We start from the raw sequence: 451619 nt of genomic DNA on the forward strand, positions 1-451619 counted from the left end.
CCTGGTGGGCTGGAACGAGACGAAACCTATCTTCCCACGACTCAGCACTCAGCACTCAGCACTCAGCACTGATCTCTCAGCCCTCGGCTCTCAAAGCTATCCGCGGCTGTTCGAGGCCCAGGTGCGCCGAACGCCGGAGGCGGTGGCGGTCGCCGGCCCGGTGCGCAGCCTGACCTATGCCGCGTTGAATCGGACGGCCAACCAGGTTGCGCATGCCGTGCGAGCCGAAGGGGTGGGACCGGACACGATTGTGGCCGTGCTGGATGAGCGCGGAGTGGACCTACTGGGCCTGATGCTCGGCGTGTTGAAGGCCGGCGCGGCCTATTTGCCGCTGGATCCTCATCACCCCGCTCGGCGGATGGAGCAGGTGCTGCGCGTCAGTCGCGCGGCTCTTCTGCTGACGACGGAGGCGTGTCTCCCAACGGCGGCACGAGCGGTCCAGAGCATGCCGGAGGGCTCGGCGCCGTGGATCCTCTGCCTGGAGCGCGACGTGATCGACCGGTGGCCGGACGGGGACCTTCAGATCGCCGTGGCGCCCCAGCAACTCGCCTACGTGATCTATACCTCCGGCTCGACCGGGGTGCCGAAAGGGGCGATGGTGGAGCATCGAGGGATGCTCAACAACGTCTGGAGCAAGATTCCGATCCTCGGGCTGAGTGAGGCCGACGTCGTCGCCCAGACCGCCTCGCAGTGTTTCGACATCTCGGTCTGGCAGTTCTTGACGGCGCTGCTCTGCGGGGGCCGTGTGCGGATCGTCCCGGACGAGATCGTCCGCGATCCAGGGCGCTTGCTCGACGAGGTCGAGGCTCAGGACATCACCGTCCTCGAAATCGTTCCGTCGTTGATGGCGGCGATCCTGCAGGGACCTCTCTCCTCCATCCCTTCGCGACTCCGCTGGGTGTTGCCCACCGGCGAGGCACTGTCGCCCGAGCTCTGCCGCCAGTGGTTCGCACGGTACCCGCGGATTCCCCTGATGAACGCCTATGGGCCGGCGGAATGCTCGGACGACGTCGCCCTCTGTCCGATCGTGGAGCCGCCGGTATCTGGAGCGGTCCACATGCCGATCGGCCGGCCCATCCCGAATCTCCGGCTGTACGTCCTGAACGGCGCGATGGAGCCCGTGCCGGTTGGCGTCTCGGGCGAGCTCTGTGTCGGGGGCGTGGGGGTGGGACGCGGGTACCTGAATGAGCCGGCGCGGACCGCCGAGGCGTTCGTGCCGGATCCATTCGGGCCAGACCGAGGCGCGCGTCTCTATAAAACGGGGGATGTGGCGCGCTACCGGGCGGACGGCACGCTCGAATTCCTGGGCCGGGTGGACCATCAGGTGAAGATCCGCGGCTTCCGGATTGAGCTGGGCGAGATCGAAGCGCGACTGTGCGAGCACCCCGGCGTCCGGGAAGCGGTCGTGCTGGCGCGGGAGGATCGCCCCGGAGACAAACGACTGGTGGCCTATGTGGCGGCCTCCGCGAGTCAACAGCCGGGTCTCGATTCAGAGGAGCTCCGCGCCTTCCTGGCGTCCGAGCTTCCCGATTACATGGTGCCGTCGGCGTTCGTGTCGCTTGCCGCGCTGCCGCTGACCTCGAACGGCAAGGTGGACCGCCGAGCGCTCCCGGCCCCCGAGGATGAGGCGCAGCATCATCGCCGCGTGGCGCCGCGGACGCCGACCGAGGAGATCCTCGCGGGGATTTGGACGGATGTTCTGGGGCGTCCAGGCGTGGGAGCGCACGATCACTTCTTCGAGCTGGGAGGGCATTCGCTGCTCGCGACCCAGGTCATCTCGCGGATACGAGCCGCGTTTCAGGTCGAGCTGCCGTTGCGCAGCCTGTTCGAGCACCCGACGATCGCCGCCTTGGCCCAGGCGGTGGAAACCGAGCGCGCACAGCGGCCGGGGGGGCCGGCGCCACGGCTGGCGCCGAGGAAGCGGCAAGGGAACGCCCCGCTCTCCTTCGCTCAACAGCGCTTGTGGTTCTTGGCGCAGCTCGAGCCCGACGGCTGGTCCTATAACCTTCCGTTCGCCCTGCGGATCGGAGGGACCCTGGACGTCGGCGCCCTCGAACGGAGCTTCACCGAGCTGATCCGTCGCCACGAGGTCCTGCGGACCACGTTCGTCGCGGTGGACGGGGAGCCGGTGCAGGTGGTCGCGCCCGAGCCGCTGGAGACCGTGCGGCTGCCGGTCGAGGATCTCGGCACGCTGCCGGAAGCCGAACGCGAACCAGCCGTGCGCCGGCTGGCGGTCCAGGAGACCCAGCGGCCGTTCCATCTGGATCGAGAGGGACCGCTCCGCGTGCGGTTGCTGCACCTTGGCGAGCGGGAGCACGTGCTCCTGATGGTGGTGCATCATATTGCGGCCGACGCGTGGTCCCTGACGGTACTGGCGCAGGAGATGAGCGTCCTCTATGCGGCATTTGTCGCCGGCCGGCCGTCTCCGCTTCGGCCCTTGTCGATCCAGTACGCCGATTTTGCGCAATGGCAGCGCGACTGGTTGCAGGGCGAGGTGCTGGAGGCGGAGGTCGCCTACTGGAAACACCGCCTCGGCCCCACACCGCCCGTGTTGGAGCTGCCGGCCGATCGCCCGCGCCCGGCCGTGCAGACCTATCGAGGCGGCCGCTGCGCCTTTACCGTCCCCGCATCCGTGGCCGGGCAACTCCAGGCGCTCAGCCGCCGACACGGTGTGACGGTGTTCATGACGTTGCTCGCGGCGTTCAAGGTCTTGTTGCACAAGTACACGGGCCGAGAGGACATCCTGGTCGGAACGGACGTCGCCAACCGAAACCGAGCGGAGACCGAGGACCTGATCGGGTTTTTCGTCAATCTGGTCGCTCTGCGCACCGACGTGAGCGGCAATCCAACCGTCGCCGAGCTGCTGAGCAGGGTGCGCGAAACGGCCTTGGGGGCCTACGCCCATCAGGATCTTCCTTTCGAGAAAGTGGTCGAGGCGGTGCGGCCGAGACGGGATCTGAGCCGCAATCCCCTGGTCCAGGTGCTGTTCGTCCTGCAAAACGTCCCGGCGTCCGGCGTCGAGCTGCCCGGGCTCGAGGTCACGCCCCTGGAGCTGGAGAGCGAGGTGTCCCGGTTCGATCTCGGCTTGTTCATGGAGGAGACGGACGAGGGTCTGGCGGGGGTCTGGAAGTACAACCGGGATCTGTTCGAGCCATCCACGCTCTCGACGATGTCGGGGCGCTTCGTCGCGCTGTTGCACCGTTTCGTGGAGAGCCCCGACGCCCGATTGGACGCGCTCGACATGCTGACCGAACCGGAAAGAGAGGCACGGACCATGGAGGATCGACAGCACGAGGAGGCGAAGCTCAAGAAGCTCAAGAGCATCAAGCGGAAGGTGGTGACGCTTGCCGAGCGTCCCCTGGTTACTCGAGATTCTCTCAGCCCCGGACAATCGTTGCCGCTGGTCATCCAGCCGGCCGTCGAGGACGTCGACGTGGTGGCCTGGGCGAGCGGGAACCGGGACCTGATCGAGGCGGAGCTGCTCAAGCACGGGGCCATCCTCTTCCGCGGGTTCGAGGTCAAGACGGTCTCGGAATTCGAACGGTTGGCACAGGCGATCTGCCGAGACTTGTTCGGCGAGTACGGCGACCTTCCCCGCGAGCAGGCGGGAGAGAAGACCTACGGGTCCACCCCGTATCCTCCGGACAGAGCCATCCTCTTCCACAACGAGAGCTCGCACATGCACCGCTGGCCGCTCAAGCAGTGGTTCTTCTGCCTGCAAGCGTCGCCGGTAGGAGGAGCCACGCCGATCGTCGATTGTCGGACGATGTACCGCCGTCTGAGCCCTGCGACCCGGGAACGGTTCGAGCGCAAGCAGCTCCTGTACGTGCGGAACTTTACCCCGGGCTTCGACGTGAGCTGGCAGGATTTCTTCCAGACGACGGAGAAGGCCGTGGTCGAGGAGCGTTGTCAGAGAGCGGGGATGGACTTCGCCTGGCTGGACAACGGCCGGTTCAGAACGCGCCAGCTCTGCCCGGCGGTGGCCAAACATCCGAAAACCGGGGAGTCGGTCTTCTTCAACCAGATTCAGCTCCACCACGTCGCCTGCCTCGAGCCGACCGTCCGCGAGTCCTTGCTGGCGATGCTGGGGGAGGAGTGGCTGCCCCGGAACGTCTGCTACGGAGACGGCTCGCGTATCGATGACGCCGTCGTGGCGGAGTTGTCCGAGCTCTACGAGCAGGCCGCGGTGCGGTTCGCGTGGCAGCCGGGGGACGTCCTCATGGTCGACAACATGCTGGTCGCCCATGGCCGCGATCCCTTCGTCGGACCCCGCAAGATCGTCGTGGCGATGGGGGAGATGCTCGCCCAGCAGGATCTCCAGACGGCGACGGCCTGAGGGATGCTGAAACATGCACTGACGCAGGGATGGTTGGGCTTCGAGCCTTTTTCAGCATCCGGTTGAGGGGGATCATGCAGAACAGCGTACAGGGCGTCCGCCTGTCACCCCAGCAGAAACGACTCTGGTCCCTCCAGTCGGGAGGCACGATGCACACGGCGCAGTGCCTGATCCGGGTGGAAGGACCGCTTCGGCCCGAGGCGTTCAAGGACGCGCTCGGCCGTGTGGTTGCACGCCATGAGATCTTCCGCACGACCTTCCAGCGTGAGCCCGGTCTCAAGACGCCGTTCCAAGTCGTCGAGGAGCCGGGCTCGCCGTGTTGGGTCTTCATCGATCTGACCGGCCAGGAGTCCTCCGAACAGGAGACCGCCGTGGAGCGCCTGTGGCGGGAGCAGTGGCTCCGACCGTTTGATCTCACCCACGGCCCGCTGCTCCGGGCACACCTGCTCGCGCTCGGCCCGGAGCGGCATGCGCTGCTGTTCACCCTGCCGGCCCTGTGCGCCGATGCACGGACGCTTCGAAACCTGGCCGACGACATGGCGCACGCCTATGCGGCCGGACTGGAGCCGGGTGGGGAGGGCGACGAGCCCGTTCAGTATGCCCAGTTTTCCGAATGGCAGCACGAGCTGCTCGCCGAGGTCGAGGCGGAGCGCGGGAGGCAGTACTGGCGGGAGCAGCGGCTCGCCGCGATCCCTCCAGCCGCGCTGCCCTTCCATTCCCGAACAGGTGCGGACCCGGCACGGACGTCGATGGAGCCCGCGACCGTCCAGATCGAGCCGAGCATCGGCCGGCGGCTCCTCGAGGTCGCGTCGGATTGCGGCACCTCCCTCGAGACGGTGCTGCTTGCCGCCTCGGCGGTTCACCTGTGGAGGCTGTGCGGGCTAAAGGAGTTCACGCTCGCGACCCTCTGCGACGGGCGGAAGTACGAGGAACTGCAGGGCGCGATGGGATTGCTGGCGAAGTGGGTGCCCCTCCCCTGTCGTATCCAGGCTTCCGACCCGTTCGTGACGCTGGTCTCTCGGGTGCACGCCGCCCTGAAGGAGGCGATCCTCTGGCAGGAATACTTCATCTGGGATGAAGAGGCGCGAGCTCCGAAGATAAGCGATCAGATCGGGTTCGAGTTCCACGTCGAGCCGCCCGCGATCCCTGCCGGCGGAGTCCGCTTCGCCGTCGAGCGGTCGGCGGCCTCGTTCGAGAACCTGAAGCTGCGGTTGTCCTGTCGCCAGCGGGGGGCCTCGCTGATCGTCCTGGTGCAGGATGACGCCGGAGCTTTCCCCAGGGAGGTGGTGGAACGCCTCGCGGCTCAATACGCCTCGCTTCTCGACAGCATCGGCCGGGAGGCGTCCGCGCGCGTCTCCGACCTGGAGCTGCTCGGTCCGGCCGAGCGGCATCAATTGCTGGTGTTGAACAATCGCACGCACCGAGCCTTCCCGGAGCGGCGGCGCCTTCAGGAGCTCTTCGAAGCGCACGCGGTGCATCGTCCGGGTGCGATCGCGGTTGTGTGCGAGGACCGGGCGCTGACCTATGCCGAGTTGGACGTCAAGGCCAATCAAGTGGCCCACGCGCTGCAGCGGTCAGGGGCGGGACCCGGCAGTCTGATTGGTCTGTGCCTGGAGCGGTCGGTCGAGATGATCGTGGGCATGCTGGGCATCTTGAAGGGCGGAGCGGCCTACGTTCCGCTCGATCCCCAGGCCCCCAGGGCACGGCGGTCTTCTCAACTCGAGCAGGCGCGCCTTCCGATCTTGATCACCCAAGAACCGTTGCTGGCGCAGCTCGCCGACTATTCGGGCAGGCTGATCTGTCTCGACCGAGACGCACGTACATTGGACGCGGAGCCGATGACCGCTCCCCCCTGCCCGGCCGATCCACTGGATCTCGCCTATGTGATCTATACGTCCGGCTCGACCGGCGTACCGAAAGGCGTCGCGGTCACCCACCGGAACGTGGTGAACTATACGGACGGTCTGTGTCACATGCTCCAACTCGAAGAGGGGTGGCACTTTGCGACCGTCTCGACTTTGGCGGCGGACCTTGGCAACACCGCCATCTTTGCCGCGCTGGCTTCCGGCGGCTGCGTTCACGTGATCACGTACGAGACGGCGACCGACGGCGGGCGTTTCGCCGCCTACCGCGCGCGGCACCCGCTGGACGTTCTCAAGATCGTGCCCTCCCACCTGAGCGCACTGTTGACTGGAGTCGACGGCAGGGAGGTGCTGCCCCGAAAGTATCTGATCCTGGGCGGCGAGATGCTGCCCGTGTCGCTCGTGGCTCGCATCCGGGCGTTGGCTCCCGGCTGCGCCGTCGTCAATCACTACGGGCCGACCGAGACCACGATCGGGTCGCTGACGTGCAGGGTCGACGGTGAGGTCGGCGACGCGGACTCTCTGGCCGCCCCGATCGGACGCCCGATCGCGAATACCGAGGCATACATCCTCGACGAGGCCATGAGGCCGGTGCCCGCCGGCGTCGCCGGAGAGCTGTACATCGGCGGGGCGGGCGTCTCGAGGGGATACCTCGAGCAGCCCGCGCAGACGGCCGAGCGGTTTCTCCCCAATCCCTTCGGAGGCGCCGGCTCGCGTCTCTATCGCACCGGCGACGTGGCCCGATACCGGCCCGAGGGGACGATCGAGTGCCTGGGCCGTGTCGATCACCAGATCAAGCTTCGCGGGTACCGGATCGAGCCCGGCGAGATCGAGGCGCGGTTGTTGGAGCATCCGCACGTGCGTGAGGCCGTCGTGATCCCGCGCGATGAGGGAGCGGCCGGCCGGCACCTGGTCGCCTATCTCGTGACCGACCGGGTCGCGCCGGAGGCCGGTGTCCTCCGCGCGTTCCTCAAGGACAAGCTGCCGGACTATATGATCCCCAGTGTCTTCGTCGTCCTCGAGTCGCTCCCGCTCACGCCGAACGGCAAGGTGGATCGACGAGCGCTGCCGGACCCGGGCAGGGAGAAGCCGGAACGGGCGTACGTGCCCCCCCGCACGCCGACCGAGGCCGCCGTGGCACAGATCTGGACCGAGTTGCTTCGGCTCGAGCGGGTGGGTGCGGACGACAGTTTCTTCGACCTCGGTGGGCATTCCCTGTTGGCCATTCAGCTCCTGCACCGCATCCAGAAATCTCTTGGAGTCAGCCTCTCACTCACCGCGGTCTTCGAGGCTCCGACGCTTGCAGGACTTGCCGAAAAGGTCGAGCAGGGAAAAGCCGGCGCGTCGATCATCGTCCCTCTCCGCGCGGGCGGGGCTCGGCCGCCGGTGTTCTGTTTCGATCCGACGGGCAGCCACGTCTCGGCCTACCGCGGTCTCGCCGAGTCGCTGCGCTCCGATCGACCGGTCTACGGCGTCGAGCTGCGGGTTCCGTCGGCCCCTCCCGAGACACTGGTCGCGGCCATCGCAAAGGAACAGGTGGCCGTGATCCGGTCGTATCAACCCGAAGGGCCTTATCAGCTGGTGGGCTGGTCCCTGGGGGGCGTGTTTGCGCTGGCGGCGGCGCATGCTCTCCAACAACAAGGGCAGACCGTCGGCTTTCTTGGAATCCTAGACACGCAGGCTCGCTTGCAGCTCTACGGAACCGAGGAGGAGCCGGACCCGCTGGCCGAGCTCGCGGAGTATGTTCATCTCGACCGCAGAAAGGAAGTGCTCTCACTGCCCGAGCAGGACCGCCGAGCGCTCCTTGATGGGCTTGTGGGTCTGGACAAGGATGAGCGAGTCAAGGCCGTGATTCGCTGGGCGCAAGCGCGCGGCCTGCTCGCCGACGACGCCCCTGCCGAAGCCTTCGTGCTGCGCTATGCCTTGTTGAGGAATGCGGCGGACTTCATGCGAGCGGGGCTCGCGCCTTGCCTGCGAGCACCGATCCATGTCTGGTGGGGCAGCGAGACGTTACGGCAGTATGGGCACGCTCCCATTGACTGGGAACGCTATACCTCCGGGTCGGTCCATGCCGAAGTGGTCGCCGGCGATCATATGGAAGTGGTGAACAGCCGGCGGGTCATTGAGCGGATCGGAAAGCTCCTCGCGTGACCAGCTTCCGACGCCCAGCCGCGTCAAGAGCATCCCGGTCAGGGGTACGGCCTCTTTTCAAGATTTCACGCCTGGCCGGCTCGCCGCCGGCGATGCCGGTAGCCCAAGGGGTACGCGACGAAGAAGTACAGAAGGAAGTGGAACAGCCTCATGGGGTCCCTCGCTGCTTCCAGGTAGGTCCGGAAGATGAGAATCGCGTGAGACCCGCATTAAAACCGGCTAACCGAGGTTAGCCGGTTTGCAGTCCGGCTTAGGCGGGCGTTCTGGCGGCGGATCGGAGACCGGCGCCCACTTTGTCCTTCATGACCACCGAGCGGCGATTCGAGAGAATCGTCGGGTCCAAGACCTCGCCGCAACTCAGACAGCGCCAGCCCGGAACGGTCAAGTACGTACCGTTGTGGTCATGAAGGTCTTGCCGAATCATGACCCCTTTGCAACGCGGACAATCCATGATGAAACCTCCTATAACAGTGGAAGAAATCGAAAGGGGGGCATTATCCACGATGCGGAGGCAGCCGGCAAGGAGAAAATACGGGTATTTGTACAAGGCCGGATGGAGAGAAGCCTAGGGCCGATCGGCCCCCCATGGGTCGGCGCCATGGCTGGCTCGGAGAAGAGAACGAAAATTTTCCTGGATTGTCGAAGTCTTGAAAAAGTCTTTGGAAATTCGACCTCCGGTGGTCAGCTCAACGGCACCGGCTCCGGCTCAGGAGGAGGCGGGAGCGCCGAGGGGATCGTGTCATCCCGCACGCACACCCACCAGGATTCCACGCCGGCGGAGACCAGGGCGCAGTCGCCCGGAACGAACGGCGGGGCGATCGCGACCATTCCATTCGGCCGGATGGTCAACCGTTCGGCCTCTTCGATCACGTGCCCCTGGCCGTCCCTCGCCCGTCGTTTGATCGTGTGAATCGGCCGGTCCTGATCGCTCGGATCCTTGAGCGCAAGCCCGGTGACCGCCTTTTCAGAGACGGTCGCAATCAGCCGTTCTCCGTCCTTGGCGTAGATGGTATGGCTGCCGTCGGGCAGCCGGGACAGATCGACGGTGACGGGTACCGCCGGCTGCATCTTGACCGGAGCCACGTGCGGGTCGGGCCGCGTGCTGCAGGCCGCGACGGCGACGATGGCGGCGGCCACGAATAGGGGTGCGAGAAGTGCGTCCTTCATGGTCTGCTCCTGTGCAGGTGGAACCTCCCTTCATCCTATGAGGAGCAGGACGTAGTCGCAATTACGACCAACCACTAAAGAATAGGGGGCAGGACGTGTGGGCACGGCGGCGCGGTCAGCGGGCTGCGGCGGCGGGAGCGGCCGGCTTCGGGGCGCCGAAGAGGGTCGTCGCCGAGGCATCGGTGATCGTCACGGACACGAGGTCGCCGGGAGCCACGGGACGAGCCGATTTTTCCCAGACGACGGTGATGCCGCCGTCCGTCCGCCCCATCCATTGGGCCGACGAGCGCTTGGCATCGCCCTCGACGAGCACGGTGAACGTCCGTCCGATGACGGCTCGGTTCTTCTCGAGCGAGATCCGCTTCTGGAGATCGACCAGACGGCTGACGCGCGCCGCTTTGACGGCGTCGGGGACGTCGTCCGGATACTTGCGCTCGGCGATCGTGTGCTTTCGTTCGGAGTACTTGAAGACGAAGGCCGCATGATACCCGACGTCCTGCACCATTCGGTAGGTGTCCTGAAACTCGTCGGCGGTCTCGCTCGAGAACCCGCAGATGAGATCGGTGCTCAGCACGATGTCCGGGCAGCGGCGACGGACGGCCTCGACCAGCCGGAGATAGTCGGCGCTCGTATAGGTGCGATTCATCAACTGCAGGATCCGGTCGTTACCGGCTTGCAGCGGCAGGTGGAGCTGCTTGCACACCCGGGGGTGACCGGCGATCGCGTCCAGCAAGGCCGGCGGGAAATCCTTGGGATGCGGGGACGTGAAGCGCACCCGCGCGATGCCCGGCACATCGGCCACCCGTGTGATCAGCCGCGCGAAGTCCCAGCCGCCGTGGCGGTAGGAGTTCACGTTCTGCCCGAGCAGCGTCACTTGCTTGTAGCCGCACGCGGCGAGCTGTTCGGCTTCCCGGATGATGCCTTCCGGGTCGCGGCTGCGCTCGCGCCCGCGCGTGTAGGGCACGACGCAGAAGGTGCAGAAGTTGTCGCAGCCGCGCATGACGGCGATCCAGCCGTTCACCCCCGGCTCGCGGGCGGGAAGGAGATCGGCGTAGGTCTCGTATTCCGACAGGTCGACGGCGGCGCCTTTTTTCGCCGTGCCTTGCTCATGGCCGATGATCGCTTGCCGGAGCAGCAGGGGCAGGCGGCGATAGGCATCGGGACCGGCGAGCACGTCGACGACCGAGACCGTGTCCATCAGCTCCTGTTTGAGGTTCTGCGCCATGCAGCCGAGCACGCCCACGACCAGGTTCCGCCGACGCTTGAGCGACTTCAGCTCGGCCAAGTGCCCGTAGACCTTGTTGTGCGCGTTCTCCCGGATGGCGCAGGTGTTCATCAGGACGACGTCGGCCTGCTCGCGGTCGTCCGTGAAGGCGAAGCCGTCCGCCTTGAGCAGCGCGCGGACCAACTCGGTGTCATACTCGTTCATTTGACAGCCGAAGGTTTCGATGTGGACGCGGTAGGCGCCGCCGGATGGGACACCGGTCGGGGTGCCGGCAGGTTCGTGCGGCGAAGGCCCCGACGCGGCTCGCGGATCGATCATGGTCAATTCGCGGCTCATACCAGGTGCCCCACCGCCAGCCCGTCCATCACCCCCGTGATCATCACCGGCTCGAGTTGATTGTGGAGATCCTCGCCGGCCGAGACGGCGACCCTGACGTACTGTTCCGTCAAGCCCGTCCATCGGCCCGTCTCGTCCCGGCTCTCGAACAGCACGGTCGCCGTGGAGCCCGCCCAGCGCTCGTAGAAGGCGAACCGCTTCGCGCGTGCGGCTTCGGCCAGGTGCCGGCTGCGCCGGCGGATCACGCGGTCGGGCACCGCCGCGGTGAGGCGGGCCGCAGCCGTCCCCGGGCGGCGGGAAAAGCTGAAGACGTGGAAGTAGGCGAACGGGAGATCCTGGACGAACGCGACCGTGTTGGCAAACGCCCGCTCGTCCTCCCCCGGAAAGCCGACCATCACGTCGCCGCCCAAGGCAAGATCCGGCATCCGGGCCATCGCCGCCTCGATCAAGGTCCGATAGTCGGCGGCGGTATAGCGCCGATTCATCGCCTCCAGGATGCGGTCGTCGCCGCTCTGGAGGGGGATATGCAGGTGCCGGCAGATCTTCTTCGAGGCGGCCAGGTGGTCGAGCAGGTCGAGCGAGATCGTCGTCGGCTCGATCGAGGAGATCCGGAGGCGGTCGACGCCGGGGATGGCTTCGAGCCGTCGGAGGAGGTCGAGCAGGTCGCGTCCCTGCTGTCGATACCGGCCGATGTTCACGCCCGTGAGGATCAGCTCCCGGTGCCCCAAGGCCGCCAACGCTTCCGCCTCCCGGACGGCGTCGTCGAATGCGCGGCTCCGTTCGTGTCCGCGCGCGAACGGGATCAGGCAGAACGAGCACATGAAGCTGCAGCCGTCTTGGATCTTGAGGGTGGCGCGCGTCGTCGGGTGCTCCCCGACGCCCGGCATGACGAAGTCGTCCCGGTCGATGGTCCGCGTGTGCAGGACCTCGGGCGCCGGCTGCTTGCGCAGGGCGTGAGGCGTCGGCAAATAGTCGGGGAGCCGCATCTTGAATTGCGCGCCCACGATGAGGTCGATGCCCGGAATCCGCCGCAACGCCTGGGCCCCGGTCTGGGCGTAGCAGCCGGTGACCGCGACGAACGCGTGAGGCGAATGCTTCAACGTCCGGCGGATCTCGTACCGGCACTCGCGCTCGGCGTTCTCCGTCACGGAACAGGTGTTCACGACGAGCAGGTCGGTTGGTTCGCCGTACTCCACGAGCTCGTAGCCCTGCCCCTTCAAGCGGTCGGCGAGCGCGGCGCTCTCCGCCTGGTTCAAGCGACAGCCCAACGTGCACAAGGTCGCGCGCATGGGCGGCATTATAAGAAACGGTCCGCCGCCGTCGCAAGCGAACGTGCGCGGGACATGCCTTCGCTGTACGACCCGGTGATGTAACGTTGTGTGTGTAAAAGAAGAAGGGTGTAAGCTGGGTCGCTGTCCAGGCAAACCCATTCTCCAACAACGGAGGGCTTACACCCATGAGCACGCTAGCACCGTGGACCGAGCAGTTTCAACATTTCATGAGCGACGTCCGCGAGCAGTTCTGGGGCGATCTGCATCGCCACACCCGGGAGGTGTGGCAACGCAGCCTGGAGCGACTCTCGGTCGAGGCGCGGGATCGGTATCTGGGGGTGCGGGAGTATGAGCGGGACGCGAGCCGGCCGGATTATCGCAACGGCTTCTATGAACGAGAGGTCGTGACGGTGTTCGGGACGCTCCGCGTCCGCGTGGCCCGGACGCGGCGACAGGCGTTCCTGCCGCGGGGGCTCCAGCGCCTGCAGCGGCGTGCGCCGGAGGTGACCCTGCTCATCCGCGAAGCGTTCTTACGCGGGATCAGCACGCGGCCCGCGGGGCGCCTCATCGCGTTGCTCACGGAGGAGCCGGTCAGTGCCCAAACGGTCTCGCGCCTCAGTCGGGCGTTGGACCACGCCGTGGCCCAGTTTCATCAGGCGCCCCTGACCGACGACTGGCGCTATCTGTTTCTGGACGGGGTGAGCCTGCGCGTCCGACGCCCCAGCGGCCGCAAGCGCGTCCAGCTGTTAGTCGCCTACGGCATCCGGGCCGATGGGACCCGGCAGTTGCTGGCGTTTACCCGGAGCCGGGGCGAGAGCCAAGCAGCGTGGGAGGGCTTATTGCAGGATCTCTACCGGCGCGGCCTGGAGGGCCGGCACCTGCAACTCGTCGTGACGGATGGCTGTCCGGGGTTAGCGGCCGCCGTGCAGACCGTCTACCCCAGGGTCCCGCATCAGCGGTGTTGGGTGCATAAGCTGCGCAACGTACTCGGGCGTGTCCGGCGCCGGGATCATGCGGCCGTCAAGGCCGCCGTGCAGGCGATCTATCAGGCCCCCAATCGGCGGGAGGCGGAGGCCGCCGCCCGCACGTTCGCTCGGCACTGGCAGGCCGCGTATCCGACCGTGGTCGCGCGGGTGCTGGCGGATCTGCCCGAGTTGTTGGCGTTCTTCAGTTGTCCTCCGCGACTGCGGCGCAAGCTGCGCACCACCAATGCCATCGAACGCTGCTTCGTGGAAGTGCGTCGGCGGACGCGCCCGATGGTCTGCTTTGTCAATGTCCAGAGTGTGGAGCGGATTATTTACTCGATCTTCAACCGGTTTAATTTGCAGTGGCGTCAGCACACCCTTCAGGAATTTACACAAGCGGCTTGACATCACCGTACGACCCGGCCCGATTGACACGTTTTGGCAACACCGATATGATTCGCCGAAATAGCGTGCGAGGTGTCACATGCGCCAACGTCTGGTCGTCCTCCTCGTCGTGGCGTCCCTGACCGCAGTCCTGCCGTCCTTCAGCCTTTCCAGAGAATCTTTGCCGACCGAGCCCGATGAAAACACGCGGGTCGACGAGCAGTACGATCACGAAGCCCGCATGTTCTACATGCTCTTCTCGCTGAAGGGCGACGGCGAGGTGGATTACGTGACCGCGCGCATGGTCCAGGACTACTCGCGCAGCGTCTACGGGAACCCCGTCTACTACACCGAACGCTACCCGCTCTTCTATTGGTGGAACCACACGATGTGGAACGATCCCGAGATGGACGGGGTCAACGGGAACGAGCGGGTCTACCAGGAGAACATTGACTTCGACGTCACCCGATTCAAGCCCTGCCTGTTCAACGGGCAGCGCTGCTGACGGGTTCGCGCGTACGGATTCCCGGCGCGTTCGAGTTCCTCCCGCCCGATTTCTTTCACTTCGTGGTCCCACACGCCCCCGGTGGGTGTGCCGGGTATTGGCACGAGCTGATCGCTCAAGGGCCGGGGCATCGTGAAGCTGGCTGAGCCGCTGGCGGCCCTCGGCAACCGCCGCACGGCGGTGATGCTGCCGTTGGGCTTCGCGTCCGGGCTGCCGCTCGCGCTCACCGCCGGGACGCTCCAAGCCTGGCTCACGGTCGCGGAGGTCGATCTCCGCACCATCGGGATCTTCACGCTCGTCGGGCTTCCGTACACGCTCAAGTTCCTCTGGGCCCCCCTGATGGACCGTTTCGTCCCGCCGTGGCTGGGGCGGCGGCGCGGGTGGATGCTCGCGGCGCAGCTCGCCCTGTTCGCGGGGATCGCGGCGATGGCGTCGGTCGATCCCGCGCGGGCGCCGGTCCTGCTGGCCGCCCTGGCCGTCGCCGTCGCCGTCACGTCGGCCTCACAGGACATTGTGTTCGACGCCTACCGGACCGACGTGCTGAAGCCGAAGGAGCGGGGGTTCGGCGCCGCCGTGTCCGTCACCGGCTATCGCGTCGCCATGCTCGTCTCGGGAGCCGGCGCGCTGATCGTCGCCGGCCATCTGGGCTGGTCCCAGACCTACTTCTTGATCGGCTCGCTCATGCTCATCGGCGTCGGCGCCACGCTCTTGAGCCCCGAGCCCGAGATACCGGTCAACCCCCCGGCGACGCTCGGCGAAGCCCTGTACGGCCCCATCCGCGAGTTCTTCTCGCGCGAGCCGGCCGTCGTGCTGCTGTTGCTGATCGTCCTCTACAAACTGGGCGATGCCTTTGCCGGGTCGCTCACGACCGCCTTCTTGATCCGAGGCATGGGGTTCGATGCGGCCGACGTCGGCCTCGTGAACAAGGGGATGGGGATGGGGGCCACGATCCTAGGGGCGCTCGCCGGCGGGACCCTGATGGTTCGGCTGGGACTGTTCCGCGCGCTGCTCGTGTTCGGTGTGCTCCAGGCGTTGTCGAATCTCGCGTTCATGCTGCTCGCCGGGGTCGGGAAGAGCTATGCGGTGATGGTCGCGGCGGTGGCGTTCGAGAACCTGTCGGGTGGGATGGGGACGGCCGCGTTCGTCGCGCTGATGATGTCGCTCTGCGACCACCGGTACACCGCGACGCAGTACGCCCTGCTGTCCGCGATGGCGGCGGTGGGGCGGGTGCTGGTCGGCCCGCCCTCGGGCTATCTCGTGGAGTCGGTGGGGTGGGTGGCCTTCTTCTTCATCACGTTCCTCGCCGCCCTCCCCGGGCTCGGCCTGCTGTGGTATCTCCGCGACCAGGTGAGCCGGCCGGCGACGGCGGCGGCCGTGGAGCCCAAGCTCCAGGGCGAGCCGGCCGTGTAGAGGTATAGAGTAATTGGTAATGGAGTAAGTGAGTCATTGAGGAGAGTGATGGCAGCACTCGGTCAATGACTCACTGGACCTAATGACTCAATTACTCACTTACTCAATTACTGACTTACTCTCATTGAATGCCCAGGCTAGGTCTTCAGCCGCCGTTGCATCGCGAGGACGAAGAGCATCAGCGCCGGGAGCGGGGCGAAGAGAAAGGGCACCACCCAGATGGCCACATTCTTCCCGCGGACGCGGGCTTGATCGTACATCCACACGCCGACCCAAATGACGAGCCCCGCGTAGTTCAGCAAGATCCAGCGGGTCGTATGCATCTTGAGCGCGCTCACGTCGCTCGCGGTCCCTTCGAAGAAAAACACGCCGAGCATGAGCGTGAATGCCGCCAGCAGTCCTATCACGAGCCGCTTGCTCCAGACGTACATGCGTCCTCCTTCACATGAACACAGCGTGCGCGGAACATAGGCGACCCGGCGCGGATTGTCAAACGAGGCGCACGCGGCGCCCGTGCGGCGGCGGGCGGGCCGAAGCCCGATGACGAACGCCCGGCTGCTGGGGCTCGTCCTGGTCCTGGCCGTGTGCGTCGGGCTCGCGGCCACGAATCCGACGACCGAACAGTACGGCCTGTTCCTCGAGCAGGTCCTCGAAGAGGCGCTGAGCCGCATGGGCGGGCACGAGGGCGAGCGGCAGGCCGTCATTCGGGAGATCCTGAAAACCCAGGGGCACAAGATCATCGCCTCATTGATCCGCACCCGCACCGGACGGCGCAACTACGGCCTCTTCAGCATCTTCGAGACCCGGGTCGGCGATGTCGAGGTCGTCGTCATCGGGGTGGGGAGACATTTCATTCCCCGCGACGACCCCCAGGAACTGGCCAAAAAGCTCGGCCGACTCGTTCTCTGATTCCCAGCAAAGGGGCCTCGCCGCCCCCGGAATCTGTTGATAACCCGCTCCTGATTTCACGCCTCTCCGCTCCAGATGCGACGATTTTCTTATCCACAGCATTTCCACGCCGACCACCATATTTAGTGTTGACAAACCTCTTGAATCCCTATATCTAGTCGTTCCGCGGTCGCTTCGTTCTGTAACGCCAGCTGATTTTTTCACCGGGTCACGGCCGTTGTCGTTCTTACACAGGGGAGGAATGACGTGAGGATTGAACGTCGGTTTACGCGGAAGGGCCAGAGTCCTTACGAAGGGATCACGTTCGTGAAGCGGTCGTCGGAGATTCGCAATCCGAACGGCTCGCTCGTGTTCAAGCTCGAGAACATCGACGTGCCCGAGCAGTGGTCGCAGCTCGCGATCGATATCCTGGCTCAGAAATACTTCCGGAAGGCCGGCATTCCTCAAGTCGGTCCCGACGGCGCACCGCTCGTCGGCCCGGACGGGAAGCCGGTCCTGGGCGGCGAGCACGATGCCCGTCAGGTGTTCCATCGCTTGGCCGGATGCTGGACGCACTGGGGCAAGACGCACGGCTACTTCAGCACCGAGGACGATGCGCACGCCTTCTACGACGAAATGTGCCACATGCTCGCGCGGCAGATGGCGGCCCCCAACTCGCCGCAGTGGTTCAACACCGGCCTCCACTATGCCTATGGGCTCTCGGGCCCCGCGCAAGGGCACTACTACGTGGACCCGCAGACGCGGGAGACGGTCAAGGCGACGAACGCCTTCGAGCACCCGCAACCGCACGCGTGCCAGCCGTACCATGCCTTGATCTCGACGCCCGAGGGACCCTGGGCGATCGGGGACATCGTCACACGAGGGATGGTCGGCCTGGAGGTGTACGATGGCCGGCACGACGGCACGGGGACGACCCGGGTCGTCGCGGTGAAGGCGAACGGGGAGAAGCCGGTCTTCCGCGTCCGATTGAAAAACGGCACCTGCGTCGAGGCGACGGGCGATCATGTCGTCTATGCGCTCGAGGCACGCCGGTCGCGCGGCGTCTGGCGACGGGTCGATGCGCTGGCCCCCGGGATGCGCATGATCCTCTCGACCGGCACGTCCGTCCGTAAACCATCCGATGCCCGCGCCATCGATGAAGCGGGCCTCGTGGGCTGGTTGCAGGGGGACGGCTTCGTCGGCCAAGACGAGACGGGGACCAATCGAAGCCTGACGATGGAATTCATGACGATCGACAAGGACGAGCTGAGCTTCGTACTCGACCGCGTGCAGCGTGTGTTCCCCGGCGTGCACTACCACGTCCGGACCGTGGAAACCCTGGCGCCGGGGCTCGATATCCGTCGCATTCGGCTCTACGGCGAGCCGCTCAGGGCCTTCGTCGAAAAATATGATCTGCTCCCGGCGACGGCGGAGCTTGCCGTCCCGGCGGCGATCCGCACCGCAGGGGACCGGGCGCAAGCGGCCTACCTCGCCGCGCTCTTTCAGGCCGATGGGACCGTGCGGCTTCGCGTCCGCCGTTCACGTGCCGCGGACGTCGTCTTGACGACGGTCTCCGAGCCGCTCGCGGCGGGCGTGCAGGCGTTGTTGCTGAACCTGGGGATCTATACCCGCGTTCAGCGCGGCGTCGAAACCCGCGAAAACCGCCGGACGCCGTTTTTTGTGTCGATCGGCTATGCGGACGCCCGCCGCCGCTTTCAGGAGTTGATCGGGTTCATCTCCGAAGACAAGCGGCGCAAGCTGGAGACCGCCTGCTCGGAACAGTTCCCCGGGAAGCAGATGCCGGCACTGCGGGAAGAAACGATCGTGCGGATCGAAGCGGCCGGTGTGCAGCCGGTGTTCGATATCCAGACGGAGAGCGGGCAATACCTCTCGAACAACGTCGTCGTCCACAACTGCTTCATCCAGGCCGTCGAAGACGACCTCGTCAACGAGGGCGGGATCATGGACCTCTGGACCCGCGAGGCGCGCCTGTTCAAGTACGGCTCGGGCACCGGCACGAACTTCTCCAAGCTCCGGGGCGAGGGCGAGCCGCTGTCCGGCGGAGGGAAGTCGTCGGGGCTCATGTCGTTCCTGCGGATCGGCGATCGGGCGGCGGGGGCCATCAAGTCCGGCGGGACGACCCGGCGCGCCGCCAAGATGGTCTGCCTCGATCTGGATCACCCCGACGTCGAAGAGTTCATCGAGTGGAAGGTGATCGAGGAGCAGAAGGTGGCGGCGATGGTCACCGGCTCGAAGATCGCCGCGCAGCGGTTGAACGCGGTCCTGAAGGCGTGCCACGTGCCGGACGGCCGGGGCGGGACGACTCTGGACCTCGATCCCCAACGCAATCAGACGTTGAAGCAGGCGATCCGGGACGCGCGCCAGTCGGCCGTGCCGGAGGCCTACATCCAGCGGATGTTCAGCTATGCCCAGCAAGGGTTCACGCACTTCGTCTTCCACGAATACGACACCAACTGGGACGGCAAGGCGTACCAGACGGTCTCCGGCCAGAACTCGAACAACAGCGTGCGCATCCCGAACGAGTTCTTCGAGGCGCTCGAAAAGGACGGGGAGTGGCCGCTCAAGCGCCGGGTGGACGGCAAGGTCGTCAAGACGGTCAAGGCGCGCGAGCTGTGGGACAAGATCGCGTGGGCGGCGTGGATCTGCGCCGACCCCGGGACCCAGTACGACACGACGATCAACGAGTGGCACACCTGCCCGGAGGACGGCCGGATCAACGCCTCCAACCCCTGCGTCACGGGCGAGACGCCGGTGGCGACGGCGGAGGGCTGGCAGCGGATCGACCAACTGGTCGGCAAGACGGCCCGCATCATCGGCGCCGACGGGCAGCCCCATCTGGTCACGAAGATTTTTCCGACCGGCCGGAAACCGATCGTTCGCCTCACGACGCAATCCGGCTATCAGCTCCGGATCACCGAAGACCACCGGGTGCTCACCGTCGACCGCGGAGACGTGGCGGTGAAGGAGTTGACGGGCCACGACCGGGTGTTCCTGGAAGGCCCGGGCTTCGGCCGCCGCACGCTGCCCGCCGCGTGTGCCTTCGGCATCGGCGTGGCGATGGGGGACCGCTGCTTCAGCCGGACCATCCTGCGGGAGAACCACGAAGAGATCCTGATGCTCGTCATGCCGGTCAAGGAGTCGGGGCTCCTCGCGCTCGTCGCCGAAGGCGTCGCGACCCAGAAGGCCGCCTTCGCCGCCGTGGGCTCGGGCGGGTCGTCGGGGTCGATCGCGCTCTCCGGCGGTCCGCAGGTTGCCCGGGGCGTCACGACCGCGCGGCTCTCGGTCGAGTCCCGCCCCGTGGTCGATCTCTTTCATCGGCTCATGATCATCGAGGACGGGTTGGAGCAGAAACGGTTTGCACCGGCCGTGTTCGAGCTGGACAAGCCGGCGCTGGCCGCCCTGCTCCGCGGGTTGTTCACCGCCGATGCGAGCGTCACCACCGAGGGCGAGCCCCGGGTGGTGCTGCGGTCCTGCTCGAAGGCGCTGATCCAGCAGGTCCAACTCCTGCTCCTGTCGTTCGGCATCAAGTCGACGATCCAGAAGGATCGCCGGGAAGAAGGCGCGATCTTCATCGACGACGGGACGGTCCAGTCCGTGGACGTCCACGAGGCCTACGCGCTTCATCTCGCGGATGCGTCCCGGGTCCTGTTCGAGCGCGAGATCGGCTTCCATTCCGACGCGCCGCAGGCCTCGGACCTCGCGCAGGCCAATGCGGAGGCCGCCTGCCTCCGTGACGAGATGACGGACTGGATCGGCTCGATCGAGCCGGCCGGCGAGGAGGACGTCTTCGACCTCACGGAGGACGCGACGCAGCACTTCGTCGCCGCCGGCGTGGTCGTCCACAACTGTTCCGAGTACATGTTTCTGGACGATACGGCGTGTCTGGCAGGAGATGTGAGAATCGCGACGAGAGATGGACTGATCCCGGTGTCGGAGATCTATCGCAGGCAGCAGGAGGGCGAGGTCGTCTTCATCAAGACGGAACTGGCCTCGGAAGCAGCCGATCACCGTCAGTTGGCCTATAGACCGGCGGTCGTCGTCAAGACGGGGCGCAAGCGTGTCTATCGCATCAAGCTCTCAACGGGACAGGAGCTGAGGTTGACCGATGATCACAAGGTCCTGACCGAGGAAGGCTGGAAAGAGGTCCGCAAGCTGATCATCAACGAAGACGCCATCGAGATGCAACAGGAGTCCGCCCCGTTGGATTTCGGAGCGTGTGACGCATCCAGGATGGAGCTATCCTTGTTGCTCGGTTGGCTCGTTGGGGACGGTGTGTTCACAGAAGAGTCAGGCGCTCACCTGGTATTCGGGCCGGACGATACGTACGCCAACGAACGCATGACGGAAGCCTTCAAGAAACTGCACAAGGAGCGTTCCGGGTCGGTGCGGGACATCAATGGGTCCGTGCAATCCAACGGCGTCAGCCAGATCGGCACCACCGCGAAGGACGTCCTCGACTATCTCAAAAGCCTCGGCCTGAAACCCGCGACCGCCGTCCACAAGCGCGTGCCGGAATCGATCTTCACGGCGCCCAAGGTCGCTCAAGCCGCCTTCATTGGCGCGCTCTTCAGCGCCGACGGCTGTGTCGATGTCAAGGATACCAACGAGACCTCCTGGCTGTCGGTTCATCTTGCCTCCAGTTCTCGTGAGCTGCTGAGGGATGTGCAGGTCTTGCTCGCCGATTTTGGAATACGTTCCTATATCGGCTGGTACCATCCTGCGAGCCGGAAGAACGCACAAGGGCAGCTTCGCATCTACGGCTATCAAGCCTATAAGTTTTGCCACCTCATCGGCTTCCCCCTGTCGCCGCGAAAAGCGAAAGAAGCGATGAGCGTCGCCGAGAAGAAGTGGCAAGGGAACGTGAACGAAGGGCGGCGGGCGAGAGTCGTCGACATCATCGAGGAGGGGATCGAGGAGGTGTATGACGTCTCCGAGCCCGTGACTCACTCGCTCATCGCGGAAGGGCTCATCGTTCACAACTGTAACCTCGCCTCGCTCAACCTTGGGCAGTTCTACACCGCGGACGGCCGCTTCAATCTGGACGACTTCCGTCATGCCGTCCGACTCTGGACGATCGTGCTGGAGATCAGCGTGCTGATGGCCTCGTTCCCCAGCCGGGCGATCGCCGAGAAGAGCTTCATCTTCCGCACGCTCGGTCTGGGCTATGCGAACCTCGGGACGATCCTGATGCGCCTGGGGATCCCTTACGATTCTCCCAAGGCGCTCGCCATCTGCGGCGCGATCACCGCGGTGATGACCGGCGAGGCCTATGCGACCTCGGCGGAGATGGCGGCCGAGCTGGGGCCGTTCGAGGGGTACGTGCGGAACCGCGAGTCCATGCTGCGGGTGATCCGGAACCACCGGCGGGCCGCCTACCATGCGCCCTCGTCCGAGTACGAAGGGCTGACGATCAAGCCGAACGGCATCCAGGCGGAGCATTGCCCGCCGGACCTGCTGCTCGCCGCGCGCCGGGCCTGGGACCGCGCGCTCGAGCTCGGCATGGCCTATGGCTACCGAAACGCGCAGGTCACGGTCATCGCCCCCACCGGCACGATCGGGCTCGTCATGGATTGCGACACCACGGGGATCGAGCCCGACTTCTCGCTCGTGAAGTTCAAGAAGCTCGCGGGCGGCGGCTATTTCAAGATCATCAACCAGAGCTTGCCGCCGGCGCTCAAGACGCTGGGATACAGCGACGCGCAGATCCAGGAGATCGTGAGCTACTGCAGCGGGCGCCGCACGCTCAAGGGGGCGCCGTTCATCAACCATGAGACGCTGGAGGCCAAGGGCTTCGACGCCAACGCCCTGGAGCGGCTGGAGAACGCGCTGGGACAGGCGTTCGAGATCCAGTTCGCGTTCAACCGGTTCACGTTGGGGGAGGAGTTCTGCCGCGAGAAGCTGGGGTTCACGGATGCGCAGCTGAGCGATCCGGCGTTCAACCTGCTCAAGAGCCTCGGCTTCACGCAGGAGGAGATCCTCGCGGCCAACGACTACTGCTGCGGGACGATGACGATCGAAGGCGCGCCGCACCTGAAGGCGGAGCACCTCCCGATCTTCGATTGCGCCAATCGCTGCGGCCGGACCGGGCAGCGCTTCATCCCCGTCGAGGCGCACATCCGCATGATGGCGGCCGCGCAGCCGTTCATCAGCGGCGCGATCAGCAAGACGATCAACATGCCGGCGGACGCGACGCTGCAGGATGTCAAAGACGCCTATCTGCTCGCCTGGCACAGCATGATCAAGGCCGTTGCGCTCTATCGCGACGGATCCAAGCTCAGCCAGCCGCTGAACGCCTCCAGCGATTCCGGCGAAGCGGCGGAGCCGCAGAGCGCCGAGATCATGCAGGTCGCCGAAAAGATCACCGAACGCGTCATGGTCCGCTATCTCGCCAAACGACGGCCCTTGCCGACCCGCCGGGCCGGATACACGCAAAAGGCGATCGTCGGCGGGCACAAGATCTACCTGCGGACGGGCGAGTACACCGACGGCACGCTCGGCGAGATCTTCCTCGACATGCACAAGGAAGGGGCGGCGTTCCGGAGCTTGATGAACTGTTTTGCGATCGCGATCTCGTTGGGGCTCCAGCACGGCGTCCCGCTCGAGGAGTACGTCGAAGCGTTCGTGTTCACGCGGTTCGAGCCGAACGGCCCGGTGAAGATGAACGATCGCATCAAGATGTCGACCTCGATCATCGACTACATCTTCCGGGAGCTCGCGATCACGTACCTGGGTCGCTACGACCTCGCGCAGGTCCAGGAGGACGACCTGCGCATGGATTCGGTCAAGAAGGACGACCAGGACCCGGAGTGCGTCGAGAGCGAGCCGGCCGATCCGCAGAGCCTGTCGATCAGCACCGAGTTCTTCCCGGCGCGCCGGCAGAACGGCGTCAAGAACGGCAACGGCAGCGTCTCCCACAAGGTCGAGCTCAAGCGCGAGACGGTGACCTATACGGCCACCGCCATCCAGACGGCCCGCCTGAAGGGCTACGAAGGAGACCCGTGCCTGGAGTGCAAGCAGTTCACCCTGGTGCGCAACGGGACCTGCTTGAAATGCGAGACCTGCGGGGCGACCAGCGGGTGCTCGTGAGGACGCCAGTTGCGTGACCTCGCCGGTAGGAGGCGAAACCCAGCTGCAATGGGCCCAGCTTGGAGGGATGCAACGGTGCCACAGACGCGATCGATACCGACCGTCGAGACACGGGAGACGATTCGTCAGCTCGGGAAGCAGGCGATCCATGATCATGTGATCCGATCGCTCGTCCCCTTGTGGCGAAGCGGGCGGGGGTGTGAAATCGACAGCAATCCCGGGACGGAGATGAATCACTGGGTGGGCGCGCCCGGGATCGTCCCGGATCTGATCGGCTGGGTACCGGAGCCTGGCGGCAAGCGCGTGCTGTGGACCGCCGAAGTCGAGACCGAGGACACGGTCACGCTCCGCAAGGCCGACCAGTGGCGGCAGTACGCCGAGCTCGGGCTCCCGCTCCATCTCGTCGTTCCGGTCGGGTTTCGCGATCTGGCCATGCTGATCGCGCGATCGACCGGCATCCCGCTCGCGGGAGTCTACGGATACGCGTTTCTCGATGGGCAGCTCACGCTCTTCTCGGCCGCGGATACCGTTTCGAAGAATGCGAGCTAGTCCAAGTGCTCATCCCAGGCTCGGTTGATGCCTGGTTCCTGGTGCGGCTCCCACCGACCGCTTTCCTAATTGAGACGGCATACTTTTCCTGCCCGGCGTGCCGTCAATATCGTCCGGTCACCCTTCTTTACCTCAGGCGACCTCGAATCTCTCCTCCATCGCGCCGCCCGTCCGGTCGTACCCCGCGGAGCCGATTCTTGATCCGGCATCATTGCGATGAGCAAGAGTCGGCGACTCCGGTGGTATGATAGGGCTCGTGGACTCAAGCGGCCGGTCGTGAGACCGTCGCCGGGTCCGATGTGGGATACCGACTCCGTGAGCACAAAAGTCGATCAACGATCCGTCGAGCGGGCCTGGCACGCGCGCGGCTTCTCGTGCGGCCTCTGGGTCGATCCCCCCGGGCAGGAGTGGGTGGACTACGTCCATTCGGTCGATGAGCTGGTGATGCCGGTGGAGGGTGAGATCGAGCTCGAGCTGGAGGGGCGGGTCGTGCGGTCGGCGATCGGCGAAGAAGTCTTGATCCCTGCCCACGTGACGCACACCGTCCGCAATGTCGGCGGCACGACGGCCCGATGGCTGTACGGCTATCAGCGAGCGGGCTCGTGAACCGTCGGGATGCGGCGATCGCCGCGCTCCTCGCGCTCCTGGGCCTGGTTGTCTGGCTGTCGGCGTCGCTGCTGAGCGGCCAACGCGAAGCCTGGGACAGTCCCTACTTCGCGAACCTCGGCGTGCCGATCCTTGCCTTCGCGGCGGCCGGCGCGGGATTTCTCCGGCCGGCCCGTCCTTGGCTCTGGAGCGTTTGCCCCGTCCTGTTGCAGCCCGTCGCCTTGTATTGGGGGCATCCTCCGTTGGAGGGTGAATTCGGTCCCTTGGGCCTGCTGGTCTTCCTCATCTACGCGTTGGTCTTCTTCGCGTCCGCCAAGGTCGGCGAGTGGCTGCGGCGCCACATTCTCGCCTAACTTTCTTGCGGCCCCGTGAGGCTCAGCTCTCTTCGCAGCGCGGCTTGAACGAGGCCTCCGAGAGGAGGCCCTGGTCGTCCAGCTCCTGCATGATCAACCGGGCGGCCGCGAACAGATCCTGCTGCTCTTCTTTCGACACCCAAAATTTGGTGTTGATGCGGGCCACCCGCCTGGCGAAGTCCGGATCCTGCGGCGTGTCAGCGACATAGGAGAGATGCCGGAGCGCGATGTGGCGGACTTCGCATTGGCATTCGACCGCCCCGGCCACGGACACCCGCCCGCGCGTGGCCCGATCCTGCTCGGTCACCGGGATGCCCAGGCGCGAGAGGACGGACCGGCGGGACTCGAGCAGCATCGCGTCCATCGAATCGAGGGCATTGGTGTTGATGAGGAAATCGATCGCGCGGCGGCTGGACTGGCGGCTGTTGAGCTCCGGTCGCTCGCTGGCCGGCGTCGCGTCGATCACGAAGACGACGCAGCCCTTTGGAAACAGCGCGGGCAACGGCTCCTGCACGAGGGAGCGGTTGAGATATTCGAGCACGGCCTGGACGCCCAGGTTTTCGATCGGGCCGCCGTCGTAGAGGTGAACGTATTGGGTGGGGTCGTGATAATTCTCGAGCGTCACATCGTCGAACACGCCCGGAAACGCGGAGGAGGCGTTCACGGCATTGGCGACCGGATACGTGGCGAGCACCGACCGGAGGGCCGCGAAGCGGTCGTCGGTGAACGTGAAGCGCGTATGGTCGTTGTGCACGGTCGCGTTCAGCAGGATCTTCGGATGCGGGCCCAGGTCGCGATAGAGCGCCTTGTGGGTCAGGTGCTTGTTGAAGACCTGCACCATGATGTCGCTGCGCGTGAAGTCGGTGAGCCAGTAGCGGAAGACATTGTGCGGCCAGAGCCAGCGCCAGAGCCAATTGCCTTGAAAATCAAAGCCCATGACCTCGCTTACGGCCTCTTCCGTGAACGGCCCGGCCTTGTCGCCCAACCCGTAGTACACGGCCGGCAGCGTGCCTCCCGACACGCCCGAGATCACATCCACCTGCTCCAAGAGCCCTCGGCGCTGAAGCTCCAGCATCGCGGCCGCCCCGAAATTCGCCGCACGGCTGCCGCCGCCCGAAATGGCGAGGCCGATGAAGCGCTGGTCCCGGCGCTCGGCGTCCGTCACCGTCCATGATCCGGCCGTATCGGGCATCGACGCGTCCGGCGGATGTTGCTGGTTCCAGCCGGGCCGCCAGTGCCCGGGCAGGATGCCGCATCCCGATGCGGTGAGCGATGCCAGCACGATGAGCCCCAGCAGAAGCCTGTGCGAGCGCGGGGTGCAGAACACGTGGGCCGGTCGTCTCATGAATCCTCCTCGTCTGATGAGGCGGTCAGAATAGAGACGACCGGGCGATCAGTCAATCGATCGTGGAGGGAAGGAACGGCGGCACCGGACCCGGGTCCGGTGCCGACTTCAGAACCGCACGCCGAAGGTCAGGCCGGGCATGACATGCGCGTCTTTACCGTGGCCGGTATCGATGTCGGTAAAGTTGAGCAGGAAGTTGGCGGTCAGGGCCAAGGAGTCCGTGATCGCGTAATCGAGCCCCGCCCCCAACGGGATCAGCCAGGAGGTATCCGAGTCCAGCCGGTCGGCATGGAGGAAACCGATGCCGGCCTGCAGCACGAGCTTCATCCGGTTTCCCGTGTCCGGGATGTCGATCCAGTACTTGCCTTGCCCGGACAGGCCGAACTGCGTCAGAGATCCCGTCAGCGCCACCTGGACGAGCGGGCCGATCGAAAAGTAGCGGTTCAGAAAATTATCGGCATGCGCGTTCAGCGCGAAGGCGGTGCCGCTCGGGGTCGCCCCCAGGAATCCGATGCCGCCGCCCGCCGACCATTGACCGGGTGTCGGGTTCGTGATCCCCTGCGACCACCCGGTGCCAGGGAGCGCGGCGATCAGCAGGACCGCCAGCAGGATCGGTCGTCTGAAGGCCCGGTGCACGTGTGTCATGGTAGCCTCCGTCATAGGGTGACTTGGATCAGGGCCGGGCGGGCAGGGGGCTCATCCGCCCGATTGTCGGGTTCGAGTAGGATCTCGATCTCGATCCGATGGCCGACGATCATCTGGTCCAGCTCACTCTGGGTGGCCACCGGGATGGTGATGAGCCTCCCGGCATCCGTGCGGACTCGGACCAGCCTCGCCCGCCGATCGACGGCCTCAATCGTACCGGTCACCAACGTCAAGCCGCCTTGCAGGGGAAGGGCCGAGTCGACCGGCTGGGAGACGGACTCCTTCGGCGCGGACTGAAGCGAACTGATGAATCCGATGCCGAGTAGGGCCAAGAAGGCGACCACCGGTGATTTCATAGCGCCCCCGTGGGGCTGTGCTCCAAGCAAAGACGGGACCCTGGGGAGACGGCTGAAGAACGAGGCAGCGAGAGGCTGAATGGCCGGGTGCCGGAACCAGAAAGCCGGTACAACGAAGGGTTACGCGCGGCCCTCTGGTCGTCCGCCATGGGGCACGGGGCCAGGCCGGGGGCTGAATCGGCGCACCTTGTCCGACGTTGCGGACAACCCGTCCAGCCAGCTACGTAGCGGGTCAGAGGCCGAAGAGATTCTTCAGGCGCTCGATCATCCCCGGGCTGTGCACCTCGCAGAAGACGGTGGGTTCCGTCCCTTCGATGAACACCTCTTCGGCCGTCACGGGACAGGCCGATGTCCCGAGTTGTCCGGTCTCCGGGTCGATCGTGCGTGTCGTGATCCCAGAGGGCATCGGAAACTCGACGGTCGCGTTCGGGACCGCCTTCTTGAAAAAGTCCACCCAGATCGGGAGCGCCGCCTGGGCGCCGCTGAGCTTCAGCGTCGTGCCTTCATCGAACCCGACCCAGACGCCGACGACCAGATCGGGCGTGTAGCCGACAAACCAGGCGTCGCGATGGTCGTCGGTCGTGCCGGTTTTCCCGGCCACGGGGACACTGAGACCCAACGTCCGAGCGGACGCGGCCGTCCCATGCTCCACCACGCCTTTGAGGAGCGTGGTCACGAGATAGGCGGCGGGAGGCGAGAAGGCGGGGGCGCCATCCGCGCCTCTCTCCGAGTCGCGGTCCCGGCGAACCTCGCCGACGGGTTCGATTTCGGCCTTCACGGCGAGGGGCGGTACGAACGACCCGCCACGTGCCAGCGCGGCATACGCGCCCGCGATCTCGAGCAGCGACACCTCCGAGGTGCCCAACGCCAGCGAGAGGTGTTCATCGAGCGGTCCCTGGATCCCCACCTTCCTGAGCGTGTCGATGAGCTCCGGCACACCGACCGCCTGCGCCACCCGCACGGCGGGCACGTTCAGCGACTGCTCCAGGGCCGCGCGCACGGTCACCCGCCCATGGAACTGGCGGTCGTAGTTTTGCGGCGCCCATGCCCCGTCGCCCTGGGGGAAGCTGATCGGCGCATCGTCGACGAGCGTGGCCGGGGTGATGACGGCCTCGTTCACTCGCAACCCCCGCTCGAAGGCGGTGAGGTACACGAACGGCTTGAACAGCGAGCCGGCCTGCCGCTTCGCCTGGACGGCGTGGTTGAACTGGCTGGTGCGATAATCGCGCCCGCCGACCATGGCGAGGATCGCCCCGGTCTTCGGATCGAGGGCGACGAGCGCGGCTTGGAGACGATCCTGGGCCGTCTTGAGGGATTTGTGCTTGGCTTCCAGCCGGGCGAGCCCGGCACCCACCGCGTCTTCGGCCAGGCGCTGAAGCTCCAGGTCGAGCGTGGTGAAGACGCGCAGGCCGGGGCCGGCGACGTCGGTGACGTCGCTCACCTGCGAGAGCACGTAATCGAGGAAATAGGGCGCGTCGGTGAGCCCGTGTTGCAGCGTGGCGGTGCGAATCGGGGTGGAGACCGCCGCGTGATATTGCTTCTCCGTCACCTTGCCCTCCTGCTTCAGGCGCAGGAGCACGAGGTCGCGGCGGTGCTTCGCTCCCTTGGGATTCCGGACGGGCGCGTAGGTGTTCGGTCCTTTGATCAGGCCCGCCAGCAGCGCCGCCTCCGGGACCGTCAACTGCTGGAGCGGCTTGCCGAAATAGTAGTGGGCGGCTTCCCCGACCCCGTAGATTGCTATCGAGCCCGACTGCCCCAGGTAGATCTCGTTCAGGTAGCTCTCCAGAATCTCCTGCTTGGAGTACTTCATTTCGAGGATCACCGCGGCCAACGCTTCCTTCAGCTTGCGGACGAACGTGCGCTGCTGCGTGTAGTAGAGGTTCTTGGCCAGTTGCTGGGTGATCGTGCTGCCGCCTTGGACGACGGCGCCGCCCTTGATGTTGTACCAGGCCGCCCGGGCGATCCCGAGCGGATCGATCCCGACGTGGTGAAAGAAGCGGTGGTCTTCTATGGCGAGGACGGCATCGATGACCGGAGCGGGGATCGCGGACAGGGGAATCCAGTCACGAACTTGGCGGGACGCCTCGACCAAACCGCCGATGAGCTGAGGCTCCAGGGCGAGCGGCCCCGCGTCCTGCTCACCCGGCAGCGAGAGAATGCGGGCGAGGCGGTGATCCTCGATGGCGAGGCGGACCGGCCGGCCGCGGACGAAGCCCTCGGGATAGGTGAAGTCGCGCGGATAGAGATCGATCCACGAGGCGCCGACCCGGTATTCTCCGGGCGCCTGGAGCGTTCGTGAGACGGCGCGGTAGCCGAGGTGGTTGAGCCGCTCCTGCAACGGGCCCTTGTCCAGCGCCATGCCCGGGGTCAGCCGGTAGGCGGCGCTGTAGATTTTCAGGGACTGACGATCTTCACCGCGCGGTAGCGTCAGCGTGGCGTACAGAGCGAGCCCATAGACCAGGACGGCGCCGACGAGCAGCAGGGCGAACCGGATGCGCCATCGACGTCGCCGCCCGGAGCGCCTCATCGCGCGCCTGCTCCCCGGGCGGGACGACCGGCAGCCTCTGTACTAGCTGCGATCATTGTGATAGGAAGAAACTACAAACGCAGGGTCTATAGCATAAGGAGAGGAGGCTATGCCAACGACCACGCAACTCGTGATCACCGAGCAAAGCAAACCCGGGGTGCTCGCGCGCGTGGCCTCGGTCCTCGGCGCAGCGGGGGTGAACATCAAGGCCTTTTCGGCGTCCGAAGGATTGGGCACTGCGAAGATCCGGCGAGGGACGCTGCGGTTCGTCGTCGCGGACCTCGAGCGGGCGCGGATCGCGCTGAAAGCCCAGAAGATCAAATTCAAGGAGGAGCCGGCGCTGGTCCTGAGCTTGGAGAACAAGCCCGGCGCCTTGAGCGAAGTCGCGAAACACCTGAAGGACGCGCGGATCAACATCACCAGCGGGTACTATACTCCGTCGCGTGAAGGGGGCAAAGCGATCGTCGTGTTGACGGTCTCGAATACGAAGAAGGCGATGGAGATCCTCCGCGAAGAATCGCTCGATCGGTTTTGACCGTCGGTGGTCCGCCGTACCCTTCTCGCCGGTGTGCCGTCCCGTTTCCTCCCGGCCGCTGTCTTGATCCTCGCCGCCCTCGGTGCCTGTGCCCCGCTCGCCCCGCGCGGCGAGCGACCCCCGGGGTATCCCCTCGGCTATCACGAACAGGGATTCGCGTCCTGGTACGGCCCCGGCTTCCACGGGAATCGAACGGCGAGCGGGGAAGTCTTCGACATGCGCGCGTTGACCGCCGCCCATCGGACCTTGCCGTTCGGGGCCGTCGTCCGGGTGCGTTCGCTGACGAGCGGGCGCACGGTGCTCGTGCGGATCAACGATCGCGGGCCGTTCGCGCGCGGCCGCATTCTCGATGTCTCGCAGGCCGCCGCCCGCGCGCTCGGCATGCTGGGGGAGGGGACGCACCGGGTCGACCTCCGCGTCGTGCGCTACGAGGGCGACGGACGGGATCCCGGGGCGCTGTGGGTGCAAGTCGCGTCCTTCGGGGATGAGACCCGGGCGCGCGTGCTGGCGGCCGAATTGGGAAACCGCTATGGAGGGGCCCGCATCGTGACCGCCGAGCTGCCCGAGGGGCGCCGGTATCGCGTGCAGGTCGGCCGTTTCGCTTCGCAAGAGGCGGCCCAGGCGGCGGCGGACCGGATCGAACGCGAGTGGGGGATGGAACCGCTCGTCGTTCGCTAATGCGATCATAAGTCGTCGATTGACAATGCGTTTTTCCTGCTCTTCTTGCCTCGACCCGACCCGGTGTGGTACTAATTACGAGCCATGGATGACCCTGGGCCTATACGACCCGCGGCCGCACCCCCGATCGTTGTTCTGCTCTTGACTGGATCGTTCCCGGGACCCCGCGGACCCCGGTTCCGTTCTCTCGTCTCGCCGCAGTTTCTCCAAGCAGACCTTTATTAATGGACTTTCTGATTCTCTCCAGCCTCATTGTGCTTTCGGCTGTCATTTCTGCCGCCGAGATCGGCTTCTTTTCGGTCAACGAAATGCGCCTGCGGGCGCTCGCGGAGGCGGGCGGAAAACGTGCGGCGATGGTGCTGCATCTGAGGCAGAATCCCCAACGGCTCCTGTCGATCATCATGATCGGGGACCGCCTGGTGGACACCGGGGCCGCGTCGTTCGCCACCATCATCGTGCTGCGCCTGTTCGGCTCCGAGGCGCTGGCCGCCGTCATCGGGCTGCTCACCTTCATCCTGCTCATCTTCGGCGACATCGTCCCGAAAACCCTGGCCGCGAAACATGCGTTGGCGGTGGTCCTGGCGCTCGCCTATCCCGTGTACGGGATCCAGCAGATCATGAAGCCGGTGCTGTTGGTGCTGGAGCCGGTCATCAACGCCTTGACCGGCGGCAAGGGCGTGGCCGTTCCGTTCGTCTCCGAAGAAGAAGTGAAGATCATGCTCGATGAAGGCGGCAAGGCCGGGATGATCGAGAGCGAGGAAGTGAAGATGATCAAGAACGTCTTTCAGCTCAACGACATCACGGCGGAAGACGCGATGACGCCGCGGATTTACGTCTTTGCGCTCGACGGCGGCCAGCGGTTGAAAGACGCGCAGGAGCAACTCTTCAAGTCGAAGTTCTCACGCATTCCCGTGTACGAAGGCACCCTCGACAACATCACGGGCATCCTGTACAGGGACAAGGCGCTGATCGAGTTGGCGAAAGGCCGATGCGACGCCCGACTCAAGGAGCTGGCCACCCCGGCCCTGTTCGTCCCGAGCACCAAGCCCGCCGACGATCTCATGAAGCAGTTCCAGCGCGAGAAGCGTCACATGGCGATCGTCGTCAACGAGTTCGGCGGGGTCATGGGGCTGGTGACGCTGGAAGACCTGCTCGAAGAGGTCGTGGGCGAGATCATGGACGAGACGGACATTTCCGAGGAGCTCATCAAGCGCATCGGGAAGAATCAGATCCTCGTTCACGGGCGGACCGAGGTGCGCCGCATCAACGATTTCCTCAAAGTCAATCTCGGCGACGAGCCGATCACGATCAGCGGGCTCATTCAAGAGCAGTTGGGAAGGATTCCCACCGTCGGCGAGGAAGTGCAGGTCGGGAATTGCCGCTTGATCGTGCACGAGGCGGATCACAAATCGATCAAGAGCGTGCAAATCGTCAAGGAAGAGAAGGCCACCGCGCACGACTCAGCCGGCGTCGGAACGCCGGGCTGAGGCCAGCCGTTTCGCTTCGTACATCCGCTTGTCGGCCACCCGCAGGAGCTCGGCGGCCGAGGTCACCGGCGGGAACCCCGGCACGGTGGCCGCCCCCAGACTGAGCGACATGGGAATGTCGCCGTCCGCGGTTCCCAACCGCAGCCCGCGCAAGACGTCGGTCAGCTTTTCCGCCACCTGGAGGCTCTGCTCCATGTCGGTCCGGGGCAGCAGCGCCGCGAACTCATCCCCACCCACGCGCGCGATCAAGTCGCTCTCGCGCAGATTCGCCTTCAACGTGGTGGCCACCTGCTGGAGCGCCCGGTCGCCGGCTTCGTGTCCGTAATCGTCGTTGATGGCCTTGAACGCATCCACGTCCATGATGATCACGGTGAAGGCCTCACCGCTCCGCTGGAACTGCTGCCACTCCCGGGTCAGCGCCTCATCGAAGAATCGACGGTTGTACAGACCGGTCAGCGGGTCGCGGATCGCCATCTGGTCCAGCTCTCGGTTCTTCGCCCGCAACTCCTTGAGGTCCTGCTCCCGCTCCTTCTGCGCGAGCCTCTCCGTCGTCACGTCCTGCATGGCGATATGGATGCCCCGGACGGTGCCGTCGTCGGCGAGGTCGGGGAGCAGGTGCGACAGCAGAAACCGTATCGCGTCGGGGTCGCCCGGGTCGGGAACCGCCTCTTCGAAATTCTGATGGGGCTTTCCGGTCTTGAAGACCTGTTCGACCACGGGCTTCAGCCGCATCCAACGCTCGGGGGACAGGACCGCGGAGAGCGACCGGCCCACCTGTTCGTCGATCGGCCGGCCTTGAACCTGCGCCATCGATTGGCTGATCCGCTCGATCGTGAGATCCGGCGTCACGTACATGAGGCCGAACGGAATCGTCCGGTAGAGGGAATCGAGCCGTGCGCGGGCCCGCTCCGTCTCCGCCAGACTCCGCGCCAGGATGTCCTCGGACCGCTTCGAGCTCGTGACGTCCGTGTGGCTGATGACCGCACCGCCCTGCGCGCGCTGCAGGGGGACCGCGGTGAGGAGGAACCGACGGGCCTCCCTTCCCGGGGCCGTCGTGTATTCCAGGGAGAAGGACGGGGCGGTGCCGGCCAAGACGCTGCGAATCCCCGCGATCGCCTCGGCCGCCCGTTCGCCATACCCTCTCGCCGAATCGCGGCAGGCCTCGCAATAGTTCACCAGTCCGCCGCCGGTCGTTGGAAACGCCTCCCCGCCTTCGCGCGCGTAGTGCTCCCACGCCGTGTTGACCGCCAGCAGAAAGCCCTCTTTGTCCAGGAGGGCCGCGTGTGCGGGGATCGAGTTCAACGTGGCGCGGTTGAGCAGCTCGCTTTCCTGGAGCGCCTCGGTCAGCCGGGAAAAGCTTTCGGTCAGCGTGGCGATTTCATCGGACGGCGCCCCGGTGTCGCCCGCGTGAGCGGCGGGGACGGCGCGCATCGTTTCCGCCAGGACGTGCAACGGCTGGATGACCCCGATTCGGATGGCGATCCAGAACATCAGGAGCAGGGCGACGATCGTGATGCCGTTCAGGACGAGCAGGTAGGAGAGGTTCGTCCGGATCAACCGGTCGAGGACCGACAGATCGAGGCCCATCAGCACCGCGCCTTGCACGCCGACGACGGCCCCCGCGTCCTCGCTGCGCGGCTTGATGGGGGCCAGGAGAAAGCGGATCCGGCCGGTCTCCTTCGTCTCCACCCAACTGATGTCCTCCTTGTCGTGCTCGAGGGCTTGGCGGAGCGCGTCGAGGTGGAGCGCCAGGTGGGTGCCCACGCCTTGGCCTTTGGAGTCCGCGATGATCACGCCGTGGGCATCGACCACGGTGAGGGACTTGATCCCGGGAACGGAGAGCATCTGCGTGACGGCGTGCGTCAGCGCCGCGCGGTCCTCGGCCTGCAGCAACGGCTGGAAGGCGAAGGCCACGAGCCGACTCGACTCCACGGCCTTCGCTTCCCATTCGGAGGCAAGCGTGCGGCTGGTGATTCGATATTGCGTGATCGTGACGAGGGCGCTGCAGACGACGAGGCCTGTTGCGAGCGCCAGAATGGTCTTTGTCTGGAGTGGGATCTTGCGGACGCGCGCGGCGTTCATGCGTGGGTGGAGCCCTACGAAGAAACCGGAGTCAGACCAGGCTAACTGTCCCACCGGGGAAACTGCTTGTCAAGACTCTTCCAGCAGGCTCAGGAACTCCTCCTCGGAGAGGATGCGGACGCCGAGCCGCTTCGCATCCTCGGCTTTCGACCCTGGATCGGTCCCGACCACCACGTAGTCGGTCTGTTTGCTGACGCTGGAGGCCACGCGCGCCCCCCGCTGTTCCACCCGGTGCTTGGCCTCGCTCCGGGTCATGCGCTCCAGCGCCCCCGTAAACACGAACGTCTTGCCCGCGAGCGCGCCCCCTCGTTCCTCACGGCCGGAGGGAGGAAGGATCGCCACGCCCAGCGCCAGGAGTCGTTCGATGACCGCCCGGTTATGGGGCTCGCCGAAGAAGGAGACGAGGCTCGAGGCGATTTCCGGGCCGATCTCATGGACGCTCTCGAACGTCTCCCGGTCCGCCTTCATGATCGCCTCGAGCGTGAGGAACCGGCGGGCCAGCACGCGGGCGATGTGTTCGCCCACCTGACGGATGCCGAGGCCGTAGAGAAATCGTTCGAGCGGGACCCGCTTGCTTCGGTGGAGCGCCTCCATGAACAGGGTGGCCGACCGGTCGGCAAAACCGTCGAGCGACAGCACCTGCTCCTTCGTGAGCGCAAACAGATCCGACAGGTTCTTGACCAGGCCGGTGTCGACCAGTTGGGCCGCGGTCTTCCTCCCGAGCCCCACGATGTTCAGCGCGTTCTTGGAGGCCAAGTGCTCGAGCGCGCCCTTCAACTGGGCCGGGCAAGCGGCTTGCGCCGGGCAATAGTAGTAGGCACCCTCACGGGCGACGGCCGAGCCGCAGACGGGACAGTGAGCGGGCATGCGGAAGGGCTCGCCGCGGGGCTGGCCGGCGGTCACGATGCGCTCCGTGATCGCCGGGATGACGTCTCCGGCCCGCTCCACGCGCACGGTATCGCCGACGCGGACGTCCTTGCGGGCGATCTCGTCGGCATTGTGCAGGGTCGCGCGGCTGATCGTCACGCCCCCGACGTCGACGGGCTTGAGCAGCGCGACGGGGGTGAGCGTGCCGGTCCGTCCGACCGAGACCACGATGTCCTGGACTTGGGTGATCTCCTTGCGAGCCGGGAACTTGAAGGCGATCGCCCACCTCGGACTGCGGGACCGTTCGCCGAGCAGGGCCTGCCACTCCCGCCGGTCCACCTTCACGACGACGCCGTCGATCTCGAACGGCAAGCGCTCCCGGACCGCTTCGAGCTCGCGGTGAAACGCGATCACCTCGTCGATCGAGGCGCATCGGCGGCGGTGCTCGGGGACGGGGAGGCCCCACTGCGCCAGCGTGTCGAGCTCCTCCCAATGGGTCTGAGGCGGCGTCCCCGATTGCGCCATGACCTCGTAGCACGCGACGACGAGCGGGCGCTCGGCGGTGATACGGGGGTCCAACTGCCGGAGCGACCCCGAGGCGGCGTTTCGCGGGTTGGCGAACGCCTCCTCCCCGCGCTCCGTGATGCGCCGATTCAGCGCTTGGAAGTCGTCCAGGCGCATGTAGACTTCGCCCCGGACCACGAGGTGCGCCGGCGGACGGCCGTCGCCGTGCAGGTGGAGCGGGAGCGAGCGCACCGTCTTGAGATTCACCGTCACGTCCTCCCCCATGAAGCCGTCGCCCCGGGTGGCGCCCCGCGTGAAGCGGCCGTGCTCGTAGACCAGCTCGACGGACAGGCCGTCGAATTTCGGCTCGACGGTGTAGTCGATCGCCGCCTCCGCCATGTCCCGATCGAGCTCGCGTCCGAGCTCGCGGCGGACGCGTTTGTCGAAGGCCCGGACGTCGTCCGGGTTCGCGATCGAGTCGAGGCTGAGCATCGGTCGCTCGTGAGCCACCTTCTTGAGCTCCGAGACCGGGGCGCCGCCGATGCGCTGCGTGGGGGAATCAGGGGTGATGAGGTCGGGGTGCGCGGCTTCGAGCGCTTCGAGCTCGCGAAACAGCCGGTCGTATTCCGCATCGGAAATCTCCGGCCGGCTCTTTACGTAATAGAGGTGGTCGTGACGCCGGATTTCGCGCCGAAGGGCGTCGATGCGCGCTCGTGCCTCGTGTGGCGATTCAGGAGCAGGAAGGCTCATGGGTGAAGACGCCGGCTGAGAGCTGTAAGCGCACGGCTTGCGGCTCATTCCAAAATGAACTTCGCGGCATAGCTCCGGATCTCATGGCCGTTCAGGACGTGAAATCGCCGCAGCCGGTCTACGGTTTGCCCGGAAAACCGCGCCAGTGGAATGACGACCAGCCGGCGGTTGAATTCACGCACGACGCGGCGCCATCTGGCTCGCGGCGGGATCGGCGTGACCACGGCGATGTGCGGCTCGCGGGAGTGGAGGGCCGCCGCCGCGATCAAGCGCTCTTCGAGCGTGCGGGTGAACGCCAGCACGGGGTCGTCCCAGACGTTGGGAATCGGGCGCGGCGGGTAGAGAAACAGCGCCCCACCGTACCGCGACTGGCCGATGCCCGGTCCAATCATGTTGTCTTGGAACGGGCTGGCGTAGAAACACAGGGTCGACTCCTCCGGATGCTCGGCGTACCAGGTGGCTTGCCAGGAATAGACCGCGGGGTCGGCGGGAGTGTCGAAGAGAAAGACGACGACGTCGACGTTCCCACGGGCGGGTGGAATCTCTTTGACGTAGATCTCGGGCTTGACCGGCCCGTCGAGGGTCGGCGGCAGGGCGCCCCGGCGGCTGGCGGACCCCGGGAGCAGCCGGTGCCAGTGACGCAGACTCTCCCGGAGGTCGATGCCGTCCTTGACGGAGGTCGTAAACTTCTCCACCCGTGCCAGGTCCGCTCCGAGGATCGCCTTGGCCTGTTCGCGCACGTGGCGGGTGAAGCTCTCGATGCGTTCGTCCTCGGGCGGCCACGAGCATTGGCGGTATGGATCCCATTGCAGAGCCCAGCGACGGCTCTTCGCGCGGCTCGGGGTGGGGTGGAGCGACAAGGATCGCCAGACGAGGGGAGGGCCTTGAAGGCGATTGTTCGCCGCCAGAACGTCCCCGTCGGGTAGCTCGAGCTTGCCGATGCCTGCCGCCACCGTCGGCCGCAGCCCTGCCGCCGGGTCTTCTTGATAGCGGTAGCGCTTTGCCGTTTCCAGCAGCACGATCGCGAACTGATCCCCCGCCATTTGCTTCGCCGCCAGGACCAGTGTGTAAAGGTCCGGCGTCAACCGGCGTTCCATCAAGGCCAGGTTTCTGACGTACCGAAGATAGAGGGTGAGCAGATGAGGCGTCACCCAATTGCCGATCGACGTCCCTTCCTCGCGGCTGCGGGTCAGCCAGGCCGACCGGGTCTCGAGCAGCAGCTCCTTGATCCCATCGATGCTCAGGTGTCGGTCCGATCGCACCTCGGCGCGGCGGCGCTCAGAGAGCTCGGTGATGAAGGGCAGCTCGCCGAGCAGGAAGTACAGGGTGGCGGGATCGGCGGGATAGGCGGTCGGGCGACCGGACGGCGTCTCCGGCGTCCGGTACGGCGCCCGTTCCCGATAGGCCTGGCGCAACCATGGCCAATCCGTGAGCGGACAGAGACAGAGGATGGCGTCGAACGTGAGCTCGAGCTCATGCAGCCGGAACGCCATCCAGGCGATGCGTGCCGCCTGCTGGCTCGTGTCCTCGGGAGCGGGGAGCGCCGGGAGGAGCGCCGAGGCGAACGTGGCCAGCGGGACTTGCTTCAGCGCGTAGGCATCCGGGGCGACGAACGGGGTAGGCTCGAAGACCGCCACCTCGCGGTCGATATAGGCCCGTGCAATCCCCTCGCCCATGGCGACCCGGATGCCCATGATGACCGGCTGACAGGGATCGACCGGGACGAAGCTTGCCGCGGCGCCCGCTTCGGCGGGCTCGGGGCTCACGACGACGGAAATCACGGGCAGGGCCTCGACCGCCGATTCCACCGGCTCTTCGAAAGACGGCGGAAGCGGAACCGCGAGGCAGTCGAACCGCCCGGCCACGAGCGTCTCCCTCACCTCCTGCGCGACATCGCCGCTCCCGTGCAGGATGGGAAGGAGGTGGATGCGGGGCGACAGCCGGAGGACGGAGTCAGTGAGATCGGTCATCGCGCGTCTGTCTCGGGCGCTCGCTCGAGCGGCTCGTCACTTGTCGGGGTGCAGCGGATCGGTGCCTTCGAAGAAGAAGTCTCCCAGGCCCTGCGGCAACGACTGATCTCCCAGCGCACGCGCCCGCCGCCGCGACAACGATTCCAGGTCGAGCGCTTCTTCTCCCAACACCTTGACGACGGCTTCACGCCACACCGCATCCTTGGACAGCGGGTGCGCCGGATCCTGAGCGAGACGCTTGAGCGCATATTGCAGGAGATGGATGCCGTCGCGCACCGAGAATTCGAGTTTGAGCGCATGGGCGTCCTGCAGAAAATTCACCGTCAACGTCACCATCTCCGCGGGGGCGAAGGGCAGATGATAGCGGAGGATCGCCAACTCGTCGTGACGGCTGGGATAGCCCACCGCCAGCGTCGGCTGGAGGCGCGAAAGGATATAGTCCGGGACTTCGTACGTGGAGGCGTCCTCGTTCATCGTGACGCAGCAGCGGAAGTCGGGATGGGCGGGGACGAGGATCCCGGCGACGATGGACTCGATGCAGCGCCGGTGGTCCAAGAGCGAGGCGAGGGAGGCCCAGCTCTTCTCGTTCATGCGGTTGCCTTCGTCCAAGACGCAGACCCCTCCCGTCACCATCGCGGAGACGAGCGGAGAGGCATGGTAGGCGATGGTCCCCGACTCGGCGAGCACCGGCGTCACGAGCAGATCCTCGGGGCGCGTATCCGCCGTGCACTGGAAGATGTACAGGTCCTGCTTGCGCTCCCGAGCGCCGGACATCGCGAGCGTCGTCTTGCCGATGCCGGGGGGACCGGTGATCCGAGGGGACAAGGGAAGATCTTTCTCGTCGATGACCAGCCAGCAGGCGAGCAACTGGGTGAGGATCTCCCGGGCTCCGATCCATTCCTGGCTCAGCTCGATGGGCTGCGCCAGGCGGAGCGTGACGCCGTCCACGACCACGTGCCGCTGGCTGTGCTGCTTGGTGCGCTCAGTCATGGTCTCGGCAGACGGTAACACAGCCCTCGGGAACGGGTCAAACCGATCGCGTCCTAAGCCTTTGACTTTCCAGTCGCCCAGGCACTATTCTTGGCAACCTCGTGCCTCGTGCGGAGCGGCGGGCCTTCGTGGTCCCGAGCGTCGTCGTCAACGAAGGGTGCCACCATGGTGAATCATCACCGTCTTCTGTTCAGCACCGGATGCCTCCTCGTCCTGGGCCTTGCCCTGAGCCTGTCCGGCTGCGTCATGAAAGAGCAGTACGAAGCGGAGAAGAGCCGGGCCCTGAATTTCCAGCGACTCCTCGCGCAAGAGGAGAAACGGACCGGTGAGCTGGATGCGGAGATCAAGCGGCTCAAACGGGATCTGCCCGATCTGGAGGCGCGCCATCGCGAGCTGAGCGCGCAGCTACAGGCGGTCCGCGAGCAGATGGCCCGCGTGCAGGAGGAAAATGCCGCTCTGCGCGAAGCGGCGGCGATCAAAGCCAAACAGGAAGCGGAGCGAGCCGAGCCGAAGGGTAAGACGTCCCGGCCCAAACCCAAGGTCCAAGCGGCGCCGCCCAAACACCTCGATGCGCCGACCACGCCGATCGTCCCCGAGGAATCCCCGCAAGCCCACGCGGCGCCGAACGCCGATCTGGGCACGCCGATCTACCATGAGGTCAAACCCGGGGACACGCTGTTTCGACTCTCACGGCAGTATGGAGTCCAGGTCGAGCAAATCAAAGAGTGGAACGGCTTGCGCGACAACCTGATCGAGGTCGGGCAAAAATTGTTGGTCGGGTATCAGTGATCCATGGTCTCCCCTACGTATTCATTGACCTTCGAAGAGTTCAAGCGGCTCGCCTCGCACGGCAACTTGATCCCGCTGTATCAGGAAATCCTCGCCGATTTCGAGACGCCCGTGTCGGCCTTGACGAAAATCGATCACGGCGCCTCCGCCTACCTGCTCGAGAGTGTCGAGGGCGGGGAGAAGTGGGCGCGGTATTCCTTTCTCGGGAGCGGCTCACCGATCGTGATCCAAGAGGACCGCAACGAGCTGGTGGTCACCAGGGGTGACCGCCCGGAACGTTTGCGGATCGGGCGGGATCTGGGGACGACCCCGCTCGACCGCATCCATAACGTCATGGCGGAGTACCGGCCTGTCGTCGTTCCCGGCCTGCCCCGGTTCGTGGGCGGCGCCGTCGGATACCTGGGATACGACCTCGTTCGGTATTTCGAGGACATCGGGGCATCGAGGAAGGAGGACGCCGGGCTCCCGCTGATCGCCTTGTTGCTGACCGATACGCTGCTGATCTTCGACAACGTCGCGCAGACGATCAAGATCGTGGCGAACGCGCACGTGCGTTCCCCGCAGCCGTCCGAGGTCCGGCGCGCGTACCGGGATGCGGTGGACCGGATCGACGGGATGATCGCCCGGTTGAAGCGACCGTTGCGGCGGAAGCCCGCCCCTCGCCGCCGAAGGCCGATGACGTTCGCCCCGAACATGAGCCGGGCCGACTTCGAGAAGATGGTCATGCGGACGAAGGACTATATCCGTGCGGGAGATATTTTTCAGGCGGTGGTCTCCCAACGCTGGGAGACGAGAATCACGACCCGCCCCTTCGAGATCTATCGCGCCTTGCGGCTGGTCAACCCGTCCCCGTACATGTATTACCTCCGGATCGCCGGCGTCGAGCTCGTCGGGTCGTCGCCGGAAACGCTGGTCCGCTGCGAAGACGGGCGGGTCTCGCTGAGGCCGATCGCCGGCACGCGGCGGCGCGGCGAGACGGACGCGCAGGACCGGCAACTCGAGCGCGAGCTGCTCGCCGATGAGAAGGAACGGGCCGAGCACGTCATGCTCGTCGATCTCGGGCGCAATGACGTGGGCCGCGTGGCTCGAGCGGGGACGGTCCGCGTGGATCGGTTCATGACGGTGGAGCGCTATTCCCACGTGATGCACCTCGTCTCGGACGTGAACGGGACGCTGGAGCAGGGGCGCTCGGCCTATGATGTCCTGCAGGCGTCGTTTCCCGCCGGGACGGTGTCCGGAGCGCCGAAGATCCGCGCGATGCAGATCATCGAAGAGCTGGAGCCCACCCGGCGCGGGCCGTACGCGGGGGCGGTGGGCTACTTCAGCTTCTCCGGGAACATGGACATGTGCATCAATATCCGCACGATCGTAATCAAGGGCCGGCAGGCCTACATCCAAGCCGGCGCGGGCATCGTCGCCGACTCGCAGCCCGAGCGCGAGTACGAGGAGACATGCAACAAGGCCCGGGCGATGATGAAGGCGATCGAGCTGGCGGAGCGGGGACTGGAATAGGACGTTACTCGTTATTCGTGAATCGTGAAATGGAAATGCTTGTCCGATTAACGAGTCACGTTTAACGATTCACGGCATTCATATGCTCCTCATGATCGACAACTACGATTCGTTCACCTACAACCTCGTGCAATACCTGGGGGAGTTGGGGGAGGACGTCCGGGTCTATCGCAACGACCGGATCACGCTCGACGAGATCGAGGGCTTGCGGCCGGATCGCATCGTCATTTCGCCGGGGCCGTGCACGCCGAAAGAAGCCGGCGTGTCGGTCGCGGTCATTCGCCGCTTTGCCGGGCGCGTGCCCATGCTCGGCGTCTGTTTGGGACACCAGTCGATCGCCGACGCGTTCGGCGGCGACGTCGTGCGCGCCGAGCGGTTGATGCACGGAAAGACCTCGATGATCCGCCACGACGGGAAGACGATCTTCCAGCGGCTCCCGAATCCCTTCGAGGCCACCCGCTACCACTCGTTGATCGTCAAACGCGAGACGCTGCCGGCCTGTCTGGAAGTGACGGCGGAAACGGAGGAAGGGGAGATCATGGGGATCCGGCACCGCGAGCTGGGCGTCGAGGGCGTGCAGTTCCATCCCGAATCGATCCTCACCGGCTCCGGCAAGGACCTGCTGCGCAACTTCCTGTCGCTCTCGTCGCCCGCCCGCGTCGCTACTTGATCGCGACCGATTTCACCTGCTTGTAGGTCGTGAGACCCGACAGCACCTTTTCGATGCCGTCCTGCACCAAGGTGGTCATGCCTTCCTGGACGGCCAGGTGGAGCATTTCTTCCGTCTTGGCCTTGTTCTGGATCAGCCGCTTCATCGCATCCGTCCCGATCAACAGCTCATGGAGCGCCAGCCGCCCTTTGAATCCCGTCCGGTTGCACGCATCGCACCCCTTGCCCCGGTAGAGCTTGAGGCTGCCGTCCTGTTTCACGTTCAGTCGCGGCCAGAGCTCCGTGCCGTACCCTTCCATCAGCTCCTTCAACTCGTCCTGGTTCGGCCGGTACTCTTCCTTGCATTCCGAGCAGATGCGTTTGCACAGCCGCTGGGCCAGCACGCCCAGCATGGCGTCGGCGAAGCTGAACGAATCGCAGCCCATGTCCAGCAGACGGGTGATCGTCTCCACGGCGCTGTTGGTGTGCAGGGTGCTGAAGACGAGGTGGCCGGTCAACGAGGCCTCGATGCCCGTGTCCGCCGTCTCTTTGTCCCGCATCTCACCGACCATGATGACGTCCGGGTCCGCCCGCAAAAAGGCGCGCATCGCCATCGCGAACGTGAAGCCGATCTTCGGCTGGACCTGCACCTGGCGGAGCCCATACTGGGTGATTTCGACGGGGTCCTCGGCGGTCCAGATCTTCCGCTCCGGCGTATTGATGTATCCCAGCACGGCGTGCAGGGTCGTCGTCTTACCGGATCCGGTGGGCCCCACGCACAGGATGATGCCGTAGGGCTTTTCCGCGATCTTCTTCAGCTCGCGCAGGTTTCGGTCCGAGAACCCCATCTTCTCCAGCGGCAACGGCTCGCTCGCGGCCAGGATACGCATGACCACGTCCTCGTTGTAGCCGGCCGTCGGCACCGTCGCCACGCGGAGCTCGATTTCCTTGTTGCCGCCGACCTTGAATTTGATCTTGCCGTCCTGCGGCTTGCGACGCTCGGCGATGTCCAGGCTCGCCATGATCTTGATGCGGGAGACGATGGCCCGGCGGTAGATGGACGGGATCTTCATGTACTCCGAGCAACTGCCGTCCACCCGGAAGCGGACCACCGTTTCGCGTTTGTCGCCGTACGGCTCGATATGGATGTCCGAGACCCCGAGGCGATATGCGTCGGCGATGATCTTGTTCGCGAGCCGGACGATGACGTTGTCGTTCTCGTCGACCCCGGTCGTCGCCGCGTCTTCCTGCTGCTCCGACTGCGCCTCGCTGACGAGCTCGCCCAGGATGTCGCTGATGGAGCCGCCGTCGGCCGGCATCGTGGCGTCCACCTGTCCCGTGGCGACGCGGAAGAACTGAGCAATGTCGCGTTTGAGGCAGACGGCGAAGCGGATCGTCTGGCCGGGGAACATCCGTTGGATGTCCTGCACCCGCTCCAGATCGTTCGGGTCGTCGATCAGGATCTCGATCACGTTCTTGTTGCGTTTGAAGGGAATCCACGAGTTCTTCTTGAGGTAGTCGATGTTCAGGTTCCTGAGGAGCTCGGGGTCGATGACGGTGCGGTCGTCGAATTCGACGTGCGGGCACTGGTAGAACTGGCTCAACGACTTGCCGATGTCCGATTTCGGGACCTTGTACTTCTCGATGAGGATCGAATCGATGTCGCTCATGCCCTTGCGCGACTCCGCAATCGCCGCGTCGAGCTCGGATTGGGTGATCTTGTTCGCCGCGACCAGGTAGTCGAATTTCGTGATCGTCTTCTTGGCGACCTTGCGGAGGTTGTAGAAGGCGATGCCGAGACTCTTGGCGATCTCGGCGACCGATTCCTCGTCCTTCTTGGTGAAGCGGCCGCCGCCCTTTTTGTTCAAGAGCTGGACGACCCCCATGAGGTATTTGTTTTCCGCGACGATCGGGTAGTTCAGCACCTGTTTCGTGCGAAATCCGGTCTTCTTGTCCCAGGCGGTGTCGTGGGACAGCAGGGGATGGATCTTCATCAATTCCGCCTTGTTGTAGGCGTCGTCGATGTTCACCGGGCGCAGGTATTTGGCCGAGAACCCGGCCAGACTTTGCTCGCTGATCGGCAGGCGGATTTCTTCGACCCCGTCGACGTGCGGAACTTTCGAAAAAATCTCTTTTTTCTCCGGGTCGACCGCGTAGATGCTCAGCTCTTCGGCCTCGAAGAGCCCGAGGATCTCACGATTGAGGTCCAAGAGGATCTGGTCCAGATCCTTCGCCGCGTGGATTTGATTGGAGATACGCTTGACCTCCTCGTCCCGGGCGATTTTTTGTTGTAATTCCTTGACGCTATCGGGGAGGGTCTTCGTGTCCATCTCACCTCCGGTCGGCGGGCCGTACGCGTACGAATCCGAGTCAAAACCATAGCATAAAAGCGTGTTTCATCAAGGCGGTCGGCACAGCCCTGACGCGCAGACCGCCGCGAGCCCATCCCAATCGCCGATGGCATCTCCGCCTATCCATTGACGTTCTCGGAGGGCTCCGGCCGATCATGGGGCGTGCGGACGGGAAGCCGTCCGAGGCGGCGTCGCGGAGGTTGCGGTCGTGAGAGGCGGAGTGTACAGTGCGCGATTCGTCGAGTTAAGGGGTGAGCGGATGCGGCGGTTCTCGGTCTTGGGCGCGGTGTTTGGATTTCTCGGCGTCGTCGCGGGCGCGTTCGGCGCCCATTCGCTGAAGGCCGTGCTTTCCCCCGAGCAGTTGACCGTTTTTGAAACCGCCGTCCGCTATCAGATGTATCACGCGCTCGCGCTCGTCCTGGTCGGCGAGCTGGGCGCGCGAGCGAGCCGGACGGCGTGGCGCCAGGCAGGCATCGCGTTCGCGGTGGGGATCCTCCTCTTTTCCGGCAGCCTCTACATGCTCCTGCTTTCGGGCGTCAGGTGGCTGGGCGCGGTCACTCCGCTGGGTGGCGTGGCGTTCTTGATCGGCTGGGCGCTGGTCGGACGAGCCTGCTGGAACGCCTCCTCCGAGGAGCGGTGAGCAATCGGCTCACGGGGCGCAGGGGGCGATCCGCTTGCCGGTGATCGATCCCCAGGCGCCGCTCGAATTCACGAATGTGCCTTCGAGTCGCTGCCCTTCGCCCGTAAACAGCAGGCTGTCCTCCTGAAATCCACCCGGGTAGTCCCAGCGTAGATACACGACGTCGCCGAGCACGACGGTTTTCGTCGGTTTGACGACCGCGGCCTGGCTGCCCGGCGCCGAGAAGATCATCGTGCTCTTGTGATCGAGATGGTTCTGGTGGTTGTGGACCGTCCAATTCCAAGTCCCGCACAAGCGCAACAGGCCCCTGGTTTCCCGCACGCGCTCCGGCCAACCCTTGAGCGACGCCCAGGCGAGGCGTGCGCGGTGCTCGGCCTCGGCCTCGGTGGTGATCGTTCCCGCGACCAGCGAGGCCAGCAGGACGGGTTGGAGTCGGGTTCGAAAGTAGCGGGGGGCGAAGCGCGCCTCGGAGACGCCGGTCTCGCTTGTGGCGGCGCCGTTTCCAGAGACGCCCAAGCGCGCCATGATGCCCGCAGCGCCCTCGGTTTCGGCTATGGCGACCCACGACCCTTCCCCGCTCAGCTTCGGCCCGTTCTGATCGAGAGATCCGGCAAACTCCGAGTACCGAGACTCATCGGCAGCCGGGTCGTCGGGCACGTCGCGGAACAGTGCGGCCGCCGAGGCGAGCCGAAAGAGCGGCTCCAGCGATCGATAGCCGTGACGCTGCGCCAGCCACTCCTGTTGGGGCCGCGCCTGCTCGACCAGCCGGCCGATGGCGCCGGTGTCCCGTTCCGTCGCGGCGCGTTTCAGGCCGTCGGCCAGCCGCCAAGCGGCGAGGTGGGCGGTCAGTTCACCGCCGGTCTGGATGAATTCCGAGACCGGTGGTGAGCTCGGGAGGGGCGGGGCATTCTTCGTGCGCGGGCGTGCCGCTTCCGAAGGCGGTTTCGGCAGGCGGAGCACGTCGAGCAGCCGCGATTCGAACAGGTGTCGGGCCCGATCGTCGGACGTGACTTCGGTCAGACGCGGGCCCTCGGTTGCAAAGATCGCCGGGACGTCGAGGTCCGCGCCGGCCGAAGGGGCTCCGTGCGCCGACCCTGGGAAGGCCGCTGCCAACACGATGGCGGGGATGAGCGCAACCAGCGGGGTCATGAATCTATTGTGCGGCACGGAGGTCAGGAACTCAAGGCGCGGAGGGTGAGATGAATCTGGAAGGTCAGCGCTCGGCTTGAAACCGCTCGTTGAGAAACGCGACCGTCGCGTCCCACGCGGCCCGTTCGGCGTCCGGTCGATACGTGTCCGTTCGCATCGTGTCGGCGAAGCCGTGCGGCGCGCCCTCGTATACCTTGATCTCCACGGGCTTGCCGGATTCCTTGCCCGCCTGGCGAAGCCGGTCGAGCTCGTCCTCGGTCACCAAGGGATCGTCTCCGGCTCGGTGGTAGAGGACAGGGCAGACGAGATCCTTGAGGGTCGCGGCCGGCGCCGTCACACGGCCGTAGTAGGCGACCGCGGCCCTCAGCCGCTTCCGCTGACACGCAAAGCGAATCGCCAGCGAGCCGCCCAGCCCGAACCCGACCACCGCATGGAGGTTTTTCTTGACCTGATCCCGACTGTTGAGAAACTCACAGCACGAATTGATGTCCTGAAGGACCTCGGATTCCTTGATCCGTGCAGCAAGGGTGTCGGCCGTCTCGGCATGCGCCGTGACCATGCCGCCCTGGCGGCCGTAGAGATTGGGGACGATCACCGTCATCCCTTCGCAGGCAAGGCGGTTGGCCACGTCCTTGATCTGCGCATTGAGGCCCCACCGCTCATGGAGCAGAACCACGCCCGGATAGAGGCCTTTTTCTTGCGGCCAAAAGACGATGGTCTCGACGAGGGCTTCCTTCGGGGTCCGGGTCCGATAGTAGGGGTCGACCGCCGCATCGCTCAACGAGGGAACAGGAGCCCCGCTCGGAAATCGAAAGGCGCCGGTTCCGATCTGCTGTAATGAAAACGGGGGTTGCCGTTCTGCCATCTCTACGCTCGACTCAGTGCGGACGGGCGGCAAGGAGGCCGTACTATAGGACGGCCGGGAAGCCTTGTCAATTTGATCGTCCAGCTCGATGGACCAGGCCGCGTCCTGGAGGCGGGTGCGACGTCACCGCGCCGTCCACGGAGCGAGCGATCGCGGTCCTGCTCTCGGTGCACTTCCCGCCGCCTCCTGTTAGAATGCCGGACGCGGTGAACCTTCGGAAGGGACGAGACTGGAAGGGACCAGACGGATGGGAGCTGTCGGCGTCGGATTGATCGGGCTCGGTCGTCATGGGATGCGGTACGCCCGTCACTTGCTCGCCCCGCTGCCCGGCGCCAGGCTCATCGCCGTGTCTCGTCGAGACGAGGCGAGTGGACGGGGATTCGCCGAGGCGAATGATCTCCGGTTCTATCCGGACGCGGAGAAGCTGATCGCCGACCCCGATGTCGAGGCGGTGATCGTCGTCACGCCGCCCGCCTTCTCGCCCGCTCTGTGTTTGGCCGCGGTCCGGGCTCGAAAGCCGATCTTGATCGAGAAGCCGCTGGCCTGCACCGCCTTGGAGGCCGCGCACATGGCGGAAGCGGCGGAGGCCGCCGGGGTGCCGTTGATGACCGCCCAGACGCTCCGGTTCGACGAGACGATCCAGGCGCTGAAAAGGGAGACGCCCGGCTTGGGACCGTTGCGCTACATCGTCCTGACTGCACGCATGGAGGCCGACCGCTTCGTCGGCAAGGTTCCGGCCGAGTACGGCGGCCGTGGTCTCCTGCTCGAGATCGGCGTGCACCTGTTCGACTTGATCCGGTTCGTAACCGGGGAGGAGATCGGCGACGTGCGGTGCGGGATAGAGCGGGGGAATTCCGGGCAGGAGACGCGGGTGCTCGCCGAGATCCGGACCACCGGCGGTCATCCGTGTCTGGTCGATCTCTCGCGGGTCAGCGCCGTGCGGGTCTGCCGGGTGGAGTGGGTGGCTGACGGCGGGCAACTGCTTGCGGACTGGTCGCGCTCCCATCTCGTCTGCGCGCTTCCCGGTCAGCCGCTGGAGGAGCGGACCTTTCCTCCGAGCGCGACGATCGTGGCGACGCTCACGGCGTTCCTCGAAGGCCTCGAAAGGCATGCGCCCATGCCGGTCACCGGCCGTGACGGCCAGAAGGCGGTGGAGGCCGTCGATGCCTGCTATGCCTCCGCCTTGACGGGGCAGCCGGTGCGCCTGGCAGGATTTGGTTGAACAAGGCCCAGGGCTCGAATCTAACAGGAAGTGAAGGGCACGGATCACGTATCGGCCACGATGTGCGTGTCGGTCTCCTCGACCCCGTCGATCGTGTGGACTTTGGTGATCACGACATCAGACAGCGCCTTCTCATCGGGGACGTTGACGAAGCTGAAAATGTCGGGCTGACCGAAACAGGGGTGGACCTGCTCGACTCCCGCCACTTTCTTGAGCGCCTTGACCACGTCCTTGGTCTTTCCCGCCTTCACCTTGATGAGAATATACGCCCGCGTCGGCATGGCAGCCTCCTTTGAGAGTAAAGGTCGCTCGTGAGCCTTACGACCCACCCGGCATTTCCCGTCGCCGTTCCATGAAACGAGCATGGATGCCCGGCCCCTTTGCGGCCAATTGCCGCCGGGCATCGACGAACACCGCGGCCAGGAGCGCGAAGTCCTCCTGCCCCACGTTATAGCCCCGAAAGGCTTCTCGTACGTCGGCGTGTGCCCACACATCGTGGCGCTGCGCGTAGTCGATGACGGCTTCCAAGACCTCGGACGTCCAGCCCTCGGTCGCAAACCGATCCAGGACCGCCGGGGCGCGATCGCCGAGCGCTTCAGCCAGGGCGCCGGCAAGGAGGCTGCGGACCGCCGGCTCCGGGCTTTTCAGGAAGGCCGCCTGAAATTGGATGAGCGCCTTGATCAAGCGGTTGGCGTCCGGGCTGGATTGCGGCGGAAGGATGCCGGCGTCCTCGAACGTGGCGAGCATCGCCATCACGGCCCCGACCTGTTTGGCGCTGGCGCGGCCCTGCGGCGCGGCGGCGCCAACCGGCGGCGGCTCGAACACCTCGTTGGCATCGCTGAACGATCCGCCCGGACGAGGGCCGCCGCTGATCACGTAGAGGCGAGAGCCGACCACGGCTGAGCCGAGCCCGTGGCGCGCCGTAGGCAGCGGGGCCATCGCCGCCCAACGGTCGTGAACGGGGTCATACGCTTCGTTGGTGGCGAACGTTCCCGCGGGTCCTTCTCCGCCGAGCACGTAGATCCGTTCCCCGAGCACGGCCGCGGTGATCCCGCTTCGCGGCGTCGGCAGGTCGGCCCGCGCCGTCCAGCGGTCGGCGATGGGATCGTAGGCCTCGTTGACGCTCAGATTCCGCCGGTAGTCGCGATCGAGGCGCCCGCCGACCGCGTACAGCTTGCCGTCCAGGACGGCGGCGGCCAGGTGGTCGCGTGCGGTGGGGAGCGGGGCTCGGGGGCGCCATCGCCGGGCCGCGGGGTCGTACTCCTCCACGGCGGCGGTATTGCCGTCCCCGTCGAATCCGCCGACGGCGTAGAGTTTGCCGTTCGATTCCGCGACCGCGAGCGCGCCGCGCGCCGTCGGCATGGACGGCTCCTCGGACCAGCGGCGCTCCTCGACGTCATAGGCGTACACCGTCGACACGGGCTTCCACACCGAGAGGAGCGACCGGGTGAAGCCGCCGATGACGTAGAGCCGACTTCCCACCACCCCGATCCCGACGTGATGGAGGCCGACCGGCAGCGGCACGCCGTTCTCCCACCGGTCGGTCGTCGGATCGTAGACCTCGACTTTGGTGGTGATCGAGAGGTCTCGGAGGCTGCTCATCGACGGCTCCTCGAAGCCGCCGACGACGTAAATCCGGCCGGCCACGGCCGCGGCCGCCACCTCGGTCCGTTTCGTCGGCGCCGGCGCAGCGATCTTCCAGGTGCCTGGAAGCCCGCGCTCCTCCGCGTGGGCCCCCGCGGCGAACGCCCAGACGAGGAGAGCCGCCAAGACGGACTCCGCCAGGGACAACATTGCGGAGGATGACGCGGACCATGGAGTGAGCGCGGCGAGGCGAGCCAGGCTCCACGGAGGGAAAACCCGAAGGCGCATGCCGGGATTATACGCGAGGCGGCAGGGCTGATCCAGCGATGAGGCGATGGAGGGGCGGCGATTGTCGGCGTCTGGAAAATCGCGCAGACGAACCACGCGCGGATCTGATCCACCGTGGGCCGTGACGCCCGGTTCCTCGACCGTCGTGTTGAAAAGCGGCGGAGGCGCCGCCTATAATCGCCGCGCGATGCAAGGCCGCGGCCGATCGATCACATGAGCCTTTCCACCTTGGAGCCCAGGTGCTCGCCAAAGTCCTGAGCGCAGCCATGATCGGACTCGATGCCCACCTCGTCGAGGTCGAGGTGGACATCAGCGGCGGCCTTCCTCAATTTTCCGTGGTCGGACTGCCGGACGCGACGGTCCGCGAGAGCCGGGATCGCGTGCGTTCGGCCCTCAAGAACACGGGTTTTTCCTTCCCGGTCAAGAAGATTACGGTCAATCTCGCGCCGGCCGATTTGAAGAAAGAAGGGTCGGGTCTGGACCTCGCCATGGCGGTGGGAATCCTGGTGGCGGAAGAGCTGATCCCGGCCGAGGCGCTGCACCGCCGTGTGCTGTGCGGGGAGCTGTCGCTCGACGGACGGATCAAGCCGGTTCCCGGCGCCTTGTCGATGGGGCTGGCCTTCCGGAAGGACTACGAGCTGCTGCTGGCGCCGGACAACGCCGCCGAGGCGGCGATCGTCGAAGGGGCCCAGGCGTACCCGGTCCGCACGCTCCCAGAGGTCGTGGAGTTCCTCTGCGGACGGACGGGATTGGTCCCGGCACGGACCGATGCGGCGGTACTCTCGAACCCTGCGGGTCACGACGACGAGGACTTCGCCGACGTCCGCGGGCAGGAACACGCCAAACGCGCGCTCGAGGTGGCGGCGGCCGGCGGACACAATATTCTCATGGTCGGGCCGCCGGGTTCGGGCAAGACCATGCTCGCCCGCCGCATTCCCGGCATCCTTCCGCCGCTCGAGCGGGAAGAGGCGATCGAGACCACCCGGGTCCACAGCGCGGCGGGGCTGCTCGAACCCGCCCGTCCGTTGCTGAACGCGAGGCCGTTTCGCGCTCCGCATCACAGCATCTCGGATGCGGGGCTCATCGGGGGCGGCGTCGTCCCCAAACCCGGGGAGGTCTCCTTGGCCCATCACGGCGTCCTGTTCCTGGACGAGATCCTCGAATTCAAGCGACACGTCTTGGACGGGCTCCGGCAGCCGCTGGAAGACGGCTCCGTGACGCTCACCCGCGTCAACGCATCGTTGCGCTATCCCGCCCGCGTCATGCTCGTGGCCGCGATGAATCCCTGTCCGTGCGGCTATTACGGCGATCGGACCAAGGAGTGCCTCTGCACGCCGTACCAGATCCGCCGCTACCGGGGTCGATTGTCGGGGCCTCTGTTGGACCGGCTCGATATCCACATCGAGGTCCCTCCGGTCCCGGTCCGGGAGCTCGGGGCGGAGAGCCGGCAGGAAGGATCGGGCGCGATCCGCGCTCGGGTGACGGAAGCCCGCCGCCGCCAAGCGGCGCGCTACCGCGAGGACGGGATCTTCAGCAACGCGCAACTGAAGCCGCGGCACGTGAAGAAGTATTGTGCGTTGGATCGCGCGGGCCAGGACCTGCTCGAGCAGGTGATGACCAAGCTTCACCTGTCCGCCCGGGCCTACGGAAGAATCCTTTGCGTCGCCCGCACCGTCGCGGATCTCGACGGGTCCGAGCACATCCGCGTCCCGCACGTCGCCGAGGCCATCCAGTACCGCTCGCTGGATCGGCAACGCGACATCCCCTGACGATGTCGTCCTTGCGGATCTTTGCCTGGTGGTTCATGGTCGGGGCCTTGATGGCCATGGCCGTGATCATGCTGCAAGGCGGCATTCGCGAGATCATGCAGGCGCAGGGCTCGCTGTGGGAAGTGAAGCTGGTCGAGGTCTTCACCGCGATCATGGGCGGCGGGTTGCTGGGCGGCTGCATTGCGTTGATCTTGAACCGTATTCGTAAACCCTAACAAGGCCAAGAGGATGGCGATCCATGGACGTTGAGATCGGGTCGAACCTGTATCGGAATACCGACGGCACGATCGAGATCGAAGGCGTGCCGCAGATGACCATTGCGCTGCGCAAGCCGGAAGGGCCGTTGCTGGTGAGTTTCGTGATGTTCGATGACGCCGGCCGGGTGACGCTGAAGATCGTGGACAGCACGATCGCGTTCAACGAACGCCGGGCTCATGAATTGGAGAAGACGCCGACCAGGCTCGTTCTCAAGCACGCGGAGTCCGGGAAGATCGTGTTGCACATGGACGTGAAGCAGCCGGGCCGGGTGTCGATCACCCAGGGCGACTTCATCACCGTGAAGGGACACCGGCTGGAGATCCTTCCTCACGAATGGCGGGTCGAGAAGACCAAGATGGCGGGAACCGATACGGACCTCAAAGGCGGGGCGGTCGCGCTGGGCTAGATCACGAACGAGGCGGGCGGCCGAACCGCCCGCCGCACGTGAACCGTCCCGGCTTATTCGATCGCGATGCGTCGCGGTTTCATCTCTTCGCGCTTCGGCAGTTCCACCGTCAGCACGCCGTCCTTGAAGGTCGCGCTCACCCGATTCTGGTCCACCGTGTTCGGAAGCCGGAACGACCGCGAAAACGCGCCGGACGGAATTTCATGGGCAAAGTACGTGCGGTTTTCCGCGCTCTCGTCCTTCCGCTCGCCCTTGATCGTGAGCACGTCGTCTTCCACGATGATTTCAACGTCTTTTCGGTCCATCCCGGGCAGCGCGACCTGGATCCAAAAGCCCCGTTCGTCTTCGTAGCTGTTGCAGGCCGGGGCCCATGAAGTCGTGACGCGCAGCGCCTCGTTCAGAAACTTGTCGACATCGAACGCATAGGTTGGTAGTGCCATAGGACCCTCCTTTCGATGGCTCGGCTGGCCGCCTCGGTGCCGATGTCTAGGGCTGGAGATAATCCCGAGGCGGCGCAAGTCAAGCGGCGCCGACGGTCGGGATCACCTCCAGATGGCCGTCTTTGAGGTCCACGGTCGCCGTGTCGCCGTCCCGCAGCTCGCCCTTCACCAGCAGGCGCGCGATCGGCGTCTCGATGTCCTGCTGGATCAAGCGCTTCAGCGGTCTGGCTCCATACACCGGATCGTAGCCGCGCCGCGCCACGTCCCGGAGAGCCGCCGGCGTCAGCGCGAGCGTGATCCGCCGCTCGGCGAGCCGCTCCCGCAGGCGTCCCAATTGAATGTCCACGATCTGGATCAGGTCGTCGGAGGTCAGCGGATGGAAGACGACCGTCTCGTCGACCCGATTGAGGAATTCCGGCCGGAAGTGGCGCCGCAACTCGGCCATGACCACGCTCCGGATCTCCTCGTACGACTGCCGGCGCTGCTGCATCTCGAGGATGTCCTGACTGCCGATGTTCGACGTCATGATCAAGACCGTGTTCTTGAAATCGACGGTCCGCCCTTGTGAATCCGTGAGCCGTCCGTCGTCCAAGACCTGCAAGAGCACATTGAAGACGTCGTTGTGCGCCTTCTCGATCTCGTCGAACAGGATGACCGCGAACGGCCGCCGCCGGACCGCTTCGGTGAGTTGGCCGCCCTCTTCGTAGCCGACGTAGCCGGGCGGGGCCCCGATCAACCGGGCGACCGTATGCTTCTCCATGTACTCGGACATGTCGATCCGGATCAGATTGTTTTCATCATCGAACAGGGTGGCCGCCAAGGCGCGGGCCAACTCGGTCTTCCCCACGCCGGTCGGGCCGAGGAACAGAAAGGAGCCGATCGGTCGGTTGGGGTCCTTGATCCCCGAGCGCGCCCGCAACACGGCGTCGGCCACGGCCCGCACGGCCTCGTCCTGTCCCACGACCCGCTGGTGGAGCAGCTCCTCCAGCCGCAACAGCTTTTGGAGCTCGCCTTCCATCAACCGGGTGACGGGGATGCCCGTCCACCGGCTGACGACGAGCGCGATGTCCTCTTCGTCCACCTCCTCCTTGAGCAACCGGCTTTCACCCTGCTTCTTGACCAGATGCTGCTCCTCGGCCTGCAGCTCGCGTTCGAGGCGCGGCAGCTCCCCGTAGCGGAGCTCCGCGACGCGGTTGAGGTCGTACGAGCGTTCCGCCCGCTCGATCTCCTGTTTGACGCCTTCGATCTGTTGCCGAAGCTTGCGGAGCCGGCTGACGGACACTTTTTCCGCTTCCCAGTGCGCCTTCAGGGCTTCGAGGTCGCGCCGTTTTTCGGCCAACTCCTTCTCCAGCGCCTCGAGGCGCGCCCGGCTGCCCGGGTCGGTTTCTTTGCGGAGCGCTTCGCGCTCGATCTCCAGTTGCAGGACCTTCCGTGAGACTTCATCCAGCGCCACGGGGAGGCTGTCGATCTCGGTCCGCAGCCGTGCCGCGGCCTCATCGACGAGGTCGATGGCCTTGTCGGGCAGGAAGCGATCACCGATGTACCGGTGCGAGAGCTTGGCGGCGGCGACGAGCGCGGAATCCTTGATCCGCACGCCGTGATGCACCTCGTACCGTTCCTTGAGGCCGCGCAAGATCGAGATCGTATCTTCGACCGACGGCTGGTCCACCATGACCGGCTGGAACCGCCGCTCCAACGCGGCATCCTTCTCGATGTGCTTGCGGTATTCGTCGAGCGTGGTGGCGCCGATCAAGTGCAGCTCGCCGCGCGCGAGCATGGGCTTGAGCAGATTGGCCGCGTCCATGGCGCCCTCCGCGGCTCCGGCCCCGACCACGGTGTGCAATTCATCGATGAACAGGAGGATCTGGCCTTGCGCCGCCTGAATTTCTTTCAGCACCGCCTTGAGGCGCTCCTCGAACTCGCCGCGATATTTCGCCCCGGCCACCAAGGCCCCCATGTCGAGCCCGATGAGGCGTTTCTGCTTCAGCCCATCCGGTACGTCTCCCTTGACGATCCGCTGCGCCAGGCCTTCGACGATCGCCGTCTTTCCGACGCCCGGCTCTCCGATCAAGACGGGGTTGTTCTTGGTGCGGCGCGACAGGATCTGAATGACGCGCCGGATCTCGTCGTCGCGCCCGATCACGGGGTCGAGCTTGCCGAGACCGGCGAGCTTCGTCAGATCACGCCCGTACTTCTCGAGCGCCTGATACGTGCCTTCGGGGTCCTGGCTGGTGACCCGCTGATTGCCGCGTACCTGTTGCAGCGCGGCCAGGAAACGATCGCGTGTGACGCCGAGTCGGCGAAAGACGCCGCCTTCCTCGACCATGGCCAGCAACACGTGCTCGACGCTCACGTACTCGTCGTGCAGCGCCTGCATTTCCTGCTCGGCGCGGCTGAGCACCTGTGAGAGGCGGGACGTGATATGCAGTTGCCCGGGGGCGCCTCCCGCGCCCTGTACTTGGGGCAGCTTCGCGAGCGCCTGCTCGGCTGCTTGCTTCACCGATGGGACCGCGAGGCCTGCTGCTTCGAGCAAGGGGGGCGTCATGCCGTCCGACTGCCCGATCAAGGCGAGCAAGAGATGCTCGACGTCGATGCCTTGATGGCTGCGCCGCATCGCCTCGGCTGAAGCCGACTGTAAGGCCTCTTGCAGTTTGACTGTCATCCGGTTCAAGTCCATACGAGCTCCTTGGAAGTGATCTGGGGCTAGTGATCGGAATAAGCACTGACCGTGCCAAGTCAACGCGGGGCGGCAGAAGAAAATGAGCACCGGCCCTAGTCGGGCTTTCGCAAGCGGCGTTCGATCTTGAAGAGCAGCCAGACGCCGAGGGCGCCGAGCACGACCAGCACGATCCCGAGAACCGCGAGCACAGCCAGGCCTCCCATGATTTCGTGCGGCATGGGGGGCAGATCTCCGGCGTGGCCGGCAAAGGCCTCGGTGATCAGGAACATGGTGAAGGATGGTGACGGATCCACGGTCCGCGTACAGCCGGCAGGATATCAACGAGTCCAACCGCGTACAAGCTACTCGGTACGGGACGCAGACGAGCGCCGCGCTCCATGCGGAGCGAGGCGAAGAGGACCAGACCGTGGGGTCATATTGACTCATCGGCGCAGACCGACTATTGTCGCGCGCCAGACCGTCGCACGAGGCAAGGAACCAGTGAAGGAGCACTCGAACCCTTTTGCGGTCATCACCGGCGCCTCACGCGGGATCGGCGCCGCCTATGCGAAGGCGCTCGCAGCCCGAGGCTATGATCTCTTGCTCGTGGCGCGCGATCGGCCTCGCCTGGCGGCGCTTGCCGACGAGATCGGGAAGCAGCACGGCGTCGCGGTGGACGTGGAGGCGATGAATCTGGCCGACAGAGACGCGGCCGAACGGCTGTTCGTCGCGGCCCGGCAACGCGCCGCGTCCGTGTCGCTGTTGGTCAACAACGCCGGGTTCGGTCTCTTCGGGCGGTTCATCGATCACCCCATGCCGAGGATTCAAGAGATGCTCCGACTGCACCTCGACACGGTCGTCGGCGCCACCCGCCTGTTTCTGCCCGGTATGCTGGAGCGTCGGTCCGGCTCCATCGTGGTCGTCGCGTCAACGGCCGGGTTCCTGGCCGTCCCGTACATGGCCGAATATGCGGCCACGAAGGCCTTCTTGATCAGCTTCACCCGGGCCTTGGCCGAAGAGGTGGCCCCGTTCGGCGTCCGGCTGCAGGTCTGCTGCCCGGGCAGCACGGAGACGGATTTTCACCGAACCGCCGGCTTCCGTCCCGACCATCCGCTCGGCGCCCGTACGGCCGAGGAAGTGGCCGCGGCTTCCCTGCGCGGTCTGCAACGGGGTCGGGTGGTCGTCACGGTCGGGTGGCAAGGTGGCCTGCTGCGTGCCGGGACCGGCGTGCTTCCAGCGGGCTGGTTGACGCGGTGGGCCGGGCGCTGGCTCGGCGCCGGCCTGGAGGCGGACAGGCGGACCCGAGCCGGGAGGGTCGGCCCGTGACGGAGATGGTGACGGCCACGCTTCGGCTGTACCGTGAGGCGCTCGAGGCGACCGTCCGCTCCTTTCGGCGTGGATGGAGGACGACCGTGGCCGTCATCGTCTTCGCCGCGCTGATGGTACTGGCGACGCAGATCGCCGTTCCGCTGGGGATGCTCGGCGGGTTCCTCCTGGGCGCCGTCAACGCGCTGCTGATCGGGGCGACCCTCAGCCTGATCGAGCAGACGATCAAGGGATCCCGCGTCATCGGCTTCCAGGATATCGTCGAGAGCTTCGGCCGTTACTTCTGGGACGTGATCGGGGTGGGGTTCGTGTTGTGGGTGCCGATGCTGGTGCTGGACAAGGCGATGGCGGCGAACCCGAACGGGCCGCTCATTTCCGCGGCGATCTTCCTGCTGCTGTTCATCCTGCTCAACCCCGCCCCTGAGGTGATCTACCAGGTCCGGCACGATTCGCCGTTGGACGTCCTCAGGGAGAGCTACGAGTTCGTGATCGAGAACTGGATCGAGTGGTTCTTGCCGCTCGCGCTGGTCCTTGCCCCGTTCGGCCTGTCCTTCTTCTTCGATCTCTCGCGTCGCTTGGGGCGGGGAGCCGGCTTGGATTTTTTCCAGGTCCTCGTCCTGCCCTTCACGCTGCTCAAGGCCTGGCTCCTCTATCTCGGCCTGCCCGAAGAAGCGAGCTGGATCCTACTCCTCCTCACGCCGCCCGTGGCCGTCGCCATGCTCCTCTTTCGCGGGCATCTGTTCGCCGCTCTGCATGGGTCCTCGCGCCGCCAGCGACTGTTCCGGCAACGGTTCGCCGATCCTTCCTGACACGCGCGCCGAGTCAAATTTCTGCGGCGACGGAAGCCGTCTTACCTTCGCATACCGAGCAGAGCCGGGGTGGGATGCCGGCCGTCGGTTGGGCCGGTGCCAGCGCCAATGCCGCGTCCAGGACCACGATCTCTTTCCCTTGAAACGTCCAGAGACGGTGGCATTTCGGACAACAGTACCACTGGGTATATCCCGGCCAGTCGCGGTCGCGCGTTGCCATACCGGGCTCACGATACTCAAAGTCCATGCCTCGGTGCAATGGGACCGGCCTGATGTCGCGGGTGGCGAGGGGTTGCGGAACGGCGGATGGGAGGAAGGATCGCCCGGCGTCCGTGCGGCCGTCGGCTAGACCTTCTCTCCTTGATAGAAGCTCAGCGTTACGCCGGCGGCTTCGATGACATCGCCGTCAGCCAGCGGAGTGGGGCCGATGATCGGGACATGATTGACGAGGACCTGCTTTCCATCCGGCCCGGGCCACACGGAGTACCCGTGGCGGTCGCGGCGGAAGACCGCGGCCTTCTTCGGTGCAAACCACCCGGTCAGCTTGATCGTGGCATGCTCGTCGGCCCCCAGGATCACGACACCGGCGCTGACCTGGTAGTGCGTTCGGTCCGTCTTCCCTGCGGTCACGAGCAGCGTCGCGATCTTCGGCGCGGGTTGGGCCGTCGCCTGGCTCGGACGCTCGAGCACCACCGTCTTCTCCAAGCTGGGTCCGTCCCCGGGAGGGTCGATTTCGGTCGCATCCTGGAACAGGAACCGATGGGTGGCGATCAGGATCTCATCCCCGTGCTTCAGCGGCTGCTCGTCGATCCTGGTGTTGTTGATGTAGGTGCCGTTCGTGCTGCCGAGGTCTTCGAGATAGAATGTCGTCTGGATCTTGACGATGCGTGCGTGGTGAGCGGAGACCGCGAGATGATCGATGACCAGATCATTGTCGGCCGCGCGACCGATCGTCAACTCCGGCCGATCCAGCGACACGTCCTCGCGGACGGCGTCGGTGAGCTTCATCAGCAGCTTGGCTGGCGCCATCGTCGCTCCTCCGCTCGGCCACCCGGCTGTGGCCGGGCCACTAGAAGTATAACCGAGGATCGAGAACGGCGGGATTCCGAGGCGTTCCGTAATGCTTCAGGGAGGGTCTCGGAGGCGATGGAGGGCATGTCCGCGAAGCCCGGCCATGGGACGGGAGAAGCGTTCGCTGGCGGTCGTGCGGAGCGCGCCGGGATCGGCCGCTCAGGGTCTTGCCCGACCGGTACGGGGCGCGAGGACGCGGTTCATCCGCAGGCGGCGCCGACCTGAGCCGGGCCGACCCAGCGTTCGATCAGGGTTCGCAGGTTCCGGTTCGCGAACGGTTTGACGAGGAAGTCATCGGCACCATCGCGGACGGCCTTGAGGGCGAGGTAGTGATAGCCGGTGATCACGAGGATGGGTGCGTCATAGGCTTCGGCTTTCAGTTGGCGCAGGACTTCGAACCCGTCCAGGTCGATCAGCATGATGTCGAGGAGGATGCCGTCGAAATGCCGGTGCCGCAGTAAGGCCAGGGCGCCGGCCCCGCTGTCGATGCTCTCCACCTGATAGCCGTAACTCGTGAGGACCCATTCCAGCATCGTTCGGCTGTGCGGTTCGTCTTCGACGAGCAAGAGCTTTTTCATCGCCGCCCTCCGGCCCGGGATTTTCTCCACCTTACGGCACAATCAGCCGGCGCAGTACTGGAGAAAGCCCGGTTCCGCTGTCGGTCGAGCGGCGAAGGACGTGTCGGAGAGCCGTGCGGACGACGCACCAGGAGGCTCGCCGGAGACGGCGGAAACCCAAACGATCGCCGACCAGGCACTGATCTACGTTTATTAACGTAGGTATGATCTTGACCGGCCGATTCGTGCACCTCCGATGGTGAACCTAGGTGAGAGGCGCTACACAAGGGCATAGTGGAACGGAGCGACGTCGTGCCGCGTCGCGTGTGGGATGGCCGGCCGCCCCTCCTGTCGGTCGGTCATCCTTTCCCCGGGGAGGAGCCATGCGGGTGTTCATCGATGGGTTGCCGCCGAGCTATGGAAGCGAGGATCTGCGCCGGTTGTTCAGCGAGTTTGGCGTGGTGATCGTGGCGGAGGTGGCTCGAAACAAGGGGCAGGAGTCGCTACAATTCGGCTTCGTGACGATGGCGACGAGCTCAGAAGCGAATCGGGCCGTGCAAGCCTTGAATCGCGCCGTCGTCGAGGATCATCTCCTGCTCGTCATGCCGGCGGAGAATCAGTGGTCCATGTGCCGCGTGAGGAGTACGCCGCGCGGGTGGCGCGGCGCCTTACCGTAGCTCATTGGCGCAGGGTCGGCCCGCTCTTCGCCTTTCCCGAATTCATCAATTCACGGACGCGCTTCGAAAACGCCTCCGGGTACAGCTTCACCCCGCAGTCGGGGCAGATTCCGTGTGTGAAGTCCGCCTCGGAATGCTGCTGGATGTATTCTTCCCACGGCAGCCAGTGCCCCTCGTCGTCCACGATCTTCTTGCAATTGCAACAGACACGAAGGAAGCCGTGGAGGACCTTCAGCTCGGCCGCCAAGTACGCCGCGCCTGCAATCATGACGATCGCAAGGAGCCGGTTCACCGCGACGATCCAGGGTTCGCCGCCGGCCGGAGCCCCCAACCACGCAACCACGTCGAGGGAGGTGCACACCACCCCCGTGAGAGGGATGGTCCACTGCCAGGGTAGAAATCGCGTCAGATAGACGGGGACGACGTAGAGGAAGGCGAGCGTCACACCGACCGGGGTCAACCAGTCACTGACAAAAATGACCGCGATCAGGGTGCTGATGAGAACGCTAAGCGTGGCGCGGTTGCGGAGGAGTTGGCGGCGCACGCTGGATTGTAGCATGAGGCCCTGGTCGGTCTGGAGGAAAATCTCCGCCTGCGCCTGGCCATGCGGCCAGGCAGGATGGACGGCAAGGCGGGTCGTCGCGGAGGTTCCGGCGCCGGGGGGCGGCCGCTGCGGATGTGGATGAGCCGGAGCGGCGTCCTAGAAGTGGAGCCGCTCACCGTAGGCGACCTGGGTAAATGCGCCGACCGCTTCCTTCAGGCTCATCGCCGGAAAGGTCATGCGATCGATTCGGCTTTCGCCCACCGACAAACGCTCGGCTTCCCAAAGATGCCGCACGGCTTGGATGTTGAATCCCAGGAGATAGGCGCCGACGACGTCGGCCGCCAGTGCGTCGGTGCTGGCGATGACCAGGCCCGTTTCGACCACATGGCCGTTCAACGGACCGTTCCCGATCATCGCAGGATGGCCGACCGTGATCGCCAACTGGATCGGGAAGCGCTTCGCCATGGAGGCAATAAAGGAATGGAGATCGTCGATGAAGTGATGCTCATGGGCGCGGCGTGCGCGTGGATAGCCGTAGTAATCGGCGGGCGGATAGGACATGGCGATGTTCTTCAAGGCCAGCGTCACGGTCGCCGTGGCATGCACCTTGAGCTGGTTCAAGGCCACGACCGTCTCGTATTCCAGGACGCGGGGGTTCACGAGAACCGAGTGCTGAGGGCCGGCGACCTCCTTCTCGGGAGCATAGGGAAGCTCCACCGAGACGAAGGGCGGGCGGTTGTGATCGAAGAATTCCACGCCTTCCTCCTCCACCACCTTCATCAGTCCGGCCGCCCGAAACACCTCATCGGTCTTGGCCGCCCCTGAGCCGCCGCTGACCACCAGGTGCCGCGGCGCATACTGCTTGAGGTACCTCAGCACGGCCCTCAGGGTGTCCGGCTGCGTCACTGCGCCGGTTGCGCCTGGTTTGGCGGACGTTTCATTGGGTTTGACGGCGACCAGCCTCCCGCGCACCAACGCCTCGACAGGGAGATGCTCCAAGGCCGCTGTGACCGCCGCCTCGATCTCGCGGTCCTGCGTGATGGCCACCGGAGTCAGGCGTGTCTCCTGCGTCGAGACGTGATGGAGATTCTGCTCGAGCGGCGGCGGGCCGTCGGGCACTCGAAACAGTGCCTGGACGCCGATCGGCGTGACCGCCATACCGAGGAGGGCCTGCAAGGAGGTGTTGAGAAACTTCCGGCGCGAGAGTGACATGACTCGACCTTCAAGGCGGAACATAGACTGCGGAACGGGGCGGTGACCATGAGAAATGGAGGGTGAGGTCTGTAGGGATGAGGAGGAGACGAGCAGCAGTCGCGGGTGCACTGCTCACATTCGACGGCTGGCTCGTGCCAAGCAGCCGCTCAGGCCAGAGCGACCGATGGCGCCAGACGGGGACAAGCATACGAAGTCGCTAACGTCGGTCCCGCTCTCCTTCTTGTCCGCTCGGGGCTTGCGGCTGGCCCCCGGTTCCAGGACTTGCTGCCTCCGGGTTGATCGACATCTCTGGGTCGACGTTGGGCGCAGGTACGACCGAGGGAGTATCGGGCAGTGTCTCGGGCTCTCGCTGAATCCCGGGATCGATACGGGATGGTGGGGGCGGAGGCGGGAGGTCCGAGGGCCGCTCGGGTTTCCGTGTCGGGCCGGGGCTGGGCTCGGGTGTACCCGGCGGAAGACCTTCCGCTTCCGTAGCGGACGGCAACACGATCAGCAGGCAGACCAGACACCAGAACAGCCACCGTACTCGCATGACCATAGTCTGCTGAGTCGATCCAGGCACTTGTAGTCGTCCATGCGCTTCTTTCCTGTAGTCTCTTTCTCTCCGGGTTGTAGTCGGCTGTCTCGAGAAGGCGGGTATCCGAAACCGGTACGTGTCCGATACGGCCTTCTTCCACCGCTGAGAGACGATCGGATGCCCCTCTGATTTCGGGGCTGGTGAAGACGTCGTAGGAGGGTCCTGATGGAGGAGATCACGCCGATCTCCGAGCGTGCGAGACGGCTTCCCGAGCTTGGAGCCATGAGAGCCTTCGCGCGATCTTCTCGGCAGGAGCCGTGGCGCTTTTTCCATCAGGCTGAATCGGCTACCATCGAGATCAGGCGAGCAGCGATCGCTTGCTGGGGAACGCAGTCCAACCATCGAGAGCGGGCAGGCTGCAATGTGTTGAATCAGACCGAGGGCCGTCCCGAAGATGCGGCCACTGCCGCATTTGAACGGGTGATCAGTGCCATTGTCGAGTCCCCGGGCATTGTGTGCGTCCTTGGAGGGCCCGACAGTGGCAAGACCACGTGGGTCAGGAACGCCGCACGGTCTCTGAGCCGGCAAGGCTGCCTTCCGTTGGCTCTTCTCGATGCCGATATTGGACAGGCCAGTCTGGGTCCTCCGGCTGCGGTCGCGCTTCGGCTGCTTGTCGAGCATGGTGACAACCGATGGGGTGACGAGGATCTCCGATATGACGCCTTGTCGTTCATCGGATCGGTGTCCCCGATGGGGCATGCCCTGCAGATGGTCGCTGCGACGAAACGGCTGGCGGACCGTGCGCAACGAGCGGGAGCGGCGGCCGTCCTCGTCGATACGACCGGCCTCGTCACCCCGGGTTTTGGATTTCAGATCAAGCTGCGCAAGATCGAATTGATGGCGCCGAGCCATCTGGTCGCCTTCCAGCGCGATGCGGAGCTGGAACCCCTCTTGTCGGTCGTTGGTATGCGAGCCGGCGTTCAGGTCCATCGCCTGAAGATTGCAGAAAGGGTCCGACGGCGCTCGGGCGCGGAACGTTCCGCCTATAGGGCGCGTCGGGTTGCCGCCTATTTCGCAGGCAGCCGCACGCTCTCGCTGTCGGCGGCCGATGTCCTGATCGTCGCCTCGCCCGTACGACGGCCACCGCTCGACGGCTGCGGCGCCGATCTCATCCCGGCCCTGGCCCTACGAGGCGAGGATGTTGTCGGACTCCTCGCGGGCCTCAACAACGCTGATGATCACACGCTCGGGCTCGGCTGGCTTGAAGGAGTGAGCGAGGACGGCGGTATCGTGTATGTCCGGACCCCGGTTCCGGATGCATCGGGCGTCCGAATCCTTCAACTCGGAAGCCTCCGTCTTGATGTGCCGGCGCGGTCATGAGGGAAGCCCCTGCCCGTTTGGGTGCTGCTCTCCGAAGCGAGCACCGGTCCGATTCGAGGAATCGCATTTGCACACCTGCGCTAGCTCTAGGCGCCATCGACCATTTGACCCACGGCTCGAGCGTAAGACAATACAGGCAACGCGACTGGTGGGAAGGAGGTACGTATGAAAGTTCGAGAGGTCATGACGACAAGTCCCACGTGCTGCGTCCCGACGGACACGGCGTCAAAGGCGGCCCGGATCATGAAGGATCTCGACACGGGGATCGTGCCCATCATCGAAGACGAGCAGAATCGGAAGCTGATCGGAGTGGTCACGGATCGTGATCTCTGCCTGGAGGTGGTGGCGGGAGCACGGGATCCGCTGACGGTGCAGGTGAGAGAGTGCATGACGAGTGCGTTAGTCTGTTGTACACCGGAGGACGACGTACAGAAGGCCGTAGACTTGATGCGAGACAATCAGGTGCGCCGCATCCCGGTGGTCGACCAGGCCGGCGTCATTCAAGGGATCGTGTCGATGGCCGATATCACGCAGCGGTCGGAAGTTCCCCCGTCCAAGACCTATGAGACGCTCAAAACGGTCAGCGAGGCGACCCAAGAGGCGAGCAAGCCCCGGGCTCAGATGAGAAAGACCGCGTAAGCCAGGGCTCCATCAGGCGTCCTCAAAAAGGGAGGACCCGCAGGTCTTGTGGCGGTATCCCCTAGAGTTGCCCCACGATCAGGAGTGGTTATGATACGAACCCGAGCTACGGTAGGACGCCTCGCCGGTCCAGCGGTGGTTTTCGTCGCGCTTCTGGCGTTCCCGGGCGTCCTTCCCGCGCAGACGATCGATTCGCGCGATACGCGAACCTTCCGGGATGAGCGCGGGCAAGACACGCGAGCAAGACCCGGCCCGATCCCACCACATGCCGCCGAGCTGATGAAGCGCATTCAGAAGGACGCGGCGGCCGAGAAAGGTGAGTCGGATGAGTCGGGTGCGCGCCAGGAGCGCCGTGATGAAACGAACCCTGCACCCGGAGAGCCCAAGCGCCCGACGGACGAGCCGCAGCGCTAGGCCACAGGACGGTAAAGTCAAAGCCACGCCCGTGCGGTGGGCACCGAGGACGGGTGACCCGCTCGGCCGCCGGGCGCGGCGTCTTGGGGTGCCATTGTTCAGCCGCAACGGGGCTCGATCCCTGTCATGAATGGAAGGCCAGGTGTCGTCCGGCTGATACGCGCGTCAGCGCGTTGCCGATAGTGGACCCGGTCGAGGTGTTTTAAATGGGCCGTGGTCACGCCATCTCGGCCCGCGGCGGCACACCCGGGTGCGTTCCCTCGGCGAGCATCTCCGCAGCGAGGCGATCACACGATGTTGTCCGGTATCAACGACGACAGCAGAGAAAGGGGGGACACCATGGCTGAAGTCAATGTCAAAAAAGGTCAGGGACCAACGAACAGGCAGAGCGAGTCGGGAGAAGAGAGTCGATCACTCGCGAGCCAAAGTGGGCAGACCGGGCTGAGCTCACGAGGGTGGACGCCTTCGTTTTTTTCGATGACGCCGCGCGACTTCTTCTCGGCGAGCCCATTTGAGCTGATGCGCCGGTTCTCCGAAGAGATGGACCGGATCTTCGAAGGGGTCTCGCCGCGGTGGACAGGGTCCTCGGCCGGACAGGGTGTGTGGGCGCCGCCGATCGAGGTCATGGAGCAGGACGGCAACTACAAGGTCTGTGCGGAGCTGCCGGGCCTGCGGAGCCAGGATGTGAAGGTCGAGTTGACCCCGGACGGTCTGGTCATCAGCGGGGAGCGCAAGCGGGAGCAGGAGGAGCGTCGAGAAGGCATCTATCGCTCCGAGCGCTCCTACGGGACGTTCTATCGACTGATTCCCATCCCGGAAGAAGCTGACGTCGACCAGGCAAAAGCGCAGTTCGAGAACGGCGTCCTGACGGTGACGGTCCCGATTCCCGAATCGAAGCGCCGTCGGCGCGAAATTCCGATCGAGACCGGCAAATCCCAGGAACAGGCCGGCACCAGCCGAGCGGCCTGACTGCGACGGGCCCGATGTGAGCGAGACGCTCACACGGGCCCTGGAAGGCCTTTTTCCCGTTCCCCCCGGCGGTCGTCCTCTGCTGCTCCTTCCCTGAGAAAGGGCTGCACGTACTCAGCGGGCCGCCCATGGCTGGGTCCCCATTCCTGGGCCAAGACTGTATAAGAAGGCTGGTTGCCGGGGCGAGGATGGGCCGGCCCCCCGCCGGAGGAGGCGAGCGGTTCGCCCCTCGATTGCCTCGCCGGGTCGAGCTGTAGGAACCTGGACATCCCGATGGAAGTGGTTATGGATAGGGACTATCATAGGGACTATGAGAAGGCGCAGTCGGTTCATTCGCTTGTCAATTTACGCTTGTCAGTTTTGTTAGAATGATGGGACCGCTTACCATCGCTATGAGGTATCCGTGAGGGTCTCGTCATGTCCCTATCAGGTTGGTGGGGACGCCGGACCATTCATCAGAAGGTCTTCGCGATCCTCATCTTGATGCTCCTGCCCGTTTCCCTCGCTCTCCTCGTTCATATAGAGGTCATCGAACAACTGCGGATTGTCCAGTACAGACACCAGCAGACCATCCTCGCCCGTGACGGCGTGCGAGAGCTTCGGCGGTTGGCCGTCGATCTCGAAGATTCGTTCCGCGATTATCTGCTCACCCGAGACGCCTCGGCCCTTTCAGAAACGGCGAACGACGAGCGCGAGGTATCGCAGATCGAGGCGCCGCTCCTGAGCCTCATCAGCGACCAGCCCGTCCTCGAACGCGAAGTGCGAACAGCCGGTGAACAGCTCAAGGCATTCCTGGCATCGAAACGGGACCTGATCGGTAGAATTGAAGCGGGCGACTCTGTGGCGGTCAGCCGCGATGTCTCGTCGCCGGAAGGCCTCCTGCTGTCCAAGTCCATTCGCGCACGGCTGCGCGGCCTCGAAGATCGACTGGATGCCGAGCTGGCGAACGTGGCGAGGATAGAAGGCGACCTTGCCGAACAAGCCTTCCGGGGCCTTGTGGCGGTCGTGCTGGCCGCCGTGGGCTTGGGAGGAGTCGGGGCGGTCCTCCTCAGTCGATCCGTCATTCAGCGCATCAGAGCGCTTCAAGCTGCCGTCGGGCGTTTCGCGGAAACGGGGAACGAGCGGGACCTGCACATCACGACCGGCGAGCCCCCCGATGAAATCGCCTGCTTGATTCGTACCGTCCGCGCCATGGGACAGCGCATCGGTCAGCACATCCGTGAGTTGGAAACCTTGAGCGCGATCGGTCACGACATCAATACGCTCAGCCGGGACGGGCTCGAGGGGGTCTTGCGGCGCATCACCGACCACGCCGTGGATCTGTTGGGAGCCGATCTGTGCCTCGTCATGCTGCGGAACGAGCAGATGGGTTGCTGGATCATCGAAGCGGCATCAGGGGAATGGAATGAGCGGCTCCACAAGAGCGTGATGCTGTGGGAAGAGTTCCCTATTTCCGCCCAAGCCTTCGAGACCCAACAGCCCGCGATCGGCATGAACTTGCGCCGAGATGCACGCCCGGAGACCAAACGGAGAAACGTCATCGGGGACAGCATGCTCGCGGTTCCGTTGCTGTCTCGGACAGGCCCCTTCGGAGTCTTGGCCCTGCTTGTCGAGCACTGTGTACCTGCCGAAATGTGGAACATCGAGTTGGCGAAGGGACTGGCCGAAGAGGCGGCGATCGCGATCGCCAACGCCAGGCTCTACGAGGAGGTTCAACGGCAGGGGAAAGGCGCAGAGAACCACATCGGCGAGCTACGCGCCGTTGCCGAGACGATGGCGCACGATTTGAAAGCCCCCGGCGAGCGGATCGAAGGCCTTGCGAGGCTGATCCTGGAGGATACGGAGACACGATTGAGCGAGGCCGCCATGCGGTGGTTGACCTTGATCGAGGAGAATGGGGCGGACCTTCGACGGCGGATCCAACAGGTGTTGGCGATCGCGCGCGTGGGGGCGAACTCGACCGCCGTCGAAGTCGTGGATCCGGGGGCTGTGCTTCATGACCTGCTGGAAGCACGGTCTACGGAGCTTGCGGCGCACCGGGTCCGGGTCGAGCTCGAACCCGACATGCCCCTGCTCGCCTGCCATGCCGCGTATCTCAGGCAGGTCTTCGACAATCTGATCGGCAATGCGCTCGCCGCCGTCCGGGGCCGGGACGATCCCGTGATCTCGATCGGGTGGAATCGACGGAGCGAGTACGTCTCTTTCGCGGTCGCCGATAACGGGCCCGGGATTCCTCAGGAGGACCGCGCGCGTGTGTTCGACCCGTTCGTGCGCCTGCATGCGGGCGAGACGCCGGGCAGTGGGATCGGCCTGACGATCGTCAAGCGTATCGTGGAGCTGTACGGGGGGCGGATTTGGATCGAGACCTCCAGCATGGGAGGCTGTGCGGTCCTCTTCACCATGCCGGTGTGGGCGGATCTGCGCACGGGCTCGTCTCAGCCGAAGGGCGAGAGTGCGGAACCGCTGCTCTGGTCCTACGGTACTCACTGAGGGGCGATGGGGCTGTCGGGTTCGGCGACGAGGCCATGACGAGGGGAGGAGGAAACATGAGCGCAACAGGGGCCACAGCCACCTCGGCCACCTCGACTCGCCATCCTTTTACGATCCTGATCGTCGAGGACGATGCGTCCGATACCGAATTGATCTTGAAGGCGGTCGAACGGGCGGACCTCAGGGCCATTGACGGAGAGATCCGCCTGGAGCTGAGGGCGACGGCCGAAGGCGCGTTACAGTTGCTCGCCGAACGGACCGTCGACGTCGTCCTGTCCGACCTGATCTTGCCGGGAATGAGTGGATTGGATCTCGTCACGCGCATTCAGCAGATCGATCGGGACCTTCCGGTCCTCATCGTGACGCGGGTGAACGATGTTCCGGCTGCCGTCGAAGCGATGCGCCGCGGCGCGTTCGATTACTTGGTCAAGCCGGTCCACGCGCTCGACCTCGGCATGCGGCTCCATCGTGCCGTTCGAATCTCCGAGATCGTCCGGCGGAATGCCGCCTACCAGCGCATCATCCAGCGGGAGTTGGCTCACGGTACGCTGATCGGGAGCAGCGCGGCCTTCCGGGAGGTCATGCGCTGCGTTCATGAAGTGGCACAAGGGCGGGCGAGCGTCCTTCTCACCGGAGAGACGGGAACCGGAAAGGGGTTGATCGCCCGGGCGATCCACGAGTACAGCGAGGATCGGGACCGGCCGTTTCAGGTGATCGACTGTACGACGGTGCCGGAGACGATGGTGGAGAGCGAGTTGTTCGGGCATGTCCGGGGCGCGTTCACAGGGGCGGTCCTCGACAAGCCGGGCCTGATCGAGCTGGCTAATGGAGGGACGATCTTTCTGGACGAAATTTCCGACCTCCCGCTGAGCATGCAAGGCAAGCTGCTCCGAGTTCTCGAAGACAGCGAAATCCGGCCGGTTGGAGGAGTGCGGACCAAACGGGTGAACGTCCGAGTCATCGCGGCGTCCAATCAAGACCTCCAAGAACGCATGCGTGTCGGCACGTTTCGGAAGGACCTGTATTTTCGGCTCGCGACGGTGGAGATCAAAGTGCCGCCGCTTCGAGAGCGGCCCGACGACATTCCGGTCATCGCGCGGCACTTGCTCAGCCGGTTCGCACGCGAGATGAGAAAGCCGGAGTGCTTTTTGGACTCAGATGCCATGAGCCTATTGATGACCTATCGCTGGCCGGGTAACGTGCGCGAGCTGCGGAACCTCATCGAACGGACGGTGATGTTTGCCAAGGAGGCCTGCATCACCGGATCGGACGTCCGGCACATGCTGCCGGTTCCGTCGACCACGCGGGCTATGATCCAGGTGGCCGGATCACTGGAAGAGCCTTACATCCAGGCGAAGAGAAAGGTGGTGGCCGACTTCACGCGGGCTTACCTCCAGGCGAAGCTGGCCATCCACAACGGGGTGATGGCGAAGGCGGCCGACGGCAGCGGGATTCCCCGGCAGTACTTCTCACTCCTCATGAAGCGGTTCCTCTCGACGGCGAACGGGCGGGACGAGAGGACTGACACGTTCTCGTAACGTGGTGTTCGTCCTCTCCCGCCCCTGCTCGTGTTTGCTCCCAGTTCGGTTCCATCCCGCTGCGGCTCCTCGACGGTTGCTACCTTCCCGTTACCTGAGCGGGTCTCAGGGCCGTCATCCCTATCGCTGTCCGCCGTTCCGGATGGGCCCCGCTCATAATTTTCTATTCCTGCTCTAACAGCTTGAAAAGGCGTCGGCTTCTGTTCACGTTCCGCGTCGGCCGTCATAGTTTTCTATTCCGCCGACGCCCGGGGACGACGGCCTTCTGTCTCAGGCCCATCCATTTTGGTTGGCGGATCAACGGCCTTTGCTATGGATGCCTTGCCACCTGAGTTTCGCGGGATCATGGCAACCATTTTGCGGAAAGGCCGGCAGGAACCGGAGGGAACATGCAGGAAGGGAGGTGAGAAGAAGTCGCGAAGAGAGGGTGCAGTGTGGTCTGCCAAAGGAGGTACTGCTCAAGGAGGTTGATCAATGTTCCTATCACGTCGTCAGTTTCTTAAAGTTTCAGCCGGGACGGTCGCGGCGGCCGCCATCGCCGACAAGGCGCTGGCGCTGACGGCGCTGCAGCCGGTCATCGAGGTGGGCAATCCCCTCGGCGACTACCCGGACCGCTCCTGGGAGCGGGTCTATCACGATCAGTATCGGTACGACTCCTCGTTCACCTGGTGCTGCTCCCCGAACGACACGCACGGCTGCCGCGTCCGCGCGTTCGTGCGCAACGGCGTCGTCATGCGCGTGGAGCAGAACTACGATCACCAGACGTACGAGGACCTGTACGGCAACCGCGGGACGTTCGGGCACAACCCGCGGATGTGCTTGAAGGGGTACACGTTCCATCGCCGGGTGTACGGGCCGTATCGGTTGAAGGGGCCGTTGATGCGCCGGGGGTGGAAGGAGTGGATGGACGCGGGGTCACCCGAGCTCACCCCGGAGGCGAAGCGGAAGTACAAATTCGACAGCCGGTACCTGGACGACATGATCCGGGTGTCGTGGGACACGGCGTTCACCTACGTCGCGAAGGCGGTCGTGTTGATTGCGACCAAGTACAGCGGCGAGGCGGGCGCGCGGCGGTTGCGCGAGCAGGGGTATCCGCCGGAGATGATCGAGATGATGAAGGGCGCGGGGACGCGCTGCTTCAAGCATCGCGCGGGCATGCCGGTGCTCGGCATCGTCGGGAAGATGATGAACACGCGGTTCAACGGCGGGGTGCTGCCGCTGGTGGACAGCTGGATCCGGAAAGTGGGGCCGGAGCAGGCGCAGGGCGGCCGGTACTGGACGAACTACACCTGGCACGGCGACCAGGACCCGTCGCAGCCGTGGTGGAACGGCACCCAGAACTGCGACATGGACCTGGTGGACATGCGCTTCAGCAAGTTGAACACGAGCTGGGGCAAGAACTTCGTCGAGAACAAGATGCCGGAGGCCCACTGGAAGCTCGAGTCGATCGAGCGGGGCGCCCGGATCGTCGTGATCACGCCGGAGTACAACCCGACCGCCACCCGGGCCGACTACTGGATTCCCATCCGACCCGAATCGGATGCGGCGCTCTTCCTCACGGCCTGTAAGATCATCCTCGACGAGAACCTGCAGGATATCGACTTCATCAAGGGCTACACGGACATGCCGCTCTTGGTCCGCACGGACACGCTGCAGTACCTGGATCCGCGGGACGTCGTGAAGGACTACCAGTTCCCGGATTTCTCCAAGAGCTATTCCGGGATGGTGCAGTCCTTGAAGCCCGAGCAGATCCAGCGGTTGGGCGGCATGATGGTCTGGGACCTCAACAAGAACCAGGCGGTCCCCCTGCATCGTGAGATGGTCGGCTGGCACTACTTCAACAGCGGGATCGACGCGGCGTTGACCGGCACGTATCGGGTCAAGCTGCTGAACGGCCGCGAAGTGGACGTGATGCCGATCTACCAGATGTACCTGGTGCACTTGCAGGACTACGACCTGGACACCGGCCACCAGATCACCCGGTCGCCGAAGGATCTGTTGGTCCGGTGGGCGCGGGACAGCGGCACGATCAAGCCGGCGCAGATCAATAACGGCGAAGGCGTCTGCCACTATTTCCACATGACGGAAAACGGGCGGGCCGCAGCGTTGGTGCTGATGCTCACCGGCAACATTGGCAAGTTCGGATCGGGCTGCCACACCTGGTCGGGAAACTACAAGGCGGGCGGCTGGACGGCCACGCCGTGGTCGGGCGCGGGCCTGGCGGTGCACACCGGCGAGGATCCGTTCAACCTGACCCTGGACCCCAACGCCCACGGCAAGGAGATCAAGACCAAGTCGTACTACTACGGCGAGGACGTGGGCTTCTGGAACCACGGCGACACGGCGTTGATCGTGAACACGCCCAAGTACGGGCGCAAGGTGTTCACGGGCAAGACGCACATGCCGTCGCCGAGCAAGTTCCGCTGGGTGACCAACGTGAACGTGCTCAACAACTCCAAGCACCACTACGACATGGTGAAGAACGTCGATCCCAATATCGAGTGCATCGTCACGCAGGATATTGAGATGACGTCCGACGTGAACCATGCGGACGTGGCGTTTGCGTGCAACAGCTGGATGGAGTTCACCTATCCGGAGATGACCATGACGGTGTCGAACCCGTGGGTGCAGATCTGGAAGGGCGGCATCCGGCCGCTGTACGACACGCGGAACGATGCAGACACGTTCGCCGGCGTCGCGGCCAAGCTGACCGAGATGACGGGCGACGCCAGGATGAAGGGGGTCTTCCACTTCGTCTACCTCAATCGCGTGGACGTGTATGCCCAGCGCTTGCTGGACGCCTCGAGTACCTATTACGGGTACAACGTCGATACGATGCTGAAGTCGGAGAAGGGCTGGATGGTCATGACCCGGACCTATCCGCGCGAGCCGCTCTGGGAAGAGATCAACGAGAGCAAGCCGCAGTGGACGCGGTCGGGCCGGCTGGAGAGCTATCGGATCGAGCCGGAGGCCATCGAGTACGGCGAGAACTTCGTGGTCCATCGCGAAGGGCCGGAAGCCACGCCGTACCTGCCGAACGCGATCTTCTCGACGAACCCGTACATCCGGCCGGACGACTACGGGATTCCGATCACGGCGCAGCACCACGACGACAAGCACGTGCGGAACCTGAAGCTGCCGTGGCAGGAGATCAAGCGGCAGAGCAACCCGTTGTGGGAGAAGGGGTATCAGTTCTACTGCGTGACCCCGAAGACCCGGCACCGGGTGCACAGCCAGTGGTCGGTGAACGACTGGGTGCAGATCTACGAGAGCAACTTCGGCGATCCGTACCGGATGGACAAGCGGACGCCGGGGGTGGGCGAGCACCAGTTGCACATCAACCCGCAGGCGGCGAAGGACCGGGGCATCAACGACGGCGACTACGTGTTCGTGGACGGCAACCCGGTGGACCGGCCGTACCGCGGCTGGAAGCCGAGTGATCCGTACTACAAGGTGGCGCGGTTGATGATCCGGGCGAAGTACAACCCGGCGTATCCGTACCACGTGACGATGGCGAAGCACGCGCCGTACGTCTCCACGGCGAAGTCGGTGAAGGGGCACGAGACGCGGCCCGATGGGCGCGCGATCGCGATCGATACCGGATACCAGAGCAACTTCCGGTACGGCGCGCAGCAGTCGTTCACGCGCTCCTGGCTGATGCCGATGCACATGACCGACAGCTTGCCGGGCAAGCACGCGATCGCCTGGAAGTTCAAGTGGGGCTTCCAGATCGACCACCACGGGGTCAACACGGTGCCGAAGGAGTGTCTGATCCGCATCACGAAGGCGGAGGACGGCGGCATCGGCGCCCGCGGCCCCTGGGAGCCGGTCCGGACCGGGTTCACCCCGGGCCAGGAGAACGAGTTCATGCTCAAGTGGCTCAAGGGGGAACACATCAAGATCAAGGTGTAAGGACGTTGAGTCCGTTGAGTCCGTTAGTCGGTTCAGTCCGTGAGGACCGACCGACCGACGATCTCGCGGACCAAACAGACCAAACGGACCAAACGGTCCTAACGGAGGACTCACATGCCGGAAGTCTATAACTGGCAACTGGGGCGGAAGATGCTCTATCCCTACGAGGAGCGGCATCCGAAGTGGCAGTTTGCCTTCGTGTTCAACATCAATCGGTGTCTGGCGTGCCAGACCTGCTCGATGGCGGACAAGTCGACGTGGCTGTTCAGCAAAGGGCAAGAGTACATGTGGTGGAACAACGTGGAGACCAAGCCGTACGGCGGGTACCCGCAGTTCTACGACGTGAAGATCACGCAGCTGATCGAGCAGGTGAACCCCGGGGGGCAGGTGTGGAACGTGCGCGTCGGGCGCAAGCACCATGCGCCGTACGGGGTGTTCGAAGGGATGACGATCTTCGACGCGGGGGCCAAGATCGGCCAGGCGGCGATCGGCTACATCCCGACGGACCAGGAGTGGCGGTTCGTGAACATCTACGAGGACACGGCGACGTCGATGCGCGCGATCGTCGAAGGCATCGACAAGACCGGGTTCAGCCGGGATGAGCCGTGGCGGCTGCAGGGCAGCAGCCTGCCGGAGCACGAGACGTTCTTCTTCTACCTGCAGCGGATCTGCAACCACTGCACGTACCCGGGGTGTCTGGCGGCCTGTCCGCGCAAGGCCATCTACAAGCGGCCGGAGGACGGGATCGTGCTGATCGACCAGAACCGGTGCCGGGGGTACAAGAAGTGCGTGGAGCAGTGCCCGTACAAGAAGCCGATGTACCGGGGCACGACGCGGGTGAGCGAGAAGTGCATCGCCTGCTACCCGCGGATCGAGGGGAAGGACCCGCTGACGGGCGGCGAGCCGATGGAGACGCGCTGTATGGCGGCGTGCGTGGGGAAGATCCGCATGCAGAGCCTGGTGCGCATCGGCGAGGACGGCCTGTGGGCGGAGGACCGGTGGCACCCGCTCTACTTCACGATTCGGGTGGAGCAGGTGGCGCTGCCCCTGTACCCGCAGTGGGGGACGGAGCCCAACGGCTTCTACATCCCGCCGCGGTGGAGCCCGCGGGGCTACGCCCGGCAGATGTTCGGGCCGGGGGTGGACAACGCGATCGAGAAGTACCTGGTGCCGAGCCGGGAGCTGTTGGCGGTGCTGCAGCTGTGGCGCGCGAGTCAGCAGATCGTCTTCCGGTACGACGTCATTCCGGGCCCGAAGGTGTTTGAGACCCAGATCCACGGGAAGCGCTTTGAGATGTACAACGACACCGTGCTGGGGTTCAACAAGTCGGGCAAGGAGGTGGCGCGCATCCAGGTGGAAGAGCCGATCTACATCAGACCGGCGGAACGGGTCAATTGGCTCTAGCGGTGTTCTCCCGGCGCAGAGCTCAGCAGCGCGCCGGGCTTCGCACGCTTGGGCCGGCCAAGCCGAACGCGTGAACCTCAGGCGAGAGGGGAGAGACGCCCTCTCGGGCGTCTCTCCGTGCTCCGTGGACCGCCCCATGGAATGCGCGCGCTGCCACAGTGAAATGGTCCGCGATGTGTTCGAAGATCTGTCGGATGACACTGGCCGGTTGTGCTTCGTCGGCTGGCGGTGCTTGATCTGCGGGAGGTGCTGGACGCGACCATCCTCCGTAACCGTGCGACCCATCCGGACCCCGCCATCCCTCGCACACGCCGACGGTTTGCCTCCTCCGTCTAAAGCTTCCGCTCGTTCTCGACCTGACACGGCGGGTTCCACCCTGATGCGAGCGCCTGAGCGCACCTGACAGGTCCTCGAGAAGATCCTTGTGCCGTACCGACCTGGAGGGTCAAAGAGGGGGCTCGGCTGATCCTAATATACGTGGAGCACTGTAAGGCGTCCGCTTATTCGCCGGTTCCTTCGGCAATGCTACGCTCCGCATTTTTCCTTGTCCGGAGGTTGCAATGGACGGTGAGCGGTACGCCGCGATCGGCAAGGTGGAGCAGGGAGAGCACCTCTGCTCGCTCTACCATTCAACGGAAGAAATGCTGAATCAGGTCGTTCCGTATCTCTGCGCGGGATTGGCCAACGCCGAGCGATGCATCTATGTCGCGGACGAGCACACGCGCGACACCATCGCGTCTGCTCTGAGGCGGTCGGGCGTCGACGTCGATCGGGTGACGGGGACCGGCCAACTGATGTTCTGGACCCGCCGGGAGTATCGCCAACCCGGTGACTTCGACTTGACGACCATGCGGGACTTCATTCAACGCACGTTGGCCGAGGCCCTCGTCGACCGCTGCACGGGCGTCCGCCTGGCCGTGGAAATGACCTGGACCCTCAATTGTGGGATCGGGCAAGAGGACCTCGTTCGATGGGAAGACGTCATCAATTCCCTCTCCTTCCCCGGCAGCAGCATCTCCTTTCTCTGCCAGTACAATGCCGGGGCCTTCTCGCAAGCGCTTGCCGGCATGGCCGTTGAAGTCCACCCCGTCGTCGTCGTGAAGGACCAGGTTCACCGCAACATCTATTATCGCCCGGCCGATCAGGTCCTCGATCACCGAAGCTCCAGGGTTGGTTTGGACTCCCTGCTGCGGCGCCTCGAGCAGGGCAGACACGCCTTTCCCATCGATACTCGGGTCTTAGACCTCTTGCCGGTCGCCGTCTGCATCTGCGAAGCCCCGAGCGGCCGAATCCGGTACTACAACGACCAGGCCGTGAAGCTGTGGAGCCGAGAGCCGGCCTGGTACGACACCGACCGGCGCTTTTGCGGCGCCTATCGACTGTATATCGACGGGAAGGCGATTCCCATGGAGACCTGCCCCATGGCGGTGTGCGTCCGGGAAGCGAAATCGTTCCGGAACGTCATGGCGGAGTTCGAGCGGCCCGACGGGCTACGCATCGACGTATTGGTGAACATTGCTCCGATCCGGGACCAGCAGGGCCGGCTGATCGGCGCGATCAACGTGTTTCAGGACATTACCGAGCAGCGGCGAGCGGAAAAAGAGATCCACAACCTCTCAACCAAATTGTTCGAGCGCCAGGAGCGGCTCCGGGCCTTGGCGACGGAGCTGACGCTCGCGGAACAACGGGGAGCGCCGCCGCCTGTCGACGGAGTTGCACGATTACCTGGCGCAACTGCTCGCCCTCGGCCGCCTCAAGCTGGGCCAGGTCCGCCAAGGCGTGGAGAGCCCCAAAGCCGTCGTGCGCGTCAACGAGCTGGATGAGCTCCTGAACCAGTGCCTCACGTACACGCAGAGCCTCGTGGCGGAGTTGAGCCCATCGATGCTGCAGGGATTCGGGCTCCCCATGGGACTGAGATGGCTTGCGGAGCAGATGCAACGGCATGACCTGCACGTCGACGTGCAGATGGAGCAGGAGGACCTGCCGCTCCCCGAGGAACAGGCCGTACTGTTGTTTCAATCCGTCCGCGAGCTGCTGATGAACGTCATCAAACACGCCAAGACCGCTCGTGCGGTCGTCTCCTTGGCCGCGACGCCCGACGGCGCTGTTCGTCTGACGGTCCAAGACGACGGGTGTGGATTCGAGTCCGCCGCCAGTGAACAAGGGAGCCGCGATTCGAGCCAGTTCGGGCTCTTCAGCATTCGCGAGCGAATGGAAGCGCTCGGCGGGTGGTTGGAGCTCGTCTCTGCGCCGGGCAGGGGCACCCAAGCGACGCTCGTCCTTCCATCCGTCCTGGCCGTCAGCCCTCGACTCACCGTGGAGCCACCGGCTCTCGTGCCGGCAGGGACGGCGCCGATGCCCCATCGGGACGGTCCCGGCCCGGTGCAGGTGCTCTTGGTCGACGACCATACCCTCTTCAGGCAAGGGCTTCGGAGCCTGCTCGAAACCCAACTTCAGGGAAAGGTCATCGGCGAGGCCAGCGACGGTCAAGAAGCCGTTCTCTTGGCCCGCACGCTGAAGCCGGACGTGGTCCTCATGGACATCAATATGCCGAAGATGGACGGAATCGAGGCGACACGCCGCATCAAACAGGAGCAACCGGGCATCATCGTCATCGGGCTCTCCTTCCATAATTCCGGGACCGTCGAAGAAACAATGCGTGCGGCCGGGGCCGCGGCGTTCATCTCGAAAGACGCGGCGGCGGAGCAGCTCTGCCGGACGATCGAGGCCGTCGTGCGTGGCTCGGGGGCCTCGAGCAACCCGGCGTGACATGAACCGCCTCGCGTCGGCGTGACCGACCAGCGCGTTCGATCGGTGGCACTGTTGCTCTAAGATCGAGCTCTTCCGCCGCGGCCCTCGAACACGGCTGCCCTCCGGGGCTCTCCTAACACTTCCCTGGCGCAAGCGCTGTAAGCGGGGCGCCGATTGCTCTCGTGAGGGATCTCGCGCACGATGAGTCGCAACGTGGCCGAAGGTGTGCCGTGCGACTGGTGTCTATTTCTGGGCTGCTCTTTTCTCTAGGCGTGATCCTGTCTCTCGGCGTGATCCTGGCAGCCTCCACGGTGGGTGCCGATCAGGTCATCGTCGGGACCGTCGAGATGGTCGACCCAAGCATTCAGCGCATCACCATCAAGTTGGAATCCGGACAGGTCGAAGGGTTCTCCGTGACGAACCCGTACCTGCTGACCCGGCTCCAGAAAAATGATCGGGTCAGGGTGGAAGTCGGTAGCGACGGCATGGCGAACCAGATCACCAAGGTCTCTTCGACCGAAGACAAGCCTGAGAGGTGAGAGCAGTAGGCGTTCCGATAGAAGGCGCCGGTCTTGCCTGCGTCCCGGTCCAGCTCTTGCTGCGGGACTGCAACTCCCTTCCTCTGGCGCAGAGCCTTCAAGGCGCCGTTGCGTGTCCACTTTACTGAGCCTCTGGCGTGTGCTAGCGTCAGTGCTCCCTGTGTCCGTTTCCACCCTTATCTCCAAAAGGACGGTCCATGCCTCACCTCGATCTGCCCGCTCACACTGATTCCGGCATCGGCGAGCTTGGCGCGATTCCATGGGGCAGCCACCTCTGCCACCTGTACAGCGGGGACGATGACTTGGCGAACGTCATCGTCCCCTTTCTACGCGCCGGGCTGCTGAACAACGAGCAGTGCATCTGGGTCGCCGGCGACGGGGTGACCCACGTTCGACTGCTGAGCGCGTTCGCCCGAGCGATTTCCGGCGTCGAAAGGTATCAAGAGAGCGGTCAATTGGAGATCGTTCCGTACACGGACGTGTATCTGCGGGATGGCTGTTTCGACCAAGCCTCCGTGCTGACGCGTTGGGTGGAGAGAAGCCGGCAGGCTCTCGATCGGGGCTATGCGGGCTTACGCGTGACCGGCGATCCGTTCTGGCTCAAGACCGAGCAAGAGTGGACGGACTTCCTTCAGTATGAAGAGGCGGTGGAAAGAGCGATCGGCTCACACCGTATCGTCGCCCTGTGTACCTATGGGTTGCGACAGTGCGGCCCCAAGGAGCTCTTCGGGATTGCCAAGACTCATTCCGCGAGCTTCATGCGGACGTTGCACGGGGCGGTCGTGGCTGCTCTCGTCCAGGAGGCCGATGACGCGCTTCGCTTACACACTCGGATTCTCGAGCAGTCCTCGGACGGCGTCTGTCTGGTCCGGGCGCGTGACGGCGTCATTCTGCAGACGAATCAGAAATTCGACAGCATGTTCGGCTATCCGGCGGGAGATCGGATAGGACAACCGGTGACGGTGTTGAACGCGGAGAGTTCGGAGGACACCGCCCAGGCCATCATCCGGAAGCTCCACGTCGACGGTGTCTGGAAAGGAGAGATACTCCACCGCCGGCGCGACGGTGCGACATTTTGGTCGGAAGCAACCGTGTCTAGGTTTCATCATGCCCGATACGGCGAGGTGTGGGTGTCGGTCCACGCGGACGTCACGGAACGAAAGCAGACCGAGCAGCGGTTGGCTCGGTATGCGAGGCAGCTCGAGATTCTCTCCGAGACAAGCCGTCTCATCAACAGCCAGCGAGACATTCACGAGATCATGCGGACGCTGGTCAGCTCCGCGATGCAGGTCGTGGAGGCGACGGCCGGCATGTATGGTCTCTTGGAGAACGGCGAGCTTGTGTACCATGAGTACCACCGGGAAGAAGAGGTGGTCCCGATCAACTATACCTTCTGTCGAGGCTATGGGGTCCCGGGGTGGGTCCTCGAGCACCGGGCGCTGTACGTCTGCAACGATGCAGAACAGGATCCGCATGTCATCCCCGAGATTCACCGGCAGTTGCAATTCTATAATTTTGTGAACGTGCCCATCCTCGATCGCCGCGGTGAATTGCTCGGGTCGTTTGAGATCCTCGATAAGAAGGACCGGCAACCGTTCGATGCCGGAGATCTCTCGGTCCTGGAGGGGCTCGCGGCCAGCGCCGCGGTGGCCCTCGAGAACGCACGGTTGTTCGAGGACCGACAACGCGCAGAGGCCGTCCTCGAAAAGACGAACCGGGAACTGGAGGATCGCGTGGGAGCCCGAACCAGGGAGCTGAGGGCCGCCAATAGCTTGCTCGAAGAGAAGGTGCGAGAGCTCGAGGCGTTTCATGATGTCGTCGTCGATCGTGAGCTCAAGATGATCGAATTGGAGCGGGAAATCGAACGGCTGCGCAAGGAGAGAGAGAAGGCCCCGCCCTCGGTGCACTGATGCAGCCATCCCGCACCGCTCGTTCATGTCAGCGTCCCGCTTCTATCACGTCCGAGTGATTCCCGCTCTACTCGCTGCACTCCCACCCATTCCGTTTCATCCATCCTGCGGTCCTGCGAGCACCTGTCGATCCGTGTCCAGATCGCGCGCGGGAAGGGACGTTGTAGGGAAGGGTGGGGAATCGCTCTCCGGATGTGCACGTAATAGATCGTATGATGGTCCTTTTCTTGGCCTTCGGGTAGAGTTCATGCCGCATGCGATTACAGAGCATCCCCAGCCTACTCGGGGTATCAGACGGGGCGGAGGCCTACGAGCGACTCTTGTGGGGAGTCCTGTCCCTCGTCGTCGTGGTGGCATTGCTAGCGGTATTGGCATTGGTCTGGCTCAGGGGGGTGTTGGTCGACAAGGGGGGCCAGTCCTTGGCCTTCTTAGCCCAGGCAAGCGCACAGAAATTAGACCGGCTCCTGTTTGAGCGGCAGGCGGATCTAAAGATCCTGTCTCGCTCGCTTGAACCGTGGTTCGATGATCCTGCTCGGCTCAACTCATACATGAGGTTGGTGAAGAAGGAGTACGGGACGTATGAATGGATCGGCGTGCTGGACCGCAACGGACGAATTATCGTCGGCACAAACGACGAATGGGACGGACAGGACCGTTCGGGTCAAGCCTGGTTCACCATGGGGGCGCACCAGAAAGAAGTGCTCGTCTTGGCCCCCGCGTCCTATCCAGAAACCCGGGGGCAAGACGCGATCGCTTTTATCGCGCCTTTGGGTGGGAAGGAACCCCGCGGAGTCCTTGTCGCATTCGTGACCCTCTCTCTGCTGGCCGACGCCGCCTTTCAGAAGACAGCCTTTACAGGGCCCTTTCAGCCAACCACGGACGTGCAATATCGTATTCTGGACCGCGACGGCACGATCCTCTTCGACTCTCTTGTGAACGACCACTTCAGTGAACAGGGTCGAGCGAAGTTGCCGGACCCGCTGCTCCCCAAGGGATATACGGTGGAAAGGGACGAGAATGGCCGTGAAATGGTGGGGGGATATGCAAGAACGCAGGAAGGCACGCTGGTTCCCGGAGTGGCGTGGGTGATCTCTGCCCGGTTGCCGAAGGAAGAGATCCTGGCCCCACTCCTCGTGGTGGCTCGGCTGATCGGTGTTGCATCGGTGAGTCTTATCTTGCCGCTGGTCATTCTTTTGGTCTGGAGTCTGAGGCGCTTGGCCAAGGGGGCCGTCAAGCTTCACGCCAGCGAGGAGCAATTGCGCCAAGCCCATAGCGAGCTGGAGCGCCGCGTAGAGGAACGGACCAAAGAAGTGCGCGACAAGCAACAGCAACTCATCCAGACCGCGAAACTGGCCAGTCTTGGTGAACTGGCAGCGGGCGTCGCCCATGAGCTGAATAATCCCTTGAATAACATCTTGCTGTTTGTCGGAAATGCCATTGATAAGGTCAAGGTCGGGATGGCGGGGCGGGCACTAGCCGGACCGTTAACCGGTGATTTGAAGGCGGCAACCGAGCAGATAGATCGGGCGGCAGCGATCATTCAGCAACTGCGTCGGTTCGCACGGCTGTCCGGTACCACGTTCGAGGCGATCCACATCAACGAGGTGGTGCATTCTTCCGTCCTGCTGTTGGGACAACAACTTCGCCTCAAGAATGTCGAGTTAGAAGTGCGGCTTTGTCCCAGAGACCCGATCGTTCACGGGAATCGGGTTCAGTTGGAACAGGTACTAATCAATCTGTTGTCCAATGCCAGTGATGCGGTGGAGCAGGCTGTCGTCAAGCGGATCACCATTGAAAGCGGCTGTCACAACGACGAGCATCGTATCAGGGTGGCCGATACAGGGGGTGGGATCAGAAAGGAGGATCTCCCGCGGATCTTTGACCCCTTCTTTACGACCAAGGAGGTGGGAGTAGGGACAGGGCTCGGACTCTCGATCGTGTATGGGATCCTAAAGGATCACGGGGGACGAATTACGGTCAGTACTGAGCCCGGTAAGGGGTCAACCTTTGAAGTTCATTTGCCGCTCCGTCAGCCGATTGAATTGAGCAAAGACCCGGTGGCCCACAACTAGGCCTTACGTGCGTGGGCCGAGGCCGAGCGTGGCGCTACGCTCAGCCCTTCCTGGTCGACTTCATCGGGCCGCTGCCCGGTGAGGAGTGTCCGGATTCGGCGCCCGGCGTGGCGATGAAGCGATACCCGACCCCGGGATCGGTGAGAATGAACCGTGGCAGAGCAGGGTTCTCTTCCAATTTCTTTCTCAACTGCCCGATGAAGACACGCAGGTATTGGGCCTGATCGACGTACGCCGGACCCCAGACCGCGGCGAGCAGCATCCGGTGGGTGAGCACTTTCCCGGCGTTCTCGATCATGTACTTCAAGAGATCGTATTCGGTCGGCGTCAGCTTGACGAGGCGGTCGTGCAGCCGAACCTCGCGCCGTTCGAAATTCACCGAAAGCTGGCCCGCCACGAACACCGGGGCGACTCCATGGGATCCAGCGGCCCGCCGTAAAACCGATCGGATTCGAGCGATGACCTCTTCCATGTCGAAGGGTTTGGTCACATAGTCATCGGCCCCGGCCTCCAAGGCTTCGACTTTTTTGCCCTGTTCGTTCACCGCGGAAAGCAAGATGACGGGCACGCTGGATTGCCGGCGAATGCGTTGAGCGAGCTCGATGCCGTCGATCCCGGGCAGCAGCAAGTCCAGCATGATGACATCGGGCGGGCGATGAATCATGACCTGAAGGGCCTCTTCCCCGGTTCCGGCCGTCAACACATCATAGCCTCGCGCTGACAGATTCACCTGTAAGGATCGCCTGATCTGCGGCTCGTCGTCGACGACCAGGATGCGAGCACCTTGGTTCATGTCATCCCTTCCCTTCGTGAGAATTGCTCGAACGCCGCTGAAGAAAGGGGTTGCACGATGGGGAGCACGAACGCGATCGTCGTCTGCCGGTCGGGCACCGACTCCGCCCAAATGCGTCCGCCGTGTTGTTCAATGATGCTTTTGCAGATGGCCAGACCGAGCCCGGTTCCGGTGATCGCGCGACCGACTGCGGCTCGGCCTCGGTGGAAGCGGTCGAAGATCCTCGGCAACTCGTCCTCAGGAATACCCGATCCGGTGTTGGTGATCGACACCGTGCACTGCTCGCTCTCGGGGATGACCGCAATCTCGATCCGGCTGCCAGCCGGAGAATATTTGACGGCGTTGTCGAGGAGGTTCACGAGGACCTGTTGGATCTGGACCGCATCCACGTACACCGCCGGGGCGTCTTCACGAAGCGCGATCGTCAACGGACGGCGCTTCAACGGGGCCCCAAGCAATCGGATCGCTCCCTCGATCAGGTCTTCCAACGGGTGCCATTCCAGTTGGGGCTTGAGCGCCCCGGCCTCGATGCGCGACATGTCCAAGAGGTTGTTGACCAGATTCGCCAAGTAATCGATCTCTTGCTGGATTCGCTCGAAAAATTCGCGCTTGACCTCGGGCGGCATGTGATCGTCATCCAACAGCGTGGAGACGGACGCCTTGATTGCGGTCAGCGGCGTCCGGAGCTCATGCGACACCGAGGACAGCAACGCGGACTTCAAATTGTCGCTCTCGCGTAGCGCCTCCAATCGTTGGCGCTCGCTCTCATGCAACTCCTCCTCCGCGCGCTTCCGGTCCGTAATGTCCTCATAGGCCACCACGATCCGGACCTGGTCCTCGATGGTGAACCGGGTCGCATGACCTCTGAACCATCGAAGCCCCGAGGCACACCGGCAAGGAAATTCGGAGACCGCCAGGAGGCTGTCCCCGCGCATGATCTCCTGAATGCCCCCGCGCAGTCTTTCGAACTCGTCTCCGACGAGTGCCGAGACATCCTCGCACACCCGTACATAGTCGACGCCCACGAGTGCCGCAGGAAACGTGTCGGGATTGTCGTGCGCAAACTCCCGCCATGCCTTGTTGATGGAGATGACCACCCCACGGGCATCGAGGATCGCGATCTGCAGCGGCAACGCGTCGACCGTCCCACGGCTGAAGCGCTCCGATTCACGCCAGGCCGCTTCCGCACGGCGCCGCTCGCCCATTTCCATCATCAGCTCACGATGAGCACGGATGAGTTTCTTGGTGAGCAAGAGACTGGTGACGATCACGATCAGGCCGATGGCCAATTCCCATTTCGCCATCGACACCATCCGAGACTCGGAATACTCGGTCATGGCACGCGCCAACTGGATCGCATTGTCTTCCAGCGCTTGGTTCAGGGTTATGAGCTCATCCAGGCTCGATGACGCAGGGGGACGCTGGAGCAGGTACGCGTCGCTCTTTTCGAAGACAGCGAGGAGCAACCGTTTTTGTTCGTCGAGGTGTTGTTGCGCCACCGGACGGGGAATCGGCGGAACCATGGCGACCTCCTGTGAGCCGAGTTTGAGCAGGGCGGGGCCGCCGTAATCGAGCGCCGCGAGGGTGGACAACGAGATGTAGCGAGTCTCGAGGTAGGCGGTCGGATAGCCCTGCGAGGCGAGGAGGATCTCGTTCAAGTGTTTCGCACCGAGAAAGCGTTGACGGCCGGCCAGGTCGATCCGGAGTCGGTCCGCCTTGTGCTCTTCGATGACGAACACGGTGTAGCCAAGAATCGCCACAACGGAAGCGATGAACAGGGTGGCGAGTATCAAGAGCGGTCTGTCGAGCACATCGTGGCGGTTCATCGGCGAACTCTGCTTGAACCAACCTGCCGTCTTACATCCGAACCTCTCCGTGTGTCTCACCCGTACCCGTTCCCCTGGCAAGACGGGCGTCCTCATCCTACGCCTCTCCCGAATCGGAACGCCATAGTTCGCTCTCGCCGCGGGCCGTCCAGCGCCATCCCCCAGTAAACGAGTTCCCATAAAGATCGCATCAGGAATCGTGGCCAAAGAGATAAAAGTTTCGTAAGGAAGAATCAGTGGCCCATGAAATCAACGGGTTCCAGGCGAGTCACCATTAGGAAAAATTTATGGCCCTCTCCCTGCTTTCTCATAGTCTCCTTATGCGAGGAACGCGTAGATGTGTCTGTCCAAAAGGGACTCCATCGTCCTAGAGGAGGGAGGATCATGGCTCTGCGCCTGTCTCGCCGGGACTTTCTCAAAATTCCCTCTCCTGCCGTGTCTTTCGACGGGCCCGGAGAATTGCTGGAGCTATCGTCCTCGGACGGCGGGAGGACCAGGTCAGGCACGATTCCGAAATCGGTCGTCATGTCCCGTCATGGTGACATGGATGATGAGCGGGGCGCACAGCTCAGAAAGGAGGGTCAAGGAACCTAGACGTCGCGAATATTCATCACGGTATTTCTTCCTTCTTTAAAGGAGGGTTCGTTATGTTTCTTTCGAGGCGACAATTTTTGAAGGTCTCAGCCGGGACCGTGGCGGCGGCCGCCATCGCCGACAAGGCGCTGGCGCTGACGGCCTTGCAGCCGGTCATCGAGGTGGGCAATCCCCTCGGCGACTACCCGGACCGCTCCTGGGAGCGGGTCTATCACGATCAGTATCGGTACGACTCCTCGTTCACCTGGTGCTGCTCCCCGAACGACACGCACGGCTGCCGCGTCCGCGCGTTCGTGCGCAACGGCGTCGTCATGCGCGTGGAGCAGAACTACGATCACCAGACGTACGAGGACCTGTACGGGAACCGCGGGACGTTCGGGCACAACCCGCGGATGTGCTTGAAGGGGTACACGTTCCATCGCCGGGTGTACGGGCCGTATCGGTTGAAGGGGCCGTTGATGCGCCGGGGATGGAAGGAGTGGATGGACGCGGGCTCCCCGGAGCTGACGCCCGACACGAAGCGCAAATACAAATTCGACGCGCGGTATCTGGACGATATGCTTCGCGTCTCGTGGGACACCGCCTTTACGTATGTCGCAAAGGCGTTCGTCGTCATCGCGACCCGTTACAGCGGCGAGGCGGGCGCGCGGCGGTTGCGCGAGCAGGGCTATCCGCCGGAGATGATCGAGATGATGAAGGGGGCCGGCACGCGGACGATGAAGTTTCGCGCGGGCATGCCGGTGCTCGGCATCGTCGGCAAGATGGCGATCACCCGGATGAACGGCTGCATGGCCATCCTCGACGCCTGGCTTCGGAAAGTTGGTCCCAATCAGGCCCAGGGTGGTCGGTACTGGACCAACTACACGTGGCACGGCGACCAGGACCCGTCGCAGCCGTGGTGGAACGGCACCCAGAACTGCGACATCGACCTCTCCGACATGCGCTTCAGCAAGCTGAACACGAGCTGGGGCAAGAACTTCGTCGAGAACAAGATGCCGGAGGCCCACTGGAAGCTCGAATCGATCGAGCGAGGGGCACGGTGCGTGGTCATCACGCCCGAATACAACCCGACCGCGACGCGGGCCGACTACTGGATCCCGCTCCGGCCGCAATCCGACGCGACGGTCTTCCTGACCGCGTGCAAGATCATTCTCGATGAGAATCTGCAGGACATTGATTTCATCAAAGCGTATACCGACATGCCGCTCTTGGTGCGGACGGATACGCTCCAGTACCTCGACCCCCGGGATGTCATCAAAGACTATCAATTCCCCGACTTCGCGAACAGCTATTCCGGACGGGTCCAAACGCTGAAACCCGAACAGATTCAACGACTGGGCGGGATGATGGTGTGGGAGACCGGGAAGAATCAGGCGGTGCCGCTCCATCGCGAGCAGGTCGGCTGGCACTACCTCAACAGCGGCATCGAGGCGGCCTTGACCGGCACCTACCGGGTCAAGCTGCTGAACGGCCGGGAAGTCGACGTGATGCCGATCTACCAGATGTATCTCGTGCACCTGCAAGATTATGACCTGGACACCGGCCATCAGATCACCCGGTCGCCCAAGGATCTGTTGGTCCGGTGGGCCCGGGACAGCGGGACGATCAAACCGGCCGCGATCCATAACGGCGAAGGCGTCTGCCACTATTTCCACATGACGGAGAACGGCCGCGCCGCGGCGTTCGTGCTCATGCTCACCGGCAACATCGGGAAGTTCGGCACGGGCTGCCACACCTGGGCCGGCAACTACAAGGCGGGCGCGTGGACGGCCACGCCGTGGTCGGGCGCGGGCCTCGCCGTCCATACCGGCGAAGATCCGTTCAACATCACGTTGGATCCGAACGCCCACGGCAAGGAGATCAAGACCAAGTCGTACTACTACGGCGAGGACGTGGGCTTCTGGAACCACGGCGACACGGCGTTGATCGTGAACACGCCCAAGTACGGGCGCAAGGTGTTCACGGGCAAGACGCACATGCCGACCCCGAGCAAGACCCGCTGGGTCGCGAACGTGAACGTGCTCAACAACGCCAAGCACCACTACGACATGGTGAAGAACGTCGATCCGAACATCGAGATGATCATCACGCAGGACATCGAGATGACGTCCGACGTGAACCATGCGGACGTGGCGTTTGCATGCAACAGCTGGATGGAGTTCACCTATCCGGAGATGACGATCACGGTCTCCAACCCGTGGATTCAGATCTGGAAGGGGGGCATCCGGCCGCTGTACGACACGCGGAACGACCTGGATACCGCAGCCGGCGTCGCGGCCAAGCTGACCGAGATGACCGGGGATCGGAAGTTCAGAGACTACTTCAATTTTGTCTATCAGAACCGGGTGGACGTCTACGTGCAGCGCATGCTGGACGCATCGAGCACCACCTATGGCTACAGTGCGGACACCTGCCTGAAGTCGGAGAAGGGCTGGATGATGATGACGCGGACCTATCCGCGGCATCCGCTCTGGGAGGAGGTCAACGAGAGCAAGCCGCAGTGGACGCGATGTGGCCGGCTGGAGACCTACCGGATCGAGCCGGAGGCCATCGAGTACGGCGAGAACTTCATCGTGCACCGCGAAGGGCCGGAAGCCACGCCGTACCTGCCGAACGCGATCTTCTCGACGAACCCGTACATCCGGCCGGACGACTACGGGATTCCGATCACGGCGCAGCACCACGACGACAAGCACGTGCGGAACCTGAAGCTGCCGTGGCAGGAGATCAAGCGGCAGAGCAACCCGTTGTGGGAGAAGGGGTATCAGTTCTACTGCGTGACCCCGAAGACCCGGCATCGGGTGCACAGCCAGTGGTCGGTGAACGACTGGGTGCAGATCTACGAGAGCAACTTCGGCGATCCGTACCGGATGGACAAGCGGACGCCGGGGGTGGGCGAGCACCAGTTGCACATCAACCCGCAGGCGGCGAAGGACCGGGGCATCAACGACGGCGACTACGTGTTCGTGGACGGCAACCCGGTGGACCGGCCGTATCGCGGCTGGAAGCCGAGTGACCCGTACTACAAGGTGGCGCGGTTGATGATCCGGGCGAAGTACAACCCGGCATATCCGTACCACGTGACGATGGCGAAGCACGCGCCGTACGTCTCCACGGCGAAGTCGGTGAAGGGGCACGAGACGCGGCCCGATGGGCGCGCGATCGCGGTCGATACCGGGTATCAGAGCAACTTCCGGTACGGCGCGCAGCAGTCGTTTACGCGCTCCTGGCTGATGCCGATGCACATGACCGACAGCTTGCCGGGCAAGCACGCGGTGGCGTGGAAGTTCAAGTGGGGCTTCCAGATCGACCACCACGGGGTCAACACGGTGCCGAAGGAGTGTCTGATCCGCATCACGAAGGCGGAGGACGGCGGCATCGGGGCGCGCGGCCCCTGGGAGCCGGTCCGGACCGGGTTCACCCCGGGCCAGGAGAACGAGTTCATGCTCAAGTGGCTCAAGGGGGAGCACATTAAGATCAAGGTGTAGCACTCAGTGCTGAGTGCTGGGTGCTGAGTCCTGAGTCCAGACACTCGGGACTCGGCACACCGGCACGGAGACCCAGCACTCAGGACTCGGAACTCAGCACTGAAGCGACTGAAAGGAGCGAACCATGCCGGAAGTCTATAACTGGCAACTGGGGCGGAAGATGCTCTATCCCTACGAGGAGCGGCATCCGAAGTGGCAGTTTGCCTTCGTGTTCAACATCAATCGGTGTCTGGCGTGCCAGACCTGCTCGATGGCGGACAAGTCGACGTGGCTGTTCAGCAAGGGGCAGGAGTACATGTGGTGGAACAACGTGGAGACCAAGCCGTACGGCGGGTACCCGCAGTTCTACGACGTGAAGATCACGCAGCTGATCGAGCAGGTGAACCCCGGGGGGCAGGTGTGGAACGTGCGCGTCGGGCGCAAGCACCATGCGCCGTACGGGGTGTTCGAAGGGATGACGATCTTCGACGCGGGGGCCAAGATCGGCCAGGCGGCGATCGGCTACATCCCGACGGACCAGGAGTGGCGGTTCGTGAACATCTACGAGGACACGGCGACATCGATGCGCGCGATCGTCGAAGGCATCGACAAGACCGGGTTCAGCCGGGATGAGCCGTGGCGGCTGCAGGGCAGCAGCCTGCCGGAGCACGAGACGTTCTTCTTCTACCTGCAGCGGATCTGCAACCACTGCACGTACCCGGGGTGTCTGGCGGCCTGTCCGCGCAAGGCCATCTACAAGCGGCCGGAGGACGGGATCGTGCTGATCGACCAGAACCGGTGCCGGGGGTACAAGAAGTGCGTGGAGCAGTGCCCGTACAAGAAGCCGATGTACCGGGGCACGACGCGGGTGAGCGAGAAGTGCATCGCGTGCTATCCGCGGATCGAGGGGAAGGACCCGCTGACGGGCGGCGAGCCGATGGAGACGCGCTGTATGGCGGCGTGCGTGGGGAAGATCCGCATGCAGAGCCTGGTGCGCATCGGCGAGGACGGCCTGTGGGCGGAGGACCGGTGGCACCCGCTCTACTTCACGATCCGGGTGGAGCAGGTGGCGCTGCCCCTGTACCCACAGTGGGGGACGGAGCCCAACGGCTACTACATCCCGCCGCGGTGGAGCCCGCGGGGCTACGCCCGGCAGATGTTCGGGCCGGGGGTGGACAACGCGATCGAGAAGTACCTGGTGCCGAGCCGGGAGCTGTTGGCGGTGCTGCAGCTGTGGCGCGCGAGCCAGCAGATCGTCTTCCGGTACGACGTCATTCCGGGCCCGAAGGTGTTTGAGACCCAGATCCACGGGAAGCGCTTTGAGATGTACAACGACACCGTGCTGGGATTCAACAAGTCGGGCAAGGAGGTGGCGCGCATCCAGGTGGAAGAGCCGATCTACATTCGGCCCGCCGAGCGCGTGAACTGGCTGTAAGCATGAGCCAGGATCGGGCAGGAGGTCCACCCTGACCTCCTGCCTTCCCGTCTCGCCCTGAGGAGGCGCGCCTGTCATGAGACGGTTGTGCTCAGTGTGGTGCTCCCCACTCATGCCCCCTGTCGGCCCGTGAGACGTCTGCCCCTCCGCGTCAGCGCGTGGCAGCTCGTCATCAGCCTGCTGATCGCCGCCTTGGGGCTTGCGGCCGCCCGCACCCTGAGCCAAGTCGATGCCGATCTGCAAATCATCTATCAGGAATACACGCTCGCCGCGGTCGACCTCGCCCATATCTCCGCCGATGTGATCCGGTACCGCAATACGATCATCCGCGCGCTCGAGAGCCCGACCAAGGCGGAGTTCGAGCAGCTCACGGCCTCGTTGGCCGAGCAACGCTCCCGGATTCAGCACGCGGTGGACCGCTATGCGGCGGCGAGCTTACGCGTCGCGCGCAGCGGCCGGAGCGAGCCCCAGGACCTCCACGCCGTGCGGGCGAGCTTGGATGCGTACTTTGCGTCGGCGAGCCGGACCCTGACGCTCTTGATCGAGCTCTGGAACGCCCCGACCGAAGCCGCCGCGGCGCAGTTGCGGCACGAGGCCGAAGTGCATGCGGCCGACAACGCCGGCCCCAAGCTCATTCAGGTCTCCCTGGCCCTGGATCGGCTGCTGGACACCGTCTCCGACGTAGCGAAGGACCTCCGTGACGAGGGGAGCCGGAGCGTGCACGAAACGCGGCTCCTCGTCGGCATCGGAGCCGTCGTCATCGCCGTCCTCAACCTGCTTCCAAGACCGGGACCGGAGGCGCGGCTTCCCGCTGACGCGCAGTTGGAAGCTCGCCGTGAACGAGAGGGGCTGTCTCCCCAGTGAGGAGCTCAACCAAACCTCTTCAAGAGTGGTGATCCAGGAGTTTGGACTGCCACGGTCTCGGGCTATGTACCAGCGAAATCTCTCTGGCTCCAAACCCTGCCGCATTGGATCTCCGGCAGATCCAGAAAGGAGGAGCATGAAAGCATTCGTTCTCTCGGCTCTTGGTGGAATGGTGCTCCTCACTTTGTCCTCCCCGGTTTTTGCAGAATCCCTCCTCAAAGATCCAAACGGATTTCAGAATCTGATCTGGGGGGCATCGCTTCGCGACCGTTCCGACCTCCAAGAAACTGAATCGACCAAAGTGAATGAAGGACTAATCGGAATAATCTCGGTTTATGAAGTGAGGGGAGGAGCAGCCCCCATAGGGGACGTCCCCATTGACCAGCTGCTGTTCTACGCCATCAACGGAAAATTCGTTCGTGCAGTCATCCACTACAGCGGCTTAGAACATCACAAACAGCTTCTCGCCTACCTGCAGTCGGAATTCGGCCCGCTGGATCGGTCGTTGAATAAAAGAGGGTACCGCATTCAAGGCGTGTGGTTGGGCGAGAATACCGGGATCGAGGTCATGTATCGAACGGACACTGACCGAGGAGTTGTGTTTTTCGAAAGCCGCACCATTCGTCCTAACTTTGTCGACCTTATCTCGGAACACGGCTACTAAGGGTCACCGGGCGACTCACGAATCACGCTAGACCCGATTGCCGCAAGAAATGACAATAGGAACTGCAGGAACTGCTGTCGAGTTTGCCTGAAGCAAAGCGGTGAGGCTTCGGCCTGGAGCATTACACCCGCCGCATGGTTTGCTGCCGATCAATGTCTTCCTCAACGTGTGCGACTCGCCGAGTGGATCGCGGGCCCTGCGTCTCGGAAACCACCTGCCCACGGGGAAGGTAGTGAACCGCACGACGGCTGAACCTTGCCCATACGCGAGGCTTATACACGATGACGAAGACAGGGACACCTGACAGTAAAAGAAGGTGGTCGGTCGCGGCCGGGGCAAGTGGTAGCAAAATGGTAGCAGAGGCGTGGAGAGGTGAGGCTAAGTGTTGGAGCTGGCGAGAGGAATCGAACCTCCAACCGGCGGTTTACAAAACCGCTGCTCTGCCGATTGAGCTACGCCAGCCCGCGTGTAGTTTCAAGGATTTGGGGCTGACTGTCAACCGTGCTCGATCTTCTGCTGAGGGCCGGCACGCGGACGAGGGCTTTGCGGCGAGCAGCAGTGAAAAGGGTGAAGAGACCCGGCGCTCCGAGGTTGGATGTGAAGAGGCGAGGGGCCTGACTCATCTCAGGCCCCATCCCAGAAGAGCTTACTTGCCCAATGACTGGCGTTTCTTCCAGAGAGCGAGCGAGCCAAGACCGGAAGCGAGTAGGAGCAGGGTTGCCGGTTCAGGGACGCCGCTGGGCGGCGGAACCTCGGTGACTCGCACGTTTGTAAAGGCGAACCCCAAGTCATTGTAGTGAAAAGGGCCGTTGAACAAATCTTCGAAAAAGACAGCCGTCTCAGTGGGTGAGAAACTGTCGTCGACCAGCGCATGGGCATGGTTATCGGGATTCCGTGACGCTGGACCCGTGAAAAAGTCGAATCCGGTGTTGTTGACGTGAATCCGGAAGATGAGCTCGGTTCCGGCGTTGAAAAAGCCGAGGTCAGCCGTTGTCCCGACTGGTGTGGCGTGGTTGTTGAAGATGATCCCAAGGCTGTTGCTCGGGCTATCGAGGTACAGGTCATTGCTGAAAGCGGCGGTAGTGCCCAGATACCGCGCGATCACGTTGCCACTCGTGGCCACGATCACTGAGCCGCCTTCGATCGCGACGGCCCCGGCCTGGACCGGGAGTAGGCATACCGCAACAAGGGATAGTGTGGAAACTATTTTCCCTGTGATTTCTCTCATTGTTTTCACCCCCACGACATACGTATGGGCAGGACGGAGGTGCAGACATGATGCCAAGTGAAACCGGCTGAAAAATTAGCGATGAATCGATCGAGACAACGATCCAAAAGTGTCAAGTCGCTTTACAGTGTCATTGCTATGATGCCCGAGTCACCGAGAAAGCTTCGTCTTCCCTACAGCTTATGCGCCTACGATCGTGGCGTGAGGAAGTGTAAAAGCTTCCGACAGCCTGAACAGTAGGACTTGCGGAGCCCGGACAGTAATCAGGTGCACAGGAGCGTTGTTGTGCGCGTGTCGGCCGGCCGATCGACGGTTCTTGACCTCCTACGTGCAGTCCATTATTGTCGACTCACCTGCCGCGAGGTGAGCCATTCGTGTCGCCCGGCACCGTTGGTCATCGTCCGCTCCTTCCGCTCGTCTTTGCGTGCTTGCCTTACCCTCGCCACTTAACACGATCCGCGTCCCTCACCTCTGTTTTCCATCCATCGCTCAGCACTCATCACTCAGCACTGGTTTTTCCAGGAGGCTCGGCATGACCGTACTGCATGCTCTCGTCCTGTGCCTGCTTGCCGTCGGTTTCATTGAGTCTACGGCCCTGAGCCATCAACACGACTCGCTTGATCCCGGGATCGCGGGCTATACCCCTCGGGCCGGTCTGAACGGCCGCTTTGCGGTGGCGGGCTCAACGACTCTCCAGCCGTTGTTGACGAGCCTACGGGATCAGTTCCACCGCCACCATCCCGGTGTGATGCTCGACGTCCAACCAGCCGGCGGCATAACCCTCCGAGACCTTCTCAGCTCGTCCATGGCCGTCAACTCTATGGGAGACTCGCGCGGGGCCGCCCCCGTCCTCATGATCGCCTCCTTGGGACCGATCCCCTGGTCCGACCTCGATACGTTCTATGCCCGACGCGGCTATCCCCCGACGACCGTGACGATCGCATTCAAGGCCATCGGGGTCTATGTGCATCAGGACAACCCGGTGCAAGGGGTGACCGTGGATCAGCTCGAGGCCGTCTATGCCGAGATTCGCAAACGAGGGCTCGCGGCGCGCATCGACCAGTGGGGAGCACTGGGGGGCGGCGATGGATGGAGCACCAAGCCGGTCCGACTCTATGCTCCGGAGTCCCGCACAGTGGCTCAGGGCTTTTTCTCTGAACTGGTCCTCGGCGGGTCGGCGATGATCCCGACGGTGAAAGAGGAGCAGAGCCCGCAGTCGCTGCTGGCGGATCTTGCATCCGATACGGCCGGCCTGGCCTTCGACGGCATCGGGCTGGAGGTGGCCGGCGTGCGCGCGCTCCCGATCGCCGACAAGGCCGGACAGCCGTACGTCGCCCCGACCATCGACCTGGCCTGTCAGGGCTCCTATCCGCTGAGCCGATTCGTGTACCTCTACGTCGACAAGCCGCCAGGCGAAAGCCTACCCCCGGCGGTCAAAGAGTTTCTCATGTTCACGAACAGCCGCGAGGGGCAAGCAGCCGCGTTAGCGGCCGGCTTCTACACCTTGCGGGAAGAACACGTGGCAGGGAATCTGAGCCAGATCGATGTGCCGGGCGAGCGGTGATGGGGACGGCCGGAGGCGGTGAGGCCTCCGGCTTTCAGATCGAGTCCGACTTTTCATTGGAAGGATAGCCTGGTCGCCCGTCTTTAGTGATCCGGATGGGTCGTGTCGTACACGCCGACGCCTCGACGAACATCCTCCCCGAAGGATGTCCCTGATGAGGTTGCCGGTACAGCCGATCGGTACCGTTCGTCGTAAGCACGCTCTCGTTCCGAGTACCCCAGGCGCTCGCCGTACGACTGATCGCGATCGCGCACGTCACCGCTAGTCTCCGCGCAAGACACTGCCGTCATGATCATCAGCGCCGCTCCAAGCACGCGGCAGATCGTCTCGTTCATGTTTTCCCTCCCTGTACTTTCCAAGGTCCGTTTCTCACCATCCGCCCTCCTGGTGCAGCTAGCGAAACTCATACCAGTAGGAGCAGAGAGAAGTTGTCGAGAAACTCTTTGGTGGGGCCGGGAAAGGAAGCCGCCTGCTTGCATCAGGGGCAGCGGTCATGTTGGCGCCGGACATCTTGTCTGTGTGCGCCGGCACAAGGGCCTCGTGGAAACAGACGACGCCAAAAAGTTAACAAGGCTGTTACAGGGCGGTGACCGGGACGCAATCACCACCTGAGAACATTGGCCATCATTTGCCAGAAGACGATCCAACTTCAGGAGGTGAAGGTGAAGAGAGGCAAGCGTCAGCTCCGAGGTAATGGACTCCACAGGATCTTGACGAGCGCTGCAGCCGGCCTGGTGCTGTCGGTCAGCGTGGCAACCGTTGGCCATGCCGAGCATGGGGTGGTGAAGACGACCCAGCTCGTCGACTCGCAGCTCGTCTCCTATCGACCCGCAACCGAGGTCGCTGGCCGCTTGGCGATCGCGGGTTCCGACACCATGCGGCCGCTCCTGGCCAAGATTGCCTCGGAGTTTCTCGTCATCCATCCTGATGTCAAAATCGCGATCGAGGGCGGGGGATCCGAGAGCGGCATCCATGAGTTCCTGATCGGTTATTCCCAGCAGCGACGTGGGGAGAAGTCGCGGCAAGGGCACGATGGAGCCGCAATGGCGACCATCCTGGCCTCGTCACGGCAACTCACCGATGCCGAGAAGCGGAAATTCACCGCACGCTTTGGGTACGAACCGATAGAGCTGCCCATCGCCATGGACGCAGTCGCCGTGTATGTTCACCAGTCGAACCCCATCGCCGGATTGACCTTGGCGCAGTTGGACGCCCTGTACAGCGCCGAGCGCCGTCGGGGAGCGCAGCCGATTGAGACCTGGGGGCAGCTAGGCCTGGCGGACGAATGGAAAGACGAGGTGATCCACTTGCACGGCCGGGATGCGAAGTCCGGCACCCGGCGCTTTTTTCAGCAGCAGGTGATGCTGAACGCAGACTTCAAGGACAACGTGCTGGACCAGAAGGGGGCGGCGAGCGAGCTGCTGGCGATCGCCCGTGATCCATCGGCCATCGGCTACGCGGGTGTGATCGGCTATGAGACCTCGCTCGTCCGCATGGTCCCGTTGGCCCAGCAGCCAGGAAGTCCCTTCGTTGCTCCGACCTCTGAGTCGATTCGGGACGGCAGCTACCCGCTTCGACGAGACCTGTACCTCTATGCCAATGTTCCGGTGAAAGGGGGGGCGAGTGGGTTGCTGTCGGAGTTCCTGAGGTACGTGAACAGCCGGGACGGCCAGGTGGCTGTCGCGAAGGCAAAGTTCTATCCTGTAACGATGGCTCAGGTCGAAAAGAACTTGCAACGGCTCGGTGACCTCATCAAGATCGCAGCAGTTGAGTGATGCAGAGACGGGCGGGGGCGCCCGTGAGGATCCAGGTTGCCGCCTGAAGTTAACAGCCATGTAACACTGGAGTAACTGACCTTTAATACGACACGTGTTACCTTTGGTCGGTCGCAAGAAAGCGGAGCTCGCAGAGGGGGAGGTCACGATGTCGAACGACTACCGTCCAAGGGTCCGCGGGATCTTCCGCATTGGGATCTTCGTCATCCTCCTGCTCGCTGCAGTCGGTCCGGTGCAAAGCGAGCACGCCGGCCCGGCGGTGAAGCCGGATCTCGATGTGATCGCTCCTTATGTACCAAGCCCGAACGTAGCCGGACGGATCACGATCGCCGGCTCCGAGACGATGAAGCCGCTGCTGACCCAGCTCGCCAGCGAGTTCGCCCTGCTCCAACCCGAGATCAAGGTGGCGATAGAGGGGGAAGGCTCCGAGGCAGGCATCCGGGAATTCATCGTCGGGTACTCCGGCCAACGACGAGGCGAAAAGGCGCGGGGAGGCCACGATGCAGCTGCTCAGGTCGGCATGCTGGCCAGCAGTCGAGAGTTGACGGAACAGGAGGTCAAGGCTTTTACTGCGCGCTATGGCTACCCACCGCTGATGATTCCAATCGCGTTGGATGCGGTCGCGGTGTACGTCCATCGCGACAACCCGCTCCCGGGCCTCACCCTTCAGCAACTGGATGCCATTTTCAGCACGTCGCTGAAGCGCGGCGGGCGACCGATTACCACCTGGGGAGCGCTCGGGCTGCAAGGCGACTGGGAGCACAAGCCGATTCGCCTGCATGGTCGGGACAAGGACTCGGGCACACGACGCTTTTTCGAGCTGGTGGCCCTTGCCGGCGGATCACTCAGGGAGGAGGTGACCGAGCAACCCGGGTCGGCCTCGGAGATCCTCGCCATCGCCAAGGATCCAGCCGCCATCGGATATGCCGGTATTGGGTATCAAGGGTCGTTCGTGCGGACCGTGCCGCTCGCCAAGGAGCCCGGTGATCCGTTCATTGCGCCGAGCCTCGAGACGGTGTTGAAAGGCACCTATCCGCTCAGTCGGCCGTTGCTCCTCTATGTCAACCAGCCACCCAACGGCAAATGGCGTCCCGCTCTCCTCGAATTTCTCCGATTCGTCAACAGCCGGGAGGGGCAGGCGATTGTTGCCAAGGGTAAGTTTTTCCCGCTTCCGGCTCCCATGATCGCCAAGAACCAAGTCCTCCTCACGGGAGAAACGATCACGGCGTCCGCCCTTGACCGAGTCAAGTGAGCCCTCAACGGTGACCCGGAGGCGCGTGGACATCGGTCAGTGCTTCGGCATGCCGCCTCGGCGCTCGATGCCGATCGTCCTCGTGGTGCTTCTGCTCAGCTTCGTCGGGTGCGAAACAGTCCCTCCCCCGCGCGACATCCACCGGGACGCGCTGACCGTCGTGCAGGTACGGCCCGTGACGTCATCCACCCCTCCGTATAGCCACCCGGCCACGCTCTCGACGGATCAGATCGCCCGTATACTGTCCGGGCTCCGGGTCCAAAAGCGAGGCGACCCGATTCTGAGTCTTGTCACCGGCGAGGCGGAGGAGACGCCGGCCTTCTCCTCGACTGAAATCCAGGCGCTCGCCCCTCGTTTGGGCGAGGCGCTTGCGCAGGCCTCGCCACGAGAGCTCGTCACCTTCTATCGGCGGTATTCGGACTCGACGGTTGGACTGGCCATCACTTCAGGCGGACTCTACGTGCGTGGCAGCGAACTGTACGTCATCCTAGCCAACGCCAGAAACCGTCCGGCTGAGGTCCTTGGCCATCAGCAGGCCATGATGTACGACATCGATCCCTTGGATGATCCCCTGTTCTCGCTCCGACCGGCTTCCTTCAATCTCACCTTTACGCCGGCGGCGGCCGTCCGGTCCGACCATCCGGAGAGGCGCGGCTATATCGATCCCTCGAAAATGATCGTCCTTGATTTGGCGCAACTCACCGTCAGTCCCCCACGTCCCGCCGAGCCTCCGTCTCGTTGAACGCGGATCGCTCCGCTCTTTCTGTCCGGTTGAGACGCTCTAGGAGGGGTTCGTCGGCTCCCTCTCCTCCCTGAGACTGCCATCTCGCTCGGTCGCTGTGCGCACCGGCCTGGAAGGGATCGCCGCGTCTCATCAGTTCCAGAACCACTGGATCTGGAACCGCAGCATCTGTCCATAGATCTCCTCTTGCCCCAAGCCGAATCGATCTTGGGAGACATTGAGGCGATCATGGATCGAATACTCCGAGACCAGCCGGAGATGCGTGTCCGGCTCCCAGACCAGCCCGAAATTCCACATGGTATTGTCGGCGGCGGCGCCGCGTTGGTTCTTGAACCCGCCCCGGTAATAGCCATAGCGGATATACGGTGTGAGCATCCCGACGTCTGAGTAGCGCCACGTGTAGTAGATCTGCGCATAGCCACCGTGTAGGCTCTGCTCGGTGATCACGTCATTGGCGTCCCGTTCAGGTCCTCGACCGACGGTGTACTCGGCGAGAAAGCCCCAGGGTTGGGGCGGCGTCCAGATGTACCCCGTGACCCGTTCCTCATGGATGGGACAGCCGCCTCCGCGAAGCGGGTTGACGCAGCGTGCGACGGTACTGCTGCTCGCGGTTGCCGTCGGCGCGATGATGCCGGACCCGCTGACGACATATTCCCCCGTGAACCCCAAGACGCCCATCTCGAGCAGCCGGCCGTTGGGCAGCTCGAAGGGGTAGGACAATTTCGCGCCCAAGTGCTTGTCGTGGTTCAGCTCGGTGGCGCTCCGTCCTTGGCCGTTGTACACCATGATGCCGAAGACACCGTAGTCGCCGGGTCCGTTGTGATACGTCGCGAGCCGCGCATAGCGTTCCTGTGCCACCTTCGGCGACCAATAGTAGGCGAGTCCGAGGTCGCGCTCCCCCGGAGCGCCTGATTGGATCGCCTCGGCTCGGTCGAGCTCCTGTCGCTGACTGCTCGAGCGGTAGGTGTCGAACGAGTTCGGCACGCGGTGCAGACCGAAACGCACCCGGTGAGCCCGGTCCCGAGTCAGAAAGTAATCACCGTACATGTCGACGAGCTCGTTGTTCTGAAGTCGGAATCCGTCGCCTTCGAGTGCAAACTGTAAGAAGAACGCCAGGCGTTCCGAGACCTGGCCTTGAAAGACGAGCCGCACGCGTCTGAAGAAGAAATCGAGCGGGTGATTGGTCGAGGTGCTCTCGCCCTGGTGAAGATCCAGCTTCGCATTGTCCTTCATCGTGTACCGGAGCTGAGCATACCCGTTGACGTTGATCCGCTCATACCAACGCGGGCTGGAGACGAACTGCATCTCGGCCGTGCGTTCTGCGATCCGCCGCTCTTCTTCGGCCTTGATGCGGAGCCAGTCGTCCATCGAGATAATGCCCTTCTCGAGCAACACATCCTCCAGCGGGGTGCTCTCGAGAACCGTGGCGCGCCCAGCGGAGGCGCGAGGAGCGGCGGGAGCCGGGGGTACGGCGGGGTCGGGCTGTCCGATACCGGCGCCGGCCGGCTTGGCGGCCGTCTGTGTCGGTCTGGGAGGGGGGGAGCTGGTGAGATCATGTTGTTCAGATTGGGCCCACGTAGGCGCGTGGACCAGCACAATGACTGAGATCAGCCGCGCCAGACAGGCTAGGTACCGTGATGCGCGAGCACGAACTGTCTTCATCCGAATCCTCCCGGTCTATGAGTCCGTATCGTGGACACGATTACGTAGCATCGGAGCGTTTGTAGCGGGAGGCTATGACACGGCTGTCACTGAAGCGTTACAGAACCGTTAAAAAATCAATTAGGAAATGTGCGGACGCAGACCGAGAGTTGGGCGAGGGCTGAGACCAGTTGGTTCTGACTTGTCAGCGCTGATCGGCTGCAGCACGATGGATGAAGGCGAGATTGGGGCAAGACGAAGAGCAGCAACCGGCCGCGTAGAAGTAACCAATGCGTAACGTCAGCGTGATGCAGTCGAAATGCAAAGCCAGTAGCATCATGGCCATGGCATTCGAATTGGTTCAACTCATGGAAGACGATGTCGCACAGGCGGCCCTGCTCGACCATGTGCTGCGTGCCGCCGGCTACCGGACGAACGTCGCTCCCGACGGCGAGCTCGGGTTGGAGGACGTCAAGCGATTGAGACCGGCGTTGATCCTGCTGGACGTTATGCTGCCCGGTTTGGACGGCTATGAGGTCTGTCGGCGCATTCGCCAGGACCCGGAGATCGCGCGGACGCCGATCATCATGCTCTCGGCCTTGGGAGGCCATGCCGAACAGCGTGAAGAGGGGTTCAGGATCGGGGTCGATGATTACATCGCCAAGCCGTTCAGTCCGAAGGAAGTCGTCGCCCGCGTGGGGGCGATGCTCCGGAGGCGACTCCACGACCTGCGTGAGCCCTCTTCACCCGGTGATCCCACCGTAGTGGAGATGGTGGTGCGGTATCGAGGCAAACAATTCAACGTGACCAGGGAGGAGTGGCGGATCCTGCAATATCTGGCCGACGCGTCGGGTCAAATTGCGACTGATGAGGAACTGGCCGGATACGTCTGGGGCGAGGATGGGCTTCTGCACGATCGGGAATTAGAGCGGCTGGCGAGCTCATTGAGCCAGAAGCTGAACCAGGAGCCGATGCGTCAAGTGGTGCTCAAACTCCCCGGCGGGACCTACCGATTGTTCCCTTCCTTCTGAATGAAGTCCTGGATCCGGCCTGCAATCTCGTCGCGGACCCGTCTAAACACGGCCTTGCGCTCCTCCTGCGTGCCCTGTACCGCCGCCGGGTCCTCGAAATTCCAGTGCAACATCATTACCGCGGCGGGGTAGATGGGGCACGCTTCTTTGGCGCGATCGCAGACCGTGACGACGTAGTCGAAGCGCTGTCCGTCAAATTCCTGCACCTGCTTCGAGCGGTGATGGAAAATGTCGACCCCTCGCTCGCGCATCGCGTCGACGGCGCCCGGATTGAGCCCGACGGGGTGCGTGCCGGCGCTCATGGCCTCGAAGCGATCGCCGGCCAGATGACGAAGCCAGCCTTCCGCCATCTGGCTGCGGCAGGAGTTGCCGGTGCAGAGGAAGAGCACGCGTTTCTTCATTGTTTCATCCCTCCGGGCTTCACCCCTTGGTCGGCTGTGCCATCAACGGAGCCCGATCGTAGTGCGTCTCTTGATTGAACCAATGGCGGGTCCGATTGCAGGCTGCGCAGACAGACAGCATCACCGGCACCTCGACGAGCACACCGACGACGGTCGCGAGGGCGGCACCCGATTCCGGACCGAACAGGGCGATGGCCGTGGCGACCGCCAGCTCGAAGAAGTTGCTGGCGCCGATCAGGGCGCCGGGTGCTGCGATGGCATAGGGCACCTGCCACAGCTTCATCAGTCCATACGCCAGCGAGCTGTTGAAGTAGACCTGTGCGAGGATAGGCACGGCGATCAAGATCACGTGCACGAAGCGTCCCGTGATGTTCTGAGCTTGAAAAGCGAAAATGCAGACGAGCGTCGCCAGCAACGCGAGGATGGTCACGGGCGCGAAGCGCGGCAACAGCGTCTCCTCGAGCCACCGCCGGCCGTATTTGTTGACGAGCCAGGTGCGGAGCGCGGAGCCAACGGCCAGCGGAATGACGATGAAGGCGAGGACGGAATAGAGGAGGACTTCGAACGGCACGGTGAGCGAGGAGGCGCCGCTGACCAGAAGGGCTACGGTTGGAGCGAACAGCACGAGCATGATCAGATCATTGACCGACACTTGCACCAGGGTGTAAGCGGGGTCGCCGTCGGTCAGATAGCTCCACACGAAGACCATGGCCGTGCAGGGCGCGGCCGCGAGGATGATCGAGCCCGCGATATATTGATCGGCATCGGCTGGTGAGATCCAGGCTGCGAAGAGATGGCGAAAGAAGAGCCAGGCGATCAACGCCATCGAAAACGGCTTCACCAGCCAATTCACGATTAGGGTGATGATGAGGCCGCGCGGGCGCCGCCCGACATTGCGGACGGAGGCGAAGTCGACCTTCATCATCATGGGGACGATCATGAGCCAGATCAGGATGGCGATAGGGAGGTTGATATGGGTGCCCGAGCCGAGCTCGAGGGATCGGAGTGCGTCGACGGCGTCCGGGGCAGATAGCCCCACGCCCAAACCGCCGGCCATGCAGAGCGCGACCCAGAGACTCAGGTAGCGCTCGAAGAAGCCCAGTCGCTTTCTAGAAGTGGATTCGATTGTCGTTGCGACGTCCGGTTTCATCAATCCTCCCTGCACCTGGTTGACCGGAAGGTACACTTTCGTTACTCAGCCCTCAGCCCTCAGCCCTCAGCCCTCAGCCCTTCCGTGCGGCTTTCTCGCTCGCACGAAGGCGCTCATGAACTTGCCATCGACCTCGGCGGCAATCCGGTCCACGTCCAGGCCGGCCCCGGCTAAAAACTCACGGGCGTCCTCAACGCGGTAGATCCGGGTCGGTTGGATCTCGATTCCCTCGAAGCCGGCAGCAGTCAGCCTTGCGCGGTAATCCTGTTCATCCAGCGCCCCGGCGACACAACCGACCCACAGCTCGATGCTCGGCCGGATCTCGGAAGAGATGGGACCACGCACGACAATATCCGAAACCGCGAGACGACCTCCCGGTTTCAGCACGCGAAATGCTTCTCGAAAGACCCGGTCTTTATCGGGCGAGAGGTTGATGACGCAATTGGAGATGATGACATCGACGGAGTCGTCGGGAAGTGGAATCGATTCGATGTCGCCTTTCAAGAACTCCGCGTTCTCGATTCCTGCTTTGTGCTGGTTCTCTCTGGCCAGGGCGAGCATTTCATCCGTCATGTCGAGACCGTAAGCCCTTCCTGTCGGGCCCACTCGTTTGGCGGACAGCAGCACGTCGATGCCGCCGCCCGATCCGAGATCCAGCACGACCTCGCCCGGGTGTAACTCGGCGAGGGCCGTTGGGTTGCCGCAGCCCAGCGATGCAGCAAGGGCGGTGTCGGGAAGCGTCATTCTCTGGTCGTCACGATAGAGACCCGATGTGATGGGGTCGACGTTGACACCGGAGATCGAGCTGCAACAGGAGCTGCCGCCTCGCTTGGCCTGAAGCGCAGCCTGGCGGTACTCGTTCCGAATGAGGTCTTTGAGCTCACGTGCGTCCATGGGGACCCTCGCCTGTTTGATCAAGAAATCTTGATGGATCAAGGTAAAAAAACTCAGTCACACGGGCGCAAACCGCGTGCACCGTGCGCGCCCTGCTTCAGCGCCGTGACGAGCTCGTACAGCTCCTCCATCGTCTCCGGATCGAGCGAGTAGTAGATCCAGCGGCCTTCGCGGCGGTCCTTCACGAGCCCGGCGTCTTTGAGCGTCTTGAGATGGAAGGAGAGGCGAGACTGGGCGGCGCCCAAGACGTCGACCAGATCGCACACGCATTGCTCGCCTTCTCCCAGAGACTCGATGATGCGGAGTCGCGTCTCGTCCGAGAGGGCATGAAACCAGCGGGCGACCCGTTCCCCTGTGCGGAAGCTCGTTCTCGGCATGGCTGCAATATATCAATGTAATTTGATGAATTCAACTATGCGCGTCTCAGGCGAGAAGCCGGATGTGCCGGACGACTGATGGATCGGATGCGGTCGTCGAGGAGGTCGACGATCGGAAGGAGCTCGGACGGGACACGCCTTGCGCGCTTCCGGGCGCGCCGCCACTCCCGTGCGATGCGGGTTCTCATCTTGAGCTTCAGAGACCGTGCGAACTTCCGGAACTGTGCCCGCTCCTCATAGATCCCAAGGAGCGACTGCGCGTGCTTGAGGGCGGTAATGAGGTGAGGGTGCCCCATCGATTCGGCCAAAGCCCACTCCTCCTGATACCGAAGTGCCTTGAGCCGGAGCCGCAGGGCATGCAGGACCTTCCGGCGAGGGTCTTCGAGTGCCCGACCGATCAGCTCGCGAAGGACGGCCGCATGGCGAGCACGAGCCGCCGACAGCCGCTGGAGACGATCGTCGGTTGATAGGGCAGACGACTGCACCTGGGTGAGGCCCGTCCGTATGGTCTCGTACACGTGCGTGCGGGCGATCTTTTTCTGCGCCTTGTCGATCAGCCGGGCGACGCGACGGACGTCGCGCGCCGGCGCCTGTCTTTTTTCGAGGTAGGCGAGGAAGACCTGCAGCGTCCGAAGTCGGCTGAGCGGCCTGACGGATTCGCCGAGCGTCGCCGCCCGGCTCGTCTCACCGAGTAACTCCAGCGCAGCTTCGAGGCGGCGAAGGCTCGTTCGGAGTCGATGGAGCGTTTCCGGCCGCCGGTCGCCACGCGTCAGACGCTCGAGCGCACGAACGGCCGAGGTATGGTGGCGGGTCGTGTAACCGGCGGATTTCCGCGCCATAGATCGAGTTGAGAAGCGTTAGGCCTTGCCGGAGCTTATAGCGCTACGCTGCGCGGGAGTTCAAGCCCATGTCCCGAGTTCGGCTTCAGTCCTCTTGCCACCGTGTGCTAGAATCCGGCCTCGGACTCGAGGTGGATGATGGATTGTATTCTGTTCCGACACGGTATCGCGGTCGAGCGTGAGGAATGGGAGGGACGCGAGGCGGACCGCCCGTTGACGGCCAAGGGTGCGGAGAAAACGGAACAGTCGGCACGCGGCTTGTTACGACTCGGCGTCGCACCGACCCACCTGTTGAGCAGTCCACTCGTCCGTGCCGTCCAGACGGCCGACATCATCGCGCGCGTCTTCGAGCTTCCCGACAACGTGCCGACCGACCAGGCACTGCTGCCCGATGCGCCACCTGATCGACTCATGAGCGTGTTGGCCAAGCTCCCCGGATCCGCCTGCATCATCTGCATCGGTCACGAACCGCAGTTGTCGGATGCCGCCGGGCTCATGTTGGCCGGAGGGCCGATCGACGGGCTGATCCTGAAGAAGGCGGGGGCCTGCTGCATTCGATTCGAAGGGTCGGTCAAGCCCGGAGAGGGGACGCTGCGTTGGTGGTTGATGGCGCGACAGCTTAGGGCGCTGCGGGAATAGGGGAGGCGGGCGCTGCGGGCCCAGCGGCGGTCTGGGATCGTCCTTCCGCGAGCACGGGTTGGATCTTCGCGCGCAGCAGGTCCTGGATCTCCTCGGGTGATTTCCGGGCGTCGATCACCTGAAAGTGAAACTCCTCCGCCATCTTGTCGAACTCCTCGATCAGCAGGGTCTGGTATTTCTTGAAGCTGTCGAACAGGTCCGCGCCCAGCCGCAGATCCATCCCTGATTCCCAGTAGTTCATGCCCTTGCTCTCGATGACGCGCAAGGCGAGCGTGTCCACGTCGATCCGTAGATAACAGACCAGATCGGGGACCACCGCGAAGCCGAACACGTCCCGGATCCACCGGCCGTCGCCCCCGCGCACGGCATCGCGGGCGAACGCGGTGTAGATGTAGCGGTCGGCGAGGACGATGAAGCCGGAACGGAGGGCCGGGATGATCTGGTGCTCGAGGCGATCCGCGAAGTCCGTCGCGTACAAGAGGCTGAAGGACCACCGGTCCAAGATGTTGCCCTGCTTGGCGGCTTCGATCGTTTTCGACATCAGCGTCGAGCGGGTCCATCCCGTCGTCAGCACGCCGTAGCCCTGCACTTCGAGCCACTCCTGCAGCAGCTCGATGTGGGTCGAACGGCCGACCCCGTCGGTCCCTTCGATCGCGATCAGCTTGCCTTTGAGATCACCGCGATTCAGGTACGGTAAACCGTCGCCAAAATACCGATGTGCGCCGCCCATGGGTGCCCCTCTTCGGCCGGTAGTTCTCGAGCGCCTGCGACACCAGGTGCCGCATCTCGCCTTGCTGCGTTTCGATGTCTTTGGTCGCGTCCATGACGAGAAGGCCGTACTCGGTCACGATCTTGTCGTACTCGTCGAGAATCCGCGATTGGAAGATCCGGAAGCTCTCGGTGAGATCAGGGCTCAAGCCGAGATCCATGCCCGCTTCGTAGTACTTCAACTGTGCGCGTGTGCCTCCCAACAGCCGGTCGATGGCGACGTCGATCGGCACCTTGAAGTAAAAGGCGAGATCCGGGCGGATCGCGAAGTTGTAGAGCTTTCGAACCCAGGCCCGTGACACGCCGCGGACGGCGTCCCGGGCGAACGCCGTGTAAACGTAACGATCCGCCAGCACCACCATGCCGGCCTTCAGCGGCGGCAGGATTTCGTGGTAGAGGCGGCTCGCAAAGTCGGTGGCATGCAGGAGGCTGAAGGTGGTCGGGGTCAACGACTTGTTCTTCTTACCCCGACGGGTCGTCTCCCTCACCAGTTCCGAGGAGTTCCATTCGGTGAAGAACACGTTGAGGCCTTTGGCCTCGAGCCATTTCTGGAGCAGCAGCAGTTGGGTGCTCTTCCCCGATCCGTCGATGCCTTCGACGATGATCAGCTTGCCGGGGAACGGGTGGGGTTGTTGGAGCGTCAGCGGCGACGGCGTCGGTGTCGAGGGTGTCATGCCGGATCTCCCGAGGGCTCCAATGCGAATTGCAGGGGGCGGCGGAAGACCCGCTCGAACAGATCCGCGCGATTGCGGGCCGCCCACATCTCCAGCTCGGCGTCGCCCGACGTCTTGAGCCTGATCGTGATCGCGCGCCCGAGGTCCACGGACAGGTCGTCGACGACCGCAAATTGGGTGCGGTCCAGCCCGTCGGCGATCCGGAGCAGCGCGCTCAGGACCTCCAAGGTTCGGCGTTCCCCTTTCGGGATGGCCTGAACGGGGGCGTGGCCGGTCTTCGGCAGTGCGCGCCGGTGGTAGCGGGCGATGCTCGCGATCATTTCGATCTCGTCGGCAGTGAAGCCGGATAAATCGCTGTGCTTGATGACGTAGTAGGCATGCTTGTGGTGTTGCCGTGAATTGATCAGGTAGCCGACGTCGTGCAGGATGGCGGCGTATTCGAGCCATTCCCGGCTGCGCTCGTCCAGGCCGTGCAGCGCCTGCGTCTGGTCGAACAGCCGGACGGCCAGCCTCGCGACCTGCCGGGTGTGCGATTCGGGCGAGTGGCACCGCTGCGCGAGCGAGACGACGTTTCGTCGCCGGACGTTTGGGATCTCCTGCTCGGCGCGCAGCCCTTCTCGGTGGCGCTCGATGAAGTCGTAGATCAGGCCCTCCCGGATCGCCTTGTCGCTGATCGTGAGCTCCTGCTGCCCGAGGCGCTCCATGAGGCTGCGCAGCAGCGTCGTGGCGGGCAGGAGCGTATCCGCGCGCTTGGGATCGAGCCCCGGAATCGCCAACCGCGCCTTAAAGGTCCGCTGCGACAGTAGCTTCTCGACGGCCCGGACGTCACGCAGCGCGACGGTGGCCAGATTCAGTTGCGGGAGCGGGCGCCCACGCCGATGCAGGTGGATGACTTCCGCGAGATTCCCGGCCATGCCGCTCGTCGCGACCAGCCGGTCCAGGGCCTTGATCTTCATCCGGTTCAGGGCCGGCTGCAGTTGGGCATCGATCGCGCGCTCCACCCGCCGGAGCATGGCCTTGGTCGGCGGGTCTTCTTTGAGATAGAGATCTTTGAGCCGAATGGCGCCGAGCTTCAAGCTCCGACCGTGCAGCATGGTCCGGCGATTGCCGAGCACCAGCTCGACCGAGCCGCCTCCGACGTCCACGACCATGGTGGGGGCATCGGTCAAATCCATACTGTGCCGGACGCCCAGATAAATCAGCCTGGCCTCTTCCAGGCCTGACACGACACGCACCGTGAGCCCGGTCTGGCGGGCCACGGCCTCCAAGAAATCCCCGCCGTTCTTGGCCTCCCGCACCGCGCTCGTCGCGACCGCCTCGATGCGCTCGTACCCCTTGTTGCGGGCCAGCGTGGTCAGTTGCCGAAGGACCTCGAGGCCGCGGGTCATGGCCGATTCCGACAGCCGGCCGGTCTTGAACGCGCCGTCCCCCAGCCGCGTCATGTCCTTGAAGCGATCGAGAATCTTGTAAGAGAAATCCGGTTCGACTTCGGCGAGGACCATGTGAATGGAGTTGGTGCCGATATCGATGACGGCCAATCGGGTCATATTTCGAGGTTACTTGGGGCGACGGGAACAAATCAACCGAGGCATGGCCGATGCCAGGACGTCGTGCGTCGGGGACAACGAGATCTGTATGTAGTCTCGCACCTCAAGCCGAGGTCGGCGGAGCGGTGTGGCGGATGATCTTGCCCTCGACCAGGTAAACGACGAGCTCGGCGATATTGGTCGCATGATCGGCGATGCGCTCTAGATATTTCCCAATGAACATGAGCCGGATGGCGCGAGTAATCGTCTGGGGGTTCTCGAGCATGAACGACAGAAGCTCACGAAACAGTTGTTCGGTTAGCTGGTCGATGAAGCTGTCGTCAGCGCAGACTTTGCGCGCAAGGATCGCATCCCGGGTCACGAAGGCATGCAAGCTGTCCTTGACCATGTGCATCGCCCAGTTCGCCATCCGTGGAATGTCGATATAGGGCTTGAGCTGCGGTTCCTGGTTGAGCTCGATCGTACGTTCACAGATGTTTTCGGACAAGTCGCTCATGCGTTCCAGCTCCGTCGAGATTTTCATGGCGGTGGTGATGAACCGGAGATCGCCTGCAGCGGGCTGATGCAGGGCCAGGAGGCGGAGGCATGCCTCGTCGATCTCGACGTCCATGGCGTTGACGAGGTGATCATCGTCGATGACCTGACGCGCGGCGCTGGAGTTACGCTCCATCAGGGCGCTGAGGGCGCCCTGGATCTGGGTCTCGACGAGCGCGCCCATGGCGATGATCTTCCCTTTCAGCTCCTGGAGCTCCTGGTCAAAATGGCGAAGCATACGACCTCATGATGGATGCGGGCGAGCCGTCGTTGGATACATGCAAGCCCTGGAGCCGGTCAACCGAAACGGCCTGTGATGTACTCTTCGGTGAGCCGATTGGCCGGGTTGGTGAACATCTTCTCGGTGCGGTCGAACTCGATCAGTTCGCCGAGATACATGAATGCCGTGAAATCTGAGATGCGGGCGGCTTGTTGCATGTTGTGCGTGACGATGAGAATTGTCACGCGCTGTTTCAGCTCGGTCATTAGGTCTTCGATGCGGCCGGTCGCCGTCGGATCGAGCGCCGAGGTGGGCTCGTCGAACAACAGAATCTCCGGGTCGGTGGCGAGTGCCCTGGCGATACACAAACGTTGTTGCTGTCCGCCGGAAAGCGCCAGGGCCGATTGATTCAGCCGGTCTTTGACCTCTTCCCACAGGGCCGCGCCTCGGAGCGCCTGCTCCACCTTCTCGTCAAGTCTCGCATTCTTGGTCATCCCCCGCACGCGAAGGCCGTACGCGACGTTCTCATAGATCGATTTGGGAAAGGGATTCGGTTTCTGGAACACCATGCTGATCCGCATGCGTACTTGGATCGGATCCACGGTTCCGCCGAGGATGTTCATCTTGTCCGGGTAGAGCGTGATTTCACCATCATACCGATTGCCAGGGTAGAGATCGTGCATCCGATTGAAGCAGCGCAAGCAGGTTGTTTTGCCGCATCCCGATGGCCCGATCAGAGCCGTGACCATTTTTTCGGATACCGTCAAATTGAGCCGCTTCAGCGCGCAGACCGAGCCATAGAAAAAACTGAGGTTCTTGACCTCGGCTTTGGGGGGCTGATCAGGGCGCATGAGCATGACAGAGGGCTACCAGCGGACCAGTTTGCGGAAGCGGTGCCGGATGTAAATGGCCAGCGCGTTCATTGCCAGGGTCATCGTGAGGAGCACCAGGCCGGCGGCGGCCGCATTGACGTGAAATTCCTCCTGCGGACGGGATACCCAGTTGAACATTTGGATCGGGAGAACCGTGAACGGATCCAGCAGCCATTGGAACGAAAGATACGGAAACTCGGTGCCGAAGGGAGGAGACGGCAGGAACGCGATGAACGAGAGCGCGCCGATCGTGATCAGTGGCGCCGTTTCGCCGATGGCCCGCGACAAGGCGATGATCAGACCGGTCAGAATCCCTCCGCTGGCATAGGGTATCACGTGATCCTTCACGGTCTGCCATCGCGTGGCGCCCAAGGCATAGGCCGCCTCGCGAATGCTTTGCGGAATGCTGCGAATGGCTTCCCGAGTGGCGATGATGATCATGGGAAGGATCAGCAGGGCCAAGGTCAGGCCGGCGGTCAGGACGCTTGCGCCGAGTCCGAGCTGATAAACGAAGAGACCGAGCGCCATGAGACCATAGATAATCGACGGCACCGCCGCGAGATTGGCGATGTTGATCTCGATCGCCTCCGTGAACCAGTTCTTGGGTGCGTATTCTTCCAGGTAGATGGCCGCGCTGATCCCCAGTGGGATGGCGCTCGCGGCGGTGACGAGCATGACGAGAGAGGTGCCCACCCAGGCCGTCAGGATCCCGGCCTGGGTGGGAAAGCGCGAGGGATAGGATGTAAAGAAGGACCAGGATAGGCGACCGGCTCCGTCGTACGCGAGCACGATGAGCAAGGCGAGCAACGTGAACGTCCCGACCAGCATGGACAAGAGCCCTGCCAGGGCGAACAACGCGTCCCATTGCTTGCGACGGGTGATTGCGCGCGTGTCGATCGACGTGTCAGAGGTCATCAGTAGACCGCACGAAAGCGCTTTCGCAAGACGTGCCCGGCGATATTGAACACCAGGGTCATGAGGAGCAAGACCAGACCTGCGGCGAAGATCGTCTGGTACCCGATGCTGCCGTGAGGCAGGTCCCCCAGGCTGACCTGGACGATATAGGCGGTGATCGTCTGTGCCGGCTCTCGCGGATCCCAGGCCAGCGTCGGCTGCATACCGGCGGCGATCGCGACGACCATGGTCTCTCCAATCGCCCTCGAGCTGCCGAGCACGTAGGCCGCCGCTATACCGGAGAGCGCCGAAGGGAGGATGACCCGCAGAGCCGTCTGCATCCGCGTCGCTCCCATGGCGTACGAGCCTTCCCGCAGGTGCATGGGGATGGCGCGCATCGCATCCTCACTGATGGAGCTGATATAGGGAATGATCATGATGCCGATGACGAGGCCGGCGCTCAGCATGTTGAAGCCGGGCAGGTCGGGCCACGCCTGTTGAAGCAGCGGCGTGACGAAGAGCAGCGCGAAGTAGCCGAACACGACGGTCGGCACGGCCGTCAGCAGCTCCATGAAGGGCTTCACCGCTTCTCGGACGCGCGGGGTCGCATATTCGCTGAGATACATCGCCGTGATGGTGCCGAGTGGGAGTGCGACGGCGAGGGCGACCGCAGTGGTCACGACAGTGCCGGACACCAGCGGCAGGATCCCGTAGTGGGGCTCCGAGAACAACGGCGTCCATTGGCGATCCGTGAGAAAGTCGACGATCGACACCTGCCGGAAGAAGGTGAGCGATTCATAGAGCAGCACACCGACGATCCCGAGCGTGATCGCGACGGATGAGACAGCGGAGAGGAAGAGCACGGCTGCGATCGCTCGCTCGCGTACGCGTCTGGTGGATGCCCTTGACTGGCTGGGAAAAGGAAGTGCCGCGGGGGTGCCCGGCTGCCTCTTAGAGTGTAAGTTCACGTCGCAAGATGTCCTCGACCTTCATGCCGATCGGTGCGGTTCCATGAAATGCAGTGCCGACCTTCCCGTGGCGGAAATTCTCCAGTGCGAGGGTGTAGGCTTGTTGGGGCAGCGGCATATACGTGATCTGTTCCACCAGCCCACCGGCCTGAGTCAGGTAGAATTCCACGAATTGCTTCATCTCGGGCCTCTCCGCCGCTCGACGATTCACATAGATGAACAGCGGACGGGATAGCGGGCGATACTCGCCCCTCACGACGGTCTCTCGCGACGGAGGGACCGGTCCGGCTCCCCCGTCGACGGGAATCGCCTTCAGCTTGCTCGCATTGGTTTGATAATACGCAAAGGGGATATAGCCCAAGGCGTTCTTATCACGCGCCACCCCCTGGACCAGGGTGTTGTCGTCTTCACTGGCGGTATAGTCTCCGCGGCTCGCCTTGGCCTTACCGACCACCGCTTCGGTGAAGTAGTCGAACGTGCCGGAGTCGGAGCCGGCGCCGAAGAGCTTCAGGGGTTCATCGGGCCAACTGGAATTGACCTGGCGCCATCGCGTGATTGTTCCCTGGGCGGAGGGTTCCCACATTCTCTTGAGTTCCTCCAGCGTGACCGACCGTACCCACGTGTTCTTTGTGCTGGTCACGATGGTGATCGCATCGAACGCGACCGGCAGCTCATAGTACGTGATGCCTTGTTTGCGGCAGGCTTCCATTTCACTGGCTGAAATCGGCCGTGAGGCGTCCTGGATGTCGATTTCACCCCGGCAGAACTTCTTGAACCCGCCGCCGGTTCCGGAAATGCCGACCGTGACGCGGACGGTCCCACGAGTCATCTTCTGAAATTCTTCGGCGACCGCTTCACTGATTGGAAAAACCGTGCTCGATCCGTCCAGCGCGATGAGCGAGCGATCTTGGGCGTCCAGGATAGGGTCATGGAGCAGACCGACAAGGAGCCCGAAACAAACAACGTGTGCCAGGTGTTTCATGTCGATCGTCACGGATTTTCTAGCGCCCTACGCCGACTTCTTGACGAAGTGGGGGAGTGAGAGATGATACGCGAATCCTCTCCGCCGCAGCACGATAGCGCCTTGGCGGCTCAGCACATCGACCGCCTGAAACAAGGTGTTCCAGGTCAGCTCCGGAAGGAATTCGACCAAATCTTCAAGCGTCACCGTTTCGACATCCTGCAATACCGACAGGATCAGACGTTGTGGGTCCACCGCTTCAGCCAGCATGCCGACCCCTCCTCGTGACGTCACGGTGAGCCGACTTGTTCCTGATCACCCCGAAACCGACGTCATTGTTGGCTCGCTGCGTCACGGCCAGATCACTAGTGTGTTATGACGGTGTAAACTTTTGCTCACAGAGTCTCGATCCCGTCTGCTTGGGCGGGCGAAAAACGGACGGCCAGGACTCGAATAGCGGCCAGCATCACGAGCATGACGACGAGAATCGTATCGACGATGAACGTCACCTTCACGCGGCCTTCGCTGAAGTAGGTCAACGTCGTCTTGAAGACCTCGACGACCGCCAGGACGAGGAGGATGTCGATGATCAGCGTCCGAAGGGCCACTTCGAGCGGATCGTGGATCAGCAAGGCAAGATCCAGAAACGTCTTGACCACCCCTCCCGTCAGCGCGAGGAGGATGGTCACGATGAGGAGGCTTAGCACCAGCCGGATGCCGCGGAGCCAGACGACGGTCACGTCGAAGTCGATGGTCCGGGTGATCCAGGGTGGCACGGACGGGATGGATCGCAAGGACATGGTCGGCCCGTCAGAACTCGTCGATCGAGACGGGATGGAGCAGGTCCCGCACCGAGAGGACCCCCACGATCGTTCCGGCCTGCATCACCGCGAGGTGACGCGTCTGGTGGCGCTCCATCAAGTCCGCGGCTTCGGTGATCGGACGGGTGCCGTCGATCCCGATCACCGGGCTGCTCATGATCGCCCCCACCGACACGAAGTGCGGCATCTGGCCGGCGCCGACCGCGCGGCGGACGATGTCGGTCTCCGTCACGATCCCCACGATGCGATTCTCGTCCTCGACGAAGACACTCCCGATCTTCCGCTCGCGCATCAGCATCGCCGCTTCCATCACGGACGCCGATGGCGCGACCGTGACCAGGTCCCGGGTCATCAACGATGTCGCCGTCACCATATCTCCTCCTTTCAGTCGTCGGCACGATGGCCGGTGTGGGCGCATGACAGCTTGCGCTCGAGGGCCTCCTCGAGCGGAGTGAGAGTCCGATGGCGCATGCCGGACAAGGTGGCCAAGGCATAGAGCAACGGCCATCCCAGCAGCCCGCCCAGCAGAATCCAGGTAGCGGTTTCGATGAGCGCCATCGTCCCTCCTTCTTGTGTTCGGGCTGGAGACTACTCCCGGGGTGTTGTCTGGGCGTGAAGGAATTGTGACGAGCAGGTTAAATCTACGGGAGCAAAGAGGCGGACCAGGGGCGAGGGAAGGTTACTCGTCGCCGAGCTTTTTCAGGCGGCGGTCCAGCGCGAAACGGGTAAGCCCGAGGTGCTTGGCGGCGAGGCTCTTGTTGTAATCGGCCAGGCGGAGGACTTCCTCGATGATCGCCGCTTCGACGTCGGCGAGGGTCTGTTTGCCGAGCGTCATCTCCACGCGGACCACCCGTTCGTCGCCTTGTGAGACCGCGACGGCGGTCCTCTGGGCGGCGTCGTGCAGCTCGCGCGGGAGGCAGCTCGCCGTGAGCGTCCGACCGTGACAAAAGATCATTGCACGTTCGAGGATGTTGTGGAGCTCGCGGATATTGCCGGGGTACTGATAGCGCTCGAGGAGGAGTTGGGCCTCGGGATCGATCTCCACCACGTCCTTGGCGAACTCCTTGGCGTAGCGAACGAGCGCCTGCATCGCGAGCGGAAGGATGTCTTCCACCCGCCGCCGGAGCGGGGGCAGCTCGAACGTGACCACGTTGAGACGGAAATAGAGGTCCTCCCGGAAGGCGCCCCGCGCCACTTCCTTCTTGAGGTCGCGATTGGTCGCGGCGATCAGCCGGAAGTCGGCGGCAATGTCCTCGGTCCCCCCCAAGCGCCGGAACGTCCGCTCCTGCAGCACGCGCAGCAGCTTGGCTTGCATGGAAGGGTCCAGATCGCCGATCTCGTCGAGGAACAGGGTGCCGCCTTCGGCGCGGTCGAGCAGGCCGAGCTTCCGCTGGTGGGCGCCCGTGAACGCGCCGCGCTCATGGCCGAACAGCTCGCTTTCGAACAGCTCCCGCGGGATCGCGGTGCAGTTGACGCCGATGAACGGCCCCGTGCCGCGGGAGCCGTTGTGATGCAGGACGCGGGCGATGAATTCCTTGCCCGTGCCCGTTTCGCCCAGCAGGAGCACGCTGGTCCTGGGGTTCTGGGCCACTTCGCGGACCTGCGCCATGAGCTGCTGCATCGCCGGGCTCTGGGCGATCAGGTTGTCCATCGCGAACTGGTTGCTGTCGCGTTCCGTCTCGTAGGTCACGCGGCGGCGCAGGGCCAGCAGCTCCAGCGCGCGGTCCACGACCTGGTCCAAGCCTTCGAGATCGACGGTCTTGATCACGAAATCGTAGGCCCCCAGCTTCATGGCCTCGACCGCGTCCTGCACGGTTCCGTACGCGGTGAGCATGATCACCAGCGACTGCGGAGACTTGGGGCGGAGGTCCTTGAGGGTGTCGAGACCCGACAGGCCCGGCATCTTCAAGTCGAGGAGGATCAGGTCGGGCACCTCACGCTCGAGCGCGCCGAGGAGCGCCTCGCCCGAATCGAACCCCGACACCCGGTGCTGACGGCGCGAGAGACGCTTGACGATGGCCGCGCGAATCGCGGACTCGTCATCAGTGACGAAGATGCGTGCCTGCATGTTACACCGTCGCCATCCGCGGCTGTTGCCGGAGCGGGAGCCAGACCCGGACGGTCGTGCCCTTGCCCGGTTGGCTGCTCACGTGAATGTCGCCGCCATGGGCGTCGACGATGTTCCGGCAGATGGCGAGCCCGAGCCCGGTGCCGCGATGCTTGCCGGAGGTGAAGAACGGTTGGAACACATGCGGGAGATCGTCCGGTGCGATCCCGCGTCCCGTGTCGCTGATGTCCACGATCATGCCGGCCTGCTGGGTGCGGCGAGATTCGAACGCGTTGACGCTCAACGTCCCGCCGTCGCCCATCGCCTCGATCGCGTTCTGGAACAGATTGAGCAGGACCTGTTTGATTTGGTCGCGATCCGCCTGGACCTGGGGCAGCATCGGGTGGAACGCCCGCTGGACGGCGAGGTGCTTGGCGGCGATCGATGCGTCGAGCAGCTTGAGGACCTCCTGAACGACGTCCGCGACTGAGAAGAGCACCGGAGCCAGCTCCCGGGGCCGCGCATAGTCGATGATCTGGTTCACGATCCGATCCAGGCGCCGCGTCTCACTGAGGATGACTTCGAGGTCGGCCCGGCGGGCGTCGTCGGCGTCGACTTCGTCGACCAGCAGCGCGGCGGTGGAGCCGATCCCCACCAGGGGATTGCGGATCTCATGGGCGATCCCCGCCGCGACCTGCCCGAGCGTGGCCAGCCGCTCGGCACGGCTCAATTGGGTCTGCATCTGATCCAAGGCGGTGATGTCGATGTTGAACCCCTGGTACATGACGGTCCGGCCGTGTTCGTCGCGGATGGGGATGCGCCGGCTCAATACCTTGCGCACGGTGCCGTCCTTGTGGAGGAAGCGAAAGACCAGCTCGCACGCCCGGCCCTCCTCGACGGCCTTGGCGAATTCGGCCAGCACGCGCTCGCGATCGTCGGGATGGATGAGGTCCCGCATCGCCTCGGGGTCGCCCTCCTCGTTCGGGTCGAGCCCGGCGAGCATACGGTTGTAGCGATTCGTGAACGTGAGCGCCATGCCCTGCGTCGTGAAAATCCCGAACGGCGCATGATCGACGATGTTCCGGTATTTGGACTCCGAAGCGGCGAGCTCCGCGTTGACGCTTTGGAGTTCGGCACGGGACCGCTCGAGTTGCGCCAGGTGGCTCTGGACCTGGTGGCTCATGGCGCTCATCACCCGGGTCAATTCGCCCAGCTCGTCGCCGCGCTCGAGCACGGGGACGTCGGGCATCGTGGGGACTGTGGCGGAGCGAACCGATTTGGCCAGGCTCACGAGCGGCCGAGTCATGGACTTGGCGATCAGGTGGAGGGCGACGATCATCAAGCCCAGGGCGAGGAGGAATCCGCTCAGGATCCTGATCCCCATGGAGGTTCGCGTCTGGGCGATACTCGCAAGCGCCTCGTTCAGCGTGTCCTGCTCCAGCCGGTCGAACTCCTTCATCTGGCTGCGGATCCGCTGCATGAGGTCCCGCCCTCGCCCCTGCTCGATGTAATGCAGCGCATCCGAGGTGTGCCCGGCTCGAACCGCTTTGATGAGTTGATCCTTTTCGTTGATGAGTTGCTTGATCAGCCGTTGCGTCTCTTGCACGGCACGGTGCTGGGCCGGCAGTCCGTGCACCATCTGGTCGAGGGAGTCTCCCACGGACAGAATGCGGCTGTGGGCGACGAGGTACGGCTCGAGGTAGCGCTCCTGTCGACTCACCACAAAGCCGCGAAAGCCGCTTTCCATGTCCACCACCAGGCGCATGTACTCGGCCGCCGTCCGCTGCGTGAGGTAGACGCGATTGACCTGGTCCTCGTCCTCTTCGAAGCTGCGGACCGTCCGGTAGACGATCAGGCTCATGAGGAGCAGCGCGATCAGGGGGATCACGGACGTGAGCAGGAGCTTGCGCTCGATCGGGAGGTTGTTGAACAGCCGAACCATACGCGACATGGTGATGTCCCGATGCTGAGTCCCGATTGAACCCGCTCATCCCGGCCGTAACGGAATCGGCCTGACAGGGCGGTCCGGGCCGAGCCGAGTCGCAGGCCTGCCGGTATTGTACGGGGCGCGGCAGACGAACCTCAACCGAACCGGCCCGGAAGGCGAGGGGCAGGATCGCCGAATGCGGCCGCGAACCGGATCCCGAAGCCCGTGCAGAAGTCGGCCGCTCAGCGCAGCGCGCTCTGGCTCGTGACGTACTCCAACGTCACCTCTGCGATCTTGTAATCATACTGGGTTTCGGCGAGGCGAGTCTGGGCCGCCGTCAACGCCACCTCCGATTGGGTGACTTCGACGACCGATCCTAATCCCAGCTTGTATCGCTGGCGCGCCAACTGCAACGCTTCCTGGGCCGTCCGCACCTGTTCCTCCGCCAGCTTGATCTGCTGCGCGAGCGTGATCGTCTCCAGGTACGCATTCGTCACTTGCTGGGCCAGCGCTTGTTGAATACCCTGGCTTCCCGCCTCGGCGGCCTGTAATTGCGCGTTCGCTTCGCGCACCTGATTCTCGATGAGGAAGCCGGTGAACAGCGGCATGGAGACGAGCGCGCCGGCCGTCCACCATCCCCCGGTTCGCTCGGTACGGGTGGCATCGAACACCTCATAATCGCCGGCGCTCGCGATGGCCGAAACGAGCGGCAGGTATTGCCGCTTGGTGGCCGTCAGCCGGGCCTCGGCCGACCGTTCCAACTCCTTGGCGCGCTGCAGCTCCGGATGCCCTTGGCTCTCGGTGATCAACGTTTCGAGCGTCCGCGTCGCCCGGATCTCCACCGGCACGTCTTCGAGCACGTAATCCTCGGGACCGATGATGCCCATGGTCTTGTTCAGCTCGGCGAAGGCGGCCTTCAGGTCGTTCCGGGCTCTCAGGAGCAACGACTCGGCGTTCGTCAGCTCGACTTGAACGAGATCCAGATCGAGCTTGGATTTCAACTGCTGGCGGTACAGGGTTTCGATCTGGCTCCGGATGATTCCTCGCTCCCGGACCGTCTCCTCGGCGATCTGGACGAGACGGCGGCGCTTCAACCCGTTCAGATAGGCCCGCTGGACCGACACGGTGACGAGGGCCCGCCGGGCGGCGAGGTCCTGCTGCTCCGCGCGCGCGGCGAATTCATTCGATTGCACCAGGTTGCGGGTGAATCCGAAGTCGTAGAGCCGCTGATTGGCGACGATGCCGCCGGCGTACTGGCTGAGGTTTTGCCGGAGCATCGCGCCCGCCGGCATGACGAAGCGCGGATTGATGCCGCCGACCCCGGCCACGGTGTCGAAGTTGGCGTAGATTTGGGGATAGTAGAGCGAGCGGGCCTGATCGGTCCGCGCTTCGGCCGCTTTCACGTTGGCGTCGCCTGCCTGAATCAGGGGGTGCCGTTTCAACGCGATGTCCACAGCCTGCGCAAAACCCAGAAATCCGCCGGGCGCCGCGACCCCATCGTCGGTGCCTTTGATGGACGATTGGGCGGACACCGAGATCGGCTGGACTAGACAGGCAAAGAGCAGGAACGCAGTGGTCCCTCGATGGGCGACGATGCGGATGCCAGGAGATCGCATAATTCCTCCTCGTGAGGTTGAAAAAGTCGGTGTTTCGGGCGCAGTGCTCGGCCTAGCCGGGTCGTTCGCTAGTACTTCTGCCGCGAGGGCGTGCCCTGAGGGAGCGTGTAGGGAGACGGATTGACGATCGCCCCGTCGGTGAGCCCGGCTTTCCCGACCACCACGATGTCTTCCTCGCCGCTCAGCCCCTCGACCACCTCAAGCCACGCCCCGTCGTCGATGCCGGTCTCGACTGCGGTGAGATGCGCGCGCCCGTCCTTCACGACGAAGACGGACCGACTGTGATTTTGCGTCACGAGCGCAGCCGGAGGGAGGACGAGGGCATTCGCGCGACGTTCGAGGACGAGCGTGACCTCGACGAACATCCCCGGTTGCAAGGCATGATCCGCGTTCGGCAAGTCGATTTCCACCAGCAGGGTCCTCGTCGCCGGATCGAGGGCTTCGGTCGTTCGCGTGATCGTGCCGGTGAACGACCGTGTCGGCAATTCATGAACCGTCAACGAAGCGGGGGTGCCCGGCTTGGCGAGGAAGGCCGCCTCTTGGGGGACACTGACATAGACCCGCACCTGCTCCACGTCCATGATCGTGAGCAGCGGTGTGGACTGAGTGGCGGAGCGGATCGCCGACTGGACGAAGGCCCCGGGGTCCACGAACCGGGCGGTCACCGTGCCGGAGAAAGGGGCAGTGACCTTCGTGTATTCGAGGAACTGCCGGCGTGTGTCGCGCAAGTGTTTGGCCGCCTCGGCCGCCGCGACCGCCACGTCGACGTCCTGCTTCGCGACGACGTCCGGGTTTTCCTCCCACACCGCTTGCAGCCGGTTGGCGGTGATCCGCTTGATCTTGTAGTCGGCCTCCGCCTGGCGATACTCCTCCTCGACTTCCGGCGCCTCGATGACCGCGAGGACCTGGCCTTTCTTCACCTCATCCCCTTTGTCGACCCCGATCCATTTGAGATAACCGGGGACCTTGGCATAAATCGTCGCCTGATACAGCGGCGAGATGTTGCCGGGCACCGTGATCGTCCGGGCGATGTCCCGTTGCTGCGGCTTGATGACTTGAACTTGGGGGGCGACGGGTCCACGGACGGCGGGAGAGGAATCCGTTTGGTTCCGTTGGAGGATGACCACGAAGGTGACGACGAGGAGGAAGACCAGTCCGGTGGCGGCCAGAAGGATTCTGTACCGAGGGTGGATACTCACCGGGTCGCCCTCCGGGGTGGTCTCGTTCGGCGCCATTGATGGCATATTTGTCCTGAGGTTGTCACCTGGCATTCTGGAGGTCCGAGGGGTCAGACATGGGACGCGGAGGGCCGCTGCGGGGAGGAGCTCCGCCGGCGTACCAGGAGATGCAACACGGGGATGAACAGCAGCGTCATGAAGGTCGAGACCGACAGGCCGCCGATGACCGCCCGAGCCAGCGGCATGTTGGCCTCGCTTCCTTCGCCGAGGCCTAAGGCCATGGGCGACAGCCCGATGATCGTGGCGAGCGAGGTCATCAAGATCGGCCGGATGCGCAGGCGGCCCGCCTCGATCACCGCCTGGTCCAGCGGCATGCCTTCACGGAGCCGGTTGTTGGCGAAATCGACGAGCAGGACGCTATTGGACACCACGATCCCGATCATCATGAGCGTGCCGATCAGCGATTCGACGTTCACGGACGTGTTGGTGAGCAAGAGCATCCAAATGACGCCGATGAAGCCGAGCGGCACCGCGAACATGATGACGAAGGGATCGAGCCACGAGCGGAAGAGGCCGACCATCACGAGGTAGATCAGCAGCATCGCAAGCGGGAGGGTCATGGTGAATCCGCTGAGGGCCGCGCGCATGCTGTCGATCTCGCCTTTGAATTCGACCACGACGTCCTTCGGGAGCGGGAGAGCCCGGACCAGGTCTTCGACGACTCGCGCCACACGCCCGAGGTCGTTTCCCGGCACGCTGATCAGCACGTCCATGGTCCGCTGCAGATTGTAGTGATCGACCACTTCCGGCCCGGTTCTGCGTGTCACGTCGACGAGATCGCGCAGGAGGACCGGCGGGCCGTGACCGTCGGCACGGGCCCCCGGCAGCACGGGCCGCTCCACGAAAGGAGTTTGCTCCAGGATCAGGGATGACCCCCGAAGGGCCGTGCCGCCCACGCTCGCGCTGGCCGGATGGGCGACGTGGGACCCCACGAGGGGCAGGTTCAGAAAGTCCTCGAAGCGCACGAGCACCTGCTCCGGGAACTGCGTGACGACGAAATAGGCATTGTTGGAACGCGGATCGATCCAGTACCCGGGATTCAACGTAACGTTCGAGCTGAGCCCGGTGACCAGATCCGTCACGATCTGCTTCTCGTCCAGACCCACGTACGCGGCCTTCGCACGGTTGATGTCCAGATGGATCTCCGGATAGTCCATGCCTTGACGCACCTGCACGTCGGCGGTTCCCGGCACCGTCGCGACCGCGTCCCGGATCCTGGTGGCCGTGTCGGCGAGCGCCTCGAGCTTTGGACCGCTCACCTTGACGTCGATAGGGGCCGGCAGCCCAAAGTTGATGACGTCGCTCACGATCCCGCCGGTCTGAAACGAAAACTTCAACCCGGGAAACTCCTTCATCAAGCGAGGACGAAGACGGGCGATGATGTCGTCGGTGTGGGTCGTGTGGTTGCGCGTCAGCGCGACGAGGAGAAAGGCTTGGTGCGGGCCGTTGATCGGGGTGTACAGCACCATCCAGCCTTGGGGCAGGCCGATGTTGGACACGAGTTGTTCGAGCTCCCGGGCCGGAACCTCCTCGCGGATCATCGCCTCGATTTGACCGATGATGGCCTCGGTCTTTTCGATCCGCGTTCCCTCCGGGGCCGCGACGTTGAGGATGAACTGCCCCGCGTCGACCTTGGGGAAAAATTCGGTGGCCAGCCGGGGCGCCATGACTATCGACCCCACGAAGACGATCGTCACGGTCACGAGGACGATCGCCTTGTGCACGAGGCACCACCGCAACACGCGGACGTAGCGCTCGACGAACGGACCGAACAGGTCGAGCCGGTTCCACCAGTCGAGCAGTTTGCCTGACCGACGCGAGCCCCGACCATGGCCGGCATGGCGCAACAGGCGCTCCATCGAGACCGGGGCGACGGTCAGCGCCACGACGTACGAGGCGATCATCGCATAGGCGACCGCGAGCGCCAGCGGCACGAACAGGAATTTGATCACCCCCGTGAAAAACGCGATGGGCAGGAAGACGAGGAACACCGTGATCGTGATCACGAGCATGGGCATCGCCACTTCGCTCACCGCGTCGCCCGCCGCCTGGCTCGATGATTTGCCCATCTCCAGATGGCGGTGGAAGTTCTCCACCACCACGATGGCATCGTCCACCAGCCGCCCGACGGCCAAGGCCAACCCGCCGAGCGTCATGATGTTCACGGTGTGGCCGGTGAAGTACAGGCCGATGAAGGCCGCGGTGACGGACAGGGGAATGGCGAGCGCGACGATCAGCGTGGAGCGGAGGCTGCCGAGAAACACCAAGACCATGAGGCAGGCGAGCCCGCCGCCCAACAAGCCCTCGTGCTCCAGCGTGCGGATGGCTTGGCGGATGTACAACGATTGGTCGAACAGCAGCTTGACCGTGATCTCCTTCGGCAGGCCGATGAGCTTCGCGAGCGCCCGTCTGACGCCATCGATCACGTCGATCGTGTTCGCCCCCGCCTGCTTCATGATCGGCAGATAGACGGCGCGCTTCCCGTTGATGCGGACGACGTTCACTTGGATCATCGTCGAGTCGACGGCCTTCCCGACGTCGTTCAGGAAGATCGGCACGCCGTTGACGACTTTGATCGGGATGTCGTTCATGTGCTCGACGATCTTGATCATGCTGTTCGTGTACACGTTGTAATCAAAGTCGCCGATCTTGACGCCTCCCGCCGGCAGCAAGGCGCTTTGATTGTTCACCGCGTTCACGATTTCATGGGTCGAGACGCCCCGTGCGAGCATACGCTCTCGATCGAGGAAGACCGTGATCTGCCGAACGGTGCCGCCGAACGTCGTCGGGAACGCAATGCCGGGGACATTGCCGAGCTGCGGGCGGACGTTGAAGTAGGCGAGGTCTCGGACCTCCTTTTCCCCCAGCGTCTCGCTGCTCGTCGTCTGCACGGCGATGGGGAGGCTCGCCGCGCCGAACTTCACGATGACGGGCGGAAAGATCCCTTGGGGCAGGTATCGCAGATTGGCATACGTCAGACTCGTGATTTCGGCGAGCCCCGCATTGATGTCATAGGACGGATGAAAGTAGATCTTGATGAGGCTCACGCCCGGAAGCGAACGGGATTCGATGTGCTCGATGTAGGAGGCTTGGAGAAAGGCTTGTTCGAGACGCAGGGTGATCGCGCCTTCGATTTCGGAAGGCCCCATGCCCTTGTAAAACGTCGCGACGGCCACGACGGGGATGTTGATCTCGGGGAAGATGTCCACGACCATCTTCTGGTACGAGACGATCCCCAGCAGCACGATGATCAGGCTGAGCGCGATGACGGCGTAAGGGTTCTTCAGCGATGCGCGGACCATCTCTCTACGACCTACCTCTGCCTTTCCCGGGGCTCCCTCGCCGCCATGGCCGATGGACCGCCGCGATCAAGCTGGGCCTGAAGGACCCGCTCCAAAGACGAAACCGTGGGGACGTGAACAGGCCGGTCCGCGGTGTGATGCGAGGGCCATCGAGTTGTACCCGACCTCCCCCGTTGGCATGCTGTCCTGGTTCTGCGGCCGCACGCGCGAGCATTCACCAACGGGTACAACGATGGAAATGGATCTCGTCAAGAGGGAGAGCACACGACTGGAGCATGCTCCTCTGGAATCGGTCGTCCAAAACGCGTGAGAGCTGCCGGATTGTAACAATCTGATGCGAAGATCGGAAGTGAACGATACAGGGAGCTCCTTTCATGGTTCATCTTACGTAACCACCCAACGATCTGAAAGGTCGCCGAGCAATTGATGTGCCTGGTCGTCCGCGAATGTATGACTCTTTTACTCTTGCCGGCGCCCCATCCAAGAAAGCACGTGCCGCACAGTGCTGCGGCAGGAAGCAGAGTGGTTGCTCCGCCGTCGCCTGCTGAATCTGCCTCCGATCCGGTGAAACTTTGCAGGCCGAGCCCTGTTATTGTCCCATCGATGGATCGAGGGTTGCAACTGCGCGGCTGAACGGGAGCGACTAGCCATGAAACGCAGCGATCCGAGGCGGTGGATCGGCGGCACCCTTGCTCCAGGCTCACATTAAAAGAATCGGCTCACATGAAAAGGTAGCGGGCGGTTTCGCACGGCTCGCACCGTGCGGAGGCGTGCTGCTGGCGCTGTTTCAACCCTCGGAGAAGAGGTCGAGTCGACTCGCCTGAAAAAGTCACGCCGTTGCCCCCAGTTTGCCAGGCTTCTCGCCTGCCTCTCGTGTGTACCTCCGGACCGCCGTTTGCATCGAACCGTGTGTACACCTCACGTTCCAGAATAGTCACCTTCCGTTCTTTCAGGAAGCGGACGTGAAACGTCCCGAGGATCGATCATTCGGTGGTGCCGGGATCGAAGAGCAGATCCTCCAGCTTCTTTACGCTCATCGTAAGCTGACGTTCTTAGCGATCGCCGACATCGTCCCTCAGTACACCTGGCGTGACTTGCTCGCCGCCCTGAATCGGCTTCGCGAGAGGCGCCGGGTCGAAGTGTCCCCGCTTCGGTGGGATTACGAAGTCGTTCTCACTCCCGAAACCCGGGATGGCACGCACGCCGACGGGCAGGACGAGGTCCAGGGGTGAAAGGAAGGGGGGCTTCATGGACGGGTCTCATGATCGCGGCGATCAGCACCGCTGCGGCGTGTGCGGGCTCCGGGCCGCCGTTCGACCTCACTTCTTTGGATCCCGGCCAAGATCAGCCGATGATCGCGGAGCATTATCGGCAGCACGCGATTCGATTCCGGCAGAAGGCTGAGGACTTGCATGATCGCGTCCGCGTCTACGAGCGGCTCTTCGGGCCGAGCTCGGACTGGGTCACGGGCACACGTCTGCTGGCGCAATCCTATGAGGAGGCGGCGCAGGAACATGAACGGCTCGCGCGCAAGCATGCCGAGCTGGGGCGGGGTCGAGGAGCCGCTGCGTCCGTCCCTGCCGGACGGGACGCATCGCGGTTTTGATTCCACCGGAGGCGCTATGCGACGCCACGTGATCGTTCTCTTGATGATCGGGGCGTTGTCGACGCTCGCGGCGTGCGGCACGACCGTCCAACCCGGACAACGCGGCTTGCGCTGGTATCCGTTCACGCAGGGGCTGACCAGCGAGCCCCTGAAGAGCGGGTTCTATTGGCGTGCACCGTGGAACGACGTGTACCTCTACGACGTCCGCTGGCAAAGCTACACCGAGAAGGTCGACGCGCTCACCTCCGACGACCTGCAAATCGAATTGAAGGCCGCGATCATCATGCGTCCGCGGCCCGAGGAAATCTATTGCCTTGCACAGGAAATCGGCCCCGACTTCTACAGCCGCGTAGTCAGGCCCGAATTGCTCGCGGCGGTCCGAAGCGTCGTCTCGAACTATGCGATGGTGACCGTTCCCGAGATGAGCGCCGAGATCGCCAGCAAGGTTCAGGCGGTGGTGGTGGACAAGCTCAAGGGCCGACATTTGGAGGTCGCGAGCGTCGCGCTGGCCGATATCGAGCTGGCGAAACTCGTTCTCGATGCGGTCGAGCGCAAGCAGTCGAAGGAGCAAGAGAAGGAACAGAAAGAATTCGAAGTCCTCATCGCGGCCAAGGATGCCGAGATCATGCGGATCCGGGCGAAGGGCGAGGGCGATGCCGTCCGGATTCGCGCCGACGGCGAAGCCGAGGGCCTGCGCATCCGGGCCGTCGGACAGGCCAAAGCGCAGGAGACGATCGCGAAGACGTTGACCCCTGCGTACTTGCGCTTCAAGCTCTACGACAGTCCGAATTCCAAAATAGTCTTGCTTCCCGACACGGTGAACGCCGATTCTCATCAACCCGGGGCCGGATCAACCTCGGCCGTTGGGCCAAGGGGACGACGAGGCGCGGCCTGAGCGACTGGTGCCGTAAGCGCATCGATCAACGATCGAAGGAGGTTCCGATGGGCTGTATCCGCTGCGGGGGCATGACGATCGTCGAGACGTTTCGCGACGAGAAGAGCAGCCGGATGGTGTTTCAAGGCGTCCGGTGCGTCAACTGCGGGCATATCGAGGATGCCGTGATTCGGGCGAACCGCGGTCATCCATCCGTACCGGTCGGTACTCGTTCACCCCGCCACCCGGTACCACGGGCCCTCGCGCCATGCCGCGACAGTGCGATCGAGGACGCCTGCAGTGAGCCTCGACGAGGCAACGGTAGGCCCGTCACGGGAAGGGAGGAGGGACGGTGCCGCGTTCTCTGAGACCAGGACCGCAATCCTTCTGACCGACGGGAGGCGACGATGGAGAGCATCAGCCGGCGTTGCTCGTCGGTCGCCAGGGTGCGGTCAGCCGGGAGGCTCGGCTGCCAAGGAGGCTAGGATGACGGACATGGGCCAGGCCCTGACGGTGATGGTCGTGGAGGACGATCCCGATGCACGGCATGTGGTGGCATTGTTGTTGAGGCGGGCCGGGTATGAAGTGGAAGAGGCGGGAGACGGCGTGGAAGCGGCGTCGCGTATGAGAGCCCGACGTTACGACGCCGTCATCACCGATTACCGCATGCCGCGGCTCAACGGCCTCGAGCTCGCCGCTCTCTGCCGCGATATTTGGCCGGGGACACCGATCATCGTGGTCTCCGGAGAGCCCATGTCCCGTGTCCCGGCGGTATCGAGGTCGGATGCATATGCCTGGTTGGCGAAACCGATCGATCATGTCCAACTCGTCCAACTTCTGCGGGCGGCGATCGAGGATGCCTGTGAGTGGCACGTACCGCCGCCTCTCTCGGAAGGCGGGCATCCTTGAGGCCGGACCTAGGCCCATTGCGCATGGCGCTTTCAATGCGACCGCCAGGACGCTGCCGGACGATCTGATGCCGCTGCCTGCCGAGCTCTACTGGCTTTGCGGTTACCGTTCTTGCGGTCCGATTCTTCAGTCTCGCCGTCAACTGGTACGCCAGCCGCGAAATGCGCCTTCAGGCTATTAAGAAAGGTTGATGCACGCCTGGAGGCGGGGGCGGGGCGAACCGCCCCCGAAAAGGCAGGAAGCTAGAAATACGTCGCGGCGGAGAGAATGAACGCCGTATCGTGAATGCGTTGGTCGTTCACGTTGATTTCCTTGGGACTGTATTGAAAATCCGCCTTGAAGACGGTGTCTTCCGTCGGCCGGTAGTTGACCCCCAACGTCAGTCGTTGCCGGTCTCCGAGCCCGCCGCGAAAGTCCTTGTTCGTGTTGACCTCCTCCCATCTCACCATCGCGGTCAAGGTGGAGACTTCCGGACGGAAGAAGCTCGGCGCCAAGCGAGTCAGAAGCTCCGGCAGGAAGTGATAGTTCCCCTGGATGTAGTACCCGCTCATGCGGCGAGGGCATAGGTGGCCGAAGGCATCGACACACGCGGAGCCGTCCAGCAACTTGTCGTTGCCCTGCGCGTACGCCCAAATCGACTCGCCGATCAGCTCGAACGGGCCTCGCACCACGGTCCAATCCACGGCCCAGATGCTGAGCCGTCGCTTGCTGAACGGATCGTAGGTGCCCGTGTAGCCGGAGCCGCCGATTTCCAGTCCGAGGAACGGGCTGAATGCGATCCGACCGACGATCGCCTTTCCGTTGTTGTTGTCAAAACCGTCGTCTACGTGTGATTTGCGTTGGCGCGCGTCCTTGAGGCCGTCCTTTTCGGTGATCACATTCGTGCACGTGAGCGAATTGGCCGCTGCGCTGCCCGCTTGGCACCCGCCGCCGTTGAAGCCGTTGTAGCCGGTCGTCACGTAAATTTCGTAGTCCAGCTTGGATCGCCGCGTCGGGTAGAAGGTGCCGTAGGCGCCCGCGCCCGTTTCGGCCAACACGACGCCGTACAGCAGTTGCGCGACAAGCGGGCGCTCTGTGAGGTCGCGCAAGGGAGCGTCGTGCAAGAGGTTGAATTTTCCGACGGGGAGCAGGACGACGCCGGCCCGCAGATTCACTTTGTCGTTGAGGAGGTAATCGATGGTGGCGAACTCGAGACTGACTTCCGTCTCGGTGCCTTCCCGGATCCCGTGCTCGATCTCGATTTCCGATGCGAACTTGACGTGCTCACTGATGTCCCCGTAGATGAACGGCACGAAGCGGTGCACGTCGATCGAGCTCGGCGTACCCTGCCTGGCTCTGTTGATGTATTCCACATCGGTATAACCGCCGACCACCGCCTTGGGATTGCTGACGAACGGCCTGGCATAGATCAATTTGCCCGATCCTTGCATGATCGAGCCGTACTTGCGCTCCGCCCCTTGCCCCTGGGCACCGAGTTGCTGCACGTTGGGTGCTTCGCCGGGTTGAGTCGCCGGCGCTTGTCCTTGGATCTCCCGCTCGTGCGCCTCTTCTTTCTTGAAGGCTTCCAACGCTTGTTCGAGTCGTTTCACTCGTTCTTCCAGCGTTTCAGCCACGACCGTGGCAGCGGACAGTAGGCACACGAGGAACGCTGCGACGAACCATCGCCATCCCATACAAACCTCCTTGGAGTTGAATGTGGTGAAGGTGGCTTCTGGGACGCGAGGTCCTCTCCTATTGCTTCCTGAAGTCTTCGGGCCTCCTTTCTGCGGAACGGTCCTCTAGGGCCGATTCCTCTGGTTCCGGCATGGATTCAAAGGGAACGAGCACGACCCGCCGGCATCGATCGCACGTCACTGCGACGCCGGCGCTCGTGACCCGTGCAACGATCTGCCCGCATTCACAGGCCAGGAAACAGTTGGTCGTGTTGTGAGCGAATCCGTGCACGCGGTCCCGACATGACGAATGTGATCGTTCAGATCGCGGGCGGACCGCAGCAAGGGTGATGCCATTGGAGCTGCGGCATCACTGGGGCGAAAAAGGCGGGCGGGGCGACGCACGGAACACGAACATGAGTGCGGACGCACTGTGCAGGCTGTGCGATTCCGCAAGAGTAGCGTCAGAATGTGAACGGGGGTTAGCGGTGATGCAGCTCTTCTCGATCGGTCGAAGGGAGGGGCCGGGGACACGGCGTCGGTTGGCCGGTCATCCAACGCTCACGCGTGTGTTCGCAGTGCCTCGTAGATCGGGCGTACGGCGGGGAGGGGCGGCCAGGAGAGGATGCTCGTCGAATCGGCCACGTAGGCCGGCGTCCGCATCCCGTTCAGGACGCTCGTCACGCCGGGCGTGCTGGCGACGACCCACAGCGCTTTTCGTGAGAGCGGTTCCCGGCGCCGGGACTCGGGCAGCAGGGGATCGAGGATCTCGGAAATCCGCCGCGTCTTGTCCAGGCTCTTGAGCGTCGCCTCGCGCTTGAGCTCCTTCAGCAGCAGGATCAGCTCGGGCAGATAGCGGTCCCGCCACTGCTCCCATCGCTCCGCCACGTCACCGGTAAAGTGCTGGCTCAGCGCCCGCAAGACCTGGTGCAAGTGCGGCGCGATCATCTGGGACTCCACGTGCTCCCAGTGCTCCAGGCTCTGGACCTGCGGGCGGATCTTGGCGAGCTCGACCGCCCACGTGAAGTACTCCTCCGCCGGCGTCCCTTGCCCGCCCGTTTGAACGCGGGGGGCAAGCTCCCGTCGATACTCGGATTCCAGGGCCGCCACCTTTTCCTGTTGCGCCTCGAAGACGACCTGCCGGGGCTCGACGGGAAGCGCGGCGAGCCGGATCATCGGGCCGCCGCGCGGAATCGCGTTGAGCGGCCGGTTGACGAGCACGGCGACGTGCTCGGACTCCGCCAGCTCGAGCACGGTTCGGCTGGCGTCGGGACCCGTATTCGCAGTGAGCACGGCGCCCGACTCGAGCAGGTTGAGCGGGAGCTCGAGGACCGCGAAATGGTGCTCGTCGCCTCCGGCCCGCCGCGCGGCCTCCAGCATGCCGGATAAGGAGGTCGCTTCCGGATTCGAGGCCTCCGCCGTGCAGGTGTTCGAGGAGACCCCGTAGTAGCGGATGAGCCCGGCCGCGACCTGCTGCTCCAAATAGGCAAACGCGGCCTCGAGCCGCCGGTAGAAGTCCTTCCGGACGGCGGCCAGATCGGTTCGTCCTCGATGCCGGGCGTCGGAGAGCACGTATTCGACATTGTGCAGGAGCAACACATCGAGCGCGCGCAGGCCCAGCCGGTCCAGCGACCTCGCGAGCTGGTCGGCGAGAAACTCCGGATGGAGGCAGTGCCACAGGCCCTCGGCGTACTTCACCATGTCCGGGTACGGCCGTCCGGCTTTCTCGCGGGCCTGGGCGCGGGCGAGGTTCTCACCCTGGACGTAGCCGACCTTCGAGACGACCACGATCTCGTCGCGTGCGACTTCGTTCTTGTCGATCAGCTCGCTCAGCACGCTCCCGACCAGCCGCTCGCTGTCGCCGTCCATATAGTTGGTGGAGGTGTCGATGAGGTTGCAGCCCCGGCGCAGCGCCTCCACCAAGGCCTGGCGATGCTCGGGCTCCTCGGTTCCCGTCCGATACCCCCCGAAGCCCAGGCGGCTGACGGTCAGGCGGGTCCGGCCGAGAGCGGTAAAGCCGCGCGCGGCATCCGGAGCGCTGTCGGGACGAGCCATCGTCCGCGAGGCAAACCGGGCGGTGCCTTCAGGCGTTGCATGGCCGGGCCGCCCTTGGACCGCGAGCGTCTTGGCCGCCGGGGCGCGGGTCGGCGACGTCGTCGGGTCGCCGGCGAGCGCGGTCCCCACCTGCGCGGGATCCGTGATCGGGCTCTGGCAGGCAAAGTCGCGACAGACGTACAGGGCGGCCTTCCCGTCGACGAGTCCCTTGCCCCGTGTCAATGGATGTCGCGCAGGGGGGCCCTGAGGATCGTGGTGCGCGAGGATGCGGTTCGGGAGGAACCGGCGCCCGATTTCGACCCGCAAGGCGTCGTATCCGGCGTCGCCGGGCGTTCCGATCACGGCGAGCTCCACGGGCCCGTGCAGGAGCAGATCCACGACGCAGAGGCTCTTCGCGAACGCCCGGGGGTAACGGGCGATCTGGCGGCCGTACGCCCTGATCGCCTGCGAGGCGGCGGTGCGAAAATCTTCCCGGGCGAAGTGGAAGGACAGCCGAGCCAGCGCCATCGCGGCCACGGCGTTGCCACTGGGCGTCGCCCCGTCCGGGCCTTCCCGGCTGCGTACGATCAACGCTTCATGGTCCTTGGCCGTCGTATAGAATCCGCCGTGCTCGTGATCGGCAAAGTCGGCGAGCATGCGCTCCGCCAGCCGTACCGCTTCATCGAGATACCCCTCATGAGCGCCGGCTTCGTACAGATCGATCAATCCTTCGGCCAGGAACGCATAGTCTTCCAGGCAGGCGCTCACATGCGCCTTCCCGGCCCGATAGGTCCGGTACAGGCCGCCGTCCGGACGTGCCATCGTACGAAGCAGGAACTCCGCGGCTTCCTCCCCGGCCGCCAGGTAGCGGCCGTCGTGAAGGATCCGCGACGCCTCCGCCATCGCACTGATCATCATGCCGTTCCACGCCGTCAGCACCTTGTCGTCGAGGCCCGGCGGCACGCGGCGGCGGCGCGCGGCATAGACCTGCGGCTTCACGCGCTCGATCGTCTCCCGCAGGTCCTGAGCGGTGATCCCCAGGGTCCGCGCCACGTCCTCCAACGGTCGTGGCGTGTTCGGAATGCTCTTGTGCTCCCAATTGCCCTGGGGCGTAATGTCGTAATAGGCGCAGAAGCGCCGGGCGTTCTCGTCGTTCCCCACGGCGGCACGGATCTCCTCAGGGGTCCATACGAAGAACTTGCCCTCGACGCCCTCGGAGTCCGCATCGGTCGCGGAATAGAAGCCGCCGTCCGGCGACGTCATCTCGCGCATGATGTAGTCCAGCGTCTCGGTCGCGACGCGCCGGTAGGCGTCGTCGCCCGTCACCTGGTACGCCTCGAGGTAGGTTTTCGCGAGTAGCGCGTTGTCGTACAGCATCTTCTCGAAATGCGGGACGAGCCACCGCTCATCCGTCGAATACCGCGCAAAGCCGCCCCCGACGTGGTCGTACATCCCGCCCGCCGCCATGGCGTCCAGCGTGCGCCGGACCATCGTAAGCACCTGCGGGTCGCCGGTGCGAGCGTGCCGGCGGAGCAGGAACGAGAGCCCGGTAGCGGGCGGGAACTTCGGGGCGTGCCCGAACCCCCCGTGCTGCGCATCGAACTCGTCGGCATATTGCACGACCGCGGCGTCGAGCTCGGCTTCACCGACGGCCGTCGGGTTCGCGACCCGCATCTCTCGCCGCAGTCGTTCCGTCAGGTCGGCGGCTTGGCGGCGCAGGTCAGCGGGGTCTTGGCGCCAGTACTCGGCGATCTTGGTCAGAACGGTGGCAAAGCCGGGTCGTCCCCAACGATCGGTGGGCGGGAAGTAGGTCCCTGCAAAAATCGGCTCCTGCTCGGGCGTGAGGAACACCGTCATCGGCCATCCCCCCTGGCCCTGGTTCATCGCGAGCGTCGCCTGCATGTAGATCTCGTCGAGGTCGGGCCGCTCTTCGCGGTCGACCTTGATGCAGACGAAGTGCTCGTTCATCAGCGCGGCGATCCGGTCATCCTCGAACGACTCCCGCTCCATGACGTGGCACCAGTGGCAGGCCGAATAGCCGATCGACAGCAGGATCGGCTTGTTCAGCTCGCGCGCACGCTGGAGCGCTTCGGGGCCCCAGGGATACCAATCGACGGGGTTGTACGCGTGTTGGAGCAGGTACGGGCTCGTTTCGTGGAGCAGGCGATTGGGGCGGCGGGCGGATGCGTCGCTCATCGACCCACCCTACCATCGTGGGCGAAGAGCGGTCAACGGCAGCCGAGACGAGGCCCGCGTGCTCGGCGAGCACGCGGGCCGTTCGAGGCAGGGCCGTTAGGGCTTGCGGGCTTGTTTCCGTTTCTTGTGCGCCTTCTTCTTCTTTTTACTGGGGGACTTCTTCTCTTCCTTCTTCTCCGCCTGCTCCGCCGCTGGGGGCTCGGCCGGCTGAGCGGGCGCCGCGGCAGGCGGCGTCATGGGCGCCGGCGTTGGAGCCGGCTCTTGCGCGAAGGTCGTGCTGAAGACGGTGAGCACCACGAAGGACAGCACCAGGGCGAGCGAGCGGATCATCATGAGCAAGCGCCTCCTCTTCTCCTTATACGAACGGCCCGCCGCGTACCGGGGGCGGGGCGGGCCGTCGGGCGGTGGATGGACGTGAGCGGCGACATTCCCGGTGGGACGGTACCCTAATGAAACCCCGGGGTGATGTCAATTGAGCCGTGGCGCGACCGAGGGCTTGGGCGGCCGGCCCCGGCGTCGGTCTTCGACCCATAGGTCGGAATGGGTCGGGCGGCCGGCAGTATGGTACGCTTGAGTCGTCAAAGGTGGCCCGGGCTATGTCCGAAGATCCGACCTTCTCGAACTATCGCTTGACCGTCAGGCTGCAACTGGCCAATCGGCCCGGCATGTTTGCTCGCGTGGCGACGGCATTGGCGGAAGAGGGCGCCAACCTCGGAGCCGTCGACATCGTCTCGGCCTCGCCGGACACGATGGTCCGGGATGTGACCTTCGACGTGCAGAGCGAAGAGCACGGCGCCCGGGTCGTGGCCCGGCTGAACGCACTCGACGACGTCACGGTCGTCTCCGTCTCCGACCGCATCTTTCTCCTGCACATGGGCGGCAAGATTCGAGTCGAGAGCAAGCTGCCGTTGAAAACGAGAAACGTCCTGTCGATGGTCTACACACCCGGCGTCGGCCGGGTGGCCGAGGCCATCGCCAAGGATCGCCACAAGGCGTCGGTCTTCACCACCAAAGGAAACAGCGTGGCGATCGTGACGGATGGATCGGCGGTGTTGGGGCTGGGGAACCTCGGGCCCTATGCGGCGCTGCCCGTGATGGAAGGCAAGGCGATGCTGTTCAAGGAGCTCGCGGGCATCGACGCCTGGCCGATTTGTCTGGCCACTCAGGACACGGACGAGATCGTCCGTATCGTTCAAGGGATTGCCCCGAGCTTCGGGGGGATCAACCTCGAGGACATCAGCGCGCCCCGCTGCTTCGAGATCGAAGACCGTCTCAAAGCGAGCCTGGATGTTCCCGTGATGCACGACGACCAGCACGGCACCGCGGTCGTGATTCTCGCCGCGCTCAGGAATGCGTTGAAGGTGGTCGAGAAACGGATCGAGAGCGTCCGGGTCGTCGTCAACGGTCTTGGAGCCGCCGGGCTGACCTGTTGTCAAATCCTCCTGGCGGCCGGCGTCTCCCAACTGGTCGGGGTGAGCCGCCAAGGCATCGTGCTTTCCGGCGAGCCCGACCGGCTGCGGACCTGCCGAGACCGCCTGGGCTCCTGCATCGAGCACGAAAGGCCGAAAGGGACGCTACAGGACGCGCTCAGGGGCGCGGACGTGTTCATCGGGCTCTCGGTCGGGAACGTGCTGACGCCGGCGGATCTCGACCTGATGGCTCCCGATCGGATCGTCTTCGCGATGGCCAACCCCGATCCTGAGATTCCTCCCGCCCAAGGGCTCGCCCATGCCCGGATCTTTGCCACGGGCCGGTCCGACTATCCCAACCAGATCAACAACGCGCTGGCCTTCCCCGGCATGTTCCGCGGCGCGCTGGACGTGGAGGCCCGTGAAATCAACGAGGCCATGAAACTCGCCGCTGCCGAAGCCATCGCCGATCTCATTCCCCGCGCCACGCTGAGCGAGGACTATATCGTGCCGAGCCTGTTCGACGTCCAGGTCGTGCCGACCGTCGCCGCCGCGGTGGCGCGGGCAGCTTGGAAGACCGGGGTTGCCCGCCGCACGCGAAACGACGCCACGGGAGAGGTGAGTCACTGAGGCGCCCGAGGCGCTCAAGACTCCGTCCTCATTTCATTCCGTTCCCGCCGGCCGACGTTCCGCCCGCCGAATCTCCCAGGCTCAACTCGTAGAGCAGCACCTTCCAGCCGTCTTCCTCGCTCAAGAACTGCCCGACGATCGGCAGCATCCCGGTACCCGGCACTCTGCCGGACTGTCCCAAGCTTCCGTTCTTGAGCACCCACATGAGCTCGCCCGGGGTTCGATATTTCTTGAAATTCGGATTGGTGAAGTTTCGCGGCTGGATCGGGAGCACTTTGGCCGCGCCGCCGTCGCCTTTCCCTTCCGGGCCATGACACTGAAAGCAGGTCCCGCGCCCGAGGAAAATCGCCTTTCCCTCGGCAAGGATCTCCGGGGTGGGCTGAAAGGGAGGTTTCAAGGTCTTCGCGGCCGCCAGCTCCGACGAGGGGACGCGTGGAATCTTGATATCGAACTCGCCACCGGGCTGCCCATACCCAGATGGGTCCGCGGCGTAGGCCGAGGCTGCCAAGAGAATGGACCCGGATATCGACCACCATGCTGCTCGCCGCATGTCGCCTCCTTCGTGTTGCTCCACAGTGTTGCTCCACCCCTAGCATCGTCGTGCGCGGCGTCGTGCGCCATCGTCCCTGTCATCGCTGAGGTTATTTCAATGGATCGACCGGTCCCTGCCTGTCTCGGCCCCGGCCGAGTCTGTTGGGGCACCCTCACCGGCGAGCCTACCATAGGGGAGTGGACGCGACAACGACAGGGGGTTGCGGGTTCCGGCTACTGTCGGCGGCGCCCGGTTGTGCTAAAATGCCGCGCTGGAACTGGTTTGGAAGGACCAGCCCGATCATGCCCTTCAACGCCAAAGCCTACGCCAAGTTCCAGGCAGGGATGCGGAAACGGATCGTGGAGCTTCGGGCGCGAACCGAGGACTGTCTGGACGTCGCGATGGACTCGATGATGGAAGATCGCGTGGACAGTTACTTTCGCATCGAAGAGGGCTTGGCGGAGATCGACCGCTCATTGACGCTGATCGAAGAGGAGCTCGCCCACGTGGCGGATCTGGCGACGGCCCAACGCTTGGACTCGCGGTTGGAGTTCATGGAAGACCGCTTCGAGGAGTTCGACAGTGAGGTGCGACAGCGCCCGCGCCGCCGACGCCGCCGGATCAACATGGCGGACTTCTTCAAGGCGGCCGCCGGCGGCGGCTGGGGCGACCTGCCCGGGGCTCGGGGGGACATTACCAATGCGACCGATGCCTTTGCCGCGCTCGGTCTCGAATACGGCAGCTCATTGGCGGTGGTCACGCGGGCCTTTCGGGAGCGCGCCAAGCAGCTCCATCCGGATGCCCGAAGCGGGGACCGGAGCTCCGAGCCGGAGCTGCGGCGCATCATCGAAGCCTATCAGTTTCTCAAGGAACATCTGAGCCTGAGCAATACCGAGCCCCCGGTCAATCCCGGCGCATACTCACCTTCGGAGTAGAGCCTCTGTGCGCAAGCATGCCCCCCCGGCATACATCGAGGACACGCAGGGCTTCCGAGACCTCGCCGAACGCCTCAAAGAGCACGACCGGGTGGCGCTCGATACCGAGTTCGTGGGGGAGGACAGCTTCGTCCCCAAGCTGGAACTCATCCAGGTCTCCGCGGGGTCGCTTTCCGCGGTGATCGATTTTCCTGCCGTCGGCTCCTTGGAGCCGCTCGCCGACATTCTGGCGGACGCTCGCATCGAGAAAGTCTTCCACGCCGGCCGTCAGGATCTCGAATTGTTCTTCACCCATACGGGGTCGATCCCCCGACGGATCTTCGATACGCAAGTGGCGGCGGCGATGGTCGGATACGGGACCCAGGTCGCGTACGGGCAGCTCGTGCAGCGCGTGGTGGGCGTCAAACTGGCCAAGGCCCACACGTTCACGAACTGGAGCCTCCGGCCCTTGAGTCAGGAACAGATTGCGTACGCCCTCGAGGATGTACAGTATCTGCTGCCGGTCCATGAACATCTCCGCAAGCGGCTGCATGCGTTGGGGCGGGCCGAATGGGTCCAGGAAGAGTTCGATCGGTTGGGGAGCAAGCTGACCCAGGCGCGAGAGCCGCGCCACCGCTACCAACGGATCCGCGGCTGGGAAGGTCTGAAGCCGCGGGCTGCGGCCGTATTGCGCGAGCTCGTGGCCTGGCGGGAAGAGGAGGCCAGGCGCCGAAACGTGCCGCGGGGACGCATCATTCGCGACGAGGTGTTGCTGGAGCTGGCCAGACAGGCGCCGACGACGGTGTCGGCCTTGAGGGCGACGCGCGGCCTCCACCCCTCGGAGGTCGAGCGCAACGGTGAGGCGTTGCTCGCGGCGATCCGGCTGGGTCTCCACGTTCCCGAGCATGAATGGCCCGAGGTTCCCAAAGCACGCCGGCCGGAGCCGGAAGCCGCGGGGCAGGTCGATCTGCTGCAGGCGGTCTTGAAAGCCGTGGCGCTGGAAGAGGAGATCGCTCCCAGCCTGCTCGCGAGCGCCTCCGATCTGCAGGCGTTGGTCGATGCCAAAGAGCGGGCCCGGGCGCTCGATCTGCCGATTTTACAGGGGTGGCGGCGGAAGCTGGCCGGAGACGTACTGCTCAAGGTCCTTGAAGGGGCGGTGGCGGTCGCCATCGACCGGCGAACGGGCAAAGTGGTGATGACGGAGCGCCGCTGAACCTATCCCGCGGGCGCCCGGTCAAGACCATCCCGCGCGGACGTTCCCGTTTAGAGAAGCCGTTCAGAGAAGCCCTTTGACGGTTTCGGCGGGCCGTGCGAGGACCGCCTTCTCGCCCTTCTCGACGAGCGGGCGCTGGATCAAGTCCGGGTGTGCGATCATCAGATCGAGGAGCTGATCGTCGCTGAGCTCCTTCTTCGCCAATCCCAGGGTCTTGTAGATGTCCTCTTTGGTTCGAAGCGCGTCCCGCGGGCGCAAGCCGGCCTTCTCGAGCACCTTCTTGAGCTTGGTCTTGGTGAACGGCGTGTCGTAATAGTTGACGGCCTCGAACGGTTGTCCGCTCTCCTCGATCAGACGAAGCGTTTGCCGACACGTGCTGCAGGTCGGCTTCTGGTAGATCTTGATGGTTGCCATAGTGACTCCGTGCCGAAGGACCTTGCCTTGACGCCGATTTTTTCAGCGTGTTAGTAATGCTTGGCATGAGGACATTGGGGCGAGCACCATGTTGACCGCCGGTACCAGCTCTACGGGCGAGTTTGCCTGTGCGACGGCGAAGGCACGTACGCTGAAACAGCTCCGGACGAAGCGCAAGGGGCAGCCGGTGTTCGTTCTGGGGCACATTCCCGAACGCCACGGGCAGGAAGCCGCCTTCCAGCTCTTCAACGAGCGGCTGGCCGTCGTGAAGTTCCCCGACGACGTCGCGATCGGGTACGATCCGGGCGAGTTGCTGCTGCCGACGGAGATCGATGACAAGGGCGTCGCCTATTTTGAGATTCGGATCTGCCAGACCTGCGAGCAACACTTTCCGCTGACTGCCGAAGAGGCGCAGGCGGACCCTGAACCCACCACGTGTTTGGAGTGCCGGTAAAACGAATGCTGAGTGATGAGTGCTGAGCGATGAATAGGGGATGATCGAGTTTTTTCATTCATCATTCATCACTCAACACTCATCACTGTCCTTCCTTAGTCCACCAAGGGCGCAAACTCCAGGGCCTTGCGCAACAGACAGTCTCCCGCGATTCCTTGCAAGGACATCGGCAACATCCCGGCGTCCAACATCCGGATCGAGGTGATTTGGTAGCCCTCCGGGACCTTGACCGCGTCGGCCTTCAGCGAGTGGCAGACTTCGAGTTTTCTCCAGATCGGATTGTCCATGATCGTGTCCGTCGGGATCAGCGTGACTTCCGCCACCGTCCCGCCCGCGATCGCTTGGGCCGTGACCGTCCGCTTGTCTTTGGAGATCTTCGTGACGACGGCGAACAGCACTTCATCGGCGGCGTGGGTCGGCTGCCAGAGCATCGCCGAGACGAGGAGCGTCGCCACGGCGAGCCGCCTGGTGAGTGCCCCGGGGTTCCCCATATCCGCCGCTACCCTCGCCGTATGGCGTCAGTGCCGTCTGCGGAGTGACGCTTCCGGAAGCCATCCGACCCGCCCATCCTTCAAGGCGACCTGGTAGTACGGGCGCCTCTGCGCGGGTTCCTCACCGACCTGCTCCACGGCACGAATCAGTCCCACCGTGCCCGGCGGTACGACGATTTTCACCGCCCGCTCTCCGTTCGGCAAGAAGGGCGCCGAGTCGACGAGCACGACGGCGCCGTTCCCCTCGTCGCCGGCGAGCTCGACTTCTTGGCCGACACGGAAGAGGGACCGACGCTCCTTGGGAGGCGTTCCCGGGCCCCCGTGGCTGAGCGCGCTCCTTCCAACGACCGCGTTGCCGGGCAGCAGGCTCGGTCCCGCCTCCGGTGCGAAGCCAGGCCGATCCTGGGAGCGAGGCAGCATCAAGCCCGCGAGCAGAACGGCCCCGCCGAGAACCAGCATGAACGAGACGATGCGCGGCATGATCGTGGGGACGAGGACCGTAGTATGCCCAAGCACGTCCGGCTTCGCAACTGCCCGCCTTGACCGAACGCCGTCCGCCCCATAGTATGGATTCGAGCAGGAGCGCCATGCCACACGATTTCATGCCGGGGCTGGCCGGTGTGCCGGCGGCCATGTCGGGTGTCAGCGACGTCGACGGCCAGCGGGGGGTCCTTGAGTACCGTGGGATTCGTATCGAGGAGCTGTCCGCCAAGTCTTCATTCCTGGAGGTGTGCTATCTGCTCCTGTTCGGTCGCCTCCCCACGCACGCGCAGCTCGTCGCGTTCATCAACGACATCACCTACCATCGTCGCGTCAAGTATCGGATCATCGATCTGATCAAATGCCTTCCCGAACACGGGCATCCCATGGACGCGTTGCAAGCGGCGGTCGCGGCGCTCGGCATGTTCTATCCCGGCCGGAACGTGAAGGACGTCGACAACAACTACTGGTCGGCGGTCCGCCTGATTGCGAAATTGCCCTCCATCATCGCCGCCTATGCCCGGCTGCGGAAGGGCGACGACGCCATTCCGCCGCGCGATGACCTCGGCTTCGCGGAAAACTTTCTCTACATGTTGACCGAAAAGATCCCCCCCAAGATCTGGGTCGAGACGCTCGACGTCTGCTTGATCCTCCATGCCGAGCACACGATGAATGCCTCCACCTTTACCGGGCTGGTCACGGCGTCCACGCTCGCGGACCCGTACACGGTGGTGGCCTCGTCGATCGGTGCGCTCAAGGGGCCTTTGCACGGGGGCGCGAACGAGGAAGTGGTGGAGATGCTGAAGCAGATCGGGACGCCGGATCGGGCGCGCGCCTATGTCGAGCAGAAGATCCGGGCCAAGGAAAAGATCATGGGCTTCGGCCATCGCGTCTACAAGGTCAAGGATCCGCGAGCGACGATCCTCCAGCGTCTCTGCGAACGATTGTTCAAGGAGTGCGGGAGCTCCCCGCTCTATGACGTGGCGCTGGAAGTGGAGCGTGCGGCCGCCGAGCTGCTGGCCGACAAGAAGGTCTATCCCAACGTCGATTTCTACTCGGGGATCCTCTACGACAAGATGGGGATCGAGGTCGAGTTCTTCACGCCGATCTTTGCGATGGCCCGGGTGTCAGGCTGGCTGGCCCACTGGTTCGAGCAATTGAAGGAAAACAAGCTCTACCGGCCGGAACAGATCTATGCGGGCGAGCACGACCGGCCTTACATTCCCATCGAAGAACGGTGATCGGTTCCTCCCCGCTGCTGCCGGCCCGGCTGCCGCACGCTCTGCGCTTCGTTATTCGAACAGCGCGATGAATCGCCAGAGGACGAGGGCGACGATGGCCATCGCGGCAAACATGACGCCCAATGCCAGGACTTCGAGCATGGTTCCTCGTTCACGTCGCGAAGGAACGGGGTGGGTAAAGGGCGCGGCGCCGGCCGCGCCCGGATCATCATGCGGCTTTCAACCCTTTCCAGCTCTGGCTCGACGCGCCCGACCCGGCGCCGTGCTCGTCCGTCTCCTCGTTGAAGGTGGCCCAGACGGCGGCGGCCCAGGTGAAGACCATCAAGCCGATGAGTAATGTGACTGCAAGCATTCGCCTCACCTCGCTCTCGACCGTCAGGTGTTGCGCATCGCTGTCGGGACGCGTTTCATGATCGAGTTGATGATCGGCTGCACATCAGCGTCCGTGTAGTAGTTCTTCTTTACGCCTTCCTCGAGCACCCGAATCGCCTGTCCCAGGAAATCCGACGCCAACGCGTCGTTGCCCGATTCATGCGCCATGGCGGCCCGGTTGAGGAGCCACAGGACCGACGCTTGCGGCGCTCGCGGATCGTTGAGGAAGACCGTCTGGTATTCCTTCTTGAACAGCTCCTGTTCGATGTCTTTCACCCAGCCCGCGGCATAGGTTTCGGCGCCCGAAATCCAGGGTGCGGCGTCCGACGTCATCGGCATCCACACCGTCCCGCCAACGAGCAGGGACAGTGCGCACAGGACACTCATGACGTTCCTCATATGTCCCTCCTTTCGTTAGGGGTTGAACCCGGGAGGCGCGGCCTCGCGCGCCCATGCTTGTCGGTCGCTTGTGTAATGTCGCCTGTAAAAAAGTCAAGAGGTGCGCTGCCAGCCGGCCGACGGGCGCTCCTCTTGACCTTGCGGCGGGGTGCGGTTAGCTGTTGGCACGGATAGTGAGTTCATACTGACGGGTTGGAACCTGATGTGAGAACGAGGGAAGGAGGTGAGACGATGAATCTGGTGAAATGGGATCCTGTCCGTGAACTGGAAGAAATGTCGGAGCGGCTGAATCGCTTGTTCGGTCGGTCTCTCGGGGGTCGGCAGAACGGGAAGGAGATGCTCACCGTCGCCGACTGGTCTCCGGACGTGGACATTACCGAGACCGACGCCGAGTATGTGATTCATGCCGAATTGCCGGGTCTGAAAAAGGACGACGTGAAAATCACCCTGCAGGACGGGGTGCTGACCCTGCAAGGAGAGCGGAAATACGAAAAGGAAGAGAAAGGCCGTCGGTACCATCGAGTCGAGCGCTCCTATGGTCGTTTCATGCGGAGCTTCACGATGCCCGACTCGATCGACGAATCGAAGGTGTCGGCGGAGTTCAAGGACGGGGTCTTGCAGATCCACGTTCCGAAATCCGAGAAGGCCAAACCCAAGGCCATCGAGGTGAAGGTTGCCTGAGACGTTAGGTCCGTTGAGTCCGTTAAATCAGTTTTGTCCGTTCGCCCAAGTAACGGCCAAACGGATTAACGGACCAACTGGACTGGAAGGAGGTGAGCACGATGATGGATGTGGTCAGCTCGATCATCGACGCGACGTTGGCCTGTCTCGGCATGGCGGCCGTACTTGGGATCGGCGGCTGGACGCTTGCCGCACAATCCACCACCGTGTCCACGTCCCAGAGCGAGGGGACTGGGGCGGCCTCTCTCCGACGGGCGGCGTGAGCCGGTTTCCGGCTCCGCTGTCGATCGCGCGCCAGAGTCGTGGTGATAGCCAGCCTTGCTCGCTGTGCCGGGTGGACCGGGATGACCGGCTATCCGGGATGGCAGCCGCGTTCCAGCCATCCCTCGCCGCTCGGGTCTCCCGCGGTCTTCGAGAAAGGCCCCACAGTCGATGGAAAGGAGGTGAGCGCGATGGCATTGTCTGCCGACATGCCGGCCCTGATCCGGGAGCCGTTCGATGCCCAGGTCGACCGGCTGCTGGATGAGGCGGTTCGTGCCGTCGACACGTGGTCCACCGCATGGTGTCCGGAGTGCGATGTGTACGAGGACGGGGAGCATTTCACCGTGCAGGTCTCCGTACCGGGGGTCGAGCCGGCGGCCATGCACGTGATGATCGAGGACCAGACGTTGATGATCCGAGGCGAACGGAAGCGGAACTGTGACGGCCTGACCTGGCATGTGAACGAGGTCAAAGACGGGCCGTTCTCCTGCTCGTTCGAATTGCCTCACTATGTGGACCCCAGCCGGTCCACCGCTTCCTGCAAGAATGGGATGTTGACGATCACGTTTCCCAAGAAAGAGGAGGCGAAATCTCGTCGGATCCCGATTGCCTGACCCTAACCATCCCGGCGGGCTCGTGGAGGCCGCCGGCAGCTGCGAGGAGGACCGTGATGAGAATCGCCGCGCTCGTCACCATGTCGATTCTGCTGGTCATGGGCTCCCTCTCTGCGGCATCTCTCTCACCCCGAGGACATCTCCCGCCACCGCCGGCCGAGTGGATCTGGCAGGTGGAGGATTGGCTGAAGGAAGCCGTCCGGGAATCGCCGAAGGGGGCTGCCTTGCAGGCCGAGGCCCAGCGTCTCGTCCATGACATTCGCTGGAACCTCGAGCAGGCTGCGGAGCGCAGGCGGCAGGCGGACCAGGAGATGGCGGCCTTCCATGCCAGGGAAGCCGTCAGCCTGCTGCAGCGCGGAATCCGAAAAGGGCTGTTCAATGAACGGGACATCCAGCCGGTGCTCCAGCGGCTCGCGGAGTATCTGGGTGGTGTCCGAGTCTGAGAAGGAGGTGAACGAGGTCCTATGGAGCTGATGAGCAAATTGAAAGAAATCGTTCCGTGGAAGCGCAAACAAGTGGAGACGCGCGAAGTGATGACCTTGCGGGACGACATCAATCGGCTGTTCGACCGATTCTTGATGTCGCCGTTCCGCTGGGACTGGGGATGGGGCGGCGGGTCCGATCTGGAAGAGACTGAGGACGGCGTCCTCGTCCGCGTCGATGTGCCCGGGCTCGATCCCAAGCGCCTCGACGTAACCGTGCGCGACGGGGTCCTGCATATTCGGTACGAAGGCGAGGACGAATGGAAGGACGACGACGGACATGCCTGGGCCCGTCGCTATGGGGCGTTCCATCGCGCCATCGCCTTGCCCGAGGGTCTGGACACCAATCGGGCGACGGCGGTGTGCAAACATGGTTTGCTCACCGTGCGGTTCCCCTGGACGCAGCAAGCGAAAGAGGACGCACGCCGCATCGTCGTCTCCATTCAGTAGCTCATTCCACCGCCTGCAGCGTGACGGTCGCCTGCATGCGGCGACCGTCGCGCAGGAATTCCACCACGACCTTGTCGCCGATCGCATGATGGTCCAACGCGGTGAACAGGTCGTCGGCTTCCCTCATCGGTTTCCCGTCCACTGCGACGATGACGTCGCCAAGGGCCACGGCGCCCGCCCGGCTTTCCCGAAGCCCGCGGAGGCCGGCCGCTTCCGCCGCGCCGCCGGGAATGACGCGGGCGACCACGAGTCCCTTGATTCCTAACCGTGCGGCCACCTCGTCCGGTATGAGCGCCAACCCGAGACCGGGCCGGATGACTTTCCCGTATTTGATGAGGTCCGGCACCACCCGATTGATCGTGTCGACCGGCACGGCAAATCCGATCCCGGCGAAGGCGCCGCTCGGGCTCATGATCTGCGTGTTGATCCCGATGAGGCGGCCGGAGCTTTCGAGCAGCGGGCCGCCGGAGTTACCCGGATTGATCGCCGCGTCCGTCTGAATCACGCCGTCGATCGTTCGATTGGTCATGGATTTGATGGTGCGTCCCACGGCGCTGACGACCCCCGTGGTGAGCGTGTGATCCAGACCGAAAGGGTTCCCGATCGCCAGCACTTTCTGGCCGACTCGTAGATCCCGGGAGCTGCCGATGCGGATCGGCACCAGCGCGTCCTCCGGCGCGCGGATTTGGAGCACGGCCAGATCGTGATCCGGGTCGATGCCCACGACGCGAGCGCGGTATTCGGTCCGATCGGCCAGCGTGACGGTGATCGCATCGGCGCCGTAGATCACGTGGAAATTGGTCACGACGTGCCCCTGCTTGTTCCAAATGAAGCCCGAGCCGGAGCCTTGGGGCACCTCGAAGAGGTTCAACGACCACGGCCCCCGCCGGACGGCGGTATTGGCGATGAACACGACCGATCGGCTCGCCTGTTCGAACACGTCGATCGTCGCGCGTTCGTCGGCGCTGAGCTCCCCCCCGGCGGAAACCGGGCGGGGCTGGACTTCCGGGCCGGTGTAGCTCGCGCCCAGGGGATGTCCCCAGTCGTCACGGAGCGCGGCATACACGACGGCCGCGAGCAGGAGGAGCAGGATCAGCAGGACGACGACGTCTCGGCGCATGCCTGAGGCTGGAGACCCGATAGGAGGTGGGTGGTCTAACGGGTCCATAGGAGAATGATCCATCGCGGGAATGCCGGGGAGCGGAAGACGTGCATCGGGGCGAGCGAAAAGGACGGGGCGGGAGGCTCCCGCCCCGAGCCGGTCATGCCACCCGCCGCTCGAGCTGCGGCTCGGCCGATTCCGACGGCCCCTGCGTGAAGCGCCGCCACATCCCGACCAGCAGCGCGCCGGCGCTCATCGCCAAGAACGCGACGACGAGGGCATCGATCCAGTTCAGATTAAAGAGCGCAGCGATCGTGTCCATAAGCCTCACCTCCTTGTTCCCTTCAGCTCTCCAGGGTCCTCACGATTCAGGATTGATGCTCAAGAAGACGGTCGCGTTTCCTCGTGTGATCAGCAGCAAGACCCGGCTCTTGGGATTCAACTGTGAGACCAGCCGCTCGAAATCCTGCACCGTGCGGACCGGCTTGCGGTCGATCTCACGAATGATGTCGCCCGGGCGTAAGCCCGCGCGGTCGGCCGGTGTGTCCGGTTGCACCTCGACGACCGAGACACCGGTATCCTTGCGGCCGCCCTTCCCGGGCCGATCGCTCAGCGGCTCGACGGTGACACCGGCCAGGGCGTGCTCGCCCTGTCCTTCACCGCCGCCCCGCGACGCCTTGGCGAGGTCCTTGGGGAGCTCCCCCACCGTGAGCTTGATCTCGCGTGACTGCTTGTCACGCCAGATCGTCAGCGTCACGGTCGTTTCCGGCGCCGTATCCGCCACCAAAGACCGCAGGTGAGCGGGGTCGTTGATCTTGATCCCGTTATAGCCCGTGATGATGTCCCCTCGTTGGAGCTTCGCCTTGGCCGCGGGACTGTCGTCCAGGACGTCGGCGACGAGCGCCCCGTTCGTATCGGGCGCGCCGAACTCCTTGGCGAGATCCTGATTGACCTCCTGGATGGATACCCCCAGCCAGCCGCGAACGACCTTTCCATATTTGATGAGGCTGTTCATCACGTTCCTCGCCATGTTGCTCGGGATGGCGAAGCCGATGCCCATGTTGCCGCCCGTCCGGCTGAAGATCGCCGTGTTGATGCCGACCAACTCGCCCTTCAGGTTCACGAGGGCGCCGCCGGAGTTCCCGGGATTGATGGCTGCATCGGTTTGGATGAAGTCCTCGTAGTCGACGATGCCCATGTTGGCGCGTCCGACCGCGCTGATGATCCCCATCGTCACCGTCTGGTTCAGCCCGAATGGGTTCCCCACGGCCAGCACGATCTCGCCCACCTGCAGTTGACTCGAATCGCCCCACGGGAGCACGGGCAGGTTCGACGCGTCGATCTTGATGACCGCGACGTCGGTCTTGGGGTCGCTGCCGATGACCTTGGCTTTGAAGGTCCGCTTATCGGGCAACAGGACTTGGATTTCGTCCGCCTGTTCGACGACGTGATTGTTCGTGAGGATGTGCCCGTCGGGGCTCACGATGACGCCGGACCCCAACCCTTGCTCTCGGCGCTCACGGGGCACGGGGAACCGCCGCTCGAATTCCTCTCCGAAGAACCGCCGAAAGAACGGGTCGTCGAAGAACGGATTGAAGGAGCGCTCGCGGCTTTCCTTCGCCGGCTTTTGCGAAGACGAGATGTTGACCACGGACGCGCGGGCGACTTTCGCCACCGAAATGAAGGTCTCATTGGCAGGGAACGTTCCCGGATTGCTCGCGCTTGCGGCATGGGCGATCGGCGGAGCCGTGGCCTCGATGCTGCGCGTCGGCCCCTCATTGCACCCGGGCAGGATCACGAGCAGCGCGAAGACGGTCGCGATGGCCGCCCATCGGGTCTCTGTGCGGCCCCATCGCCCCGCTGACGACCGGTTTGGACCTGATCTCATCTGGGTCGTCTCCACCTCTATGGCCTTTATAGCCTTTCAGCACCTTCTCCGACTCTAGAGCCGGGTCACTGCCGTATGCTCAAGATACCTCGCGGTCGGTCGGGGGACAAGCCGCGCTTGTTGCACGGAGATAACCTTCCGCACTGTCCAGTCAAGAGAGGTACACGGCCGAGCATCGGGTTGTAGCATGGTCCTCGTCCGGGTCGGACAATCGGCAGCCCCTCCGACGGGGAGACGGAACACCGCTGCCGGGGAAGATGAAGAGCTGCCGCGCTGAGACGGCTTGTTCGCTCGCCGGGGGCATGGCACGATGAAGCCGGCTCGGTGCCCCGGTCTCATCTGTTTTATTTTTCTCGGGTGTTCTCTACGGCTGCGAGGAGATTCGTCACGATGCGCGATGTCCGTCTTCGAGCATGGGTCGCGATGGCCTCCAGTGTGCTCGTCCTCGCGGCTGCCTGTGCCTTCCATGATCCGCCGTATGTCGCTGAAGCATTGCAGCATGCGAACCAGGCGATCAGCCGAGGGCTTCAAGCGGATGCCAACGGCCTTGCCGAGCAGGCGACCGTCGCGTTGCGGTACGCTTATCTCGCTGAACGCGACCTGAAAGAAGACCCGCATCTGGCGCAGGCCATCCAAGACCTGAAACAGGCGGTTCTGCATGCGCGCTACGGCCGTTCCGACGAAGGGGCCGAGGCTGCCGAGCGGGCGGCCATGCACTTGGCTGAAATCCATTGATGGGCTTGCGGCGGGAAAATCAGATCGACTAAGATGGCACCCCTTGCGCCGGACTCATCATCCTCAAGGAGCTTCCAGGACATGAGCCAACCTGACGACCCGTCGGCCCGCCCACTCGACCGCAAGGACAACCCGACGCACCAGGTGCGCCTGGAACGCGACACGATGGGTGAGCTGGCCGTACCGGCCGATGCCTATTACGGCGTCCAAACGGCCCGGGCGATCCAGAACTTTCCGATCAGCGACCTCCGGTTTCCACGGGCGTTCCTTCGCGCCATGGGGCTCATCAAATGGGCGGCGGCCAAGGTGAACGGAGAGTTGAGCCTTCTCGATCCCAAGCTCGCCGACGCGGTGATGGCGGCGGCGCGGGAGGTGATGGACGGACGGTGGGATCGCGAGTTCCCCCTCGATATTTTTCAGACGGGGTCGGGCACGTCCACGAACATGAACACGAACGAAGTCATCGCCAACCGTGCGGCGGAATTGTTGGGCGGGGCCCGTGGCAGCAAGGTCGTCCATCCCAACGACCACGTGAACCTGGGGCAATCGAGCAACGACGTCATTCCGACCGCCATCCATGTCGCGGCGGTCGACCTGATCGAGCGGAAGCTCATTCCCGCCCTCAGGCGATTACACGGCGCCTTGCTTCAGAAGGCGCGCGAGTTCGACGGCATCGTGAAAATCGGCCGCACGCATCTTCAGGATGCGACGCCGGTGCGGCTTGGGCAGGAGTTCGGCGGCTATGCGCGCCAAATCGAGTTGGGGGTGGAACGGGCGCGCCATGCGCAGGCCGTGCTCAGCGAGGTGGCGTTGGGTGGTACGGCGGTGGGCACCGGCTTGAACGCGCATCCGGAGTTTGCACGACGGGTTCTCGCCGTGGTGTCCCAAGAGGTCGGCTGCCCCTTGCGGGAAGCGGTCAACCATTTCGAAGCGCAATCCGCGCAAGATTCCGTGGTCCAGGCGAGCGGTGATCTTCGGACGATCGCCGTGAGCTTGATGAAGATCGCGAACGATGTCCGGTGGTTGGGGTCCGGACCTCGCTGTGGGTTGGGGGAATTGCTGTTGCCGGAAACCCAACCCGGGTCGTCGATCATGCCCGGGAAGGTGAACCCGGTGATCGCCGAGTCGGTGACGATGGTCGCCGCCCAGGTGATCGGGAACGATGTGACGATCACGGTCGGTGGCCAGTCGGGTAACTTCGAGTTGCTCGTCATGCTGCCGGTGATGGCCTACAACCTCCTGCAATCGATCGAGTTGCTTGCGACGGCTTCGGAGAACTTTGCCGGCCGATGCGTCGAGGGCCTCAAGGCCGACGCCGAGCGATGCCGTCAATCGATCGAGCAAAGTCTCGCCATGTGTACGGCGCTCGCGCCGGAGATCGGCTATGATGCCGCCGCACGAATCGCCAAGGAGGCGTTCCGGACCGGTAGAACAGTGCGCGAAGTTGCACGCGCGGAGAAGGTGCTGCCGGAAGACCGCCTTGCTGCCTTGCTGGATCCATGGCGCATGACGGAACCGGGTGGTCCCGTGGGGTCGGCCGGCGGATAACCTCCCCCAGCTGGTCTCGTGCGTCGTTGTCTGACACTGCGCACGACATCGCCCTTACCGACTCTTCCGCGTTTTGACAAGGTTCCTACCCCTGTGCTAAATTCGCCGAATTCTTGAGGAGTAATGCGTAAATGCGTGGTCTGCACGGTGTGTTGGAGAAGAAATCAAGAGGAGCACGGCGAGGGACATGATGAGCGGGTCCAATAACAGTGGCGGAGAGCGCATGCACTTGGTCGTCGTCGTCGGCGCGGGCCCGGCCGGCATGTCGGTCGCAAATCTGTTGTCGAAGGCCGGCCACGAGGTCATCATCCTCAATCGTGATATCAAGTTCGGCGGTCTTGCCGAGTACGGAATCTTTCCGAGCAAGCTGAAGCTGCGCGGCGGCCTGCGCAAGTCCTACTGGGAAATCCTCGAGCGTCCGAACGTGCACTACTTCGGGAATGTAACGGTGGGAAACGGCAGGGACCTCACCGTTGAAGAGTTGCGAAGCCTGGGGGCCAGCGCGCTCGTTTTCGCGACCGGCGCGCAGGGCACGAAGACGATCGGGGTCGAGGGGGACTCGGCGCTCGGCGTCTATCATGCCAAAGACGTGGTCTATCATTTCAACCGCTTGCCGGGCTTCAGCGAGCGGCCCTTCGACATGGGCCGCCGTGTGGCGGTCATCGGCGTCGGGGACGTCATGGTGGACATCGCGCACTGGCTCATCCGCTACAAGCAGGTCGAGCAGGTCACCGCGATCGCCCGCCGCGGTCCCCTCGAGCGAAAGTACAATCCGAAAGAGATTCGGGCCGTCTGTGCGAACATTGATCAGGCCGCCCTGCAGGAAGAGTTCGCGCGTATCCGGCCGCGACTCGAAGCGGTCGGGCAGGATCCGGACAAGATTTTCAAGGAGATGACCGAGGAGTTCACGAAGTGCGAACCGAAAGCCAGTCAGACGCGGATGGGGTTCCGGTTCCTCGCATCGCCGAAGCGGGTCTTGACCGATGCGAACAATCGGGTGCGCGGCCTGGAGATCGAGGAAACCAAGCTCGAACCAAAGGGACAGGATACGGCTGCGGTGGGGCTCAAGCAGTACTATGAGTTTCCCTGCGACAGCGTGGTGTTCGCCGTCGGTGATCGCGTCGACGAGACCGTGGGCCTTCCTTATAAGAACGGCGTGTTCGTGACGAATCCCAAAGCGTCAGGCAACGATCCCGACGACGCGCTGTTTCAAGCGTACGACGAGGCGTCCGGAAAGGTCGTCGAAGGCGTGTTCCTCACCGGATGGGCTCGGAAGGCGAGCGAGGGGCTGGTTGGCATCGCCAAGCGGGACGGCGAGTGGTGCGCCGAAGTGCTGACTCGATACCTCGGTACGCAGACTCCTCGTGACCGCACGGCGGTACAGGGCGTGCTGAATCGCTTGCGCCGTCTGCTTGAGGAGCGAAACGTGACGGCGGTGGGCGTGGATGAGCTGCGGGCGTTGGAAGCGGCCGAAAAGGCGTGCACCGAGCCGCAGGGCTGCATCGGCGAGTTCAAGTTTGCGACCAATCAGGAGATGCTTCAGCAGATCCGCCGGCATCGGGCGAAATCGGTTTCAGTCTAGGGCGCCGTCGCCCCATCGAAGTTTCCGCCTCAACACGTCGTAATAGGTATGATCGGGGAAGCGGATGAGTCTCGTCCGGTGCCCCGAGGCCTGAATCGTCACGGTATCTCCCTGTACCATCGCGACGCCGACCTGCCCATCGAACGTCGTCATCGCCCCTTCATCCTTTCCCGTCAACACGACTTGCAACGCCACGTTGCTCGGGATGACGAGCGGACGATGCGCCAGCGTGTGCGGGCAGATCGGCGTCAGGATCAAGGCCTGTACCGAAGGATTGATGATGGGACCGCCGGCCGACAGTGAGTAGGCGGTTGAACCGGTGGGCGTCCCGATGATCAGCCCGTCTCCGCGAAGACGCGTCACGAACTGCCCGTCGACAGAAATTTGAATTTCAATCATGCGGGCGAGCGTTCCCTTGCTCACGACGACATCGTTCAGGACCGCGGCGTGCGCCACGTGCTCCCCGTGGCGGTCGATCCGCGCGCGGAGCATGAGACGTTCTTCCACCTGATGATGCCCGGCAAAGATTTTCAGGAGCGTCGGGTACAACTGCTCGACGCTGACCTCGGTCAGAAATCCGAGCCCCCCCATGTTGACGCCGAGGATCGGGATTCCGCGCTCCTCGACGAGTCGTGCGGCGTTCAACATGGTCCCGTCCCCGCCGAGGACGACGAGCAGGTCGGCTTGCGCGGCCATCTGCGGTTTCTGGAGCGCGGAGCTCTCGCCGATCAGCGACGCGGTCTTGCCGTCGAGCACCACCTCTTTGCCCTCTTCCCGGAGCCAGGCGACGAGGTCTTTGAGGATCGGTTTGACGTCGGGAAATTTTGGCTTCGTGAGGATGCCGATCGTTTTCATTGCGGCCTTTGTCTCGAACACGCCCGATGCGCGGAAGATGACGGCTGGATGGCGGGGAAGCGCGATTCTATCGGCACCCCGGAATTGTTGTCAATGAAGGTCGTGATGCGTCAACAAGACCGCGACAGCGCGCTGCTCAGGCCTTGACACGCCCCTTCACGGTCGATAGAATTACAGCAACATTTTCGAGAGCTTCCGCCGCGTTTCTCTCACCCGTGAATCCACAGAGGAGGCAGGATGTTCGAACGCTTCACGGATAAGGGCCGCAAGATCATCATCCTCGCGAGAGAAGAGGCAGAGCGCCACCAGAACGACTATCTGGGCACGGAACATCTGGTCTTGGCCATCCTCCGTGAAACGGACGGCATCGCCCTCATGATCATCAAGAAGATGGGGCTCTCCACCGAGCAGATCCGGCTCGAAATCGAGCGGAACCTGCCGAGCGGAGGGACCACCATGACCTTCGGAGAGATTCCATTCAGCCCCCGGGTGAAGAAGGTCATCGAATACGGAGTCGAGGAAGCCCGCCTGCTGGGGCACAACCACATCGGCGGCGAGCACCTGCTGCTGGGGTTGTTGCGCGAAGAAGAGGGGATCGGCGGCAAGATTCTCCGGAGCCTTGGGGCGAATCTGCTCACCGCGCGGCAACTTACCGTTACGTTCCTCCGAAAGTCCGCTCCTCGCGAACGGGACCGGAAGAGCAACACCCCGGCGCTCGATGAGTTCGGGCGCGATCTCACCCAACTGGCCCAAGAAGGTCAGCTCGATCCGGTCATCGGACGCGCCGACGAAATCGAACGTGTGCTCCAGATCCTGAGCCGACGGACCAAGAACAATCCCGTGCTCATTGGGGAATCCGGGGTCGGCAAAACCGCGATCGTCGAGGGACTTGCCCAGCGGATCGTGCAGTCCGAAGTGCCGGACAACCTGCTGTCCCGCCGGGTCATCGCCCTCGATCTCGGATCGTTGGTGGCCGGAACGAAGTATCGCGGCCAGTTCGAAGAGCGTCTCAAGGTGGTCATGAAGGAGATCGCTCAGGCGGGCAACATCATCATCTTCATCGATGAGCTGCACACGCTCGTCGGGGCCGGGGCGGCGGAAGGATCGATCGACGCGTCCAACATGCTGAAGCCTGCGCTCTCCCGCGGAGAAATTCAGTGCATCGGCGCCACGACATTGGATGAGTACCGGAAGCACATCGAAAAGGATGGAGCACTGAAGCGGCGCTTTCAGCCGATCTACGTCCAGCCGCCGAGCATCGACGAGACCGTCCGGATCATTCAGGGCTTGCGCGATCGCTATGAAGAGCATCATGGGGTGGAGATCACCGAAGAAGCGATCGTGGAAGCGGTCAAGCTCTCCGATCGCTACATCACGGACCGGTTCCTGCCGGACAAAGCTATCGATCTGATCGACGAGACCGGATCGCGCGCCAAGTTGCAAACCTATGCGCTCCCGAACGAGTTGAAGGCCTTGGAGCAGGAACTGAAGAAGGTCTCCCGCGAGAAAGAGGTCGCCATTTCGCTTCAGAACTTCGAGGAGGCGGTGAAGTATCGGGAAGAAGAAGAGCGGCTCAGGAAGCTCCTGGAAGAGTCGAAGCGGGAGTGGAAGAAGAATCAGGAGAAGAATCGCCCGGTCATCACGAAGGAAGACGTCGCCTATGTCGTTTCGAAGATGACGGGGATCCCGCTGTTCAAACTCGAGGAGGAGGAGTCGAACAAGCTCCTCAACATGGAGGAATTCCTCCACAAGCGGATCGTAGGGCAAGAGGAAGCGATTTCGGCGGTGTGCCGGGCGATTCGGCGGTCGCGTGCCGGGCTCAAGGATGCCAAGAAGCCGATCGGTTCGTTCATCTTCCTCGGGCCGACGGGCGTCGGGAAGACCGAGTTGGCGAGGGCGCTCGCCGAGTTTCTCTTCAATACGGAAGAAGCCCTCGTCCGGATCGACATGTCGGAGTATCAAGAGAAGTTTACGAGCTCGCGACTCTTCGGTGCACCGCCGGGCTACGTCGGATACGAGGAGGGCGGTCAGTTGACGGAGCGTGTCCGGAGGCGGCCGTATTCGGTCGTGCTCTTCGATGAGATCGAAAAGGCCCACCCGGACATCTTCAACGTCATGTTGCAGGTGCTGGATGACGGCGTCCTGACGGACAGCCTCGGCCGGAAAGTCGATTTCAAAAATACCGTCATCATCATGACCAGCAACCTTGGGACCAAGATGATCCAAAAGGGCGTCTCGCTCGGGTTCCACCGAGCCGAGCAGAGCGAACAGGATCGACGCATCAAGGACGACGTGTTGGCCGAGTTGCGCCGCTCGTTCAGTCCCGAGTTCTTGAATCGGATCGACGAAATCGTCGTCTTCCACCCGCTCGAGAAGCAGCATCTGATCAGTATCACCGATATCCTGATCAAGGAGCTGAACGCCCGGTTGCTGGAGCGGGGCGTCCAACTGGAGGTCGGCGACGACGTCAAGCAGTGGCTGATCCAGGAAGGGTACCAGCCGCTCTATGGCGCGAGGCCCATGCGGCGCACGATCCAGAAGAACATCGGCGATCCGTTGTCAGAAGAGCTGCTGCGAGGCCGATTCAAAGACGCACGGAAGATCAAGGTCGTGCTGCGAGACAACGCCCCGACGTTTGTGGAAGCGGAGGCGATGGCCGGGGTGTAAAGGCCGGCCGCACGCGTGGTGTTTACGAAAGAGGCCAGACCAGTTACTCCAACGAGATGACTTCCTGCAACGACCCTCGGGTGATCGCGCTCGAGGGTCGTTGTGCTTTTATTGCATCACCGAGTGTTCAATCGAACGGTCGCGGAACGGTCAACGCCTTCCATGTCGTCGTTTCCAGTCATTCTCGGCATCGAAACCTCCTGTGATGAGACCGCTGCGGCCGTGATCAACGGCGAGGGGAGGATCGTCTCCAGCGTCCTTTCATCGCAACATGACGTCCATCAGCCGTATGGCGGCGTCGTTCCCGAACTGGCTGCACGCCGTCACATCGAAACCATCGAGGCCATTGTGTCGGAGGCCATGAGGCGCGCCCCCGTCGGCTGGCCGGACCTCGACGGCGTTGCCGTGACTTCCGGTCCCGGCTTGGCGGGAGCGTTGCTTGTGGGGGTCAGTTTCGGAAAAGCGCTGGCCTACGCACGCGGCCTCCCGCTGCTTGCGGTCAATCATCTCGAGGGCCATATCGCATCGGCATGGCTCGAATCCCCGCATCTCCCGACGCCGTGCATCGTGCTGGTCGTGTCGGGCGGACATACCCACCTGTTCCTCATGGTCGACCAAGGTTCCCATCGATTGGTCGGGAGGACCCTGGACGACGCGGCAGGAGAAGCATTCGACAAGGCGGCAAAAATGCTCGGCCTGCCTTATCCCGGCGGACCTGCCATCGATCGCCTGGCCCGGTCCGGCGACCCGCGGGCCGTCGTGTTCCCTCGCGCCTATCTGAAAAGCGGGTCATTGGATTTCAGCTTTAGCGGACTGAAGACGGCCTTGCTCTACTACCTCCGCGACCTCGATCAGGCGGCGGTCCGGCCACGAGCCGAAGACATCGCGGCCGGTTTCCAGGAAGCGATCGTGGACGTGCTCGTGGAGAAGGCGTTCCAGGCTGTTGAGCGATTCAACACCCCGGCGCTTGCGGTTGTCGGCGGTGTCTCCGCCAATTCCCGCCTCCGCGCCGTGTTGACCGCGCGGGCCCAGCAGCTCGGCGTCCAGCTTGCCATCCCGCGTCCGGGGTACTGCACCGACAACGCGGCGATGATCGCGGCGGCCGGCCGCCAAGCGTATCTCGATGGGCGATTTGCGAGCTGGGAGCTCGAAGCGGAGCCGTCACTCGCCATGCCGTTCGGTGGGGAGTCGTCGCCGCAGCCGCGTGGCCGCCGACGGCGATCTCCAGCGGCCGCGGCCAGGAGGGGATAAGATTCCAACCGTTCACGGAAATATCCACGGGCTGAAAGCGAACCAACTCCTCCGGCTCCAGCACCTGTATCGCCGCCGGGTCCCGGCGGACAAAGTCATCACGCCGGAGCTCGCCCGCACCTGCACGGAACTCTCCCATGAGATCCGCTGCCAGATCGGGCTCATCATCAATCGGCGCGGCATGATCGAGCAGGTCATCGTCGGGACCGGACGCGAGCTCGTGCTCAACGATCTGTGGAAGTATCGGACCGGACCGAAGTCGTTGCGAGGCATTCGGCTCGTGCACACGCACCTGCACGATGAGCCGCTGACCCAGGATGACCTCACGGACCTCGCGCTCCTTCGCCTGGATCTCATCGCAGCGATCGGCGTCGGCGCCCAGGGACTTCCGGCGACCATCTACGTCGGCCATATCGTTCCCTCGAACCCCGCGGGCCGGCTGTACGACGTACTGGCGCCCACCGCCTTCCATGCGTTCCACCTCGATTGCGACCGATTCATCGAAGGGCTCGAGGACGAGCTGGCGCGGGAAGCGCAGAGCCACGAAGTCAGGACGGGGCAGACCACAGCGATCCTCGTCAGCGTGTCCACGAAAAGTCGCATGCTGCAGGAGGAGCGTATTGAAGAACTCGCGGATTTGGTCCATTCCGATGGTATGACGGTGCTCGAGACCGTGATGCAGCGGCCGAAGGTCATTCACCCGAAGTTTCTGCTGGGGAGCGGGAAGCTCAAGGAAGTGGTGATGAAGGCGCTGCAACGCGGAGCTGATCTTTTGATCTTCGATCAGGATCTGACGCCCGCACAGGTCCGCGCCATCGCCGAGATCACCGATTTGAAGGTCGTCGACCGCACCCAGGTCATCCTGGACATCTTTGCTCGCCGCGCACACAGCCGGGAGGGCAAGATCCAGGTGGAGCTGGCGCAGCTCCGGTACCTACTCCCGCGTCTCAGCACCTCCGGCCGCAACACCGCGCTGTCCCGTCTCGGCGGCGGGATCGGGGGGCGCGGTCCCGGCGAGACCAAGTTGGAGACCGATCGGCGGCGGGTGCGTGATCGAATCACACACCTTGAACGGGAGCTTGCCGCTTTCGCCCGCCACCGGGATCAACGCCGGGCTCGACGCTCCCGCCGGATGTTGCCGGTAGTCTCCATCGTCGGCTATACCAATGCGGGAAAGTCCACGTTGCTCAATGCGCTGACCGGCAGCGAGGTGCCGGCTCAGGATCGTCCGTTCGAAACCTTGGACACGGCGAGCCGACGGCTCCGGTTTCCGGAAGACCGTGACGTCATCATTACCGATACGGTCGGATTCATCCGAGATTTACCAAAGGATCTCCTTGGCGCGTTCCGCACGACGCTGGAAGAGCTGGAGGACGCCGATCTCCTGCTCCATGTGGCCGATGCGAGTTCTCGAGACCTCGAGGGGCAGATCCGCGCAGTGGAGTCGACCCTTTCCGAGTTGGGATTGGATCGTATCCCACGTCTCCTGGTCTTGAACAAGATGGACCGGCTCCAACCGGATGCCCTCGAGCTGCTGTGCCGCCGCTATCAAGCCATCGCGATTTCCGCGCTGCGACCGGACACGCTTCCGCCGCTCATCGAACAGCTCGGCCGCCTCCTCGATCGCGTCGCACGGCGGCCCGGCCCTCCGGGAGCCGAGTTGGACGTCTGCTCCCAATCGGCGTTGGGACTCGCCACCGGATCCTAACCATGGCAGTGAAGGCAAAAGGCCGGGGCGGCCTGCGGGTCGCCTCCGGCGTAAAGCAACGCGTCGCCCGGATCCTGGCGAAACTCGAGACCGCCATCCCACATCCCCGGGTCGAGTTGACGCACGAGTCTCCGTTACAGCTCTTGGTCGCCACGATCCTTTCCGCACAATGTACCGACGAACGCGTGAATCAAGTGACGCCCCGGCTGTTCAGCCGCTATCCACGCCCTCTCGATTATGCTCGGGCCGATCCGGCTGAGCTCGAGGCGATGATCCGGCCGACTGGGTTCTATCGGAGCAAGGCCAGGAGCTTGATCGCCCTCGGGCAGGCGCTGCATGAGCGGTTCGGGGACGCCGTGCCCAGGACGATGGATGAGTTGACCACGCTGCCAGGCGTGGGACGCAAGACCGCTAATGTCCTGCTGGGCGCCTGTTTCGGCGAGCCGGCCGTCGTCGTGGATACCCATGTCAAACGCGTGGCACAACGGCTGGCGTTGACGATGAGCGACGATCCCGACGTGATCGAGCAGGATCTCCAGCGCCTGCTTCCCCCTGATCAGTGGACGTCCGGTTCCCACCGCCTGCTGCTCCATGGCCGTTACACGTGTCTGGCGAGGAACCCGAAATGCGAGCGATGTCCGATCTACGAAGAGTGCCGATGGGAAGGAAAGCGACGGCGATGATCACCAGCATGACCGGGTACGGGAGAGCGGACGTGGCCTGGGCCGGCGGTCAGGTGACCGCAGAGCTCCGGTCCGTGAATCACCGGTTCTGTGAAATCGTGATCCGCGTGCCGCGCGCTATGTCGGCGTTGGAAGAGGAGCTGAAGCGAACGATCCAGCAGCGGTGCGCCCGTGGGCGCGTCGAGCTGAACGTGTCCCTTACGGGAGGGCGAGAGGCCGGCAAGAGTCTGAGTCTTGACCATGTCCTGGCAAGGCAGTACCATAGCCTGCTTCGCGATTTGAAGAAGCGGTTGCGCCTGAGTGGCGCCATCGATGTCTCCCTGCTGGCGGGCTTCCGGGACATCGTGACGGTCAGTGATCGTCCGATCGATGACGCGTCGTTGGCGCAGGCGATGCGGCGGGCGACCGTGGATGCGCTCTCGGCTCTTGAGGAGATGCGCCGCCGGGAAGGGGCGGTGCTGGCGCGGGATATCGCGGCTCGCGTGCAAACGATTCATCGTGAAGTCGATGCGGTCAGCCGCCGGGCGCCCTTCGTGGCGCAGGAGCATTTCGATCGCATGAAAGCGCGCGTCGAGAAGCTGGTGGGATCCGCTGAGCTCGACAGCGTCCGGCTGAACCAGGAGCTCGCGTTGTATGCCGATCGATGCGATGTCACGGAAGAGTTGACCCGCCTGGGGTCACACCTCTCGCAATTCGAGGCAGCGATGAAGAGCGATGAGCCGGTCGGTCGCACCCTGGATTTTCTTTTGCAAGAGATCGGCCGGGAGGTGAATACGATCGGGTCGAAGGCGAGCGATGCTGACATAGCGGGTCATGTGGTCAAGCTCAAGAGCGAGTTGGAGAAGGTCCGAGAGCAGGTCCAGAACATCGAATGAGCGATGCGCTCGGGCCGCCAGCAACTCCGGGCTGATCCGGAAGTGGTGAGCGGCTTCACAAAGCCTATGGAACGTCGCGGCCTCCTATTCGTCGTGTCGGCGCCGTCCGGAGCGGGAAAGACGACGCTCTGCAAGGAGCTGGTGTCGATCGTGCCCGGTCTCCGCCACTCCGTCTCCTACACCACCCGCAAGCCGCGTCCCGGTGAGGTGCATGGCCGGGAGTATTTTTTCGTCGAGGAGCACCAGTTTCAAGAGATGGTCGACCGGAACGAGTTTGCCGAGTGGGCGCCGGTATACGGGCATCTGTACGGTACGCCACGGGCCGCGCTGATCGAGATGATGGACAAAGGGATCGATGTGCTGCTGGAGATCGACTCGCAAGGGGCGATCCAGATCAAGAAGAAGTTCGACGACGCCGTGTACATCTATATCATGCCGCCGTCGATCGAGGCGCTCCGGATGCGGCTGCAGCAGCGGGGTGGGGACTCGCAGGAGGAGATCAACCGCCGGCTGCAGAAGGCGCGCGAAGAGCTGTGGAGCTACCGAGAGTATTACTATATCGTCAAGAACGACGACATGAAGCAAGCCATCAAGGAATTGGAAGCCATCGTTCTGGCCGAGCGCATCAAGACCAAGCGTTTGGACCTCCACTGGTTGGAGGAGAATTTCATCCGAGACAAGGAGCACCACAGCAAGGTCACCGACAGTCCATCGCCGTGAACCGAGAGGAACCCTATGATCGACATGCTTTCGTTGTTGCCGGAGAACACGCAACGCCCGTTTGATTCCCGTCACCGGCTGGTGATCGCGGCTTCGCAGCGCGCGAAGCAGCTCATGCAAGGCGCGAGGCCTATCGTGCCCTCGCGATTCACGAAGGAGACGACGACGGCGATCGAAGAGGTTCTGCAAGGCCGGGTGGAGTTCCTCGTCGGCAAAGAGGCGCGCCAGGCGATGAAGGAGGCCAAGCGCGTCCGGGAAAGCGAGTTGGAGCGCATGGCCTTGGCGCCGAGCCCGGCGACGCTGGGCGAAGACGCGCGTGAGATCAAGAAAGAGTTGAGCGTCTACGTCGACGACTCGCCCAAGGCGCAGGAGCCCGAGCCCGAAGGAGAGGCGGAAGCCGAGCCCGAGGAGTAATGTCAGCGTCGCCCTTGCGGTTTTCCGGTCGGCGGATTCTTTTGGGCGTCAGCGGCAGCATCGCGGTCTATAAGGCCGTCGGCTTGCTGCGGACGCTCGTACAGGAAGGCGCCGATGTCTCGGTCGTCATGACCGAAGCGGCCACCCGGTTCGTCACCCCGCTGACCTTCGAAGTCCTCTCCCGCCGCCCCGTCGCTTCGAACCTGTTCGCGACGCACGAGGAGATGCTGCATCTGACCCTTCCGGAACAGGCGGATGCACTCGTCGTCGCGCCCGCCACCGCCAACCAACTGGCCAAATACGCCGGCGGCCTCGCCGACGACTTGTTGAGCACTATGCTGCTGACGGCGGGCTGTCCGGTCATTCTTGCGCCTGCGATGGATGGAGGAATGTGGGAGCATCCGGCGGTCCGCCTGAACGTGGAGACCCTGCGACGCCGAGGCGTCGTCGTGCTGGAACCCGACGAAGGCGCGTTGGCGTCGGGCCGAGTCGGCAAGGGCCGTTTGACGGCAGATTCGCAGATTCTCGATGCGCTGGACGCCGCGTTGCTGCCGCGACGGGATTGGCGGGGCCAGCGTGTGCTCGTATCGGCGGGCCCCACCCAGGAAGCGATCGACGCGGTGCGTTACATTTCCAATCGGTCCTCGGGCAAGATGGGATATGCCGTCGTCGAAGCGGCCCGCGATCGGGGTGCAGACGTCGTCGTCGTCAGCGGCCCGACCAGTGTCCCGCCGCCCGCCGGGGTCGAGGTCGTGTGGGTGCAGACCGCCGAGGAGATGTCGAAGGCGTTGCTATCGCGACTGCCCTGGTCCACGGTCGTCATCATGGCGGCGGCGGTGGCCGATTTCCGCGTCAAGCATCCGGCGACGGCGAAAATCAAAAAGGGCGACGGAGCATGGCAGCGCCTGGAGTTGGAGCCGACGGAGGACATCCTCAGCACGCTGGCGCAACAGCGGACCACGCAGCGCATCGTCGGATTCGCCGCAGAGACCGAGTCGGTGCGCGAGCACGCCGCCGAGAAACTCCGACGGAAACACCTCGATCTCATCGTCGGCAACAATGTGGCCGAGCCCGGCTCGGGGTTCGGTTCCGAGACGTCGGGAGCGGTGCTGATCGATCGGGAGGGACGGGTGACCGAGGTGCCGGTCGTCTCCAAACGGTCGCTCGCCGACCGCATCCTCGACGCGGTCGCGCTGTTGGGGCTACCCTCCGTGCCTCCCGCTGCGCCGCGGTGATCGGCTTCAGCTTTGCCTGCGGATTGGTTTGACCCTCTCACGCCGGCCCTGCTAGAATGATCGCCATTTTACGAACCGCACGTGTCTCACGTATCTCCTGTGCATGGTTAGCATCCTCGTCCTACATGGCCCCAATCTGAATCTCTTGGGATCGAGAGAGCAGGCGATTTACGGAGCGACCTCCTTGAAGGCGATCGATGCGGCGATCGAGGCGCTCGCCCGAGAGCTCAAGGTCCGCGTGGAGATCCGGCAATCGAACCTCGAAGGTGAACTGGTGACCTGGATTCAGGAGGCCCGCGACCGCTTCGATGCGATCGTCATCAATCCCGCCGGGTATACGCACACGAGCGTGGCGATTCGCGATGCGATCGCCGCCGTGCAGCTTCCCACCATCGAAGTGCATCTCAGCAACATCTACAAGCGCGAGGCGTTTCGACATCGCTCCTACATCGCTCCCGTGGCACTCGGTCAGATCTCGGGCTTGGGGTCGGCCAGCTACCTGCTCGGGCTTCGGGCGGCCGTGAACCATCTCCAGGCGGCCGGCGGTACGACGTAAGGACTTGACGAAGCTTCCGCAGAGGGAGGACCGTTGTGATTTCGACCGCAGAGTTTCGAAACGGAGCACGGCTGCTGCTCGACGGTGAGCCGTTCTATATCGTGGAGTTTCAGCACGTGAAGCCCGGCAAGGGCGGCGCGTTCGTCCGGACCAAATTGAAGAGCTACAAGACCGGAAGCGTGCAGGACAAGACGTTTCGGTCCGGGGAAAAATTTGAGGAGCCCAACCTGGAGGAACGCGAGATGCAGTTCCTCTATGCGACCGGCGACGCGTACACGTTCATGGATACCGAGACGTTCGAGCAGTTCACGTACGATAAGAAGCGGCTCGGTGAAAATGCCGATCTCTTGAAGGAAAATACCGTCGCGAAGATTCTCATCTACGAGCACCAACCGCTGGCCGTCGAATTGCCGATCTTCATCGAGCTGAAGGTCGTGGATGCCGAGCCCGGCGTTCGTGGAGATACGGCGTCGGGCGGCACCAAGCCGGCCGTGGTCGAAACCGGGGCGGTCATCAAGGTTCCGCTTTACCTGGAGGTCGGCGAAGTCATCAAGATCGACACGCGAAGCCGTCAATACGTGGAGCGGGTCCGGTGAGCAAGGCCAGGGGAGGCGCCGGGAGGACGGGCCGCGGTCGAGCGGTGAAATCCGCGAAGCGGCGCACCGGCGGCGTCCCCGCCGCCTCCGATCAGGTCGGCGGGTCCGGCCAAGCCATCCAGGCCTTTATCGATCTTCTCAAGCAACACAATCTGGCGGAGCTGGAATTCGAGCGTGAAGGGTTCCGCATTCGCCTGAAGCGGGAGCTCGGTCCGAGCTCGGCTCCGTTGGTACGCCCCGAGCCTGCTTCGCAAAGCGCCCAGGCGCAGCCGGAGAGCCAGGCGTTCGCCGCTCCCGAGCACGCGGCCGGCCTCGTCACCATCACCTCTCCGATCGTCGGGACCTTTTACCGGTCACCTTCTCCGGATGCCGACCCGTACGTCGAAGAAGGCGATGTCGTCAAGAAGGGGCAGGTGCTGTGCATCGTCGAGGCGATGAAGCTGATGAACGAAATCGAGTCCGAAGTCGACGGCCGCGTCGTGAAGGTTCTGGCCGAGAGCACCAAACCCGTGGAATATGGGCAGCCGCTGTTTTTGATCGATCCCTCGCAGACCGCATGACTCCCGCATCCTTAGGTGACGGCGGTGTTTAAGAAGGTCCTCATCGCCAATCGCGGCGAGATCGCCGTGCGCGTCATCCGAGCCTGCAAGGAGCTCGGGATTCAGACCGTCGCCATTCATTCAGACGTAGACGCCCAGTCCCTTCATGTCCGACTCGCCGATGAGCACGTCTGTGTGGGACCGGCCGAGGACGGGCTGAGCTATCGCAACATCCCCAACGTGCTGAGCGCCGCCGAAATCACCGGCGCTGAAGCGATTCATCCGGGATACGGGTTCCTCTCCGAGAACGCGCACTTCGCCGAAGTGTGTGAATCGATCGGGTTGAAGTTCATCGGACCGACGTCGGAGAACATCGCCGCGTTGGGCGACAAGGCCCGCGCCCGGGAGATCATGATGCGGCGAAACATCCCGGTGCTACCGGGAAGCCCGGGCGAGCTCCGGAGCGAAGCAGAGGCGCTGGAGGCGGCCCGTAAGATCGGGTTTCCCGTCATCATCAAAGCGACGGCCGGCGGCGGCGGGCGTGGGATGCGCGTCGTCAACAAGGAAGACGAGCTCGTGCGAGCCTTTCAGGCCGCCCAGACGGAAGCCAAGTCGACGTTCGGCAACGAAGCGGTCTACTTGGAGCGATATTTCATCGAGCCGCGGCATATCGAAGTCCAAGTCTTGGCCGATGAGCGCGGACGAGCGGTCTATCTCGGCGAACGCGACTGTTCGATCCAGCGACGGTACCAAAAGTTGGTGGAGGAGACCCCGTCCCCTGCGGTGGACGAGCGGCTGCGGCGGGAAATGGGGCGTGTCGCCGTCGAAGCGATCAAAGCCGTACAGTATCGAAACGCGGGCACCGTCGAGTTTCTGCTGGACAAAGATCAGAACTTCTATTTCATGGAAGTCAACGCCCGGATCCAAGTCGAACACCCGGTCACCGAGATGGTTACGGGAATCGATCTCATCAAGGAGCAGATCCGAATCGCGGCCGGGTTGCCGCTGCCGTTCCGGCAGCAGGACATCCGGCTGACCGGCCACAGCTTCGAGTGCCGCATCAACGCGGAAGACCCCGAACGGTTCACGCCGTGTCCCGGGCTCATCACGCGCTACCGGCCGCCGGGCGGGATCGGCGTCCGGGTCGATTCGGCGATGGAGTCGAACAGCACGGTGGTCCCGTACTACGATTCGATGATCGCCAAGCTGATCACGCATGGGCAAAATCGCGAAGAAGCCATGGCGCGGATGAGACGCGCGCTCGACGAGTTCGTGATCGAAGGCATCAAGACCACCCTCCCCCTGCACCGGCGGATCTTCACCGACGCCGAATTTACGAAGGGCCGCGTGTCGACGACGTTCCTCGACCGGTTCCTTGCGAACCATCCTCCTGCAGACAAATAGTCTCCTGCCGTGTCCGGCCTCCCACCAAACGCCTTGCACGGGCTGTACGTGATCCTCGACGCCGGCGCCCTGCAGGGGCGCTCGCTCGTGGAGTCGCTGGAGCGGGCGGCCGAAGGCGGCGCGCAGGTGTTCCAATATCGCGACAAACAGGCGTCGGGAAGGGAACTCTATCGCCGGGCTGAGGCGCTTCGGCGCGCGGCATCCGATGCCGGCTGCCTCTTGATCATCAACGACCGGTGTGACGTCGCGCTCGCCGTCGAGGCCGACGGGGTGCATCTCGGGCAGGGGGATCTCCCGTTGGCGCATGCAAGAACCATCATGCCGCCCGGCACGCTCATCGGCCTTTCCACGCACGACGACCACCAAGTCCGTGAAGCGGCTGCCGGGGGAGCGGATTACATCGCGTTCGGACCGATCTTCCCAACGGCGACCAAGCCCGATCACGAGCCGGTCGTGGGGATCGAGGGGCTGCGGCGAGTGCGATCGTTGACCTCATTGCCGCTGGTCGCGATCGGCGGCGTCACGCTCGATCGAGTTCCACTCATCATCGATGCCGGCGCCGATGGTCTGGCCGTCGTCTCAGCGGTGTGGCAGGCGCCGGATCCCGGCTGGCAGGTGCGGGCGTTTATCCAACGGCTTCGAGCAGGGCGTGGGCCAGGGCTCGAATAGCCGGCTGGGTCGCCGTCACGGCCACTCCTTCCGTCCAGTTCTCATCGACGAGGGGCAGGTGGGGAAGGGGGCCGAAGACGGGCACGGTGCAGTGTTCTTGGATCAGGCGGACCGTCGAGTCCCGCTGGATCTCGGTGTAGGGGTCCGTCCCCGGACGCCGAGCACTGTTCAGGAAGAGCCCCGCGGTCGCCGCTTCCCCCCGCTCCAACGTTTCAACCGTCATCAGCGCGTGATTGACGCCCCCGAGCTCGCATCGGCCGACCACCACGACGGGGAACGACAGCCGAACGATCAAATCTCGGACGGTCGCCTTCTCCGCGAGAGGGACGAGGACCCCGCCCACGCCTTCGACGAGCACCACGTCGCAGCGGGAACCGGCGAGCGCGATGTGCTCCAGAACCACCTCCAGGTCGATGTGGCCGCCCGCCGCTCGGGCCGCGGCCAGCGGCGCGAGCGGGAGTGGAAATCGATAGGGGGCACGGAGGTCCGGGGCGCAAGACACCGTGGAGGCCCGCCGCAGCCGTTCGGCATCGCTTTCATCCGTGCCGTCGGGCAGGTACCCGGTCTCGATCGGCTTCATCGCCACGACACGAAGGCCGTGCGTGCGGAGCGCGACAGCCAAGGCCGCCGTGACGAGCGTCTTTCCGACAGCGGTGTCCGTACCGGCGATGAACCAGCCTTTCGGTCGAGATGGACGCATGTCGTCGCTCAGATGATCCGGCTGTCGAGGTTCCAGACCTGCCCCGACACGTCACGGCAGGTCGCGAGGTGGTAGGCGGTGCGCGCAACTTCAGCGCGTGCCGGCGTTCGATGGAGGACGTGGTCGGTCAACTCCCCATCGGCCGGAACGGCTCCTTCGCTCAAGCGCGTGGAATGCCATCCGGGGAAGATCATGTTCACCCGGACGTTCCGTTCTCCCCATTCGCTGGCGGCCGATTTCATCAATCCGAGGAGCCCGGCCTTCGACGCCGCATACGCGGCCTGTCCCGTTCCGCCTCGGGACGCCGCATAGGAACCGACGAGCACGATCGAACCACCCCCGGCCTCCAGCATGCAGCGGCCGCAGGCTTTCAGTGTATGGAAGACGCCCGTGAGGTTCGTGTCGACCACGGAGGCCCATTCTTCGAACGAGAGACGAAGGAGGAGGCGGCTCGATCCTCGTCCTACGCAGGAGATCAGCACGTCGAGACGAGACCAGTCCCTGAGGCACCGCGCGACCATCTCGCCCACTTCCGCCGCATCCCGCACATCGGCCCGATAGAGGGTCGCGTGTCCGCCCGAGGATCGAACGAGATCGGCCGTTCGCTGCGCTTCATGGGGATGGTCTCGGTAGTGCACGCCGACGCGCCAGCCGCGACCGCCGAATTCGGCGGCGATGGCCCGCCCGAGGCCGCCTGAGGCACCGGTGACCAGCACCGTTCGGTCTTCCATGGCTGGAGCTGTCACGATGGCGCCCGTCGCGGCATGGGTCGAATTGGGCGCGTATTATCGGGGATCGGCGGCGGCAAAGGCAACGGTCGCTCTTGCTGGGCCAAAAGACGTTGTGTTACGGTGCCAGGGTGGAACGGGAGGGAGTATGAGGGTTGATCGGACAGCCGGGAGACTCGGTCCCGCCCTCTGGGCCGGGGCCGTTTTTGCCGTCCTCATCGCTCAGGGGCCGCCGTCGTTTTCCTCGGATACGGGGGGCGTCGAGCGAGTCGCCAATGCCGAGGACTACTTCCCTGATGCCATCGGGCTGCGATGGCGCTACCGGGGCGAGGTGGTGGAGGGCCCGTTACAGACGATTGCGACCAAGGGGTTCATCAATATCTCGACGGTCAAAGGGACCGACAAGGTCAAGGGGGTTGCGGTCAAGGTCTTCCACGACACGAACCCGGGCAACCACGGCCCATCCGACAGCTATTATCGCCGCGATCCGGCTGGTATCGTCTATTATGGGTCCGAGCCCGGGACCGCCATCGAGAAGCAGTTGATTCCTTACCAGATCGTCCGCTTTCCCATCGACATCCCGTCTTCCTTCCAGCAGTTCGATCGAAAGGGCTTGGATTTCGGGAACGATCTCGACGGCGACGAGGTGAACGAACAAGCCGACATGCATGCGGTCGTCACCGTGCTGGGCAAGGAAGCCGTGACCGTCCCGGCAGGCACCTATCCCGACGCCATTCGGATCGAAGCGCGGATGACGATGCGGATCACGCTGTCGGGGACCCAGCGGTCGGCGATCGGCTCGGACACGATGACGGCCTGGTTTGCGAAGGGCGTCGGGCTGGTCAAATACGTCGAGCGCCAGGAATTGCCGCCGCTCAAGAGTGATCGGGGCATGGTCACGGAGATCACCGAAGAACTGGAGTCCATGAGCATGAGCCCGCAGGCGAGCCGGGAGCAGTAAGAGACGGATGCGCGCGGCGATTGCGCCCCACCTGTTCTACGCGGTCGCGCTCAAAACTCAGATGGTGCAAACCCCCGCCGCAGCGTGTTTTCACTCACCACGCGCGTGATCATGAACTGCCCGAGGTAGTCCTCGCCGCCCGCCTTTGCACCGATCCCGGACAAGCGGTGACCGCCGAACGGTTGGCGTGCGACGAGGGCGCCGGTGATCGGCCGATTGATGTAGAGATTGCCGACGTCGAAGCTCCGCCGCGCACGCGCGATGTTGGCCGGGCTGCGCGAGTAGACGCCGCCGGTGAGGGCGTAGCAGGACTCGTTCGCCAACGCGAGGGCGTCATCGAAGTCGCGGGCGCGCATGACCGCCAGGACCGGCCCGAAAATCTCCTCCTGCGCCAGCCGATGGTGGGCGCGGATCTCGCTGAACACCGCCGGACCGACAAAATACCCCGGGCCGCTTACGTCGCGGGCAACAATCACCCGTCCCTCCTGTTTCCCGATCTCGATGTACTCACGGACTTTGGCGCGCGCGCGCGCGTCGATCATCGGCCCGATCACGGTCCCGGGATCTTCCGGCGGGCCGATCTTGAGGCTCATCACTGCTTCGGCGAGCCGCTTGAGGAACAGCTCATAGACCGAGTCGTGGACGATCGCGCGCGAGCACGCCGAGCATTTTTGCCCCTGATAGCCGGTAAACGACTTGATCACCCCTACGACGGCCTCATCGAGGTCGGCCGTATCGTCGATGATGATCGCGTTCTTGCCCCCCATTTCGGCGATGACGCGCTTGATGTTCCGTTGTCCTTCGGCGGCTCGGACGCTCTCACGCAAAATCCCGAGTCCGACGTCTTTTGAACCGGTAAATGCGACCAGATCGACCTCGGCATGACCGGTCAGAAGCCGCCCGACGGCCGGGCCGCCCGGCAGAACTTGAAGCACGCCGGAGGGGAGGCCCGCCTCCTTGAACAGGCGGCTGAGTAGGAGACCGACCAGGATGGCCCGTTCCGAGGGCTTGAACACCACCGCATTGCCGGTCACCAGGGAGGCCGACACCATCCCCATTGGAATGGCCAAGGGAAAGTTCCACGGCGCGATCACCGCCGCGACGCCGCGCGGTTCGTACAACAGCTCATTGAGCTCGCCTGGCTCATGTCCCAGCCGGCGAGGCTCGCCGAGACGGCGCATCTCACGGGCATAGAACTCCAAAAAGTCTATGGCTTCGGCCACGTCGGCGTCGGCTTCACGCCATGGTTTGCCCGTTTCGAAGACTTCCCAGGCAGCGAGCTCGAATCGCTGGCGACGGGCGATCTCCGCCGTGCGCTGGAGAATCGCCGCTCGCTCCCCCGGGGGCTGTTCCCGCCAGGCTCGCCATGCCTCGCGGGCTCGTTGCACCGCGTCCTCGGTATCCTTGGGGGAGCAGGTGGCGACGACGCCGATGATCTCGCTGGGGCGACCGGGATTGACGATCGTCAGCTCCTCGCCCGATGCGGGGACGCTGCCGGTCGGTGGCACGTGACGACGGCCGAATTGACGACGGACGTGGGCAAGCGCGTCCTGCATGGCGCGACGGGCCGATGATTTCGAAAAATCGGTGTGCGGCTCATTGCGAAAGCGGTCCTCGCGCGGCGGCGTCGCCGGCAAGCGCGGCTTGGGCGCTTCGTGGGGTGGGCTCAACAGGCGGTTGAGCGGCTCGTTCTCGGAGTACTCCTTGCGCAGGAACGACTCGTTCGAGGTGTTCTCGAGGAGACGGCGCACGAGATACGCCATGCCCGGGATCAACTCACCGACGGGTGTATACAGTCGGAGACGCCGCCCGGATGCCGCGACCGCCATCTGGAGCGGCTCCGCCATCCCAAAGATCATTTGGTATTCGTACGCCCCGGACGGAACCCCCAAGTGTTTCGCGGTCGCCTCGGCGTAGGCGAGGCTCCTCAGATTGTGGGTGCCGATCGCCGGCCTGATCTCGTGGACGTGATCGAACAGCCGGCGCGTCAGACGCTCGTAGTTGGCATCGGTTTCGGCCTTCGATTCGAACACGGGGACCGGCCAGCCCCGCTGCTGGTAACGGATTGTCTCCGAGTCCCAATAGGCCCCTTTGACGAGGCGAATGCTGATCGGCACGCCGCGCTCGTGCGTCCAGGCCAGCAACCGCTCGAGGTCGGCCGCGCTGTCTTTCAAATACGCCTGGAGCGCAATGCCGGCATACGGGTAGGTTCGGTAGGCCTCTTCCGAGAGCAGCCGCATGAAAATCTCGAGGATCAGATCCTTGAGCTCGGCCTGCTCCATGTCGAAGGTGACGGAGGCCGGAATGCGTTGCGCGAGATCCAGCAAGGGGCGGAGGCGCGTCGCCGTGGCGTGATAGGAGCCCTCGGGATCGATGGCGTCGAGCTGCGAATACAGGGCGGACAACTTCACCGAGAGATTGATCCGCGGCACGGTGCCAAGGTGGTCCTGCTCAAGCAGGGGATTCGAGGGCCAGGTCGGAGCCGTCTTCGCCAGGGTTTCGAGGGCGTGGAGGCAACGGTCACGATACTGGTCCGCTTCGACCTCCGACACGCAAGCCTCGCCGAGCAGATCGATCGAGAAGGCTCGGCCCTCCTTCCAGAGGCTGCTCAAGACCCCTTCGGCCCGCTCGACGGTGGCGCCGGCGATGAAGATGGTCGCCATCTGGAGGATGCGTTGGCGCAGCGATTTGGCGCTGAGCCGCGCCCCGAGCTTGGTCGCCGACATCGCCCGCATGCCCCACTGCAACGGAGCCCCGAGCGATCGAAGGTCGCCGAAGTATTCCTCGACGAGGCGGGCAACCTGGGCGTCGTCCCGAAGGGAGGGCAGGACGTCGATGAAACGGAAGAGGCGCACCTTGAAGGCCTCGTCCTTCATCGCCCAATCCAGCAGCGTCTTGGACCACCACCGGCGTTCGAACAGGGTCGGTGACAGCCCGGCCGAGCGTTCGGCGAGGTCCCGCCCGATGCGCATGATGTCCGACTCGAGCGTCTGGATGTCGAGCTGATTCAGGTCGTTCGACAAAGGTCCCCTCTTGGGCTACACTGTGTCAGATTCTGCTTGACAAGGTACCCTCTAGATCGCCTACCATGTTGCCGCTTTTTGGGTTCCCGGCGCCTCGAAGAGCCCTGAGACGGAGGAAAGAGTGACCACAACGAGCGTGAAACCCGATTACCTCACCATTGTACTCTTTTTTACGATCACCTTGGCGACGCTGGTTGGCCTGCCCCTCTTCGGCTACTTCCACGGGTTCGAAACGGTGGATTGGGTGATGTTCGCCGTGCTCTATGTCGTGACCGGGCTTGGCATCACGGTCGGGTATCACCGGTTGATCGCGCATCGCAGCTTCGAGTGCCGGGCGTGGGTGAAGGCGTGTCTGCTCGTCGCGGGCGGTTGGGCGCTTGAAAACTCCGCGCTTCGATGGTGTGCCGACCATATCCGTCACCACGCGCGGTGCGACCAGCCCGAGGATCCGTACAACGCCAAGAGAGGCTTCTGGTACAGCCATTGCGGCTGGTTGTTCGTCAAGACCGCGCATCGAGAAGAGAAGTACGAGATCCGTTTGCGCAAAGATCCCCTGATCATGTGGCAGCACCGCTACTATGTCCCGATCGTCCTCTCCGGTCTGGCGTTGCCGTTCGTCGTCGGCCTCATCCACGGCGGCTGGATGGGCGGGCTGAGCTGCTTTCTGCTCGCCGGGGTCGGCCGGACGTTCTTTGTGCTCAACTCGACGTTCTGCATCAATTCGATCTGCCACCTCTGGGGCTCTCAACCGCACGGGACCGGCGACAGCAGCCGCGATAGCTGGTGGATCTCGTTGATCACGTTCGGCGAGGGCTATCACAACTATCACCACATGTATCTGCGCGATTACCGCAACGGCCCCGAGTGGTACCACTTCGACCCCTCCAAATGGCTCATTTTCACGCTGGCGAAGCTCCGACTGGCCTACAACCTTCAACGGCATCAGGCCTAACGCCCTCCACATCCCCGTCGAGCACGCGGATCGTACTTGTCTCCCTCGAAAGGCTTGGCGTATCATCAACCCAAGCACCTTTCGGGGGAGTCTGCTCGCTCTCCTCCAGCTGAATTGCTTCCGCTCGATCACATTCAGCACACCAACGCGACCTGGCGAGTTGAAGGAGGATGAGGTCATGGCAGAGACCGGTCCCGGCATGACAAGTCAGGGGCAAAGCCAAACGAAGGACACGATGATCCCGGGGGTCAAGCATGTCCTGGCGGTGAGCAGCGGGAAGGGCGGCGTCGGTAAGTCGACGGTCGCCGTCAACGTGGCGGTCGCCTTGGCTCGACTGGGAGCAAGGGTCGGGCTGCTGGATGCCGATGTGTATGGCCCGAACATCCCCATGATGATGGGCGTCACGCAGCCACCGGAGCAGGTGGACGGAAAGATCAAGCCAGCCGAGAGCCACGGGGTGAAACTGATCTCGATGGGCTTCTTCGTGCCAGAGGAAACGGCCGTCGTCTGGCGTGGGCCCATGGTCCACACTGCGATTCAGCAATTCTTCCGTGACGTCCTGTGGGGCGAGCTCGAATTTCTGCTCGTCGATTTGCCGCCCGGCACCGGCGATGCGCAACTGACGATCTCCCAGCTCGTGCCTCTCTCCGGCGCCATCACCGTCACGACGCCCCAAGAGGTCGCGCTTCACGACGTGCGCAAGGGGATGATGATGTTCCAAAAGGTCAATGTGCCCCTGCTGGGGATCATCGAAAATATGAGCTACTACGTCTGCGGTCATTGCGGGACCAGGGCGGAGATTTTCTCGCACGGGGGAGGCGAGCGGGCCGCCGACAAGCTCAAGATCCCCTTCTTGGGTCGTGTGCCGATCGACCCCGCCATCCGCCTGGGCGGCGACACCGGCAATCCCATCGTGGTCGCCGATCCGGATTCACCGCAGGCAAAAGCGTTCATGGACATCGCCGAGAAGTTGATGGCCGCACTCGGAGCCAAGGCGGAGACGGCCTCACGCCCGATCGAGAGCCTGCTCAAGAAGATCAAAGGCCGTTGATCGGCGAGGAGTGTCCTTGTCAGGAGAAGTGTCCTTAGTCAGGAGGAGGATGATGCCGGAATTCAAGCGAGTGGCGGGAACCGGGGATCTGAAGCCCGGGATGGGAATGGTTGCGGAGGTGGATGGGCAGGCGATCGCCCTGTTCAACGTGGATGGGACGTTTTACGCGATCGACAACACGTGCGTGCACCGAGGCGGACCGCTCGGTGAAGGCGAGCTCGAAGGCGACGTGGTGACGTGTCCCTGGCATGCCTGGCAGTTCAACGTGAAGACCGGCGTCTCCGTGAACAATCCCTCCGCGTGCGTCAAGAGCTATCAAGTCCAGGTCGACGGAAACGACATCAAAGTGCTGCTGTAGGAGATGATCCTCGTACGCACCGTCGCGCCCGGCCGCTCTCGTGGAGCACGGGCCCGGTGAAGTAGCTCCGGTCAGTCGACCCCTCTTCCTTCTCTCCTATTCGTCCGGCATAATGGCCTTGATGGCCGGGAACGACCTCCGCTCGCTCTATCGTGACATGCTGCTGATCCGCCGGTTCGAAGAGAAATCGGCGGAGATGTATGCGCTCGCCAAGATTGCCGGCTTTCTCCATCTGTACATCGGTGAAGAAGCGGTAGCGGTCGGGGCCATCGCGGCGACGCGCCCCGACGACTACGTCATCACGGCGTACCGCGACCACGGGCATTGTCTGGCTCGCGGCTCGGATCCCCGGAAGGTGATGGCCGAGCTGTTCGGCAAGGTCACCGGCCTCTGCAAAGGCAAGGGCGGCTCCATGCATCTGGTCGACGTCGAGCGGAAGTTCATGGGAGGGTATGCGATCGTCGGCGGGCATTTGCCCCTCGCGACCGGCCTGGCGTTCGCCGCGCAATACGAGCGGCGTGACCAGGTCGTCTTGTGCTTCTTCGGAGAGGGGGCTCTGCCGAGCGGGCAGGCCCATGAAGCCTTCAACCTGGCCGCTCTCTGGAAGCTGCCCGTCCTCTTCATCTGCGAGAACAACCGTTACGGCATGGGGACTCCGGTGCAGCGCGCCGTCTCCCTGTACGCCGATATCGCCGAGAAGGCTCGGGCCCATGGCATGCCGGCCGAGCGGGTGGACGGGATGGACGTCCTCGCCGTGCGGGACGCCGCGCGGCAGGCGATCGAGCGGATCCGCGGCGGACAAGGACCATTCTTTCTCGAGGCCGTCACCTATCGGTTCATGGGCCATTCGATGGCCGATCCCGCGCACGGCCACTATCGCACCAAGGAAGAGGTGGAAGAGGAGCGCAAGCGCGATCCTCTGATGTTTCTCCGGCAGGTGATGCTCAACAAGGGGGTGGCCAAGGACCAGGAGTTCAAGCAATGGGAGCGGGAGATCGAGCAGATCGTGGCCGAGGCGGTGAAGTTTGCGGACGAGAGCCCCTTTCCTTCTCGTGACGAACTGTACACCGACGTCTACACGGGCTAGCCGACGTGGTCATCACCTATCGGGACGCACTCAACCAGGCGATGCGCGAGGAGATGCGCCGCGACCCGAAGATCTTCCTGATCGGAGAGGAGGTCGGCTACTATCAGGGCGCCTTCAAGGTCAGCAAGGGCTTCGTGGAAGAGTTCGGCCCCACGCGCGTGCTCGATACGCCGATCACGGAGGCCGGGTTCACGGGCTTGGCCATCGGGGCGGCCATAGCGGGGTTGCACCCGATCGTCGAATTGATGACGTTCAACTTCGGCATCCTCGCGATGGATCAAATCGTCAACAACGCGGCGAAGATCCGCTACATGTCGGGCGGGCAACTCTCCGTCCCGATCCTGATTCGCGGGCCGGGCAGCGCCGCGCATCAATTGGCTGCCCAGCACTCGCAGAGCCTGGAAGCGTGGTTTGCGCACGTGCCGGGGCTGAAAGTGATCGCGCCGGCCACCCCGCACGACGCCAAAGGACTGCTGAAGAGCGCCGTCCGTGATCCCAATCCAATCATCTTCATCGAAGCACAGTTGCTCTATGCGACCAAGGGAGAGGTGGCCGAGGAGGACTATACGATCCCGATCGGTCGAGCCGACATCAAACGGCCCGGAACGGATTGTACGGTCGTCGCCTATTCGAAGATGCTTCTCGTCGCACTCGAGGCCGCCCGGGACCTGGCCAACGACGGAATCGAGGTCGAAGTCATCGACCCGCGCACGCTCAAGCCGCTCGATGTCGCGACGATCGTGGCTTCGGTGGAGAAGACCGGCCGCCTGGTGATCGTGGAAGAAGGCTGGCCATTTGCCGGCCTCGGGGCGCAGATCGCAGAGAGCGTCTACCGGCAGGCCTTCGATGTTCTGGACGCGCCGATCGTTCGCGTGACGGGAGAAGACGTACCGATTCCCTACAGCCGCCCGCTGGAGGACGCCGCCATCCCGGACCGTCCTCGCGTCATCGCGGCGGTCAGGCAGGTCGTCTCCGGCGGCTAACGTGCGAACGAAAGGAGCGTCTCGTGGCGACACCATCGGTGGACTCAAATCATATCGAGGTGACGGAAACGCTGCTGCGATTGTATGTGTTTCTCTCCAACTATCTCGACCGGTGCGTCAATGAGGCGGCGCGGCAGACCTATCCGGAGGCGCAACTGCAAGCGCACCTGGCGGAGACGGTTCAGAAGCTGCGGGAGATCCTCGCCGTGAATCGCGTCGTCCATGCGAAGGTTGAGCAGGAGTGCGACCGCGTGATCGCGCTCGGCGCCGCTTGCTTGAAAGCCGGCGGGCAGGGGGTCATGGCTGAGGACGTCAAGGCCGCGCGCGCGGTCCTCCAGAACAAGATGATCGCCTTGAGCGATCTGCTCGCCGTGTTTCGATCTGTTTGAGCAGCGGGCGCAGTGCTCTTCAGCCGTCAGCCGAAAGCCGATCGCTGACGACTCAAAGCGATGGCCGATATCATTGAACAACACCAGGTGGCCGGGCTCGACGAGCGTGAGCGGGGATTCAACCGGCAGATGAACGTGGAGCAGGTCGGCGACCGGGTTCGCGCCGTGCTGCGCTATGAGAAGACGCTCGTCGAGACGAGGCCGTGCGGGAGCACGGCCGAGGCACTGGAGGAGTTGATCCGGATGCTGCGCGAGCGCGGCTATCGGCAGTTACGGAGCCGGCTCAATTTTCGCGCGGGAGCCTATCTGGGCAGCCGGGAGGCCTGGATCGAGTATTCCGACCCGGACGAGCCGTCGGAACCGGTCGTCGCGCCGGTGACAGAGCAACTCGCCCGGCGGACCGGCTGGATCGGCAAGGTCCTGCGATTGTTCAGTTCCTCATGACGGTTCCGCCGCGGCTCAAAGAGGGCTGCCAAATAAGGCTGCAGCAGAAGCCCCCACCGGGGCGGACCTTCGGGGGCCGTTGAGGATGGGGACGAGGCGAGAGCGCTGTGGGAGGCCTGTTTCGGCCGCTGCATGGAGTTACTATGGCGACGCGCGTAGTCATGCCCAAGCTGACCGATACCATGGAAGAGGGCGTCGTGCTCAACTGGAAAAAGCGTGAAGGCGAGACCGTGGCGTCGGGAGATGTGCTGGCCGAGATCGAGACCGACAAGGCCGTGATGGACTTGGAGGCGTTCGGGTCCGGTACGTTGCGCAAGATTCTGGCCGAGCCCGGGCAGACCGTGAAGTCGGGCGCATTGATCGCCGTCATCGCCGATCCGGACGAAGACATCAAGCCGGCGTTGGAAGACTCGATCAGCACCGGGAAAGGGGCGGGTCCAGAGGTGAAACCGGGCCGTTCGGCGGAGATGAAGGCCGAACCGAGCGTGGAAGCGACAGGCGACGCCGCGCGCGCGCGGGAGCCCGAGTCGCCGCCAGAGATCAAGGCCTCGCCGCGGGCCCGGAAGCTGGCGGCCGAACGGGGAATCGATCTCCGGACCATCAAGGGGTCCGGCCCCGATGGACGCATCATCGAGCGCGACCTCGACGTCCGGCGTCCGACGCCGTCGCCGGCGGGTCGAGCGGAGCGACCGCTGAGCCAGATGCGAAAGGCGATCGCCCGCACGATGACCGAGAGCAAGGCCCCGGTTCCCCATTTCTATCTCACCGCGAACATTGCCATGGACGAGGTCGAGCGGCTCCGGGCCCAGATCAAGCAGACCCGGCGGCCGCACCCGAGCGTCACCGACGTGCTGGTCAAAGCCGTGGCGCTCGCGTTGACGAAGCACCCGGAGATCAACGTGTCCTTCGCGGGAGACAAGCTGATCTATCATGGCCGGATCGACGTCGGCGTGGCGGTTGGATTGGAAGAGGGGCTCATCACCCCGGTGGTCCGCGACTGCGGCGGCAAATCACTCTGGCAGATTTCTTCGGAAACGCACGACCTGATCGAGCGCGCGCGGGCCCGGCGGCTCAAGCCCGAAGAGTATGCGGACGCGACGATCACGATTTCGAACCTCGGGATGTTCGATGTCGACGACTTCATCGCGGTCCTCATGCCCCCTCAGGCGGCCGCCCTGGCCGTCGGGGCGATCCGTGAGACGCCGGTCGTAGCCCATGGTACAGTGACAGTAGGCCGCCGAATGAACGTGACGCTGTCCTGCGATCACCGGGCGCTGGACGGCATGCAGGCGGCCAAGTTCCTCCACGAGCTCAAGCGGATCGTCGAGCACCCCGTGGAAGTGCTCCTTTCAGAAGAGGCCCAATGAGCTTCGTGCCGATCGATCAAGTCCGGGGAGGGGGCCGGGAACCCGACGGCCCGGCGGGGCGAGAGCGGGGCCGACCGCGACTGCCGCCATGGTTCAAGGTGAAGATCCGGCAAGGCCCCGACTACCGGGACATCCGCGCGATCATGGACCGGCTCGACCTGCACACGATTTGTGAGGAGGCGCGGTGTCCCAACGTCTGGGAGTGCTGGAACAACCGCACGGCGACGTTCTTGATCCTCGGGGACATCTGCACGCGGCGTTGTCACTATTGCGCAGTGACGACCGGACGCCCGCTTCCACTCGATCGGGAGGAGCCGCGCCGCGTCGCGGCGGCGGTCGAGGCCCTGGGGCTTCGACATGCCGTGATCACGTCGGTCAACCGGGACGAGCTCGACGACGGTGGAGCCGAGGTCTTTGCGGAGACGATCCGGGAGATCCGGCGGGCAAGGCCGACCTGTGCCGTCGAGGTCTTGATCCCGGATTTCGAAGGCGATCTCGCGGCCTTGGCCGTGGTGGTCGATGAACGGCCGGACATTCTCAACCATAACATCGAGACCGTCCGCCGGCTGTTTCCGAGCATCCGGCCGCAAGGGAAATACGATCGCTCGATCGAGTTGCTGGACCGCGCCAAGCGGATGGGGGCCCGAACGAAATCGGGTTTGATCGTCGGCATGGGGGAAACGATCGAGGAGACCCGCGAGGTGATGCGGGATCTGCACCGGATCGGGTGCGACATCCTGACGATCGGCCAATATCTGCAACCCACGGCGCATCACCTCCCCGTCGCACGCTTCTATCATCCCGAGGAGTTCGCTCGATTGAAGGATGAGGGCCTCGCGATGGGCTTCCGGCACGTGGAATCGGGGCCCTTGGTGAGAAGCTCCTATCATGCGGAGCAGCAGGTGTAGCGCAGCCGCGGGCGTGCTCTTCAATTGACTCTCTTCCACCCCCTCCATATAATGATTTCGCGCGTCCGCCGTCCCTTCTGAGCATGGTGATTTCCAAGGACAATTTCGCCCACGCCCTCCAGGGCTTCGTGGCTCGGGTACGCCACGCCTTCGCGGTGACGCCCGAAGGGCAGCCCTTGTCCACCCAGGACCTGGCGCTGCTCGAGCGCGTGGCGGAGACCGTCGTCCAGCGCGGGATGGCGACCCCGGCGGTCCTGTTTCTCGAATCGATGGGACCCATGAATTTTCTCGGCAGTCAGGCCCTGCACTTTTTCACGCCGCTGCTCGAGGTCGTGTTCCCGCACCGCGACCTCGAACGCGTAGCCGTCCTGCTCGAGCGCCGTGACACCCTCCCCCGATTGGCGGCCTTGATCGAAAGCCGGGCGGACACCCAGCGGGTCGCAAAGCCACGATGACGGTTGCCGCGTCCGCCGATCGCCCGCTGCAGACCATCATCGCCACCGACTGCGGCAGCACCACCACGAAAGCGATTCTGATCGAGAAGACGCCGGACGGGTATCGCCAGACCTTCCGCGGCGAGGCGCCGACGACCGTCGAGGCCCCGTTCGAAGACGTGACCCGCGGCGTGCTGAACGCGATCGCCGAAGTCGAAGAGTTGTCCGGCCGAACGATCCTCGACGGCGAGCGGATCATCACACCGAGCGGCAGCGGCGGCGATCCGAAGACCGGCGTCGACATCTATATCTCGACCAGCAGCGCCGGCGGGGGGTTGCAGATGATGGTGGCCGGCGCCGTGCAAAGCATGACCGGAGAGAGCGCCCAACGCTGCGCGCTCGGCGCCGGCGCGATCGTCATGGACGTGCTCGCTTCGAACGACGGTCGACTGCCGCACGAGAAGATCGAACGGATTCGCTCCCTGCGCCCGGACATGATCCTGTTGTCGGGCGGGACCGACGGCGGGACGGTCACCCACGTGGTGGAGATGGCGGAATACATCGCCGCCGCGGAGCCCCGCCCGCGCCTCGGCTTGAGCTACAACCTCCCGCTCATCTATGCCGGCAACAAGGACGCGCGCGAGCGGATCAAGGAGATCCTCGGAAGCAAGACCGCGCTGACCATCACGGAGAACATCCGGCCGGTACTTGAGCGCGAGAACCTTGCGCCCGCCCGCAACAAGATCCACGATCTATTCCTCGAGCACGTCATGGCGCAGGCGCCCGGGTACAAGAAACTGATCTCCTGGGCCGGCGCCCCGATCATCCCGACGCCCGCCGCGGTCGGGATGATCATGGAGAGCCTCGCTCGGCGGGACGGCATCAACCTGATCGGCGTCGACATCGGAGGCGCCACGACCGATGTCTTCTCGGTCTTCGGCGGCGTGTTCAATCGGACGGTCAGCGCGAATCTCGGGATGTCGTACAGCATCTCCAACGTCTTGGCCGAGGCGGGACTGGCCAACATCATGCGCTGGGTGCCGTTCTCGATCGAGGAGCAGACGCTGCGCAACCGGATCAAGAACAAGATGATCCGGCCGACGACGATCCCTCAGACGTTGGATGAGTTGCAGATCGAGCATGCCATCGCCCGGGAAGCGCTGCGGTTGGCGCTCGAGCACCACAAATCGCTGGCCACCGGCTTGAAAGGCGTCCAGCAGGAGCGGACCATCTCGGATATTTTCGAGCAAAAGGCGTCGGGGCGTACGCTCATCGACATGCGGGCGTTGGACCTGGTCGTCGGGAGCGGGGGAATCCTGTCCCATGCGCCGCGCCGGGTGCAGTCGATGCTGATGATGATCGATGCCTATGAGCCCCTCGGGGTCACGACGCTCGCGGTGGACAGCATTTTCATGATGCCGCACCTCGGGGTGTTGTCGACGGTGAACGAGCAGGCGGCGACCGACGTGTTCGTGAAGGATTGCCTCGTTTATCTGGGAACGTGCGTCGCCCCGATCGGGCAGGGCGGGAACGGCGAGCGGTGTTTCGACTATACGCTCGCCTTCGAGGAAGGCCGCCCGGCCGAGACGGGGTCCGTCGCGTTCGGCGAGCTCAAGTTGATCCCCGTCGCGCTCGACGAGCGCGCTCGTCTGGAGGCCCGGCCGGCCAAGGGGGTCGACCTGGGGGAAGGGAAGGGCGCGCCGGTGACGCGTCCCATCAAGGGCGGAGTCGTCGGGCTCCTGCTCGACGGGCGGGGGCGACCGCTCCACCTGCCGGCCGATCCGCGGGCACGAGTCGCCGCGCTCACCAAATGGCATCGAGCGGTGGAGCTGTATCCCAAGTGAGAAGGATCAGCACAGAGTGATGAATGTGCTGAACGGTTCTTTCGGTCGTCATCGGGTGCCCTGCGCTTCGAGTTCTGTGAATTCGTCATCCACCGTTCAGCGCGCACCAGTGTCGGTATGGGCCATTCTTACACGCCAGGGTTGACGGTCACCGAGCACACGGTGGTGCGGAAGCGGCGGCTCTTGCCGATTCCCGGCAGCGTGCTCGTTCGATCCGGTGATCGCGTGCAGGCGGATACGGTCGTCGCACGGACGGAATTGCCGGGCAAGGTCCACGCGGTGAATGTCGCGAACCTGCTCGGGGTGGCGCCGGACGAGATCGGCGACTATTTGACCAAGAAGACGGGCGAACCGGTCGGCAAGGACGAGGTGATCGCCGCGAACAAGCCGTTCATCTCCTGGTTCAAGACGGAGGTCAGATCGCCGATCGCGGGCACCTTGGACTCGGTCTCCACCGTGACCGGTCAGGTCTTGTTGCGTGAACCGCCGAAGTCGCTCGATCTCCTCGGATATCTCGACGGCGTCGTCGTCGAGGTCCACCCCGGGCAAGGCGTGACCGTGGAGACGGCCTGTACGTTGATCCAAGGCATTTTCGGGATCGGCGGGGAAACGTGGGGCCAGGTGGTCGTTGCGGTCGGTGCGCCGGACGACGCGCTGACTCCCGAGCGGATCACCCCGTCGATGAAAGGGCAGATCGTGGTCGGCGGCTCGTTTCTCGGCGCAGACACCATGCAGCGGGCGAAGGACATCGGCGTCGCAGGGCTCGTGATCGGAGGGATCCACGACAAAGACCTGCGGGAGCTGCTGGGATACGACCTCGGGGTTGCGATCACCGGCACCGAGCGCGTGGGCTTCACGCTCGTGTTGACCGAAGGGTTTGGAACGATTCCGATGGCGGCGAAGACCTTTCGGCTCTTGCAGGCGCATGCCGGGCAGAAGGCCTCGCTCTCCGGCGCGACTCAGATCCGTGCCGGCGTGATCCGGCCGGAAATCATCATTGCCAAAGCCGACGGAGCGGCGGGCGTGTCGGCCGGCGCCGGCGTCGAGACCGCGCGCGGGGGGCTGAAGATCGGCGATCAGGTCCGGATCATTCGCGATCCCTTGTTCGGCCGGATCGGTCAGGTCGCGGCGCTTCCGCCCGACCTCACGAAGATCGAGACCGAAAGTGAGGTGCGCGTCCTCCAAGTGAGGTTTCCCGATCAGTCGGTCGCCACGATCCCGCGAGCTAACGTCGAGATCATCGAGGGCTAGCGGCGGGAGACCATTGATGCGACTCGTTCCTCTCTCCTTCGCGGCGCTCCTCCTTGTCTTCGTCTTCCGGCTCGTCGATGTCCATGCCGCCCCGTCTGTCCCTCAACGCGTGGAGGCCTTCGACACCCCGAGCGATGGCGGTGGAGCGATTTCCGTGGTCTGGCCCGCGACTCCCCGTGACGGCCCGGGGATGAAGTATCAGATCCGGGTGGCGAACGGGGATACGGGAGCGGAAGGGAAGGTCGTCGCCGAATTCGCATCCGACTCGCACTACCTGCGCGACGCAAAGCTGCCGTGGTGGACGCGGTTGGGCAAGCGCGACGACCATTTTTTCCTGATCAAGTCGGGGAAGGGGATCGAGCTGAAGGACGGGGTGTCCTATCTCGTCACCGTGGTCGCGGTCACCGGCGACGAGCGGGCGGCCGCGGAGCCCGTACGGGTCGTGCCCCAACCGAACTGGATCAACTGGAACCAGATGAACAACTTGGTGATCGTGCTCGTGTTCGGAGGGTTGGTCTTCGGGTCCATCCAACAGGCCAAGCGCCGGGAGATCTTCCTCCGGCGGATCCCGGGGCTCGATGCCGTCGACGAGGCGATCGGACGGGCGACCGAGTTGGGCAAGCCCATTCTCTACCTGACCGGCGCCGGCGACATGAGCGAGCCCTCCACCCTGGCGGCCGCCGTGATTTTGGGCCGCGTCGCCAAGCGGGTCGCGGCGTACGAGACCGATCTGATGGTGCCGCATCGCGACCCGATCGTCATGGCCGTGTGCCAGGAGATCACGAAACAGTCGTATCTGGAAGCCGGGAAGCCCGATGCCTTCAAGGATGACTCCAACTTCTTCATCACGACCGATCAGTTCAGCTATACCGCGGCGGTGGACGGCTTGATGCTCCGCAAGAAGCCGGCGGCGAACTTTTTCATGGGCTCCTATTTCGCCGAGTCGCTGCTGTTGACGGAAACGGGCGCCAGCACCGGGGCCATTCAAATCGCCGGAACCGACTCGGATCATCAATTGCCGTTCTTCGTGACGACCTGCGACTACACGTTGATCGGCGAGGAGCTGTACGCCGCGAGCGCCTACCTGTCACGGGAGCCGGTGCAGGTCGGGACGTTGCGGGGGCAGGACATCGGCAAGGGGATCGTGCTGGCGGTGATTCTGATCGGCACGTGTCTGGCCACCGTCGGGGTCGTCACGAGCGCCGAGTGGCCCTCCGTGTTCCTCGATGTCTTCAAGGATCTGAAGTGAACGTCCTCCGCCGCCAGCTCCCGCTCCTGATTACGTTCGTGATGGGTCTCCTGTTCATCGCGCAGTACTACGTGCCGCACCCGGCCTCCGAAGATCTTCTGACCACGGTCAACAAGTGGCTCCAGATCATCGGGGGGTTCGCGCTCGTGCTCGGCGTGACGAGCCTGTTCCATCAGCATGCGGTGAAAATCCGCCGGCGAGAGCCGGGATGGGGGTACAGCTTCGTCCTGTACGCCGGGATGCTGGGGACGATTGCGGTCGGACTGTGGGTGCACGGCAAAGAGTCGGCGGACGGCGCCATGACCGCCTTCGGCTGGATCTACTCCTATACGATGGTCCCGCTCCAGGGGACGATGTTCGCGCTCCTCGCCTTTTTCATCGCGTCGGCGGCCTATCGCTCCTTTCGGGCGCGCAGCCGTGAAGCGGCCGTTCTGCTGATCGCCGCCGTGATCGTGATGATGGGGCGGGTGCCGCTCGGCGAGCATCTGGTCCCGATCACCGGCGACATCACGCAGTGGGTCCTCAACGTCCTGAACGCCTCGGTGCGCCGGGCCATTCTCATCGGGATCAGCCTGGGGGCGGTCGCCCTGTCGCTGAAGATCATCTTCGGCGTGGAGCGTGCGTATCTGGGGGGCGGGAAGGAATGAGGTTCATCGTGAATCGTTCTTCGTTACACGGAGGTCTTGAATTCAGCGCTCCGGTCTATTTACGGTTAACGAGTCACGAATAACGCAGTCACGGCTAACGAGGCCTCGCTCCATGACCTTCGCCGAGAAAATGCTCCGGATCGATCGCCGGATCATCTTCCTGCTGATCGGGCTCTGCACCTTGGTCCCGCTCCTCTTTCCGGTCGGGCTGGCCATCCGGGTCTCCCCGGAGGTCCGGGGGGTCTACGACTACATCGAAAGTTTGCCCGAAGGCTCGATCTTTCTCTTGTCGCTCGACTTCGACCCGGCCTCCAAGCCCGAGCTGTACCCACAGGCCATTGCGCTCCTGCGCCATGCCTTCAAGAGGAACCTGCGGGTGATCGGGATGACCCTCTGGGTCTCGGGGACCGGCATGGCGGACCAGGTCATCACGCAGGTCGCCAAGGAGATGGGGAAGGAGAGCGGACGGGACTACGTCTTTCTCGGCTGGAGCCCCGGGGTGAGCTCGCTCATCATCACGATGGGGCAAGATCTGTATCGGGCGTTTCCGAGTGACTACTACGGGAAGCCCACGAGGGAGCTGCCGGTGCTGCAGGGAGTCCAGACGCTCCGGGACGTGAATTACGTCGTCAGCCTCGCAGCCGGGACGGCGGGCATCGAAACCTGGTACGTGTTCGGGAAGGACAAGTATCGCTTCGAGTTGGGCGGGGGGTGTACCGGGGTGATCGCCCCCGGTCTGTATCCCTTGCTCCGCAGCGGCCAGATCAACGGCTTGATCGGCGGATTACGCGGAGCCGCCGAGTACGAAGTGCTCATCGGCAAGAAGGGGAGGGCGGTGGCCGGGATGGATGCTCAGTCCGTGACCCACTTCACGATCATCGGCCTCGTGATCCTCTGTAACGTCTTCTATCTCGTCTTGCGGTCGTCGAAGCCGCGGGAGGAGCAGGCATGAGCTTCGACATGCTGCTCGGCGCCTGGGTCGCCACCGGGCTCACGATCTTCATCTTTACGTTCCTCTACAAGGACAACCCGCTCTTCAAGCTTGCCGAGCACCTCTATGTGGGGATCTCGGTCGGCTACACGATCGTCAAAGCCTACGATACGGTCGTGGTTCGGTTGATCTACGACCCGATCGTCAAGGAAGGGGACTTCTCGCTGTTGGTGCCCCTGGGCATCGGCGTCCTGATGCTCGCCCGGTACGTCCCCAAAGCGGCCTGGCTTTCGCGCATCGCCTTCGCCTTCGTCGTCGGGGTCGGATCGGGCCTGGCGATCCCGCGTGTGATCTCGTCCTATATCCTCAAGCAGATCGAAGACACCGTGAGGCCGCTCCTCTCCATGACCCCCGACGGCTTGAGCTTCACGGCGAGCGTGTTGAACCCGGCCAGCAATCTGAACGCGATCGTCCTGCTGGTCGGCGTCACCTCCGTCCTCTTCTACTTTTTCTTTTCGATCGAGCACACCGGGGCCGTGCGCGTCGCCGCCCGGACCGGCATCCTCTTCCTCATGATCGCCTTCGGCGCCGCCTTCGGCTACACGGTCATGGCGCGCATGTCCTTGTTGATCGGCCGGCTGACCGATCTGATCGAATTTGCCGGCCCTCAGTACGGCGGCGCCTCGCTGGTCGTCGGCATCGCGACCATTGTGCTACTCGTCCTCTGGGCACGGCGGCAGCCGGCCGGCTCGGTGGACCAGTGAAGCGACCATGGCTTGGCGTGGGTGCATTGGCGGCCACGCCGTCGCCGTTTCGGCGTCCCGACCCGTCTCGAGGCGGTTGCAGGCACGACGCCCCCTCGGGTACCATGCTCCGATGACGACGCCGGCCAAAGACCCTCGCCAGTTCCCGCTGTTGCGGAATCTTCAGTTTTCGCCGCTCAAACAGGACGACGAGCAATACGTTGTGTTGTGGGACCCCTCGGGGCTGAGCCGCGACAAGCTCATCGTCCCGTTGAATTATTTTTACATCCTTCAATTCTTCGATGGCGAGCATTCGCTGGAGCAGATCGGCGCCGAGTATTTGCGGAAGTTCGGGGAATTTCTCATGCCCGACCGGTTGGACACGCTTGTTCGGGACCTGGACGAGAAGCTCTTCCTCGATGGCGAGCGGGCGGCCGCGGCCAAGCAGCAGGCCGTCGACGCCTATCGGGCGGCACCCGTCAGGCCGGCCGTGTATGCCGGAAAAGCCTACGCCGCGGAGCCCGCACAGCTCCGGCGTGAGATCGAGGGCTTCTTCACGTCGAAGGAAGGCCCTGAGATCAAGCCGTCGGTCAACCAGGGCAAGCGCCTGAAAGGAATCGTGGCGCCCCATTACGATGTCCGGCAGGCCGGGCCCGTGTACGCATGGGCGTACAAAGAAGTGCAGGAGGCGGAGACCGGGGACCTGTTCGTCGTCGTCGGGACGTGCCATACGGGGTTAGGGCACGGATTTGCACTGACCGATAAGGATTTTCAGACCCCGTTGGGGACGGTTCCGGTGGACCGGGACGTGCTGGAGCGGATCAGGAAGAAAGGCGGGGACCTCTTTTTCGAAGAGGACCTCAGCCACAAGAACGAGCACACGATCGAGTTTCAGCTTCCCTTTCTCCAGCACCTCGTCGGACGCAAGAAGCCCATCAGCATCGTACCGGTGCTCGCTGCCTTTTCCCCCGACGACTTCAGCGACCGTGAGTTGAAGGACCGGGTGGACCTGTTCACCACGATCATGCGTGAAGCGATCGCCGAGTCGGGGAAAGAGCCGTGTTTTGTCGCGAGCGCCGAGCTCGCCCACATCGGCATGCGGTATGGAGACAACAAGCCGCCCACCGATTTCTCCTTCCATAAGTGCATGCAGGCGGACCTCGAAATGCTCAAGCACGTCGAGGAGCTCGATCCGGATGCCTTCGCCACGTTCATCCGACGGGAAGGGAATGCGCGCCGGATCTCGGGCTTCGCGCCGATTTACACGGTGCTGCGGCTGATCCAGGCGGACAAGGGCGAGGTGTTGCGCTACGACCGAGGCGTGACCGACCAGTTCAACTCCACCGTCACGTACGCCAGTATCGTCTTCTTCTGAACCAGCCGGACGCCCTCCGGGGCTCCCCGGTCCCACGTTCGTTCACCCGGCGTCCTGCTCGAGGCTTCTTCCCGCTTGCTCTTCGGAGAGGAGAGGGACTCGGACGCACCACCGCCATCGCTCTTCCGCTACGTTTTTCTCTTCTCGAAGCGTGGTCCGCGGAGCTCGTCGAGCAGGTTGGGCGAGAGCTGGTCCGCCTTGGAAAAATCACTGCGCGCGGCATTCGGCTGGTCCAAGGCGAGGTAGACGAGGCCGCGGGCCAAGTACGCTTCGGCGTTGGTGGTGTCCAACGTGATCGATAGTGACGTGTCTTGTAATGCGCCGATCAAGTCGCCCAGCTCCAATTTGGCCAACCCCCGTAGCATGTAGGGCTCGGCATAGCGCGGGGCGATGGCGACGGCCCGGGTCGTGTCGTGGATCGCCGCTTCGTATTCACGTAAGGTCAACTCGACCCGGCCTTTCGCGGCATACGCGTACTCGTATTGAGGGTTGAGCTCGATCGCCTTGGCGAGGTCTTCGATCGCCCCTCGCGTGTCGTCGAGCAGGAACCGCGCCCAGCCGCGGTGAGCGTGGCTGGGTGCGTCGCCGGGAGCCAGCCGGATCGCTTCGGAGAAGTCGGCCACCGCCTCGCCGGTCCGCCCAAGCCGCACTTCAGCCTTCCCCCGCGTCACATAAAGATGAGCGTTCCGCTCCCCGAGCCCGATGGCCCGGGTGAGGTCGTCGACGGCGTGCGGGGTCCGGCCCATCCGGAGGTCCGCTTCGGCGCACAGGATGTACGCGGCCGGGAGGGACGGGTTGTACTGCAACGCCCGGTCGATGTCGGCGCGCGCGCCGGGGAGGTCCCCAGTGAGCAGCGCCACCCAGGCCCGTCCGACATGGGCGCCTGCATGGCGAGGGTCGAGCTTCAAGGCGGCGTCCGCGTCGTGGAGCGCACCGGGAAGATCGCCGAGCTGCAGCTTGACGTTGCTGCGGCTGCTGTACACATCCGCGTCGCCCGCACCCAAGGCGACCACCCGGTCATAATCCTCCAGTGCGGCAGTCCACCGGCCGAGGTCGACGTGCACCGAGCCCCGCAGGAGGTGCGCCCAGCCGCTGTTGGGGGAGAGAGAAAGGATCTGAGTGAGATCGGCCAAGGCGCCTTCGAGGTCACCCAGCTTCCGCTTCGTTCCCGCGCGATTCGCATACGCGAGGACCTGGCTCGGCGCGAGTGCCAGGGCTTGGGTATTGTCTTCGAGCGATCCGTGGTAGTCCTGAAGGTGGTATCTGGCGACCGCGCGAATCAGGTACGGATCGACGTGCTTCCCATCCAGGCGAATCGACTCGGAGGCATCCCGTGCGGCGCCCGCATAATCGCCGAGCTGAAGCTTTCCAGCGGCTCGAATGGCGTAGGGTTCCGGGTGCTGCGGATGATGCTGGATCGCCTGAGAGGCCGCCTCGACGGATCCCGGGTAGTCCTTGGCGCGATACTTCGAGGCGGCCTGAGCGATGTGAAGAGCGGTGGGATCGGCCTCGCCGGCGATAACGGGGGAAGGGGCCTCGTCAGTCGCGCGCGGTCGGCTCGCCGATGGCGTACCCGCGCACCCCGCGACAGCGGCGGTGAGTAGGACGGCGATCCCAAAGCGAGCGACGGCGTCGTGAGGACGGTCTTGCCGTGTCGCGCAGCTCACGAGGGCATTGTCCGGCAGACGCCGGCCCGCGCCTATCCACGAGTGAGGAAGCGTAGAAAACCATTTCAACCTACAGCAAAGGGGTCAGAGAGGACTTCGTGGGGCGATCAGGACGGGAAGCAGCGGGGTCCCGCCGCCGCTACTCCTTCACGGTGATGTGCATCTCGACATCCTCGAACGGATTGTCTTGTTCATCCCTCGGCAGGGCCACGATCTTGTCGGCGACCTCGATCCCTCGATACACCTCCCCGAAGACCGTATAGCGGCGATCGAGCCCGCTGGAATCGGCCACGCAAATGAAGAATTGCGATCCACTGTCGTTGAAATCCCTGGTGCTGTTGCTCTCCCTCGGCACCTTGGCCATGGAGAGCGCTCCACGCTTGTGCGGTCGGTCATTGGGCTCGGGCGGCAGAGCATAGCCGGGGCCCCCGGTGCCATGCTGAGAACGGTCCGGACTCTTGCTCATCGGATCGCCGCCCTGGATCATGAAGCCGGGAATGACCCGGTGGAACCGGAGCCCGTTGTAGAAGCCCAGCTTGGCGAGGTTGATGAAGTTCTCGACATGCCGGGGGGCGTCCTCGGGATAGAACTTGATCAACATGTCGCCGAACTTGGTCGAGATGACGGCACGAGGGTTTTTCTTCTCGAACGCGAGGCCCATGGCGCCGACTGTAACAAGCCGGAGGGCGAATAGGCAAGGCGGCGGAGGGTATCCCTCCGCCGTCCGGACGGGAATCGTGAAGCCGGCTCGCCGTCATCCGACGGCGGGAGGACAGGAGGGCGCGGGCACGGCGCGGGTGAAGCGTTGCCGAGTCAGGAACACGACGAGCCCCGACGTCACCAGCAGCAGGCCGCCCAAGACGCCCAAGCTCACGGAGGCGCCGACGTTGTCGGCCGCCCAGCCGAACCCCGCCATCCCGGCCATCGCGGAGGCCATCGCCCCCGTGCTGAAGGTCGTCAGGACGCGGCCGAGGAGCGGCGCCGGCGTCAGCTCCTGGAGAAAGCCGAAGGCAATCGGGTTGAAGACCGCCGTACTCGCGCCGATGACGATGATCAACGTCATCGCGAAAACGGTCGTCTGCAGGATGCTCAACGCGCACATCGCACAGCCGCCGATGGCCATCGCGCCCCCGATCGTGTGCAACCGCGACTCGTTGTTTTTCGGCGACGTCCATGCCAGCCACGCCGAGGTCAGCAGCATACCGGCTCCAAGCCCGGACCAGAGCCACCCGAGCTGCATCGGCCCCACTTGCAGGTGTTCTTTGGTATACACGGGGAGGAGGAAGACGAAGGCGCTGACGCCCAGGTGGTAGAGCCCCGAGATGAGCACGAGAACGGCGACCGTACGGTGCTGGACGAAGACGAATCGGAATCCGGCGATCAGCTCATGCCGGAGCGACGGCTGGCTGCCCGCCTGCCGGTCCTGCGGTTCGGGGCGGAGACGGACGCCGATCAAGCAGACGGCCGACACCAAGAACGTGATCGCATCGATGTACAAGACGTTCTGCGCCCCGACCAAGGCGATGCCCAATCCGCTCACCGCCGGGCCCACCACCAGCCCGATGTTGTTGGTCGTCTGCATGAGAGCATTGGCGGCGACGAGCTCCGACGGCTTCACGAGAAGCGGCAGGCTGGCCATCAGGGCGGGACCGAAGATCGTCGACACGAGTGAAACCAAGAACACCAGCACGTAGAGCCGCTCGAGGGTTAGCTCGCCGGCGGCATAGAGCAACGGAATCGACAAGATCATGACGGTCCGAGCGAGGTCGACCGCGATCATCACGTCCTTTTTTCGCCATCGATCGAGGTAGACACCCAACAATGGCCCGAACACCAAAGGCGGGATCGTCTGGAGCAGCCCGATCACGGTCATCTTCAAGGCCGAGCCGGTCAGCTCATAGACGAACCAGAGGAGGGCGACCTTGTTCAGCGTGTCGCCCACTTGCGAGGTCACTTGGCCCCACCACAGCAAGCCGAAATCACGCGTTTTCAGCAAACGAATTCCGTTCACGTTGGTCCCCCTGTATCTGATCGGACACTAATCGGGCACTCTTGGTCGTGCCTGAAAAACGTTGCCGCCGTGAAATACAAGTTCTGGGCCGCCGATAGGCGATGGCCGGTGTGCTCGATTTCCTTTGATCTCATTCAGTGTGAAGTCGGACCCTCAGCCCAAGGTCGACCCCTGCACGGACAGGAAGGCCTCCGAATCCGAGCGGCAAGCGGAACTCACGGCAATTACGCAAGTTTCAATGCGATCACGCTTGTCCGACGAGGAACACTTTGTCTTTCGACAGAAGCGGGGTCGGTCACCTCCGCGGAGCGACGGTCATCGGTCGCTCCAGGCTGGTCCCTGGAGGACGAGCGCCTGGGTTGATCCCCAGCCACATCAGTGCACCGAGCAAGGCAACCAGTGCGGCGAGAGCAAGGGCCCACGACCATCCGGCGACCCCGGCTAACCAGGGCGTCACGCTCGCCGAGACGACCCCGCCCAAGTTCGCCCCGGTGTTCATGACACCGGAGAGGGTTCCCGCATGGGCTTTGGAGATGTCGACCGTCGAGGACCAATACGCTCCGACTGCGAAGTACAGCCATCCGGCCCCGATCGACAAAAAGGCGATCGACAGCGCGGGGGAATCGATGGCGGCACCGATCAAGATCGACAGCGCCGCGAGCAGCATGCCGGCAGCGCCGGCCCATGCGCGCCCGCGCGTCGTTCCCACCCGGCCGACCAGACGATCGGTCACCCATCCGCCGAGCGGACACGAGGCAGCCATGATCAAGAACGGCTCGGAGGCGAGAAACGCGCCGGACATCTCTCCGAACCCGCGGATGTTGACCACGTACAAGTAAAACCACGACATGAAGATGTTCGCCACGTACCCCAAGCAGCTATAGCTCAGGATCAACCACCAGGTGGTCGGGAAGCGGATGAGCGCGGGCCAACCCGGCGCCGCCTCTCCGTTCCGGCGCGGCGCCGCGTTTTTACCGGCGATGAGGGCCGCCTCCGCCGCGTTGACATGGGGATGCTCCGTGGGCCGGTCCCGGGCGTAGACATACCAGGCCCCTGCGATGAGGAAGCCGATCGCCGAGGACGCATAGAAGGCCGTCTGCCAGCCGAAGTTGACCATCAACCATGCGGTGACCGGCGGGGTCAGCGCGCTTCCGACGCCGATGCCGCCGATGGCCAGGCTGATGCCGAACCCGCGCTCCTGCGGCGCCAGCCAGTTGGCGACCGTGCGGTTGAAGGTCGGCAACGCGGCGGCTTCGCCGATCCCGATCAAGAACCGGACCAACATGAGCGAGCCGCCGATGCCGAGCAGGGCGGCGATGGGCAGCGTCGCCGCCACCGCGGTGAGCGCGGTGAACAGCGACCACCAGATCACCGCCCCACTGAGCACCCGCCGCGGTCCCCAGCGATCTCCCAGCCAACCGCCGGGGATCTGAAACAGCGCGTAGCCCAAGAAAAAGGCCGAGAAGACATGGCCCATCTGCACATCGGTGAGACCCAATGCGGGCATCATCTGCCGGGCGGTCACCGAAATATTCACGCGGTCGATATAGGTCACGACGCTGATGGCAAAGAGCAGTGCGGCGATGCGCCATCGGACCCGACTGGGTGAGCAATCCATGCGAGGCGGCGTCTCCCGTGCCCGTTCGTCGCGCGACTCTACTGAGCCGGCCTCTGCGAATCAAGCACAGGAGCCCCCGTCTTTACAGCGGGGGGACGGCCGTTATAGAACCCCAGGCGGAGGGGGCATGATCGGTCGGGCGATCCAGTGGCTCGTGATCACCGTCGTTGTGCTCGGTCTCGTGCTCGCCGGTCGGGCCTTGACCGTGGTGTCGCGACAGCTTCCACCGGTTCAAGTTCCCCTGATTCGGATCGATGGGCACGCGGCCGCGGAACGCTTGGCTGCCGCCGTTCGGTTCAAGACGATTTCGTACCAGGACCCGGCGGAATCGGACAGAACGGCGTTTCTCGCCCTGCACGACTACTTGAGCCGAGCCTTTCCCGCTTCTCATCGGGTGCTCGAGAGAGAGGTCGTCGGGCGCTACAGTCTTCTCTACACCTGGCCGGGGTCTGATCCGTCTCTGGCTCCCATCCTTCTGTTGGGCCACCTGGACGTCGTGCCCGTGGAGCCGGGGACCGAGCGTGAGTGGACGCAGCCGCCGTTCGCCGGCGTGGTCGCCGACGGGTTCGTGTGGGGACGCGGAACGATGGACGACAAGCCGGCCGTGTGCGGGCCGCTTGAAGCCATCGAGCTGCTCGTGCGGGACGGGGTGACACCGAGGCGAACCGTCCTGCTCGCATTCGGGCATGACGAGGAGATCGGCGGAGAAGCGGGGGCGAAAGAGATCGCGGCCCATCTCCTCCGCCGCGGCGTGCGACCGGCGATCGTGCTCGATGAAGGGATGGCGATCCTCCGAGGCCTGGTCCCCGGCGTGGACCGACCGGTGGCGGCGGTCGGTATCGCCGAGAAGGGCTATGTCACGTTCGAGTTGGCGGCGCAGGGCGAAGGAGGGCACGCGTCGATGCCGCCACGGGAGACGAGTGTCGGTATCTTGGCTGCCGCGATCCGCCGGGTGGAAGCCGAGGCGATGGCGGCTCACCTGGAGGGCCCCGCCGCGCAATTCTTCGACTTCTTGGCTCCGGAGTTGCCCTGGTGGCGGCGCCTCGTGCTTGCCAATCGGTGGCTGTTCGAGCCGGCCATCGTGCGCGTGCTCGACACGAGGCCGCCGACGCGGGCGCTCATCCGGACCACCTTCGCTCCGACGATGCTCGAGGCGAGCGCCAAGGAAAACGTGCTCGCCCCACGGGCCAGGGCCCTCGTCAACGTCCGTGTCCATCCTGAGGACCGGATCCAAGCGGCGTTCGATCACCTTCAACGCGTCGTCGCAGACTCCCGGGTGACGATCCGCAGCGTGGGCACCTTGGCGAGCGAACCTTCACCTGAGTCTCCCGTGGATTCCGCCGCGTTCGCCGCGCTGCAGCGGACGGTCACCGAGGTCTTCCCCGACGTCGTCGTGGCCCCCGGCCTCGTCCTCGGCGCCACCGACGCGCGGCATTATCAACCCCTCACCGGACCCGTCTACCGCTTCCTCCCGATCTCTTTGGCGCCCGGCGACCCGCCCCGGATCCACGGGACCGATGAATGCCTGAGTATCGACGATTACACGCGGCTCATCCAGTTTTATGGTCGCCTGATTCAGAGCTGGGACGGCTGAGCGACCGCGCGGGACGCGTGGCCGACCGGGTGAGAGACGGGCTGCCGGCTGCCGGAGGGCGAGCGTCGAGACGGAGGACCGGCGAAGGCGTCGTGTCCGCTTTGAGCATCGTGCGCATGTGCTCCAAGGCCGCTCGGTTTGCGTGGAGAGTCGCGGACGCCACACAATCCTCAGGGACCACCAAGACATAGTCGCGCATATAGGCGTCGGCGGCCGTGTGCAGGATGCAACTGTTTCCGGCCACGCCGGTGAGGATGAGGCGCTTGGCATGGAGCACGGTGAGCAAGAGCTCGAGCGGGGTGGCAAAGAAGCCGGAATGCTTGGGCTTGAGGACGAAATAGTCGTCCCCCTCGGGCTGAAGGATCTGGGCGATCGTCCGCCCCCGGCATCCCTCGCTCAGGCAGTGTGCGAGCAGCGTTCGGAAGTCCGACCGCCACTGGCCGAAGTTGTCGTTGACGTAGATCACCGGGATGCCGGCCGCTTTGGCTCGGCGCTTCAACGCGGCGGCGGCTCGAGCCGCACGCAGCGCCCGCCCCAGCAAGGCCTCGCCGTCGGCAAAGCCGAAGGTGTTGATCATGTCGATGATCAGCAGGCAGGTGCCCGCCTTGTCGGGGACGCTTCCATGCAGGTCGCCGTCGTGCTCGCGTGGCATGTCAACGCCGGGTTGGGAGCCCGTCGAGTTTGCGCTTGACGAGCCGGAGGTCCTCGACGAACCGCAGATATTCCGCCTCCTGCTGCGCCCGTTCGGGATAGCGATAGATGGCGGAGGGATGGATGGTGACGAACGTGTCGCGCGCATAGGGCGTGACCATGAAGCGTCCTCTCGCTTCGTTGAGCCGGACGGTCCGATTCACCACCGATTGTGCCGCGGTGACGCCGAGGCAGACGAGGATGGCCGGTCGAACGAGGTCCACTTCGGCATCGAGCCAGGGACGGCAGGCGGCGATTTCGGCGGCCGAGGGCCGCTTGTGCTTGCGCCGTTTGCCCTGCGGCTCCCATTTGAAGTGCTTCACGGCGTTCGTGACGTAGACCTGATCCCGCGCGATCCCGACTTCTGCGAGCGCCTTGTCCAGCATGCGGCCGGCCGGTCCTACGAACGGATGACCGGCCAGATCTTCTTGATCGCCGGGCTGTTCGCCGACCAACATGACCCGGGCGTGGGCCGTCCCTTCGCCGAACACCGTTTGGGTCGCGCGCTCGTAGAGATCGCATCCGGTGCAGTGCTTCGCCGCCTCCCGCAGGGCAGGGAGGGTGCGGGTCGCCGGGATGAACGCGGCGGCCGAGCGTTCGGGCTTCCGAGCCGTCATGGCTCACCATACCACGCCGGATTCGTGCAGGTCGGCCGACAGGGGGTGCCGCAGTGGTCGGTCCGCCACCTCGATCGGCTGTAGGTCTCGCACCGTCACCGTCACCGTGCCGAACTGCGACTCGACGAGACCGGTGATCACGTAGGCGCGATCCGAAACGAGCAGATGGCAGCGCCGGCGGTAGACCTCGGGAAAGAGTGTGGCATCGTACAGGGCGGTCCGGTCTTCGAACGTCGCGAACTCCATCGGCAGGCCGTCTTTGGTTTCCGCCAGCTTTTCGGTGATCAGCCAGCCGATCAGCGTCACCGACCGACCGACGTAACGCGGCAGATCGCAGGCGTCGATGCGGCGGAGGCGGCTGAGCTGGGCCTCGTAGCGCTCGAGCGGGTGACGACTGACGAGCAGGCCGAGTGTCTCGATTTCGTGCACCAGCTTCTGCTCCTCCGAGTAGTCCTCGGGAACGGGCAGATCGGCCGTCGCATGCCGGCCGGCATAGAGGCGCCAGAGGAGCGCCGGCCGGGTGAGCTCGCCGGCGATCGAGTCGCAGGCCCCGGCCTTGATCAGCAGCCGGGCCTGCGCCGGCTCCGGCTGCACCCGCTCGAGAAAATCCGACAAGGAGCGGAACGGGCCGCCGGCGTCGCGTGCGGCGGTGATCCGATCGGCCAGCGCGCGGGTGAGGGTCTTGATCTGCATGAGGCCGACCCGAATGCAGCGCCCCGCGCCGGTATACCGCCAGTCACTCACATTGACGTCGGGCGGCAGAATGGTCAGGCCCATGCGCCGGGCTTCCGACAGATAGGCAAAGGTGGAATAAAACCCGCCTTGATTGCTGATGACGGCGGCGAGGAATTCGGCCGGGTAGTGGGCGCGCAAGTAGGCGCACTTGAACGAAACCTGGGCGTAGCTGGCCGAATGAGGCTTGCAGAAGCTGTAGCCGGCGAAGCTCATGATCATCTCCCAGACGCGGGCGATCGTCGAAGGGGGCACGCCCCGTTGCGCGGCTCCGTCGCAAAATTGGGCGTAGTAGTCGCGCAGCTGCCGGGCTTTGTGTTTCTTGCTGATGACCTTCCGTAGCTGATCCGCATCTTCGACGGAGAACCCCGCGAGCGCCATCGCGACCCTCGTCACGTCTTCCTGGTAGACCATGATCCCGTGAGTGTCCTCGAGAATGGGGATCAGCCGCTCATGCAGGTGAGTGAACGCGGCTCCGTGCGCCCGGCGGATGAAGTCGTCCACGAAGGCATTGCTGGCCGGACGCACGAGCGAGGAGACCATGACGAGATAGTCGAAGACGTCGGCGCGGGCGCGCCGGTCCGCGGGCATGCCGCCCCAGAGCTTTTTGAGGAGGAGCCGAGTGGCCGGCGATTCGATGTAAAAGCAGCCGATCGTGTCGCCTCGGCAGATCAGCGCCTGCGTAGCCGGATCGTGAATCGGATCCCAGGCGGCATAGTCGAGACGCCGGCCCGTGTGCCGTTCGATGGCCGCCAGGGCGTCGCGGATGACGGCCAGCGAGCGATTGCCCAACAGATCGATCTTGACGAGCCCCGCTTCCTCGGTCTGCTCCTTTTCCCATTGAATCACCGGGACGCCTTTTGCCGCGATCTCGACGGGCACGTAGCGTTGGATGTCGTTCGGCACGATCACGACGCCGCCGCAGTGGACCGACAGATGGCGGAGGTGGCCTTGGACGAGCACGGCGAGGCGAAGGATCTCCGGCCAAGGCGCGTCGAGTTGGAGCGCCCGCGCGATCCGGGCGGCCCATTCCGCGGCCGTCGGGACCGCCTCGAACCGGAGGAAATCTTTGCGGCGCAGCACCAGTGAGGAGATACGGCCGATCTCCGCCGCGGGGATGCCGAAGACTTTGGCGACTTCCCGTAGGGCGCCGCGCAAGCCGAGGCTGTTGTGATTGGCGACCATCGCGGCCTGCTCGCCGCCGTACTGCTCGAACACCTGCTGAATGACCGCATCCCGCTCGTCCCACGGGAAATCGATATCGATGTCCGGAGGGTCCGTTCGACCGGGGTTCAGAAAGCGCTCGAAGAAGAGGCGATGCTGAATCGGATCGACATGCGTGATCCCGAGACAGTACGAGACAACCGAGGCGGCGACGGAGCCGCGCCCGCACGTGCGGGGAACACGACCGACGATGTCCTCGACCACGAGAAAATAGTGCGCGAAGCGTTGCTCATGGATCACACGGAGCTCCCGCTCCAGACGCGTGCGGATCTCATCGGTGATTCGAGGATAACGCCGGCTGGCGCCGGCATAGGTCTTTTCACGGAGGAGTGCGAACGCGTCTTCATCGCGGAGCCGGCGGAAGGCCGGAAAGATCGTGTCGCGGAAGCTCCAGTCGGTATGGCAGCGCTCGGCGATCCGAAGGGTGTTGTCCAGGGCCTCGGGCAGGTGCGGCAGGCGCCGTTCGAGAGCGGCGCGCGGCATCAACCATCGGTTCGGGGCGCAACAGGCCTGCTGCGGAAGCCGCGCGAGTGTGGTGTTGAGGGCAATGGCGCGGAGCAGCCGGTGGACCACGAATCCGTCGGGACGGACGAAGTGCACACGATTCGTCGCCACCATCGGCAACCCGGTGCGCCGGCTCAACGCGACGGCCTGAGCCATGCCGTCTCCCGGGGAGACTTCGACATAGAGGTCCTCCGGCGACTCGTTCATCCACGCCGTGAGCGCCGCCTCGTCATCGGTGACGAGGATCATGCCGTGCCGAGAGCGGGCGGTCGCGGGGATGACGGAGAAGGCGGGGTCGCCGTGGCGTTGCGACAAGAGCCGGCAGAGGTTCGCGTAGCCGTCCGGTGTTTTGGCGAGGAGGAGGGCTCGATGGGCGCCGGCCGTCAGCTCGGCCCCAAGGATCGGCCGGAGGCCCACCTGACGGGCGACGTCGAGAAACCGGATGGCGCCATAGAGACCGTTCGTATCGGTGAGCGCCAGCATCGCGGCGCCGTGGGCACGTGCCGTCTCGCAGAGCGCCTCGATCGAGGAGACGCCCTGCATCGGGGAGTATTCGGAATGCGCGTGAAGATGCACGAAAGACGGCATGATCCCTACAGGTCATGCGAGCATGACGGTGAATGCTGTGGCCGGTCGCCCTCCTCGTGTGTGCCGAGCGACATCACCCTTCCCCACTGCACGGCCCGATCCCCGAAACGATCGCGCAGGTGGTCCAGCGCCGTCGAAAGCCGCCGGGATCGCTCCCGCCGCCGAATTCCCGCTTCCGGGTCCGGATCGAACAAGGCCAGTTGCGCGCCGAATACCTCGGTACCGGGCGTCACGGCTTCGGCGGCGAGCGTCAACGTCCGAATTCTGATTCGGCGCCGGAAGGCTCGGTCGAGGAGCTGGGTGAGGACGGGGTAGAGCTCCGATTCCCAACAGGTCGGCGACGCGAGGCTCCGGCATGCGCGCACCTCCACGTGATCGCTATGCCGGATGGTGAGGCGCAGGCGTCCGCACAGGCATGGCTGACGGCGTAGGGCTCGACAGAGCTGCTCGAGGGCGCCGTAAAGGAGGCCGAGGATGCGGCCGTCATCGATCTCCTCCGGAACGGCCGTGATCGAGCGTTCGAGGCGGAGTTGGCGCACCGGCGGAAGGACCGGCGACCGATCGATGCCGTGCGCCCAGTCGTACAACAAGCGGGCCGGGGGACCGAGCGCAACTTCGAGGTGAGGGAGGGCCACACCGGCGATCGCTCCCAAGGTCCGCAGATTGAGCTCTTCCAATCGCTCCAGCGTTTCTTCGGCGAACGCTGTGCGAACATGATTCACAAGCGCGACCGGAGTCGGTGCGAGAAACGGTTCTTCGGAGCCCGGCCGTACTTCATAGAGATGCGGCGGCTCGACGACCGTGGCGGCGAGATGGGAGACGAGCTTGTTGCGGCCCAGCCCCAGGACGCCCGAGAAGCCGTACCGGGCGCGCACCTCGCGTTCGATGCGGGTCGCCGCGTCGATCGCCGCGCCGAAGAGTCGGTGCGTGCCGGTCAGGTCCAGAAAAAAATGACCCGGGTGCCGCGGCTCCCAGACGGGAGTGAACCGCGCCATGACCGCCTGCATACCGGTGTGCGCGGCGAGGACGCTATGGGGATCGGGAGGGAAAAGGCGAAGCGCCGGGCACAGCCGCCGGGCCAGCCCGACCGTCATACCTGCGCGTAGGCCGTCTTTCACGGCGGTCGATGAGACGTCACGAAGACGGGCACGGGCACTGTGCGTTGAGGCCACCGCGATCGGCCGATTCCGCAGTGACGGATCCTGCTGTTGCAGCAGGGCGATGCCCAGTGAAGGGATGTGAAAGTAGGCGATGCGCGGCTCCATGTCTTTCCCGGATGTATCCAATGGTTACATTTCAATGGGTTTCAGTCAAGTCGAGATGAGAGCAATGAATCAACTACGGCCGAAGGCTATCTCAAGTAAATGTTCAAACGAGCCAAGCCGTCGAGTTCCGTTCCTCTCTCCAAGACGGACGAAGTCGTAAGACTTCTGCTCTATAGCCAGCAGATCGGCGCCTGCTATCTTCTCCTCAGCGAACGACTGGTGAGCACGCCGGAGCATTTCAGGAGGGATTATGAAAGAGAGTGTGGCGGAGGGTCTGCGACAGTTGTGGCGCGAGCTCGGTAACTTGCCGTGTGTACATTCGGACCTCGAGCGGGAAATCGGCTTCGCCGGTACCTCCACCGGCAATCGTGTCTGCAGCTCCTGTGGCGCTCAGTTTCCGATCATCGAGCCGAGCGCCAACCATGGCCGGCTCTAGGGCCGGCTTTCGTGTTCTTCACACTTCTTAATAAAGGATGCCCGTATCATGGACATCAAAACGATCAGCCAAGCTCCTGCGACGACCGCGGGACCCGCGAGAAGCGAGACGATTCTTCTGGTCGACGATCATCCCTCGATTCGCTTGATTCTCAGCAACGGCCTTCGGGCGCACGGATTTCACGTATTGACCGCCGCTGATGCGGAGGAGGCGCTTCGGTTGTGCCGGTCCTACGAGGGGATCATCGATCTCTTGTTGACCGATTTAGGGTTGGTACCGATCGGTGCCGAAGAAACTCCGGGCGCCGGCGGACAACCGGCCAATGGGCTGGAGCTGATGCGAAGTGTCGTCGACCTGCGTCCGGCTATGAAGGCGATCTTGTTTTCGGGTCATTCCGACGAGAATCTCAAGCGGCTGGGCCTCGTTGAGTCCCAATGGCCCGTTCTGCGCAAGCCGTTCGACCTCAAGACCTTGCTGGCCCGCATCGGTCAGACCCTCGCCGGTTCCCCGTCCTCCTCCTGAGCTGTATTCCCTCTCCCGTCGACCCGCTGGGTGCCGTCAGGTAGGCGGCCGCTTGCCAGATGACATCGCGAGTCGAGTTTTCCCACTCAATCTCGATTGTCGTCGTCCACCGCTCATTCCGAAGTCGGTCGCCGAACTCAGCGCTCATGGCTGGTCAAATCACTTAGGTAGCTGGCCCTTGAGTACCTACACCGCTCCCCCGTTGTACTAGTCCTTCGAAGTCGAAAAATTCGCGTCGGCTATCCCGGTTTTCTCGTTACTCCTTTTGCCGCCAAAGTCTCCTACTAATGGAGGATATACGCTCCAATGAGGGATTGTGTATAAGAGCGCAACTTGCTACTGGTGTGAGCAAAAATCAGGATCCGCGTCCTCCATGCCACCCCTTCAGTCGCACGAAATCATCGCCTTCTTTTTAGGTGCCGCGGTCCTCTTGGGAGCGGCGAGGCTGCTGGGTGAGTTGGCGCTCAAACTCAACCAGCCGGCGATTCTCGGCGAGATCTTCGGCGGCATCCTGCTCGGACCGGCGGTCCTTGGTTATCTCTCCCCGGAATTTTCGGAATGGCTCCTGCCCGAGAATGGCGCGTGGACGGTGTTGGAGGGGTTCAACGTTCTCTCAGCATCCTTGCTGCTCTTTGTCGCCGGTCTCGAGATCGAGCTCTCTCACGTTCGACACCAGGTACGAGGTTCCCTCTGGGTCAGCGTCCTCGGTTTTCTCATTCCGTTCATTTCGGGCGCTGCAGCGGGATGGTTCTTGCCTCCGCAGTTGTTCGGTTTTGAAGGCGACTCCTACCACCTGACGCTGTTTGCGCTCTTCTTCGGCACAGCCTTCACGATTTGCGGCCTTCCGGTCGTCGCCCGTACGCTCATGGATCTCAATCTCCTGAAAAACAAGATTGGGACCACCATCATGACGTCGGCGATGCTGCTCGATCTTTCCGGGTGGGTCGTCTTTTCGGTGCTTCTCGGGTTGGCCGGCGCAACGACGTTTTCCGCCGGCAGCGCGGTCCGCATCGTCGTTCAGACCGTCTGTTTTACGGTCTTGGTGCTCACGATCGGCCGATGGCTCATCGATCGCGTCCTCAACTCGGTCCGAAAGCATCTCACGTGGCCCGGAGGCGTTCTCGGGCTGGTGCTGATGTTGTCGCTCGTCAGTGCGGCTGCGACGGAGGCGATCGGTATCCATTCAATTTTCGGTGCGTTCCTTGCCGGGATCGCAATCGGTGATTCCAAGTTCATGGACGGTCAGGCGCGGGATATCATCCGACAGTTCGTCCTGAACTTTTTTGCCCCCATCTATTTCGCCTCGATCGGCCTTCGAGTCAACTTCGCCGCACACTTCGACCTCCAGCTCATCGCCTTGGTCGTCGTGCTCTGCTCCGTGAGCCGGATTTTTGCCACGACGCTGGGTGCGCACCTCGGTGGGATGCCTCAACGGGAAGCATGGGCGGTTGGCTTTGGAATGAACGCCGGGGGCGTGATGCAAATCATCTTCGGCACGCTCGCCTTCCAGCATGGGTTCATCGGTGAGAATCTGCTCGTCGCGTTCATCGTGCTGGCACTCGTGACATCGGCGCTGAGCGGCCCGATGATGTCCGTCCTGCTCGGCCGCCGGGAACCGGTCCTGGTGCTGAAACCTGCCCCGGCATGGGGAGTGACGAAGGAGGATGTTCGATGAAAGGCGTGATCTTGGCCGGAGGATTGGGCACACGGTTGTACCCGCTGACCAAGGTCACCAACAAGCATCTGCTCCAGGTCTATGACCGTCCGATGATTCATTACCCGATCCAGACGCTCGTCCGAGCGGGCATTACCGACATCCTCCTCGTCACGGGCGGGAGGAACGCCGGAGATTTCTTGAAGCTGCTTGGGAACGGAAGGGATTTCGGGCTCAAGCATTTGAATTACACCTACCAAGAAGGAGAAGGAGGGATCGCGGCCGCCCTGCGGCTCGCCGAGTTCTTCATTGGCAAGGACAAGATGTGCGTCATGCTGGGGGACAACATTCTCGAGCGGGACATTGCGACTTCGGTTCGGGCCTTCGAGGCGCAGGGCGAAGGGGCACGGATCCTCTTGAAGGAGGTCAAGGACCCACAGCGGTTCGGAGTAGCCGTCGTGCAAGGGGACCGGGTCGTTCGGATCGAAGAGAAGCCACGGGAGCCGAAATCGTCTTTTGCCGTCACCGGCGTCTACTTTTACGACCATCAGGTCTTCGACATTATTCGGACGCTTCAACCGTCAGGGCGGGGGGAGTTGGAGATCACCGATGTCAACAACGTGTACATCGAGCGCGGCCAGATGAGTTGGGATGTCCTGGAAGGTTGGTGGACGGACGCTGGGACCTTCGATTCCTTGCTGTTGGCCGGGAACCTGGTCGCGCCACATCGGGATGGGTCGGCGGTGTAGGGATGACCGAGGAGTAAGACGTGCTTCAGGTACCCATCAAAGAGTCGAGGCAAGGGGCGCTCGGAAAGCCTATGGACACGAGGCAGCCTTTTGAAATAGCCGAGCGGTATCTTGCAGAGTCCGACACGGAACTGAACCAGCCGTCCGGTCCTACGGCATGCCGATCACAGTTGGGTTTCAAGGGGGACGGCCTGGGATATCGGGTGATACGGCGCGCATTGGAGCTCATTATTGCGGTCGCCGCGCTGGTAGTGTTCGCGCCGCTCATGACGGCGATCGCCGTCGTCATCAAGCTCGACTCTTCCGGCCCCGTGCTCTTCAAGCACGTCAGGATCGGCCTGAATCGTCGAAAGGCTTCACAACCGTACGAGGGGCCGGACCGCCGGCGAGAAAACCGATTCGGGAAGCCTTTTACCCTCTATAAGTTCCGTTCCATGTATGCCAATGCCCGTCTGCTCTATCCGGAACTCTACACGTACCGGTATTCCTCGGAGGAGCTGGAGCAACTGCCGATCAAGGTCCTCGTTGGTCGAAAGTCGAATGGAGCACAACTGCGCCCGGACGGTCGGGCGCTCCTCGACGATCCGCGATTGACCAGGGTCGGAAAATGGTTGCGGCGCACCAGCCTGGATGAGCTGCCGAACTTTCTCAACGTCCTGAAAGGCGACATGCATCTCATCGGTCCCCGCCCGGACATCACGGAGAACATCCGCTACTACTCCGCCCAACATCTGAAGAAGCTCGACGTCAAACCCGGGATCACGGGACTTGCGCAGATCAATGGGCGCGGGAATCTCTCGTTTCTCGAGACAAACGACTTTGATGTGGAGTACGTGAAGAACCGATCGCTGGTGCTCGACATCAAGATTTTCATCAAGACAATCACCGCGACCTTTCGGGCCGAGGGTGCATACTGATCCGCTCACACCGACCGTGATAGGAGGTGCCTATGAAGATCCAGTTTCTTTGGCCGAACTTTGATTGCCCCATCGGCCTGAGCATCGGAGTGTCGTACCTGTCCGGAGCGTTGAAGGCCGCCGGACACGAGACCAACATCGTCCATGTCTGTGAATGGTTGGACTATCCGTATGAGATCGAGCGCATCGTCAGCGATTTTCGCGCGTATGACCCTGACCTCGTGTGTATGTCGACGGGCTATGCCCATTACCCCGAGACGCGGTTCGTCGCCGAGCAGATCAAGAAGGCCATCGACAAGCCGGTGATCTTCGGCGGCATCCATACGACGCAGAACATGTGGTCAGTAATGAGCGAGAATCCCTGGCTCGATTACGCCAATTGCGGGGAAGGCGACGACTCGATTCTCGACCTCGTCAAGGCCTTGGAGACCGGGGGCGACACGACGAAGATCCCGAACATCTGGGCGCGCAAGAACGGCACGATCCATACCAACGCCTCCCGGCCGTTGAAGGACATCACCACGCTGCCTTGGATGGACCTCGAAGGCTGGCAATTCAAGCGCATCACGGAGAACCGCCGTGGGTGGGTCAACGTTTACATGAACCGGGGCTGTCCCTACCGGTGCACGTATTGCCACAACAACGGAGTGGCCAAGATTCTTCAGGAAAGCTATGGGACGCGGACGTCCAGCAACGAGGATCTCGGATATCTCCGCTATCGCGGCATTGACGACATGCTCAACGAGTTGAAATCGATCGTGAACAAGTACGACTGCGTGCGGGCGTTCTCCTTCAACGACGACACGTTCACGATGGATCAGGAGCAGATGAAGGGGTTCCTGCGCCGGTACAAGGATGAAATCGGGTTGCCGTTCGTGTGCAATACGACGGTCCTCGATGTCGATCGGGAGATGCTCGAGGTCATGAAAGAGGCCAAGTGCGATCTGGTGCGGTTCGGCGTGGAGACGGCGACCCCCCGGCTCAAGAAGATGGTTCTGAAGCGGGACTTTTCGAATAAGAAGACCGAGGAGGCCTTCGCCATCTGTCGTGAGATCGGCCTCCGCAGTTTCGCCTTCAACATCTTGGCGAATCCGACGGAAACGCGTGAGGAGATGTGCGAGACGCTGCGGTTGAACTCGAAGCTGCTCCCGGACGGGCTCAAGGTCTCGCTCGGCTATCCCTTCCCTGGGACCGAGTACCACGACATCGCCAAGAAGCTTGATCTCATCGACGAGAGCAAGCACCTCCATAACTTCATCCGGGACACCAAGCTCAAATGGACCGATGAGGATCGTCTATGGATCGACAAGGTGCGCGTCGCGTTCTGGTGGTGGATGAACATTTACCTCGAGAATGAGGCGTCTCCGATGTACGCCGAGATGGTGAAGTTCATCGAGGGCATGTCTGAAGCCGAATGGCTGGACCCGGAGACCGAGCGCCGGATCTGGGATCTGGACGAGGCGTTGTCGCGTCTGCTCAAGGCCCGGAACATCACCCATTACACGATCCCGTTCAAGGATCGGCCGGAAATCGCGATTCTCTTCCCCGGCAGCCTGCCTCAAGCCAAGGAAATGAGTCAGGAGGTGAGCTACGAGCAGGTGAAGAAGACGCTGAAGATCGTCGACGAGCACTGAGCCTATAGGGCAAACTCGATGTCCGTGCGTGAGCAGAACCCGTGGACGAGGCTCTCTTCCAGGAAGATTTATGAGAACCCGTGGTTCAGCGTCCGCGCCGATGAGGTGATCGCGCCGGACGGTCATCCGGGGACGTACCACGTGGTCAGCGCCGGGCGGTTGGCCGTCGGCGTCGTGGCGCTCTGGGATGATGAGACCATCGTCCTCGTCGGGCAGTACCGCTACCCCGTGCAGACCTATTCATGGGAGATCCCCGAGGGCGGAGGAGACTTCGACATCGAGCCGATCGAGAGCGCGAAGCGGGAGTTGCGCGAGGAAACGGGGATCGTCGCGAGTCACTGGGAGTACTTGGGACGGACGCATACCTCGAATTGCTTCTTGGATGAGGTGTGCCATCTGTTCCTGGCCACTGCGCTGGCGCAGGGACTTGCGGATCCCGGGCCGGAGGAGATTCTGCAAACCAAGCGAGTGCCGCTTGAGGAGGCGATGGCAATGGCACAGGATGGCCGGATTACCGACGCCATTACGATCGTCGCACTGTTTCATGTGTTCGCGCGTCGGCGCGCCGGGCGGGATACCGAGAAAGCCGCTCAATCTACTTAGGTCACGAGGTGATCCATGAACCAAACCATGAATCAAAAACATACGTGCTATCGCTGTGTGAGTCATGAAGTCCAAGGCCCGTTTCGGCAGCAAGGGCATGAATCGGCGCCCGCGCTGGACTCCGTCGAAACGACGTTTTCAGAAGGCGGCGACGAGATCTTTTATGCCTCCGGGTACAGCGCCCGAGAGATCGCCCAGAAGCACGCCAAGGAACATGGCGGACAAGTCTACGTCAACAATATCTCCCGGAACATCAAGCGGCGGGACCTGAGCAACACGCTGGCCCCGGTCTTTTACGCGGTAGCCAAGAGCCCGATCTATACGCTTCGCGCGCCGGACGCGCTGCACGAGACAGTGTATCGCGCCTATTGGCCGCCGCTGCAGTAAACGGAATGAAGGCCGTCATTGCATACGGAACGGGACGGGGCACGACCGGGAAACTGGCCGAGGCGATCGCCGCCGGTCTGGCGTCGTCCGGCGTCAGCGCGGTTGCGATCTCGATCGAGTATCTCACCGCTATCCGGCTTCAACAAGCGGATCTGATCGGCATCGGCTCGCCGGTCCACTTCTATCGTGAGGCGCGTTATGTCACGAACTTCCTGGCGACCCTGCCCCGGCTGGATGGAAAGCGGGCCTTTGCCTTCTGCACGTCGGGTATGGACCGTCCCGGAGAGACGCTGAGCCGCCTGTACGCGACCTTGGTCGAGCGCGGCGCGGTCGTCGTGGGCTTGGAGCGATTTCGATCGGCGATGAGCTACGCCCCGCTGCGACGGCGGGGCTTGGGCAACAGCGAGTCTCTCCCCGACGCCGCCGTCTATCGGCAGGCCACGGAATTCGGCGAGCGCATGGCCCAGGCCGACCGCCTCCCGCCGGTCGACGTCCCGAAGGTGTCCTGGCTCCTTGCGACCAAAGCGCGGTTGTTGGCGCATCGACGGGTTCGGGGTCTCTTCTTTCCAGGCATCCGCTTGAACGCTTCCTTGTGTACCGGCTACGGGCAGTGCATGTCCAGGTGCTTGGTCAACGGCTTGGAGCGACGGGATGGCCGCACCATTCCGGACGTGACCGAGGGTTGCGTGCGGTGCTTGGAATGCGTGGCGTGGTGTCCACGGGCAGCGATCGAACCGGATTCGCGCGTGAAGGACTGGTTGACGACCGTCAGTTATCGGCTTGGAATTCATTGAGCGAAAGGACCGTATGCTGGATTACGTGAAGAACCTGCGGCGCATGATCGGGAATACGAAGATCGTCCTGCCGGGCGTCCGCGCGTTGCTATTCAACGATCGCGGCGAGGTGCTGCTCGAAAAGCAGGCGCATTTTGGATCCTGGGCCTTGCCCCACGGCTGCGTCGACGTCGGAGAATCAGTGTTCGAGGCCCTCAAGCGCGAGGTCGAGGAAGAGACGGGCTTGATTGTGGAGGAAGCGGAACCGTTCGGGCTCTACACCGACCCCAAGTACAGCGTGACCTATCCCAACGGAGATCAAGTTCAAACGTTCACGGTGGCGTTTCGGGTCACCCGGTGGACGGGGCGATTGCGGCCCGACGGGGACGAGGTGAATGATCTCGCCTTTTTCCCGCTGACTCGGCTGCCCGAGCCGGTCTACCCGATCCATGTCGACACGATCGAGGACTATCGACGGATGCAGTCGAACGGCACGTTCGTATTGAGATAACCTCAACAGGCATACCGGCCTCGGTGAGGTGGCAGCGGCAGCGGCCGGAACGGAGCGTGACAATGTTCAAGAACTTGATGCTCGGAAAGCTGCCCCACTATACGCGTAAGGCCCGACATGCCCACCAACTCCTCCGGCACAGTACACCTCGCCGGATGTTGAACCTCCTGCAGGCGGAATGGGCGCTGCGCCGGGGCAAGACAACACTCACCTCGCAGCCTTACATCTACATTATCGATCCCTGCAACGCCTGCAACCTCCGCTGCCCGCTCTGTCCGACTGGCGCTCAAACCTTGGGTCGCCCGACGAAGATGATGAATCTGGCCTGCTTCCAGTCGATCATTGATCAAGTCAAGGATTATGCGATCGAGGTCATTCTGCACAACTGGGGGGAATCGTTTCTTCATCCGCGAATTTTCGACATGATTCGGTTGGCTGCGGACGCCAATATCGGGACGACCGTTTCTTCCCACTTCAACAACATCACCGATGAACTCATCGAAGGCATGATCGACAGCGGACTCGAGCACTTGACGGTATCCTTGGACGGAGCCACGCAGGCTGTTTACGAGCAGTACCGTGTGCGCGGCAATCTCAACAATGCGCTCGAGGGCTTGGAGCGGCTTCAGCGCCGGAAGCGGGAGCGCAAGAGCGCTACCCCGATCGTCGAATGGCAGTTCATCGTCATGAAGCACAATGAACACGAGATTCCGAAGGCTGAGGCTCTGGCGAAGCATCTGGGCATCGAGCGATTCCGTCTCTTATCCGTAGGCCTGCCGTTCAATCATTTGGATGACGTCCAATTGGCTGAGCGCTGGATGTCGGACAATCCTTCATACCGAGCTTACGCCCCCGAGCTCATGCGGACGCGCGGCTATCTGTACGATGAATCCTGTTTCTATCTGTACCGCGCCATGACGATCAACCCCGATGGCGGGGTTGCACCGTGCTGTGCGATCGATCATCAGAAGTGGGATTTCGGGTCGGTCCAGAGCCAAACCATCGCGGAAATTTGGAACAACAGCAAGTACGTATCCGCTCGATCCCTGTTTTCGGATCGTCCTATCGAGGCAGCGGAAAAAACCGTCTGCGATGCCTGTCCGCTCTACAAACAGCGGAAGCACCGAGAGCGGGAGCTCGTCATACACGGATAGAGTGGGGGCAGATGAACACAGAGACGGTCTACACGGGGCGATCGGCGACGGAAGAACAAATGGTGAGGAGGAGCGGTGACCGCGTCGACCCTCAGCTCTCCATCATCATTGCCAATTACAACGCACGTGAGCTGCTCCGGGCCTGCTTACAGTCGATTTACGACAACCCGCCTCGGGCGTCCTTTGAAATTTATGTTGTAGACGATGCGTCCAACGATGGCAGTGCCGAGATGGTGCAGCGGCACTTCCCGCAGGTACATCTGCTGCGCAATGACGTCAACGTGAAGTATGGGAAGTCGAACAATCGCGCACTTGACGTCGCTAGGGGCCGGTACATCTACCTGCTGAACAACGACACAGTCATGATGCCCGACGCCCTGGACCAAATGAAAGCCTTCCTGGATGTACATCCGACCGTAGGTGCAGTCGGGAATCGCCTGCTGAACGAGGATGGGTCGGTGCAAGCATCGGTAAAGACGTTGCCGTGTGCAATGTCCGCGCTCTTCGGGGCTCGCTCCGTCATCACAAAATGGTTTCCCCATAACCCCTGGACTCGACGACATTTGCTGCACCTTGGTTGCGATATGAAGACGCCATTTCCTGCGGGATACGTCTCGAGTGCTTCAATTATGATCCGCCGAGAGGTTGTCGCGCAGGTTGGATACCTCGACGAACGCCTCATGTACCATGTCGACGCCGACTATTGTAAGAGGATCTGGGACGCCGGATGGGAGGTCTACTACTTGCCGGAGCCTACGATCGTACATCTCGCGCACAAGGGCGGTACCATGGTGAGCGTCAGGCGTCGGTTCACGGCGCTAGTCGAGTTTCACCGCGGCTCGTACATTTTCTATCAAAAGCATCTCATGAAGTCGGCCTGGCACCCGGAGCATCTCGTGGTGCTCGTAGGGTTGGGGCTCCGTTTTGTCGTGTCGCTGGTTATTCAGGTGTCAAAGGAATGCCTGCCGCGACGTGATCGGCCCAGCGACGCCTTGCCCGTATGATTCGATGCCCCGTGTGCGGATGAGGGAATTTCGCCGGGCCGTGGGTGAGAGGAATCCTTTCGATCGCCCCATCCGCATGAACGGATGGGCACGGGAGTCTTTCAGCAATGATCGCTTGGCATAAATACCGTCGCATCCTTCTGGCTTATCGCTGGATGCTCCTGTCACTGTCTCTGTCTTCTCTAGTTGGGGCCGTTGCCCTGACCTATGTGTTACCGGAGAAATATGATGCGACCGCCGTTGTCCTCGTCCGGCCTCACGAGCAGATCAGGACGGTCAACAGCAGAGGGGAGAAGGAAATCCTTGATTATCCGGTGAGTCAGCTTGCGCCGATCGATGCACCGAGCAAGACGTACATCAAAGTGATCACGAGCCGGGCTCTGGTAGAAGAGGTCGTCCGAACCCTCCAACTCGACAAGAAAACCCGCCTCCCAAGCGCCAACCCTTGGAAGGAATTATGGGAACAGTTCAAGGAATGGGGCAAGGAGTGGGCGGAATGGGCGCGTGACATGGTGAAATACGGGCGCGCCATAACGCTCAGCCCCTTCTTAAAGGCCGTGGAACGGGTGGAAAAGGGCCTGACCCTGACGGCCACCAAGGACACCTACATCTTCGACATCAAACATGAAGCTTCCGATCCCCAGGAAGCCGCCGATGTCGCGAACACGGCCGCCGAAGTCTTCATTCACTATATGGCAAAGGCGAACACCGAAGAGGCCGGTGACAATCGCAAGTTTCTGGCGGAGCGTTTGGCTGAAGCCGATGAAGAAGTCGCGCAGGCGCGGGCGGCCTTGCGCACCTTCAAAGAGAAGCACCATACGTTCCTCCTTTCCGATGAATATACCTCTCGATTGAATGTGATCGGCGACCTGGAAAAAGAACTCGAAAAAACGGAGTCGAAGCTGTCCGGGGTTCTCGAGTATTACACGCCGTCGCATCCAAAAGCGAAGACCTTGCAGGCGGAGAAGGAACGCCTCATGAGGTCGCTGAAACAGGCGAACGAAGAAATTGCCCGCAATGCGGAAAAGGAAAAGGAACTGGAAAATCTGAAGCTTCGAGTCAAGGTTGCTGAGGACAAATATGAATTGCTGAGCAAAGGATTCGAGGACGCTCGTACGCGAGAAACGAGCCGAACGAGCGAAATTCGCGTCGTCTCAAGAGCCGAGGCACCCACGTATCCATCGAAACCCGTCAAACTCTACTACGGCTTGGGAGGCCTCGCGGTGGGGCTGCTGTTGGGGATCGGGCTGGCCTTCTTTCTGGAGTTGCAGATCCCGAGGCTCAGAAGCGTGGACGAGGTCGAAGAAGCACTCCACCTACCGATTCTCGCCACGATTCCATTCACAAAGAAGCCTTGATGAGACTCTCCGCCAAGAATGCACGCGAGGACGGCGCATGAACGGGAGCGGCTTCCTCGGTCATGTCCAAGACATGAGCGAACGCCCCGCGGCCGCGGCCTTGTTAGCCGCACTTGTCGGCCTAGGGGTCGGAGTGGTCTGCGGCCTGGTCTTTTCCGGTCTGAAGCCGATCTGGATGATGTTGATTCCCCTTGCGCTCCTGGTTTTTCTGCCGACGTGCCTGCTGAAGGATCCGACTCCGTACTGGCTTGCCTTGTTTCTCTTCGTCCTGCAGTTCGATGTGAAGAAGAATCTTGCGGATCCCATCCCCTTGCTGGCCAAGTACGGGACCTATCCCCCGTTCGTCTTCGTGCCGGAGGTCTACGCGAGCGATTTCATATTCCTCCTCCTGCTGCTCTATTGGGCGAACCGCGTGTTCGTGGATCGACAGCGCCTGTATATCCCACCGGGCAGTTGGCTGGCCATCGGTTTCATGGGGTGGGCCCTGTTGTCGATCCTCAAGGCCGAAGGGAAGGACTTAGTGTTGTTGGAGCTCATTCGGCAAGCCAAATTTTTTCTGATCTTTCTCTATGCCGCCAACAACCTCACATCGAAACGACTCTTGAGGGTGGTGTGTATCGCTTTGATCGCGACGCTCCTGCTCCAAGGTGGGATCAGCCTGTTCAGGTACAAGTTCCAGTATTATGAGCCGCTTTTCGGTGACTTGCTGGGGCGCACGAACACCATCGCCGATGAGCAAGCGCAGTTGCTGATCGACCCGTCGGTCGGTGACCAGAAACAGGCCTACGGTACGCTGAATCCTCCGAGTATGGGGAAGTATTTCCTGTTGTTGTTACCACCAGCCATATTGCTCTCCGTAAGGAATCCGCTCTTTGGTGTCCGCTGGGTCTTCCTGCTGGCAACGCTGGTCGGTGGTGCCGGCCTGTACTTGACTTACTCGCGCACCAATCTCATGGCCTTCGGTGCGGAACTCGCTCTCTGTTATCTCATCGCGACCTGGCGCGGCTACATCTCAAAGAACGCTGCGCTCGTATGGCTGTTCATTGCCCTTTGCAGTGCGGCAGCGGCGACGCCGGTTCTGTACAAGTACTTCGACCGGAAAATCGAAAACGTGGAGATTCGCTTTGCGCAGTACGATACGGCGCTCGCGATGTTCAAGTCGAATCCCGCGCTGGGTGTGGGCCTGAACAACAATTTGGTCGCTGCGCCGCACTACCACAATTCCAGCTTCTCCCTGATCGATCATACGGCACGGGCGACGGAGCAGCCGATTCACAGCTTCTATCTGTCTCTCCTGGTGGAGATCGGAGTGCTCGGCTGGCTGCTGTACCTGGCGTTTTTTGCACGAATTTGCCGGACGGCATGGGGTTTGGGCCGTTCGCGGTGTCAAGAGACCCGGTTTGCCGCCGGTTACACCTTCGTGGCGCTGGTGGGCCTCGGCGTGGGCGTGTTGACGAATCCGTTGTGGGAGGAATCGGTCCAGAGCGTCCAGTGGATGTACGCCGGCCTCATCATGGGGCTCAGCCGTACCCTCTCAGCCGAAGATAAGAGGACGGAAGAAGCACCCGCAGCGTGAGGTGAGGGCGCTGGCAATGGAGAGAGGGAGATCTCAATGAAGGTCGTTATTCTCGCCGGTGGAATGGGAACCAGGCTGCAAGAAGAAACTGATTTCCGTCCCAAACCGATGGTCGAGATCGGTGGGGCGCCGATCTTGTGGCACATCATGAAGCACTACAGCCACTATGGATTTCGAGAGTTCGTCATTGCGCTGGGCTACAAGGGCGAGATGATCAAACGGTACTTTCTGGACTATCACCGGCTCAACGGCAGCATGACGCTGCACCTGATGAAGGACACTGTTGAGGTTCGGAAGAAAGAGTGTGAAGACTGGACGATTCATCTCATCGAGACCGGGGCGATGACGTCGACCGGAGGGCGCGTGAAGCGGTTGGAGCCGATCTTGCTGGGCGAATCCTTCATGCTGACATATGGCGACGGGGTCTCCAACGTCGATTTGCAGGCACTCTTGACCTTTCATCGTGCACAAGGTCGTGTGGCCACCGTCACCGCCGTCCGTCCACCGTCACGGTTCGGCGGCCTCACCTTCGATGGGACTCTGGTCGCCGAGTTCACCGAAAAACCGCAGATCGGGGAGGGGTGGATCAACGGCGGGTTTCTCGTCTGCGAGCCGGAAGTGTTCAAGTACCTGAAGGGGGACGAAAGTGTCCTCGAAACTGATGCGTTGGAGCGCCTCGCGGCCGATCGACAGTTGGCGGCCTACCGACACGATCGATTCTGGCAATGTATGGATACGCTGCGTGATAAACGACTACTGGACAAACTCTGGCAAGAGGGGCGGGCGCCATGGAAGGTTTGGCTCTGAAGCATTTCTTTTCCAGCCGTCCAGTGCTGGTCACCGGGGGAACGGGACTCGTGGGCGGTTGGGTGGTCAAGCGCCTCGTGGAGCTCGGGTCGGAAGTCGTCTGTCTCGTCAGGGATTGGGTGCCCCAAAGCGAGCTCATCCGGAGCGGACTGCTCGACAAGATACGGGTCGTCCGAGGAGACGTACGTGATCAAGCTCTTCTTGAGCGGGTACTGGGAGAGTACGAGATCCATACGGTGATCCATTTGGCTGCCCAAACCATCGTCACCATCGCCAATCGTAACCCAATCTCCACATTCGAAACGAACATCGGTGGAACGTGGACGTTGCTGGAAGCCTGCCGCCGCAGCCCCCTGGTCAAGCAGATCATCGTCGCGTCTTCGGACAAGGCGTATGGAGATCACGACACCCTCCCCTATGATGAGACCACCCGGCTTCAAGGACGCCATCCATATGACGTCAGCAAGTCATGCGCCGATCTGCTTGCGCAAGCCTACGCGACCACGTATGGGCTGCCCGTGGTGATTGCCCGCTGCGCCAACCTCTACGGAGGAGGTGACCTTAATTGGAACCGGATCGTTCCCGGCACGATCCGATCCGCCTTGGATGGACGGTCGCCGGTGATTCGATCCGACGGTCAATACATCCGTGACTATTTCTATGCTGAAGATGCCGCCGGTGCCTATCTCCTCCTAGCCGGAGAGTTGAGCATGAACGAGGATCTGGCCGGGGAGGCGTTCAATTTCTCGTACGAGCTCCAAATCACTGTGCTAGAGCTTGTGGAGCGGATCCTGTCGCTCATCGGCGCTCATGTAAAGCCGGATGTTCGGAACGAGGCCACCAACGAGATTCGCCGCCAATACCTCAGCGCGGCAAAAGCTCGTCAGATGTTGGGGTGGAAGCCACAATACAGCTTGGACGAAGGATTGAACCGGACCATCGACTGGTACAGGCGTTTCTTGGGGGTGAACGTATGACGACTACGACGTGCCGTTCCTGCGACGGAACGAGACTGGCTGAAATCGTCTGTTTGGGCTCTATGCCGTTGGCCAATGCGTTCCTCACCAAAGAGCAACTGGATGGGCAGGAGGCGACCTATCGACTGGCCGTTGCGTTCTGCCAGGACTGCGCTCTCCTCCAGATCACCGATCTCGTGCCGCCAGAACGCCTCTTCCGAGAGTACCTGTATTTCTCGTCCTATTCGGACACTATGTTGCGGCACGCTCATCAACTCGTTCAACGATTGATTGCCGAGCGCGCCCTGGGTCCGCGGAGTTTCGTGGTGGAGTTAGCTAGTAACGATGGATATCTGCTCCAGTACTACAAGAAGGCCGAGATCCCGATTCTGGGCGTTGAACCCGCAGAGAACATCGCCCGGCATGCGCGTGAGGCACGCGGTATCCCCACTCTCGCCGAGTTCTTTGACGATGTCCTAGCGAAGCGTCTCGTGGAAGAAAGCGACAAGGCGGATGTGATCCATGCGCACAATGTCCTTGCTCATGTCCCTTCCCTGAACGAGTTCGTCCGAGGCATTGCCTTCCTGTTGAAGGACACCGGCGTCGGAGTGATCGAAGTCCCGTACGTCAAAGAGATGCTTGACCGTTGTGAGTTCGACACCATTTATCACGAACATTTGTGTTATTTCTCTTTGACCGCCCTCACCCGGTTGTTCAGTCGCCACGGGTTGTTGATCGAGCACGTCGAGCGGATCCCGATTCACGGGGGATCGCTCCGCCTGTTCGTAACACTGGCCTCGCCGGGCCGGTCAGCCTCCCCGGCCGTCGAGGCGCTGCTCGTCGAGGAAGGCAGCTGGGGAGTGGGCACGCTGGCGTTCTACCGAGACTTTGCCGCTCGGATCGAACGGCTGAAATCGTCCGTCCAGAGCCTGCTTCAGGATCTCAAGGGGCGCGGAGCCCGCCTTGCGGCGTATGGCGCGGCGGCGAAGGGGACGACGTTTCTGAATTACTGCGGCATCGGCGGCGAGACCCTTGATTTCGTCGTGGACCGCAGCATCCACAAACAGGGACGGTTCATGCCTGGTGTGCGGTTGCCGATTTACGCTCCCGAGACGCTCCTGACCATGCGACCCGATTATGTGTTGCTACTGAGCTGGAATTTCGCCGATGAGATTCTTAAGCAGCAGCAACTCTACCGCGACGGTGGGGGCAAGTTCATCATCCCTCTGCCGGAGCCGCACGTCGTATGACCGTTCTGGATGGCGTCCAAGTCATCCCGTTGCGGCGCATTCCCGACGAGCGGGGCACGATCTTTCACATGCTTCGCCGAACCGATCCGCATTTTCAAGAATTTGGCGAGATCTACTTCTCAACGATCTATCGAGGCGTCATCAAAGGATGGCACCGGCATCGTGAGATGACGTTGAATTACGCGTGTATTTACGGCCGCATCAAGCTGGTCCTGTTCGACGAACGGGAAGGTTCGTCGACCAAGGGTTCGATCATGGAATGTTTTCTGGGACCCGACAATTACTCGCTCGTCATAATCCCGCCGGGTATTTGGAATGGCTTCAAGGGCATGAGCGATCCCTATGCGATCGTCGCCAATTGCTGCACCCACGTTCACGATCCGGCTCGCTCCAGCCGGCTAGACCCCTTTACGAAGCATATTCCCTACGACTGGTCGATCAAACATTGCTGACTTCGCCTGGAGGGCCGACGACATGAAGGTGCTCGTGACCGGCGCGGCGGGGTTCATCGGATCCCATGTCGTCCGCCGCTTGATCGCTTCGGGTTGCCATGTGTACGCGCTTGTCCGCCCGGGAAGCGATCTCTCACGTTTGAGGGATCTCCTTCCGTGCGTGCAGCTCGTGCAGGGCGACCTTTGCGGGGCGGACGGCATCGCCTCAGCGCTCGAAAGCTTGCGGCCTGAGCGATGTATCCATGCCGCATGGTACGTCGTACCGGGTCGATATCTGACCGCCCGTGAGAACGTCGACATGGTCGGAGCCACGCTGCGATTGGCGGCGCAGCTCACGGCGCTCGGATGCGGGCGATTTGTTGGCATCGGCACCTGCGCGGAGTATGACCACGAGTACGGCTATCTCTCGGAAAATACGCCTACGCATCCCGCCACGCTCTATGGAGCGAGCAAGCTCGGCCTCCACCTGGTGCTTCATCAGCTTGGGGCGGTAAGCGGCATGGAAGTGGCCTGGGTCCGGCTCTTTTATCAGTTTGGTCCTTGGGAAGATTCCCGGCGCATCGTGCCTTGGATCATCCGATCGCTGTTGGCTGATCAGGAGGTCAAGGTCACCGCGGGCGAGCAGGTGCGCGATTTTCTGCACGTTGAGGACGTGGCCTCGGCGATTTGTGCGGTCGCCGACAGCCGGCTCATTGGGCCGGTCAACATCGGCTCGGGTGTCCCGGTTCGGCTGCGCGACGTGCTCAGTGGCATCGGGCGAATTATCGGACGGCCCGAGTTGATCCGCCTTGGCGCGGTGCCGTATCGACCGGTCCCGACCGATCCGCCGTTTGTGTGTGCGAACAACAGCCGGCTGAAGACAGCGACCGGATGGCACCCATCCTTTGAGCTGGACGAGGGGCTTCATCAGACGATCGATTGGTGGCGTCAACACACCTTGAAGGCGCGCTGAACGATCGGCGTCCGTCCGGGCGGAATCGAACGGTGACTCAGTGGCAGTGAGAACCACGTTCATCTACACCCTTCTGCATGCCATTCAGGTCTGCCTGGCGCTGGCTTTTCAAATTCTCCTCGCACGTACATTTGCCGTATCACCGATTACGGATGCCTACCTGGTGTCCATCGTGCTGACTGAGTTCATGGCCGGGATCGGCGTCTTCTTCACGGTCATGTTTCTCCAACACTACTCCGATCTCCGCCAACGTGACGCGGCGGATGGGGAACGTTTCTACCGGGCCGCGTATACCGTGTCGCTCGGCGCCAGCGTGCTGGTCTTTGCGGTCAGCGTCGCCAGCATCGACGTGTTGGCTCGCGCCTTTGCCCCAGGCTTCGACCTCGAACGTCTGCAGACGCTGAAAGCAGTGTTCACCATCATCGCCTTCAGCCTGATCTGGGGACAGGTGGTGACCCTCAACAATTTCCTGCTCAATGCCGAAATGTATTTTATCGTGCCGGGTATCGTGGGCTTGCTGACTCCCGCCTGCAACATTCTCTCCTTGCTGTTGTTTGCGGAAAGCTACAGTATCCTGGCCTTGGCCTATTCTGTTCTGGTCGGCGGCATCACGGGTCTCCTGATCCAGCAGGTATACATTTGGCGCCGTCTTAGGATGAGGCCCGGGCTGGTCTTGTGGCATCAGAAAATCCCACGCTTGGTCGCCGACAGCTTTTCTGTGGCGCTCGCAAGTCGCCTATGGTGCCTGAAGGATCCGATGACCACGAGCCTCATGTCGTTCTTTCCTCCCGGAACAGTCACCGTCTATCTCTATGCCGCACGGATTATCGGTATCGTCTTTGCGATTACCAATATTCCGATATCTCAGATCTTTCTCTCGCAGGTGTCACGCTGGGCGGCCGAGCAGCGGTTTCAAGACATACAGTCGTCGCTTCGCAAAACTGTCCTTCGTTGCACGACGCTTTTTAGTAGCGCGCTGATCCCGCTCGTGGTCGTGCTGCCTTTTGTCCTGCAGGTCCTGTTCGGGAGCAAGTTCGATCCGGAGGATCTTGAGATGATGTACTATTTCGTTCTGGCGCTGATCCCTTTCCATCTCGTCTTGAGCGTGCAGTTTCCCTTTGAGAACATCGCGAAGGCACTGAAGCAAGGGTGGCTCCTCGTCAAGGCATCAGGGATCTTCGTGCTGACGTTGGGGATCAGCGCGTGGCTCTTGCAGGACTGGTTGGGCATCTTTGTGATCCCCGCGGCCCTCTGTCTCGCACAGCTGCAAAATCTCGGCATGTACCTGCTTAATACGAGCCAAATCTTCCACAGTCGGTCTTTCCAACGGGTAGGGCCGGAGGGTTGGAGCGAACCAGTGGGACGGCTCAAGCCGAGCGAGAACTAGGAGGCCCTGCGCATGCCGGTGATCATTCAGCCTGAACAGGTTCCAAGTCTCGAGGAGGAAAACCCTGTTCTGATTCTGCTCTGGCACTTGGGCGATGTGCTGAATGTGACGTCGTTGCTCCCGCTCCTGGCTGAAAAACACGGTCGGCGGGTCACGTTCGTCACCAGTCGGCCCTGTGTCGAATTGCTTCTCGAGAACCCGGATATCGAGACGATCGTCGTCTTTGACACGGCACTGCCGTCGGCCGTCACACTCGACGACTTCCGCTGGGTGACCGACTTGGGGACGTGCTACTTCAGCAGGATACGAACGGTCTACAATCTGCATGCACCAGTCGATCTGTCGGTCACGACAACCAATATTGTCGAGTGTTGGGCAGAGCGGCTAGGGCTCAGGGTACGCGCGTCTGAGCTGCAGCCGGTTTTTGTGCCTCGAGCCAACATGGATCCACTGGCAGACGAGCGGGACTACCTGGTGTTGGGCAACGGAGGCGCGACGGCTCTTAAGCACTGGCCGATATGGAGCTGGAAGGCTTTTGTCCGGATGATGAAAGCGCGCTTTCCTTCCATGCGGCTGATTCAGTTGGGGAGCGCCCAGGATCCGGCCATCGACGGGGTGGACGACTGGCGGGGAACGACGAATCTAACGCAAACCTATCATATGCTCAAAAACGCCAAAGCGTGCGTCACGAACGATTCCTTCCTCTCGCACTTCGCCACGCTGGCCGGCACAAAGACCTACGTCCTGTTCGGAAATACCTCTCCGGTCATCGGTCGTCCCATTGGTAAGGGGTCGTGCGAAGCCCTCGGTGCACGGTTGTTTTGTGCCCCGTGTTATCGGCTGCGTTGCCTGATCACGCTAGGGACCACTCCCTGTCTGGCGTTTCCATCCGCCAAAGAGGTCTTCGATCGCGTCGTCCACGGACTCGAATCGACGATGGGCTAGCTCCGAAGGTCACCGCTTATCGGGGATCCACTTCGCGCTGTTGCCGCCCGCTTTGATCCGTTTGGGCGTTTGATCGGGAGCGTCCGAGGCAACGACGGAAATGCCCATGTAGTTGTCCTTCTCGCTGGCCTCGAAATACACAACCGCTCCTTTGTGCCAGTCCGGAATGATGGAAATCGGGCCAGGTTTGGTAAGGCGCATCAGCCCGGTTCCATTCAGCTTTACCGACCAGATGTCGTGGGCGGTGTTGGCGTCGGCATGATGGCGATAGTTGGCGGGCACGCTCGAGTTAACCATACTGAAAATCACGCGTGTATTGTCGGGGGTGATTTCCGGGTCATGAACGCTCGAGACACCGGTCTTGCCACCTTTGAAGACCAGGCGGGGATTCGTGCCGTCGCTGTTGACGACCCAGATTTCTGAAAGGTCTCGGCGGTCGTCTGGGGTCGTCAAAAAGGCGACGGCGGCGACGAGGGTGCCGTCTTCCGACACCGACACGTCGGCTTCCGCTCGGTCAGTTGTCTTCAGGATTCGCGTGAGTCCGGTCCCGTCATACTTGATCTTGAAAACATCATGGGCGGCCGCTTCCGCCAGCATCTCAAGTGGGCCTTTGGGATTCGCGAACAGGAATTTCTCTTTGCCGGCAAAATAAATGAACCCCTGTTGGTCCCAATCGACGCCGCCGTTGCCTACCTGAATCCAGTTAGGGAGCAGTTGCGCTTTCGTGCCCTTCTCCAGATCGAAGAGCCAGGCCCGACAGTAGGATCCCGGTCGCCCGCCGGTGCTCTTGGGCACCGGTTCATTGCCCACGATGAAGCGCCAATCCGGAGAAACGGCGACATGTTCCCACGAGTACTCGGGCTTGTCGAAGGTAATCTGCGTCAAGTTACCGCCCGTACGGTCCATCGAATAGATGAACCCATTTTGGTGAAAGACGATCTCGGCCCCGGGTGGGATTTTCCCCAAGCGAACGGGAACTGCGGGGCTGATGAAGGGACCTCCCGGAATGGGCTCCCCGCCGGCGGGAGGGACGGCAGGCAGGGATGCGCCGCCGGTCGGCTGCGTATCGACGATCGCCAAGACCTGGTCGAGGATACCTTCCCCATCGCTGATCCTACCCGCTCGCATGTGTTTGTCGAATTGCTCCATGAGCGGACCGATTTTGGCCGGGCTGCCGCCCCCTTGAAGCCATTTCTGAATCAGCTCCTGCGTACGGCGAGCCTTTTGCTCAACACGGGCTTGAGCGTCGCTCTCGGCGGCAAGCAGCAAGCGGGGTGCGACGAAGTCGGAGAAACCAGTGATCCCGCTTACGCTGGCCAGGATGCCGATGAATAAGATCCGTGATCGGCGCATGGAAGCTCCTGATGGTCGGTGAAGTCGGTTCATCTGTCGCGAGAGGACTTAGCACGTGTGGTGGATGTTTTTCCTTATGCCATGCCAAATGCCTTTGAAGCAAGCGGCGATCTTCGGCAGCCGATGATCTTCGAAGACGACGATGCCGGCAATCGTGACGCCGAGCCGATAGAGGAACCAGGCGCCAAACGTCGGCCAGTGGCGGTGGGGGTAGATGTGCAGCCAGAAGAACACGAGATTCCGAAAAAAGAGATATCGGCGTCGCGGAGGATGATTCGTCGTCACTAAAGGGCGGCCCAACACCCGAATTTGCTTCGATCGGCCGACCCGTTGGTCAACGAAGCTGAACCGGTGTGTGAGGAGCCGGTACCCCGCTGCGCGGATGCGGTACGTGTATTCCGTGTCTCCATAGTCGTAGCTTAAGTCTTGCCAGGGGTGATTCTGGCCCGATCGCGGGAGGCCGACCGCGCGAACCGCGTCGATCTTGAACAGCGCGCCGTTCCAGAGCAGTGAATCCACTTCGCAGTATGGCAGCGATGGATTGATCCGGGGCGGTCGAGGCCCGCCGGGAGTCATCCTTCGCCCGTGGAACAGTTTGGAGGTCGGAAGGAGAACCTGTGTGCAGCAAAGGATCCCGATTTCTGCCTGTGTCGCTGCATTGAACGAGCGGTACAGGCCGAGCAGTTGCTCCAACGCATCCTTGTGCGGGGCGCCGTCGGACTCCAACAGCCACATCCAGTCATAGCCGTGTTCGACGGCATACGTCAACCCGGCGCGCACGGCGCTGTTTGGTCCAATGTTCCGTGCGACCCGCAAGACACGGGCTTGAGGCGGAAGAGAGCCTGGGACGACCGGGCGCTCGGAGGCGTTATCCACGATGATGATGTCGCTGACGGCCTGTGTCTGGTTGAGCAAGCCCTGAAGCGCGGGTGTGACCGATTCGTTATAGGTCCCGATGTAGCCGAGAATCTTCACTTAAAACCTCTGAGCCATTCGGCCGAGCAAGCCGTCCCGAACGCCTCGAAGACAGGCTTCGAATTCCCGCCGGCGGACGGCGAGCCGAACACCAAAATTGACCATGAGCTTCATGACCCGTGCGGCCGTCACCACCAGGGGAAGGAGGCTCCAAGGGCGATAGGCATACAGCCAGAAGTACAACATGTTTCGGACCAGGTAGTAACATCGAATGGGAGGGAGTTCGCGCATCCGCACCCTGAGAAGGCCCATCCGGTATTCAGTGAACTGCAATCCGGACGGGTTCCCAATGTTGTGCTCGAGGATGCTATCGCGATGGAGGAAGGCACGGTATCCCGCCCGCCTTCCTCGGTAGCCATACTCGTGCTCACCGACATCCAGCACATAGTCGACGGATGGAAGCCCGATCTTCTGTACGACATCGAGCCGATAGAGCGCACCAGACCAAATCGTCGAATCGAACTCCCAGCAGGGTGATTGCGGGTCACCCTGAACGGGTTCAATACCCTTCTTCGTGAACATCATTTGATACGGGGGGATCTTTCGCCCGGCCTCGAGATGGAGCGGTGAAAGCAGCCAGACTTGCCGCTTGAGAGCCTCCGGCAGTGATGCATAGAACGAGAGCAGCGTGTGCAACGCGTCCGGACGCGGGGCACTATCGGCATCGAAAATCCAAATCCAGTCGTACTGGCGGGCAATGGCGTACTCCATGCCGGTGACAACGGCGCCGCTTGTGCCGACATTGTCCTGATGACGGATGAGCGTGACCGGTCTTGCAGACACTCGATCGAGTGTCCGATCGGTCGAGTGATTGTCGACGACGAGGATCTCGGCCAACGGGTGGGTTTGCCTCAACAGTGCATCGATCGAAACGTCGATAATTTCCTCGTCATTCAGAGTATGGATATGCCCCAGAATCCTCATGACCGAGCCCGGATCTTCCATCAGCACACATGCCTCACCGTTTCGTCGCGACGGCGATGTCCTGATAGCTCATGAAGACGTCGCGGCCGCACCAGCCGCCGTAATAGACCGGACGCCTCATCTCCAGGCCCGCGTTCCGGCAGACGTCGAAGACGTATCCTTCCTGATATCCCACCGCAGCTTCGGGATGCACGAGACTGTTGATGCGATAATGTCCACGGTCGTGGCTCAGCGGAAGGCTGCTGGCTCCCTTGAGGAGCAGGGCCTCGGATTCCTCGTTGAGCAGAAGAAACGTGAGCAGGCATCGGCCCCCGACTCTGAGTGTGCGGGCGATTTCGGCGATGTAGTTCTCGAAAGCTTCTGGGAGCAAATGTGTGAAGAGCGATGTGGCGATTGCAAAATCGAACCGACTGTCTTCATATGGGAAACGATACTGGGATGCCTGGAGTTGACCACGTGGGTTGTAGCATTCGTTGTAAACGTCAGAAAGGTCGAACCGGAAATGGGGATAGCGACTTTGGATGGCCGTCCTGCACCATTTGATGCCGGTGCTGCAGGTGTCGAAGCCCTCGTAACTGCCGTGTTGGAGATATCCCGTCAAAGCCACCGCCTTACGTCCAATCCCGCAGCCTACGTCTAGAATTGCCTCGTTGGGTTTGAGGCCGCAGAGATTCACGAAATACTCTAAGTACTCCCGGCCGTTCTCTTTGTAGGCTTGAATTGACGGCGGGCCGTCGAACATCAACCGCGTCGGAGGGATCAGTGGGTCTCGATGTAGGGCCAGGAACTGCAACATGTCGTGCGTCGAATTCACCGCATATTGCTTGAGTGAGAGGGTCGGCGGCACAAATCGACGTGCGAATTGCTTGAGGGAGTTCATGACTCAACCCCTTTGCTGGAGCAGTGTGGCTGGACGGGGGCACACCGTGTGCCCTGTTATGGCACCGTGTCTTCGTAATAGTCGCGATAGGGATGAAAGCCTTCTCCATGAAGACCTTCACGGAACCGGTTGATGACGACGCCGAGTAAGCGTCCACCCGCGCGCTCGATCCGTTCCTTGGCGATCTGCGCGTCCCTTTCCTTGACGAGCCCACATGCCAACACGAAGAGAATGCCGTCCACGCCGGGGGCTAATACGAGCACGTCGTTGACGGCCAAGGCTGGGGGGGTATCGAGGAGCACGACGTCATACGTATTACGGAGGAAGGCGAGGTCGGTCTTCAGCTTCAGGTCGGAGAGCAGCCGGAAGAGATTCCTCACGGCCTTTCCACTCGGAATGAAGTCAAGTGTGAAGGTCCGCTCGCCGGTACCTGATGCCACCGTAACGGTCTGAATCGCCTTGTCGATTCCTTCATCCCCTTGAAGAATCTCGGCTAGGCCGGGCGCCCGGCTGCATCGGAGGTGCTCGTGCAGGCGAGGCTTCCGGAGGTCGGCGTCTACCACCAAGACTTTTTTCCCGGCCAAGCTCAGGGCGCAGGCTAAGTTGACCGTGACGGTCGTTTTGCCTTCTCCCGGCTGCGTGCTCGTGACCAGGAGAGATTTCAGCGGCATCGTCGACGCGGCAAGCTGTAGGCTGCTCACCAGCGTTTCATAGTCTCTCACGACGGCGGGATGCAGGCCCGGCTGCGGTCGTTTCTTGGTCATCCCCATCTTTCCGTCCTGTTGAGTTCCTTCGTCCGTAAGCCCCAGCCGTGCCACTGTGTGCGGGCGGCTCAGGCCCTCCTTATCGGGTGACTGGAGGCGTCTGGATGACCGTAATCGGTTGCGGGGCGTCTTTGCCCAAGAAGACATCTCTGACGTTCGGATAAAGGGCGATGGAGAATTCCGTGAAGAACGCCGTCTGGGCCAGTTTGGTCACCAACTCGACGTACCGCTCGACCGTGGCCAGCTTCGTCTTCGGGACGAAGACGATATCGTTCGGCTGCAGCGTCATGTTGTTCGCCGAGTTAGCCTTGCCCGTAATTTCACGAGGGTCGACCTTGATCGCTTTGGGGTCTCCTAAGCCGCCTCGAAGGATGACGACTTCGTCGGAGACGGCATCACGTGTAAAGCCGCCTGCCGACGCGATGGCCTCGATCAGGTTGATGTCCGTTCTCAGAGCGATCACGGTCGGACGTTGAACCTCCCCTAGGACGAATACCTTTTTGTTGGCGGCGTTGGGGATGAAGACCGCGTCATCGTTCATGAGGACGACATTCTGGGTAAAATCACCTTGACGGAGAAGTTTGTGGAAGCTTACGGGAACGACTTCGCCGTCTCGGATCAAGACCGCCCCGCGAAGATCGGCGAGATCGGTCAGGCCTTCCGCCCGTGAAATGGCCTCAAGCAAGCGACCGTTGGCATTCAGTCGGATCAACCCCGGCTTCTTTACCTCGCCGAGAACGAAGACAGGTTTGTTCGTGAACCGGGTCACGACCACGGTAACACGTGGATTGCGGAGATATTTCGAAAGGCCATCGGTGATACGTATGCGCAGGTTTTCGGGCGTGTGGCCGACAGCTTCCAACTCTCCTAGCAATGGGAACGCGACCCGGCCGTCGGGTCGGACGGATTGTGTGCTGACGAGTTCTTTGTCACCGTATACCGAAATCGACAACTCGTCCTCTTTGCCAATTCGATACTCCTCGGGTGCGGGCTTGACGAGCGTGGCGGGGGCAGCACGGACGTGTTCCGCGAGCAGTTTTATTTTTTCCACCGCTTCATCGGCGTTGGGATTCTGGGGGTATGAAGCTCGGAATCGCTTGAACTCAGTGAGTGCGCGATCATATTGTCGATCGGCCTCATAGCTCCTCGCGAGCATCCATCGTGCCTCCTCGGCGAACGGGGTGTCCGGATACTGTTCGGTCACACCGATAAACGCTGGAATGGCTCGGTCGTAGGCACCCTCTCGAAACGCTGCGTGCCCGACTCGTAGCTCGTCTTGTGCCAGCAGGTTCTGCTTCACTTCCGGCGGAAAGCTGTCAGACCGTTGGGTCGTGGTACAAGCCGTGGCGATCAACAGCAGCAGTGCCAACAGGACCGTGTGATACGGGAGAGCGGTGTGTTTGCCAGATGTCCGGCTTTGCAGTTGTGCTTGAGGGGTCATGGACGGTATCACCGCGGAAACGCTTCCCGCACCCCTCCGTCCACCGGGATCATGCTGCCGGTCGTCTTTGCGCTGCGGTCGGACGCCAGGAACAGGACCGCTTGCGCGACGTCCTCCGCCGTCACCTTGACGTGCAACAGGTTGCGTGACGCGCAATAGTCTTCGAGCTTGTCCACCTGGATGCCGTAGGCATGGGCACGCGCTTCCCGCACCTCTTTGGACCAGATGCCCGATCCTTCGAGGATGCCGTCGGGGTTCACCATGTTGACACGCACCCCGATATCCGCCCCTTCCAAGGCGAGGATGCGGGCGAGCTGCGCTTGCGCGGCCTTCGACGCTGAATATGCTCCGAACTCCTTTCCGGGGGCAAGCACATTCTTCGTCGCGACAACGACGATATTGCCCCCCAGGTTCTGCGCCCGGAAGGCTTTCATGGCACGGCGGCAAACGAGAAAATGCCCGGTCGCATTCACGGCCAACGACCGGTTCCAGTCCTCGAGCGACAGGTGCTCGACCGCGCCGCCGCGTGCGATGCCGGCATTGGAGACGACGATGTCGAGACCGCCGTAGGCCAGGAGCGCCTTTTCGAACGCCTCCTCGACGCTCGACTCCTTCGTGACGTCCATGGCCACCGCCGTCGTGTTCTCTTCGCCGGCCTTCGCGTTCAGCTCGGCGCTCAACGCCTGCACTTTGTCGTGGTCGATGTCCGTCAGGATCACGGACGCGCCGGCGCTCACCAGGTGAGCGGCGATGGCGCGGCCCAACGCGCCGGCTGCACCGGTGACGAGCGCGATGCGTCGAGACAGCTCTTTCTCCGGCGGCAACAGCGACAGCTTGTGCAGTTCCATCGGCCAATATTCAAATTCAAATTTGTCCTTCGGCGAGAGCGTCGTATAGCGGTCGAAGGACGAGGTGGCCATGACCACCCGTATGGTATGCACGTAGAGATCGTGCGCGATTCGGCAGGCGCGGCGGTCCTTTCCGGACGTGAACATCCCGACACCCGGGATCAGGATCACCCGGGGGTTGGGATCCTGCATCGACATGCCGGGCGCCTTGTACCGTTCGAAGGACTGCACGTAGTCGTCCCGATACGCCTGGACCGCCTTCTGCACCGTCTGGTCGATGGCCGCCGGAGTCTCGCTCTGCGGTACATCGAGAAACAGCGGCTTGGCCTTCGTGTGGAGAATATGATCGGGGGTGAAGGGACCGACTTGAGAGAGCTCCTTGGCCAACTTGCCCTCGAGGAAATGGAGGACCTCGGCGCTCGCGTCGTAACTCAACACCTTTCGGGCGGGCCGGCTGACGGCCCCGCGGAGGGCGAGCGCGACGTCGGCGGCGATGCGCCGGCGATCGCGCGTGGACAGGGAGGGGGCGTGCCCGACCGGCCAGGCGTGCCGCTTGGTCATGTGTTCGATGAACCGTTCGGCTTTCTCGACCGTGTGAACCGTCTCCTGGTACGCCTCCTGCGGCGTGTCCCCCCAGGTGACGAGCCCATGCTTGTCTAAAATCAAGGCCTTGAGTCCGGGGCGTTCACGGAGGGCGGCGCCCACCATTTTGGCCAGCGTAAATCCAGGCCGCACGTACGGCACGACCGCGACGTCGTTGCCGAAGACTCGTTCGATCGTCGCCTCCGTATCGCGCACGTCGGTCAGCGCGCAAATGGCATCCGCGTGGGTATGGTAGACATGCGGGGCTGGGATGAAGGCATGAAGCAGCGTCTCGATCGACGGGTTGGGCGCGCCGGGCTGTAATGAACATTTCAACTGATAGGCCACCATCTCCTCATCCGTCATGGCCTCTCGGTCTTGGAGGAGCAGCAGGTCGTCGAGCCGAAGCGGCGTCAATTGCTTGGGAGTGATGGTCCGCATGTCCGATCCGCTGCCTTTGATCCAGAGAATCCGGGTAGGCCGTCCGGTGTGGTCGGGGGCGGTCATCTTGAGGGAGGAGTTGCCGCCTCCCCACAGGACGAGATCGGAATCGGCTCCGATCAGTTGGGTGGCGTACACCAAGAGGTCGGGGCCTTCAAGCCCTGTGGCTTCTTGAGGAGACCATCGGCTTTTCATAGCGCCTCCCATCGAAAACGAGCGTTGCCATCTTCGTCACGCTGGTCACTGCCGGACAGGCAACGGGTCCGTGATGGTCCAGCCGGCCCGTAGGACGAAGTCCTACCTACATGTCGCATCAAGACCTTCCGAATCAACCCTTCAAATGAAGCATTGAAGTACTACTTTCGAAGGGCCGCCTTAGGCGCTTACCAAAACGGGTCGGGTTTGAACCGGGACGTGGCATGCCCGCGCTCCCGTGGTACGGAGATCGTGATGCGATAATCCGGCGGCGTCTCGAGCATGTCGAGGACTTCCTCGACATATCGTCTGGTATGATCGGCAAAGGCCGCTTGGTCCCACGGTCCCTGAAATCCGATGAGCGGATGCACGTCGATCTGTCGACCTCGTGGCGTGTCCAGGAGCGTCACCTCGGTTTCATAGTCGCCCTGCGGGCGTCCGTCGAGCTCGAGCCGAACGCGGATCCGTCCCCGGCGGATCCCCGTCCCGCCCTCCGATTCCGTCCAGCCCAGGTACGAAATAGTCACGATCGGCATGGCTGGAAAACGCCCGCGGCTCTTCTCCCACGATGAAAATGAATAAGACCCGACGGATCACAACATCGGCTTTTCATGTCTCGGGGGCCCGATTGGCGGCATGGTGGGCGTCAGAATGTTGCCGAGGATCGCCGTGCGGGTGGGCGATTTGGTCTTCTGCATGATTTGACGGATATGCTGTTTGACGGTCTTATCCGTAATGCCCAGCTCCTCCGCGATCTGCTTGTTGGTCAAGCCGCGAAACAGTGGAGCAATGATGGACTGTTCCCGATCGGTCAGGTTGAAGCGGTCCTTGGCCGTGTGCAGCGGGGGCGCCAACGAAGACACGACTTCGTCGATCAGGATGAGCAGCCGCGACTGCCGAATGTCGTCGGTGTTCGGAATGCAGTAGCCGCGAAGGCGAACCGGCGACGACCTGTGCTCCGAAAGGCGTGAGAGCTGCACCTGTTCCAAGTCCTTTTGCAAGCTCTGGCCGAGCAGGAGCTTGGAGAGCTCGGTGCCGAGCCTGATGATCTCTCTGGGGATCACGCCACGGGCCCGCTGTCCACCGCGTTGCTTGTTCATGCGCTCGGACAATTCCCTGGCTTCATGGTTCATGTAGACCATTTCCAAGCCGGGGGTGAGGATGATGATGCCGAGTCCTGGTGAGTCGTGGCTGCGGGTGAAAGCCAAACGAAGATGCGGGCGGCCGGGGGATCTAACCGGGTGAGATGACATGGCCGGAGTCCTCCTGAATTCTCGCCTCGTCCTCTCGAGGAAGAGGAATCAGGCGGGCTATTTATAACGTGATCCAAGCTGAATATGAAGTCTCCCGTAATTCCTTAAGGAAACGATTCTCAGCCTGCTGGTGTCGTCGGCTCGAGACCCGGGCGATTCTTCGACAACCTACGTGGACGCTTCGTCGTATGCAATCCGACGGAGGTCCAAGGCGCACCAGGCCGTGAAGGAGCGATCGCGCCCGTTCCCCCCTCGTCCCAATCGTCCTGCTCACCCTGCTCCGCTCGGATGGAGAGGTTGGTATAATGACGTAGGACTGAGGAGAGTGGATCCATCGGTCGGCAATTCGTCAAATCAGGCCGTCCGGAAACGGTGGCGCAGGACCACGGGCGTCGCGGCTTGGAGGGACCGGGAGATCCGCCCGCCATAGCGAGAGCGAGCCGAGGCAGTCGACCGGTGTGTCCAAGCTGAAAAAGGAGGTGGGCGGTGCGTATGCGACGAATCGCGGGATTGGCGCTGTTGATGCTTGGTCTTCTGGTTTCGGAGCGATCGCTTGCCGGTGCCGCTTCGCCGGTCGCCAAGATCACCCCGAGCGGGGATGCGGTCGAGATCGACTATGCGCAGACCGGCGGCGGCCGAAAGGAGACCACGACGATTCCGCTCCATCGCGCCGGGGCGGTGCGGTATTTCAGCGCCGGGGTCGGCCTCGAGGAGCGTCAGGCGGTCTACCCGCCGTTTTCATTGAAGGTCGTGTTCGTGGCCGGCGAGAGAGAGTACCTGACCCGGGTCGGTGTGATCATTCAGAACGATCGGGGTGAGGCGGTGGCGAGCATTCCCGCCGAGCACGTGACCGGGCCGTGGCTCTTCGTCGACCTCAAGCCGGGCCGGTATGTCATGATCGGCAAGCGGGATGGCCGGGCGGATGTGCAGGCGCGTGCCACCGTCGTCGAAGGACGCGAGAGCGTGGCCTTGCTCCGCTGGACGGACGGCGATCACCAACAAGGTGCCGCAACGGGCTCCTCGGACCGCTGACGGCCGCGTGGTCGGACCGGGGACCGTCTTCCCGGTCGGCAATGTCCGGGGTCATGGGGACGCCTGCCTGACGATCGCCTTCCGGATCTCCTCGGCAACGAACAGGAGCACTGCTCCCAGGGCAAGGGCCGGCCAGACCCATGCAGGGACGGCCGCTGTCCCGAAGACCCACCGCCCCGCGGGGTGTAGATCAGCGCGGCCAGGAGGGCGAGCTCCGCCGCAATTCCCGCCAGCACCCACCGGTTACTGAAGAGCCCCGCGCTGAACGTGGACGTTTGCTCCGACCGACAGGCAAACACGTTGGCGACTTGAGCGACGACGATCGCCGCGAAGGTTACGGTCGTCGCCTCGCGGTACAGCGGTTCGGACGAGGCCAGCGGGGTTCCCCAGGTCCACCCGCGGGCGTGAAGAAACCAGAAAAAGGCGGTCATTGCCACGCCCGCTTCGATGAGCCCCAAGAAGCCGTAGGCCCGGCTCAGCAGCGCCCCGTTCAAGAGCCGTTCCCGCCGCGCACGCGGGGGACGGTGCATCGTCTTCGGATCAGAGGGCTCCGCGCCCAAGGCCAGTGCGGGCAGCATATCGGTGCCCAGATCGACCGCCAGGATCTGCGGGATCGTCAGCGGGAGAGGGATGGCCAGCAGCCCATACGCCAGGTAGGGGACGATTTCGGGGACGTTGCTGGACAACACGTAGGTTACGAACTTGCGGATGTTGGCGTAGACCGTACGACCTTCCTCGATCGCGTTCACGATGGTGGCGAAATTATCGTCGAGCAGGATCATATCGGCGGTTTCTCGGGCCACGTCCGTCCCGGCGAGTCCCATGGCGATGCCGATGTCCGCCTTCTTCAACGCCGGCGCATCGTTCACGCCGTCCCCCGTGACGGCGACGACGTCCCCCATGTCCTTGAGCATCGACACGATCCGCATTTTGTGCGCCGGCGCCATGCGGGCGAAGATCGGCTCCGCTTCTCCAGGCCGAGAAGGGGTCAGGAGACGCCGGAGCTCATCGTCCTCGAGCCGATCCAACTGCCTGCCCTCGATGACCGCTGGTGAGGCCGGGGGAAGGTCCTCCGTCGACGGCGGTGCGAGCCCGATCATCCTCGCGACGGCCAGGGCCGTCAAGGGATGGTCCCCGGTGATCATGATCACGCGGATCCCGGCCTGCCGGCACCGGGCGATCGCCTCCGGGACCTCGCGATGCGGCGGATCCATCAGGCCGACGAGGCCAAGGAACGTCAGGTCCTCTTCGATCGTCTCGACTTCCAGTGTGTCGGGGGCGCCCGTGATCCTTCTGAATGCCACCGCGAGCACGCGCAAGGCCTGGCCGGCAAATCCATGGCTCTGCGTCACGATACTCCGCCGTTCGTCCTCGGTCAGGACTTCGCTCTTCCCATAGATCGGACGCGTCGGCACAGCGGGAGGACGGTCTCGGGCGCGCCTTTGACATAGGCGACGAGTCCTCCTTCCCGCCAGTGGAGCGTGCTCATGCGCTTGCGGTCCGCATCGAACGGCAACTCCTTCAACCTGGGGCTCGGCTCGCCGCGAAACAACCCGTGCTCCATCGCAAATTCGACCAGCGCGGCCTCCGTCGGGTCACCGAGGACGGTGAGACGCCCGTCGGGACGGCGGATGCGTTTGGCATTGTTGCAATGGATCATGGCCTCGACCAAGGGAGCAACTTCCTCCGGTTTAACCGTGCTCGGCGTTCGGCCCCGTACACGGAGCAGCCCGTCCCGTGCTTCCACCTCCACCCGGTTCACGTACAGTCGTTCGAGACGCATGCGATTTTCGGTCAGCGTCCCGGTCTTGTCCGTGCAGATCACGGTGGCCGCCCCCAACGTTTCCACCGACGTCAGGTGCTTGATCAAGGCGCGCCGTTGGGCCATGCGCTGACTGCCGATCGCCAGCGCGAGTGTCACGGTTGGAAGGAGGCCTTCGGGGACATTGGCGACGAGCATGCCGACGGCGAGAACCGAACTGGCCCAGAACCCCAGCCCGACCCAGATCCCGATCGTGAAAAACGCGAGTCCCATGGCGAGCGAGAGTGCGGCGATGACGTGGGTGACGTGGGCGATTTCCCGTTGAAGCGGGCTCAGGGTCCGTGCCACCCCGGTGGTCAAGCCCGCAATCTTGCCGAATTCGGTCCTCATGCCCGTCGCATAAACGAGGGCGCGACCGCGGCCCGAGACGACCGTGGTCCCGGCGAACACCAGGTGGGACTGTTCGAGGACCGTGGCCCCTTCGCCCGGCTCAAGACTTCGCCGCTTGGGGATGGCTTCTCCGGTCAAGGCCGAGAGATCGATCCGCAGGCCGGTGGCCGAGATCAGGCGGGCGTCGGCGGGGACCTGTTCGCCTTCTTCCAGGAGTAGGAGATCGCCGGGCACGAGCACGTCGCGCGCGACCTGTTGCATCCGGCCGCTCCTGATGACCCAGGCCTGGTGCGGGAGGAGGCGGCGCAACGCCGAGAGCGCGCGCTCGGCCTTGTATTCCTGGACGAAGCTGAAGACCGCATTGACGGCGATGACGCCGACGATTGTCCAGCCGAGCGTCGCCATCCCTTCCCCGGGTCGGAGCACTTCGGCGAGGAACGCCAGCACGGCGGCAAGCCACAGGAGCAGCGCAAGAAAATGCGTACATTGCTCCAGGAGCTTGGCCGCGAGGGAAGCCTGCGGGGGACCGACCAACGTGTTGGGCCCCTCGCGGGCGAGGCGGCGCTCCGCCTCTTCTTGGCTCAGGCCTTCCGCCGCCGACGTCTCCAGGGCGGCCAACGCCTCTGACGGCTGAAGCCGTAGGAGATCCATGCTCCGAGGTGTCGCAAGGGATGTGCCGAGGTGCAGCCGTCCAGCGGTCTCGAGGATGAGCGGCGGTCTGAAAGGAAGCTTCGTCCGGTTCCCGTCTTCTTCGATTTCACTAACCGAGACCCCATCTGATTTGCCGGAAGCCGATCAGCCGCCGGCGCCGGGGTCATAGACATTGTCGGCCCAGTAATCGAATCCCCCCTTCGACAGCTCGGTATGGCGGGCCGCGTCATGGTATTCGGGCGGCGTCACCTTTCCGCAGAAGTCGAAAATGGATTTGGCCGACCACGTCGGGATGCCCGCCCCCTTGGGGTCGCGCTCGAGCATGTCCATGAACCGATTCATCGCCACATAGGTGGCCTCGCGATTGCCGCTCGCAAAGGCCATGCGGACGATGTTGAGCTGCCCGAGATAGTCATTGTAGGCACCCTCGCGTGCTTCGGACCTCATCAGCTCGCGGTGATCGTTCACCAAGGCGGTGATGTCGTCGATCCACGTTTCGGACGCATGGACGGCCATCGGCACCAGTGTCATGGCGACGATGATGAGCCATGCGGCAAACAGCGGCCTATGGTTCCCTGTCCGTCCCATGTTGCCCTCCTTTCTCAATGCGGCGGGAACCGGACGAAGCGCTAACGATTCGAGAATACTCGGCCGGCCTCCGTTCGGCAATGAGCCGCCGGCATCATTTGTGGAGTGAGATCATTGCCTCATGGAGCGACGTGGATCGAGGCCGGGGATGGCCCGGCACGCTCAGGGGCCGGGATGGTAGGCCAGCGCGAGGGCCTGCAGCCGGCTGTGGGCTCCCAGCTTCGCCAGGATATGCTGGATGTGATTGCGAAGCGTTGCCGGGCTGATGCAAAGACGATCGGCAATGGCCGGTGCGGGGAGACCGGTGCCGAGAAGGTCGAGAATTTCTCGTTCTCGCCGGCTCAAGACCGAGACCCGGTCCTGCACGCAACGAGGTGCGCGGGTGGCCACGCCGGCCGGCACGGCCAACGGCTCGGCACGGTACTCGAGACAACCCCGCAGTTGATCGACCAGCCGGCGGGCGCGGGCATCGCGTGTGCAGTCCCGGAAGAGATGGACGGCGATGCAGCGCCCGCGTCCCGCCGGGAGCGATAGGGAAGTGACGTTGATCAGCAGCGGCCGACCGGACTTGGTCCGCGTCTGCATGTCGAACTGCGCGAGTGGACAGCCCGATCGCGTGCGTGCGGCCACCTCGCAGGATGCCGAGCACAGGCGGGCGCCCGACCACGTGAGGCCGCGAAAGACGTCACGGCACGGTCGGCCCAGCACCTCCGCGGCCTTGAAACCCATCAAACGTTCTGCGGCTTGATTCCACAGGATGATGCTGCCGCCAGCGACGACCATGGCCCCGTCCGCGGTATGCCGGAGCATCGCGTCCACGGTCTTGGGTACCTTGGGCGCCATGATCGTGTGGCTGAGCAAATCAAATACCAGAGAGGGCTGTTGGAACTCATGCCGCCAGAAGGAGAGGATAAGAGCTCGTCGCCCGCTTGCCCCATCTTGACCGGCGGGTCTGGTCGCAATGTAGCAATATTCCTCATCCGCTAGAGGGAAAACGGCGCCTCACGATTGCCAGCCGGCTGGCCGAGCCTTTGCTAGAGATCGTGGTGGGGGAATGTCCAGCGGGATGAACAGGACGATCATCATGGTCGAGGAATCGGACGGGGCGCCGGTTTCCGATCAGAGCGTGGAGTTGGTTGAACGGAAGGGACGAGGACATCCCGATTCGATCTGCGACGCGGTGGCGGAGCGAATCTCCGTCGCCTTGAGCAAGGCGTACCGCGACGCCTTCGGCCGAATCCTCCACCACAATCTCGACAAGAGCCTGCTGGTGGCGGGGACCGTCGAGCGGTGGTTCGGGGGCGGTCGGGTCGTGGAGCCGATGCGGCTCATCATCGGTGATCGCGCCAGCTTCGGGATCGGCGCCCACCGGGTGCCGGTCGGGGAGATCGCGATCGGAGCCGCCCGTCAATGGTTCAAGGAGCAGCTCCCTCACGTCGATCCGGATGCCGATGTCCGCTATCAAGTCGAGCTGAAACCGGGCTCTGCGGAGCTGCAGGCGATCTTCGAGGCTTCCGGCGGGCTGTTGGCGGCGAACGATACGTCGGTGGGGGTGGGGTATGCCCCTCTGAGCGCCACGGAACAGCTCGTCCTGTACGCGGAGCGTTTTCTCAACGGCTCGCGGTTCAAACGGGCGTTCCCGGAGACCGGGCAGGACGTCAAGATCATGGCCCTGCGGATGGGACGCGACATCAACCTCACCGTCGCGATGCCGTTGCTCGCCCGTGCGATCCGGTCGGAAGCGGCCTACTTCCGGCTCAAGGAGCGAATCGCGCACGCGCTGGTTGCCGAAGTCCGACGGCAGCCCGGCGGATGGCGGCGCGTGCAGGTGACCTTGAACGCGCTGGACCGGCAGGGGCATGGGGAGGCGGGCCTGTATCTCTCGCTGCTCGGGACATCGGCCGAGCAGGGAGACTCGGGGGAAGTGGGACGTGGCAATCGCGTGGCGGGAGTGATTCCGTTCAACCGCCCCATGAGCCTGGAGGCGGCGGCCGGAAAAAACCCCGTCAGCCATGTCGGGAAGATTTATAATGTTCTCGCCCGGGACTTGGCCACGCAGCTGCACGAGCGCGTGGAGGGCGTGCGCGAGGCGACCGTGTGGCTCTTGAGCGCGATCGGCCGACGCATCGATCAGCCGGCACTGATCCGGGCGTGCGTCGCCATGGCGCCCGGCCACGCTCGCGGTGCTGAACCGGCCGCCCGCCGTGTGCTCGCGGAAGGGCTTGCAGGAATCGGCCGTCTCTGCGAGGACCTTGCCGCCGGGCGGTATCCGGTGGCCTGACCGCTCGATCACTTGAACAGGAACACTCGGGCTGAAGGAGGGGAACATGTCATCGAAGGAATCGCCGCGTGCGCACACTCAGTTCGACCGGCTGCCGGTCGCCCGTTTCATGGAACGGGACGTGCAGTATGCCTATGCCGACACCAGGGCGGACAAGATCGCCTCGATGATGGTCGAAGGGTTCGGGGCCGTGCCCATCGTCGATCAGGCGCGGCACCTGATCGGCATCATCAGCGAGTATGATCTCCTGGCCTCGCTTGAGAAGGGCCACAAATGGGGCGATCTGCCCGCGGGGGACGTCATGACCAAGAATCCGTACTCGGTCCGTCCAGAAACCGACGTCGCGACGTTGATTCATGTTCTGCGTGCCAGCGATTTGATCCGCGTCCCGGTCGTGGACGCCAAAGGCGTCCTGGTCGGGGTCGTCGCGCGGCGCGACCTGGTCCGGGCCTATCTGAACTATGGGGCCGAGTCGAGTCCGCCGTCCTAGCCGAACCTGCTGTTCGGGTCTCTCAAGGCCGTGCAGGACTGGTCATGATCCAGAGGACAAGGCGAGCCGTGAACGCACCCACAGGCGTCGGCCTCGGAGCGCTCGTGTCCGTGTTGCTGCCCGTCCTGCTGCTCGGGACGGTGGGGATCAGTGCCGCGGGCCAGACGGCCACCGACACGGTCCGCTCCACCATCGAGGAAGTCATCGACATCTTGAACGACGAGGCGTGGAAGAAGCCGGAACGCCTGGCCGAGCGGCGCGCACTGTTGGAGCGGGTGATCGGCCGGCGATTCGACTACGAGGAAATGGCCAAGCGGGCGCTGGCCGCCCACTGGCCCAAGCTCACCTGCGCGAAGCGGAAGGAATTCGTCGCGCTCTTCGCCGCCTTTCTCTCCGCCACCTACGCGGACAAGATCGAAAGCTATTCCGGTGAAACGGTGGAGTATCTGAACGAACGTGTGAGTGACGGGTACGCGGAAGTGCGCACGAAGATCGTCTCGGGAAAAGCGGAATATCCGCTCGATTATCGCCTCCTGAATCGCGCCGGGAAATGGTACGTCTACGATGTGATCGCGGACGGGGTCAGTCTGGTCAAGAACTACCGCGGGCAATTCGATCGGACGATTCGTTCCTCGTCCTTCGACGACCTGGTTCAGACGCTTCGCAAGAAGGTCGAGGAAGCGAAGGCGCCGAAGCCGGCCTCCTAGGCCCGCATTATTCATGAACGCTTCTACTGCAACCGCCGATACGCCGCTGCGCCAGGCTTGGGTGCGGGTTTCAGCACGCAAGCCTGGCATCTTGGCGGTTTCGTCACGAACCGTCATGAAGAATGCGGGCTAGCCGGCGGAAGTGATGGAGGTCGTCAGGCTTGGGAGAGAAGGCCGGGCAGGCAAGAGGCTAGGTGAAGGAAGGGTGAAGCCGTGACCGAGAGGAAGGCACGATCGAAAGAGGAGAAGCCGCCCAAGGCGTCGGGTCGAGCACGCTCGACCAAGTCGCAGGGAGGAGTTGGAAGGCAGGCCCCGGAGGGAACCCATGAGCCTGCGACCCGGCGGGCGGTGGAACGAAACCCGGAGGAGTTGGAGGTCCTGATTGCCCGGCGAGCCTACGAGATCTATGAATACCGGACGACGCGGGGACCGCTGGATGATTGGCTCGAAGCCGAACGGGAAATTCTGAGCCGTCGTGAGCCGACGTGAAGGCGGAGAAGGCCGAGCGACCGGGCGGCTACTCGCCCCGGCGTGCCATCGTGGCATCGACGGCCGCGGCCAGGTTCTTGAGCGCCGGGGACACGATGACCTCGATCGGGGGAGCCGGCTCCAGGCGCTGTAACGGCTCCGGCAGGCAGGCGAGCTGCTCGGCCGCGTACTCGCGGATGCGCCGCAATGAGCGAGCCGGTTCCACCCGCTTGCCCCCTTCCATCACCCGCTCGAGCAGAGGCTGGCCCCCCTGACGGTCCTCGATCACGGTCAGGACGTCCCGAGCGATGCGGCCGTCCGCGCCGTACTCGCGGTAGACCTGCTTGCGGCCCGGCCAGGTCGCTTTCCCTTCCGATCGCTTTCGACACGGGCGTCCGGCATACTCTTGAAGCTTGTAGGCGCAGTCGAGTGACGGCGCATCGGCCGAGGTCGTCACATGCGTGCCGACGGCGAAGGTGTCGATCGGCGCTCCGCTCGCCACGATGTGCTGGAGCTTGGCTTCGTCCAGGTTGCCGCTGGCGATGATCTTGACGTGCGCGAGAGTCCCGGCATCCAAGATCCGCCGCACCTTGCGGGCATGGTCCGCGAGGTCGCCGCTGTCGAGCCGGACCCCGGTGATCGTGACGCCCTGCTCGGCCAAACGCGGAGCGAGGGCCACGACGGTGCGTGCGCCTTCCTCGGTGTCGTAGGTGTCGATCAACAGCGTGACGTGGTCCGGATGGGAGCGCGCAAACGCCGCGAACGCCGTGCGCTCGTCGACGTGCGCTTGAATGAAGGAGTGCGCCATCGTCCCATAGATGGGAATGTCGAATTCGACCCCCGCCAGGACGGTTGCGGTGCCGGCGAGACCGGCGAGGTATCCCGCTCGGGCCGCCAACAGGCCCGCTTCGGCGCCGTGTGCGCGCCGGAGGCCGAAATCGATCAGAGGGACGCCCCGCACGGCGAGCACCAGACGGGCGGCCTTCGACGCAACGACCGTCTGGAAGTGCAGCAGGTTGATGAGTCGGGTTTCGACGAGCTGGGCTTGTGGGAGCGGCGCCACGACCCGCAGGATCGGTTCATGCGGGAAGAAGATGGTCCCCTCCGGCATCGCCTCGACGTCACCCGTGAAGCGTAAGGAAGCCAGGCGGTCCACGAACGCGGCGCTGAAGCGGCCGCTGGCCGCCAGCCAGTCGAGCTCCCACGGCTCGAACCGGAACGTCTCCAGATAGTCCAACGCCTGTTCGAGCCCCGCCGCCATCAGAAAACCTCGTCGGGGCGGAAGGGTTCGCACGAAGAATTCGAAGACAGCCGTCTCGGTCATCCCCCGCTCGAAATACGTCTGGAGCATGGTGAGCTGGTACAGATCGGTGAGGAGAACGCTCGTGCGTCCGCGCATGGTCATCAGGCGAGGTCGGACAGCCGGATGGGAACGGCGCCCAATCGCTGCATCTCCGCGATGGCCCGCTCGCCGTCGTCGGGATGGCGATTGACCGCGCGAATCCCGTCCAGCAGGAGCACGATCGCATAGTGCAAACGGACGCCGTCGCGCACCGTATTGAGCACGCAATAGTCCGTCGCCAAGCCGCCGACGAACAGACGGCGGATCCCGGCCGAGCGGAGTTGCTCGTCCAGGGAGGTGCCCTCGAACGCCGAATAGGCTTCCTTGTCCGGGTCGGTGGCTTTGTGCACGGTCATCACCGATCCGGTCGGGAGGGTGAACGTGGGGGGATGTTCCGCCCCCGGCGTCCCGGCCACGCAGTGGACCGGCCAGATGCCCCCGCGTGACGTGAATGAGCAGTGGTTCGGTGGATGCCAGTCCTTGGTCACGAAGATCGGGCGCCCGTTGGCATGAAACCGCGCGATGTACTCGAGCAGGACGGGCACGATCTCATCCCCGCCGGACACACCCAGCGCGCCTCCCGGCAGGAAGTCGTTCTGCACATCGGCCACCAAGAGTGCGTCGCCCGGTTCGATGATCATCACGCATCATGGTAACGCGTGCGGGAGATGAGCGCCAGACCTCCGCGAGACCTTTCCGTGCGCGTGGTCGGCTCATGGGCCGGATTCCGCGAGGGTGCGGATGTAGGCCAACAGCTCCTGGCGCTGCCGGAGCGTCAATCGGTCGCCCCAGGCATGCATGGGGCTGAAGATGACCCCATGCGTGATGACCGCGAGGAGCTGCTCGTCGGATTTCGCGCGGGAGGCCGAGGAGTGGAAATTGGCGGGCGCCACCATCTGCCACCGGGCTTGCGGTCCGTCGCCGCGGCCGTGTCCCCCGTGGCAGCGGGCGCAGTGTTGCTCATAGAGCGACCGCCCCGGCGACGCGTCCACTCCGAGCCCGTCCGCGTGGGCGCCGCCGATGCAGGCGACGAGGGTCAGGAACAGCGCGAGACCCGTGCGCGGCATGTCAGCTCTTCTTCGTCGTCCGCGGAATGAAGCTGGTGATCATCTGCTCCAGTCGCCGGCTGCCGCAGGCGGGACAGCTCGCCTGGCCGCTCTCGTGCTCCTTCAGCGACAAGACGATCAGCGACTCCTTGCCGCAGTCCAGGCAACGGTAGTCATACATCGGCATGGCCGCCGTCCTCCTGGACCGTGGCCTCACGGTGCGCCGCCACCGCGTCCGCCATCTCACGCAGCCGCCGCTGCACCCGGCCGAAGACCGAGTCCTCCGGAAAGCGCCCGTCCGCCCCTGCTTCGCCCGCCGGGACGCCCGTCAGCAATTCCACCGCCTCGTCGATCGTGTTGACGCCGTAGATCCTGAAGCGGCCGGATTCGACCGCTTCGACGACGTCGCGGCGAAGCACGAGATGCTTCAGGTTCCGTGCCGGGATCACGACGCCGTGGCGGCCGGACAGGCCGCGTGCGCGGCACGAGTCGAAGAAGCCCTCGATCTTTTCGTTGACCCCGCCGATGGGCTGCATGTCGCCGAGCTGGTTCACCGATCCCGTGATCGCCAGAGACTGCCGGACGGGGAGGTCCGCCAAGCTCGACAGCACCGCCACCAGCTCGGCGGCGGAGGCGCTGTCGCCCTCGACCTCCGAGTACGTCTGCTCGAACGTCAGCGTGGCGGAGACCGCGAACGGATGGGCGGGCGCGAACTTCCCGGCCAGGTAGCCGGCGAGGATCATCACACCCTTGCTGTGAACCCGGCCCGCCAGCTCGGCTTCCCGCTGAATGTCGATGACGCCTTTCGTCCCCACGAAGGTGCGGGCGGTGATCCGGCACGGCCGGCCGAACGTGTAGTCGCCGGTCGTGTGCACGGACAGCCCGTTCACCTGGCCGATCACCTCGCCGTCCAGGTCGACGATCAACGTCCCGTCCTTGATCTCGTCCTGAAGCCATTCCTCCGGCAGATTCGCCCGGTGACGGCGCTTCGCGACGGCGGTCTCGACGTCGGCCGCTTCCACGAGCGGCCGTCCCGCCCGTTGCGCCCAGAATCCGGCCTCCCGGATGAGGTCGCTCAAGAGGCTCAGCCGCAAGGACAGACGGTCGCGGCGCTCCGCGAGTCGCAGGCCTTGGGTGATGACGCGTGCGACCGCCTCGGCGGTAAAAGGCGGAAGCCCTTCATCGCGGCACAGGCGCGACACGAACCGCGCGTACCGCGCGTCCTGTTCGGGGTCGCGCGCGACGTCGACGTCAAAGTCCGCCTTCACCTTGAAGATCTTCATGAAGTCTTCCTCGTAGGCCTGCAGCAGGTGGTAGATCTGGGGCGGGCCGAGGAGGATCACCTTCACGTCGATCGGGATCGGTTGGGGGCGGAGGCTCGCCGTGGACAGACCGTAGAACTCACCGGGGTCCTCGATCTTGACTTCCCGGGTCTTGATCGCACGCTTGACGGCGTCCCACGCGAAGGGTTGGCGCAGGAGGTCCATGGCATTGAGGATCAGATAGCCGCCGCTGGCCTGGAGCAGCGCGCCCGCTTTGATCTCCATGAAGTCGGTGTAGATGATGCCCAAATGGGCTTTCCGCTCCATCTTCCCGATGAGGTTCGAATAGGTCGGATGCGGCTCCACGACCACGGGGGCCCCTGCGTCCGGCGCGTGTTCGACGATCACATTCACGTGATAGCGGGTGAGGTCGGGCCGCCGCACCCCGGGCTCGATCAATGGAGCGGGGAGGTGCGGGACCTCGGAGGAGAGAAAGTCCTTGTGGTTCGCCAGCACATCGTCGCGCACGCTCCGCAGGTAGTCCAGCACGTCCGGAAGGTCGCGATAGGTCTCGGCGAGCCGGGTGATGTGGCGCTCGAGCACGGTCGTCACGACCTGTTGATCCAGGTCGCGGACACGCTGTTCGGCCTCGTGGTCGAGCACGTGCAGCCGGACGTGAAATTCCCGGAATTCGCTTTCCACCTGGGCGCGGCGGGTGTTGAACTCCTGCCGTTCTTCCTCCGACAGCGCCGCAAATTCCTTTTCCTTCATCGGCTTGCCGTTCCGCACCGGGATGAGCGTGAAGCCGATCGGCGTGTCTTCCAGCATGAAGCCGCGGGTGCGCCCCAATTCGGTCAACTCCTTGAACAGCTTCTTTTTCTTCGCCTCGGTCTCTTCGAGATGCCGAGCCTTGGCTTCCACGTAGGCACGGCTTTCGAACGCCGCGGGGATATCGCGCTGGAGGCTCTGGATGAGGGTCGCCATCGCATGCTTGAACGCGCGCCCTTGTGAGGGCGGGAAGGCCAGGCAGCCGGGTTTCGAGGCATCTCGGAAGTTGTTGACGTAACACCAGTCCACCGGTGTCTTCGCAGCTTTCGCAAGACGCCGGACCATGTCCTGGACGAGGGACGTTTTTCCCGTTCCCGTCGGACCCGAGACATAAATGTTGAACCCCGCACTCTGCATCCGGAGCCCGAACTCCAGCGCTTCGACCGCGCGGCCCTGGCCGATCGTGTCGTCGAGCGGGGTGACGTCGCTGGTATCGTGAAACCCGAGCGCCCGAGGGTCGACCATCGGAGAGAGGAGAGCAGGAGGGACTGCAAATTTCTCGGCCGCCGCGTCGCTCATGATTGCGTCGATGGGGCTCGGAGGGGCCTGGCGGCCCCTCCGCTGGAGGTCGTCAGCCGCCACCGATCTCCCCCGTCGTCTCGACCACCAGAAACTCCCCTTTCATCTGGGAATGGATGTCGCACCAGAAGGGGTATTGAATGGTTTCGCGGTCGGGACTATGCCCTCTGGTGAAATACAGGGTCACCGTCTTGCCGGGATCGACGTGGAAGGAACGGACGCCCTTTTCCCGCACCTCGACCGCGTCCCCCTCCTTCCGAATCGCCACGTCTTTCAACAACGGCGAGCTGAATCCATGGGTGACCGTGTCCTGATTGCGGAGCACGATCGCGGTGAGCACGCCCGGGAGGGTGTGCCCTTTCACGTGATAGGCCTTGTCTTGCATCGTAACCTCGATCTTCATCTCCGGATCGCTCGCCCCGACGAGAGGATCGCCCATGATCCCCGGCAAGGCGAGGGCCGCCATTGCTAGAGGGACCGCCAACCGCTTTATGGAGCGCCGTGTATCCATCACATCCTCCTGGTTAAAAATAGCTATTGACCGCCGACACACCTCCGAATGAGGACTCAACGCCGGTTCATTCGAGCCCGGGGATCGCCGGCGGCCGGCTCACCACGGTGGCGTGGTCCCCCTTGTTGCCCGCCTCCGTGTTGAAGACGACCTCGGTGCCGTCCGCGAGCTCCTGGAATTCGACATCGCGCAGCGCATTCTTGTGAAAGTACACTTCCCCGCCGCCGTCCTTCAGGATGAACCCGTAGCCTTTCTCGGGGAAGATCTTGGTAATGACGCCCCGTATCGGCGGAATCGGCTCGGTCCGGATCTCTTTCGTCGCGCGCTTCTCGCGGAACTTGCGGAGCTCCGTTTCCACGGCCGCAAACGCGGCGCGGATCGCCTCCTCGAAGGTCTTGTCCTCCTTCCGGGCCGTAAACGTCTGCCGGCCGGGCAGCGTGACGAGCACGAACGCTTCCGCGACCAACGCATTCTTCTTGTGGTGGCGATTCTTGGTCAGCGTCACTCGCCCGTGCATGACATCCTCATGTCCGGCCTGGAGATCCGCCATCCGCTGTTCGATCTCGGTCTTCCATCGCGGCGTCATCACGACGTTGCGGCTTTCGATTTGAAGATCCATCGGCACTCCGTGGTTGGGGTTGACGTCGATTCACTGCTCGCTGACGCAAGCGAGATGCCATCCAAGGGAGGCTGCGTACGTGCTGTTTTCAGCTCGCTGTTTTCAGCTCTCATAGATGGTCTTGGCCCTCTTCTCGGCCTTCCGCGGCATCGGCCGCGTGTCGCGCATGGCGCATATTTCCTCAGTCGCGATTTCAATGGTGGAGCCGAATGCAGCAATGCCAGCGAGGCTCCGCGCGGAATGGGTTTTGCTTGGATACCGGGCCATGCCGATTTTGCGGAAGCAGCAGATCGAAGAGTATCTCCGTCGTCGGTTCGGCGCTCGCACCGAGCTCGTGAGCTTCGGTCCGATCGGGGAAGAGACCTCCGGACCGACGCTCAAGGGGTACGGCTATGGGGCGCCGATTCGCTTGGTCGTGCGGCGCGACGGGCGGATCACGCCGCTCGTCCTGGAAACGATGAGGCCGGGTCCGTTCGGGCACGAACATCCCGCGGATCGCGCCGCCGCCCTCCTGTGGGATTATGACTCGTACGGGCGTCTCCCGCGTCATGTCCGTGCCGTCGATGTCGGGGCCTTCACGCGTACCCACGCCCTGATGTCGGTGGCGCCGGCGAAGGAATTCTTCGTCGTGACCGAGTGGGCGGAAGGCGCCAGCTATTACACGGATCTGGCACGGATGGCGCGCTCCGGACGCCTGACGCCGGCCGATCGACGGCGCGCCGCGGCGCTGGCGGACTACTTGGTGTCGATCCACGCGCGCAAGCGCCGGCAGCCCGACCTGTATCGCCGCCGGCTCCGCGAGCTGCTCGGCCACGGGGAATGCATCATGGGGCTGACCGACAGCTACCCCCCGCGCTATGAGTTCATCACGGAAGCGCTGTTACGGTCGATCGAGGAGGCGTGCAATCGCTGGCGCTGGCGGCTTCGCGGCCGGACGGGACGGCTGTCGCAGGTGCACGGTGATTTTCACCCTTGGAACGTGCTGTTCCGGCGCGGCACCGATTTCAGCGTCCTCGATCGCTCGCGCGGCGAATGGGGGGAGCCGGCGGATGATGTGACGTCGATGACCATCAACTACCTGTTCTCGTCGCTCAGACGCTCGGGCGACCTGCGGGGGCCGTTCGAGATCCTCTTTCGGGAATTTTGGGAGCGGTACATGACGAAGAGCGGCGACCGGCAGGTGACGGAAACGGCGGCGCCGTTCTTTGCGTTCAGAGGGCTCGTGATCGCCAGCCCGCTCTGGTATCCCGATCTCACGACCCCGGTTCGGTTCAGCATCTTCCGGTTCATCCAAAATGTGCTGGCCGACGACCGATTCAATCCGGCGGAAGTGAACCGGTACTTGAAATAGTCGAGTCATCCAGATGGCCTCCATGGAGGAGCGACAGAAGGACGGGCGGCAGCGCCTGGCTCGGGGCGCGTGCCGATGACCGAACCCGTGCGTGAGACGAACACGGCCTCGGCCGGTACTCCGGCCTTTGCCGTCTGGATCTCCGGTCTGCCGGCCTCCGGGAAAAGCACGATCACCGCCGCCCTCGTCCGACAGCTCCGCGAGCGCGGCGTCGTGGTCGAGGTGCTCGAATCCGACGCCGTCCGGCGCATCCTGACGCCGGCGCCCACCTATTCGGCGGAAGAGCGGGCGCTCTTCTATCGAACCCTGGCCTTCGCCGGAAGCCGCCTCGTGGCCCATGGAATCAACGTCCTCATCGACGCCACGGCTACGAAACGCACCTATCGGGAGTTCGCCAAGACGTTGATCCCAGGGTTGATCGAGGTGGCGGTCGAGTGCCCCTTGGAAGTCTGCATCGCGCGTGATCCGAAGGGGATCTACCGAAAGGGGCTTGCCGGAGAGGCGGGAAATGTCCCGGGCCTGCATGATCCTTATGAGCCGCCGCTCGCGCCCGATATTCGGGTTTCTGGAGAGACGACCCCGCCGGCCGCCGCCGCGCGCTCGATCCTGACGCTGCTCGAAGGACGGGGACTCGTGCGGTGAGCGCCGCGCCGAAGGCCGTGCTCGGCCGGCGCGGCATCAGCGCTCAACGGACGATCAGGACCGGACAAGGCGCGGCGTGAAGGACCTTGTGCGAGACGCTGCCGAGCAGGAAGCGGGTCGCCCCGGAACGCGCGCGGGGGCCCATGACGATGAGATCAGGCTTTAGCTCCGCCGCCTGTTGGAGCACCGTGAGCGCGGGCACCCCTCGGCGCGTCATCGGCACCGCGCAACACTGGACCAGCGACAGACGCGCGGCGATGTCCTCGACGAAACGCTGCGCCGCGCGAGACGCCATGTCCGTGAGCTTCTCGGCGTTCGTGAGGCGCTGGGTCCACCGGCCGTCCAGCGGCAGGACGTGCAGGACGTCGATGTGCACCGGGGAGGCCCACGGTCGCCGCTCGAACCAGCGGATGATCGCCTCCGCGTCCTCCCGGCCTTCGATCGGGAGCAAGACGCGCGTGAGCGCGGGCATCGGCCGGTTCACGATCAGCACCGAACACGGGGCGTGGGCCACGACCCGGTGTGACACGCTGCCGAAGGCCACTTCTTTGGTCGGGGTGAGCCCCCGCGCCCCCATCACGATGAGGTCGATCCGCTCGCGTTCGGCCGTCGAAACGATCGCGTCCGCCGGGCTCCCGGTCTCGATGCGCGTATCGATGATGCCGCAATCCTCCGGCATGATGGAGCGTACACGGGCCAGCAGGCGATCGCCGTCCTCCCGCATTTCCCGTTCCACGGCGCGGTACAGATCCTGAACCGCTTCCGGCATGAAGAACGCCGGGGTCGGGGTCGGGACATCGAGCGCATGCAGCACGGTCAGGTGCTCGGGGCGCGCGAGGCGCCCGATGGCTCGGGCGGCTTCGAACGACTGCTCTGATCCGTCGACGGCCAACAGGACGCGCATCAACACCTCACGGGCCAGCCTTCGCGTCCGATCAACGGGACGAACATGCAGCAGCCGAGATCCTCGAATCGCGGCAGACCGCCCACCATCCGCACCCGGCACAAGGTCTGGCCGGATTCCGTGCCGACCGGGATGACGAGCCGCCCGTGCTCGGCCAACTGCTCGAGCAGTGAGGGGGGAACCTCAGGGGCCGACGCCGCGACGACGATGGCGTCGAACGGGGCATACTCCTTGAGCCCGACGCTCCCGTCTCCGACGAGGACCGTGATGTTTCGATATCCGAGAGCGGCCAGACGCCTCCGGGCTTCGTCGGCAAGCTCCGGGAGGCGCTCGATCGTGTACACCATGCGGGTCATCTCGCCGAGCACCGCCGCCTGATAGCCCGATCCGGTGCCGACGTCCAGCACGGTCTCCTCGCCCGTGAGCGCAAGACTTTGCACCATCAGCGCGACCATATACGGCTGCGAGATCGTTTGGCCCTGCCCGATCCGCAGCGGGCAGTCCTCATAGGCCAGCTCTCGATCCGGCTCCGGCACGAAGGCGTGGCGCGGCACACGTCCCATCGCGGCAAGGACGCGAGGATCGGCAATGCCGCGGCGCGCGAGTTGCTCGCGGACCATGTGCGCGCGCGGTTCGGTAAAGTCCATCTCGGGTCCGTGCTCGTCTGGGCACACGGTCGGCCCCCTCGTGTCGTTTACTCCGTTTCCATCGGAAATGAAACAGCTCAATGGCACTCGGTGGGGCAGAAGAAGACCAGATAGAGAAACAGGAGGACACCGAGCAGCACGGCGCCGAGGAGGAGCCATCTGCCTTTGGTCAACGCCTCCACCATACGAAGCGACTCGCGACGAGACCGGCTGCCAACCGACAGGCCGGTGCAAGGCTGCCGTTGTCTTGAAGCTGATCACAGAGTAGAGCGAGCAAGCCCTATGCCAATAGTCACGTGACGAGGGGCCGTGCGTCTTCAGCTCTCAATGATCTGGGCGTTCCCGAGAAGTTGCATGCATGTGGACTTCCGCTACATCGCGCTCGCCTGACTGTAGCAGGACTCCCCCCTGCGTGGCGTGAAGGCGAAGGTGCGCCGCAAGCGGGGTAAAGGAAGGAGAAACCAGGCGCGTGAACGACGAGGGGAACCGTGCATGGCATTGCCCTTGCTCACGCTAGAGATGAAAAGAGGGAGAGAAAGGAGACAGGATGAGGACGATCACACAATTCATGCAGGACGATCACGACCGGCTGGACCGGTTGTTGACCGAGGCGACAGCCGCCGCCTCGACCGATCTCACCCGGGCGATGGGGGCGTTCACCGGGTTTCGCCAAGGGCTCGAGCGGCATATCGTGTGGGAGGAGGACCTGCTGTTCCCGGTGTTCGATCGGGAGTCCGGGATGGAGGGCCAAGGGCCGACCGCGGTCATGCGGCTGGAACACCGCCGCATCAAAGAAGGGCTCGACCAGATTCACGACCGACTGCGCGAGGGGAAGGCGTTCGATCTGCTCGCTCGGCAACTCGTCGACACGCTCGCGGCGCACAATCAGAAGGAGGAACGGATCCTCTATCCCTGGATCGACCGCTTGCTGGCGTCCGCCGACGCCGAGGCGTTGATGCAGCGCATGGCGCAGATGCCCGAGGAGCAGGGTCGGCGGTGCTGCGAGCCATCGAGCGCCGGGACGGCGCGGGGCGGATCGGCGTGACGGAGGTGAGCATGGCGAACGGCTTGTTCCCCACAATCGTCGTGCCCACCGACTTCTCCCCGTGCTCGGAGGCGGCGTTTCGCGTCGCCGTGGCGCTCGCCCGGGTGTTTCAATCGGAGATCATCCTCCTGCACGTCGTGGATACGAAGAGCTTGACGGCGCTGAACCGGTTGGGGCTGGCGCTGCCGTCCGAGGAGGCCCGGCAGAAGAAACGCCTGCGCCACTACGCCCGGCTCAACGCGCGCCGGCTGGTGCAATCGGACGATGCCAAAGGCCTCCCGATCCGGCGGCTGGTGCTCGAGGGAGAACCGTTCGTCGAGATCGCCCGCACCGTGAGGATGGAAAAAGCCGGCCTGGTCGTCATGGGCAGCTACGGCGGGCAGGCGGAGGCCGTCGAGAAGATTTTTTTCGGCAGCACCGCGGAAAAGGTCGTTCGAACGGCGGGGTGTCCGGTGCTCACGGTCCCGCTGCCGGGCGCGTTGCCGCGACCGGTCGGCCCCGCTCGACGAAAGGAGGGACGATGAGGACCGGCCGAGGGCGCGTCATCCGGGTGCTTGTCTGGATGCTGGTCGCGTGTGCGCCGGGCCTCCTGCCGCCGGCTCAGGCGCAGCAGGAGCAGCGGGTCGACGTCGTGATTAAGGGCTTCCGGTTCATCGCGAGCGCGGCGCCGCTGCTGCCGGGGATCCCGACCGTGATCGTGGTCCACAACGAGGACGACGTCCGGCATGACTTCGGGTCCAACATGTTCTACAACGCGGCCACCGAGGTGGAAAGCGACGGTGTGGTGACCTATGGGCGTGCCGTCGGCGGCGTCCTCTTGGATCCCGACCGCCGGGCCTCGGTTCGTCTGACGATCGAGCGCGCGGGACGATTCGAGTTCCGTTGCTCGATCCACCCCGACATGGTCGGTGAGCTCTTGTTGCTGAACATCGGAGCGGTGTGAGCATGAGCCTCATCCAGCGTCTCCTCCTGCCGACCGATTTTTCACCGTGCGCACAGCGCGCCGAAGCCTACGCCGTCCTGTTGGCCCGGCGGTATCGGGCCTCGATCGAGGTCCTGCACGTCCTCGAGCTTTCTCCCGGCCTCGATCCCGAATATCCGGTCAACATGCTCTACCTCGAGGAGCTCAAGAAGCAGGCCGACCGGCACGCGGCCGCGGCCGTGCGGCGTCTCACCGCCTCCGTGCGAGCGGCCGGTCATCAACGGGTGGGCCTCCCGAGCACGGCCATCGTCGGCGCCGCGGGCGATCTTGGCATCGATCTGATCGTGATGGGGACCCACGGGCGCACCGGGCTCGAACACGTCCTGCTCGGGAGTACCGCCGAGCGCGTCGTCGGGACGGCGCCGTGTCCGGTGCTCACCGTACGGGGTCCCACAAGCCCGGCGGACGCTCGCCCGGATGCGCCCGCCGACATCGCGCGCATCCTGCTTCCCGTCGATTTTTCGGATTGTTCGCTCGATGCGCTCGAATACGGGGTGCAGATCGCTCAGCGTCTCGGCGCTCGGGTGATGGTCCTCCACGTGCTGGAGCCGGTCGCCTATGGCCTGGATTTCACGCTCGGACACGCGGCGGCCCAGCAGGCCTTGCGGGCGCGAGTCGAAGCCGAGCTGCGCAGGCTGGAGGAGGCGATCCGATCGAAAGGCGTCCCGATCGAGCATCGGATCAAGGGCGGGCTCCCGGCCGATTCCATCCTCGAATCCGCGCAGGAGTCCGACGCCGATCTCATCGTCATGGGGACTCATGGGCGGCGGGGCCTGTCGCACGTGCTGAAGGGCAGCGTCGCGGAGGCCGTGCTCCGCCGGGCCTCATGCCCGGTCCTGACCGTCAAGTCTCCCAAGTTCGCGCCCGGCATCAGCCGGATCGTCCAGAACCGCTCACGCGTCTACGCCGAGACGCCATGAGGCTCGACGCGGAGGCGATCGTGATGGAGGAGATCCATGAAGCCAGAGAATGAAGCGGCCGTCGTCGATGCCGGCGCCGCCGTTCCCGTCGAGCCGTCGTTGCGGGCGCTCCTGGATCGGCTGGCCGCCCAGGCGGGCAGGCCCGAGTTTCGCCGCCAACGCGAGCTGGCTCTCGGGCGGGCCCTACGGCCCTATCGCGAGTTTCAGGACCTGGGGGTGTTCCCGCTGCCGGAGGAGCTCGAGTTGGCCGATCTCTATCTGTTCGCGGACGTGTTTCCCGAAGACGGTCAGTTGTCGTTGATCGAGCAGATTCGAGACGAGATCGAGGTGCACGTGCCGCAGGAGGAGCGCGCCTGGTTGGATCCGCTCAAGCACTCCTCGATGGACCTGCTCGAGATCGTGGCGGTGGACGGAGAAGACGGGGCCGGTCGCGTCACCCTGCGGTCGCTCGGGGATGGCCGGGAGGCCCGAATCGAAGCCGGGGCATTGGGTCGCGGCCGGGTCGGGCAGGTCCTCTTGGCCCGTCTGATCCAGCTCCCCGACCGCGCCGTGCTCGCCGGGGCCGTCGTGCTTCTGGCGCCGGGGATCGCCCGCGCCGTATTGGAAGGCGCCCATGAGTGGCGGCGGGAGCTGGAAGCGGAGGCGGGGTCGTTCGCGCTCGGCGAATGGCGGGAGTTCACCAAGCGCTACGGCTACGTGCTGCTCTGGATGGTGGCCCAGGCCAGGATCGACGCGCTGCTGACCGCAGAAGCCTCGATTCGCTACGGCACGCCGGACGGACGACCGTTCCTCTACGCCGTCGCCGTGTATGAACATCAGGCGGCGACCGTGCTGCGCCAGGGCCTCGAGGGGCTCGAGGGCGTCGTGCGGGATGCGGAGACGGACGGGGCCGTCCAGGCGTGGATCGAGCGCGACGCCGAAGGCCGGGTGGTCGCGCGCCTGTCGCTCACGCCGGTCCAACTGGTCCTCGAATGCGACGGGCAGGAACGCCTGGATCGATTCAAGCACCGGCTGGCGTCGACGTTCGGGTTCCTCCTCCATTTCCGGGGCGAGACCACGGTCCCGCCTCGGCATGAGCCGCCGGTCGTCGATCTGGCGCGAGACAGCCGCCCGCCGGTGACCGTCATCGTGCCGGTGGAGGAGGAGCGGCGGCTGCTCTCCGTGTTCGAAGAATCGGTGTATTTGGAGTGGGCGGATCGGGAGTCACCGGCCTTGAACGGCGCCACGCCGCGCCATGCCGCCGCTCAGCCGGACCGGCGCGCCCGGGTGGCGGCCTTGATCGACCGTCTCGAACAGGATGATCTTGCGGCTCGTCGCACCGGGCGGCCCGGGTATGAGTACAACCAGCTCCGCGCGCACGTCGGGCTGCCGGAGGTCCGGCGGTGAACACGCCCGTCCCCGAGGCCCTCGCGCAGGCGCTCGCTTCCGAGCCGACGCGTCCCCCGAACATCCTGCGCACCGTGCTCGCCGTCCAGCGCGCGATCGGCTATGTCTCCCCCGACGCGATCGGCGAGATCGCCAGGCACCTCGGCGTCACCGAGGCGGACGTGGCCGGGGTCGTGAGCTTCTACCCGGTCGTGCGTACCCGAGAGCCGGGCCGGCACCTTATCCGTTTGTGCGTGGGGGAGTCCTGTGTGGCCAACCACTGCGCCCGCATCTTGACCGCGCTGGGTGACGAGCTCCGCATCGGCCTTCACGCCCGGACGCCGGATGGGCGTTTTACGTTGGAGCGGGTCTATTGCATGGGCAATTGCGCCGTGTCGCCGACGCTGCTGATCGACGAGGATCTGTACGGGCGCGTAACGCCGGGCGATATCCCACGGCTCCTCGAGAAGTATCGGTGAGCGAGGCTTGGTGAGCGATCAGATGGGCATGAGGCCGTGCTCGGGAGTCGGATGGCGCATGCGGACTGAATGGAGGACCGAATGATTCGCCTCTTCCTGTCCGACGACACCTCGGCCCGGGCCGCCGGCATCGAACGGTTAGTCCACGCCTGGGCCGCGAGCCCGGGCATCGAGATCGTCCGCACCTCTTCGCGCGGGGCCTTCTTTCTGGAGCCGGCCGTGGAGCGGGAGACGCCGCAGGGCCGCATGGTGTGGGCGCGAGCCGAGCCGTCGGACCTGCCTCGTATCGTGGCCGGCCGCGGGGGCACCCGGGTCGCGGATCTTGCCTGGCTGGCGGAGCAGACGCGGGTCGTCTACCGGAACTTCGGCGAGACCGAGCCGCTCTCGCTCGAGCAGTACCGAGCGCGGGGCGGATTCCGCGGCCTGGATCGCGCCTGGGACCTTTCGCCGGATGCGGTGATCGGCGAGCTGAAGCGCTCCGGCCTGCGCGGCCGGGGCGGAGCCGCGTTTCCGGTCTGGATCAAATGGGACGCGGCGCGCCGGCAGCCGGCCGACAGGAAATACGTCGTCGCCAATGCCGACGAAGGCGATGCGGGCACCTATTGCGATCGGATGATCATGGAGGGCGAGCCGTTCCGCTTGATCGAAGGCATGCTGATCTGCGCCCGCGCGATCGGGGCCGATCAGGGGTACATCTATTGCCGTCAAGAATACCCCGCCGCGCAAGCCGTCCTCCGCGCCGCGCTCGCGAAGGCCGACGCGAGCGGGCTGTTCGACCGCCGTGGAACGTCCGTGCGCCTGGAGCTGTTCGTCGGCGCCGGTTCCTATGTCTGCGGGGAGGAGACGGCGTTACTCGAATCGCTCGAGGGGCGGCGGGGAGTGGTCCGCGCCAAGCCGCCGTACCCTGCGATCGCCGGGCTCCATGGCCGGCCGACGGTCGTGAGCAACGTGCTCACGTTCGCGACGCTCCCGTCCATCCTCGCCGAGGGGGGCGCCTGGTACGCCGGGATGGGCACGGAACACTCGAAGGGCACGATCCCGCTTCAGATCGGGGGGCGTGTCCGCCGGCCCGGGCTGGTCGAGATTCCGTTCGGGGCGACGCTCGGGGACGTGCTGGACCGGTTCGGCGGGGGGATGCCGGCCGGGTCCCGGTTCAAGGCGGTGCAGGTCGGCGGGCCGTTGGGCTCGCTGTTCCCCGCCGCGAAGCTCGACATCCGTCTCTGCTACGACGAGTTCGCCAAGGCCGGCGCGATCCTGGGCCACGGCGGGATCGTCGTCTATGACGATGAGACCGACATGGTCGAGCTGGCCCGTCATTTCATGACCTTCACGGCCGATGAATCGTGCGGCAAGTGCACGCCCTGCCGGATCGGATCGGTCCGCGCGAAGGAGATTCTCGAACGGATCCAGCGCGGGCAGGGCCGGATGGGGGACCTCGAATTGCTCGCGGATCTCGGCGAGACGATGAAGGCGGCGAGCCTCTGCGCCCTCGGCGGGCGCGCCCCGTACCCGGTCCTCAGTGCGATCGAGCACTTCGGCTATGAATTTCGAGACCGCCAGTATCCGAACGGACTGTAGCCTACGGAGGTCCGGGCTGTGAGCGCTTCCACATCTGGGCAGCTCACCATCGACGGACGCCTCGTCGACGCCGTTCCAGGAGAGACGATCCTCGACGCGGCGAAGCGGGCCGGCCTGGCGATTCCCGCGCTCTGCGCCTCGGACCATCTGGCGCCATTCGGGTCGTGCCGCATGTGCGTGTGCGAGGTGGATGGGCAGGCCGCGCTCCCCGCGGCATGTACCACCCCCGTCCGCGAGGGGATGGTCGTCCACACCGAGTCCAAGCGGCTGAGCCGCATCAGGCGCGGCATCGTCGAGCTGTATCTGTCCGAGCAGCCCGCGGGCGCGCCGACTCCGCCGGTCCTGCGTGAATGGGCGGAGCGCTTGGGAGTGGAGCGCGTGCGTTATGAGCGTCCACAGCTCCGGGCCTCCTACCGGGACGAGTCGAATCCGTTCTTTTCGTTCGACAACAGCCTCTGTCTCTCCTGTGCGCGTTGTGTTCGCGCGTGCGACGAGATCCAAGGCACGTGTGCGCTGACGATGCTCGGGCGGGGCTTCGAGGCTCGTCCGGCCGCCGGCCAAGGGAACGGCTTCGGCGCCTCGAACTGCGTCTCGTGCGGCGCGTGTGTCAAAGAATGCCCCACGGGTGCGTTGGTCGAGCGGTCGCTCTCCAGGTTCGGGCCGCCGACCGAGCGCGTGCTCACCGTCTGCGCCTACTGCGGGGTCGGATGCCGGCTCGAGGCGGGCGTGCGAGACGGTCGCGTCGTCGGCATGGTCCCGTCGGATGACGGACCGGCCAACCTGGGCCACGCGTGCATGAAGGGACGGTTCGGCTGGACCTATCTCGACGCTCCGGATCGGCTTCGCCGCCCCCGGGTGCGAGAGGGGGAGGCGTGGAAGTCGTGTGCGTGGCCGGAGGCGTTGGATCGCCTGGCGCGGGAATTCCGCCGCTTGACGGACACCTATGGGCCGGATGCCGTGGCGACCATTTCGTCCAGCCGGGGGACGAACGAAGAGAATTACCTCTTCGCCAAGTTCATGCGGTGCGTCATCGGGACCAATCACATCGACAACTGCGCGCGGGTCTGCCACAGCGCCACCGTCACGGGCATGATGGAGGTCTTCGGCGCCTCCGCCGCGACCAACTCCATCGCCGACATCGATGCCGCGACGCTGCTGCTCGTGGTCGGGGCGAATCCCACCGAATCGCATCCCGTGGTCGGCGCCCGCCTCAAACGGGCGGTCCGCCGCGGCACCCCGCTGATCGTCATCGATCCACGGCGCACCGAGCTCGCCCGGATGGCGACGCTGCATCTGCCCGTGCGGCCCGGGGCGAACGTCGCGCTGCTCAATGCCATGGGACACGTCCTCGTTCGGGAAGGCCTGCTCGATCGCCCGTTCATCGAGCGCCGTACCGACGGTCTTGCCGAGTGGATGGCGTCGGTGTCCGAGTGCACACCCGAGTCCGCCGAGCGGATCACCGGAGTCAAGGCCGAGGTGATCCGTGAAGCGGCGCGGCGGTACGCGACCAGCCGTGCGTCGTTGTGCATGCACGGGTTGGGCGTGACGGAGCATCGATGGGGCAGCCACGGTGTGATCGCGCTCTGCAACCTCGCGCTCGCCGCCGGTCAGGTCGGCCGTCCCGGCACCGGCATCAACCCGCTGCGCGGGCAGAACAACGTGCAAGGCGCCTCGGACGTCGGCTGCCTCCCGACCTATTTCGCGGGCTACCAATCGTTCGAGGATCCCGAGCTTCAGGCCAAACACCGGGCGTTGACCGGACGCCCGCTGCCCGTCGCGCGCGGGCTCAAAATCCCCGACATGTGGGACGCCGCGCTGGAGGGCCGACTGAAGGGCCTCTGGATCGTGGGGTACGACGTGGCTCAGACCGACCCCAACCTCAAGAAGGTGCGCGAAGCGCTTCGGCGCCTCGAGTTCCTGGTCGTCCAGGACCTCTTCATGAGCGAGACGGCGAAGCTCGCCCATCTCGTCATCCCGGGCGCGGCGTTCCTCGAAAAGGACGGGACGTTCACGAACCTCGAGCGCCGCGTGCAGCGGGTCCGGAAAGCGGTCGATCCGCCGGATGGCGTGATCCCGGACTGGCACGTCGTCTGCGAGGTCGCAAAGCGAATGGGATACATGATGGACTACGCACATCCATCGGAGATCATGGATGAAATTGCGGCGCTCTCTCCGGCCATGGCCGGGATCTCTTATGCACGCCTCGACGAGGGAGGCGGCCTGCAGTGGCCGGTGCGGACCCCCGAGGACCCCGGGACGGCGCTGATGCACAGGGAGGCGTTTCCGAGGGGGCACGCGCGATTCATTCCGGTCGAGTATCTCCCGCCGGGGGAATCGCCGACGGCCGAGTATCCCTTCATCCTCATCACCGGCCGGATTCTTCAACACTACAACTGCGGGGCGCAGACGAGGCGAACCGACATCCGCGACCTCGTCGACACCGACGTCCTCGAGATGCACCCGGAGGACGCGGCCGCCCTGGGGGTGCACAGCGGCGACTGCGTACGATTGGTGAGCGCGCGCAGCGAGGCGGTTCTTCCCGTCGTCGCGAGCGAGCGGGTTCAGCCGGGACAGCTCTTCACGAGCTTTCACTTTCCCGCGAGCGACGTGAACGCGCTGTTGTCCTCGAGCGCGGATGAAAGCTCGAAGTGCCCGGAGTACAAGGTGTCGGCCGTGCGCGCCGAACCGGTGCGGACCATCCACCCGGCCGTCCGCTGGCAGTTGATCTGAGGCGCGGTCGCACCGTTCGACTCCCCGATGCCATGACCGACCGCCGAGACGCGTCGCTCACTCGAACGGCTTCCTTCCTTCATCGTCTTCCTGTTGGCTCTCCATGGCGTCGCGCACGGTCCTCGACAAGGTCGTGGCGATCCTTTTTCCCAACAACGCGTTCGTCGCGTGCGGGTTTGAACATTCGGTCGCGAACATGTATTTTCTCCCGATAGGGGTTTTCATGGTGGCGGGAGGGGAGCCTGCAATCGGCCTCGGCTCCGTGCTGAGCCGTCTGCTGTTCGTCAGGATCGGAAATGTGCTCGGCGGCGCGGTGCTGGTGGCGTTGATCTACTGGTTCGTGTACCTCCGGCAGGCGCCGGGGGCCGACGGCGCCGTCGAGGCCCGGACGTCCATCGACGCCTCATGATCTATACGATCACCTTGAATCCCGCGCTCGACCATTATCTCGAGGTCGATGCTCTGACCGTCGAGGAAGCCAATCGAGTCCGGTCGGAATGTCTCTACGCCGGCGGCAAGGGGATCGACGTCTCCCGTGCGGTCCGCCATCTGGGCGGCGACAGCATCGCGCTCGGCTTCATCGGGGGGCACAATGGAGCGGTGATGCTGGAGCTGCTCAAGCGGGAGGGGGTCAACTGCTACTGCACGCCGATTTCCGATGAGACCCGCCGCAACGTGATCATCAGTACGCGGGGCCCGTGCGGGCAGACCCTGCTGCATTCCGCGGGGCCCAGAGTCACGCGCGAGGAATGGCGGAATTTCCTCACGCATCTCGACAGGCTCGATCTCCGGGACGCTTATGTGGTCTTGGGCGGCAGTCTCCCGCGAGGGATCGCGGTCGGTGCCTACGCCGAGATCATCCGGCTCGTGCAACGTCGCGGGGCCCGGGCGATCCTCGACGCCGATGGGCCGTGTCTCCGGCTCGGAATCCAGGCCAAGCCGTTTGCGATCAAGCCCAACGTGCACGAGCTTCAGCGACTGACCCGGCGAGCACTCCCCGACGAGGCGCATCTCCTGCACGCCGCCCGTCGGCTCCACCAGCAAGGGATCGAGATCGTGATCGTGTCCCGCGGGCCGGCCGGGCTGTTGGTGAGCAGCCCCGACGGCTCCTATCGCGCCACGCCTCCGCGGGTCACGGTCAAGAGCACGATCGGCGCGGGGGATTCGACCGTGGCGGGGTTCGTCTTCTGTCACGCCGGGGGGAAAGCGCTGGAGGACTGTCTGCGTGTGGCCACCGCGGCCGGCACGGCGGCGACGCTGCGCCCGGGAAACCAGCTGTGCCGGCTCCGCGACGTGCAGCGTCTGGCGCCGCGCGTGGCGATCACGCGATTGGCCTGATCGAGCGTCAGGCCCGATAAAGGAGGGGGCATGAAGATCGTGCTGGCGGTGGACGGGTCCAAGCATGCGCGATGGGCGATGCAGTGGGTGCGACAGTTGCCCTTGGTCGATCCGCCCAGGGTCGTCGCCGTGCACGCGCTCGATCTCGTCTCGTTGCGTGCGCCGTTCATGGTGCAGCCCGTGGTGGCGGGGAACGAACCCTATATCCAGCTCGAGATCAAACGGCTCGAGAAGCAAGCCCAGCGGGTCGTGACGGAGGCCAAGGAGTTCCTCGCGTCCTCGGGCTTGTCGGGGAAGGTGCTCCTCGAAAAAGGGGTTCCATCCCAGGCGGTGCTGAAACACGCGCGGCGCGGCGACCTGATCGTCCTGGGCAGTCGAGGCCTCAATCCGCTGGACCGGTTCATGCTCGGGAGCGTCTCCACGCAGGTCACGCTGCACGCGCCCTGTTCGGTCCTCGTCGTCAAACAGGCCCCCCGGCCGATCCGCCGGCTGCTGCTGGCGACCGACGGGTCACAAAGCGCTCACAAAGCGTTACGGTTTCTCTGCGACGCCTGGCGTCCGGAGGCGACGGAAGTGGTGGTCGCCCACGTCATGCCGTTCCTTCGTTATCCCGAGTTGAAGGTCGCCGGGCGCCATCTCGTCGATCGCCAAGCCGAGCGGTTGGCGAAGGCCGGGTACACGGTGCGCGAGGCGCTCAAGCTCGGCCGCCCCGCCGACGAGCTGATCGCGCTCGCCGAGGCGCACAAGGTCGACGCCGTCGTCGCGGGTGCCAAGGGCTTGGGAGCGATCGCGCGGTTCTTCCTCGGCAGCGTCTCCACCAAGTTGATCCACCATAGCCCGGCCTCCGTCCTCGTCGTCCGCTGACCCGGGTCTCTGCGTAGCGCGATCGCTGAATTCCGGATGCACGAATGCCGGCCTTCGGCTGCTCCCCCGACCTGTGGTGCTCTTCCCGGTTGGCCCCGCATACTGGAACCAAAGCCGGGAGGTGATTATGCGTGTCATCCGTACCCTCGTCCTCCTCTGCGCGGTGTTCGCCTGGACCGGGCCCGCGGCGGCCGCTGATCCCGACAAGATGGGGACGATCGAAGGAGACGTGCTCACGGTGGATGAGCAGACTATGCGGGTCAAGAAAGCGGACGGCCAGGAAATCGTCCTGCATCTGAGCAAGCAGACGCAGCTCGGGGACCGGTTCAAGCCGGGCGATCAGGTGGAAGCGTTCGTCACGCCCCAAGGCGCCGTGACCTCGGTGCAGCCGTTGAAAGGCGGGTTGAGGCGGTAGCGAGCGGAGGAAAGAGGTCCGGCGATCAGACGAAGTAGCGGCTGGTGTCGAAGCGGTACTCGGTGTTGTCCACGAGCCGGACGATCGAGCGAAGATAGTAGCCGCCGCGGTCCGTCTCCGCCAGGTCGAGCTCCGGCCCGTCGACGGCCTGACCCGCGGCGTCGCTGATGACGCGGACGACCGGGCGCTGGGCCATCCGGGCGTCCGGGTTCGGCTTCAACACGACGGCGAGCTCCCCGCTGTCCAGGAGCACGAGGCTTCCGATCGGGACGATGCCGATGCAGTTGACGAACAGCTTGAGCAGGACGGGATCGAAGGACTGCCCGCTCTTGGCGAACATGATCTTGAGCACCCGCTCGGGCGGCATCGGCTCCCGACGATAGACGCGCGCGGACGTCATCGCGTCGTAGCAGTCGGCGATCGTGAGGATGCGGCCCGTCAACGATTGCGACCACGGGACCGTCAGCTTGGGATAGCCGGAGAAGTCGAAGTTCATGTGATGCTCGAACGCCGCCGCGGCCATGCGGCCGGGCAGATTCGTGATCCCGCGCAGCCGGACCATGTTCATCACCCCTTCGGTGGGGTGGCTGCGCATCACCTGCCAGTCTTCCTCGGTGAACTCGCCCGGCTTGTTCAACACCTCCAGCGGGATCGACGCCTTGCCGGAGTCGTGGAAGAGGGCCGCCAGGCCGAGGTCGGCAAGGTCCGTCTTCGGATAGCCGGCGCGATTGCCCAGTGCCAACGAGAGCACGCAGACGTTGACCGAATGGTTGTGCGTGTACTCGTCGTGGCAGCGGAGCGTTGTCAAGCCGAGGAGGACCGACTCGTCGTAGCGCATCAAATCGACCAAGTTCTCGATCGCGCGCTTCGCCTGCTTGAAGCTGGGGCGCTTGCCGTCGCGCACGCTCTGGACCAACGCCTGCACCGCGCCCGCGGCGTTCGCATAGCTGCTCTTGGCCAGCGTGCGGGCTTCCGACCGCCGGTCCACTTTCGTGGCCGTCACGGCCTTGCTTTCTTCCACCTGGATCGACGTGATCCCCCGCTCCTTCATGTCCTGCTGGAGATCGAACACGGTCGTCGCGGCGGGGTCGCGGGTCACGAGCAGATAGGCGAACTCGCGGAGCTCGCCGGGCTCGATCGTGGGCGCAAACGAGATCGCCCCCAGCCGCCACGAGGCCAGCACGTCCATGAGCCCGGTGAACACGGCCAATTGTTGGGCGGTCACCTTCAGGTGCATGTCGCCCAGAAAGAGGAAGTCGTTCTGGAAACGCAGCACCACCGGATGGTCTTGCCCGAGCGTCTTGACGATCTTGTGAATCGCGTTGACGGGCTGGTTGAGCGCCGAATTCCCGCGGTCATGGATACGGGCGGTGCGGAGCAGGGAGTAGAGCTGGGCCACGCATTGGGAGCCGAGCCACAGAATCTGCTGGTCCAGGATGTCGCGCGCTTCGGAGCCGTGCGCGATCTTCCCCGACAGCGACCGTTCATGCGTGAGGAGCGGTTGGTCGACGGGCGAGCCGTCGGAACCGGAGGCGGCGGAGGATTTCGTCTCGATCATGGCGCTTTCACGTCCGGCTGGGCGGCGGCCGCTCCCAGCGCGGTTTCGCATGCCCTGCGGATCGCCCGGTTGAAGCGCTTGCGGCCGGCTCGAAGCGCCTCGACGGCGTCGGCGGTGCCGAGCGCACCCAACGCCTCGGCGGCGAGCACGGCCGTCTCTTCATGGAGCTTCCGGTTCCGCCAGGCTCGCCGGGTCACGAGCTGGCGCCAGTACGGGACGTTTTCGTCGCCGGACGCCAGTCGCATGGCGTGGAACAAGGCTCTCTTCTCGGAAACGGATCGATCAGCGAACGACGGCGACGTGACGATCGGAACCCACGTCTTGAAGGCCGTCTTGTACTCGCCCGCGGAGACGATCTTGAGGGCGGACAGCCGAACGGACTCTTCCGGGTCGTTCAGGAACGCGACGAACGGGTCGACTTTTCCCGACGGGCTCACGGCTTTCATCGTCCGCAACACTTCCTTGCGCACCCGCGTGTCGGGGTGGCGCACCAGCGGCTCCAGGTGCTTGAGCAGATGCTCGCCGCCGACCTTCCCCATGATGTAGACCAGGTTGCGCACCACGTACCAGCGGGAGTCGTTGAGCCCTTTGACGAGGACGAGGGGGTTGGCCTTCGCGTGGGTCGCCAAGACCTCGCAGACCATCATCCGGTGCACCTTGTGCTTGAGATTCGCCATGAGCATGCACAACGACGGCGCGGCCGCCGGGCTCAGCATGAGCAGCAGGGCATGCAGGTCCTCGGTCGGGCTGGCGGCGTTTGCGTTCAACGCTCCTTCGATCGCCCTCAGCCGGTCCGGACGGCCGAGCGAGTCGAAGAGCTGCCCCAGCTTGCTCTTGTGCTCCTCCGACAGATTCGGGCAGAGCTCCTGCGCCTCGTGGAGGAGGTTGACGAACATGTTCAGGAGCTTCCAATTGCCCGCCTTCGTCAGCGTCTCCAGGATGTCGGTGAACAGCCCCAGGAGTCGATCGAGGACGACGTGCGACTGTTCGCTCGCGAGGATGGCGGTCAGCATGTCGAGCAGATAGGTGATATTGTCGCGGGAAGACTCCGCTTGGATCTCCTCCGCGAGCTTCTGCATCTCCTCGGGCGACACCTCGTAGACGGCCACACTGCCTTGCCCTTGCGCCTGACCGCCCCCGAGCGTGGTCTCCTCGTCCTTCTTGCGCGCCGATTCCTGGGCCGCGACCTCGGTCAGAGCCGAGACGGGGCGGGTGAACAATTGGGAGTCCTGGGGCTCGAGCACGGTCGTGTCCGCCTTGACGATCTCCTCGGCGGTGACGAAGGAAATGGTCGAAAGATTCTTCTCCCAGAGACGAGTGACGATGTCGTCGTCCGACGCCTCCTGGTCGTAGGTGCCCCAGACGGCATCCAAGAAGTAGAGCAGGTCCTCCTGGCTCAGGCCCTCGTGGAGGGACAGCTCCCGAATGCCGTCGGCATGCAGCTTGAAAGCGAGATTTTCGGTTGGGGAGGAGGAGCGGTAGACGACTTCACCTTTATAGTACAGCTCCGACCGTTGGACGAGGAACTGCAGGACGTCCTGTGCCGCGAGTTGGATCGACAAGTAATTGTAGAATTGCTGGAAGAATTTCTGTGCGACGGGATTGTTCGGCCCGTACGTCCGGACCGTCTTGAACGTCTTGTCGAGCAGCGCCAGGAGTTGCTTGATGGCCTGGAACTCGGCCGCGTCGGGTGAGGCGCCGGGCTGGTTGGCGGTCGGCGATGCTGGTGCGGTGGCCTCTGGCATCGTAGCGGTCATTCCCGCGCTCCGGTCGGCGCGGCGGGCTCATCTTGCAAAGTCATGCGGCTTCAGGAACACTCGCGGTGGGCCAGCCCATCGTCCACGGACGATGCTGAGGAAAAGTGTCCCCGGTCGGCCGATTTTTGTCAATAAACCGAGGACTCAGAATCATTCGGTCACTGCAGATGGACGGCATGGATAGGTCATCCCGCACGATCTCCATCGTCTGTTTCGGCGACAGCCTGACCGCCGGGTACCAGGCGCCGACTCCGGACAACCCCGGCGGGGCCGAGACGCCATACGGGGTCTTTCTGGAGGAGCTGCTGGGCGGGAGGGCGTGCATCGCGATCAGCGGAGTCTGCGGGGAGCTGACCCGACACATGGTCGCTCGTTTTGCGCGGGACGTGATCGCGCGGCATCCGGACTACGTGGTGATCCTCGGCGGGACGAACGATCTGGGCTGGGACCTGGAGCCCGAGGAGATCATCCGAAATTTGATCACGATGTACGATACGGCCATCCAGGAGCAGGTCCAACCGGTCGCCGTGACGATTCCTTCCATTCGTGCCGACGCGGGCGGCGACCCGTCCGGCGCCGCGTGGATCGACGCGCATCTTCGCCGCCGGCGGATCGTGAACGCGTGGCTCGTGGAGCATGCGGCCAAGCGGGCGATGCCCTGTGTGGATCTCTTCGCGGAAACCGCCGAGCCCGGCACAGGGCGGCTTGCCGCCCGTTACTCGAACGACGGGCTGCACCTCACCACCGCCGGCTATCGTCTCCTGGCCGACCTCGTGGCCAGGCAGGTGGGTGAGCACGCGAGGAGGCGCCGGCCATGATCGAGGAGATCGACGACCGCCGGTTCGATCGCGTCGTGGAGACGTCGACGAAGCCCGTGCTCGTCGAGTTCTGGCAGCCGGGATGCGGCGGGTGCCGGGCCTTGCTCAAGGAGCTGGAGCGGCTTCAGGAGGACGTCGGGGACCGCGTGTTGATCCTCAAGATGAACGTGCAGGAGAACCATCAGATTCCCGCCGAGCTGGAGATCTCGTCGCTGCCCGCCCTGGCTCTGTACAAGAATGGACGGTTCGAGCGGTTTATCGGCGGTCTCGGGAAAATGGAGGAGATCCGGAAGCAACTGCCGCTCGCGTGACGGCGCGCGGATCGACGTCATACCGCCGGTTGACACCCGTCCACCTTTTGTTAGCTTTGGAGCAGGCCTCTTACGGAGGGTGGACTCATGCGAACGAACACGACGACGCTCCTCAGCGGGCTGCTCCTCCTTGTGTGCCTGGCGGGTGCGACGGGCTGCAGCAGGACGGTGACCGGAAACGCCGGTGACGGCCTCTTCGAACGGTCCGCGTCGGACCCACGTCGCGAGGGAGGAATCGCGTCACCGGGGGCGCGCGCGACCGTACCCGAGGCGAGGAGTCTGCCGCCGGGGCCGCCCTCGCTGTCGCAGGTCGACCGTCCCGATCCTCTCAGCCTCGGCCGGTCCGACGGCGAAGTCCGTATCGCCGGGGATGAGATCGTCACCAGCCCTCCGGCCTCCTCGGGCGGCTACGGCGACATGGGGATCCCGCGAAGCCGACGAGCCGTCGGGGACGGCGTGCCGGGCGGCGGCGCCACCGATCTGATCGGCGACCTCGGCGAGGTCGAGGGGCTCCACGACGTGTTTTTCGCCTACGACAGCGCGCTGATCTCGAAGGACGGGCAGCAGGCGCTACTCAAGAACCTCGCGTGGCTCAGGAGCCACACCGACAAGGGACTCGTGATCGAGGGACACTGTGACGACCGGGGGAGCTTTGCGTACAATCTCGTGCTCGGTGAGCGGCGGGCGCGGGCGATCGCGAAATTTTTGGGTGAACAGCGGGTGGAGACGAACCGGCTGGCGGTCGTCTCGTATGGAAAGGAACGGCCGTTCTGCCGGGACCTGGACGAACGCTGCTTTCAGCTCAACCGCCGCGCCCACATGATCGTTCGCCGCTGAGCGCTCAGAGTGTCCTCCAGGTGCGGCCGTCCGACTGGATCAGCCGGTCGGCCTCCACGGGACCCCAGGTGCCGGCCGGATACTCGGGCAGCCAGCGGGTCCCTTCGACCTTCCAGCCGTCAAGGATCGTTTGAACCCACCCCCATGAGGCCTCCACCGCGTCGCGCCGCATGAAGAGCGACGCGTCTCCCCACATCACGTCCAGCAGCAAGCGCTCGTAGGCCTCGGGCGAGACGCCTCCAAAAGCGTCACCGTAGCGGAAGTTCATCTCGACCGGGTGGGTCTGGGCTTTCGTCCCGGGCACCTTGGAGATGACGCGAAGCGAGAACCCCTCTTCGGGCTGGATGCGGAGCGTGAGCACATTGGGCGCTTGCGGCGTCTGGGGATTCGCGTTGAAGAGGATTTGCGGGATATCTTTGAACTGCACCGCGACCTCACTGGCGCGCTTCGCCAGCGCCTTGCCGGTCCGAAGGTAAAACGGCACCCCGGCCCAGCGCCAATTCTCCACGTACAGCTTGAGCGCCACATAGGTTTCGGTCGTCGAATCGGGCTTGACGCCCGCTTCCCGGCGATACCCCGGGACGTCCTCCCCTTTGACCTTGCCATGGGTGTATTGCGCTCGAACGGTCATGCGCGTGACGTCCGGGCCGACCAGCGGCCGCAAGCAGCGCAGCACATCGATCCGCGCGTCGCGGACGACATCGGGGTCGAGGGAGTAGGGCGGCTCCATCGCCACCAGGCACAGCAGTTGGAGGAGATGGTTCTGCACCATGTCGCGCAGGGCTCCGGTCTCGTCGTAGTAGGCGGCCCGCGTTCCCACCCCGTTGGTTTCGCTCACGGTCATCTGGACGTGGTCGATGTACTTGTTGTTCCAGACCGGCTCGAAGATGCTGTTCGCGAACCGTAAGACCATCAGGTTCTGAACGGTTTCCTTGCCGAGATAATGATCGATCCGAAAGATTTGTGACTCATCGAAGACCTGCCCGAGCGCGTCGTTGATGTGGCGGGCGGATTCCAGATCCTGACCGATCGGTTTCTCCACGATGACCCGGCAAAAGGGCCGGGAGGGATCATGAGGATGGGCGAGGCCGGCCTGCTGCAGGCCCCGGCAGGTCGGGATGTAGGCGTCGGGTGGGACGGCCAGGTAGAAGATGCGATGGCCGGGGAGGTGCAGCTCCGCTTCGAGCGTGTCCAGCGTCGTCTTGAGGGCGGCATAGGTCTTGGGGTCGCGACCGGATCCGGCCAGATAGAAGAGGCGGCGCTCGAACTCGGCCCAAGCGCGGGTCTCGGGCGGCCGACGTGAATGCTCCTCGACGCCCAGTCGCAATTGGGCGCGAAATTCTTCGTGCGTCAGCGGGGTCCTCCCGGTCCCGAGCACGACGAACTCGGGCGGCAGCATCCCGTCGAGCTGGAGATTGTACAGCGCCGGGATCAGCTTGCGGCGGGTCAGATCGCCCGACGCGCCGAAGATCACGATGGCACAGGGCTCCGGCACCTTCTTGCGCCCGCTGTCCGCCTCCATTTGGAGCATCGATCCCCCTACGGCCGGGTCAGTGCTTGACCGCATGGCCGCCGAACGCCCGTCGCAAGGCCGCCAGCATCTTGTCGGCAAAGGACTCGGCCTGCCGGCTGCGGAACCGTGTGAAGAGGGCGGTGGTCAATGCAGGGACCGGCACGTCCTTCGCGATGGCGTCTTCGATCATCCACCGTCCTTCTCCGGAGTCCTCGACGTACCCTTTGAGCTGCTCGAGGCGCGGGTCCTCGGCGAGCGCGTCGGCCGCGAGCTCCAGCAGCCATGAACGGACGACGCTGCCTTGGAGCCAGAGCCGGGAGATGCGCGCCAGATCGAGGCGATACTCGCTCTTGGCCATCAGCTCGAACCCTTCGGCATATCCCTGCATCAGGCTGTACTCGATTCCGTTGTGCACCATCTTGACGTAGTGGCCGGCGCCATGGCTTCCCACGTGCGCCCACCCGCCGGGCGGCGCCAGCGTCTCGAAGACGGGGGCGAGACGCCGGACGACGGCCTCACCGCCGCCGACCATCAGGCAATAGCCGAGCTTCAAGCCCCAGACGCCGCCGCTCGTGCCGACGTCCACGTAGTCGATCCCGCGCGTGCGAAGCTCCGTCGCACGCCGTACATCGTCGTGGTAACGCGTGTTGCCGCCGTCGATGATCGCGTCGCCGCGCTCCAGCAGGTCTCCCAACGCGCGCACGGTCTCTTCGGTCGGTGGTCCCGCGGGGACCATGACCCAGACGGCGCGCGGGGGACGGAGCTGCGCCGAGAGCTCGCGCAGCGTGCCGGTCCCAATCGCCCCGGTCTCCTCCGCCTGCCGGACGACCGGCGCCGATCGGTCGTAGACGACGACGCGATGGCCGCCTTGGCGGAGGCGGGTGACCATGTTCATGCCCATCTTTCCCAGGCCGATGAATCCAAGTTCCATGGAAATCCTCTCAGCGGTGGCTATGCGGCGGGTCGTCGGGTCTAATCTAACACACCTGCTCGGCGGCCTTCCGAGCCGATGAATCATCGGGCGAGATCCGGGCGGTCGGGATCAGCCGGCGCGCGCGATCAGCCGGGTGACGAGCGCTCGCTCGTCCGCTTCCGACGTGAGCTCGCCGTTCAAACGCCCTTCCAGCAAACGGTCCAGGATTTCTCGGTAGATCGGCCCCGGTTTCACGCCGGCGGCCTGCAAATCGCGGCCGGTGAGCGCGGGCCTCACCTGCCGGTACGTCGTGAGATACGCCGAGATCTGCCGCTTGACGGCCTCCGAGCTCGTCTTCGCCAGCAGGAACAACAGGACTTCGTCGGACAGGCCTTCGAGCAGGCGGTAGACTTCCGCAGGCTTCGGCGGAGGCCGCCGTCCGAGGCGCCGGAGGATCGCGGTCGCATGCGTCCGCGCCTCGTGGAGCTTCTCCGCGTGGCGCTGCCGCAGGTGCAGCCGTTTGACGGTTTCGCGGACGGCGTCGGGGGGCAGCAGGTCCATGAGCGCCATGAAGTACACGAGCCATCGCTCGATGGGCCGGTCGAGGTACAGCAGCCGGTACCAATCCAGGGCGTCCTCCACGGGTTTGAGCCGCGCCTCGAGCTGGCGTTGGCGTTGGAGCTTCGGGTGGAGGAATCGCAGGAGGTCGAGCTCGGCGAGCCTCGCCACCGCCCGCCGCGGCTCCTCCTCGGACAAGAGGAGCATCAGCTCCGTCAGCAGCCGGGAGCCGGACAGGCGACGGAAGAGATCCATCTTGACGGCGCCCTTGATCAGCGCAAGGGTTTCCTTCCCCAACCGAAAGCCGAAGCGGTGCTCGAAGCGGACGGCGCGAAAGACCCGTGTCGGGTCCTCGACGAAGCTCAAGCTGTGCAGGACGCGGATGAGCTTGTCCTTCAGATCCTGCTGCCCCCCGTAGAAGTCCAGCAGCTCGCCGAAGCGCCGGGTGTTCAAACGGACCGCGAGCGTGTTGATCGTGAAGTCGCGCCGATACAGATCCTTCTTGATCGAGCTGCGCTCGACGGTGGGGAGGGCCGTCGGGTATTCGTAGTACTCGGTGCGGGCGGTGGCGATGTCGAGCTTCACGCCGTCGGGCAACGTGACGACGGCGGTGCCGAAGCGGTCGTGGGTCTTCACCGACGCCTGCCACTCACGGGCCAACGCCTCGGCGAAGGCGATGCCGTCCCCTTCGATGACCAGATCGAGGTCCAAGTTCGGCCGGCCGAGCAAGAGGTCCCGCACGAAGCCGCCGACGACGAACGCGGAGACGCCCAGGCGCTCGGCCAGGTCGCCGGCCTGCCGCAACCGCTCGAAGACCGGCGCCGGGAGGTGGGCCTTCAAGTGCCCCCGGACGTTCCGAGAGCGGGAGGGGAAGGGCCGCTCCTCGCCTTTCGGCCTGATCCGGGTGGTCGCGGCGATGTCGTGATGCAGCGCGCGCAACAGGTCGGTCCGTGTGATGACCCCGGCCACGCGATCCTCGTCGAGCACCGGAACGAACCGCTGATTGCGTTCCAGCATGCGCTGCTCGACCTCGCGGAACGGTGTGCTCAGGCCGGCGGTATAGACCTCCGTCTGAAGGAAATCGGCGATCGGGACCTTGTGAAATTTGTGGAAGAGGGCTTTCTGCACGGTTTCGCGCGTGATGATGCCGCGGTACCGATCGCGCGCATCGACGACCGGCATCGCATTCACCTCATATTTCGTCAACGCCCCCTCGACCGCCGCCACCGTCATCGTCTCGGCCGCCACCTTCGCCGGCGTCGTCATGACGTCGCGGGCGAGGAGGATCGGCCGCATGCGGTGCGCCAGCCAGTCGAGCACCTGCTCGCGGACCTCGATCAACGTGCGGCCCTTCACCGTGGCCGCCGCCGCGACCGCGTGGCCGCCGCCGCCGAGCTCGCGCGCGAGCGCCCCGACGTCGAAATCCTCACGGCGGCTCCTGGCGATCACCTCGACCTTCTCCTCCAGCGCGATCACGCACACGGTCGCGTCGAGTCCTTCCATTTCGGCCAGCTTCTGCACGACCTCCGCCAGATCGCCCCGGTACCGGTCATACACGCTCGCCGCGAACAGGACCTTGCAGCCGTCGACGTAGAGCGTCTCGGCGTGGTGAAGGAGGTCGTTCATCAACGCGATCTGGTCGGGGGCGAGCGGCCGCCGCAACGTGTCCGTGACGACGTTCAGGTCCGCCCCGGCGCGCAGGACGTGGGCGGCCGCTTCGAGGTCGCGCGGGGTGGTGGAGGTAAAGGCGAGGAAACCGGTTTCTTCATAGAGGCCGAGCGCCAAGACGGTGGCCTCGAACGGGGTGAGCGAAATCTGCCGGCGCATGAGGTGCTCGATCAGGATCGTGGTGGTGGCGCCGACCGGCTCGATCAATTCCACCGCGGGGCGCCGCCCGGCCTCGCCCTCCGCCTTCTCCGACGGATGATGATCGTAGACCTCCAGGACGACCCGAGGATCTTCATACAGCCCCTTGAACGGTCCGAGGCGGTCGGGGTCGTGCGTATCGACGAGGATCAGCCGAGTGACCTCGCCGAGCGGCACGTCTTTGGGGCGCCGGAGACCGAGATCATGGACGGCGAGAAAACCGCGGACCGCTTCCTGCGCCCCGGCGGGCAGCGACAGGATCGCCTGGGGATAGAGCTTTCGCACCGCGACCATCGAGGCGAGCCCGTCGAAATCGGCGTTGAGGTGTGTCGTGATCAGCTCCACCGGACGTCTCCAGCGGACGAGCCCTGCGATTGTAGCAGGAGACGACGAGGGAAGAACAACCGGGCTAGTCGATTCGCTGGGGAAGCGGGATGTCCTTCAAGACGACGTCGGCGAGCTCGCGCGCGAGGGCCAGCCGTTCGGGGAGCGAGGGCGCCGTGAGGAACTTCTCGAACAGCTCGCCGAGGGCCGGATCACGGGTTCCGATGAACTTCAGCATCTCGGCGGGCGCGGTCACCCAATAGCCCTTGAGCCGGAAGTAGGCTTGAAGGAGGTGATCGAAAAAGATGGTGAGCAGGTATTGGGCGGTCGCCGGGTGCTGGACCACATCCTCCGCCTTCCCCAGCCGGTGCAGGCAATCGGCCTTCAGGCGGATCTTCTCGTTCATGCTCGCCGGCCTCGGGCCTTGCCGAAAGCGCTGCGCGGCCTTCTCGACGAGCCGGGCCCCGATCTGCTCGTAGTCGAAGAGGATCCGGCCTTTTCGCAGCAGCGGGGGAAGCCTCGGGGTAAAGGGCAACTCCTGTTCCACCGCCTTGTGGCTGCGATAGCGGATGTCGACCTGCCGGTCGGCGACGCGCACGACTTCCTCGCCTTCGTCCTGTCCTTTCACGAGCGCGATGAAGTTCAGGTCGCTGTGCGGGGTCAGCGCCCGGCGGATCCCCGAGCCCACCAGGATGACCGAGACCAGATCCGCACCGCGCCGGCCGCGAATGTAGCCGAGGGCCTCGGCGATGACCTTGTCGGTGCCCGGAGGATCCGGCAGCGGCGGCTGCTCCGGCGGCTCGGGGAAGGGGAGCAGCTCGTCCAGCAGCTCCTGCCGATTCGGGACAGGTGACGGCCCGGTCGACGGAGGAACATCAGGTTCCATCGGCATCATGACCCGGACCATGGAGCACGGCGCGGATCTTGGGCTCGAGCGAGGCCAGCCATTGGTCGAACGGCTGGGCGGCATCGACGACGATCTCCAACTTGCCGTTCGGGAGCGTCCGGATGGCGCCGGGCGTCTCCGGCGACAAGGGAATCTCCACCCATTCCCGATTCAGCCCCAGGCGATCGGTCACCTCCAAGATCTGCGTAATCTGCTGAAACGACACCATCGCGAGCATGGGCGGGCATTCTAGAAGGCGAGAGACAGCGCGTCAACCGGAAAGCAGGCGCGGGACGCACGGGCGGCTCTCCAAGCCTACATTCGCGGCCGGACGGCTCCCGCCGAACCGCCGTCCGGAGCACGGGGGGGACGGTCGAGAAAAGGTGACGGACCGGGGGAACCGGGCCGCCCGGCCGTCGGCGCTCGGCTCGTGAGGCGTCAGCTTACGCCGGCCTCGCTCAGCAGCGAACGCGTCGTCCAGTCGCGAAGCGCCTGGAGATGCCGACCCTCCTCCGCGAGCGCGGTCTGGAACTGCCCGGCGATCTCATCCAACCCCATCTGCTCGGTCAGCTTGATCAGCATTTCCCAGCCGTCGTGGTCGGCGAGCTCCGCGATGTGGATGGCATGGAGGCTTTGGACAACCGAGGTCCGGGGGTCGGCGATGACCTGGATGAGCCCCATCCCGGCCACCCCGCTCGCGTCCGCACACGGCGTCTGGACGGTCGGGTCGGCCCCGAGCCGTGTGATCACGTTCCAGACCATCAGGAAGTGTGCGGCTTCCTCGTCCCGAAAGTGCTGCAGCTCCTCGAGCGGCAGGGCCGCGGCCTCATCTCTCCTGATGCGGCATTTGCCGAGCAGGGCCTCGTAGAGCCGGGTGCCGGCCCGCTCGAAGGCCAGCCGCTCGCCGAGCTTGTCGATCAAGACTTCGGGTTTCTTGCCCGTGAGCTTCTGGAGGGCGGATTGCGCAAGGCCTTTGAACGTGCCGGGGACCGGGACGGTCCCGATCGGTTCGGCCTGCTCGAGATAGCTGGCCCGGAACGCCGCAAGGGCCTGCTCGTCCCCTTCCGAGGTCGGGATCGACGACCGGGCGGCCGACACGAGCGGCTGGGTGTCGAGCGGCGACATGTCGAGTCCGGTTCGATTCATGCCGAGGTCTGACGGCAGCTTCATATCGCCTCCTTCATCGTTCGGACGGGTGTCTTCTCGGTGAGCTCGGTGCCCGGGGCCCAGCGATACCCCGCGGCCACGGTCTGGGTCGGGGAGCCGTCGGCGTTGAGCCGGCGGCGGTATGCGAGCGATCGCTCCGGCTCCTGACTCTTGTCCACGAACTGGGTGCCGTTCGCCCGCAGGTGGACTTCGTCGCGGAGGACGGTGCGCACGAATTCCCGCTGGCTCGCGTACTCAATCGGCTGAGGCAACGTGCCGGGGAGGATCTCGGCCGGGTCGCGGCGTTCCATGCGCGTGAAGACCTCCATCGCGTACTGGAGCTGCCCCAGCTCGTAGTCGAGAAAGCGTTCCCAGATGGCCTTGATCCGCGGATTACTCTCTTGCTCGACGCAGCTATAGTAGTTGTAGACTTCGTTGGCCTCATGCAGGACCCACTTCTCCAGCCACGTCTCCGTCGGATCGATGATCGACTCGTACTGCGTGACGTGCTGCTCCTCGATCGACGCGATCTCCGCGTACAGGGCACGGGCCATCGGGTCGGCGAAGATCGGGCCGACGTTCATGTAGTAGTTGTGGGTCTGCTGTTCCCCGGCCATGATCGTGAGCGCGTGCAGCTTGGTGACCGGGTCGGCGCGGCGCCGGTCGTAATGCTCGCGCAGATCGTCTTCCGGCGCGCGATGCTCCTCGACGGTCGGGCGGCCGGGCAAGACGTCCGTGTAGCATTGGAGGATGTTGTTCGCATCCTTACCCTCGACCCGATCCAACAGCGCCGAGTAGCGATACAGATGGTCGAAGTCCTCGAGCAGCCCGAAGCGCAGGACTTGGGCGATGTAGGGATCGGGCTCGACCTGCGCCAACGCCGCGGTCACTTCGATCGCCACCTGTTCGTAGGCGATCGTCGTCTCGATCGGCGACTGGTCGGCGGGCAACAACCAATTCACCATCGTCGCTTGGTGCTGCTCGATGCGTCTGACGGTGGCCAGCGATCGCTGGAGGTCCTGATTCATCCGAGCGCATGAGTGCGAAAAGCGAAGGGCTTCCATTTCGATGCCGTTCATCAAGATGATGCGTACCCGGGTGAACGCATCGTCGTTCAGCTTGCTGATCGGACGCGACACCATGTCCTTCCAGGTCAAGGTCTGCTTCTGAATCGGCGTCCCTTTGTCGTGTAGGAGATCGGGTGGCATAGTCCTCCTCGGTGTTCAGTTGGTCCCTCGTTGTACTTGGACGGGAGCCGGGTCGACTATCAGCCGCCCGGCGGACGCGCGTCGTTCGCGGCTCCTCGACCTATCAGCCGGTGCAGGACAGGAGAGGATGAACCGGTGGCGGGCAGGTTGTGTACGTAGACCTGGTCCCTCCGCGGACCTGCGGATCGGTAGGACAGCGCGCCGCCTCCACGGCGGACATACCACCGGAGGTCGGCGGGCTCTAATAGGAAGAGGAACGCACGTTCACACTGCATTCAGGAGGGCGCCATGGGACATCGAACGGTTCTGTCGATCCTTGCGACTGCCACGGTCTTCGCCGCGTCGGCCCTCTCAGCAGGCGGGCAGTCGGAGGGGATCAGTCAAGGAGACAAGGTGACGATCGCCTTCACCCTGTCGGTCCCGGAAAGCCATTTCGTCATGCGCGACAACGTGAGCGAGTACGTACCGGGCCAGCACCAGTTGGTGCCCGGGTTGGAGCGAGCCTTGATGGGGATGAAGCCCGGCGAAGAGAAACGGGTGGAGCTCGGTCCGGAGGACGGGTTCGGGCGCTATGACGAGCAGAAAAAAATGAGCGTCTCCCGCGAGGAGTTGCCGCAGGACGCGAAAGTCGGGGACGTGTACCAGACGGCCCACGGGCAGCCGTTCATGGTCCAGGACATTTCCGATCGGACGGCCGTGGTCGACTTCAACCATCCGCTCGCGGGGAAGCATCTGGTCTTCGATGTTCGCGTGCTGAAGGTGGACCGGCCGGAGGGCCACGCGATGCAGCCGGCTGCATCGAGCGCCGCCCAAGACCCAACGATCGTCACTTTGACGGGCGCCACCATCGAGCAGGTGGACCAGGAGAGCCACCAGCTTCGGGTCCGAACCCAGGAAGGGGAGAACTGGTCGCTCCGGGTCACGCGGGACGACCTGTTGCAAGGGCTTCAAGCCGGCGACCGTGTGAGCTTGGAGTTGAACAGCGACAGCCGCGTGAAAAACGTCATCAAGGCCGCGGGACCATGAACGCGGGGGCGGGGGCATGGCGGCCGTACGCACAGGCGGGCGATGGCTTCCGGCTCCGTCGAGCCCCTTGCCCGCCTGCATTGTCGCGGCGGTCACCATGACAATGATGCTGGCCGGGTGCGAGCCGCGAAAGCCGACGCCGTTCGCGCGCTCTTCACCCGCGCCCCCGGCCCATCTTCACGCTCTCTGGCCTGCCTGATCCCGGCCGGCACAGCGGCACGGACCGGCTGCACCGGCGGCGGATCCGATTAGGGCCGCGCCCCACCTCGGGGGTCGCCCCGATCGCGCGACCCCGTCCGCCGGCCGGGCGCTCGTTTCCTTCGAGCCACGTACCGGTCGCAGCGGCACTGACGACAAGGCCCGCGCGTGCCCGCCACCATGCTGTGGAGGCGTTTGTGATGGCCGCAGTGGCACAGGCGGTCGGCTCGTGTTCGTGCGCTCATGGGAGCGGTGAGGGTGAGGTTTGTCTACCTGAACCTAGCCTTAACCTCAACCTCCTCCTGCTGCTCACCCCGTCTCCCGATCCACCGTCGCTCCAGTCGCATCGGCCGTGCGCTTACGCAGACGCCTCAATCGCGCGTGCGCGTATATTCGGTCTATGATGGAACGACAGCGGGGGCGGATATGACGTCCCGATTGATTACGTGGCTGGCGATAGCCGGTGGACTCGGCGGGATCTTCTGGGCGATCGTGCTGTGGTTGACCAAGGCACCGCCTGGACCGACGGAGAAGAAGCGGGCCGCCTGAGCAGGTGCTCGCTTCCGGCTGCTGGACCGCCTAGGCCGATTGCTTAGGTGATTGCCTCATCTTGCCAGATCACGGCATCCTGCTAGAATGCCGTGACTTCTCGCCGGCCGACACGAGAAAGGACGTATTGCTGACACGAAACCTCACATGCCTCTGGACGAGTCAGCTCCTCTCACAAATCGCCGATAGTGTCACCAAGCTCGCCCTGCTCTGGTTCGTGTATTCGGTCACCGGCTCGGCCCTCAAGACGACCCTCATCGGTCTTCTCCAAACGGTCTCCTCCATCGTCTGTACTCCGTTCATCGGGCTGCTCGTCGATCGCCTGCCCAAGAAAACCATCCTCATCGTCACCGACCTGCTCCGCGGGATCTTCCTGGGCGTCGTGCCGTGGCTGCTTCCCCACAACGGGCTCACCGTCGATGCGCTCTATCTGCTCGTGTTCTTGTACGGGCTGGCCTCGGCGGTGTTCACCCCGGCCTTGTCCGCCTCGATTCCATTTTTGATCAAGGGGGAGCACTTCACCGCGGGGAATGCGCTGCTGCAGAGCACCACCAGCATCGGGATCATTTTGGGTCCGATCATGAGCGGAATCGGGATCGCCGCCCTGGGCCCCCAAGAGGTCTTGTCGTTGAACACCCTCACGTATCTCGCCAGCGCCGTCCTGCTGTTCCCCATTCGATTCACCGAACCCGTCCGGCCGCGTGCGGCCGGAGGCCACGACCGTATGTCGGTGGCCATGCTGGAAGGCGTTCGGTTCACGTTTCTCGCCTCCCCGGCGATCGTCTCGCTGATCGTGGTGGCGTCGCTGTATACGTTCGGGAGCGCCGCCTTGACCACCTTGCTGCCGGTCTTCGGCAAGAGTCTCTTTCATTTCGGTCCCGTCGAGGTCGGGTACTTGTGGTCGTCGTTGGGAGTCGGCTTTCTGCTCGTCTCGCTGGCGCTGTTGCGGGTGTCGCACTGGTCGCGGCGGGCAAGAATGCTCTTGATCGCCGGCGCGAGCGCGCTTGCCGGGGCGGCGTTGCTCGCCCTTCTGTGGGTGATGCAGCTCGGATCCGCGGTGCTCCTGATCACGATCGTCGGGGTCGGGCTCGGGACGCTCACTCCGATTGCGTGGGGGATCCTCCAGGAGCTGGCCCCCCTGCGGATGCTGGGGCGCGTCATGGGGTTGTACACCGCGGTGGCGATGACCACCTCGCTCGCCGGGATCTGGGTGTTCGGGTGGGTGACGCAGTCCGTCGGTGAAGCCTCCGGGCTCCTGGGCATCGGGGTGGTGCTGCTGCTCGTGGCCGTCGCGAGCCTCACCCTCCACCGACGCATCGCCAGCGGGACCGTGAAGGTGCCGGTACTCCACCTGCAGCCCGCCTCGGTCAAAGACAAGTCCGCCCGGGAGGCGTTGACGCTGATCCACTGACGGGGCACCGGACCGGAAGCCGGCGACCGGTCTGTCTATGCTCCAAGTGGATCGTTACGGCCGTGAGGCCGGCCGTCGTCTCGAGAGGGTGACACGATGGGGCCCGCTGTGCTGGCAACGCGGATGCGACGACTGCTGGCGGTGGCGGGCGTTCTCGGCGTTTCGGTCCTGCTGGGTCTCCTCGACGTGCTTCTCCTGCCGCGGGGGCTCGATCCGATCTTGTACGTCATCCCGGCCGCGTGGATCGCCTTGTGGTCGGCCCGAACCGAGAGCCGATACGTGCTGGCGATCGCCTGCCTGTGCTCGGGCTTCGTGCTCGCCGGCGGCCTTCGAGACGCGTCGATGCCGGCCGTGCAGATAGGGCATCGGCTCGCCGGGGTCGGCGTGTTGTGGGTGATCGCCGCCCTGTCATTGGCGCGAAAGCGGGTCGAAGGGGAGGTCCGCATGTTACGGGGCCTCCTTCCGATTTGCGTCTACTGTAAGAAGATCCGGGACGACCACGGGTATTGGAAGCAACTGGAGGTCTACATCGCCTCTCATTCGGAGGCGGATTTCAGCCACGGTCTCTGTCCGGAATGCGGGTCCCGGCACTATCCGGACATCCTCGGGAAGGAAGGCCTGCCTCGTACCGGGACGCGGGCTTGCTGACGGCCCGCCTCATGGTTCGCCATGCGCCTGGTAGTCAGGGCGCCCTCTTGACGTCAGCGAAGGCCCAGCAAGGGCAAGATCTTGTCCAGGAACAGGCGGGCGAGCTCGCGATGGCCGGCGTCGTTCGGGTGGAAGCCGTCGAGGTCGAAGACGAGGTCTTCCCGGACCGGCTGCGCGAACAGATCCACGATCGTGGCGCCGACGGCGCGGGCCTCCGTCTCGATCGCCTGATTGAATTGACGCACGCGTTCGAGGGTCACCACCGGGCTGGGAGTGCGGCGAAAACGGGGCAATTGCGTCAGGTCCGGAAGATTGGCGACGACGATCGATTTCGAGATGTCGTTCTTGAGACGTTGGAGGATGAACCGCAGGTCCTCCTGAAAGCGTGTGGGGTCGTCGCCGTGAACCAGGTCGTTCCCCCCGGTCCACAGCGTGACTAGATTCGCCTTGTACCGAGCCTGAACGGCGAGACGGACCTGTTCCTTGATCAGATCGATCCGCGCGCCCGGGATGCCGAGGTTGAGCAGGAAGACCCCCGGCATCCGCCGGTCCAACTCGGCCTTGATGAGGTAGACGTAGCCCTCCGTCAGCGGGAGCGCTCCCACCCCGGTCGCGTCGCTCGCGCCGAGGGCGAGATAGACGAATTCGATCTTCCTGTCCCGCGGCCCCTTCGCACAGGCGAGGAGGGCGCCGCACAATAGAACGATGAGCCCCAGCGAGAAGAGACGCGATCGGGTCATGATCATCACCTCATCATAACGTGAGCAGTGTATTGGAGCGGCCGAGCACGGCCGGAGACACACCGCAGCCGCCGGACCATCCAACGGCCGGCTGTCAACTGCGGTGTGCACCGGGCCGATGAACCGCGCCCGGCCGGGAACCGAGCAACGCTGCACCCGAACAGATCGTCGGTCGCGGCGCCGTCCAAAGAGGGCACCGTCATCCGGCGCCGGACCGCCGGTGACGCTGCTGCTTTCAGCGCTTGGCTTTCCAGGTTTCCTCAAGGAGTTCCCGCCACTCGCGCCTCGCCAATGCCGGCATCGTCGTAATCGAGATATGGCCGATGGCCGAGTTGAGCAGGGCGGCCTTCATCGCAGTGCGATTGTCGGGAAACTCGAGAATGGCGACGACGTCGTATTCGCCGAGGCAGTAATAGGCGTCGACCAGCCGGCCGCCGAGCGATTCGATGTTCCGCTGCACGGCATCGGATCGAGAGACGCCTTGATCCTTCATGGTCTTCACGCCGTCGGTGGTGAATTTCACGAGGCTGACGTACATCGGCATGGCCTCCTCCTTTCGTGAAGCTGGACAACGCCGCGTGTCGAGACCCTCTTATCAGGTCCGGATGTGCTCGAATGTAAGTCGTCAGCCGGTTCGGCTGTAGGCCGTAGGGACCAGGTGTTTGCTGTAGATCGGTCACTGACGCAAGGGGCCGCGTGCCGCTGATCCCCCGGCCACGGCGGCTGCGTCTATGCTGCGGTATGCTGATCCGCCAATGCGCGTGGTGCAACGAGATCCTCGGCACGGTCCCGAGCGAATCAACCGGTGTGACGCACGGGATCTGCCGGTGCTGTGAAGCCCGATTGCTCGAAGGGCTCCAGAATCCGCACTCGCCTCGCCGCTCAGCTTCCACTCGGGTGTCGGGCGTTGCCTGACCCGTCCTGTTCCTTCCCGATCTTCCTCGGTCCCGCCCAAGCAACCATCGTGTCATCCGGTGTGATGTGGTCGCGACCAAGGCGATTCCTCAGACCCCTCAGTGTGGCTGAGCATGGAGAGACGGAGAAGAGGCCGACCGGACAGGGTGCGGCGATGAGGCATGGGAGCCGGATGCTCATCCTGGCTCAGGCGGGAGGACCGTAACCATGCGCATCCTGACGCTGAATCTACAGGGGTACGAGGACAAGCATGGGGCGTGGCACGTTCGGCGCGACGTGATCCTGCAGGTGCTCCGCGAGCGGCGTCCCGATCTGGTCGCGCTTCAAGCCGTGGCAAAGGACCCGAAGCAGCACAACGGAGCGGATCAGGCGGGGCAGCTTGCCGATCGTCTGCCGGAGTACAAGGCGGTTCACTTCGTTGCCGCCGCCGACGACGGCCAGGGAAAGCAGAAGGGATCAGCCTGGCTCTCGCGTCTGCCCCTCGATCATGTGGACGCGTGCCGGCTTCCCGTGGCGTTGCCTCCCGGCCCGGATCACGATCGAGAGCCGCGGCTGGTGCTCGCAGCCCGGCTCGGCTCGCCGGCCGTCTCGGTCTTCAACTGCCACTTCTCATGGGTCTACCCTCAGGCCGTGGCGAACGTGGAGGCGGCCCTCCCGTTCATCCATCGGATGCCCGAGCCGTGGCTCATGCTTGGCGACTTCAATACCCCTCCGGACACGGACTTGCTGCGGCGCCTGGCGGCCGAAGGGTGGACCGACATATGGGCCCAGCTCCGTCCGCACGACCCCGGGTATACCTTTGAGTCGAACGCCCCCGACAAGCGTATCGATTACGTGTGGGCTCATCGAAGTTGTGCGTCGCGTGTCCATGCCATTGAGCTGGTGACCGCTCCGCCGAATCCCGTTGGCGCCCGGCTCTCCGACCACCTCGGACTCCTGGTGACGCTGGGCAGATGAGCCCCGGTCCTTAGGGCCGCCGGTTGTCCGGTCTTCGGCACCTCATTGCACGGAGCTGGCCGGGGCTCCCGCTTCCCGGCGCCGACTTGTATGCGCCGGCGCGGCCGTCCACTGCTTCGGCCTCTCGGACCGTCGCGGGCTTCTCCGAATAATAGGCGTCACTCCGGTAGTCGGAACCGGTATCCGCACACCCGAGCAGGCCGCCGACGAGCGAGCAGAGAACTACCGTCTTCATCGTGCGCGTCATTGCACCCTCCTTGGTCGCTTTACGCCCGAGGTCGCAAGCTCCAGGCCATCCGTACCATCTGGAACCGCTTGAATTTCTGTCTTTGAGGATCGAGGAAGAAGACAGGGCGTGACCCGACCAAGGCACGTTGTCCCGGATCAAGATCGTGAGTTCTGCCGGCCGCCTGTGCCGGAGCGGAATTGACAACGGCAGACACCTCCGTCAGCATGCCGGAAAGCAATTCATCTGTTTCCTCGCCACGTCGGCTCTGGGGAGGAGCACCCATGGTCACCCGGATCACGCTCATCCAAGGACATCCCGACCGGCGGAAGATCCATCTCGGCCATGCCTTGGCCGAGGCATACATCCAGGCGGCTGAAGAAGCGGGGCACCAGGTCAACACGATCTCCGTGGCCGACCTCGACTTCCCCCTGCTCCGGACCAAGGAAGAGTTCGAGAGTGGGGTGCCCCCGGAGTGCATCCGGGAGGCGCAGGAGGCGATCCGGTGGGCCGGGCACCTTGTCATCGTGTACCCCCTCTGGCACGGCATGATGCCGGCCTTGCTCAAGGGGTTCTTCGAGCAGGTCTTCCGCCCCGGGTTTGCGCTCGGCCGAGCGGGTCCCGGCAAGATGCCGCCGAAGCTGCTGAAGGGCAGGTCGGCCCGTATCATCCTGACGATGGGCATGCCGGCCCTGATCTACCGGTGGTACTTCCGCGCCCACGGCCTGAAGAGCTTGGAGCGCAGCATCCTCGGGCTTTCGGGGATTGCGCCGATCCGAGAAAGCTTGATCGGCATGGTGGAAGGCGTGGAGATGGCCAAGCGGCGGCACTGGATCGAAAAAATGAAGGACCTTGGGCGAAGGGCGGTGTAGGGATACCCCGTGGCCCGGAGGGCGAAATCAGCCGGGCGTTACGGCCGGTCCGGAGGCGGCCGCGGGGTCATCGCCTGCCGGGGTTCCTGCTTTTCGGCGCGTCGCATGGCTTGGCTGGTCACCATGTAGCCGCACTGCGCACACTGCCAGAACGCCCCCGTGTGAAAGAAGGGCTCGTGCTCGCAGACAGGACAGATCATCCCTCACACCTCCCGCCGCTTCGGTCTGGCTCGCGGCGTCCTCATCGCGGGTTGCTCGTCACCGCGTTGCGACGGCTTCGCTCCGCCGGTCCTCCGCGTCGATCTAGGACACGAGGATTGAGCGACTGTTTTCAAGCCCGCGGGTTCGGCCGGCGCGCCGAGGCTACGGCGTTCCGAACGGGCTCGTATCTTCCTTCCGGCCAGGACGAGCCCGTCCAGCGCCTGGACCAGGACCTTCTGATGCACCTGATCGACCACCTCGACCGTGCACGTACGCACGCCGCGGCGTACGGAGATCGGCGTCACCCGGCGGATGCCCGGAAAGCAAGCGAAGAGAATCGCGAGCTGGCGATCGTTGATTGAGTCCGGGAGACCGGACACGGAGAAGGAGCTCCACATCTCATTCCCTTGGTTTCGATGAGTTCGCGTCTTTCAGCTTTCTAAGCATGCTTCACGCCAACTGAATGTCATCGTGCCCTCATGAAATCCACCGGTTGGGGGCCTTCTCGAGAGAGACCTGTACCTACTTGGATACGGCATGTAGACAATTCGATACAGTGTCGCCCGGATGAGGTGAGCCGGCTCGATCTCGCCGGTTGACGGCCTGGCTTTATTTCAGCGGGTCGGTCGCGAGGCCCTTCTCCGTCGCTTGCCGGGTGCGTTCGGTGAGCTCTTCCAGAGAGCGGGGCCAATCCGCCTTCAGCAAACGAGACAAGGCGCGATCGGCCAGGAGGGTTCCGCCCGTTTGGCAGGTCGGGCAATAGTTCGCCTCGTTCTCCGAGTAGACGATGCGCTGCACCGGGGTGCCGCAGACGGGACAAGGCTGACGAAACCGCCCGTGGACCGCCATGCCCTCGCGGAAGGCGGTGACCCGCTCGGGGAACCGCTCGCCGGTCTCGGCGCGCAGCCGCTCGATCCATTCCAACAGCACCGTGCGCGTCGACTCGTAGAGTCGTTCGACCTGGGCTTCATCCAAGGACGCGGTCAACATGACGGGCGACAGACGTGCGCGGTGGAGGATTTCATCCGAATAGGCGTTCCCGATGCCGCTGAACAGGCGGGGGTCCGTGAGCCCGCGCTTGAGGGTATGGTTCTCTCGCCCGAGCGCCGAGCGGAACGCCGCAAGGTCCGCGGTGAGGGGGTCGATCCCGCCGGCATCGTAGCGCCGAAGCTCATCCGCCCCGCGCACGAGCGACAGTCTCGCACGCTTTTTCGTACCGGCTTCGGTGAGGAGGAGCGTGCCATGGGAGAAATCGAACGCGGCGAGCCCGATCTTGGCGGGAATCTTCCAGCCGGCCGGGCGCCAGTGAAACCGGCCGGCGATCATCAGATGCACGACGAGGAACAGGTCGTCGCCAAGGTTCCACACGAGCTGCTTCCCCAGACGATTCAACGCTCGAACCGTCTTGCCATGGGCCACGGTGAAGGGCGGGAGCGCGGTTCTGAGCAGAGAAGGGCCGACGACCCGAATGCATTCCAACCGGCGTCCGAAGATGAGGCGGTGGAACGCGTCGAGGTAGAGCGTGAGGTCGGGAAGCTCGGGCATCGAATGCAGAGCCTAGGCGGGATGGTGATGACGGTCAAGAGGAAGATGGACACAGTCATTTTGTGCCCGACGATACACGAGTGTGGTCAGTGACAGTGCCCGGCACGATTGGCTATACTCAGTTTCGCCACTGAACCCCCGAGACCACGAGCCCATGGCTTCTCCGCTCGAGAGAGTCACGATTCAAGGTTTTACATCGATTCGCGAGCTCAAGGACTTTCCCCTGACCAAGCTTAATATTCTGGTTGGAGCCAATGGGGCGGGGAAAAGTAATTTCGTTGATTTGTTCAGGTCGTTGCGCGCGATGGCGGAAGAAGGGCTCAGCACATTCGTGTTAGAGCACGGGAGGGCAGACGCATTCTTATTCAACGGGCCAAAAGTGACGCACTATATCATCTGCCACCTCGCTTTCGGCTACAACGAGTATCGGTTCAGACTCAAGCCGGCCGTGACCGGTGAGCTGATCGTTGACTCCGAGGAGGTTCTTTACACAGGGGGAGGAGGCTGGGAATTAAAAACAGCAGGAAAGCCTGAATCGGGTTTAAAGACATGGCGGGACGAGAAGAGCCGATGGGGATCTTATTACGGTCCTGCCCATTACGTCTCTGAATCGGTGTCTAGCTGGATCGTCTATCACTTTCACGATACGAGCCTGACGTCCGCCATGCGCAGGGATCACTCCATCAGAGACTGGCGAGGGCTTCGCCCCGATGCTGGAAACATTGCTGCGTTTTTATATCGGCTGAAACAGACCCATCGTGATGTGTACGAGGAGGTCCGCTATCACATCCGGCTGATCGCGCCATACTTCGATGATTTTCTGCTAGAACCGCAACAGAGTGGGCCTGAGGAGCTGATTCGTCTTGAATGGCAGCAGAAGGGAAGCCCCACGCCCCTACAACCTCATCAGTTTTCGGACGGCACCATCCGGTTCATCTGTCTCGCCACCGCGCTATTGCAACCCGTGCCTCCGGCGACGATCGTCATTGACGAGCCAGAGTTGGGGCTGCACCCATTCGCACTCAGCGTACTTGCTTCTCTGCTCCGACAGCGGTCCCAGAAAACCCAAATCGTCGTGTCGACACAATCCGCTCCGCTTCTCGACTACTTTGAGCCAGAGGAGATCGTCGTAGTGAATCGAGCCGGCGGTGCTTCTGATTTTCAGCGACTGACAGCGGACTCGCTGAAAGAGTGGCTCGAGGAGTACACCTTGAGCCAGCTCTGGCAGAAGAATGTGTTCCAGGCCGGCCCTGTTCATGAATAGGATCTATGTCATCGTCGAAGGTCCTACCGAGCAAGTCTTCATTCGCGAATTCCTCGCCCCTACGTTAAGTGTCGAGGTTAAGTGTCGAGCGCGTGGATCTGCGGGCTATTCTAGTGGATTGTAACAACTGAAATACTAGTATAAAATGGGCGTCCATCAGGGAGGACGCCATGACCTTAACCGACGTGGAACGCCGAGAACTGACGTGCCGCAGCCACCGTCGCAAAGGCCGGGCCGACGATGCCCGGCGGGCGCGCTGCATCTTGCTCCTGGCCGAGGGCGCGACCTGGGCCCAGATTCGTGGCCAGCTCCAGTGCGATGATACCTACATTGCACGCTGGAGCCGCCGCTTTACGGCAGAACGGCTGGCAGGGCTCTCTAGCCGCCACCGCGGGCAACCCGCCACGGTGCTCACGCCTGACCTGGAAGCGAAAATTCTGGAGTGGACGCGCCGCGGCCCGTCTGATGGCACGACGCATTGGAGTACCCGCCGGCTGGCGAAGCGGCTCGGCATCTCGCATATGATGGTGGCCCGCGTCTGGGCCCGGCATGGGCTCAAGCCGCATCGCCTCGAGCGGTACATGGTCTCGGATGATCCCGACTTTGAGCGCAAGGCCGCCGATATTATCGGGCTGTACTTGAATCCGCCGCAGCATGCCGCCGTCTTCTGCGTCGATGAGAAGACGGCGATTCAGGCCCTGGATCGCTTGGATCCGGTGCTGCCGCTCTCGCCGGGCCGCGCGGAGCGGCACGGCTTTGAGTATGCCCGCCATGGCACGCTCTCGCTGTATGCCGCCTTCGACACGCGCACCGGAGCGGTCCTGGGACGCACGGCGGAACGGCACACGTCGGCGGAGTTCGTCGCCTTCTTGACTGAGCTCGTCGCGCATCAACGGCGGGGGCAAGAGATCCATGTGATCCTGGACAATCTCTCCGCGCACAAGACCAAGCTGGTCGAGGCGTTTCTCACGGAGCACCCAACGGTCCGCCTGCATTTCACGCCGACGTACTCCTCCTGGCTCAACCAAGTGGAGAGGTGGTTTGCCAAGATTGAGCGAGACCTGATCGTACGGGGCATCTTCACGTCACAACACGATCTGAAACGGCAGATCATGCGCTATATCCGGCATTACAATAAGTCGATGAAGCCCGTGAAGTGGAAGTATGCCGATCCCCGGCATCGGATCACTATCACTTTGCCTGTTACAGTCCACTAGTAGGCAGACCTGTGGTCACCACCCTCTTCGATCGGTATGCCCTTCCACAAGATTGGCCTGGTCTGGACAAGAGCAGGAGAGTTTCAGATCTCGGACAGGCACACAGGATACTGGGCGAGGCGATGCGCGACCGGATCTATAACGCGATGGGCTCTGATTTCAACCAAAGGCGGTTCCTCCCATACATCCAATTCTATGAGATCGAGGCCTTTTTGTTCGCCGAGCCTGAGACGACCGCCAGAATGCTGGGGAATAGCGCTTGTGCGACCCAGCTCCGTGAGGTGGTGCAAGAGGGAGGAGGGTGCGAACATATTAATGATGACCCTTCAAGGGCTCCATCAAAACGAATACAGAAGCTATTTCCGTCCTACATAAAGGGCCAAAGCCCTAACGCGCATCTTGTGAGAGTTTGTGGTGAAATCGGACTAGACGCTCTGTGCACCGCCTGCCATTGTTCAGGGACTGGGTGAAGAACCTTTCGTCGTTCCAAGCCTAGCCTCCACGCCTGCGGTATGTTTTGCGTGACATAGATCAGGAGAAGGCCGGTGCCGGGAAGTAGACGGACTGCTCCAGGCGGCTAACGAGGAAGCGCGTCGTAGGACGGCCGGAATCTCGTAGAGAGCCTGAGGACGATTGAAGTGCCGTCCGACGGCGGCCACAATGCGTCATGGATTCCACCGCGGAGCGCGTTCCCCCTTCGGCTCGACCCACGCCGCCCGAGCCGCCCGTCTCACGGAAGCGGAGGCCCTGGGGGCGTCGCGCGGCGATCGCGGTCCTGGTCGCCGTCGCCCTGGTCGCCCTCTATGCGGCGCTGGGGTTCTTCGCGCTCCCCGCCTATCTCGAGACGAAGATCCCCGAGGTCGTGTCGACGCGGCTCGACCTCCCCGCCACCGTCGGCGACGTCCGGTTCAATCCGTTCACCTTGGCGCTCACCGTCCGCGGCTTCCACATCAGCGAATCGGACGACAGCCCGCTCGTGGGCTTCGAGGAGCTGCTGGTCAATCTCGCCGCATCGTCCTTCGTCACCCGCGCCTGGGTCTTCGATCAGATTCGTATTCGGATCCCGTACGCCCGGATCATCGTGGACGAGGACGGCGAGCTCAACCTGAAGGAGCTCGAGCCGGCGCCGGCGAAGGACCGCTCGAGCGACCAGCCGGGACGCGAGCCGGAGGGGGAGCCACGCCGCGCGATCCCGCCCGTGATCATCCGGGCGCTGAGCATCGAAAACGGCGTCGTGGAGTTTCACGATCGGTCTCGACCGACCCCGTATAGCGTGGACATCGTCCCCATTTGGCTCACGCTGAACAACTTTGCCACGCGCAACGGGGAGGAGAACACGTTTGCGTTCGGGGCCGAATTCGATCTGGGCGAAACGGTGAACTGGCAAGGCCGGCTGCAGGTCAACCCATTGCGCTCCGACGGCCGCATCGCGATGGCGGGGATCAAGGCGCGCGGTCTCTGGGAGTATGTGCGCGATCAAGTCGGATTCGAAGTCCGCGATGGGACGGTGCAGGCCGAGGCGGCGTATCAGCTCGAGATCGGGGGCGGCCGCCGTCGGGTCCAGGCCACGGACGGCAGCGTGCGGGTGGCCCATCTGACGGTATTCGAGCCGGGCGGCGACGCGGCGTTGCTGAGCCTGCCTGCGGTCATGCTCCAAGACCTGTCGGCCGATCTCGAGGAGCGGCGGGTGACGATCGGTGCGGTGGACTCACAGGGGGCCGCCGTCCGTGCGGCCATCGAGCCGGACGGTCGGCTGGACCTGCAACGGGTGCTCGCCGTCTCCGCTGCGCGAGAGGTGGAGCGGCCACGAGCCGACGAGGCGCGCGGGGCCGTCGACGCCTTGTCGGCGCAACCGTGGACGATCGACCTGAAGACGCTGACCATGGAGGACGCTCAGGCGGTCATGGAGGATCGCCGCACGGACGCACCCGTCCACCTTGAGCTCTCGAAGCTGTCCATCCGGCTCGATGATCTCTCCTATCCGAGCCCGTCCCGCGCGCGGCTCGATGCGTCGGCGGCGGTCAACACGACCGGCACGATCAACGCGAATGGCGAGGTGCGGGTACAGCCGATTGGCGCGGATCTGCAGGTTCAGATGGCGAAGCTCCCGCTGGTGCCGTTCCAGGCGTATCTGAACCAAGTCGCGGCCGTCGACATCAAGAGCGGCGTCGCCGACGTGACCGGTCGCCTGGTGTATCAGGCGGGCGACCCCGCCTCGGTGGAGTTCCACGGGGAGGCGGGAATCACCGACCTGAAGACCGTGGACGCACACCTCGACCGGGACCTGTTGAACTGGGATCGGTTGACGGCCGGCACGATCACCCTTCGGCTTCCCGAGCGCCGTCTCGCCGTCGAGGAGATCATCGTGCGTCGTCCGTACGCCGAGGTGATCATCGCCGAGGACCGGAGCGTGAACCTCAAGACCGTCATGAACAATGGCCGCGCCACCGAGCCCATCGAGCGGGACCGTGGTCCGGCCACGGCCCCCTTGACCACGACCATCGACGCCGTCCGAATCGTCGACGGCTCGGCGCACTTCGCCGATCTCTCGATCCAGCCGCAGGTCGACACGGGGATCTACCGCTTGAACGGCTCCGTTCGCGGGCTGTCCTCGGATGAGAAGGCGCGCGCGAAGGTGGCGCTGCACGGCGAAGTGGACAAGTACGCGCCGGTGACGATCGCCGGCCGGATCAATCCCTTGAGCACCAAAGCCTTCACCGATCTGCACGTGTCGTTCAAGAACGTGAACCTGACGACGTTGTCGCCCTACTCGCGAAAGTTTGCGGGCTATCCGATCGAGAAGGGCAAGCTGTCGATGGACATCGACTATCGTCTTGCCCGGGGGCGTCTCGAGGCGGACAACGAGGCCGTCATCGATCAGCTCACGTTGGGCGAGAAGGTGGACAGCCCGGATGCCACGTCGCTCCCCGTCAAGCTCGTCGTGGCCCTGCTCAAGGATCGGCACGGCCGCATCAACCTCCAACTCCCGGTCCGCGGCGACCTCAACGATCCCGACTTCCACTATGGCCGCCTGGTTTGGAACGCGATGGTGAATCTGTTCCAAAAGATCATCGCCTCCCCCTTTGCCTGGCTCGGCAATCTGATCGGCCGAAGCGGCGAGGAGCTCAGCGAGGTCCGTTTTCCGCTCGGCCGGACCGAATTGCCGGCCGAGGACCGAGACAAGCTGGAGGCCCTGGCCGCCTCGCTCGAGGACCGGCCCGCGCTCCAACTGGAAGTGACGGGGACGGCTGATCCCATCACGGACCGCGCGGCCCTGCGTGAGCTCATCTTGACCGAGCAACTGACGGCATTGAAGCAGGCTGCCGCCGCGGGCGGATCCCGGATCCCCGGTGGACCGCGTCCGGACAAAGGGCCGGACGAGGAGGCCCGCTGGATCGAGGCGCTCTACATCCGTACGTTTGGAGGATTGCCCGAGGAATTGGAGCACGGCGAGGGCCTGTCCGAGACAACCACGGACCTCCTACGGGCTCGCCTGCTCGAGGGCATTGCCGTGGAGGACGATCGGCTTCGCCGGCTGGCCCAACAGCGGGCGGCGGCGGTCCAGGAATTCTTGGTGAACCAGGCGGGTGTCCCTCCCGATCGGGTCTTCATGCTCGGTGTACGCCTCGAGTCGCAAGCGGACGGCGACCGGGTCCCGACCCGCTTGAGCGTCTCGGCCGGATGAAAAGATCGAGAAGATGAGGAGGTGCCGAAGGAAGCCGCGGGGCGTCCGCCGTCAGACGAGGCGGCGTCGTCCTTGATGCCCGAAGGGGCGGAGTGAGCCATTCGAGGAACCCATGCCGCCTCACATCACGCTTGGACGGGTCTTCGGGATCAGCATCGGCCTTCACCTGAGTTGGTTCCTCATCGCCTTGCTGATCACGCTTTCGCTGGCCGCTCATTTCTCCAGCACGAACCCCGTGTGGACGTCCGCCGCCGTGTGGGTGTCGGCGATCGTGACGGGCCTTCTGTTCTTTGCCGCCATCGTGCTGCACGAGCTGGCTCATGCGCTGGTCGCCCGGGCGAGGGGGGTGCCGGTCCGGTCGATCACGCTGTTTGCGTTGGGCGGCGTCTCGAACATCGAAAAGGACGTGGGCGACGCGAAGACCGAATTCTGGATGGGGATCGCGGGCCCGCTCATGAGCGTGGCGGTCGGTCTCCTGTGCTTGGGCTTGGTCTGGGCGCTCGGCGGTTTTGAGCCGGGAGCCGAGCTGACGCCCCGCACGCCCCCCATGGCCGTCTTCGCCTGGCTCGGCTACATCAACCTCGTGCTGGCCGCCTTCAACATGATCCCCGGCTTTCCCCTGGATGGCGGCCGCGTCCTGCGGGCCGCCCTGTGGGGGATGCACGGTGACAAGCGACGCGCGACGCGGACGGCCGCGCGGACGGGGCAGGTGGTGGCCGCGCTGTTCATCGTCCTGGGCTTCCTCGGCTTCTTCGGAGGGGGCGGCTTCGGGGCCCTGTGGATCGCGATCATCGGGTGGTTCCTGCTCAGCGCGGCGGGCGCGAGCCTGGTCCAATTGGAGATGCTGACGGGGCTTCAGGGATTGCGGGTCCGTGACGTGATGACGCAGGACTGCGTCCGGATCGAGCCGGGCGTGTCGCTGCAGACGCTCGCGGACGAGTACGTGCTGCGGACGGGACAGCGGTGCTTCTTGGTCGCGCAAGACGGCGCGATTCGGGGACTGGTCGCGGCGAGCGACCTGAAGGCCGTCGAACGCGAGCGATGGCCGCGGACCTCTGTGGAGGCGGTCATGCGCCCGCTCGAGCGGCTCCAGACGGTCCGACCCGAGACGCCGCTGGCCGACGCGCTCGAGATCATGGGCCGTCACGACGTCAATCAACTGCCGGTCCTCTCGAACGGCCGCCTCGAGGGCATGCTGACGCGCGGCCAGATCCTTCGCGTGCTGGAATCCCGAGCCGAGTTGGGAATGTAGGTCAGGTGCTCGGTCGTCACGCCCGACCAAAGATCGGCCTATCCATGTCCGGCCTTGCGCTCATCGCCGTCCTTGCGTTCCGCCTGCGCTTTCAATCGGGCGATTTCCTTTTCGAGCTCGATCATCTTGAGCTCCCGGCCGACCACGACCTCCTCGAAGCGCTGGAGCTCGGCAATCTTGTCCTGCAACTTGGACTGCGACGCCTGGAGCTGCGTGACCGCCCGTTCAGCGCGTCGGCGCGCCCGCTGTTCGGCTTCATACAGCCGGGCGTTGTCGACGGCGATCGCGGCCTGAGCGGCCAGCGCGACGACGATGCGCTCCACCCGCTCCGTGAAGACCCCCCGGTCGGGATGCCCGAAGAACAGGCCGCCGAGGACTTGCCCGCTGCGGGAGACGACGGGTACTGCCAGGTAGCTGGTGACGGGTAGATGGCCCGGCGGCATCCCGCGATACGGCTCGTTCTTGCCGTAGCGGGGATCTCGTGTGACGTCGTCGATCCGGACCACGCCCTCGCCCCGAAAAGTCGGGCCGAAGAGCTCGGTGTTCCTCGGCATCGGGAAACCGGAAAACGCGTCGCGCGGCACGCCCGAGATGGTGTAGAGCGTATAGGACTCGCCGCGATCGTTCACCAGGTTGTAGAAGAAGGCCCCGAAGGCCGCCCCGCTCACGTGCGTGGCGGCATCGGTCACCGCCTGCACGACCTTTTGGAGGTCCAGCTCGGATGAAAGGGTCTGTCCGATCCGGTTCAAGATCTCGAGCGTCTCGGTTTCCTCACGAATCTTCCGCTCCTCTTCCTGGCGCTGCCGGCTCCCGACGATCGACACGGCTGCGTGGTTGACCGCGACCTGCAGTAACAGCCGGTCCAGCGGGCTCGGAACCGGCTTTGAGTGAGGCGAGGCGACGACGACGGCGCCAAGCGGCGGGTGGCCAAGGCATTCGATCGGGAGGCGTACCGCGACGAGCGCGTCCGAAGCCTTTCCGTCGAGCGGTGGCGTGTCATGCGGGGTCGCTCCGTTGGCAATGGCTCGGAGCAACCGGCCGATCTCCTCGCCCGTCTCGGCGTGACCCCGCACACGGTTCGTCCGAAGCACCTCAATGGCCCGTTCGCCTTGGGCCGGTTCCAGGTAGACGTAGACCAGCGTGGGGCGAAGCGTCTGAAGCACCACGTCCGCCAAGTTTTCGGCGATCCGCGGCGGGCTGGCGCTTTGCAAGACCGTGGGGAGGCTCGAGAGCGCAAGGAGATCGCGAAGGCAGCTCTGGAGGCCCTGGACGTCCGCGCTCTGGAAGATGTCTTGAAGGCAGTCCGACATGCTCGTCCTCGCCGCGTCCCTGGCCGCGATCGTTGCGCACACGTCACCGGGAGCCGTTCACTCGATCATGCGGCCGTCAGGCTCCAGCCGGTCGTTCGCCGGGGCTCGACCTGCTTTCAGGCTGGAGAAGGCCGTGGCACGCGTCTAGACGGAGATCCGTGCCCTCCTTGCGGCGAGCTCTTGCAGGAATACATCCGGCGGTACGTAGAAGGGATTCTCCTGAACGATGCCGCCGATGATCACGGCAGGATGCGTGCGAAGGATATCGATCACGACGCCGGCATCGAACCGACCGAGGTCATAGGTACAGATCACGGGGTCGGGATATTTCGGAAGCACGTAGTTCAATCTGGTTTCGTATTCGACGATATCGTCGACGCCCGGGCGGTCCTCCCGCGCCCATTCCATGTGGGCCACCAACCGGGCGAGCCGGAAGCCTTGCATTTTCGTGGCCGTCAACAGCTCCTCGATCAACGTCAGCATGGCCTGCTGATCGAAGCGCCCGTCTCGTAGATAGGCTTCCTCCCAGTCCAGCACCTCGAGCTGGTGGCGCTCGGCCGCGGCGTCGACGTCGATCCCGGACTCGGCCAGCCGCCGGAGGTGGTCCTGACGCAACCGAGCATCGACGATGTGGATACCTTTTTCACCGCGCGCCAGTCCCTCCCGGATGAACGGCAGGAACACCCCATACTCTTCATCACGGCTGTTGAAGAACGCGCAGAGATGACGGCACCCTTCGAGCGTCTTCCCATTCAAGACAATGGCATCGTCCTGGACCGTGACCATGATCCACCTCCCTCTACGAGCCCCATGCTCCGTGTGATATGCCGGCTGGCTTCCCTGCCTCTGCCCCCTCACCACCGAGACGCGTCGGACGCCCCGCGTCTCTGTCCGCACCGTCAGTGGGTCTCGTGGCCCACGCTTGCGTTTCTCACGTCCCTCGTGTCGGGTGACGAGACCGCCATGAACAGCAACGAGGCGAGACTCATGAGCATAGCGCGGTTCGTCTCCTGCCGCTGTAGGTGAAGCGCGTAAGTCGCGCCCGCTTCAATTCCGACACAGGGGCCCGACGCCTGGTCGAAGTTCCCTGCAACGAGAGGAGCGCGTGTCTGTCGCGCCTGCGCGAGGCTGACCACCATACATGTGGCGACGGCGGTCGCGCACGAGGCTGGTCTGGCGGCGGAATGCGGGAGGCGGCACCAAGCCGCTATCCGGCTACAGGAGGGGAATAGAACGGCCGGCCGTCTCCCGGAGCGCAGGCGGTACCGCTCCGGGAGGCGACCGCGGGCCGAAGATCAGGGGCTCGGACGGCGCGTCTTCTCATCCGGCGCCGGCATCGAAGACGTCGTCACGCCAATAGTCGCAGCCACCCGGGAGGCAGGGGCGGCCTCCGTCATACGGGGTGTTGATGGACGCTTCCGGCGTGCTCACCGGGACCTCGTGGAACGACTCGATGTCCCGCGACGTCATCATCTGAAAGAGGTCGTCCGCCGCTGCGGCGTTGATGCCGTGCGAGCGGGACGTCAACATCCGGATCAACTCCCCCTGCGCCGTCTGGACCACCGTGTCGTTACGCGCCTCCAGGCCTTCGCGGATCATCCGGACGGTGTCCAAGTAGGGCTGCCAATCGGCGAGGGGATCGGCCTGTTGATAGAACACGACCGTATTGTTGAACTGATCGATCCAGGCGTCGTCCGCGGCGGCCGGGACAACCGCGAGAGCGGTGAGCCCAAGGAGCACGACCCCTGCAAGTGTGATGGAAGGACAGCGATGGTTCATGGTGACCTCCCGACGTGTGATGTGGATCCGTGCCGAGTGCGACTCCGGACACGGAGCCGCGGCATCGTGACGAGGCAGAAGCTACGGCAAAGCCTCACGCTTCGCCATGGCCTGATTGGGTGGTTTTCGATGCCCCGATCGGGTGAAGCTCCGTGGTGAGGTCGAGCCGCGGTAAGCGACGGCGGACGGTTCGTGGAGGAGTGGCCCGGCGGCGGATCGTCGGTGGAGCTCCAGCAGAGATCGGGCCTCGGCTGGCATCGCTCGCGACGAGGATCGACTGAACGTTACCGCGTTCGTCTCAGACGCTCGAACTGCCGTTGCAACTGATCCAATTCGGTATCGGACAGGTCTTCCAAATCGATCAGAGCGTTGCGCGCCCCTTTCACTCCACGAATCAATTCGTCCAGCTTGAGATGAATGGCCTTGGCGTCGCGATTCTGTGTGTTTTGGATGAGAAAGACCATGAGAAATGTCACGATCGTGGTGCCGGTATTGATGACCAATTGCCAGGTATCGGAAAAGAGAAACATCGGTCCCGTGGCCAACCATGCCATCACGACGACGAGTGCAAGAAGAAACGCCCATGGTGAGCCCATGGCCATGGAACACTGTTTCGCGAACACGTGAAAACGGTCGGTGATTGTGGGACGGGTCGTCGTCATGTTCTGCCTCCGGGACGTGATGGTTCGAGCATGCGGTCCGTGATGGTTCTCCTCGCTCGATCGTTCGGCCGGGCGGTAGAAGAGTCGCCGGATGCCGTCAGGATACTACGAACGGGTGGGGGCCGGCTCCCGGCTGGAATCAGACGGCAATCGACCGCCGAACGGAGCCGCCGCTGGAGACCGAGGGCGTCCGACCGTCTCACAGCACGAGCGTCTCGTAGCTCGGGGGGCTGCACGCACCGCCGTCCCACTCGACCATGAAAATGGCCGAGCGCTCGGAGGACAACGAGAGGAGGCGCCTGCCGTCTTGCACGAGCACGCTCTCGCCTCGCGTGAAGTCGAGTGTGCCGTCGGCACCGGTCCGATTGCAGACGAAGAGCGGCAGACCTGTGGCGTGCGTGCAGCGCTCCCATTCTCCGTTGGGACCGTGAAACCCGGGCGCCCATGCCGCCGCCGACACCAATTGCGCAGCGCCCTGATCTCGGAGCCGCTCCGCGATCGCGGGCGAACACGCGTCGGCACAAATCAGGATGCCGACACGCCCGAAACCCGGGACCGTCACGGGCTCGACCTGCTCCCCCGGTGTGGACCACGCCTCGGAGCCGGCTCGCAGCGTGTTGATCTTCCGATGCCGTCCGAGGATCGCTCCCGAACGGTCGATGACAAAGACGGTGTTGTGCAGGTTCATGGAGCGGGGGTCCCGTTCAGGATGGGAGAGGAACACGGTCACACGCCAGTGAGCCGCGAGGGCACAGATTCGCGACATCCACGAGTCGGGTTGCGGGAGGATCCAGTCCGTGCCGATCTCTCTCGAAAACGCATACCCACACACGACCAACTCCGGCGTCAGAATCCACGCGGCCCCGGCCCGTCCGGCGGTCTCGATCGCCGTTTCGATGAGCCGGCGGTTGTGCGCGAGGTCACCGGGGACAGGCGCGAGGTGCAAGAAGGCGAGCCGCACGATGCCTCCCGGTCAACGTCTCAGTACGCACCCGCAGCCCGACGTCGTTCGCCGCCGCGGCGGACGGGCCGGCTGGCGCGAGGGCCGCCTCACCTCTGCTCGCGTGAGGAATCGATCAGTCCCGCGGCCGGGGGCTGCGCCTGCGCTTTCGTGAACCGGACCGTGCGGAGGGAACATCTTTCGCGTGTAAGGTCTGGAGCAGCAGCACGACGGCATGGGGAATCCGCGAGCGCTCTTGGCACCAACGGGCGACCGAGCTGGTACTGACGTCGAGGTAGCGTGCAAACGTCTCTTGGGTGAACCCAAGCCGCCTGAGAGCCGCTTTCAACTGGCGCCCGGTCATGGCCTCCCTCGCCCGCGTATCGTAAGGTAAGTAGGGAGGGGTATGCAAGGATGTCGTCGGGTCTGCTACGTCGAAGAACGAATTGATCGATCGGCACCGGGCGGGTATGATCGACTCCGTGCCTAGGCATTTTGAACAGCAGCTCTCTGCACCGATGCCACGACCGATGAGACGTCGCCGATGGGCGGATTGAGCCGGAGCCTCCTCGGCTGTTCAGCCTGTCTCGTCGTTGCGGCCATCGACAGCGCCACGCCGCTCGGCCGCAGCACCCCCATCCTCTATTTGATTCCGGTGTCCTGGGTGTCCATGTGGTCGCCGGCTCAGGACTTGTGGTCGCCCTTGCTGACGGCGATCACCGCGACGGTCTTCACCGCGGGAGCCTCCTACATCTCTCCCGTCGCCGACTGTGCCTCGTTGGCCTTCAGCAATCGGACGCTCGCGATCGTCGTCATGTGGTCGGTGCTGCTCGGCGCGCTGACGCGGAAGACCTATGAGCAGGATCGACTGTGGCGGAGAAGCGAGTGAGGGGTGCGAACAGCGCGACGTGCTCAGTTGAGGCGCTGCTCAACGGCATCCGACGACCCATCGAAAAGGGCCGGCGTCATCCGTAGGTCGGCTCAGCGGTCCTGCTCGGACAGCTCGATCTTCGCATCGGCTTCCAGCGCGAACCGCCCGCGCCCGCGAGGGACGAGACGGACGTCCGGGCATTTGAGCTCCATCCGCTTACGCAGCAGGATGAGTCGGCTTTCCAGGTTGTCCTTGATCTCGGGCAGGCGAAGCCAGGAATCGACACGCAACTCGCGATTGGTGAATTCCGTACGGCCCTCGTCGCGGTGCCGGGTCAGCAGACGCCAAAGGATGCGACCGGGGACGTTCCGAATGAGGTACTCCCCGTCGACGAAGACCGTCTCGTCGGCATGGAAGAAACGGAAGCGCCGGGTCGGCGCGGCGGCCGATACGCGGAGGGGGGTGGCGTGAGCCGGCTGGAGCGGGGGAGCCTCGTCCGCTTCCCGGCCGAGGTGATCGATACCGGCCGCCAGTTGGCCGGCCACGATCGTGAGGAGCGTCTCTTCGCGGGGCATGAAGGCCATCGACTGAGGACTCTCCACGGCGAGCACACCGACCAGGCGGCCGCGAACGACCAGCGGCACGGCGATCTGCGAAGCGGCCCCGGTCAGGCCCGGCAAGGGAATCTCACGACTGACCGCGTCCGGTCCGGCCACGGCCTTGGCCCGTCGGCGGACCGCCCGGGCGTAGCGAAGGCTATGGTCGATGGCCGAGAGGCGCAACGTGCGACGCGCCCGTGCGACCATGCCGATCAGTCCCTCCCCCATCCCGACCTCCGAGCCGACTCCATGTTCGGGATACCCCCGGCTCGCAATCGTCAGCAGCTTGGCCTGCCGCTCATCGGGCACGAGAATCATGGCATGACGAAAGCCGAAGCGCTCGTCCAGGAGCTTCAAGACCTGCTCTAGGAGCGCCTCCAGCGAGTCGGTCCGGTTCAAGTGCTCGGCGATGAGCCGCAGCGACACCAGGTCGGCATCGATCATGAGGGGGGAGGTGCGCTCGGAGGGGGGAAGCGCCGGGAGTCGGGTGAACCCGGCCACGTGCTCGATGTGCAGCACTTCGTAGACGTCGGCGGCCCGGAGGCGGAAGACTTCGCTCATGCCTTCGTACGAGGCGATGGCCTGCAGTTGCAGCGACATGGCCTCGAACAGGGGGCCGGATGATTCCGAGTGCCGATAGCGCAGGCCCAGCCGGTACGTGTGGAACGTACGGGGGTCGTGGACCATCACACAGGCGAGCGGATTCTCACGGACGTTCCGGTGGGTCTTGTTGAAAAACTGAAAGGAGATCGCGACGTGGCTCGCGTCGACGTAGTAGACCTGACTGACGTAGCTGATGTTCGGCGTGCCGTCGCGTGAGCAGGTGCTCATGGCGGCGGGGATGATGCCCTGCAGGCAGGGCCACAGATCCTCGAGCGTCAGCGAGGGCTCGGCCATCCTCACACCTTTTCACCGGCCCCCGGCCCGGGGGTTTGGAGGAAGACGTCGGTGACGTCCACCTCGACGACGAGTGCGGGTTCGGTGATCAACGCCTCCACGAAATAGGCCGGGATCCCGACGGCCGTGAGCTCCCCCAGGAAGTCGCGGGCCCAGCGGCGCCGGCGCTGATCGTCGTGCGGTGTGGCGGGGCGGAGCGCGCGGAGCCGGCCTTTGAGCTGGCAGGCGACGTGATCCGTGGGACGCGAGCAACTGATCGCGATCCGGCCGTTGTCTCGCAGGTTCTCAAGCGTCCGGGCCGAGATCGCCTCGGTCAGGAAGATCGTCACGGTGGTCCGGTCCTCGCCGACGTGAAGGCCCCATGCGCGCGTCGATTCGGGCATGAGCGAGGCGTCGCGGGTCCCGACGACCACCGACACGCCGGTCCGAAGGAGCTCGACGATCTCTTGCGGGATCATGGGCGCGGCGATCTTAAGAAAGAATTAGGCGAAGATAGCATATTTTTAAGAACTTCTCCGTGATGTCTCGTGATACCGTTGCCCCTGCCGACGGCGGATTCTGATCCGTCCCCCTCACGGAGGGGCGATCGCCGGTCTTCGTCGTCGATCAGAGTCATCATCCGCTCACCATCCCACAGGAGGTTCCTATGTTGGTCACACGCTTTCGAACGGTATTGATCCTGTTCATCCTGATTCACGCGATCGCGATCGGTTCGGATTCGAGCGAGGCTGCGCCCGCCGCGCCCGGTTCAGCCGGCTCTCCGGTCGTCTTCGTCGCCCATGACTACGGCTTCACAGGGCCGGATCGCATCCCGGCGGGAATGACGACCATGCAGGTCGTCAATCAGGGACAGGACGTTCACCACATTCAAGTCGTCAAGCTCCTCGAAGGCAAGACGGCGGCGGATTTGGCGACGGCGCTCAAGAGCGACCAGGGCCGTTTCCCGAGCTGGGTCAAGATGGTCGGGGGACCCAACGCGGTCGGCCCCGGCAGCCAGGCGCTCGCGACGATGAATCTCGTGCCGGGAGAGTACGTGTTGCTCTGCTTGATTCCGGACAAGCAAGGCGTCCCGCACCTCGCGTTGGGGATGCAGAAGGGCATCACGGTGACGGGCGCAAAACCCTCGCTCGTGTCCGAGCCGGCTGCTGCCTCGGGCATCGCGCTCGAGGACTTCCGCTTCAAGCTGTCCGGCCCCATCGCCGCCGGGGCTCACACGATTCGTGTGACGAACCAGGGCACGCAACCGCATGAGGTCGTGGTCGTCCAGTTGGCCCCCGGCGTGTCGGTCAGCGAATTCGTCTCCGCCGTGGAGAAAGGGACCTCGGGGCCGCCCCCGGGAAAGCTCATCGGCGGTCTCGTGGGGCTGGAGACCGGGGACCATGCCTTTTTCAAGGCCGACTTCGAGCCCGGGCGCTACGGTCTCATCTGTTTCTTCCCCGATGCGGGGACCGGCCAGCCGCATTTTGCACGCGGCATGACGACCGAGTTCACGGTGAAATAGAGTGCGACTGGGCCGGCGGCGGCGCCGCCGGCCCTGCCCGGTGGCCTGATCGTTTCCGCACGTGTCGCGGCCCCTCTCGCCTGCTGGTCTTGGTCGTCGACCGGCCCCTACTGCTCAGGTCCGAGCGTGCTCATGGAGCGTGCTTGGCGACTTTCCGGACGGCATGTCCCGGTCAGCGTCGCCTGTCCATGGAATCACCGGCGTCGATCGTCTAACTTGTTGAAACGCCATGACCCCATCGCGTTTGGTCTGGTCCGCCGCTTGCTAGCTCGCCGTCGGTATGAAACCTCGCGTGCGAGCGCTACCGCTCTTCTTGCTGCTCCTGGTCTCCTGCACCATGCCGAGCGTCACACTGCATGGGCTCACCACACCGAAGCCGGATCCGTCCCGGCGGGACCTCGTGCTGCTGGCGGACCGACATCAGGCGGAGAACTACCGCGACCTTGCCGAAAGTCGAATCAGCACCGCTGCCGCCCTGGCCGAGAACGGGGATGAATCCGGTGCGAACAAGGCCCTGTACGAAGCCGTGCAGTATCACGTGATGGCGGAGCAGGCGGACGAACGCGTAGCGGAGCGGATCAATCAGTCGCCGACGGAATGACGGGGTCGGAGCCGCCGCTCATGTGCACGGTGTAGCGGCCGGTGAGCTGCCGGCCGGGGGCGAGGCGGATGAGGCCCCATGCCGGGTGATTGAACGCGTCGGTTGCGCACGTCATCGGTTCGATCGCCAGCGCCCGTCGCGGCGCCGCTGTGATCGCATCCCCGGTGTACACGACGACCGCGGTGAACGTCTGGTCCATCGTGACGGCGATCGTCCGGCCTTCGCGTGGATGCCGCAGGCGGACCACGCACGTCCCGTCAGGGCCGCGCAGCAAATTGACGTAGCAGTGGTTGAGCCGGGCCGCACCCACACGGCGGGACCCGCGATAGTCCCACGGCGTTCCCTCCACGGGCAGCACGCGGCCCGTCGGGGCGAGCGTCTCCCCCATCTCCAGGTAATGAGTGGCAGGGATCCGCACGTCCGCCTCATCGATCATGGCAGTCCCCACGGTGAAATAAGGGTGGAACCCGACTCCAACCGGCGCCGCGTTCGCCCCCACGTTGCCGACTGCGAAGGAACAGGTTAAACCTCCTGCTTCGAGCCGATAGCTTACGCGCACGGCCAGAGAGAAGGGATAGCCGCGGCGTTCGTAGTGGGCCTCGTCGATCTCCACCGCGAACGAGGCATGGGTCGCCGTGTACTCCTCGACCCGCCAGGCCACCGAGCGAAGAAAGCCGTGGATCGCGTTCGGTCCTTCTTTGTCGTTGCATTCGAGCTGATAGCGCGCGCCGTCGAATTCATACCGTCCGTAGGCGATGCGCCCGGGGAACGGGATCAACACGTCGCCCTGGCCGCCTTTCTTGTTGCCGCCGCCTGAATAGCCCCAGAGGACGTCCGTTTCCCTACCGCGCTCGAGGACGAAGTACCGGCGGAGGGAGGCGCCCCACGGGGACACGATCGCGCGCTGAGCGCCGAGAGCAAGCGTCAGCTCCGTGTCAGGTGTGATCGTCATGTGCCCCTTCATTGCGCGCCTGTCTTCCCGGTGAGGGGAGGGAAGGCGAGCGTGGTTGCGTTCGTCCGGCGGCGGGAACATCACGGGGCAAGGCGAGCATGGGGGTGGCGATGTCCCACATGGGACTCATCCACCCCTCACGGATGCGGAATCGCACGCTGCCGGCTGTGCAAGAACGCGCAGTCGACCGCGCACCAGCCGCCGGTGCCGAAGGTTAGGACGTTCCAGCCAGGCACCGCATACGAACCGGAGCGGTTATCCATCGGTACATGCCTTGCATACTCGTCCCGCCACTCGCAGGCTGGTGCTTCCTGTCGTCTTGCCCTCGCTGCTCCGCGCACTCCGCCCGCCATGCTTTCCCCGCTGACGATCATCCGCAGGTCCTGAAGAGACGGGGATGAACCCGAGGCCATGGCCGGCGAGAAGGGCGACCGCCAGACGGAGGGACTGGATGAGAATCAAATGGTCCGAATTCGAGCCGAACGCCTTTTCCTTTCTTGACGACCCGGTCTTGATTCTCGAGGATTTTTGGACGGCGAGCGAGCGCGCCCTGTTCCGCGAAGCCATGTCGACCGGCTCTTGGACCTCGCTCTCCGACATGCCGGCGGTGCGCGCCGATTTCCCCGGCTCGGGGAATTGGAGCAAGGGGGAGCTGGGAGCGAGGGAGCGCGGGGTCCTGTTGAGCCGGCTCCAGTTGCCCTGCATCGCGGAGTACGTCGAATCATTTCCGGCCATCGCGTCGCGCCATGTCAGCTTTCACTACTATTCGTACGGTCCGGGCGACTGTTTGCTCACCCACGATGACACGGTGCAGCGCGGCGGACAGGATCCGGTGCGCCGCGTCGCGGTCGTCACGTACCTGCACGACGAATGGGCGCCCGATTGGGGCGGGGAGTTGATTCTCTACCAGCCCGGGGAGAGCCGGCGCGATCGGAGGCCGGCGCTCTCGATCACCCATTGCATCGCGCCCGATCCCGGCGCGCTCGTCCTGTTCACCGTGCCTCGACTCCATCGCGTGTGCCGAGTGGACCCCACCTGCGGGGAACATCGGCGCCTGTCGATCGCAGGGTGGTTCATGACCTCGCATGCCGTGGCCGCCCCGCGACGGACGGCGGCGCCGGGGCAGCCGGTCCGGCGATAGGGACGGCGCGCCAGCCTGAGCAGATGCGGGCGCCACAGGTGCGCCCAGCCGGTGGGCGCCGGCGCCTGCATCTCGCCTCACGGCTCCCGCACATGGAAGTCTGCGGCTCGCCGGTACAGCTCCGCTCGATGCTCGATCAACACGTCGAAGGTCGGCAGGTCGGCCGGAAGCCAGATGAGCCCGGCGGGATCACGCCGCCGATGCCGCGCGATGATCGCCTCGGTCGGCGCGTCCAGCCAAAACAGGACCCCGAAGCGCTGCAGGTGCGCCATGGCCCGCGATCGGTAGATCACCGAGCCTCCGGTCGCGATCACCGCCGGTGCGGGCGCAAGGGAGAGGACGACCTCTTCCTCCAAGTCACAGAATCCGTGCGGCCCCTTGGTCTTCAGCAGCTCCTCCAGGGAGCACCCCGCGCGTTCGGATAGCACGGTGTCGGTATCGATGAAGGGGACCGCAAGCTCACGAGCGAGTCGTCGCCCGAGGGTGCTCTTTCCGACCGCGGCCATTCCAATCAAGACGCAGGCGGCCGGCTCCGGGAGCACACGGTCCGACAGGCGGGTCGCCGCCAGCCGTCGCGCCAGTTCATCCATGCCGGGCCCGTGCATCTCGGGATGGTAGCGCAAGCCGAGCCCGATCGTCCACGGAGGCTACTCGACGCCCCGCTGCGTCCGACCTTCGGAGGCCTTCGGGGGTGCGGCCGGGCTCTCATCCCAGAGACCGCGCTTTCCCCGTCTGGCCTCGTCTTCCAATTCCGAGAGCCGTGCGTCGATGAGCGACGCCGAGATGCGGGCCCAGCCGGCCTTCACCATCTCGTAGGCCAGCGATCGCCCGTCGGGCAGAAAGACGTCGCCCCACACGCGCCGGCGGCGGTCCTGTCCGAGCGGCTTGACCGTGATCGTCTGCCCCGCGACGTGTCGGGCGACGAAGGCCCGCGACTCCGGACCGAACCGCTGCGCGGGGGCCGGACATTCGATCCCGGCCACCCGAATCACCACCAGCTTGCCTTTGGCGCGCACGACCACCTGGTCGCAGCTTCGCACGGTCACCACCTGCCCATGGATCTCCGGCGCCGCCGCGGTCCCGAGAGCCGGTTGGACGACGAGAAGGGCGAGGGTCATGAAGACGGGGAGGGCGCTCACTCGTGAAGGCTCCGCTTCGGCTTCAGCCTGGTCCAGTCATACTCCAACCGCGCGCGCAAGGATGTCCGCGCACGACCTACGCGGCCGGCCGAGCAGCCGCCCGAGACCAGGAGGGCGGTCAGCGCCATGGCGAGGCGCGCCGAGGACCGCTCAGCCCCCCGCTCGATCTCGGTGGACGGTGTCGGGGGAAAAGGCGGGAAGGCAGACGGCGATGTACTCGGCGCCGTCGGTCGGGGTGCTGTAGCGGACCCATTCTCCACGGGGAACGATGACCGCCTGCCCGGCCTTCACGTCGAGCGCCTCGGCGGCGGACTCGACCCGCAACGTCCCCTTGAGCACCACCGTGTACTCGTCGAACTCGGGCGTTTGGCCGGGTTCGACCCAGCCCGGCGGGCTGGTCATTTTCGCAATGCTGATCGACGGGGTGCCGGAATTCACGCGGCCGATGAACTCCTCGATGATCTTCGGCTTGTTGCCCGCGGCTTGGATCATCGACGGTGCGGAGATCAGTGTCGCCATGGGGTCTCCTTGCACCGGCTCGACGAGGTCGAGCCGGCGGCACTGGCGGAAGAAGGCCGGCTACTTGACGATGTCGAGCAGCTCGACCTCGAAGACGAGCGTCGCACCGGGTTTGATCTGCGGCGGCGCGCCGCGATCCCCATAGGCCAGGTTCGCGGGGCACACCAGGCGGCTCTTCCCGCCGACCTTGATCTGCTGGACGCCCTCGGTCCAACACTTGATGACGTTGCCGAGCGGGAACGTGGCCGGTTCGCCGCGTTGGACCGAGCTGTCGAAGACGGTGCCGTCGATCAGCGTCCCGTGATAATGCACTTTCACGGTATCCGTGGCCTTCGGGGAGGCCCCCTTCCCAGGCTTGATCGTGGTCACGATCGCCCCGGACTCGGTCTTCATCGCACCCGGTTCGGCGGCGGCCTTGGCGAGGAAGGCCGTCCCGGCTTTCTTCTCGGCTTCCGCGACGACCGCGGCGCGCGCCTGCTGTAGTTGCTGGATCTTCGGTCCGTACGCCTGGAGCTCCACCTTGCGCGGGCGTTTCAACACGCCGTCGGTCAATCCGGCCTTGACGAGCTCGAGCTCGGCCTCGCTCAAGCTGAAGCTGCTCAGCGATTGGCTGACGGCGAGCCCGAGGGCATAGAGCGTTTTCTGATCCTCGTTCGCCGGCTCGGGTGCAGCCGCCGACGCGGCCGGCACGGTGAAGCAGGCCAGGGTGAGGACCAAGAGCCCGGAGAGCGCGATTCGCATGAGTGATCCTTTCTTACGCTTGGACGGTGAGCCCGACCCGCCGTCGGCGCGACTCCGTCGGGTGACCGGTTGGTGACGGTGGACGCGCTAAGATATGCCAACTGCGGCGGAGTCTCAACCGGTTTGTGCCGGGAAGCCCGGCGGCGGGATCGGCATGCTGCCGTCCCCGGCCACCGGAGACGGCAGCGATACGGCTACTTCATCTTCTTGGGGTCCTGATGGATCATCAAGTGGGCGTACGGGGTGCCGTCGAACATGACGTAGACGCCCGAAGGATTCGGTTTGTTGGGTAGCATCGACGTCTTCGAATCGAAGGGCCACATGATCATCCAGTGCGGCGGCTCTTCCACCACCTTCGCGCCGGGCTCTTCCTTCATCAACACCTGGCCGTCCTTTTCCCAGTGCGAACCCCCTCGCGCCATGTAGGCGATCCCGGGGACCGTGTTGCTGGGCTTCGGGGCGTTGGTCATGACGTCGTCCAACCACTGCTTCACGGCGGCATCCATGCACATGGGATCGGGAATCGGGAGATTCATCACCGTGGGAATGCAGGTGAAGCCGTTCGAGCCGGGGCGCGCTTCTTTGAGCTTCCCGTCCTTCCCGAACACCATGACCGCCGCGTCTTTCGCGATGTGCGCGGGCGCGGCGCTGAGGGCGAGCTTCAGTTGCTCTTGCTCGGACAGGGATTTCACGTCCTTTGCGGGCGCCTGTTTTTTGGACGCCTTGTCAGCCGCATCGGACGGGATTGAGATCGCCGAGTACGCGACCGCCAGACAGCAGGCGGTCAACACGGTGACGGATCGCCACGTCTTCATAGCCTCCTCCTTGTTTGCACGGCGCAACTGCGACGCCGAACGCCTGGACATCTGCACGTGGAAAAACAAAGGCGGGCGTATTGTAGGTGAACGGGAGCGCTTTGTGAACGGGACGAAGGCGCGGCCGAATGGACCTGTATCCGACGGAGGCCTACGTCGTCTCAGGCGTCCTCCCACAGCGCAGGCGCTGATCCACGAACTCGGCTGAGTTGACATGTCCGGACACTTTGTCCAACGCAGGCGAGCTATCCTCCGCCTCGCCTCATGGGTCGGCCCGTCTACGGGGGATTCTCGAAGGGGAATCACGCCTTATCGCGATCGGCCTGCAGCGAGCGGGAGGTATGCGCTTTGCACCACGTGGCTCTTCGTATGTACGAGCCAGAAGGAGGCCACTATGAACTCACGAACGTGCACCATCGCGACGGTGCTGATCCCGCTCGTCATGCTCGCCGGGTGCAGTCATACGATCCCTCAGTCCTCGGCCAAGCCGGTTCCGCCGCCTCAATTCGGGCAGACGCCGCCGGCGGCGCGCGCCTCGCTGGAGACCACCCGCAAGATCGGGCCGGAGTCGGTCCTGCCCGTGACCCTCACCGCGGACCTCTCGTCCGTGCAGCAGGCGATTCAGCGTGCGATTCCGGACCGCTTCGATGACGCCGATCATCCACTGGGTGCGGACTACCACTGGACGTTCATCCGGGAAGGCGACCCGACCGTCTCGATCCAAGATGGGCTGGTGACCTTTCAGGCCGTCTATCGCGGCGAAGTCGAATCAGGGGCGGCACGCGCGTGCCGGCTCGATCCCCTGTACCCCGTGCTGGAGGGGACGGGCCAACTGACCTGGCGCCAGCAGGATGAGCTGTTGCTGCTCACCCTATCGAATCCTCAGACGACGATCACGCTGAAGCCGGAGAGCGACGCCAAGTGCAACATGTTCAACATCCCCGTGCACCAGCAGTTGGCGGAATTGTTCAAGCAGGAAGCGGTGAAGCAGCGCATCGCCAATGCGGTCAATCACAGGGCGTTCTCCATTCCCATTCAGCAGGTCTGGGAGCGGTTGCATGGACCGATGGCGGTGTCGGTCGTGCCCGCCAATGCGCAGCTCTGCTTGTACGGAGCGCCCAAAGAATTCACGGTCGGCTCCATGAAAGGGAGCGCCACGCAGATGATGATCAGCGGCGTGGCCCGCGAGACGCCGACCGCGCTCTATGAGCCGACGTGCCATCAACCGTCGGTCGCCCCGCTCGACGTGAAGTCCGGATCGGTCAGCGCGGAGGGACAGCCCTACAAGATCATGGCGTCCCTTGCCATTCCGTATGCGGTGCTGAATCAGCAGCTCCAGGACAAGCTGTTTCACAAGGAAGCAAAGCTGGAGAAAACCTGGTCCGATCACGTCGTCATCGAGCGGGCGGCGGCGGCGGACGCGAACGGCCGGGTGCTGTTCAGCCTCGACACCAGCGGGGACTTGAACGGCACGATCTATTATTGGGGGACGCCGCGGGTGGAAGACGGGGGCAATACGTTGACCTTCCCCGACCTTCAGATGGCCACCGAATCGAAGACGGCGTTGGACTCCATCAAGCTCGGATACTGGCAACTGGTCGATGCGAAGCTCCGGGACTGGCTCCGTTCGGCCTCGACCGTGGATCTCTCCCAGCGCGTCGGACAGATGAAAACGGCCATGAGCCGGCAGCACAAGTCGGGCGACCTGACCATGGATCTGCTCGTGGCGCGCCAACAGGGAGAGCGAGCCTACTCCACCCCGCAGGCGGTCGTGGCGGACATTCTCTTGGAAGGGACGGCGACGGCCGCCGGGCGGCTGCCCGTCGAAGGAGCCGCACAGGGCGGACCGCCGCCCGAGCTCAGGAGCCGCCGGGAGGTGATGTAGCGACGTCGGCGAGCCCGCGCCGTCCGGCACGGGCTCGCTCCGCTCGTCTCAGAGACGCTCCCGCCCGTGGGGAGCCGTGAGGTCTTGTACGGGACCGAGCGGGACGATGCGGGTCGGATTGATGTGGTCGTGGGTCATGTAGTAGTGCCGCTTGATGTGATCGAAATTGACCGTCTCCGCGATCCCGGGCTGTTGATAGAGATCCCTGAGATACCCGAACAGGCTCGGGTAATCCAGGATCCGCCGCACGTTACACTTGAAGTGTCCGTGGTAGACGGCGTCGAACCGGACCAGCGTGACGAACAACCGCCAATCGGACTCGACGGACCGGCCGCCGAAGAGAAACCGACGGTTGTGGAGCCGTGCGTCGAGCGCATCGAGCGCCTCGAAGAGCCGGCGGACGGCCCGCTCATAGACACGCTGTGAGGTCGCAAAGCCGGCCCGATACACGCCGTCGTTCACCGACTCGTACAAGAACCGGTTCATCTCGTCGATGTCCTTCTGAAGTCCCTCCGGGTACAGGTCCACGCCGGCCTCCGCATACGCGTTGAACTCGGTATTGAACATGCGCATGATGTCGTCGTCGGAGTTGCTCACGATCCGCCTGGTGTCGATGTCCCAGAGCACCGGCACCGTCACCCGCCCGCGATAGCCCGGGTCCGTCGCGCGGTACGCCTCGCTGAGGAACTGAAACCCGTTGATGGGGTCGCGGGAGTGGCCCGGGCCGTCGTGGAACGCCCACCCCCGCTCATCCCGGAGCGGATCGACCACGGTCATCCCGATCACGTGCTCGAGCCGTTTGAGCTTCCGCACGATGATCGTCCGATGCGCCCATGGACAGGCCCAGGAGACGTAGAGATGGTAGCGGTCGGGGGCCGCCGGATAGCCCGAGCGTCCGTCGGCCGTCACCCATCCGCGAAAGGCGTCCTCTTGGCGTTTGAATTCGCCGTCGCGCGTCTGCTCGTCCGGAAACTGCGGTGTCGTGGCCATGTCCGGGCTCTCGCCTCAGCTCTTCCATTATCCGCTTCCTGAGACGAAGTCTCCAGGCCCGGGGCCGCCAGGCGGGTCGTCCGGGATGCGCGTCGGCCAGGACGCTGCCGGCTGAGCAGCCGGCAGCGTCTCGGAGGCCGCTATCGCGATCGGCGAGCCAGCAGGCCGAGACCGACCAGTCCCGAGCCGAGGAGCAGGAGGGTCGTGGGCTCGGGAATGACACTGGGGAAGAAATTCCCCGATCCTTCCAGCCGGGCCCCTTGGATATTCCCCAGGGTCATGCCGACGGCGTTCGTGTTGTTCCCATTGAAGTTCGCTTCGTTCAGTCCGAGGATGAACGGGCCGCTCAAGAACCCGCCCACCGGATCGAATTGCAGGCGCACATGGAAATCGCCTTTGGCGAGATCGGGTCCGAAGAAGTGGGCTTGGCCCTCGATCAGTCCGGTCGACTGTCCGATCAGTTGCCCGTCGGCGAAGAGGCGAAGCTGGAAATCATGGAAGGTGGCGTCCAGGCCGGTCGAATTCAGTGGAACCGCCGTGCCGGCTCCGGCAAACTGCCCGGTGAGGGTGTAGCCGGGGTTTTCGTTCAGCCCGCTGTTGAGGACGGGGGTGGTGAAGCCGTTCTTGAAGTTGCTGAAGGACGCCGTTCCGGTTTGTTGGAACGTGCACGGGTTCGCCGCGGTGCAGGTGCTGGCTCCGCCGGTCGTCTGTTGGTTCAAGGTGGCCTGGTAGCTGAAATCGACGAGCGAAGCGGTGAAGCTCGCCTGTGGGGCGGGAGGCGACAGCGCACCGGGGTTCACCTGAAACGGTGCGGCCATGGCGAGGGTGCTGGTCAGGAGCGCGCAGGTGAGCACGCCCACGGTACTGATGAGACGGCACGAATCGATCATGGTTCCCCTCCTTTTGTCGGCGGACGAGGAAGCAGTGCTCATGCCATCGGCTAAGGGATTGAGTCTACGACCTTTCGGGCTTTGTGCAGAGGAGGGTGTCAAGCAGGCCGTCGCCGATCGCGGTCGCACCCCCGGGATGCGGCGAGGCCCGGACGCCTGCGACCCTCGTCGTTTCAGGCGATCGATCTAATGAAATGTCTTATCCTAGGCTCGACTACGTTATCAATACGCCTTGACACCCGATTGGGGCCGGCACGGAGTGGGGTGCAGGAACCTGGTGGTGCGTTCGCACAAGGAGGGATCTCGCCATGGCGGAAAACAAGATCATTGCGGTCGTCGGGGCGACCGGTTTTCAGGGGGGAGGGTTGGTTCGTGCCATCGTGGACGACAGGAGCGGGCAGTTTGCGGCGCGTGCGCTGACCCGCCATGTGGAGTCGGCGAAGGCCACGGCGTTGGCCGAGCGCGGCGTCGACGTGGTCGCGGCCGACCTGGACGACGCAGGCAGTCTCGAGCGGGCGTTTGCCGGCGCGTACGGCGCCTTCTGCGTCACCAACTTCTGGGAACACTTCTCCCCGGAAAAAGAGCTCAGCCAGGCCAAGCACATGGCCGATGCCGCGAAGCGGGCCGGCCTCCGGCACGTCATCTGGTCGACGCTCGAAGATACGCGGCGCTGGGTGCCGTTGAGCGACACGCGGATGCCGACGTTGATGGGCAGGTACAAGGTGCCGCACCTTGACGCCAAGGGAGAGGCGGATCAGTTCTTTCGGGACGCGGGGGTGCCGACCACCTTTTTGCTCACGTCGTTCTACTGGGACAATTTCATCCACTTCGGCATGGGCCCCAAGAAAGGTCCGGACGGGACGCTGGCGATCACGTTCCCGATGGACGACAAGAAGCTCCCCGGGATTGCGGCGGAAGACATCGGCAAGTGCGCGCTTGGCATCTTCAAGAAGGAGGGAGCGGTGATCGGGAAGACGCTCGGGGTCAGCGGCGAGCATCTCACGGGGAACGAGATGGCCCGCGCCTTCACCAAGGCCCTCGGGCGGGAGGTCCGTTACCAGGCCGTGCCGCCGGAGGTCTATCGCAGCTTCGGATTTCCGGGCGCCGACGATCTGGGCAACATGTTCCAGTTCAAGCGTGACTTCCAGGAGGTGTTCTGCGGCGCACGACCGCCGAACATCGCACGCGAGTTGAACCCCGAGCTGCAAACGTTCGAGCAGTGGCTCGCGCGGAACAAGAGCCGGATCCCGCTCCAATAGCCGCCGCGCTGTGAAGACGCGGCGATGGCCCGGCCTCCTCGGCGCCGTCCGGCCTGGTCACAGTGCCGTCATGGGAGGGTCGAGGGGGACATCGGGCTCGGAGGGATCAGCCCGGTACAGATTCTCACGCGTTCAAGACCGCGTGGAAGATGTCTCCCGCGCGGTCGACGTCCTGGTCCGTAATGTCGAGGTGGGTGACGGCCCGAAAGCTCCGACCGCTCAGCGCGTTGATGAGGACCCCGCGGCGCCTGAGGGCCTCGACGATCTCCACGGGTGGCCGTGAGCCGGCCACGTGGAAGACGACGATGTTCGTCTCCACCGGTTCGATCGACACCGCGGGAAGCTTTTTCAGGTACCGGGCCAGCCGCTGCGCGTGCTCATGGTCCTCTTTCAATCGGGGAATGTGGTGTTCAAGTGCGAACAGCCCCGCGGCCGCGAGAATGCCGGCTTGGCGCATGCCGCCGCCGTACATCCGGCGAAGCGGGCGCAGGCGGCTGATGGTGGCGCGATCGGAGGCGATCAGTGAGCCGACCGGCGCGCCCAGGCCTTTGGACAGGCAGATCGACACCGTGTCGAAGTGGCGGGCATACTCGGCCGCGGGCACGCCGGTGGCGACGACCGCATTGAACAAGCGGGCGCCGTCGAGATGCATGGGGATCCCGTGCGCCTGAGCCGCCTGCCGAATGCGCTCGATGGTCTGAAGCGGATAGATGGACCCGCCCCCGCTGTTGTGCGTGTTCTCCAGGCAAATCAGCGCCGTGGACAGGCTGTACGGATCCTTGGGGCGGATGGCCGCCTCGACCTGCTGGGGCGTCAGGATCCCGCGCTCACCCGTCAGGCCCTGCAACTGCACGCCGGCCAGCGCGGCCGCGGCGCCATGCTCGTACCGGACGATATGGGCGCGGCTTTCGACGATCACCTCGTCGCCGGGCTTGGTCTGCACCCGAATGGATAGTTGGTTGGCCATGATTCCGCTCGGGACAAACAGGGCGGCTTCCTTGCCGAGCAGGGCCGCCGCTGTGTCCTGCAGGCGGTTCACCGTCGGGTCTTCGCCGTAGACGTCGTCGCCGACCTCGGCGCGCGCCATCACCTCGCGCATCGCCGGCGTCGGCTTCGTGACCGTATCGCTTCGCAGATCGATGATCGTCATGTGCGGCGTCCTCCGGTCCCTCGTTCAGGTTTCCAGCTTCCGTGCATCTTCGAACCGGTACCCCTGCCAGCTCACGACCGGGTAGACGGAGAAGATCGGGGTGTTGTAGGGGACGAAGGCAGTGTCGACCCCGGGCAGCAGCCGCAGATGCATGTTCACGAAGTTGAAGCTCAGCCCCTCTTGCCACGGCTGCCGCGAAGAGGGGGCATAGGCGTGGATCTTCTCCGTCGCGTACATGCGGGTGATCAGGCCTGCAGCGCCTTCGAGCCCGTATTCATGGAGATCGGGCGCCCCTTGGATCAACAGGTTGATCGCATTCGCGTCGAACCAGACCTTGAAGTTGCACACCACCTGCACGTACGGTCCCAGCGTGTTCGTGGCATCCAGGAACGCGCGGGGAAGCCCGAGCTCCGGGGGAACATCGTCCGGCATGCGGCGATCGATCTGGCCCAGTTCGGGCTCCTTCACGGGTGAAAAGGACACGAACAGCAGATGCGGGTCGTCCATGGCGAGGTCCACCACCTGGTCGTCGTAGTAGCTCACGAGCTTGCCGAGATCGTAGCGCAAGGGGAACGAGTACCCCATCTTCGCATACCAGATGCGGAGGCCGGCTTCGAGCGGGTCTTCCGGGCTGCGGCTGATCTTCAGGTCGAAGGGCAGCATGAGGTGCAAGGCGCCGGTGCGCGCGCTCATGAACGGCGCGCAGGCGCCGGCAAACTCTTTGTGTACGCTCGGATTGTCGGGTTCGAACTTCCGCGTCGGGCCGGTGAAGTGCTGGGCCGTCTTCGCGTCCTTGGTCAACTTGAACTTGTTCTGGTAGTAGCTCGCGGCGCGTTTCTGCGCGGTCGTCAGGAAATAGTCGGGGAGATCGGTCTCCACGATGATCGGCTGCCGGGCCGGCGGCGCTTGCGGGGCCGCCCGCGGCGCGCGCATCGCCTCGTTGTACAGCTCCCACTCGGCGGCCGTCTTACGAATTTCCTGGGCGATCTGGCGAGCGAGCTCCGGGTTGTCGTACTGGGTGCGCCGGAGGACCTGTTCGGCCTTCTGCAGGCATTCGAGCTTGTGGTTGTATCGCTTCGGCTCGGCTGCGAACACCTCGGCGGTCGCCATGTAGAGATTGAACTGTTCCTCGGGAGTGAGCCCGAGTCGCTCGAGGTCGTGCTCCTTGAGGAAGGCGAAGGCCAGAGGACCGAACGACTCCTCTTTCCGCAGACACAGTGTGAGGAGGTAGTTGTAGTGGGCGCGGGCGTCCTGCGGGGTCATGAGTCTTGGCATTCTAAGGGAACGGGAGTGACAACGACAAGGAGCGGGCTCTATAATCGGACGCCCGGCGCGGGGCTGCGATCGGCGGGCCAACGGATTGCCCGAGGAGCGGCACGCAGCTCGGCTGGTTGCGGCGAAGGCGGTCGACGTTGGATCACCGGTGATCCGTCGGGCCTGGGCGGATGCCCACCATCGACAAAGAATCTCTCGAGAGAGGGAGCGAACTCATGGTTGAAGTTCCGGTTAAGATCTATGTGTCTAAATTATTGAAAAAGGCTCGTGAGGCAGCCAGACTGACTGCTCTGCTCTCGACCGAGATCAAGGACCGCACGCTCCGGACGGTCGCCGATGGGATTGCCGAGCAGGAAGAGGCGATCCTGGATGCGAACGAGGCCGACGTGAAGAATGTCGGCAAGACTTTGGCCGGTGAGGCGAACAAGGACCGGGTGAAAGAAGCCGTCGAGCGGGTGCGGATGACCCCGGACACGATCAAGGGATTGGTCGACACGTTGCGCCGTATCGCGGACCTGCCCGACCCCGTCGGTGAGGTCACCTGGCTGTCACAGCGGCCGAACGGGATGCAGGTCAGCCGCGTGCGCGCGCCCATCGGCGTCGTCGCGGTCATCTCCGAATTCGGTCCGGCCGTGATGAACCAGTCCGTGGCGCTGCTGCTCAAGTCGGGGAACGTGTGTGTGTACCGGCCGGGTACCGAGTGGACGCATACGACGGCGTGGCTGGCGGAGCTCTGGCGGAAGACGGCCAATGAGATGGGAGTGCCTCCGGGCGGGATCACGATCATCGAGCGGCCGGAGAAGGAAGCGGCCATCGAGCTGTTCAGACAACCGAAGGTGGTCGATGCCGTGATTCCGAAAGGAGGACCTGGGCTGCGGAAGGCGGTGATGGAACAGAGCCGGGTTCCCGTGCTGAGTCACGACGGCGGGATCAACGTCCTCTACCTCGACGCCGACACGGACCTCCCGTTGGCCCAGAATCTGGTCGTGAACGCAAAGGTCCAGGACCACAAGGCGGTCAACGCGCTGGACACGCTCCTCGTCCACCAGAACGTGGCCAGGCCCTTGCTCCCGGCGCTCGTGCGCCGACTGCTGGAGGAGTTCAAGGTCGAGGTCCGCGGCTGTCCCAAAACCGTCGCCCTCATCGGGTCGCAGTCCTTCAGCTCCTACAAGAGCCTGCAAGCGGTGACCGAAGAGGATTGGTCGCAACAGTTCCTGTCGGCTCACCTGGCGGTCAAGGTGGTGATGAGTCTCGACGAGGCGCTGGATCACCTGGCCGATCACGCCCCCGTGCAGACTGCGGCCATTGCGACGCGGGACTATGCGACGGCCATGCGCTTCTCACGCGAAGCGGACGCCGCCGCCGTGATGATCAATGCCTCGACCCGGCTCCACGACGGCGAGGAGCTCGGAAGCGGGCAGGAGATCGGGGTGAGCACGATGCGGACCCATGCCCGCGGGCCGATCGCCCTCGAACAGTTGACGTGCGAGAAGGCTGTGGTGATGGGGACCGGGCAATTGCGCCACCCCCATCCCGTGCCGGTGACGTATGAAGATGCGATCATGCTGAAGCGACCCTCGTAGTGACGCTGAGCGCTGCACGGATGACGATGGAACGAAGAGCGGACAGGGTCTCCCTCGCCCGGCGGTCGGCACGTCCCGCTCGGCGCTGATGTTGTCGTGTCCTCCGCAGAGCTACTCGAGAGCTTGACCGACCATCTCGCCTGGTGGGGGCTCCGGCGTTGGCACTCCGACGCCGCGTATTTTCAGTGGCAGCGCCGTCTGCTCCGGCCTTCCGACCTGGCGCGCCTGAACGACCTGGCCGCCCGCAAGCGGCGGGAGGTCGCCGCTGAAATCGCCTTCTACGACCTCTCGGCCGATCCCGCCGTCCTGCCGGTTCTCTACAGCCAGCGCTACGATTATTACATGGCCGTCGGCCCCTTGATCGCGGAACGGATCCCACGCGCGACGCGCGTGTTGGACTTCGGATGCGGCCCCGGGATCCTGACCAGCTTCTACGCCCGCCGGTTCCCCTCGACGCGCTTCGTCGGCCTCGATCGGTCCTCGGCCTCGATCGCCGCGGCGGACGAGCACTGCCGGAGACTGGGGCTCACGAACGTCCGATTCGAGTGTACGGACCTCGAGGAACAGGGGGGCGCCGGGCTCTATGATCTCATCATCGCCAGTCATGCGTTGCTCCAATCGGAACAGGAACCGGGGTTGCCGAGCGCCGGATGGCAGACCTTCGAGCGCCTCCAGGATGCGGTCCAACAGGAGGCATTCGAGCGCCGGACGGGGGTCGGGCGCCGGCTCGACCGCTTGGCCGCCTGCCTGACCTCCGACGGTCGCGTGCTCCTGTTCGAGAAAGCCCGCCAACTGAGCCGGCGTATTCCACTCCAACGGGCGCTCGCCGCCCGGGGTCTGTCGCTGCTGGAGCCGCCGCTGCCGATCCGCTACCTGACGGTGGAAGACGTGACCGACGACGGCCCGCTGTACGTGTTGGAGCGGGGGATGGCCGCGCCGCGGCTGGACTGGTTCGAGGATCCCGAGTGGGTGGATGGCGACGATCTCTATACCGCCTCCGGTCCGGCAGCCGAAATGCTCCATCGCCGCCTGCCCGAGCGAAGCCGGATGGAGGCGACCGAGTGGGGGCATCCGCAGTATGGCGCCCTGCAGGTCGAGCGCGGTCTGTGGGGGCAGTGTTTAAGCTATCTCGACGTGAGGAGCGGGCAGCGGCGTGCGCTCGTGCTCGGACACCGCGAGACGGTGCAACGGCTCGATCGCGAGTCGCCCGTGCTCCAGCGCCTGCTGGCGACGCCGGCCCCGCCCGCGCGCCCGGCCGAGCTCGACACGGTCCCCTTGTATGAGAACCATACCGTGTGGGCCCAGGCGGTGTGGACGATTCTCCCCAGTCGCGAGGTGCTCAAGGCGGTGGACCGGGACGAAGGGCCCGGGCGGTCGATGCACGTGGAGCTGGGACGGGCGGGGAGCGTGGTGTATCTGTACTGTGCGAACGCCATGGATCAGCGGCAATTGGTGATCATGGAGCCGGCCCGCGCGACCGTGTTGGAGGAGTACTATCAGGAGATCGCTGCGGGGACGGCGGAAAGGAAGCGGCCGCCCCCGCTCTCCTGAGGCGCGGCCGGCTTGACCTGGGTCTTCCGCAGCACATAGAATGTCGATCGGCCGCGGAAGTCGGCCTGCTCGCAGAAGTTTTACGCCGGGTTCCGGGCTTCGACCGCCGTCCACCGAAGGGGAAGGAACCATGAGAGTCGAATATGCGAAGGGTGAACGGGCCACCCTCGAGGTGATTCAGCTCCACCGCCGCACGTCGGAAGCCGCGAGCAGCCGGAAGATGAAGGTCATGCTGGTCTTTCCGCCCGACTGGTACCCCTCCGAGCCGTACCTGAGCCTTCCCACCCTCACCGCCGTCCTCCGGGCCGCCGGCCACCACGTCATCCAAAAGGACGTCAACCTCGAGATGTACGATTGGTACTTCAGCGAGGACTTCTTGAAGAAGGTGCTGCGCCGCGTCCCGCAGCAACTCGATCGGCTGCGCAAGCTCTCCCGGAAGCGTGAATTGGAAGAATGGGAGCGCGATCTCCAGCTCGCCCTGTGCGATGTCACCCGCGACTATATCGCCGAGCTGACGAAGAAGGCCGAGACGGCGAAACGGATCGTGCGGGGCGAGGAGTTTTACGAGGCCGACAAGCTGGAATGGGCCATCAACGTGTTCCGGGAGGTGACGAGCGTCATTTCGCTCGTCTATGCCCCGGCCCGGATCTGCATGCCGCCGATGGAGACCGACCTCTCCTACAAGGTGTTCGTATCGCACGAGCTGCTCGAGGCGGTGCAGGACACGCAAGTGAACATCTATCGCGACGTCTTCGAGCATCTCCTGAAGCCGGCGATCGAGGCGGAGCAGCCGGACGTCATCGGCATCTCGATCGTGCTGCAACAGCAGCTCTTCTCCTCGATGACGTTCTGCGCGCTGATCAAGCAACAGTTTCCGAACATCCACGTGACGATCGGGGGGAACACCGTGACGCGTTTGCGGGACGTCATCCCCGACAAGCGGGAGCTCTTCGAGCTGTTCGACAGCGCGGTCGTGTATGAAGGAGAGACCGCCTTCCTTCAGTTGGTCGAGGCGGTCGGCGCCCGCCGCGACCTTGCCGGGATTCCGAACGTGATCTATCGTGACGCCGCCGGGATCCACGTCTCCGAGCTCAGTTATGCGGAAGACATGGCCGCGTTGCCGCCGCCGGATTTCGACGGCCTGCCGCTGGAGAAATACTTCGTCCCACAGCGCGTGCTGCCGTACCTGGCGACGCGTGGCTGTTACTGGGGCCGGTGCGAGTTCTGCGATCACGGAGAGGGCTACACCGCCGGGTATCGCACCAAGAAGATCGATCAGATCGTCGACGAGATTCGGTCCCTGCGCGACAAGTATCAGACCCGTCACTTCCACTTTACCGATGAGTCCTATCCCCCGGCCCTGTTCCGCAAGCTGACGCGCAAGCTGATCGAAACGGACATGGGCATTGCCTGGACCACGCACATGCGCTTCGAGAAGAGCTTGCTCGACGAGGCCGTCTGGCAGGATGCGGTCGCCTCCGGGTGCCGGTACCTTCACTTCGGGTACGAGTCGGGCAACGAGCGGGTCTTGAAGCTCATGGACAAGGCCACGACCACCGAGGTGATCCGCCGGAGCTTGGAGCTCTCGTCGCGCGTCGGGATCTGGAACCACGTCATGGGCTTTTTCGGGTTCCCCGGCGAACGACGGGAGGACGCGCTCGACTCGATCCGGTTCTTGGAGGAGAACAAGGACCTCGTCCACTCGATCGGCTTCGGGACGTTTGATTTGAGCCGCCACACGCCGGTCGCGAAGAACCCGGAGAAGTTCGGCGTCACGGCATACAAGAATCCCGAGTGGGATCTTGCCCTGGACTATTATTACACGGTCAAGGACGGCCTCAGCGTGGAGGAAGCCGAGCAGGTCTTCGAAGAGTTCGAACGCCACCACTATCCCGGCTGGGACCTCCGCATCTTCATTCGGGAATACATCTTCCTGTACGTCGCGCGATTTGGGACGAACCGCCTGCCGGCCTTGCAGTTCAAGCCGCGCTTCGACGAGCCGGTCGGCTCGATCGTCGAGAAGGTCTGTTGAGGAGGAAGGAACTGAGTAAGAAGGAATTGAGTAAGTGAGTAACGAAGTAACCTGATAAAGCAGGAATGACTAAGTAAAGAAGTCCGCGTTTCAGTTCATGATGTCCCGACCAGTTACTCAATGACTAATTACTGAATTACTCCTGTCCCGAGGTCTCCGCACGCCATGGATTTGATCCACATCGATCATGCCGACCAGCCGGCCGAAGCGGGGAGCCGATCTGGGCGGAAGCTCAAGACGATGCTCCTGTTTCCTCCGGAGTGGGTGCCCACCGCGCCGTATCTGGCCCTGCCCAGCTTGACGGCGGTGCTGCGGCAGCACGGCCACGAGGTCGTCCAGAAGGACGTGAACATCGAGATGTACGACCTCTTCTTCAGCGATACGTTCTTGGTCTGGACCAAGGCCCGGATGGCCATGCAGCTTCGCGACCTCGAGGCGAAGGAAGCGGCGGGCGCCGCGACCGAGCAGGACCTCGATCAGAAGGCCGTGCTCCTGGACAAGGAGCCGGTCGACGTGTTCGATCTCGCCGACCGGGCGATGGAAGCCAAGCGGATCACGCACAGTGAGGACTTCTACGACGCCGACAAGCTCGAATGGGCGCTCAACACGTTCCGTGAGGTGATGCAGTACATTTCCGCCGCGTACTATCCGGCCTCACTCGTGTTCTATCCCATGGAGAGCAACCTGGGCTACCGGCCGGGCGTGTCGAAGGAGGTCTTCGCTTGCCTCGACGATGAGCAGGTGAACGTCTATCGTGACGTGTGCCGGCAACTGGTGCTGCCGGCGATCAGCAAGGCGCGGCCGGACGTCGTCGGCGTGTCGATCGGCACCCAGATGCAGTTGCTCGCAGGGTTGACGTTCTGCCGGATGATCAAGCAGGCGTTCCCGGAGATCCATATCACCGTCGGCGGGAACATCATCACCCGGCTCCAGGAGGAATTCCCGCAACACCCGCGTTTGTTCACCGACGTGTTCGATACCGCGATTCTGTACGAGGGCGAGCACGCCCTGCTCTGGTTGCTCGATGCGCTGGCGGGAGGGCGGGTGATCGCCTCGGTCCCGAACCTGATGTACCGAGACGGGGAGGACATCCGGGTCAACCAGGAGATCCACACCGAAAAGATGACGGCGCTCCCGCTTCCCGACTTCGACGGCTTCCCGCTCGATCTCTATTTCGTCCCGACCCGCATCCTGCCCTATCTGGCGACGCGCGGCTGCTATTGGGGCCGCTGCACGTTCTGCGACCACGGGCAAGGGTACTTCGATCAGTACCGCGGCCTCACTGCGCAGCACGTGGTCCAGCAGATCAAGGCGCTCAAGGAGAAGTACGGGGCCGAGCATTTCCTGTTCGCCGACGAATCCTATCCCCCGGCGCTGCTCAAGAAGGTGACCCAGCTGCTCGTGGATCAGCACGTCGGCATCAAGTGGACCACGCTGATCCGGTTCGAGGAGAGTTTGAACGATCCCGAGATCTGGCGGACGGTGAAAGCGTCGGGCTGCTGCACCCTCTACTACGGGATGGAATCGGCGAACGAGCGCGTGCTCAATCTGATGGACAAGCACGTCAAGAAGTCGGTCATCGAGAAGAACTTGAAGCTGGCCGCCGAGGCGGGGATCTGGAATCACGTGATGGCGTTCTACGGATTCCCGGGCGAGACGCGGGAGGAGGCGGAGGAGACGCGGCGGTTCCTGCTCGACAATCAGGCGAACATCCATTCGGTCGAGCTGTTCTACTTCGTGGCCTACCGGCATACCCCCATGGTCCGCAATCCTGAGAAGTTTGGGATCACGATCCACAAGCAGGAGGAGTACGACCTCCCGCTCGATTACTACTACACGCTCAATGAGCCCGGCGGGGTGACCTGCCTGGAGGCGATGCAGTTGTGCGAAGAGTTCTACCAGAACGATTTCGAGCCGTGGGCCGTCCGTGTCAACGCCCGCGAGCACGTCTTTCTCTACATCTCGAAGTTCGGCACCAACCGCCTGCCGCAAATTTACGCGGCCAGGAAGGCGGGGGAGGCGGCCCGAGAGAGCGTGTCCGGTCTCGTCACCTGGCCGGTCGCCAGGGGCGATGCCGAATCATCCCGTGAAGGCGAGCCGGCGATGGCCCGCGTGGTCAGCCACGGGATCTCCTGACCGCACCTTCCAGGCTGATTTCCGGACCAGCCAACGGTCCATTACCCGTCGCGCCGCCCGCCGGATTCGATCCAGCGCACCAATCGCTCGTACGCCGCCTGGATGTCCTTCGTCATCGCTTCGCCTTTCTTGTACATCTGCATGTACTTCCGCGGATTGTTCGTGAGGTTCGCGTAGCGGTGCGGGTGCCAGGTCGCGAGCAGCTCGCGACGCCGCTGCTCGAGCCGCTCGCGCGTGACGGGCGGTGTCAGCGCGAAGAGGTCCAGCGCCTTCTGGATGTCGTCCTGGCCCATGCCGGAGGCGTGAGGCGGGTGAAAGGGCTCGCAATGGCCGTTGGCAGTGTGGCAAACTGTACCCACCAAGTCAACGAGGTGCCATGGCCGTCATCGCGCCGTTGCCGATTCTCCAGGCGAAGCCGATCTTTCAGCACAAAGACTACCGGGACGTATTGCGGCGCGAGATGGACGCCGGCAAGATCCCATTGAGCCTCGGGAAAAAGTGCCCGGTGCAATGTGAGTTCTGCTACGAGCTGGATCATTCCTACCGCGAGACGCTGGAGCCGCCGAAGACCACCGACGAAGACTGGAAGTTCATCCTCGACTACATCAACAAGAAGCCGACCGACCCGCTGCAGTTCTGGTGCCTGGGCGGCAATGAGTACATGGAATGGACCGACCTCTTTCTCCATCCCAAGGCGATGGAATGGGTCGAAGACTTCCTGAAATACACGGACAAGAACATCCAGTTCTTCACGGTCGGGTTCGTCCACGTCCCCAAGATCCATCAATTGGCGGCCCAATATCCGGGGCGGATCAATTTCGAGCTCTCCGTGATCACGCTCGGACGGTACCGCCAGCAGCTCATGCCGCACGCCCCGGCCGTGAAGCACGTGATGAAGGTGCTCGACGGCCCGGCCGTCTCGTCGGCGAATTTCTACGCCTTCGACAGCCATACCATGTCCGACGATGCCATCGCGATCTCGCGGATCAACCAGCGCTGCGTCTTGTGGATGGGGTGCCTCACGCCGGTCCGCGGGCTCAAGGACGAGACGGCCGCGCTCATGCGACAGGGGCGCCGGTACCTGGCGGAGGAGGCCCAGCGTGTCTACGATGCCGGGCTTCCGAATCTCCAGACGGTCCATACCGAGGCCTACATCACCGCGTTCCTCAACCGGCGACGAATCGTGAGCCTCTTCGACGCCCTGGAGCTGGACAAGAGGGACACGGTCGTGATGGCCCGCAGCGTGTACAAGATTCTGAGCTTGTATCGCAAGAACCGGGCGAAGTATCTCATGGTGCCGAACGCGACGCTGGGCGGTGACTCGGACTGCACCGTGCTGCTGACCTTCGACGACATCGCACGCGTGCTGCGCGGCCAGAAGATGATCCACATTCCCAAATGCGTGATGCAGTCCGGGCGGGGGCCGTACACCGATATCGCCGGAGTCACGCTCACGGACTTCATGAAGAAGACCGGGGTCAAGGTTCGAGTGCTGCACCGTATCGACACGAATTTCGCGAATCAACGGTTGTACCGGAACGGGCTGCTCAAGACCTACATCGAGGACTACGTTCGCAATCCCTTGACGCAATCCTATGAGGCCCTTCCCCTTCCGGCGTAGCGCCGACACGATTCGATGGCAGCCTTGACCTGCTGTGTGCGGTGACCTAGAGTACCCGCGTGATGGATGGCGAGCGGCGCGTTCTCAAGTTCTACCAGGCCGATGTCTTCACGAACTTGCCCTTCGGCGGCAACCCGGTCGCCGTCATCCCCGACGCCCAGGAGTTGACCGACCAGGAGTTGCAGCAGATCGCCCGAGAGATGAACCTCTCGGAGACCGTGTTCATCCTGCCGCCGGCCGAGCCCGCCGCCGCCGTCAAGATCCGCATCTTTACCCCGACTCAGGAAATTCCCTTCGCGGGGCACCCGGTCATCGGCGCTTTTTACGTGCTGGGACAATTGAAGCGGTTGCCGCTCCAGGAGCCGCTGACGCGCGTCCTCTACGAATGCAACATCGGCCTGTTTCCCGTCGAGCTGCACCTGCGTCACGGCGCGATCTCCCGGGTGGTGATGTCGCAGCCGAAGCCGGAGTTCCTCGAGCCCGTGGACGCGGTGGAGGACATCTACGAGATCGCGAATGCGTTGGGGCTGTCGAAGGGAGCGATCACGGCGACCAAGTACCCCGTGCAAGTCGTCTCGACGGGCTTGCCGGTGTTGATCGTCCCGGTCCGAAGCCTGACGGCGGTGAAGTCGATCGTGCCCAACTCGATGGCGATCAATGATCTGTGCGCCCGCCACGGTGCGAACGGCATCATGGTGTTCACGACGATCACCGTCGAAGAAGCCTCGACCGTCCACACCCGTATGTTTGCCTCCCCGATCGGGGTGGCGGAAGACCCGGCGACCGGCAGCGCGAGCGGGGCGCTCGGCGCCTACCTCGTGCAGAACGGCATCGTGGAGGTGCGACCGGTCACGGAGATCATCGCCGAGCAGGGCTATGAAGTCGATCGTCCGTCCCGGATCTCGATCGAGGTCGAATCGGAGGACGATGTGATTCAGTCGGTGAAGGTCGGCGGACAGGCGCTGATGATCATCGAAGGGACCTTGCGGTATTGAGAGAAGCGATCAGCTTCGCCGCCAACACGAGAACGAGTTCGAAGAGCGCAGCCTATAGTGACCGGAAGGAGGAAGAATGTCTACCGTTGCCCAAGTCATGCGCAGAGAATTGAAAACGATCACGTCGGACGTGTCGGTGAAAGATGCGGCGGGCCGCATGCGCGATGAGCGCGTGGGCTCACTCCTCGTCGAGCGCGCCGGCAGCATCGTGGGCATCATCACCGACACCGACGTGGTGCGCCGGGCGGTGGCCAATGGATCGGATTTGACGAAGATGGCGGTAGAGTCGATCATGACGAGTCCCGTGGCCACGATTGAGTCGATGCGCACCGTCCAAGACGCACACGACATGATGGGGGATCTTGGGGTTCGCCATCTCGGGGTCACCGAACACGGCAAACTCGTCGGCGTCGTGTCCGTCCGAGATCTGCTGGTGTATTTCAAGCGGGTGTCGGAGCCGAAGATCGCGCAGGACTAGCCGCAGGTTGAGGTTGAGGCTGAGGTTAAGCGCGGATGGATGGATTGAAGGTTTGGGATTCCCCCTCCACCTCAACCTGAGTTCAACCTTGCTTTGTGAGTTGCTGGACGATGTGGGGAAGCTCGGGGATGATGAGCTTTTCCATGGCCAGGCGAACGGCCGATTCGGAGCCGGGCGTGGAAAAAATGATCTTGCCGCGGAAGACGCCGGCGGTCGCCCGCGTCATGATCGCCGCCGATCCAATGTCCACGTAGGTGAGGTACCGGAAGAGCTCGCCGAACCCGACGAGGCGCTTCTCCAGCATCGCGTCCACCGCCTCGAACGTCGAATCCCGCTTCGAGATCCCCGTCCCGCCGTTGATGATGATCGCGTGCACCGCTGAGTCGGCGGCCGAGGATTCGATCAGCCCTCGAATCTCGCTGGGCTCGTCCTTCACCATGTGATAGCGGATCACCTGGTGGCCGTGTTCCTTCAACACGCGCAGGATGAGCTGGCCGCTGGTATCGGTGTCCGCGGACCGGGTGTCGCTGCACGTGATTACGGCGCAGCCCACGGTCCGAGGTGCTTGGGCCTTGTGCTCTTCGTGAGCGCGATGTCCGTGTGAAGACGGTTCCGAAGAGGGCACCTTATCCCCACACGGAGTTCGGCTTGAGTCGTTCGACGGGAGTGCCTTTGCCGATGTGCTCATCGAGAATCGCCGCGACGTCGGCTTCCTTGACCTGGGCATACCAGGTGGCGTCCGGATAGACGACGACCGTCGGGCCGGCTTCACACGGGCCCAAGCACCCCGACGCGGTGACGAGGACTTGGCCGGGCGGATAGCCGCGTTCCATCAAGCCCATGTTGAAGGCCATGAGCAGGTTCGATGAGCCGGCCGCCCCGCACGAAGGCTTGGGGTGGCCCGGCGGTCGAGAGTTGGTGCAGACGAGGATGTGATACTTCGGTTTCGGCATGCACGCTCCTTGGTTGTCCGGACTCTACTCGGTGCGGGATAGCTCATGGACCGGCACGCTGAACGGCGTACGGCGTTACTTCGGCCGGAACGATTCCCACATGGCGACGCATTCATCCGGCAGCTTCCAGTGCTTGACTCCCTTGGTGACCCAATCGAGGTAATGCTCTTTTGGCTTGAACTTGCCGATCGGGGTGGCGATGTGCGTTGTGACCAGCTCTTTATCCCCTTGTTCCGTCATGACGGTCACCTGAACCTGACGGAAGGCATTGGGCGGCACTTCTTCCTCGAACGTATCGAGCAGCTTGGCGTCTTCGTCCGTGACGTCGGCGATGATCCCCCAGACGCGCTCGCCAGGGGACGGAGTCACGCTGGCCAGCCCGCCGCGCCATTGCGACGACCAGCGGCAGAAGTGAATGGTGTGGTCGGGTAGATAGGCTTTCCCCAGAACTTTGTGCTCGGGGGCCCGTCGCTTCAACTGCGTGGGATTCAGATTGTCGGCGTAAAAAAAGAACTTCATGGTTCCAACGAACGTTCGGGGTGTTGCGAGGCCGTTACTTGTACCATAGGCGCGCGCTGCATTGTCAAGCCGCCGCAGCAGTCCGTTGACTTGGTTTCCAAGCGGACGTTATGCTGCATGCACCCAAGAGGGCTCGACACCGCCATCGTCCCGGCTGATCGATTCAGTTGTCGTGACATCCTCCGAGATCCATTCCTTCCCCTGGGCGAAAGTCCTCCATTACGGGGTCTTTGTGCTCTTGCTGATCGCCGGCGGCGTGTATCTCTGGATCCGCGAGCCCTCGGTCAATCCCATGGCCGATCCTTTGGCCGCCGAGGCCATGGCGTTGGTTCAAACCCATCGGGCCCAACAGGCGCCGACCATTCGTCAGGCCATCACCGATCGGGCGAAGTCGCTCGCGGATCGTGGGCAAGGAGTTCGACTCGGAGAGTGGCGGGTGGAGCAAGAGGCGCCGGGGATCTATCTGGTCGGGGTGTCGTTGCGAGAGCAGGCGGCGGTCGGATGGTTCGAGCGCAATTACCTCTGGCGCGTGGATGTCGCCAAGCGCGACATCACGCCGCTGACGTTGGCGGCGACGAGTGTGATGCCGTTGGATGAGGGGCCGGCTCAAGGCATGACCTAGCTCTCGCACCCGTGAATCGATTCGCTCCTCCTCTCCGCTCGGTCTCGTGATCCCACAGCAAGCGAGCAGCGATCGACCGATCACCTTCCTTTGACCGCACGCCCCTCTTTGGTGAAACAGGTTGGATGGTTGGGGACGGAGCCGCCGCTCATGTCGGGATCCTACGACTCGTCCGGCAGCTCCACGTAAACGACACCCTCGATGACGCGGATGGGATAGCACGCGACTGTGATCTCGGGGTTTTCCGGACGCTCTCCCGTCCGGACATCGTACCGCCATCCGTGCCAAGGACACTCGAGGTACGGGCCCTTGAATATGCCCTCGCCCAACGGCCCACCGGCATGGGGACAGGTATTGTCGACCGCGTAGAGGGAGCCGTCCAGGTTGCAGAGGACGAGACCCATGCCACGAGCTTCGACCGTGAGACACGATCCCGGTGGAACGTCGCTGAGTTTGGCGACTGCAACGGACGGCATGGCGGCCAAGGACAAGGAAAGCGGCCAGTCTACCGAATCACGGATGGGCACGCAAGTCGTTGGAATCGGGTCGGCAATCTCAAGGGGTTGATTTTATGAGGAAAACGTGGCATATGTACGGGAGCCTGATCGTCCCTCGTACCACCTTGACCAACAGGGGAGGTTATGGAGCTGACACTCTTGCTGAATGCGACCTATGAGCCCCTCCGTGTCCTACACTGGCAAAAGGCCATTACCCTCCTGTGGCAGGGAAAAGTCGAGGTGTTGGAGGTCTACGATCGCGAAATTCATGGGGTGTCGATTTCCTTCAAGCTGCCTGCCGTCATGCGTCTGCTCAAGATGGTGAAGCTCAAGGACAGCCATCGGGCGGTCAAGTTTTCCCGCATCAACATCTTTACCAGGGACGGCTATACCTGTCAGTACTGCAAGGTCAAATTCAGGACCGAAGACCTCACCTTCGACCATGTCGTCCCGATTGCCAAGGGCGGGAAGAAAACGTGGGAGAACATCGTGACCGCATGCTGGCGGTGCAACAATCGCAAGAGCGGCCGGACGCCTGAAGAGGCCGGGATGCGGCTCGCACGAAAGCCGGTCAAGCCGCGATGGAATCCGGTGATTACAATTACGATCGGAATTCGAAATGCTCCGGAGAGCTGGCGGGACTATTTGTATTGGAACATGGAGCTGGATGCGGATCCTGCAGACGGGTGAAGGCACAACCGGGAAAATCGAGGGGGTGTCGCCTCGACTGCAACCCTCCCGGCATCGATCGTCCGACCCCGCTTCGCCCGTGAGCTCAGCCTCGCCCCACCTCTCGCGCTTCCCCTCGCCGGTGTCCGGCTAGTACGCCTTATCGATCACGATTTCGATGTCCCTCGCGCCCGGCAATGTCGGATTCTTCGCGTAACGTCCCTCCATGTCCCCGGGTTGCGGCGGCCCAGCCACTCCGTCCTTGTCGATTCGAGCCAGTACATCCACCATGCCGCGAAGCTCGGATCCTTCGACCATGACGTCCTTGTTCGTAATCTCAAAGGCGACGGGGAACTGTGGCTGGTCGACTCGCTTGACGGCGAGCGGCCGCGGCATCCCGCCGGGTCGCCTGACGATCACGAACAGCACATCGCTGGGAGAGACGCGCTGCGCGAGGTCCGGAGAGATGCTCACGTGCCCTGCGATCACGCCGCCGCCGGTCGGCTTCTCGCAACTGTGCGCAAGCCCCAACCAGGCGGCCAGTCCCGCCAGCGCGATGATTCCTCCCGCCATCCCGATCGTTCGTATCGCGTCCTGTGCCATGGGGCCTCTTGTTCAGTCGGTCGCTCTTGGATCGCCGCGGCGCGCATTATACCGGGTTGTGGGACCGATTGGGAAAGAACGTTTACGGGTAAAATCCGCCTGCTGTATGATACGGCCCGCTAGGGAGGGGCGCACGATGACGACGAATCCTGGGTTTCAACTGTCGCTGGATGTAAAAGGGAGGTCCTGTCTGGTCCTCGGGGGAGACGAGGAGGCGGCTGACAAGGTGCAGCGGCTGCTGGAAGCCGGTGCAAAAGTGACCGTCATCCATCCCACGCTCAATGATCCGCTGCGAAGGCTGGCTGCGTCCGGGAAGATCATTCACCGGGTGCGAACGTTCCGTGCGAGCGACGCCGACGGCGTCCTGCTCGTCATCAACACGGTCAAGAGCGACACGGACTATAACCGGTCGTTGTACGAGCTGGCCAAAAAGGAGCGTTTCCTGTTGTGCTCGACGGACCAACCGGAGCTCTCGACCTGCATGATGCCGGCATTGGTCAGCCGCGGCCATCTGCGGGTTGCGGTGAGCACGAGCGGCGCCGCGCCGGCGCTCGCGAGCCGGTTGCGTCAGGATTTGGAGGCCGTGTTCGATGACGAGTTTGCGGCGTTCTTAGAGTGGCTGAAGACGCTTCGCGAGCAGATGTTGGCTCATGAAGTCGATGCCGAGAAGCGGCGGGCCCAGTTGCGGGAGGCGGTCGAGGGGTTCAAGTTGGCCGCGACGGTGACCTATCCCCAAGGCTGGATCGACGCGAAGAAAAGCTCCACGTAGCGGCGAAGCAACAGAGGAGGCGGCATGGTCTTGTTGGAGTTCAGCATGTCCCCGTTGGGGAAGGGTGAAAGCGTCGGCAAATACGTCGCGCGGTCCTTGGACATCATCGACAAAAGCGGCGTGCCCTACCGCCTGAATCCCATGGGGACGGTGCTGGAAGGGGAGTGGAACGAGGTGATGGAGGTGGTGCGCCGGTGCTACGAGCGGATGAAGAAAGACTGCAATCGCATCTCGTGCACCATCAAGATCGACTACCGCAAGGGCCATCGCGGCCGGCTTTCGGAGAAGACGGCCAGCGTCGAGAAGCGGTTGAAGCGGAAATTGAAGACCTGACGCGCGGCGACTCGGCTAGTTGGGCGCGCACGCACCGTGCCGATCATGATGGTCGGAGAGCCGGCTTTGTCCGCGGGCTCATCAAAACAGCGAAAACTTGAAGTACCGGGTCGGATGTTGCTTGACGTCGGCCACCAATTGCTCGAGGTCGGTCAAGAGCTTGTCGGCCCGCGCGTACAGCTCTTCCTCGGTGACCAGCTTACCGATCGTGCCTTCCCCGCGCTGGATCCTGTTCAGCAGCTGCTCGCCTCGTGACGTGAGGTCGTCCAATCTACGATAGAGTGTGGGATCCGAGAGCTTGACGAGTGTGCCGTCGCGTGCATTGAGGCGCCCCGCGAGTTGGATCACGTCGTTCAAGGCCCGGTTTGCCCGGTTGTAAAACTCCGGATCGGTGACCAGCTTGCCGACCGTCCCCTCGCCCCGTTCCACCTTGCCAAGCAGACCGAGACCCTTGTCCGAGGCGGTTTCCAGTTTTTCGAGGAGACGTTGCGAGCGGTCATACAGCTCCGGGTCGCTGACCAGCTTCCCGGCCGTCCCTTGGCCTGCACTGATGCCCGCCAGGATCCGCTGAAGCTCCGCGATGGCGGTGTCCAGCCGGTCCAGCGTGGCGCCCGCTCCGGACGCCAGCGTGGTGACGTCCGCGTCGCCCTGGCCCGAAAGCGTCTGCCCGGGTTGAAGCGGAGGTCGGGAAGGCGTTCCCGGCGAGAGATCCAGGAACTTGTCCCCCAGGAGACCGAGCGCCCGGATGCGAACGGACGCATCTTCACGCAAGTGTGCGAGCGCGGACGGCTTGACCGTGAAGACGATGCGGACCGCATCCGAATCGTGGGTCAGATCGATGTCGCGGACGTTCCCGATGTCGACGCCGTTCATCCGGACCGGTCCGCCGACCTTCAAGCCCTGAGTATGGCTGACGACGGCCTGCAGCTCCACCTGGCGCGTGAGGAGGGCGAGCCCGTGGTTCATGTTCATGATGGCGAGGGTGAGCATTACGAGCGCCACGGAAACGACGAGACCGATCTTCACCTGCGACCATCGAATCTGCTCGGTGCGCGGCATTCGGGCCTCCATCAGGCTGGGACGTGGGGCGGCCGCAGAGCCGCCTCCGGCCGGTCGTCGTCAGGGAAAAGACTCCCGGGATCGACGAATCCGCGGACCGCCGGCAGGGGCGACGCCTGCAACTCTTGAGCGGTTCCCTCAAAGACGGCCCGGCCCTTGTCGATCAGGATCAGGCGATCCGCGACGCGGTACGCCGTCTCCAGGTCATGGGTGACGACGACCTGAGTGATCCGCTTGGCTTTGAGCTTGAGGATCAGCCGGCTGATCAGGCACGTATTGATCGGATCGAGTCCGGCGGTCGGCTCATCGTAGAGGAGAATCTCGGCGCCGCTGGCGAGCGCCCGCGCGATGCCGACGCGCTTCTTCATGCCGCCGCTCAACTCCGCCGGCATCTTGTCCAGCGTATCCTCGAGCGCGACGAAGCGCAGGCTCTCCTCCACAATTCGTTCGATCTCGGCGTCTGGCAGCGTCCCATGCTCCCACAAGCGGTACCCGACGTTCTCGCGGACGGTCAGGGAGTCGAAGAGCGCGGCGCTCTGGAAGACCATGGCCATCTGACGGCGGTAAGAGGCGAGCGTGCGTTCGTCGAGCCCCACGATGTCCCGGCCGCGCACCCGAATCGCTCCGCGGTCGGGCGTATAGAGGCGAAGCAACAACTTCAAAATCGTCGTCTTTCCCGATCCGCTCGCGCCCAAGATGACCTTCGTCTCCCCGGGTCGCACATCGAAGGAGATGTCGTGCAGCACTTCCCGTTCCCCGAGGGTCAAGGATACGTGTTCGAGCCGAAGCATGGCGTTCAGAAGGCCATGGACAGTTTGGTCAACAAGAGATTCGCGCCGAGCACGAGAATCGACGAGGACACCATCGACTGGGTCGTGGAAATCCCGACGCCGACCGTGCCGCCTGGTGTGTGGAACCCCGAATAGCAACCGACCATGGCGATGAGGAACCCGAAGACGGCGGGCTTGATGAGGCCGAGCACGAGGTCTTCCACGTGGAGCGCTTCCAAGGCCCACGTCCAGTAGAAGTAGGAATTGATGCTGAGCGTGGTTGCGGCGATGAGCCAACCGCCGACCATCGCAATGCCGTCCGTCAGGACGGTCAGCACCGGAATCATCGTGACGCAGGCGACGAGGCGGGTGGTGACGAGTTTTTGGATCGGGTCGGTGCCTTCTGCACGCAGCGCGTCGATCTGCTCGGTGACCTGCATCGAGGCGATCTCCGAAGCGATACCGGTGCCGACGCGGCCGGCGATCATCAAGGCCGCGAGCACCGGCCCGAGCTCTCGGACGACCGACGTACTGATCAGGCGGGAGACGTAAATCGTCGCGCCGTAGGGTTCCAACTGGATGGCCCCTTGGAGCGCCAGCACCATGCCGGTGAACAGGCCGGTCAAGACGACGATGAACAAGGAGCCGACGCCGATGCGGTCGATTTGAAGGACGATCTCGGGGAGATAGCGGCGAAACGCGGCGAGGCCGGCCAAGGCACGGCCGGTCAGGAGGGTGAATTCCTGGACGACCAGGAGGCCGTCAAGCAGTCGATGCTGAACGTGCCACGACGGTCGGATCATACTCGCCTCGAAGCCGTCTCGTCGGTGCATTATAAGCGACCAGGGGGCTCGAACAAAGTCGGCTGCCGAGCGCCTGGCCCGTCACGAGCGATAGACGCGGTGCACACGAGGCCCGATCGCACAGAGGACTTCGTATGGAATCGTCTGAGACCAGGCGGCCAGGTGCGCCGCGGTGATCCGCAACCCTCCCTGCTGCCCGATGAGGACGGCCTCATCGCCGGGGATGACGTTCGGGATGCCGGTGACATCCACCATCGTCATGTCCATGCAGACGCGGCCCACGATGGGAGCGCGCCGGCCGCGAATGAGCACGGCGCCGCGATTCGAGAGGAGACGGCTGTAGCCGTCCGCATAGCCGATGGGCAACACGGCAATGCGACTGGGACGGGGTGCGATGAATTGACGGTTGTAACTGACGCTGTCGCCGGCGGCGAGCGTCCGCACCTGAACGACCTTCGCCGAAAGGCTCAAGACGGGTCTCAGGTCAACGGCATCCCGCGCATGCGCGGCGGTGTGATACCCGTAGAGCATGAGGCCGGGTCGCACCACGTTGAAATGCGCGAACGGGTGGAACAGGATGGCGGCGCTGTTGGCCGCGTGCACGAGCGGGACGGCGAAGCCCGCCGCTTTGACCCGATCGAGGAGCACTCGGAATCGGTGGACTTGATCATGGGTGAACGAGGGGTCGGCATTATCGGCGTCCGCCAGGTGCGTCATCAGACCTTCGGCACGAAGACGATCCTGGAAGATCGGGGCTCGCAGGAGCGCCAGGATCTCGTCACCGGACAGGCCCAATCGCCCCATCCCGGTCTCGTGCTTCAGATGCACCGGGTAGGGGGCGAAGGCGGCTGGCACGGCCTTGGCCAGATGATCCGCGATGTCGGGATGGTGGACGATCGGGGTGAGCCCGTGCGCCACGGCGTCGGCACATTGTTCGGGGAGCAGCGCGCCCATCACGAGCACCGGCTCCTCGATCCCGGCCCGGCGTAAAGTCAATCCCTCCTCCAGCGTCGCCACGCCGAAACGGTGCACCCCGAGCGTACGGAGCGCTTGGGTGACGCGGACCGCCCCGTGGCCGTAGGCGTCGGCTTTGACGACGGCGAGAATCTCACAGGAGTCCGGAATACAGCGGCGGAGGTAACGGAGATTGTGCGCCAAGGCGTCGAGGTCGACGACCGCGAGCGTCGAGGACGGAGGGTCCGGGGGACCGCTATGCGTGGGTGTCGCGGAGGGCAAGCGGCGATTAGATTTCGAGAATCTCCTCCTCCTTCTTCTTCAGAATCTGATCGACCTTCTGCACGTACTGATCGGTGAGTTTCTGGATCTCGTTTTCCGCTTTGCGAAGCTCGTCCTCCGAGAGCTTGGACTCTTTGTGGAGATGCTTGAATTCGTCATTGCTTTCGCGCCGGATATTGCGCAGCGCGATCCTCGTCTCTTCTCCGTGCTTCTTGCAGAGCTTGATGAGGTCCTTGCGGCGCTCTTCGGTCAAGGGCGGGACGGGAATACGAATGATCTTTCCGTCGTTGGCCGGCGTGAGTCCAAGCCCGGAGGCGAGGATCGCCTTCTCGATCTCCCGGATCAACTGCGGCTCCCACGGCTGGACGGTCAGCAGCCGGCTTTCCGGGACGGAGACGGTCGCCACCTGTTTGAGGGGCGTCAAGGTCCCGTAGTAATCGACCTTGATGCCGTCGAGAAGGGCAACCGAGGCCCGTCCGGTTCGCAGCCCGCCCAGTTCCCGTTTGAGATGGTCGATCGCGGCCTCCATCCGCTCCGCGGCCTTGTGCTTGATGGCATTCGGCATGGGGGCTCCGTCAGGACCTGCCCGTGGTCACGAGCGTGCCGATCGGGTCTCCCTGGACGACCCGGAGCAGATTGCCCGGTTCTTTCATGTTGAACACGATCAACGGCAGATCGTTGTCCATACAGAGCGTGATGGCGGTCGAGTCCATCACCTTCAGATTCTGGTTGAGCACGGATAAGAACGGGAGCTCGTTGAACTTCTTCGCCGTCGGATGCGTGACCGGGTCGGCTTCGTAAATCCCATCGACCTTGGTCCCTTTCATGATCACCGCCGCGCCGATTTCCATGGCGCGGAGGACGGCCGCCGTATCGGTGGAGAAATAAGGATTGCCGGTGCCCGCCGCAAAGATCACCACCCGCTTCTTCTCGAGGTGCCGAATCGCCCGGCGACGGATGTAGCCCTCGGCTAGCTGCCGCATTTCAATGGCGGATTGCACGCGCGTGTGGACCCCTTTCTTCTCGAGCGCGTTCTGCAGCGCCAAGGCGTTCAATACGGTAGCGAGCATGCCCATGTAATCGGCCGAGGCCCGTTCCATGCCGTTCGCGCTGGCCGCAATCCCACGGAAAATGTTGCCGCCCCCAATCACAATGGCGACTTCGACACCGAGATCCACCACGGATTTGATCTCGTTGGCGACGTCGTCGAGGATTTTGGGATGGATACCGTAGCCCTGGTCCCCCGCGAGCAGCTCACCGCTGATCTTCAGGAGGATCCGCTGGTACTTGGCAGCGGTCATTCCAGCCCTAATTGATACCGTGTAAAGCGACGGATGCTGATGTTCTCACCGATCTTAGCGATCTTCTGCGTCAGCAGGTCCTTGATCGTGACGGTCGGATCCTTGATGAAGACCTGCTCCAACAAGCAGCTCTCTTGATAGAACTTCTCCAGCTTCCCCTCGATGATCTTGGGCCACGCGGCTTCGGGTTTGCCCATCTCCTTCGCCTGCGCCTGATAGATGGCCTTTTCCTTCTCGATGACGGCGGGGGGAATGTCCTCGCGCTTCACGTACGAGGGACTCGAGGCTGCGATCTGCAGGGCCAGGTCTTTGACGAACGCTTGGAACTCGTCGTTGCGGGCGACGAAATCCGTTTCGCAATTCACCTCGACGAGCACGCCGATACGGCTGCCGGGGTGGATGTACGCCGCGATCATGCCCTCATTGGTTTCCCGACCCGCCTTTTTCTGGGCGGTCGCAAGCCCTTTCTGGCGGAGGTGTTCGACGGCCTTCTCGAGATCGTTCCCCGATTCCTTCAGGGCATTCTGACAGTCCAGAATGCCGGCCCCGGTCTTTTCACGAAGCTCCTTGACGAGTGTGCTGTTGCCTGCCATGCCGATCGGTCTCCTCTCTGGACGAAAATGGACGTTGGCCTATGCGGTTGCGGGGACGCTCTCGACGGCTCCGCGGGGAGCGACCCGCATGTCAGCGACGGGAAGCGCCTCGGTCTTCTCGCGCTCCTCCTGCTGTGCCCGCAGATGCGCCCCTTCGATGCAGGCGTCCGCGATGCGGGAGGCAATCAGCTTGATGGAACGGATCGCATCGTCGTTGCCGGGAATCGGGAAGTCGATGCCATCCGGATCGCAGTTGGTGTCGACGATGGCCACGACGGGAATGCTGAGGCGGTTGGCTTCCTGCACGGCGATGCGCTCGACGCGGGTGTCCAAGACGAAAACGCACCCGGGGAGGCGCGTCATGTTCTTGATTCCGCTCAGGCTCTTCTCCAGCTTGAGCCGTTCCTTTTCCATTTGGTTGACCTCTTTCTTGGTCAACCGCTCGTGCGTGCCGTCGGTCAAGGCTGACTCAAACTTCTTGAGCTTCTCGATGCTGCGGCGGATCGTTTGAAAATTCGTCAACATGCCGCCGAGCCACCGCTGATTCACATAGAACTGCTTGGCCCGCTTCGCCTCTTCCTCGATGATGTCCACCGCCTGGCGCTTGGTGCCGACGAACAGCACCGACTCTCCGGATGCGACCGTGTCGCGGACAAAGTCATACGCGGCCTGGAAGCGCTCCACCGTTTGCTGCAGATCGATGATATAGATCCCATTGCGTTCCCCGAAAATGAAACGCTTCATCTTGGGGTTCCAGCGGTTCGTCTGATGTCCGAAGTGGACGCCCGCTTCCAGTAATTCCCGAATCGTGATCATGCCGTCACCTCCTTCCGTGCTTGCGGAGCATCCGCGCAAGGCGGACGAGAGGTCTGACCCCTTATTCCCAAGCTACGTGGCGCGCCTACACGCCAATGTGAATTTGGATAAGAAGCCCGCTGAACGCAGGCCGGTTGTAGAAACGATCCACCGTAAAGCCTTGAAACGCTAACATAGCCGTCCATCCATTGCAAGCAAAGAACAGGGCATGACCCCGCCATCCTGCCGGCTACGATCGGTAGGACGCGTTGATCTTGACGTAGTCATAGGAGAGGTCTGTCGTCCAGACCCGGGCCTCGGCCGAACCTTCTCCCAGGTCTACGGTGATGGGGAATTCCTTGCGCCGTACGATCCGGCTGATCCGCCGTTCGGCGCTCGGGCCGAGACCGACGCCGTCCTTGACGATCGCGGTCTCGCCGAAACGCAAGCCGATGCGTTGCGGATCGAGCGGGACGCCGGACCGCCCCAAGGCGGCGATCACCCGCCCCCAGTTGGCATCTTCCCCGAAGAGCGCGGTCTTGACGAGGCTCGAAGTCGCAATGGTGTTGGCGGCTTGCTTGGCGTCCGCAACCGTCTTGGCGCCGGTGACACGAATTTCCACGACCTTGGTGACGCCTTCCCCGTCCCGGCACACCTTCATGGCGAGCGTGAAGCAGACCCGGTCAAGGAGCCGCTGGAATATCGCGGCGTCGGGAGAGTCAGGCTGGATGACGGGATTGCCCGCACGGCCGTTGGCGAGGCAGAGGACCGTGTCGTTGGTGCTGGTGTCTCCATCGACGGAAATGCAATTGAACGAGCGGTCGACGGCGCTGCGGAGCGCGCGCTGAAGGACCTCCCGCTCGATGTGGGCGTCGGTGGTGATGTATGCGAGCATGGTCGCCATGTCGGGATGAATCATCCCCGACCCCTTCGCCATCCCGCCCACGGTGATGGTCTTTCCGGCGATCCTCGCCGCTACGGCGATTTCCTTGGGCCGGAGGTCGGTGGTCATGATCGCTTTCGCCGCCTCACGGCCCCCGCTCCGCCGGGCCCTCATCAAGACCAAAGGGATGCCGCGTCTGATCCGGTCCATGGGGAGGGATTGACCGATCACGCCCGTGGAACCGACGAAGACCGTTTGCACCGGCAGGTTCAGCCGGCGGGCGACCAGCGTCGCCATTTCCTCCGCATCGGCAAGGCCCTGCGCCCCGGTGCAAGCGTTGGCGTTCCCACTGTTGACGATGATCGCCTGCCCGATGCCGTGGCGGAGGTGAGCGCGATCCAGTTGAACCGGGGCCGCAGGCAGCCGGTTGGTGGTGAAGACGCCGGCGACGGGGCCGGAAGCCGTCGAGACGATCACGGCCAGATCGAGGAGACCGGGTTTTTTGATCCCGCAATGGACGCCGGCCGCCAAAAATCCCTGAGGGGCGGTTACGCCGCCCCGAATGGTCAGGGCGTTGGCCATGGCGGGACACCAGGAGAAGAGACGAGTGCGATCACGGGAACACACCGGCCCCGGTCAAGCCCATGTCCTCGGGAAAGCCGAGCATCAGATTCATGGCCTGCACCGCCTGACCGGCGGCTCCCTTGATGAGGTTGTCGAGGGCGGCGACGGTCACGACCCATCCCGTGCGGCGGTCGGCGAAGACGCCGAGGTCGCAGAAGTTGGCGCCCCGTACGTATCGAGGATTCGGGGTGGCTCCATCGGTATCCTGGAACCGGATGAAGCGCTCGCCTTTGTAGAAGTCCCGATACAGCGATCGTAGTCCGTCCACGTCGAGAGGCCTGCGGGGGCGGCAGTAAGCGGTGCTGAGAATGCCTCGGTTCATCGGGACGAGGTGAGGTGTGAAGACGACCTGGGCGCCCGGCGCCTCGGCTCGAACTCCACCATCATGGAGAGAGAACAGCAAGGCGAGCTCTTGCTCGATTTCGGGAACGTGGCGGTGCTGTCCGATCTTGTAGGCTTCGAGCGATTCGTGGGCTTCGGGGAAGTGGTACGGCAAGGCGGGGCTGCGGCCGGCTCCCGATACCCCGGATTTTGCGTCGATGACGATCGAACCCGGCTCGATCAAGCCGCCGGCGGCAAGCGGGGCCAATTGCAAGACGGCCGCCGTGGGATAACAGCCGGGTGATGCGACCAGACGCGCCTTCCGGATTTGCTCACGGTAGAGCTCGGGTAGTCCATACACCGCCTCTTTCAAAAGCTCGGGATGCGGATGCGACACTCCATACCAACGCTCGTAGTCGGCCGCGCTCTTCAATCGGTAGTCGGCGCTCAAATCGACGACGGTTTTGCCGGCACGGACGTAAGCGGCGACCGGAGCAAGGGACTTAGTATGCGGAAGTGCTAGAAAGACGACGTCCGCACGCCTGCCGATGGCCTCGAGATCGACGGGCTCCAGCGTGAGAGGAGGCAAGACATCGGCGAGGTACGGGAAGACCGAGGCAAGGGCCGATCCTGCCGACTTCTCAGCCGCGACGGCGGTGACCTCCAGGTGAGGATGTCCGGCGATCAGCCGAAGGAGCTCACCGCCGGTGTAACCACTCGCGCCCAGGACGGCGACTTTCACCGAGCCGCTGGTGCCCATCTGTCGCCTCTCAATGAAACGAACGCATCGGACAAAAAAAAGGAAGGCCGCGCAGGCCTTCCTTCTTACGGAGTGCTGCGGCCCTTAGCGCTTGGAATACTGGAAGCGCTTTCTGGCGCCTTTCTGGCCGTACTTCTTGCGCTCCTTGACGCGCGAATCGCGGGTCAGAAAGCCTTCCTTCTTGAGCGTCTCGCGAAACGCGGGATTCATCGTGACCAGTGCCCGGGCGATCGCATGGCGTAAGGCGCCTGCTTGGCCGGTCGTACCTCCGCCCGATAGGGTCGCCAGCACGGTGCATTTGCCGGCCATACCGGTCACCTCGAGAGGAGAGAGCACGGTAGTTCTCAACGTGGGGCGCGGAAAGTAATCCTGTAACGGCCTGTCGTTGATGGTGACATCGCCGGTCCCGGCCGAAATCCATGCTCGTGCGATCGCATACTTCCGCTTGCCCGTCGCATAATTGGTCGCTGCTGGCATCTGCTCTGTCTCCTCCTTGCCTGGTCTTCACTGAGCGGCCCTCGGCAGAGGGCGCACCGAAGAACGTCCTGCGTTACAACGTGATCGGTTCGGGACGTTGTGCCTGGTGGGGGTGTTCCGTCCCCGCATACACCTTCAGCTTGCGCGCCATTTGTTTGCCCAAAGGGTTCTTGGGCAGCATCCCTTTGATGGCTCTCGAGAGAAGCTCGGTCGGGTTCTTCGCATGAAGGTGCTCGGCGGAGATGCTCTTGAGTCCCCCCGGGTATTGAGTGTGGTGCGTGTACGTCTTCGTCTTGAACTTGGAGCCGGTCAGATGAACCTTCTCGGCGTTGATGATGACGACGTGATCGCCAGTGTCCACGTGGGGGGTGAACGTCACCTTGTGCTTTCCACGGAGCAGGATGGCCACCCGGGCCGCCAAACGTCCGAGCGTTTTTCCGTCGGCATCGACCAGGTACCACTTGCGCTGCACTTCCGCCGGCTTCGCCAAATACGTCTTCATTGCACCGTCTCCTTCCAGCCTCTAGACTTCATGCTTCCCGAACTGCTTCAAATCCAGCTTTTCCAGCCAGGCGTCGAGCTTTCCCCCGCTTCGCTGTTTGAGAACGTCGCTGCTCACGTAGATCGGCGCATTGGTTCGCAGCGCGAGCGCAATGGCGTCGCTCGGACGCGAGTCCACGATTCGTTCCGACTCCCGCGACACCAGGTGGATCGAGGCATAATAGGTGTTGCTCCTCACCTCGCTGACCACCACCCGGGACACTTTGATGTTCAAATGCTCGGCGACGCTTCGAATCAAGTCATGGGTCATCGGACGAGGGGTCATGATGCCTTCCATCGCAAGGCGGATCGCATTGCCTTCAGCCGTGCCGACCCAGATGGGAAGCACCTCGGCGTTCTTCTCGTCCCTGAGAATCACGATCTGGGTTTCGGTATTCGGATCGGCGAGGACACCGTGTACGGTCACGCGCACGAATTCTTGGGAATGTTCGAGGTGTTCCATGGTCTGTGGTTCTTAGTCGTTCATCGATCGCCTGCGCCCCGGCGCCTCACGGCACCAATTCGCCGGTCACGTGTGGCGTGCAATGGTGCTGAAGTACGGAAGGAAGCTTGACGTGGGCTACGGTTCGTACTTTCCAAAATCTTCGGGCTTCAGGTTCTCGAGCCACTGATCCAGTTCTTCCGAAGCCTGCTTCCGGATGACCTCTTCACTCGCGAAGATCGGTGCGTTCGTGCGGAGCGCCAGGGCGATCGCGTCGCTCGGCCGCGAGTCGATGGAGAACTCACTGTCCTCGTAGAGCAGGTGAATCTTCGAATAATAGGTGTTGTCCTTCATGTCGGTGACAACGACGCTGATCACTTTGGCGTCCACCGTGTCGAGGATGGATTTCATGAGGTCATGCGTCATGGGGCGGGGCGTAGCGATGTTCTCCAGAGCGAAGCTGATCGAGCTCGCCTCGGCTTTGCCGACCCATATGGGGAGCATCTCTGAACGTTCTTCGTCCCTCAAAATCACGATATACGCATTATTGTACGGATCGAACATCAGGCCCCGGACTTTCATCTGGGTGATCATGGTAGGGGACCCTAATTACACGATGTACATGGTGCTTACGTCTGGATAGAGGGAAGAAGCCCCCAAGGGTTGAGCAACGTAATCTATCATTGATTTTCGAGCGGTGTCAACGAATGTGAGCGATGAGGAGCATGGACCGTCAACGAAGGTCCGAGAGGTCCAAGGCTTGCCCCGAATAGGTCATCGCCGGGGCGGCCGCGAGGCGCACAATCGCCGCCGCGACGACGGCCGGGTCTTGAACGGTCGCGGGGTCCTCCAGGGGATAGGCCTCGGCCCGCATTCGGGTCCGCGTCCCGCCGGGATTGAAGGTGACGACGCCGATACCGGAGTTCTTGAGTTCGTCAGCGAGCACTTGGCTGAGCCCCTCGATGCCGGCCTTGGCGACGGCGTAGGCGCCCCAGCCTGCCCGGCCTTTGCGGCCCACTGAAGAGGAAATGCTGATAATCGTACCCCCGCCCTGGGCGAGCATCGCTCGCGCCGCCTCTCTGGTCACCAAGAAGGTACCGGTGAGATTGATCTGCAGGACTTCCAGCCATGCCTCGATCGGGTACTCAACAAGGCTGACGCGAGGCCCGAGGATCCCCGCATTGTTGACGAGCACATCGAGGCTTCCGTACTTCTCAACGGCAAGCCGTACGGCCGACTGCGCCCCATCCGGCCGGCCGATATCTGCCGAGCGCCCGATCGCCTCTCCACCGTGATCACGAATATGGGCGACGACTTCATCGACATCAGTCTGATGCCGAGCACAGATTGCGACACGTGCGCCGGCGCTCGCCGCAGCTTCCGCCGTTGCGCGGCCGATTCCGCGACTGCCACCGGTGATTAACACGACTTTGGACGCCAGGACGCCGGGCATCGTGGATCTTGTCTGAGCAGGAATAAGCGTCGGCAGTAGAGGAACCTGCCGGCGGACCGACTATGCAGACCGGATATTCAAGGCATTAGAAGAGCGGCGACGGGGATCCTATTGGATGGGCCGGTAGTTTTGTTCGAGTTTGCTCGTATCCATGGGCTGCTGTCCCAGGTTCAGAAACGCCTTCATCTGGTTCTTGACCAACTCACGACCGCTTTCATCTCCTAGATTCACTTGGTACTCGTTGATCACCATGACGCGCATGGCTTCCCATGCTTTCCAGCAGTTCTTGCACACCTTGGATTTGACCTCGGCCTCCAGCCGACCGAGGTAGAGCGGTTCGGTAATCACGTCCCCAGCCTTCCCACATTTCACGCATTGTACCTGCTGTGTGTCCGTCATCACCGCCTCCTTCCCGGTTGAAGCGCGTATCATATCATGCGGTTTCGACGGATGAAAAGAGGAGGCGGATACGTTGACCACACCAATTGATCGTGTTAGAAGAAAGCCGCTTACGGTGCAGATGACACATAGTCCAGAAGGCCCAGAAGTACGCTGACCGCATGATCAGGACAAGGCAAAGCTGATGTGCGCCCGGATGGCGGAACTGGCAGACGCGCCAGACTCAAAATCTGGTTCTCGCAAGAGAGTGGGAGTTCGATCCTCCCTCCGGGCACCACGGATGCCGCTGAGGCCCTGAGTCGTGATGCAGGCACACGAATGGGAGGATGGAAATCGCTTGACACGTCCTCCACGTTGGCTTATATTTCGCCCGTCTATGAAGAATCCTCTCACGCGCACCACCGTCGTTTTAGTCGTTCATCATCCTTTTTAACTTACAAGGAGGCAGCACATGCGTAAAGTCATTGCATTGGGAGCAGGGATCCTGCTTGCAGGCTCTGTCGGAATCGTGTCTGCTCAAGAGCGCCTGCCGCAGCACTCCGGGTTTGGGACCGGAGTCGGTGAGAACGCTGGGACCGGAACTCGTTCCCAGATCTGGGACAAGAACGCACTGTTGGAGCGGCTCGGGCAGCCCGAAACGATTTTCGGGCGCGTCCTTGCGATCGACATTCCGGCCGGGAAGATCCTCCTGGAAACCGGCGGAAGCTCACACGACGAGGGACGTGCGGGGACCGGAGCCATGTCGGCATTGACGGCCTACATCGATGACAAGACCAACATGGACATGCTGAAGACAATCCAGACTGGCGATGACGTCATGATTCAGGCTCGCGAGGAAACCACCGAGAAGCAGCCGTATGGAACCGGTAGGAAGATGGTCCGCGAGATCACGGTCATTCGTGGGAACGAAAAGCTGGCCGGTTTCGGCGGACTCGGGCAGCGGCCGGATCCAAAGACCGAGCGGGGTATCGTGACCGAGAACTTCTCGAGCCACGGTGGCGTGGTCGGGCAGGTGTTGCCTGGCGAAGTGACATCAGGAATCGTGAGCAGCATCGGTGAAGTCACCGGAGCCGCACCCTGCTGGCAGTGCGAACCGCAGCCAGGCTGGGGCTATGGCACTCAGAACCGAAGCGACTACGGTGGAGCGGACAAGCCGAACCTGGTCAAACAGTAACGATCCGGACCCCGACACCAGGTTGAGCGATTCGAGGGCGGCGTGAGCCGCCCTCGGCATTTCTGCCGCCCTGTGCATGCGGCAAAGCTTCCTGTACCATGAAAGCCATGAGTTCCGACGTGTCCATGAAAACAACAGAAGCCTTGCCTCCGGTCGATGCGGAACTGGATCTCCGCGGCGTCATCTGTCCCTATAACTTCGTGAAGACCAAGCTCAAGCTTGAGACCATGGAGGCCGGTCAGATTCTCGCCGTCATTCTCGACGACGGCGACCCGATTCGGAATGTCCCTCGAAGCGTCAGCGATGAAGGTCACACCGTCCTTGGTCAGGAGCGCATCGCCGAGTCCTACCGTGTGATGATCAAGAAACGCGTCGAGGACTAGACTTCCTTCCTTCCGCCCGCCTCCGCCCTTCGACCAGTATCGTCACTTGATCATCTGCCTTCAGCGACCACGCGGCTGAGCCGTGAAGCAGGTCGGAGGCCGATCCTCGCACCAGGACTTCATCCGCCGTGGTGAGGTTTGCGGCCAGGACGATTCGTCGTGCGCCGATCCGCAGCCGAAGGGCGTCGAGGATCACGGGCAAGCGGGCCCCGCTCGCGAAGAGGATCGTGGTATGCAAAGCGCGGGTCACGGCGTCGTAGAGGCGCCGGCGCGCCGCCGCTGCGTCGGGCATCAGTCCCAGGAACGTGAATTCATCCCCGGAAAATCCCGAAACGGACAGTGCTGCGACCAGCGCGGATGGCCCCGGGACGGGAACGACGGGGAACCCGGCCGCCAAGGTCCGGCCGACCAGATAAGCGCCGGGATCCGCGACGACCGGCGTGCCGGCATCACAGACGAGTGCGGCATCGCGGCCCTCACGAAGTCGTGCAAGGATGACGGCGGTCTTCGTCTCCTTGTTGTCCTGTTGGTAGCTGGTGATGTCCGCGGCGATACCGTATCGATCGAGCAGGTCCCGCGTCACCGAGGGGGTTTCGGCGGCGATGACATGGACCTGTGCCAGCACGCGTCGCGCGCGCGGCGTGAGATCGTCGGGGTTCCCGATCGGGGTGGCGACGACGTACAGGGTGCCCGGCATGCGGCCTCATTAGCCTATGCCGGACGATAGTAACGAGACGCGTGAGCAAAGTCTACGAGCCTTCCAGGCAGGGTCGATTCTCTTTGCCGGCATCCGCGACTGTGCTAAGATCGTCTCGCTCGGCCCCGCGATGGAATCACCCCTGCTCATAGAGACCCATCAGGAATGGGCGAAGGCGAATTACTCCTTCTGTCCCAAATGCGGTGGGCGTCTCCAACGCCGCTCGATCAAGCCCACGGAGCCCGATCGTCTCGTCTGTCTGTCCTGCGGCTTTGTCTTCTTCTTGGACCCCAAGGTTGCGGTGGGAACCATCGTCACCCTGGACGGCGGGATTCTCCTGGTCAAACGCGGTATCGAGCCGGCCTATGGAAAGTGGGTCTTTCCTGGCGGGTTCGTCGACCGGGGTGAACGGGTCGAGGAGGCGGCCGTCCGAGAGACCCGTGAAGAAAGCTGTGTCGAGGTCCAAATCACTCGGCTCCTGAACATCTACTCCTATCCCGATCATCCCGTCATCATCATCGTCTATGTCGGGGAGGCCGTCGGGGGCTGCGCCGCCGCGGGTGACGAGACTCTCGAAGTCGGACTCTTTCCTCCGCCGAGCGTACCCTGGGACCAATTGGCATTTCCCAGCACCGCGCAAGCCTTGCGCGACTATCTGGCATCGCGTTAACCCCGCACCATTCCTTGACTGAACTGATTTTGCCCGGCTATAATCCACCGCTTACCGTGACGTTTTTCTAGCAATTCTGCGAGGATAGCTCGATGCCGGTCATCTTCATGACCACGGTGCTCCTCTACTTCGTGGGCACCGGGTTCTTCCTCGCCTATCTGGTCCGTCGCTCCGAGGCGCTTTCGACGGTCTCGCTGATCGTGACCGGCATCGGCTTCCTCTCGCACACGATTGCTCTCCTGGCACAGATGCTCGGAGGGGACCAAGCGCCCCTCAGCAGCTCACGTGACGCCATCTCGTTCTTTTCCTGGGGGCTCGTGCTGGTCTTTCTGTTCGTGGAATATCGGCATCGGATCCACATCCTCGGCTCCTTCATTCTGCCGCTCGCCCTGATCTCGCTCGTCTCTTCGGCGGCGCTGCCCAAGCAGGTACCGACGCTGGAACCGGTGCTCAAGACCCTCTGGCTCCACGTCACCTTGAGCATTCTCGGGACGGTGGGGTTTGCCGTCGCCTTCGTCGCCGGCATCATGTACCTGATCCAAGAGCGGCTGCTGAAATCCAAGCGATTCAACGTCCTCTATGCCAAGCTCCCGCCGCTCGATTTCCTCGATCACCTCAATCAGCAATCCATTGTCTTGGGATTTCCGTTGTTGACGTTGGGGATCATCGCTGGAGCCATTTCCGCGGAGTTCGCACGTGGGTCCTTCGTCAATTGGAACCCCGAGCAAACATGGGCCCTCGTCACGTGGGTCTTCTATTTTGCGGTTCTCGTCGGCCGGCTGACCGTTGGGTGGCGGGCCAAGCGCGCGGCGTACTTGACGATCATCGGATTTGCCGGCGTCATCCTGACGTTCATCGGCGTGGTGCTGAAAGGTCACGGGCCGGGGGCCTAAGGCATGCACATCATCGTCGTCGGCCTCAGTCACAAGACGGCCCCCATTGAGGTGCGGGAAAAACTGGCCGTCCCTCCCAGCCGGCTCGGCGAAGCTCTCCACCGCTTGTGCGGGTATCCGGGCATCAAAGAGGGGTTTCTGCTGTCGACCTGCAACCGGGTGGAGGTGTATGCGGTGGTCGACGAGGTCGAAGGCGGATTTGCAGAAGTGCAAACGTTTCTGGCCGATACTCACTTGGCCCTCTCGTCGGAAGAGCTCACTCCCCATCTGTATTGGCACACCGGGGACCGGGCCGTCGGCCATCTGTTCCGTGTGGCTGCGAGCCTGGATTCCATGGTCGTCGGCGAGCCCCAGATCCTCGGGCAATTGAAGGACGCCTTCGAGGCCGCCCTGTCCCACAAGGCGACCGGCATGGTGTTGAACAAGCTGGTCAAGAAAGCCATCTCGGTCGCCAAACGCGTCCGTACGGAAACGAAGATCGCCGAAGCGGCCGTCTCCGTCAGCTATGCGGCGGTCGAGCTGGCCAAGAAGATCTTTTCGAACCTGGCGGAAAAAACCGTCCTGCTTGTCGGAGCGGGTGAGATGGCCAAGCTTGCCGCCCAGCATCTCGTCAACAACGGGGTGCGGCGGGTCATGATCACCACCCGCGACGCGATGGGCGCCTTGGAGCTGGCCAAGCGGTTCAACGGCACGTCGATCCCGTTCGAGGAGTTCCGCCAGGAAATGGCCGAAGCGGATATCGTCCTCTGCTCCACGGGAGCCTCCCATTACCTGATCCGGCCCGAAGACGTCCAGCGGGCCGTGCGCGAGCGCATGAACCGGCCGATCTTCCTCATCGACATTTCGGTTCCGCGCAATATCGATCCGCTCGTGAGAGAAATCGACAATGCGTTCTTGTTCGACATCGACGACCTGGAGCTGCGGGTGGAGCAGAACCGGGAGGAGCGCCGCAACGAGGCGGTGAAGGCCGAGCGGTTGGTCGAAGAAGAAGTAGTGACCATCCGCCAGTGGATGAAATCCCTGGAGGTCACCCCGACGATCGTCGCGCTCCGGAAGCGGGCCGAAGAGATCAAGCAGATCGAGCTCGAACGGGCGCTGGGCCGGCTCAAGCATCTCTCGCCGCAGGACCGTGAGGCTATCGAGGCGCTGGCCGCAGGGGTCGTCAACAAGCTGCTGCACGGACCGCTCGTCACACTGAAGGCCGAGGCCGACTCCGCCAGCGGGCCGCTGTTCATCGAGGCCGCGCGCAAGTTCTTCAGTTTGAGCGAGGAGCAGGAGGGCCCGGGCCGGGGCGATAAAGTCGTCGAATCGCGCGAGCGCGATGTCTGTCCCCATGTTCGCAATGCGCCGGGTCCCGTGGAGCGGGAGCCGGCGGTCTCCGATGAAGAACGGTGAAGCCGCAAGCGCAGCATTGACCGTGGTCTGTCACTCGGATGGCTCCAATGGGAAAAGGTCCCAAGCTCTTCACCTGTCCCCAATGCCGTCACACCTACTTGGGGCACGATCCCGTTCCGGACTGTCCTCGGTGCGGCCATGACTATCGCGCGAAGGCCACCTTCCGCTGGGATATCTTGGCCTATCTCGTGGTGATCATGGCTCTGCTGAGCTTCTTCCTCATGTCGTCGTTTTACCGAGACATGGTCCATATGCCGCCGCTATCGGATCAAGGACGAGCCGACTATGAGAAACTGCCCGGGGCGCGGGATCTGCCCTTTCGCAGCCCTTACGATGGTCGAGGACGATGACCATCATGTCCTCTCCCACGACCTCGCGTTCCTCCCTGGTGATCGGCACCCGCGGCAGCCGCTTGGCCATCTGGCAGGCTGAGTGGGTGCAAGCGCGGCTTCGTGAGATTGCGCCGGAAATTCGCGTGACGCTCCAGCGGATCAAGACCTCAGGGGACAAGATCCTGGATGTGCCGCTCGCGAAAGTGGGCGGCAAGGGGCTCTTCGTCAAGGAAATCGAAGAGGCGCTGGTGCGCGGTGAGATCGACTTGGCCGTCCATAGCATGAAAGACGTGCCGACCGTCCTGCCGGAACCCTTGGAGATCCTCTGCATCCCGCCCCGCGAGGATCCCCGGGACGCGCTGATCAGCCGCGACGGTTTGGGACTGGACCGGCTCCCGAAGGGCGCACGGGTCGGAACGAGCAGCCTCCGCCGGCAGTCTCAACTGCTGCACCGCCGAGGCGATCTTCGGATCGACATGCTTCGCGGTAACCTCGACACGCGGCTGCGGAAGCTGAAAGAAGGCGAATACGACGCGATTGTGCTCGCCGCCGCTGGATTGCGCCGCATGGGATGGGACGGAGACGTGACGGAATATCTGCCGTTCGACGTCAGCTTGCCGGCCATCGGGCAAGGAGCGATCGGGGTGGAAGGCCGGCGAGACGATCGCTTCGTCCAGGATCTCCTGAGCAGGTTGGACGACCCGGCTACGCACACCGTCGTCCGCGCCGAGCGCGCGCTGCTCGACCGGCTGCAGGGCGGGTGCCAGGTGCCGATCGCCGCCCACGGGGTCCTGGCGGGAGGACGGCTTCGCCTGGAAGGCCTGATCGCCAGCCTCGATGGCCGAACGCTGGTGCGCGATTCCGTGGAAGGCATGGAGCAAGAAGCGCGCGACCTCGGCGTCCGGTTGGCGGAACGATTGCTTGCACGAGGCGGAGCAGCGATCTTGCAGGAGATCTATGGCGCCCCCTGAGCTCGCCAAACCGTCCGGGAAGGTGTTTCTCGTGGGCGCCGGGCCCGGAGACGCCCTGCTGCTGACGTTGCGCGGGAAGCAGTGCTTGGAACGGGCCGACGTCGTGGTCTATGACTACCTGGCGAATCCGGTGCTGTTGGATCATGCGCCCGCTCATGCCGAACGGATCTATGTCGGGCGCCGCGGGCGCGGCAATTATCAGGAGCAAGCGGAGGTGAACCGGCTTCTGATCGAGAAGGCCCGAGAAGGGAAAGTCGTCGTACGTTTGAAGGGGGGAGATCCGTTCGTGTTCGGCCGAGGCGGGGAGGAGGCGGAGGCGGTGGCCGCGGCGGGCCTTCCCTTTGAAGTCGTGCCGGGAGTCACCTCGGCGATCGCCGTCCCGGCGTATGCCGGTATCCCGGTGACCCATCGGACGCTGGCTTCGGTCGTCACGTTCGTCACCGGCCATGAAGATCCGATGAAAGGTGGGTCCGTCTTGGAGTGGCCGCGCCTCGCGACGGCGGCCGGCACCTTGGTCTTCCTGATGGGCATGAAAAACCTCCCCGGGATCGTCCGCCATCTGCTCGAGGAAGGGAAAGCGCCCGACACGCCCGTGGCGCTGATCCGGTGGGGGACTCGGGCGTCCCAGCAAACGGTGGTCGGCACATTGACCGATATCGGTGAGAAGGCGGAGAAAGCGGGGCTCGAGCCGCCGACCGTCATCGTGATCGGGGAGGTCGTCCGCCTGAGGGACCAACTGAATTGGTTCGAGACGAAGCCGTTGTTCGGCAAGCGGGTGCTGGTGACCCGTGCGCGGGAGCAGGCCGGCGAGCTCTCCGGTCTTCTGTCCGAGCAAGGGGCCGAGCCGGTCGAGTATCCGGTGTTGCAGATGGTCGAGCCGGAAAGCTGGAGCGAGGTCGACGCGGCGCTGGACGAGCTGCCCCACTATCAATGGCTCGTCTTCACGAGCGTGAACGGCGTGCGGCCGTTCATGGAACGGCTCCGCCGCCGCGCGCGTGACGTCCGCGCGCTGGCCGGGCTCCGGCTCTGCGCCATCGGCCCGAGAACCGCCGAGGAATTGAAGCGGTACGGGTTGGCACCGGACGTGGTTCCCAAGGACTTTCAGGCGGAAGGGTTGATCGAGTCGATGCTGGCCGCCGGCATGAAGGGTCAGCGCGTCTTGATTGCGAGGGCCGCGGTCGCCCGAGAGATCTTGCCCGACCAACTGCGTGAGGCGGGGGCGGAGGTACGGGTCGTCGTGGTCTATCGGACCATCCGGCCGGCATTGGAGGTCGAACGGCTGAAGGAGCAGTTGAGGCGGCGAGAGATCGATGTCATGACGTTTGCCAGCTCATCGACCGTCCGGAATTTTTGCGCGCTGTTCGACGGCCGACCGGAGTTGGAGCAATTGACCCGCGGTATTCCGGTCGCCTGCATCGGCCCGATCACCGCCGAAACTGCGCGGGCGGAGGGATTGCCAGTCGACATCCTGGCCGGTCAGAATACGATCCCGGCGCTGGTCGACGCCATCGTGCATCATTTTCGGCATACGAAGGCCGCATAAGGAGGAGAGACGCATGGTTCCTGTCAAATCATTCATGATCCCGGCTGAGAAGTTCGTGACGGTGGATCGCGACACCGACGTCAGAAAGGCCGCCGAGATCATGCGCGATCGGAATATCGGGAGCTTGTTCATCACGCGTGGAAAGGAAATCATCGGCATCGTGACCGATACCGACATGGTACGGCGGGCGGTGGCCGTCGGGGGCGACCCAGCCAAGATCGTCGTGGAGCAGATCATGTCGGCCCCGATCGTCACGATCGAGGAAAACAAGACCTTGCTCGACGCAAATGACCTCATGGCTCGTGAGCACCTCCGTCACCTGGGTGTGACGCGCGACGGGAAGTTGGTCGGGATGATCTCCGTGCGAGACCTCGTGGTGTTCTTGACGAATCTGCCCAGGAAGTAACATGCCGTTTCCCCGCCATCGTCCGAGACGCTTGCGGCAGACCGAGGGGCTGCGGCGCATGGTCCGGGAGACCAATCTGACTCCATCGGACTTGGTCTCTCCCCTGTTCGTGGTGACCGGGCGCGATCGCAAGGAAGAGATCACGTCCATGCCGGGCCAATATCGGTGGTCGGTCGATCTGCTGATCAAAGAAGCGGCGGAGATCTCGCTGTTGGGAATTCCTGCCGTCATTCTGTTCGGTATCCCGGACCGGAAGGACGAGCGCGGCAGCGCCGGGTACGACCCGAACGGAATCGTCCAACAGGCCGTACGGGCGCTCAAGGACCAGATTCCGGAGCTGCTGGTCATGACGGACGTGTGCATCGACGAATATACCTCGCACGGCCATTGCGGAATCGTCCGAAACGGGCGCATCGTGAACGACGAGACGTTGGAGTGCCTCCGAGCCATGGCACGGACGCATGCCGAAGCGGGTGCGGATATGGTCGCGCCGTCCGACATGATGGACGGCCGGGTCGGGGCCATCCGACAGGAGCTCGATGCACACGGGTTCACCGATGTGCCGATCATGTCTTATGCCGCGAAATTTGCGTCCAGCCTGTACGCCCCCTTCCGAGACGCAGCCGATTCGAGCCCGACATTCGGCGATCGGCGGTCGTATCAGATGGACCCGGCGAACGCGCGCGAGGCGCTCCGCGAAATCGATCTGGACGTCGAGGAGGGGGCCGATATCGTCATGGTCAAACCCGCGCTCCCCTTTCTGGACGTCATCGCCGCCGCCCGTGCGCGGGTCGCGCTTCCCATCGCCGCGTACCAGGTCAGCGGGGAGTACAGCATGATCAAGGCGGCAGCACGGGCCGGGTGGCTGGACGAGCCGCGTGTCATGATGGAGGCCCTGCTCTCGATCAAGCGGGCCGGGGCCGACATCATCCTGACGTATTTCGCGAAGGATGCCGCACGGATCTTGAACGAATGACGGCGCTGCTCGGATGAAGATCATTACGGGCCTAGCCCGCTACGAGCCCAAGGCGTACCCGGTCCTGACCATTGGAAACTATGATGGGGTGCATCGCGGCCATGTCGCGCTCTTGACCGCGGTCGTCGAGACGGCGAAGCGGCACGGCGGGACGCCGATCGTCCTCACCTTCGATCCGCATCCTCTCACCGTGCTGTCTCCTTCCACGAGGCTCAGCTTTCTCACGCCGCTCGCCGAGAAGTTCGCCCGGTTCGAGGAGCTCGGCATCGAAGAGGTGGTCTGCCTGGCCTTCGACCCCGAGTTGGCGGCGTTGACACCGGAGGAGTTCGTCCGGCGGGTGCTCAGGGACGGGATCGGCGTGAAGGAGCTGTTCGTGGGCGAGCATTTCGCGTTCGGGGTCCGGCGGACGGGTCGCGTCTCGGACCTCGTTCGGCTAAGCGACCAGGCGGGCTTTCGTGTTCATGCCGTCCCACCGGTCAAGATCGATGGGGAAGTCATCAGCTCGACGCGGATTCGGCTCTTGATTCAAGCCGGCGACGTGCGAACGGCGGCCAAGTACCTGGGCCGCGCCTACGAGCTGGCCGGCACGGTCGTGCCGGGCGCGCAGCGGGGGCAGCGGATCGGCTGGCCGACCGCCAACCTTCCGCTTCCGGCCGACCGGGTGATCCCGGCGGACGGCGTCTACGCCACGAGCACCGTGTGGCAAGGCCGCGCCTACGATTCCGTCGCTTACATCGGCACCCGGCCCACCTTCGGCCCGGGCGAGCGCCTGCTCGAAGTGTATCTGCTGGACGAGCAGGTCAATCTCTATGATCAGGAGATTCGCGTGCGGTTCGTCGATCGGGTGCGCGGCGATCTGGTGTTCGAGTCGCCGGAAGAACTGTCGGCGCGTATCGACCTGGATGTGAGACAGGCGCGAAAGTCGCTGGAAACGACCTTCGCGGGCGACTGATGTCACGAACGACGAGCGTAGTCGGAACGCATGGAACGGCGGACACCCGGCCGAGCGTCACCGAGCGGGTGACGCGAGCGGTCAGGCGAAGGGCGCTCTTGACGCCCGGCGAACACGTCCTGGTCGCGGTCTCGGGTGGTCCGGATTCGGTCGCGTTGCTGACCATTCTCGGGGAGCTTGCCGCCTCGTGGCGGCTGCGCCTCACGGTTGGACACGTCAATCACCGGCTCCGCGGCGCGGAATCCGAGCAAGACGCCGCGTTCGTGGAGCAGCTTTGCCGGCAGCGCGACCTTCCCTTCGCCTCCCGTTCCCTCGAGGGCATCAAGCAGCGGTCACTCGGCGCGTCTCTTCAAGCCATGGCACGGGCGCTGCGGTACGACGCGCTCCTGAGCATGGCCGCCGAGGTCGGGGCCGACAAGGTGGCCCTGGGCCATACTCAGGACGACCAAGCGGAGACCGTGCTCATGTGGATGCTCCGGGGCGCCGGTCCCGCGGGCATGGCCGGGATCCCCTGGCGGCGGCCGCCGCTGTTCGTCCGGCCGCTGCTGGCGGTCAGTCGTGCGGAGCTGGTGAGCGAGTTGGCGGCGCGCGGCGTACCCTATCGCGAAGATTCCAGTAATCGGAACAGCCGCTACCTCCGGAACCGTGTCCGCCAGGAGCTCTTGCCGTTCCTCAGGCGTTTCAATCCCTCGATTACCGCCGCCTTGGCCCGGCAGGCCGAGGTGTGTCGGGAAGAGGAGAGTTGGCTCCAACAGATCCTCGCGGACAGGATGGGCGACGCCGTGAGATCCGAGGAGGATGGGTCCGTGGTCGTCGACCGCACGGGGCTCTTGGCCATGCCGCTCGCGTTGCAGCGCCGCCTGATCCGTGCCGCGGCTCAACGGCTCTCGAGCGGCCCCGCACCGTCATTCGCAGCCGTGTCGGCCGTTCTCGAACAAGTGGTGCAGGCCCCATCCGGCGCCTCGGCTCACTTGCGCGGCCTGCTCGTGAGCCGAGAGTACGACACCGTTCGGTTCTCGCAGGCGCCGACGCCGCGGGTCGGCTCAGAGGAGGGGAAGCCGGTCCTCCCGCTGCCGGTGCCGTCGCGCCTCACGTGGCCTCCGACGGGCCAACGGATCGAGGTCGATTTGGTACACTCGATGGCGGACGAGGCTCAGAAAGGGGCTCCGATGTCCGCCTGGCTGGATGCCGATCGGTTCACCATCGACTTGCATGTTCGGTCTTGGAAAAGGGGGGATCGTTTCCAGCCTCTTGGGATGGCCCATGGACACAAGAAGCTGCAGGATTTCTTTTCGGACCTCCGCGTGCCCGCCTCCGAACGACGGACCATCCCGCTGGTCGTCGCTCCGGAAGGCATCGTGTGGGTGGGCGGACTGCGGATCGATCACCGGGTTCGCGTGACCGCCGGCACGAAACGGATTTTGCGTGTGCAATTGACGGGCGCCGGCCCGGGGAGCATCGACTGACGATGGAACGAATTTTCGGCCGACCGATTGTCACGCAGGAGCAGATGCGCACGCGGATTCGTGAGCTGGGGCGCCAAATTACCGCCGACTACGCGAACAAGGACTTGATTCTCGTCGGGATCTTGAAGGGCGCTTATGCCTTCTACGCCGACCTGGCCAGAGCCATCCGGCTCCCGTTGCGGGTGGATTTCCTCGTCGTGACGAGTTATTCAGGCAAGGCCAAGAGCTCCGGAAGGGTGAAAATGGTCACGGACTTGACCGAAGACATTGCCGGTCGGGACGTGCTCTTGGTCGAGGACATCGTCGATTCCGGGCTGACGGTGCAGTATCTGATCAACACCCTCGCGAAACGAAAGCCCAAGACCATCAAGGTGTGTGCGCTCTTGAGCAAACCGGAGCGGCGGGACAAGCAGGTGATGATCGATTATGTGGGGTTCGAAATCCCCAACCAGTATGTAGTCGGGTACGGGCTCGACTACCAGCAGAAGTACCGCAACCTTCCTTATCTTGCCGTGCTGGACAAGGTCGACGAAGCCGACCAAGGAGGGTAAGCCGTTCTTGTCAGCTTTTCCGGCTCTATGTTAGAATCCTGTGTCATTTTGTCTTCACGTCGGCCTGCGGTTCGCTGAGGAGGAAGGTTGATGAATTCGCGTGTGAAGAACCTCTTATTTTGGGTCGTGGTCGGGCTCTTCATGATCCTGCTGTTCAATTTGTTCAGCGTCCCGACCCACGCGCCTGAGGAAGAGGTGATCTTCAGCGACTTCATGACGCAATTGGACAAGGGTGAGGTGACGAAGGTCACGATCAAGGCGAACCACATCAGCGCTATTCTGAAGGACGGCACCAGGATTCGTACCTACTCCGCTGAATATCCTGATCTCGTCAAAGCCTTACGCGAGCGAAACGTCCAAATCGAAGCCAAACCGCCGGACGAAAGTCCGTGGTACATCACGTTCCTCGTCACCTGGGGCCCGTTCATTCTCTTCCTGGGCCTCTGGTTCTTCCTGATGCGACAGATGCAAATCGGCGGGAACAAGGCGCTCTCGTTTGGCAAGAGCCGTGCGCGCATGCTGACCGAGGAACGCAAGAAAGTCACGTTCAGCGACGTGGCCGGCATCGACGAGGCCAAGGAAGAGGTCTCCGAAATCATCGAGTTCTTGAAGGACCCGCGCAAGTTCCAAAAGCTCGGCGGCCGCATCCCCAAAGGCGTCTTGATCGTCGGGCCGCCCGGGACCGGGAAGACCCTGTTGGCGAAGGCCATCGCCGGCGAAGCCGGGGTTCCGTTCTTCAGCATCAGCGGATCCGACTTCGTCGAAATGTTCGTCGGCGTCGGCGCCTCCCGGGTGCGCGATCTGTTCGAGCAGGGGAAGAAGCACGCGCCCTGCATCATCTTCATCGATGAGATCGATGCGGTCGGCCGCCTCCGCGGAGCCGGCTTGGGCGGCGGGCACGACGAGCGGGAGCAGACGTTGAACCAGCTGTTGGTCGAAATGGACGGGTTCGATACGACCGAGGGCGTGATTCTGATCGCCGCGACCAACCGTCCCGACGTGCTCGACCCCGCGCTCCTCCGCCCTGGGCGATTCGACCGCCAGATCGTCGTGAACCGCCCCGACTTGAGGGGACGGACCGAAATCCTCAAGGTCCATACCAAGAAAGTGCCGATCGCCTCCGACGTGGAGTTGGAAAAAATTGCGCGCGGCACGCCGGGGTTCTCCGGGGCCGATCTGGAGAATCTCGTGAATGAAGCGGCGTTGTGCGCGGCTCGGCAGGACAAGAAGGTCGTCGAGTTGATCGATTTCGAGAACGCCAAGGACAAGGTCCTGATGGGCGCCGAGCGCAAGAGCATGGTGCTCACGGAAGAAGAGAAACGTACGACGGCGTACCATGAGGCCGGGCACGCGCTGATGGCGAAGCTCCTGCCGGGGACCGATCCTGTTCACAAAGTGACGATCATTCCGCGCGGCCGTGCGCTCGGCGTGACCATGCAATTGCCGACCGACGACCGTCACAACTACTCCAAGGAATTCCTCTACAACAACCTGGCGATCCTCCTGGGCGGGCGGGTGGCCGAGGAACTCGTGCTCAACCACATCACTACGGGCGCGGGGAATGACATCGAGCGGGCGACGGACTTGGCGCGCAAGATGGTGTGCGAGTGGGGAATGAGCGAGAAGCTCGGCCCCTTGACCTTCGGAAAGAAGGACGAGGAAATCTTCCTCGGCCGCGAGATCGCCACCCGGCGCGACTTCAGCGAGCAGGTGGCTCTCGAGATCGATCATGAGGTGAAGCGTTTGGTCGTCGAGAACTATGAACGGGCCAAGAAGATGCTGACCCAGCACATGACCACGCTCAAAGCCTTGGCCGAGGCGCTGCTCGAAAAAGAAGTGCTCGACGCACCGGAGATCGATGAGATCATCCGGCAGACGGCGCCTCAAGCCGTTCCCGTCTGATTCTTCGCCTCCGGTCCGGCTCTTCGGAGCCGGATCTCCATTGCCTCGGTCCGGCCCGATGCGTTCGTCGTGCGCCGCCTCCGTTGAGTCGTATGCCTCCTCCAACTTCTTCTCCGACCCTCGAGATTCCCGGCCATCCGCTCCTTCCGGCCGACCGGACGCTCGTCATGGGGATCGTCAACGTCACCCCGGATTCCTTTTCGGACGGCGGCCGATACTTTGACCCCGAGCAGGCGCTCGCCCATGCCCTGGACATGGTGGAACAGGGCGCCGATCTGCTCGACATCGGGGCTGAATCGAGCAAACCCGGGGCCGACCCCATCGACGAGGCCGAAGAGATCCGTCGCCTCCTGCCGGTGGTGCGCGCCGTCTGTCAGCGCACTCGTATCCCCGTGTCGGTCGACACCACCAAGGCCGCCGTCGCGGAACGGGCGCTCGATGCCGGAGCCGCGATCATCAACGATATCAGCGCCCTGCGATTCGATGCGCGGATGGCGGAGGTGATCGCGGGAAGAGCGGCGGCAGTCGTGCTCATGCACATGAAAGGCACACCCAAGACGATGCAGGCGTCCGCGCAGTACGATGACGTCGTGCGCGAGGTGAAGGAGTTTTTGGACGCGCAGATGGCGTGGGCGGGTCGGGCTGGTATTCCGCGGGACCGGATTCTACTTGACCCCGGGTTCGGTTTCGGAAAGAATTTAGAACACAATCTGACGCTGCTTGCACGGTTGGATACCTTACAGGCGCTAAAGCGTCCTCTGGTCGTCGGCGTGTCCCGCAAGGCCTTCATCGGCCGGGTGTTGGACCGCCCGGTAGAGCATCGGATGTTCGGAACCGCCGCCGCCGTCGCGGTGGCCGTCAGTAAAGGAGCGCGGATCGTGCGGGTCCACGACGTGACCGAGATGCGGGACGTGGTCACGATGGTAGACGCCATCGTGCATCACGAGATGCGAGGGGCGGCCTCGGCGGGAGTGGCCGCCGGCGTTGAACCTGAGCTACAGAAAGGCTGTTGAGAAATCCATGCGCAAGCTGTTTGGAACGGATGGCGTTCGGGGCGTCGCGAACCTGGAGCCCATGACGAGTGAAACGGCCATGAAGCTGGGGCGGGCCGCCGCGTATCTGTTCAAGCGGCGTTCGGGCCGACACCAGATCGTCATCGGAAAAGACACGCGTTTGTCGGGGTATATGCTTGAATCGGCGCTCACGTCGGGCATCTGTTCCATGGGGGTGGATGTCCTGCTGGTCGGTCCCCTGCCGACGCCCGCCATTGCTTTCCTGACCCGCAGCCTTCGCGCGGACGCCGGCGTCATGATTTCCGCGTCTCACAATCCATACCAGGACAACGGGATCAAGTTTTTCTCGAACGACGGCTTCAAACTGCCCGACGAGCTCGAAGCACGGATCGAGGCCTTGATCACGTCCAACGAGATCGAGCATCTGCGCCCGACCGCTCACGAGGTCGGAAAGGCCTATCGGATCGACGACGCCGAGGGGCGCTACATCGAGTTCGTCAAGCGATCGCTCCCACGCGACCTCGATTTTCAGGGGCTCAAGGTCGTCGTGGACTGCGCCAACGGAGCGGCCTACAAGGTCGCGCCGAAGGTCTTGCGGGAGTTGGGCGCGACGGTCGTGGTCGTCGGCGACAAGCCCGACGGCACGAACATCAACGATCAGTGCGGCGCGGTGTACCCGTCGACGCTGCAAGAGGCGGTGCAGCGCGAGCGCGCGAACATCGGGATCGCGCATGACGGCGACGCCGACCGTGCCGTGTTCGTGTGTGAGCAGGGACGGGTGGTGGACGGCGACCACGCACTGGCGGCTCTCGCGCTCGATCTCCACGAGCGCGGCCTACTCAAGCGCAAGACGGTCGTTGGGACGGTGATGAGCAACTTCGGACTGGAGCTCGCCATGGCGAGGGCGGGGATCTCCTTGGTCCGGACCCCGGTCGGGGATCGTTATATTCTCGAGCGGATGGTCGCCGAAGGCTTCAACCTGGGCGGCGAGCAGTCCGGGCACATGATCTTCCTCGATCACAATACGACGGGCGACGGGTTGGTCACCGCGCTACAGATCTTATCCTTGATGAAGCGGTCCGGCCGGTCCTTGTCGGAGCTGGCCTCCTGTATGACCGCGGTTCCGCAGGTGTTGCTTGGCGTCCCCGTCACACGGAAGCCGGATCTCGCGACGATTCCCGACGTCCAACGTGCCATTCAATACGCCGAGCAGCGGCTGAACGGGACGGGCCGGGTCCTCGTGCGCTATTCGGGGACCGAACCCTTGCTCCGGATCATGGTGGAAGGGGAGCACGACGGGACCATCAAGTCCGTAGCTGACGAGATCGCCGGGACCGTCCGGTCCTGCCTGGGTTAGGCCGGCGCGACGTCAGCGCCATGCTCCCCCGATTCACGCTCGCGCTGCTCTCGGGGCTCCTCCTCGGTTCCTACGTTCCCTACCTTCCACTGACGGTCCTGGGCGTCCTGCTTGCCATCGCGCTGATTCTCACAGTCCTCGAGGGGCGCGGCCGACTGGAGCCGGCCAAGAGCCGGCTCCTCTTTGCGAGCCTCCTGGCCGGCGTCGTCTACTGGAACGGGTACCTGTGGGTCGTCTCCAATGCGACGCTCCTCGATCAGGTCGGCGCCGGCTCGGTCATGCTGACTGGGACCATCGTCGAGCCCGTGCGTCATGGACAGGAGCGCGCCGTCGCCATCGTCTCCGCGACGACCGTCACACGGGAGGGGAAGACGGTTCCGGCGACCGGGCGGATTCGCCTCACGTGGCGGATCCCGGACCGGTCGTTGCGGCAGGGCGAGACGGTGACGTTTACGGCGAAGCTACGGCCGCCGAGTGGAACGATGAATCCAGGCGGATTCGACTATGCCGGCTATCTCGAGCGACATGGGATCGATGCGGTCGCCTCGGTGTCCGGACCGGGCCAGCTCGTCACCGGTGCGGCGCATGCGACCGTCGTGAACCAAGGCTGGCAACTCATCGACGGGTGGCGGGAGCGAATTCGGCTGGCCGCGGTCGACTCATTACAGAGCCCGGCCCTGGGGCTGTACTTGGGGATGGTCATTGGGGAACCCGACTACATCAGCGCCGAGACGCGAGATCTCTTCATGGCGACGGGAACGGTGCATATCTTGTCGATCTCCGGGTCGCACCTCGGTCTGATCGCCCTCGCGTCGTTCATGGCGGTCCGCACCGTGTGCCGCCACCTGCCGGGTCGCTGGCTCCTCGCGCTGTCCCGATACATCACGGCTACGCGCTTGGCCGCCCTGGCGACGGTGCCGCTGGTCGTCTTCTATACCGTGTTGGCCGGCGCTCAAGTGGCGACGATCAGATCGCTGATCATGATCGTGCTCTTCCTCGTGGCCGTATGGCTGGGGCGCGACAACCGGATCCTGTGGGCGTTGGCGTCGGCGGCTTGGCTCATCCTGCTCGCGGATCCCAGGAGCCTGTTCGACATTTCCTTTCAGCTCTCGTTCGTGTCGGTGCTCGCGCTCGCGATCACGATGGACCACATGAAGCGCGAAGGGTCTGAAGAGTCGGAGCCCGAGGCCCATCCTTGGAGAGAGCGAATTCGAGCGCACGCACGAACCTATGTCTTGATGACGGGAGGGGTGACGCTCGCGACGCTCCCCTTGGTCGCCTACTACTTCAACCAAATCCCCTGGCTCGGGCTCGTGGCCAATCTCGTCGTCGTGCCGTTGGCCGGGTTCGTGCTCGTGCCACTTGGTCTTGTCTCCGGGATCGCGCTCTTGCTCCGGGGAGGAGAATCATTGCCGTTCGCCTGGCTCAACACGGCGGTGTCCGATCTGCTGTACACGCTCGTCGAGCGGGTGGCGGCGATCCCGGGAGCCGAATGGCACGTGGCGTCGCCGAGCTTGGTGGCGATCACGCTGTTCTATGCGCTGTTGCTCCTGGCGATTCGTCACACGATGCCGGTATGGCTGCGCGGTGGATGTCTCGCGGCCTTGACCGCGCTCGTCGTCCTGTGGGTCTGGTCGCCGCGGCAGCCTCCGGAGAACGGGGCGCTCCGTGTGACCTTTCTTGACGTCGGGCAGGGGGACGCCGCAGTCCTCGAGCTCCCGGATGGGCAGACGGTCTTGATCGACGGCGGGGCCGCCTATGACACGCTGGACATGGGGCGGGCGGTGATCGGTCCGTATCTCTGGGACCGGGGCATACGGAGGATCGATCATGTCATTGCGACCCATCCGCAGCTCGATCACATCGGGGGGCTGACCTGGACGGTTGGGAAGTTCGAGGTCGGCCATTACTGGAGCAATGGGGTGACCCGAGAGGAAGCCTTCTATCGGCGCCTCCGAGAACGGCTGGCGAAGCGCGGGCTACAGGAAGAGGCGGCGAGCGCGGGCGGCGTGGTCGTGGACACGCCGGCGTGCCGGCTCGCGGTGCTCAATCCCCGCGAGGCCGGCTCGAACGAGCCGATCGCGGTGTCGACCAGGAGCGGGAGCGTCCTGAACGATCAGTCGATCGTCACCAGGTTGGACTGCGGGCCTCATTCCTTCCTGTTCACGGCCGACATCGAAGCCGGGGCCATCGCGCGGCTCGCCCAGACCGAGCCCGTGTTCCGGGCGCGAGTCCTCAAAGTGCCTCATCACGGGGCGAGAAGCTCGTTGGATGCCCAGTGGATTGCGGCCGCGAAACCCGAGATCGCGGTCATTTCCGTGGGACGCACGAACCCGTATGGTCATCCCCATCCGGCCGTCCTCGCGGCCTACGCCGACCGCGGCGTCCGGGTTCTGAGGACCGACCGTGACGGGGCGGTCCAGGTCATCGCCGATCTCCACGCGCGGGATTTTGTGGTCCGCCGTGCACGCGATACCCGTCTGGAACGCGTGCGGCCCGCCGCCGAGCGGCTTGACGCGGAACGGCGGAACGCCAGTCGCCTCTGGGCGCGATGGATCGGCGGCGAGACTTGACAAGGCCTGAGCCGGACGAGTATTGGAGTCCGAACCTACGAAGAGGGGCGCGATGATTCCGACCGTGGAATGGAAAGACGGCATGGTCCGGCTGCTGGATCAGAGCCGGTTGCCGGAGCAGGTCGAATTCCTGGACTGCCGCGAGTACCAGGCGGTGGGGGAGGCGATTCGAGAGTTGAAGGTCCGGGGGGCGCCGGCGATCGGAGTCACGGCGGCCATGGGTGTGGCGCTGGGTGCGTGCGGTCTCGTGACCGCGTCGGAAGACGAATTTCACAAGGGCGTCTTGGAGATTTGCGATCGTCTTGCCGCGACGCGACCAACGGCCGTCAATCTGTTTTGGGCCATCGATCGGATGAAGCAAACGCTCGCGTCCTTGCGGGGCCTGCCGATCGCCGAGTGTAAGCGGCGGCTGGTCGAGGAATCGCAACGTATCTTGGACGAGGACGTCTCGATCAACAAGGCCATCGGTCGCCATGGAGCCGCGCTCGTCGGCCGCGGGGCCACCATTCTCACCCATTGCAACGCGGGCGCCTTGGCCACGGCGGGCTACGGGACGGCGCTGGGGGTGGTGCGAGCCGCCTGGGAACAGGGCAAGCAGATTCGGGTGATTGCCGACGAAACGAGACCCGTGCTGCAAGGCGCGCGCTTGACCGTGTGGGAGCTCATGCAGGACAACATCCCGGTCACGCTCATCACGGACAACATGGCCGGAAGTCTCATGCGCCGGAACATGATCCAACTCTGTCTCGTCGGGGCCGACCGCATCGCCGCCAACGGGGACGTGGCGAACAAGATCGGGACCTACTCCGTCGCCGTCCTCGCGAAGGCGCACGGCATTCCCTTCTATGTGGCCGCGCCATCCTCTACGATCGATCTGGCTACACCATCCGGGGAGGACATCCCGATCGAGCAACGCCGGCCCGAGGAGGTCACCTCGATCTTCGGGGGGCCGCGTACCGCTCCCTCGGGTGCGCAGGTGCTGAACCCCGCCTTCGACGTCACACCGGCGGAATACGTCACCGCGATCATCACGGAACGGGGTGTCTTCAAGCCACAGGACCTCGCCGACCGTTTCCAGGGCTGACCATCTCCCCATACGTCCAGCGATTCACTCTTGAAGCCTCGAGGGGGCTGTCACTATAATGGCCCGTTTGTGAACTCTGTGTGAGAAAGGATCCGGACCGTGATGACCGAACAGACACTGGCGATCATCAAGCCCGATGCGGTCAAGAAGGACGCGATCGGGGACATCATTCGGCGTTATGAAGCGGCGGGTCTGAAGCCCGTCGCGATCAAGATGATGCGGCTGACCAAGCAGACGGCCGAGGGCTTCTATGCCGTCCATCGACAGCGGCCGTTTTTCGACAGCCTGACCACGTTCATGGCGTCAGGGCCGGTCGTCGTGCTCGTGCTCGAAGGAAAGGACGCGATCAAGCGGAATCGCGACTTGATGGGCGCGACGGATCCCGCCAAGGCTTCACCGGATACGATCCGCGCCGCCTATGGGACCAATATCGAGTACAACGCGGTCCACGGCTCCGACTCTCCGGAAACCGCTCGGTTCGAGATCGGCTATTTCTTCTCGGGAATGGAGTTGGGAGCGTAGGAGTGGGTGGTCCGGCAGACCTGCCTCTCGGCAGTCGGCTGGCAGCGCTCCTGTGCAGCGTCCTCTTCCTTCTCTTCACCGCCTGCGGGACACCCTCCAGAGCCCCTGACCGGATCGCCCTTCTTCCCTCGCCCGGTACTGGCCCTCCCAAGACCCTCGTACCATCGGCTGCTCGTCAGACTCCTCTCGACCCTGACCCGTTGATCGGCGTGGTCGCCTTGAAGATCGCTCCCGAGTCGGTGCCCGACACGGAAGTCGATGCATGGATCCAGCGGGTGGCGGACCGGGGGTTCACCATGGTGATTCTCGACGCCGGCACCGAGGCGACGCTCGCCGCCGATTCGAGGCCCGGTCACGGGGTCTACTTCCAGACGTCCATGGCGCCGGTGCGGCGAAACCTCTTGGGCGACGTGGTGCCGGCGGCGCATCGGCACGGCGTCAAGGTGTTTGCCTCCGTCTCTCTTCGCCATCTGCCTTGGGTCGACCCGACCTGGGGGTGGATGGATCGGTCCTATGATCCCTCGAGTCGCCAGATTCGGCTGTCACCTTATCTGGATCTCTTCCACCCGGCCTATCAGGAGTACTTGACCGCGCTGCTCGGCGATCTCGCCGACACCGGTGTGGACGGGGCCGTCTTCAGAAATCACTCGGCGATCGGGGCGTATGACGGGCTCGGCGCCTTTGGCGTCCGCGGCTTCGAGCGGGATTTCGGCGTGTCGGTCGTGCCCGAGCAGCTCTTTGTTGCGGTTCCTTCAGCGGCTGATGGGAAGGCGACGTACACACCGGACTTTTGGCGATGGCTGGGCTGGAAAGCCCGCGAGCGCCTGCACGTGCTCGCCCGCTTGGGTCGAGCCATGCGGTTGCGCGCACCGGCGCTCCGGCTGGCCCTGGAGGTCCATCCCGAGGCGGTGACCGATCCGCTGGTCGGGCTCATACGATATGGCGAGGATCTGCTGGAGGCGAAACGGACGTTTCACATCTTCTGGTTGCATGGTGATCCGTCGCCGGCCGCCGATTCGATGGGTGTGCCAGCCGCCGTACTCGACCGTGTGCAGAGCCTCCTTCAAGAGCCTCATCGCATCTGGGTCACCCAGCCCGGTCGATCCACGCTCGCCGGCGACCCCGTGCCCGTTGCGCACGCGTCCCGCGCCGCCGGCGCCATCGGCGTGGTTCACGTGGCGGATCCCGCGCTTCCTTGACAAAACTCGAACGCTCCACATAAGCTGCCACTCTTCAGCGTCGCAGCCGCTCGCGGATCATGATCCACGAGCAAGACCAGCCATTCTCGAGGGGTGATCATGGAGCCAGCCGATCTGCGTTATCACAAGGAACATGAGTGGGTTCGCGTCGACGGGACACGGGCGACGCTCGGCATCAGCGATTTTGCTCAGGATGCGTTGGGCGACATCGTCTTCGTCGATCTGCCGAAGGTCGGCACGACGGTGACCGCCGGGCAGCAGATCGGCGAGGTCGAATCGACGAAGACGACGTCCAGTCTCTACACGCCGGTGAGCGGCAAGGTCGTCAAGGTCAACACGGACTTGAAGGACCATCCCGAAGTCATGAACACGGATCCCTACGGCAAGGGCTGGATCGTCGTCATCGAGCTCTCGAATGCCGCCGAGGTCGACGGGCTGATGACCGCCGATCAGTATCGGAGCTTCTTGGCCTCACAACAAAAATAGGGCCGCCGCGTCCGGTCGTCATAGCCGGCCGCGGCCGCCCCGGCTTCCATGAGCACACACATCGTGATAGTCGGCGCCGGCCCCGGCGGCTATGTGGCGGCCATCCGCGCCGCCCAACTCGGGGCACAGGTGACCGTCATCGAGCATCAAGTGCTCGGCGGCGTCTGCTTGAACTGGGGGTGCATTCCCAGCAAGGCCTTGCTGGCCGTGGTCGAGCTCGGCGACAAGGCCAAGAAGGCGGCCGAGATGGGGCTCACGCTGGACGGCGGAATCGCCTACGATCCGGCCAAGATGGTGGCGCGGAAAAACAAGGTCGTGGACGGCTTGGTCAAAGGCATCGCCACGCTCTTCAAGACGTGGGGCATCCAGACCGTCAATGGGTTCGGTGAATTAGTCGATGCCCGGACGGTGAAAGTAGCGGCTTCGGACGGCGGGGAGCAGTACGTCGGAGGGGACGCCATCGTGATCGCCACGGGATCATCCTGGCCCAATCTCCCCCTGTTCCCCATCGACGGGCGCCAGATCATCACCAGCAAGGATGCGCTGGACATGTCCGACCTTCCCTCGACCCTCCTGATCGTGGGCGCCGGGGTCGAAGGATGCGAATTCGCGGCGCTGTTCAGCGGCATGGGGACACGGGTGACGATGGTCGAGCTGATGCCGCGCATCCTGCCGCTGGAGGACGAGGAGATCGCGACCATGATGGCGCGGGAGTTGGCCAAGCGCGGGGTCACGATCCATACCGGGACGCGCGTCGACAAGCTCGAACGCCGGGCTGACGCGATCACGGCGACGCTCACCGACGGGACGGTGGTCGAGAGTCAGCGGCTCTTGGTCTCGGTGGGGCGTGGATTAAATTCGAAAGGGATCGGGCTGGAGCGTGTGGGCGTGGCGGTCGGGAAGCGGGGGGAAATCCTCGTGAACGGCCGGATGGAGACGAACGTGCCCGGGGTCTATGCGATCGGAGATGTCGTTGGCAAGGCGATGCTGGCCCACGTGGCGTCCGCACAAGGGAAAGTCGCGGTGGAAAATATCATGGGCCATCCGCGTGAGATGGACGATCGCGTCATCCCGGCCGGGATCTTCACGCTCCCGGAGATCGGCCGGGTCGGCTTGACGGAGCAGCAGGCGCGCGAGGAGTCCCGGGAACGCGGCGAGGACCCCGAGACGGCGGTGAAGGTGGGGCGGTTCCGCTACGCCGGGTTGGGCAAGGCCCAAGGCGCCGGGGAGACCTCGGGCTTGTTCAAGGTCATCGCGGAGGCCAAGACCGGACGGATTCTTGGCGCACACATCCTCGGCGCGCATGCGTCGGATTTGATCCATGAGATCGCGCTTGCGATGCAGATGGGCGTCACGGCTTCCGATGTGGGGCGGATGATCCATGCGCATCCGACGTTGGCGGAAGGCGTGATGGAAGCGGCCGAAGACGTGGACGGGCTTGCCATCCATTTGGCAAGGAAGAAAAGCCGGTGAGCGACCGGCATCCAGCCAGGCCTCTGGTTCACCGAGGTGCCGAAGGCTGAGCTTCGAGGATCGATGGTCGGATCGTTGCTCCTCAAGCTCGGGATGCTCGGGGTGGCCGTCGCGGCGCTCCTCTGGATCGGCTGGTCCAATGAGGCGCCCGATCAACAGCCGGCCGAGCCCAACGGGTCGGCGGTCCAACAGAGCGCCGAGCCTCCGCGAGCTGTTTCTCCTGTCGCCGCCCCGGCGCCTCAGATCGCACCTCGGAATATGGCCGACACGCGCCCGTCGCCGAGGCCGATGCCGGCCAAGGTCGATCTGAACCGCGCGAGCCTCGAGGATCTCCAGACGCTGCCGGGCGTCGGCCCCGTGTTGGCGCAGCGAATGGTCGAACGCCGCCGCCAGGCGCCGTTTGTCCACGTGGAAGACTTGCTGGATGTGAAGGGCATCGGCAAGAAACGATTGGAGCACTTGCGGCCCCTGATCGTCGTGGGAGCGCGGGGATCGAAGACCGCAAAGCCGGGATCGAACGATCCGAACGCGAAGCGGGAGGGACGGCAGGCGTTATGAGCGACGTGACCAAGCAGATGGAGTTGATCCTCCGCGGCGCCGTCGAGATCATTCAGCCGAGTGAGCTCGAGGCGAAGCTCACCCGCGCGCTCAAGGAAGGTCGCCCGCTGCGCGTGAAGGCGGGGTTCGATCCCACGGCGCCCGACCTGCACCTCGGCCATACGGTCTTGATCCACAAGCTGAAGCACTTCCAGGATCTCGGCCATCAGGTGATCTTTCTCATCGGTGACTTCACCGGCATGATCGGCGATCCGACCGGGGTGTCCGAGACCCGGGTGGCGCTGACGAAGGAGAAGGTCGCGGAGAATGCCAAGACCTACGAGCGCCAGATCTTCAAGATCCTCGACCCGGCGAAGACGACGGTCGAGTTCAACAGCCGGTGGATGGGGGCCATGCGGGCGGAAGAGCTGATCCAGGTGGCCGCGCATTACAACGTCGCCCGCATGCTCGAGCGAGAGGATTTTCACACGCGCTATCACGAGCAGAAGCCGATCAGCATCCATGAGTTCCTCTACCCGCTGATTCAAGGGTACGACTCAGTGGCGCTGAAAGCGGACGTGGAGCTGGGCGGGACCGACCAGAAGTTCAACCTCCTCGTCGGACGGGACCTCCAACGCGACTTCGGCCAGGAGCCCCAGGTCGTCGTGACGATGCCGTTGCTCGAGGGCACCGACGGCGTCCGCAAGATGAGCAAGAGCCTCGGCAACTACATCGCGCTCGAAGACAAGCCGGAGGACATGTTCGGAAAGCTGATGTCGATCAGCGACGCCCTCATGCTGCGGTACTACGAGTTCTTGACCACGCAGGACCTCAAACAGGTCAAGGCGATGCATCCGATGGAGGCCAAGCAAGCGTTGGCCCAGCAGATCGTGGCCAGATATCACGGCGATCAAGCGGCCACACGGGCCAGAGACGCGTTCCAGCACACGTTCCGACAGCGCGAGTTCCCCGCGGAGCCGGACGCCAGGGTCTCACTCACGCCGACGGACGTCGCCGATCCGCACGCGCCTGCGATCGCGCTCGTCGATCTCATCGCCCGTACCAAGCTGGTCACCAGCAAAAGCGAAGGCCGCCGCTTGATCGTCCAGGGCGGCGTCGAGGTCGATGAGCAGAAGCAGACCGACCCCAACAGCCTCCTTCCCCTGCACCCAGGCCGGCAGTACCGGCTTCGCATCGGCCGACGCAAGTTTGCGCTGGTTGAGTTCAGGCCGGGGTAAGGCGGAGCCGGCCTTTGCGGCGGCATTACAGCTCACTGAGGTCCGTCCCTCAACTTGAAACGGTATGGGCGCGTCTGCGGAAGAAGGTGACAATCAGTTGTTGAACCTGATAAGGCCGGGAAGCCACTAGGTTTTCAGAAGGAGAGGCGATCATGGCATCGAACGCCAAGCCGTCCCGAACGTCTAAACGAAACGCGGCGCGACGGTCGCCATCGACACGGAGGCGGCGATGGTCGGCCGAGGTGATGAAACGCAGCAATGCCCTGGACCTGGAGCCGGGCGTCTTCACGAAACGCAGCCCTCGAGCCATCGCGCTGTCGCTCAAACGATCCGCCGAGGCCAGTACACGGCGAAAGGGCACCCCGTTCCAGTCGGCCATGTCCATGCTGAATTTTCACATCAACCGGGCAGGACGGACCTTGCCTGCCAAGCAGAAAGAGATCCTGAATCGGGCCAAGGACGAGTTACGGGCCGTGTTCGGCCGCGCCCGAAACGGGGGAGTCGAAACACGGTGATGAACGAGGCCGGCCTGCACCCGCGCCTGTAGATCCTTGGGCACGGTAGAATGGCATCACTCGGGCAGACTCCTCGTCGAGCCGCTGTTGGGCTCTTCGTGTTGCTGACGCTCTCCGGCTGCCGGAGCGATACCCCGCAGCCCGCCAGTGTTGAGCTCTCTTCGGCCGGGACGCGCATCACGGTGACACGTGTCGCGTCGCATCCCTTCCTGGCCAGATACAATCTCAAGCTCCGGATCGATGGGCCGGATGGCTGTCGGGCCAGCACGGACCTGTTCCCGGATACCGGTGGTGTCAGCCGCCGCAATCTCTATGACACCTCGGCCGGCCTGCTCTATGTCATCGGGCAGTATGATGCACGCGTCGTCGACCCGAGAAGGTGCACGATCACGCTCAGCGAGTTTCGCTTCCTCGATCCACGCCGTGCGTTTCTCGGGAGCTTCGATGAAGACGAGGGAGGCCGGTGGGTGTTTCTTTCCAGCCAACAACGAGCCGAGCGGGCGTTCGAGCCGCTCTAACACACGGCGCGGGGCCGCGATCCCCCAAGGCAGGATGCGTCGCCAAGCCCGTCGCTGACTTCCCCTCCGTGTCGTGCTCCCCCGTCCTGCAGAAACTCCCCGGCCCCCGTGGTAGGGTGAACGGAGCGCGAGAGCGGAATCGATCCGAGGAGGCGTATGAAGCCGGGCGTACCAGCAGGCCGAGCATCGACGGCGGGCGTGGCGTGACGGTCAAGACCGACATCCCGCATCGCATGGATCGGTTGCCGTGGTCGCGCTGGCACTGGCTGATCGTCGTGGCGCTGGGCGTCACGTGGATCCTCGATGGGCTGGAAGTCACGATCGTCGGCGCGATGGGTTCCGTGCTCACGCACAGCACGACGCTGAATCTGAGCGAGGGCGAGGTCGGATTGACGGCTTCGGCGTATCTCGCCGGCACCGTCACGGGTGCCCTGCTCTTCTCCTATCTGACGGATCGACAGGGCCGCAAGCGATGGTTCTTGATCACGCTCATGCTCTATCTGACCGCCACGGTGCTCACCGCCTTCTCATGGGATTTGTGGAGCTTCATGACCTTCCGGTTTCTCGCCGGGGCCGGCATCGGCGGGGAGTACTCGGCCATCAACTCGGCGATCGATGAGTTGATCCCGGCGCGAGCCAGGGGACACACGGACCTCGCGATCAATGGGAGTTGGTGGGTCGGTACGATTGCGGGCGCGCTGCTCACGATTCCCTTGCTCAACCCGCGCTTGGTCCCGGAAGACCTCGGATGGCGGTTGTGCTTCATCCTGGGGTCTGTGCTCGGTCTCGGCATTCTCCTCGTTCGGCGCCTCGTGCCCGAGAGCCCCCGGTGGCTGATGACCCGGGGACGGGTGGACGAGGCGGATGCGATCGTCACGGCGATCGAGGAGACCGTCAAACGGGACCACGGCCTGGAACATCTCCCCGAGCCGGAAGGATCGATCATCGTGCGGCCGTACGAACACTCGACGGTCCTGACCGTCGCGCGCGAGCTGTTCCGGACCTATCCTCAGCGGACCGTGCTGGGCATCACCCTGATGGTCACGCAGTCGTTTCTGTACAACGCGATTTTCTTCACGTATGCGCTCGTGCTCTCGAAATTCTACGGGGTCCCCTCGAGCCGGATCGGCCTCTATATCCTCCCGTTTGCCGTCGGCAACTTCTTGGGGCCGCTCTTGCTCGGGCGCTTCTTCGATACGATCGGGCGCAAGCCGATGATCGCGTTTACCTACGGCTTCTCCGGCATCCTGCTCGCGCTGACCGGGTTCCTGTTCTGGCAGGGCTATCTAAACGCGGTGACGCAGACGATCGCCTGGTCGGTGATCTTTTTCTTCGCCTCTGCCGGCGCCAGTTCAGCCTATCTGACGGTCAGCGAAGTGTTCCCGATGGAAATCCGTGCGATGGCGATCGCCTTTTTCTTCGTCGTTGCGCAAGGGGCGGCGACCGTGGCGCCCTGGATATTCGGCAAGCTCATTGAAGCCTCGGCGGGGAGCGTCTTCGTGGGGAATCTGATCGGCGCCGGGATGATGGTGACCGGAGCAATGGTCGCCCTGCTCTTCGGCGTCAAAGCCGAGCGCCGGTCCTTGGAAAGTATCGCGACCCCCCTCTCCGCGCGGCACGGATCTTCGTGAAGCGGTTCAGGCGATCACCTGTGCGGACCGGCTCGGGTGGGAGCCAGCAGGATAAGACGCCGTGGTGAGCAGCCGAAATCCCGTTCGACTGACCCTGATCGTGGTGCTCCTGGTCTCGATCAGCCCGCCCGGTCCTATCGCCGGCCAAAAAGGTGCAGACAGCCAAAGGGACAGGGCCGACTTCCGCGAAGATCTGCTGCGTCTCGTCAATGTCGAACGGGCGACTCGCGGGCTGGCGCCGGTTACCGAGAACCCGGCGCTTCAACGAGCCGCGCAGTGGATGGCGAATGATCTGGCCTCACGCGAGCTGCTCGATCACACCGACAGTCGGCAGCGCGATGTCCCGGCCCGGCTTCGGGCCTTCGACTATCGGAGGCCCCGCCTCGTGGCCGAGAACGTAGCCGAGGGACAGGAGCGGCCGGCCGACGTCGTGAACAGCTGGCTCACGAGCCCCGCGCACCGCACCAATCTCCTCCATCCCGATGTACGGGAGGCCGGAGTCGGATTTGCGCGCAGCAAGGCCGGCCGGGGGTATTGGGTCTTGGACTTGGGGCGGAGATGATGGGAATCGATCAGGGGAATCTCGAGTACGATCAGACCGCGCTTGTGAGGCACACCGTCCGTGCTCATGCAAAGGCCTCATACCAGGCTTTCTGAAACGCCTCAACGGCGTTCTGTAGCGCCCCGACCGTGACGAAGGTCCGAAGCTCGGTGTAGGGATCGGGCCCCGTCGCGAAGAAGGGCCGGCCGCCACGGCGGCCGATCGTCGACTCGGAGGTGAACGGCGACGGGCCTTGCGGTGTCGTCAGCATCGATCGGTCACGGCCCGAGCCACGAATGAGCACAGCACCGGTCTGTGCCTCGAGCAAGGCCAATTCGACCAGCGTAAAATTATCCACCCGCGTCGCCGCTATCCGGAGACTCGCTCCAAGAGGAGCCATGGTCACGGGAGCTTCCCCCTCGGCGCTTGAGATGAGGACCACCAGAAGATGGTCGACCCCATGTGCTTTGGCCAATTCCGTGAAAGGCCCGGCGCCGTGCGTCCGCGCCATATTCTGAGGGGGGATCACGGTGACGGCTTTCAGCGGGACCCGGTCGCGAAGCTCGGCGACCATTTCTTCCGCCACGGCGGAGACCGCCGCCTCGGGAAGCGGCGGGGCTGAATCCGAGCCGGTCGTATCGTTGACGAGCACGAGCCCTACCGGTAACGGCGATTCGAACGTCGCCGATGACATCGCCGCGGTAGGACGGGCTGTCGGTTTCGCCGCCCCGAGGTAGGCATCCAGACGCGCCTCCGGCTTCATGGCACAGCCGGCAATCAGCGTGAGTATCGCCACGAGCCCGGCGCACCTGGAGGCGCTCGGCCTTCGAAGCTCGATCGTCATTTCAGCCTCACGGAGTGACCGGTCCCAACGCGTCCGTGCTTGTCTTCTTGGACCCTGACCTCGCGCAGGATTGTTCACTCCCGCCGTCACTCACAGAGCACTCTGGTCACCAACGAATTCTAAAGCCGATCCATGCTCGTCTCAATGCCGCGAGAAGGCCCACCGGCCTGTCAAGAACGCTGTCAATGCAGATCAGTCTCACCCGTACGTTGAAGCCTGTCGATGATCGATGCAAGGATCGGATTCTCTGTCGGGACACTCCGCCCGCCGTTCTTGACTTGACCCTCCACCCTCACGTAGGATTTCCCAGCGAGCGGGCGTAGCTCAGTGGTAGAGTCCTAGCTTCCCAAGCTAGTTGTCGTGGGTTCAAATCCCATCGCCCGCTCCATCCCTCGCTTGGCGTGAGCCGCCCGCTCCTATAAGGCGCGGGCGGAGAAACCCCGCCAGTGACCTGCCTTTTGTCGATTTGAACACACGACAGGGGGAATCCGAAAGGGGGTAGGCCCCCTTTCGTGGGGCGTACACGAGGGGGCTGGCCCCCTTGTGGGAGCTGAGGCGGCAGGGTTCAGGGTCGGCTCGGCGACGGAGTGGGTTCAAATCCCATCGCCCGCTCCATCCCTCGCTTGGCGTGAGCCGCCCGCTCCTATAAGGCGCGGGCGGAGAAACCCCGCCAGTGACTTGCCTCTCCCCCTTTCGTTCTTTCACTGCCATCTTCCCCCTTTCACCCTGCTAAGCCTCCTGCTTGTGGCCGACCAGTCATTGGATCGATTCCTCTTTTGACTTTTCTATTGGTCCGGTCGTAGAGTTCGGCACAGTGTGTATCGGACTGTCTCCTGTGGCGAGGGACGACATGGTCAGGCCGTTGGGTGAGTACCTCAAGGAATGGCGACGACGAGAGGGACTCTCGCTGGAAGATCTTTCGCAGCAGACGGGCGTGTCCGTCGATGTCCTCCGTCGGTTGGAGGCTGGGCACGTGGAAGGGCCGGCAGAAGGGTCGTTCGGAGAATACCTGCGGGCATGCCGGCAAGACCGGGGTTGGTCGCTCGAAGTCGTGGCCCGACAGACTCGGATTCCGCTCCGCTATCTCGAGGCCCTCGAGGCCGATGATCTCGATCAGATCCCTGTTCCCGCCGTCATCGTCAAGGCTTACGTCAAGTCTTATGCCCGATGTGTGGCGCTGACGCCGGTTCAAGAGATCGAAATCCTCCGTCGACTCGAACCGTCGACGGTGCCGACGACTGCACGCCAGCCCGCCGCCGCTGACGCGGAGCCCAGTGGGATCTTCATGCAGGGGAAGCAGGTCGCGCAGGATCTGTATGCACGCGTCGGCGTCTGGCTTCTTATCACCGTCATGAATATCCGACTTCGATGGGAAAGGATCGAGCGGAAGGCCCAGCTTCTGGTGCGAGCCGGCGTGTGGGCCGCTCTCGGGCGCGCGGCTGATGCGAGGCGTGCTTCCAGTACCGCCATTTGTGCCGCGTGGAGTCGCACACGAGCGGACTTCCGCCATGCGGGATCGGCGCTAACAGGTCACCTGGCACGACTGAGCCGGGCGGGATACCAGCTTGGGACGCGAGCGGGAAAGGCCATGCGGGACCTGGGCCAGCGAGCGGCCACCGATATGAGTGTCTGGGCCGACCGGGCTCGACCGTTCGCGATGCGGACCCTCACGGCTACTCAGGCAAGAGGGTCGTCCCTGTGGTCCAAGAGAACCGATCTGGCCGCTGCCCTCTCTGCGGCCTCTCGCCGTGCGCTGTCAGGGATTGCCGCGGCGTTCGCGGTCATGGTCACCCCCAATCTTCCAGGCAGTGTCCATCTCTCACCGGTGTATGGCGACCTTGGGCGTCCTTGGGTCCCCTCACGCGATCGTGCGGTGAAGCTACCGGCGTCCTGCCCGGACCCCACGAGGCAGGGTAAAGTCCCCGTGACCGACCGCCTGAGCCGAGTCCGAGAGGGGAGTGAAATCATGAAGGGATGGGGTTGGACGGTGCAGCACATCCTGGCGATTGTGATCGCGCTGGGTCTCGCCGTCATTCTCGGGCATGTCCCGCTCTTCAAATCCACCGGGTTGGTTGGAACGACTCTCACAGCCGCCCGCATTGCCGAGTGTCTGGGATACGGCGGCGCCGTGGCCCTGTTCTGGTCATTGGGTCGGCGGATTGCGGCTCGCATGCCGGTCTCCACCACCTGGTGGTGGCTGGCTCGGCGTACCATCATGCCGCTCGTGACCTTTCTCGTCGTCTTCGCTGCGTACTACGTCGTTCTTCTCGCCGCCGAACCCTTTCTCTCCAAGGCCGGCCGGCTCATCTATGATTGGACCTTCATCGTGGCGATCATGGTCGCCGCGCTATGGCTCACCTTGGCCGCTTTTTCCAGCCAAAGCCCTGCCGCCGTCGCCGAGGGAGGCGACCCTGACCAGCCGGATGACCTGCTTGTCTGTGCACGGTGCCACGAGACGATGGCTGAAGGCATGGCGTACTGTGGCCGCTGCGGCGCCCCGCTCGTCTAACATCCGGCCAATCCCCGCTTGACTGCGTCCACCATCCTTGCTTGACGGGATATCGCTCGACTCTATACTTAAGCACAATGACGGCTGCCGGCTCGGTGGATGCGGTGTGGCGCATCAGGCAGCGAAACGAACCGTTAGAGGAGGAATCGATGAAGCGCGGGTTGCTTGCAATGCTGATCGTGTCGACCGTCGCAGTCCACTCGCCAATCGTATGGGCGGCCAATCCTGATACCGGGCCCGGGTGCGGACTTGGGAAGTTGGCCTGGGGGGATTTCAAAGGTCAAAAGCAGATTGCTCCGCAGGTCATGATGGCGACGACGAACGGCACGTTCGGCAGCCAGACATTCGGGATTTCCTTCGGCACCTCGGGGTGTACGAACAACGGCGTGATCATGCGTACCGAGCTCGTCAACGCCTTTGCGAGCGCCACGTACGAGAGTCTGTCTCAAGAAATGGCGCAGGGGCACGGGGAGCATTTGACGTCGCTCGCCACGCTGCTCGAGATACCGGCCGAGCAGCAACCGGAGTTCTTTGCGGTTGCTCAGGCCAACTACCGAACGATCATGCAGGCGGAGGACCAGTCGCCCTCGGCCATGGTCAAGTCACTCCAGGCGGCGCTCGCAGCTCACCCCACTTTGGGAAAGACGGCCGATTAGCAGGGATAGGGGTACGAGTAGGGATATGGGATATGGGGTAGGTCATAAGGCTCTACCCCTTACCCCATCCCCCCCTACCACTACTTCCCCGGCTGTCGGACTGACCCCTCCTGCTCTCGCGCTCCTACCGACGTCAGACCCGCCTTCCACGTAGTATGATGTCGTATGTCGCGGTTGACCTTTTCACTGGCTGGTGTCGTCTTCTTCACCGCCTGCGCCACATCACCGCCGGTCATTCCTGAAGCCCTGGAATCGCAGATTGACCGGACGGTGACGTTCACCGAGGTGCTGACCGCGCCTGGCGACTACATCGGCCGGCTGGTCGCCTTCGGCGGAGAGATCCTGAACGCGAAGCGTACTCAAGAGGCCACGGTCTTGGAGATTCTCCAACTGCCCCTCGATGATTGGGAGCCTGCCTCTGACAGAGCCGGCTCACAAGGTCGTTTCCTCGCTCTCAACCGGGCGTTCCTCGACCCTGCCACACTTCCTCCGAAGACCCGCGTCACGGTCGTCGGAGAAGTCACAGGCAGCTCGGTGCGCGCGCTCGATGGGACGGACTATACCTATCCTCAAGTGGACGTCAGGCACATCCACGTCTGGCCGGATGAACCGTTGATGTACGGCCGGCCGCGACCATCATGGGGGATCTCCGTGGGCGGGGGAACAGTGGGGAGAGGCGTGGGATTGGGCGGTGGGATAGGGATCGGCTTCTGAACGCTTGGGTGACCGTCCTTGTGGAGGCCGCGACGAAAGAATCACGTAGGCTCGGAGGACCAACGCCGAGCAATCAGAAACTCGGAGAGTCCCTCCTGGAGATGGGGATTCTCATCCTGAACCAGCCGGGCAATTTCCCGCTCGCACCGGCTCCACTCCCAGGCTTTGATCAGCTTTTCGTTCGAATAGTACATCTGCCGGCGTTGCCCGGGCCGACGCTTGAGATACAAGGGGAACCCGTGTTTCAGGGCTTGGCGAACGGGAGTGCGGCTGTCACGCCATCGCATCCGGCGGCAAATGGCGGGAAGACCCCAGTACTCGAGCGTCGTGCGAGCCTCGTGCTGATCCATTGAAGACAAGCCTGCCATTGCGATCCTGTACGATGACGTCTTGAGCAATTGCCAGGCCAGCGACCTCACCTCCTCTAACTCGCTGAAACCGTTGAAGTCTGTTCGAACAGAGTCGTGGGGTGCGAGCATGAATTTTCATAGGACCTAGTAAATTTCCCGACACTTCGAAAGCATGATGTCTATCTATTTGGACCATCGGCCATCGAAGAGCCCGCCACGAACGGTAAAAATACCTGCAAATGTCTTGGGTTGTCGCAAGGCTTGGATGGCCCACGAAAGAACGGCATGGGTCCATCGGATCAACAGCCCCTTGTCAAGAATTCCGACAGGGTCTCTCTTATCGAGAGCATGCGAGCATTCCTTCAATCGTTTCTTCAGATGCGGAGCGAGACGCTTCCCCTGATTCTCCAAGCCGTGGCCGCACGGGTTCAGCCTCTCTCTTCTCAACAATCGAGCCAAGAAGCGCGTCGCGGATGATCCAAGCCATCGTGGACCAATGGGGCGCGAGCAGTCCCGCACGGCGCGGCAGGGCCCTCGCCGCGATCCCGCGGTCTTGTGCCGGTTCAGGCCGACGCAGCAGTTCCTGCCGGCCTATTGGAGGCGCCTACTGCCTTGGGTAGTCTGTGGTGAAAAGGCTCGGGTCAGTAGGTCGTCAGGCCAGTGCTACTGGGGGATCGACCTCGTCGCCAATGGATGGCGGCGCGACCGGCTCGGGTGGCACTGGCGGGGGCGGACGATACGTCAGGCTGTTGCCCCCAAGGGCCGCAGAGTCAAGGGACCGACCGTCGGCTGTAGGTATTCCTAGTCAGGGTCCTCCTGGTCGGGGCTTCGAGGATCGGATTGTGCTTCGTTCATTGCCGCACGGATATCCTGCAGCTCTCCTTCCAGGAAGCACAATTCCGCCAGCTCCTCGGCGCGCTCGAGTTCCGCCTTGAGCTTGGCGATGTCGCCGATCAAAGACTCGAGCTTCCGTGCAAGCTCTTCGTGTAACCGATCAGCGGCGTCCGACACTGAACTCCTCACCCTGGGCAGCCAGGGTAGCATAGTTCCAATCGCGACGACAGTAGACATCGCCGGGAATTCGGATCGTCATGGACGCTCAAGAGGCCCTGCTCATCGTAGAGAATGACAGCGATATGCGGCAACTGTTGGCCGACGCGCTCTATTACACCGGCTGCCGACTCGTCGAGGCGGGGAATGCCTACGAAGCGTTCGACCGCATCAAGGAATGCCGGCCGCGACTGATTCTGACCGACCTCCGTATGCCGGGCGGTGGGTTGACCTACCTGGCGCAACTCAAAAAGCAAGTCCCGGATGCGACCGTGATCGTGTTGACGGCTTTCGGTGACATCCACACGAAGCATGAGGCGCTCAAGCTCGGTGCCCATGCGTACTTCGACAAACCCGTACGGCTCGCCGAGCTACGGAAAGTCGTGGATGAGGCACTGGTGCAGAGCCAAGAGACGCCGGGCGCTCCCGTTGGCCCGCCAGGACGAAGGTCTTAGGACGCAAAGCCGATTTCCTCCTCGCTTCACCTCCAGTAGGGTGCGGGACCACGAGAGGTGCGGCATGATCCACCGATTTGATTCACACATCACGGAGAGTGGGCTCGGGTTGGCGTTCCTTGCAAGTATGATTGCCGGTCTGATCGCCTCTGTCCTGCTCTCCTTCTGACGGCCCCTCGAACCAGGCCCGCCGATTCCCTCCGCGAGGCCGCTCAGGTCCTCCGCTGCGGCTTCCTTCTCAAGAGCGGCTACTCATACTCGAACCATCCTGATGACGATCAGTTGGCAACGGCGTCAGCGGATCTAACAACATCCGGTGCGATCCCGCTTCGATTGGGACGATCTTCCCTAGGAGCATGCGGCAAAAAAAGCCATCCTCCCCAGGCCATTCGGCCCTAATGCCGGTCACATGGCCGCGATACCCTAGGATATGTTCCAAGAACGCCGCCGCCATACTCGATTTCCTCTGCACGCCAGCGTCTCGTTCATCGGTGCCGGCATCGTCGGTACCGGCACCATGTATAATGTTTCTCGCGGCGGCTGCGCCGTCACCACCTATTCACCCATCATCAAGACGGCGACCTTGAGATTGCTCCTCTATGTCGCTGAGGAGGAGCCCCTCGTCGTGGAAGAGGGCTCCGTTCGCTGGACCGACGGCTATAAATTCGGTCTGGAATTCATCATGATGCGCGTGGGCGATCACACCCGCTTACAGCGTTACCTGGAAAAGCTGGAGGTCGCATAGTCCTCGTCCGACACGCTCTTTCTCATCCGCCGCGTGCAGCTTCCCGCCATCCCGACGCCTCGGGCCGGCTGCCATTCCGACTGGCCGTCCACGAAAAACGTGCTACAGTCTTTGAGCGAAGGGCTCAGGAAGCAAGGGAACCAGTTCACCCAGGAGGGCGCATGAGTGTACCGCTGCTGACGGTCAAAGAAGAAGATGTGTCGTCGTTCTTCAGAGATCTCGAGCGGGCTCGGCTCGAGGCCCAGCGCATTTGCGAATTCCACGGCCGCGTCCATCGCGCCGCGCCCCAGCATCACGTGCAGGACATACGGGGCCGGCGGGATCTTCAGCGTCTCACCACCTCTTAAATGATTCCTCCTCTTGCAGCCCCGTCTGGTACGCAGACGGGCTCGTTCTCCTCGTTTCCATAAGGCGACCCTGATCCGACCGGCCGGCGCTTCGAGACCGGCCGCTGAGGCCTTGCGCTGCTCGCCGGTCTGTCGTAGTGTAGGGAAAACACCATAGCGAGATGGAACGGCTTCTCTGACCTTTCTAGAGCTATGCTTCTCCGCCTGATCGTTGCGGGTCTCGTCGGTCTCTCGAGCATCGTCCCATCCACCTATCTGCAGCCGCCCCATGCGTCCTCGGCCGCCGGCACGGCCGGTGAGGCTGATCCCCAATCGGTCCAGCATGGTCGTGTGGATTGGGAGGACTTGAAGCGTGCACACCAATCCGGGCGCGTCCGTGCCGTCGTCGTGGCGCCCACCCAAGCGTATGACAAGACCCTGAGGGTCTGGGTCGAGATTCCCGCCGGTGCCGAGCTCACCACGATTCATGCGGGCTGCACGGGATGGATGAACGGCTTCGTGCACGCCGGCTATGATGGCCGCCACGACCTGTACTTTCGAGAATGGGATGTGCGCGTCACGGAGACGCTGAGCAGCACGGTGCTCGATGGGAGCGGAAGCCCCTGTCAGCGGCCGTCACTGACGCGAGAGCTGATCGTCGCCGCGCAGCGTGAGGGGCTCGTGCAGGCGTTCACCAACAAGCCGGTACGCGTGATGGGCGAAAACGGTGCGCTTGTATACGTAGGGACGCGCTTTCGCGCCGGGGACGCGTTCGAAGTCGAATGGCTGACCCGATCGACCACCGGTATCCTCAGGATTCCGGCCAACCGCTCGGTGACGATTGAAAACGAGCCCTGCAAGCCTGTGACGCAGGTTCGGATTACGTACGGCGGCGGCACGTTTCGTATCCGGGCCGCCGATCTCGACGTGCGGATCGCCGGAGAAAATCTCGCCAAGACACCGCTCGGGCCGGCCGCAACCGTGCTCTGCGATTGACGCTCCTCCCAGAAAGAAGCTCCGACGCATCGCGCAATCGCCCAGGCCCCGGCCGCGCGGATCGTCTTCCCGCTCATGCCCGATCCTACCATTCCGAACGCCGGTGACCCGCCATGACTTGCCGCACGATCTGTATCCCTGACACCGCTCAGTCATTCATCCGATGCCAGGTCCGGCACGGGAAGAACAGAGGCGTGTACTCGCAAGCGACGGCTGTGAGCGAGGCTATGGAGCCAGGCGTGAGGAGAGGCGCGGGAGGCGGAATCGCACGATCAGGAGAGGTATCGATCGGCATGAAATCTCCGTTCACTCCACCGGTCGGGCTGGAGGATCAGAGACAACGGCGCAAAAACCGCAAGCACGGCCAAGAGGGCCAGGGCAAGGAAGAGGGCTAGCGTCGCCTTCATGGTCCCAAGGATCATGACCACACCTCAACGAGACAGGTGATCACTACGGCAGGAGTCACTCTTATTTTAGTCCGTTCCGAGCGGATTGTGTAGTGGTTCAGTGAGGGCAACACGCGCCTTGCGGAGTCCACTCAATGCACACAAAGATTCCCATCTGGAGGGCTGGACTAGTCAGGGAGTTGGAGGAGCTCCAGTTCCCCATTGACCTGAACCACAGACGATCTTCATCTGTTGTAAGCGGAGGAGATTCCGGCGCTGCACTGGGGAGAGGCTTCGCCTAGTGAGGCGCCGGTATACGCAAGCGAGGGTGGGACCTCTGCCGGGGTTTTTAGAAAGGCGTGCTGGACTCTCCAGCAGGCCTTTTTTTATTTTCGGAGCAGGCCGAGCCCGGGTCATTCTTCCGTGCTCGCGCAACGCGCGGACTGCACATAGGCCTTCGTGGGACGGGCGCAGTATGGAGAACCACCGGGTCCGGCCGCCGGCCTGCTGAATGTAATCGGCAGTCGTTACGGAGATCGAAGAAACCGCTGCGCCTTGATCGCTTGCCTGTCTTCTGTCGTTTTCATAAACTGGGCACGTTGCATCCCGAAAGGAGGCCCGCCATGCTCAAGACAGTGAATGCTCTAAGCTGTTGCCTCGCCTTGGCAATCGCGGCTGAACTTGCACGAGCCCAAGAGGCACCGCCAGCCCCGACGCCTGCGTTGGAGGCAGTCCCAGCGCCTGCACCAGAGGCTGGCACCAAAGCCACTCCCGCGGACGGCCATGTCATCCACGTCACGGCACCGCACTTGATCGATGGAAAGGTACGGGGTCCGTTCCATCACTACTGCAAGGTGGTCTCTCCCGAGCCGTTCATCGAGTGCCTGCTGTACGAGACGGACGACGCCAATGCGAAGCTCATCGGCGTGGAATACATTGTCGCCAAGACCGTGACGCGCGATGAGAAGGTCCTCCCAAAGAAGGCCTGGAAAAAGTTCTGGCATGATCATAACGAGGAGATTGTCACAGGGAACGTCAAAGTCCTGGACATGCCTCCCGACAAGGCCAAGGAACTGGCCGACACCGTGGCCAAGACCGACGGCATCATCTTTTCACTCTGGCCGGAGGGAGCCAAGCTGCCGACCGGGAAGGTGAGCATGGGCATGATGGTGCGGCATGCCACACACCAATGACAGGCCATGATACGCCGAGCCCGCTGATCGTAAAGGTCAGCGGGCTTTTTAATTTTCTGACATGCCAACGTCCCGCGGCCGAGATCGCTCGGGAACCCTGCAAATGTTCGGGTCGATCGCGGGCGCCGAATCCCTCTTGCTGAGCTTCGACGAGGATTGGAACCTCGACGTCGTCATGGCGGAGGCGCCGCACGGGACGGCTCCCTCATTGTTCCGCAAGAACATCGCGAATGCGATGGCCATGATCCTCGCTGGCGCGGCGCTCCTGTCCTACATCGGCGGCCAAGCGGCTTTTGTCTCTCAGGCGATTTCGGAGGCGGTCTTCGCAGCCGTGTACGAAGGGATCCGTACCGCAGACCTGAAGGGACGTGCCACGACGACCGAATTCACGGACGAAGTCATCAGACGCACGAGCGCGAGGCTAGCGAGAGCAACCAAAGGATGACAGCCCCCAGCGGACGCTAAACGTTAATCGTGAACTGTTAAACGTGATGGGACGTTGCAGGCGTTGGCTCCGTTGTGAGGGTTCAGTCTATTAGCTCATCGACTCGATGCCCCTCGCGAGTAACGAATAACGTTGAACGATTAACGTCCTTCGATCTTCGCTTTCGCCCAGACACGGAGGGCTGCCCGTCCATCGTGGAGCCACGGGTTGCCGTGGGCCATCAGCAAGTGCTCGAATTGCTTCTCGGCCAGCCGGCGGTAGGCAGCCTTCAGTCCTCGTTTCACGCGTTGGGCTTGAGACGGAACGTCCACGAGCAGCTCGTCGGGGACGAAGGAGAGAGGGCCGTTGCCGTCGCGGATCACCCCGTCGGCTACGGCCACAGCCTTGACGCGGGGGAGGAGCAGCGCGGACTCGTCGGGGCAGAGAACGCCGATCTTGAACGCCCGTGCACCTCCTGGCAGAGCGTCGCCCGGAGCGAACGGTCGAGCCTTGAGCTCCGGACTGACGTCATAGAGCCCGGCGCGGTGGCACCAGACGGTGCAGCCAAAGGCGGCAACGAGCCGAGCGCTGTGCCGTTCGTGCAGCCGGTTGGTGAGGAGGATGTGCTCTGGCGGCCCATGCCGCTCCAACCATGCCAGCCCGCCGGGAGTCGGCAACAGCGGGTCGATGAGAATACGCGCTCGGGCAAGGTAGTACGAGCTTACGCGTATACGAATCTCGGGATGGATCGCCGTCCAGTGAAACAGCCCGGGGGCGATCTGCTTGGGGAGTGCCATGGGCCCCATCCTCGTGGTACAGCCATACCACACCCGTAAGCCGATATCCAACCGCTGGTTTGCCGGATGTATCTACAACGCTGAACGGAGTGGGGCAGGGGTCTTGGCTTTGACAATGCGCTCAACTGATGCCGCGGACTTGGCTGCACCTCAACCTGTGCAATAAGTCCCAGCCCGAGCAGAATGAGAATCTGGCCCGCGCATATTACCCCTGACCAAGCCATCCGTCTTCAAGAGGACCTACGGAGAAAGGTCATTCGACGGGGACAAGTCGGACGGCCTCGTTGGATCGCTGGAGCCGATGTGGCATTCGAGACGGACTCCGATGTGATCTATGCCGCTGTCGTTGTTCTGGCTTTCCCGAGTCTGCAAGTCATCGAAACCGTGACGGTCCGTGATCGCGTGAAGTTCCCCTATATACCCGGGCTTTTGTCCTTTCGTGAGGCGCCCAGTGTCGTGAACGCTATCACACAGCTCACACACCGGCCCGACGTGATCTTCATCGATGGTCATGGAATCTGCCATCCCCGGCAGGCGGGTATTGCTTGTCACGTCGGGGTGCTGTTGGATTGCCCGGTCATCGGCTGCGCCAAGTCGGTGCTGACCGGCACCTATCGGATGCCAGAGCACGATCGAGGCTCGGTATCGTATCTGTACGACAACGAGGGGCAGGTCCTGGGAGCAGCGGTCCGCACGCGAGACGGGGTGCGGCCTGTCTTCGTCTCGATCGGGCACCGGATCAGTTTAGCGCGAGCGATCAAGCTGACGCTTGCCTGTGCCAAGGGATATCGGATACCGGAACCGACCCGGCAAGCGCATCTACTGGCTGAGTGCGCGAAGCGCAACGCGGGCCGCACACGCTAAAAGCGTGCTCCTCCACGCTGCCCGCTCTTCTGGCGCCGGAGCGCCGTCGTCTGCCTAGCTGTCCATCATTTCGAGCCGTGCGTCGAACTCGTAACCACATTGGGTGCAGCGAATGACATGTGATTCGACAGTGATCTCCTCAATCCGAATGCCAAACCCGCCATGCTGAAATAAAGGGGTCGCGAGTCTTTAAGCCGGCTCTTCCAAGCGACGAAGAATTTCCTCGTCCATGGCGGTTGATTCCTGTACGTAGGCCTCGACCGAGCCCAGCGTTCCCTCCAGTTCAGTCTCGCTGAGAATGCCCTTCGCTTTGAGTAGATCGGTCAGCCTCACCACTTCTCCATTGAGGCGACTCAGCCGCAAGCTCAAATAGCGGAACATCTCTTTTTCTGCCGCCGTCAGAGGCATAGTTCTCCTCTCACCAGTCAACGCGCCGTCCTAGTCCTCAGCCTGGCTTCCGCTTGTGTATGACGACGTGATTGCCGTCCGAGTCTTCGACCACGGCCATCCGGCACACGGGAGTCTCAAAGGCTTCTTGGATGAAGGGCACGGCTCGCTCCTTCAGCCGACGGACAAACGCATCGAAGTCGGATGTCTCAAACCCGACGACCGCTCCCTTGGCTCCTGGACTATGCCCCATGTCCGTGGTCGTGATGGCAAAGGTGGAACCCCCGACGTCATACTCGACCCATTGGTCCTGAAAATTGTAGCCCTGTTTCAGGCCCAGCACGTGTTCATAAAACTGTCTGGCCCGATGCATGTTGCTGACCGGATAGACGGTGAAGGCAATGGAGGTAATCATCTGGCCTCCTCGGGTTAATGCCCACGGAACTTCTGCGCGCAACGGGAGCAAAACCGTGCCAATGAATTGCTGAATGCCATGACGCACTGAGGATCCGAACAGTGCGGAAGCGTCAAACAGGGATTCGTCGGCTCTCGCCTTGCTTCGTCTCAGCTCGCTTCTTCGGCTTGATCATGAGCATCGATCCACGATGCTCGTCTACCGTCGCCGATGTGTGGTGATTGACGGCGGCGAGGACTGGCGCGCGGGAAGATTGACGACTGCACCCGCATGTCACTGTGCTCACCCATTCGTATCCTGACCAGGCCTTCGGACTCAAGGATGGCTCACCGTGTCCGGCCTATGCCACCTCCCAAGCCGGCGGACAATTGGGCATTTTCCAATGTTGCCGAGTCAGAGGCATGTTCTGGAAGTCCCGAGGCCGGTGAGCAATCGCTCAGCTCGCTGGTCAAAAGTGACTGGGGACTGCTCATCATCACGTCGCATGGCGTGTTCTTCACACCCATGCACGGCTATCGGGATGTCGTCACGGAACAGGAAATGCGCGTTAGCAGAGCGGCAACCTGGAGCATCGCCGGTCCTGCGTCGTATCGGTCCTCACCGAACTCGATGGAGTCAGAAGGGCCGACCTTCGTTTCTCACGTTGATGATCGGGCATCAGCCTGTACTTCACGGGGCGATGACCGCATTGCTCCGTGAGGCGATCGCCTCACCCGAAAAATGATGCACCCGTTTCATTGTCCAACGGCGGGCTCCTGTCATACAAAGAACCATAGTCGGTTCTCGCTTCGATGACGAGGGACTTCGAGTGAATGAAGTGGATGATGAAGGGGGGAGGTGCAGGACAACGGAGGTGGGCTATGAAATGTTTAGACCACATAGATATGGCGGTGATGGCGGGAGCGGTCACGGTCGCCGCCAGCACTGCGTTCTTTTTCGCGCATCTGGGAGTTGAGCAGCCACTGTTGACGCCACCGACCGTGATGACCTCAGAGAAGTTTCTCGAGCAAGAACTGGCCAGGACCATCGAGGAGGCCGTCGTGACGCCGGCGCTCGTGACGGAGGCACATGAGCGCGCCCAGGCCGCATTGGGCGCCGCCATCGTGCGGCTCAGCCAGGTGCAGGCGAGGACAGCAGCCTTCATCCCCGCCGTGGCGGGGAGCGCTGCTCTCGATGTTGAGGCGAGGCGCGACTTCTTGGAGGGGGTCTTCAAGCTCCCGGCAGATTGGCGAGGAGCGGAATTTGCGGCCAGGAAACAGCAGGCCGATGCGATCGCCCAGGAAGATCTCGGCCGGGCGATCGTCACCGGCAGTCAGGATCTCGAGAGGGCGCTCGAAGCGGCTGAAGCCGAATACGGGTCGGCGCTGGTCGCTGCGGCCAAGGCGAATGAACGGGCAGCGCTTGAGCCGCGGGCTTCGCAGGCGACGATCATCGCGGCGGCGACCGCATTGACAGCTCTTGCCGAGCGGATCGCGTTCACGCCGGCGGCCGAAATCACACCCGATCCTGCCTGGGGCCATGGTTCGATCGGTGATGGCGCGATCATCCCCCTCATGATTCTGGGCGCCGGGGCTCTTCTCTTCGCGGCGGCCGGCGCTGGGATGATGACGGAACGCGGTGCCTCGACGCGCACCGTGGAGACCCATTGTGACGTCCATGAAAAAGACGTGGTGGTCGACATGTTGGTCAGTGATGATCGGCCATACGAGGTCATCCGGTGTTCGGCATTCAACGGCGGACCGATGACCTGCGATAAACATTGCTTGAAGCTGGCCGTATTACAAGCGGCCTAGCCGCAGATTCATGAACGCTTCTCCTGCAGGGTGCGGGTTTCACGCACCCAAGCCCGGCGTCTTGGCGGGTTCGGGACGAACCGTCACGAAGGAAGAATGCGGCGTAAGCCAACGCCTAACCTAGTCAGCGATTCGAGGATGCGGCTCTTGCAAGACGGCGGGTCCTTCCGCGCCCTGCGTCTCTCGATCACGGGTACTCCGCAAACTATAAGCTGAATCACGCGCCTTTACCTTCCCATTGATTTGCCGGTTCTGGAGGATCAGGATAGAAATCGTCACCGCAATTCCACCCCTTCAAGGCCCACCCAACCGGGCTCCGGAAAGGAGGTCGCCATGGCTATCCTAGGGAGACTTCGAGAGTATCTCGACAGCAATAAGGTCACGTATCAGGTCTTGGGCCATCAAGAGGCCTACACGGCGCCGGAGGTGGCTCATGTGCTTCACATACCGGGGAAAGAGTTGGCCAAGGTCGTGATGGTCAAGGCCGGTGAACGGTTTGTGATGGTGGTGCTCCCATCCAACTGGCAGATCGATTTGAAGCGCCTTGCCGAGATCCTGGGGACCCGGGACGCACGGCTTGCCAGCGAGGAAGAGTTCAAGGGATTGTTTCCTGACTGCGAGGTCGGGGCCATGCCGCCCTTCGGCAACCTCTACGGCTTGGAGGTCTATGTCGACCGCTTGCTGACCGAGGATGAGGAGATTGTCTTCCAGGACGGGTCCCATCTTGGGGCCATCAAGCTCCGCTATCAGGACTTTGCCGATTTGGTTCATCCAACGGTCGCCGAGTTCCATCGAACACCTGCGAAACTGGCCAGCTAGCAAGACGATCGGAGACGCCATCCTACCGAAGAAGGGGGCCGAGCCGACTCCTTGCTGCGCACGTGCGAGCTCGGCCGCGGACTTCTTCTGTGTCGGATAGATGCCGGTCGGGATGCCCGCCCGTTATCGATGACCGTCACCCTGCCGCCGATATGGATGGTCCCTTCGATCGTCTGCTCGAGCGGTCCATCCTGTCGGAGTCTGCATGCTACCTCCCTTAAGTGCTGAAGGTGGATCTAACGCAGCAACGGGCAGAGGACTCTGCGCTCCCGAGAGCGTCAGAGAGAAAGAATGCAGGGAGGGAGCAAAGACAGAGAAAAGGGAGTGGTCGCGAAGCGGGTGAAAGTGCGGTAAGTTGTTTCGCCGATTAAGTGCCAAGTCGCGACATCAGGAGAGTCATGTGAGTGGCGAGAGATGCCGACAGAGGTCCTGATCAGGGTATCAGCGTTTCTCGGGGTGCTGAGCTTGATGGCGTCCTGGGAGGTGCTGATCCCCCGGCGCCGCCTGACTACCTACAAGGGCAGACGGTGGGTCGCGAACCTCTCCGTCGTGACGTTGGACGCCGTCATCATTCGGCTGCTGTTCGCCGCCGGGGCGGTCGGCGCCGCAATACTGGCTGCTGAGCGAACCTGGGGCATCCTGAACCATCTGAGCTGGCCAGACTGGCTTGAAGTAGCTCTGGCCGTCGTTGCGCTGGATTTTGTTCTGTATCTGCAGCACGTGATGTTCCATGCCGTGCCCCTGTTCTGGCGGTTCCACATGATGCATCATGCTGACTTGGACTGCGATGTGACCACCGGGCTCCGGTTCCATCCGGTTGAAGTGGTCCTGTCGATGCTCATCAAGCTCGCCGCGATTGGGATCGTAGGCCCATCGCCTCAAGCCGTGCTGAGCTTCGAAGTTCTGCTCAATGCGACCTCCATGTTTAACCACAGCAACGTGCGCATGCCGGCTGCGCTTGACCAATGCGTGCGCTGGATCCTGGTGACTCCTGATATGCATCGCGTTCACCATTCGATCCTGCCACGAGAGACGAACGCGAACTTCGGGTTCAATCTCCCGTGGTGGGATCGGCTGCTGGGAACCTATAGACCCCAGCCGGAAGGGGGGCACGAGCGGATGACGCTCGGCTTGAACCAGTTCAGGGACCCGGCCCATTTGACGCTCATGGGACTACTCCTGCTTCCCTTTACCGGAATGCCGGGTGACTACCCGTTGAGCCGTCATCGGTGACGGCGTAGATTCAAGAGCCCGGATGCCCGTTGTAGCAGTCTTTGAACAGCACGCATCCGAATACGATGCGTGGTTCGACGCACACGCGTTCGTCTATCAGGCCGAAGTGGCTGCGCTCCGGAAACTCACTCCTGGCGGGGGACTGAGCCTTGAGGTAGGCATCGGAACCGGGCGCTTTGCAGTCCCGCTTGGGATCCTATGCGGAATCGATCCCAGTCGGCGGATGCTGGCAATTGCTCGGCAGCGTAGCCTTCGAGTCTGCCAGGCTGTCGGCGAGCAGTTACCCTTCCGCGAGGGACTGTTCGACGTTGTCCTGCTCGTCACCGTCATCTGCTTCGTGGATGATGTGCCGATCTTGCTCCGGGAACTCAGGCGGGTACTGAAGTCAGGCGGCCACCTGATCATCGGTTTCATCAACCGGAACAGTGAGCTTGGGCGGTTGTACGAGTCACGGAAGGAAACAGGTTCCTTTTACCGGGATGCACGATTTTATTCGGTGGAGGAAGTGGCTGGCCCAGTGCAGGAAGCCGGGCTCCGCTCGCTGCGGTTCTGTGAAACCCTGTTGGGCGATCCAGAGAAACTCGGGCCGAGAGGGTTGGAGGTTCGTGACGGCTATGCCAATGGTGCGTTCGTCGTGCTCAGGGCGCAGAAAACGTAAGCAATGAGGTGAGGCATGAAGATCCTCTTGATTCTCAACGATGCCCCCTATGGTTCCGAGAAAGTCTACAACGCGTTGCGCCTTGCGATGAAGTTGCAGCAGGAGCATGCCGAGGCAGGGATCCGCGTCTTTCTGATGGCGGACGCCGTCACTGCCGCCTTGCCCGCCCAGACCACGCCTCAGGGGTACTACAACATCGAACGGATGCTCAAAGCCGTGATCAGCAAACAGGGGGAAGTCAAAGCATGCGGTACCTGTGTGGAGGCGCGCGGGCTGGAAAAGCTTACCCTGCTCGAAGGCATCGAGGTCAGCACGATGAGCCAGCTAGCCCAATGGGTCGTTGACTCGGACAAAGTGCTGACGTTGTGAGCAGAAAGGTGATGCCGTGGTCGGCGGCATTCGATCCGATTGCCACCTGCCAATGCCCCATACGGACCGACGTGGCTTGCCAACAGATCCTCTCGTTCGAATGGACAGTCCCGACGCAATTCTTCTCACTCGGCTCCTCCATCATTGGGAAAAGCATGGCGGAAAGGTGCTTGCCGATCACGTGCCTACCGATTGAACTAATGGATAGGGCGTGGTGAAATACCATAGCGGTAGGCCCAATAAGGGGTGTTGCGAATCGCTCCCAACGGGCTCCATCGAGCTCTTCTTCTTATGGAACGCTCAGTGATCACAATGCTGACCCGGACCGCCGACGGGGCGATGCTCGCCGACGAGCAGGGAATCGTCGTGCTCTGGAACAGAGCGGCGGAACGCTTGCTCGGGTTCTCAAGGTCCGACGTGCTTGGACGGTCTTGCCATGAGGTACTGCGAGGCATGACGCTCGCCGGCCATCCGTTCTGTTCCCCTTCATGCCCCGTGAGCCAACGGCTCAGCTGTGGCGGCGGGGTGGGCAATTTCGAGATCCAGACTCGTACAAAGGCTGGGAAGATCATCTGGCTCAATGTCAGCTCCCTTGTGATCCGCTCAAGAAAGAAGGATCGGTTCCTGTTTGTCCATCTGTTCAGGGATATCGGGAGACAGGCGAAAGTACGGCAGTTAGTGAAGGAGCTGCAATCCGTGCTGTCCGCTCCCGACGAGGGACGAGTTCCTCACACGCGGCATACCCCGTCTCCCGCGTGCCCCTCGGGGGCAGTACCCGATATTCCCTCCACCTTCCCGCTGAGCAGACGAGAGCGAGAGGTTTTACAGCACCTGGCTTTGGGTGAGCGCACCACACGTATTGCCGATGCGCTCTGCATCAGCACGGCCACGGTGCGCAATCATGTCCAACACATCTTCGAAAAACTCGGGGCGCACAGCCGCCTCGAGGCCCTCGCCGTCGTCTTCCATCATCACACGCCGTCCTCCTAATCTGAGACAAGATCCTCCGGCCTGAGTTCATCCAGCCTTGGCCCCCGAGCCTCATTCGTCTTCTGGTCCAGATGCATCTGGACCACTCCCAAAATGATGCAGCCGGCTCATTGTTCCTAGGACACGCCTGATTCAGCATGTAGCTGCGGAGTCAGTTTCTCACATCAAGATCTCGGTGAGGTCGTTCAGGAGCAGGGATTTCGGACCAAAGGGGGAAGGTGGGTCGGGGTGCGCGATGGGGATCATCGACCGCAGGCAAACGGCAGCGATCCTGCTGGCCCTAGCGGGCCTCAGCCTAGGGGGACTGGGTTGTTCAGTGTCAGCTCCGGTGGCCGAACACGACTGGCTCGATGCCCTGATGCAGGCGGTGCTGGTCGAGCAAGCCAATGAAGGGCCGTTTTGGGGCACATTCGCTCCTTACGTTGCCCAACTGGAAGCCGTGCGGGCGCATCTCCGAAACGAGGATACGGCAGCGGGGTATCGGGCGATGAATCGATTGATGGATATGCTCGAACAGCGCGAGAACGGCATTGCTCCTGAGGCGGCGGACCGGCTGTTTGATTACTGCTATCTCGTGACGCCGGCACAGTACCATGACGTGTCTCGGCATATCGACCGGTTCATCGAGCATCAGTTTGGAGACATTGCCGGCTGACCTGAACAGTTTCCAGAAGGGAGGTGTGCCATGAGGAGAGCCAGACGTGTTGCGATGACCTCGCTGTGCTTCGCGGCTGTGTTGGCGCTGGGCTCCTTGTTGGGAACGGGCGTGACGGAGGGGGCCACGACGGAGAAGGAGACTCCGGAGCTGACGATCCAGGTGACCATCAAGAAGATGGAGTTCCATGTCACGGGCTACGGGCGAGAGGGGAATCCGATCGCCATCGTGGTCCACAACGAAGACGGGGTGACCCATGGATTCTACTCCCCCTTGTTCAAGGACACGCCGGTCCGCCTTGAAGGCGACGGGTATCAAGTTGCAGGGAAGGACGGCCCGGCGTTCCGCGTGGATCCGGGGAAGACCATGACGCTCCATTTCACCAAGGGCTCAGCGGAAGCCCCGCTCACGATGATGAGCCCGCTCATGCGCCACGTGATTTGGTGCGATATGCACCCGGATGTGAAGGGGGAAATGTTCATCATCGAACGCCGGGAGGGATGATGGATGCACGGACTCTCATTTGAGCCTTATCTCGGGCAGCTGCTGCTTGTGTGGCATACGTTGCGACGCAACGAGCTCCATGGAACGTATGTGGCCCTGAACCGATTCATGGAAATGCTGGAGACTCATGAGGCTGGGATCAGACCTGAAGTTGCAGAGGCAATCTGGGACTTTTGCTACCGGTCACCCCAACTGCGTTTATGATGACCAGCGGCATACGTGGAGGGGAGCAATGTTTTGGGAGGAATGATCATGGGAGGAATGGTCAAAATGGAAGACCCAGCGAGAGTGGGGTAGAAACCCCATAGAGGTGCAACATGACGCAGGGACCGGACAGAATGATCAATAGCGTGGTGGTGGTGATCAGTGTGATCGCCTGTTTCTTCATACCGATGGCAGGAACGGCCGACACGTCGCCTGTCTATCCCTATTGGATAGACGACATCAAGGGCGCCATCGCTTTCTATCGAGGCGATGCCTATTATAAAAAGGAGTATCCGAATGCTAGGTGGGATCTCTATCTCGAGCAGATGGGCAAGGTGGAGACCGCCTATCAGAAGGGGGACGTGCACGGGACCTATGTGGCGATGAATCGGTTCATGGACATGCTGGAAGCCCGCTATGGGGAAATCCCGGCACAGCCGGCAAACGAGTTGTTCAACCTCTGTAATTTCGTCGCGCCGCCGGAGTTCCACGACGTGACACGCCATGCCGGGCCGCCGCGAATGGAGCAACCCAGAATACCTGACGCAGCACAGTGGCCTGGATAGATCAAGGTGGAAGGATAGATCGATATTCTCTTGTCAGGTGGCTGGACCATAGCCTCACGTCGCAAGAGGAACCCGTGAAACAGCTCACCACCATGCTGGAACGGGCAGCCGACGGCGCGGTGGTCGTGGACCATGAGGGTAAGATTGTGCTCTGGAATCGAGTCGCCGAACGCCTCTTGGGGTTTCGAGCGACAGAGGTTGTGGGTCGCTTCTGCCATGACGTACTGCGCGGCGAAACGCTGAGCGGCCGCCCCTTGTGTTCGCCCTCCTGCCCGATCGGTTCCTGCATCGCCCGGGGTGGTGGTGTCCGGCACTTCGATATGCAGACGCACACCAAGGACGGACGCCTGGTGTGGCTCAATGTCAGTTCATTGCCTGTGCCTTCTCGAAAAGCCGGCACGTTCTGGGTCGCGCACCTGTTCCGGGATGTCACCACGCTGGCCAAAGTCTCCCAGTTGGTTCAGGAGCTTCATGCCGTCGCCTGCCCGATTCAGGTGCGCTCGCCGGGGTCTTGTCCTGGATCCATGCCGGACATCCCTACGGCGCTGCCGCTCAGTCAACGGGAGCGGGAGATCCTTCGCCGGCTTGTGACCGGCGAGAGCACCACGGACATAGCCATGGCGCTCGGCATCACACCCAAAACGGTGCGCAACCATATCCAGCGTCTCCTTGAAAAGCTCGGTGCCCACAGTCGACTGCAAGCGCTCGCGATCGCATTTCCACCTGGCCCGTCGCCTGCTGTTTGATCTGCAGTTCTGATCGCTCCTCAGTGAACCCTCGCTGGCCTCTGGCTCCTTGGGCCATTAGGGCCGTTTGCCCAAGACATAAAATGAAGCGCCCGGCTCATTGTGCGCGGACACGGCCGGCCATAGGGTGAACAGTGACACACGACCCGGCTGGCTTTGAGCGAACGGCACGGGGAAGGAGGTGGCGTCAGGAGCAGTCGTGCCAGGAAGTCTCCTGATCAGGATCGTTGCTGTGAGATGAACGAGATTCGGCGAGAAAGGAGGACGCGCCATGAGCAAATGGAAAAACAGAAGTTATGCAGCGGGCCTTGCTGTCGTCTTCGTCGCCAGCGTATTCACCGGCGAGACGGCTCAGGCAGGCGAGTTTCGATGGGTGGCCTCGGAGATGATGCCGCCACGGTGGTCGATCTGGCAGCCCAGCCAAGTCATGATGGAAGAAGAGGACTTGAAAGACGGGCTGACGTTCATCCTGGAGAACCCCACCAAGGAGGAACACGCATTCGCCGTCCGAGGCATGTTTGAGATGCTTGCAGAAAAGAGCACAGAAGCCGTGGCGCCCGGGGAGGAACCGGGCATGGTGTACCACTTGAAACCGATACGCGTCACAGTGCTTCCGGGCGAGACCAAACGCATCACCGTGAGCACGGCGCAATTCGAGGGAGCCCGGGTGAGCGGACCAGGACAGCTCTTCCGTGTCTGGTGTCCGCTTCACAAGGATCGACATCTGGGCGGGCACATCTATTTTGTCGGGTCGCGGTGAGACGTGATCGGGGACGGCACCGGCGGAACGGGGCGCCCTTCCATCTGGCGCTTGTCCCCGCATTCCGAATGGGGACAGGTCCCAAGCAGAAGGGGGGACTTTTCTGGATATGGGATGAAGTCCGGAAGCTGACAAGAAGCGGAGGGCGGAACAATGAAACCCACTCTTTATCAGAGGATATGGCTGGCAGGCTTGCTCGCCGCGATCCTTCTCGTTTCGGTGAACGGCGAATCCGGGGTGCTGCTACAACGAGATGGATGGCTTGAGGAGTTGACCGGGTTCGTCGTAGTGCAGCAAGGCACCGCGCTCACCAATGGAGAATCCACGATATTTGAGGTCTATCTGGACCAACTCAACCTCGTGCATCGCTTCTACGAGAATGGTGATCAGGAGCGAACTTACGCGGCCATGAACCGCTTCATGGACATGCTGGAAGCCAGAGAAGGCGGGATCAGCGCCATGGCCGCCGACATGATCTGGGATTACTGCTACAAGGTGACGCCGCCGGCTTTGCATGACGTGAAGCGCCACAAGCAGTGGTGGGATAAGACCGTAGATTGGGACGAGTTCTTTTGGGGCGATGGGTGATCGATGCGGCAGGGATGGCTGTGAACCGGACCTGTTGAGGGGCAGTACGGTGGAGGATCGCCATGGCACGTCGGATGCGGCCTCGTCATAGTCTCGTTCTGTTGGCCCTGGCCTTGGGAGCAGTCGCCATCCCAGCGGGGCCGGAGCCTGCGCTGGCGGGGGTCGATTCGCAGGTGATTCTCGAGGCGAAACGCGCGACGGTCGGGATCCTGCGAGAGGCCGAACGATTTCAGTTCCAGGGCACGGGTGTTCATATCGGCGACGGGTATATCGTCACAGCCCGCCATGTAGTCACTATGCAAGGCGCCGACAAAGCGATTCTGCCGTCCGTGACCATCTTGACGCAGGATCTGCACGAACTGACCGCATTTTTGGTCGGAGAGCACGCGCCGATTGATCTCGCGGTCTATCGGGTGGAGGCGGGCGCCGCGTGGAAGCTGCCGGGGGCTGTCTTGTTCGCGGCTAGCGATCCTCAGGCCGGTGAGGAGGTCTTTACCGTTGGATTTCCGTTGGATCGCGGCGCGACGGTCACCTATGGACGCGTCGGGAGCGAGGGGACTTTTTTGTTTACCGTGCCGTCGAGACTGCTCCAATTGGACCTCTCGGTCTGCAGCGGCAACTCGGGGGGAGGACTCTTTAACGACCAGGGAGCGGTGGTGGGCGTCATCCATGCGATCATTCAGACTGAGCAGGTACAAGGCAAGGGAGGCTGCAGCCGTATGGCATTTGCGATTCCGGCCACCGCGGCACAGCGCGTCGCCCGAGACCTTCGAGAACGGAAGCGACCCCTGGTTCCATGGCTTGGGATTGCCATGGAAGCCGTCAAATGGGAAAGCCGCTGGCGCGTGCGCATCGTGAAGGTCGAAGGACCCGCTTTCGAGGGCGGCTTGAAGGTCGGTGATGTCATTCTTGCCATCGACCAGATTGAGATCTTAACGCCGGCTGAGTTGAAGAGCTTTCTCCTGGAGACAGCGCAGCCGAATCAGACGGTTCTCTTGCACATTCTGCGTGGGAATACGGAGTTTCACATGCGAGTGGTGCTCGGGGAATTCAGCAGCGGCTGAGGTGGTGCACAAGCAATCAAGATTCTTGGCATCTTCCCATCATGGGACCACCCCTATACGGAAGAGGTGATCGCAGCCCGCCTTTTTGCTTCTGCCACGTGGATTCCCCGTTGCCTGCCCTGAGGTATTTGGCGACAGTGTCCGGCTTGCTTGTGACCTGAAACACCCCAATTAGCTTGCTCGCGACAATTCTTCCTGAAGGAGCAAAGGAAGAAAAGCCCAAGCGATATCAACAAGTTTAGAGTGGCCAGCAGGGGATGAGATGGGCATATCCCGTGCTTGATATCTATACAGGGGAAGAGGTGAGTGGCTCTGGTTACCGCCGAAGCGCGTGCGACCGAGGGGCTGCGCCAACGTGGATTTCTACAAACGAAGGGCCTGAATGAAGACTTCTTCACGTGTATGTTTGCGATCGCGCGCGTCAGCGGCTGGTTGGCTCACTGGCTGGAGCAGATCAAGGCCAATAAGCTCTTCCGCCCGGACCAGATCTACGACGGACGGCATGGCCGAGTCGATGCCCCGATCGAGCGCCGCGCAAACGAGGGAGGGCATCATGACAAAGGCGGACGATAACACAGAAATGAAGCCCGGAGAGGAGCGCGAGGAGACACCACCCTACGAAAAGCCCAGTCATTGTTTGCTCTGCGGGCAGGTGGGGCCGGCCCTCTTGTATGGGCATTGGATCTGCGACCGTTGCAAGAACGTGGTCCAGGCGGAAGCGTTGGCGAAGAGGCGACAGGCCGTAAAAGAGGGCGGTGGGCCTTCCGGTCTGTAAGGAAGGCAAGGTCCGGCGGTCGGAGCCATGCAACGATGGTGACAGGGACGAGCCGTGAGCCGACACACGCAGCGTTCCTCAACCGAGCGCCTGACGCCGCGCTTCATCGGCCGCCCGGCATCGGGTTGAGATTTTCTCTCATCCATCTCCCAGGCCGTCGCCGAGGGGAGATGCAGTTCTTCCAGCGCGTGCCGGTGAGGCGGGTTTGGAGCCGCGCCTGGCGAGCACGCGAGCCTATTTTCCCGGCAGGCCGGACCCGCATGAGTTCTCCGCTGTCGAGCTGTTGAAAGGGGCGGGCGGGCCGCGAGTGGCAGAAGCTCGTTCAAGACCTGGCCGACCGCAGCCTCATGAGGCCGCTGACGACGCAGGGCTGGGTGAGCGACGTGGTTCCGAACCGTATTATCCATGACGCCCAGACCACGAGCGGAGGAAGCGGGAGCCCGATCTTCAACAGGTGAGCTCATTGCCGTCCACTCGTCCGTCATGACCCGGTGTGGGGCAGTAGACTCCGGCGTGCCAATCGCCAAGTGAGTCCGAATTACTGTCTTCGGCCGGGTGGGTGGTCGAAAGAGAGAGGCAGCCATGGCGGAGCCCTCGGATCAACAGTCTCCAGAGATTCTCATCCAAATCCAGGCTGCCGAACGGAAAGTGGAAGGCATGGTCCGAGCGGCTCAGCAAGAAGCGGCTGCCATTCTCGACAGGGCTCGGGCCCAGGCTGAAACCCTGTTGGCCGAGAAACGCCGCTCGCTCGAGCGGAAGAAAACTGATGCCGAGGCGAAGAGCATCGCGGAGGTAGAACGTGAGGCCGAGCAACTGCTCGAGGACGCACGGACAGAAGCTGACGCTCTGAAGGGCAGATGCATGGGCAAGATGGATGAGGCGGTCGAACTGGTTCTGAAGCGGATTGTGCCGGGCTGGAAGCGAACAGCGGACAGCGAATAGCTTCAGGCTACCAGGTATGGGTTGTGAGCTTCTTGATGATTGAGCCGATGGCAAAGGTACGACTCGTCTCTCCTCGGACGCTCATGGACCGGGTGACGTCGACGCTCCAAGAGATCGGCATCCTCCATGTCGAGTCGACCCCGGTGGAAGCGACTCAGGTTCCCCTCCGGCCGCAGACGATGGATGAGTCCACGCGGCGGCGGCGAGCTGAGCTGGAACGATTGCGTGAAGACGTGCGCCGGCTTCTTCTGGTCCTTCCGGAGATCCCACCCGACGAGCGAATGACGGCACGATTCATTCGACATCCGGAACTGACCGAAGAGGGCCTGACCCACCTGGCTGATCGAGTCCGAGAGATCGGTCGCCATGTTGATGACCTCGCGACCAAGCTGAAGACGAGTGAGGAAGAGCTGGCTCTCCTGTCCAAGTACGAGAGGGCCCTGGCGGGACTGGCGCCATTTTTACAGTTCGTCCAGGAAAGCGAAGAATTAGACCATCTCGGCGTGACGCTCGACGAGCGCGAGAGCTCCCGTGATCTCCTGCCCCTCCTGCGGGAAATGATGGCCAAGATCACGGACAACCGTTATGAGCTGTTCCATACACGGATAGACGCACGTTCGCTGGTCGTGCTGCTGGTGTTTCCCAAAGTGCAGAGTGCCAGGGTTCGTAATCTGTTGTGGGAGGAAGGAATCGCCGAACTGCGACTCCCGGTCTCCGTCTCGGACAAGCCCTTGGGAGAGGCCGTGCGCATGCTCCTTCAGAAGAAGACCGAGCTCCCTCTCGAGGCGAGCCGCTATCGCCGGGAACTGAGAGAGGTCGCGCTCGAGCGGCGCCAGGAATTAGCGGAGTGCCACGATGCCATTGTGCGTGGCCTCGAACAAATTGAAGTGAGCCTGTATTTCTACCAGACCGAGATGGCCGGCCTGATCTATGGCTGGATCCCCTGTCGGATGCTCACCGACTTACGTCTCAGGCTTGGGGACGAATTCGGCGGCAAGGTTGTGCTGGAAGAATGCCCGGTTGCTCCCAAGGAATGGGCGAGTGTCCCCGTGGCACTGCGGAATCCCGGCTTTCTCCGACCGTTTGAAACATTGACCCGGCTCGTGGCCTTGCCGCGCTACGGGAGCACCGATCCGACCCCGTACGTGGCGGCGTTTTTCCCCTTGTTCTACGGCATGATCCTCGGCGATGTCGGCTATGGGCTGCTCCTTCTTGTCGCCGCAGCCATGGTCCGACGGCGGTACCGCTCCCATCCCCTCGTTCGCGACCTTTCAACCATCTTCCTGTCGGCTTCGGGCTCGGCAATCGTGTTCGGTCTCCTGTTTGGAGAGTTGTTTGGGGAGCTGGGCGAGTACGTCGGTCTGCATCCGGTGCTGGACCGCATGCAGGCCTTTCTGCCTCTGCTCTCCCTATCCATCGGGATCGGCACGGTGCACGTGGTGTTAGGGCTCGCGCTGGGTGCGCGCTCGGCCTGGCGGCATGGAAACCAGCAGGAGTGTCTGACGAAGTGCGGCGGCATGGTGCTTGTGCTGTCATTCATCGCTCTCATCGCAAGCGTGGCTGGACTGGTGCCGCGCCAATGGATGCCGGCAGAGGTCGTAGGACTCCTGTTTTCGCTCGCCATCATTTTCATCTTTGGAGGGGGCCGCGGAGCCATGGAGCTGCATAACCTCGTCAATGTGCTCTCCTACCTCCGCCTGATGGGCATCGGTGTCGCGTCGGCCGCGCTCGCCTTCGCCGCGAACAAGCTGGGCGGCATGGTGGGCAACGTCTTCTTGGGCATCGTGATCGCGGGGACGCTCCACGGGATCAATGTCGTTTTCGGCATCCTTTCGCCGACCATCCAATCGCTCCGGCTCCATTATGTCGAATTTTTCGAGAACTTTTTTGCCCCTGGCGGCCGGCCGTACAAGCCGTTTCGGCATCTCCATCCGGTCCTGCCTGTTCGAGGGTGAGGCGGAGGACAACCATGGAGGAAGGATCATGACAGAGATCGGACTCATCGCGATCGGTGCGGGCTTGGCAATCGGGCTGGCGGCGCTGGCCACGGCATTGGCGCAGGCCAGGATTGGTGCGGCGGCGATCGGTGCCATTTTGGAGAAGCCGGAGACCTTCGGGACGATGTTGATCTTGCTCGTCATCCCGGAAACGTTGGTCATCTTCGGGTTTACCGTGGCCATTCTGATTTTGTTCGCAGCGAGGTGAGCTCAGCGCGTGCAGCGGATAGCTCGTCGCTCCTGATGAGAGGCTCACGCTACTCGCTATCAGCTCTGCCCTGTCGGCTTTGAAGCTATGTCCTACGACACGCTCATCGACGCGCTGTTGGAAGAAGGGCGAGCCAAGTGCGGGGCCATCTTGCGTCAAGCCCAGACTGAGGGCGAGCGACTGCTGAATGAGGCCAAGCGAGAAAGCGAGGCTTTGGACCACGAGGTCAACCGTATCATTCGCCGAGACCTTTCTGCTCGGCGGACCGCACGTCTGGGTCGCGCCGCGCTCTCTGGCCGCCACATCGTGCTGCAGGCCAAGCGGGAGGTCCTGGACGCCGTGTGGCAGCACGCTGGTCAGAAGGCCATGGCGCTCACCGGCAAGGCTCGGACGCAGGTCCTTCGTGCGCTCCTTGTCGAAGCGCTCAGCGCCTCCTCTTCTCCATTACCCCGAGTATTCATTGATAGTCGGGAGTGGCCGTACTTGAAAGATATCTTGAAAGAACGAGGACTCGCCGTAGAGGAGCAGCACCAGGACGATCTGCTGCTGGGGGTCAGGCTCGAAGCGAACGGCCAGGTCCTCACGAATTGCTATGCCAGTCGTCTCGCCAAGGCGAAGCCCGAATTGATGATCGAACTGAACCGCCTGCTGTTCAGAGAGGGTGAAGGCTGAGGCTACGGTTGAGGTGAGCCCGATGGTGTGCGAATCCTTTCGCCTTAGCCTCAGCCTCGACCTCAACCTTAAGAAGATGGACGATTACGCCTACAGCAATGTCAGGATCCGTGCCATGGAGGGCCGTCTTCTCAACCGGGGGCAGTATGAATCCTTGTTGGGCTGTGCGACCTTCGACGGCCTGGTCGAGGTCTTGAAGAGCTCGCCGTATGCGCGCCCGTTGGAGCACGCGCTCACGGGGTACGATCCCACGCAGCTCGCCGGGACGGTCGTTCGCATCGATGAAGCGCTCCGGCGGGACCTTGCGCAGAACCTTGGCATGCTCCGCCGCTTCTTCTCCGATCGATCGCGTGAGCTGATCACCACACTCTTCCTTCGATGGGACGTCTACAATCTGAAAACCGTGTTGCGCGGCAGGCGGGCTGCTGCGCCGGTCGAAGACATCGTGTTGACGACGTTTCCGATCGGGATCCTGGATGACATCGCTCTGGGGGAACTTGCGCGGGTCCCTACCATGCAAGCCGTGGCCGATCTGCTGGAGACGTGGCGGCTTCCACTCGCTCGTCCGGTCAGAACCGGGCTGAACCAGCTTGGGGAGACCGACACGCTGGAACCGCTCGAGTCTGAGCTCGACCGGTTCGCTGTGATGCACACGTCCCGATCGATCGCGGATGGCGATGACAACGACCGAGCCGTCAGGGACTATTTCCGGTTTCTCGTGGATAAGAGCAATCTTCTGACGGCGCTTCGCTACCTGGCTGAACCCGGCGCTCTGTCGCGCATGGAAGCCGGTGGTCATTTTCTCAAGGGAGGGGGGCGGTTCACTCGATCCGAGTTCGAGACAGTCGTGGGCGCCCGAGATCTGCGCGATGGGCTCGCCCGGCTCGCGGCAACCCCCTACGGATGGCTGGCCGATGCATTTCCGGACAGGGACGTCATTGCCCTTCCACTCGTCGAGAGGCAATTGGACGGTGCGGCCATGCACAAAGCGGTCGGCCTCTCCCGGCCGGATCCGTTGGGAATCGGTCTGACGATCTCGTATATCGAACGGAAGATCAACGAGGTCCGCAACATCAGAATGATCCTCCGCGGCAAGGCCGTGGGAATGCAGAACGACCACATCGAGGAATGGTTGATTATGTAGGGGCCGTCGCCCGTTTCCCGTTGTCTGTCGTCCGTCAGCGGGGAACGGAAAACAGGGTGCGGAAAACGGATAGTCATGGCTCGACTCATCGTCATCACCGACCTCGACACCGCGCTGGGTTTTCGATTGGCCGGTGTCGAAGTGGTAGAAGTGAGCGCCAAGGAAGAGGCAGCCGAGCGGCTCCTCACGCTCCTTCGAACGAAGGAGCCAGGCATCGTGATCTATAACGATGAGTACCGGACGGGGCTTCCCGAGAAGAGCCAGATCGAGCTGGAGGAAAGTGTGAGCCCGGTCTTCTATGCCATCCCCGTCGCTCAGGCGAAAGGCGGAGGAGAACCTCGGGAGCACTATCTTGCCCGTCTCCTCCGACGGGCGATCGGGTATCAATTGAAGATTAGAAGATAGCTATCAGCGATCAGCCGTCAGCAAAGAACTGATAGCTGAACGCTGACAGCTTCTCGGCTACTTATGAGCGGAACCATCATGAAGATCTCCGGCCCGACGGTCGTTGCACGAGGGATGGAGCAGACCCGCATGTTCAATCGTGTCGCGGTCGGGAAGACAGGATTGCTCGGGGAGGTGATTCGCCTGCGCGGGGGCGAGGCGACGATTCAAGTGTATGAAGACACCACGGGGCTGATGTTGGGCGAAGAGGTGGCCGATGCCGCAGAACCGCTCCAAGTAGAGCTCGGCCCCGGGCTCCTCGGCGCCATCTTTGATGGCGTTCAGCGTCCCTTGAACGTCATAGCAAGTCAGCAGGGCGACTGGATCCCGCGTGGTTTGGTATTGCCGGCCCTGTCCCGGGCACGACGATGGGCGTTCACTCCAACGGTCCGTCCCGGGACGGCCGTCGCCGGTGGCACATGTGTGGGCGTCGTCCACGAGACCGCGAAGATGCAACATCGCATCCTGGTCCCGCCCGGAGTAGCCGGGACGCTTTGCAAGATTCAGGAAGGGACTTATACGATCGAGGAGCCGATTGCCTGGCTCGATGGCGACCGTCCATTGACCCTGATGCAACGCTGGCCGGTGCGGACGCCCAGGCCCGTTGCCGAACGGCTCCCTCCGATCGTGCCCTTCATCACCGGCCAGCGGGTGTTCGACATGCTCTTTCCCATCGCCTCGGGCGGCACCGTGATCGTGCCTGGCGGGTTCGGAACCGGCAAGACCGTGGTGGAGCAGACGCTCGCCAAGTATGCGCAGGCCGATATCATCGTGTACATCGGCTGCGGGGAGCGGGGCAACGAAATGACCGAGGTCTTGACCGAGTTTCCCCACCTGAAAGACCCCACGACCGGCTTGCCGCTCATGGCGCGCACCGTCCTCATCATCAATACCTCGAACATGCCGGTGGCGGCTCGCGAAACCTCGATCTACACGGGGATCACGATGGCGGAATATTATCGCGATATGGGTTACGCCGTCGCCCTCATGGCCGACAGCACGTCGCGCTGGGCGGAAGCGACCCGTGAGATCTCGGCCAGGTTGGAAGAGATGCCGGGCGAGGAAGGGTATCCCACCTATCTGGCCACCAAGCTGGCCGGATTCTACGAACGCAGTGGTCGGGTCCGCTGTTTGGGAGAGACCGCCCGGCAGGGGTCCGTGACGATTGTCTCCGCGATCTCTCCACCCGGAGGAGATTTTTCAGAGCCGGTGACACAGGGTTCGATGCAGGTGGCAGGGGGGCTCTGGGCCTTAGACTCGGATCTGGCGCATCGACGTCATTTTCCTGCGATCAATTGGAAACGCAGTTTTTCCCTCTACACGCAATCCCTCGATCCGTGGTTTCAGGCGCAGGTGGCCTCCGACTGGCCGCAACTTCGGACCGAGTTGGCCGCGCTTCTCCAGAAGGAAGAGGAATTGCAAGAGATTGTCCAGCTCGTGGGGATTGATGCGGTCCAGGACCAGGAGCGCATCGTGTTGGAAGTCAGCCGGCTCATCCGGGAGGAGTACCTCCGGCAGAACGCCTACTCCGACGTCGACGCCGCCTGTCCGCTTGCGAAGCAGTACTGGATGCTCAAAGCCCAGTTGGCGTTTCTCGGCTACTGCCAGGGTATGCTGAAAAACGGGAGTCCGATCGAGCAACTCCTCGCCTCGCCGCTGAGAAGCGAGCTCGAACGTATGAAGGAAACGCCTCCGGACAGTTGCGTCCAGCGGGCCCAGGCGATGATCGAGAAGATGCAGCAGGAGCTGAAAACTTAGCGGTCAGCCATCAGCCGTCAGCCACAAGCTGATCGCTGAACGCTGATAGCTGAAGGCTCACCCAATGGATGACCTGATCACCCGCGAATATCAGACCGTGAGCGGCATTGCCGGCCCGCTCTTGTTTGTGGAGAGGCTGAAGCAGGCTTCCCTTGGAGAGCTGGTCGAGATCATGCTCCCTGACGAAGAGACCCGGCGGGGGCAAGTGATCGAGTTGTCCGAGCAGCATGCCGTCATCCAGGTATTGGAGGAAACGACGGGCTTGGGAGTAACCGGAACTCGAGTCCGGCTCACGGAATCGGCCGCCATGATGGATCTCTCGCCGGATCTTCTGGGCCGGCGGTTCAGCGGCGCCGGCGTGCCTCTCGACGGTCTGCCACCGATCATCCCCGACGCTCGCATGGACATCATCGGGCAGCCCATGAATCCCATCACTCGGGACAAACCTTCCCATTTCATTCAGACCGGGATCTCGACGATCGATGCGCTCAACACGCTGGTACGCGGGCAAAAGCTGCCGGTTTTCTCCGGCGCCGGCCTGCCGGCCAAGGAAGTCGCCGCGCAGATCGTCCGCCACGCGAGGGTGCGAGAAACCAGCGGAGAACGGGGAACGGGGAACGGGCATGAAGGCGGAGCCTTCGCCATCGTGTTTGCAGCCATGGGGATTACGTTCCGTGAAGCCTCGTTCTTCCTCGGTGAGTTCGAGCGCGGTGGGGCCATGGCGCATACCGTTCTGTTCTTGAACCTGGCCGATGACCCGACGATCGAACGACTCCTGACTCCGAGGTACGCCCTGACGGCGGCTGAGTATCTCGCGTTCACGCTCGGGCGGCACGTGCTGGTCATCCTGACCGACATGGCGGCCTATTGCGAAGCGCTGCGCCAAATCGCCACAGCTCGCGAGGAGATCCCCGGTCGGCGCGGCTACCCAGGCTACATGTATTCCGACTTGGCCTCCATCTATGAGCGGGCCGGACGGATCAAGGGCAAAGCCGGCTCGATCACGCAGCTTCCCATCGTCACTATGCCGGATGACGATCTGACGCATCCGATTCCGGATCTGACCGGGTACATCACGGAAGGGCAGATCGTGCTGTCCCGGGAGCTGCATCGCAAAGGCATCTTTCCTCCCATCGATGTGCTGCCCAGTCTGTCGCGGCTGATGAACCTCGGGATTGGTCCCGGCAAAACGCGCGAGGATCATCGGGCGGTGGCTGATCAACTCTACGCCTTCTATGCCCATGGGCGAGACGTCCGGCGTCTGGCCGCCATCGTCGGCGAAGATGGCCTGAGCGAGTCCGACAAGCGCTTCTTGAAGCTGGCCCAGGACTTTGAGCAGCAATTCGTGAACCAAGGATCGCGCAGCCGCAACATTGAAGAGACCTTGGACCTTGGATGGACGTTTCTGCGCTATCTGCCCCCAGAACGGCTGACAAGGGTGAAACCGGAGTTGATTGAACGGTACTATGGAGAAGGTTGAGGCTAAGGTTGAGGTTGAGGGGATCGAAAGATCGAAACGGTTCCGACCAGAAACTTAACCTCGGCCTGAACCTTAACCTTGACTGATTATGGAAAGCATCGGCCGCACACGGATGAATCTGCTGCTGCTGAAGCGCCGGATCGAGGTCGCTCAGCGGGGGCTGGAGCTGCTCCGCAGCAAACGCGAGGCGCTGATGCGCGAATTCTTCGCCGTGATGGACCGTGTAGCGGAAAGCCGAGGACAACTGGAGGCCGTGATAGGGCACGCGCTCTCCACGTTGGCGCCGGCTCTCGGTATGGAAGGCCGGGCCTCGCTCCGATCTGCCGGGTATGCGGCCAAACGGACCTTGTCTATCGAGTTGATCGAACGCAATGTGTGGGGCGTCCGGTTTCCTGAAGTCCACTACGCGCCGGTGCTTCGAGGGTTGGATGCGCGGGGCTACGCCACGTCAGGGGTGTCCACACACATCGACGAAACGGCGCGGCGGTTCGAGCAGGTCCTGGAACTGGTCCTCCGCAGTGTCTCGGTGGAGTTGCGGCTGAAGAAGCTCGGATCCGAGACCAAGAAGGTGACGCGCCGGATCAATGCGCTCAATGAAGTGATGATTCCTGTGTTGACCCGAGAGGTCAGGACCATTCGACAGACCCTCGAAGAGCGGGAGCGGGAAGACTTGTTCCGGATGAAGCGATTCAAAAGGGGCAGCTATCAGCTATCAGGGCAGTCAGCATGTCAGACGTCGGTTCCGGACTCGCTGAAAGCTGATCGCTGACAGCTGAGTGCGTCTGTACCAAGGGCCCTATGAACTTCGACCTTACCGATGAGCAGCGACTGATTAGAGAGACCGTCCGGCGCTTTGCTGAGCAAGAGATTGCACCGGTTGCCGCAGAGCACGATCGAGCCGGTCGGTTTCCGCGTGAGTTGGTCAACCACATGGCCGCGCTGGGTTTCCTCGGAGGACCGATCCCGAAGGAATACGGCGGTTCAGGACTGGATTACATCAGCCACGCCATCCTCACCGAAGAGGTGGGGCGAGCCGACTCCTCGCTCCGCACCACCCTGTCTGTTCAGGTGTCGCTTGTCGCGCTCAGCATCTTGAAGTGGGGAACAGAGGAACAGAAGCGCCGGTACCTGCCTGACCTGTGCATTGGGCGAACGCTCGGGTGCTTTGGTCTCACTGAGCCGAATGCGGGCAGCGATCCAGCCGGCATGGACACAACAGCGGTCCAACAGGAGAACCGGTGGGTCTTGAACGGAACCAAGACCTGGATCTCCAATGGAACGGTGGCCGACCTTGCGTTGGTGTTTGCGCAAACCGATTCCAATAAGGGCCACAATGGGATCGCCGCGTTTCTCATTGAGAAGGGTACGCCAGGATTCTCCACACGATCCATCACGGTAAGCTGGGGCTTCGCGCGTCGGACACCGGCGAACTGATCTTTGAGAATTGTTCAGTGCCGCATGCTGCCGTGCTGGGATCAGTCGGCCAGGGGCTTCAAAGTGGCTATGTCGGCCTTGGACAATGGCCGATATAGTGTCGCAGCCGGCTGTGTCGGAATCATCCAGGGCTGCCTCGACGCCTGTATGGACTACGCCAAGTCGCGCATGCAGTTCGGCCGACCCATCGGGAGTTTCCAACTCGTGCAGGACATGATCGCCCGCATGGCGGTGGACTGCGACGCTGCGCGCCTCCTGGTGTATCGCGCCGGCCATCTAAAGAACCAAGGGCTGCCCAACACCCTCGAAACCTCCATGGCGAAGTACTTCGCTTCTGAAGCGGCGGTGCGCGCGGCGACCGAAGCGGTTCAGATCTTCGGCGCGTATGGATATTCCGAAGAAACGCCGGTGGCGCGGTATGACCGTGATGCAAAAGTGGCGACCATTTACGAAGCACGTCGCAGATCCAGAAACTGGTGATTGGCTCGCATCTTCTCGGGATACGAGCCCTTACGTGATGAGAGCTGAGAGGAAACATGATCCGCGTGAAGCGTATCTATGAAGCCGCAACGAAGAACGACGGGAAGCGGTTCCTTGTCGATCGGCTGTGGCCGAGAGGCGTGAATCGAAATGCGGCACAGCTGGATGGGTGGTTGAAGGAGGTCGCTCCAAGCGACGCGCTTCGGCGCTGGTTCGGACATAACCCCACAAAGTGGGAAGAGTTCCGCCGTCGCTACTTCGCTGAGCTCGATCGAGGGCCTGAAGCCTATCGTCCGCTCCTAGAAGCCGCTCAAACGGGCACCGTGACGCTCCTGTTCGGCGCCAAAGATGAAGAGCACAACAACGCGGTCGCGCTGCGCGACTTCCTGGTTGCAAAGCTGCCAAGGAAGTGAAGGGCGCACATTCCTGGCTGCAATTCAGACACGCCGCGGCGTTGGAATGCGTGTTGGTCTCAGCCACGAGAAAGAGATGGTGGGCGATCCAAAACTCACAGCGGGCAGTGCTCGCGCAACTCTTCGAGCCAGACATGGGCACGGGCGTCGCTGGGCGCGCGCCAGTCACTACGGGAACAAGGCTAGCGCGGCCTTCTGCTCCGACGCAGCACGCGCAAGGGTCAAGGTCTGGTCGAGGTTGAACGTCGGGCGGGCGACGTCGACGCCAGGCGTACAGGCCGCCACGCGAACGAAACCGTGCGAATAGATATTCTCAAACGTGGTCTTCGTGCCAGGTGGGCTCATCCGGCTCTCAGTTTCTTCACTTCCTCTGTCAACAGCGGGACAATTTCAAAGAGATCGCCGACGATACCATAGGTGGCGAGCTTGAAAATGGGTGCGTTGGCGTTCTTGTTGATCGCCACGATCGTACGGGCGGAGGCCATGCCGGCCTGATGCTGCACGGCGCCCGAAATTCCACAGGCAATGTAGAGCTGGGGTGAGACGGTCTTCCCTGTAAGCCCGACTTGGTACGTATGCGGCTTCCAGCCGGCATCGACGGCAGCCCGCGAGGCGCCGACGGCAGCGCCGAGTGCCGACGCGAGCTCTTCGATCAGCTTGAAGTTCTCCGGCCCTTTCAAGCCTCGCCCTCCGGAGACGATGATGCCGGCCTCCGTGAGCTCAGTTTTGCCGTCTTCCGTTTCTTGCACAATGCACACGGTTGCCGCAGGGCGAGCGGGCTCCACTGAGACCGTCAGCCGTTCAACCGACATACGTGATTATTGTGGCTGAAACCATCGGGGATGTGTGTGGAGTGGGAGCCATTACCCGTCCTCTGCGAACCCGATTTCCGTGTGTCCGTGTCCCCTGAAGGTATGCCCCTCGCCAACATGACGGTTCGCACTCAGGCCCTGCCGCTCGGTCGGAAGGGGAATGCCCTTCCAATCGGCAAGCTCCCCATCCCCGTGCTGCGCACCCTGCTCGCGCGCTACGCGAGCCGCTACGACTCCCGGGTCGTCGTGGGGGCCGGGATCGGTCTTGATGCTGCGGCCATCGACTTGGGCGGCCGGTATTTGATCGCCAAAACCGATCCCATTACGTTTGTGACGGATGAGATTGGTCTCTACGCGCTCGCCATCAATGCCAATGATCTTGCCACGATGGGCGCCCAGCCTCTGTGGTTTCTGGCGACGATGCTGCTCCCCGCCGGGACGACGACGCGCGTAGAAGTCTCGCGTATCTTTTCGCAGATCGGACGAGCCTGCCGCCGCCTGAAAATCTCGCTGTGCGGCGGCCATACCGAGGTGACCGCGGCGGTCACTCGACCCGTGGTCGTCGGGTGCCTGCTGGGACGATGCCCAAAGAACCGACTGATTACGACGGCCGGTGCTCGCATTGGAGATGCGGTGTTGCTCACGAAGGGGATCCCGATCGAAGCCGTCTCCATCCTGGCGCGTGAGAAGCGCGGGGGGCTCCAGCAGCGTTATTCGGCGCGGTTCGTCGCCCGATGCCGGCGTTATGTCACAGACCCCGGCGTGAGCGTCGTTCGTGACGCCGCCATTGCCATGGCAGTCGGTGGAGTCCACGCGATGCATGATCCGACGGAAGGAGGGCTGAGCACCGCCCTCTATGAGCTGGCCGAGGCCGCGCAGGTGGGGGTGCAGGTCGACGAGCGAGCGATTCCCATTCTGCCGGAGGGCCGCCGACTGTGCGACGACCTCGGCTTGAATCCGCTGGGAGCTATAGCGTCGGGAGCCCTGATCATCTGTGCCGATCCACGCCGTGCACAGGCGATGCTCCGACGTTTGGCCCGAGCCGGCATCGCAGCGACACGCATCGGCACCATTGTTCCGGCTCGAGAAGGAGTCAGCCTCGTCACGGATGGCAAGCGGGTCCGGCCGGTTCCCCGCTTCCCCGTCGATGAAATTTCGCGTGTGCTAGCAGAATGTTGAAAAAGGCCCCCCAGCTTTGAAGACATTGGGCGCTCACCATCTCGCGCCCGTGCGCCAACGTTGAGGCGACTTATTCGTCGCCTCGCGCACCTCGCGTCACTCAGGACCTCAACGTACCGCACCACGGGAAGAGAGCTGTCTTGGCAGCTCGGGGTGGGCGGGTGAAAAGGAAACGCCTCGGTCAAGACACTGCCGACTCACCATCTCGCCGGCGCGCACATGCGTGGCGTCACTTATCCGTGAGTGCGCCTCGCTGCGGCCGCGACCGGGAAGGGGCGCGTCTTGGCGCGCCTGGGGCCGGGCGGGTGTCATAAGTGGCCTTTTTGAACATCCTGCAGGGAGGCGAGCGATTCCAGATCCCATGCTTGTCTCCTGAAGTCTCGATTTCCAGGTTGTCAACATGGTGTTTCAACAGCCTGCTAGATTCCAACCAACACCCGGTGACCTGAAATCGCCTTCAGCGCCTTCATCACGTCACCATACGACAATTCCGGCATTTTCTTTCCAACAGCGTCTTCAGCCTGTAAGACGAGATCGTTCATCGCGATCATGCCTTGAAGGACGCCATCTTGATCGACAACGGGGAGGCGGCGGACGCGATGTTTGGCCATGGTCTCCAATGCCGTGTTGAGATCATCGTCCGGCAAGCAGGAGTATACGTTGCCGGAGATGGCCTCCCAGACTGAAATCATTGCGATATCTCGGTGCTTCGTTGCTGCAGCCATGCAAATGTCCCGGTCTGTGATCAAGCCCACCACCTTTCCTTCACGATTGACGACCGGGAGAATCCCGCAATCACTGTCCCACATTTCCATGGCGGCTGTTGCGAGATTGTTCTCGGGACTGCAGTATTGAACCGGGCTCGTCATGAGCTGTTTGACTTTCATCATAAATCCTCCTTTGAAGTGCGAGATGAGAGCATCACACTGCGGACCGCGGTGTGGCGGTTGGCAGATCAACCCGTCGGTCAGGATACAGGATCGCCGAGTTCCGACAGGAAACTAGCACCGTCTGGGCTCTTTGACGTGCATCAAGAATGCCTGACCGAAGGCAAGCAAGACCGCGTTGAGCAGGTCACGTGCAGCTCAGGTCTTGTCGGCCCCGCGTGGAGGATCAGCTCCGTGCTTCTCAATCATTACCTGACCGTTCGAGCGCTCGGGTCGATCCTGCTGCATTTTGCAACAGGGGGGAGGGGCGAGAGTGTCCCTATCTTCCCCAGAGAGACCCTCAGGATTTGATCAAGCGGTGAAGCTCCAACCGGTGTATGCCGACCCAGATCCTTTTCCAGCTTGGCACTGGGCCTGCTTCCGAACCCCTACATCCCAGCAGCACAGCGACCCAACGATCGCGCTCCGATTGTCGAAGGTTGAGCGTTACCCTGACGTGGCTCGGGCCGCCATTAAAGAAATGCACCGACAGGTCGGGGATCTGGTGCTCGACGAACAGGGCCTTGCGGTTCAGGGCATCCTTGTCCGCCATCTGGTCCTGCCGGGTGGATTGGCAGGAACGCCGGACGTGATGCGTTTTCTTGCTGAGGAGATTTCGCGAGACACGTATGTCAACATCATGGATCAGTATCGTCCCTGCTACCAGGTGGGTCGGTATCCACCACTGGATCGTCCTATCACCCGTGATGAGTTCGACGAAGCGATCCGGGTGGCACGGGCCAATGGCCTGTCTCGTCTCTATCAAGCCAGACCGGGCACCGCGGTGGCCTGGATGGCGGAGTTGTGAAAGGAGAGTACATGGCAGTCCCCAAACATTTAGAAGAAGCCGTTGAGAACCTGAAGTTGGCGGCCGCGCGAATTGAGATCGCCCGGGGAAAGCCGGCTACCATGGAAAGCCTGAAGGAATGGCTGGCCGCGTTGACCGATTACTCCACCGCGCTGTCGGATATTCAGGAGTACAACAACGAGTCGATCCACGAAAAGCTTCACGAGCTTGCGGCTCGCGTCGGCCTCAGAACGTTTCCACCCGGCGGGGCCAAAGCGTGACTACCTGATGCTTTCTTTACAGGGCTCCCCGAAGTCGATGACCGGGATGGGTCCCTTGCGTCCAGATCGTGCACCGTCTGCGAGCATGAAGGATCACGAAGGCGTTGCGTTCTTACAGTGGTGCCTGCCAAAGCTTGAGCTGCGATGGTCGGGCTACCGCAAGGTGCGCCGTCAGGTCTATAAGCGCCTCGCTGGCCGCTTGGCTGAACTGAACCTGCCCGACACAGAAGCCTACCGGCACTATCTCATGCTGCATGCGGAAGAATGGGCGATCCTCGACCGCCTCTGCTGGATTCCGATTTCCCGGTTCTACCGTGATCGTGCGGTGTTCGAGTTTCTGGAAAGCGACCTGCTCCCGCGGCTGGCTGGACGACTGGCTGCCGCCGATGAGCATGAGCTGCGCTGCTGGAGCATTGGCTGTGCCGCCGGGGAGGAGCCCTATACGCTCGCGATCCTATGGAAGGAGGCGCTAGCCGGCCGGTTTCCGACCGTGCGTCTTCGGATTCTCGCAACCGACTCCGACGCCCGGGCCTTGGACCGCGCCCGGCTGTCGTGGTACCCGCCGGGCAGCGTCAAGGACCTGCCGGACAGTTGGCGCACGGCCGCGTTCGAACGGCGTCACGACGGCTATTGGCTGAAGCCCGAATATCGTGAGCCGGTCTCGTTTCAATTGGAGGATATCCGACAGACCAACCCCACGGAATCGTTTCATCTCATCCTCTGCCGGTATCTGATCTGTACCTATTTCGAGGAGAACCTCCAACGACGACTCCTCGAACGGATCGCCGCCGCGCTCCTACCTGGAGGCGCCTTCGTCATTGGCGGGACCGAGACATGGATCGAAGGCGCAGGGGGCCTGACGCCCCTGAACGTGAAACTGGGCGTCTATCACAAACCTCTCGTGCAGAAACCTCTCATGCCGCCCGACGCCGCGGCCACGCGCGCTCGCGATGGGCCTGCCGAGCCTCATGTGGTTGAGAAAGAGGAGCCTGGCGACTGAGAAAGATTGGTGGGCATCCTACAGGCCAGGCAGGAGTGAGATCACGATGGACAGGGCAATGAGCACGATGATGATCCATTCGAGCACCTCCAGGCGACTGGTGGCTGCCCGATCGGCCATTTTACTGTAGATGCTGTTCAAGGTCTGGAGCTTTCGAAGGATGCTCGCGTCCCACGATTCGAGATGGAGCCGCTGGGAGGCGAAGCGGTGTACCCTGGCCAGATATTGATCGCCGATCAATTTAAGGGTGTTCGTGACCCGTTCGAAGAGAATCGCGCTGTCCACCTGGAGTTGAGCGACACGCTCCAAATCCCCTTGAAACGAACCGGGTAAGCGAAAGCGACGGGCTCGTCCGCGGGAGAGCGTCTCATACGCCTGATCCAACGCATCATCCAACTGTTGGTCGAGGTAGCGCATTTCCAGCAGCTCGACGTTTGCAAACTCGAGCACGGCGCGGACATCCTCCATGTCTTCCCCGACCAGGAGCGCTCCGTTCCAGTCGATAATCGCCACGTCGGCGATGCTGAAGGACAATTGACAAGACAGGGCCTCCCGCAGCTCCTGTTCGGACAGCGGCGCCGATTCCGATCGAAGGATCTGAGCGATGTCTCGGGCATACCGTGCCCGGAACTCTTCGAGAGGAATGACAGGCTCGGGGCTCAGCTCAAAGATCAGGTAGTCTTCTAGAAAATCGGAGATCCGGGGACGCTCCACGGCGGCTTCTATCGCCCTCAAGAACTCTTCGACATGGCGCCGGGACTCTGCCAGCAGCAACGGGTTCTCGTACAGCAATTCGCTCAGTGACAGCAGCAGCGAGACCTGAGTATGGAAGGGGATGCCATACGTGACCGATAAGGCACCAAAGTCATACAGGACCAGCTCGAGACTCGTGGTTGTCAGGAACTCGCCGAGCTTCAACGGCTCGGCATCCTGGATCACGCGGATTGGAGCCGGGCGATACTCGAAATACTGCGGGGTGCGGCGTTTGCGGCGAATGTGTCCCCGGTGTGCCGGCGCCCTCAAACGGCGTTCAGCCTCATCCAGATCGATGGACGCTCCGACGTCAAAGACGAAGAGCGCGTAGCACAGGCCTCTGACGCTCGGAGCTTCCATCGGATGATCAGGTGAAAGGCTGTACCCACCAGTTGTTCGCGTGACGCTGGGACTCCAATAGACGCTGGAAGCCGCCCTGTCCGTGAAGATACTCCTCGACCCTCTCATTCAGGAGGTAGTGTGGTCCCCTCACCGAGGCGGCCTGCGGCAGAGTAGCCAATCCTGAGCAAGGGAAGTGCCATCACAGTGCTCGAGCGGAGCACGCAGGACTTGCCCAGGACGGCACTCCTGCCTCCTCATAGGTCATTGCCCCTTCTTGACGCGTCGGCGAACGAGTCATGTAGCAATATTCCTCAACGCGACGATCCGGTGGTCCATGAAAACGAGCAAGAATTCAAATTTCCTCGCATGGTGGTCCGCCTCCATCCTGCTTTCTTGGCCACTTCTTTGCTTCAAGAGGCAATAAGGGAAGCGCTTGCCGGTGCGTCCAAAGCGGGCACCTCTCAAGACCCTTGCATGCGCAACCCGCTGCTGATGATCTCTACCAGCAACACACCCAGCCAGCCAGTCAGTCAAAGGAAGGGGGATCTGCTGGCGGTCGTCGAGGTGAAAACCCCGACCGACCTCAGTCCACGGCAACGCAAGCTGCTGGAGGAATTGGCCGAGCTCGAGGCGCAACGAAAACCCACATCCGAGGTTCAAGGGGGAAGTTTCCATGGTGGACCGAGGGGGCATCATCAAAGCCGTGCGCGCCGCATTTGAGCATGAACCGCGAATCAATGTGCATCGCTATCCGATCGAGATGGATTTCGGAGACGGCGTGCTGACGCTCGAAGGAGAAGTGGAGCACATTGCGGCAAAGAAATTAGCGATGGAGCTGGCCATTGCCGTGCCGGGCGTGACCGGGATCGTGGATCGCTTACACGTTGCTCCCGCCACCCATATGGGCGACGGCGCCATCCTGGATGCGGTGCGGGATGCTCTCCTTCAAGATGTGGCCTTTCAGAACTGTACGTTGAAGGTGAAGGACAAGGGGACAGTGGAAGTGATCCGGGAAGCGACGGCGGATCCTCACGGCGTTATAGAAGTCTCCGTGAACGACGGAGTGGTCCTGTTGGACGACCATGTGCTCACCTTTACTCAAAAGTGTTTGGCGGGGGTCCTCGCGTGGTGGGTGCCCGGCAGCCGAGACGTCATCAACGGCCTGGATATCGTTGCCGGGCAGGAGGCTGGCGACGCTGAGATCACGAAAGTCGTGAAGCTCGTGCTGGAGAAAGATCGACTCGTCAAATCGGACGGCATCCTGGTCGGTACGAACAAGGGGACCGTCACACTGGAAGGCAGCGTACCGACCGAGGCTCAAAAGCACATGGCAGAGTTCGACGCGTGGTATGTCTTCGCCGTGGATAACGTTGTGAACAGATTGGGCGTGCGGTGAGACGGCTCGACAAGCGATCATCAGCCACGGCGGCGCCAAGACAGGCCTGATATGACCAGAGAAAATCCTCGCGGAGAACAGGAAGTGATTCCCGATATTGGGCGCCCGGATCGGCAGCATACCGATCTCGTCCTGGTGCCCCAGCCCCTCTATCCCGTTCCGGAGATAGGAGCCAAGGGCCCCTCTGATCGGTCCCATCGGCTGAGACGCCTCCTCGTGGTCGCCCTCATCACCGCCGTGCTCGGAAGTCTCTTGTGGTATTGGTTGTGGCCAAGCCCTCCGGAACTCTCTTACAAGCTTGCCATGATAGACCGCGGACCCATCACATCCGTCGTTACGGCAACCGGCACCGTGAATCCAATTACATCCGTGTTGGTCGGGAGCCAAGTCTCCGGTATCGTGCGGACGTTGTTCGCCGATTTCAACTCGGTCGTCACGGAAGGCCAGATTCTCGCGCAGATCGACCCGGTTCCGTTCCAAGCCAGGGTGGACCAAGCACGTGCCAATCTCACAACGGCCCGGGGCAATTTGAATAAAGCTACGGCTGCCCTCGCGCTCCGTCAGCTCGAATTGGACCGTGCGGCGGCGCTCCGCCCGCAAGGCTTCATCGCGCAGTCCGATCTCGACCTCGCGCGCGCCAATCATCGGGATGCGGCGGCTCAAATCGAGGTGGCTGAAGGCCAGGTCCACCAGGCAGAAGCCGCCCTCGCCAACGCCAAATTCGACCTCCAGCGAACGAAGATCTATTCACCGGTCAATGGGATCGTGGTCTCCCGAAATGTCGATCTCGGTCAAACCGTGATCGCCAGCCTCCAAGCCCCGACACTGTTCGTCATCGCCCAAGACCTGGCCCGCATGCAGGTGGAAGCCAACGTCAGTGAAGCCGATATCGCGGGGATCAACGAGGGCAAACCGGCCGAGTTTACGGTGGATGCCTACCCCGGTGAGCCGTTTCCAGGAACCGTCGTACAGGTCCGGAACGCCCCCATCAGTATCCAAAACGTCGTGACCTACAACGTGGTGATTGCTGTGGACAACAGGGATCTGAAGCTCAAGCCCGGCATGACGGCCAATGTCTCCATCGTCACGGCCCAGAAGGACCAGGTCGTACGCATTCCAAACGCGGCGCTCCGGTTCAAGATGCCCGGAGCTCCACCGGCGCGAAAGAAGGCCACGGTGTGGGTGATGGATCCGCCCGGTCAGCCGCGCCCGATCACGATCAGAGCGGGCATCTTGGATTCATCGTTCACCGAGATGCTCGAAGGCGAGGTCCGGGAAGGCGATCCCGTCATCGTCGGCATCGAAATGCCGGACGAAGCGGAGCAGAAAGCCTTGCCGCCGGGGTTCGGCGTCGGGCCAAGAGTGCGATAGGGCTCTCGAGCGCCTCCATGAACTTCTTGATGATGACCATCCAGTCCGCGCTTCGTGTTCTGGTCAGAAATCCGCTACGGGCCGGGCTCACGATCCTCGGCATCATCATCGGCGTCGCGGCTGTCGTGGCCATGGTCAGCCTCGGTCAGGGCGCGAGCGCGACCGTGCAAGCGCAGATATCCTCGCTGGGAACAAACATGCTGATCATCATCCCCGGTGCGACCACCGTAAGCGGTGTGCGTACCGGATTCGGCGGCGTGTCGACCCTTACCGTCGACGATGCCCGTGATATTGGACGGAAAATCGGCACGGTCTCCTCGGTGTCCTATGCAACGCGCGCAGTCCTCCAAGTCGTCCATGAGAATAGGAATTGGAACACGGTGGTGATCGGCACGACCCACGAGTACGCGGAGATCCGAGACTGGCCGATGAGCCGAGGGACCTTTTTCACCCAGTCCGATGAGGACACCGCGGCGAAAGTCGCCGTGATCGGAAAGACGGTCGCCGACAACTTGTTCGAGCGCGGCGAGGACATCATCGGCGCACACATTCGAATCAAGAATGTTCCTTTGCGGGTGCTGGGAGTGATGGCTCCGAAAGGGCAATCCGCCATGGGGCAGGACCAGGATGACGTCGTCCACATCCCCTTCTCGACCGCGGAGCGAAAGGTACTCGGCACGAAGTTCCTCGGTACCGTGGGGATCATCCTGGTCGCGACGGTTTCGCGGGAACAGATTGCCGGGACAGTCCATGACATCAGGGAGCTGTTGCGGGCACGCCACCGTCTGCAAGCCCCGGAGGAGGACGATTTTACGATCAGAACGATGGAAGACATTGCAAAGGCCTCTGCTGGAGCAAGCCGCACCTTGATGCTGATGCTGAGCAGCATCGCCTCGATCTCCCTCATCGTCGGAGGGATCGGGATCATGAATATTCTGCTCGTCTCCGTCACCGAGCGCACCCGTGAGATCGGCATTCGCTTGGCGGTTGGAGCGAAACGGAAGCATATTCTCCTGCAGTTTCTGGTTGAGTCCGTTATTCTGAGCACAGCCGGGGGAGTGCTGGGCGTCTTGGTGGGAGTGCTGGGCGCACGGATCGCTACGGCCCTCGTCGGCTGGCCGGCCATTGTCTCGGTGCAAGCCGTCGCGATGGCGTTTGTATTTTCAGTCGCAGTGGGCATCTTTTTTGGTCTGTACCCAGCCAATAAGGCGTCACGGCTCGATCCCATTCAATCGTTACGGTACGAGTGAGTCGGCATGTTGAGAACGTTCATCGGGCATAGGTCACGAGGACGGATACACATCGTATCCAAGGAAACCGGCCGACCGTGTAAAGAGATGCAGGCAGGGGAGGGATGATGACGATCGAGTTGGATCCAGCCGAGCGGCGGGCCTTTCGACGTTTCGTACGGTTTCTCGAGAACGAACAAGCAGCCCAGGAGTTGGCGCTGGTGGTTGATGAGCAGATGGCCCGGCGCGGGACCGATGGCCAGATCGTCGTGCCCGTCACAATTCAGGCCGACCGGCCTTCGGTGCACTTGGCCATCCTGATGGGTCACAAAGCGGAGCAACTCTACAAACAGAGGGCCTGTCGGTTCCTCCTCGCACAGCGACCTGAACGTGATCCCAATCGGCCGACTTATGTGTGGGTGAACGGGGGGTGGAAGACCTTGGCCTAATCGGGACGGCGCAGTCCTTCGCTTCGCCACGAAGGACGACTCGGATGAACTCCTAGGGAGCAGAGCCTGTCGGGCTCTCCACCGACAGACCCCTCGTCAGATCCCGGAGCATGCGGTGCTACAGGCGCCCTGCGATCGCTTCGAACGGAATCCGGAATTCGCGCACGTCCTCATTGGCCAACGTCGCTTCGCCCGAGCTTTCCCACACGATCTCCCCGGTCCGACTATCTCAGAGCTGGAGAAACAGCCGCAGCATGCAAGGTCGGTGACTTCGAGAACAGCGATGTCTCTTCACCCCATTGCTGGAGCGGCCCTATGCACCCGGGCATGAGAGGCCATAGCACGACGGCGAGCGCCGTGAGCGCGAAACTTCTGCGAGTGATAACGGGGACCGCCGGGAACTCCTCTCGGAGGGGGTGTCCTGACAAGACCAGTGCCATCCGCAGATCCGTTACCTGGCGACCAGGCGTCGGTTCCTTGCAATGGCCTTGAGCGCGTCCAGGATGTCCGGGCACGTCAGCGATCGCTTGTGTTCCGTGGCGTCGTCCACGCGCCGAATCAGATCGGTGATGGACAGAACGCCTTGCAGAATGCCATCCTCGTCGATGACCGGCAGGCGCCTGACCTGTTGAGCGGCCATCGTGTGCAAGGCCTCCCTCACGTCGTCGTTGGGATGGCACGCATCAGGCGCGCAGGTCTTCAGATTCTGAGAAATCGTGTCCCAGACCGTGATGTCCGCCGGGGCCCGATTCTTAGTCGCCACAGACATGCAAATGTCGCGATCGGTGATCATGCCGAGGACCTTGACCTCCGTATTGACCACCGGCAGCACCCCGCAATCCCGGTCCCACATCATCTTGGCGGCTTCCATCAGATTGGTATGCGGCCCACAGCATTGGACCTCACGCGTCATGACTTCCTTGACCTTCATGGGACCTCCTATCGACGCCACTGGACATCGTCACATTGGAGAGGCCGAGGTTCTGTGACCTTCCGTTGGAGATGGATTGCCACATTCATCCTCTTGCGTCCCCTTGCGTCTTCTTGAATCATCCGGTCGAGCCGTCTCCCTGTGAGACGCCTTGCCATCCGGGAATCGGTCCGTGTCTCAATGACCTTCAACTCTCATTCCGCATATTGCATGTCCAGTGCCACGGCCGTATGTTCGGGTGCGACCGCGTGCGTTCGCTATGTTTTCATAAGCTGCGCGTAGCCAATGCGCTTCGAGCACCACAGGCCGGACTGCTGAAAAAGAGGCATGGAGTATTTGATACCATTGGCAGAAGGGGCTGTCCCTAAATTCCCCATACTGAGGTCGCCCGCAAGGCTTTCCCATGACTCACCGCGCAGTACCGCATGGCACGTCCATTCAACACCCCATAGTCGCTCGGATGGTGTGCCGAGCAGGGAACCACGGAGGACCGGCGATTGTCGGGCTGGGTATCGACGACGCAAGAACCGCGATGCAGAGGGCACGGATCGACGCAGGGCGCGGAGTCGAGACCGGTCTGGGCTAGCGCCCGTACCGGCCGGTCAGGTGAGCCTCGGCAAGAACGTGCCCTCTCACGGCTTCCGTAACGTGGGCCTTGGTCGCATGCGTTTTCAAACGCAGTGTAGCGTCCAGCGCATACAGCGTGAAGACATAGCGGTGAGATGTTCCCGGAGGCGGGCAGGGGCCGCCGTAGCCGACACCGCCGAGATCAGAGATCGTGTTCTTCAGCGCCCAAACTATGATCTCGTGCTCCTTCGGGCCAAGCGTCAGGTGGATATCGCCCCCCTTGATCGTCGCCATGCGTTTCCTCTCCATTCGCTCATGTGTGTAGGGCCTCGCGCACGTCGTGCACGAGCACGTCGACCAGCTGCGTACGATTCTGCCGCGTCATCGTGATCAGACGGCAGCCCGGGCGTCGCTTGATCTCCTCGATATATCCTGTGCCCTTGAGCCCCACCGTGGCGAGGACTATTTTCTGGGAATTCAGCAGCGCGTTCACGTCTGCGACGAACGTCTTGGACAGGCACTCCATCTTGCCGATCTCATCGATGATGATCAGCCGGCCAGGGGCATGGGGCAAATCCAGCTCTCTCAGGATCCGTTCAAAGCCCTCTACATCGACGCCATAACGGCCGATGCGGGGAGAACCCCGGCGGTCGACATGGGCCAGCACCTGTGTCCGCCCGTCGAGCGTCACCAGCCGAAAGCCCACGCGTCCGCCCGATGCGCGCATCTCTTCCGTATAAAATCCGGCGGGCCGTTGATCCGTGAGCCGCTCGGCCATCGTGCGAATGAGCGTCGTCTTCCCGACGCCCGGGAGTCCGGTGATCAAGAAATGAGTCATGGGGTGATCTGTGCAGCCGCCTTGCCGCCACGACCGGCTGCCCTGATCTTCTGGAGCTGCCCGATGAAGTGGGACCAATGCGTCCCGGGCCAGTAGACGCGCCGGCAGGTGGCGCAGTGAACGAACTCGCGGTGGTGACCGGCAACGAACGGCGGCACGTGCGGGCGGGCTTCCTCCTGCGGCATCGGGAGGAGCGCCGTATTGCAAGCAGGGCAGCGAACGCTCGGACCTGGCTCGCTTGCGAGCGTCATGTGGAATTCCCGCTCGAGCTGGCGCAATTGCTCTCCGACGTCGTCACTCGCGATCACCGTCGATCGCTCCCGAATGGCCCTCCGCATGGCCAGTCGACGATCGCGCGTCAGGACCCAACGGTCCTCGCGCCGTGCGCACTCCACGACCGCCTCGTCATCGTTCGTGTTCTGATAGGCGGTATCATAGCCGAGCAGGCGAAGCCACCGTGCCAGCCGGCCGAGCATGACGTCAGCGACAAAAGCCTTGGGGGGAGTCACGGCACTAGCGTACCCTACGTGCGTTGGCATGAACAGACCTCAGCACCGACGTGACGACAGGCACACGAGAGAAGACAACATGGTCCGGGCGCTCCTGAGCACGTGCGTGCTCTTCATCCTCGTGCTCCCGGTCGCGTGCGCCTCTCCGGCTCCCGAGCTCTGGCCGCCTGCCCCGGGTACGCCTGGGCATCCGATTTACATTTCGCTCGACACCTGGCACGGCATGATTGCGTTTCCCCTGGCTGATGACCGAGAAGCGAACCGGCCCCTGGCCCGCGAGCGCCAGGACTCTACATCCTCGGAAGGAGACGATGGAGGTTATGAAGAGTGGGGCTATGCCGAACGCGGGTGGTACATGGAAGGCCGCACCGGGGTCACCGGAGTCCTCCGCGCACTGCTGTGGCCTACGGAAGGCGTCGTCGAAGTGGGGCGGCATGCACGGGTCTGGGCTGAGCGGACGCCGCAGCCGCCCGCCGAGCTCTTCGTCTTTCATCTGAGCGGGGAGGGATACGCCCGGCTGCGTCGCCACCTCCAGGAAACGATTGCCGACCCTTCGCCCATTGCCCAAGCCGGCACCAGCCGCTTCTATCCGGCCAAGGCCTCGTATCATCTCTTCCACACGTGCCACCAATTCGCCGCGCAGGCGCTTCGCGAAGCGGGACTCCCCCTCTCGCCCGGCTTCGCGGTGACCCGGTCTCTGCTCGCCCTGCAACTTCGCCGTGCGCAACGGGTTGAGACGGGCGCCTCTCGCTCATCCGATCCCTCGGGTAGTAATGGCCGCGTTGGTCACTGATCGTCGGTCATGATCCATGAACGGACGGAAGGGGTGAACGAGTCCAGGGAGACCGAGTCGTCACGGCGGGCATGACCGGCCCAGTGTCATTCTCACTTCCCCGATTCGTGCGTGCGAGAGTACGAACCGTTTGAAGATGGTCGACACGGCTTGGGCGAGTTTCAGTCTAAGCACGGCAACGGCTAGCCGCGACAGTGAGGAGCGAAGGCGAGGTGTGCGAGGAGAGCATGTCGTGGAGAGCCACGAGATTGCACGGGCCCGACGCTCATGGCCACGGCACTGAAATGCGATCAGGCTGGAATTCTTCAGGGTTGTCAACACACATCAATAGGAACGCTGTTTGCACATCTCCTATCTATGCATGACTTTCATGAAATCATTTCAGGTCTGCCAAGGTGGAGGAGAAGGACGCTGAAACCGTGAGGATAATGAAGGAGAGGGATGATGGCGTGCGCACGTTGTGGAGGACTGACCGTTGTTGAGGACATCCTTGAAGAAAATGGATCCCGGACAGGGTTCGACGCCAAGCGCTGTCTGAATTGCGGGGATCGGGAGGACACGGTGATCCTTGCCAATCGTCGTGTCAATGGCTTCTGCGTCGAAACAGGTCCGCGTGATCGGATCAGGCAAAAGTAGTCTGTGCGTCTCAGCGCTTAGCCCGAATCCGCAAATAAATCTTGTCTCATTGGTGTATGCCGCGGGTCCTGTCGCGGCGAACAGCCCCACCGTGCTCACTCCACCCATCCCCCAGTGGAGCCCTTCCGTTGCGCGCGGTGGGGCGCCCGTTCACCACGCCACCCGCGGGTATGTTGCCTCAGTACTTCGAAAGTATTTTCGGATTAGGGTGAGCAGTTCCTTGAGCGCTTCTTTTGTGTCGCGAGTGAGGAAAAGTGCGATTGCGCTCAGTCGGCACGGATCAGGTTCGCCCGTTTGCCATGTTCAGACGGACGTGATGAGTGAAGCCCGGCGTCATGAGCATGGAGCGCCAGGCTGCTGAAGCGAAGGCACGGAGCTCTTCACACAGGTAACCCTACTCTCAATTCGCGCCTTCCTCCTGTTCATCTTCCTCATATAGCTCTCGCCCACACTCAGCTCGAACATCTGCCCCGCCCGATGGTCAAAGCTCCGAAAGGCAGTGGGGGAGTCGTTGTAGATCAACACAAAACTCATGGCACTCACGCTCCTGCCCGGCTGTGGTCCAGTTCCCCGATGTCCCGTGAGCAGTCGTGGTTTAACACGGAAAATCGTGACGCTTCGAGGTTCATGTCTCCTGCTGAGGATCGTCGGATCATCACTCGCATTGGAATTATCGGTAATTCATCGTCCACCGCATCACGGCGATTCATGGCGTCAGAGTTGCACGAGGGAGCTGCGCGAGCGGCGGACTCACAGCTTGGAAAGGAGGACTGATCATGGTGTTATCCCGGAGACAACTTCTCAAGATATCGGCCGGTACCGTCGCGGCGGCGGCGATCGCCGATCACGGATTCGCGCTGACGGCTTTGCAGCCGGTGCTGGAGGTGGGAAATCCTCTCGGTGATTACCCGGACCGGTCCTGGGAGCGTGTCTACCATGATCAATATCGATACGATTCCTCGTTCACGTGGGTGTGTTCCCCCAATGACACCCATGCCTGCCGCATACGCGCGTTCGTCAGGAATGGTGTCGTCATGCGGGTGGAACAAAACTACGATCACCAGACCTACGAGGACCTGTACGGCAACCGCGGGACGTTCGCGCACAATCCACGGATGTGCTTGAAGGGCTACACGTTCCATCGCCGGGTGTACGGGCCGTATCGGCTGAAGGGCCCGTTGATGCGCCGGGGCTGGAAGCAGTGGATGGATGACGGCTCCCCGGAGCTGACCCCCGACACCAAGCGCAAGTACAAATTCGACAGTCGCTATCTGGACGACATGATCCGGGTCTCGTGGGAGGCGGCGTTCAGCTATCTGGCGAAGGCGATGATCATCATTGCGGAACGATACAGCGGCGAGGCGGGGGCACGCCGCTTGCGCGAGCAGGGGTATGCGCCGGAGATGATCGAGATGATGAAGGGCGCGGGGGTTCGCTGCTTTAAGCATCGGGCGGGGATGCCGATCTTGGGCTTGATCGGCAAGATGGGCAATACGCGGATCAATAACGGGGTTCTGCCTCTGTTGGACAGTTGGATCCGCAAGGTCAGCCCGGATCAGGCACAAGGCGGTCGGTATTGGAACAATTATACCTGGCACGGGGATCAGGATCCGAGCCAGCCGTGGTGGAACGGCACGCAAAACTGCGACATGGATCTCTCCGACATGCGGTTTAGCAAGCTCAACACGAGCTGGGGGAAGAACTTCGTCGAGAACAAGATGCCGGAGGCGCACTGGAAGTTGGAGTGCCTTGAGCGCGGGTCGCGTATCGTGGTCATCACCCCGGAATACAATCCCACCGCCTCAAGGGCTGATTATTGGATTCCGCTCCGGCCGGAGACGGACGGCGCTCACTTCCTGGGTGCCTGCAAAATCATCCTCGACGAGAACATGCAAGACATCGATTACATCAAGGGCTACACGGACATGCCGATCCTGGTCCGGACGGACACCCTTCAGTATCTGGATCCCCGGGATGTCGTGAAGGACTACACGTTCCCGGATTTCTCGAAGAGCTATTCGGGCATGGTGCAGTCGTTGAATCCCGAGCAGATCCAGCGGTTGGGCGGCATGATGGTCTGGGATCTGGCCAAGAACCAGGCGGTGCCGCTGCACCGTGAGCAGGTCGGCTGGCATTACTTTAGTAGCGGTATCGACGCGGCGCTGACCGGGACGTACCGGGTGAAGCTGCTGAACGGCCGCGAGGTGGACGTGATGCCGGTCTATCAGATGTATCTCGTGCATTTGCAGGACTATGACCTGGACACGGTGCATCAGATCACACGGGCGCCCAAGGACTTGATCGTCCGGTGGGCGCGGGACAGCGGGACGATCAAGCCTGCAGCCATGCACAACGGCGAAGGGGTCTGCCACTATTTTCACATGACCGAAATGGGACGGGCGGCGGCGTTGGTCTGCACGCTGACTGGCAATATCGGCAAGTTCGGCTCGGGCTGCCACACCTGGTCCGGTAACTACAAAGTTGGCATCTGGAGCGCGACGCCGTGGTCGGGAGCAGGGGCCAACGTCTATATCGGTGAAGATCCCTGGAACATCAATTTAGATCCTCATGCGCATGGAAAGGAGATTAAGTATCGGAAACACTACTATGGGGAAGAGCCCGGGTATTGGAACCACGGCGACACCGCACTGATCGTCAACACCCCCAAGTATGGGCGGAAGGTCTTCACGGGGAAGACCCACATGCCGACGCCGAGCAAGCTCCGCTGGGTCGTGAACGTCAATATTCTGAATAACGCCAAGCACCACTACGATATGGTCAAGAACGTCGACCCGAATATCGAATGCCTTGTGACACAGGACATTGAAATGACGTCCGATGTCAACCACGCCGACATTGCCTTTGCCTGCAACTCGTGGATGGAGTTCACCTATCCGGAGATGACCGCTACGGTCTCGAACCCCTGGCTGCAAATCTGGAAGGGCGGAATCCGTCCACTCTATGACACGCGCAACGACCTCGATACATTTGCCGGTGTGGGGGCGAAGCTTGCCGAAATAACCGGGGATCGGCGTATGCGGGACTACTTCCACTTCGTCTATCTGAATCGGGTCGACGTCTATGCCCAGCGCATCCTCGATGCCTCGAGTACCTTCTATGGGTATCATGCGGACACGATCTTGAAATCCGAGAAGGGCTGGATGGTGATGACCCGGACCTATCCCCGCCACCCGCTCTGGGAAGAGACCAACGAGAGTAAGCCGCAGTGGACGCGGTCGGGCCGGATCGAGACCTACCGGATCGAGCCGGAAGCGATTGAATACGGCGAGAACTTCATCAGCCATCGCGAGGGGCCGGAAGCGACCCCGTACCTGCCCAACGCGATTTTTACGACGAACCCCTACGTCCGGCCCGATGACTATGGGATTCCGATCACGGCGCAGCACCACGACGACAAAACCGTCCGTAATCTCAAACTACCGTGGCAGGAAATCTCCCGGTACAGCAATCCGTTGTGGGAGAAAGGCTATCAGTTCTACTGCGTCACGCCCAAAACTCGGCACCGCACGCACAGCCAGTGGTCAGTGAATGATTGGATTCAAATCTATGAATCCAACTTCGGTGATCCCTATCGGATGGACAAGCGGACGCCGGGGGTGGGCGAGCACCAGTTGCACATCAACCCGCAGGCGGCGAAGGACCGGGGCATCAACGACGGCGACTACGTGTTCGTGGACGGCAACCCGGTGGACCGGCCGTACCGCGGCTGGAAGCCGAGTGATCCGTACTACAAGGTGGCGCGGTTGATGATCCGGGCGAAGTACAACCCGGCCTATCCGTACCATGTCACGATGACGAAAACGGCTCCCTATGTTGCGACGGCGAAATCCGTCAAAGGCCATGAGACGCGGCCGGACGGACGGGCCATTGCGGTCGATACCGGGTATCAGAGCAACTTGCGATATGGCGCACAGCAATCCTTTACGCGATCGTGGCTGATGCCGATGCATCAGACCGATTCGTTGCCGGGGAAGTCAGCCAACGCCTTGAAGTTCAAATGGGGATTTGAAATCGACCACCATGCCGTCAACACGGTGCCGAAGGAGTGCCTGATCCGCATCACGAAGGCGGAGGACGGCGGCATCGGCGCCCGCGGCCCCTGGGAGCCGGTCCGGACCGGGTTCACCCCGGGCCAGGAGAACGAGTTCATGCTCAAGTGGCTCAAGGGGGAACACATCAAGATCAAGGTGTAAGACGGACGTTAAACGTTACATGTTAAACGTTAAACGTTAAGGTAATTACTAATTTCTGGGCCAGGCCTAAAATGGAGGCCTTGGCCCATGACACAGACGGCGCTGTCGGTTCGGCTCGTCGACGAACGATTGAGACGACATCAGTGTGTGCGGTGCGGGACACCGCATCGGCAGTATCGTCCGGGGGCGCGCACCCGCTGCCTCGCTTGCCGGTGGCGGTATCGACCCGATCGGGTCGCCCGTGAGCTGCAGATCTTGCAGCTCTTCTGCTTGGAGATCTCGGCGCTGCGGACGGCGCGAGAACTGCGCATGAGTCCCTTGCCGATCTGGCAGCGCTTTATGGCCTACCGCCGCTGGATGGCCACGATGGCCGAGACGGAAGCCCGGCCGCTGACCGGGGAACTGGAATGCGATGAGAGCTATTTCGGCGGCCGTCGCCGCGGAGGGCGGCGGGGGCGCGCCCGTGGCCAAAAAGTCATTGTCTTCGGCATCTTGGAACGGCAGGGCCGGGTCAGCACCGTCGTCGTCCCCCAGGCCGATGCAGCGACGCTGATGCGGGAAATCGAACGTCGAGCGCTCAAAGGTGCCGTCTTCTACACGGATCGCTTTAGCAGCTATAAATCCCTGCGGCGCTACGGCAAACACCTGCCGGTCGACCATGGGCAGACCTATGTGCAGCGGGGGCGTCATTACCTTCGCCACATCAACGGCATTGAAGGGTTCTGGAGCTACGCCAAGGAACGCTTGCGCAAGTATCATGGCGTCAGCCGCTTGCACTTCCCGCTCTATCTGAAGGAAATGGAATTTCGGTTCAATCATCGCCGGGATGATCTGTTCGAGTTGCTTGGGACTCACTTGTTGAAGGTCTTGTTCGAGTATCCGATTGGCTATTCCACCTAAGGAAAAAGAGGCCTTGGCCCAAGATTTAGCAATCACCAACGTTAAACGTGAATCACAGGACAGAGGGGCCAAGAAGACGTACTTGTGTCACGAATAACGATGAACGAAGAACGAATAACGGCTTCGGTTCGGCGCCTTTCTTCTAGTGAAGAAAAAGGAGAAGCGATGAGGATCTCTATTTTTGCTCCAGTACTTGTGCTGTCATTGTACGTGCTTTCGCCGGCCGTCGCTGCCACAGACGCCGATGTCCCGGGCGCGCCTGCGCAGCTGCTCCCCGGTGACCGGGTTCTCCTGGGAACAGTCGAGGAGATTGCCGGGGACCAGGCACGAATTACGACGGGAGAAGTGGAGCCGCGTTACATCCCGATGAACGTGCGCAGGGCCAAGGGCCTGCCGCCGCTCAAGAAGGGCGATCGCGTCGAGATCACGGTCAACGATCAAAATCTGCTCGTCGATGCTCATGCGGTGGGAGAATCGAGCCATCATCTCATCGTGCACGGCCGGCTGGTCGAACCGCTCGCCGTAGGACAGCAGAAGGCTGTGATCCAGAACGCTCGGAGCGGGCAGCAAGAGTCGCACTTCATTCGACCGCTTGCACGGAGCAAGGTCGCATCTATCCCTCTTGGTATAGACGCGGTCTTTCTCCTTGATGAGTTGGATCAGATCGTCGATGTGGCCTTTGGGAGCGCGGAAGCCATCCATCGGGCGACAGAGCTCTGGCAAAAGAGCACGACTCTCAATCGGCCTGGAAGCAACGTGGCCAGCGGCGAAGCGTGCGCGTGGCTCCGCCATGTACCGTCGGCCACATGCTTCCCCGACGTGGGTGGTGGCAACTGAACCACCAACCACTGCTGCTGGATGCCCGCTCGCATCTCGGGTTTGGGCGAGGAGGCCAGGAAGAGACGGCGGAGGGCCTCTGTTGGGCAGTATTGTAAACGCGTGTCGATGGGGTGGTTCCGTGAAATCCCTGTGCCGATGGTGGGTGTTAGCGGTCATCAGCATCACCTTGAGTGCTTGTCAGTGGGCAAGACTGCCGAACAGTGCCATCCCCGGCAAGGTCGATGTGATCGAGCTGTGGCAGACGTACAAGCATTGCCAAGCCAGCACGGATCCGGGCCAAGTTTTGGTGGACACACTCCTTCTGACCCAAGCGCTCGTTCATTTAGAGGAGCACGAACGTATGGGGTCATTGAATCTGCTCAGCGGAGTCTTGTCGCCACAGCCAAGCAGACTGGCGGTTGATCCCAGGTCGCTCGCCGCCTCGTGCCTTTTACGCGCGGCGCAGCACGTGACAAAATCCGCCCCGCAGCAGGCAAAGCGCCTCTATCGGTCGGTATTCATAACGTTTCCGGGTACCGACGACGAGTATTACCGCAGACAGGCCAGTGCGGGCCTCGCCGAATTACTGATCGCGGAGCAGGACTCCATAAGGACTTCGCAGTGACTGGAGCATCCGCTCTTGCACGCCACAGCGAGTCGCCCCACCTTTTAGAGGTAGGCTTTCACGTGCCACCAATTCGCCGCACAGGCGCTTCGCGAAGCGGGACTCCCCCTCTCGCCCGGCTTCGCGCTGACCCGGTCTCTGCTCCCCCTGCAACTTCGCCGTGTGCAACGGGTTAAGGCGGGCGCCTCGGGTCCGTCGGGTCCGTAGGCGCCCAGCCCCCTCTTGACAATGCCAACAGCGTTATTACTAACCGAGACACTGGCCCGTGTCTTCGGATCGGTCACCCGCCTACAAGGAGGAGTCGCCATGGATCTCATGCGGCCCAAGATCGGACAAGATGCCTTCCGTGAATTGGAAAACATGTCGGACCGGCTCAATCGCCTCCTGACGGGCCGAAGCTGGCCCGGTGGAGGACAAGACGAGTCGATGGCCCTACCCGAGTGGGCGCCGGCTGTCGACGTGATGGAGATGGACGGTGAATTTCAGATTCGAGCCGAGCTGCCGGGCGTCGAGAAAAAAGATGTGAAACTGTCCGTCGAGGACGGGGTGCTGACGATCTCCGGCCATCGACCGCAGGAGAAGGAAGAAAAGGGCACACGCTATCATCGGATCGAGCGGGCGTATGGCAGTTTTGCCCGGAGCTTTCGGGTGCCGGACTCGGTCGATGAGCAAAAGGTGACGGCTGAATTCACGAACGGAGTCCTGACCATCCATCTGCCGAAATCGGAAAAGGCGCGACCCAAATCGGTCGAGATCAGAGTTGCGTAGACCTCGCTCGGCGTGCGTGTTGTCTTGACCTAGACACGGGGGGCAGAGGGATGTAGGCTTTCGGTATGGACGACCGGATGGGGCCCGTGAAAGACTACTATGCCGCGCTGGGTGTCAGCAGCACGGAAAGTCTGCAAGGCATCCACGAGGCGTACCGGAGGTTGGCCAAGCAGTATCATCCTGACCGGGCCGGCGATCAAGGAACCCGGAAGTTTCAGGAGATCCAGGAGGCATACGAGGTCCTCTCGGATCCCGACAAGCGGAAGCGATACGATGCCCAGGCCGATCGCCCGCGACCAACCCGGTCCGTCGAACCCGAGCCACTCGTGCGCTCCCCCCGTCGGCCGCGCTTCAGGGGGCCCGAGCCCCTCACCAGGTCCTTTTCTCCGATCGAAGAGGTCTTCGAGCCCGTGTCCTTCGCGCGGTGCCCCTTCTGCGGCGGCCGGGCGGGCAACTTCGGGTTCACGTGTCCCTTCTGCTCCGGCTCTGACGAGTTGGAACGCGCTCTTGCGCGTCTGATGGCCGGTTACCTTCGAAGCTTTCGGGGAGAATGGTTTTAAGGCCGAGCTGCAAACTTCTGAAACGCGCTTCACGTGCCGGAGAGGCGGAGTGCGGCTCTCACTTTCAAATCGCGCGGTATGTCGATGAGCCGGTGGCGCTCGCGTGCAGGGATTCGGTCAATCCGGTCTAGGCATCGCCTTGAGCCGGTTGTTCTCTCGCCGTAACTCTTGCACCTCATGCTCCAGGTCGATCAGTTTCAATTCCCGACCCACCACCACATCGTGAAATTGTTCCAGTTCGGCAAGTCGTTCCTGGAGAGCCGCGTTAGCCCGTTCGAGTTCCGTGGTTCGATCCAAGACTCGGCGCTCTAATTCGCGTTTTGCCTGGCTGAGAGCCTCTTCCGCTTGCCGACGCTCGGTCAAGTCTCGGGTGATCTTGGCATAGCCGCGAAGCTTTCCCTCTTCATCATACAGGGCTGTGATGACGACATCGGCCCAAAATAGACGGCCATCCTTACGGACACGCCATCCCTCATCTTCCACGCGTCCGTCCTGCCTCGCTTGTGCTAGAAGCTTCTGCGGTCTGTTTCCCTGCCGATCCGCCTCGGTATAAAAACATTGGAAGTGCCGCCCGATAATCTCATCTGCCCGATAGCCTTTGAGCACCTGAGCCCCGACGTTCCAGGTGACGACATAACCATCGGGGTCGAGCGCGAAGATCGCGTAATCTCTCACTCGACTAACGAGGAGCCGAAATAACTCGGCAGTGTCCGCGAGGTTCTGGACGTGCCGTCCATGAACGTTTGGGCTCGTCTCTCTCTCTCTTAGCATGGTCCTCTGTAGCTATAGCACAAGGTGCAGCGAACGACAGACAGAAGGAAAAGGCTTGCGGTGTAGATCTTCCTCCTACATATTTGACGCTTCCTGACTGGGTTTAACGGGAGCACGCTCACCAAGGGTCATATCCCTTCCGATGGATTATGGTCGCCGTATAGCGGCCAATTTGGAGCTGTACCCCATCGAGATACAGGCAACTTCTGACAGCCGAGAACCACCACCTCACCAAGGTCTACAGCCTCTTCATGTCCAACAGTACCTACAGCGAGCAGAGTAACGACTGGCTGTGGTAGCGCCGTCGGAGATTGTTAGCTGAGGGTATGAGAGGACAGCCAGCATGGTTGACGAACTGATCAGAAGGGAAGTGGCGAGTTTTGTTGCGTCTTGCGACATGTTGGTCCACAGGGGCGAAATGAATGCGCCGCTCACGGAGCGCGAACGTGAGTTGATTGCGAGGTACATCGACCGGCTCTGTGAGAGGCTAAGGCTAAAGACCGGGCAGTAGCTCTTCCGATGGGCCTGGGCCTCGCTCTTCCCTCAGTACGGCGAACGCAGCCGGCCGACTTTGTGGTCGGTGAGCTTCATCCGTTCGGGCTCCGTGGCGGTACAACTCCCTGACGTCTGGTGATTGCGGAGGGACCGAGGGGCAGGAGTGCGATCTACTCGAAAACACCGCGGAGCAGAAACGGCTTCGAAAATACCGCCGATGATCTGCATGCATGCGGGTTGATTGTCAGCACGGGGCATGCCGCGGCTGCGACCGCCGCCCGCGCCACGCTTCCGAGGACGAGACGTTTAAGCCCGTGATGGCCGTGTGTTCCTATCACGAGCATGGAACAATCCGTGTCGCGCGATGTCTCAAGAATGATGTCGATTGGCGCCCCGTCCTTAATCAGGTATCGTGCCCGCACTCCCTGCACATGGAGATCCTGAACAGTCTTCGCAACGGCTCCTTCGACAAGTTCTCGGACTCTCTCCACGGCCGTGAGGGTGCTGAGCTTCGTGTGAAGCCCGATCCACGCCCAATCCAATACATGGAGCAAGGTGACCTCAAGCCCAAGTTCCTTCGCCATTTGGATTCCATACAGCAGCGCATACTGTGAGCAGTCGGAGAAGTCCAGAGGAATGAGAACGCGATTCAAGCGTTGCTCCTCATGATCACGTCGGAGTCCTCTTCTCGGGTCGCCCTGGGGCAGGCAGACGGTGAGAACCGGACACGGAGCGTCCCGAATGATTGCCTCAGCCAGGGGCTCCGATCTCACCTGCTCGATGAAACCCGAGGCGCGCGTTCCGAGTGCGACCATATCCGCGTGAACCGCCGTTACGGTCTGGACAACCTCCGTTGCGGAATGCCCCGTCCCTGGAAGCGCATGAGCCACCACCCCGTGGGCCGCAGCCCGGCTTACCAAGCCCGCAAGTTCATGTATGACTTGCTCCTCGTCTAATTCGGTCGAGGGCCTCGCCTCAGGAGACGCAGCATAGAGAGCGTCAAACTCGGCATCAAACTGCTTCGCCATGGAAAAAGCGTACGGCTCTGCGTAGGCGGAGCACGCGGTAAAGTCGGAAGCGAACAGCATCCGATGGATGAGCGTCGAGGCGGTCTTTCCCATAGATCACCCAGTACGATCTGGTCACGGAGCACAACCCGTGGACGTCATCTCCATCGACGTCGCCACAACGACCCGTCGACTTCACACTACAACGCCACAGTCGGCGATGCTGACCGGTCTTTGCTTACGCGGTATCCCTCATGCGCACCTGCCTCGGTCCGAGGTCGAGTGGGGTAGGTTTCCGGGCAGGACCTGAGTGCAATGGGTCGATGAGATTTTAAAGACCCTGGGCTAGGTCGAGGCTGAGGATTACAGGTAGTCGTCCGAAAAACGGGCTGGTTGACGCGGGACGAGGCGAAACTCAAAGCTGAAATGGGGCGCTTCAGGATCGAGGGAGTAGTTGAAGAGCGATTCAGCCTCGACGCGCTCGTTTGGCTGGGCCTTGCCTTTGGGGAACACCTTCAGCCGTAGCCTGGTCGACGTCTCACCTTCCCGTCGGCCCGGTCCCGTGACGGCTTCGATGTCCAGCCGGTCTTGAATCGCTGCTATCCCGCGTTCAACCGCGTCGTTCAGCACCCGACCGCCCAGGCTTATTGCCTCGTCCAAACTCCACGTCTGTCCCTCGTCGACATCAGTAGCATGGATTTCCGTTGGGAGCTGAGTCAGTACGAAGGCCAAGGTTAGCAAGAGAGGTACGACAGGCTGCATGGAGGAATTCTAGGACGGCTCCGGCGCTGTAATCAATCAGCAACAATGCGTGCAGCAACAATGCGTGGTGCGGTCCGGTTCACAGCAGGGCTTCACATCAGGGCGACAGCGCCTGGAGAAGCGAATGCACCCCTGGCCGGCTCTCAGCGAATATCTCTTGATACCGGCCTTGTAAGGCGCTCGCATAGGAGCCCTTCTGATGAGTCGGTATGTCCATGAGCACCGCAAGGGAGGTCACATATTCTCCTTCACCCCTTGCAATGTCCTCACGCAGACGTTCGACGTTGAATGCAGCGAATGCGGTGAGCTTGTATTCCGGCTTCACAATGCCGTCTTGCGAAAACCATGATCGGGGGGAGGTCGTCTCGGTCGTCGGTCGCGTCAGCTCTCTGGTCGCATCAGTGGTCCCGTTTGTCAGCTCGCTGGAGGCCCGAGTCGGCGCTTCGCTCAGACGCGTCGATGCGCGAAACGGCGCCTTGGTCGCATCCAGCGTCGGCTGTGTCATACAGCCAACGGTCGTGATCGCCAGCAGAGCCAGGACCGAGCGGAGGCCTGTCCCGATGTTCATAGCCGTCCTCCGTGCTAGTCTCCGGCGCACACCAATCTGGTTCAGCCCGATCGTGGATCGAAGTTGTGGCGAAGGTCAGAAAACAAACAGGCTGAACTGGGTTCCTAGCACTGCCTCATCTTCATGTCTGAGCTTGCGCCCGGTCACGTCGCTGAAGCCGTCTCTAGAATCAGTTCAGCCCTGCCCTGACTGTACACGTTACCCCTGTGGGGGCCTATCAGGCGCCATACAAAGCAGGCGTCAGCCACACAAGCACAGCTCGATGTGTTCAGTACACAGTGGCAGCTTCACGCTCTTTGGTCCCGCCGTTCAGATTTACACCGCCATGCACCCCTTCGAGGAAATCCGAAAGACATCCGGGGCAATCTCGGTCATGTTGGCCATCATGATGCCTCCTTGCTCGCTAGAGGCATATCCTGGAACAGAAGAATTTTGCAACGTCGCGAATGGGACATAATCCGTACTCACCGGCCCTCATGAGAGGATACTGATGCAACGGCGGTAGCAAGGTGCCGTGAGGCGTCGTGCCGAGGACGAAAAGAAGAAATGGTAGGCCCCTAGACGAGACCTAACCCCTGAAAAGAGGAGAGAGGGCTAGGTCTTGCCGCCGAGAATCTCACCGGCCTTGTTCAGTGCCATCACTTCGGCCTCTTCTCGACTGGCGGATGGAGCGGTGCTGAACGATCTGGCCCTCGTGTTCTCACCCGCTCCGCAATACACGGTGCCTTCGACGACCCATCGGCCGGACGGCTCTTCTCGAATTAGCAGCTTCACCTTGCATCCCGAGACCACGATCTCCTTGGAGTATTGCTCGGACGCCATACCGAGGATCATAGGAGGCAGAGTGTTCGGAAGTCAAAAGCGGCAGATTGATGCTAACGGCCATCGCGCCCCTTTGACCTTTTATTCATAAGGAACGACTCGGACTCCAGCCGGCGTTCAGGCGTGTTGTTTGCCGAGGCGGGCGCTAGAGCAGGTATTTCAGCGAAGCCGAACTGGAGATGTTTGACGTGGCGTCAGAAGTCGATGTTGACAGCGCCATTCGGAAGACCCGAGCTTGACTTACCTTCGCCGCCGAGAAGCTGGAGAACAAAGACCGTGCGAGGACACTCTAACCTTCACCGGCAATCGCTCGTTCGGCAAAAAGAAAGGGTAGGTCTGGTGTGAGAAAGACCTACCCTTGAAAAGAGGAGAGTGTTCCCAGCTAAGACTCAGCTTTGTCTTCGTCCTGCTGTGGTCTCACATTGAGGATCACCGCTCTCTTGGCCTGATCGTCGAGCTTCAACTCCAACTCATCACCGACGTTGAAGTCGTCAGCCGAGCCTTCGACGAGAAAGACCAGGTGTTCCCCTTCGTCCGTTTCCGTAATCAGGCGGTCCCCGTCGATGTCCACGATCTCGGCTGTGACGGTCTCGCTGTTCTCCGCGTCTTGCGTGGCATCCTGGCGTTCGGCCATGCTCATGCCCGGCTGGAGTGATTCGTCGGAAGGCCTGTACGACTCGGCCCCCGCCACTGATCCAGCGCCCAACAGAGTCGCTGTTGCCAACATCGCGAGTTGTTTCCTCATGGTTCCCTCCTTTCAGTTTCATCCTGGGGTAGACGCCCCATGCCCTGCAATAGAAGCGGCGGATGGGAACGGTAGGAGATGTCTGGGTAGAGGCTCATAGGTTAACCACGTCTCGTCCTCTCGCGTCCGACCCACCGAACGCCGCTGAATCGCAACCGTGTACGTAGTCTAAAATCTCATCATCCTTTTCCGGCTGCCTTGTCCTCATGAGGCTCCGTTGCGCGTATGTTAAGAAGGAGGTGGAAACTGATGCGAAGCGGGCAGGCGACTGATCAATTCCTCGGGATTCAAGAATCCAGTCCGGTGGCAAGGACCGAATAGGAGGCAATATGACGCGGCTACAAACGCTGTTTCTGTTGGCACTCACCCTGCCGACTGTGACCGTCACCCTGGCGGCGGCAACGGAAGGGGAGCAAATGTTCCTGCAGGGCAACCGAGCGGTGCTGGGAATCGTGCAAGACGTCAAAGGCGATCAGATACAGGTCGATACGGGCGACGTCCAACCGCGGTTCATTCCCATCAGGGCGGGAAGGGAGAAAGGGGGGCCAGAACCGAAAACGGGCGACCACCTGATCATCACGGTGAACGATCAGAACTTGCTTGTCGATTACCACCTGCTGGATGCCGCCGGGCAACCCGCCCCGAGCGTTCAACACCGGCTGATCAAGGGACGGATGACTCAACCACTCACCATCGGACATGCGCACGCGGTCATCCGCACTGAGACCGGGAATGAGGAGGAATATGAGGTGCGTTCGCAGGCGCGTAGCAAGGTCGGGTCCATACCCATTGGCACCCCGGCCCTGTTCTTGATGGACGAAACGAACAGGATCGTCGACGTGACGTTTGCGCCGGGGGCAGTGAAGCGGGGAGACGAATCGGCGAAGAAATCCCCGATCAAGGGTGCCCAGCGTCGGGTGGAAGGCACGATCGCTGGATCACCGATGAAGAATCAGGTGGTCATTCGGACGAACGAAGGCGGTGAGGATGCGTATGAAGTCCGGCCTCTGATGGTGGACAAGTTTGCGGCGTTGCCCCAAGGTGAGCCGGTCGTATTGTTGATCGATGATCAGGGCAAAGTCATTGACGTAGCCACGCAGGCGGAAGGCAGGTTGCGCTAGAGAAAGCCGGCACAGCTAACAGAAAACTGCACGACGAGAATCTCTTCGATCACGACGATCCGCGAGCCGTACTACCCGGACACTTAAGAGCTGACGAAGGCCGTCAACGGCCTGGTTGAGACGATGTTGAAGAGTAAGAAGAAATAGGACTGGTCTCAGCGTCGTAGAAAAAGCGGGTTAAGCCGAGGCTTAAAGGAGGCTCAAGCAACCGCACAACGGAGCGGTGAAGTCTTCCCGATCAAATGGTTTCTCAACATACGCAATAGCCCCCTTATGCTCTGCCGCTTCTTTCACGGGTCCACGGCCATGGCCGGTCATGAGCGCAACCGAGGTTCCAGGACAGAGCTCTTTCACCTCGTCGAGGAAGGCTAGGCCGTCCATACCGGGCATTTTCAAATCGGTCAAGATCAAGTCGTAACGTTCTCGTATCAGGCGGGTCAGGGCTTCCTGCGCCGACGAGCAGGTTTCGATCTCGCAGCCCGGTACTCGGAACTGCAGGCATCCCGAAAGAGCTTCCAAGAGAGCAGGGGCGTCATCAATGATGAGAAGCCTTCTCGGCTGCTGACGTTCGTCTGCCATAGCAACCCTTTGGAGAGGACTGCTTGTCGGCGAACATCAACCGAGCGAAGAAGGGCTGGTTGGTGGGCGTCGGTGAGCGGACCTAGTGTGCGCCGTCTAGCCAGACAAAGCAAGAGGCCTAGATCAAGGCGAGTCTCTCAAGCAGTCGTATTGTTGCCGAACTTTTGGTGCGCCCGGCAGGACTTGAACCTGCAACCCCCAGATCCGTAGTCTGATGCTCTATCCATTGAGCTACGGGCGCGGACGTGAAGATGAAAGGGCGGGAGTACGGGACCTTATACTAGGCTTTGCGCCGGGCGGTCAAGCCTGTCGGCCTGATTCCTCGTCGGACGGCGTCCGACTGTGTTCTCTGATCGACCGGCGCTAGGATACTGGCATGTCCCTGATGGTCGTGAGCGTCCTACTGTGGCTCGGGTGGCTGGCGCCATCGCCGGCGGTGGCCCAGCCTGCGAGCGGGTCTGACGCGATCGGGACGTTTCCCAACACCGGCGCGGGATCGATCGAGACGCTGCCCGGTGGCTTTCGTCGCTTCCGCGACAGCAATGGTCAGAGCGGGATTCTACAGCGGACTCCCGAGAGCGGTTTTCCGAGCACTCAGTTCATTGCGCCGGTCGCTCCGTCGCTCCCACCGTCGCAACCCTCGACGTTCCAGGCCCCACCTGCGCCGCTCGCTCCCTCCAGTTCGCTTCAGCAAAGCGTGCCTACCGTCCCCGGTACGCAGATCCCTCAGATCCCTTTCTTGCCCGGGCGGTGATTCCGTCCCGTTAGGACCGTTTAGTCGGTTGTGTCCGTTCGGTGATAACGGACTAAACTGACCTAACGGACTCAACAGACCCAACGGACCTCACGAAGGTTCTAGCGCGCGTTGCCCGCATAATACCGAAGGAGATCGGATACGGAGAGCACGCCGATGATGGTGCGATCCTCGGTGACGGCGAGGTGGCGGACGCCGTTGTCCTTCATCAGGGCCACCGCCGCATCCAACGGTTCGTCGTCTTCGATCGAGATGATCGGCTTGCTCATGCAGGTCTTGACGAGCGTCGTGTTCGGGTCGAGGCCCCGTGCAACCGCTTTCCGGCTCAAGTCGGTATCTGTGATGATCCCGATGTAGCGGCGGCCGTCATCGACCAGCAGCGAGCCGACCTTGAGCTTTTGCAGGAGCCGGCCCGCTTCTTTCAGCGTGGCATCGGCCCTGATGCTTCGCACGTCGGATGACATGTAATCCGCCACCCGCACGAGCTTCCCTTTCCGAGACTTCTTGACGTTCCCGCCGCGATGGCGCTCCAGTTCAGCGATCGCGCTTTCTAGCACCCGCTTCCGTTGCTGGAGGCTTTCGCGCTGCAGATCCTGCGCGCCGCCTTCTTGCGCCTCCTCGGGCAGATTGACGAGCCCGGCCGCTTCGCCGGTCTTGGCATACTCATACGCCTCGAGCAATTCCGAGGCCTCCCCGAACACGTCGCCCAAGAGTCGCTCGGCCGCCTCGTCGAACGCCGCCAAAGAGCCTGGAGCCGGACGCCGGGAGAGAAAGGGTTTGAATCGCGTGAGCAGCTCGGTGATCCGTTCGATGTCCCGATCGACAAAGAGCCCTCGTTTCAGTCGTGCCGTCGTGCGTTTTTGCATCGTGTCCTCGCTTGTGCGGGAGAAGATAGCGGAATCACTGAGCGCGATCAACTGCGGAGAGAAAGCGTGCCCGTCGCGGATCAATGCCCCGTCGGGGAGGGGATGGGGCCGAGGGCCGCCTGGGCGTAGTAACCCTTCCGGAGCAGAGCGGCTCCCGCGGCCTCGTCGAGCACGACGGTGACCGAGGGATGGAGCTGCAAGGCGGATGCGGGTAGCGAGGCGGTGATCGGTCCCTCCAGCGCCCGCGCCACGGCCTCGGCCTTGGCCGGCCCCGTCGCGAGCAGCAGAATCCGCTTGGCCGCGAGGATGGTCCCGATCCCCATCGTCACCGCCCATCGCGGGACGAGGTCGGGGCTCTCGAAGAACGCGCTGTTGTCTTCACGTGTCTCATCCGCCAGCAACACCGGCCGGGTCCGCGAGCCGAGGCTCGACCCCGGCTCGTTGAACCCGATGTGTCCGTTCCGTCCGATCCCCAAGATCTGGAGATCGATCCCGCCTGCGTCATGGATACGTTGCTCGTACGCGGCGCAGAGCTCGGTGAGGTCGTCCTGACCGCTCAGGTCGAGGACGTGCACCTGTGCGGGGCGAATGGCGATCCGGTCGAGGAACTCACGCCGCAGGACCGCGCTGAAGCGCTGGGGATGGGCGATGGGAAGGTCGACATAGTCGTCGAGGCTGAAAATGCAGACGTTGGTCCAGTCGGCGCCGTCCTGCTGGGAGAGCCGCACCAACGCCGCATAGAGGTCCTGTGTGGTCCGCCCGGTCGCGAGGCCCAGACAGAGGTCCGGCTTGCGCCGAACCGCGTCGATCACAATTCGGGCCGCCTCCGGTCCGACGGCCGTTGGGGGCCGGATCAGGACCACCATACCTGCGGTCCGCCCTCCGGGTGGCGCTCGCGACGCTCCCCGTAGACGCCGTCACTCGCGCAGAGGTGATGATAGAGGCGTGCGTAGTCGCGGGCCATACGCTCGGCGGTGAAGCGAGACTCGAACGCGCGGCGACAGGCGGCGCGGTCGATCTTGCCGATTCGTTCGACCGCGGCCAGCATCGCCTCCTCGTCGTCGCACAGGAACCCGGTCACGCCGTCATCGATGATTTCCGGGAACGAGCCGTGACGGTAGGTGATCACGGGCGTGCCGCAGGCGAGCGCTTCGATGAGCACGAGCCCGAACGGCTCCGGCTGATACGGACAGAGCACGGCTGCGGCCTCCCCGAGGAAATCCTCCTTCTCGGCGTCCGTGATCTCGCCGACATACTCGACCAACGGATCCTCCAGCAACGGCTCGATGATCTCCTCGAAATACGCCTGATCGACCGGGTCCACCTTCGCGGCCATCCGCAAGGGCCGCTGAAGGCGCTTCGCCAGCCGGATGGCGACATCCGGGGATTTCTCGGGGGAGATCCGCCCGAGGAACGCCAGATAGCCGCTCCCGGCCGGGTGGAAACGGTAGAGCTCCACGGGGAGCCCGTGGGGGACGGTCGCCTGCCAGTTGGCCCAGGGGAAGGGGAGTCGTTGGGAATCGGAGATCGAGGCCAATGGCACTTCGCTGAACTCGCGATAGACGGGCGCCAGCTCGGGGAGATCCAGCCGGCCGTGCAGCGTGGTCAGGACCGGAACCGCGCATCGACGGATGAGCGGAAAGCCCAGGAAGTCCAAATGGGAATGGATCACGTCGAACTCACCGGCGGATCGGAACACCTCCTCGAGCAACCGGACCAACAGGGCGTCCCGATTGACCTGGCCCATTTGGCGGACGGCGCGCGAGCAGACCGGCACCAGCCGGGCGGCGGTCGTGGAATCGCCGCTCGCGAACAGAGTCACGTCATACCCCAGCTTGACCAGCTCTTCGGTCAGATACGAGACGACCCGCTCGGTCCCGCCGTATTGTCTGGGAGGAATGCTTTCCGCGAGGTGAGCCACCTGAGCGATCCTCATAGGTCTCCTTTCCCGGCAGGGCGACAGCCGTACGCGAGGCCACCGTCATGTATGGGCTTACCGTCCATCCGACGTGATGAGCACCATCTGAGCCGATTCTCCGGCGGCGCCGAGGTCGTCGTGGACGGTCAACGTCACCCGATAGCTCCCCGGAGCGGCAAACGTGTGCGAGGTGACGGCCCCCAGGCCGGTCCCTCCATCCCCGAAGGCCCAGCGATACTCGCGCACGTCGCCGTCGGGGTCGAACGAATCCCGGCCGTCGAAGACGAGCGTCACCGAACGATCGGTTCCGATCGCCCGCCAGCGCGCGCTGGGAGGCCGATCTCCCACCAACCGGGCCAGGACATTGCGCGTCACCTGCCGAGCGGTTTCGCTCACGATTGAGGACCGCAGGGTCGGAGCATGATAGTCGTCCAGGCCCCAACTCCACTGGATCGTCCCTGCCGCGAAGACGACGTTTCCACGTCCCGTGGTGTAGGTCGTCGTGTTCGCCACGTGGAGCCCGCCTTCGTACCAATACAGGGATTCGGTCAGCACCTCCACCGTGGGCGGGCCTAGACCGAACACGCGGTCGGCTTCATAACCCAACAAGCGGGGCAGGCGATCCCCGGACCGTACCCCCGTTCCCGCATAGGCCCAGTGAGCAGGATTCGTGATGATCATGTCCCGATCGGTGGGGTTGCCGTCGTACATGACGCCGATCAGCGCTTCTTCCGGCCGATCGAGCGGCGGCTCTCGCCAGCGCCCGGTGATGAGGTGATCGTTCGAGGGGTCGTCGTCCAAGGCGAGCGGATCCTCACGGAGCGCGTCGTCCTTATAGGCGGCGATGATCCGGTCGGGCGTACCCGTCACAGGGCTCGGCTCGAGTCGCACCTGCCAGTAACAGGTGTTGGCGGAAAAAAACCCCAGGCCGACGCCTTGCTCGCGGGCGTGGGTGACGTGGGCCCGCGCTTCCCACGTCCAGTATTCATCATGTCCGATGGAAAGCCAGGCTTTGCGCCCGTCGAGCAGATGCGGATCGCGATGCGTGTCGACGTTGGTGCTGTAGGTCACGTCGTAGCCTTCCCGCTCCAGCCACCGGACCATGTTGTATTCCCACCCGGCCGGCGGCGACGGATCGTGCGCCGGGACCGCAAGATTGGTGAGGAATTCGCCGGCCCCCATGCCCGATGCCGCCGCCGGGTTGCTGCTCGCGGCGTACGGCCGGTTGAAGGAGACCTTGCGGGCCCGGCCTCCGACGCTGTTGAAGTCGTACAGCGACTTGCCGCCCCAATTGTTGTAAGCCTGGTACGTCATCACGCTGGACTGGAAGAGCAAATCGGCGCGCCGGCTGTCCTCACGCACCACGAAGATGAGATAGCTCTGCGCCCCGCTGCTCGACGCCGTGAGCTTGGCCAAGTAGATGCCGCTCCGCCAGGCCGAGGGATCATGGGGATCCGAGGTCTCGAAGACATACGGATCCGTCCAGTCGCATTCGACCATGCCGGTCAGCGGATCCGGCGTCGGCATCGGTTGCACGACGCCTCGTCGGACGATGCCGCCGGCCATCAGCCGGGCCCCGGCACCGCCGTACCACCCCATGCGATAGAGGTCGATCCGATACGAGGGTTCCTGCGTATGGACGAACAGCGCAATCGGTTGTCCGCGTTCGATGCTCGTCGCCGAGGCATAGCCTTCGATTTCACGATTCACGGCCGGCTTCGACAGCGTCCAGTCTCGACTGCCCGGCCGTTGATTCTCGTCCTGAACGGGATTGGCAAAGACGGTCGCTGCACTGAGGAACGCGACGACCCATACGAGTACCACTGCCGGCAACCCCATGAGACCGACATAGCACGACGCGGCTCGCAGGAAAATAGCCGAAAGTCCGTAAGGCAGGAATCAGGCATGCCGACAACGGGTCGCTCGCGTCTCGGGATTCTGGTGGACGGCGGACGAGAAGGTGGGTCGACTCGCTTGGCGTCACGCGCGCAGTTCTCGAGTCTCGTGCCGTCGACTCTCGCGTCGTGAGTGGTCACCCTGTGCTGCTCGCGCCTCGGCTCTCATCCGCGCCCGCTTCAGCCATTCCGCAAGCTGGGCTTCGTAGCGGGCGCGGAGCGATTCCCGGTACTTGAGCCGCGTCTTGATCCCTTCGAGCGCCCGCTCGGAAAGCGTATAGCTCTGCCGAGCACTGTGGAGGGTCTGCTCCAAGAGAGCCGAGTGGCGTTCCCGTTCGCCCTGTCGGGAGGCCTCCGCGATGAACCGCTGAAGTCGTTCAGCGGTCGCCTCGGACTTGGAAAGCTTCTCGCGAAGGCGGAAGACCATCATGGCGCACTTGAACGAGAAGACGAGCTCTTCCCGCTCCACCGGCTTCCACAGCACATCGAAGGCGCCATCGTGCATGGCCTGTTCGGCGAGACGCTGTTCCGCCCGTCCGCTCAGCACGATGACGGGGGTGTTGGGGCGGACCTTTCGGGCCTCGGATAAGAGTGCCAGCCCCGATTGACCGGGGAGCACGAGATCGGTCAGGACGACGCTGAAAGGACGTTGGTGAAGCCGATTGATTGCGGCTTCGGCACTTGCGCAGGTTTCGACGAGCACGGAGGGAAACCGAAATTGGAGCGTGTCCGGCAAGGCCTGGAGCAAGACCTCGTCGTCGTCAACGACCAATGCAGAACCGCGCACCTGCATCGGCCAGTAGTACAAGGCGAAGTGGTGGAATAGCAGCCGGTTCGTCATACTGTACCAGCGGGAGGATTACGCAACAGTATGGATCAGGTGGTGGGTCTCAGCCACACGTACGCGGCCGGCAAGTTGGACCTGGCGATCGAAGATCAGAAGTTGGTGTCTAAGTGTTCGTTATGGTGAAGGATCGAGGCGCTCCCTTCTCTCTTGTCCTCCACTCAGCACTCATCGCTCACCACTGGAAGAGCAGGACCACCCCCGTTCAAATCCCGCCCTCGGTCTCTTTGCTCTTGTCTTCCACTCAGCACTCAGCACTCATCACTCAGCACTGTCTTTTTGGCGGAGAGGGCGGGATTTGAACCCGCGACAGGGCTTTTGGCCCTGTGACGGTTTAGCAAACCGTTGCCTTCGGCCACTCGGCCACCTCTCCGCAGGCGGTATAGCGCTTGAAGTTCGCTGAATTATACCGTTTGTGTGATCACGGCTCCGAGACGGTCCGTCTGTTCGGCGGCGTGGCCTAGTGTATGCAAGTTCATCGAAACAAGTCCAGTCGATTGACAGAAAAAAGTGTTGAGGTGGCGCCGGTCCTGACCTAGAGTAGCGCTATCAGCCGGATGCCGTCATGAGCGACGCTACTGCCCGTATCCTCATTGTCGACGATGATCCTGGCCTGCTCGAAATCCTTCCGAGCGTCGTTCATTTCTCGATGCCGGAGGCGCAAGTAGAGAGCTGCCTCTGGGTAGAAGACGCGGTGAAACGCCTCTATGAACAGGCCTACGATGTCGTCATCACGGATTTGAGGATGCCCAAGGTCGACGGTACTGCGTTCATCCAAGAGATTCGCAAGTACAGACCGTACGTTCCGGTCGTGATCATCAGCGGGTGCTTCGATGGTGCGCAGAGGGCGAAACAGGCCGGCTGTTATGCCTTTCTTGCCAAGCCGTTCGACCGGCGCCAGTTCCTCCGGATTCTTCAGCAGGCCGTCCGCTTGGGGCACACACTCCGGCAGATCGAGCAGCACCGGCAAGCGATCGCCCGGGCGATCCCGATGGTCATGGCCTGCCATGCCGCCACCAAGGTCGTCATCGACCGGAACACGGCGTTCTTGGCTCGGCTCGGCCTACGTTCCGGCTCGCCTGAATCTGTCTACCGCCGAGCCTGAGGCTCGGCCGGGCGCCGACCACTCGATCCCGCCGGTCGCCGTGTGAGCTTACCACACTGAGTCCGGGTGAACTGCGGTTCGTAAGCCAAGCCAGAGTGAGGACTGGACAGGTGTCGCCGACTCCATCGGATATCCAGGCACGCGTACTCGAATCGGTCCCCATCGCGCACCTCGCGGTGGATATGGAGGGCGCGCTCGTCCTCGCCAACGCCGCCGCGCGGTCGTCGTTGGGTGTTCGGGCACGCGACCTCAGGCGGGCGTTCCGAGACCTGCAGCTCTCCTCCCGCCCGGTCGACCTCCGCCGCCCCATCGAAGACGCCTATCGGGGGCGGTGCCCTATCCGGCTCCAGAACGTCGAATGGCCGCACTCGGGTGGTCCTGCGACTGAATACGAGATCCTGATCGTCCCATTGACCGATCCGAGCGATGTCCTGTTGGGGGCCAGCATCACCTTCCAGGATACGTCCTCGGTGCGGAAGCTCCGGATCGAGCTGCAGCGCGTGGGCCAAGAGTTGGATACCGTCAAGGAAGAGCTGCAGTCGGCCAACGAGGGGTTGCTGGCCACCAACGAAACGCTGCTGTCGAGCGTCGAAGGGCTGGAGGCGACGAACGAGGAATTACACTCCACCAACGAGGAATTGGAGATAGTGAATGAGGACTTGCAGGCTGCGAACGATGCACTCCGGACGGCGAATACCGAGTTGCGCGAACGGACCGACGAGTTGGAACGCGTCCATCGGTTTGAAGAGTCGATCCTGGCGAGCCTGCGCATCGGCGTCGTGGTCCTCGACCATCGGCTGAACGTGCTGCACTGGAACCACGAAGCGGAAGACATCTGCGGCCTTCGTTTCGACGAGGTGAAAGGAAAGGCCTTTCTGAGCCTGGACATCGAGGTCCCGGACCTCGCCGCGCCCATCCGTGCCGTGCTGAACGATGAGGGGCGGCGGGAGGTCGTGGTGCCCGTCATCAATCGGAGGGGGAGGTCTGTGATGTGCCGTGTGAAGTGTTCTCTACTATGCCAGCCGGATAGGTTGACGGACGGGGTGATCCTGTTCATGGAAGAGAATTGAGCCCTACCGGGTCATGCTCGCTTTCAAGCCGGTTGCCCCCTGGCGACCCCGCTCTATTTGCCTGTTCCATCTCCGACCGATCCTAGCCCCTGGCTCGTCCTCGCAGCATCCCAAACGCATGTCCTCCACCGCCTGATCGCATTGGACGGGCTGTCCGGTTCGGACAGCTTGTACAGGTTACCGATCTACTTGGAAATCGGTAGCCCTGCTACCATCTGCTCGCCTCATCGTGACAGAACGCCTTTGGGCCGAGATCCTCGAGCTGTTCAGGCCTCAGTAGCTATCGATAACCCACCGGATCTCCGGCGTTTTCCCAAACGTGTAAACGCCAGTTTGGGCCCAGTGTTTGCGACCATTAGGATCGTGTGGAGGATCTCTGAATCGCCAGACCAAGGAGGTCACGATGACAAACGTCAGACTGATGGGAGCGGTGCTGTCGCTGACCGTAGCGGGGTTTGTCGGTACGGCGCTCGCGGCCGTTGAAAGCGAGCAAGGCGCTCTCGTGCCGCCGGATGCGGGCATGACGAGTACACCGGGCGAATACACGATTCCGCCGGTGAATCCGAAGTCGCTGAAGAACGCGGACGACCATCCTTGGAACAACAAGGAGGTCAAGAATCCGCAGGGCGAAACGCTCGGAACGATCGATCACGTGATGGTCGATACCAAGAGTGGGCAGGAGCACTATGCGATGCTGAAGCTCTCCGACTCGATGTATCCGATGCCGATCCCGCTCGGCTATTTCAAAGAGAGCGAGACGGGCCTGATTCTTCAGGCGACGAAAGACCAGCTCAAGCAAGGCGCGCCGAATCTCGGCGGCAAATCGAAGTCCCAGGACTTCGAGCACATGGGCGGTGAGCCGCTCAAGCCCAATCTTCGACAGGGCGGGGGATGACTCGGCCTTGAATGCCGTCGGTCAGACTACGACGACGGCATGAGTAGAGCGGTCTCCCGGGTAGGTAAAGGAGGACAAGACATGATGATGAAACGTGCAGTCTCTGCAGGAGTGGTACTGGTGTTGGCCAGCGCCCTCGGACCAGGCATGGCATTCGCGGCCGACAACCAGCCGCGAGGGAGCGCGAAGGACCAGCCTTCCGAATTCGGCCGCGCAGGGAACAAAGGTGAGGGGTTTTCGGAGCAGGAGACCATTAAAGGCAAAGGGCAGATTCCGGAGTCGACGATTGAGCAAGACGTACAGGTCACCATTGGTGGCGCTCGCCCGGTCGTGGAAGGTGAGGTCCTCAGGGTCTCAGGCGAGGACTACATCATCAAGGATTCGACCGGCGGCGAAGTGCGGCTTCGCCTCAACAAAGACACCAATATCGATTGCGCCATGCCGACCACGCAGGGGGCGACGATGTCCACCGGCCGGCAGCGCGACGAGCAGCAAGAGATTCCGCCGACCGCGCACATGCAGGAGCAAATGAGCGGGGCTGAGCAAGGGAGCACGCGGAGCGCGCAGGACGCGCAGAGACAGGAACAGCTCGGGCAGCAAATCGTGGAGCAGCAGCGTGAGGCGCAGAAGGGCGGCGGTGAAGGGCAGCAATCTGCGAGCAGTGGGATGAGCGGAGAACGGATCGGCGATCAGTCGGGCACCCAGCCGCGTTCTGCTCTGGGAAAGGAGTCCGGGGGTGACGTCGCTTTAGGCTCGGGCTTCACGATCGGTCCGAAGACCGGCTGTGCCTTCAAGGTGGGGGACAAAGTCCGGGCAGAGGTCTCCGACCTCGGCACCGTTCTCTACATCAAACAAATCGGCCGGCGCGACACGCTCTCGCAGCAACGGATGAGCGGACAGATGATCCCTCCGTCCGAGGGGGCGACGCCTGGCGAGAAGGCTGCCGCCCGGCAACAGGCTGAAATGATGAAGCCGGGGAGCGCCGAGGCGCCTGGCGATCTGCGAGATCCGCGTGCGATTGGTGAAGGAGAGCAGACCGCCAAAGCGGCGCCTCCGCAGAATCTGTGCGAAGGCTGTAAGGTCATCAGGGGCCAGGTTCTTCAATGGCCGCCCCTGGGATCCGAACAGAACTGGGTTGTGTTGAAGGATGAGTCGCAAAAAGAGATCCGTTTGAGGTTTGACGGCCGCACCAGAATTGGCACCACCAATCGCAGCGGAAGTTTTCTCGAGGGTGACTATGTGGAAGCCTACGTTACCCCGGATGGGTACGTGTGGTCGATGACACTGTTGAAGCAGCAACCGGGTCTCCCAGGCGCCGAAGGCGCTCCAGGTGCGTGAGACTCGGCGTGTGCGAGCGCGTCGGCGCCGACAGGGGATCCGAAGCCATTCGGATCCCCTGTTTTCGTCTCTCAGTCCATCATCCCTTGGACCCAGTACGTGGAGAGCGCCTTAAGCCTGATTTCGTGCGCTGAACGCCTTTGATCATGTCGGCTTCTGCCTGGAGGCGTCGGACGGCCTGTCCAAGCCCCGGACACCTTGCTCGTTTCTTCTCACGGAACAGGCTCACTCGTTTCGCCGCCACCAATTCTCAGTGGTCGGCCCGTCGATTCTCTCCCGCCTTAGCGAGAGACGGGTGGTCGCTGATGACGCCCTGTGTGTGGGTGCGCAGGCGCAGTCTTTGCGTAAAGAGTCAGATAGTCACCGCTGCACTTGCCCGGACGGTGTTCATTCCTGAAATCGACCAGGCCCGTAAGGTCGGGGTCTGAGTATGGCGAATGGACCCGTACGAGATCGTGGCATTTAGCACGGCGAACCGAGCCTCAAGAGGGAGGGCTCGCAGAACCACCAGCAGGGAGGTCTATGATGAAGGTGACGAGCACCAAACTAGTGGCAGTGGTTGGATTGAGTCTCCTGATGGCACCGGCGGTGTACGCAGCCGATGCGTCACGGGCGCAGGAGCGCTTCGAGAAGCAAATGGGGCAGGAAGGAAACGCCATGGGCGTCCCCGTACCGGGATCGGTCTCGGACATGGAGGACACCCACAAGCAGCGGGATGCATCCAAGGTAGAGTCCTCGGAAACCCTGCCCCGGATTCCGCACTTGATCGAGGGGGAGATCCTGACGATCGACGGCTCGAACTACGACATCCGCTCGACCGAGGGCGAGCGGGTGAGCTTGCGCGTCAACGCGGACACGAATCTCGTATGCGCCGGTCCGGCCAAGGCGGGTTCGGAGAGCGGCGCCGGCCGGTCGGAGACCCTGTCCAGCGAGCGGCTGTCGCCGAAGGAGCAGGCTCCGGAAGCCAGCGAGCGCCAGTTGGCGCAGGGGCAGCGACAGGACGAGACGGCCAGAGGGTCAGGATTCCGAGTGGGCAATTGTGACTTCAAGGCCGGTGACCGGATCAAGGCGGAGGTCGACGACAACAATCGGGTGACCACGCTCAAACAGTTGGCCAGTTCATCGGAGTGAGGCTCCGGGAGGGGCTACAGGCGGCGGCCAGCCCGACCGCGCGGCGGTCGGGCTGGATCCCCGCGCAATCATTGGGCGCGGGCCTGTAAGGGGAGATCGGCGGTCTGGCGCATCCGTTCCACCAGATCGCCATAGGACCAGAGTCGAAGCATTCGAGCAAATTGGCCGCGATAGCTGCTGACCAAGCTGATGCCGTCCACCACGATATCGTATACCAGCCAATCACCCGCACGGTCCACCAACCGAAAGTCCACCAGCAGCTCTTGCTTGGCCGAGCTGATTCTCGCCCGCACCTCGGCGTAGCCGTTGGCTAACCGTTCGCCGAGATACTGGACCTTCTCTCCGGCATACCCCTCGACCTTGGTGGCGTACGACTTCGCTAACAACATTTGAAACAACGCGATGAATTCTTGCTTCTCGGCCTCTTTGAGTTTCAACCACTGCTCCCCGAGCGACCGGCGGCACATCTCTTCGTAGTTGAACCGCTCCGCGACGATCTCGACCAGGCGTTGGCGTCGCTCGTTTGCCCGTTCGGGCAGCTTCAACGCTTCGTCGTTGAGGAGTCGCACCACCTTCTCGCTCGTGCCTTTCACCGCGTCGGTCGGTGGACCGGCCAGCGCACTGACGTGAGTACCCAGCACAAGCAAGGCGGCAAGCGCCGGGATGGCCAGCCACTGCGGTGTGGAGACGTGAGCGGGGGATGCGAATGTTCGGCACGGCATGGTGCTCTCCTTCCCCTTGGATGCGCCACCGAGCGGCGACCAGCGGCAATCCAAGGCCCGGGAATATGGGGACTGGGTCTGGGGTAAATTCTTAAAGCGGGAATCATGAGATGGCTATCAGGGGCGACGGTGACGCCCTGTCCGGGGAATGCTTACCGTCCCGGGGGGCAGACCACACCTCACTGCGCTGACTGGAAACTGTGGCGGAAGGGCCACTTGCAGGCTGGTTCCAGGTCAAGACGGTCGGGCTTGACTTCACCTTCTACGGGCCCTCGGCACCGCAACAGCTCAGCCATTATGCCGCGCCGCTCCCGGCTGGATGTCGAGCCTGGTCCGTTTGGCCCTATTCGTCGAGTCCAAATTGTGAGCAGAAAAGGATTGATTTCGAGTGTGGATCGTTCTAGAAGGGATTCGGCTCAGATGCGAGCGGAACGATTCGCCGCTTCCAGTCCACCTGTCGATCAGCTTTCCTCACGTTCTTCATCTCCGCACCGAGTAGGGTATGGTTCTTGACCGCCCTCAGGAACTATCTGGAACACGACGCCGCGTCGCGAGAGTCTTGATCGTCGAGGATGATCGGCTGATGCGCCACACCCTCGTGCAGTCGTTACAGGCGCGGTTGCCGGATATGCGGGTTGAAGTGGCGGCAAACGCCGTTTCAGCCCTGGCGCGACTAGCGGAGACGCGCTATGACGCCGTGATCTCTGATATCCGTCTCCCTGATGAAAATGGTCTTGTGCTGTTATCCCGGATCCGGCAGATCAATCCCGAGACGCCGACCTTGCTCATGACGGGGTTCGGGAACTACGACCTCGCGGTGGAAGCACTTCGCACCGGCGCGTTCGACTTCATCCAGAAACCGGTCAACGTGGATCATCTCATCGCCTCCGTCACCAAAGCCGTTCGCCTGAGCCAACTCCTTCGGAAACAAAAGCGTCAACAGGCCGCGTTATCGCTCTACAAGCTGCGTCTGGAGAGGAGCCGCCAGGATCTCCGCGCGCTGACCGCTCGGCTGCTGGCGCTGCGGGATGGGGATCAGCGCCGCCTCTCAGCGATGCTGAACGAAGATTGGAATCAGAGACTTGCGGGGATCGCGCTCGCGCTGAGTGCCATCGAGCCGCAGCTCAGCGGACCGCCCGATCCTCTCGTCACGAAAGTTCGAGCGATCCGATCACAGGTGACTGCGCTACTCGCCGATATCGGTCGGGCGGCCCATCAGTTGCACCCGTCGCTGCTTCAGCAGCTCGGTCTCGTCGAGGCATTGGAGTGGTTGCTTGCAGAGTTCCAGCGCTCGGGCTCTTTGCAGATCACGTTCCAGCATCACAATGTGCCCGAAAACCTCTCGGCTGAAGTCGGGACCGGTCTCTTCCGTGCGGTTCAGGAACTGGTCGCCTGTCTGGCCGAGAAGGCTCATGGAGCCCGGGTCATGCTTCAGCTCAACGGGCGTGATCAGATGCTGACCCTTGCCATTCGTTCTCATTGGGAGGGGACTGACCTTGTCGATGATGACGTGCGTCTTCCGCTTGTGAGTCTCCAGGAACGTGTACGAGCCCTGCAGGGCACGACCCGCCTATACTCATGCCAGCCCAACCGGCTCTCCCTCTCTATCCTTCTACCCGCCTTGCCGGCTGAGACGGACCACTGACCGCAACCCGGTTTCAGGGCCGGGTCTTGGGTTGGCTCGAAGCCCTCACGGGGAGGCAGGTGCTGCGAGCACACCAATTAACTCGCCCGCCGCGACGCCTGCTGCGGCTGTTCTTCATGGGGTTCGTTGAAATGTTCTTCCACGATCAAGGCGGTGACGCCGCACGCCAGGCATCGATAGCGTGGCGTCAAGATTGCCTCCTCGGTCCATTCTCGCTCGACAAGGACATGAAGGCACGCTTGGCCGACGGATGACTCCAACCACTCGTCGTGAATCCGTTCCGCTTGCCATGGCTTCATGAGGCCCTCCCCACGTGCTGACGGTGTGATGCCAGGCTCAAGTAAAGCACGTGGCCGTCCGTTCGCCTAGATGCCGTCCGGCTATGTTGGCCGGCAAACGGCTCTAGTCCGAAAAGCCCCAGGATGACCGGAAGGAGAGGGAAGGTGTCTGACCGAGGGCTAGAAAGGTTCACCCCTCTAAGGATGAAGTGGCTGCCTAGCGCGGAGCTTGGCCAGGTACTGTTTCAGTTGGTTGCGCTCGGAAATCGGCAGAGTCATGAACTCCACCCCGAAATGGGCCTCCTCCGCCCATCGGACCACGGCGATGTCGACGATGAGCGAGGCCTGCTGTTCGGGCAGATGGAGCATGACTGGCCCATACGTCTTGGGCGACGGCGGGGTGGGACAATGAAACGACCGAAGAGACAACGAAAATGTATCGAGTTCAGGATAGGCCCACGCGTCGTCAGGTCTCCGGGCTTTCGCTCGGCAATCCGCCCCTGTCCTGGCGGCTCCACGGGTCGTCATCGGCTGCTCCATGATGCGGTCGTAAGACTTCTGTCCTATTGTCCGTTGTACGAGCCCTGCTACCTTAAGCGTGATGCCTGGTTGTTGATTCACATGTCTGCACTGGACGGTCTAAAAAAGAACATCATGCGACGGACGCGTCTCCATACGTGCGTGCCGCTGCCTCCTCGACGTCTCAGCGACGCGGTGAAGAGCGTCCTGGTCATCGTGATCGTGGCCGCCTTCCCGGCATCGCAGATACCCGCTGAGATGCCTCGGTTCTTGAGCCCACCGCAATCCATTACGTCGCGCGCTGACTCACCAGCCCCTCATACCCATCCCCTCCGATCCTCAGCGCCTCCATCCCAGGCTGCCATCCTCGCGTGCAACGCTTTTGCCAGAGCCGAGCGCGACACGGTCTCCGAGTACGAACAACGCCGGCTTGCAGCCGTCCATCCGACGACTGCATCGAGACTGATGAAATATGGCATGCACCCGCGGGGACGACAGGACTCGGTCTATCAAGTCCTCTATGCCGCCTGTCTGCATGCCCGAGGGTACGAGACGTAAGGCAACAGGCTTGTTTGGTCGAGCCGCTCCAGGGCTGGTCCACCGTCACAGCTGCACGGCGCGTGCGCCTTCACTTTTCCCGGCGGAATGCCGACAAAGGCGAGGAGGGTCTGATGGCGCCACTAGTCGAGGATGCCAAACCGACGATTCTGCTCGTCGATGACCATCCCAGTCTCCGGCTCATCCTGAGCGCGGGCCTCAGAGCCCAGGGGTTTGAAGTGCTGACGGCGGCCACGGCAGAAAAGGCCCTTGCGCTGGCTGAATCCTTTGAGGGTCGGATCGATCTTCTGTGCTCCGATGTCGGACTCACCCCGCCAGAAGTGTCGGCAGAAGCGACCGGGGCAGCAGATCTTGCCCAAGGGATCCGGCTGGCCGAGCAAGTACTCGCGACCCGGCCAGGAATTAAAGTCGCTCTCTTGACCGGGTATTCGGATGAGCGCCTGGCCCAGTCGGGCGCCTTAGCGACCCCGTTTGTGTTGATTCGCAAGCCCTGTGATTTACCGACCCTCGTGCGGGCGTTTCATCAATTGTTGGCCCCTGCGGCCGGCAAAGGCGGAGAGTAAACCATGCCGTCTAGCGTGCTCCGACAGCTCGAGCTCAACATTCGACGGCTCCGCCAGGTCCAGCAGCAGATTGAGGCGGTGCGCCGAGATTTCCTGGTTGAGGAGCATGAACACCGGCTCCCCCCTGAAGTGACCCAATTGCACCTACGACGGGAACTCCGACAGGTGGAACGCCACCTGATCGATGCGGTGCGGGCCGCGTTTGGGGAGGAGTCCGGGCAGTTTGAAGAAGTGGCGGAGTCCGGAGGCCTCGGGGGCTCGCCCCGAAGCTTCAATGAGCAGAGCCGGTTGCTCGAGCGGCTGCTGTTCGACCTCGAGCAGCAGCGGCTGCAACTGCTTGTCCATGCCGAGCGGCGCTCGATCGCCGGCATCGACCTAGCCACGGACCTCTTTACGGCGCCACTCCTCGAGCGGTCTGTGCACCAGGAGGTGGCGTGGTCACAACGAAGCGGGACGCCCTTTGCCCTCGTGCTTCTGACCGTTGCCGATTGGCCGGACCTGAAACGGCAGTATCCACCCGAGACGATCACCGATGTCATCATCAGTCTCGCCTGTGTCCTGAAAACGACCCTTCGGGGCTACGATGTGCCCTGTCGCCTCGAAGAAGCCGAATTTGCCGTGGTGCTCCGTGAGGCCGATGCGGTCGGAGCCGCCAATGTGGCCCATCGGCTCAGCACCAACTTCACGGCTTCCGTGGCCGCCCTGCCCCTCCAGCGGCCCCCGGCCCTGACCATGTCGATCGGGGTGTATCCGTTTGATGCGGAGACGGCCCTGGACTTGATCGCGACCGTGCGTCGACGGCGGGACGGCCAGCCGACATGAGGGTTCCGAGCCTGCGGCGAGTGGCGGGGGCAGCTTGGCCGAAGCAAGGCAGTGAGATCGATCATCTGTGGTAAGGAGCACAGGACCTCGATGAGCACCGCGCCGCTGATCCTGGTGATTGACGATGATGAAGCGATGCAGGTGTTCTGCCTCAAGGCGCTGACGGCCGCCGGGTACCGGACCTGGGTGACGGGGGACGCGCTTGAGGCCTTGGCGGTCATTGAGCAGGAGCCGGTGGATCTCTTCATCGTCGACGTGCTGCTGTCACAGCCGACCCTGCAACTCCGCTCGCGCCTGGTTGGCTCCCGGTTCGATAACGGCATGGCGGTCGTCCAGGCCGCCTTGATGACGCAGCCGAACCTGTCCGTCCTCTTCATCTCCGCTCATTCGCGGATGACGCTCTTATCCAAAGGCGTCGATCCCGATCGATGGCCGGTGCTGCGGAAGCCATTTGGCGCGGCTGTGCTCCGGACCGAAGTGGCGGTCCGCTTGGAAGCGGCGAAGGCTCAGCAAGCGGGCATGCGCGTTCCTCGACTCCATCCGCGCTATGCGGTGCAGTGCCTCGTTCAATTTACCGGGGACCAGGAGGGGGACGGCCAGATACTCAATTTGTCGCTGGGCGGGTGCCTTCTCCAGACCGCCGTGCCGCTCGACCCGGACTCGCATTTGAGCCTGCGATTAGATCTCCCCCAGGAGCCGGAGCCCATGCTGGTCCACGTGGCGGTCACGCGGTGGGGAAGAGGCGGCGTCTATGGTCTGTCGT

General features: G+C 63.3%; 436 protein-coding genes, 5 tRNA genes and 3 pseudogenes (2 of these 444 running past the window's edge). 260 read left to right on the top strand and 184 right to left on the bottom strand.

Annotation, left to right across the window (positions count from 1 at the left end):
* Together ACWHYV_RS09700 and ACWHYV_RS09705 are read left to right on the top strand one after the other, a co-directional pair.
* Positions 1 to 4336, top strand: the final stretch of a protein-coding gene (locus tag ACWHYV_RS09700) for an amino acid adenylation domain-containing protein (RefSeq protein ID WP_447980435.1). It extends 4826 nt beyond the left edge of the window; 4336 of the gene's 9162 nt are visible here — the last part of the coding sequence; the start codon falls outside the window, past its left edge; the stop codon is at positions 4334 to 4336.
* Between the two features lie 74 nt (positions 4337 to 4410).
* Positions 4411 to 8349 carry a non-ribosomal peptide synthetase gene (locus ACWHYV_RS09705; protein ID WP_447980436.1) on the top strand — a complete coding sequence of 1313 codons (3939 nt, stop codon included), beginning with the start codon at positions 4411 to 4413 and terminating at the stop codon, positions 8347 to 8349.
* A 250-nt stretch (positions 8350 to 8599) separates the two neighbouring features.
* Here the strand turns inward: ACWHYV_RS09705 and ACWHYV_RS09710 are convergent, their stop codons facing one another.
* The 4 genes from ACWHYV_RS09710 to mtaB form a co-directional block, all read right to left on the bottom strand.
* Entirely contained in the window at positions 8600 to 8800 is a 201-nt protein-coding gene (locus ACWHYV_RS09710) for a hypothetical protein (protein WP_447980437.1), read from the bottom strand.
* 230 nt (positions 8801 to 9030) lie between these two features.
* Positions 9031 to 9516 (bottom strand): hypothetical protein, encoded by a 486-nt coding sequence (locus ACWHYV_RS09715; protein ID WP_447980438.1) that lies wholly within the window; start codon positions 9514 to 9516, stop codon positions 9031 to 9033.
* A gap of 115 nt (positions 9517 to 9631) precedes the next feature.
* Complete coding sequence (gene miaB, locus ACWHYV_RS09720) at positions 9632 to 10945, bottom strand: tRNA (N6-isopentenyl adenosine(37)-C2)-methylthiotransferase MiaB (RefSeq protein ID WP_447980711.1); 1314 nt, start codon at positions 10943 to 10945, stop codon at positions 9632 to 9634.
* 128 nt (positions 10946 to 11073) lie between these two features.
* The gene (mtaB, locus tag ACWHYV_RS09725; RefSeq protein ID WP_447980439.1) at positions 11074 to 12366 is read right to left on the bottom strand and encodes a tRNA (N(6)-L-threonylcarbamoyladenosine(37)-C(2))-methylthiotransferase MtaB; all 1293 of its coding nucleotides are present in this window, start codon (positions 12364 to 12366) and stop codon (positions 11074 to 11076) included.
* 167 nt (positions 12367 to 12533) lie between these two features.
* Here mtaB and ACWHYV_RS09730 point away from each other — a divergent pair, with 167 nt between their 5' ends.
* From ACWHYV_RS09730 to ACWHYV_RS09740, 3 genes are all read left to right on the top strand, one after another.
* Entirely contained in the window at positions 12534 to 13718 is a 1185-nt protein-coding gene (locus ACWHYV_RS09730; RefSeq protein WP_447977236.1) for an IS256 family transposase, read from the top strand.
* A 79-nt stretch (positions 13719 to 13797) separates the two neighbouring features.
* Positions 13798 to 14202 (top strand): hypothetical protein, encoded by a 405-nt coding sequence (locus ACWHYV_RS09735; protein ID WP_447980440.1) that lies wholly within the window; start codon positions 13798 to 13800, stop codon positions 14200 to 14202.
* Positions 14203 to 14334: 132 nt separating this feature from the next.
* Positions 14335 to 15612 (top strand): AmpG family muropeptide MFS transporter, encoded by a 1278-nt coding sequence (locus tag ACWHYV_RS09740; protein WP_447980441.1) that lies wholly within the window; start codon positions 14335 to 14337, stop codon positions 15610 to 15612.
* Between the two features lie 137 nt (positions 15613 to 15749).
* Here the strand turns inward: ACWHYV_RS09740 and ACWHYV_RS09745 are convergent, their stop codons facing one another.
* Positions 15750 to 16043, bottom strand: a complete 294-nt coding sequence (locus ACWHYV_RS09745; protein ID WP_447980442.1) for a hypothetical protein — start codon at positions 16041 to 16043, stop codon at positions 15750 to 15752.
* A 109-nt stretch (positions 16044 to 16152) separates the two neighbouring features.
* Between ACWHYV_RS09745 and ACWHYV_RS09750 the strand changes: the two genes are divergently transcribed.
* The 5 genes from ACWHYV_RS09750 to ACWHYV_RS09770 all read left to right on the top strand — a co-directional run bounded on the left by ACWHYV_RS09750 (position 16153) and on the right by ACWHYV_RS09770 (position 25115).
* Positions 16153 to 16521: a DUF4359 domain-containing protein gene (locus tag ACWHYV_RS09750; protein ID WP_447980443.1), complete on the top strand. Its 369-nt coding sequence runs from the start codon at positions 16153 to 16155 to the stop codon at positions 16519 to 16521.
* Between the two features lie 246 nt (positions 16522 to 16767).
* A complete protein-coding gene (locus tag ACWHYV_RS09755; RefSeq protein WP_447980444.1) occupies positions 16768 to 23607 on the top strand; it encodes an LAGLIDADG family homing endonuclease in 6840 nt (2279 codons plus the stop codon).
* Positions 23608 to 23682: 75 nt separating this feature from the next.
* Positions 23683 to 24156 carry a hypothetical protein gene (locus ACWHYV_RS09760; RefSeq protein ID WP_447980445.1) on the top strand — a complete coding sequence of 158 codons (474 nt, stop codon included), beginning with the start codon at positions 23683 to 23685 and terminating at the stop codon, positions 24154 to 24156.
* Between the two features lie 315 nt (positions 24157 to 24471).
* Entirely contained in the window at positions 24472 to 24762 is a 291-nt protein-coding gene (locus ACWHYV_RS09765) for a cupin domain-containing protein (RefSeq protein WP_447980446.1), read from the top strand.
* Positions 24759 to 25115: a hypothetical protein gene (locus ACWHYV_RS09770; RefSeq protein ID WP_447980447.1), complete on the top strand. Its 357-nt coding sequence runs from the start codon at positions 24759 to 24761 to the stop codon at positions 25113 to 25115. Before ACWHYV_RS09765 ends, ACWHYV_RS09770 begins: the two co-directional genes overlap by 4 nt.
* Before the next feature lie 22 nt (positions 25116 to 25137).
* Here the strand turns inward: ACWHYV_RS09770 and ACWHYV_RS09775 are convergent, their stop codons facing one another.
* From ACWHYV_RS09775 to ACWHYV_RS09790, 4 genes are all read right to left on the bottom strand, one after another.
* Positions 25138 to 26460 (bottom strand): patatin-like phospholipase family protein, encoded by a 1323-nt coding sequence (locus tag ACWHYV_RS09775; protein ID WP_447980448.1) that lies wholly within the window; start codon positions 26458 to 26460, stop codon positions 25138 to 25140.
* A gap of 108 nt (positions 26461 to 26568) precedes the next feature.
* Positions 26569 to 27105 carry a hypothetical protein gene (locus tag ACWHYV_RS09780; protein WP_447980449.1) on the bottom strand — a complete coding sequence of 179 codons (537 nt, stop codon included), beginning with the start codon at positions 27103 to 27105 and terminating at the stop codon, positions 26569 to 26571.
* 11 nt (positions 27106 to 27116) lie between these two features.
* Entirely contained in the window at positions 27117 to 27461 is a 345-nt protein-coding gene (locus ACWHYV_RS09785; protein WP_447980450.1) for a hypothetical protein, read from the bottom strand.
* Positions 27462 to 27693: 232 nt separating this feature from the next.
* Positions 27694 to 29988, bottom strand: a complete 2295-nt coding sequence (locus ACWHYV_RS09790; protein WP_447980451.1) for a PBP1A family penicillin-binding protein — start codon at positions 29986 to 29988, stop codon at positions 27694 to 27696.
* A 109-nt stretch (positions 29989 to 30097) separates the two neighbouring features.
* Here ACWHYV_RS09790 and ACWHYV_RS09795 point away from each other — a divergent pair, with 109 nt between their 5' ends.
* The 3 genes from ACWHYV_RS09795 to ACWHYV_RS09805 all read left to right on the top strand — a co-directional run bounded on the left by ACWHYV_RS09795 (position 30098) and on the right by ACWHYV_RS09805 (position 32688).
* Complete coding sequence (locus ACWHYV_RS09795) at positions 30098 to 30523, top strand: ACT domain-containing protein (RefSeq protein WP_447980452.1); 426 nt, start codon at positions 30098 to 30100, stop codon at positions 30521 to 30523.
* Positions 30524 to 30529: 6 nt separating this feature from the next.
* Positions 30530 to 31201, top strand: coding sequence for a septal ring lytic transglycosylase RlpA family protein (locus ACWHYV_RS09800; RefSeq protein WP_447980453.1), 672 nt, complete (start codon positions 30530 to 30532; stop codon positions 31199 to 31201).
* Between the two features lie 224 nt (positions 31202 to 31425).
* On the top strand, positions 31426 to 32688 hold the full coding sequence (locus ACWHYV_RS09805; protein ID WP_447980454.1) for a hemolysin family protein: 1263 nt from the start codon (positions 31426 to 31428) through the stop codon (positions 32686 to 32688).
* Here the strand turns inward: ACWHYV_RS09805 and ACWHYV_RS09810 are convergent.
* The 4 genes from ACWHYV_RS09810 to ACWHYV_RS09825 all read right to left on the bottom strand — a co-directional run bounded on the left by ACWHYV_RS09810 (position 32662) and on the right by ACWHYV_RS09825 (position 39851).
* Complete coding sequence (locus ACWHYV_RS09810) at positions 32662 to 34770, bottom strand: sensor domain-containing diguanylate cyclase (protein ID WP_447980455.1); 2109 nt, start codon at positions 34768 to 34770, stop codon at positions 32662 to 32664. The two genes, ACWHYV_RS09805 and ACWHYV_RS09810, sit on opposite strands and share 27 nt — an antisense overlap.
* 69 nt (positions 34771 to 34839) lie before the next feature.
* The gene (ligA, locus tag ACWHYV_RS09815) at positions 34840 to 36891 is read right to left on the bottom strand and encodes an NAD-dependent DNA ligase LigA (RefSeq protein WP_447980456.1); all 2052 of its coding nucleotides are present in this window, start codon (positions 36889 to 36891) and stop codon (positions 34840 to 34842) included.
* A 44-nt stretch (positions 36892 to 36935) separates the two neighbouring features.
* On the bottom strand, positions 36936 to 38861 hold the full coding sequence (locus ACWHYV_RS09820; RefSeq protein WP_447980457.1) for a hypothetical protein: 1926 nt from the start codon (positions 38859 to 38861) through the stop codon (positions 36936 to 36938).
* A 36-nt stretch (positions 38862 to 38897) separates the two neighbouring features.
* Complete coding sequence (locus ACWHYV_RS09825; protein ID WP_447980458.1) at positions 38898 to 39851, bottom strand: AAA family ATPase; 954 nt, start codon at positions 39849 to 39851, stop codon at positions 38898 to 38900.
* Between the two features lie 165 nt (positions 39852 to 40016).
* On the opposite strand from ACWHYV_RS09825, the gene ACWHYV_RS09830 reads away from it, so the two are divergent.
* The 3 genes from ACWHYV_RS09830 to pabA all read left to right on the top strand — a co-directional run bounded on the left by ACWHYV_RS09830 (position 40017) and on the right by pabA (position 42822).
* A complete protein-coding gene (locus tag ACWHYV_RS09830) occupies positions 40017 to 40640 on the top strand; it encodes a LysM peptidoglycan-binding domain-containing protein (protein WP_447980459.1) in 624 nt (207 codons plus the stop codon).
* A gap of 3 nt (positions 40641 to 40643) precedes the next feature.
* Entirely contained in the window at positions 40644 to 42152 is a 1509-nt protein-coding gene (gene trpE, locus ACWHYV_RS09835; protein ID WP_447980460.1) for an anthranilate synthase component I, read from the top strand.
* 82 nt (positions 42153 to 42234) lie between these two features.
* A complete protein-coding gene (gene pabA / locus ACWHYV_RS09840) occupies positions 42235 to 42822 on the top strand; it encodes an aminodeoxychorismate/anthranilate synthase component II (RefSeq protein WP_447980461.1) in 588 nt (195 codons plus the stop codon).
* Here the strand turns inward: pabA and ACWHYV_RS09845 are convergent.
* Positions 42815 to 45130: a GspE/PulE family protein gene (locus tag ACWHYV_RS09845; RefSeq protein WP_447980462.1), complete on the bottom strand. Its 2316-nt coding sequence runs from the start codon at positions 45128 to 45130 to the stop codon at positions 42815 to 42817. The two genes, pabA and ACWHYV_RS09845, sit on opposite strands and share 8 nt — an antisense overlap.
* A gap of 280 nt (positions 45131 to 45410) precedes the next feature.
* Here ACWHYV_RS09845 and ACWHYV_RS09850 point away from each other — a divergent pair, with 280 nt between their 5' ends.
* Entirely contained in the window at positions 45411 to 45791 is a 381-nt protein-coding gene (locus ACWHYV_RS09850; RefSeq protein ID WP_447980463.1) for a DUF423 domain-containing protein, read from the top strand.
* A gap of 9 nt (positions 45792 to 45800) precedes the next feature.
* Here ACWHYV_RS09850 and ACWHYV_RS09855 read toward each other — a convergent pair whose 3' ends face one another.
* Positions 45801 to 46940, bottom strand: coding sequence for a hypothetical protein (locus ACWHYV_RS09855; RefSeq protein WP_447980464.1), 1140 nt, complete (start codon positions 46938 to 46940; stop codon positions 45801 to 45803).
* Between the two features lie 64 nt (positions 46941 to 47004).
* Positions 47005 to 47805: a dienelactone hydrolase family protein gene (locus ACWHYV_RS09860; RefSeq protein ID WP_447980465.1), complete on the bottom strand. Its 801-nt coding sequence runs from the start codon at positions 47803 to 47805 to the stop codon at positions 47005 to 47007.
* Between the two features lie 247 nt (positions 47806 to 48052).
* Here ACWHYV_RS09860 and ACWHYV_RS09865 point away from each other — a divergent pair, with 247 nt between their 5' ends.
* The gene (locus ACWHYV_RS09865; protein WP_447980466.1) at positions 48053 to 49027 is read left to right on the top strand and encodes a Gfo/Idh/MocA family protein; all 975 of its coding nucleotides are present in this window, start codon (positions 48053 to 48055) and stop codon (positions 49025 to 49027) included.
* Between the two features lie 44 nt (positions 49028 to 49071).
* On the opposite strand, the gene ACWHYV_RS09870 is transcribed toward ACWHYV_RS09865, so the two are convergent.
* Together ACWHYV_RS09870 and ACWHYV_RS09875 are read right to left on the bottom strand one after the other, a co-directional pair.
* Positions 49072 to 49308 carry an Lrp/AsnC family transcriptional regulator gene (locus tag ACWHYV_RS09870; protein WP_447980467.1) on the bottom strand — a complete coding sequence of 79 codons (237 nt, stop codon included), beginning with the start codon at positions 49306 to 49308 and terminating at the stop codon, positions 49072 to 49074.
* 37 nt (positions 49309 to 49345) lie between these two features.
* Entirely contained in the window at positions 49346 to 50797 is a 1452-nt protein-coding gene (locus ACWHYV_RS09875; protein WP_447980468.1) for a Kelch repeat-containing protein, read from the bottom strand.
* A gap of 341 nt (positions 50798 to 51138) precedes the next feature.
* On the opposite strand from ACWHYV_RS09875, the gene ACWHYV_RS09880 reads away from it, so the two are divergent.
* From ACWHYV_RS09880 to ACWHYV_RS09890, 3 genes are read left to right on the top strand one after another with little or no spacing between them, the layout of a single operon-like run.
* Positions 51139 to 52668: a YifB family Mg chelatase-like AAA ATPase gene (locus ACWHYV_RS09880; RefSeq protein WP_447980469.1), complete on the top strand. Its 1530-nt coding sequence runs from the start codon at positions 51139 to 51141 to the stop codon at positions 52666 to 52668.
* 11 nt (positions 52669 to 52679) lie between these two features.
* The gene (locus tag ACWHYV_RS09885; protein WP_447980470.1) at positions 52680 to 52883 is read left to right on the top strand and encodes a hypothetical protein; all 204 of its coding nucleotides are present in this window, start codon (positions 52680 to 52682) and stop codon (positions 52881 to 52883) included.
* 23 nt (positions 52884 to 52906) lie between these two features.
* Positions 52907 to 53332, top strand: a complete 426-nt coding sequence (locus ACWHYV_RS09890; RefSeq protein ID WP_447980471.1) for a hypothetical protein — start codon at positions 52907 to 52909, stop codon at positions 53330 to 53332.
* A 53-nt stretch (positions 53333 to 53385) separates the two neighbouring features.
* On the opposite strand, the gene ACWHYV_RS09895 is transcribed toward ACWHYV_RS09890, so the two are convergent.
* The 3 genes from ACWHYV_RS09895 to ACWHYV_RS09905 form a co-directional block, all read right to left on the bottom strand.
* Complete coding sequence (locus ACWHYV_RS09895) at positions 53386 to 53772, bottom strand: Hsp20/alpha crystallin family protein (protein ID WP_447980472.1); 387 nt, start codon at positions 53770 to 53772, stop codon at positions 53386 to 53388.
* Positions 53773 to 53851: 79 nt separating this feature from the next.
* On the bottom strand, positions 53852 to 56449 hold the full coding sequence (clpB, locus tag ACWHYV_RS09900; protein WP_447980473.1) for an ATP-dependent chaperone ClpB: 2598 nt from the start codon (positions 56447 to 56449) through the stop codon (positions 53852 to 53854).
* 95 nt (positions 56450 to 56544) lie between these two features.
* On the bottom strand, positions 56545 to 56745 hold the full coding sequence (locus ACWHYV_RS09905) for a hypothetical protein (RefSeq protein ID WP_447980474.1): 201 nt from the start codon (positions 56743 to 56745) through the stop codon (positions 56545 to 56547).
* Positions 56746 to 56932: 187 nt separating this feature from the next.
* On the opposite strand from ACWHYV_RS09905, the gene ACWHYV_RS09910 reads away from it, so the two are divergent.
* Together ACWHYV_RS09910 and ACWHYV_RS09915 are read left to right on the top strand one after the other, a co-directional pair.
* Entirely contained in the window at positions 56933 to 57757 is an 825-nt protein-coding gene (locus ACWHYV_RS09910) for an SDR family NAD(P)-dependent oxidoreductase (RefSeq protein ID WP_447980475.1), read from the top strand.
* Positions 57754 to 58566 (top strand): hypothetical protein, encoded by an 813-nt coding sequence (locus ACWHYV_RS09915; RefSeq protein WP_447980476.1) that lies wholly within the window; start codon positions 57754 to 57756, stop codon positions 58564 to 58566. The genes ACWHYV_RS09910 and ACWHYV_RS09915 overlap by 4 nt, the downstream gene beginning before the upstream one ends.
* A 13-nt stretch (positions 58567 to 58579) precedes the next feature.
* On the opposite strand, the gene ACWHYV_RS09920 is transcribed toward ACWHYV_RS09915, so the two are convergent.
* The 3 genes from ACWHYV_RS09920 to ACWHYV_RS09930 all read right to left on the bottom strand — a co-directional run bounded on the left by ACWHYV_RS09920 (position 58580) and on the right by ACWHYV_RS09930 (position 60215).
* A complete protein-coding gene (locus tag ACWHYV_RS09920; protein WP_447980477.1) occupies positions 58580 to 58786 on the bottom strand; it encodes a hypothetical protein in 207 nt (68 codons plus the stop codon).
* Between the two features lie 125 nt (positions 58787 to 58911).
* Positions 58912 to 59595, bottom strand: coding sequence for an FHA domain-containing protein (locus tag ACWHYV_RS09925; protein ID WP_447980478.1), 684 nt, complete (start codon positions 59593 to 59595; stop codon positions 58912 to 58914).
* Positions 59596 to 59837: 242 nt separating this feature from the next.
* Positions 59838 to 60215 (bottom strand): response regulator, encoded by a 378-nt coding sequence (locus ACWHYV_RS09930; RefSeq protein ID WP_447980479.1) that lies wholly within the window; start codon positions 60213 to 60215, stop codon positions 59838 to 59840.
* Positions 60216 to 60577: 362 nt separating this feature from the next.
* Between ACWHYV_RS09930 and ACWHYV_RS09935 the strand changes: the two genes are divergently transcribed.
* The gene (locus tag ACWHYV_RS09935) at positions 60578 to 60871 is read left to right on the top strand and encodes an RNA recognition motif domain-containing protein (protein ID WP_447980480.1); all 294 of its coding nucleotides are present in this window, start codon (positions 60578 to 60580) and stop codon (positions 60869 to 60871) included.
* 1 nt (position 60872) lies between these two features.
* Here ACWHYV_RS09935 and ACWHYV_RS09940 read toward each other — a convergent pair whose 3' ends face one another.
* Positions 60873 to 61430 (bottom strand): hypothetical protein, encoded by a 558-nt coding sequence (locus ACWHYV_RS09940; RefSeq protein WP_447980481.1) that lies wholly within the window; start codon positions 61428 to 61430, stop codon positions 60873 to 60875.
* 141 nt (positions 61431 to 61571) lie between these two features.
* A complete protein-coding gene (locus ACWHYV_RS09945) occupies positions 61572 to 62627 on the bottom strand; it encodes a DUF362 domain-containing protein (RefSeq protein WP_447980482.1) in 1056 nt (351 codons plus the stop codon).
* Positions 62628 to 63372: 745 nt separating this feature from the next.
* On the opposite strand from ACWHYV_RS09945, the gene ACWHYV_RS09950 reads away from it, so the two are divergent.
* The 13 genes from ACWHYV_RS09950 (at position 63373) to ACWHYV_RS10010 (ending at position 83165) form a co-directional block, all read left to right on the top strand.
* A complete protein-coding gene (locus ACWHYV_RS09950) occupies positions 63373 to 64527 on the top strand; it encodes a Clp1/GlmU family protein (RefSeq protein ID WP_447980483.1) in 1155 nt (384 codons plus the stop codon).
* Positions 64528 to 64692: 165 nt separating this feature from the next.
* The gene (locus ACWHYV_RS09955; protein ID WP_447980484.1) at positions 64693 to 65166 is read left to right on the top strand and encodes a CBS domain-containing protein; all 474 of its coding nucleotides are present in this window, start codon (positions 64693 to 64695) and stop codon (positions 65164 to 65166) included.
* Between the two features lie 90 nt (positions 65167 to 65256).
* Entirely contained in the window at positions 65257 to 65580 is a 324-nt protein-coding gene (locus ACWHYV_RS09960; protein WP_447980485.1) for a hypothetical protein, read from the top strand.
* Positions 65581 to 66057: 477 nt separating this feature from the next.
* Positions 66058 to 66549 carry an Hsp20/alpha crystallin family protein gene (locus ACWHYV_RS09965; RefSeq protein WP_447980486.1) on the top strand — a complete coding sequence of 164 codons (492 nt, stop codon included), beginning with the start codon at positions 66058 to 66060 and terminating at the stop codon, positions 66547 to 66549.
* 417 nt (positions 66550 to 66966) lie between these two features.
* Positions 66967 to 69039, top strand: coding sequence for an ATP-binding protein (locus tag ACWHYV_RS09970; RefSeq protein ID WP_447980487.1), 2073 nt, complete (start codon positions 66967 to 66969; stop codon positions 69037 to 69039).
* Positions 69040 to 69095: 56 nt separating this feature from the next.
* Positions 69096 to 70577: a sigma-54-dependent transcriptional regulator gene (locus tag ACWHYV_RS09975; protein WP_447980488.1), complete on the top strand. Its 1482-nt coding sequence runs from the start codon at positions 69096 to 69098 to the stop codon at positions 70575 to 70577.
* 474 nt (positions 70578 to 71051) lie between these two features.
* A complete protein-coding gene (locus ACWHYV_RS09980; RefSeq protein WP_447980489.1) occupies positions 71052 to 74489 on the top strand; it encodes a molybdopterin-dependent oxidoreductase in 3438 nt (1145 codons plus the stop codon).
* Positions 74490 to 74603: 114 nt separating this feature from the next.
* Positions 74604 to 75893: a 4Fe-4S dicluster domain-containing protein gene (locus ACWHYV_RS09985; protein ID WP_447980490.1), complete on the top strand. Its 1290-nt coding sequence runs from the start codon at positions 74604 to 74606 to the stop codon at positions 75891 to 75893.
* A gap of 560 nt (positions 75894 to 76453) precedes the next feature.
* Entirely contained in the window at positions 76454 to 77716 is a 1263-nt protein-coding gene (locus ACWHYV_RS09990; RefSeq protein WP_447980491.1) for an MEDS domain-containing protein, read from the top strand.
* The gene (locus ACWHYV_RS09995; protein ID WP_447980492.1) at positions 77607 to 78662 is read left to right on the top strand and encodes an ATP-binding response regulator; all 1056 of its coding nucleotides are present in this window, start codon (positions 77607 to 77609) and stop codon (positions 78660 to 78662) included. Before ACWHYV_RS09990 ends, ACWHYV_RS09995 begins: the two co-directional genes overlap by 110 nt.
* A gap of 212 nt (positions 78663 to 78874) precedes the next feature.
* Positions 78875 to 79183: a hypothetical protein gene (locus tag ACWHYV_RS10000; protein ID WP_447980493.1), complete on the top strand. Its 309-nt coding sequence runs from the start codon at positions 78875 to 78877 to the stop codon at positions 79181 to 79183.
* A 197-nt stretch (positions 79184 to 79380) separates the two neighbouring features.
* On the top strand, positions 79381 to 81093 hold the full coding sequence (locus tag ACWHYV_RS10005) for an MEDS domain-containing protein (protein ID WP_447980494.1): 1713 nt from the start codon (positions 79381 to 79383) through the stop codon (positions 81091 to 81093).
* A 320-nt stretch (positions 81094 to 81413) separates the two neighbouring features.
* Positions 81414 to 83165, top strand: a complete 1752-nt coding sequence (locus tag ACWHYV_RS10010) for a sensor histidine kinase (protein ID WP_447980495.1) — start codon at positions 81414 to 81416, stop codon at positions 83163 to 83165.
* A gap of 40 nt (positions 83166 to 83205) precedes the next feature.
* On the opposite strand, the gene ACWHYV_RS10015 is transcribed toward ACWHYV_RS10010, so the two are convergent.
* On the bottom strand, positions 83206 to 83958 hold the full coding sequence (locus ACWHYV_RS10015; RefSeq protein ID WP_447980496.1) for a response regulator transcription factor: 753 nt from the start codon (positions 83956 to 83958) through the stop codon (positions 83206 to 83208).
* On the bottom strand, positions 83955 to 85784 hold the full coding sequence (locus ACWHYV_RS10020) for an ATP-binding protein (RefSeq protein WP_447980497.1): 1830 nt from the start codon (positions 85782 to 85784) through the stop codon (positions 83955 to 83957). The genes ACWHYV_RS10015 and ACWHYV_RS10020 overlap by 4 nt, the downstream gene beginning before the upstream one ends.
* Before the next feature lie 647 nt (positions 85785 to 86431).
* On the opposite strand from ACWHYV_RS10020, the gene ACWHYV_RS10025 reads away from it, so the two are divergent.
* The 4 genes from ACWHYV_RS10025 to ACWHYV_RS10040 all read left to right on the top strand — a co-directional run bounded on the left by ACWHYV_RS10025 (position 86432) and on the right by ACWHYV_RS10040 (position 92808).
* A complete protein-coding gene (locus ACWHYV_RS10025; protein WP_447980498.1) occupies positions 86432 to 89866 on the top strand; it encodes a molybdopterin-dependent oxidoreductase in 3435 nt (1144 codons plus the stop codon).
* Between the two features lie 124 nt (positions 89867 to 89990).
* Entirely contained in the window at positions 89991 to 91280 is a 1290-nt protein-coding gene (locus tag ACWHYV_RS10030; RefSeq protein WP_447977119.1) for a 4Fe-4S dicluster domain-containing protein, read from the top strand.
* Positions 91281 to 91367: 87 nt separating this feature from the next.
* Positions 91368 to 92144: an MCP four helix bundle domain-containing protein gene (locus ACWHYV_RS10035; protein WP_447980499.1), complete on the top strand. Its 777-nt coding sequence runs from the start codon at positions 91368 to 91370 to the stop codon at positions 92142 to 92144.
* A 136-nt stretch (positions 92145 to 92280) separates the two neighbouring features.
* On the top strand, positions 92281 to 92808 hold the full coding sequence (locus ACWHYV_RS10040) for a hypothetical protein (protein ID WP_447980500.1): 528 nt from the start codon (positions 92281 to 92283) through the stop codon (positions 92806 to 92808).
* Between the two features lie 386 nt (positions 92809 to 93194).
* Here ACWHYV_RS10040 and ACWHYV_RS10045 read toward each other — a convergent pair.
* Both ACWHYV_RS10045 and ACWHYV_RS10050 read right to left on the bottom strand, forming a co-directional pair.
* Positions 93195 to 93270, bottom strand: a tRNA-Thr gene (locus ACWHYV_RS10045).
* Between the two features lie 184 nt (positions 93271 to 93454).
* On the bottom strand, positions 93455 to 93937 hold the full coding sequence (locus ACWHYV_RS10050; protein WP_447980501.1) for a PEP-CTERM sorting domain-containing protein: 483 nt from the start codon (positions 93935 to 93937) through the stop codon (positions 93455 to 93457).
* Positions 93938 to 94568: 631 nt separating this feature from the next.
* Between ACWHYV_RS10050 and ACWHYV_RS10055 the strand changes: the two genes are divergently transcribed.
* From ACWHYV_RS10055 to ACWHYV_RS10070, 4 genes are all read left to right on the top strand, one after another.
* Positions 94569 to 95600, top strand: a complete 1032-nt coding sequence (locus tag ACWHYV_RS10055; RefSeq protein WP_447980502.1) for a PstS family phosphate ABC transporter substrate-binding protein — start codon at positions 94569 to 94571, stop codon at positions 95598 to 95600.
* A 710-nt stretch (positions 95601 to 96310) separates the two neighbouring features.
* Positions 96311 to 97375, top strand: a complete 1065-nt coding sequence (locus ACWHYV_RS10060) for a PstS family phosphate ABC transporter substrate-binding protein (RefSeq protein WP_447980503.1) — start codon at positions 96311 to 96313, stop codon at positions 97373 to 97375.
* A 148-nt stretch (positions 97376 to 97523) separates the two neighbouring features.
* Positions 97524 to 98627, top strand: a complete 1104-nt coding sequence (locus ACWHYV_RS10065; protein WP_447980504.1) for a PstS family phosphate ABC transporter substrate-binding protein — start codon at positions 97524 to 97526, stop codon at positions 98625 to 98627.
* Positions 98628 to 98652: 25 nt separating this feature from the next.
* Positions 98653 to 99369, top strand: coding sequence for a hypothetical protein (locus ACWHYV_RS10070; protein ID WP_447980505.1), 717 nt, complete (start codon positions 98653 to 98655; stop codon positions 99367 to 99369).
* Positions 99370 to 99501: 132 nt separating this feature from the next.
* Here ACWHYV_RS10070 and ACWHYV_RS10075 read toward each other — a convergent pair whose 3' ends face one another.
* Positions 99502 to 101031 carry a porin gene (locus ACWHYV_RS10075; RefSeq protein ID WP_447980506.1) on the bottom strand — a complete coding sequence of 510 codons (1530 nt, stop codon included), beginning with the start codon at positions 101029 to 101031 and terminating at the stop codon, positions 99502 to 99504.
* A gap of 269 nt (positions 101032 to 101300) precedes the next feature.
* Between ACWHYV_RS10075 and ACWHYV_RS10080 the strand changes: the two genes are divergently transcribed.
* Positions 101301 to 102041 carry a response regulator transcription factor gene (locus tag ACWHYV_RS10080; protein WP_447980507.1) on the top strand — a complete coding sequence of 247 codons (741 nt, stop codon included), beginning with the start codon at positions 101301 to 101303 and terminating at the stop codon, positions 102039 to 102041.
* Here ACWHYV_RS10080 and ACWHYV_RS10085 read toward each other — a convergent pair.
* From ACWHYV_RS10085 to ACWHYV_RS10105, 5 genes are all read right to left on the bottom strand, one after another.
* Positions 102017 to 102442 carry an arsenate reductase ArsC gene (locus ACWHYV_RS10085; RefSeq protein WP_447980508.1) on the bottom strand — a complete coding sequence of 142 codons (426 nt, stop codon included), beginning with the start codon at positions 102440 to 102442 and terminating at the stop codon, positions 102017 to 102019. The genes ACWHYV_RS10080 and ACWHYV_RS10085 overlap by 25 nt on opposite strands.
* Before the next feature lie 19 nt (positions 102443 to 102461).
* The gene (gene arsB, locus ACWHYV_RS10090; protein WP_447980509.1) at positions 102462 to 103592 is read right to left on the bottom strand and encodes an ACR3 family arsenite efflux transporter; all 1131 of its coding nucleotides are present in this window, start codon (positions 103590 to 103592) and stop codon (positions 102462 to 102464) included.
* 66 nt (positions 103593 to 103658) lie between these two features.
* On the bottom strand, positions 103659 to 104486 hold the full coding sequence (locus tag ACWHYV_RS10095; RefSeq protein ID WP_447980510.1) for an arsenite methyltransferase: 828 nt from the start codon (positions 104484 to 104486) through the stop codon (positions 103659 to 103661).
* A 53-nt stretch (positions 104487 to 104539) separates the two neighbouring features.
* Positions 104540 to 104863 (bottom strand): ArsR/SmtB family transcription factor, encoded by a 324-nt coding sequence (locus tag ACWHYV_RS10100; RefSeq protein WP_447980511.1) that lies wholly within the window; start codon positions 104861 to 104863, stop codon positions 104540 to 104542.
* A 35-nt stretch (positions 104864 to 104898) separates the two neighbouring features.
* Positions 104899 to 105702 carry a CHAD domain-containing protein gene (locus tag ACWHYV_RS10105; protein ID WP_447980512.1) on the bottom strand — a complete coding sequence of 268 codons (804 nt, stop codon included), beginning with the start codon at positions 105700 to 105702 and terminating at the stop codon, positions 104899 to 104901.
* A 135-nt stretch (positions 105703 to 105837) separates the two neighbouring features.
* Here ACWHYV_RS10105 and ACWHYV_RS10110 point away from each other — a divergent pair, with 135 nt between their 5' ends.
* On the top strand, positions 105838 to 106341 hold the full coding sequence (locus ACWHYV_RS10110) for a SixA phosphatase family protein (RefSeq protein WP_447980513.1): 504 nt from the start codon (positions 105838 to 105840) through the stop codon (positions 106339 to 106341).
* Here ACWHYV_RS10110 and ACWHYV_RS10115 read toward each other — a convergent pair.
* The 17 genes from ACWHYV_RS10115 to ACWHYV_RS10195 all read right to left on the bottom strand — a co-directional run bounded on the left by ACWHYV_RS10115 (position 106322) and on the right by ACWHYV_RS10195 (position 124730).
* Positions 106322 to 107071, bottom strand: a complete 750-nt coding sequence (locus ACWHYV_RS10115; protein ID WP_447980514.1) for a dTMP kinase — start codon at positions 107069 to 107071, stop codon at positions 106322 to 106324. The genes ACWHYV_RS10110 and ACWHYV_RS10115 overlap by 20 nt on opposite strands.
* Complete coding sequence (gene tmk / locus ACWHYV_RS10120; protein ID WP_447980515.1) at positions 107016 to 107783, bottom strand: dTMP kinase; 768 nt, start codon at positions 107781 to 107783, stop codon at positions 107016 to 107018. Before tmk ends, ACWHYV_RS10115 begins: the two co-directional genes overlap by 56 nt.
* The gene (locus ACWHYV_RS10125) at positions 107780 to 109330 is read right to left on the bottom strand and encodes a Ppx/GppA phosphatase family protein (protein ID WP_447980516.1); all 1551 of its coding nucleotides are present in this window, start codon (positions 109328 to 109330) and stop codon (positions 107780 to 107782) included. The genes tmk and ACWHYV_RS10125 overlap by 4 nt, the downstream gene beginning before the upstream one ends.
* A gap of 103 nt (positions 109331 to 109433) precedes the next feature.
* Positions 109434 to 110048, bottom strand: coding sequence for a phosphate signaling complex protein PhoU (phoU, locus tag ACWHYV_RS10130; protein ID WP_447980517.1), 615 nt, complete (start codon positions 110046 to 110048; stop codon positions 109434 to 109436).
* Positions 110049 to 110161: 113 nt separating this feature from the next.
* Positions 110162 to 110941, bottom strand: coding sequence for a phosphate ABC transporter ATP-binding protein PstB (gene pstB / locus ACWHYV_RS10135; RefSeq protein WP_447980518.1), 780 nt, complete (start codon positions 110939 to 110941; stop codon positions 110162 to 110164).
* A 9-nt stretch (positions 110942 to 110950) separates the two neighbouring features.
* A complete protein-coding gene (gene pstA, locus ACWHYV_RS10140) occupies positions 110951 to 111871 on the bottom strand; it encodes a phosphate ABC transporter permease PstA (RefSeq protein WP_447980519.1) in 921 nt (306 codons plus the stop codon).
* Positions 111871 to 112818 (bottom strand): phosphate ABC transporter permease subunit PstC, encoded by a 948-nt coding sequence (gene pstC, locus ACWHYV_RS10145; RefSeq protein WP_447980520.1) that lies wholly within the window; start codon positions 112816 to 112818, stop codon positions 111871 to 111873. The genes pstA and pstC overlap by 1 nt, the downstream gene beginning before the upstream one ends.
* Entirely contained in the window at positions 112802 to 113800 is a 999-nt protein-coding gene (locus tag ACWHYV_RS10150) for a PstS family phosphate ABC transporter substrate-binding protein (RefSeq protein ID WP_447980521.1), read from the bottom strand. Before ACWHYV_RS10150 ends, pstC begins: the two co-directional genes overlap by 17 nt.
* Before the next feature lie 27 nt (positions 113801 to 113827).
* Positions 113828 to 114049: a hypothetical protein gene (locus tag ACWHYV_RS10155; RefSeq protein WP_447980522.1), complete on the bottom strand. Its 222-nt coding sequence runs from the start codon at positions 114047 to 114049 to the stop codon at positions 113828 to 113830.
* A 125-nt stretch (positions 114050 to 114174) separates the two neighbouring features.
* Positions 114175 to 114579, bottom strand: a complete 405-nt coding sequence (locus tag ACWHYV_RS10160) for a phosphate-starvation-inducible PsiE family protein (protein ID WP_447980523.1) — start codon at positions 114577 to 114579, stop codon at positions 114175 to 114177.
* 10 nt (positions 114580 to 114589) lie between these two features.
* Complete coding sequence (locus ACWHYV_RS10165; protein ID WP_447980524.1) at positions 114590 to 114973, bottom strand: CBS domain-containing protein; 384 nt, start codon at positions 114971 to 114973, stop codon at positions 114590 to 114592.
* A gap of 11 nt (positions 114974 to 114984) precedes the next feature.
* Positions 114985 to 115158, bottom strand: coding sequence for a hypothetical protein (locus ACWHYV_RS10170; RefSeq protein ID WP_447980525.1), 174 nt, complete (start codon positions 115156 to 115158; stop codon positions 114985 to 114987).
* A 121-nt stretch (positions 115159 to 115279) separates the two neighbouring features.
* On the bottom strand, positions 115280 to 116668 hold the full coding sequence (locus ACWHYV_RS10175; RefSeq protein WP_447980526.1) for a sigma-54-dependent transcriptional regulator: 1389 nt from the start codon (positions 116666 to 116668) through the stop codon (positions 115280 to 115282).
* Position 116669: 1 nt separating this feature from the next.
* A complete protein-coding gene (locus ACWHYV_RS10180; protein WP_447980527.1) occupies positions 116670 to 118598 on the bottom strand; it encodes an ATP-binding protein in 1929 nt (642 codons plus the stop codon).
* A 218-nt stretch (positions 118599 to 118816) separates the two neighbouring features.
* Positions 118817 to 120190: a TolC family protein gene (locus tag ACWHYV_RS10185; RefSeq protein WP_447980528.1), complete on the bottom strand. Its 1374-nt coding sequence runs from the start codon at positions 120188 to 120190 to the stop codon at positions 118817 to 118819.
* 68 nt (positions 120191 to 120258) lie between these two features.
* On the bottom strand, positions 120259 to 121434 hold the full coding sequence (locus tag ACWHYV_RS10190) for an efflux RND transporter periplasmic adaptor subunit (protein ID WP_447980529.1): 1176 nt from the start codon (positions 121432 to 121434) through the stop codon (positions 120259 to 120261).
* A gap of 44 nt (positions 121435 to 121478) precedes the next feature.
* Positions 121479 to 124730 carry an efflux RND transporter permease subunit gene (locus ACWHYV_RS10195; RefSeq protein WP_447980530.1) on the bottom strand — a complete coding sequence of 1084 codons (3252 nt, stop codon included), beginning with the start codon at positions 124728 to 124730 and terminating at the stop codon, positions 121479 to 121481.
* Positions 124731 to 125692: 962 nt separating this feature from the next.
* Here ACWHYV_RS10195 and ACWHYV_RS10200 point away from each other — a divergent pair.
* The 4 genes from ACWHYV_RS10200 to ACWHYV_RS10215 all read left to right on the top strand — a co-directional run bounded on the left by ACWHYV_RS10200 (position 125693) and on the right by ACWHYV_RS10215 (position 128119).
* Positions 125693 to 125962 carry a hypothetical protein gene (locus ACWHYV_RS10200; RefSeq protein WP_447980531.1) on the top strand — a complete coding sequence of 90 codons (270 nt, stop codon included), beginning with the start codon at positions 125693 to 125695 and terminating at the stop codon, positions 125960 to 125962.
* 29 nt (positions 125963 to 125991) lie between these two features.
* The gene (locus ACWHYV_RS10205; protein WP_447980532.1) at positions 125992 to 126336 is read left to right on the top strand and encodes a hypothetical protein; all 345 of its coding nucleotides are present in this window, start codon (positions 125992 to 125994) and stop codon (positions 126334 to 126336) included.
* A 16-nt stretch (positions 126337 to 126352) separates the two neighbouring features.
* The gene (locus tag ACWHYV_RS10210) at positions 126353 to 127231 is read left to right on the top strand and encodes a prohibitin family protein (protein WP_447980533.1); all 879 of its coding nucleotides are present in this window, start codon (positions 126353 to 126355) and stop codon (positions 127229 to 127231) included.
* A 465-nt stretch (positions 127232 to 127696) separates the two neighbouring features.
* A complete protein-coding gene (locus ACWHYV_RS10215) occupies positions 127697 to 128119 on the top strand; it encodes a response regulator (protein WP_447980534.1) in 423 nt (140 codons plus the stop codon).
* A gap of 242 nt (positions 128120 to 128361) precedes the next feature.
* On the opposite strand, the gene ACWHYV_RS10220 is transcribed toward ACWHYV_RS10215, so the two are convergent.
* The 3 genes from ACWHYV_RS10220 to ACWHYV_RS10230 all read right to left on the bottom strand — a co-directional run bounded on the left by ACWHYV_RS10220 (position 128362) and on the right by ACWHYV_RS10230 (position 134334).
* Positions 128362 to 129792: a porin gene (locus ACWHYV_RS10220; RefSeq protein ID WP_447980535.1), complete on the bottom strand. Its 1431-nt coding sequence runs from the start codon at positions 129790 to 129792 to the stop codon at positions 128362 to 128364.
* Positions 129793 to 130332: 540 nt separating this feature from the next.
* The gene (locus ACWHYV_RS10225) at positions 130333 to 134001 is read right to left on the bottom strand and encodes an aldo/keto reductase (protein WP_447980536.1); all 3669 of its coding nucleotides are present in this window, start codon (positions 133999 to 134001) and stop codon (positions 130333 to 130335) included.
* Positions 134002 to 134097: 96 nt separating this feature from the next.
* On the bottom strand, positions 134098 to 134334 hold the full coding sequence (locus ACWHYV_RS10230; RefSeq protein WP_447980537.1) for a hypothetical protein: 237 nt from the start codon (positions 134332 to 134334) through the stop codon (positions 134098 to 134100).
* Positions 134335 to 134597: 263 nt separating this feature from the next.
* On the opposite strand from ACWHYV_RS10230, the gene ACWHYV_RS10235 reads away from it, so the two are divergent.
* A complete protein-coding gene (locus tag ACWHYV_RS10235; RefSeq protein WP_447980538.1) occupies positions 134598 to 136040 on the top strand; it encodes a malic enzyme-like NAD(P)-binding protein in 1443 nt (480 codons plus the stop codon).
* Between the two features lie 28 nt (positions 136041 to 136068).
* Here the strand turns inward: ACWHYV_RS10235 and ACWHYV_RS10240 are convergent, their stop codons facing one another.
* On the bottom strand, positions 136069 to 136590 hold the full coding sequence (locus ACWHYV_RS10240) for a c-type cytochrome (RefSeq protein WP_447980539.1): 522 nt from the start codon (positions 136588 to 136590) through the stop codon (positions 136069 to 136071).
* Positions 136591 to 136874: 284 nt separating this feature from the next.
* Between ACWHYV_RS10240 and ACWHYV_RS10245 the strand changes: the two genes are divergently transcribed.
* Positions 136875 to 137507, top strand: coding sequence for a J domain-containing protein (locus ACWHYV_RS10245; protein ID WP_447980540.1), 633 nt, complete (start codon positions 136875 to 136877; stop codon positions 137505 to 137507).
* 7 nt (positions 137508 to 137514) lie between these two features.
* Positions 137515 to 138699 carry a ribonuclease D gene (gene rnd, locus ACWHYV_RS10250; protein WP_447980541.1) on the top strand — a complete coding sequence of 395 codons (1185 nt, stop codon included), beginning with the start codon at positions 137515 to 137517 and terminating at the stop codon, positions 138697 to 138699.
* A 63-nt stretch (positions 138700 to 138762) separates the two neighbouring features.
* Here rnd and arsC read toward each other — a convergent pair whose 3' ends face one another.
* The gene (arsC, locus tag ACWHYV_RS10255; protein ID WP_447980542.1) at positions 138763 to 139113 is read right to left on the bottom strand and encodes an arsenate reductase (glutaredoxin); all 351 of its coding nucleotides are present in this window, start codon (positions 139111 to 139113) and stop codon (positions 138763 to 138765) included.
* 88 nt (positions 139114 to 139201) lie between these two features.
* Here arsC and ACWHYV_RS10260 point away from each other — a divergent pair, with 88 nt between their 5' ends.
* Positions 139202 to 139567, top strand: coding sequence for a hypothetical protein (locus ACWHYV_RS10260; protein WP_447980543.1), 366 nt, complete (start codon positions 139202 to 139204; stop codon positions 139565 to 139567).
* 95 nt (positions 139568 to 139662) lie between these two features.
* On the opposite strand, the gene ACWHYV_RS10265 is transcribed toward ACWHYV_RS10260, so the two are convergent.
* On the bottom strand, positions 139663 to 140022 hold the full coding sequence (locus ACWHYV_RS10265; RefSeq protein WP_447980544.1) for a hypothetical protein: 360 nt from the start codon (positions 140020 to 140022) through the stop codon (positions 139663 to 139665).
* Positions 140023 to 140085: 63 nt separating this feature from the next.
* Positions 140086 to 140574, bottom strand: coding sequence for a hypothetical protein (locus ACWHYV_RS10270; RefSeq protein ID WP_447980545.1), 489 nt, complete (start codon positions 140572 to 140574; stop codon positions 140086 to 140088).
* A 71-nt stretch (positions 140575 to 140645) separates the two neighbouring features.
* On the opposite strand from ACWHYV_RS10270, the gene ACWHYV_RS10275 reads away from it, so the two are divergent.
* Complete coding sequence (locus ACWHYV_RS10275; RefSeq protein ID WP_447980546.1) at positions 140646 to 141779, top strand: citrate synthase; 1134 nt, start codon at positions 140646 to 140648, stop codon at positions 141777 to 141779.
* A gap of 208 nt (positions 141780 to 141987) precedes the next feature.
* On the opposite strand, the gene ACWHYV_RS10280 is transcribed toward ACWHYV_RS10275, so the two are convergent.
* Together ACWHYV_RS10280 and ACWHYV_RS10285 are read right to left on the bottom strand one after the other, a co-directional pair.
* Positions 141988 to 142131, bottom strand: coding sequence for a hypothetical protein (locus ACWHYV_RS10280; protein WP_447980547.1), 144 nt, complete (start codon positions 142129 to 142131; stop codon positions 141988 to 141990).
* 23 nt (positions 142132 to 142154) lie between these two features.
* Positions 142155 to 142550, bottom strand: a complete 396-nt coding sequence (locus ACWHYV_RS10285) for a hypothetical protein (protein WP_447980548.1) — start codon at positions 142548 to 142550, stop codon at positions 142155 to 142157.
* Between the two features lie 231 nt (positions 142551 to 142781).
* On the opposite strand from ACWHYV_RS10285, the gene ACWHYV_RS10290 reads away from it, so the two are divergent.
* The 5 genes from ACWHYV_RS10290 to ACWHYV_RS10310 all read left to right on the top strand — a co-directional run bounded on the left by ACWHYV_RS10290 (position 142782) and on the right by ACWHYV_RS10310 (position 145038).
* The gene (locus ACWHYV_RS10290; RefSeq protein WP_447980549.1) at positions 142782 to 143231 is read left to right on the top strand and encodes an Hsp20/alpha crystallin family protein; all 450 of its coding nucleotides are present in this window, start codon (positions 142782 to 142784) and stop codon (positions 143229 to 143231) included.
* A gap of 101 nt (positions 143232 to 143332) precedes the next feature.
* The gene (locus tag ACWHYV_RS10295; protein WP_447980550.1) at positions 143333 to 143494 is read left to right on the top strand and encodes a hypothetical protein; all 162 of its coding nucleotides are present in this window, start codon (positions 143333 to 143335) and stop codon (positions 143492 to 143494) included.
* Positions 143495 to 143683: 189 nt separating this feature from the next.
* Positions 143684 to 144106: an Hsp20/alpha crystallin family protein gene (locus ACWHYV_RS10300; protein WP_447980551.1), complete on the top strand. Its 423-nt coding sequence runs from the start codon at positions 143684 to 143686 to the stop codon at positions 144104 to 144106.
* 56 nt (positions 144107 to 144162) lie between these two features.
* Positions 144163 to 144549, top strand: coding sequence for a hypothetical protein (locus tag ACWHYV_RS10305; RefSeq protein ID WP_447980552.1), 387 nt, complete (start codon positions 144163 to 144165; stop codon positions 144547 to 144549).
* A gap of 21 nt (positions 144550 to 144570) precedes the next feature.
* Positions 144571 to 145038: an Hsp20/alpha crystallin family protein gene (locus ACWHYV_RS10310; protein WP_447980553.1), complete on the top strand. Its 468-nt coding sequence runs from the start codon at positions 144571 to 144573 to the stop codon at positions 145036 to 145038.
* Between the two features lies 1 nt (position 145039).
* Here ACWHYV_RS10310 and ACWHYV_RS10315 read toward each other — a convergent pair whose 3' ends face one another.
* The 3 genes from ACWHYV_RS10315 to ACWHYV_RS10325 form a co-directional block, all read right to left on the bottom strand.
* Positions 145040 to 146158 carry a S1C family serine protease gene (locus ACWHYV_RS10315; protein ID WP_447980554.1) on the bottom strand — a complete coding sequence of 373 codons (1119 nt, stop codon included), beginning with the start codon at positions 146156 to 146158 and terminating at the stop codon, positions 145040 to 145042.
* A 142-nt stretch (positions 146159 to 146300) separates the two neighbouring features.
* On the bottom strand, positions 146301 to 146462 hold the full coding sequence (locus tag ACWHYV_RS10320) for a hypothetical protein (RefSeq protein ID WP_447980555.1): 162 nt from the start codon (positions 146460 to 146462) through the stop codon (positions 146301 to 146303).
* 39 nt (positions 146463 to 146501) lie between these two features.
* A complete protein-coding gene (locus ACWHYV_RS10325; RefSeq protein ID WP_447980556.1) occupies positions 146502 to 148028 on the bottom strand; it encodes a DegQ family serine endoprotease in 1527 nt (508 codons plus the stop codon).
* A gap of 390 nt (positions 148029 to 148418) precedes the next feature.
* Here ACWHYV_RS10325 and smbP point away from each other — a divergent pair, with 390 nt between their 5' ends.
* The 3 genes from smbP to ACWHYV_RS10340 all read left to right on the top strand — a co-directional run bounded on the left by smbP (position 148419) and on the right by ACWHYV_RS10340 (position 151893).
* Positions 148419 to 148763 carry a small metal-binding protein SmbP gene (gene smbP / locus ACWHYV_RS10330; RefSeq protein ID WP_447980557.1) on the top strand — a complete coding sequence of 115 codons (345 nt, stop codon included), beginning with the start codon at positions 148419 to 148421 and terminating at the stop codon, positions 148761 to 148763.
* A gap of 165 nt (positions 148764 to 148928) precedes the next feature.
* The gene (locus tag ACWHYV_RS10335; RefSeq protein WP_447980712.1) at positions 148929 to 150311 is read left to right on the top strand and encodes a class II fumarate hydratase; all 1383 of its coding nucleotides are present in this window, start codon (positions 148929 to 148931) and stop codon (positions 150309 to 150311) included.
* 223 nt (positions 150312 to 150534) lie between these two features.
* Complete coding sequence (locus ACWHYV_RS10340; RefSeq protein WP_447980558.1) at positions 150535 to 151893, top strand: FAD-dependent oxidoreductase; 1359 nt, start codon at positions 150535 to 150537, stop codon at positions 151891 to 151893.
* Here the strand turns inward: ACWHYV_RS10340 and ACWHYV_RS10345 are convergent.
* Positions 151885 to 152748 (bottom strand): NAD(+)/NADH kinase, encoded by an 864-nt coding sequence (locus tag ACWHYV_RS10345; protein WP_447980559.1) that lies wholly within the window; start codon positions 152746 to 152748, stop codon positions 151885 to 151887. The genes ACWHYV_RS10340 and ACWHYV_RS10345 overlap by 9 nt on opposite strands.
* Before the next feature lie 237 nt (positions 152749 to 152985).
* Between ACWHYV_RS10345 and ACWHYV_RS10350 the strand changes: the two genes are divergently transcribed.
* The 13 genes from ACWHYV_RS10350 to thiE all read left to right on the top strand — a co-directional run bounded on the left by ACWHYV_RS10350 (position 152986) and on the right by thiE (position 166065).
* Positions 152986 to 155415 (top strand): ATP-dependent Clp protease ATP-binding subunit, encoded by a 2430-nt coding sequence (locus ACWHYV_RS10350; protein ID WP_447980560.1) that lies wholly within the window; start codon positions 152986 to 152988, stop codon positions 155413 to 155415.
* Positions 155416 to 155577: 162 nt separating this feature from the next.
* Complete coding sequence (gene tsaD, locus ACWHYV_RS10355; protein ID WP_447980561.1) at positions 155578 to 156666, top strand: tRNA (adenosine(37)-N6)-threonylcarbamoyltransferase complex transferase subunit TsaD; 1089 nt, start codon at positions 155578 to 155580, stop codon at positions 156664 to 156666.
* Positions 156596 to 158374 carry a GTPase HflX gene (gene hflX, locus ACWHYV_RS10360; RefSeq protein ID WP_447980562.1) on the top strand — a complete coding sequence of 593 codons (1779 nt, stop codon included), beginning with the start codon at positions 156596 to 156598 and terminating at the stop codon, positions 158372 to 158374. Before tsaD ends, hflX begins: the two co-directional genes overlap by 71 nt.
* Before the next feature lie 2 nt (positions 158375 to 158376).
* Entirely contained in the window at positions 158377 to 159057 is a 681-nt protein-coding gene (gene nth / locus ACWHYV_RS10365; RefSeq protein ID WP_447980563.1) for an endonuclease III, read from the top strand.
* Positions 159033 to 159932 (top strand): YicC/YloC family endoribonuclease, encoded by a 900-nt coding sequence (locus tag ACWHYV_RS10370; protein WP_447980564.1) that lies wholly within the window; start codon positions 159033 to 159035, stop codon positions 159930 to 159932. Before nth ends, ACWHYV_RS10370 begins: the two co-directional genes overlap by 25 nt.
* A gap of 66 nt (positions 159933 to 159998) precedes the next feature.
* A complete protein-coding gene (gene gmk, locus ACWHYV_RS10375) occupies positions 159999 to 160652 on the top strand; it encodes a guanylate kinase (protein WP_447980565.1) in 654 nt (217 codons plus the stop codon).
* Between the two features lie 15 nt (positions 160653 to 160667).
* The gene (gene rpoZ, locus ACWHYV_RS10380) at positions 160668 to 161066 is read left to right on the top strand and encodes a DNA-directed RNA polymerase subunit omega (RefSeq protein WP_447980566.1); all 399 of its coding nucleotides are present in this window, start codon (positions 160668 to 160670) and stop codon (positions 161064 to 161066) included.
* Positions 161066 to 162301, top strand: a complete 1236-nt coding sequence (coaBC, locus tag ACWHYV_RS10385) for a bifunctional phosphopantothenoylcysteine decarboxylase/phosphopantothenate--cysteine ligase CoaBC (protein ID WP_447980567.1) — start codon at positions 161066 to 161068, stop codon at positions 162299 to 162301. The genes rpoZ and coaBC overlap by 1 nt, the downstream gene beginning before the upstream one ends.
* A gap of 103 nt (positions 162302 to 162404) precedes the next feature.
* Positions 162405 to 162857, top strand: coding sequence for a type II 3-dehydroquinate dehydratase (aroQ, locus tag ACWHYV_RS10390; protein ID WP_447980568.1), 453 nt, complete (start codon positions 162405 to 162407; stop codon positions 162855 to 162857).
* 35 nt (positions 162858 to 162892) lie between these two features.
* On the top strand, positions 162893 to 163453 hold the full coding sequence (gene efp / locus ACWHYV_RS10395; RefSeq protein ID WP_447980569.1) for an elongation factor P: 561 nt from the start codon (positions 162893 to 162895) through the stop codon (positions 163451 to 163453).
* Positions 163450 to 164013 carry an acetyl-CoA carboxylase biotin carboxyl carrier protein gene (gene accB, locus ACWHYV_RS10400; RefSeq protein WP_447980570.1) on the top strand — a complete coding sequence of 188 codons (564 nt, stop codon included), beginning with the start codon at positions 163450 to 163452 and terminating at the stop codon, positions 164011 to 164013. Before efp ends, accB begins: the two co-directional genes overlap by 4 nt.
* 24 nt (positions 164014 to 164037) lie before the next feature.
* Positions 164038 to 165396: an acetyl-CoA carboxylase biotin carboxylase subunit gene (accC, locus tag ACWHYV_RS10405; protein ID WP_447980571.1), complete on the top strand. Its 1359-nt coding sequence runs from the start codon at positions 164038 to 164040 to the stop codon at positions 165394 to 165396.
* Between the two features lie 9 nt (positions 165397 to 165405).
* Positions 165406 to 166065, top strand: coding sequence for a thiamine phosphate synthase (gene thiE / locus ACWHYV_RS10410; protein ID WP_447980572.1), 660 nt, complete (start codon positions 165406 to 165408; stop codon positions 166063 to 166065).
* On the opposite strand, the gene bioD is transcribed toward thiE, so the two are convergent.
* Positions 166022 to 166765 (bottom strand): dethiobiotin synthase, encoded by a 744-nt coding sequence (gene bioD / locus ACWHYV_RS10415; RefSeq protein WP_447980573.1) that lies wholly within the window; start codon positions 166763 to 166765, stop codon positions 166022 to 166024. The genes thiE and bioD overlap by 44 nt on opposite strands.
* 8 nt (positions 166766 to 166773) lie before the next feature.
* The gene (locus ACWHYV_RS10420) at positions 166774 to 167496 is read right to left on the bottom strand and encodes an SDR family NAD(P)-dependent oxidoreductase (protein ID WP_447980574.1); all 723 of its coding nucleotides are present in this window, start codon (positions 167494 to 167496) and stop codon (positions 166774 to 166776) included.
* A gap of 145 nt (positions 167497 to 167641) precedes the next feature.
* On the opposite strand from ACWHYV_RS10420, the gene ACWHYV_RS10425 reads away from it, so the two are divergent.
* The gene (locus ACWHYV_RS10425; RefSeq protein ID WP_447980575.1) at positions 167642 to 168454 is read left to right on the top strand and encodes a TapB family protein; all 813 of its coding nucleotides are present in this window, start codon (positions 167642 to 167644) and stop codon (positions 168452 to 168454) included.
* 50 nt (positions 168455 to 168504) lie between these two features.
* On the opposite strand, the gene ACWHYV_RS10430 is transcribed toward ACWHYV_RS10425, so the two are convergent.
* Positions 168505 to 171477, bottom strand: coding sequence for a proline dehydrogenase family protein (locus ACWHYV_RS10430; protein ID WP_447980576.1), 2973 nt, complete (start codon positions 171475 to 171477; stop codon positions 168505 to 168507).
* Between the two features lie 121 nt (positions 171478 to 171598).
* Between ACWHYV_RS10430 and ACWHYV_RS10435 the strand changes: the two genes are divergently transcribed.
* From ACWHYV_RS10435 to amrB, 17 genes are all read left to right on the top strand, one after another.
* Positions 171599 to 172429 carry an acyl-CoA desaturase gene (locus tag ACWHYV_RS10435; RefSeq protein WP_447980577.1) on the top strand — a complete coding sequence of 277 codons (831 nt, stop codon included), beginning with the start codon at positions 171599 to 171601 and terminating at the stop codon, positions 172427 to 172429.
* Positions 172430 to 172607: 178 nt separating this feature from the next.
* On the top strand, positions 172608 to 173480 hold the full coding sequence (locus ACWHYV_RS10440) for an Mrp/NBP35 family ATP-binding protein (RefSeq protein ID WP_447980578.1): 873 nt from the start codon (positions 172608 to 172610) through the stop codon (positions 173478 to 173480).
* Between the two features lie 49 nt (positions 173481 to 173529).
* A complete protein-coding gene (locus ACWHYV_RS10445; RefSeq protein WP_447980579.1) occupies positions 173530 to 173838 on the top strand; it encodes a Rieske (2Fe-2S) protein in 309 nt (102 codons plus the stop codon).
* 121 nt (positions 173839 to 173959) lie between these two features.
* Entirely contained in the window at positions 173960 to 174925 is a 966-nt protein-coding gene (pdhA, locus tag ACWHYV_RS10450) for a pyruvate dehydrogenase (acetyl-transferring) E1 component subunit alpha (protein ID WP_447980580.1), read from the top strand.
* Positions 174926 to 174966: 41 nt separating this feature from the next.
* On the top strand, positions 174967 to 175908 hold the full coding sequence (locus ACWHYV_RS10455) for a pyruvate dehydrogenase complex E1 component subunit beta (RefSeq protein WP_447980713.1): 942 nt from the start codon (positions 174967 to 174969) through the stop codon (positions 175906 to 175908).
* Positions 175909 to 175931: 23 nt separating this feature from the next.
* Positions 175932 to 176297: a hypothetical protein gene (locus ACWHYV_RS10460; protein ID WP_447980581.1), complete on the top strand. Its 366-nt coding sequence runs from the start codon at positions 175932 to 175934 to the stop codon at positions 176295 to 176297.
* 60 nt (positions 176298 to 176357) lie between these two features.
* On the top strand, positions 176358 to 176741 hold the full coding sequence (locus tag ACWHYV_RS10465) for a hypothetical protein (RefSeq protein WP_447980582.1): 384 nt from the start codon (positions 176358 to 176360) through the stop codon (positions 176739 to 176741).
* 143 nt (positions 176742 to 176884) lie between these two features.
* Positions 176885 to 178108 (top strand): dihydrolipoamide acetyltransferase family protein, encoded by a 1224-nt coding sequence (locus tag ACWHYV_RS10470; protein ID WP_447980583.1) that lies wholly within the window; start codon positions 176885 to 176887, stop codon positions 178106 to 178108.
* Positions 178105 to 179016: a lipoyl synthase gene (lipA, locus tag ACWHYV_RS10475; protein WP_447980584.1), complete on the top strand. Its 912-nt coding sequence runs from the start codon at positions 178105 to 178107 to the stop codon at positions 179014 to 179016. Before ACWHYV_RS10470 ends, lipA begins: the two co-directional genes overlap by 4 nt.
* A gap of 83 nt (positions 179017 to 179099) precedes the next feature.
* A complete protein-coding gene (locus ACWHYV_RS10480; protein WP_447980585.1) occupies positions 179100 to 179471 on the top strand; it encodes a hypothetical protein in 372 nt (123 codons plus the stop codon).
* Positions 179468 to 181294, top strand: a complete 1827-nt coding sequence (locus tag ACWHYV_RS10485) for a glutamate mutase L (RefSeq protein WP_447980586.1) — start codon at positions 179468 to 179470, stop codon at positions 181292 to 181294. The genes ACWHYV_RS10480 and ACWHYV_RS10485 overlap by 4 nt, the downstream gene beginning before the upstream one ends.
* Positions 181295 to 181411: 117 nt before the next feature.
* Entirely contained in the window at positions 181412 to 182545 is a 1134-nt protein-coding gene (locus tag ACWHYV_RS10490; protein ID WP_447980587.1) for a hypothetical protein, read from the top strand.
* Between the two features lie 16 nt (positions 182546 to 182561).
* Positions 182562 to 183794, top strand: a complete 1233-nt coding sequence (locus ACWHYV_RS10495; protein WP_447980588.1) for a DUF6754 domain-containing protein — start codon at positions 182562 to 182564, stop codon at positions 183792 to 183794.
* On the top strand, positions 183791 to 184441 hold the full coding sequence (locus tag ACWHYV_RS10500; RefSeq protein WP_447980589.1) for a hypothetical protein: 651 nt from the start codon (positions 183791 to 183793) through the stop codon (positions 184439 to 184441). Before ACWHYV_RS10495 ends, ACWHYV_RS10500 begins: the two co-directional genes overlap by 4 nt.
* A gap of 112 nt (positions 184442 to 184553) precedes the next feature.
* Complete coding sequence (locus ACWHYV_RS10505) at positions 184554 to 185393, top strand: hypothetical protein (RefSeq protein ID WP_447980590.1); 840 nt, start codon at positions 184554 to 184556, stop codon at positions 185391 to 185393.
* Positions 185390 to 186136 carry a hypothetical protein gene (locus ACWHYV_RS10510; RefSeq protein ID WP_447980591.1) on the top strand — a complete coding sequence of 249 codons (747 nt, stop codon included), beginning with the start codon at positions 185390 to 185392 and terminating at the stop codon, positions 186134 to 186136. Before ACWHYV_RS10505 ends, ACWHYV_RS10510 begins: the two co-directional genes overlap by 4 nt.
* Before the next feature lie 112 nt (positions 186137 to 186248).
* Positions 186249 to 187490, top strand: a complete 1242-nt coding sequence (gene amrB, locus ACWHYV_RS10515) for an AmmeMemoRadiSam system protein B (RefSeq protein WP_447980592.1) — start codon at positions 186249 to 186251, stop codon at positions 187488 to 187490.
* A gap of 128 nt (positions 187491 to 187618) precedes the next feature.
* Here the strand turns inward: amrB and ACWHYV_RS10520 are convergent, their stop codons facing one another.
* The 4 genes from ACWHYV_RS10520 to ACWHYV_RS10535 all read right to left on the bottom strand — a co-directional run bounded on the left by ACWHYV_RS10520 (position 187619) and on the right by ACWHYV_RS10535 (position 192786).
* A complete protein-coding gene (locus ACWHYV_RS10520; RefSeq protein ID WP_447980593.1) occupies positions 187619 to 189157 on the bottom strand; it encodes a tetratricopeptide repeat protein in 1539 nt (512 codons plus the stop codon).
* A gap of 139 nt (positions 189158 to 189296) precedes the next feature.
* Positions 189297 to 189818, bottom strand: coding sequence for a peptidylprolyl isomerase (locus ACWHYV_RS10525; protein ID WP_447980594.1), 522 nt, complete (start codon positions 189816 to 189818; stop codon positions 189297 to 189299).
* Between the two features lie 93 nt (positions 189819 to 189911).
* Positions 189912 to 191168, bottom strand: a complete 1257-nt coding sequence (locus ACWHYV_RS10530) for an MFS transporter (RefSeq protein WP_447980595.1) — start codon at positions 191166 to 191168, stop codon at positions 189912 to 189914.
* 295 nt (positions 191169 to 191463) lie between these two features.
* Positions 191464 to 192786, bottom strand: coding sequence for an MFS transporter (locus ACWHYV_RS10535; protein WP_447980596.1), 1323 nt, complete (start codon positions 192784 to 192786; stop codon positions 191464 to 191466).
* 127 nt (positions 192787 to 192913) lie between these two features.
* Here ACWHYV_RS10535 and ACWHYV_RS10540 point away from each other — a divergent pair, with 127 nt between their 5' ends.
* A complete protein-coding gene (locus tag ACWHYV_RS10540) occupies positions 192914 to 194380 on the top strand; it encodes a M20 family peptidase (RefSeq protein ID WP_447980597.1) in 1467 nt (488 codons plus the stop codon).
* On the opposite strand, the gene ACWHYV_RS10545 is transcribed toward ACWHYV_RS10540, so the two are convergent.
* From ACWHYV_RS10545 to ACWHYV_RS10560, 4 genes are read right to left on the bottom strand one after another with little or no spacing between them, the layout of a single operon-like run.
* The gene (locus ACWHYV_RS10545) at positions 194337 to 195032 is read right to left on the bottom strand and encodes a cysteine hydrolase family protein (protein WP_447980598.1); all 696 of its coding nucleotides are present in this window, start codon (positions 195030 to 195032) and stop codon (positions 194337 to 194339) included. The two genes, ACWHYV_RS10540 and ACWHYV_RS10545, sit on opposite strands and share 44 nt — an antisense overlap.
* 1 nt (position 195033) lies before the next feature.
* Positions 195034 to 195687, bottom strand: a complete 654-nt coding sequence (locus tag ACWHYV_RS10550) for a UdgX family uracil-DNA binding protein (protein ID WP_447980599.1) — start codon at positions 195685 to 195687, stop codon at positions 195034 to 195036.
* Positions 195688 to 195690: 3 nt separating this feature from the next.
* Entirely contained in the window at positions 195691 to 198735 is a 3045-nt protein-coding gene (locus ACWHYV_RS10555) for a DNA polymerase III subunit alpha (RefSeq protein ID WP_447980600.1), read from the bottom strand.
* 5 nt (positions 198736 to 198740) lie between these two features.
* Positions 198741 to 200000, bottom strand: coding sequence for a DNA polymerase Y family protein (locus ACWHYV_RS10560; RefSeq protein WP_447980601.1), 1260 nt, complete (start codon positions 199998 to 200000; stop codon positions 198741 to 198743).
* A 250-nt stretch (positions 200001 to 200250) separates the two neighbouring features.
* On the opposite strand from ACWHYV_RS10560, the gene ACWHYV_RS10565 reads away from it, so the two are divergent.
* From ACWHYV_RS10565 to ACWHYV_RS10665, 21 genes are all read left to right on the top strand, one after another.
* Entirely contained in the window at positions 200251 to 200436 is a 186-nt protein-coding gene (locus tag ACWHYV_RS10565) for a hypothetical protein (protein WP_447980602.1), read from the top strand.
* A 48-nt stretch (positions 200437 to 200484) separates the two neighbouring features.
* On the top strand, positions 200485 to 200958 hold the full coding sequence (locus ACWHYV_RS10570) for a response regulator (protein WP_447980603.1): 474 nt from the start codon (positions 200485 to 200487) through the stop codon (positions 200956 to 200958).
* A 373-nt stretch (positions 200959 to 201331) separates the two neighbouring features.
* Positions 201332 to 202633: a cation:proton antiporter gene (locus ACWHYV_RS10575; protein WP_447980604.1), complete on the top strand. Its 1302-nt coding sequence runs from the start codon at positions 201332 to 201334 to the stop codon at positions 202631 to 202633.
* The gene (locus tag ACWHYV_RS10580; protein ID WP_447980605.1) at positions 202630 to 203361 is read left to right on the top strand and encodes a sugar phosphate nucleotidyltransferase; all 732 of its coding nucleotides are present in this window, start codon (positions 202630 to 202632) and stop codon (positions 203359 to 203361) included. Before ACWHYV_RS10575 ends, ACWHYV_RS10580 begins: the two co-directional genes overlap by 4 nt.
* A gap of 20 nt (positions 203362 to 203381) precedes the next feature.
* Positions 203382 to 204278, top strand: coding sequence for a sugar transferase (locus tag ACWHYV_RS10585; RefSeq protein WP_447980606.1), 897 nt, complete (start codon positions 203382 to 203384; stop codon positions 204276 to 204278).
* A 32-nt stretch (positions 204279 to 204310) separates the two neighbouring features.
* The gene (locus tag ACWHYV_RS10590) at positions 204311 to 205912 is read left to right on the top strand and encodes a B12-binding domain-containing radical SAM protein (RefSeq protein WP_447980607.1); all 1602 of its coding nucleotides are present in this window, start codon (positions 204311 to 204313) and stop codon (positions 205910 to 205912) included.
* Between the two features lie 18 nt (positions 205913 to 205930).
* Complete coding sequence (locus ACWHYV_RS10595) at positions 205931 to 206515, top strand: NUDIX domain-containing protein (protein ID WP_447980608.1); 585 nt, start codon at positions 205931 to 205933, stop codon at positions 206513 to 206515.
* 15 nt (positions 206516 to 206530) lie between these two features.
* The gene (locus ACWHYV_RS10600) at positions 206531 to 206902 is read left to right on the top strand and encodes a hypothetical protein (protein WP_447980609.1); all 372 of its coding nucleotides are present in this window, start codon (positions 206531 to 206533) and stop codon (positions 206900 to 206902) included.
* Positions 206903 to 206907: 5 nt separating this feature from the next.
* Complete coding sequence (locus ACWHYV_RS10605) at positions 206908 to 207696, top strand: flavodoxin domain-containing protein (protein ID WP_447980610.1); 789 nt, start codon at positions 206908 to 206910, stop codon at positions 207694 to 207696.
* A gap of 13 nt (positions 207697 to 207709) precedes the next feature.
* Complete coding sequence (locus tag ACWHYV_RS10610) at positions 207710 to 208186, top strand: NUDIX hydrolase (protein ID WP_447980611.1); 477 nt, start codon at positions 207710 to 207712, stop codon at positions 208184 to 208186.
* A 62-nt stretch (positions 208187 to 208248) separates the two neighbouring features.
* Positions 208249 to 209340: a radical SAM/SPASM domain-containing protein gene (locus ACWHYV_RS10615; protein WP_447980612.1), complete on the top strand. Its 1092-nt coding sequence runs from the start codon at positions 208249 to 208251 to the stop codon at positions 209338 to 209340.
* An 11-nt stretch (positions 209341 to 209351) separates the two neighbouring features.
* Positions 209352 to 210344: a glycosyltransferase family 2 protein gene (locus tag ACWHYV_RS10620; RefSeq protein ID WP_447980613.1), complete on the top strand. Its 993-nt coding sequence runs from the start codon at positions 209352 to 209354 to the stop codon at positions 210342 to 210344.
* A gap of 107 nt (positions 210345 to 210451) precedes the next feature.
* On the top strand, positions 210452 to 211702 hold the full coding sequence (locus tag ACWHYV_RS10625; protein ID WP_447980614.1) for a GumC family protein: 1251 nt from the start codon (positions 210452 to 210454) through the stop codon (positions 211700 to 211702).
* 37 nt (positions 211703 to 211739) lie between these two features.
* Positions 211740 to 213278: an O-antigen ligase family protein gene (locus ACWHYV_RS10630; RefSeq protein WP_447980615.1), complete on the top strand. Its 1539-nt coding sequence runs from the start codon at positions 211740 to 211742 to the stop codon at positions 213276 to 213278.
* Between the two features lie 36 nt (positions 213279 to 213314).
* Positions 213315 to 214085 carry a glucose-1-phosphate cytidylyltransferase gene (gene rfbF / locus ACWHYV_RS10635; protein WP_447980616.1) on the top strand — a complete coding sequence of 257 codons (771 nt, stop codon included), beginning with the start codon at positions 213315 to 213317 and terminating at the stop codon, positions 214083 to 214085.
* Positions 214067 to 215062: a GDP-mannose 4,6-dehydratase gene (locus ACWHYV_RS10640; RefSeq protein ID WP_447980617.1), complete on the top strand. Its 996-nt coding sequence runs from the start codon at positions 214067 to 214069 to the stop codon at positions 215060 to 215062. The genes rfbF and ACWHYV_RS10640 overlap by 19 nt, the downstream gene beginning before the upstream one ends.
* A complete protein-coding gene (locus ACWHYV_RS10645) occupies positions 215059 to 216291 on the top strand; it encodes a class I SAM-dependent methyltransferase (RefSeq protein ID WP_447980618.1) in 1233 nt (410 codons plus the stop codon). Before ACWHYV_RS10640 ends, ACWHYV_RS10645 begins: the two co-directional genes overlap by 4 nt.
* Positions 216288 to 216743 (top strand): dTDP-4-dehydrorhamnose 3,5-epimerase family protein, encoded by a 456-nt coding sequence (locus tag ACWHYV_RS10650; RefSeq protein ID WP_447980619.1) that lies wholly within the window; start codon positions 216288 to 216290, stop codon positions 216741 to 216743. Before ACWHYV_RS10645 ends, ACWHYV_RS10650 begins: the two co-directional genes overlap by 4 nt.
* 22 nt (positions 216744 to 216765) lie before the next feature.
* The gene (locus ACWHYV_RS10655; protein ID WP_447980620.1) at positions 216766 to 217695 is read left to right on the top strand and encodes an NAD-dependent epimerase/dehydratase family protein; all 930 of its coding nucleotides are present in this window, start codon (positions 216766 to 216768) and stop codon (positions 217693 to 217695) included.
* A 40-nt stretch (positions 217696 to 217735) separates the two neighbouring features.
* Positions 217736 to 219082, top strand: coding sequence for a lipid II flippase MurJ (locus ACWHYV_RS10660; protein WP_447980621.1), 1347 nt, complete (start codon positions 217736 to 217738; stop codon positions 219080 to 219082).
* A gap of 12 nt (positions 219083 to 219094) precedes the next feature.
* Positions 219095 to 220027, top strand: a complete 933-nt coding sequence (locus ACWHYV_RS10665) for a glycosyltransferase family 9 protein (protein WP_447980622.1) — start codon at positions 219095 to 219097, stop codon at positions 220025 to 220027.
* A gap of 9 nt (positions 220028 to 220036) precedes the next feature.
* Here the strand turns inward: ACWHYV_RS10665 and ACWHYV_RS10670 are convergent, their stop codons facing one another.
* The 9 genes from ACWHYV_RS10670 to ACWHYV_RS10710 form a co-directional block, all read right to left on the bottom strand.
* Positions 220037 to 221296, bottom strand: a complete 1260-nt coding sequence (locus ACWHYV_RS10670; protein WP_447980623.1) for a hypothetical protein — start codon at positions 221294 to 221296, stop codon at positions 220037 to 220039.
* A gap of 132 nt (positions 221297 to 221428) precedes the next feature.
* Positions 221429 to 222355 carry a glycosyltransferase gene (locus ACWHYV_RS10675; RefSeq protein WP_447980624.1) on the bottom strand — a complete coding sequence of 309 codons (927 nt, stop codon included), beginning with the start codon at positions 222353 to 222355 and terminating at the stop codon, positions 221429 to 221431.
* Positions 222356 to 223300: a glycosyltransferase gene (locus ACWHYV_RS10680; RefSeq protein WP_447980714.1), complete on the bottom strand. Its 945-nt coding sequence runs from the start codon at positions 223298 to 223300 to the stop codon at positions 222356 to 222358.
* Positions 223301 to 223313: 13 nt separating this feature from the next.
* Positions 223314 to 224159: a class I SAM-dependent methyltransferase gene (locus ACWHYV_RS10685; protein ID WP_447980625.1), complete on the bottom strand. Its 846-nt coding sequence runs from the start codon at positions 224157 to 224159 to the stop codon at positions 223314 to 223316.
* A 56-nt stretch (positions 224160 to 224215) separates the two neighbouring features.
* Positions 224216 to 224929 (bottom strand): CpsD/CapB family tyrosine-protein kinase, encoded by a 714-nt coding sequence (locus tag ACWHYV_RS10690; protein WP_447980626.1) that lies wholly within the window; start codon positions 224927 to 224929, stop codon positions 224216 to 224218.
* A 73-nt stretch (positions 224930 to 225002) separates the two neighbouring features.
* Positions 225003 to 226364 (bottom strand): polysaccharide biosynthesis/export family protein, encoded by a 1362-nt coding sequence (locus ACWHYV_RS10695; protein WP_447980627.1) that lies wholly within the window; start codon positions 226362 to 226364, stop codon positions 225003 to 225005.
* 8 nt (positions 226365 to 226372) lie between these two features.
* Positions 226373 to 228430 carry a bifunctional rhamnulose-1-phosphate aldolase/short-chain dehydrogenase gene (rhaD, locus tag ACWHYV_RS10700; RefSeq protein ID WP_447980628.1) on the bottom strand — a complete coding sequence of 686 codons (2058 nt, stop codon included), beginning with the start codon at positions 228428 to 228430 and terminating at the stop codon, positions 226373 to 226375.
* A 188-nt stretch (positions 228431 to 228618) separates the two neighbouring features.
* Positions 228619 to 228966, bottom strand: coding sequence for a hypothetical protein (locus tag ACWHYV_RS10705; protein WP_447980629.1), 348 nt, complete (start codon positions 228964 to 228966; stop codon positions 228619 to 228621).
* Between the two features lie 57 nt (positions 228967 to 229023).
* Positions 229024 to 229683: a helix-turn-helix transcriptional regulator gene (locus ACWHYV_RS10710; protein WP_447980630.1), complete on the bottom strand. Its 660-nt coding sequence runs from the start codon at positions 229681 to 229683 to the stop codon at positions 229024 to 229026.
* A 486-nt stretch (positions 229684 to 230169) separates the two neighbouring features.
* Between ACWHYV_RS10710 and ACWHYV_RS10715 the strand changes: the two genes are divergently transcribed.
* Complete coding sequence (locus tag ACWHYV_RS10715; RefSeq protein ID WP_447980631.1) at positions 230170 to 230715, top strand: hypothetical protein; 546 nt, start codon at positions 230170 to 230172, stop codon at positions 230713 to 230715.
* Here ACWHYV_RS10715 and ACWHYV_RS10720 read toward each other — a convergent pair.
* The 4 genes from ACWHYV_RS10720 to ACWHYV_RS10735 form a co-directional block, all read right to left on the bottom strand.
* Positions 230676 to 232130, bottom strand: coding sequence for a cation-translocating P-type ATPase (locus ACWHYV_RS10720; protein ID WP_447980632.1), 1455 nt, complete (start codon positions 232128 to 232130; stop codon positions 230676 to 230678). The two genes, ACWHYV_RS10715 and ACWHYV_RS10720, sit on opposite strands and share 40 nt — an antisense overlap.
* Positions 232091 to 233518, bottom strand: a complete 1428-nt coding sequence (locus tag ACWHYV_RS10725) for a cation-translocating P-type ATPase (RefSeq protein WP_447980633.1) — start codon at positions 233516 to 233518, stop codon at positions 232091 to 232093. The genes ACWHYV_RS10720 and ACWHYV_RS10725 overlap by 40 nt, the downstream gene beginning before the upstream one ends.
* A 144-nt stretch (positions 233519 to 233662) precedes the next feature.
* Positions 233663 to 234106, bottom strand: a complete 444-nt coding sequence (locus tag ACWHYV_RS10730; protein ID WP_447980634.1) for a hypothetical protein — start codon at positions 234104 to 234106, stop codon at positions 233663 to 233665.
* A 162-nt stretch (positions 234107 to 234268) separates the two neighbouring features.
* The gene (locus ACWHYV_RS10735) at positions 234269 to 234949 is read right to left on the bottom strand and encodes a LuxR C-terminal-related transcriptional regulator (protein ID WP_447980635.1); all 681 of its coding nucleotides are present in this window, start codon (positions 234947 to 234949) and stop codon (positions 234269 to 234271) included.
* 223 nt (positions 234950 to 235172) lie between these two features.
* Between ACWHYV_RS10735 and ACWHYV_RS10740 the strand changes: the two genes are divergently transcribed.
* From ACWHYV_RS10740 to ACWHYV_RS10755, 4 genes are all read left to right on the top strand, one after another.
* Positions 235173 to 236387 carry a methionine adenosyltransferase gene (locus ACWHYV_RS10740; RefSeq protein ID WP_447980636.1) on the top strand — a complete coding sequence of 405 codons (1215 nt, stop codon included), beginning with the start codon at positions 235173 to 235175 and terminating at the stop codon, positions 236385 to 236387.
* Between the two features lie 46 nt (positions 236388 to 236433).
* Entirely contained in the window at positions 236434 to 236877 is a 444-nt protein-coding gene (locus ACWHYV_RS10745) for a CBS domain-containing protein (protein WP_447980637.1), read from the top strand.
* Between the two features lie 68 nt (positions 236878 to 236945).
* The gene (locus tag ACWHYV_RS10750) at positions 236946 to 237584 is read left to right on the top strand and encodes an MlaC/ttg2D family ABC transporter substrate-binding protein (protein WP_447980638.1); all 639 of its coding nucleotides are present in this window, start codon (positions 236946 to 236948) and stop codon (positions 237582 to 237584) included.
* A 213-nt stretch (positions 237585 to 237797) separates the two neighbouring features.
* Complete coding sequence (locus ACWHYV_RS10755; RefSeq protein ID WP_447980639.1) at positions 237798 to 238073, top strand: hypothetical protein; 276 nt, start codon at positions 237798 to 237800, stop codon at positions 238071 to 238073.
* Between the two features lie 28 nt (positions 238074 to 238101).
* Here ACWHYV_RS10755 and ACWHYV_RS10760 read toward each other — a convergent pair whose 3' ends face one another.
* The 7 genes from ACWHYV_RS10760 to ACWHYV_RS10790 form a co-directional block, all read right to left on the bottom strand.
* On the bottom strand, positions 238102 to 239451 hold the full coding sequence (locus tag ACWHYV_RS10760; protein WP_447980640.1) for a nicotinate phosphoribosyltransferase: 1350 nt from the start codon (positions 239449 to 239451) through the stop codon (positions 238102 to 238104).
* Positions 239452 to 239456: 5 nt separating this feature from the next.
* Complete coding sequence (locus ACWHYV_RS10765) at positions 239457 to 240035, bottom strand: isochorismatase family protein (RefSeq protein ID WP_447980641.1); 579 nt, start codon at positions 240033 to 240035, stop codon at positions 239457 to 239459.
* Between the two features lie 72 nt (positions 240036 to 240107).
* A complete protein-coding gene (locus tag ACWHYV_RS10770; protein ID WP_447980642.1) occupies positions 240108 to 240461 on the bottom strand; it encodes a c-type cytochrome in 354 nt (117 codons plus the stop codon).
* A 1-nt stretch (position 240462) separates the two neighbouring features.
* A complete protein-coding gene (locus tag ACWHYV_RS10775; RefSeq protein ID WP_447980643.1) occupies positions 240463 to 240627 on the bottom strand; it encodes an FmdB family zinc ribbon protein in 165 nt (54 codons plus the stop codon).
* A complete protein-coding gene (locus tag ACWHYV_RS10780) occupies positions 240614 to 243049 on the bottom strand; it encodes an AAA family ATPase (protein WP_447980644.1) in 2436 nt (811 codons plus the stop codon). The genes ACWHYV_RS10775 and ACWHYV_RS10780 overlap by 14 nt, the downstream gene beginning before the upstream one ends.
* 52 nt (positions 243050 to 243101) lie before the next feature.
* On the bottom strand, positions 243102 to 243560 hold the full coding sequence (locus ACWHYV_RS10785; RefSeq protein ID WP_447980645.1) for a hypothetical protein: 459 nt from the start codon (positions 243558 to 243560) through the stop codon (positions 243102 to 243104).
* Positions 243561 to 243627: 67 nt separating this feature from the next.
* On the bottom strand, positions 243628 to 244179 hold the full coding sequence (locus ACWHYV_RS10790) for a cold shock domain-containing protein (protein ID WP_447980646.1): 552 nt from the start codon (positions 244177 to 244179) through the stop codon (positions 243628 to 243630).
* Positions 244180 to 244444: 265 nt separating this feature from the next.
* On the opposite strand from ACWHYV_RS10790, the gene ACWHYV_RS10795 reads away from it, so the two are divergent.
* On the top strand, positions 244445 to 245530 hold the full coding sequence (locus ACWHYV_RS10795) for a phosphotransferase (RefSeq protein WP_447980647.1): 1086 nt from the start codon (positions 244445 to 244447) through the stop codon (positions 245528 to 245530).
* 75 nt (positions 245531 to 245605) lie between these two features.
* A complete protein-coding gene (locus ACWHYV_RS10800; protein ID WP_447980648.1) occupies positions 245606 to 246172 on the top strand; it encodes an adenylyl-sulfate kinase in 567 nt (188 codons plus the stop codon).
* Between the two features lie 43 nt (positions 246173 to 246215).
* Here the strand turns inward: ACWHYV_RS10800 and ACWHYV_RS10805 are convergent, their stop codons facing one another.
* Both ACWHYV_RS10805 and ACWHYV_RS10810 read right to left on the bottom strand, forming a co-directional pair.
* On the bottom strand, positions 246216 to 247076 hold the full coding sequence (locus tag ACWHYV_RS10805; RefSeq protein WP_447980649.1) for a universal stress protein: 861 nt from the start codon (positions 247074 to 247076) through the stop codon (positions 246216 to 246218).
* On the bottom strand, positions 247076 to 247723 hold the full coding sequence (locus ACWHYV_RS10810) for a protein-L-isoaspartate(D-aspartate) O-methyltransferase (RefSeq protein WP_447980650.1): 648 nt from the start codon (positions 247721 to 247723) through the stop codon (positions 247076 to 247078). The genes ACWHYV_RS10805 and ACWHYV_RS10810 overlap by 1 nt, the downstream gene beginning before the upstream one ends.
* Positions 247724 to 248270: 547 nt before the next feature.
* Between ACWHYV_RS10810 and ACWHYV_RS10815 the strand changes: the two genes are divergently transcribed.
* The 12 genes from ACWHYV_RS10815 to ACWHYV_RS10870 all read left to right on the top strand — a co-directional run bounded on the left by ACWHYV_RS10815 (position 248271) and on the right by ACWHYV_RS10870 (position 259439).
* Positions 248271 to 248768 (top strand): hemerythrin domain-containing protein, encoded by a 498-nt coding sequence (locus tag ACWHYV_RS10815; RefSeq protein WP_447980651.1) that lies wholly within the window; start codon positions 248271 to 248273, stop codon positions 248766 to 248768.
* Complete coding sequence (locus ACWHYV_RS10820; protein WP_447980652.1) at positions 248720 to 249292, top strand: universal stress protein; 573 nt, start codon at positions 248720 to 248722, stop codon at positions 249290 to 249292. The genes ACWHYV_RS10815 and ACWHYV_RS10820 overlap by 49 nt, the downstream gene beginning before the upstream one ends.
* Positions 249289 to 249711 (top strand): cupredoxin domain-containing protein, encoded by a 423-nt coding sequence (locus ACWHYV_RS10825; protein WP_447980653.1) that lies wholly within the window; start codon positions 249289 to 249291, stop codon positions 249709 to 249711. Before ACWHYV_RS10820 ends, ACWHYV_RS10825 begins: the two co-directional genes overlap by 4 nt.
* A gap of 2 nt (positions 249712 to 249713) precedes the next feature.
* On the top strand, positions 249714 to 250670 hold the full coding sequence (locus ACWHYV_RS10830) for a universal stress protein (RefSeq protein WP_447980654.1): 957 nt from the start codon (positions 249714 to 249716) through the stop codon (positions 250668 to 250670).
* Between the two features lie 36 nt (positions 250671 to 250706).
* Positions 250707 to 252056 (top strand): hypothetical protein, encoded by a 1350-nt coding sequence (locus ACWHYV_RS10835; RefSeq protein WP_447980655.1) that lies wholly within the window; start codon positions 250707 to 250709, stop codon positions 252054 to 252056.
* Positions 252053 to 252514 carry an NADH-quinone oxidoreductase subunit NuoE family protein gene (locus tag ACWHYV_RS10840; protein ID WP_447980656.1) on the top strand — a complete coding sequence of 154 codons (462 nt, stop codon included), beginning with the start codon at positions 252053 to 252055 and terminating at the stop codon, positions 252512 to 252514. The genes ACWHYV_RS10835 and ACWHYV_RS10840 overlap by 4 nt, the downstream gene beginning before the upstream one ends.
* Positions 252515 to 252595: 81 nt before the next feature.
* Complete coding sequence (locus ACWHYV_RS10845; protein ID WP_447980657.1) at positions 252596 to 254092, top strand: NADH-ubiquinone oxidoreductase-F iron-sulfur binding region domain-containing protein; 1497 nt, start codon at positions 252596 to 252598, stop codon at positions 254090 to 254092.
* Positions 254093 to 254110: 18 nt separating this feature from the next.
* Positions 254111 to 256822, top strand: a complete 2712-nt coding sequence (gene fdhF, locus ACWHYV_RS10850; protein WP_447980658.1) for a formate dehydrogenase subunit alpha — start codon at positions 254111 to 254113, stop codon at positions 256820 to 256822.
* A 103-nt stretch (positions 256823 to 256925) separates the two neighbouring features.
* Complete coding sequence (locus tag ACWHYV_RS10855) at positions 256926 to 257231, top strand: formate/nitrite transporter family protein (protein WP_447980659.1); 306 nt, start codon at positions 256926 to 256928, stop codon at positions 257229 to 257231.
* A complete protein-coding gene (gene pfkB, locus ACWHYV_RS10860; protein WP_447980660.1) occupies positions 257228 to 258160 on the top strand; it encodes a 1-phosphofructokinase in 933 nt (310 codons plus the stop codon). The genes ACWHYV_RS10855 and pfkB overlap by 4 nt, the downstream gene beginning before the upstream one ends.
* Positions 258161 to 258190: 30 nt before the next feature.
* Positions 258191 to 259024 (top strand): universal stress protein, encoded by an 834-nt coding sequence (locus ACWHYV_RS10865; protein WP_447980661.1) that lies wholly within the window; start codon positions 258191 to 258193, stop codon positions 259022 to 259024.
* 127 nt (positions 259025 to 259151) lie between these two features.
* A complete protein-coding gene (locus tag ACWHYV_RS10870; RefSeq protein ID WP_447980662.1) occupies positions 259152 to 259439 on the top strand; it encodes a hypothetical protein in 288 nt (95 codons plus the stop codon).
* 25 nt (positions 259440 to 259464) lie between these two features.
* Here ACWHYV_RS10870 and ACWHYV_RS10875 read toward each other — a convergent pair whose 3' ends face one another.
* Complete coding sequence (locus tag ACWHYV_RS10875; RefSeq protein WP_447980663.1) at positions 259465 to 260997, bottom strand: HD-GYP domain-containing protein; 1533 nt, start codon at positions 260995 to 260997, stop codon at positions 259465 to 259467.
* The gene (locus tag ACWHYV_RS10880) at positions 260994 to 262754 is read right to left on the bottom strand and encodes a HEAT repeat domain-containing protein (RefSeq protein WP_447980664.1); all 1761 of its coding nucleotides are present in this window, start codon (positions 262752 to 262754) and stop codon (positions 260994 to 260996) included. The genes ACWHYV_RS10875 and ACWHYV_RS10880 overlap by 4 nt, the downstream gene beginning before the upstream one ends.
* A gap of 176 nt (positions 262755 to 262930) precedes the next feature.
* On the opposite strand from ACWHYV_RS10880, the gene ACWHYV_RS10885 reads away from it, so the two are divergent.
* The 3 genes from ACWHYV_RS10885 to ACWHYV_RS10895 all read left to right on the top strand — a co-directional run bounded on the left by ACWHYV_RS10885 (position 262931) and on the right by ACWHYV_RS10895 (position 264720).
* Positions 262931 to 263572: an SGNH/GDSL hydrolase family protein gene (locus ACWHYV_RS10885; RefSeq protein ID WP_447980665.1), complete on the top strand. Its 642-nt coding sequence runs from the start codon at positions 262931 to 262933 to the stop codon at positions 263570 to 263572.
* Positions 263569 to 263883, top strand: coding sequence for a thioredoxin family protein (locus tag ACWHYV_RS10890; protein ID WP_447980666.1), 315 nt, complete (start codon positions 263569 to 263571; stop codon positions 263881 to 263883). The genes ACWHYV_RS10885 and ACWHYV_RS10890 overlap by 4 nt, the downstream gene beginning before the upstream one ends.
* An 87-nt stretch (positions 263884 to 263970) precedes the next feature.
* Positions 263971 to 264720, top strand: coding sequence for an OmpA family protein (locus ACWHYV_RS10895; protein WP_447980667.1), 750 nt, complete (start codon positions 263971 to 263973; stop codon positions 264718 to 264720).
* A 4-nt stretch (positions 264721 to 264724) separates the two neighbouring features.
* Here the strand turns inward: ACWHYV_RS10895 and zwf are convergent, their stop codons facing one another.
* The 7 genes from zwf to ACWHYV_RS10930 all read right to left on the bottom strand — a co-directional run bounded on the left by zwf (position 264725) and on the right by ACWHYV_RS10930 (position 273134).
* Positions 264725 to 266251 (bottom strand): glucose-6-phosphate dehydrogenase, encoded by a 1527-nt coding sequence (zwf, locus tag ACWHYV_RS10900; RefSeq protein WP_447980668.1) that lies wholly within the window; start codon positions 266249 to 266251, stop codon positions 264725 to 264727.
* Positions 266252 to 266270: 19 nt separating this feature from the next.
* Entirely contained in the window at positions 266271 to 267164 is an 894-nt protein-coding gene (gnd, locus tag ACWHYV_RS10905) for a phosphogluconate dehydrogenase (NAD(+)-dependent, decarboxylating) (RefSeq protein ID WP_447980669.1), read from the bottom strand.
* 111 nt (positions 267165 to 267275) lie between these two features.
* Positions 267276 to 269915: a CBS domain-containing protein gene (locus ACWHYV_RS10910; RefSeq protein ID WP_447976524.1), complete on the bottom strand. Its 2640-nt coding sequence runs from the start codon at positions 269913 to 269915 to the stop codon at positions 267276 to 267278.
* A 64-nt stretch (positions 269916 to 269979) separates the two neighbouring features.
* On the bottom strand, positions 269980 to 270780 hold the full coding sequence (locus ACWHYV_RS10915) for a hypothetical protein (protein ID WP_447976525.1): 801 nt from the start codon (positions 270778 to 270780) through the stop codon (positions 269980 to 269982).
* Positions 270770 to 271018 (bottom strand): hypothetical protein, encoded by a 249-nt coding sequence (locus ACWHYV_RS10920; protein ID WP_447976526.1) that lies wholly within the window; start codon positions 271016 to 271018, stop codon positions 270770 to 270772. The genes ACWHYV_RS10915 and ACWHYV_RS10920 overlap by 11 nt, the downstream gene beginning before the upstream one ends.
* Positions 271019 to 271218: 200 nt before the next feature.
* Positions 271219 to 271950, bottom strand: coding sequence for a ferritin Dps family protein (locus tag ACWHYV_RS10925; protein WP_447976527.1), 732 nt, complete (start codon positions 271948 to 271950; stop codon positions 271219 to 271221).
* Complete coding sequence (locus ACWHYV_RS10930; RefSeq protein ID WP_447976528.1) at positions 271947 to 273134, bottom strand: hypothetical protein; 1188 nt, start codon at positions 273132 to 273134, stop codon at positions 271947 to 271949. The genes ACWHYV_RS10925 and ACWHYV_RS10930 overlap by 4 nt, the downstream gene beginning before the upstream one ends.
* Positions 273135 to 273422: 288 nt before the next feature.
* Between ACWHYV_RS10930 and ACWHYV_RS10935 the strand changes: the two genes are divergently transcribed.
* From ACWHYV_RS10935 to ACWHYV_RS10950, 4 genes are all read left to right on the top strand, one after another.
* Positions 273423 to 274160, top strand: a complete 738-nt coding sequence (locus tag ACWHYV_RS10935) for an FKBP-type peptidyl-prolyl cis-trans isomerase (RefSeq protein ID WP_447976529.1) — start codon at positions 273423 to 273425, stop codon at positions 274158 to 274160.
* 624 nt (positions 274161 to 274784) lie between these two features.
* Positions 274785 to 274907: a hypothetical protein gene (locus ACWHYV_RS10940; protein ID WP_447976530.1), complete on the top strand. Its 123-nt coding sequence runs from the start codon at positions 274785 to 274787 to the stop codon at positions 274905 to 274907.
* Between the two features lie 127 nt (positions 274908 to 275034).
* Positions 275035 to 276318, top strand: a complete 1284-nt coding sequence (locus ACWHYV_RS10945; RefSeq protein ID WP_447976531.1) for an MFS transporter — start codon at positions 275035 to 275037, stop codon at positions 276316 to 276318.
* A gap of 96 nt (positions 276319 to 276414) precedes the next feature.
* On the top strand, positions 276415 to 276966 hold the full coding sequence (locus ACWHYV_RS10950) for a hypothetical protein (protein WP_447976532.1): 552 nt from the start codon (positions 276415 to 276417) through the stop codon (positions 276964 to 276966).
* Between the two features lie 53 nt (positions 276967 to 277019).
* Here ACWHYV_RS10950 and ACWHYV_RS10955 read toward each other — a convergent pair whose 3' ends face one another.
* Positions 277020 to 277706, bottom strand: a complete 687-nt coding sequence (locus ACWHYV_RS10955) for an SGNH/GDSL hydrolase family protein (RefSeq protein ID WP_447976533.1) — start codon at positions 277704 to 277706, stop codon at positions 277020 to 277022.
* Positions 277707 to 277941: 235 nt separating this feature from the next.
* On the bottom strand, positions 277942 to 278250 hold the full coding sequence (locus ACWHYV_RS10960; RefSeq protein WP_447976534.1) for a GYD domain-containing protein: 309 nt from the start codon (positions 278248 to 278250) through the stop codon (positions 277942 to 277944).
* A 578-nt stretch (positions 278251 to 278828) separates the two neighbouring features.
* Between ACWHYV_RS10960 and ACWHYV_RS10965 the strand changes: the two genes are divergently transcribed.
* Positions 278829 to 279578, top strand: a complete 750-nt coding sequence (locus ACWHYV_RS10965) for an endonuclease/exonuclease/phosphatase family protein (protein ID WP_447976535.1) — start codon at positions 278829 to 278831, stop codon at positions 279576 to 279578.
* 10 nt (positions 279579 to 279588) lie between these two features.
* On the opposite strand, the gene ACWHYV_RS10970 is transcribed toward ACWHYV_RS10965, so the two are convergent.
* Positions 279589 to 279825 (bottom strand): hypothetical protein, encoded by a 237-nt coding sequence (locus ACWHYV_RS10970; protein WP_447976536.1) that lies wholly within the window; start codon positions 279823 to 279825, stop codon positions 279589 to 279591.
* A gap of 263 nt (positions 279826 to 280088) precedes the next feature.
* Here ACWHYV_RS10970 and ACWHYV_RS10975 point away from each other — a divergent pair, with 263 nt between their 5' ends.
* Positions 280089 to 280676: an NAD(P)H-dependent oxidoreductase gene (locus ACWHYV_RS10975; RefSeq protein ID WP_447976537.1), complete on the top strand. Its 588-nt coding sequence runs from the start codon at positions 280089 to 280091 to the stop codon at positions 280674 to 280676.
* Between the two features lie 38 nt (positions 280677 to 280714).
* On the opposite strand, the gene ACWHYV_RS10980 is transcribed toward ACWHYV_RS10975, so the two are convergent.
* A complete protein-coding gene (locus ACWHYV_RS10980; RefSeq protein WP_447976538.1) occupies positions 280715 to 280876 on the bottom strand; it encodes a hypothetical protein in 162 nt (53 codons plus the stop codon).
* Positions 280877 to 280993: 117 nt separating this feature from the next.
* On the opposite strand from ACWHYV_RS10980, the gene ACWHYV_RS10985 reads away from it, so the two are divergent.
* Entirely contained in the window at positions 280994 to 281239 is a 246-nt protein-coding gene (locus ACWHYV_RS10985; protein WP_447976539.1) for a hypothetical protein, read from the top strand.
* Between the two features lie 247 nt (positions 281240 to 281486).
* Here the strand turns inward: ACWHYV_RS10985 and ACWHYV_RS10990 are convergent, their stop codons facing one another.
* Positions 281487 to 282422, bottom strand: a complete 936-nt coding sequence (locus ACWHYV_RS10990) for an Fpg/Nei family DNA glycosylase (protein ID WP_447976540.1) — start codon at positions 282420 to 282422, stop codon at positions 281487 to 281489.
* 154 nt (positions 282423 to 282576) lie between these two features.
* Here ACWHYV_RS10990 and ACWHYV_RS10995 point away from each other — a divergent pair, with 154 nt between their 5' ends.
* The 5 genes from ACWHYV_RS10995 to ACWHYV_RS11015 all read left to right on the top strand — a co-directional run bounded on the left by ACWHYV_RS10995 (position 282577) and on the right by ACWHYV_RS11015 (position 289840).
* Positions 282577 to 283686: an AAA family ATPase gene (locus tag ACWHYV_RS10995; RefSeq protein ID WP_447976541.1), complete on the top strand. Its 1110-nt coding sequence runs from the start codon at positions 282577 to 282579 to the stop codon at positions 283684 to 283686.
* Between the two features lie 170 nt (positions 283687 to 283856).
* Positions 283857 to 284903, top strand: coding sequence for an IS630 family transposase (locus ACWHYV_RS11000; RefSeq protein WP_447976542.1), 1047 nt, complete (start codon positions 283857 to 283859; stop codon positions 284901 to 284903).
* Between the two features lie 11 nt (positions 284904 to 284914).
* Positions 284915 to 285373 carry a DUF4276 family protein gene (locus tag ACWHYV_RS11005; protein ID WP_447976543.1) on the top strand — a complete coding sequence of 153 codons (459 nt, stop codon included), beginning with the start codon at positions 284915 to 284917 and terminating at the stop codon, positions 285371 to 285373.
* A gap of 197 nt (positions 285374 to 285570) precedes the next feature.
* A complete protein-coding gene (locus tag ACWHYV_RS11010) occupies positions 285571 to 288588 on the top strand; it encodes a DUF748 domain-containing protein (protein ID WP_447976544.1) in 3018 nt (1005 codons plus the stop codon).
* A gap of 112 nt (positions 288589 to 288700) precedes the next feature.
* Positions 288701 to 289840 (top strand): site-2 protease family protein, encoded by a 1140-nt coding sequence (locus ACWHYV_RS11015; RefSeq protein ID WP_447976545.1) that lies wholly within the window; start codon positions 288701 to 288703, stop codon positions 289838 to 289840.
* 38 nt (positions 289841 to 289878) lie between these two features.
* On the opposite strand, the gene ACWHYV_RS11020 is transcribed toward ACWHYV_RS11015, so the two are convergent.
* The 5 genes from ACWHYV_RS11020 to ACWHYV_RS11040 form a co-directional block, all read right to left on the bottom strand.
* A complete protein-coding gene (locus ACWHYV_RS11020; RefSeq protein ID WP_447976546.1) occupies positions 289879 to 291150 on the bottom strand; it encodes a GAF domain-containing protein in 1272 nt (423 codons plus the stop codon).
* 144 nt (positions 291151 to 291294) lie between these two features.
* Positions 291295 to 291936: an MEDS domain-containing protein gene (locus ACWHYV_RS11025; RefSeq protein ID WP_447976547.1), complete on the bottom strand. Its 642-nt coding sequence runs from the start codon at positions 291934 to 291936 to the stop codon at positions 291295 to 291297.
* Between the two features lie 534 nt (positions 291937 to 292470).
* Positions 292471 to 292929 (bottom strand): hypothetical protein, encoded by a 459-nt coding sequence (locus tag ACWHYV_RS11030; RefSeq protein WP_447976548.1) that lies wholly within the window; start codon positions 292927 to 292929, stop codon positions 292471 to 292473.
* Between the two features lie 284 nt (positions 292930 to 293213).
* Positions 293214 to 293591 carry a low affinity iron permease family protein gene (locus tag ACWHYV_RS11035; protein WP_447976549.1) on the bottom strand — a complete coding sequence of 126 codons (378 nt, stop codon included), beginning with the start codon at positions 293589 to 293591 and terminating at the stop codon, positions 293214 to 293216.
* 199 nt (positions 293592 to 293790) lie between these two features.
* Positions 293791 to 294552, bottom strand: coding sequence for a carbon-nitrogen hydrolase family protein (locus tag ACWHYV_RS11040; RefSeq protein WP_447976550.1), 762 nt, complete (start codon positions 294550 to 294552; stop codon positions 293791 to 293793).
* A gap of 523 nt (positions 294553 to 295075) precedes the next feature.
* On the opposite strand from ACWHYV_RS11040, the gene ACWHYV_RS11045 reads away from it, so the two are divergent.
* A complete protein-coding gene (locus tag ACWHYV_RS11045) occupies positions 295076 to 295420 on the top strand; it encodes a hypothetical protein (protein WP_447976551.1) in 345 nt (114 codons plus the stop codon).
* A 92-nt stretch (positions 295421 to 295512) separates the two neighbouring features.
* On the opposite strand, the gene ACWHYV_RS11050 is transcribed toward ACWHYV_RS11045, so the two are convergent.
* The gene (locus ACWHYV_RS11050; protein ID WP_447976552.1) at positions 295513 to 296898 is read right to left on the bottom strand and encodes a GAF domain-containing protein; all 1386 of its coding nucleotides are present in this window, start codon (positions 296896 to 296898) and stop codon (positions 295513 to 295515) included.
* Positions 296899 to 296900: 2 nt separating this feature from the next.
* Entirely contained in the window at positions 296901 to 297356 is a 456-nt protein-coding gene (locus ACWHYV_RS11055; RefSeq protein ID WP_447976553.1) for a pyridoxamine 5'-phosphate oxidase family protein, read from the bottom strand.
* Positions 297357 to 297544: 188 nt separating this feature from the next.
* Here ACWHYV_RS11055 and ACWHYV_RS11060 point away from each other — a divergent pair, with 188 nt between their 5' ends.
* Together ACWHYV_RS11060 and ACWHYV_RS11065 are read left to right on the top strand one after the other, a co-directional pair.
* On the top strand, positions 297545 to 298399 hold the full coding sequence (locus tag ACWHYV_RS11060) for a hypothetical protein (protein WP_447976554.1): 855 nt from the start codon (positions 297545 to 297547) through the stop codon (positions 298397 to 298399).
* 292 nt (positions 298400 to 298691) lie between these two features.
* The gene (locus ACWHYV_RS11065) at positions 298692 to 299000 is read left to right on the top strand and encodes a hypothetical protein (RefSeq protein ID WP_447976555.1); all 309 of its coding nucleotides are present in this window, start codon (positions 298692 to 298694) and stop codon (positions 298998 to 299000) included.
* On the opposite strand, the gene ACWHYV_RS11070 is transcribed toward ACWHYV_RS11065, so the two are convergent.
* Complete coding sequence (locus ACWHYV_RS11070; RefSeq protein ID WP_447976556.1) at positions 298978 to 299952, bottom strand: aldose epimerase family protein; 975 nt, start codon at positions 299950 to 299952, stop codon at positions 298978 to 298980. The genes ACWHYV_RS11065 and ACWHYV_RS11070 overlap by 23 nt on opposite strands.
* 451 nt (positions 299953 to 300403) lie before the next feature.
* On the opposite strand from ACWHYV_RS11070, the gene ACWHYV_RS11075 reads away from it, so the two are divergent.
* Positions 300404 to 301093, top strand: coding sequence for a 2OG-Fe(II) oxygenase (locus ACWHYV_RS11075; RefSeq protein WP_447976557.1), 690 nt, complete (start codon positions 300404 to 300406; stop codon positions 301091 to 301093).
* Positions 301094 to 301170: 77 nt separating this feature from the next.
* On the opposite strand, the gene ACWHYV_RS11080 is transcribed toward ACWHYV_RS11075, so the two are convergent.
* The 5 genes from ACWHYV_RS11080 to ACWHYV_RS11100 all read right to left on the bottom strand — a co-directional run bounded on the left by ACWHYV_RS11080 (position 301171) and on the right by ACWHYV_RS11100 (position 304307).
* A complete protein-coding gene (locus ACWHYV_RS11080; RefSeq protein ID WP_447976558.1) occupies positions 301171 to 301683 on the bottom strand; it encodes a shikimate kinase in 513 nt (170 codons plus the stop codon).
* A gap of 57 nt (positions 301684 to 301740) precedes the next feature.
* Entirely contained in the window at positions 301741 to 302232 is a 492-nt protein-coding gene (locus ACWHYV_RS11085; protein WP_447976559.1) for a thermonuclease family protein, read from the bottom strand.
* A gap of 150 nt (positions 302233 to 302382) precedes the next feature.
* Positions 302383 to 302751 (bottom strand): cupin domain-containing protein, encoded by a 369-nt coding sequence (locus ACWHYV_RS11090; RefSeq protein WP_447976560.1) that lies wholly within the window; start codon positions 302749 to 302751, stop codon positions 302383 to 302385.
* 60 nt (positions 302752 to 302811) lie between these two features.
* A complete protein-coding gene (locus ACWHYV_RS11095; RefSeq protein WP_447976561.1) occupies positions 302812 to 303492 on the bottom strand; it encodes an FKBP-type peptidyl-prolyl cis-trans isomerase in 681 nt (226 codons plus the stop codon).
* 194 nt (positions 303493 to 303686) lie between these two features.
* Positions 303687 to 304307: a hypothetical protein gene (locus tag ACWHYV_RS11100; RefSeq protein ID WP_447976562.1), complete on the bottom strand. Its 621-nt coding sequence runs from the start codon at positions 304305 to 304307 to the stop codon at positions 303687 to 303689.
* Between the two features lie 394 nt (positions 304308 to 304701).
* On the opposite strand from ACWHYV_RS11100, the gene ACWHYV_RS11105 reads away from it, so the two are divergent.
* Positions 304702 to 306192: a DUF4403 family protein gene (locus tag ACWHYV_RS11105; protein WP_447976563.1), complete on the top strand. Its 1491-nt coding sequence runs from the start codon at positions 304702 to 304704 to the stop codon at positions 306190 to 306192.
* Between the two features lie 48 nt (positions 306193 to 306240).
* Here the strand turns inward: ACWHYV_RS11105 and ACWHYV_RS11110 are convergent, their stop codons facing one another.
* On the bottom strand, positions 306241 to 307182 hold the full coding sequence (locus tag ACWHYV_RS11110) for a glutathione S-transferase family protein (protein WP_447976564.1): 942 nt from the start codon (positions 307180 to 307182) through the stop codon (positions 306241 to 306243).
* A 140-nt stretch (positions 307183 to 307322) separates the two neighbouring features.
* Positions 307323 to 308072 (bottom strand): PEP-CTERM sorting domain-containing protein, encoded by a 750-nt coding sequence (locus tag ACWHYV_RS11115; RefSeq protein ID WP_447976565.1) that lies wholly within the window; start codon positions 308070 to 308072, stop codon positions 307323 to 307325.
* A 308-nt stretch (positions 308073 to 308380) separates the two neighbouring features.
* Here ACWHYV_RS11115 and ACWHYV_RS11120 point away from each other — a divergent pair, with 308 nt between their 5' ends.
* Positions 308381 to 309331, top strand: coding sequence for an NmrA/HSCARG family protein (locus tag ACWHYV_RS11120; RefSeq protein WP_447976566.1), 951 nt, complete (start codon positions 308381 to 308383; stop codon positions 309329 to 309331).
* Between the two features lie 124 nt (positions 309332 to 309455).
* Here the strand turns inward: ACWHYV_RS11120 and ltaE are convergent, their stop codons facing one another.
* Positions 309456 to 310481: a low-specificity L-threonine aldolase gene (gene ltaE / locus ACWHYV_RS11125; protein ID WP_447976567.1), complete on the bottom strand. Its 1026-nt coding sequence runs from the start codon at positions 310479 to 310481 to the stop codon at positions 309456 to 309458.
* A gap of 24 nt (positions 310482 to 310505) precedes the next feature.
* Complete coding sequence (locus tag ACWHYV_RS11130; RefSeq protein WP_447976568.1) at positions 310506 to 311744, bottom strand: hypothetical protein; 1239 nt, start codon at positions 311742 to 311744, stop codon at positions 310506 to 310508.
* A gap of 227 nt (positions 311745 to 311971) precedes the next feature.
* Between ACWHYV_RS11130 and ACWHYV_RS11135 the strand changes: the two genes are divergently transcribed.
* From ACWHYV_RS11135 to ACWHYV_RS11150, 4 genes are all read left to right on the top strand, one after another.
* Positions 311972 to 313339, top strand: a complete 1368-nt coding sequence (locus ACWHYV_RS11135; RefSeq protein ID WP_447976569.1) for a glutamate-5-semialdehyde dehydrogenase — start codon at positions 311972 to 311974, stop codon at positions 313337 to 313339.
* Between the two features lie 96 nt (positions 313340 to 313435).
* Positions 313436 to 314890 carry a class I SAM-dependent methyltransferase gene (locus tag ACWHYV_RS11140; RefSeq protein WP_447976570.1) on the top strand — a complete coding sequence of 485 codons (1455 nt, stop codon included), beginning with the start codon at positions 313436 to 313438 and terminating at the stop codon, positions 314888 to 314890.
* Positions 314891 to 315020: 130 nt separating this feature from the next.
* Positions 315021 to 316922, top strand: coding sequence for a B12-binding domain-containing radical SAM protein (locus tag ACWHYV_RS11145; RefSeq protein WP_447976571.1), 1902 nt, complete (start codon positions 315021 to 315023; stop codon positions 316920 to 316922).
* A gap of 165 nt (positions 316923 to 317087) precedes the next feature.
* Positions 317088 to 319058, top strand: a complete 1971-nt coding sequence (locus ACWHYV_RS11150; protein WP_447976572.1) for a B12-binding domain-containing radical SAM protein — start codon at positions 317088 to 317090, stop codon at positions 319056 to 319058.
* Positions 319059 to 319099: 41 nt separating this feature from the next.
* Here ACWHYV_RS11150 and ACWHYV_RS11155 read toward each other — a convergent pair whose 3' ends face one another.
* On the bottom strand, positions 319100 to 319351 hold the full coding sequence (locus tag ACWHYV_RS11155) for a hypothetical protein (RefSeq protein ID WP_447976573.1): 252 nt from the start codon (positions 319349 to 319351) through the stop codon (positions 319100 to 319102).
* 83 nt (positions 319352 to 319434) lie between these two features.
* On the opposite strand from ACWHYV_RS11155, the gene ACWHYV_RS11160 reads away from it, so the two are divergent.
* The 3 genes from ACWHYV_RS11160 to ACWHYV_RS11170 all read left to right on the top strand — a co-directional run bounded on the left by ACWHYV_RS11160 (position 319435) and on the right by ACWHYV_RS11170 (position 322152).
* The gene (locus ACWHYV_RS11160; RefSeq protein WP_447976574.1) at positions 319435 to 320679 is read left to right on the top strand and encodes a hypothetical protein; all 1245 of its coding nucleotides are present in this window, start codon (positions 319435 to 319437) and stop codon (positions 320677 to 320679) included.
* Positions 320680 to 320741: 62 nt separating this feature from the next.
* Positions 320742 to 321674, top strand: a complete 933-nt coding sequence (locus tag ACWHYV_RS11165) for a PhzF family phenazine biosynthesis protein (protein ID WP_447980715.1) — start codon at positions 320742 to 320744, stop codon at positions 321672 to 321674.
* Between the two features lie 76 nt (positions 321675 to 321750).
* Positions 321751 to 322152, top strand: a complete 402-nt coding sequence (locus ACWHYV_RS11170; protein ID WP_447976575.1) for a CBS domain-containing protein — start codon at positions 321751 to 321753, stop codon at positions 322150 to 322152.
* Between the two features lie 82 nt (positions 322153 to 322234).
* Here ACWHYV_RS11170 and ACWHYV_RS11175 read toward each other — a convergent pair whose 3' ends face one another.
* The 3 genes from ACWHYV_RS11175 to ACWHYV_RS11185 all read right to left on the bottom strand — a co-directional run bounded on the left by ACWHYV_RS11175 (position 322235) and on the right by ACWHYV_RS11185 (position 323624).
* Complete coding sequence (locus ACWHYV_RS11175) at positions 322235 to 322705, bottom strand: MogA/MoaB family molybdenum cofactor biosynthesis protein (RefSeq protein ID WP_447976576.1); 471 nt, start codon at positions 322703 to 322705, stop codon at positions 322235 to 322237.
* A 73-nt stretch (positions 322706 to 322778) separates the two neighbouring features.
* Complete coding sequence (locus ACWHYV_RS11180; protein WP_447976577.1) at positions 322779 to 323105, bottom strand: (2Fe-2S) ferredoxin domain-containing protein; 327 nt, start codon at positions 323103 to 323105, stop codon at positions 322779 to 322781.
* Between the two features lie 75 nt (positions 323106 to 323180).
* Complete coding sequence (locus ACWHYV_RS11185; RefSeq protein WP_447976578.1) at positions 323181 to 323624, bottom strand: gamma-glutamylcyclotransferase family protein; 444 nt, start codon at positions 323622 to 323624, stop codon at positions 323181 to 323183.
* Positions 323625 to 323796: 172 nt separating this feature from the next.
* Between ACWHYV_RS11185 and ACWHYV_RS11190 the strand changes: the two genes are divergently transcribed.
* On the top strand, positions 323797 to 324246 hold the full coding sequence (locus tag ACWHYV_RS11190) for a hypothetical protein (RefSeq protein ID WP_447976579.1): 450 nt from the start codon (positions 323797 to 323799) through the stop codon (positions 324244 to 324246).
* Between the two features lie 161 nt (positions 324247 to 324407).
* On the opposite strand, the gene ACWHYV_RS11195 is transcribed toward ACWHYV_RS11190, so the two are convergent.
* Positions 324408 to 324722, bottom strand: coding sequence for a Rieske (2Fe-2S) protein (locus ACWHYV_RS11195; RefSeq protein WP_447976580.1), 315 nt, complete (start codon positions 324720 to 324722; stop codon positions 324408 to 324410).
* Positions 324723 to 324887: 165 nt separating this feature from the next.
* Between ACWHYV_RS11195 and ACWHYV_RS11200 the strand changes: the two genes are divergently transcribed.
* A complete protein-coding gene (locus tag ACWHYV_RS11200) occupies positions 324888 to 325433 on the top strand; it encodes an HNH endonuclease (RefSeq protein ID WP_447976581.1) in 546 nt (181 codons plus the stop codon).
* Positions 325434 to 325562: 129 nt separating this feature from the next.
* On the opposite strand, the gene ACWHYV_RS11205 is transcribed toward ACWHYV_RS11200, so the two are convergent.
* Complete coding sequence (locus tag ACWHYV_RS11205) at positions 325563 to 326015, bottom strand: c-type cytochrome biogenesis protein CcmI/CycH (protein WP_447976582.1); 453 nt, start codon at positions 326013 to 326015, stop codon at positions 325563 to 325565.
* Between the two features lie 136 nt (positions 326016 to 326151).
* Between ACWHYV_RS11205 and ACWHYV_RS11210 the strand changes: the two genes are divergently transcribed.
* Positions 326152 to 326784: a precorrin-2 dehydrogenase/sirohydrochlorin ferrochelatase family protein gene (locus ACWHYV_RS11210; protein WP_447976583.1), complete on the top strand. Its 633-nt coding sequence runs from the start codon at positions 326152 to 326154 to the stop codon at positions 326782 to 326784.
* Between the two features lie 24 nt (positions 326785 to 326808).
* Entirely contained in the window at positions 326809 to 327117 is a 309-nt protein-coding gene (locus tag ACWHYV_RS11215) for an MTH1187 family thiamine-binding protein (protein ID WP_447976584.1), read from the top strand.
* Between the two features lie 81 nt (positions 327118 to 327198).
* Here the strand turns inward: ACWHYV_RS11215 and ACWHYV_RS11220 are convergent, their stop codons facing one another.
* From ACWHYV_RS11220 to ACWHYV_RS11295, 16 genes are all read right to left on the bottom strand, one after another.
* The gene (locus ACWHYV_RS11220) at positions 327199 to 328176 is read right to left on the bottom strand and encodes an MlaD family protein (RefSeq protein ID WP_447976585.1); all 978 of its coding nucleotides are present in this window, start codon (positions 328174 to 328176) and stop codon (positions 327199 to 327201) included.
* Between the two features lie 11 nt (positions 328177 to 328187).
* Complete coding sequence (locus ACWHYV_RS11225; RefSeq protein WP_447976586.1) at positions 328188 to 328967, bottom strand: ABC transporter ATP-binding protein; 780 nt, start codon at positions 328965 to 328967, stop codon at positions 328188 to 328190.
* 5 nt (positions 328968 to 328972) lie between these two features.
* A complete protein-coding gene (locus tag ACWHYV_RS11230; RefSeq protein WP_447976587.1) occupies positions 328973 to 329749 on the bottom strand; it encodes an MlaE family ABC transporter permease in 777 nt (258 codons plus the stop codon).
* Positions 329750 to 329830: 81 nt separating this feature from the next.
* Positions 329831 to 330985 carry an alanine racemase gene (alr, locus tag ACWHYV_RS11235; protein ID WP_447976588.1) on the bottom strand — a complete coding sequence of 385 codons (1155 nt, stop codon included), beginning with the start codon at positions 330983 to 330985 and terminating at the stop codon, positions 329831 to 329833.
* 7 nt (positions 330986 to 330992) lie between these two features.
* Entirely contained in the window at positions 330993 to 331550 is a 558-nt protein-coding gene (gene frr / locus ACWHYV_RS11240; RefSeq protein ID WP_447976589.1) for a ribosome recycling factor, read from the bottom strand.
* 10 nt (positions 331551 to 331560) lie between these two features.
* Entirely contained in the window at positions 331561 to 332286 is a 726-nt protein-coding gene (gene pyrH, locus ACWHYV_RS11245) for a UMP kinase (RefSeq protein ID WP_447976590.1), read from the bottom strand.
* Entirely contained in the window at positions 332283 to 332879 is a 597-nt protein-coding gene (tsf, locus tag ACWHYV_RS11250) for a translation elongation factor Ts (RefSeq protein ID WP_447976591.1), read from the bottom strand. The genes pyrH and tsf overlap by 4 nt, the downstream gene beginning before the upstream one ends.
* A gap of 39 nt (positions 332880 to 332918) precedes the next feature.
* Positions 332919 to 333695 carry a 30S ribosomal protein S2 gene (gene rpsB / locus ACWHYV_RS11255; RefSeq protein ID WP_447976592.1) on the bottom strand — a complete coding sequence of 259 codons (777 nt, stop codon included), beginning with the start codon at positions 333693 to 333695 and terminating at the stop codon, positions 332919 to 332921.
* A gap of 229 nt (positions 333696 to 333924) precedes the next feature.
* Positions 333925 to 335139, bottom strand: coding sequence for a bifunctional glutamate N-acetyltransferase/amino-acid acetyltransferase ArgJ (gene argJ, locus ACWHYV_RS11260; protein ID WP_447976593.1), 1215 nt, complete (start codon positions 335137 to 335139; stop codon positions 333925 to 333927).
* 31 nt (positions 335140 to 335170) lie between these two features.
* Positions 335171 to 336262, bottom strand: a complete 1092-nt coding sequence (argC, locus tag ACWHYV_RS11265; protein ID WP_447976594.1) for an N-acetyl-gamma-glutamyl-phosphate reductase — start codon at positions 336260 to 336262, stop codon at positions 335171 to 335173.
* A gap of 84 nt (positions 336263 to 336346) precedes the next feature.
* Entirely contained in the window at positions 336347 to 336739 is a 393-nt protein-coding gene (rpsI, locus tag ACWHYV_RS11270; protein WP_447976595.1) for a 30S ribosomal protein S9, read from the bottom strand.
* A 73-nt stretch (positions 336740 to 336812) separates the two neighbouring features.
* Positions 336813 to 337241, bottom strand: coding sequence for a 50S ribosomal protein L13 (gene rplM, locus ACWHYV_RS11275; RefSeq protein WP_447976596.1), 429 nt, complete (start codon positions 337239 to 337241; stop codon positions 336813 to 336815).
* Positions 337242 to 337262: 21 nt separating this feature from the next.
* Positions 337263 to 337742, bottom strand: coding sequence for a bifunctional nuclease family protein (locus ACWHYV_RS11280; RefSeq protein WP_447976597.1), 480 nt, complete (start codon positions 337740 to 337742; stop codon positions 337263 to 337265).
* Positions 337743 to 337859: 117 nt separating this feature from the next.
* A complete protein-coding gene (locus ACWHYV_RS11285; RefSeq protein ID WP_447976598.1) occupies positions 337860 to 338303 on the bottom strand; it encodes a bifunctional nuclease family protein in 444 nt (147 codons plus the stop codon).
* 151 nt (positions 338304 to 338454) lie between these two features.
* Entirely contained in the window at positions 338455 to 339174 is a 720-nt protein-coding gene (locus ACWHYV_RS11290; RefSeq protein WP_447976599.1) for an SDR family NAD(P)-dependent oxidoreductase, read from the bottom strand.
* Positions 339175 to 339282: 108 nt separating this feature from the next.
* Positions 339283 to 339573 carry a Fe(2+)-trafficking protein gene (locus tag ACWHYV_RS11295; protein WP_447976600.1) on the bottom strand — a complete coding sequence of 97 codons (291 nt, stop codon included), beginning with the start codon at positions 339571 to 339573 and terminating at the stop codon, positions 339283 to 339285.
* 190 nt (positions 339574 to 339763) lie between these two features.
* Here ACWHYV_RS11295 and ACWHYV_RS11300 point away from each other — a divergent pair.
* The 3 genes from ACWHYV_RS11300 to ACWHYV_RS11310 all read left to right on the top strand — a co-directional run bounded on the left by ACWHYV_RS11300 (position 339764) and on the right by ACWHYV_RS11310 (position 341130).
* Positions 339764 to 339850: transfer RNA gene (locus ACWHYV_RS11300), tRNA-Leu, on the top strand.
* 174 nt (positions 339851 to 340024) lie between these two features.
* Entirely contained in the window at positions 340025 to 340747 is a 723-nt protein-coding gene (locus ACWHYV_RS11305) for a hypothetical protein (protein WP_447976601.1), read from the top strand.
* A gap of 125 nt (positions 340748 to 340872) precedes the next feature.
* Positions 340873 to 341130, top strand: a complete 258-nt coding sequence (locus ACWHYV_RS11310) for a sulfurtransferase TusA family protein (RefSeq protein WP_447976602.1) — start codon at positions 340873 to 340875, stop codon at positions 341128 to 341130.
* Here ACWHYV_RS11310 and rsmI read toward each other — a convergent pair.
* A complete protein-coding gene (gene rsmI, locus ACWHYV_RS11315) occupies positions 341108 to 341827 on the bottom strand; it encodes a 16S rRNA (cytidine(1402)-2'-O)-methyltransferase (protein WP_447976603.1) in 720 nt (239 codons plus the stop codon). The two genes, ACWHYV_RS11310 and rsmI, sit on opposite strands and share 23 nt — an antisense overlap.
* 16 nt (positions 341828 to 341843) lie before the next feature.
* On the opposite strand from rsmI, the gene ACWHYV_RS11320 reads away from it, so the two are divergent.
* The 26 genes from ACWHYV_RS11320 to ACWHYV_RS11445 all read left to right on the top strand — a co-directional run bounded on the left by ACWHYV_RS11320 (position 341844) and on the right by ACWHYV_RS11445 (position 368592).
* Positions 341844 to 342497, top strand: coding sequence for an NUDIX domain-containing protein (locus ACWHYV_RS11320; RefSeq protein WP_447976604.1), 654 nt, complete (start codon positions 341844 to 341846; stop codon positions 342495 to 342497).
* A gap of 92 nt (positions 342498 to 342589) precedes the next feature.
* Entirely contained in the window at positions 342590 to 343390 is an 801-nt protein-coding gene (ccsA, locus tag ACWHYV_RS11325) for a cytochrome c biogenesis protein CcsA (RefSeq protein WP_447976605.1), read from the top strand.
* 3 nt (positions 343391 to 343393) lie between these two features.
* Positions 343394 to 344785: a glutamyl-tRNA reductase gene (gene hemA, locus ACWHYV_RS11330; protein WP_447976606.1), complete on the top strand. Its 1392-nt coding sequence runs from the start codon at positions 343394 to 343396 to the stop codon at positions 344783 to 344785.
* Between the two features lie 47 nt (positions 344786 to 344832).
* Positions 344833 to 345135 (top strand): hypothetical protein, encoded by a 303-nt coding sequence (locus ACWHYV_RS11335; protein ID WP_447976607.1) that lies wholly within the window; start codon positions 344833 to 344835, stop codon positions 345133 to 345135.
* A gap of 5 nt (positions 345136 to 345140) precedes the next feature.
* Positions 345141 to 346088, top strand: coding sequence for a hydroxymethylbilane synthase (gene hemC, locus ACWHYV_RS11340; RefSeq protein ID WP_447976608.1), 948 nt, complete (start codon positions 345141 to 345143; stop codon positions 346086 to 346088).
* Positions 346075 to 347631 carry a uroporphyrinogen-III C-methyltransferase gene (gene cobA, locus ACWHYV_RS11345; RefSeq protein ID WP_447976609.1) on the top strand — a complete coding sequence of 519 codons (1557 nt, stop codon included), beginning with the start codon at positions 346075 to 346077 and terminating at the stop codon, positions 347629 to 347631. The genes hemC and cobA overlap by 14 nt, the downstream gene beginning before the upstream one ends.
* A gap of 13 nt (positions 347632 to 347644) precedes the next feature.
* On the top strand, positions 347645 to 348037 hold the full coding sequence (locus ACWHYV_RS11350; RefSeq protein WP_447976610.1) for a CBS domain-containing protein: 393 nt from the start codon (positions 347645 to 347647) through the stop codon (positions 348035 to 348037).
* Between the two features lies 1 nt (position 348038).
* On the top strand, positions 348039 to 349013 hold the full coding sequence (gene hemB, locus ACWHYV_RS11355; RefSeq protein ID WP_447976611.1) for a porphobilinogen synthase: 975 nt from the start codon (positions 348039 to 348041) through the stop codon (positions 349011 to 349013).
* A 13-nt stretch (positions 349014 to 349026) separates the two neighbouring features.
* A complete protein-coding gene (locus tag ACWHYV_RS11360) occupies positions 349027 to 349965 on the top strand; it encodes a bifunctional riboflavin kinase/FAD synthetase (RefSeq protein ID WP_447976612.1) in 939 nt (312 codons plus the stop codon).
* Positions 349965 to 351431, top strand: coding sequence for a tRNA lysidine(34) synthetase TilS (gene tilS / locus ACWHYV_RS11365; RefSeq protein ID WP_447976613.1), 1467 nt, complete (start codon positions 349965 to 349967; stop codon positions 351429 to 351431). Before ACWHYV_RS11360 ends, tilS begins: the two co-directional genes overlap by 1 nt.
* A 2-nt stretch (positions 351432 to 351433) precedes the next feature.
* Complete coding sequence (gene hpt / locus ACWHYV_RS11370; RefSeq protein ID WP_447976614.1) at positions 351434 to 351982, top strand: hypoxanthine phosphoribosyltransferase; 549 nt, start codon at positions 351434 to 351436, stop codon at positions 351980 to 351982.
* A 90-nt stretch (positions 351983 to 352072) separates the two neighbouring features.
* A complete protein-coding gene (ftsH, locus tag ACWHYV_RS11375; RefSeq protein ID WP_447976615.1) occupies positions 352073 to 353884 on the top strand; it encodes an ATP-dependent zinc metalloprotease FtsH in 1812 nt (603 codons plus the stop codon).
* A 92-nt stretch (positions 353885 to 353976) separates the two neighbouring features.
* Positions 353977 to 354897 carry a dihydropteroate synthase gene (folP, locus tag ACWHYV_RS11380; RefSeq protein WP_447976616.1) on the top strand — a complete coding sequence of 307 codons (921 nt, stop codon included), beginning with the start codon at positions 353977 to 353979 and terminating at the stop codon, positions 354895 to 354897.
* Positions 354898 to 354904: 7 nt separating this feature from the next.
* On the top strand, positions 354905 to 356254 hold the full coding sequence (gene glmM, locus ACWHYV_RS11385) for a phosphoglucosamine mutase (protein WP_447976617.1): 1350 nt from the start codon (positions 354905 to 354907) through the stop codon (positions 356252 to 356254).
* A 20-nt stretch (positions 356255 to 356274) separates the two neighbouring features.
* Positions 356275 to 358827 carry a DNA internalization-related competence protein ComEC/Rec2 gene (locus ACWHYV_RS11390; RefSeq protein WP_447976618.1) on the top strand — a complete coding sequence of 851 codons (2553 nt, stop codon included), beginning with the start codon at positions 356275 to 356277 and terminating at the stop codon, positions 358825 to 358827.
* 52 nt (positions 358828 to 358879) lie between these two features.
* Positions 358880 to 359911: an S-methyl-5-thioribose-1-phosphate isomerase gene (mtnA, locus tag ACWHYV_RS11395; protein WP_447976619.1), complete on the top strand. Its 1032-nt coding sequence runs from the start codon at positions 358880 to 358882 to the stop codon at positions 359909 to 359911.
* A 102-nt stretch (positions 359912 to 360013) separates the two neighbouring features.
* A complete protein-coding gene (gene ndk / locus ACWHYV_RS11400; protein ID WP_447976620.1) occupies positions 360014 to 360433 on the top strand; it encodes a nucleoside-diphosphate kinase in 420 nt (139 codons plus the stop codon).
* Positions 360434 to 360651: 218 nt separating this feature from the next.
* On the top strand, positions 360652 to 361632 hold the full coding sequence (locus ACWHYV_RS11405; RefSeq protein ID WP_447976621.1) for a hypothetical protein: 981 nt from the start codon (positions 360652 to 360654) through the stop codon (positions 361630 to 361632).
* A 99-nt stretch (positions 361633 to 361731) separates the two neighbouring features.
* Positions 361732 to 362118: a glycine cleavage system protein GcvH gene (gene gcvH / locus ACWHYV_RS11410; protein ID WP_447976622.1), complete on the top strand. Its 387-nt coding sequence runs from the start codon at positions 361732 to 361734 to the stop codon at positions 362116 to 362118.
* A 48-nt stretch (positions 362119 to 362166) separates the two neighbouring features.
* Complete coding sequence (gene lpdA / locus ACWHYV_RS11415) at positions 362167 to 363591, top strand: dihydrolipoyl dehydrogenase (protein WP_447976623.1); 1425 nt, start codon at positions 362167 to 362169, stop codon at positions 363589 to 363591.
* Between the two features lie 63 nt (positions 363592 to 363654).
* Positions 363655 to 364149, top strand: a complete 495-nt coding sequence (locus tag ACWHYV_RS11420; RefSeq protein WP_447976624.1) for a helix-hairpin-helix domain-containing protein — start codon at positions 363655 to 363657, stop codon at positions 364147 to 364149.
* Positions 364146 to 365366 (top strand): tyrosine--tRNA ligase, encoded by a 1221-nt coding sequence (tyrS, locus tag ACWHYV_RS11425; RefSeq protein WP_447976625.1) that lies wholly within the window; start codon positions 364146 to 364148, stop codon positions 365364 to 365366. The genes ACWHYV_RS11420 and tyrS overlap by 4 nt, the downstream gene beginning before the upstream one ends.
* A gap of 152 nt (positions 365367 to 365518) precedes the next feature.
* A complete protein-coding gene (locus ACWHYV_RS11430; RefSeq protein ID WP_447976626.1) occupies positions 365519 to 365881 on the top strand; it encodes a DUF3175 domain-containing protein in 363 nt (120 codons plus the stop codon).
* Positions 365882 to 365979: 98 nt separating this feature from the next.
* Positions 365980 to 366399: a hypothetical protein gene (locus ACWHYV_RS11435; RefSeq protein ID WP_447976627.1), complete on the top strand. Its 420-nt coding sequence runs from the start codon at positions 365980 to 365982 to the stop codon at positions 366397 to 366399.
* Positions 366400 to 366632: 233 nt separating this feature from the next.
* A complete protein-coding gene (locus ACWHYV_RS11440) occupies positions 366633 to 368030 on the top strand; it encodes an MFS transporter (RefSeq protein ID WP_447980716.1) in 1398 nt (465 codons plus the stop codon).
* 61 nt (positions 368031 to 368091) lie between these two features.
* Complete coding sequence (locus ACWHYV_RS11445; RefSeq protein ID WP_447976628.1) at positions 368092 to 368592, top strand: CAP domain-containing protein; 501 nt, start codon at positions 368092 to 368094, stop codon at positions 368590 to 368592.
* A gap of 64 nt (positions 368593 to 368656) precedes the next feature.
* Here ACWHYV_RS11445 and ACWHYV_RS11450 read toward each other — a convergent pair whose 3' ends face one another.
* Positions 368657 to 369367: a hypothetical protein gene (locus ACWHYV_RS11450; RefSeq protein ID WP_447976629.1), complete on the bottom strand. Its 711-nt coding sequence runs from the start codon at positions 369365 to 369367 to the stop codon at positions 368657 to 368659.
* A 361-nt stretch (positions 369368 to 369728) separates the two neighbouring features.
* Between ACWHYV_RS11450 and ACWHYV_RS11455 the strand changes: the two genes are divergently transcribed.
* From ACWHYV_RS11455 to ACWHYV_RS11470, 4 genes are all read left to right on the top strand, one after another.
* Positions 369729 to 369803 (top strand) — tRNA-Gly (locus tag ACWHYV_RS11455).
* A gap of 462 nt (positions 369804 to 370265) precedes the next feature.
* Positions 370266 to 371924 carry a helix-turn-helix domain-containing protein gene (locus tag ACWHYV_RS11460; RefSeq protein ID WP_447976630.1) on the top strand — a complete coding sequence of 553 codons (1659 nt, stop codon included), beginning with the start codon at positions 370266 to 370268 and terminating at the stop codon, positions 371922 to 371924.
* A 149-nt stretch (positions 371925 to 372073) separates the two neighbouring features.
* Positions 372074 to 372580, top strand: coding sequence for a DUF3015 domain-containing protein (locus ACWHYV_RS11465; protein ID WP_447976631.1), 507 nt, complete (start codon positions 372074 to 372076; stop codon positions 372578 to 372580).
* 165 nt (positions 372581 to 372745) lie between these two features.
* A complete protein-coding gene (locus ACWHYV_RS11470; RefSeq protein WP_447976632.1) occupies positions 372746 to 373294 on the top strand; it encodes a Slp family lipoprotein in 549 nt (182 codons plus the stop codon).
* Between the two features lie 41 nt (positions 373295 to 373335).
* Here the strand turns inward: ACWHYV_RS11470 and ACWHYV_RS11475 are convergent, their stop codons facing one another.
* Both ACWHYV_RS11475 and ACWHYV_RS11480 read right to left on the bottom strand, forming a co-directional pair.
* Positions 373336 to 373644 carry a hypothetical protein gene (locus ACWHYV_RS11475; protein ID WP_447976633.1) on the bottom strand — a complete coding sequence of 103 codons (309 nt, stop codon included), beginning with the start codon at positions 373642 to 373644 and terminating at the stop codon, positions 373336 to 373338.
* Positions 373645 to 374445: 801 nt separating this feature from the next.
* Complete coding sequence (locus ACWHYV_RS11480) at positions 374446 to 374655, bottom strand: hypothetical protein (protein WP_447976634.1); 210 nt, start codon at positions 374653 to 374655, stop codon at positions 374446 to 374448.
* Positions 374656 to 374735: 80 nt separating this feature from the next.
* Between ACWHYV_RS11480 and ACWHYV_RS11485 the strand changes: the two genes are divergently transcribed.
* The 6 genes and pseudogenes from ACWHYV_RS11485 to ACWHYV_RS11510 form a co-directional block, all read left to right on the top strand.
* Positions 374736 to 375149 carry a response regulator gene (locus tag ACWHYV_RS11485; protein WP_447976635.1) on the top strand — a complete coding sequence of 138 codons (414 nt, stop codon included), beginning with the start codon at positions 374736 to 374738 and terminating at the stop codon, positions 375147 to 375149.
* A 430-nt stretch (positions 375150 to 375579) separates the two neighbouring features.
* Positions 375580 to 375894, top strand: a complete 315-nt coding sequence (locus tag ACWHYV_RS11490) for a PilZ domain-containing protein (RefSeq protein ID WP_447976636.1) — start codon at positions 375580 to 375582, stop codon at positions 375892 to 375894.
* Between the two features lie 161 nt (positions 375895 to 376055).
* A complete protein-coding gene (locus ACWHYV_RS11495; protein WP_447976637.1) occupies positions 376056 to 376241 on the top strand; it encodes a hypothetical protein in 186 nt (61 codons plus the stop codon).
* Positions 376242 to 376433: 192 nt separating this feature from the next.
* Positions 376434 to 377216 carry a hypothetical protein gene (locus tag ACWHYV_RS11500; protein ID WP_447976638.1) on the top strand — a complete coding sequence of 261 codons (783 nt, stop codon included), beginning with the start codon at positions 376434 to 376436 and terminating at the stop codon, positions 377214 to 377216.
* A gap of 1195 nt (positions 377217 to 378411) precedes the next feature.
* Entirely contained in the window at positions 378412 to 378795 is a 384-nt protein-coding gene (locus ACWHYV_RS11505) for a DUF1264 domain-containing protein (RefSeq protein ID WP_447976639.1), read from the top strand.
* Between the two features lie 97 nt (positions 378796 to 378892).
* Positions 378893 to 379240, top strand: a pseudogene (locus tag ACWHYV_RS11510) (isocitrate/isopropylmalate family dehydrogenase); the annotation flags it as partial.
* Positions 379241 to 379380: 140 nt separating this feature from the next.
* On the opposite strand, the gene ACWHYV_RS11515 reads toward ACWHYV_RS11510, so the two are convergent.
* Positions 379381 to 380016 carry a hypothetical protein gene (locus ACWHYV_RS11515; protein WP_447976640.1) on the bottom strand — a complete coding sequence of 212 codons (636 nt, stop codon included), beginning with the start codon at positions 380014 to 380016 and terminating at the stop codon, positions 379381 to 379383.
* Between the two features lie 183 nt (positions 380017 to 380199).
* On the opposite strand from ACWHYV_RS11515, the gene nfi reads away from it, so the two are divergent.
* The gene (gene nfi / locus ACWHYV_RS11520; RefSeq protein ID WP_447976641.1) at positions 380200 to 380880 is read left to right on the top strand and encodes a deoxyribonuclease V; all 681 of its coding nucleotides are present in this window, start codon (positions 380200 to 380202) and stop codon (positions 380878 to 380880) included.
* 189 nt (positions 380881 to 381069) lie between these two features.
* On the opposite strand, the gene ACWHYV_RS11525 is transcribed toward nfi, so the two are convergent.
* Both ACWHYV_RS11525 and ACWHYV_RS11530 read right to left on the bottom strand, forming a co-directional pair.
* Positions 381070 to 381288: a hypothetical protein gene (locus ACWHYV_RS11525; RefSeq protein WP_447976642.1), complete on the bottom strand. Its 219-nt coding sequence runs from the start codon at positions 381286 to 381288 to the stop codon at positions 381070 to 381072.
* A 37-nt stretch (positions 381289 to 381325) separates the two neighbouring features.
* Positions 381326 to 381682: a VOC family protein gene (locus tag ACWHYV_RS11530; protein ID WP_447976643.1), complete on the bottom strand. Its 357-nt coding sequence runs from the start codon at positions 381680 to 381682 to the stop codon at positions 381326 to 381328.
* A gap of 860 nt (positions 381683 to 382542) precedes the next feature.
* Between ACWHYV_RS11530 and ACWHYV_RS11535 the strand changes: the two genes are divergently transcribed.
* From ACWHYV_RS11535 to ACWHYV_RS11655, 25 genes and pseudogenes are all read left to right on the top strand, one after another.
* Complete coding sequence (locus ACWHYV_RS11535) at positions 382543 to 383475, top strand: hypothetical protein (RefSeq protein ID WP_447976644.1); 933 nt, start codon at positions 382543 to 382545, stop codon at positions 383473 to 383475.
* A gap of 333 nt (positions 383476 to 383808) precedes the next feature.
* On the top strand, positions 383809 to 384294 hold the full coding sequence (locus ACWHYV_RS11540) for an aminoacyl-tRNA deacylase (protein ID WP_447976645.1): 486 nt from the start codon (positions 383809 to 383811) through the stop codon (positions 384292 to 384294).
* Positions 384295 to 384708: 414 nt separating this feature from the next.
* Entirely contained in the window at positions 384709 to 385527 is an 819-nt protein-coding gene (locus ACWHYV_RS11545; protein WP_447976646.1) for a sterol desaturase family protein, read from the top strand.
* A gap of 22 nt (positions 385528 to 385549) precedes the next feature.
* Positions 385550 to 386185, top strand: a complete 636-nt coding sequence (locus tag ACWHYV_RS11550; RefSeq protein ID WP_447976647.1) for a class I SAM-dependent methyltransferase — start codon at positions 385550 to 385552, stop codon at positions 386183 to 386185.
* Positions 386186 to 386200: 15 nt separating this feature from the next.
* Positions 386201 to 386554: a DsrE/DsrF/TusD sulfur relay family protein gene (locus tag ACWHYV_RS11555; protein ID WP_447976648.1), complete on the top strand. Its 354-nt coding sequence runs from the start codon at positions 386201 to 386203 to the stop codon at positions 386552 to 386554.
* 312 nt (positions 386555 to 386866) lie between these two features.
* On the top strand, positions 386867 to 387544 hold the full coding sequence (locus tag ACWHYV_RS11560) for a LuxR C-terminal-related transcriptional regulator (RefSeq protein WP_447976649.1): 678 nt from the start codon (positions 386867 to 386869) through the stop codon (positions 387542 to 387544).
* A 235-nt stretch (positions 387545 to 387779) separates the two neighbouring features.
* The gene (locus ACWHYV_RS11565; protein WP_447976650.1) at positions 387780 to 388199 is read left to right on the top strand and encodes a hypothetical protein; all 420 of its coding nucleotides are present in this window, start codon (positions 387780 to 387782) and stop codon (positions 388197 to 388199) included.
* A gap of 30 nt (positions 388200 to 388229) precedes the next feature.
* On the top strand, positions 388230 to 388703 hold the full coding sequence (locus ACWHYV_RS11570) for a hypothetical protein (protein ID WP_447976651.1): 474 nt from the start codon (positions 388230 to 388232) through the stop codon (positions 388701 to 388703).
* A gap of 338 nt (positions 388704 to 389041) precedes the next feature.
* Positions 389042 to 389473 (top strand): hypothetical protein, encoded by a 432-nt coding sequence (locus ACWHYV_RS11575; RefSeq protein WP_447976652.1) that lies wholly within the window; start codon positions 389042 to 389044, stop codon positions 389471 to 389473.
* 74 nt (positions 389474 to 389547) lie between these two features.
* Entirely contained in the window at positions 389548 to 390219 is a 672-nt protein-coding gene (locus tag ACWHYV_RS11580; protein WP_447976653.1) for a LuxR C-terminal-related transcriptional regulator, read from the top strand.
* Positions 390220 to 390490: 271 nt separating this feature from the next.
* On the top strand, positions 390491 to 390979 hold the full coding sequence (locus ACWHYV_RS11585; RefSeq protein ID WP_447976654.1) for a hypothetical protein: 489 nt from the start codon (positions 390491 to 390493) through the stop codon (positions 390977 to 390979).
* A gap of 153 nt (positions 390980 to 391132) precedes the next feature.
* Complete coding sequence (locus tag ACWHYV_RS11590) at positions 391133 to 391567, top strand: hypothetical protein (protein ID WP_447976655.1); 435 nt, start codon at positions 391133 to 391135, stop codon at positions 391565 to 391567.
* Positions 391568 to 391629: 62 nt separating this feature from the next.
* A complete protein-coding gene (locus ACWHYV_RS11595) occupies positions 391630 to 392631 on the top strand; it encodes a S1C family serine protease (RefSeq protein WP_447976656.1) in 1002 nt (333 codons plus the stop codon).
* Positions 392632 to 392937: 306 nt separating this feature from the next.
* Entirely contained in the window at positions 392938 to 393204 is a 267-nt protein-coding gene (locus ACWHYV_RS11600) for a citrate/2-methylcitrate synthase (protein ID WP_447976657.1), read from the top strand.
* 859 nt (positions 393205 to 394063) lie between these two features.
* Positions 394064 to 394348, top strand: a complete 285-nt coding sequence (locus ACWHYV_RS11605) for a V-type ATPase subunit subunit G family protein (protein WP_447976658.1) — start codon at positions 394064 to 394066, stop codon at positions 394346 to 394348.
* Positions 394349 to 394395: 47 nt separating this feature from the next.
* Entirely contained in the window at positions 394396 to 396303 is a 1908-nt protein-coding gene (locus ACWHYV_RS11610) for a V-type ATP synthase subunit I (RefSeq protein ID WP_447976659.1), read from the top strand.
* Entirely contained in the window at positions 396290 to 396553 is a 264-nt protein-coding gene (locus ACWHYV_RS11615) for an ATPase (RefSeq protein ID WP_447980717.1), read from the top strand. The genes ACWHYV_RS11610 and ACWHYV_RS11615 overlap by 14 nt, the downstream gene beginning before the upstream one ends.
* Before the next feature lie 87 nt (positions 396554 to 396640).
* Positions 396641 to 397225, top strand: a complete 585-nt coding sequence (locus ACWHYV_RS11620) for a V-type ATP synthase subunit E (protein ID WP_447976660.1) — start codon at positions 396641 to 396643, stop codon at positions 397223 to 397225.
* Positions 397226 to 397340: 115 nt separating this feature from the next.
* Positions 397341 to 398369 (top strand): V-type ATPase subunit, encoded by a 1029-nt coding sequence (locus ACWHYV_RS11625; RefSeq protein ID WP_447976661.1) that lies wholly within the window; start codon positions 397341 to 397343, stop codon positions 398367 to 398369.
* 75 nt (positions 398370 to 398444) lie between these two features.
* Positions 398445 to 398774 (top strand): V-type ATP synthase subunit F, encoded by a 330-nt coding sequence (locus ACWHYV_RS11630; protein ID WP_447976662.1) that lies wholly within the window; start codon positions 398445 to 398447, stop codon positions 398772 to 398774.
* Positions 398775 to 398837: 63 nt separating this feature from the next.
* Positions 398838 to 400571 (top strand): V-type ATP synthase subunit A, encoded by a 1734-nt coding sequence (locus tag ACWHYV_RS11635; protein WP_447976663.1) that lies wholly within the window; start codon positions 398838 to 398840, stop codon positions 400569 to 400571.
* Between the two features lie 64 nt (positions 400572 to 400635).
* Entirely contained in the window at positions 400636 to 402051 is a 1416-nt protein-coding gene (locus tag ACWHYV_RS11640) for a V-type ATP synthase subunit B (RefSeq protein ID WP_447976664.1), read from the top strand.
* A gap of 88 nt (positions 402052 to 402139) precedes the next feature.
* Complete coding sequence (locus ACWHYV_RS11645; protein WP_447976665.1) at positions 402140 to 402820, top strand: V-type ATP synthase subunit D; 681 nt, start codon at positions 402140 to 402142, stop codon at positions 402818 to 402820.
* A gap of 29 nt (positions 402821 to 402849) precedes the next feature.
* Positions 402850 to 404003 (top strand): annotated as a pseudogene (locus tag ACWHYV_RS11650) (acyl-CoA dehydrogenase family protein).
* A gap of 18 nt (positions 404004 to 404021) precedes the next feature.
* Positions 404022 to 404378 (top strand): DUF488 domain-containing protein, encoded by a 357-nt coding sequence (locus ACWHYV_RS11655; protein ID WP_447976666.1) that lies wholly within the window; start codon positions 404022 to 404024, stop codon positions 404376 to 404378.
* A gap of 168 nt (positions 404379 to 404546) precedes the next feature.
* Here ACWHYV_RS11655 and ACWHYV_RS11660 read toward each other — a convergent pair whose 3' ends face one another.
* Positions 404547 to 404723 carry a hypothetical protein gene (locus ACWHYV_RS11660; RefSeq protein ID WP_447976667.1) on the bottom strand — a complete coding sequence of 59 codons (177 nt, stop codon included), beginning with the start codon at positions 404721 to 404723 and terminating at the stop codon, positions 404547 to 404549.
* A pseudogene (locus ACWHYV_RS11665) lies at positions 404720 to 405166 on the bottom strand (electron transfer flavoprotein subunit alpha/FixB family protein); the annotation flags it as partial. The pseudogene ACWHYV_RS11665 and the gene ACWHYV_RS11660, both read right to left, overlap by 4 nt.
* A gap of 126 nt (positions 405167 to 405292) precedes the next feature.
* Between ACWHYV_RS11665 and ACWHYV_RS11670 the strand changes: the two are divergent.
* Positions 405293 to 406369, top strand: coding sequence for an AIR synthase family protein (locus ACWHYV_RS11670; protein ID WP_447976668.1), 1077 nt, complete (start codon positions 405293 to 405295; stop codon positions 406367 to 406369).
* A 419-nt stretch (positions 406370 to 406788) separates the two neighbouring features.
* Here the strand turns inward: ACWHYV_RS11670 and ACWHYV_RS11675 are convergent, their stop codons facing one another.
* The gene (locus tag ACWHYV_RS11675; protein WP_447976669.1) at positions 406789 to 407259 is read right to left on the bottom strand and encodes a CBS domain-containing protein; all 471 of its coding nucleotides are present in this window, start codon (positions 407257 to 407259) and stop codon (positions 406789 to 406791) included.
* Between the two features lie 493 nt (positions 407260 to 407752).
* On the opposite strand from ACWHYV_RS11675, the gene ACWHYV_RS11680 reads away from it, so the two are divergent.
* The 3 genes from ACWHYV_RS11680 (at position 407753) to ACWHYV_RS11690 (ending at position 409363) form a co-directional block, all read left to right on the top strand.
* The gene (locus tag ACWHYV_RS11680) at positions 407753 to 408103 is read left to right on the top strand and encodes a hypothetical protein (protein WP_447976670.1); all 351 of its coding nucleotides are present in this window, start codon (positions 407753 to 407755) and stop codon (positions 408101 to 408103) included.
* Between the two features lie 11 nt (positions 408104 to 408114).
* Positions 408115 to 408363: a hypothetical protein gene (locus tag ACWHYV_RS11685; RefSeq protein WP_447976671.1), complete on the top strand. Its 249-nt coding sequence runs from the start codon at positions 408115 to 408117 to the stop codon at positions 408361 to 408363.
* An 85-nt stretch (positions 408364 to 408448) separates the two neighbouring features.
* Positions 408449 to 409363, top strand: coding sequence for a CheR family methyltransferase (locus ACWHYV_RS11690; protein WP_447976672.1), 915 nt, complete (start codon positions 408449 to 408451; stop codon positions 409361 to 409363).
* Positions 409364 to 409381: 18 nt separating this feature from the next.
* Here the strand turns inward: ACWHYV_RS11690 and ACWHYV_RS11695 are convergent, their stop codons facing one another.
* Entirely contained in the window at positions 409382 to 410476 is a 1095-nt protein-coding gene (locus ACWHYV_RS11695; RefSeq protein ID WP_447976673.1) for a hypothetical protein, read from the bottom strand.
* Between the two features lie 456 nt (positions 410477 to 410932).
* On the opposite strand from ACWHYV_RS11695, the gene ACWHYV_RS11700 reads away from it, so the two are divergent.
* From ACWHYV_RS11700 to ACWHYV_RS11720, 5 genes are all read left to right on the top strand, one after another.
* Positions 410933 to 411178 carry a hypothetical protein gene (locus ACWHYV_RS11700; protein WP_447976674.1) on the top strand — a complete coding sequence of 82 codons (246 nt, stop codon included), beginning with the start codon at positions 410933 to 410935 and terminating at the stop codon, positions 411176 to 411178.
* Complete coding sequence (locus ACWHYV_RS11705) at positions 411132 to 411854, top strand: BON domain-containing protein (RefSeq protein WP_447976675.1); 723 nt, start codon at positions 411132 to 411134, stop codon at positions 411852 to 411854. The genes ACWHYV_RS11700 and ACWHYV_RS11705 overlap by 47 nt, the downstream gene beginning before the upstream one ends.
* Positions 411855 to 412205: 351 nt before the next feature.
* Positions 412206 to 413225 carry an efflux RND transporter periplasmic adaptor subunit gene (locus tag ACWHYV_RS11710; RefSeq protein ID WP_447976676.1) on the top strand — a complete coding sequence of 340 codons (1020 nt, stop codon included), beginning with the start codon at positions 412206 to 412208 and terminating at the stop codon, positions 413223 to 413225.
* A 17-nt stretch (positions 413226 to 413242) separates the two neighbouring features.
* Positions 413243 to 414475 carry an ABC transporter permease gene (locus ACWHYV_RS11715; protein WP_447976677.1) on the top strand — a complete coding sequence of 411 codons (1233 nt, stop codon included), beginning with the start codon at positions 413243 to 413245 and terminating at the stop codon, positions 414473 to 414475.
* 104 nt (positions 414476 to 414579) lie between these two features.
* On the top strand, positions 414580 to 414903 hold the full coding sequence (locus ACWHYV_RS11720) for a hypothetical protein (protein ID WP_447976678.1): 324 nt from the start codon (positions 414580 to 414582) through the stop codon (positions 414901 to 414903).
* A 451-nt stretch (positions 414904 to 415354) separates the two neighbouring features.
* Here ACWHYV_RS11720 and ACWHYV_RS11725 read toward each other — a convergent pair whose 3' ends face one another.
* The 4 genes from ACWHYV_RS11725 to ACWHYV_RS11740 form a co-directional block, all read right to left on the bottom strand.
* A complete protein-coding gene (locus ACWHYV_RS11725) occupies positions 415355 to 415834 on the bottom strand; it encodes a CBS domain-containing protein (RefSeq protein ID WP_447976679.1) in 480 nt (159 codons plus the stop codon).
* 582 nt (positions 415835 to 416416) lie between these two features.
* Positions 416417 to 416695 (bottom strand): hypothetical protein, encoded by a 279-nt coding sequence (locus ACWHYV_RS11730; protein ID WP_447976680.1) that lies wholly within the window; start codon positions 416693 to 416695, stop codon positions 416417 to 416419.
* Positions 416696 to 416714: 19 nt separating this feature from the next.
* Positions 416715 to 417239 carry an NTPase gene (locus ACWHYV_RS11735; RefSeq protein WP_447976681.1) on the bottom strand — a complete coding sequence of 175 codons (525 nt, stop codon included), beginning with the start codon at positions 417237 to 417239 and terminating at the stop codon, positions 416715 to 416717.
* Positions 417236 to 417778, bottom strand: a complete 543-nt coding sequence (locus ACWHYV_RS11740) for a Mut7-C RNAse domain-containing protein (protein WP_447976682.1) — start codon at positions 417776 to 417778, stop codon at positions 417236 to 417238. The genes ACWHYV_RS11735 and ACWHYV_RS11740 overlap by 4 nt, the downstream gene beginning before the upstream one ends.
* Before the next feature lie 49 nt (positions 417779 to 417827).
* On the opposite strand from ACWHYV_RS11740, the gene ACWHYV_RS11745 reads away from it, so the two are divergent.
* From ACWHYV_RS11745 to ACWHYV_RS11775, 7 genes are all read left to right on the top strand, one after another.
* On the top strand, positions 417828 to 418541 hold the full coding sequence (locus ACWHYV_RS11745; RefSeq protein ID WP_447976683.1) for a DUF2459 domain-containing protein: 714 nt from the start codon (positions 417828 to 417830) through the stop codon (positions 418539 to 418541).
* 1412 nt (positions 418542 to 419953) lie between these two features.
* Complete coding sequence (locus ACWHYV_RS11750; RefSeq protein WP_447976684.1) at positions 419954 to 423391, top strand: molybdopterin-dependent oxidoreductase; 3438 nt, start codon at positions 419954 to 419956, stop codon at positions 423389 to 423391.
* 87 nt (positions 423392 to 423478) lie between these two features.
* Positions 423479 to 424291 (top strand): IS1595 family transposase, encoded by an 813-nt coding sequence (locus ACWHYV_RS11755; protein ID WP_447976685.1) that lies wholly within the window; start codon positions 423479 to 423481, stop codon positions 424289 to 424291.
* A gap of 165 nt (positions 424292 to 424456) precedes the next feature.
* Positions 424457 to 425128 carry a hypothetical protein gene (locus ACWHYV_RS11760; protein WP_447976686.1) on the top strand — a complete coding sequence of 224 codons (672 nt, stop codon included), beginning with the start codon at positions 424457 to 424459 and terminating at the stop codon, positions 425126 to 425128.
* A gap of 145 nt (positions 425129 to 425273) precedes the next feature.
* A complete protein-coding gene (locus tag ACWHYV_RS11765; protein WP_447976687.1) occupies positions 425274 to 425735 on the top strand; it encodes a hypothetical protein in 462 nt (153 codons plus the stop codon).
* A gap of 306 nt (positions 425736 to 426041) precedes the next feature.
* Positions 426042 to 426503: an Hsp20/alpha crystallin family protein gene (locus tag ACWHYV_RS11770; protein ID WP_447976688.1), complete on the top strand. Its 462-nt coding sequence runs from the start codon at positions 426042 to 426044 to the stop codon at positions 426501 to 426503.
* 77 nt (positions 426504 to 426580) lie between these two features.
* Positions 426581 to 427063: a DnaJ domain-containing protein gene (locus ACWHYV_RS11775; protein ID WP_447976689.1), complete on the top strand. Its 483-nt coding sequence runs from the start codon at positions 426581 to 426583 to the stop codon at positions 427061 to 427063.
* 117 nt (positions 427064 to 427180) lie between these two features.
* Here ACWHYV_RS11775 and ACWHYV_RS11780 read toward each other — a convergent pair whose 3' ends face one another.
* From ACWHYV_RS11780 to ACWHYV_RS11805, 6 genes are all read right to left on the bottom strand, one after another.
* The gene (locus tag ACWHYV_RS11780; RefSeq protein WP_447976690.1) at positions 427181 to 427738 is read right to left on the bottom strand and encodes a PAS domain-containing protein; all 558 of its coding nucleotides are present in this window, start codon (positions 427736 to 427738) and stop codon (positions 427181 to 427183) included.
* Between the two features lie 761 nt (positions 427739 to 428499).
* Complete coding sequence (locus ACWHYV_RS11785; RefSeq protein ID WP_447976691.1) at positions 428500 to 429450, bottom strand: universal stress protein; 951 nt, start codon at positions 429448 to 429450, stop codon at positions 428500 to 428502.
* A 249-nt stretch (positions 429451 to 429699) separates the two neighbouring features.
* On the bottom strand, positions 429700 to 429996 hold the full coding sequence (locus tag ACWHYV_RS11790) for a hypothetical protein (RefSeq protein ID WP_447976692.1): 297 nt from the start codon (positions 429994 to 429996) through the stop codon (positions 429700 to 429702).
* A gap of 199 nt (positions 429997 to 430195) precedes the next feature.
* Positions 430196 to 430666 carry a DUF3015 family protein gene (locus tag ACWHYV_RS11795; RefSeq protein WP_447976693.1) on the bottom strand — a complete coding sequence of 157 codons (471 nt, stop codon included), beginning with the start codon at positions 430664 to 430666 and terminating at the stop codon, positions 430196 to 430198.
* Positions 430667 to 431260: 594 nt separating this feature from the next.
* Entirely contained in the window at positions 431261 to 431488 is a 228-nt protein-coding gene (locus ACWHYV_RS11800; RefSeq protein WP_447976694.1) for a hypothetical protein, read from the bottom strand.
* Positions 431489 to 431870: 382 nt separating this feature from the next.
* Entirely contained in the window at positions 431871 to 432233 is a 363-nt protein-coding gene (locus ACWHYV_RS11805) for a hypothetical protein (RefSeq protein WP_447976695.1), read from the bottom strand.
* Positions 432234 to 432562: 329 nt separating this feature from the next.
* Between ACWHYV_RS11805 and ACWHYV_RS11810 the strand changes: the two genes are divergently transcribed.
* Entirely contained in the window at positions 432563 to 433354 is a 792-nt protein-coding gene (locus tag ACWHYV_RS11810; protein ID WP_447976696.1) for a hypothetical protein, read from the top strand.
* Between the two features lie 189 nt (positions 433355 to 433543).
* Here ACWHYV_RS11810 and ACWHYV_RS11815 read toward each other — a convergent pair whose 3' ends face one another.
* Both ACWHYV_RS11815 and ACWHYV_RS11820 read right to left on the bottom strand, forming a co-directional pair.
* Positions 433544 to 433933: a response regulator gene (locus ACWHYV_RS11815; protein ID WP_447976697.1), complete on the bottom strand. Its 390-nt coding sequence runs from the start codon at positions 433931 to 433933 to the stop codon at positions 433544 to 433546.
* Positions 433934 to 434098: 165 nt separating this feature from the next.
* A tRNA-Arg gene (locus ACWHYV_RS11820) sits at positions 434099 to 434174 on the bottom strand.
* A gap of 135 nt (positions 434175 to 434309) precedes the next feature.
* Here ACWHYV_RS11820 and ACWHYV_RS11825 point away from each other — a divergent pair.
* Positions 434310 to 434687, top strand: a complete 378-nt coding sequence (locus ACWHYV_RS11825; RefSeq protein ID WP_447976698.1) for a hypothetical protein — start codon at positions 434310 to 434312, stop codon at positions 434685 to 434687.
* A 101-nt stretch (positions 434688 to 434788) separates the two neighbouring features.
* Here ACWHYV_RS11825 and ACWHYV_RS11830 read toward each other — a convergent pair whose 3' ends face one another.
* From ACWHYV_RS11830 to ACWHYV_RS11855, 6 genes are all read right to left on the bottom strand, one after another.
* Positions 434789 to 435553, bottom strand: coding sequence for a CBS domain-containing protein (locus ACWHYV_RS11830; RefSeq protein WP_447976699.1), 765 nt, complete (start codon positions 435551 to 435553; stop codon positions 434789 to 434791).
* Positions 435554 to 435633: 80 nt separating this feature from the next.
* Positions 435634 to 436419 carry a glucosamine-6-phosphate deaminase gene (locus tag ACWHYV_RS11835; RefSeq protein ID WP_447976700.1) on the bottom strand — a complete coding sequence of 262 codons (786 nt, stop codon included), beginning with the start codon at positions 436417 to 436419 and terminating at the stop codon, positions 435634 to 435636.
* Positions 436407 to 437489, bottom strand: a complete 1083-nt coding sequence (locus ACWHYV_RS11840; protein ID WP_447976701.1) for a glycosyltransferase family 4 protein — start codon at positions 437487 to 437489, stop codon at positions 436407 to 436409. The genes ACWHYV_RS11835 and ACWHYV_RS11840 overlap by 13 nt, the downstream gene beginning before the upstream one ends.
* Positions 437490 to 437546: 57 nt before the next feature.
* On the bottom strand, positions 437547 to 439310 hold the full coding sequence (locus ACWHYV_RS11845; RefSeq protein ID WP_447976702.1) for a N,N-dimethylformamidase beta subunit family domain-containing protein: 1764 nt from the start codon (positions 439308 to 439310) through the stop codon (positions 437547 to 437549).
* Between the two features lie 141 nt (positions 439311 to 439451).
* Complete coding sequence (locus ACWHYV_RS11850) at positions 439452 to 440207, bottom strand: response regulator (RefSeq protein ID WP_447976703.1); 756 nt, start codon at positions 440205 to 440207, stop codon at positions 439452 to 439454.
* 283 nt (positions 440208 to 440490) lie between these two features.
* Positions 440491 to 440583: transfer RNA gene (locus ACWHYV_RS11855), tRNA-Ser, on the bottom strand.
* 192 nt (positions 440584 to 440775) lie between these two features.
* Between ACWHYV_RS11855 and ACWHYV_RS11860 the strand changes: the two genes are divergently transcribed.
* The 5 genes from ACWHYV_RS11860 to ACWHYV_RS11880 all read left to right on the top strand — a co-directional run bounded on the left by ACWHYV_RS11860 (position 440776) and on the right by ACWHYV_RS11880 (position 445749).
* A complete protein-coding gene (locus ACWHYV_RS11860; protein WP_447976704.1) occupies positions 440776 to 441315 on the top strand; it encodes a response regulator in 540 nt (179 codons plus the stop codon).
* Between the two features lie 110 nt (positions 441316 to 441425).
* Positions 441426 to 442385 carry a PAS domain-containing protein gene (locus ACWHYV_RS11865; RefSeq protein WP_447976705.1) on the top strand — a complete coding sequence of 320 codons (960 nt, stop codon included), beginning with the start codon at positions 441426 to 441428 and terminating at the stop codon, positions 442383 to 442385.
* Positions 442386 to 442788: 403 nt separating this feature from the next.
* Positions 442789 to 443280 carry a PRC-barrel domain-containing protein gene (locus ACWHYV_RS11870; RefSeq protein WP_447976706.1) on the top strand — a complete coding sequence of 164 codons (492 nt, stop codon included), beginning with the start codon at positions 442789 to 442791 and terminating at the stop codon, positions 443278 to 443280.
* 81 nt (positions 443281 to 443361) lie between these two features.
* Positions 443362 to 444618 carry a hypothetical protein gene (locus ACWHYV_RS11875; RefSeq protein ID WP_447976707.1) on the top strand — a complete coding sequence of 419 codons (1257 nt, stop codon included), beginning with the start codon at positions 443362 to 443364 and terminating at the stop codon, positions 444616 to 444618.
* A gap of 576 nt (positions 444619 to 445194) precedes the next feature.
* A complete protein-coding gene (locus ACWHYV_RS11880; RefSeq protein WP_447976708.1) occupies positions 445195 to 445749 on the top strand; it encodes a hypothetical protein in 555 nt (184 codons plus the stop codon).
* 68 nt (positions 445750 to 445817) lie between these two features.
* Here ACWHYV_RS11880 and ACWHYV_RS11885 read toward each other — a convergent pair whose 3' ends face one another.
* Positions 445818 to 446471, bottom strand: coding sequence for an MlaC/ttg2D family ABC transporter substrate-binding protein (locus tag ACWHYV_RS11885; RefSeq protein WP_447976709.1), 654 nt, complete (start codon positions 446469 to 446471; stop codon positions 445818 to 445820).
* Between the two features lie 583 nt (positions 446472 to 447054).
* Between ACWHYV_RS11885 and ACWHYV_RS11890 the strand changes: the two genes are divergently transcribed.
* A complete protein-coding gene (locus ACWHYV_RS11890) occupies positions 447055 to 448116 on the top strand; it encodes an ATP-binding response regulator (RefSeq protein ID WP_447976710.1) in 1062 nt (353 codons plus the stop codon).
* A gap of 77 nt (positions 448117 to 448193) precedes the next feature.
* Here the strand turns inward: ACWHYV_RS11890 and ACWHYV_RS11895 are convergent, their stop codons facing one another.
* A complete protein-coding gene (locus tag ACWHYV_RS11895) occupies positions 448194 to 448415 on the bottom strand; it encodes a hypothetical protein (RefSeq protein WP_447976711.1) in 222 nt (73 codons plus the stop codon).
* Positions 448416 to 448592: 177 nt separating this feature from the next.
* The gene (locus tag ACWHYV_RS11900) at positions 448593 to 448763 is read right to left on the bottom strand and encodes a hypothetical protein (protein WP_447976712.1); all 171 of its coding nucleotides are present in this window, start codon (positions 448761 to 448763) and stop codon (positions 448593 to 448595) included.
* A gap of 821 nt (positions 448764 to 449584) precedes the next feature.
* Here ACWHYV_RS11900 and ACWHYV_RS11905 point away from each other — a divergent pair.
* The 3 genes from ACWHYV_RS11905 to ACWHYV_RS11915 form a co-directional block, all read left to right on the top strand.
* Positions 449585 to 450034, top strand: coding sequence for a response regulator (locus ACWHYV_RS11905; RefSeq protein ID WP_447976713.1), 450 nt, complete (start codon positions 449585 to 449587; stop codon positions 450032 to 450034).
* Between the two features lie 3 nt (positions 450035 to 450037).
* Complete coding sequence (locus tag ACWHYV_RS11910; RefSeq protein WP_447976714.1) at positions 450038 to 450856, top strand: GGDEF domain-containing protein; 819 nt, start codon at positions 450038 to 450040, stop codon at positions 450854 to 450856.
* A gap of 90 nt (positions 450857 to 450946) precedes the next feature.
* Positions 450947 to 451619: the 5' portion of a PilZ domain-containing protein gene (locus tag ACWHYV_RS11915; RefSeq protein ID WP_447976715.1), read on the top strand. The gene runs 71 nt beyond the window's last position; the window shows 673 of its 744 coding nt (coding positions 1-673); the start codon lies at positions 450947 to 450949; the stop codon falls past the right edge of the window.

This window comes from Candidatus Nitrospira bockiana (assembly GCF_965152565.1).

Bases quoted from the DNA above. Each gene is read 5' to 3' on its own strand.
- ACWHYV_RS11465 (WP_447976631.1), top strand. From the start codon at position 372,074: ATGAAGCGCGGGTTGCTTGCAATGCTGATCGTGTCGACCGTCGCAGTC.
- ACWHYV_RS11560 (WP_447976649.1), top strand. From the start codon at position 386,867: ATGCTGACCCGGACCGCCGACGGGGCGATGCTCGCCGACGAGCAGGGA.
- ACWHYV_RS11120 (WP_447976566.1), top strand. From the start codon at position 308,381: ATGGCGGAAAACAAGATCATTGCGGTCGTCGGGGCGACCGGTTTTCAG.
- ACWHYV_RS10760 (WP_447980640.1), bottom strand. From the start codon at position 239,451: ATGCGCGGACGCACGAGCGTTCTCCTCACCGATCTGTACCAGCTCACC.
- ACWHYV_RS10075 (WP_447980506.1), bottom strand. From the start codon at position 101,031: ATGAAGACAGTTCGTGCTCGCGCATCACGGTACCTAGCCTGTCTGGCG.
- ACWHYV_RS11685 (WP_447976671.1), top strand. From the start codon at position 408,115: ATGGCAGTCCCCAAACATTTAGAAGAAGCCGTTGAGAACCTGAAGTTG.
- ACWHYV_RS10055 (WP_447980502.1), top strand. From the start codon at position 94,569: ATGACCGTACTGCATGCTCTCGTCCTGTGCCTGCTTGCCGTCGGTTTC.
- ftsH (WP_447976615.1), top strand. From the start codon at position 352,073: ATGAATTCGCGTGTGAAGAACCTCTTATTTTGGGTCGTGGTCGGGCTC.
- ACWHYV_RS10920 (WP_447976526.1), bottom strand. From the start codon at position 271,018: ATGCTCGCGATGGTGTCGTTTCAGCAGATTACGCAGATCTTGGAGGTG.
- ACWHYV_RS09990 (WP_447980491.1), top strand. From the start codon at position 76,454: ATGGACGGTGAGCGGTACGCCGCGATCGGCAAGGTGGAGCAGGGAGAG.
- ACWHYV_RS11850 (WP_447976703.1), bottom strand. From the start codon at position 440,207: ATGACGAACCGGCTGCTATTCCACCACTTCGCCTTGTACTACTGGCCG.
- nth (WP_447980563.1), top strand. From the start codon at position 158,377: ATGGCAGTGAAGGCAAAAGGCCGGGGCGGCCTGCGGGTCGCCTCCGGC.
- folP (WP_447976616.1), top strand. From the start codon at position 353,977: ATGCCTCCTCCAACTTCTTCTCCGACCCTCGAGATTCCCGGCCATCCG.
- ACWHYV_RS11295 (WP_447976600.1), bottom strand. From the start codon at position 339,573: ATGACGGACACACAGCAGGTACAATGCGTGAAATGTGGGAAGGCTGGG.
- ACWHYV_RS11870 (WP_447976706.1), top strand. From the start codon at position 442,789: ATGACAAACGTCAGACTGATGGGAGCGGTGCTGTCGCTGACCGTAGCG.
- ACWHYV_RS09730 (WP_447977236.1), top strand. From the start codon at position 12,534: ATGAGCACGCTAGCACCGTGGACCGAGCAGTTTCAACATTTCATGAGC.
- ACWHYV_RS10745 (WP_447980637.1), top strand. From the start codon at position 236,434: ATGTCATCGAAGGAATCGCCGCGTGCGCACACTCAGTTCGACCGGCTG.
- ndk (WP_447976620.1), top strand. From the start codon at position 360,014: ATGACCGAACAGACACTGGCGATCATCAAGCCCGATGCGGTCAAGAAG.
- ACWHYV_RS11490 (WP_447976636.1), top strand. From the start codon at position 375,580: ATGTTCCAAGAACGCCGCCGCCATACTCGATTTCCTCTGCACGCCAGC.
- ACWHYV_RS10230 (WP_447980537.1), bottom strand. From the start codon at position 134,334: ATGATGATCCGCTCGCTCGCCCTGGTGCTGTCCTTCGTGGTGCTCACC.
- ACWHYV_RS11900 (WP_447976712.1), bottom strand. From the start codon at position 448,763: ATGCTCCATCTGCCCGAACAGCAGGCCTCGCTCATCGTCGACATCGCC.
- ACWHYV_RS10160 (WP_447980523.1), bottom strand. From the start codon at position 114,579: ATGTCCTTGCGATCCATCCCGTCCGTGCCACCCTGGATCACCCGGACC.
- ACWHYV_RS10275 (WP_447980546.1), top strand. From the start codon at position 140,646: ATGCCACACGATTTCATGCCGGGGCTGGCCGGTGTGCCGGCGGCCATG.
- ACWHYV_RS09870 (WP_447980467.1), bottom strand. From the start codon at position 49,308: ATGCCGACGCGGGCGTATATTCTCATCAAGGTGAAGGCGGGAAAGACC.
- ACWHYV_RS10080 (WP_447980507.1), top strand. From the start codon at position 101,301: ATGCGTAACGTCAGCGTGATGCAGTCGAAATGCAAAGCCAGTAGCATC.
- ACWHYV_RS11185 (WP_447976578.1), bottom strand. From the start codon at position 323,624: ATGAAGTTCTTTTTTTACGCCGACAATCTGAATCCCACGCAGTTGAAG.
- ACWHYV_RS11165 (WP_447980715.1), top strand. From the start codon at position 320,742: ATGGATGGCGAGCGGCGCGTTCTCAAGTTCTACCAGGCCGATGTCTTC.
- ACWHYV_RS10630 (WP_447980615.1), top strand. From the start codon at position 211,740: ATGAACGGGAGCGGCTTCCTCGGTCATGTCCAAGACATGAGCGAACGC.
- ACWHYV_RS10730 (WP_447980634.1), bottom strand. From the start codon at position 234,106: ATGGGACGGACAGGGAACCATAGGCCGCTGTTTGCCGCATGGCTCATC.
- ACWHYV_RS10455 (WP_447980713.1), top strand. From the start codon at position 174,967: ATGCGCGAGGAGATGCGCCGCGACCCGAAGATCTTCCTGATCGGAGAG.
- ACWHYV_RS10595 (WP_447980608.1), top strand. From the start codon at position 205,931: ATGTCCGTGCGTGAGCAGAACCCGTGGACGAGGCTCTCTTCCAGGAAG.
- ACWHYV_RS09745 (WP_447980442.1), bottom strand. From the start codon at position 16,043: ATGTACGTCTGGAGCAAGCGGCTCGTGATAGGACTGCTGGCGGCATTC.
- ACWHYV_RS11610 (WP_447976659.1), top strand. From the start codon at position 394,396: ATGGCAAAGGTACGACTCGTCTCTCCTCGGACGCTCATGGACCGGGTG.
- ACWHYV_RS09950 (WP_447980483.1), top strand. From the start codon at position 63,373: ATGGAGGAGATCACGCCGATCTCCGAGCGTGCGAGACGGCTTCCCGAG.
- ACWHYV_RS10440 (WP_447980578.1), top strand. From the start codon at position 172,608: ATGGCAGAGACCGGTCCCGGCATGACAAGTCAGGGGCAAAGCCAAACG.
- ACWHYV_RS10095 (WP_447980510.1), bottom strand. From the start codon at position 104,486: ATGGACGCACGTGAGCTCAAAGACCTCATTCGGAACGAGTACCGCCAG.
- ACWHYV_RS11210 (WP_447976583.1), top strand. From the start codon at position 326,152: ATGACGACGAATCCTGGGTTTCAACTGTCGCTGGATGTAAAAGGGAGG.
- ACWHYV_RS10875 (WP_447980663.1), bottom strand. From the start codon at position 260,997: ATGATCGAGACGAAATCCTCCGCCGCCTCCGGTTCCGACGGCTCGCCC.
- ACWHYV_RS10765 (WP_447980641.1), bottom strand. From the start codon at position 240,035: ATGATCATCGAACCGGGCGACGCACTCTTGGTGGCCGATGTGCAGAAC.
- ACWHYV_RS11845 (WP_447976702.1), bottom strand. From the start codon at position 439,310: ATGGGGTTGCCGGCAGTGGTACTCGTATGGGTCGTCGCGTTCCTCAGT.
- ACWHYV_RS10550 (WP_447980599.1), bottom strand. From the start codon at position 195,687: ATGACGGCTCGGAAGCCCGAACGCTCGGCCGCCGCGTTCATCCCGGCG.
- ACWHYV_RS10100 (WP_447980511.1), bottom strand. From the start codon at position 104,863: ATGCCGAGAACGAGCTTCCGCACAGGGGAACGGGTCGCCCGCTGGTTT.
- ACWHYV_RS10030 (WP_447977119.1), top strand. From the start codon at position 89,991: ATGCCGGAAGTCTATAACTGGCAACTGGGGCGGAAGATGCTCTATCCC.
- ACWHYV_RS09855 (WP_447980464.1), bottom strand. From the start codon at position 46,940: ATGACCCCGCTGGTTGCGCTCATCCCCGCCATCGTGTTGGCAGCGGCC.
- ACWHYV_RS09895 (WP_447980472.1), bottom strand. From the start codon at position 53,772: ATGGCACTACCAACCTATGCGTTCGATGTCGACAAGTTTCTGAACGAG.
- glmM (WP_447976617.1), top strand. From the start codon at position 354,905: ATGCGCAAGCTGTTTGGAACGGATGGCGTTCGGGGCGTCGCGAACCTG.
- ACWHYV_RS11725 (WP_447976679.1), bottom strand. From the start codon at position 415,834: ATGAAGGTCAAGGAAGTCATGACGCGTGAGGTCCAATGCTGTGGGCCG.
- ACWHYV_RS11565 (WP_447976650.1), top strand. From the start codon at position 387,780: ATGGGGATCATCGACCGCAGGCAAACGGCAGCGATCCTGCTGGCCCTA.
- ACWHYV_RS11115 (WP_447976565.1), bottom strand. From the start codon at position 308,072: ATGATCGATTCGTGCCGTCTCATCAGTACCGTGGGCGTGCTCACCTGC.
- zwf (WP_447980668.1), bottom strand. From the start codon at position 266,251: ATGCTCCAAATGGAGGCGGACAGCGGGCGCAAGAAGGTGCCGGAGCCC.
- ACWHYV_RS11460 (WP_447976630.1), top strand. From the start codon at position 370,266: ATGGTCAGGCCGTTGGGTGAGTACCTCAAGGAATGGCGACGACGAGAG.
- ACWHYV_RS09965 (WP_447980486.1), top strand. From the start codon at position 66,058: ATGACGCCGCGCGACTTCTTCTCGGCGAGCCCATTTGAGCTGATGCGC.
- ACWHYV_RS11135 (WP_447976569.1), top strand. From the start codon at position 311,972: ATGGTTGAAGTTCCGGTTAAGATCTATGTGTCTAAATTATTGAAAAAG.
- ACWHYV_RS10510 (WP_447980591.1), top strand. From the start codon at position 185,390: ATGAGCTTCGACATGCTGCTCGGCGCCTGGGTCGCCACCGGGCTCACG.
- ACWHYV_RS09890 (WP_447980471.1), top strand. From the start codon at position 52,907: ATGGACGTTGAGATCGGGTCGAACCTGTATCGGAATACCGACGGCACG.
- ACWHYV_RS10555 (WP_447980600.1), bottom strand. From the start codon at position 198,735: ATGCCGTCTTTCGTGCATCTTCACGCGCATTCCGAATACTCCCCGATG.
- ACWHYV_RS11440 (WP_447980716.1), top strand. From the start codon at position 366,633: ATGGATCGGTTGCCGTGGTCGCGCTGGCACTGGCTGATCGTCGTGGCG.
- cobA (WP_447976609.1), top strand. From the start codon at position 346,075: ATGGCGCCCCCTGAGCTCGCCAAACCGTCCGGGAAGGTGTTTCTCGTG.
- ACWHYV_RS09865 (WP_447980466.1), top strand. From the start codon at position 48,053: ATGGGAGCTGTCGGCGTCGGATTGATCGGGCTCGGTCGTCATGGGATG.
- gcvH (WP_447976622.1), top strand. From the start codon at position 361,732: ATGGAGCCAGCCGATCTGCGTTATCACAAGGAACATGAGTGGGTTCGC.
- ACWHYV_RS11770 (WP_447976688.1), top strand. From the start codon at position 426,042: ATGGATCTCATGCGGCCCAAGATCGGACAAGATGCCTTCCGTGAATTG.
- ACWHYV_RS10285 (WP_447980548.1), bottom strand. From the start codon at position 142,550: ATGAGGAACGTCATGAGTGTCCTGTGCGCACTGTCCCTGCTCGTTGGC.
- ACWHYV_RS11705 (WP_447976675.1), top strand. From the start codon at position 411,132: ATGGTGGACCGAGGGGGCATCATCAAAGCCGTGCGCGCCGCATTTGAG.
- frr (WP_447976589.1), bottom strand. From the start codon at position 331,550: ATGCCGAATGCCATCAAGCACAAGGCCGCGGAGCGGATGGAGGCCGCG.
- ACWHYV_RS10735 (WP_447980635.1), bottom strand. From the start codon at position 234,949: ATGGCGCCCAAGGTACCCAAGACCGTGGACGCGATGCTCCGGCATACC.
- ACWHYV_RS11430 (WP_447976626.1), top strand. From the start codon at position 365,519: ATGGCATCGAACGCCAAGCCGTCCCGAACGTCTAAACGAAACGCGGCG.
- ACWHYV_RS10625 (WP_447980614.1), top strand. From the start codon at position 210,452: ATGATCGCTTGGCATAAATACCGTCGCATCCTTCTGGCTTATCGCTGG.
- ACWHYV_RS10150 (WP_447980521.1), bottom strand. From the start codon at position 113,800: ATGAAACACCTGGCACACGTTGTTTGTTTCGGGCTCCTTGTCGGTCTG.
- ACWHYV_RS09920 (WP_447980477.1), bottom strand. From the start codon at position 58,786: ATGGCAACGCGCGACCGCGACTGGCCGGGATATACCCAGTGGTACTGT.
- ACWHYV_RS09955 (WP_447980484.1), top strand. From the start codon at position 64,693: ATGAAAGTTCGAGAGGTCATGACGACAAGTCCCACGTGCTGCGTCCCG.
- ACWHYV_RS11545 (WP_447976646.1), top strand. From the start codon at position 384,709: ATGCCGACAGAGGTCCTGATCAGGGTATCAGCGTTTCTCGGGGTGCTG.
- ACWHYV_RS11605 (WP_447976658.1), top strand. From the start codon at position 394,064: ATGGTCCGAGCGGCTCAGCAAGAAGCGGCTGCCATTCTCGACAGGGCT.
- ACWHYV_RS09705 (WP_447980436.1), top strand. From the start codon at position 4,411: ATGCAGAACAGCGTACAGGGCGTCCGCCTGTCACCCCAGCAGAAACGA.
- ACWHYV_RS10960 (WP_447976534.1), bottom strand. From the start codon at position 278,250: ATGCCGATGTACGTCAGCCTCGTGAAATTCACCACCGACGGCGTGAAG.
- ACWHYV_RS11320 (WP_447976604.1), top strand. From the start codon at position 341,844: ATGCCGGACGATAGTAACGAGACGCGTGAGCAAAGTCTACGAGCCTTC.
- ACWHYV_RS10110 (WP_447980513.1), top strand. From the start codon at position 105,838: ATGATGGATTGTATTCTGTTCCGACACGGTATCGCGGTCGAGCGTGAG.
- ACWHYV_RS09820 (WP_447980457.1), bottom strand. From the start codon at position 38,861: ATGACCGATCTCACTGACTCCGTCCTCCGGCTGTCGCCCCGCATCCAC.
- ACWHYV_RS11305 (WP_447976601.1), top strand. From the start codon at position 340,025: ATGCGTAAAGTCATTGCATTGGGAGCAGGGATCCTGCTTGCAGGCTCT.
- ACWHYV_RS10680 (WP_447980714.1), bottom strand. From the start codon at position 223,300: ATGGAAGATCCGGGCTCGGTCATGAGGATTCTGGGGCATATCCATACT.
- ACWHYV_RS11675 (WP_447976669.1), bottom strand. From the start codon at position 407,259: ATGATGAAAGTCAAACAGCTCATGACGAGCCCGGTTCAATACTGCAGT.
- ACWHYV_RS11880 (WP_447976708.1), top strand. From the start codon at position 445,195: ATGGCACCGGCGGTGTACGCAGCCGATGCGTCACGGGCGCAGGAGCGC.
- ACWHYV_RS11360 (WP_447976612.1), top strand. From the start codon at position 349,027: ATGAAGATCATTACGGGCCTAGCCCGCTACGAGCCCAAGGCGTACCCG.
- ACWHYV_RS11390 (WP_447976618.1), top strand. From the start codon at position 356,275: ATGCTCCCCCGATTCACGCTCGCGCTGCTCTCGGGGCTCCTCCTCGGT.
- ACWHYV_RS11640 (WP_447976664.1), top strand. From the start codon at position 400,636: ATGGATGACCTGATCACCCGCGAATATCAGACCGTGAGCGGCATTGCC.
- pstB (WP_447980518.1), bottom strand. From the start codon at position 110,941: ATGCTCATGCGCCCTGATCAGCCCCCCAAAGCCGAGGTCAAGAACCTC.
- ACWHYV_RS10310 (WP_447980553.1), top strand. From the start codon at position 144,571: ATGGAGCTGATGAGCAAATTGAAAGAAATCGTTCCGTGGAAGCGCAAA.
- nfi (WP_447976641.1), top strand. From the start codon at position 380,200: ATGAGAATCTGGCCCGCGCATATTACCCCTGACCAAGCCATCCGTCTT.
- ACWHYV_RS11715 (WP_447976677.1), top strand. From the start codon at position 413,243: ATGAACTTCTTGATGATGACCATCCAGTCCGCGCTTCGTGTTCTGGTC.
- ACWHYV_RS09825 (WP_447980458.1), bottom strand. From the start codon at position 39,851: ATGACTGAGCGCACCAAGCAGCACAGCCAGCGGCACGTGGTCGTGGAC.
- ACWHYV_RS11285 (WP_447976598.1), bottom strand. From the start codon at position 338,303: ATGAAAGTCCGGGGCCTGATGTTCGATCCGTACAATAATGCGTATATC.
- ACWHYV_RS11750 (WP_447976684.1), top strand. From the start codon at position 419,954: ATGGTGTTATCCCGGAGACAACTTCTCAAGATATCGGCCGGTACCGTC.
- ACWHYV_RS09970 (WP_447980487.1), top strand. From the start codon at position 66,967: ATGTCCCTATCAGGTTGGTGGGGACGCCGGACCATTCATCAGAAGGTC.
- ACWHYV_RS10540 (WP_447980597.1), top strand. From the start codon at position 192,914: ATGATCGGTCGGGCGATCCAGTGGCTCGTGATCACCGTCGTTGTGCTC.
- ACWHYV_RS11080 (WP_447976558.1), bottom strand. From the start codon at position 301,683: ATGGATGAACTGGCGCGACGGCTGGCGGCGACCCGCCTGTCGGACCGT.
- ACWHYV_RS09935 (WP_447980480.1), top strand. From the start codon at position 60,578: ATGCGGGTGTTCATCGATGGGTTGCCGCCGAGCTATGGAAGCGAGGAT.
- ACWHYV_RS10615 (WP_447980612.1), top strand. From the start codon at position 208,249: ATGTTCAAGAACTTGATGCTCGGAAAGCTGCCCCACTATACGCGTAAG.
- ACWHYV_RS10005 (WP_447980494.1), top strand. From the start codon at position 79,381: ATGCCTCACCTCGATCTGCCCGCTCACACTGATTCCGGCATCGGCGAG.
- ACWHYV_RS11170 (WP_447976575.1), top strand. From the start codon at position 321,751: ATGTCTACCGTTGCCCAAGTCATGCGCAGAGAATTGAAAACGATCACG.
- ACWHYV_RS10485 (WP_447980586.1), top strand. From the start codon at position 179,468: ATGACGGTTGCCGCGTCCGCCGATCGCCCGCTGCAGACCATCATCGCC.
- ACWHYV_RS10020 (WP_447980497.1), bottom strand. From the start codon at position 85,784: ATGAACCGCCACGATGTGCTCGACAGACCGCTCTTGATACTCGCCACC.
- ACWHYV_RS11760 (WP_447976686.1), top strand. From the start codon at position 424,457: ATGAGGATCTCTATTTTTGCTCCAGTACTTGTGCTGTCATTGTACGTG.
- ACWHYV_RS11200 (WP_447976581.1), top strand. From the start codon at position 324,888: ATGGAGCTGACACTCTTGCTGAATGCGACCTATGAGCCCCTCCGTGTC.
- ACWHYV_RS10955 (WP_447976533.1), bottom strand. From the start codon at position 277,706: ATGACCCGATCGCGTCTCTTCTCGCTGGGGCTCATCGTTCTATTGTGC.
- ACWHYV_RS11730 (WP_447976680.1), bottom strand. From the start codon at position 416,695: ATGGCGACGATCAAGGGGGGCGATATCCACCTGACGCTTGGCCCGAAG.
- ACWHYV_RS11160 (WP_447976574.1), top strand. From the start codon at position 319,435: ATGGCCGTCATCGCGCCGTTGCCGATTCTCCAGGCGAAGCCGATCTTT.
- ACWHYV_RS10505 (WP_447980590.1), top strand. From the start codon at position 184,554: ATGACCTTCGCCGAGAAAATGCTCCGGATCGATCGCCGGATCATCTTC.
- ACWHYV_RS11110 (WP_447976564.1), bottom strand. From the start codon at position 307,182: ATGGCCACGACACCGCAGTTTCCGGACGAGCAGACGCGCGACGGCGAA.
- ACWHYV_RS10085 (WP_447980508.1), bottom strand. From the start codon at position 102,442: ATGAAGAAACGCGTGCTCTTCCTCTGCACCGGCAACTCCTGCCGCAGC.
- ACWHYV_RS11825 (WP_447976698.1), top strand. From the start codon at position 434,310: ATGTCCCTGATGGTCGTGAGCGTCCTACTGTGGCTCGGGTGGCTGGCG.
- ACWHYV_RS10245 (WP_447980540.1), top strand. From the start codon at position 136,875: ATGCCCTTCAACGCCAAAGCCTACGCCAAGTTCCAGGCAGGGATGCGG.
- clpB (WP_447980473.1), bottom strand. From the start codon at position 56,449: ATGGACTTGAACCGGATGACAGTCAAACTGCAAGAGGCCTTACAGTCG.
- arsC (WP_447980542.1), bottom strand. From the start codon at position 139,113: ATGGCAACCATCAAGATCTACCAGAAGCCGACCTGCAGCACGTGTCGG.
- ACWHYV_RS11860 (WP_447976704.1), top strand. From the start codon at position 440,776: ATGAGCGACGCTACTGCCCGTATCCTCATTGTCGACGATGATCCTGGC.
- tyrS (WP_447976625.1), top strand. From the start codon at position 364,146: ATGAGCGACGTGACCAAGCAGATGGAGTTGATCCTCCGCGGCGCCGTC.
- ACWHYV_RS10605 (WP_447980610.1), top strand. From the start codon at position 206,908: ATGAAGGCCGTCATTGCATACGGAACGGGACGGGGCACGACCGGGAAA.
- pfkB (WP_447980660.1), top strand. From the start codon at position 257,228: ATGATCTATACGATCACCTTGAATCCCGCGCTCGACCATTATCTCGAG.
- ACWHYV_RS11745 (WP_447976683.1), top strand. From the start codon at position 417,828: ATGGTCCGGGCGCTCCTGAGCACGTGCGTGCTCTTCATCCTCGTGCTC.
- ACWHYV_RS11220 (WP_447976585.1), bottom strand. From the start codon at position 328,176: ATGCCGCGCACCGAGCAGATTCGATGGTCGCAGGTGAAGATCGGTCTC.
- ACWHYV_RS09805 (WP_447980454.1), top strand. From the start codon at position 31,426: ATGGACTTTCTGATTCTCTCCAGCCTCATTGTGCTTTCGGCTGTCATT.
- ACWHYV_RS11225 (WP_447976586.1), bottom strand. From the start codon at position 328,967: ATGCTTCGGCTCGAACACGTATCCTTGACCCTCGGGGAACGGGAAGTG.
- ACWHYV_RS10180 (WP_447980527.1), bottom strand. From the start codon at position 118,598: ATGTCGCGTATGGTTCGGCTGTTCAACAACCTCCCGATCGAGCGCAAG.
- ACWHYV_RS11025 (WP_447976547.1), bottom strand. From the start codon at position 291,936: ATGGTCACGGTCCAGGACGATGCCATTGTCTTGAATGGGAAGACGCTC.
- ACWHYV_RS10925 (WP_447976527.1), bottom strand. From the start codon at position 271,950: ATGAAGCTGCCGTCAGACCTCGGCATGAATCGAACCGGACTCGACATG.
- ACWHYV_RS10490 (WP_447980587.1), top strand. From the start codon at position 181,412: ATGGGCCATTCTTACACGCCAGGGTTGACGGTCACCGAGCACACGGTG.
- ACWHYV_RS10640 (WP_447980617.1), top strand. From the start codon at position 214,067: ATGGAAGGTTTGGCTCTGAAGCATTTCTTTTCCAGCCGTCCAGTGCTG.
- ACWHYV_RS11910 (WP_447976714.1), top strand. From the start codon at position 450,038: ATGCCGTCTAGCGTGCTCCGACAGCTCGAGCTCAACATTCGACGGCTC.
- ACWHYV_RS10340 (WP_447980558.1), top strand. From the start codon at position 150,535: ATGCACTTGGTCGTCGTCGTCGGCGCGGGCCCGGCCGGCATGTCGGTC.
- ACWHYV_RS10370 (WP_447980564.1), top strand. From the start codon at position 159,033: ATGGGAAGGAAAGCGACGGCGATGATCACCAGCATGACCGGGTACGGG.
- ACWHYV_RS11515 (WP_447976640.1), bottom strand. From the start codon at position 380,016: ATGGCACTCCCCAAGCAGATCGCCCCCGGGCTGTTTCACTGGACGGCG.
- ACWHYV_RS11030 (WP_447976548.1), bottom strand. From the start codon at position 292,929: ATGAACCATCGCTGTCCTTCCATCACACTTGCAGGGGTCGTGCTCCTT.
- ACWHYV_RS10855 (WP_447980659.1), top strand. From the start codon at position 256,926: ATGGCGTCGCGCACGGTCCTCGACAAGGTCGTGGCGATCCTTTTTCCC.
- ACWHYV_RS09985 (WP_447980490.1), top strand. From the start codon at position 74,604: ATGCCGGAAGTCTATAACTGGCAACTGGGGCGGAAGATGCTCTATCCC.
- ACWHYV_RS09780 (WP_447980449.1), bottom strand. From the start codon at position 27,105: ATGACACACGTGCACCGGGCCTTCAGACGACCGATCCTGCTGGCGGTC.
- ACWHYV_RS10280 (WP_447980547.1), bottom strand. From the start codon at position 142,131: ATGCTTGCAGTCACATTACTCATCGGCTTGATGGTCTTCACCTGGGCC.
- ACWHYV_RS09775 (WP_447980448.1), bottom strand. From the start codon at position 26,460: ATGAGACGACCGGCCCACGTGTTCTGCACCCCGCGCTCGCACAGGCTT.
- ACWHYV_RS10780 (WP_447980644.1), bottom strand. From the start codon at position 243,049: ATGAGCGACGCGGCGGCCGAGAAATTTGCAGTCCCTCCTGCTCTCCTC.
- ACWHYV_RS09975 (WP_447980488.1), top strand. From the start codon at position 69,096: ATGAGCGCAACAGGGGCCACAGCCACCTCGGCCACCTCGACTCGCCAT.
- ACWHYV_RS10895 (WP_447980667.1), top strand. From the start codon at position 263,971: ATGCGAACGAACACGACGACGCTCCTCAGCGGGCTGCTCCTCCTTGTG.
- mtaB (WP_447980439.1), bottom strand. From the start codon at position 12,366: ATGCGCGCGACCTTGTGCACGTTGGGCTGTCGCTTGAACCAGGCGGAG.
- ACWHYV_RS10325 (WP_447980556.1), bottom strand. From the start codon at position 148,028: ATGAGATCAGGTCCAAACCGGTCGTCAGCGGGGCGATGGGGCCGCACA.
- rpsB (WP_447976592.1), bottom strand. From the start codon at position 333,695: ATGATCACGATTCGGGAATTACTGGAAGCGGGCGTCCACTTCGGACAT.
- ACWHYV_RS09930 (WP_447980479.1), bottom strand. From the start codon at position 60,215: ATGAAAAAGCTCTTGCTCGTCGAAGACGAACCGCACAGCCGAACGATG.
- ACWHYV_RS09940 (WP_447980481.1), bottom strand. From the start codon at position 61,430: ATGCTACAATCCAGCGTGCGCCGCCAACTCCTCCGCAACCGCGCCACG.
- ACWHYV_RS10995 (WP_447976541.1), top strand. From the start codon at position 282,577: ATGGCTTCTCCGCTCGAGAGAGTCACGATTCAAGGTTTTACATCGATT.
- ACWHYV_RS10220 (WP_447980535.1), bottom strand. From the start codon at position 129,792: ATGGGATGGCGATGGTTCGTCGCAGCGTTCCTCGTGTGCCTACTGTCC.
- ACWHYV_RS10915 (WP_447976525.1), bottom strand. From the start codon at position 270,780: ATGGAACCTGATGTTCCTCCGTCGACCGGGCCGTCACCTGTCCCGAAT.
- ACWHYV_RS10065 (WP_447980504.1), top strand. From the start codon at position 97,524: ATGTCGAACGACTACCGTCCAAGGGTCCGCGGGATCTTCCGCATTGGG.
- ACWHYV_RS11230 (WP_447976587.1), bottom strand. From the start codon at position 329,749: ATGATCCGACCGTCGTGGCACGTTCAGCATCGACTGCTTGACGGCCTC.
- ACWHYV_RS10115 (WP_447980514.1), bottom strand. From the start codon at position 107,071: ATGGGCGGCGCACATCGGTATTTTGGCGACGGTTTACCGTACCTGAAT.
- ACWHYV_RS11095 (WP_447976561.1), bottom strand. From the start codon at position 303,492: ATGCGAATCGCGCTCTCCGGGCTCTTGGTCCTCACCCTGGCCTGCTTC.
- ACWHYV_RS10240 (WP_447980539.1), bottom strand. From the start codon at position 136,590: ATGCGGCGAGCAGCATGGTGGTCGATATCCGGGTCCATTCTCTTGGCA.
- ACWHYV_RS11035 (WP_447976549.1), bottom strand. From the start codon at position 293,591: ATGACGACGACCCGTCCCACAATCACCGACCGTTTTCACGTGTTCGCG.
- ACWHYV_RS10345 (WP_447980559.1), bottom strand. From the start codon at position 152,748: ATGAAAACGATCGGCATCCTCACGAAGCCAAAATTTCCCGACGTCAAA.
- gnd (WP_447980669.1), bottom strand. From the start codon at position 267,164: ATGGAACTTGGATTCATCGGCCTGGGAAAGATGGGCATGAACATGGTC.
- ACWHYV_RS10305 (WP_447980552.1), top strand. From the start codon at position 144,163: ATGAGAATCGCCGCGCTCGTCACCATGTCGATTCTGCTGGTCATGGGC.
- ACWHYV_RS10645 (WP_447980618.1), top strand. From the start codon at position 215,059: ATGACGACTACGACGTGCCGTTCCTGCGACGGAACGAGACTGGCTGAA.
- ACWHYV_RS10105 (WP_447980512.1), bottom strand. From the start codon at position 105,702: ATGGCGCGGAAATCCGCCGGTTACACGACCCGCCACCATACCTCGGCC.
- ACWHYV_RS11590 (WP_447976655.1), top strand. From the start codon at position 391,133: ATGAAACCCACTCTTTATCAGAGGATATGGCTGGCAGGCTTGCTCGCC.
- ACWHYV_RS11335 (WP_447976607.1), top strand. From the start codon at position 344,833: ATGGGAAAAGGTCCCAAGCTCTTCACCTGTCCCCAATGCCGTCACACC.
- ACWHYV_RS10590 (WP_447980607.1), top strand. From the start codon at position 204,311: ATGAAGATCCAGTTTCTTTGGCCGAACTTTGATTGCCCCATCGGCCTG.
- ACWHYV_RS11805 (WP_447976695.1), bottom strand. From the start codon at position 432,233: ATGAGGAAACAACTCGCGATGTTGGCAACAGCGACTCTGTTGGGCGCT.
- ltaE (WP_447976567.1), bottom strand. From the start codon at position 310,481: ATGACGATCATCGATCTGCGAAGCGATACGGTCACGAAGCCGACGCCG.
- ACWHYV_RS10235 (WP_447980538.1), top strand. From the start codon at position 134,598: ATGTCCGAAGATCCGACCTTCTCGAACTATCGCTTGACCGTCAGGCTG.
- tsaD (WP_447980561.1), top strand. From the start codon at position 155,578: ATGTCGTCGTTTCCAGTCATTCTCGGCATCGAAACCTCCTGTGATGAG.
- ACWHYV_RS10565 (WP_447980602.1), top strand. From the start codon at position 200,251: ATGAAAGAGAGTGTGGCGGAGGGTCTGCGACAGTTGTGGCGCGAGCTC.
- ACWHYV_RS10655 (WP_447980620.1), top strand. From the start codon at position 216,766: ATGAAGGTGCTCGTGACCGGCGCGGCGGGGTTCATCGGATCCCATGTC.
- ACWHYV_RS11475 (WP_447976633.1), bottom strand. From the start codon at position 373,644: ATGGATCAGCACGAGGCTCGCACGACGCTCGAGTACTGGGGTCTTCCC.
- rhaD (WP_447980628.1), bottom strand. From the start codon at position 228,430: ATGAAAAGCCGATGGTCTCCTCAAGAAGCCACAGGGCTTGAAGGCCCC.
- ACWHYV_RS10890 (WP_447980666.1), top strand. From the start codon at position 263,569: ATGATCGAGGAGATCGACGACCGCCGGTTCGATCGCGTCGTGGAGACG.
- ACWHYV_RS10425 (WP_447980575.1), top strand. From the start codon at position 167,642: ATGAGGGTTGATCGGACAGCCGGGAGACTCGGTCCCGCCCTCTGGGCC.
- ACWHYV_RS10830 (WP_447980654.1), top strand. From the start codon at position 249,714: ATGAGCCTCATCCAGCGTCTCCTCCTGCCGACCGATTTTTCACCGTGC.
- ACWHYV_RS10815 (WP_447980651.1), top strand. From the start codon at position 248,271: ATGAGGACGATCACACAATTCATGCAGGACGATCACGACCGGCTGGAC.
- ACWHYV_RS10420 (WP_447980574.1), bottom strand. From the start codon at position 167,496: ATGGAAGACCGAACGGTGCTGGTCACCGGTGCCTCAGGCGGCCTCGGG.
- ACWHYV_RS11895 (WP_447976711.1), bottom strand. From the start codon at position 448,415: ATGAAGCCATGGCAAGCGGAACGGATTCACGACGAGTGGTTGGAGTCA.
- pstA (WP_447980519.1), bottom strand. From the start codon at position 111,871: ATGACCTCTGACACGTCGATCGACACGCGCGCAATCACCCGTCGCAAG.
- ACWHYV_RS10775 (WP_447980643.1), bottom strand. From the start codon at position 240,627: ATGCCGATGTATGACTACCGTTGCCTGGACTGCGGCAAGGAGTCGCTG.
- ACWHYV_RS09830 (WP_447980459.1), top strand. From the start codon at position 40,017: ATGGTGAATCATCACCGTCTTCTGTTCAGCACCGGATGCCTCCTCGTC.
- ACWHYV_RS11890 (WP_447976710.1), top strand. From the start codon at position 447,055: ATGCGCCACACCCTCGTGCAGTCGTTACAGGCGCGGTTGCCGGATATG.
- ACWHYV_RS10965 (WP_447976535.1), top strand. From the start codon at position 278,829: ATGCGCATCCTGACGCTGAATCTACAGGGGTACGAGGACAAGCATGGG.
- gmk (WP_447980565.1), top strand. From the start codon at position 159,999: ATGGAACGTCGCGGCCTCCTATTCGTCGTGTCGGCGCCGTCCGGAGCG.
- ACWHYV_RS10930 (WP_447976528.1), bottom strand. From the start codon at position 273,134: ATGCCACCCGATCTCCTACACGACAAAGGGACGCCGATTCAGAAGCAG.
- ACWHYV_RS10295 (WP_447980550.1), top strand. From the start codon at position 143,333: ATGATGGATGTGGTCAGCTCGATCATCGACGCGACGTTGGCCTGTCTC.
- mtnA (WP_447976619.1), top strand. From the start codon at position 358,880: ATGATTCCGACCGTGGAATGGAAAGACGGCATGGTCCGGCTGCTGGAT.
- ACWHYV_RS09980 (WP_447980489.1), top strand. From the start codon at position 71,052: ATGTTCCTATCACGTCGTCAGTTTCTTAAAGTTTCAGCCGGGACGGTC.
- ACWHYV_RS10885 (WP_447980665.1), top strand. From the start codon at position 262,931: ATGGATAGGTCATCCCGCACGATCTCCATCGTCTGTTTCGGCGACAGC.
- ACWHYV_RS10545 (WP_447980598.1), bottom strand. From the start codon at position 195,032: ATGCCACGCGAGCACGACGGCGACCTGCATGGAAGCGTCCCCGACAAG.
- ACWHYV_RS09845 (WP_447980462.1), bottom strand. From the start codon at position 45,130: ATGGACACGAAGACCCTCCCCGATAGCGTCAAGGAATTACAACAAAAA.
- ACWHYV_RS10980 (WP_447976538.1), bottom strand. From the start codon at position 280,876: ATGATCTGTCCTGTCTGCGAGCACGAGCCCTTCTTTCACACGGGGGCG.
- ACWHYV_RS11020 (WP_447976546.1), bottom strand. From the start codon at position 291,150: ATGTCGGACTGCCTTCAAGACATCTTCCAGAGCGCGGACGTCCAGGGC.
- ACWHYV_RS11700 (WP_447976674.1), top strand. From the start codon at position 410,933: ATGCGCAACCCGCTGCTGATGATCTCTACCAGCAACACACCCAGCCAG.
- ACWHYV_RS10865 (WP_447980661.1), top strand. From the start codon at position 258,191: ATGAAGATCGTGCTGGCGGTGGACGGGTCCAAGCATGCGCGATGGGCG.
- ACWHYV_RS11635 (WP_447976663.1), top strand. From the start codon at position 398,838: ATGAGCGGAACCATCATGAAGATCTCCGGCCCGACGGTCGTTGCACGA.
- ACWHYV_RS10770 (WP_447980642.1), bottom strand. From the start codon at position 240,461: ATGCCGCGCACGGGTCTCGCGCTGTTCCTGACCCTCGTCGCCTGCATC.
- ACWHYV_RS11670 (WP_447976668.1), top strand. From the start codon at position 405,293: ATGCCCCTCGCCAACATGACGGTTCGCACTCAGGCCCTGCCGCTCGGT.
- ACWHYV_RS11535 (WP_447976644.1), top strand. From the start codon at position 382,543: ATGAAATGTTTAGACCACATAGATATGGCGGTGATGGCGGGAGCGGTC.
- ACWHYV_RS11785 (WP_447976691.1), bottom strand. From the start codon at position 429,450: ATGGGAAAGACCGCCTCGACGCTCATCCATCGGATGCTGTTCGCTTCC.
- ACWHYV_RS09860 (WP_447980465.1), bottom strand. From the start codon at position 47,805: ATGGCAGAACGGCAACCCCCGTTTTCATTACAGCAGATCGGAACCGGC.
- coaBC (WP_447980567.1), top strand. From the start codon at position 161,066: ATGTCAGCGTCGCCCTTGCGGTTTTCCGGTCGGCGGATTCTTTTGGGC.
- ACWHYV_RS10215 (WP_447980534.1), top strand. From the start codon at position 127,697: ATGACGGACATGGGCCAGGCCCTGACGGTGATGGTCGTGGAGGACGAT.
- ACWHYV_RS09925 (WP_447980478.1), bottom strand. From the start codon at position 59,595: ATGGCGCCAGCCAAGCTGCTGATGAAGCTCACCGACGCCGTCCGCGAG.
- ACWHYV_RS10695 (WP_447980627.1), bottom strand. From the start codon at position 226,364: ATGACCCCTCAAGCACAACTGCAAAGCCGGACATCTGGCAAACACACC.
- smbP (WP_447980557.1), top strand. From the start codon at position 148,419: ATGCGCGATGTCCGTCTTCGAGCATGGGTCGCGATGGCCTCCAGTGTG.
- ACWHYV_RS11090 (WP_447976560.1), bottom strand. From the start codon at position 302,751: ATGGCGACACTGATCTCCGCACCGTCGATGATCCAAGCCGCGGGCAAC.
- phoU (WP_447980517.1), bottom strand. From the start codon at position 110,048: ATGGGCGCGCTCGTCGAGACCCAGATCCAGGGCGCCCTCAGCGCCCTG.
- ACWHYV_RS10025 (WP_447980498.1), top strand. From the start codon at position 86,432: ATGTTTCTTTCGAGGCGACAATTTTTGAAGGTCTCAGCCGGGACCGTG.
- ACWHYV_RS10480 (WP_447980585.1), top strand. From the start codon at position 179,100: ATGGTGATTTCCAAGGACAATTTCGCCCACGCCCTCCAGGGCTTCGTG.
- ACWHYV_RS11555 (WP_447976648.1), top strand. From the start codon at position 386,201: ATGAAGATCCTCTTGATTCTCAACGATGCCCCCTATGGTTCCGAGAAA.
- ACWHYV_RS10495 (WP_447980588.1), top strand. From the start codon at position 182,562: ATGCGACTCGTTCCTCTCTCCTTCGCGGCGCTCCTCCTTGTCTTCGTC.
- ACWHYV_RS10575 (WP_447980604.1), top strand. From the start codon at position 201,332: ATGCCACCCCTTCAGTCGCACGAAATCATCGCCTTCTTTTTAGGTGCC.
- ACWHYV_RS09785 (WP_447980450.1), bottom strand. From the start codon at position 27,461: ATGAAATCACCGGTGGTCGCCTTCTTGGCCCTACTCGGCATCGGATTC.
- ACWHYV_RS11755 (WP_447976685.1), top strand. From the start codon at position 423,479: ATGACACAGACGGCGCTGTCGGTTCGGCTCGTCGACGAACGATTGAGA.
- ACWHYV_RS11905 (WP_447976713.1), top strand. From the start codon at position 449,585: ATGGCGCCACTAGTCGAGGATGCCAAACCGACGATTCTGCTCGTCGAT.
- ACWHYV_RS10205 (WP_447980532.1), top strand. From the start codon at position 125,992: ATGATCGCGGCGATCAGCACCGCTGCGGCGTGTGCGGGCTCCGGGCCG.
- ACWHYV_RS11195 (WP_447976580.1), bottom strand. From the start codon at position 324,722: ATGCCGTCCGTTGCAGTCGCCAAACTCAGCGACGTTCCACCGGGATCG.
- miaB (WP_447980711.1), bottom strand. From the start codon at position 10,945: ATGAACGAGTATGACACCGAGTTGGTCCGCGCGCTGCTCAAGGCGGAC.
- rsmI (WP_447976603.1), bottom strand. From the start codon at position 341,827: ATGCCGGGCACCCTGTACGTCGTCGCCACCCCGATCGGGAACCCCGAC.
- ACWHYV_RS10445 (WP_447980579.1), top strand. From the start codon at position 173,530: ATGATGCCGGAATTCAAGCGAGTGGCGGGAACCGGGGATCTGAAGCCC.
- ACWHYV_RS09790 (WP_447980451.1), bottom strand. From the start codon at position 29,988: ATGAGGCGCTCCGGGCGGCGACGTCGATGGCGCATCCGGTTCGCCCTG.
- ACWHYV_RS10970 (WP_447976536.1), bottom strand. From the start codon at position 279,825: ATGACGCGCACGATGAAGACGGTAGTTCTCTGCTCGCTCGTCGGCGGC.
- ACWHYV_RS10795 (WP_447980647.1), top strand. From the start codon at position 244,445: ATGCCGATTTTGCGGAAGCAGCAGATCGAAGAGTATCTCCGTCGTCGG.
- ACWHYV_RS09715 (WP_447980438.1), bottom strand. From the start codon at position 9,516: ATGAAGGACGCACTTCTCGCACCCCTATTCGTGGCCGCCGCCATCGTC.
- ACWHYV_RS11310 (WP_447976602.1), top strand. From the start codon at position 340,873: ATGAAAACAACAGAAGCCTTGCCTCCGGTCGATGCGGAACTGGATCTC.
- ACWHYV_RS10155 (WP_447980522.1), bottom strand. From the start codon at position 114,049: ATGCTGGCTGAAGCGGTGGACCCACAACGTCTGATCCTGTCGGTATTG.
- ACWHYV_RS10125 (WP_447980516.1), bottom strand. From the start codon at position 109,330: ATGACCCGATTGGCCGTCATCGATATCGGCACCAACTCCATTCACATG.
- bioD (WP_447980573.1), bottom strand. From the start codon at position 166,765: ATGCGTCCATCTCGACCGAAAGGCTGGTTCATCGCCGGTACGGACACC.
- ACWHYV_RS10880 (WP_447980664.1), bottom strand. From the start codon at position 262,754: ATGACCGCTACGATGCCAGAGGCCACCGCACCAGCATCGCCGACCGCC.
- ACWHYV_RS10315 (WP_447980554.1), bottom strand. From the start codon at position 146,158: ATGCGCCGAGACGTCGTCGTCCTGCTGATCCTGCTCCTCCTGCTCGCG.
- ACWHYV_RS11595 (WP_447976656.1), top strand. From the start codon at position 391,630: ATGGCACGTCGGATGCGGCCTCGTCATAGTCTCGTTCTGTTGGCCCTG.
- ACWHYV_RS11075 (WP_447976557.1), top strand. From the start codon at position 300,404: ATGAGAATCAAATGGTCCGAATTCGAGCCGAACGCCTTTTCCTTTCTT.
- ACWHYV_RS11060 (WP_447976554.1), top strand. From the start codon at position 297,545: ATGTTGGTCACACGCTTTCGAACGGTATTGATCCTGTTCATCCTGATT.
- ACWHYV_RS11045 (WP_447976551.1), top strand. From the start codon at position 295,076: ATGGGCGGATTGAGCCGGAGCCTCCTCGGCTGTTCAGCCTGTCTCGTC.
- ccsA (WP_447976605.1), top strand. From the start codon at position 342,590: ATGCCGGTCATCTTCATGACCACGGTGCTCCTCTACTTCGTGGGCACC.
- ACWHYV_RS10210 (WP_447980533.1), top strand. From the start codon at position 126,353: ATGCGACGCCACGTGATCGTTCTCTTGATGATCGGGGCGTTGTCGACG.
- ACWHYV_RS10940 (WP_447976530.1), top strand. From the start codon at position 274,785: ATGACGTCCCGATTGATTACGTGGCTGGCGATAGCCGGTGGACTCGGC.
- ACWHYV_RS10320 (WP_447980555.1), bottom strand. From the start codon at position 146,462: ATGGACACGATCGCTGCGCTCTTTAATCTGAACTGGATCGATGCCCTC.
- ACWHYV_RS09710 (WP_447980437.1), bottom strand. From the start codon at position 8,800: ATGGATTGTCCGCGTTGCAAAGGGGTCATGATTCGGCAAGACCTTCAT.
- ACWHYV_RS09960 (WP_447980485.1), top strand. From the start codon at position 65,257: ATGATACGAACCCGAGCTACGGTAGGACGCCTCGCCGGTCCAGCGGTG.
- ACWHYV_RS11215 (WP_447976584.1), top strand. From the start codon at position 326,809: ATGGTCTTGTTGGAGTTCAGCATGTCCCCGTTGGGGAAGGGTGAAAGC.
- ACWHYV_RS10470 (WP_447980583.1), top strand. From the start codon at position 176,885: ATGGCGACGCGCGTAGTCATGCCCAAGCTGACCGATACCATGGAAGAG.
- ACWHYV_RS11630 (WP_447976662.1), top strand. From the start codon at position 398,445: ATGGCTCGACTCATCGTCATCACCGACCTCGACACCGCGCTGGGTTTT.
- ACWHYV_RS10835 (WP_447980655.1), top strand. From the start codon at position 250,707: ATGAAGCCAGAGAATGAAGCGGCCGTCGTCGATGCCGGCGCCGCCGTT.
- ACWHYV_RS10015 (WP_447980496.1), bottom strand. From the start codon at position 83,958: ATGAACCAAGGTGCTCGCATCCTGGTCGTCGACGACGAGCCGCAGATC.
- ACWHYV_RS10190 (WP_447980529.1), bottom strand. From the start codon at position 121,434: ATGCCATCAATGGCGCCGAACGAGACCACCCCGGAGGGCGACCCGGTG.
- ACWHYV_RS10610 (WP_447980611.1), top strand. From the start codon at position 207,710: ATGCTGGATTACGTGAAGAACCTGCGGCGCATGATCGGGAATACGAAG.
- ACWHYV_RS11070 (WP_447976556.1), bottom strand. From the start codon at position 299,952: ATGACGATCACACCTGACACGGAGCTGACGCTTGCTCTCGGCGCTCAG.
- ACWHYV_RS11625 (WP_447976661.1), top strand. From the start codon at position 397,341: ATGGAGGGCCGTCTTCTCAACCGGGGGCAGTATGAATCCTTGTTGGGC.
- ACWHYV_RS11840 (WP_447976701.1), bottom strand. From the start codon at position 437,489: ATGAGGATCGCTCAGGTGGCTCACCTCGCGGAAAGCATTCCTCCCAGA.
- ACWHYV_RS11100 (WP_447976562.1), bottom strand. From the start codon at position 304,307: ATGAAGACGTGGCGATCCGTCACCGTGTTGACCGCCTGCTGTCTGGCG.
- hpt (WP_447976614.1), top strand. From the start codon at position 351,434: ATGGAACGAATTTTCGGCCGACCGATTGTCACGCAGGAGCAGATGCGC.
- ACWHYV_RS10300 (WP_447980551.1), top strand. From the start codon at position 143,684: ATGGCATTGTCTGCCGACATGCCGGCCCTGATCCGGGAGCCGTTCGAT.
- ACWHYV_RS10725 (WP_447980633.1), bottom strand. From the start codon at position 233,518: ATGGATCTCCTACGGCTTCAGCCGTCAGAGGCGTTGGCCGCCCTGGAG.
- ACWHYV_RS11495 (WP_447976637.1), top strand. From the start codon at position 376,056: ATGAGTGTACCGCTGCTGACGGTCAAAGAAGAAGATGTGTCGTCGTTC.
- ACWHYV_RS10335 (WP_447980712.1), top strand. From the start codon at position 148,929: ATGGGTGAGCTGGCCGTACCGGCCGATGCCTATTACGGCGTCCAAACG.
- ACWHYV_RS11205 (WP_447976582.1), bottom strand. From the start codon at position 326,015: ATGGCACAGGACGCGATACGAACGATCGGGATGGCGGGAGGAATCATC.
- ACWHYV_RS11690 (WP_447976672.1), top strand. From the start codon at position 408,449: ATGAAGGATCACGAAGGCGTTGCGTTCTTACAGTGGTGCCTGCCAAAG.
- ACWHYV_RS11130 (WP_447976568.1), bottom strand. From the start codon at position 311,744: ATGACCCCGCAGGACGCCCGCGCCCACTACAACTACCTCCTCACACTG.
- ACWHYV_RS11350 (WP_447976610.1), top strand. From the start codon at position 347,645: ATGGTTCCTGTCAAATCATTCATGATCCCGGCTGAGAAGTTCGTGACG.
- ACWHYV_RS10935 (WP_447976529.1), top strand. From the start codon at position 273,423: ATGGGACATCGAACGGTTCTGTCGATCCTTGCGACTGCCACGGTCTTC.
- ACWHYV_RS10740 (WP_447980636.1), top strand. From the start codon at position 235,173: ATGAACAGGACGATCATCATGGTCGAGGAATCGGACGGGGCGCCGGTT.
- ACWHYV_RS10170 (WP_447980525.1), bottom strand. From the start codon at position 115,158: ATGGCGCTCATCGAAACCGCTACCTGGATTCTGCTGGGCGGGCTGCTG.
- ACWHYV_RS10710 (WP_447980630.1), bottom strand. From the start codon at position 229,683: ATGTCATCTCACCCGGTTAGATCCCCCGGCCGCCCGCATCTTCGTTTG.
- ACWHYV_RS10705 (WP_447980629.1), bottom strand. From the start codon at position 228,966: ATGCCGATCGTGACTATTTCGTACCTGGGCTGGACGGAATCGGAGGGC.
- ACWHYV_RS10785 (WP_447980645.1), bottom strand. From the start codon at position 243,560: ATGGATACACGGCGCTCCATAAAGCGGTTGGCGGTCCCTCTAGCAATG.
- ACWHYV_RS11105 (WP_447976563.1), top strand. From the start codon at position 304,702: ATGAACTCACGAACGTGCACCATCGCGACGGTGCTGATCCCGCTCGTC.
- argC (WP_447976594.1), bottom strand. From the start codon at position 336,262: ATGGGCACCAGCGGCTCGGTGAAAGTCGCCGTCCTGGGCGCGAGTGGT.
- ACWHYV_RS10165 (WP_447980524.1), bottom strand. From the start codon at position 114,973: ATGGTGACGGCGACATCGTTGATGACCCGGGACCTGGTCACGGTCGCG.
- ACWHYV_RS10620 (WP_447980613.1), top strand. From the start codon at position 209,352: ATGAACACAGAGACGGTCTACACGGGGCGATCGGCGACGGAAGAACAA.
- ACWHYV_RS10525 (WP_447980594.1), bottom strand. From the start codon at position 189,818: ATGGGCCTCGCGTTCGAGAAGAAAAACCCTCGTGCCGTCATCTCGACC.
- ACWHYV_RS10225 (WP_447980536.1), bottom strand. From the start codon at position 134,001: ATGAGCGACGCATCCGCCCGCCGCCCCAATCGCCTGCTCCACGAAACG.
- ACWHYV_RS11695 (WP_447976673.1), bottom strand. From the start codon at position 410,476: ATGGAAGCTCCGAGCGTCAGAGGCCTGTGCTACGCGCTCTTCGTCTTT.
- aroQ (WP_447980568.1), top strand. From the start codon at position 162,405: ATGGTTAGCATCCTCGTCCTACATGGCCCCAATCTGAATCTCTTGGGA.
- rpoZ (WP_447980566.1), top strand. From the start codon at position 160,668: ATGATCGACATGCTTTCGTTGTTGCCGGAGAACACGCAACGCCCGTTT.
- ACWHYV_RS10560 (WP_447980601.1), bottom strand. From the start codon at position 200,000: ATGGAGCCGCGCATCGCCTACTTTCACATCCCTTCACTGGGCATCGCC.
- ACWHYV_RS11280 (WP_447976597.1), bottom strand. From the start codon at position 337,742: ATGGAACACCTCGAACATTCCCAAGAATTCGTGCGCGTGACCGTACAC.
- ACWHYV_RS10665 (WP_447980622.1), top strand. From the start codon at position 219,095: ATGCCGGTGATCATTCAGCCTGAACAGGTTCCAAGTCTCGAGGAGGAA.
- ACWHYV_RS11800 (WP_447976694.1), bottom strand. From the start codon at position 431,488: ATGGCGTCCGAGCAATACTCCAAGGAGATCGTGGTCTCGGGATGCAAG.
- ACWHYV_RS10290 (WP_447980549.1), top strand. From the start codon at position 142,782: ATGAATCTGGTGAAATGGGATCCTGTCCGTGAACTGGAAGAAATGTCG.
- ACWHYV_RS10195 (WP_447980530.1), bottom strand. From the start codon at position 124,730: ATGGTCCGCGCATCGCTGAAGAACCCTTACGCCGTCATCGCGCTCAGC.
- ACWHYV_RS11660 (WP_447976667.1), bottom strand. From the start codon at position 404,723: ATGAGCCCACCTGGCACGAAGACCACGTTTGAGAATATCTATTCGCAC.
- ACWHYV_RS11655 (WP_447976666.1), top strand. From the start codon at position 404,022: ATGATCCGCGTGAAGCGTATCTATGAAGCCGCAACGAAGAACGACGGG.
- ligA (WP_447980456.1), bottom strand. From the start codon at position 36,891: ATGAGCCTTCCTGCTCCTGAATCGCCACACGAGGCACGAGCGCGCATC.
- amrB (WP_447980592.1), top strand. From the start codon at position 186,249: ATGACGACGCCGGCCAAAGACCCTCGCCAGTTCCCGCTGTTGCGGAAT.
- ACWHYV_RS11620 (WP_447976660.1), top strand. From the start codon at position 396,641: ATGTCCTACGACACGCTCATCGACGCGCTGTTGGAAGAAGGGCGAGCC.
- ACWHYV_RS11530 (WP_447976643.1), bottom strand. From the start codon at position 381,682: ATGATTACCTCCATTGCCTTCACCGTCTATCCGGTCAGCAACATGCAT.
- lpdA (WP_447976623.1), top strand. From the start codon at position 362,167: ATGAGCACACACATCGTGATAGTCGGCGCCGGCCCCGGCGGCTATGTG.
- ACWHYV_RS10350 (WP_447980560.1), top strand. From the start codon at position 152,986: ATGTTCGAACGCTTCACGGATAAGGGCCGCAAGATCATCATCCTCGCG.
- ACWHYV_RS11150 (WP_447976572.1), top strand. From the start codon at position 317,088: ATGGATTTGATCCACATCGATCATGCCGACCAGCCGGCCGAAGCGGGG.
- ACWHYV_RS10805 (WP_447980649.1), bottom strand. From the start codon at position 247,076: ATGCGCGTCCTGTTGGCCGTCGACGGATCAGAGCAGTCGTTCGAAGCC.
- ACWHYV_RS09810 (WP_447980455.1), bottom strand. From the start codon at position 34,770: ATGAACGCCGCGCGCGTCCGCAAGATCCCACTCCAGACAAAGACCATT.
- ACWHYV_RS10185 (WP_447980528.1), bottom strand. From the start codon at position 120,190: ATGCGATCTCCTGGCATCCGCATCGTCGCCCATCGAGGGACCACTGCG.
- ACWHYV_RS11735 (WP_447976681.1), bottom strand. From the start codon at position 417,239: ATGACTCATTTCTTGATCACCGGACTCCCGGGCGTCGGGAAGACGACG.
- ACWHYV_RS09735 (WP_447980440.1), top strand. From the start codon at position 13,798: ATGCGCCAACGTCTGGTCGTCCTCCTCGTCGTGGCGTCCCTGACCGCA.
- ACWHYV_RS10260 (WP_447980543.1), top strand. From the start codon at position 139,202: ATGTTGACCGCCGGTACCAGCTCTACGGGCGAGTTTGCCTGTGCGACG.
- ACWHYV_RS11000 (WP_447976542.1), top strand. From the start codon at position 283,857: ATGACCTTAACCGACGTGGAACGCCGAGAACTGACGTGCCGCAGCCAC.
- ACWHYV_RS11830 (WP_447976699.1), bottom strand. From the start codon at position 435,553: ATGCAAAAACGCACGACGGCACGACTGAAACGAGGGCTCTTTGTCGAT.
- ACWHYV_RS10040 (WP_447980500.1), top strand. From the start codon at position 92,281: ATGAAAGCATTCGTTCTCTCGGCTCTTGGTGGAATGGTGCTCCTCACT.
- ACWHYV_RS10825 (WP_447980653.1), top strand. From the start codon at position 249,289: ATGAGGACCGGCCGAGGGCGCGTCATCCGGGTGCTTGTCTGGATGCTG.
- ACWHYV_RS10790 (WP_447980646.1), bottom strand. From the start codon at position 244,179: ATGGATCTTCAAATCGAAAGCCGCAACGTCGTGATGACGCCGCGATGG.
- ACWHYV_RS11015 (WP_447976545.1), top strand. From the start codon at position 288,701: ATGCCGCCTCACATCACGCTTGGACGGGTCTTCGGGATCAGCATCGGC.
- ACWHYV_RS10685 (WP_447980625.1), bottom strand. From the start codon at position 224,159: ATGAACTCCCTCAAGCAATTCGCACGTCGATTTGTGCCGCCGACCCTC.
- hemA (WP_447976606.1), top strand. From the start codon at position 343,394: ATGCACATCATCGTCGTCGGCCTCAGTCACAAGACGGCCCCCATTGAG.
- ACWHYV_RS11575 (WP_447976652.1), top strand. From the start codon at position 389,042: ATGATCAATAGCGTGGTGGTGGTGATCAGTGTGATCGCCTGTTTCTTC.
- ACWHYV_RS10570 (WP_447980603.1), top strand. From the start codon at position 200,485: ATGGACATCAAAACGATCAGCCAAGCTCCTGCGACGACCGCGGGACCC.
- tsf (WP_447976591.1), bottom strand. From the start codon at position 332,879: ATGGCAGGCAACAGCACACTCGTCAAGGAGCTTCGTGAAAAGACCGGG.
- ACWHYV_RS11420 (WP_447976624.1), top strand. From the start codon at position 363,655: ATGGTCGGATCGTTGCTCCTCAAGCTCGGGATGCTCGGGGTGGCCGTC.
- ACWHYV_RS10580 (WP_447980605.1), top strand. From the start codon at position 202,630: ATGAAAGGCGTGATCTTGGCCGGAGGATTGGGCACACGGTTGTACCCG.
- hemB (WP_447976611.1), top strand. From the start codon at position 348,039: ATGCCGTTTCCCCGCCATCGTCCGAGACGCTTGCGGCAGACCGAGGGG.
- ACWHYV_RS11010 (WP_447976544.1), top strand. From the start codon at position 285,571: ATGGATTCCACCGCGGAGCGCGTTCCCCCTTCGGCTCGACCCACGCCG.
- ACWHYV_RS09850 (WP_447980463.1), top strand. From the start codon at position 45,411: ATGCGGCGGTTCTCGGTCTTGGGCGCGGTGTTTGGATTTCTCGGCGTC.
- ACWHYV_RS11740 (WP_447976682.1), bottom strand. From the start codon at position 417,778: ATGCCAACGCACGTAGGGTACGCTAGTGCCGTGACTCCCCCCAAGGCT.
- ACWHYV_RS10950 (WP_447976532.1), top strand. From the start codon at position 276,415: ATGGGGCCCGCTGTGCTGGCAACGCGGATGCGACGACTGCTGGCGGTG.
- pdhA (WP_447980580.1), top strand. From the start codon at position 173,960: ATGGCCGGGAACGACCTCCGCTCGCTCTATCGTGACATGCTGCTGATC.
- ACWHYV_RS10990 (WP_447976540.1), bottom strand. From the start codon at position 282,422: ATGCCCGAGCTTCCCGACCTCACGCTCTACCTCGACGCGTTCCACCGC.
- ACWHYV_RS11875 (WP_447976707.1), top strand. From the start codon at position 443,362: ATGATGATGAAACGTGCAGTCTCTGCAGGAGTGGTACTGGTGTTGGCC.
- ACWHYV_RS11145 (WP_447976571.1), top strand. From the start codon at position 315,021: ATGAGAGTCGAATATGCGAAGGGTGAACGGGCCACCCTCGAGGTGATT.
- ACWHYV_RS11795 (WP_447976693.1), bottom strand. From the start codon at position 430,666: ATGAACATCGGGACAGGCCTCCGCTCGGTCCTGGCTCTGCTGGCGATC.
- arsB (WP_447980509.1), bottom strand. From the start codon at position 103,592: ATGAAACCGGACGTCGCAACGACAATCGAATCCACTTCTAGAAAGCGA.
- tilS (WP_447976613.1), top strand. From the start codon at position 349,965: ATGTCACGAACGACGAGCGTAGTCGGAACGCATGGAACGGCGGACACC.
- ACWHYV_RS11775 (WP_447976689.1), top strand. From the start codon at position 426,581: ATGGGGCCCGTGAAAGACTACTATGCCGCGCTGGGTGTCAGCAGCACG.
- lipA (WP_447980584.1), top strand. From the start codon at position 178,105: ATGAGCTTCGTGCCGATCGATCAAGTCCGGGGAGGGGGCCGGGAACCC.
- ACWHYV_RS11570 (WP_447976651.1), top strand. From the start codon at position 388,230: ATGAGGAGAGCCAGACGTGTTGCGATGACCTCGCTGTGCTTCGCGGCT.
- ACWHYV_RS10800 (WP_447980648.1), top strand. From the start codon at position 245,606: ATGACCGAACCCGTGCGTGAGACGAACACGGCCTCGGCCGGTACTCCG.
- ACWHYV_RS11055 (WP_447976553.1), bottom strand. From the start codon at position 297,356: ATGATCCCGCAAGAGATCGTCGAGCTCCTTCGGACCGGCGTGTCGGTG.
- ACWHYV_RS10650 (WP_447980619.1), top strand. From the start codon at position 216,288: ATGACCGTTCTGGATGGCGTCCAAGTCATCCCGTTGCGGCGCATTCCC.
- ACWHYV_RS11810 (WP_447976696.1), top strand. From the start codon at position 432,563: ATGACGCGGCTACAAACGCTGTTTCTGTTGGCACTCACCCTGCCGACT.
- ACWHYV_RS09795 (WP_447980452.1), top strand. From the start codon at position 30,098: ATGCCAACGACCACGCAACTCGTGATCACCGAGCAAAGCAAACCCGGG.
- ACWHYV_RS10870 (WP_447980662.1), top strand. From the start codon at position 259,152: ATGCGTGTCATCCGTACCCTCGTCCTCCTCTGCGCGGTGTTCGCCTGG.
- ACWHYV_RS10600 (WP_447980609.1), top strand. From the start codon at position 206,531: ATGAACCAAACCATGAATCAAAAACATACGTGCTATCGCTGTGTGAGT.
- pyrH (WP_447976590.1), bottom strand. From the start codon at position 332,286: ATGACCGCTGCCAAGTACCAGCGGATCCTCCTGAAGATCAGCGGTGAG.
- ACWHYV_RS10975 (WP_447976537.1), top strand. From the start codon at position 280,089: ATGGTCACCCGGATCACGCTCATCCAAGGACATCCCGACCGGCGGAAG.
- ACWHYV_RS11525 (WP_447976642.1), bottom strand. From the start codon at position 381,288: ATGCCTCTGACGGCGGCAGAAAAAGAGATGTTCCGCTATTTGAGCTTG.
- ACWHYV_RS11500 (WP_447976638.1), top strand. From the start codon at position 376,434: ATGCTTCTCCGCCTGATCGTTGCGGGTCTCGTCGGTCTCTCGAGCATC.
- ACWHYV_RS09945 (WP_447980482.1), bottom strand. From the start codon at position 62,627: ATGTCACTCTCGCGCCGGAAGTTTCTCAACACCTCCTTGCAGGCCCTC.
- ACWHYV_RS11470 (WP_447976632.1), top strand. From the start codon at position 372,746: ATGTCGCGGTTGACCTTTTCACTGGCTGGTGTCGTCTTCTTCACCGCC.
- rfbF (WP_447980616.1), top strand. From the start codon at position 213,315: ATGAAGGTCGTTATTCTCGCCGGTGGAATGGGAACCAGGCTGCAAGAA.
- rpsI (WP_447976595.1), bottom strand. From the start codon at position 336,739: ATGCCAGCAGCGACCAATTATGCGACGGGCAAGCGGAAGTATGCGATC.
- ACWHYV_RS11290 (WP_447976599.1), bottom strand. From the start codon at position 339,174: ATGCCCGGCGTCCTGGCGTCCAAAGTCGTGTTAATCACCGGTGGCAGT.
- argJ (WP_447976593.1), bottom strand. From the start codon at position 335,139: ATGGCCAACGCCCTGACCATTCGGGGCGGCGTAACCGCCCCTCAGGGA.
- ACWHYV_RS11180 (WP_447976577.1), bottom strand. From the start codon at position 323,105: ATGCCGAAACCGAAGTATCACATCCTCGTCTGCACCAACTCTCGACCG.
- ACWHYV_RS11585 (WP_447976654.1), top strand. From the start codon at position 390,491: ATGAGCAAATGGAAAAACAGAAGTTATGCAGCGGGCCTTGCTGTCGTC.
- ACWHYV_RS10845 (WP_447980657.1), top strand. From the start codon at position 252,596: ATGATTCGCCTCTTCCTGTCCGACGACACCTCGGCCCGGGCCGCCGGC.
- ACWHYV_RS10465 (WP_447980582.1), top strand. From the start codon at position 176,358: ATGGCCGATATCATTGAACAACACCAGGTGGCCGGGCTCGACGAGCGT.
- ACWHYV_RS11835 (WP_447976700.1), bottom strand. From the start codon at position 436,419: ATGGTGGTCCTGATCCGGCCCCCAACGGCCGTCGGACCGGAGGCGGCC.
- ACWHYV_RS11485 (WP_447976635.1), top strand. From the start codon at position 374,736: ATGGACGCTCAAGAGGCCCTGCTCATCGTAGAGAATGACAGCGATATG.
- rplM (WP_447976596.1), bottom strand. From the start codon at position 337,241: ATGAAGACGTATTTGGCGAAGCCGGCGGAAGTGCAGCGCAAGTGGTAC.
- ACWHYV_RS09750 (WP_447980443.1), top strand. From the start codon at position 16,153: ATGACGAACGCCCGGCTGCTGGGGCTCGTCCTGGTCCTGGCCGTGTGC.
- hemC (WP_447976608.1), top strand. From the start codon at position 345,141: ATGTCCTCTCCCACGACCTCGCGTTCCTCCCTGGTGATCGGCACCCGC.
- ACWHYV_RS10535 (WP_447980596.1), bottom strand. From the start codon at position 192,786: ATGGATTGCTCACCCAGTCGGGTCCGATGGCGCATCGCCGCACTGCTC.
- ACWHYV_RS10810 (WP_447980650.1), bottom strand. From the start codon at position 247,723: ATGGACTTTACCGAACCGCGCGCGCACATGGTCCGCGAGCAACTCGCG.
- ACWHYV_RS11155 (WP_447976573.1), bottom strand. From the start codon at position 319,351: ATGGGCCAGGACGACATCCAGAAGGCGCTGGACCTCTTCGCGCTGACA.
- ACWHYV_RS11550 (WP_447976647.1), top strand. From the start codon at position 385,550: ATGCCCGTTGTAGCAGTCTTTGAACAGCACGCATCCGAATACGATGCG.
- ACWHYV_RS10175 (WP_447980526.1), bottom strand. From the start codon at position 116,668: ATGCAGGCACGCATCTTCGTCACTGATGACGAGTCCGCGATTCGCGCG.
- ACWHYV_RS11645 (WP_447976665.1), top strand. From the start codon at position 402,140: ATGGAAAGCATCGGCCGCACACGGATGAATCTGCTGCTGCTGAAGCGC.
- trpE (WP_447980460.1), top strand. From the start codon at position 40,644: ATGGTCTCCCCTACGTATTCATTGACCTTCGAAGAGTTCAAGCGGCTC.
- ACWHYV_RS11720 (WP_447976678.1), top strand. From the start codon at position 414,580: ATGATGACGATCGAGTTGGATCCAGCCGAGCGGCGGGCCTTTCGACGT.
- ACWHYV_RS11540 (WP_447976645.1), top strand. From the start codon at position 383,809: ATGGCTATCCTAGGGAGACTTCGAGAGTATCTCGACAGCAATAAGGTC.
- tmk (WP_447980515.1), bottom strand. From the start codon at position 107,783: ATGACACCCTCGACACCGACGCCGTCGCCGCTGACGCTCCAACAACCC.
- pabA (WP_447980461.1), top strand. From the start codon at position 42,235: ATGCTCCTCATGATCGACAACTACGATTCGTTCACCTACAACCTCGTG.
- ACWHYV_RS11050 (WP_447976552.1), bottom strand. From the start codon at position 296,898: ATGGCCGAGCCCTCGCTGACGCTCGAGGATCTGTGGCCCTGCCTGCAG.
- ACWHYV_RS11885 (WP_447976709.1), bottom strand. From the start codon at position 446,471: ATGCCGTGCCGAACATTCGCATCCCCCGCTCACGTCTCCACACCGCAG.
- ACWHYV_RS10690 (WP_447980626.1), bottom strand. From the start codon at position 224,929: ATGGGGATGACCAAGAAACGACCGCAGCCGGGCCTGCATCCCGCCGTC.
- ACWHYV_RS11815 (WP_447976697.1), bottom strand. From the start codon at position 433,933: ATGGCAGACGAACGTCAGCAGCCGAGAAGGCTTCTCATCATTGATGAC.